This window comes from Bradyrhizobium sp. URHC0002 (assembly GCF_054059515.1).
The window spans coordinates 6,500,409-6,961,781 of the sequence record NZ_JBSSCF010000001.1 but is presented as its reverse complement, the minus strand read 5'-3'; the positions used below and the strand labels follow the sequence as shown (position 1 = coordinate 6,961,781).

The window sequence follows — 461,373 nt, the reverse complement described above, 5'->3', positions numbered from 1 at the left end:
GAGGTACAGATGGCGGTAGATCGCATCCTTATGATCGTGTCCGACACCGTTCGGACGGACATGCTGGGATACAACGGCGGCGGGGTCAGGACTCCCAATCTCGACCGGCTTGCCGCCAAATCGATGGTTTTCGATCGCTACTACGCGTCGAGTTTTCCAACGGTTCCTGCGCGCTACGATTACCTGACCGGCAAGCCCGCGTTTGCCGGTGTCGGCTGGGGCGCGCTGCCGCGCGCGGATCGCTCGATTGCAACCACATTGACCGACGCGGGGTACACGACGCTCGGCGTGGTCGACACGCCGTTTTATCAGGTCAACGGCTATTCATATGATCGCGGCTTCAACTTCTTCTATGACATGAAGTCCCAGCTCCTGGGGACGCCGCACTACAGCTCCTACAGCGCGCCGAACAAGACCAAGCGCCAGGGCGAAGGCAAGCTGCCGCAATGGCCGATCACAGGCAAGGTGAAGCCCGATCCGCGCGTCGGGGAGATGGATTGTCCGGCACCGCTCACCATGGTGCAGGCAGCCAAGTGCCTGGAGGAGATCTACCAGGATAAATTCTTTGCCCTGGTCGACACCTGGGATCCGCATGAGCCGTGGGATCCGCCGGCCTATTACGTCAGGCACTATCTTCCCGATTATGCCGGCGAACGCGTGCATCCGCCCTATGGCGAATGCAAGAAGCACGGCATGACCGATCGCGATATCGCGGTGGCGCGCGCGCTCTATAGCGGCGAGCTCGAACTGGTCGATCGCTGGATCGGGCATCTGCTCGACCAGCTCGCCTATCTCGGCATCGAGGATTCCACCGCCATCATCTTCGTCTCGGACCACGGCTTCCTGCTGGGAGAGCATGGGTTGATGGGCAAGATGGTCCGCAGGGCGCCCGGCGAAGCCACCTGGATGCGTTCGCCGCTCTACGAGGAGATCGCCAAGGTGCCGCTGTTGATCCATGTGCCGGGCGCAAAGCCCGGACGAACCAGCAAGCTTGCCTGCGCGCTCGACCTCGCGCCCACGATTTGCGACATGGCTGGTCTGCCGCGCCAGCCGGAGATGCAGGGACACTCGCTGCTTCCCGGCGTGCTCGGTCAGGCCTTCGAGGGGCGGGACCACGTGCTGACGGCACTGCCGCTCGCCAATCCCGGCGATACGGTTGAAGTCGTCGACGATCTGATGCGGACGGTGGTCGAATGGCAACCCGTCACCATCACCACGCAAAAATGGTCGCTGCTCTACGCGATTCCGGGCGAACCGATCGAGCTCTATGATTTGAGCTCCGATCCGAAGCAAACCACCAACGTGGCGGCAAAGCACCCCGCCGTCATTCGTGCTCTGCTGGAGATGTATGCGGACGACCTGCGCCGCGCTGGAGTCACCAACAAATACAGCGATCCTCGCCTCGCCGCCTTGCTCGAACCCGTCTCCTAGGTCGTCACGATTGCGGAGGTATCGATCGACTGGTGGAGAGCGACATGAAGGCCGACTTCACGCGAAGGCAATTCCTCGGCTCCACCGGGATGGGGCTCGCTGCCCTCGGATATGGCGCAGGCATGCCGCTGATGGCGGCGGAGGGCGAGGGGCCCACGCCGAAGCGCGGCGGCGTGCTGACCATCGGCCAGGACGAGAACCCGATCGGTCTCGACCCGCACAAGACGGCGGCATTTTCGACCGGCAACATCGCCGAGCACATCTATACCTGCCTGCTCAGGTGGGATGCGACGGCGAGCCATGTCGAGCCTGATCTTGCCGTCGCATGGGAGAATCCGGATCCGCAGACGTTCGTCTTCCATCTGCGCGACGGCGTAAAATTTCACAATGGCGACGCGCTCACGAGCGAGGACGTCAAGTTCACGTTCCAGCGCCTGGTCGATCCCGCGACGCGCTCGCCGTGGGTGTCGATCTTCTCGGTCATCAGCGCGATCGATACGCCGGATCCAAAGACGGTGGTTTTTCGCCTCGCCAATCCGTTTTCGCCGTTCCTCAACTATCTTGCCACGATCAAATATACCGCGATCGTCAGCCGCGAGGACGTCAGGCAGCGCGGCGACCTCGTCAAGGGCGGCGCCGGCACGGGGCCGTTCATGCTGGAAGATTTCCGGCCGAATTCGCTGATACGGCTGAAGCGCAACCCTGATTATTACGAGCCCGGATTACCTTATCTCGATGGCCTCGACTTCCGCATCATTCCCGATGAAGGCAGCCGCATGGCGGCCTTGCGGGCGGGCAGCGTGCAGTTGACCTGGCTGGGCCGCCCCGACTCGGCTGCGCAGATGCGTGATGTGCCAGACATCGTGGCGCCTGACCCGAAATCCTATTCGCGGCTGTTGCTGCTCGAATTCGATCAGCGCCGCCCGCCGTTCAACGATGTCCGTGTTCGCCGCGCCTTCAGCCTTGCGCTGAACCGGGAGTTGATCGTCAAGGTAGTCTGGCGTGGCCACGCCGGCCTGACGGCTGCGCTGCCACCGATGCAAGCGCCTTTCGCCGTTCCGAGCGGCGAAGTGCTTGGCTTGCCCTACGCCAAAGAAGACGTGGCTGCGGCCAAGGCGCTCATGGCGGAAGCGGGCTATGCCGCCGGCTTCGAGACGATTTTTGCCGTTTCGCCGGCCAACTACGGCGACGTTCAGATTGCCCAGATCATGCAGCAGATGGTCGGGCGCGTCGGCATCAGGATCAAGATCCTGCAGAAGGAATGGAGCAATCTCGTCGCGGACTTTCAATCGACGGAATCTCCGATCTCGATGGCAGGCCTGGTTTGGGGGCCCGATCCCGACACCAACATCTCGATACGGCTGGACTCGCGCTCCACGGTCAATCCCGGCAAGACGGCCGATCCCGTGCTGGACGACATGCTCGCCAAGGCCCGCCAGAGCTACGACGAAGCCGAGCGTGTCAGCCTCTATCGCGCGGTCCAGCAGCGCGTTGCCGACATGGCTTACGTCATCACGCCCTGCGCCGCTGCGCTGCGATGGGAGATGTGGTCGACGAAGCTGCAGGGCTACCGTGCCTTGCCATCGGCGCAGCGCGTCTATCTTCGGCAGTCCTGGCTGCGATAGGGCGCAAGACAGGGTTCGAATGGAGTAGTCGATGCTCAGATATGCCACGGGGCGCATCGTTCTCACAGTGCCGGTGCTCTTCGGAGTTTCGCTGATGAGCTTTGCCATCATCCATTTGATCCCCGGCGATATCGTGAGCGTGCTGGCCGGTCCCATGGTGGCGCCCGACTCGGAAGCAGCCCAGAACATCCGGCGTGCCCTTCATCTCGACCAGCCGCTGCCGGTCCAATACGGCCTCTGGCTGATCGGCGCGCTTCACGGCGATTTCGGCAACTCACTGGTGATGGGACTGCCGGTCGGCCCGCAGATCGCCTCGCACCTTCCGGTAACCCTGGTGCTGACCGCCTTGTCGCTGTTCTTCGCGATCATGATCGGATTGCCCGCAGGCGTCACTGCTGCGACGGCACGCGGACGCTGGCCCGATCTCGCCATTCGCGGTGTTGGGCTGCTCGGCCTCTCGACGCCGCCTTTCTTCGTCGGCGTGGCCGCGGTGTTGCTGCTCTCGATCTATCTGCCTTCGTTCAAGACCCTTGGCGCCGTCGACTTCTCTCACGATCCGCTCGGCGGAGTTCAGACCTTGCTGCTGCCGGCCTTCGTCCTTTCGCTGGCTTCCGCCACGACGATCATGCGCTACACGCGCGTCGCCATGCTCGAAGTGCTGGCGGAGCCTTACATGGCAACGGCGCGCGCCAAGGGTGCCGGTCGTCTCCGCGTGCTGGTCCGGCACGGTCTTCGCAATGCCCTGTTGCCGGTGGTGACCGCGGTCGGTGTCACCGCCGCCCACCTCATTGCAGGTGCGGTCGTGGTCGAACAGGTGTTCGGCCTGCCCGGTGTCGGCCAGCTGATGCTCAACGCGATCTATCACCGCGACTATCCGCAGGTGCAGGCCACGGTGCTGGTGATCACCACGCTCGTGGTCCTGATCAATATCATGGTCGACCTCAGTTATTATTTGCTCGATCCGAGGATTCAGCAGCATGGCTGACGCGCATCCGACAGCTATCGACGTGCCGGACCAATCGGGTGTGCCGCTGAACGCGCCGGCGATCGGCGACAAATCCGCGTCTGTTTCCGGGCCTTTCGGGTTTCGCCTGAATCTGCCGCTCCTGATCGGTGCCGCGATGGTGCTGCTGTCGATCGGGTTCACGCTCGCCGCTCCCTGGCTGACACCGCACGATCCCCTGGAGATCGCCGATGCGTCGCTCTCACCGCCGTCCAGTCAGTATCTGTTGGGCACGGATCAACTCGGACGCGACGTCCTGACGCGTATCCTCTACGCGGCGCGCAGCTCGCTCGCTGCGGCTTGCCTGAGTGCTGCGCTGGCGTTTGCGACCGGCACGATGATCGGCCTGATTGCCGGATACTCCGCCGGGCTGCTCGACGCCTGCTTGATGCGCGTCCTCGACATCCTGCAGGCCATTCCGGCACTGCTGCTGGCGATTGCGCTGGTGGCGGCGCTCGGCCCGAACCTGCCCAATCTGGTGCTCACCATGGGCCTGCTGTTCATGCCGCGTTTCGCCCGCGTCGCGCGCGCCTCGACGCTGTCGGTGCGGGAGCGGGACTACATTGCCGCGGCCATCGGGCTTGGCGTGTCCCGCGCGCGAATCCTGTACCGGCACGTTCTGCCGAACATCGCAGCACCCCTGATCGTTGAGGCGTCGTTGACGGTGACGATCGCGATCCTGACCGAGGCGTCGCTGTGGTTTCTCGGGCTCGGCGTGCAGCCGCCTGATCCGACCTGGGGCTGCATGATTGCCGAATCCACCTCGGTGATGGCGCTCGCGCCTTGGCTTGCCCTTAGCCCGGGATTTGCCATCGTGTTCGTCGTTATCGGCTTCACGCTGATGGGTGATGGTTTGCGCGATGCGCTGGATCCGCGAGGTTGATCGATGCTCGACAAATCGAAGACTGATGCGATGAGCGACATGCCGTCCGATCTTCACTGGATGTCCGCCTGGCAGATCCGCGAGGCCATCGTGACGCGGCGTCTGTCGGCAATCGAAGTCGCCTGCCATTTCATTGAAAGGATCGATAAGCTCGATCAACGCCTTCACTCCTTCTTTACGGTGTCGGGTGAAATGGCGCTCGACCAGGCGAGGGACATCGATCGACGGATCGATCGCGGCGAACCTGTCGGCGCGCTGGCGGGTGTGCCGGTGTCGATCAAGGATCAGTTCTGGACCAAGGGCATCCGCACCACTAGCGGCTCGCGGATCTATGCCGACCACGTGCCGGAGGAGGATTCGCTACACGTCGCGCGTGAAGGCGGCCGATGGCGTGATCATTGGCAAGACTGCTACGCCCGAATTTGGGACGTTCTGGCGCACCGCCGGCCGCATCGCGCCTGAATGTGTCAATCCGTGGGATCCCCGATGCACGTCTGGGGGCTCAAGCGGAGGGGCGGCGGCGAGTGTCGCAGCCGGCTTCGGCCCGCTGGCGCTTGGGAGCGATTCAGGTGGATCGATCCGGCTGCCCTCGGCGATGTGCGGGGTGCTCGGCTTGTTGCCGAGCAACGGCAGGGTACCGCGGCACGGCTCGCTCGGATCCACGCTGTTCCTTTGCGGTGTAGGCCCGATCAGCCGCGACGTGCGCGATGCCGCGAACTTGCTGCAATTGCTGGCACGGCCGTCGGCGGCAGACCCGTTGTGCCGCAGCGACGAGGCCCCGGACTATCTTGCAGGCCTCGATCGAGGTGTCGCGGGGCTGCGGATGAAGTGGTGGGAAAACGATGCCATCAGCAGGCTCGTGCAGGGCGACGTCGTTGCCGGCGTGAAGAAGGCGGCGCTCGGCTTCGAGACGCTTGGCGCGCGGTTTGCCGATCCCGTGACGCTCGACACCGCCGGGATCGACGAGGCGTGGAAGGTGCTCGATTTCGTCGATCGCTATGCAGCACTCGGGGAAAAGCTTTACGCGGATGCCGCCCTTCGCCGCAAGCTGTCTCCCTACGCCCGACTGCGTTTCGCCGAGGCCAAAAAGGTCACCGGCGCGCAGTATTCCCGCGCGATGCTCCGCCGCGCCCAATTCATCCGCTCCGTCGAAAGGGCGTTCGAGAGCTGCGACGTGTTGCTGTCGCCGACGCTCGGATATGTCGCGCCGGTGATGAAATCGGTCGGTCCCACCGAGCGCATCCCGGCGTTGGTCGCCTATACGCTGGCGGTCAATCTCGCCGGCTATACCGCAGCGTCAATTCCCTGCGGCGTTGTTGCGGGGATGCCCGTCGGCTTGCAGGTGATTGCGCCGCCAAACCAGGAGGCACTCGTGCTGCAGGTTTGCCGGGCTTTCGAACTCGCCTGGCCCTGGGCCGGACGAAAGCCGAGAGAGTGATGGAGGATTGCGCGATGATTGAATGGCGACGCGTCCTCAGCCTTTTGGTCAGGCCGCACTCTGTCGATTGGCCGACCGGAGTAGCCGAAGGAATCGTTCACTGGCCTGCGGGCCGCGAACGGACTTCGGCTCGGGCGGGGCGAGAGCCGAACCCGGCTGCCCCGTCAGCCCGCCTCTGGACGATTTCGACCGAATTTATCGTCGAAGCCGAGCTGGACGAATCCACCCGGTTTGGCGGGGCATGATCATGTCGCTGTTGCGGGTCGAAAATCTCCGGACCTATTTCGACACGCGATCCGGCGTGATGAAGGCCGTCGACGGCATCAATCTCGACGTTCGTCAAGGCTCTACGCTTGGCATCGTCGGTGAATCCGGCAGCGGCAAGAGCGTTACCGCGCTTTCGATCATGCGTTTGATCGAGCGGCCGGGCCGCGTTCTGCCCGGTAGCCATATCTATTTCGAAGGCAAGGACCTCGCCGCGATTCCCGAAAGACAGCTCGAGGGGGTTCGCGGCAATCGCATGTCGATGGTGTTTCAGGAGCCGATGACCTCGCTCAACCCGGTCCATACGGTGGGCAACCAGATCATCGAAGCCATCAGGCTGCATCGTCGCATGAGCTCACGCCAGGCTCGCGGGCGCGCCATCGAACTGCTGGAACTGGTGGGGATTCCGTCGCCCGAGCGGCGCGTCGACGCCTTTCCGCACCAGATGTCGGGTGGAATGCGGCAGCGCGTGATGATTGCAATGGCGCTTGCCTGCGAACCCAAGCTCCTGATCGCCGATGAACCGACGACCGCGCTTGACGTCACCATCCAGGCCCAGATCCTCGAACTGCTCCGCCAGTTGCGGGATCGACTGGCGATGTCGGTCATTTTGATCACCCATGATCTCGGCGTCGTCGCCGAGATGTGCGACGACGTCGCCGTGATGTATGCGGGGCAGGTGGTGGAGCGAGGCTCCGTCGAAGCCGTCTTCCGCAGCCCGCAGCATCCCTATACCGAGGCATTGCTGAGATCGATCCCGCTCCTGGGAATGACGAAGGCCGAGCCGCTCAACGTGATCCCCGGCATGGTCCCGAGCGCGCTGCGGTGGCCGGTGGGCTGTCGGTTTGCGGCGCGTTGCGGCTACGCGTCCGACCATTGTCATCGTGAACCGCCGGAGATGTTCGCCACCGGCTCGGGATACGCAGCCTGCTGGCTACGCAGCGATACTGCGGAGCGATCACAGCCGGGAGCAACCGCAGATGCATGAGCCGTTGTTGCACGCCCGTGGCGTCAAGAAATACTTCCCCGTAGGTGGCGGGCTGTTCGGGCGTGACGTGGCGTATGCGCGGGCAGTTGACGGTATCGATCTGGATGTCGGCCGGGGAGAGACGCTCGGCCTGGTCGGGGAATCCGGCAGCGGAAAGTCCACGCTCGGACGGATCCTTGTGGGTCTGATGAGGCCGAGCGCTGGAGAGCTGTCGTTCGACGGCACGCAGATTTCCGAACTGGAAGGTGCGGAATTGCGGCGCTTTCGGCGCGAGTTGCAGTTCATCTTTCAGGATCCGAGCGGGTCGCTCGATCCTCGCATGAAGGTCCGCGACATCGTAGGCGAAGGCCTCTATGCCCAGGGTATGGAGCGTGGTGCGCGTGACAGGCTGGTCGTCGAAATGCTCGACAAGGTGGGACTGCGGAGGGAGGCTGCGGAGCGCTACCCCCATGAGTTGTCAGGTGGCCAGCGCCAACGCGTCGGGATCGCCCGCGCTCTCGTGCTTCGACCGAAGCTCGTGGTCGCCGATGAGCCGGTTTCCGCGCTCGACGTTTCGATCCAGTCGCAGATCCTGAACCTGCTCGTCGAACTCAAGCGCGAACTGCGGCTGACGTACGTCTTCGTCTCGCACAATCTCGCGGCGGTGAGCTATGTCAGCGACCGCATCGCGGTGATGTATCTCGGCAAGCTTGTTGAACTCACGTCGACCGAGCGGCTTTGCCGAAAACCCCTTCATCCCTATACCCAGGCGCTATTGTCGGCGGTTCCGGAACCTATACCGGGCCGCAGCCGGCAGATCATCGTATTGCGCGGGGACATACCCAATCCGATCGCGCCGCCCTCCGGTTGCCGCTTCCGAACGCGCTGCCCATTGGCGCAACCGGTCTGCGCGGAACAAGAGCCGCAGCTGATGCCGAAATCGGTCGAAGGAGGAGAGCATCTCGTCGCCTGCCATCTGGCCTGATCCGGCGGGCGAGTTGTTGCCATATCGGCTCGATAAAGGGCGTGCCGTTCTTTTACGTCCATTCCGATCCCCCCTTCCTGCGCCTCGGATTGAACGGTATCAAGAAGTCGCTCGGGCGCTAGGCCCGACGGCATCAAGCGGCGAGGGATCGTGACATGGCTTTTGAACTGTTCGAACTTACGGGCAAGAGGGCGCTCGTCACCGGCTCGTCGCAAGGCATCGGGTTCGCACTCGCGCAAGGCCTTGCCGAACACGGTGCCGAAGTTGTCCTCAACGGCCGTGACGCGGCCAAGCTTGACGCGGCCGCGGCGAGACTGGCGGCCGCTGGACAGAAGGTATCGGTGGCCGGCTTCGACGTGACGCAAGCGCAAGCCGCCAAGGACGGTGTCGAGGCGATCGAGAAGAATTCCGGTGCGATCGATATCCTGATCAATAACGCCGGCATGCAGTTCCGCTCGCCGCTCGAGGACTTTCCCGCAGAGAAGTGGGAGCAATTGCTCGCCACCAATGTTTCGAGCGCGTTCTATGTCGGTCAGGCCGTTGCGCGTCATATGATCCCGCGCGGCCGGGGCAAGATCATCAACATCGCCTCCGTGCAAAGCGAACTCGCGCGTCCTGGCATCGCGCCTTACACGGCCACAAAGGGTGCCATCAAGAACCTGACCCGCGGCATGTGTGCCGACTGGGCGAAGCACGGCCTCCAGATCAATGCGATCGCGCCGGGCTACTTCAAGACCCCGCTCAACCAGGCGCTGGTCGACAATCCGGAATTTTCGAGCTGGCTCGAAAAGCGGACACCGGCGGCCCGCTGGGGTAATGTCGAGGAGTTGGTCGGGGCCGCGGTGTTCCTGTCCGGCAAGGCTTCGTCCTTCGTCAACGGACATACGCTCTATGTTGATGGTGGCATCACCACCTGTCTCTAGGTTCATCTGCCGGCGACCAGGTGGCCCGAATTCCGCTTCTGCCCGAGGAAACGGCGCGCCAGCTTGATGAAATTTTGCACCACCATCGACGTCTCGTCTGTTCTGAAGACGAGAAATACGTCGGCGGACGGCGGTGAGGGCCTGATGGGTCGGAATACGATCTCGTCGGTCGTGAAGCGGGCGATTGATTGCGGAACCAGCGCAACGCCGAACCCCGCTGCGATCAGGCTGGGTACCGACTGCGCGTCGACGACCTGCTGGGAGACCCGCGGCAGGAAGCCGGCGTCGATGCAGCATTTCTGTATGTAGCGCGCGAACTGGGAGCTCTCCGGCTGCAGCACGATGTGGTCCTCCGACGCAAGGTCGCCGAGGGCAATGCGCTTGCCCCTTGCGAGCGGATGGGTTTTTGGCATGGCCACCACGACCTCTTCCGGCCATGCGAGTTCGCTGCTCAAGGCGTCCTCGGCGGGAATGCTTCTATTCAGGCTGATGTTTGTCGTGCGATTGAGGAGGGCCGCGATCTGCAAGGCCGGTGCCTGCTCATGCACGGTCATCTTCACCGATGGCGCAACCTTCCGGTACGCAGCCAGCAAATCGGCCAGGCGCCCGCGCAGGATGGAGCCTGTCGCTCCGATATCGAGAGAACCGACCAGGCCGGCGCCAATCGCGCGGACCTCGTCTTCCGCCAGTTTGATCTGCTGCTGAATGGCGCGGGCGCGCGCCAGAAGCGCTTCTCCGGCTTGGGTCAACTCGACCCTGCGACTGGTCCTATAGAGAAGCTGCGCCCCCAACGCAGCTTCGAGCGACTGGATCTGCTGGCTCAGCGGGGGTTGGGAAAGATTCAGCCGCCGCGCCGCGACGGTGAAGCTGCGCTCCTCGGCCACGGCGATGAAATATCTGATCTGACGGAGATCCATAGCGAAATCCTCTTAATCGTGTCGTTCTATATATTGGACACTTGACCTGGGATGGTCAACGAATGAGGGGATGTGCTGCTTCGGTCGCCGGGCCGGGGGCGTAGCGCCGTACCGCGAAGATCGAGGCGGGCAGGCGGGGTGAGCGCGGCCGGCGGCGGCCCGCTGGGGCGGGCAACCGGTTTCGAAGCGATGTCGACGTCGCCGTCAAAAGCAATAGTGGCATCGGCCGTGAGCCGACCAAGCCGCATCGAATGGGAACGCCAACCAAGCGGGGGAAAGCCGTGCCAAACATACTCAAGTCACTGTTCTTTCAGGTCGTCATCGCGCTCGGACTGGGTATTGCCCTCGGCATGGCCTATCCCGACGTCGCGCTTCAGATGAAGCCGCTGGGCGACGGCTTCATCAAGCTCATCAAGATGCTGGTTCCCGTGATCGTGTTTTGTGTCGTCGTGCACGGTATCGCCGCCGCGGGGGATCTCTCGAAGGTTGGACGGGTCGGGGTGCGCGCCCTCATATATTTCGAGGTCATCACGACCATCGCCTTGGTGCTCGGCATTGCGCTCGCCTATTACTTCGAGCCCGGCGTTGGAATGAACATCGATCCGAAGACGCTGGATGCAAAAGCGCTGAGCGGCTTCAGTCAGACGGCAGCCCAGGTTGCCGGCGGCGGCGTCTCGGAATTCCTCATGAAACTCATTCCCTCGACGGTGGTCGGCGCGTTCACGACCGGTGACATCCTGCAGGTATTGATCGTCTCGATCATGTTTGGCTGCGCCGTCTCGCTGTGCGGCGAGCGGGCCAGGCCGGTAGCGGATTTCATCGGACGCGTGAGCGACATCGTCTTCAAGATGATGAATTTCGTCGTCAGGCTGGCGCCGCTCGGTGTCTTTGGGGCGATTGCATTTACCGTCGGCAAGTATGGCATCGGCTCGCTCAAGCAGCTCGGCGGTCTCGTCGCCCTGTTCTATGTGGCCGTAGCCATCTTTGTCGTCGTCGTCCTGGGTACGGTCATGCGCTTTTGCGGCTTCAGCCTGTTCAAGCTGCTCCGCTACTTGCGCGAGGAACTGACGATTGTTCTTGGCACGGCGGCCGGAGACAGCGTGCTTCCGCAGACCATGAGGAAGCTCGAGCTCCTCGGCATCAAGCCGTCGACCGTTGGGTTGGTCATTCCGACCGGATACTCGTTCAATCTCGATGCGTTCTCGATCTACCTGACGCTGGCCGCCGTCTTCATTGCCCAGGCCACCAACACGCCGCTGGCGACGGGTGATCTCTTGGCAATTCTCGGCATTGCGCTCCTGACCTCGAAAGGTGCTCACGGAGTTCCGGGCTCGGCCATCGTTGTCCTTGCGGCAACGCTCGCGGCCATCCCGGCCATTCCAGCCATAGGATTGGTGCTGCTGCTGTCGGTGGACTGGTTCATCGGCATCGCACGCGCGCTGGGCAACTATGTCGGAAACTGTGTTGCGACGGTTGCCGTGGCCTCATGGGAAGGCGACATCGATCGGGAAAAGGCGCATCGTGTCCTGAATGGCGAGGTCGCAGCCATCGATATGGAGACACCGATCGATTCTGTCGGTATCGATGCATCCGGAGCGCAGCTTCAGACGTCCTGAGCCCGCGCATCAGTGGGTCCGGCATGGGTCAGACAAAGGCGGTGGTGCCGGACCGGATCGTCGATGATCCCGTTCCCGGGTCTGCGACGGATGGGAGTTGAGCGATGTTGACGCTTTCGATTGCACCTTTGACAAAGGCGGGGTTTGCGCCATTCGGCGAGGTGGTCGAGACTGCGGACGTGAAGCCGAAATTGATCAATGAAGGCTTTGCGGAGCGCTTTGACGACCTGGCCGGCATTGACGTCGCCGCGGAAGGCGGAGAGGTCAACATCAGTCTGTTCACCGGCTCGGCAAGGCCGGCTCCGCTCGTCATCAAACTGATGGAGCGCCACCCGCTGGGTAGCCAGCTGTTCATGCCGTTGAACGGAGCGCCCTGGTTGGTGGTGGTGTGCACCGATCCGGACGTCCCCTCAAGCTACCGGGCATTTGCCGCATCGGGACGACAGGGCGTGAACTACGCGCGAAACTGCTGGCACCATCCGCTGCTGGTCGCCGCGGACGCCAGTCCGTTCCTCGTGATCGACCGTAAGGGTCCGGGCAGCAACCTCGAGGAAAAGTGGCTTGAAGCGGCAAACTGGCTGCGCGTCGTGCCCGATGGTGCGGCGGCAGCGAACCCGGACATCACGGCGAAGCAGGGTTAGCGGCCCGGCGATCACCAGCACAATCATCCCAAGGGGTCATCAGGAATGTCATCTCCAACCTATCACGTGCCGCCGGGCGGGCACCCGGCCCAGACCGAGCTCCTGACCGGCCGGGCAGTCTTCACGAATGCATATGCGGTGATACCAAAGGGCGTGATCCGCGACATCGTCACCAGTTATCTCCCGCACTGGGACAAGACGCGCGTTTGGGTGCTGGCTCGACCGCTGACGGGCTTTGCCGAAACATTCTCGCACTACCTCGTCGACGTGGCACCGGGGGGAGGAAGTGAATCGCCGGAGCCCGACGCGGGAGCAGAAGGGGCGCTGTTTGTCGTCGGGGGAGAGCTGTCCCTGAGGCTTGCCGGAGCCGAACACGTGCTGCAGCCCGGCGGCTTTGCCTATCTGCCTCCCGGGAGTTCCTGGAGCGTGCAGAACCGCGGCTCCAATTCAGTGCACTTTCATTGGATCCGGAAGCTGTATCAGCGCGTGCCTGATATCGCGGTGCCCGATGCCATCGTCACCAACGAAAACACCGTTGCGCCGACGCCGATGCCTCACACCGACGGCAGGTGGGCGACGACGCGTTTCGTCGATCCATCGGATATCAGACACGACATGCACATGACGATCGTGACTTTCGAACCCGGTGCGTCGATCCCCTTCGCAGAGACCCATGTGATGGAACACGGCCTCTATGTTCTGGAAGGCAAGGCCGTCTACCGGCTCAACCAGGATTGGGTTGAGGTCGAGGCCGGAGATTATATGTGGCTCCGCGCCTTTTGCCCGCAGGCTTGCTATGCCGGCGGCCCGGGACGCTTCCGCTACCTGCTGTATAAAGACGTGAACCGGCACATGGACCTGCGCGCCTTGCGATCGCCGGCGGGCTCTTAAGCCGGGCTGGTCAGCATGCAATGCTGACGACGCGGCGTGAAGCCCGCGCTCGTGGTGGGAAGCGGCTGGTCAGGCATCAACCGCAACCTTCAATGCTTCGGCCCGGATTTCCTCGACCAGCCGTTCCTTCAGCCTGACGAATTCTGGCGCGGTCTTGATCTTGTAGGATCGCGGGTGGGGCAGGTCGATCGCGATCTCGGCCTTGATGCGGCCGGGACGGGCGCTCATGACGATGACCCGGCTGCCGAGGAAAATCGCCTCCTCGATATCATGGGTGACGAACAGCACGGTCTTCTGCTCGCGTTCCCAGATGCCGAGCAGCATTTCCTGCATCAGCACGCGGGTTTGATTATCCAGCGCCCCGAACGGTTCGTCGAGCAACAGGATTTTTGGATCGTTGGCAAGCGCGCGGGCGATCGCCGTGCGTTGCTGCATGCCGCCGGAGAGTTGCTTCGGCCAGTGGTTTTCGAAGCCGGACAGGCCGACCCGTTGGATGAACCCATCTGCGATCTTGCCGCGATCCGCCTCGGAAACCCCGCGCTCGCGCAGGCCGAACGCGATGTTTTCACGCACGGTCAACCATGGGAACAGCGTGTACGATTGAAACACCATGCCGCGATCAGCGCCGGGTCCCGTGACCTCTTGCCCGTCCAGGATGACGCGGCCGCTGGTCGGCCGGTCAAGCCCGGCGATGATCCGCAGCAACGTGGATTTTCCGCAGCCTGACGGGCCGAGGATGGTGACGAAGTCGTTGTTGCCGACGCTGAGATTGGTCGGCTCCAGCGCCCGCGTCGGCGCATTGCCCTGACGCGCGGGGAAGGTACGGGAGACCTGATCGATCTTCAGCTCGGTCACGCCAATCTCCACGGAAACAGCCAGGCGTTGAAGGCCTTGAACAGGAAGTCCGACACTAGCCCGATCAGGCCGATGACGATGATGCCGAAGATGATCTGGCCGGTGTTTAGCAGCGCCTGGCTGTCGGTGATCATGTGGCCGATGCCGGACGATGAACCGATCAGCTCGGCGACGATGACGTAGGTCCACGCCCAACCCAGGACGAGCCGAAGGATTTCCGCGATTTCGGGGGCCGAGGAGGGCAGCAGCACGCGGCGGATGATGCCGCTGTCGCCGGCGCCCAGCGTGTAGGCGGCTTCAACGAGGTCGCGCCTAGTGTTGCCGACGTTCACGGCGATCATCAGGATAATCTGGAACACCGAGCCGATAAAGATAACCAGCAGCTTCTGCAGTTCGCCGATGCCCGCCCACAGGATCAGCAGCGGGATGAAGGCCGAGGCAGGCAAATAACGGGCAAACGAGACGAACGGCTCCAGGAAAGCCTCGATCGGCTTGTAGGCGCCCATCAGAACGCCGAGCGGCACCGCAATGATGGCTGCCAGCACGAAGCCGCCGATGACACGCCAGATCGTCATGCCGATGTCGAACAGGAAGCCGTGCTTGGTCAGGAGTTCAAAGCCCTCCTGCAGCATGGTCAGCGGGTTGGCGAGAAACGTTTTGGAGACGTAACCGCCAAACGTTGCCCATGCCCACAGGGCGACAAACAGGACGAAGAACGCAAAGCCATAGGCTGCGCGTTGTTTCGACGTCACGGGATCCAAGGGACGCATCACGGGGCGTGTTCCTCAAAGCGGCGCCGATCGCGGAAGGCCCCGCATCCACATGTGTGGAAGCGGGACCAGTGCGGCGCCGAACGAACCTACTTGATGAAGCTGGTGTCAACGAGGTCGTCGATTTTCGGAATCGATTTGATGATGCCGATCTCGAGCAACAGCTCCGCAGCTTCCTTGGTAAAGGCCTGGAATTCGCCCGCGAAGAACTTCTGGTTCGCGGCCTTGTCCTGCCAACGCAGATATTTTGCCGAGTTGCCGAACTGCTCGCCGGACTGCTTCACGTCGGAACCCATGATCTCGTAGGATTTGGCCTGGTCCTTTTCGATCAGGGCGACCGCCTCGAAATAGCTGTCAGCCAGCGCTTTCGCGGCCTTCGGATTTTCGGTCAGGAATTTCGGCGTGCAGCCGAACGTGTCCATGATCATCGGGTAGTCGAGCGTGGTGGCGATGATCTTTCCCTTGTCGGGTGCTGCGCGCACCGTCGAGAGGTAGGGCTCATAGGTCATGGCCGCATCGTTCTGACCGGCCACGAATGCCTGCGCGGCCGCGGCGGGCTCCAGGTTCACCACGGTCACGTCCTTGACCGAGAGACCGTTCTTCTTGAGCATCCAGGCCAGCGTGAAATAGGGCGCGGTGCCGGGCGCGGACGCAGCGACCGTCTTGCCCTTCAGATCCTTGATCGAGGCGACGTCGGAGCGCGTGGCCATGCCGTCGGCGCCGTAGCTCTTGTCGAGCTGGAAGATCTGCTTGGTCGCAACACCATTGGCATTCCAGGATATCCAGGTTTCGACCGTAGTCGCTGCACACTGGATGTCGCCCGATGCAACGGCCAGATGGCGGTCCTTCTGCGGGATCTTCTTGATCGTCACATCGAGGCCGTTCTTCTTGAAGATGCCGGCCTGGTTGGCGAGCGTGAGCGGTGCAAAGCCGGTCCATCCCGAGATGCCGATGGCGACCTTCGCGTCCTGTGCGACGGCTGGCGCGGACACCAGGAGGGCGGCGGTTGCGGCGAATATTCTATAACTTGGCATGATTGTCTTCCCTCTGTTGTTTTTTGGATTGCGTCCTGTTCGTCCTACTGCTGCATAAACTGTTGCATAAAAACTGTTGCATAAATTGTGCCGGACCTTCATTTGCCTTGATCCCCCTCAGCCGCCCTTGAAGCGGGCAACCAGTTTGTGGGACTCGCCCGGATAGACGAGGCGCACGGCGGTCAGTGTGCGCGCGCTGCGCCAGGTATGGCGGTCGATCACGAGACAGGGGGCGCCGATCGGAATGTCCAGTGCTGTTGCGGTCTGATCGTCAGCCACGATCGCACTGATCGAGTGTTCGGCTTCCGTCCACGGGACATGGTGGAGCAGCCACGTGCCGGGCGGCTCGATCGCAAAATCCGCCGTGGCGGCTTCGGGCACCGCGTCGAGATCGATCAACCTGTCCTCGATCGCGAACGGCACGCCATCGGCGCTGTGGCGGCATGAGATCGCGATCACCTTGCCGGTTTTCCCTACCCCGAGACGGGCACGGTCAGCGGCTTTGGCCGCTCGGCGCGAGCTTCGGATCAACTGGTAGCCATAGCCGCGGCCGAGCGCGGTAATCTCTGCGCGGATGTCTGGAATCGTGAGAACTGCTGACAGGAATTTAGGCCGGCGTACAAACGTGCCGGCGCGACGCCGCCGCTCGATGAGATCGGCTTGCGCCAGTTCCGACAGCGCCTTGCTCACGGTCATTCGCGAGCAGCCATAGCGCGTCATCAGTTGATGCTCGAACGGGATGCGATGACCCGGCGGCCATTCGCCGGTCAGGATGCGGCGCTCGATGTCGAGCCGGATCTGCTTGTACAGCGTCGGCGTGTCGGCGGCCTGGAATTTGTCGCGATCAATCGAGAGGCTCATGCCACGAGCCTTCGCACGGTTGCGTTGAATGCGTCGCGCGCCTTCTGGCGGAGCCGGTGACGTCCACCCTCGACGACTTTGGTTCCGCCCGTCCACACAGATGCGACGGCACCTGAGCCCGCTGCGAAAATCCAGCCGTCGAGGACGGCATCGCCGCGACGCCCGGCGAGCGAGGGATGCGTGGTGTCGAGGGTCACGATATCAGCGCGTGCACCTGCCTGGAGGCCGACGACCGGCTGCGCGAGTGCCTGGGCGCCGCCGGCCAGCGCAGCGTCGAATAGCGTGCGGCCGGTCGAAATACCGGAACCGCCGGACAACACATTACGCTCCCGATGCTTTAACCGCTGGCCGTATTCGAGCTGGCGCAATTCGTCGGCCACGCCGACCAGCACGTTGGAATCTGTGCCGATGCCGAACCGGCCGCCGGCGTCAAGGAATTCGCGGGTCGGGAAAATACCGTCGCCGAGGCTTGCTTCGGTGATCGGGCAGAGGCCTGCGGCTGCGCCGCTGCTGGCAAGTGCGGCGATCTCGGTCGCGGTGGTGTGGGTCGCATGGATCAGGCACCAGCGGTGATCGACGGGCGCATGTTCGAGCAGCCACTCAACCGGCCGCCGGCCCGACCAGGCGATGCATTCCTCGACTTCCTTGATTTGTTCGGCGGCGTGGATATGAACCGGCCCGCCTTCGGCCAACGGCGCGATGGCCGCCAATTCGTCTGGCGTCACGGCGCGCAAGCTGTGCGGGGCGACACCCACATTGGCCCCGGGCAATTCGCGGACGGCCATTTTTGTCGCGGCAACCAGTTTGGCGAACTGGTCGACCGAACAGATGAACCGGCGTTGGCCGGCATGCGGTGCGGCGCCACCAAAGGAACTGTGCGCGTAGAAACTCGGCAGCAGTGTAAGACCGATGCCGGTGACGTCGGCGGCTCGCACAATTCGTGTCGCCATCTCGGCGGGATTGGCATAGGGCGTGCCATCGTGGTCGTGATGGAGATAGTGGAACTCCCCGACACGCGTGTAGCCTTGCTCGAGCATCTCGACATAGAGCAGGGTTGCGACAGCTTCCGCATCTTCGGGGGTCATTTCCAGCGCGAAACGATACATCGTCTCGCGCCATGTCCAGAACGTATCCGCGGTGATGCCGCGTGTTTCGGCAAGGCCAGCCATGCCGCGCTGGAACGCGTGACTGTGCAGGCTCGCTATTCCCGGTATGGCCAGCTTGTGCTGTTCGTCGCCGGCTTCCGGCGCCGCGCCAACCGTCACCTTCGCGATGGTCCCATCGGTCACAACCACCTGCACGTCGTCAGCCCACCCGGACGGGAGCAGCGCTGATCCGAAATGCAGAGTGAACATGTTTCCAAACCGGGTGGACAGAACACCAACACAATAATATGTATAGACATATCGATACCCCCGTCAAGTTTCCGTCCCTTGAGGGAAATGCTGCATGGCCGAGCGCTTCGATCGAATCTGGCATAATGCCCGGCTCGCCACCCTGCGGGGGGATTTGCCCGACCTCGGCGTGATCGAGCATGGCGTGATTGCCGTGCGAGATGGCCGCATCGTCTTTGCAGGCAGCGGTTCCGACTTTCCATCCGACGCCGATGCGGCTGAACGGATCGATTGCGGCGGGCGGTGGGTCACGCCCGGACTGATCGATTGTCATACGCATCTGGTCTTCGGCGGAAACCGCGCCCACGAGTTCGAGCTGCGGCTGCAAGGCGCAAGCTACGAAGAAATCGCGCGCGCGGGCGGCGGCATTGTCTCGACGGTCGCCGCGACGCGGGCGTCCAGCGAGGCGGACCTCGTTGCCGGTGCGCTGCCCCGGCTCGACGCCCTGATCGGCGAGGGCGTGACGACGGTGGAGATCAAATCCGGCTACGGGCTCAATACGGAAACCGAGATGCGTCAGCTGTCGGCTGCGCGCGCGCTGGGCCGCAACCGGCCGGTCAGCATCCGAACATCTTTTCTCGGCGCACACGCGCTGCCGCTGGAAGCCGATGGCGACAAGGATCGATACATCGACCTTGTTTGCCGGGAGATGTTGCCGGCGGTGGCGCAGGCCGGGCTCGCTGATGCAGTCGATGCCTTCATGGAAGGCATCGCATTTTCGAAAGATCAAACGGCGCGGGTGTTTCGTGCGGCGAAGGCGCTTGGACTTCCAGTCAAATTGCATGCGGATCAGTTGTCGAACCTCGGCGGCGCGGCGCTGGCTTCGGAATTCTCTGCGTTGTCCGCCGATCATCTGGAACACACGGATGAGACCGGCGTCGCGGCCATGGCGCGCGCCAGCACGGTGGCTGTGCTGCTGCCGGGCGCGTTCTATTTCATTCGCGAGACGAAGAAGCCGCCGGTCGAACTGTTCCGTGCCCACGGCGTGAACATGGCGCTCGCCACCGACTGCAATCCCGGCAGCTCGCCGCTGACGTCGCTTCTGCTGGCCATGAACATGGGCGCGACGCTGTTTCGGATGACGGTTGCCGAATGCCTCGCCGGCGTGACGCGGGAAGGCGCGCGGGCGCTCGGTGTTCTCGGTGAAACCGGTACGCTCGAAGCCGGCAAATATTGCGATTTCGCGATCTGGGACATCGACCGGCCCGCCGAGCTGATCTACCGGATGGGCTTCAATCCGCTGCACCGCCGGGTGTGGAGGGGGCAATGAGCAACCGGGATGCACCCATTGTTGTTTCGCCCGGCAGGGTCAGCCTTGACGATCTGGCGCAGGTGCTCGCCGGCGCGGCGGTCGTGCTCGATCCAGCGTTCTGGCCGCGCGTCGAGGCAGCATCGGCCATTGTTGCGCAGGCCGCGGGGGCGCAAGCGCCGGTTTACGGAATCAATACCGGGTTCGGAAAACTGGCGTCGAAACGTATTCCGCCGGATCAGACGGCACTGCTGCAGCGGAACCTGATTGTTTCACATTGTTGCGGGGTAGGGCCGCCGACGCCCGAACCGATCGTGCGTCTGATGATAGCGCTGAAGGTCATTTCATTGGGGCGAGGTGCTTCGGGCGTTCGCCGCGAAATCATCGAGCAACTCCAGGCCATGCTGGCGCGTGGCATTTATCCTTTGGTGCCGCAGCAGGGATCGGTTGGCGCGTCCGGTGATCTGGCGCCGCTGGCGCATATGACCGCCGTCATGATCGGTGAGGGGCAGGCGCTTGTCGACGGCAAGGTCGTGCCGGGCCTTGATGCGCTGGCTGCTGTCGGTCTCGCGCCGCTGACGCTTGGGCCGAAGGAAGGCCTCGCGTTGATCAACGGTACGCAGTTCTCGACAGCCTATGCCATTTCCGGATTGCTACGTGCCCATGGTCTCGCCTGCGCGACACTGGTGACAGGTGCCTTGTCGGTCGATGCGGCGATGGACTCGACGGCGCCGTTCCGCGCCGAGATCCAGCAACTGCGCGGGCATGCCGGGCAAATTTCGGCCGGTATCGCCCTGACGGCGTTGCTGGAAGGCAGCGATATCAGGAACTCGCATCTCGAAGGCGATGAGCGTGTGCAGGATCCCTATTGCCTGCGCTGTCAGCCGCAGGTGGCCGGCGCTGCGCTTGACCTGCTGACGCAAGCCGCTCGTACATTGACGATCGAAGCCAACGCCGTCACCGACAATCCCCTGGTGCTGGTCGAGACCGGCGAGATCGTTTCGGGCGGAAATTTCCACGCCGAGCCGGTCGCCTTTGTCGCTGACCAGATTGCGCTTGTCTTGTCGGAGATCGGCGCCATCAGCGAGCGGCGCATCGCCACCCTCGTCGATCCCGCGCTGAATTTCGGCCTGCCGCCATTTCTGACTCCCGATCCCGGCATCAACTCCGGCTTCATGATCGCCGAAGTAACGGCGGCAGCCCTCTATGCCGAGAACAAGCAGCGCGCCGCGGCCTGCTCGATCGATTCGACGCCGACCAGCGCCAACCAGGAAGATCATGTGTCGATGGCGGCACATGCCGCGCGCCGGTTGTCCGACATGGCGGACAATCTTGCCGCCATTCTCGGCATCGAGCTGCTGGTTGCAGCGCAAGGCATCGGGTTGCGCGCGCCGCATACGACCAGCCCTGCGCTTGCGGCGGTCATTGCAGTGTTGCGCGAGCAGGTGCCGGCGCTCGGTGGCGATCGCTATATGGCCGACGATCTCGCCAAGGCAACGGCGCTGGTCGCAGCCGGCACATTGCCGGCCGCCGCGATGTCGGTGCTCGAGAACAACCCGTTTCCAAACCTTGCCGAGAGAGGTCATCTGTCATGAACCGCCGACTGGACAACGACCGTACGATCCGCGCGCCCCGCGGGTCGGAGATCAGTGCCAAGAGCTGGTTGACGGAAGCGCCGCTCCGGATGCTGATGAACAATCTCGATCCCGATGTTGCCGAGCGGCCGAGCGAACTTGTCGTCTATGGTGGCATCGGCCGCGCGGCCCGCGACTGGGAAAGTTTTGACCGGATCGTTGCCTCCTTGCGCAAGCTCGAAGGCGACCAGACCCTGGTGGTGCAGTCAGGCAAGCCGGTCGGAATTTTCCGCACCCACCCCGATGCGCCGCGGGTGCTGATCGCGAATTCGAACCTGGTACCGCACTGGGCGACGCTCGATCACTTCAACGAACTGGACAAGCAGGGGTTGATGATGTTCGGGCAGATGACGGCCGGATCGTGGATCTACATCGGCAGCCAGGGCATCGTGCAGGGGACATATGAAACGTTTGTCGAAGTGGGTCGACGTCATTACGGCGGCAGCCTCGCGGGCAAGTGGATCCTGACCGCGGGTCTCGGCGGCATGGGCGGCGCCCAGCCGCTTGCCGCGACGATGGCCGGGGCGTCGATGCTCGCGATCGAGTGCCAGCCGAGCCGCATCGAGATGCGGCTGCGCACCGGTTACCTCGACCGGCAGGCCGGCACGCTCGATGAGGCGCTCGCGATCATGGCGCAGGCGGCGCAGAGCAAGACACCGGTCTCGGTCGGCCTGCTCGGCAACGCCGCCGATATTTTTCCCGAACTTGTGCGCCGCGGCGTAAGGCCGGACATTGTTACCGACCAGACCAGCGCGCACGATCCGATCAACGGTTACCTGCCGAAGGGATGGACACTCGCCGAATGGGAGTCCCGACGCAACGCCGATCCGAAGGCGGTTGAAGCGGCGGCCAAGACCTCCATGGTCGGCCACGTCGAGGCGATGCTGGATTTTCACGCCCAGGGGATTCCCACGCTCGACTATGGCAACAACATCCGCCAGATGGCGAAGGACATGGGATTGAAAAACGCGTTCGACTTCCCAGGCTTCGTTCCGGCCTACATCCGTCCGCTGTTCTGCCGCGGCATCGGGCCATTCCGGTGGGCGGCGCTCTCAGGGGATCCCGAAGACATCTTCCGCACTGACGCCAAGGTCAAGGAGCTGATGCCGGAGGACAAGCATCTTCACAACTGGCTCGACATGGCCCGGGCCCGGATCAAGTTCCAGGGATTGCCGGCGCGGATCTGCTGGGTCGGCCTTGGCGATCGCCACCGGCTGGGCCTGGCGTTCAACGAAATGGTAGCGCGCGGCGAGCTGAAGGCGCCGATCGTCATCGGCCGCGATCATCTCGACAGCGGCTCGGTTGCGAGCCCGAACCGCGAAACCGAAGCGATGCGCGACGGCTCGGACGCCGTGTCCGACTGGCCGCTCATCAATGCGTTGCTCAACTGTGCCTCGGGGGCGACGTGGGTCTCGCTGCATCACGGCGGCGGCGTCGGGATCGGCTATTCGCAGCACGCCGGCATGGTGATTGTCGCCGACGGAACGCCGGAGGCCGCGCGTCGCATCGAGCGGGTGCTTTGGAACGATCCGGCAACGGGGGTCATGCGTCATGCCGATGCGGGCTATGAGAGTGCAATCGAGTGCGCCCGGGCCAACGGGCTTGATCTGCCCGGCCTGACGCGATAGCGCGCCGACCTACTTGGTGCCGTAGGTGCGGTCGCCAGCGTCGCCGAGACCCGGCACAATGTAGGCGTTGTCGTCCAGCCCCTGGTCGATCGCCGCGAGCCAGATCGGAACGTCCGGGTGAATGCCGCGTATGCGTTCAACGCCTTCCGGCGCGCCGATCAGACAGACCAGTCGAATGTCGTTCGCCCCGCGCTCCTTCAGCCGGTCGACCGCGGCAACCGCAGAGTTCGCCGTAGCCAGCACCGGCGAGATCACGATCACCAGCCGCTCGTGCAGATCGCTCGGCGCCTTGAAGAAATATTCTACCGCAGTGAAAGTTTCCGGTTCGCGGTAAAGGCCGATATGCGCGATCCGTGCGGTCGGCACCAGGTCGAGCATGCCATCCGCGAAGGTCACGCCGGCCCGCAGCACCGGCGCGAACACCAGCTTCTTGCCCGCGATCTGCGGCGACTTCATCTTTGCAAGCGGCGTTTCGATTTCGATATCGGCCAGCGGCAGGTCGCGGGTGACCTCGTAACAAAGCAGCATCCCGATCTCCTTGAGGAGTTCGCGAAACGACTTGGTTGAAATGTCTTTCTGCCGCAGCAGCGTCAGCTTGTGCTGCACCAGCGGGTGGCTAACGATCGTAACGCCGTCCATGTCTCTAACCTCGATCTAGAAAACCGTGCCGTCGCTAATCACTTTCACCGGAGGCGAGGCGTCCGCGCGGCGTTCGCGCGCCAGCCGTCGACCCGCAGCCCAGGTGCCGCCCTCGAGAATTTTTGCCAGCGGCATCGAAACGGCATCGCGTCCAATCCGCTGCCGCAGACCATCTGCGACGCGGTCGAGCAGCGCCACCGTCAGCGCGCGCCATTCCACGACAAGCGGTGACGATACCTCATGCTCTCGCTCGGCATCTGCCGAGTCGCGAAACGCCAGCACGCCGCTATCGACGAACAGCCCGCCATTGCGATATTCGGCTAGTCCCGTCAGGCCATCGATATCGGTCACGTCGATACCGGATGTCTGTAGCGGTTCGATGAGAGAATACGCCAGCCATTGCGAGAGCTTGTGCAGCGGCACCAGGCCACTGGTAGCATCCGCGGTCGTCAGCGCAGGATGCCGCCAGCAGTCGCCGAGCGCGACTCCGCCCAGCGTCAGCCGCGATGGCCAGATCGGCCCGAGTTGTTGCAGTAGTTCCGTTAAAATCGTAGGGGCAGGCAGCTTTCCACCGTCTGCCAGCATCGCAAGCCGGTCGTACAGGCCGCCGGGCCGCGGCGTGTCGCGGCTGCCGAATATTTCCGGTTTCGAGGCCACCAGCCGGCCGAGGCGACGCAGCAGGTCGGCGCGGCCGTCCATCCCGACCAGCGGATTGGTATCCGAGACCTGCATGCCGCGCTCGAGGTCGGCAACGCAAAAATTTGCGAGCATATCGGCATCGACGCGCAACGGCTCAAGGGGGGAGGCCGAGAATGCGCCGCCCGTGAATATGGCAAGGCTGGCCAGCCCCAATCCTTCCGAACGGCCGATCGCCGATCCGGTTTTTGGATCGCGGTAGCGCCACGATGGACCGGCGCCGGCATCGAGGAAGACGCTGACGATGGCCAGATCGAACTCGGCCCGGGCGCGGGCCGCGCGATCGGGCCAGCCGGTCCGGTTGGCGACAGCGGCCCATCGATCGTCCCCATTGGTGGCGAAGTGCCGCCAGCGCGAATGAAACGGCACGTCGAACGAAGGGTAGGCGTTGCGCGTCGTTTCCAGCACCAGATCGACCGCGCTGTCCATGCGATCGAGGTCGATGCGAAAGTTCGGAAGCTTGTCTTCAAGGCCGATCGCGAGCATGCGGTGAGCGCGCTCGCGGACTGCTTTCGCACTTAACAACGTCAAAGCGGCTGACGTCTCCGGATTTGCAAGGGACAAGGCCGCCGCCTCTCTCAATATTTTTCCAGCGAACGACCGACCGGGTTGTCCGGGTCTTGCTGCGGCTCCGGCGTGTAGTAACCCGCGGCCTTCTTTGCCGCGATTTCCACATGCGCGTCGGCCGGGATCATGTCGTCGGGGATCGGCACGCGCTCGACGATCTCGATGCCCTGACTGGTCAACGCATCGTGCTTCATGTCGCTCATGGAAACGAAGCGATCGATCCGCTTGAGGCCGAGCCAGTGCACCACGTCCGGCATCAGTTGCTGGAAGCGAGCGTCCTGGACACCGGCGACACATTCGGTGCGCTCGAAATACTGGGCCGCGGCATCGCCGCCTTCCTGACGCTTGCGGGCGTTATAGACGAGAAATTTTGTCACTTCGCCGAGGGCGCGGCCTTCCTTGCGATTGTAGATGATGATGCCGAGGCCGCCGCTTTGGCCTGCGCGCGCGCATTCCTCGATGCCGTGAATCAAATATGGACGGCAGGTGCAGATGTCAGAACCAAACACGTCGGAGCCGTTGCATTCGTCATGCACACGGCAGGTTATCCTGGTGCTGTGGTCCGGCAGTTTGCTGACGTCGCCGAACAGATAGGCTGTCGTACCGCCGATCGGCGGCAGAAAGACCTGCAGGTCGGGCCGTGTCACCAGTTCCGGAAACATGCCGGCGGTCTGCTCGAACAGTTGCCGGCGCAGATTGTTCTCGGTGGTGGCGAAGCGCTCTGCCAGGCCGGGCAGGTACCAGACCGGATCGATTGCAATCTTGACCACGGAGACGCTGCCGTTCTTGTGCACGACCTCGCCATCCTGCTTGAGCCGTCCGGCTTCGATCGCGGCTTGCAGTTCGGGCAGATCGAGCCGGGCGCGCGTGATGGCGATGCTCGGACGGATGTCGGTGCCCTCAGTGATCTCGCTCGCGAAGTTTTCCGCGGCGAGATGTCCCCATGGATCGAGCGAGACGATCCGCTGCGGCTCGGCCCATTGTGGAAACGGCCCGACCGTTTCAGCAGGGTGGGTGTTGGTGAGATCCGGACGTCGGATCGGGTCGAGCGCGCCGGACGAGACGGCGAGCGCACGATAGACCGAATAGGAGCCGCCATGCGTGCCGATCACGTTGCGGTCGGCCGGGCGCGAAACGGTGCCGATCACTGGTCCGCGTTCGCGGGCGCTGGGTGCGCCCCAGGTGATCGGGAATTTGAGCTTGGCACCCGGTGCCGGGTGCGACGTAATGCGAATATGATCAATCCGATTGGAACGAGTCATCGCTACGAACCCTGAAACGGCGACGGCCCGCCTGGATAGACGGGCCTGGTCACCAACGATAAAATCAGCAGCGGTTGCAGCTGAGAAAGCAGTATAGTCGGATTTGGTGCGAGCACAACGGGGATTTGAAGTCCGTTACCGCTGCACTGCATCGGACGTTAACCTTTCTGCGAAGGGCCGCGCCACCAGTTGTTGCAGCGCCTTGGTCCATCGCTGAAAACGAGATCGAGAATTGAGACCATTCGTCGTGCGCCTGACGCGCGCGGTCGGGCACGATCACGCGGCGCGCACGACCTTGTTACTTCGTGGAGCAGGAAAACACGGGGCAGCACCGTGGGTCGGGACCAGTTTTCGGAGTGAAGCTCACGTGGACGAGCGCCACCATGAACCCCGGTCAGATGCCCCACGTCGACTATCTCACAACGTCCGAATTCCGTTCTTGATGCCGTCGGCGATCTGACCAATCTGCTCCTCGTTGATGACAAGAGGTGGCGACAGGATCAACGTATCGCCAAGGGCGCGAACAAAGACCCCGTTTTCGAAACAATGGTTCGCCACGGCCCGCGCCCGTTGACCGGGAGCATCTGGCGCAGCTTCGATCTCTACGGCACCAAGCAGGCCGAGGTTGCGAATATCGCGAACCACGCCGCCGGCGCCCCTGATGTCGTGAATGGCGGCTTCCCATTTTCCGGCAATGCGCGCGACCTTCTCGAAGATTCCTTCCTCCTGATACACATCGAGGGTGGCAAGCGCCGCAGCACAGGCAAGCGGGTGGCCGGAGTAGGTGTAGCCGTGCGCGAACTCGACGGTGGCCGCCGGACCCTGCGACATGGCCTCGTGCACATGATGATGAACCAGCACGCCTCCCATGGGTACAGCGCCGTTGCTCATCCCCTTCGCGCAGGTGATGAGGTCGGGTGTAACGCCAAGCGCCTGGGCAGCAAAGGGCGCTCCCAGTCTTCCGAATCCGGTGACAACCTCATCGAAGATCAGCAGGATGCCGTGCTTGCTGGTGATCTCGCGCAGCCGCTTGAGATAGCCCTTGGGCGGCGGCAGCACGCCGCCGGCACCAGCCACCGGTTCGACGATGATGGCTGCGACGGTCGAGGGGTCGACCGAGGTGAGGAGGCCTTCCAGCGCATCCGCAAAGTCAACACCGTGTTCCGGCTCTCCCTTGGCGAACGCGTTGCGGGTGAGATCATGTGTGTGAGGAAGGTGCGACACCCCCGGAAGCAAGACGCCGAATTGGGCCCGCTGCCATCCGATGCCGGAAACCGAGAGTCCACCGAACCCCATTCCGTGGTAGCTGCGCTGGCGTCCGATCAGGCGCTGGCGATGACCCTCGCCGCGCGCCCGGTGGAAGGCCAGCGCCATCTTCAATGCGGTGTCGACCGCTTCGGAGCCGGATCCGGCAAGGAAGATGTGGTCAAATCCCTTCGGCGCGATTTCCATCACGCGATTGGTGTAGTGAAACGCGAGCGGATGGCCGAGCGAGAAGCTTGATGCGTAATCGAGCTTGCCCGCCTGGTCGCGAATGGCCTCGATGATCTTGGGATGGCAATGCCCGGCATTGACGCACCAAAGGCCGGCAATGGCGTCCAGCACGGACCGGCCTTCAGGGGTCTTGTAATGCATCCCCTTGGCCTCGACAAAGAACTCCGGCGCTGACTTGAAGCGTCGGTTCGGCGTCATCGGCATCCAGTAGGCGTCAAGGTCGTTCGGAGGAATGTCGAGGTTCGCTTGGGACATTTACGTGCTCCAGTCTTGTATGCTGTGGACGGGCGACCGGGCGCGTTAACGCGCCAAGGCCTGTTCGACGGACTTGAGGTCGAGGTCCTTGTTGATGTCGCCGACCAGGTCGTTTGTTGCGATCTCCTTCGCATCCATAGGCTGCTTGAGGATCTTCGCCCGCACCAGCCAATCGAGGTAGCTCTGGTAGACCTTGAGGTCGCTCTCACCCCAGTTCTCGCCGGGCTTGTCGAGCGTCCACTTCTCAGAGACGGTCTTGAGCAGGGTCGCTGTCCGGTCGAGCGCTGCGTCTGGAGCAAGGCCGGTCGGGACGACCTGTGGGTAGACTTCCTGGAAGATAGCGGCGGCCTGACGCGCATTTTTCAGAGTATAGGCCACGCCCATCGTGTAGGCGCGCGCCAGACGCACCAGCAGATTCCGCTTGTTTTTGATCGAGTCAGAGCTCGCCACCAGGCTGTTGGCCGGGAAAGAATCGATCAGGGGATCTTCGAGCATGCGCATGGGGACGCCAGCAAGGCCCATCAGCGTGTATTGTGTGTCCCACTGGCTGACGGCATCGATCTCCTTGCGCTGGAGCAGGACGACGCTTTGTCCCGGTTGCCCCGACACGACGATGCGGATGTCGCGATCGGGGTCGAGACCGGCATCGGAGGCGCCCGACCGGGCCAGCACGACGCCGGCCGAGGCCATGGAGGTCACCCCGATTTTCTTGTCTTTTAGATCCGCATATTTCTTGATGGGGCTGTCCACCGGCACTGCGACACCAAAAATGTTGCGGCGATAGGCGGTGTAGAAAACCTGCGTCTTCACGCCCGTCTGCTGCAGGATCGCGACCGGTTCTGGGGTGGCGACGGCGGCCAGCACCTCGCCTGTCGCAACGTTTCGGACGCAGTCCGAAGATCCCGGAAAATTCACCAGTTCGACTTCAATGCCCTCCTGCTTGAACCAGCCAAGCTTGGTGGCAACGGCGATCGGGGCGACCCCGTGTGTTATCACGCTCGTGCACCAGCCCAGGCGCACTTTGTCCAGTGCGAATGCGGGCGAGGTCGTGCCTGCAACGGCGATCAGCGAGCAAAGGGCGAGGCCAGCACCTAGACAGGTATGACGCATCTTACTCTCCAGTTCTGTTGCAGGTTGGTTGAGGTGACATCTCGTCAGGTCCGTTTGTGTCGTGAGCAGAATGCACCGATAAAGGCTGCGGCCGCGTTCTCGGAGGCTCCGAGCGAATAGCCGCCTTCCTGCACGATCAGCGTCGGAAGCTGCAGATCGGCGAGCAATTCGCCGACTCGTGCAAAGGCGTCCGTCGAGACGAGCAGGGACAGCGGGTCGTCGCGGTGGGCGTCCCAGCCGGCCGACACCACGAGCACCTCGGTCTTGTGCGCACGCGCGGCTTCGACGAGATTTCGGCAGGCGTCGAGAAAGACTTCGTCGCCGCTGCCGGGAGCAAGCGGCACGTTGAGGTTGGCGCCGTGACCCTCTCCCTGGCCGCGCTCGTCGGCGTAACCCGAGAAGTAGGGATAGTAGGTCGTCGGATCGGTGTGCACGGATGCGAACAGCACGTCCTTGCGGCCATAAAAGATCGCCTGCGTGCCGTCTCCGTGATGCGTGTCGAAATCGAGGATGGCCACTTTGCCTGTCCGTTTGCCGATGAGATCGGCGGCAATGGCGGCGTTGTTGAGGAAGCAGAAGCCGGAGGCGCGGTCGGTGAATGCATGATGTCCCGGGGGACGGCAAAGCGCGAATGCAGAGGGGGCACCATCGATAACCGCGTGCGCCGCAGACAGCGCGGCCTGCGCCGATTCGTAAACCGCACTCCAGGTGCCGGCGCCGATGGCGCAATTGAGGTCGCCGATGTACCAGCCCGCCTGGGCGTTGACCGCGCTGCAACGCGGTCTGGACGAAGGGGTAAGGGCCGATCCTTTGCCGCGGTACGGATGCGTGTTCGGCAGGACCTCCGGCCCCGCCTTGGGATTGGCGGCCCAGCGCACGTAGCTGGAGGCGAGAAAGTCGACATAGTCGGCGCTGTGCACGGCTTCGATGGCGTCGCGGCCATGGTCGGCAGGTGGCGTTTCCTTCAGGCCGGCCTCGGTCAGCCTGCGGGCAAGCACCTCCAGCCGATCCGGATTTTCGACGGGCGGGGAGAGCTTGCCGAGCAGCATGATCTGCTGGGGACGGTGCTCAAGCTGACGTTTTGAGTAATAGACCTTCATGCAAGTTCACTTCTGCGATGCGGGGAGCGCGTTGCCGGCTGGGGGAGCCTTCGGCTCGGCGATGGTCGTGTCGGCGGCGGCTCCGGGGTCAACCCGTCCAAGGCGCTCCCAGAACAGCACCCGGTTGCGGATCATGATCAGCGTCTGATTGAGTACGAGCCCGACGACCGCCAAAATGATCAGGACGGAAAACGACCCGGCGACGTCCATCATGAAATTCATGCTTTGCATCAGCATGCCGAGCCCGGCGTCCGCACCGAGGAACTCGGTGACAACGGTGCCGATCAGCGACAGCGCCATGGCGATCTCGAGACCCGCCATGATGAAGGGCAGGGCACTCGGAAGCCGCAGCATGGTGAATACCTGTCGTTCGCTGCCGCCGAGCGAACGGATGAGGTCGATGCGGTCCTTGTCTGCAGAGTTCAATCCGGAGATCGTGTTGATCATCATCGGAAAGAAAGCCACCAGCGCCGCCGTTACGATCTTGGATGTCACGCCGAGGCCGAACCAGAGAACGAACAGCGGCGCGAGCGCGACCTTCGGCATCGACTGGAACATGATGATGTAGAGGGTAGATGAAGTAGGCGAAACGCCGGTTGAGTGCGACGGCCACTCCAAGTGCGAGGCCGAGGGATCCGCCAAGCGCAAAGCCGGCAAGCACCTCGAACAACGTCACCGCACCGTGATAGAGATAGAGACCGTTGGTCAGGCCGCGCCACAGCCCTTCGGCCACGGCGGACGCAGACGGCAGGATGAACGCGGGGATCTTGAAAAGAACCGGACTTGCCTGCCAGATGACGAGCACGAGGCACAGCAGCAGGATGCTCAAAATTCGATTCTTGGCGGTGTCGAGCGAGGAGAGGTCAGGCATCAGTCCATGACTCCAGCTGTGCCGAAATGAGCGCGGATACGGCGGACGTATTCGCCAAACGGCGGGGTGGTCATCATGTCGAGCGTCCGCTCGCGAGGAAGGTTGATGTCGAGCACCTCCGCGATGCGACCCGGGCGTGGCGTCATCACAACGACTCTGTCGGCCAGAAACACGGCCTCGGAAATCGAATGGGTGATGAACAGGATCGTCTTGCTCTGGGCCGTCCAGAGGCGCTGCAATTCGACGTTCATGTGCTCGCGCGTCATGGCGTCGAGCGCACCGAAAGGTTCGTCCATGAGCAGCATCGCCGGATCGTGCACCAGGGCGCGGACAATGCCGACCCGCTGCTGCATGCCGCCGGAGAGCTCGGCAGGATAGCGCTGTTCGAACTCACTCAACCCAACGAGATTAATGAGGTCACGCGCCCGCGACAGATACTTCTTGCGATCAAGCTTCTGGACGTCGATCGGGATCAGAACGTTGTCGAGAACGGTACGCCAGGGAAACAGCACTGGCGACTGGAACACGACGCCGATGTCGTGCCGCGGCCCCTCCAGCCTGCGATCGCCGAACCAGACAGTTCCCGAACTGGTCGGGATCAGTCCTGCGAGAATACGAAGCAACGTCGATTTCCCGCAGCCCGACGGACCCACAACCGCGACGAATTCCCCGAGGTCGATATCGAGGTTGATATCCTGAAGCGCGGTCACGACCGGCCCGCGACCGCCGAACAGTTTTCCGACTTCCTTGATGCGGATGAAATCGCGTGAGCTCGATGCGCCGGCCGGGCGGTGCTCCGGACTTGCCTCAGCGGCGGATGCGCCTTTCAACAGCGTCATTGCTCAGTTCCTTCCGGCTAGAGCACCAGGGCCATGCCATCCTTGCGATGATCGGACGCGCCGAACATGATTCCCCGCTGGTGATCGATCCAGATCGCTTGCGCGCCTCCGATCGGGAAGTCGGACCAGTTGACCGCGTGTCCACGGCGGGCGAGTTCGTCGAACGCGCTCTGCGAGATTGTCTTCTCGAGCGATAGCTTTCCGTCGAAAGCGAATGAACGTGGCGCGTCGCTTGCTGCCTGGATGTCGAGCCCGTGATCGAGAATCTGGGAGAGAAAGTGCGCGTGGCCCGTGGCCTGGTAGTGCCCTCCCATCACCCCAAACGGCATGATCGGCTTGCCGTCGCGGAAGAGCAGCCCGGGAATAATGGTGTGCAGCGGCCGCTTGTGGGGCGCGATGACGCACGGGTGCGTGGGGTCCGTCCGGAATCCGCTTCCTCGGTTGTGCAGCAGAACGCCCGTCGTCGGCTCGAAAATGCCGCTGCCGAACGGCGCGAACAGGGAGTTGATCAACGACACCGCGTTGAGGTCGCGATCGACCGCGCAAACATACACGGTGTCCTTATGCTCGGTCAGGTCCCAGTCTTCAGGCAGCGAGGCCTTGCCGGGATCGATGCGATCTCTGACCCGGGCGGTAAATGCATCCGAAAGAAACCGCGCAACCGGCGTGTCGCCCTGCGTCGGGTCGCAGAAGTAGGAATCGCGGGCGCGATACGCCGCCTTGGTGGCCTCGGCAAGAAGATGGATACGATCCGCCTCGCTGTGCCGGCTGTCGCCAAGCGCCAGATTTTCGATAGCGCGCAGGATCATGAGGGCGGCCAACCCCTGTCCGGGCGGCGGACACTCGTGGACCTTGTATCCGCGATAGCTGGTCTCGACCGGCTGCACATAATCGCAGCGATGCCGGGCGAAGTCTTCCTCCTGATGCAGCCCGCCAGTCGCGCGCAGTTTGGCGGTCAGGGCCTTGGCTACCTTGCCGGTGTAGAATCCGGCCGCGCCCTCGCGACTGATGCAACGCAGGGTTTCGGCAAGCGCACGGTTGCGGAAGAGGTCGCCAACATCAGGTGCGCGACCGCCGGGGAGATACGCGGCGCGGGTCGCGGGATCTACCGAGAGCTTCTCGATTTGCCGGCCCCAATCCCAGGCGACGCGAGGCGTCACCCGCATGCCATCCTCGGCAAGGCGGATCGCCGGCGCAAGAATCTCTGAAAGTGGCTTCGATCCATGATCACGGTTCAGCGTGCACCACGCCGAGATCGCACCGGGTATCGTCACCGCATGGGCGGAGGTTGGTGGAATTTCACGGATGTCACGATCGACGTACCATTCGGCTTTTGCTGCGCCAGGCGCACGCCCCGAACCGTCGAGCGCGATCGGTGCCGCGCCGCCCATCGAGAACAGCGCGAAGCAGTCGCCGCCTATGCCGGTCATGTGCGGCTCGACAACGGCCAGTACGGCGATGGCGGCGAGGGCCGCGTCGACCGCATTGCCGCCCGACCGCAGCATATCGAGGCCGGCCATGGAGGCAGCCGGATGCGATGTGCAGATCGTGCCGTTCTCGCCAACCGCCATCGATCGGCCTTGTTTCGTGAAGTCACGCACCGCCTGGAGCCTCCATGGAAATTTGCCGGGCTGCGCGCGCAAGGCGCGGCCCGATCTCGTTCTCGAGTTGCGCGGCGGTGACCTCAGATGGCATTCCACCGCAATTGAAAGCCAGAACCGCGCCGTCAGCCGTCACGACGGGGGCGCCGACCGCGTAGACATCTGGCTGGCGATCGCCGAGGGACACACAGAAACCGCGCTTGGCAATCGACTCGAAGGCCGTGTCGATCCGCGCTCGCACGCCGCGCCACTCGCTGCGTGGCCACTGCAGTTGGATCCGCCGCAGCAACGCCCCGCGCTCATCCTCCGCCAGGGCGAATAGATAGGCGCGGCCCATGGCCGAAGTCTCGATCGGCAGCCGCGAGCCCAGGTCGAACCGTGCCGGCCGCATCTGCGGATGATGCGCCGTCTCGATGGTGAGCATGACCAGTTGGTCGCGCATGCCGACCGATGCGGGCAAGCGCGAGAAGTCCGCGATTTCCTGCAGGACGGGGCGGGCGGCGATCCGGTGAGGCATGCCGGCGAGCAGCGAATGGCACAAGGCGACGATACCGGCTCCGAGCTGGTAGTGCCCGGTGCGGGGAACGATCGACAGGTAGCCGAGCGCGGCAAGTGTCTGGCTCAAACGCGAGATCGTCGGCTTCGACAGGCCTGTGCGCTCGGCCAGTTCGCTGTTGCTCAGTGAATTTTCGCCGGGCTTGAACGCCCGGAGCACCGACAGGCCGCGCGCCACAGCTTGCACGAGCCGCACGTCGTCGGAGGAAGCCTCCAACGTGTTGGTGCTGGTCTTCCGCTCAACCGCAGTCAGTCTGGCCATGGAACCTCGATGCGCTTTTCAGAATTTAATTCCACTCTTCGAAATTAATTGAGTCAAGGGTGCCTGCGCAAAAACAAGAGGCAAAGACCGATGGGATATCAGGCACGATGTCTTCAAATCGAACGCGCCGGTGCCATTGCTCGCACCTGCGAGACAAAATTCGACGGGCATGGTCGCATTACAAATGCGAGACCGGATCACGATCGGTCGCCGCTCGGCCGCAAAGTCCGCAAGATTTCTCGGATTGCATCGAGCGCGAACCCGCGCTCGCGTGTGCAATTTCATTGAGTTGTGACCGCAGCGCAGCCGGCTCTGAAAGAGCCGTTGACGCGGCAATCCTGGCTTCGGGCGTCGGGCCGGCGCTGCGAGAAAGTTTCCAGTCATTTGCATCCGCAGGTCCAATGCCCCGGGCACAAATCTGCATACGACTGCTTTACTTTCATTTCTTAGTATTTTATCACAATGTGAGAAAAAATTGAAGAAGACTGCGAACAGGCCGATTGCAAAGGAAGGCATCCATGGAGCACACGATTATTGTTGCGACCGCCGGTCAAGGAATGTTGCGCAGCAACAACAATGGCCAGAGTTGGCATCGACTAGGCATCGGCGAACCGATCGAGTTCGACGGGATCGTGCGGTCGCTCGCAGTGGATCCCCAACGTCCGGAGCGGGTGTATGCGGGTGCCGATTGCGGCGTTTGCATCAGTGAGGACGGCGGCTGCCACTGGCGTCAGGCCAAGGGTGCGCTTCAAGGCTTAACCGTGTGGTCGATTGCGGTCGATGCGAACAACCCTTCGGTGCTCTACGCCGGAACCGGTGCGCCATCGCGCGCCGCGTTATACAAATCGATCGACTCCGGTGAGTCCTGGAGCCGATCGACCACCGATTTTCCGGAGTTCTGCGCCGGCGTTAACCGGCCCAGGTTGCTCACGGTTTGCGTCGATCCCGACGATAGTCAGCAGGTGTGGTTTGGCCTTGAGGAGGGTGGCGCATGGCGCAGCCGGAATGCGGGGAGCACTTGGGAGCGGGTCGACGGAGATGACCGCACCATCAGGCATTCCGACATCCACTCGATTGCTATCCTCCCGGCGACGTCTTCGGCACCGAAGACCACTTTCGTCCTCACGGTGAATACCGTTTATCGGAGCGTCGATGACGGAAAAACCTGGGCAGGCAATCCCTCGCGAGACCGCTTCGACGGCATGTACTACACGCGGACCGTCTTGCCGTTGCCCGCCAAGAGCGACGGGCTTTTGCTGGCGATCGGCGACGGCACGCCGGGAACCAAGACGCGCCTTTATCGGTCGAACGATCGGGGTGCAGATTGGGAGAGCGTCACCATAAAGCAGACTCCGAACTCGACGTTCTGGGCCTTTGGCGCGCATTCCTCACAGCCCGACCTGATCTATGCCGGCACGAAGTACGGACATCTCTTCACGTCCCGCGACGCTGGGCTTAGCTGGGAGAAGGAGTGGAGAGAGTTCAGCGAAATCACGGCCGTCGCCTGGACGCCGGTGAAGGCGCCGCTTGGAGCCAATCCGAAATCAGACCACTGAGATTCGGCGCGGGGCGGGGCCGTTCCCCCAGCTTCGTGTTCTCAACAGCGAAGCTCAACGCTTGATGAAACGCCGAAGGCTGCCAGGAGCATTGAAGGATGCAGAAGACACCCAACTTTATCGGATATCACATTCGCAAGTGGTATTGTCAGGTTGAGGACACCCTCGCCAATGAGACGGGACAACTTGCCGATGGATTGCCGTTGCGCAAGTTTGTGTTGGCCGCCGCCATTGCCAACCCCTACGCAGGAAATTTCAGTCAGAATCTGGATTTGATCGTAGCAGATTCAGCGGCCCTGGGTGTCGAATTTGGCCGACGCATAAAGGCGCTGTTTGGCGAAGGCCAAGTGGAAAGCTATGGCAAGGCAGCGATCGTTGGAATCAGCGGAGAATACGAGCACGGTAACGCGTTTCTAACGAGCGCTTTTGCCGATCCGGTTCGCGATGCCCTGGGTGGCGGCAAGGCATGGATACCTTCGACCGGCAAGCGCGGCACTCCCGGTGGATCGATCGACATTCCCCTGGCTCACAAGGACGCGCTCTATGTACGGTCCCACTACGACACCATGACCGTTCAGTTCGCGGATGCACCGAACGCAGACGAAATCGTAATTGCGTTCGCGTTTGCCAGCCGGGGACGCCTGCACGCGCGGCTTGGCGGTCTCGCCGCAACCGAGATTTCCGGCAGCGATGGCCTGCGATAGCAAGCGAAGTCAGACAGAAGAGCAGCATGGAAGCAGAAGTTCAATGGATAACAAGTGATGGCCTCAAGCTTCGATTGGTGGCATGGGGTCCTCGCGAGGCGCCCGCGATCGTTATGCTGCACGGATTGCGCAGTTACGCCTATACGTGGGAGCCGGTAGCCCTTCCGTTGTTGCCGCATTGGAGAGTAATCGCGCTGGATCAGCGCGGTCGTGGACACAGTGATTGGGATCCGCAACGGAACTACTTCACAGATGCCTATGTGCGCGATCTTGAAGCCCTCGTCGATAGACTATCGCTCAAGCGGTTTGTCCTGCTAGGGCATTCGATGGGCGGCGCAAACGCCCTTGTTTATGCCTCGCGTCACCCCGATCGGCTGTCGGCCCTGGTTGTCGAGGATATGGGGCCGGGTGCATCGGCAGGGGGCAGGGGAGCTGACCGCATTAAACGCGAACTGCGCGAAACACCTTCGTCCTTTACGAGCTGGGGGGAGGCCACCGCATTCTGGCGCAAAATTCGACCCGACGTTTCGGCGACGGCGCTGCAATCCCGCGTCACTCACTCGCTGAAGGAAGAGAGGAGCGGCCGCATCGCCTGGCGCTACGATGCGGAAGGTATTGCCGAGGCACGTTTGAACGCGAGACCGGAACAAGTCGTGGATCTGTGGCCACATGTCGAGGCGTTGAACATTCCGACCTTGCTGATGCGCGGAGCCAATTCGGATTTTCTGACCGCGGACATCGCGCGGGAAATGTGCCGGCGCAATCCGCGTATCCTCTGGAGAGATATCCCTTCGTCAACGCACTATGTGCACGACGACAATCTCCCCGAATTCAATTTCTTCCTCCAGCAGTTCCTGGAGGAAATCCGCCCGCAGACAAGGTCGTAGTCCCCGGCTACGCCGACGATGGCGGGGGCGGGACCAACAAAACAAGTCGATACAGGTGTCTTGATGGCAAGCATGCGCGTGATTGCAAGCGACCTCGACTTTCCGGAGGGGCCGGTCGTTTTGCCTGATGGCTCGGTGCTGCTGGTAGAAATCCGTGCGCAGCAATTGACGCGCGTATGGCCCGGTGGCCGCAAGCAGGTTGTTGCGAAAATCCCTGGCGGTCCGAATGGCGCGGCAATTGGTCCGGACGGTCAATGCTATGTCTGCAACAACGGCGGGTTTGGCTGGGTGGCTTCGCGCGGCGAGCGGCAAAGTCGAAACAGTATTCGACAAATGCGGCGATCACCAGCTGAAAGGCCCGAATGACCTGGTGTTCGACCGTCCGGCGGATTGTGGTTCACCGATCTCGGCAAGCGACGCGCGCGCGACATCGATGTGGGCGGGCTGTACTACATCGAGCCTGGCATGCGCCAAATTACCGAACAGGTATTCGGATCCTGCCTCCCAACGGGGTCGGGCTGTCGCCGGACGAGCGAACCGTCTACGTCGCGGAGACGCCGACGGCGCGCCTGTGGGCCTACGATCTTTCCGAGCGCGATCAGATCGCGCCTGCCCCGACAATCTACCGCGGAGAACGCGGTCGCCCGATTGCCGGTCTTGGAGGCTATAACATGTTCGACTCGCTTGCGGTGGAGGCAAGCGGAAACATCTGCGTCGCCACGCTGGTCGCAGGCTGCATCTCGGTATTCGCACCCGACGGCCGGTTGGTGGAGCAGGTCGAATTGGGCGATCTGCTGGTGACCAACATCGCCTTTGGCGGCCCGGAATTGAAAACCGCTTATATTACGTTATCCGGCAAGGGGCAGTTGGTCGCGGTCGATTGGCCGCGTGGCGGCCTCCCGCTCAACTTTTTAAACAAATGAAACGCCTTGTGCCAATCGGCCGCTCGGCAATTGCCGAGGTCGTGGCGCGACCGGGCAGCTTCTTTTGTCGCGATCGAAACTCGGAGCGCATCGATCCTAATTTTCCGCCACGTCTGGCTCACTCGATCTGAATTCCGGACGTTCGCGCGATCTCTTTCCATTTGTCGACATCGGAACTCATGAAGGCGCCGAACTGCTTTGGGTCACTGCCGACAACGCTGACGCCGCGTTCCTTCAATGCTTCAGCGAGCGCCGGTGCCTTGAGTACGCTGGCAAGTGCGACGTAAAGTCGTTGGACAATCTCGGCAGGCGTGTTTCGCGGAGCCAGCAGCCCGAGCCAGCCCTCGAACGTGAAGCCATCAATGCCGCTTTCCGCCATTGTCGGTAGATCGGGCGCAAGAGCGGTTCGGGAAGGCGAAAGGGTCGCCAACGGCTTCAGTTTTCCGCCGCGCACATAGGGCAGCATCACGGATGTGGTGTCGAATGCGATCTGGACCTGTCCCGAGAGCAGATCCGTGACTGCCGCCGCACTTCCCCTGTAGGGTATATGCATCAGGCTGACATTGGTTTTGCTGGAAAAGGCTTCACTGATCAGGTGATTGGTCGAGCCCAACCCGAAAGATGCATAAGTGATCTGCCCGGGATTAGCGCGCGCAAATTCAACCAGTTCTCGAACTGTCTCTGCTTTCACGGAAGGATTGGCCGCAAGCAGGAACGAGACAGCGCCGACTTGAGAGATCGGCGCGAAGTCCTTCAAGGAATCATAGGGCGGCTTGCTTCTGACCGCCGGCAACACGCTCAACTCCGATCCGGTACCGAACAGCAACGTATAGCCGTCAGGGGTTGCGCGAATGGCGGAAGCTGCCCCGATGGCGCCGCCGGCTCCCGCACGGTTTTCGATGATGATGGGCTGACCCAATTCGACCGCCATTTCCTTGGCGATCAACCTCGCTGCGGTGTCGGTGCCGCCGCCTGGCGCGAACGCCACGACCATCGTGATTGGTTTCGAAGGATACGCGGTTTGGGCCTGCGCTGCAGAAGCCACCAACGAAAGGACAAATAAGACGAGTCTCGCAGTCCGCATGGTGATGTCCTCCGATGATTGGCTTCGATTGACCTCGGCATACCCGGGAATCCATCGGGCTGGGTTGACGGATGTTAAAATTCTTATAATATAAGAAAAAATGCAATCAATAAAACGAAGCCGAATGGTGTTGCCCGGAGGGAACGAGCATGAGAGCCCGCGAGGGGACGAAGCCACGGCATGGCCGGTGGCTGGCATGTTGCGCTTTTCTGTTTTTGTTTCTGCTCGGCCTTCCGCTACCAGCGTTTGCGGCCGGTTCTTATCCTGGCCGTCCCATCACACTTGTCGTCGCGTTTGAGGCTGGAGGGTCTTCGGATATTTCCGCGCGTCTGGTAGCGCAGGAACTGACCAGGATTCTCGGCCAACAAGTGATCGTCGAAAATCGTCCAGGTGCCGGCGGCCGGCCAGGGACGCGCCGCTTGTCCGAAACCACGCCGGACGGCTACTCGCTGCTGTGGGGAAGCGGAAGCACACTCACGGTTTCGCCGATGCTGTATCCAGATCAGCAATATGTGAAGAATCTGACTCCCATAAGTCTTGGCGTGACGCAGCCCTTTATCTTCGCCGCTTCGACCGCGACGGGAGCGAAGACGGTCCAGGACATTGTAAATCTCGCCAAGCAGCGCCCGGGGAAGCTCAATTTTGCATCGGCCGGTGTTGGCTCAAGCAACCATCTTCTGGGCGAGATATTCATGGCGTCCACAGGTACGGAGTTCGAGCATGTGCCCTACAAGGGCGGCGCCTCGGCGCGCGATGCCGTTGCCAAAAACGAATCTCAATTGATGGACGAGGTTCTTTCACCGCTGATCGGGAGCATTCGCGCTGGTCATTTGCAACCGCTCTTCATCACGAGCGATGTCCGTCATCCGTTGTTTCCCGATGTTCCGACTGCCGTCGAGGCTGGCTTGCCCGACCTGGCGATCGTCGGTTTCTTCGCGTTGCTTGCGCCCGCGAAGACACCGCCCGAGATCGTGCAGACGCTCAATGCAGCCATGAAGGAAGCCCTCGGTTCGCCGAGCTTGCGCGCGGCACTGGACGCGAGCGGCTTCGATGCGGCGTACAGCACGCCGGCCGATCTCGTGCGTCTCCTTGAGAAAGGGCGTAGCCAGTATGGAGACATCATCGCGCGGCGAAAGATTAAGCTCGAGCCCGGCTTTCCGTAGCAAACCCCCGCAGCGTTAGGATGTATCAATGAAGCTTTATCTTGCTCCGCATGCTTGCTCGCTCGCGGTCGATATCGTTGCTCGCGAGCTGACGATGCCGCTATCACTCGAATGGGTGGACGTGCGAGCCAAGAGGCTACTGGATGGCGCCGACTATTTCAAAATCAACCCGAAAGGGCAGGTGCCGACCCTGGCGCTGGACGATGGACAACTGCTGACCGAAGGTCCGGTCATCGTGCAATGCATCGCCGACATGAAGGCGGGTAACAGTCTGCTGCCCCAGAACGCGACCCTCGAGCGCTATCGCGTCCTGGAGTGGCTGAACTTCATCAGCTCCGAACTGCACAAGGGGTTTACGCCGCTGTTTCGGCCGACCACGCCGCCGGCTTACCGTGAGATCGCGATAGAAAATCTGTCCAAACGGTTCGCGTGGCTCAACGAGGTCCTTTCGTCGCAGCCTTATCTCACCGGCGACACGTTCACCGTGGCTGACGCCTATTGCTACACCATTGTGACGTGGAGCCGACTGCACAACCTCGATCTGTCGCCATGGCCGCATCTGATCGATTACATCAACCGCATCGAGGCCAGAGACAGCGTGAAGGCTGCCAGGGCTGCGGAGGCGGCGGAGCTACGCCGCCGCGCCGGCTAAGCGGAATCGGACGAACGATGGAGAAAAGCTCGAGAAGACGGCCGGTCGGCTCCAACTGGGGCGCTACCCGCAGGGGCCATCGGCACGACGAGCATCGGCGAGTGTTGGAATCGGGGGGCGAATGAGCCGGTTGCTGACCAAGGATCTTCTATCGGGCCTGATGTTCATCGGCTTCGGTCTCGCGGCGCTTTGGTTCGGTCGTCATCTGCCGGTTGGCACCACCGTCCGCATGGGACCAGGCTATGTGCCTCACATGCTCGCGTATCTCATGCTTGGACTCGGCTTCATCATCGCGACTGTCGCTCTGGTTTACCCGGGTGAGGCCGTTGAAGCGCCGAGATGGAAGCCCATCACCCTTGTGACCGTGGGAATTGTCGTCTTCGCGCTGCTGTTCGAAGTAACCGGAATGTTCCCGGCTCTCGTCGCACTAATTCTGATCGCGTCAATTGCGGGTGACGAATTCAAGTTACGGGAGGTGATTGCCAATATTGTCGTTTTGAGCGTGCTATCGCTGACGGTATTCAAACTAGGTCTCGGCATGAATGTTTCGATGATTGCTGGGGTTTGGTAGATGGATCTCCTGCACAATCTCGCTCTCGGATTGGGCGTAGCGCTCACTCTGCAGAACCTGGCCTATGCGTTCGTCGGCTGTATGGTTGGCACGCTCATTGGAGTGCTGCCGGGAATTGGTCCCGTGGCCACCATAGCGATGCTTCTGCCCATCACATTTCATCTTCCACCGACCGCGGCGCTGATCATGCTGGCCGGGATATATTACGGTGCGCAATACGGTGGCTCCACTACTTCGATTCTCGTAAATCTGCCGGGCGAAGCGTCATCGGTGGTGACCTGTATTGACGGTTACCAAATGGCCAAGCGTGGGCGCGCGGGTGCGGCGCTTTCGATCTCCGCGATTGGCTCATTCTTTGCGGGCACGGTCGGTACGATCGTCATCGTGCTGTTCGCGGGAACGCTGACGCAAATGGCCCAGAGCTTCGGACCTGCCGAGTATTGCTCGTTAATGGCGCTCGGCTTGATCGCGGCCATCGTGCTCGCCAACGGGTCAATCCTCAAGGCAGTCGCCATGGTGTTCCTCGGCCTGCTGTTCGGCCTTGTCGGTACCGACATCAACACTGGTGCAGAGCGATTTACATTCGACATCCCCCAGCTAGCCGACGGCATTGACTTTGCACCAATTGCAATGGGCCTGTTTGGGATTGCCGAGATCGTGGTCAACTTTGAACGGCGGCTGGAGCGATCGGGGGTGATCAGGGTGGGTTCGCTGTGGCCGACGCGTCAAGAAGCGCGACGCGCTTATCCAGCAATCGTTCGTGGTACCTTGTTAGGCTCGATCCTGGGCGTTTTGCCCGGAGGTGGAGCCACCCTTGGTGCATTCTCTGCCTACACGCTTGAGAAGAAGATTTCACGCAATCCCGACGAATTCGGCAAGGGCGCCATCGAGGGTGTGGCAGGGCCGGAATCCGCCAATAACGCTGCTGCCCAAACATCATTCATCCCGATGCTCACATTGGGCATTCCATCCAACGCTGTCATGGCGCTGATGGTGGGCGCAATGATCATTCAAGGTATCCAGCCTGGTCCAGAAGTCATGACCAAGAGACCAGACTTGTTCTGGGGCATGATCGCATCGATGTGGATTGGCAATCTGATGCTCGTCATCATCAATCTGCCGCTGATTGGCATCTGGGTAAAGTTGCTCACGGTGCCTTACCGGTTTCTGGCACCGGCGATTCTGCTCTTCTGCTGCATCGGCGCGTACAGCCTGCAGAACAGTACGTTTCACGTGATCCAGATCGCGATATTCGGCGTGTTAGGCTACATCTTTATGCGGCTGGGATGCGAAGGCGCGCCCTTCCTGTTGGGACTGGTTCTCGGGCCGCAACTTGAAGAGTATTTTCGCCGGGCCATGCTGTTGTCGCGTGGCGATCCGCTGGTATTTCTCCAGCGACCGATCAGCCTAAGCCTGATCCTCGCGACGGCGGCCCTGTTGATCCTGATGACCCTTCCTGGCCTGCGCAAGGCGCGGGAGTCGGCGTTTCAGGAAGAGGAAACCTGACGGTCAAGCGCGAGGCTGCAGAGGGCGAGGGGGCCCGGCGTTTCCTTGCAAGTGTCCAATCGTCCCATTGTCAGTTGGAGATCAAATGAGAAGACTGAGTTTTGCTGTTGCATCGTGCTTGGCGCTGCTGGCCTGCAAGGCGGCGGATGTGCAGGCTCAAATTGCTTCTGAGTCTCCTTTGGGCGAGCGCCCACTAGCGCTGGTGGTGCCGTTTGCGGCGGGAGGTGGAACAGATATTCTAGCCAGGCTCATCGGTGACAGGCTCCGCGCATTGACCGGCAAAACAATAGTCATAGACAATAAACCCGGCGCGAATGGCCTGATCGCGAGCCAATTTGTCGAGAAGTCCATGCCGGACGGCCATACACTGATGTTTGGAAGCAATTCCACTCACGTGATCGCACCACTTCTTTCGACCGACAGGAATGCTATGGATGAGGTCAGGCGTAAATTCGTTCTGATATCGATCATCGCGCGGACACCGCTGGTCCTTGCCGTGAACGAAAACTCGAGATTCAGGGACCTCAATCAGTTTCTTGCGCAGCTGAATGCCGAGCTGACCTTCGGCACCTTCGGCGTCCACTCGTCACCTCATTTGATGGGGGCGTTGCTGGCCACCCAACGCGGTCTTCGGCTCGTCCATGTCCCCTACAAGGGTTCGGCGCCCGCAGTAACCGATCTCATTGGCGGCACGATTGACAGCGTCTTCCTGACTGTCGCGGCCGTCAGCTCCTACGTCGAAGCGAAGCAACTTCGTGCGCTGGCGGTAACGGGTACGCAACGGGTGTCCCTGCTTCCGGACGTGCCTACCTTTCAGGAAGCGGGTGTCGGGGGACTGGAAAATGATGGCTGGTTTGCTGTCTTTGCGCCAGCAGGAACGCCCGGGAACATCGTCGTCTATCTGAGAAGCAAGCTAGCTGAGGTGATGGCCGAACCGGGCATGCAAGCCAAGTTGCAGGAACTTGGTTTGCAGGATGCTGGCGTCATGTCGGGGAGGGAAACAGATAGCTGGGACAAGTCGGTTACCCTGACACAGGATATCTTGCGCAAGACAAGGATTGATATGGACGGCAGATGATTTTGAAGAGCTGTGGTCTCATGCCGCACAGAACTGAACCGGCCAAGGGGCGGCGCGGGCCAGGGAGCTCTTCCGTCGACATGGTTGAGTTCTCAGGGTAGATGCTAGTTGGCGGCGGCAAGGGTCATCGATTCATGGGCAAGAAGAAGCGGCTGGGCGTGGTGCGAACGACGAAGGCGCGGATCGTCAAGAAGGTTAAATCCAGAGCTAAACCCGTTCGCCCGCTCTCGACGGCTAGTATCGCGAAAGAGGAGAATAGCTCCAGCCTCTCGAGGATGCTGGGAACGCTGCGGCTGTTCAGCCGCACCCAGCCTGTATTGTCAGCCGACGAGATTGCTCAAGGCGCGGGAGTACCGACAAGCACAGCCTATCGCTATGTAAAGGAACTCGCCAAGGCAGGTTTGCTGGTGCGATGGAAAGGTGGCTTCGCGCTCGGACCGCGCATCATGGAGCTGGACCTCCAAATCAGGGAATGCGATCCCGCAATTATTGCGGCGGCCGGTCCCATGCATGAACTGTCCTCACAGACGGGTCTCGATGTCCTGCTTACGAAGATCTACGGCCGGTCAATCCTTACGGTGCACATCGAGTCAGCCGGTCCAGGCCGCACGCTGAATTTCGGCAGGGGGCGGCCGCTGCCTTTGTTTCGAGGTTCAAGCTCAAAGGCGATCATCGCGTTCTTGCCCGCTGCCCGACTAAGACGCCTGCATGAGGATGGACGCGCGGAAGGCGACACCGACGCGCTGGCCATGAGCTGGAACGCCTTTTACGAGTCGATGGTGGGTGTTCGAAAGGCCGGCTACAGCCTCACGAAAGGCGAGCTAAACACCGGCATTGAGGGTATCTCTGCGCCCATTTTCGCGACTGGACGCTCTGTGATCGGCAGTCTGACGTTGATCGGCGATGCTGACCGAATGTCGCTGCTTCGCGAGGAGGTGGTGATTGAGTTGTTGCAGAAGGCAACGAGCTCGATCAGCGACGCCCTGGAATAGGTCGCGAAATTCTCGTGATTTTTCCACGAAGTTTTCAGACAATACGTGCGGCGCTGGCGATGAGTTCGAAGGAGCGCAGCCGAGCTGCGTGATCGTAGACATCGGACACGATCATGAGTTCGTCGGCGCCTGTTTCCGCAACGAGCGCATCGATGCCCGAACGAACCGTATCGGGCGAGCCAACGATGGAGCGCGCGAGCATGCTCATCGCCTGCGCTTTTTCCGCAGGCGACCAGTAGCTCTCAATGTCGTCGATCGGCGGCCGGCTCAGGCCCCGCGCGCCGCGGAAGATGTTCGTGAAGGACATCTGCTGGGTCGTCGCCAGCCTGCGCGCTTCGTCATCGCTGCCGGCGGCGATGATGTTGACGCCCACCATCGCGTAGGGACGGTCAAGTTGCTCGGACGGTTTGAAGCGGCTGCGGTAAATTTGCAGCGCGGGGATCAGCAGGTCAGGAGCGAAATGCGAGGCGAAGGCATAGGGAAGCCCGAGTTCAGCCGCCAGCATCGCGCCAAAATTACTCGATCCGAGAATCCACAACGGCACTTCCGTTCCTGCCGCCGGTACCGCCTGGATGCGCTGATTGGGACCGGCTGGAGCCAGGAAGGCCTGCACTTCGAGAACGTCCTGCGGGAAGTTGTCGGCCGCTTCGGGCGTGCGGCGCAACGCGCGCAGTGTAAGCTGGTCGGTCCCCGGTGCACGGCCAAGCCCGAGATCAATGCGGCCTGGAAACAGGCGCGCCAGCGTTCCGAACTGCTCGGCGATGACGTAGGGGGCATGGTTGGGGAGCATGATGCCGCCCGCGCCGACGCGGATCGTTTTTGTTCCTGCTGCGATATGACCGATCACAACCGACGTCGCGGCGCTCGCGATGCCCTGCATGTTGTGATGCTCCGCCACCCAAATGCGGCGATAGCCCCAAGCCTCGGCATGCACCGCGATATCGCGGGCGTTATCGAGCGCGCCGCGGGCATCGGTGTCTTCAGTGACGCGGACGAGATCGAGGATAGACAGTGTCGTCATAGGGACTCCCGAACGAAACCTTTTGTGTGAATGACGCTGCCAGAGATACCGGGCCGCGTCCAAGCTTGTCCGAAACGGCAGGCTTCATTCGATTCCTGTGTCCCATATGGACACGGTCTCCATGTGGGTCAACCCGTTGAATCCGGTACGCAATTGGCCAACAGGGCCGACTGTAATCAGGGCCGGACGCGTCTTTGCGCCGACGACCGCTTCTGGTACGCCGAACTGCTCCTTGCGTTTTGGGCCTTGATGGGTTTTAAGCCCGGTGACTTCATGATCACAGGTATGAACGAGAAGCGAACTGCGTGGCTTGTCGCCTTTTAAGCAGAGTGACGTACCCCGGTAGCTCATGCGCTTCAAAACTGTTTTGAGCCTCCACAAAGGAATCCATCATGGCCAAGATGACCAAGAATCAGTTGATTGATGCAATTGCAGAAGGAACGCAGGTTTCAAAGGGAGACGTAAAGGCCGTCATCGAGCAGATGGCGACTGTAGGCTACAAGGAGCTGAATGAATCCGGCGAGTTCGTCATTCCCGGTTTCGTCAAAATGTCGGTCGTGAACAAGCCCGCCACTGAAGCTCGCAGCGGTATAAATCCTTTTACCAAAGAGCCCATGGAGTTTGCAGCCAAGCCAGCCAGCAAGTCGGTCAAGGCGTCACCTCTGAAGGTTGCCAAAGACGCTGTTTGAAGCGGACGCGTTGGTTGAGCCTGTTCGTTCGCCTGTGGGTGATTCCATCGCGCCGTAAGGAAGCGCGCCTGCTTCGTACTGCCGATGGGATTTGCTGACGAGCAAGAGGAAAACCTGCCTGAAGCAGCGCGCTATCTCTCAGGTGCAGCCGATCTTTCGGGCATGGGGAGTGAGAGAGTCGGTACTGGATAAGAGTCGGCCGTTTTTCTCCGACGAGAATGTCAGTGCCTTGCGAACAGCATCGAGTTTGTGACCGCTGAAGAACGTCCTGAACTGAGCAGTGCGCAGTATTCAACTCATAAGAGGACGACTGTGGATTTTTGCTGACCGTGATGCCTCGGCCACACCGTGTGACGGGTGCAATCATGGAGTGCAATCATAAAGTTCAAATCCTATTCGTCTCGAGTCCTGGAAGCGTGATTTCGATTTCGTGCGCTCATCGCTGCTGACGTCCTGCGATAACTCTGCAGTTTCAACGGGTGCGGGGACTCGGCAATCGACGCAATGCGGCTTTTTAATATTTGCGGGCGCGCAGTTGTGACAAAATTGGTGCGATGTCAGGGCAGACACGACGACCAGATGTCGCTTGCGCAGCAGGTGGAGCGCTCAGGGTTGGGCGGCGCATTGTTCATCATGCAACTTCGGCGCTCGCTGCATTGTTGCAATTCATAATCTCGCCAGATTAGCACACCAGTTGTTTTACGGACAAAACCAGTTGTTTGGCGACGAATAAGGCCAACTTGGGAAGGCCGCAGTCTCTGGCTGTTCAACTGTCGTTCGGTAGGTCGACTGTTTGTCAGGGGAGAAGTCATGTGGTCGCGCAGCCTGTTGGTCCAGAATCTGTTGGTCCCGAAAAAGGCCAAGCCGCACGATAACGATGCCGACAGTGCCGATGCGGTAGCCGAAAGACCCGTCTCTTCCGAGACGCAGATTGTGCCGCCGCTAAACGGCAACTTCGAGCGCGCGCTCGTCAATGCTGTCCTCTCTGGTGAGGCTGGCGCGGCCGGCAAATTTCTCGAGCACGTCTCGACGACGCTGTGGTCGATCGTCGTGAGGCTGGCAGGCGATGGAGCCGACGCGGAGGCTGCATTCCTTCACATCGTCGCATCGCTGAAGGCTGACGATTACGCGCGGCTGCGGGGGTTCGACGGACGCTCGCGGCTCAGGACGTATTTGTCGCTTGTCGCGCGCGATGTTCTCGCCGACCAGCTGGCGGGACAATTCAGCAAGATGCCGCACGAGGCGTGGGAACGATTCTCGCGTTACTTCGAGACCGACATTCGAAGCCGGATTGGCAGACAATTGCCAAGCAAGCTCGGGAGAGCTGGCCGCGAGGACGCGTATCAGGAAGTTTGCCTCAAGCTGATCGAGAATGATTTTCGTCGCATCCGCTCATACGGAGGCCGCGGCAGCTTCACCGGCTATATCCTGACCGTGGTCGATCGTATCTTGATCGATCTCGTGCGGCGTGAAACGCCTCGACGGCGTATGCCGGCGGCGATTTCCCGTTCGGCTCCGCTCGACCAGGCGATTTATGCAGCTGTGGTGTGGGAGGGTTGTCCGCTGGACGCTGATCGGCTCGCCGCTGCACTGCGCGGCAGGCTGGAGCAAGATCCGACAGCCGCTGATATCGCCGAGTCGGTCGCGCGACTTGCCGGTATCGCGAGGCTGGAACGCGCCTCGCCAGTCGCCGAGGCCATCTCGCTCGATGCGCTGCTTGGCGAAGGTGGCGGCCTTTCGATCGCGGATTCGTCGCCAACGCCTGAGGACCGCTTGCTGCTCTTAGAGGAGGAACAACGTCGTGCAGCTCTCGTCGCTGTCGTTAATGCGGCCGCGGAGAAGCTTCCGACCGATGAACGATTGTACCTTCAGATTGTATTTTCGGCGAATGAGGCGTTGCCGGCGCGCGGCATCGCGAGGCTGATGGGTTGTCCGGTCGAGGAGGTCTATCGTTTGAAGCAGCGTACCCAAAAGTGGTTGAAAGAAATTACGGTGCAATTGGAAAAAAATGCAGATATGTCCGTCTAAACATGGGTACTGGAACCCTGTCTGATGATTGAACGCCTCAGTCACGAACCGGCGTCTGCGCTCTCCGAGGACGACGGCCGCGCCGACCGGCTACAAACGCTTGAGGTGCTTCGCGCGCAACTGTCGCGGACCATTTCCGAGGGTTTGGGGCAGGGTTCCGTTGCGGGTGAATGGGGCGAGATCGACAACGCGCAGATCGCCGCGTTTCTCGACTGTTCCCTGTCGCGGGAAGAGTGGGATGCTGTCGCCACGAGATTTGCCAACGATCCGGTGGCCCGCGCGGAACTCGCTGCCGCGGTGGCATTGCTGGACGAAATCGAGGCGCAGCCGGCGACAGCTCCAGCGGGTTTGATGGAGCGGGCGGCCGGCGTTCTTGCTCCGTTGGAACAGAACCATCAGCGGGTTTCGGCAGTGGCGGTCACTCCGGTTGCTCGGTACCGGCGTTCGATTGCGTGGTCCGGCTTCGCTTTCGCTGTCCTGGCTGTGATCGCGGTACCGACTGTTTTGAAAATGGTTGGAGACGGCGCAACGATCGCGGTCAAGCCGGACGACGCAGGTGACACGATCAGCCGCACAATCGTGGTGATCCCGTCCAGTCCGACCAAGAAGAAAGATCCTCAGTCGTGCATTGACGCGAACGTGGAGGCCAGGAAGTCGACACCCGATAACATGGGGGCCGAACGTCCGGGCGAGGCGTCCAGCAAATACAATGATCCATGCGGGCCGAAGCCGGCAGGGGCCGGCACGCATGAGCGCCCCGCTTCCGCAGGATCGAACTGACCTCAACCCGATGCTTAAGTCGTCCGGGCCGCATCTCGGTTGCGGCGGTGCGTTGCATTCCAATCGCGAGAACGGGCCGAACGAGGCATCGCGATGGCTGGCGACAGACCAAAAGCGAGCGCCTGTCCGTCTGCTCTTATGTTGTCATCCAAACTCTCACGCTACAAAGGAGCAAGAGATAATGCGTTATACAACGACGAAGGCTGCGATCGGATCACGCTTGAGCATGCGCAGAGCGTTGCTGCTGTTGCATTTGACGGGTGCTGCGTTGTTCGCGATTGCCGTCGCCGGGCCTGCACGTGCGCAGAGCACGGGCATCGCCGCCTGCGACGACTTTCTGACGAAATACGATACTTGCGTTACGTCGAAGCTTCCGGAGGCGCAGCGTGCGACCTACAAGGCGCAACTCGATCAGACGCGCAAGATGTGGCTTGATATGGCCAAGAATCCGTCAGCGAAGTCGACCATGGAAGGCACGTGCAAGCAGACGATGGACGCGATGAAGACCTCGCTGCAAGGCTTCGGCTGCTCGTTTTGATGTAGCCACGCGGGCAGAAAGGCGTGCGCTGTCCATCGGTCCCGGTCTTCCGAGGAAGCGCACGTCGAAGCGAAGAACCTGGAGTTCAGCCCGCTAATCCAGAGCATGATCCGGAAAAGCATGCCCTCGGGTGACGACCCGATGGTGGACACCGGTTTTCCCTCAGCTAGCAAACACGGACGCGCGTTTGCGCGGAGATCAGGCTCAAACAACAAACTGGCGCGCGATGGGATTCATCCTGAACCCGTCGCGCTCTGGTGTGACTACCTCGCCTATCGCGATTTGATTTCGCGGCAGCGGGCCGCGCGCAGTCCCGTCAAAGCGTCGCGCCGCAGCAGTATCGGGCAGGCATTGCCAAGGTAGTAACTGTCGCCAGTCTCGCGCGCGACCTGCGCCACGACCGCAGTGCCGAGTGTGCTCCAGCAGGCCTCCGTGAGCGCTGCCGCTGCCTTGGCCTCATCCCAGTCGGGAGGCCGGCCGAGTGCGGCAATGACGGCGTCCGCAAGATCTGGATCCGTGCAGGCCGCGACATTCGTTTCGGCAGGCGCTTCGATCGCGATGGCGAAAAACGGTGCGGCGGCCGAGCGGTTGAGCTTGCGCCCGACCAGACGGGCGGCATCACGCGCGAGGTCGGCGCGCGCCGTGCCGACGCTCTGGGGCGTTGTGCGCACGAAACCCTCTAATCCCCGGCGGCAGTCGGCTGCCCCGTAAGCCTGATCAAGGCACTCGCCGAACGCGGATAGAACGATCGACGCGCGCAGGGCCAGGAATTTGGGGTTGTCGTTCAGGACCTGAAACGTCGTGGCATAGTGCTCGAGCGCCGCAAGCCGGTCGCCAAACGGACGCGCCGACGTCGCAAGTGGAGTCAATTCGCCGATCGCGGCTTGTTCGGCCAACGAAGCCCAATGAGCGTCGCGCGCCGTCGGCCTCACCGTTGTCAGGTGGCCGCGGAGCTCGCTCCAGCTCTTCGCGGCCGCCAGCGCGTCGAGTTCGGCGAACACAGGATCGGCCGAGGGAGCCGGCACGGCCTCGGCGGCGCGTTTGTCGACGTCGGAGAGCAGGGCCGCGGTTTGCGGTGGCGGCGGGCCGGCGGGCGTGGTGTGTCCACTTGAGTTGAGTACGATCTCGCCGACGACCTGGTCGTAGTAGGCCGGCGTTTGATCGCCCCCGACGCTCGCCGCCAACTGCTTGACTTCGATTTGCAGGCGCTTGGCAATCTGCACCAGCGTTAGGTCCGGCTCCGCCAGCTTGCGGAGTAGGTTTCGCGTGAACACGGAGTTCGAAGCGCGGTCGGCGTGGGACAGCCGGTCGAGCGCGGTCTGTTTGGCGCCAGCGGAGAACATGATGAATACGCCCTCGGCAGGCGTCATCGCAGCGAGCCCGCCGCTGCCCTTGAGCCCGCGCCCGCCCGGCCGCTCGAACGGATTGTTGCGGCAGGCGTCGAGCACGAGCACCGCCGTGCGTGCGCCGCGCCCCTGCAGCCGGTCGATGATCCGGTCGGCTGGAAACGCGGAATCGCGGATCAATTCTTCCTGTCCTTCGCGGACCTCCGGGATGTCCGTCGGCAGCAGGTAGTTCTGGCCGCGGATCTCGAAGCCGTGTCCGGCGAAGAAGAACAGCGCGATGTCACCCGGTTCGATCGCCTTGTCGAAGGCGAGCAGGGCCTCGCTCATGGCGCGGCGAGACTGGTTCTCGGCGAGAATCACCGAGAAGCCGAGCCCGCGCAGTGCGGTGCCGACCGCACGCGCGTCGTTGACGGCGGTTTGCAGCTGTGGAACGTTCTGATAGGCGTTATTGCCAACCAGCAGGGCAACGCGCTTCTCGGCGTGAGCGGTCGCGGCGAAACTTATCGCGATGCTCAGCGCGAGGATCGCGGCGCACAAATTTGTCTTCGACATGGATGCTCTCGTCGATGCTCTGGAGCATGATCCGGAAAAGCATGCCTCCGCACCTGATGCGGGCGGGACGCCGATTTTCCTTCGCGGCAAACGCCGAACACGTTTGCGCGGAGATCATGCTCAAAAAATAACTTGTAGCGCGATGATGATTCATCCCGAACACATCGCGCTATAGCGGGCTCGTGGAGCGCCTGTCTCCGCCGGTTGGCCAAACTGTTCAGCGGTTGAGCGCCATTATTCGTCAAGTCATTGTTGGTAAGTTCTGTGGCCGGATTATGTGTATGCTGTCGATCGGGGTGGATGAGGGCTTCGTCACCGCGCTTTTTGAGCATGATCTCCGCGCGAACGCGGTTCTCGTTTGTCGCAAAGGAAAGCCGGTGCCTAGCCCGCATCAAGTGCGGGCCGGCTTTTCCGGATCAAGCTTTAGCTAGACGATACGATAGAGAAACGTAGCCACGATCGTCCATAGGCCGAGGCCGATTGCGACATAGCCGAGCACGGTCTGATAGGGGACAATGGCGGCGCGAATCTGCTCGCCGCGCTGAGCCGCTTGAGCGTTGTGGCTGAAAATGAACTTCGTGAGCAACGCATAGCCAAGCAGCAGGCCGAGCGATGCAATTAGCACGCCGGTCGCGAGGTAGGTCAGCCACCAGACCGGCACGTAGCCAAACCAGTTCAGGTTGATGATCGCATTGATGATGGTCCAGGCGCCCCACAGGCAGGTTATGAATCCGAACCAGCCTTGGTAAGGTACCATCAGTTCGATATACGCCTTCGCGTCCGGACGCCTCGCGACGATGCTCGAAGCGGCCGCCAGGGCACCGAGCGCAAGCAAAACCAGCCCAGTTATAAGACCCGACATTGGATTCCTCTCTTTCTTGACAACAGTGCGCCATATTGCGGTGACATTTCGAGGCGGCCCGCGGCCGTCGCCACCACATCAAGATAGAGAGACGGACCGGTGAGCATTTTTCTCGGCACCGGCTGCTGTAAATTCGCGCCCCGGGTAAAGAAGCTACAGGAGATCACCGATCGCAGACTTGAGGCGCGCCGAGGACGGCCGGCCTGTGATCGTTTGCCTGGCTTCGACCTCTACGATCAGGGTGTCGCCCGCCAGCCTGACGTCGACCTGGTCGGCGTCGCGGATGACCACGCGCCGCAGTTTCGCCGCGATGATCTCGCGTGCGATCGGTGAGGTGAGCATCTCAGCCAGGGTTGCTCCGGTGACAGCGATTGCGTCCGCCATGGCGGACCATGCGGCGGCGTCAGCGGAAAGGCGCGGCGCGTCGATCGAGATCGCGAGCGCCGGGGCGCCCGCGCGCCCGAGCCTGCGCCCGAGCGACTCAGCCTCGGTCTCGGCCTGCTCTTTCGTTGCCTTCTTGACGACGAGCGGCTCGGCTTCCTGGTCGCGATACGCGTCAGCCGAACCGTTCGACAATTTGTCGCTGAATACCAGGATGCGACCCGTTTCGTAGATCCGAAGAACCGAGACGCCGTCGTCGCGCTTGAGATTCATCGAATTGTATGGAGCCTGCTCGGCGGTCAAGGCCAGGATTTCGTCGGAGCCGTCGAAGCGCAGCTTGATCGGCGTTCCCATGCGGTCGATCACAAAGCCGATCAATCCGCTGCCGGTGCTGTAATGGCCGATCCGAAGCGGCGGGCCGCTTTCCGCGGCGAGGGCGCCATGGCCTATGATCAAGGTGAGGGCAGCGCCGACGACAATCGCTCGCAAGCGTCCGGACATGGTAGACCTCACAGCATCACGACAATCCGCGGGATGCGGTGCCGCCGATGAGCGCTGCGAGAGATGAGAAACAAATGCGGAGTTTTTGCGGCCGATACTCACGTTGAACGCGGTGCAATCATTATTCAAAATTTTTCAATCAAGATGCGCCGAGGTGCTGCGATGGCTCGGAAAAATCACGCCGCTGTCCGTCTATTCCTGAGTTCGCCGCAGTGGCCGGACGCCGTGCCCGCACGGGATGCGCGCATGAACATCTAATTTGGAGCTATCTACTATGATTATCCGTGCCGGTGTCGCCGTCGTCGCGCTCTCGATCCTCTCCTCGGTCGCGCTTGCGCAATCGCTCAAGGACAAGGAGTATTTCGCGGAGCAGGAAAAGTATCTCGCGGCAGAGGTCACCTCCACCAACGAGCGGTGCGGCAACAGTCTCACGGCCAAGTTTAACTGGTTGAAGCCGCCGACGCCGGAGGATCGGAAGACCTACAGCGCCTCCGGTTACTGCAAGGTAGCTCTCGAAGCCATGTGGCGCGTCTGTGGCTCCGAGGCCGGCAAGGAAGCCGTCAAACAGAAGATCAAAAGCCTGACTTGTAGTTTTGGACCGCAGCGCACGGTTGTGCTCAAGGATGGCACGATCGACTACGAGGTCAATTTCAATTCGAGCAACGACGTGGACTACGTGTTCGAATATTTGCAGAACAATCTGTGAGCGCCCTGGAGGGGTTCAGGGCCTGCCTGGGCCCCGCCGCGCTCGACCAACGGCGGGCGCGCCGGGATTAGTGATAGTGGGTGTTTCGGTGCACCCGCTCCTCTGATCTCATCTTCGATCTATGGACTTGTCGGACGCGTTGCCATGTTGCCCCCCTGAAAGGAAGAGCTCCCCGCATCCAGAATACGGGTCGTTGCGGATCAGGTGGTCGGCCGGACCCTGTGCGGAAAGGCGAGAGACTGGAGAAAGCTCAAGACACACCAGACGGCCAGGAATGCGAGGCATTCGAGCGCGAAGCTCTTGAACTTGAAAAAAAACTCTGCAATCGCGAACGCGATCAGGAACGGAACCGCCTCTTGCTTGGCGGCGACACGAACGCCAAGGTCCTTGATAAGTGAGAACATGAGCCCATCCTCCAGTCGACGTAACATACATGGGTTAGTTCTAGTTGTATCATCTCAAGGCAAAGACCGCGATGGCGGAGCGGGAATGGGCGCGCCTCTATAAGGAGCGTCAGGGCAACTGTGCGATCAGCTCGGTAAATAGGGCGCGCGCTATGGCCTTCCGGTTGTTGCGGGTCAGCAGTGTGCAGACGAATTCCCGGGGGCCGGTGGTCGCCTTGAAATACACGGGGTCGTGCGAGACGTCGCCAAAGTAGCCGCATTTCACCGAAACGTCTCCAATTGTCTCGAGCCCCTGCCCAATCGGCTCCACTTCGTCAGAATAGCAACCGCCGGTATCGAGATGGCGCAGGATGGCGCGCGAGGTTTCGCGATCGATGACCCGGCCTTGCGCCGCGAGAATCATGAACTGGGTGATCTGTGCTGCACTCACCGAGTTCGAGGGTGTCTCGGGGAATGGATTGTCGCGCGCCGACCAGGCATCGATGCTCATCGGCCCGCCGCCATAGGTGATGCCGCCATAGGATGCGCGGCACCACAGGCCAGTGCGGTCCACCGGGCTGAATAGTCCGTGGGCGAGAACCGTCGAGGCGATGAACGGAAACTTCATCAGCACGATGGCCGTCGAGCCATTCTCGTTGCCGACCGAGATATGCCTGAAGCGGTTGAGAAGTTCGGGATTGAGATCCACCGTGGGCGGCGCGCCCGGCTGCCATTCGAGAACATTGGCGAAATCCGGATGGTGGGGCGGGGCAATGCCGAACTGGACCCAACGTCGGCGCATTTCGGTCTCGAGCTCGGCGAAGCTGGTGATGGTCGGCGTGTTGGCGAGGACATCGCGCGTATCGGCGCGTAGCTGATAAGCGGCGAGCATGCCGGGCACCTTGCCGGTGCTGGCGGCGTAGAAATTCATCCGGTCGTTAAAGCCGGCATAGCGCGGCGCCAATTTGTTGGCGGCGCCGGAAAGATCGGCGAGCGACACCGCGATATCGGCGCGGAATCGCCGGAAGGCTGGCCGGTTAAGCACTTCTTCGAGCGCCGTCTGAAGCGGCTCGTTCGTCACCGTCCCCGCCCGCCCGGCATTATAGAAATTGTTGTCGAGCTCGTCGGGCGTCGCTGGCACGGTCTCGGTCTTGATGGTGCCGGTCGTCCGGTCGAGATGCTCGCGCAGCACATGGGCGAAGACGGCACTGACCGGCGCCACTTGCAGCGTGCGGGCGCAGACATGACGCGAATTGAGCACGATGTCGGCAACAGTGGCGCCGCCAAGTTCCGCCGCCTGCAAAGGATCGCGCGAAGTCGTCATGATGGCGAGGAGCAGATAGCGCTGACCGAAAGATGTGCCGCTGAGCTCTAGCTGGAAGGTGGCGGCGCGCGGCATGCGGGCATCGACAGGCGCGGAAGGATTGCGGATGGCGGCAGCCGCCGTGACGGCGTTGTTAACCGGGGTGCTCGCCTCGCTGGCGCTCACATTCTTCCAGCGGTTGTCGAGCGTCACGTTCTGGCCATTGACAAGGAGATTGACGACGGCGGTTTTCCATGCCGCCGAAAGCGCAATGCCGCCGCCATCGCCCTCGGCGGGCGTGAGCCGCCGCTTCAGCAGCACGATCTTGCAATCGGCGGCGGGCAATGGGTTGCTGTGTCGGTGGTGCGCCAAGACATGGGCGGCGTGGCGGCCGACGGTCACCTGCTGGACCTTGACGCGGCTGCCTACGGGACCCGTGTCGATCTCGTTGTGGCGGGGCAGCGCGACGAAATCCGCCTCGGTCGGCGCTGCTCCTGGTGCGAGGCCATCGATGATGGCGATGTCGGGACTGAGGCAGCGCGGATAGTCGGGCGGCGGCGCCGTCTTGTCGTCGGTGAGATTGGCGAGGCTCGTCGGCAGGATGTGGCGCGTATCGAGCGGATGGACGCGCAGGAAAGACTTGCCGACGGAGGCCGGATTGGCGCTGAGATCGACCTCCCAGACGCCTCTCGCCTCGGTGGCGGCGCGCAGGAGCTTGAGGCCGCCATTGGGGGCGGCAGGATTCCAGTGGAACGACAAATCCTGCACCACGACTTCTGGCAGGCCGATCGAGAACATCGTCCATGTCCAGGCTGGCGCGGCGTTGCCCACCTGGGTGAAGGTGCCACGCCACACGCCCATGGCGGTGCCGACATAGACGAAATCGGCGTTCTCGGGATCGCAGATCACAGCGAAGGCAGGCGCCTTGTTACCTTCGTTGCGCAGGCCGGTCGGGTAGAACTTGCCGCGGCCATCGTACCACCACAGCGTATCCATGCGGGGCGACTCGCTGAAGCCGGTATTGGTGAGTTTCGAATGACCGGTGGTGGCGACGTAGAACGAGCCCTTGAAGCTTGCGTCATCTGCCTTGGTGGCGCGATGCACGGCGATGTCGGACCAGGCGCCGAGCCATGGAAGTTTCTTGCTCGGTGCGCCATTGGCCGGAATGTCCGAGTCCTTGGTGAGCCGTTTCGATTCCTTCTCATCGCCGGTCAGGAGATCGCGCTTCCAGCGGTCGACGCCGTCGACCTGGTAGATGAGCGCGATGGCGCGCTCGTGGAGGACGAGGAGCTTCGAATTGCGGAACGTGGTGCCATTGACAACCCCGGGATCAAGCCACTTGACCGAGATGATGTTGCCAGAATGCCGTTCGAGCTGATCCTGATCCTTGTTGGGCGAGGCACCGGCATAGGGGTCGCTGGCACTCGGCAGGCTGCGCCAGGCCATCAGGGGCGGACGAGGCGCCAGCGGGTCCCAGTCGTCGGTGAGCCAGAGGCGGAAGGTGCCAATGGCGAGCCGCGCCTTTTCGGCGATGGCGCCGGGAGCGGTCGCCGCGCTGGAGTAGTAGTTGCTCCGGGTATTCTCAAAGCGGTAGTCGCGTGTCCGCAGCGCCTCGCGCTCGACCGGCGGATCGAAGGTGCCGTTGCCGCTCCACGAAGCCTTCGTGTACTGGCCGGCGAGGAACGCGGCGCGGGCGGGCTGCGGATGGAAAACGACGCCGCCGCCGTCATTGCCCCACGGCCGGTATTCCCAGATGGTATCGCTGACTCGGCTGATGACGCCGTTATCCTGGGTTCCCGAGGCGACCGGACCAGCATGGGCCGGGTGCGAGGCGACGTATCCTGATTGCGCCACCGCGAGCCCGGTGTTGCGTGCCTCGAAGGTTGCGGGTCCGCCGCGCTCGCTCGAACGAAAGACGCCGCCGTCGCAGCCGACCCAGACATGCTGGCCGTCCGCCGAAACACGCACGGTGTGAACATCCTCGTGAACACCGACACCGACATGTGTCGAGTCGTCGCCGGGCGAGTCGTCATTGGAGGGATCGAAATCGACTTCGAGATCGTCGGCGGCGGGATCGCCGAGAACGCGGCAACGGAACAGCGCGGCGCCGCGCCCCACTGCCTTGCCACCGAAGAAAATGCGGCGATGATCGCTGGCGTCGGTGTCGATTGCCATGTCGTACCATGACTGATCGCCATCGTCGTCTTCGCCAAAGAGGGTCGGCGGCATGTCACGAACCCGGCGCGCCACAGTCCCGTCTATCCGCCACAGCCGCGGCACCATCGCCTTGCCGCTCAGCACATAGGTCACGCGCGGGTGCTCGTCCGGCCGGGCGGGGCGCGGCATCACGGCGGCAAGCGCAATGCGCCGGCGGCCGGCGTAACCCGGCAGGGCGATCTTGTCGAACGGACCGGTGTCGAGATTCTCGCAGACATAAACCGCGGTTTCGCGGTTCGTGTCGCCGAGATTGACCAGGCCGACAAAGAGTCGTGCTGGTGCGGCAACGGGAAGCGTCGCCGCCGGCACCCAGACCGCGTCGGTGGCGAAGACCCGGTCGGTATTCTCGACGTTGAAAGGCGCGATGGTGACGCGCTGCCAATTGGCGTCGCGGGCAAAAGCTCCCTGGCGTTTGAACAGACCGAAGGTGGTGGAGGCAACCAAGGTCTCCGGATGGGCCGGGTCGGGATCGCGCACAATCCGGTAGATACCGGCGCCGGTGAGGTTAGGCGCTTCGCGCTGCCAATGGTCGCCGCTTGGATCGGCGAGCACGGCGCTCACCGGCCGCGCCAGCTTCAGGATGCCGATGCCGCCGCTCTTGCCGCCGGGGGCTGCATCTTCGGCCGCATCGCCATAGTGCTGTTTCACCGGCTCGCCGGTGCCGGCATAGATCGTGTCGGCATCGGCATTGGCGCCGAATTCGACATGCAGGCAGCCGATCACCGATGAATTGCCGGAGCGGCCGCGCGCATCGCGGTCGGGCGTCGTCGCCATGCCGCCGAGCGGCGACCAGCTTTGGCCGCTGTCGCGGCTGAACCACACGCCACCATTGGCGCTCGCCGCATAGACGCGCAGGCTGCCGTCGGGATTGGCTGCGAATTTCAGATCGCGCACGCGCCCTGTCTGGCGCGGCTTCCCGCGCGGCCGGCCGCCGACAATGGCCGAAGGCCCGATTGGGAGCCATCGCTTGCGATCGAGCTCCGCTTCGCTGACGCCGGCTTCCGCGAGGGCGGCGAGCGCCGCGTAGAGGCCGCTTTGAGCTTCCCGCAACAGCCCGTCGGCGACATTGTTCCACAATCGCTGGGCATGACTGTTGCGCAGGCCGAGTTTGTCATCCTCGGAAGGCGGCGGCGAACCTGGCCAGTCATAGCGCGCCATGGAGCGGCTCCCCTCTCAACTCTCGGCGCCCTTCACGGGCGCGATGCGAACGTAGCCCTCCTCGACGGTGGCGGGCGCGTCGGGCAGGAGCGCCGTCTGGGTGGCAGCAAGGATCGGATCGTTTTTCCAGCTGTAGGTGCCCACGCGCCTGGTCCACAGCTGCTCGGCGCCGAAGGAGGCGATGAGGGGGAGGCGCACCTTGTCGCTGTCAATCAGCACCGGGCCGATCCGGGCCGAGGGCGCGATTGCCGCGAGGCCGGCATGAATCCAGTCGCGCGACAGCTGCAGCGATTTGCGCGGCAGGATACCGGAGGTGAGGTGGCATCGGCCGCCCGGATGCATGAGGAGCGTCAAGCGCACCACCTGTCCCGGTCGCACCAGGAGCTCGTCTTCCGCGACGATGTAGGGATGGGTGATCGGCCGCACCGCGAGATCGGGTGGCGAGGAACCGAGAATGCCGAGCTGGCCGCGGCCCCGGCCGGCATCGGGGGCCGAGTCGCGCACCACCTTGTCGACGATGTGGAAACGGCTGAAGTCGTCATCGACGAAGAAGCCGAGGACGCCGTCATCATCGCGGGTGAGCTCGCCGAGACGCACCGGGAAGGCGCGGTCGGCAAGCGCGTCATAGGCGGCTTGGCGCGCCGCCTGCTGGGCAACGTTGACGAAGTTCAGTTCGCCGATGTCGCCTGCGATGTCGAGGCGCAAGGTGGCGCGGACGACGGCGATCGGCCGGCCAACCAGCCCGGCGACATTCGAGGCGCCGAGCACAGCAAAGGTGTCGACGGTCCAGAGCGTCGTGTCGATGGCGCGCAACAGCGCCGAGAGGGTGCTTTCTTCCTCGGTATTCGCGGCACGGCCACTGCGCGTTTCGGCATCCTTCGCCACCACCGCCGCCGATATGAGACCGAGGAGCTGTTGCGACGGGGCAAGGCCATGCAGCGGGCCGGCATCGGGCGGCCCGTCGCGGTCGGGCGCGATCTCCCAGGTCACGCCGCCGCCGATCGGCTCGTGGAAGAGCTGGCCCAGGGAATTGCCGGCGGCATCGAAGACTTCGAGTGCCTCGTCGATATGATCGGGCAGGAGGAAACCGGCGACCGGATTGACCATGAGCGTCGGCTCGACCTGATCGATCGTCGCCTCACGCGACGTCGCCGTGAGATCGCCGGGATCGACCAGACGGAACAGCCAGCGGGCCGGGCGCAGGAGACGTGGGCGGAGCGTCGCGGCTTTCTCATCGACGATGTCGCGCGCCGGATACATCACCTTCTCCGCGGGAAGGTCGAGGGTGCGGCCGAAAGCGTCGACGATGCGAGCCCGCGTCACACGCAATCGGCCCGACAGGAGAAGTTCCGGGACACTGACCGGCGTCGGCTTGACGATGTCGTCACCGACGCGCGGCTGAAGGACGCCGTAGGGACCGACGGGCAGGCCGAGAAGCTGGTCGTGCAGGCTGTCGAAGCTCGCGGCCAGGATGTCGATACCGAGTACGGAGCCGGCGATACGGGCGAGTTGCTTCTCGACCTCCTCATCGACCTCGCCCTGATTGGTCTTGTCGCGCTCGTCCTCCGCTTTCAGCCAATCGCTGATGGCGTTGCCGAGCGTCGCGGCGACGCCGGTATGGAGCGGGCTTCGGCCGGCGATTTTCCTCGCCGTGCCGCCCGGCGGCGTATCGGCTTCGAGGTCGACGGCGCCGAGCTTCCAGCCGTCGAGCCGATCGGTGGTATCGAGTTCGACTTCCCATTCGAGCCACAGCGGCACCCAGGGCTGCGACCAGGCGGTGACGCCGACCGGATCGGAATCGACGCCGGCGACGATGCTGAAGCGATTGAGGCTCTGGGCGACAACGGCGTCGCGATAGGGCGAGTCCTTGAGCTCGCCGCCCGTCGTGATGCCGGCGGGGCTGAAGCTGCCGTCCTTCTTGAAGCGCAGCGCCGTCTCCGCGAACATGCGGTTCTTCACGGCGCCGGGATCGAAGTTGCCGGTTTTGGCCGCCGTGTCGGCCCGCCAAGGGGCGATATAGGGATCGAGCACCATCGCATTGTGGACGAGGCGGACGACTTCGGGCGGCAGGCCGCCAGCAGGGAACGGTGCGACGAAATCGGCGCCCCTCGCCAGACCTTTGAACTCATTCGAGACCTGGGCCGGCCATCGGCACTGCAGGCGGCCATCAGGCGAGCGGTGGCGGTCGAAGCGATGTCGCAGGCTGCGCTTGGCTCCGCGAATCGCCAGCATCGGCTCAAGCGGTTCGAAATAGCGCGGTGTCGGCCGCGCGATGAGGCGCGCCGCAGGCGGCTCCTTTGGGCCATTGTCAACGTCCACCTGCTCGCGTGCGAAGCGCAGAGTGTCGGTGTCGAAGGAGTTGACCTTCGCCTTGCGGCTCTTCGACCAGAAGAGCTCGGTCTTGAGGTCGCCTGCGAATTTCTCCGGGCGCTTGCCGGCCTTGCCAGTGCGGTGGGCGCGGGTGCCACGCAGTTCATCGCCGCTCCCCGCCGCGAAGACGCGCTCGGGCGGGCCGGGCTCGCCGGGGCGCGAAGAGAAGGCCGATGCACACTCGGCCTCCTCGATGGCGAGAAGGCCGTTGCTCGTCGCCATGCCCGAGAGAAGATCGTGGGTGAAGCCGGCGATCAGGCGTTCGACATCGCGGCGATCCTCGGGCTTGGCGATCGCCAGACCGGCGGCGGCGAAGATCGACGCGACATCGTCGACATGCTTGCCGCAGGCAAGCGTGATCTCATCAGCCGAAGGCCGCTGGTCCGCGATGACGCCACCCGCGACCGGCACGCCATGGACGACGCCATGGAGAAGCGATGAATAGGGTTCGCGCGCCACGGCGCCGCCGAGCTGCGCTGCGGTCTCGGCGAAAAGGCCGCCGATCGCTGCCGCCGCTCCCGACTCGACGTTCGCCACAGAGCTTGCGGCATCGAAGGCGAAGGCCTTGTGGCGCGGCTGCGAGGTCAGCGCGACAGCGCTTTGCTTGGCAAGCTTGGCCTCCCGCCGCTTGTCATGGCCACCGCGATCATCGAGATCGTCGGTGAGACGCCAGCGCAGCTTGTCGAGCTTGGCCTGCAAACCGGCATTGCTTGTCGCGACATCGAGCGGATCGCGGCTTGGCTCCGACCACCAGCCGCAGACGAGATAGGTGGCGAAGTCGCCAAGCACGCCTTCGGCCGGCAGGTCGCTCAGGGGATCGTAGAGCGCGAAGCGACTGGCGACGGCATCGTAGACACCGCTCCAATTGAGCGTGCCGCCAGCTGTGCCGGTAAGCAATGCGGGTGCGATGGTCTTGCCCGTCGGTGGCTTTGCCCCCTCCGGATTGGGCCAATCGGTGAGTGCCGTGACTTTCGTCGTGTCGGCTTCGATGACCCATCCGGTCACCGTGGCGCGCTGACCGCCGCGCGGGATCAGGAGACGGAGCACGACCCAGCGATCGGGCAGGGAGGGCAGCGAGAGACGGTTGTCGGCGCCTGGATTGCGGTCAGTCATCTCGCCGCTCAGGAGCGAGTCCGGCATGGCCCAATGGAGGTGAACGCCGGCCGGCCGTTTCTCGCCCTTGTCGAAGGGCGTCGGCATCGGATCGGGTGGCGCACCATCCGGCGTCGTCACGGCGAAAGGCAGGCGGACGAAGGCTTCATCGCCGTTCGCCGGCACGTAGAGCGCCTGAACGTCGATCGGTACCAGCACGCGGGGACGGCGCATCAATTGGCGGTCCCAGCGGGCGATGGAGATCAACGGCTCATCGGCGCGCGTCAGCGCCGACCAGCGCGGATCGGTCAACAATTCCTTGACGGTCTTGGGGTCGATGGGTGGGCTCACGGAAACCTGTCCTTGAACTTGGCGAAGAGGCCAGCGAGGTTGAAGGCGGCGGTCGGCCGGAAGACATCCTGCTTTTCCGTCGAATTAGGACTGTCGGGGTCGCCGAACACCTGGCGATAGGGGAAGCGGATCATCTGGAGGGCGAACTCGGCGCCGCTATGGACCGAGGCCTCGTTGTGGAAGGTATCGAGAGTCCGCTTGAGGTCGATGACGCCGGGCGCGCCGCCGCGGAAGGAGACCGGCATGTTCTTTTTCGGCTCGACATCCTTGGCGGTGAAGATGTCGCGGGCGCGCACCGTGGCGCTGAAACTATTGCCGTCGCCCTGCGGCGCCAGTTTGACGCCGAACTGCACGCCCTGGCGCGGCTCCTCGATGTGAACGACCTCCGGCACACCGTCGAAGAGCGCCAGCAGCACAGCGGGGGCGAGCCGCTCGAGCCGCAGGAGCTTGAGCCGGTCGGGATTGGACTCGGGGATGATGTCCTCATCATTGCCGACTTCGCGGCGATAGGCACGGACCTGGAGCGCCGGCCAACCCGAGACGGCGCGCGAGCGCAGCAACATGCCGGTGATCTGCGCCGCTTGGCCGAGCTGCAGTGCCTCGCTGCCGGGGAGCCGCACCAGCCGCTCCTGCGCATCGATCTCGTCGCAGATGGCGGGATAAAGCGTCTGGAGCTGCGCCCGGTCGCCGCTGTTGACGGTACCGACGCTGAGCGCGCCTTGCACGAGTGCGTCGGTCCAGGCGCGATCGAGATAGAAGAAGCGGATCGATTCCTTGGGGAGCAGCTCGGAGTCGGCGACGATCGTGTTGAACGGCACGCCTTCGAGGAGACGCAGCCGCGCCAGCCAATCGCGCACCGCGAGCGGCGTGATGCAGTCCTTGCCGGCATCCTGGTCGCGCTCGCTGACCACCGCCTTGTACTCGAACGACATCGCCTTGATCTCGGCGATGACGGTCGCGGCTTCGAAATATTTGACAGGCATCAGCGGGTCTCCCTCCGCTTGGCCGCCAAGTCGGCGATGATCTCATCGAGCGCATCGGGCTCGCGCGCGGCGGCGGCGCGGGCGCCGGGGCGGCGCGGCTTGGAGCCGATCGTGTCGGTGGCGATGCGCTGGACCTCGTCGTTGAGATGAGCAGCAAGATGGCCGAACTGGCCCGCCTGGCCCAAGTCGCCGCCGGTCGGCACGGCGATCGGATCGAGCCGCCGCGTTGAGCCGGTGCGCTGCAATTCGGTGAGCACGCCGGCGTCGATGGCGAGGCCGGCGGCAAGCATCTCCGGCATGCTGCCGCCAAGAAACTCGATGGGCCGGCCGGGATCGACGCTGGGCCGAATGGGGCCGAGCACGCTTTGGGTCTTGGCGGCGGTCTCGAGTACCAGCGTGCGGCCGATGAGGGGGCCGAGCGTCGCGACCACGCCGCCTTTCAGGATGCCGCCGAGCTTGTCGATCGATTGGGCGGCGACCTTGGCGAGGCGGCGGGCCCGCTCGGCGCCGAACTGCTCGCGCCGCCATTTCATCAGGGCACTGACGAACGCCGGCCGCGACAGGGCGAGAAGGCGGCCAATCTCGAAGGCGACGGCGAGCGACAGGTCCTCGCGGCCATCCGGCACGACGGCGCGCAACTGATCGCTGGCATGGGCAAGTGCCGGGCCTTGCGGCGTTGTCGCCACCTTGCGCGTCGTCGGCGAGGGCACGAAGGGGCCGCGATACCAGGCGCGCACCTGGTCGCCGGCACGGGTCACATGGGCGAGGCCGACATGGCCCGTCTCGGCGACTTCCGGTGTGGGGCGGGGCAGGGGTGCTGCGGGCGGTGCCGTACCGGCGGGCGGCGGCGCGCAGTCGGGACGTTTTTTCTGCGCTGCCTCGGCAGGGAGCGTGCCAAGCAGGCCGACATCGAGGCCGCGCATCAGCGATTCGAATGATCCGCCGCCATCGCAGGTGAAGGACCAATGGGCGAGGATGGGGAAGCGATAGACCTTCTCCAGCACGATCCCTTCGATGGGCAGGCGGAAGCCGACCTTCATGGCATCGCGCACGGCGAAGGCGGCATCCGCGGAGGCGGTGGTGAGGGCCACGTTCTCGATCTTCTGCGGTGTCGTCATCCATTCATTCGCCACGCCGGGGCTCGGCGCGGCGATCTTGGCCTGGCGGATGTCGGGCAACTTTACCGAGGCGGTTGAGCCGGCCGATACCGCCGTGGAAGCGACGGCGGGGAAATGCGCCGCGGCGACAGCGCTCGGCCGCGACGCCATGACGGCGATGTCAGGTGAGCCGCCGGTCTGGGGTGCCGCGTAGTGGGCGCGGATGTCGAAGACTTCGGCAAGGGCGAAGTATTGCAGCACCGGCGGGGTCGGCGGCGGCAGCGCATCGAGCTGACCCTCAAGATTGATGAGGCAGGCGGTGTATCGCACCGGCTTGCAGGCGATACGATCGTATTGCGGCAGGCGGTTCGCCATGATGACGGCAAGGAAACCGTCATCGTCGCCGACCGCGAGTTCGGTATCCTCGAGATCGACCTCGCGGACATGGGCGAGGAGATGGAGATCCTGCTTGCTTGGGAAGACCTTGGTGACGGTCGATTGTGGCACGGCGAGAAAGATGCCGCGCGCCACGTCGTTCGGCCCGTCGAGCTTGACGCCCGCCGTGACGCATTGGTCGACCGGTGCCTCGGCCGAAATCTCGCCCTCGCCCTCGGCGATGACGACGAGCGCCATCCAGGGAATGGATCTGTCGGCGGGATCGGGGGCGCGCTCCCAGGGCAGCGCGCGGCGCTTGATGACGATCTGCGGTAGCCGCGACTCGTAGGCGCCTTCCGAATTGGCGGGCGGAAAGACGGACAGGATCTGGTCGGGCGGCAGCTTGAAGCGGGCCGAGGTGACGCGGATATTGGCCTCGTGCGGCGCGGTCGGGCGGTTGCCGCCGGCATCGATCGCATGGGTGCCGGCGAGCACGTAGTCGCCGGCGGTGAGCGGCGGTACCGCGCGGCTGTGGAGAACAAACTTTCCGCGGCTTACCATGTCAACGCCTTCCCTGGACGAAACGCAAAGTGACGCCGTCACCCGGATTGGCGAGCGGCGGGTCGAGCAATGTTTCGGCCGATTCCTCCGTCAACTGCGCCGCCGTCGTGGCTGCCGCGGCGGGCGATGCCATGACGCCGGCGACGGCGACCGCGCCTTCGCGCAGGATTTCAACGGTGAAGCCGGTGTCGCCCGGCATGAGCGCATAGACGAGAAGGCGACGCGCGCCTTGCGAGAGGAGAATCGGGGGCTTCTCGTCGCCCGTGGCGTCGCTGGCGATCTTGGTGCCTCTGAGCGAGAGCGAGAAATCGGCGGGCTCGCCGGCGATCTCGTCAAGCATGATGACGAGCGTTTGGGCCGGATTGGTGAAGCGCGTCGTGACGAGGCGCGAATCGGCGAGGAATTCCTTGGCGGCGATCCAGCCGGTGGTGAAGGATTCGGGACCGCGGGTCATCTTGGCGGCTTCTGAGTAAACGGAGCCGCCAGCGCACAGGCTCGTGGACCAGCCGATATAGGCAAGGCTCTGGCCGGCATGCCATCCGGCAAGACCTGAAATGGTCGCGGCGGGATCGGAGGGCGACGCCCAGACGGCAATACGCTCGGTGCCCTGCGGGATCAGCTCGGCACCACTTTCCTTGGTGACATCCGAGAGGATGGCGCCGCCGGCGCCCAGCATGGCGACGCGGGCGTCGCCTTTGAACTGAAGCGAGGGACGGCGCGCGTAACCGCTGTCGCGCCGGGCATTGGGCATCGCCAGGATGGCGACCGTGCCTGGGGCGATCTGGGAGTCAGCTGTTGCGCGGACGCTTGCGAGGCCCGCACTCAACGCCTTGAGACGTTCGAGTGCCACGGCGTCAACACCGCGTCCGGTGGAAGCCGCGGGCGCCATGCGGCCCTGAAGAGTGAGTGGCACCCCGCGATTGGCGAGCAGGGTGCCCCGGCTCAGGCCGGCGCGCGTCGCGACGCGCAGGAGCTTGGCGGGAAGACCCGCGGTCAGCATCCCATCTGCCTCGCGCATGGTGGGCGGCAGGCTTCGTGGCAGCTCCTTATCTTTCACGCTCGTGCGGCGCAGCTTCACCTCGCGGCGCGCCAGAGGCGCCAGGATGCCAACGGCGCGCGGCGCCTTCACCGAACGATCGACCTCCTTCGGGGGATCGGCCCTGGTGAGCTCGACCGACTTCGCCGGTGTCTGCTCGGCAAGGCGCTCGCCCAAGGTGCCGAGGCGCGGCGGGGCGGCGCGGTCGCCCTTGAGCGCGGCGAGCGCCACTGGCGTGTTGCCGGCATCGGCGAGCCAAGGCGCGGCGGTCGTGTAGATTTTCTCCGCTGACGGATTTGGCGGCAGGAGATCGGTGAGCTTCTTGGCGCCGGTCAAAACGCGCGAGCGGTCGTCTTTCTCGGTGACGAAGGGCAGTGGATGGCGCGGGCCGGCTTCGACCTGATTGTAGTCGATCTCGGATGGGATGGTCTGCTGGAGCTGTGCCTCGGCGACGAAGAGGGCGCCGTTCAACGCGTCGATGACCTCGCCTTCAGGAATCTTCTTGTCCTCGCGCGGCTGCACCGGGCCCCAGGCACCGATCGGGAAGGAGCCGGCCGTAGTCGAGGCGAGGCGCAGCGTACCGATGCGATCGTCGCCGGGATTGCCCTTGGGGTGGAGGCGCAGCGTGATGATCGACGACATGCTTGCGGCGCCGACGGGGGCAAGCCCCAGGATGCTGCTCGGTGCCACGTCGCGCGTCTCGGGCCCGGCGATCAGCCGGTTGGCCGGCGCGATGGTGGCGACATTGAGCTCGAATTCGCTGAAGACCTCGAAGGGCTTGGCGGGCGAGCCGTCGGCGGGGCCTTTCTCTTCGCCATTGGCACCAGTGCCGGGAGCGATGGCGCCCTTGCCGGGGAGCGAGGTCAGCAGGCGGGCGACGCCGGGGCTATCGGCCTCGAGATATTTGGTGACGAAGGCATCCCAGGAAATCGGCTCGAAACGGTTCTGGTCGGAGCCGCCGAAGCGCACGGTCAGGTCGACGGGGCCGATTTCGAAAGTCACCGAGCCGTGGAAATCAGGACCGGCGACGACGATGCGGGCACCCAAATGCACCCTGATGGTGATCTCGCCGAGCCACAGGTCGATGGTGACGCCGGCCGAGATGCGGGCATGGGCATCGCCCTCATAACGGAAGGGATCGAAATAGATGATGACATTGGCGGCAAAGGAAATATTGGCCCAGGCGGGGCCGAGCTTGGCCGAGGCTTCGAGCGCGCCGCCCGCCATCAGCGCCTCCGAGGTCAGCGCAAAATAGTTCTCGCCCTTGACCGAGATGAAGGGTGTCGCCTGCCAGCGGAAACCCAGGCGGGGCACTTGCGGGTAGCCGTCGCGGTGGAAGTTCGGGTGATAGCCGCCGAGTGTCAGCACAAACTCGCCGGCATGCTCGCCGGCGAACCACATCACGTAAGCGAAGCCGCCGGTGAGACGCACCGACTCATGCAAGAGCCAAGAGTTTTCGGTCAGCTCGGCTTGGATCCACATGACGCCGTCGCGCGTCGAGAAGCGGGCGATGAGGCCCAGTTCGATCGAGACGAGGCGAAGCTGCGGACGCGGCAGCGCCATGCGGGCGAGGCCGAGCAGGGTTAGCTCGAAACCGCCACCGAAGGAGACGGCGACCACCGCCACGCCATCGACCAGCGCGAAACTGGTGAAGCTCAAGCCGGCGGCAAGCCAGAAGCGGTCGCGGCGCATCGGGAAGGTGTTCCTGACCTTGAGCAGCTCCTGCATCGGATCGGGGCTCGCCGAAGCCGCAGGGTCGAGCGCCTTGATCATCACGAAATCGGCGAAGGTCTGGAGGCTCTCTGGAAAGATCAGGTCGCGGTTGATACCGAAGCCGCCGCCGATGCCGGTGACGAAGAAGGCGGGCGGGCCGCCGATCGGGCCGGTGACGGCGCCGAAGGCGAAGAAGGCGCTGAAACGCGCGCCGTCTGTGACACCGGTGCCATAGCCGCCATATATCGACAGACCATAGGTGGCGACCCGTGCCATCAGCATTCCGACATATTCGATGTTCGGCTCGCTGCCGAATTTACGCAGGCCGCCGCTCAGCGTGACGCCGCCGATATCGGCGCTGACGGCGAGACCGGCCAGATCGACGGCCCAGCGCGAGGCATCGAAGAGCGAAGCCCCCGAGGAGACGGTGAAGGTAATCTGCAGATCGTCGACGGCGGCGACGAGGCCGGCAATCGACACGCGGCCATCGAAGAGGACTGAAATCTTTTCAAGTTGATCCTGGCGCACGGTGACGCCGAAGCCCACCTGCTCGACATAAAGCGGACCAAAGCCCTTCTGGATCGATAGCCACCACGGCCCGTCGCCCTCGCCGGCGCGCAGCGACACGAGGACCGGGCCGCTGCCGTGCTTCTGTACCGCGAGCGCCGGGCTGAAGGCGGGGGCGAGCGCGTTGGCCCCTGAGCCGGTGTCACCCATGATGCCCTGTGCCACCGCGTTGCCGCCGCCACCGGCGCCGCCGGCGCCGACCGCGAGTTCACTCAGTTGCAGCTGAACGCCGCCCGAGAATTGTGCCTCCGAGATGTCGGCATAGAAATGCGCCGCGACCGAGCCGAGCTTGAAGACGCTGTCGAGCAGCGGGCCGGATGAACGGTGGACGCGCAATCCGATGCCGTCGACCAAAAGCGACGGCTTGAACACCGGGTTCGTGCCGCCGATGTCGAGGAAGCCGATGGTTAGCCCGGCCGGCGGCGCGCCGAGGATCCAGCGCGAGTCGGCTTCGAGCGCCACGCCGATATCGCCCGTCACGATGTCAATGCGGCCATTGACGCCCAGTGTGAGCTTGACGAGGTTTCCGTCGAGTCGCGCGCCGATGGCGATGCCGCCGCCGACATCGATCGACGGTCCGGCCGCGCCCACATTGCGCAGGAGCTGCATGAAGCGTCGAAGCAACCGGTCCGGATCGAAAAGTCCGGGATCGAGCGCCGGTGGATTGACGCCGGACTGAAGGAATACGCCTTCGAACAGCGTCTTGATCTTGGTGTTGGGCTGCGTGGTGTTCGGCACGCCGGTTTCGAGGATGTCGCTCACTGCCTGCGTGGCGAAGGCGAAGCGTGCCACAAGATCGAGAGCGAAGCGGACGAGCGCCAGCGCCACGTCCTCGGGATCGCTCGACTCGGCTGCCGCATCCTTGGCGACGAGCGCGAAGGTTCCCGCAGTGGTGTTCCAGCGGGCAAAGACGCGGTCGCTGCCGGCCGCATCCAAAGCGGTGCCGGCCTCGAGACGGGCTCCGCCCAGCGGATTGCTGCCGGCGGCGAAGGCGATGAACGGGTGAAGATCGATGCCGTTCACCGGAATCGCCGCGGGGCCGGCCATCCCGGTGAATGACTTTAAACCAGTCGTGTCGAAGGCGATCGTGGCCGCGATATTTCCGGCGAAGGGCACGGCGGCGGCATTGACCTGTAGCTCGACGTGGAAGGGCGAGGTGGCGAAATCGAGGGCAACTGGCCCGGCGGTGAGCAGCAGATGATTGGCAGGCGCAGCGATGGTGATGCCGGCGGGCAGAGCGGGAGCGATGGCAGTGGCAAGCTCGGTTAGCAGCGATTGCAGGATCAACGGCAGGCGGTCGGCAAAGCGCTGTGCGGGATTGGCAGCCCAGACTTCGAGCTTCGCGCCATCGAACTTGCTGGCGGTGCGCAGATCGAGCGCGTCGCCGACGGCGCCGACGATGCGCGCAGCTGTCGCGCCGGCCGGTGGTGCGGTGAGCTTGGCGACTTCGTCCAGGGCGAAGGGTAGGACTTGCAACGCCGCGCTGGCGATGCTGCCGAGGCCGGGTGGATCGGGATAGAGGCCGATGTCGCTGCCAGCGGCGGGGCGAATGAAAAGGCGTACCGTGTCGGTGACGGTGAGATGCGCGGCCTGCCGTCCCGCCGCCGCGCCAGGGAGGCCGGCGAAGATGTCCACGGCGGGCCGCAATGTGCCGTTGCCGGCGATGTCGACGGCGATGGTGCCGCCGAAAAGCAAGCGCGGTGGGTTGCCGGGAGGCGTCGCAAGCGCAGCGCCGTCTAGCGTCACGCCGATGCGCAGCGCGCCGGAGATGCCCGAGACGGCGAGAGTGGCGCCGTTGGCGAGGTGGATTTCGCCCGAACCGCCGCTCAAGCCAAGCAAGGTTTTCAGCGCATCGAGGAAGGCGACCGCTTTCGTCGAGGCGAGCGCGCCGGAGCCTGCGCCGAAAGCTGCGGAGCTCGTGAGATAGCCGGCTGGATTGGAGAGGAGGGCAGGCGGCACCCGCACTTGGCGCGTTTCCTCGCCCGCAGTGCCGGTGAGGAAACCCAAGGCATCGAGCACCGCATCGATGAGTGGTTTGGCGGTGCGATCGAGTTCGCGCAAGGCGTCGAGACCGATGCGAATGGCGCTCGCGACGAGGATCGATGGCAGTTCGTCAATCAGGCGGGAGATATCGGGCGTCGGCCATGCCTGGATGATCGCCGGCGTTGTCTGACCGAGACGCGGCCGCTCGACGGTGACGGTTAAAGGACTGAGATTAAGACGCAGGCAGGCGCCGGGCTCACCCAGGCGCAGTTCGCCGCCGAACGAGCCGCCTGCGGTGGTGGAGGCGGTCAGCGACCAGGACATGAGGCCAATCGTTCCCGGCGTGCCGGAGAGCGATAGGTCGACGCGGCGCTGGGCCAGGTCGAGGCTGAGGCCGGAGATCGGCGCGAGGACCGCGTTGAGCGCCGCCTGCAGCGATTGGCGCGTCGCGGCGGCCGAGACGAGGCCACGGAAATGCACATCCGGCTGATGCAGGATGCTGTCGAGGGCGCTCGCCACGAAGCCGCCGGCCGTTCCGCTACGCGCGTAGACGCCGGCCACTTCGAGAAGCGTCAGGGCAGCGGCGATCTCGGGATCGGCATCGCGCGACAATTCGCGCACCGCGCCGGAGAGCAGCACACCGACTTCCGGCAGGTTGGAGGTGACGATTTCATCGCCGCGCGCTGTCGAGCCGGCTGGACGGACGATCCAGCGGTCGCGGCGGATGTCGAAGATGCGCGGCTCATGCAGGATCACTTCAGCGGTCGACGGCCCATCGCCGCCAAGCGGCAGCATGAGATTGAATTCGAGCCAGCGCAGGTCCTGACCGGAATTGCTACCGGGCCCGCCGACGAGCCAGCCATCGGCGCGACGGATTTCGAGATGCACCAGGAGCGGGCGCAGGTCGCGGATAGCGGGAGTGGTGAGATCCGCGCCGAAGAATTCGAGCGCGGCATGCCCCCTGACAGTGACACCGGTAGCGCCGAGCGAAACAGGCAGATGGATGCCGGCGCCGAGACCGGTGACACTGAGCGGCAGCGCGGCGCGGGAATTGGCGCGGGTGCTAAGGCCGGCCGCGACAATGGCGGTGAGGGCGCGGCTGATATCGGCCACGGTGAGGCGGCCGAACACCGCATGCACGTCGAGGCCGGCGCGCGGTGCCGGTACCGGATCGGCGGGCGGCGTCAACTCATCGCCAAGTGCCGCCGCATCGGCGAGCATGATGAGTCCGCGCACGAGATCGCGGCCGAGCGCCAGATCGTCGTCGAAGGGATCCTCGTCGATCTCGCCTGGGATAAGCGCGTTGAGGAGGCGCAGCGTGCTCGCCGCCGGTTCAGCCTCAAGAACCGAAAACGCCACCGGACCGGCGGCCGTGCCGAGCGTCACGAGTGCTGTGACTTCGGCAACCGCCTGAGCGGCGCGGCGCGCGGCATGGCCAGCACCACCCTCGGCGATGAGCACCAAGCCGCCGGCAAGCGGACGGAACGGTTCGAGGATTCGCTCGAGTCGCGCCGCTTGGCCGGCGACGCCATCGACATCGCCCGCAGCAAGGCGGCAGACCGCGCGCGGGCCGAGTGCCACAAACCATTCGCCGGTCGTGGCGGCGGGCAGCGCGAAGGCGCCAGGGACGAGCGAAGGCGTCGTGAGGTCGATGATGCGGTTGGCCGGTGCATTGGTCCATGGCGCGTCTGCCGGCGATCCGGCGACGGCGACATGAATGATGGTGGCGGGAAGCGCCGTGAGCGCCTCGGAGAGATCGAAGCGCGTGGCAAGCCGGTTGTAGGCGGCATCCACCAGATGCATCGTCACGCCCGGCGGATCGCTTGACGGCGCCAGGATGCGGCCGTCGGTATTGGTCCAGCGTTCGATCAGACCACCAAAACCTGCACCAAGATCGGCGCGACCGGCGATAAAGGCGGCGATCGCGGGAACGGCTTGCGCCTCGCGGCTGATCGTCTCGGCAAGCTCACCGGGCGACAGACCTGGCTCGCCGGGATTCCACTCGCGCAGTTGCTGGGTGACGGCGGAAATGAACTCCAACGGCGGTCCGTCCGGCTCGACCCACAGGGTGAGCGCGGGCGTGCCAGGAATGGCCGAGAGCGGCAGGCGATAGGGGTCATGTGGCCGGCCGCTGCCATCGATCTGGCCGAGCGTGACGTTGGTGCCGGTGAGAACGCGGGCGAGCGGCGCCAACAGGTATTCGATGCGCGAGGCTTGGCGCAGGAGAACATCCTTGGCCCAGGCGAGGATCGCCGCCTGCGGGTCGGCGATGAGATCGGCAAGGCGAAGGCGATGAGCCGCCGCAGCGCCGCCCGGCACCGAGGGAAGCCACCCCAGAGCATCAACGAATTCGACGGCCCAGGAGGCGGGCGTCATCAGGGCGAGTCGGCCGGCAACGAATTCGACGGCGTCCCACTGCGTCGGGCTAAAGCTGGCGAACCCGGCAGAGAGATCGGGAATGTCGAGGGGCAACGCCACGCCGTTGACCGCGATCGCCGGATGGGCGGCGTTCAAACCGATCTTGAGGCCCGCCGCCGGTGTCCAGCGCACGGTAAGGCCGACGCTGTCGGCGGTCAGGCCGATAGGCGGCACCTCGATGGCGGCCGGACGAATGCCGCGGCCGCGGCCGGCGATATCGGCGGTGACCGAGGTGAGGAAGGAAGCAGGTCCGCCGTCAAGATCGATCGACAGCAGGCCCAAGGCGAGGCTCGCATCGATCCTGGTGCAGCCTAATCCCAGGCTCTCATTCTTGCCCGCGGCGGCGAGCGCCAGTTCGAGCCGGTTGCCATCCGCCGCCTTCCAGGCTTGCAGTACGAGCGGGTTGACCAACACAATGGTCCAGGGATCGGCTGGCGTGCCGGTGCCCGAGATGGCGGTAGCGATATCAGAATTGTCGGCGATGAGATCGCGCAGCGGTTCCAGCACCAGGGGAACGCCACCCGCGTGATTGAGGACGAGCTCACGCCAGTAGCCGCGCACCGCTCCCAGCGGATCACGCAGGAAGGTCGCAATATCGGTTGCGTTCAATCCCGGAATGCCGGCGGGCACGGAAAGACCGAGGATCGTGCGTAGCGATGCCTGCGCCGGTCCCAGCGCGCCCAGGACTTGATCGAGCACCTCGCCGATGACCTGCCCCGCCGCCTCGATCACGGCGCCGGGCGATGAGAGGTCGAGCACCGGATAGGGGGCGTGCGTACCCAACCTGACATTGAGGAGCGCGAGCGTCGCCGCCGGGCGACGGTTCTGATCGAGGCGCAGGCCGAAGCGAATGGCATCGACGGCGAGATCGGATGTGGCAAGAAGCGCCGTGCCACCCGCCGGGGTGCGGCCAAAGAGGCCATGGGCATCGAGCGACGGCAAGGCCACCGCGTTGCGTGTGCCGAGATCGAGGCGGAAGAGCTTCGCTTCGAGACGCGCCACGGCTTGGCCGGAACTCGCCTCGATGCCGAGGAGCGGCGTGATGGCCGGGAAGCCGCTATTGCCATCGGCGACATCGACCGACAGCGTCACGCGGCCGATACCAAAGGGCAACTCGACGCGGCCGGCATTCACGCTCGCGCCGTTCTGGAGGAGAATGGCGAGTTCGCCAAGCCAGGCATCGCGCGCCGGAGCCGAACGGAACACCGATACCGCCCAATCAGCCATGGCCTTCACGCCATGCTGGGCCAGTTGATCGAGTGGCAAGGCAGGGATCAGCGTTCCGGCGGAGAGCCCGATGAGGCGGGTGAAGGCACGCACCGCGCCGCCGGCCTGGCGGGCCTGCGTCTCGAGCAGGCCCAACGCGAGATCGAGGACGATGTCGTCGAGCTCATCGACATTGGCGAGCGACAGCGTGATGTCGCGCGGCGCTGTAGCGCCGGGCAGACGCAGGCCGCGCACCGCGATGCCGAAATCGGGCGCTGTGCCATCGGTCGGTACCTGCAGCATGAGGCCGACGCCGCGCAGATGCGCCTCGCCGGGCGGCGGCGATGCGGTGGAGACGGTAATGTCACAGGTGAAGTCGATGGTGCCACCGGCTTGGCCAAGGAGAATGGGATTGGCGACGCTGTGGCCGGCGCGGGCCGCCATGAAAAGCGGCAGGTGCAGGCTCGCCGCCGCTTCCGGGCTCTGCGAACGGACCTTGACACCGAGCCCGATGCGCATGTGATCGGTGGGCTGATCGTCGACGACGGCGAAGAACGAAACCGGCGGACTCTGGCTCTCAAACAGCGGCAGCCAGATCTGGCCCCGCGCATCGGTCTCGCGAGCGCTGCCGCCGAGCAGTTCGTCGACGACTTGCAGCAGGGCTTCGCGCTGATCGTCCTCGGCAAGGATAGAGCTCAGATAGTGACCGGGCCGGGAGAGCCAATCGTCATTGAAGCCGCTGTCGGTGACAAGACCGATGGCGTGCGCCAGTTGCTCGACATCGCCAAGGTCGGAGGCGGCGAAGCTCATTTGCCCCCCCGATCCATCTCGTGGCGGGCCATCACAAGGAGCTTCACTCCGCTGCCGCTGGCTTCGAGCCCGGCGGGAATCAGTCCGGCGCCGTCCTGGTCGACCCCCGCCGCATCGGCGAGTGCTGTCATCGCGCGCAACACCGCGGTCCAGGCGAGCGATACCAGTGCCTCGCCCCAGATCTCGACGATCTCTGGCGGTCCTGCGGGGATCGTATCGGTGGCGAAGATAAGGCCGGCAGGGCTTGCGGCCGAGCCGGTGGCGAAACTCACCATGATGGTTTGCCGACCGGCTTCCTCACAGGCGACCGGTATCTGCACATGCACCAGGCCGTCCTCGATCTTGAGCGCGATCTTCGCGATCTCGACCAGCAGTTCGTTGCCGCCATCCGACCACACGGCGCGCGGCGTTGCCGCCGCGCCGGCGGCCGCCTGGAAAATGGCGTGGAACTCTTCCGGCTTGATGGCGATCTCGCCTGCCACCTCGCTCGCCTTGAGCGGCCTGCCGACACTAAGCGCGGGGCACGACTTCCCCAGCCGTGCGACGAGTTCGCTGCAGGTGCGGGAGAGCTGTTCCTGTTGGGCCTTCTGCCAGCCGGAGCGCTCGAGAACCTTGCGGGCGTCATCAAGGAGCGTGCGCGGGGCAGCCCCATCGATCTTTCGTTCGCGCGACGCCAAGCCTTTCGCAGGTTTCGAGGCGGCAGATTCCACTTGCTGTGATTTGCGCGAGGGGACCCGCGGCAACTTCCGCGCAATCTCACGTTTCGTCGAACGATCTTTCCTGCCCGGCACGGGCCGCTTCGACTTTGCCAACACGCACCTTCCAGCCATTAAGCCGTGGGTGCCCTGCCGTCCAAAGACACGCTTCAGGGCACCTCGAAAAAGGACGCCGCGCTGCATGGGCTATCGCAAGACCAGCCCACGTGTCGGGGCAAATCAGGCCCGACGCAGTGATCGTATCGAGCAACGGGTTCGCGCTTCCCGAACCCGCAGCTCTACCTGAGATTAACCCGAATCTGCTTCAACTTCTACGCGATTCGTGACTCGCGGCCTGAATAAGGCATCGTTGAAAACCATTGTTGGTCCATACAACTGCCTTCGTCGTCAATTTCCAAACGCCGATCGAGAATGCGGGCAAGCCGGACGCTGGCCTTCTTGCTTCCTTACGACAGTTTTGTTCACGGAGGCAGTCCGGTTACCGTGTGATACATGGAGCATCCTGTGACTGCCCCAACTCTGAACACGTAACCACCGCGGATCTTGTATCCGGCTGGTGCAAGCGAAAGGCGATTTCGCAAACGATCTTGTGACCCTCATCTCCCCAAGCATACGCATCGCCGCATTGGGATACGAGAGCCAGCACGACGACCAGAAGACCGCGCATTGAGGCATCCTCCTGCGATTGAGGACGATTATCGCTCCATTCTGTGATTGCGCTATGAATTGCTTCACATTAGGCGCAGGCTTTCTCCGTTGCCGGTCTACGGGCGCTCTTGGCAACGAAAAGCCTTGCCGAAAGGTGGATCAGGGACAGCTGCTACTCAAACGCCCTTGCGTGTGGAGCATCCGAAGCGAGGCTCGATGATTGGTCCAATTTGATCATGCCGCTCACGTTCTATTGAGGCACTTGCTCCACGACGTCTGGTGGACGGCTTGTCGGCAGGCATCAGGTTGTCGGTCCCTATCTGGAGGACCGCACGACGCTGAAATTCGCCCACCTCGTTGAACGCGATCTTGGTGGTTTCATCCCGCCGCTATCTTTATAAGCAAGGTGAATACAGGTCGATAGCGGAGGGTCGCATGGCTCGGAAATTGCGAACATCAGGGCATTATGGTTTGGCCTTTGCCGGTCTGATCGCAGGCATTCTCTCTTCCACCGCCGTATCGCGTGCCGAGACCAGAGTCTCGCCGTTGGCAGCGCCGACACATCCCATGGATGGCTTGACCGCGGACGAGATACGCGCGGGCATCGACGTGCTCCGTGGCGCCGGCAAATTCGGCGATGCCGCCCGCGTCGTGTTCATCACACTGGATGAAAACGGCAAGGACGAGGTTCGGGCGTGGCGGCCGGGGCAGACATTCGCGCGCCGGGCCGTGGCGACGCTACTCAACGACGGTCATCTCTACGAGGCGCGGCTCGATCTCAAGTCGCGGAGCCTGGCCAGTTGGGACGAGATCGGGGATCGGCAATCGGCACTGACCATCGATGAGCTGATGTCCGCGGGCGAGTTGCCAAAGCTCGACCCACGATGGATCGCCGCGATGGCCAAGCGCGGCATCACGGACTTCAGGAATGTGTTGTGCCTTCCGCTTACCGTGGGCCCGGTGTTCGATCCCGCCCTCAAGGGCCACCGGCTCCTGAATGTGCCCTGCGTCGATACGACAGGCGCCGGCAATAATCTTTGGGGAAAGCCGATCGAGAACCTGATCGCGCTGGTGGACCTCAGCGCCCGGCAGGTGGTGTCGGTGACTGATCTCGGCGTGTTGCCGCCGCCCGCGAATTCGCCGTCGCATGCCTATGCCGATTCCGGAAAATATCGCGCCGTGCCGAAGCCGGTCGAGATTTCGTCGCCGCAGGGCACGAACGTGACGGTTGCGGGTGGGCAGGTCCGCTGGGACAACTGGTCGTTCCACGTTCGCCTGGAGCCGCGCGTCGGCGCGGTGCTGTCGCTGATCCGCTACGACGATCGCGGTACCCAGCGCGACATCGCTTACCAGCTTTCGGCGAGCGAGATGTTCGTTCCCTATATGGATCCGGCGCAGACATGGCAGTTCCGCGCCTATATGGACATCGGCGAATACGGCTTTGGCGTGCTGTCGAGCGAGTTGCGCCCGGGCGAGGATTGTCCCGGCAACGCGCATTTCCTCGACCTGACGATCTCGGACTCCAAGGGAGCGCCTGTGGTCTCCAGGGGCGCGGTGTGTGTTTTCGAGCGGCCGACCGGGGATCCGATCTGGCGCCACAGCGAGCTGACTAACAACACCGCAGAGGTGCGGCCGAACACCGAGCTTGTCGTGCGGATGGCGCCCGTCGTCGGCAACTACGATTATCTCGTCGACTATGTGTTCGACCGCGCCGGCAACATCGACGTGAAGCTCGGCGCGTACGGCATTGACGCCACCAAGGGCGTGGCGAGCCGGAACCTAGGTGATCCGACCGCGGCACAGGATACGGCCTACGGAACGCTGGTCGACGAATGGCTCCTCGCGGTCAATCACGACCACTACATGACGTTTCGGATCGACATGGATGTCGATGGCACCGGCAATCGTCTGGTTGAGGATCGCTTCGGCGTTCGCCGGTTGAGCGGCGAGGGTCCGCGAAAAAGCCTGTGGCAGGTCGAGACGCGTCCGGTCGCAACCGAAGGACCGGTCACCACGCCATTGAATGCGGCCCAGTTCAGGATCGAGAGCGCCGGCAAGACCAACCGGCTGGGTTATCGCACCAGCTACCAGCTCATGCCCGGCCATTCCGACGTGTCCTTGCTCGCCAAGGACGACCCGATCCAGCTTCGCGCCGGCTTCAGCGGCTACACGCTGTGGGCTTCCGCCTACGCCAGGGACGAGAAATATGCCGCGGGACTCTATCCCAACCAGAACGCGGAGGTCGATGGTTTGCCGAAATGGGTTGCCGCCAAGCGCCCGATCGAGGATCGGGACCTCGTGATGTGGTACACGGTCGGTTTCCGGCACGTGCCCCGTGCCGAGGACTGGCCCGTGATGCCGGGCCTGTGGCATGGTTTCCGCTTGCGCCCGTTCAATTTCTTCGATCGCAATCCGGCGCTCGACGTGCCGCCGATCGTCGATGCCAAGGGCGCGAAATGACCGGCCGACTGCATCGGATTGGCGCGGTCGCATGCGTTCTGCTGCCGTTGCTGGTACAGGAGGCGGCTGGCGGCGCGGCGACTTCTTCCGACGTCGCGAGCGAGGAAACGTCCTTGCTCTATCTCAGTCCGCATGACTGGGAGAGGCAACCAGCCACGCGCAAGATTGCGCTCGCGGCCGATTTCATGCGGATCTTCTGCGCCGACCAGACCATGTCGCCGGCGTCGCTCGCCGATTGCCTCGACAAGGACAGTGCCAACGGCGCGCTGTTCGAGCGCGCCATCGCCTGTGCGAGCGCCTTAGCTGGCCGCTGAGAGACCGGCGCTGATCCCCTCGGCCATTTTCGTCACATCCTCCGATGTAAGGATGAGGGGCGGCGACAGGATGATGTTGTTGCCGGACACCCGGACCATCACACCGGCCTCGTAGGCGCCGTCGGCGACCTTCGCCATCGTCTTCTTGTCCGCAGCTCTCTTGCTGTCGCGATCGACAACCAGCTCGATTGCGGCCATCAATCCCTTGCTGCGCACGTCGCCGACGCTGGGATGGCGCGCTTTAAGCTGAGCAAGCGCGCCCGCGAGGTCCTTGCCGCGACGCCGCTTGCTGCCTCTTTTTGGCATCCGACGACGCGTCCTTTGTCACGGGAGCGGTTCTCGTCGCGGATGGAGGGGGCGATCTCCAACCCAGAACCGCGCGGTGCGACGCGTGGGAGCGGCATCGTCTTTTCGTTAGCAACAGCTGATTTGAGGAGTCGACCATGCGCGTTGGCGTGCCGAAGGAGATCAAGGTCGAGGAATCGCATTGGCCTGACACCGGCATCGGCGCGAGAATATGTGGTACGCAGTCAACGTTGAGCGGGCGGATGTTCTGTTGCTGGCGCACGGCGACGCGCTGCCCCGGCGATGGCTTGACCGACTGGGTTGCGCCCAGGGTCTCTCCCAGCACCACCTTGCCGTTCACGGCCGCTCCGGCGAACGCACGAATCGACAAAGCGGTGGTCGCGGGCTTCGACTGGGGCGCCCGGACCGCCGACATCGTCGCGGCGATCTGGCCGGAGCGCGTGACGTGCGCGCGCAAGCGGGGGATGGGCAGGCGATCTTCGGACTTGACAAAGATTTCTATTGTCCCTGGTTTTTGACGCCTCTAGCATTCGTCGCACGAACGACGAAAAAAAATGCACCGGGAGGAAGATGATGCGCAGCATTCGTGCACTTCTGCTGGTTGCGTGCGTTCTCATGCCGCTGCCGTTCCTGGTGGCGACTTCGGGTCATGCGCAGGGCATTCCGCAAAACATCCCCAGGAAGGAACTGCTGATCCTGGAAAACCCGGAAGGGACCGTCAAGAACGCGGGGTGGTTCAACATCTGGGCCATCAATGCCGGGTCGCAGTCGAATGGATTGCAGCAGGTCGCCCTCGATACGCTTTGGTACATTGATCCGGAAAGCGGTCTCGACGGTGTCTGGGACAACTCGCTGGCCGCCGACAAGCCGCAATACAATGCCGATTTCACCGAGATGACGGCGAAGCTCCGCAGGGGCATCTTCTGGAGCGACGGTGTCGAGTTCACTGCCGATGACGTCGTCTCGACGGTGACGACCCAGATCAAGCATCCAGGGATGCGCTTTAGCGCGGTGTTGGCGAGCAACGTGGCGTCCGTCGATGCGCCGGATCCCCATACGGTGGTGTTCAAGCTCAAGAAGCCCAACTCACGCTTCCACGCCAACTTCACGGTGCGCTGGGGGGCGGTGTGGATCCTGCCCAAGCATGTTTTCGAGAAGGTGGAAGATCCGGCCAAGTTCGATTTCAACAGGCCGGTTTCGCTCGGCGCTTATGTGCTGAACAGTTACGATCCCGACGGCAAATGGTACATCTGGCAATTGCGCGACGACTGGCAGCGCACCACGCTCGGGCGGTACGGCAAGCCTGGGCCGAAATATCTCGCCTACATTGATCCCGGCCCACCGGACAAGCGGGTCATTGCGCAGCTCAACCACGAGCTCGATGTGATCCATGACATCGCGCCCGAGGGCATGTTTGCTCTCGCCAAGCAAAGCAAGGCGACGCGGGCATGGTTCAAGGGTTTCCCTTATGGTCATCCTGATCCGACGCTCCCAGCGGTGGCCTTCAACACCCAGAACGACCTGTTCAAGAACCCCGACGTGCGATGGGCGTTGGCGCTCTTGATCGACATCAAGGCGGTGTCGATGGCGGCCTATCGCGGCGCCGCCACCATATCGGCCATCGGCGTGCCGCCGACCGGCGCCCATCCGGCAATATATCATCAGCCGATGGAAGAATGGCTCAAGGGTTTTGAGATCGACACCGGCAAGCGCAAGATCAAGCCGTACGATCCCACGATCGGCAAGCAGATCGCCGAGATGCTGCGGCCTTCGATGGGCGAGCAGATCCCGTCCGACCCCGCGGAGATCGCCCGCGCCTTCGGCGGGGGCTGGTGGAAGGCCGATCCGCAGGCCGCGCAGGAGTTGCTGGAGAAGGCCGGCTTCACCAAGCGCGGCGGCGTCTGGACCACGCCGGATGGAAAACCCTTCACCGTCCGCGTCATGGTCGAGGGCGACCTGCGCCCGGTGATGACCCGCGCCGGCACCATGATCGTGCAGCTATGGAAGCAGGCCGGCATCGATGCCAGGATCGATGTGGCGCAGGGGACGCTGACGACGCGACGGGCGGCTGGCGATTTCGACACGTTCATCGGCTGGAGTGTCGAGACCTGGGGTGGACACCCGGACCTGTCCTACTTCCTCGACAGCTGGCATTCGCAGTTCGTCGCAGAGCCAGGCAAATCCCAGCCGCTGCGCAACTGGCAGCGCTGGTCGAATCCCGCGCTGGACAAGATCATCGAAAACATCCGGATGGTGGGCTTTGACGATCCGAAGTCGATCGAGCTTGGCAAGGACTACATCAAGCTCGCGGTGAAGGAGATGCCGACCATCCCGCTGATGGCGTACAACGTCTTCACCGCGATGGACCAGACCTATTGGACGGGATTTCCGACGTCGGAGAATCCCTACACCAATCCGGTGCCGAACTGGGGCAATTCGCGCTATATGCTCGTGAAGCTCAAGCCGACCGGCTAAGACGTGATGAGGAGGCGGCGATGGCATCTCTCGGGCAGCCGGTCGCGTCTGTCCGTATGCCCCGGTCCGGCATCCTGGGAGCGCCGATGAGCGGATATTTCGCGTATATTGGCCGGCGACTGGCGCAGTTCCTGCTCGTGATCTTCATCGGCATCAACCTCGCTTATGTCATAACCCACGCCACGCCGATCGATCCTGTCGAGCAGTCGATCTCGGCAGTCACCTCCTTTGGCAACACGGCTCCGGATGCGATTGAGCAGATGCGCACTTCGCTGCGGGAGCTCTACGGACTCGGCGGTTCGCCCGTCGAGCAATATCTGGCGTTCTGGAAACGGATCCTGCGCGCCGATTTCGGTCCCTCGATGTCGGCGTTTCCAACGCCCGTCTCGACGCTGATTGGCCGTGCGCTGCCCTGGACCGCCGGACTGCTCGCGTTCTCGACCACCGTCGCCTGGGGGCTCGGCAGCCTGCTCGGCGGACTTGCCGGCTACTACCAGAAAAATCGCGGGCTGAAGCTGATGGGCATGATCGCCATGGGGCTGCACCCGATCCCTTACTACATTCTGGCGCTGGTGCTGCTGATCGTGTTCGGCTTCCTCTGGCCGGTACTTCCGATCACCGGCGGTTCGGCGATGAACCTGCCGCAGACATTCACGTTCGATTTCGTCGGCAGCGTATTGCAGCACGCCATCCTGCCCGCGCTCTCGCTGATCCTGATCGGCGTGGGCAGCTGGTTCCTCGGGATGCGCGCGCTGGTGTCCAATGTCGTGACCGAGGATTATGTCGTCTATGCCGAACTGGCGGGCGTCAGACCCTGGCGCGTCCTGTCATCGTACGTGATGCGCAACGCGCTGCCGCCGCAGCTGACCGGGCTCGCCATTTCGCTCGGCGGAATCTTCAACGGCGCCGTGATCACCGAAAAGGTGTTCGGCTATCCTGGTGTCGGCTCGCTCCTGGTCGACGCCGTCTATGCGGGGGACTACGGGCTCGTGCTCGGCGTGACCACCGTCTCCATCCTCGGCGTCTCTGCCGGCGTACTCATCATCGATCTTCTGTATCCGTTGCTCGATCCCAGGGTGAAGGTCAGCTGATGGCAGCAATGCTGCGTGACTTGTTGCGTTACCACGCCGAATTCCGGATCGGCGCTGCGCTGGTCGCCATGGTGCTGCTGTTGTCGGCGCTCGCGAGCTTCTCGCCCTATCCGCCGCAGGATGTCTATGTGGTGCCGCCGGATCTGCCGCCGTCGCTGACCTACTGGTTCGGCACCACGTCGCGCGGCCAGGACGTGTTCTGGCAGCTGACCTTTGCCATTCGCAATACCCTGCTGTTCGGATGCACGGTAGCATTGATCAGCCGTCTGCTGGCGCTCGCGGTCGGGCTGCTCAGCGGCTACAAGGGGGGCTGGATCGATCGGGTGCTGATGTCGGTAAACGACACCTTCATCGTCATCCCTTTGCTGCCGATCCTCGTGCTGTTCTATTTCGTGATGCGCGACCGCATGTCCTGGCTGCTGCTGGCGCTGATCATGGCCTGCCTCGGCTGGGCCTATGACGCGCGACTGATCCGCTCGGTGGCAATGAGCCTGAAGGCCCGCGAATTCACCCAGAGCAGCCTGTTCTCCGGCATGAGCACGCGCGAGATCCTGGTTCAGGAGCACTTGCCCTATGTGATGCCGATCGTCTTCTCGACGACCATGAACAATATGGTATGGTCGATCGGGCTGGAGGTAACGCTGGCGGTGCTCGGCTTCACCGACATCAACACGCCGACGATCGGCGGCATGATCTATTGGGCCAACCAGCACACTGCGATGGTGGCGGGGGTGTGGTGGTGGATCGCCTTTCCGACCATCGCCGTGATCATGACCTTCATTGGGCTGTTCCTGCTGGCGGTGTCGATGAACGACTATATCGATCCGCGCAGCCGTCTCCGCAACTTCGCAGGGGCGTCGTGATGCTGGCCGAGATGACGCAGGGCTACCCGCCCGACGACGCGCAGCCGATCCTGTCGGTGCGCGACCTGCAGGCGCATTTCCGGACCGATCGTTTCGGCGTCAAGCGCGACGTCAAGGCGGTCGACGGCATCAGCTTCGCGGTCCGCCGCGCCGAGATCTACGGGCTCGCCGGCGAATCCAGCTCCGGCAAGACCACGCTGATCAAGACGATCGCAGGTGCGGTCAGGCCGCCGTTGGAGGTGGTCGGCGGCCGCGTGGATTTCGCTTTCCTGCCCGGCTACGGCGGATTGCACCGCGCGCCAGCGGCGGAGGTGGCGCGGATCCGCTGGCGGCATTTGTCCTATGTCATGCAAGGCTCGATGAACGTACTGAACCCGGTGCGTCGGCTCCGATCGGCCTTCGTCGACTTCGCGTATCCGCATTTCGGCGGCAGCCGCAGCCAATTCGAGCAGGAGGTGGTCGCCCATCTGGCGCGCCTCAAGCTTGACCCGACGGTGCTGGCGGCCTACCCGCATCAGCTGTCCGGCGGCATGCGTCAACGCGCCACCATTGCGCTCGCTACCATCTGCCGCCCCGATGTCATCCTCGCCGACGAACCCACGACCGCGCTCGACGTCGTGGTGCAAAAGGAGGTGCTCGGCATGATCCGCGGTATCAGGCGCGAGATCGGCTCGTCGGTCCTGTTGGTCACCCATGATTTGGGCGTCCACGCGCAGGTGACCGACCGCCTCGGCATCATGTATGCCGGCCGCCTGATCGAGGAGGCCGCAACAGCAGAGATCTTCCGCAATCCGCTGCACCCTTACACCAGGCATCTCATTTCCAGCCTGCCTCGCATCGGCGATGACGTTTCCCGCGAGGGGCTTGAAGGCGCGCCGCCAAATCTCGCCGATCCCCCTCCAGGATGCCGATTCCATCCGCGCTGCCCACTGGCGATGGAGGTTTGCAAGCGCCAGGTCCCCGCCACGCTGGAGACCGCGCCCGCGCATCGCGTCGCGTGCTTTGCCGTCAACCGGAGCGAGGAGGCATGAGCGACCTGCTGCTCGATGTTTGCAAGGTCAGCAAGACCTTCAATCGGGGAGGACTGCTGTCGGGCGAGCGGATTGCGGCGGTCAAGGACGTGAGCTTCCAGCTCGACGCAAGGCGGCCCGAGATCTTTGCCATCATCGGTGAATCCGGCAGCGGCAAGACCACGCTCTCGCAGATGATCCTGAATATCGAGACACCAACCAGCGGCAAATTGCTGTTCGATGGCGTCGACATTGCGACGATCCGCACCAGCGCCCGTCGCTTGGCCTTCATGCACAAGGTGCAGCCGATCTTCCAGAATCCGTTCGAATCCTTCAACCCGCTGAAGCGGCTCGAGCGCTATTTGTTCATGACGCAACGCCGCTTCATGGCTGCCGACCGGAGGGTCACGCCCGAGACGGCCGTTGACGAGGCGCTGCACAAGGTCGGACTGTCGCTGAAGGAAGTGAGCCGTCGATACCCGCACGAGCTTTCCGGCGGACAGCTTCAGCGGGTCGCGATCGCCCGTGCGTTGCTGGCCAATCCGAAGCTGATCGTGGCCGACGAGCCGGTGTCCATGATCGATGCATCCTTGCGCATATCCATCGTCAACCTGTTCAAGGCGTTGCGTGACGAGCTTGGCATCTCCATCATCTACGTCACCCACGATCTGGCAACCGCCTATTATATCAGCGACCGCATCATGATCATGCAGAAGGGCAGCGTCGTCGAAAGCGGCGATGCGAGAGCGGTGTTGAACGCGCCGCAGCATCCCTATTCGCGTCAGTTGCGCGAAGCCGCGCTATTGCCCGACGTCGCGGCGGACCTCTCTGTCAGTATGACCCATCTCACCGGCCCCATGGCATCCGAGAGGCGAACATGAGAAGAGCAAACGTTCTGATGGACCGCGATTTTGCCATCGGCCACACGGACCCGCGTCTGTTCGGCGCCTTCGTCGAGCACCTCGGACGCTGTGTCTATGGCGGCATCTACGAACCCGGTCATCCAACCGCGGACAAGAACGGCTTTCGCGGCGATGTGCTGGCGCTGGTCAAGGAACTCGGCCCGACCATCATCCGATATCCCGGCGGCAATTTCGTTTCCGGATATAATTGGGAGGACGGCGTCGGCCCTGTCGACAAGCGCCCGGTGCGCCTCGACCTCGCGTGGTGCAGCACCGAACCCAACAGCTTCGGCACCAATGAATTCATGGACTGGTGCAAGGCCGCCGAGGTCGAGCCGATGATGGCGGTCAACCTCGGCACCAGGGGCGGGGACGCTGCGCGCAACCTGGTTGAATACTGCAATCATCCGGGCGGATCGGCATGGTCGGATCTGCGCCGCGCCCATGGCTGGGAGAAGCCACACAATGTCAGGTTCTGGTGCCTGGGCAACGAAATGGACGGCCCCTGGCAGATGGAACACAAGAGCGCCGACGCCTATGGCGCGGTGGCGCGCGAAGCCGCCAAGATGATGCGGTGGGTGGATCCGACCATCGAGCTTGCGGCTTGCGGCTCGTCCGGGCGAAACATGCCGTCATTCGGCCAGTGGGAAGACACCGTGATCGAGCACACCTTCGATCATGTCGAGTATATTTCGCTCCATACCTATCTCAACAATTACAGGCAGGACACAGCATCTTTCCTTGCCAGCCCCGACCTGATGGACCGCTTCATCGACGAGGTTGCCGCCCTGGCCGACGCGGTGGCGGCGAAGCGGCGCTCCAACAAGCGCATGATGCTGAGCTTCGATGAATGGAATGTCTGGTATCGAACCCGCCGCAACCGGGCCGATCGGGTCAAAGAGGGGTGGCCGGTGGCGCCGCCGATCCTGGAGGAAATCTACACCATGGAGGACGCGCTCGCCTTCGGCGGCGCCTGCATATCGCTGCTCAATCACGCCGATCGGGTGAGAACGGCCTGTCTTGCGCAGCTCGTGAACGTGATCGCGCCGATCATGACCGAGACCGGCGGCACGGCGTGGCGCCAGACCATCTTCTTTCCGTTCGCGCATATGTGCCGCTTAGGCCGTGGCAGGGTTCTGCGTACTCAGGTCGAGTCGGATGCCTACGATTCGTCCTATTACGATCCCCGCGGTGTCCACGAATTCACCTTTCCGGTGCCGAACGTGGCATATCTCAAGATCGCGGCCGTTGCGGGGGAGGCCGGCAGTCTCTCGCTCTTCATGCTCAACCGCGACCTGACACAGGAGATGGAGGTGAGCCTCGAGGCGCGGAGTTTTGGCCGGCTCGCCGTAAGCGAGGCGCTTGAAGTGCGCCACGATGATCTCCAGGTAACAAATACCAGGGACGCGCCGGCGCGGGTGACGCCCGCGCCGTTGCGAGGCGTCACCTTCGATGGGACGCGGATGCGAGCGACGTTGAAGCCGGCGTCATGGAATGTGGTCCATCTGTCGGCGAACTGAAAGCAGATCACGGTCGGTCGATCAGGACGGCTTGTGGTTTCGGGCGGTGTGCTTGCGCATCCCGCGCCTGGTCAGAGTCCGCCGCCCGGATCCACCGGCAACATGAACTGAAAGACGGCGCCGCGGGGCTCGTTGGCGCTCACCCACAAGCGTCCGTTGTGGGCCTCGATAATTGAACGACAGATCGCCAGGCCCATGCCCATGCCGTGAGGCTTGGTCGTGTAGTATGGATCGAAAACATGCTCGAGCATCTGTGGATCGAGGCCGGGCCCGGAATCAGCAACCCGGACGAGCACGGAATCCGATCCGGCCGGGGCGGTGGTAATGAGCAAGTCTCGCGCCCCATCGGGGATGGTGGCCATGGCCTGGATCGCGTTGACAATAAGGTTGAGCAAAACCTGTTGTAGCTGTACACGATCGCCCTCGATGAGCCGCATACCGTCCGCAAGTTGCGTCTTCACCGAAATCCCATTTTTGAGTGCCTCGTTACCGGTCAGAACGATCACCTCATCGACCGCCTCGTTGAGATCAAAATGCTCCTTGCGCGGCGGCTCCTTCCTGAAGAGCGCACGAAGTCGGCCAATCACTTCGGCGCTGCGGTGCGCGTCCCTGACGATTGCCTCTATTGATGTTCGCACTTCTTCCAGATCAGGTGGCTTCCGGCGGAGCCAGTTCAGGGCCGCGCCGGCGCTGATAGCGACAGCGCTGATAGGCTGGCTGACCTCATGGGCGATCGAAGAGGTGAGCTGACCCATGGTTGCGACCCGGTTCGCGTGCGCCAGATCAAGCTGCATTTCCTGATAGCGCCGCTCGCTCTCGCGCGCTTCGGCTTCCGCCTGCTTGCGTTCTGTCAGATCGAGCACGAAGGAGATGCTTTGATCAGGGGATCCCGCCACCGAGACTGAGCCGACCAGCACAGGAATCCGGCTGCCGTCTTTTCTGAAGTACTGCTTCTCGCGGGGCGCGACCTCTCCCGACAGGCGAAGCCGATCAATCCGCTGGACGTCGTGAATTTCGTATTCCGCCGGCGTCATCTCCTTCCAGCTGACCGCTCCGGACACGAGCTCCTGCCTGGAGTAACCGGTCATGCTCAGGAAGGCGTCGTTGGCGTAGCTGATGTTGCCGTTCGCGTCCCAGAACAGGATTCCGATGATGTTGGAATCGACGAGCCGTCGGATGCGGGCCTCACGTTCCTGCAGATCGAGGTAGAGCAGGGTGTTCTCAACCGAAATCGCGGCCTGGGCGGCCAACATCTCCAGCACCGCGACCCGGTCCGGCGTGAAAGCGTGCGTGGCCAGGCTATTCTCGAAATAGAGCAACCCGGTCAGCTTGGCCTGCTTCATCAATGGCACGCAGAGAATCGATCTGGGATGCCGGCGATTCACATAGTCAGCGTCGCAGAGCGGATCGGGCCGCGATGCGTCATCGAGGATGAGGGTCTTTTGCGTGCGAATGACATAGCGCAGCAACGCCTCCGGACAATCGGGACCGGAGACGGGCGCCTGGCGCACTGCGACCGCGAACTCGTCGCCGCTCGACTGGCCCTCCGCCTCGATCCGGAAGTCGTTGTGGCGTGACAGGATCAGCAGGCCGCGATCCGCGCCGGCGTTTTGCAGCGCGATCTTCATCAATGTCTCGATGAGCCTCGGCAGCTCGATCTCGCTCGATACGGCCTGCGACGCCTTGACCACTGTGGTGACGTCCAGTTGCTGGACCGAGCCGCCCGCCGTCCCGACAGCGCCACCGTCTTCCGCCACGTGTAGCCGCGGGTAAAGGCGCTCGAGCTGCCTCACCTTGGCATCGGCGCCCCAACGAAGATATCCATAGCGAGCGTCGCGCAGATAAGCAGTGGCAATCTTCTCGAACCCGCGCGCGGCATAGAAACGCCCGGCCAGCTCGTTGGCGATCGCCTCGTTATGGACAAAGCCGTTCGCATGCGCGGCGCCGATGGCCCGATCGTAGCAACGCATCGCATCGAGCTCGCGGCCTGCGATGCGCGCAATCTCCGCCTCGACGAGCGCGGCGCGGTCGGCAAAGTCCTCCGGGCAGATGTCGGCCCATTGCTGAAGCTGTCGGTGGTGGGCTGCCAGGGCCTCGAGACGCAGGGCGCGCTCCGCGGACGATGCCGCATCGCCGATCGCGGACTGCGCCAGCGCGGCATAAAAATGCAGCTCCACGCGCTCGAACAGCGTCTTCGACGTCCAGAGCAGGCCGTCCGCCTTCGTCGCCGCTGCGATAGCGGCCGGATCTTCGGCAAGAACGCGCGCCTGCAGCTTGCGGACCCAGTACCAGTAGGCGGCGTGCACCAGCTGCGGGTCCGCCTCCAGACGGCGCTCGAACTGCTCCTCGTTGAAGTCGGCGTCGTCGAAGCTGCCGAACTTGGGCGTCAGGCCGCGCAGCGTGCGGATCAGCTGAAGCTGCCCGGTGATCCTGTCGACTGCCAGGTCGACCCGTGCCCGGTGCGCGAAGTCGATGCCGGCTTCCGCCTCCCGCTGCACCTCGGCGAGTGGATCGCCGCACGCGAGAAGGTGCGTCACGAAGTGGTGGCGGGTAAAGCTCGCATAGTTGAAGTCGCCGGCTTGCTGCGCCGCGTCGAAGGCCCGCCGCAACAGCGGCCGGCCCGTCCGGATATGGCGCGTCCAGCTGCCAAAGCCCAGATAGACGCGCGCCTTGAAGCGATCCAATCCGTGTCTTTCCACCAGGTCGAGGCCGAGCTGGGCGAAGCGATACCCAGCCTCGTAGTCGCCAAAGTCAGGCCCCAGCACGGTGGCGAGGACGATGTAGGCGAGGCACGACGCATCGGAGTTGCCGAACTCCAGGCTCAGATTCGTCATTCGCGCAACGATGAGGCGGCGCAGGTTCTCGTCGATGAACCAGGCGGGCGACACCAGCACGGTGAGGACGTCCATGGTGCCGCATGCGATCGGATCGGTCATCCGCGGCAGGTTCACCAGCGCCTCGACCGGGCGCTCGCCGATGTGTCGCCACATCCGCTCATATTCCTGCCCGACCTCCTCCGATGTCGGTTGCTCCGGCCACGCGATGCCGACACGGCGCAGATAGGCGAGGCCGATTTTGACGTCGCGGTCGTTTGGCTCCATCTGCAGTCGGGTGACGGCGGCCAGATCGGGAAGGGTGACGGCACGGCCCGCCAGTTCGGCAAGGCGCGCTTTCGCGGCTGCGTTCTGGCCGGTCAGGAATTCGCACTCCGCACGTTGCGACGCCAACGCGAAGCTGAGCGCGTAATGCCGCTCCCAACGATCCTCAGCCAGCATCGCCTCGCCGGCGCTGAAGTGGGCGAGCGCCATGGCAAAGGCCGTTGCCACCTTGGCGCGCCGGCCGGCCAACAGGTTCAGATCGGCCAGCTTCTCCCGCTCTTTCGCCGCGGTGATCAAGGCGGCGCCGCGGTTGAGATGGCTTACGATTTCGAAGACGTTTTCCTCGATTACCTCCGGTGCCGCCCGCGCCGCGAGCAGTCGGCCGATCCGCAGATGGGCTGCCGGCCGTTCGTCTTCGGGGATCAGCGCGTAGGCCGCCTCCTGGAAGCGGTCGTGGACAAAGCGATAGGCACCTGCCTGGGGCTCTACCAATTCCTGACGAGCGGACGGCCACAGGGCTGCGTGGACCTGCTCCTCCGGAATTCCCAGGACGATCGACAGCATCGCGGTGTCGGCGATGTTTCCGAAACAGGCCATCTGCTGCAGGGCGGTCTGCGTCGCGGCCGGCAGCCGGGCAAGCTTCCCGAGCATGAGGTCCACGACGTTATCGGTGTATCGCTTGGCATGAATGCGATCGAGATCCCATGACCAGCATTCCGCCTCGTGGTCGAAGACGAGTAGTCCTTCTTCGGCGAGCGAAAACATGAACTGAATGGCGAAGAAAGGATTGCCGCCGGTCTTCTCGAGCACCATCTGCGTGAACGGCGCCGCCCGCTCCGGCTCGCAGCGAAGCGCGTCAGCAAGCAACTGCCCGAGATGCGCCCGATCGAGCGGCGCCAGCGTGATCTCCGTGACGATTCCGCCCGCGGTCTTAATGACGTCGAGCATGCGCGAAAGGGGACGGGCGGCATCGACCTCGTTGTCCCGATAGGCGCCGATTAGCATCAGGTGCTTCAGGTCCGACCGTGTCAACAAATCCTCCAGCAAGTCGAGCGTCGCCGCATCGAGCCATTGGAGATCGTCGAGAAACAGCACCAGTGGATGTTCGGGGCGGGCGAATACGCCGATGAACCGCTTCAACACCTCTTGAAAACGGCCTTGCGCCTGCTGCGATGGAAGCTCCGGAACCGGCAGTTGTTTGCGGATGATGAGCTCGAGCTCGGGGATGAGATCGACGATCAGCTGTCCATTTGGCCCCAACGCCTCCAGAAAGTCGCGGTGCCACCCGCTCAGCTCCGCATCGCTCTTGCCAAGCAGCGGTCGAACGAGGCTCTGGAACGCCTGCGCGAGCGTCGCATACGGGACGTCGCGTTTGTGCTGGTCGAATTTGCCCGAGGCGAAGAGCCCGCCCACCTGTACCTGCACCTTGTGCAGCTCATTGACGACTGAAGATTTGCCGATGCCGGAATATCCCGAGACCAACACCAATTCCGGCATGCCGCTGCTGACGATGTGGCGGAAGGAGGCGAGCAAGGTCTCGACCTCGCGCGCCCTCCCGTACAGCTTCTCGGGGATCAGCAGCCGGTCGGGTGCGTCGTGCTGGCCAAGCGGGAACTCGTCGATGCGGCGCTGAGACTCCCATTCGGCAAGACAGCGCCGCAAGTCCCTCTCGGCGCCGGCCGCGGTCTGGTAACGCTCCTCGGCCATCTTGGCGAGCAGCTTCATGATGATCCGCGAAACCGCGGCCGGGACATTTCCCAGCCGGTCGCCTGGCGGTGCCGGCTTTCTGGCGATGTGGCAGTGCACCCACTCCATCGGATCGGTCGCGGTGAAGGGAAGCGAGCCGGTGAGCATCTGGTACAGCGTGACGCCGAGCGAATACAGGTCGCTGCGCGAGTCGGTCGAGCGGTTCATGCGCCCGGTCTGCTCGGGCGCCATATAGGCGAGCGTGCCGGCGATCGATTCGGGGGGCGCCGGAGACTGTCGTTCACGCGGCCGGCGCGACGCAAAGCCGAAGCCGGTGAGCCGCACGCTTGTTTTGGTGCGATTTACTAGGATGTTGGCCGGTTTGACGTCCTTGTGCACGAGACCGCACTGATGGACTTTGCCCAACGCTCCAGCGATTTGAATGGCGAGGCGCAGAAAGTCTCCCATCTCCATGGGCGCGTCCATCAGTCGGGTGAGCGGGTCACCTCCAAAATCTTCAAGCACGAGAATGGTCCGGGTGCGATCCTGCAGAAGCTCCAGCGGCTTCGCTGCCCAGGCGCCGTCCAACTCTTCCATCAACTCGAATTCGTGTGCGAGGCGATCAAGGTTCTGCGGACTTGGATGCTCCGCTGCCGGGAGCACGACCAGCACGATCTTGCGCTGGCCGTCGATGCTCTCACGGCAGGCGCGGCACAACAGAAATCCTTCCTCGTCACACAGGATCTGCGGGCCGCCACGGGCCCAGCCTGCGCCCAAAAACGATGAAAGGTTCATCTCGGTAAACCATGCGCGGCCGAACTCCCGTCCCGAGCCGAAGCAGTCTCGCCGGGTTGCTCCGCATTACCCTCCTGAAGTCGCCCTTTGCGGCAATGCGCCGTTAGCAGATCTCTCTATTCGGACGTGCTTGTATGAGACACGGGACGAGCGCGCGACGCGTGACACGACGGGCCTGACCTCACGCCTTTATTCCGGCGCCTTATTCAATTGGCTATCCCGGGCGCGTTCAAAACGTATCACCTACCTCAATTTCGTCAACTTGCCACGTCGCGAGCCAAATCGGCGCATCAAATGCGGATTGCCCTGGATCTGTTCCTGTATGGCTTCACGCCGATCGCAAAGAGAACTGCCCATCGCAGGCAACCTTAAGATTGGTATAACGCTGGAGCTGCCGCCAATCTTTGTGGCCGGTGACCAGTGCCACCTTTCCGATTGGAAGTCCTGCCTCGAACAGACGGCTCGTTCCCTCGTGACGCAGATCGTGGAAGTGCAGGTCTTCGATTGAGCGCGGGAATCTTCACATTGCCAAGCGTAGCCTTGAGCGACGCCATCACAGCAGCTTTTGACCGGCGAGGGGGCTTCCCAACCTCGTGCATGTCTTCGTCGTGCAGGTCGATCAGATCGCCAAACGTGCGAACCTTCCGCACCGCGCGTGGCTTGGATGATCCGTTGCGGTCGATGTTGCGCTCCATTTCGAGCGCCCATTCTTCTCCGTCCTTGCGCCGTCGAAACGTCTCGGCCACATAACTGGTCTTGCGGCGCACCTGGGACGCGCCAGTTTCCGGATACCAATTGTGTGAAGGTCGCCACGCGTGTGCACTCCGACTTTCATGTGCACCATGTGTACACCGGGAGGTCAAAGCGGGTACAAACGTGTGCAATTTCGTCTAGTTTGGCGTGCACACGTTCGCTGTTCATCCCATTGAAGAGTAAGATAAACTGTTGAAATATCAAGACTATCTATTTTCAGTGGCGCCCATGATGGACTGGACCGACCGGCATTGCCGAGTGTTCCACCGTCTGATGAGCCGGCGCGCGCGGCTCTATACGGAGATGTTGACGACTGGCGCCATCATTCATGGTGACCGTGGGCGGCTGCTTGGCTTCGATCCGAGCGAGCATCCGGTGGCGCTGCAACTCGGTGGCTCCGATCCGGACGATCTCGCCACTGCTGCGAAGATCGGCGAGGACTTTGGCTACGACGAAATCAATCTCAATGTCGGCTGTCCGTCCGACCGGGTGAAGGATGGCCGCTTCGGCGCGTGCCTGATGGCGGAGCCGGCGCTGGTCGCCGACGGCGTTGCGGCCATGAAGCGAGCGGTCAAAATTCCCGTCACCGTCAAATGCCGGATCGGCATCGACGACCAGGATCCGGAAATTGCGCTCGACGTGCTGGCGCGCAGCGTGGTCGTAGCCGGCGCAGATGCGCTGGTCGTGCATGCCCGAAAAGCCTGGCTCAACGGATTGTCGCCGAAGGAAAATCGTGACATCCCGCCGCTCGATTACGACAGGGTCTACCGGCTCAAGGCCGCGCTGCCGGATGTACCCGTTATCATCAACGGCGGCATCGGCAGCATTGCGGAGGCGAAGCGCCATCTCGACCATGTCGATGGCGTGATGCTGGGGCGGGCGGCCTACCAGGAGCCGTGGCGATTGCTTGAGGTCGATCCGGAATTGTTCGGCGAGGCGGCGCCATGCGCCAGCATGAAGGACGTCTTCGAAGCGATGTTTCCCTACATCGAGGACCAGCTGGCGCAGGGCGCGCGGTTGCATTCGATGACGCGGCATTTTGTCGGCGCGTTCCATGGCGTGCCCGGCGCGCGCGCCTTCCGCCGCCATCTTGCGGAGAAGGGCGTCAAGCCCGGTGCCGGTGTCAACGTGCTGCGCGATGCGATCGCGCTGGTCGAGGATCGCGCGGCGGCGCTGGTTGCGGCGTAAGTCGCTACGCGGCGCGCTCTCCGGCGCGGCGCGCTTCCGAACACGCTTTCAGTCCGAAATCGTAGTTTAGATGATAATAAGGCTGCGTCATCGCGCGGCCATCGACGGCCGTTCCGGCCGGCATGCCTGCGAATTCGCGTATCAGGCTATCCTTGACGCCGAACACGACATCCGAGTCCAAATATGGATCGCCCGCCGCGAACACATGTGTCACCAGCGTCTGGTGTCCGGGCGCTGATATCATGAAGTGGACATGGGCCGGGCGCCAGGGGTGGCGGCTCTGCGCCTCGAGCATTTTGCCGACCGGCCCGTCGTGGGGGATTGGATAGGCCGCCGGCTTGATTGACCAGAACCAGAACCGGCCGTTTTCATCGGTGCGAAACCGCGCGCGCATCGCCAGCTCGCCAACCTCGTCGAGCTGCTGAACATCGTAATAGCCGTCATCGTTCGAGTGCCAGACGTCCACCACGGCGCCGGCAAGCGGTCTTCCGCCAGCCGCCGATACCGTGCCGGTGACCAATAGCGGCGCGCCTTCCATGCTGCCGGAGATATCCGCGCCCAGCGGATGCTCAGGCGCGCGCTGCACGTAAAACGGTCCGAGCACGGTCGTCTCGGTCGCGCCCTCTGGTGTCCGGTGGTTGATGGCATCGACCAGCATGGAGACGCCGAGCGCATCGGACAGCAAGATGAATTCCTGCCGCTTGTCGTCGCACATCTGCCCGGTGCGGGTCAGGAAATCGATGCCGGCCTCCCATTCCGCCTGCGTCGGTTCGATCTCCCTGACGAACGCATGCAAATGACGCACGAGGGCCTCGCTGACTTGCCGGACGCGATCGTCCTTTGCGGCCCTGACACGCTGCAAGACCGCATCGGTGATCGTGGCTTCGTCAAAGTTGCGCATGTCAATGTTCTCTTTAAGGGATCGCAGGGCTGGTTTGCGGAGCGTCGCCGCGCCAGGCCCGCGCGATCAATTCGCGGATTGCCTCTCGCTCGATCGTGCGCGGATTCCAGTACGGGTTCTTCACGGCGAGGTCGGCGGCTTGGTCGATGCCGCTCTCGGGCATGCCGATCTCGCGCAGCGATGCCGGCGCAGCAAGCTTTCGCGCCAGATCGTGCAGGCCGCACGCGGCGTCGGGCGCACCAAGCGCTGTTGCGATCCGCGTCATCGCTTCCGGCGCGGCAGGCGCATTGTAGGCGATGGCATGCGGGAGGATGACAGTGTGGGTCTCCGCATGCGGCAGATTGAACGACCCGCCCAGCGTATGGCAGAGCTTGTGATGCAGCGCCATGCCGACGGCACCTAAGCAGATGCCGGAAAGCCAGGCGCCATAGAGCGCGTCGGTGCGCGCGGTCTTGTCGTTTGGCTGGGCGCAAATTATTGGCAGCGCTTGCGCCAGCGTGCGGATACCCTCCTGCGCCATCAGCGATATCACGGGGTTGCGATCCCGCGCGTAAAGCGCCTCGACCGCGTGGGCGATGGCGTTGATGCCCGATGTCGCGGACAACCCCGGAGGCATCGTCATCGTGAGGTCGACGTCGTAGATCACGATCTCGGGAAGAATTTTCGGGCTCGACTGCGTGGTCTTGATCCCGCCGCTGGTCTGGCCGACGACCGGCGTCATCTCCGAGCCGGCGTAGCTGGTCGGCAGCACGATTTGCGGCAGGTCGGTGCGCAACGCGATCGCCTTGCCGAGGCCGGTGGTCGAACCGCCGCCAATCGCCACGAGACAATCGGCCCGCACCTCGCGCACGGTTTCCATGGCCCGTTCGGTGACCTCAACGGGCGTATGCATGACGGCGCCGGTGAAAACGCCGGCGAAGCGGTCACCGATCATTTCACGGATGCCGGCGACCAGATCATTCTGTCGCGGCGTCGCCAGCACCAGTGCGCTGGCGACGCCGAGGCGGGACAATTCGTCGGGCAATTGACGCAGCGTGCCGGCGCCGAACACCACCCGCATCGGCGCGCTCTGGTAGATGAAGTCTTGCATGGTTGCTCCTTGCGGACGAAATGGCCGGCTCCAGGATCAGGCCGCCCTGGAGCCGGACTTCCGGCTCAAGAGGCGGGCTGTGCAACCTTGCGCAAGCCGGTGGTCTCTTCAAGGCTATCAGCGGGGGCGCTAGCCGGCCGCCGGGCCAGCAGGATGATCCCCCCGGCGGCGATTGCCGAGATACCGATCGACAGGAACATCGGCGTCGGGCTCTGGTAGATCTGCTGCAGCGCGCCGGCGACGAACGGGCCGAGAATGGCGCCGACCCGCGCGACCCCGAGTTCCATTCCAACCGCGGTGGCGCGCACGCCGGTCTCGTAGGAAGCCGCGGTAAAGTTATTCAGCACGAACTGCGCGCCGATGATGAAGAAGCCGGCGGCCGCAACCGACGTGATGTTGACGATGTGGTCATTCATTACCACGAGGGAGAGCACGGCGAGGCCGCCGATCGCCCACCAGGTTGCGATTAGCCCGCGGCTGCTGCCGGACTTGTCGACCAGATGCCCAAGCGCGAGCGCGCCGACGAACGACATGATCTGCATTAGCGCGCCAAAGCCGAAGCTGGCGGCAAAGGTTTCTCCGCGCTGCATCATCACGGTCGGAATCCACCCCGACAGGCCGAAGATGCAGAAGAGGCTGAGGAACGCGGACGCCCAGATCGCGAACGTGATCCGGCGATATTTGGGCTGGAGCAGCACCGCCACCGAATTGACCGGCTTTTCGGACTGTTCGACCGCAATTTCGGCGGACTTGTAGACGGCGGCGCGCTCGGGCCGAAGCTTGCTGAGCATGTCGCGGATTTCGTCGGTGCGGCCTTGAAGGGCAAGGAACTTCGGTGATTCCGGCAACATGAAGTGCATGAAGGGCAGCAGCAGGAACGACAGCGAGCCGATCCAGTACAGCGACGTCCAGCCGAACACCGGCGTCGCGAACACGCCGGCGACACCGGCGAGCGTTCCGCCGAGCGCCCAGCCGAGGGCAACGCCCCACAAAGCAAACGTGTTCGCCACGCGCCGCGGAGCCAACTCGTTGATGTAGGTGGTCGCAAGCGGCAGCAGCACGCCAAGGCCGATGCCGGTCAGAATTCGCAGAATGCAGAACGACAGGAACGAGTCCGCCGATGTTGCGGTGAGTAGCGTAAAGATGCTGGTGATCCACAGACCGCCGAGCAGGGTGCCGCGGCGGCCGAGACGGTCGGCGATGATGCCGTGGATCGCAGCGCCGATCAGGAATCCGACCAGCCCGCTGGAGATCAGTAGTCCAGCCTGACCGGGCTGAAGACCCCAGGGCTTTGCGACATAGTGGATGACGTAAGCCGGATTGAACGTATCGTATCCGTCAAACAGCGTGAGCAGTCCCATCATGGCGCCGAGGCGCCAGTGAAACTTTCCCACCTTTGCTTCGGCGAGCTCTTCGTGAAGATCGATTACCTGCTTGCTCATGGTCGTTCCCCAAGATGATGTTCGTGCGTTGTGAGACCGCTTATTCCGCGGCTTGATGGATGCCGTGCCCGGCGACAGTGGTTTCGCCGAGGTCGAGCTTGAACAAATCGATGGCGTTGCGCCGTCCGATCTTCACGCGATCGTTCTCGCTGATGCTGGCGCTGTTGAACCAGTCGGAGGCGTGATCGACATTTTCGAACGGCCAGTCAACCGAGAACAGAATGCGGTCCGCTCCGATTTCAAGGATGGAATCGATCAGCGTTTGCGTGCGGAAATTGCCTGACGTGGTCAGGAAGAAATTGGCGTTGAAGTAGTCGCAGATCTTCTTCTTCGCCTTGTGCTTCGGGGGCGCCTTGACCCAGCCGTTGCGATGATCGACGCGCCACATGCTGTAGGGCAGGCCTTCGCCCATGTGGCCGAGGATGATCTTGAGTTTCGGATAGGCATCGAACAGGCCCGATCCCATCAGGCGCAACGCATGAACGGCGGTCTCCTGTCCGAACGCCCAGGTCGGGCCCATCAGCCACGGATGTCCTTCATAGATCGCGCAATCCTCCGGCAGCGGATTGCGCGGATGCAGATAGAAGGGCAGGCCGGTCTGCTCGACCGCCGCCCAGAACGGCCAGTATTGCGGCAGGTCGTAATAGAGTGGCTTCCTGCCATCGATCTGTGAGAAGCCGTTGACCAGCGCGCCACGGAAACCGAGCGTCTTGATGCAGCGCTCGAGCTCCTTGATCGCAAGATCCGGATCCTGCATCGGCAGTGCGGCGAAGGCCTGAAAGCGCGAAGGCCGTTTCGCAACCTGCTCGGCGAGAAAATCATTGGCCCGGATCGCAATCTCGTTGGCGCGCGTGACGTCGGGAATCGCCTGAACGGCCGGCGCGTTCAGCGACAGGATCATCATCTCGACGCCGTGCCGGTCCATCTGCGCCAGCCGCTTGTCCTGGATATCCAGGAGGCGATCCTTCAGCTCCGGCCAGTAGGAATCCGGGACGAAGCCCGCCGAGTCCATCAGCGTGTCCGGGATGGCGAAATGTTCCCTCTAGTGCGATCTTGCCCTGCATGTCGTCCTCGCTGATGTCTGATGTTGATTAGTATTGGCCGTTAGTACTGGCCTTGCGGGGTCAGCCCGAGCGCGAGCTGGCCGTACATGGTGCCGACGGCGTCCCAGTTCATGCTGATGTGGCGGCCGACGGCATTGGCGTCGCGCCAGGCGCGCTGCACCGGGTTGGAAAGATCGAGGCCGAGCCCGCCGGTCGAGGCGTTCAGCGCTTCGGTGGCGCGAATGGCCAGTGCTACCGAAAACGCCTGGCCGCGGCGGCTGACGATGCGATCCTCGAGCGAGACCGGCCCGCCGCCGCGGATCGTCGCCGCACGATCCCTGAGATCGCGCAGCAGCACCTCGCGCGCGGCATCGACGGAAGCGCTCGCTTCCGCAACGCGTAGCTGGATGGTCGGGAAATCCGCCATGCGATTGTTGTGGCCGGCCACGGCGCCGCGGGTGATCCGTCGCGATGTCACGGCAAGATAGTCCTCCAGCGCGCCGGCCGCCGCGCCAACCGCAGCCGAGGCCAGGCAGGAAGGGATGTTCGACAGCATCGGGATCGAGAAGGTGGGGTTGGCGGCATAGAGCGCGGCGCCCGGCGTCTTTCCGGATGTGGTGTCGGCGAACGACAGCAGGCGGTGCGCGGGCACGAACACGTCCGACAGCACCAGCGTCTTGCTGCCGGTGCCGCTGAGGCCGACGACGTTCCAGGTGTCGTCGATGACGTAGTCGGAAGCGGGGACCAGCAGGAAGGCCGGCGCAAACTGGCCGCTCTCGGTCTTCGACGGCAGCAGTGCCGCGCACAACGACCACTGCGCGTTATCGCAGCCACTGGCAAACGACCAGCGCCCGGTGAGGCGATAGCCGCCGTCGGCCTCGATCGCCTTGGCGGCCGGGGCGTAGGAGCCGCAGGCCACCGCGTCGGGATTGCCAGCCCAGACGTCGCACTGCGCCGCTTCGGAGAATCCCGCGATCAGCCATTGATGGGCCGCGAGCAGGCCGCCGACCCATGCCGTCGAGGCGCAGCTCTTGGCGAGCTCGATATTCAATTCGACCAGCACGTCGAAATCGTGCTCGTAGCCGCCGAACATCGCCGGCTTGACGATGTCGAAATAGCCGATGTTGCGCAGTGCCGTGATGTTCTCTTCCGGAACGCGCCCGGCCTTTTCCGTGGTGTGGGCGCGCGCCTTGATCTGTGGCGCGATCTGCGCCACGCGGCTCCGCAACTCGGCAATATCAGGGCGAAGCGACTTCTGTGCCGGCACGTCCTTCAACTGGGCGACTGATACCATTGGTTTGCTCCGTATCTTCGATGGGTTGAAAGGCGGTCGGGTGGCTGGCGCGGTTCACGCCGCCCGGCTGCAGTTCATGCAGCCTGGCTGTCGTGCGGCACCGAGAAACAGTAGGTCGCATCCTGGTAGATCAGCGGCTCGATCGGATCGCGCACGTTCACGGTCTCGGCTTCGCCGATGAAGATCGTGTGGGTGCCGTAGGGCACGGCCGCCGCCTTCTTGCAGAAGATGTTGATCTGCGCGTCGGCGAGATAGGTGACGCCCTCGGCCGAAGTCTTCCAGTCGCCGAGCCCGAACCGCTCCTCGGCCGGCAGTGCGCCGCTGAAGGCAGACGACAGGGGGACTTGATCGCGGCGCAGCACGTTGACGCAGAACCGGCGCGCCAGGAGCATGATGTCATGCAGCAGCGTTGCCTGATTGATGCAAACGATCAGGGAGGGGGGATCAAGCGACAGCGAGGTCACGGCGGTCGCCGTCATCCCGTGCCGGCGATCCTGGTCGGCCGAGGTGATGACCGACACCGCCGCGGGAAATCGCCGCAACGCGCGCTTGAACGTTTCACGCAATTCGTCGGATGCCGAATCCAGCGACATGGTTTCCTCCACGGAAGTCCGCTCTTGTTCGGCGGTTAACTTCCGCAAACAATAATTGCATTTGCAAATATCGGTCAAGAGAAATTTTCAAATGCAACAATTGCCTTGAAAAACGATTCATGTCCGGCTATTGGAAGGTTGCAAAAGTTGCACCAAGGCAGGACGCAAGACTTTGTACAGACTTACAAATTCCTTTCCATACCTGCTCAATCGCGTCGGCGTGCAGATGGGTGAGCTGTTTTCCAGGCGCATTGCCGGCTACGGCGTGACCCTGCCGATGTATCGCGTGATGGCCGCGCTTTGGGAAACCGGCGATCAGCGGCTCGGCGATCTCGCGGTCATGACGACGATCGAGATATCGACGTTGTCGCGGCTGGTCGGGGAGATGAAACGGCGTGGTCTCGTCACGCGCGCGCGGCTGAAGGACAACGGCCGCACCGTTGCGATCAACCTCACGCCGAAGGGGCGGACACTGGTTGAAGAGCTGATCCCGATCGCCATCCGCTTCGAGGAAGTGGCGGTGCGCGATTTCCCCTCGAAGAACATTTCGGACCTGAAGACAATTCTGGCGGAGATCTACGAGAGCCTGAAGTCGCTCGAACCCGAGATCGAGGAAGCGAACAAGGCGAGCAAGGCAGCAAGAAGCAGAACCTGACTTTTTCGCATTAGTCGTCCGTGAAATATCCTGAAGCGGTTGATTGGCAATAATAATTGCGAGAATTCCATCGATTGGATTTACCGGAAATTGGGGCTCTGGCGTCGATTTTCTTGCAAATTGCAGTTTGGGATTCCCTCGAATCCGAAGCCGTGATTCTCTACGCTCAAACGCAATCGGAGGGAGTTCGATGCGGCCACGGGAGCGGCGGGAAAGCGGCAAACAGGATCTGTTTCGTTCGCGGCTCGACCAGGTCATCAACATGGATCACGCACTGGCGAAGCTGGCGCGGACGATCGACTGGGGCTTTCTGGAAGAGAAGTTCGGCGCCGTGTACGCCGACGGCTCCGGGCGGCCGCCGCTGCCGACCCGACTGATGGCGGGGCTCGCGATTCTCAAGCACACCTACAACCTGAGCGACGAAGTGGTGTGCGAGCAGTGGATCGAGAACCCGTATTACCAGTACTTCTGCGGCGAAGAGTTTTTCCAGCATCGGCTGCCGCTGGATCGCTCCTCGATGACCCACTGGCGCAACCGCATGGGCGAGGAGCGGCTGCAGGCGCTGTTGCAGGAGAGCCTAGCGGTCGCAACCAAGACTGGCGCGATGAAGCCCGGCGATCTCGCCCGCGTCATTGTCGACACCACGGTGCAGCCGAAGAACATTACCTTCCCGACCGACGCCAAGCTGATGAACCGGGCCCGCGAGAAGCTGGTGAAGCTGGCCAAACAGCAGGGTGTGAAGCTGCGGCAGTCTTATGCGCGGGTCGGCAAGTTCGCCCTGATCCAGCATCAGCGTTACGCCCATGCCAAGCAATTCAAGCGCGCCAACAGGGCGTTGCGCAAGCTCAAGACCTATCTGGGCCGCGTCATCCGCGACATTGCCCGCAAGATCGACGGCAACCATGGGCTCGAGGCCAGCTTCGCTCTCCTGCTCAGCCTTGGCCGACGGGTACGAGCGCAGGAGCGCGGACAGCGCGGCCCCAAGGTCTACAGCCTGCATGCTCCCGAAGTGGAGTGCATCGGCAAGGGCAAGGCCCACAGGCCTTACGAGTTCGGCGTCAAGGTCAGCGTTGCCACCCCCCTCAAGCATAGCAAGGGCGGCCAGTTCGTCGCCCATGTCCAGGCGCTGCCCGGCAATCCCTATGACGGCCATACGCTGGCTGAGGTGATCCCGGGGATCGAAAAACTCGTCGGCACCACGATCGAGCGGCTCCACGCCGATGCCGGCTACCGCGGCCACAATGCGCCGGCCGACTACATGTTCAAAATCTACACCTCAAAACAAAAACGCCGCGTCACCCCGGCGATCAAACGCGAGATGCGCCGACGCTCTGCCGTCGAACCCGTCATCGGCCACCTCAAGGACGAGCACCGAATGGGGCGCAACTATCTCGCCCACCGCAAAGGCGACCTCAACAACGCCATCCTCGCCGCGGCCGGCTACAACTTCCGACGCCTCATCAAGTGGCTCAGGATTTTGTTGTGCCTCATCCTGACAGCCATCTTCCCGAAGCCAAAACTAGCGACTGCCTGAAAACGTAATCTTCACGGACGACGCATTAGCGCGATCGGGCTCTGCTAGCCATTAGCTGCGCATGGCGGCGCGGAAGCCTGCGAAGCTCAGCGTGCCTGCCACGGCAACGGCAATCCAGCTCGCCCAGAACGGCACATCAACGCCATTCAAGGTGACCGACCACCCCATCGCAATCCGGATCAACTGCAGAAGTGCGATCAGGGCAAAGATGGTGGCGGCAAGTGTGCAAAAGGTTCTTGTGGTCATTGCCGATCTCCGATGGTCCGCGAGAATGTGCTCGTCCCCGCATCCAAAATGGGGAGGGACCGGCGCAGCGGTCGCTCGCCTTGAGCAGGGAAGTTCTGGAGATAACTAGAGCGACCGAAGCCGTTCCAAGAGGAATTATGCTCGCTTAATCAAATTTCGCAGTCGACTGAATTCAACGCCTTACGCAAGCCACCAAACGCGCTCAGCCGACAGGGCTCGGTGTTGTTGGTGGCCCTTGAACGCTCGGAAAGGGCAGTTCGCTTGATATCGCTTGGCTTTGGCTTCGACTTAGGAGGGGCAGCGGCAGCGACCTTCTTTGATTTGGGATCGTGCCGATGGCGGTTGATAACCCTCGGGGGCTCCGAGGAACCGATGCTGGTGCCTTCCGACGGAGAAATGCGTTCGTCGACTGGAGCAGGCTGCGCTGGCGTCTCGCTGCTCGCAGCAGTAATTTCAAGTCGATCAGCCTTCGCCAACGCACCATGTGAATCGGAAATGCCTACGCCTGTCTCGGCAAGGGGCTGGACGACCGCTACTGCACTGCGCGGTGAAGTTCCGAGTTCCATTGCCGCCAGTACGCCAACACCCAATGGGATGAGGAGGCCCAGCAACACCATTCTCAGCATGATGTCCTCCGGCTCAAATTTGCGCCGCTGAAATTCTCCGATCTAATGAGGCAACTTGGCGGCGGCTGACTTAACAACCCGCCCCTCGTACAGGGTGTTTGCCGACAGGGTTAATTTGTACGCCGGCGACACTCTCTCAGGAAGTGGGCCTGGGGCTGGGTGCGCAGGCGGGTGAAAGCAGATTGCGTCAGGTGGCGACTGAAGCGGGCTTCGGACGCTTCCGCCGCGCGACCGAGACGCCGGTCAACATGATCTTCGAAGTGCGTTGACCTATCTGATGTCGCCGATCGGCCATCGCGTCCGATATCAGCGTGTCTGCTTCTGCGCCGCTCTTGGAGGCCAGGCGGACAGGATATGAGTCCACGCCCCTAGTTCGCAGCCGCGCGGCGCTTGTGGCGGCCTGCGACGTCGGGATAGCCGTGCAGCATCACCTTGTCGGCCTGCACGCCCCAGCTTTCCAGCCGATCCAGAAAACTCATGCCGAGCAGGTTGGTCTTCATCTGCCCGCGCGGCACCACCAGCGCCGGAATTGATTTCTCGACGAGCCCTCCGACCGCGAGGCGATCGAGCGTCAGGCGCGCCGCCTTGGTGTGGCCGCCCGCGGTTTCGACGTCGACATTGTATTCGAGCATCTCGATCGGCAGGCCGATCGCCTTGGCCGTCTCCCAGGTCAGCACCACCGACGTCGCGCCGGTGTCGATCACCATCGGCGCCTTGACGCCGTTGATCTTGGCATGCAGCGCGAATTCGCCGGCCTTGCCACGCGCGATCTGCACGGCGGGCGCAGGCTCCAGGCTGTGTTGCCGCAGCATTTTCGTGACCGAGTTGCTGGCGCGCACGATCTGGTCCGGATCGCCATAGGCGACGACGGCGCCGGCGGTGGCGGCGAGCATCGCTAGAACGAGCATGATGCGGATCACTGCGCGCCTCCGCCGGTTCGTCCCAGGATTAGTCTCGGGATCAGCCGTGCTCGGCGCGCGGCGGCATCTGCACGAGTCCGGCCTCGGCCATGCGTGCCGCAAGCCCTTCCATCACGGCTAATCGCTCCGCTGTCTCCATGCGGTGCCAGCGCGCGATCTCCGGCAGCGTTCGTCCGCAGCCGAAGCAGAGTTTGGTTCTGGGGTCCATCATACAGACTGCGATACACGGCGTTTCTTTGCTCATTTATCGATAGTGAAATGGTTTGCGTACCCAACGCAAGGGCTCCAGCTACAGACCGGTTCCTGCGCTCATGATCGGTTTGTGACGCGTCCGCCGCTTGTCGTCGGCGGCCGTTGCGACGGTGGGTTCCGGCTGCAGGGGCGGGGCCTCCTCGGCCATCGGCGCCAGCGCGCTCATCACGCGCTCCGGCGGGAAGGTGACGATGACTTCGGTGCCGATGCGCAATTTCGATTTCAGCGTGAAGGTACCGCCGTGCATGTCGATCAGGCTCTTTGCGATCGGAAGGCCCAGCCCCGCGCCCTGTTCGGCCGACTTGATCGAGTTGGAGCCCTGGCCGAACGAAGCCAGCACGATCGGAATCTCGTCCTCGGCGATGCCGGAGCCGTTGTCCTTGACGCTCAGATATTGGCCGCCGGAAGCGGTCCAGCCCACCTTGAGCCAGATCTCGCCGCCTTGCGGGGTGAACTTGATCGAGTTGGACAGCAGATTCAGCACGACCTGGCGCGTGGCGCGTTCGTCGCCCCAGATCCTGGGCATGCCGTGCTCGAACACCTCGTGGATGGTTATGCCGCGGTTGGTCGCGCGCAGCTTCAACAGATGATGGCAGTCGGCAACGACGTGCACCAGCGACACCGCTTCCTCGTTCAGTTCGTAGCGGCCGGCCTCGATCCGCGACAGATCGAGAATCTCGTTGATGAGATTGAGCAGATGAACGCCCGAACTATGGATGTCGGCAGAATATTCCTTGTACACCGACACCGTATGCGCGCCAAAAATTTCGCTCTTCATCACCTCGGAGAAGCCGAGGATCGCGTTCAGCGGCGTTCGCAGCTCATGGCTCATCTGCGCCAGAAAGCGCGACTTGGCGACGTTGGCGGATTCGGCGCGGTGCCGCGCTTCGTCCGAGATCGCCTTGGCCTGTTCGAGTTCGCCGATCAGCGCGTCCTTTTCGGCGCGCGCTTCCAGGGTCGCCAGCGTCGTCGAATGGAGCTGATGGGCGAGCAGGGCGAAATAGGCTTCGGCGGCGACCGCAAGCAGCGCGAGCGCGTAATTGTCGAAGGTACCGCCCATGATGAAATTGAGCGCGATCGCGGCCGTCACCGGCGCGGTCGCCGCCATCGCCGCGATCGGGAGCGTCGCCGCCAGCATGCTCGACACCGCGATCACCAGCAGCATCAGGAACATCATCATCGTGTTCGAGACGACGTCGAGGCCGGCCGGATGCAGCAGGATCGCCGTCCAGCACAGGCCGTAGAGCAGGTCGAGCAGCACGAACCGGGTTTGCCATCTGCGCGTGGCGGCCAGCGAGGGTTGCTCCCGGAGGAAGCGCCAGCAGTTGCGGATGATGGCGGCATGGATGCAGAGCATGCCGACGGTCCAGACCGCGGCCGGCACGGCGTACTTCCAGAGGCCGAACAGCACGCCGGTCGCAACCACCAGCAGCATGACGACAAAGGAGGCCGATATCCGGGTCTGGGCGTATTGCCGGAGCAATTCGGTATCGAAGGCCGGGCGGGTGCCGCTCGATGACGTTAACCGATCCCGCGCCTCGCGCACCCGCTGCGCCGCCACGCGCCGGGTGTTGACCGGCGCTGTGACCGGCGCTTCTGCCGGAAGCTGGACAACCTCAGGCTTTTCTGCGGGGTTACTCATCGAACAACACAAATCCTGCCCGCGAACCGCGCGGGCTTTTGCATTGTCTATCTGTGCCGCTAAATCATTAAGCGATGACTTAAAGAGCTAAAAATATCCGTTAACGGGAAGTTAAAATTAACCTGTTCCCGCAAGGGAACCCCGCTTCTGCAGGGACAAGAAGCGGGGCCCGTTCAGCTACTTTAACCGGTTTTTTTAACTCACCGCTCCAGCCGGGCCATCAGGCTCGACGTATCCCAGCGCTTGCCGCCCATCTTCTCGACCTCGGCGTAGAACTGATCGACCAAAGCGGTCACCGGCAGGTTGGCGCCGTTGCGGCGGGCCTCAGTGATGCAGATCGAGAGATCCTTGCGCATCCATTCGACCGCAAAGCCGAAATCGAACTTGCCCTCGTTCATGGCCTTGTAGCGGTTCTCCATCTGCCAGGACTGTGCCGCGCCCTTGGAGATGGTCTCGACCACGGCCGTAACGTCCAGTCCCGACTTCTTTGCGAAATGAAGGCCCTCGGACAGGCCTTGCACCAGACCCGCGATGCAGATCTGGTTGACCATCTTGGTGAGCTGGCCGGCGCCGGCAGGCCCGAGAAGTTTGCACATCCGCGCGTAGGCGCCGGCGATGATCGGCTCGGCCGCGGCATAGGCGTCTTCCTTGCCGCCGCACATCACCGTTAGCACGCCGTTTTCCGCGCCCGCCTGGCCGCCGGACACCGGCGCGTCGATGAACTTGAAGCCTGCCTTGGTGGCGGCGGCGTCGAGCTCGCGGGCAACCTCGGCGGAGGCAGTGGTGTGGTCGACGAAGATGGCGCCCTTCTTCATGCCGGCGAAGCCGCCGTCGGCGCCGATCGTGACCGCGCGCAGGTCATTGTCGTTGCCGACGCAGCACATCACAAAGTCCTGACCTTCGGCCGCTGCCTTCGGCGTCGGCGCGGTGCGCCCGCCGAACTTGTCCGCCCATTCCTTCGCCTTGGCGCCGGTCCGGTTGTACACGGTCACTTCGTGGCCGCCTTTTTTCACCAGATGTCCTGCCATGGGGAAACCCATGACGCCGAGACCGAGAAAAGCGACTTTAGCCATGTGTGTTACCTTGAAGTTTTGCCGGCGACATTGGGCTGGCCGGACGGGTGTTTTTGAGGGAGCCGCACCATACAAGCTGCGCAGGGCAGGGCAACGCCTTCGTTTGGCGGGCGGGGGCGGATCTGTGCTAGGATAGGACGCTGAAGAACCTCACAAAAAAGGGAGTGACATCGCATGGGCGTCAGCGTGGGCGTGCTCGACCATTTCAACATCCGGACCCGCAACCTTTCCGACACGGTCCGTTTCTATGAAGACATTCTGGGCCTGGAAAAGGGCGCCCGGCCGAACTTTGCCTTCCCCGGGGCGTGGATGTACAGCGAAGGCAAGGCGGTGGTGCACCTCGTCGATATCTCCAGGACCGAGGAACCGCAGAAGCCCGATTCCGGCGTCGTCCACCATGTCGCGTTTGCCAGCTACGGCTTTGACGGCATGAAGCGGCGGCTGGAGCAGAAGGGCATGGCATATGACTCCCGGCAGGTGCCGGGCGGCGACCTCTGGCAGATCTTCGTCAATGACCCCAACGGCGTCATGATCGAGCTGAACTACGAGGCCGCCAAGGAGCAGGGCGTCGCGGCGCCGGCCGAGCGACGGGACGACGTCGGAGCGAGGTAGCCTTTTGCGCTGAACCGCTCTATGGGTCGCATCGGACGAGCATGATCCGGAAAGGTCGGCACCGGTTTTCCCTCGCGACAAACGCGGAAGCGTTTGCGCGGAGATCATGCTCAAATCAAAGAGATAGAGCGGATGGTGTTTCGGAGAAATATCATCACGCTCTAGCGCTTTGCAACGAGGCCCGCTTTTCGGATGTGCGCCGAGGGGAAGCGGGTCGCGTCAAGAAAGCGCGTCAATACAAGAGAGTAGAGCCTGGTTCTCACTTAGAACCGAAAGGGCTTCAGGAGATCCTCGAGTGAGCGTTACGCAGCAACAGGTTCTGGATTCCCTCAAACAGGTGGCCTCGCCGCGTGGCGTGCCCTTGACCAATGCCAACGTGCTGTCGGCGATCTCGGTCACCGACGGCAAGGTGTTCTTTTCCATCAACGTCGACGCTGCGGAAGCCCGCGCCTGGGAAAGCGTGCGCGCGCAGGCCGAGGCCGCCGTGCGCGCGATCCCCGGCGTCACTGCTGCGATGATCGCGCTGACGGCTGAGCGCAAGCCCGGCTCGCCGCCACCTGCGCCTGCGCCGCATCGGCACGCGCATGGCGTGCAACCGGCTTCCGCGCACCGCCCGCCGCAAGGCGGGGCGTCGCCGATGTCGAAACAGGCGGAGATCCCGGGCGTTGCCGCGGTCATCGCGGTGGCCTCGGGCAAGGGCGGCGTCGGCAAATCGACCACCGCGCTCAACCTGGCGCTGGGTCTGCGCGATCTCGGCCTGCGCGTCGGCCTGCTCGATGCCGACATTTACGGCCCGTCGGTGCCGCGGCTGACCGGCATCAATGAGAAGCCGCAACTCAATGACGACAGGAAGATGATTCCGATTCAGCGTTTCGGCCTTGCCATCATGTCGATCGGCTTTCTGGTCGAGGAAGACACCGCGATGATCTGGCGCGGGCCGATGGTGATGTCGGCGATCACCCAGATGCTGCGCGACGTGGCGTGGGGAACGCTGGATATTCTGGTCGTCGACATGCCGCCCGGCACGGGCGATGCGCAATTGACGCTGGCGCAGAATGTGCCGCTGAAGGGAGCCGTGATCATCTCGACCCCGCAGGATCTCTCGCTGATCGACGCGCGGCGAGGACTCGCGATGTTCAAGAAGGTCAACGTGCCGGTGCTCGGCATCGTCGAGAACATGAGCTACTTCCAGTGCCCCGAGTGCGGCACGCGCTCGGACATTTTCGGTCATGGCGGCGCGCGGCATGAAGCAGAACGGCTGGGTGTCCCGTTCCTGGGCGAGATTCCGCTGCATATGTCGATCAGAACTACCTCCGATGACGGTAACCCGGTGGTGGCGAGTGAGCCGGACGGCCCGCATGCCGCGATCTACCGGGCCATCGGGACCCGGGTTCGCGACCAGCTTCAGGGCGCGATCGCCGCGGCCTGAGGCCCTTATCCGTTCCCCCTAAGACTTTGGTTTAATCAGTGCAGTCATGCCTTTGTCGCGTATTCGATAGCCAACTTCCGTGTTAAAGCCGCCCCGCCAGAGCGCCCCGGATGACGTGGAATTCGCCCGCCGGAGGACGTGCTCGAGGAATATGGGAAACGCCCCGTCGTAAGGAGAATTGAATGAAGCGTCGTGATTTTTTGAAGGTTTCAGCGGCCGGTGCTGCCGCGACAGCCGTTGCCTCGCCGGCGATCGCGCAATCATCGCCTGAGATCAAATGGCGCTTGACGTCGAGCTTCCCGAAATCGCTCGACACCATCTATGGCGGCGCTGAACAGGTGTCGAAATACGTCGCTGAAATGACCGACAACAAGTTTCAGATTCAGGTGTTCGCGGCCGGCGAAGTCGTTCCGGGCTTGCAGGCGCTCGATGCGACCTCCAACAACACCGTCGAGATGTGCCACACCGTCTCGTATTACTACGTCGGCAAGGATCCGACCTTTGCGATCTTCGCCTCGGTTCCGTTCGGCCTCAACGCGCGTCAGGCGAACTCCTGGTGGTATCAGGGCGGCGGCGAGGCACTCGGCAACGAGTTCTTCAAGAAGTTCGGCGTGATCGGTTTCCCCACCGGCAACACCGGTACCCAGATGGGCGGCTGGTTCCGCAAGGAGATCAAGACGGTTGCCGACCTGTCGGGCCTCAAGATGCGCATCGGCGGCATCGCCGGTCAGGTGTTGCAGAAGGTCGGCGTGGTGCCGCAGCAGCTCGCCGGCGGCGACATCTATCCCGCGCTCGAAAAGGGCACCATTGACGCGGCCGAGTGGGTCGGTCCCTACGACGATGAAAAGCTCGGTTTCGCCAAGGTTGCGAAGTACTACTACTATCCGGGCTTCTGGGAAGGCGGTCCGACGGTCCACTCCTTCGTCAATCTCGACAAGTGGAATTCGCTGCCGAAGAACTACCAGGCGATCCTGACCAACGCGTGCGCCAACGCCAACACCTGGATGAATGCGCGTTACGACATGCAGAACCCGACGGCGCTGAAGCGTCTGGTCGCCGGCGGCACCCAGCTTCGTCCCTTCACCAATGAAGTGCTGGAAGCCTGCCTGAAGGCCACCAACGAATTGTGGGCCGAAATTTCGGGCAAGAATGCCGACTTCAAGAAGTCGATTGACGCGATGCAGGCCTACCGCTCCGACCAGTATCTGTGGTGGCAGGTTGCCGAATACACCTATGACAGCTTCATGATCCGCTCGCGCACGCGCGGCTGATTACGCCTTAAGTCGTAGAAAGCAGCCCGGCCTTCGCAAGAAGGCCGGGCTTTTTCGTTTGTCCGTATAGTTCGGGATGGAAATCGGGAACCGGTTGTTCCATGCTGGCGGTGAAGGCCTCGCCAAGAAGGCCATGACACGCATCACCAACAGGGATGGATTCGATGAAAAGAAGAGATTTTCTTAAAGTCACAGGCATTGGCGCGGCTGGCGCCGCAACGCTGGCGGCTCCTGCTATTGCCCAATCGATGCCGGAACTCAAATGGCGCCTGACAGCAAGCTGGCCGAAATCGCTCGACACCCTGTGGGGTGCGGTAGAGGTGATGGCCAAGCAGGTTGCCGAAGCCACCGACAACAAATTTCAGATCCAGACTTTTGCTGGCGGCGAAATCGTTCCCGGCCTGCAGGTTCTCGATGCCGTGCAGAACGGCACCGTCGAAATGGGTCACACCGCGTCCTACTATTATTTCGGAAAGGACCCGACTTTTGCCTTTGGCACCGCTGTGCCGTTCGGACCCAACCAGCGCATCAACCAGGCGTGGTACATGCTGGGCGGCGGCAGGGAGCTGCTCAACCAGTTCTACAAGAGCTACAACGTCACGTCGTTCCTGGCGGGCAACACCGGTTGCCAGATGGGCGGCTGGTTCCGCAAGGAAATCAACACCGTCGATGACCTCAAGGGACTGAAATTCCGCATCGGCGGCTTTGCCGGTCGCGTGTTGCAGAAACTGGGCGTCGTGCCGCAGCAACTTGCAGGCGGCGACATTTATCCCGCGCTCGAAAAAGGCACGATCGATGCGGCAGAATGGGTCGGGCCCTATGACGACGAGAAGCTCGGCTTCAACAAGGTCGCGCCGCATTATTACTACCCCGGCTGGTGGGAGGGAGGCCCGATGCTGCTCGGCATCGTCAACCTGGACAAATGGAATTCGCTGCCGAAGTACTATCAGAGCGCCCTCGAGCAGGCAGGCCATTCAGCCAATAGCTGGATGATGGCCAAATACGATCAGCTCAATCCGCCGTCGCTGAAGAAGTTGCTGGCGGGTGGCACCAAGCTGCACAGCTTCTCGCCGCCGATCATGCAGGCCTGCCTGAAGGCGACCAAGGAACTGTATGCCGAAACGTCGGCGACCAATCCGAACTTCAAGAAGGTGCTGGAGTCGATGAACTCGTTCACGACCAACGGATACCAGTGGTTCCAGGTCGCCGAGCTCGGTTACGACAGCTTCATGGCGCGCAATCCGCAGAGCTGATCGCGTCTTATCAAGTCCGACAAACAGAAACCCCGGGGCGAAAGCGCCGGGGTTTCCGCGCCATCGACTATGTCTTGAAGCGATCGGCCGGGCTGGTTGGCTCGCCCTGGCCGGGGGCGAGCACGGGAAGTGTCATGTAAATGGTCGTACCCTTTCCCAAAGCGGAGACGAGCGTGATCCTTCCGCCGAGCTGTTGCGTCACGAGATTATGCACGATGTACAGGCCGAGCCCGGTACGGCCCTGCGCACGTCTGGTGGTGAAGAACGGATCGAAGACGTGACGCTGAACTTCCTCCGGAATGCCGTTGCCGTCATCCGAGAAAATGATCTCGACCTGTTCCATGCCGAGGCGACGCGCCTTGATCAGCATGTGTCCGCCAGGTCCATCGGTGAAGCCGTGAGTGACGGCGTTGAAGATGAGGTTGGTCAGCACCTGTCCGTAAGCGCCCGGGTAGCTGTCGAAGGTGATGTCAGAGGGTATCTCGACTGCAAGTGAACCTCGGGATTTCGGCAGACCCGGCCGCACACTGGCCACGATCTGCTCGGTCGTAAGTTTGAGGTCAAACGTGCGCCGGTCAGCGTGGCTGCGATCGGCGGCGACTTGCTTGAACGATTGAATCAGTTCTCCGGCGCGCTGGAGATTGGCGACGAGTTGGTTTGCAGCGTCGCGACAAGCGTCGGAGAACTCTGTGAGCAGGGAACGGCGCACCGGGCCCGAGACGATCTGGTCGGCGAAGTTCGCGGAGCGGTGTGCGAGCGTCGAGGCCACGGTGAGGCTGTTGCCGACCGGCGTATTGATTTCGTGTGCAACCCCCGCGACGAGACGGCCGAGTGCGGCTAACCTCTGGGTTTCGATGAGATAGCGTTGCGTTTCGCTGGCGCGCAGAGCTGCCTCGGCCAACCTCCGCTTCTCCCGGGTTTCGGCAAACAGCGCGGCAAGAACCGATGCGCTGATCGTCACAAGTAGAATGCTGAGTTGTGCCGCCTGGACGCGGTCGGCGACTGAAAGAGCCGGATTGCCGAAATAGCCAATGCCAAAGGTGGTCGTCCAAACGATTGAAAGGCTAACGATGAACGCGGCCGCCGCGGCGAAAACCGGCCGGCAACGAGCCGCGAGCCATAGCAGCGGTGCGAACAACACGGCGACCGGCCCAACGGTCGCCAAAAGCTCCGACTGCAGGAAAATGCTAAGTCCGCTCACCACGGCCAGCGCCGCGACCGCCAACGCACCTTCGACGAGCTCGCTCAGCGGCGGCCGATCGCGCGAGGCCGAGGCAAGCTCTATCAGCAACGGTGCAACCGTGATTATTCCCAGTCCGTCCGATGCGAACCAATGCTGCCAGGTCGTCAACATCGGCGTCGTCGTGCTGTGAAACAGTTTGTAAGCTAGAGTCCCGCCGATCCCAGAGACGGCGGCCCCAATGATCGCTGCCGCTGCCAATCCCAGCACGTTGCGCAGCTTGTCCAGTCTGAAATCCGAGCCGAAATATTGCTCGATGAGCCACGCCGCGAGCACAGCTTCCCCGGCATTGCATAAGGCAAAGAGAACGGCGCTCCAGAGATTCCGGTCGCCAAAGAGATTCGCTGCGATGGTTGCAGCCATGGTGCCGGCAACGACCGGCCATCGCGCCCGGGACCCGAGCGCGATCAGGGCGCCGGCGGATACACCTGCGGCTGGCCAGAAAACGGCAACACCCTCTGGTTTGGTCAGCAGAGCAAGGCTAAGCCGCGCTGCTACGAAATAAACGATGCCCACCGCGACAGCGAGCCCAATCGAGCCAACCCATCGTGTCAGGTCGATGCCGGCGGACAGCTCATGCTGAACCCGCCGTCGTAGGTTCTGCCACACCCGGTGCTCCTTCCCCACATGGTCCTATTTAGCACAGGAATCGCGTGACCTGCCGCCATTGCACGCGAGGCGGGCTCCGAAGCTCGGCAATTCGGCTAATGAGCAGCGCTGGCCATTGGATTTCAGCGCGATGCCCTGGTCTGCATGGCAAATGGAGGGAACTTTCGGTTCCTCCCGGCGTCATCTAAAGTGACGTGACAAGGCTTGGCGCGGGAGGGTGCCATGTCGAAGACCCGCATTGGAATTGCCGTTGTCGTTCTGGCAACCCTGCTGTCGAGTTCGGCCCTGGCAGGAGTGCGTCTTGGCATCAGTCCCCTTGGGGTCGCGCGCTTCGCAGTCACGCGCGTATTGTCACTGGGGGGATTACATCACGGTCGTGCCCTTGCTCGTCATGGCCAAATCCGAACGACTTCCGTCAGATCGCAAAACGTGCGCAACGCTATGGATTCCGGGCTTGGCAACCCGGCCGTGCGCAAGCAAATCGCCGCGGCTACAGCGCTGGCGGGCTGGCACGGCGGTCAAACCGCGAAGGGTTGGTGGCGACACGGCGACGGTGGATATGGATGGGTCGGGCCGCTGTTTTGGCCATTCGCCATTTACGATATCAACGACTACATCATCTGGGGTGAGGGCACCGGCTTCTGGGACTACGGTTATCCTGACGTCTATGCCGCGATCTTTGCGCCTTACGGCCGTGATGATCTCGCAGCCTATTCGGGACCGAGCCCACACGGCCGAAGGCATCGCAGAGTCCCTCCGCTACAGCAGCTATGCGGGGATGACGGCCGCGAAATTGCCGGCCTCTCCATCAATCAGATTCAGCAGGCCATACAGCCGAATGAGGCGCAGCGCGCCGCTTTGGACGATCTTGCCAACGCATGGGTCTTCGCCACCCAGATGATCCGGGCGTCGTGTCTGACGCAGACGGCGTTTACCGCACCGAACCGGCTGGCCGCCATGCACCAGCGCATCGGAGCGATGAGCCAGGCAGTGTTAGTCCTGCGGCAGCCGCTGGGGAAATTCCATGACCTGCTGGAAGAAGAACAGGAAGCACGGCTCGATGCACTCGCCGAGGATCGACGCAGGACGTCCACCGCAAGCGGGATCACGGAAGCGTCTGCACAAGGTTGCGGCGCGGCGCAACCTGCCGTGTTGCAATGGCCGGCGGACGAGATCGAGGCCAGGCTACACCCGAACGACACTCAGCGCGCGGCTCTTAAAGTGCTGCAGGACGCCAATGCCAGGGCTGTCGAGATCCTGACCGCCGAATGCCAGCCGAAAGAGGCGATCACACCACCCGCTCGCCTTGACGCAGTGGAGGTGCGGCTCGCTGACATGCAGCAAGCGGTCCATCTGGTGAGCGCCGCGCTCGAGAGCTTCTATGCCACGCTAAGCGACGAGCAGAAGGCGCAGTTCGAGGCGATCGGGCAAAAACGAACGGCGTAATTTCCCGATCGGTTGCCATTGCTGAGCCACGGCCCGATCCAGAGGAGTGGTGCGTCACCACGGTCACGGCTTCGCGAAGTTCAAGAATGACTTCTTTCCGCGTGACTGTCCCCCTCCTGCGAGGACCCTAAACCTATACAGTCAGCAGCGTCGTCGGGGTGGCTGGCCTCGCAATTCTCTTCGGGAGCTACCGGGGGGCCTGGCCAAAGCAAGAGCTGCTTGCGCATCTCGGCGAGGCGCGCACGGCAAAATTCGCGGTAAAGCACGTCAAATATAGTGGGCATGATCGAACTCCGTGTTTGATCATCGCCGTTATCACGCTTCTACGGCATCTGTTGGCGTGCAGGATGTGAACTAGATCACACGGTCGCCAAGGGATTTCGCGACGTTCGGTGATGCCGACTTTTGACCCATTCTGTAGTCGGCCTCTAGGCAATCGTGCATCTGGTCGTTTCCAATTCCAGCCCTCAGCACGACCAGACATCGGACGTTCATACGGCAGATCGGATGCCTCGCGGGTCGATACCTCGGTTCGAGGCGACGTAGTCGATCTCGCCCCGCGCAATGCCGATATCCTTGAGCTCCCAGTCCGTCAGGTCGTTCAAGGCCGTCCGCAATCTCTCGCGTTTGCGCCACTCCTGAAATGCGGTCCAATATGTTTCCAAAGGACGGTAGACCTGCCGCTTTGCAGTTGCCGGTCCCAGCCCTGTTGCACCATACGTCGTACTCATGGCGGTATTTCCGGGTGTGTTTTCTACCCAGGTGAGGGTGCCAGGGTGCGAGCGAGCCCGCTTGACATTCGGCTTACATTTTCCTCACCGGCGGCTTATTCTTTGCGTGCGGCGCTAGAGCCCCGATGATCGGAGGCCGCCTGAGGGATTGGCAGCTTGCGCTATCTCTTCGAGGAGTACGCATTCGACACTGACCGGCGCGAGCTACATCGCGGGGCCGACGTCATCTCGATTGCACCACAGGTGTTCGACCTGCTTGATTATCTGATCCGCAACAGGGAGCGGGTTGTCAGCAAAGACGACGTCATCAACGCCATTTGGAACGGTCGTACCGTCTCCGATGCGGCGCTTACGACGCGCCTGAACGTCGCCCGGAGCGCGATCGGCGATTCCGGCGAGGAACAGCGCCTCATCAAAACACTGCCACGTAAGGGCTTCCGTTTCGTCGGACCAGTGCGGGAAGCGCAGAGGCCCGAAAGCGTGGCGATCACTGACAACCCGATAGAACCGCCAAAGCCCACTCTGGCGCTCCCCGACAAACCCTCGATCGCCATTCTCCCCTTCACCAATTTAAGCTCCGATCCGGAGCAGGACTACTTCGCGGACGGAATGGTGGACGACATCACCACGGCGTTGTCGCGGTTCAAGTCGCTCTTCGTCATCGCACGCAATTCGAGCTTTGCTTACAAGGGAAAATCTGTCGACATTAAGCAGGTGGGGCGGGACCTGGGTGTCCGCTACGTGCTGGAAGGCAGCGTCCGTAGAGCCGCTGGAAAAGTTCGCATTTCAGGACAGCTAATCGATGCAACAACCGGCGCGCACCTTTGGGTCGATCGATTTGAAGGTGAGATGGAGGACATTTTCGACCTGCAAGACAGCGTAACCCAGCAAGTTGTTGGAGCCATTGCGCCGGAAATCGATCGTGCAGAGATGGAGCGAGCGAGCCGAGGAACAAGCGGCAACATCGATGCCGTGACCGAGACTTATCGGGGCCTTCCCCACATTCACTGGCCCACAAATCCGAAGAATAACGACGCCGCTCTTCAACACTTCAAGAACGCGATAGCGATTGATCCGACCTTTGCGGCCGCCTACGGCGGCGCTACGGCATGTTTATTGTGGCGACGAAACAATCGGTGGCCTGCCGACATTGCGGCTGATGATACGCAGCTTTTGAGCTTCGCCAAGCATGTTCAGGAGTTGAACACGGATGACGCACTCGCTCTGAGCACTATAGGCTATGCGCTCTTCCATAATCATTTGGACTGTGATGCGGGAATCGAACTGGTTGACCGGGCTATTCGGTCAAATCCAAACTACGCGCCCGCGTATCGACGGAAAGGATGCTTGCAAGTCTGGGACGGTGGCTCGGATGCAGCGATTGCTAATTTTGAGCACGGCATGCGTCATAGTCCGCGTGATCCACTTTCCTTCATTTCGATGATCGGAATTGCTTTTGCGCACTTCAATGCTTGCAGGTATGGAGAGGCGGCAGGCTGGGCGGACAAGTTTATCCGAGCGTCTCCTTGTTACACCGGGGGGCTACAAGTAGCGATTGCGTGCTACGTGGGTGCGGGAAGGTTGGAAGACGCTCAAAGGTTAGCGGCCGATTGCCTCCGGCTCTCGCCCGGTTGGCGTCGTGACCCAGGTGCGAGATATGGTGCACGTTCGCCCGAAGTCCGAATGAAATTTCGCGAAGCGTTCGTGAGGGCTGGGCTACCAGAATAAGTGCGACGCGCCATCTTCCGCGCATCACGCCCCAGTTTTGGATCGCGGCCCAGCCGACGTCCTGCATCGGCACCTTTCAGCCTGCCATGCGCGCCAAAGCGACGGGCGTCCACCGACGCCCATCGCTTTACGAGTTTACGCCCTTGTCACTGTTTAGGCCCGCCGAAATCGAGCGGTGGCAGTTCGATCTGCGGCACCTCGATCTTGACCTTGCTGAGATCGACGTCGAGCGGCTTGTCGAGCAGGGCGGTCACCACGACCGGGAAAGCGATCACGATCGCCACCATGATCGCCTGCAGGCCGATCCAGGGCACGGCACCCCAATAGATGTCGGAGCTCTTGACCTCCTTGGGTGCCACGCCGCGCAAGTAGAACAGCGCGAAGCCGAAGGGTGGATGCAGGAACGAGGTCTGCATGTTGACGCAGAGCATGACGCCGAACCAGATCAGCGCGGCATCCGGCCCGACGACCGGCGCAAGTACCTTCTGCGCGATCGGCGCCACCATTGGCAGGATGATGAAGGCGATCTCGAAGAAGTCGAGGAAGAACGCCAGGAAGAATATGAAGAGATTGATGAAGATCAGGAAGCCCCACACGCCTCCCGGGAGCGAGGTCAGATGGTGCTCGAGCCAGACGCCGCCGGAGACGCCGAGAAACACCACTGAGAAGCACGTCGAGCCGATCAGGATGAACACCACCATGGTGGACAGGCGCATCGTCGACTCGTAGCCCTGCTTGATCAGGTCGCGCAGGTCGGGGATGCGCACGGCTTCGAGACAGAGCCAGACGACGGCGAGATAGACCACCGCGAAGCTCAGCTTGAACAATTTGCCCTCGCCGAGCATCACTCCGATGATCGCGCCGATGCCGGTGGCGGCGATACCGATGAGGAGCATCTTGTGCCCCTTGCTGCTCAAGTCCTTGTGGTGGATCGCGGCGAGCACGATGGCGCCGATCGCCCCCATCGCGCCGGCTTCGGTCGGCGTCGCAAGGCCGAGCATCATGGTGCCCAGCACCACAAAGATCAGCACGGCCGAGGGGATGATGCCCATCAGGCATTTGCGCCAGAGCGGCCAGCCCGTCAGCGTCCGCGCTTCCTTTGGAACCGCAGGGACGTGGCTTGGCTTGAAGATGCCGAGCAGGAACGTGTAGCCGGCGAACAGGGCGATCTGGAGCACCGACGGCCCCCACGCACCGAGATACATGTCACCGACCGACTTGCCGAGCTGGTCGGCCATCACGATCAGCACCAGCGAGGGCGGCACCAGCTGGGTGATGGTGCCGGATGCGGCGAGCACGCCGGTGATGTAGCGGACGTTATAGCCATAGCGCAGCATCACCGGCATTGAGATCAGCGCCATGGCGATGACCTGCGCGGCCACCGTGCCGGTGATCGCGCCGAGGATGAAGCCGACGATGATGACGGAATAGCCGAGGCCGCCGCGGATCGGGCCGAACAACTGGCCCATCGAATCCAGCATGTCTTCGGCGAGACCGCACCGCTCGAGCACGGAGCCCATGAAGGTGAAGAACGGGATAGCCAGCAGCAATTCGTTGGAAAGCACGCTGCCGAAAATGCGGCCCGGAATGGCCTGCAGGAAGTTCAGGTCGAAGAAGCCGAGATGGATCGACAGGAACCCGAACGACAGCCCGAGCGCGGCCAGCGTGAAGGCCACCGGAAAGCCGATCAGCATGGCCAGAATCAAGCCGCCGAACATCAGCGGCGGCATCATTTCCAGCGTGATCATTGGGTCGGCCTCTCGTATTTCGCATCGATCACGACATAACCCTTCAGTGCAGCGATGCGCTTTATCACTTCGGAGACGCCTTGCAGCGCCAGGAAAAACGAAGCCCACGGGAACGACGAGCTTGATCGGCCAGCGCAGCAGGCCGCCGGCGTTGCTCGAGGTCTCGCCGACGGCGTAGGCCTGCATGAAGAACGGCCACGACAGATAGCTGAGCAGCAGGCAGGACGGGATCAGGAAGAACAGCGTGCCGATCAGATCGAGCTTGAGCTGGCCGCGCTCGGACAGCATCAGATAGAGAATTTCGACGCGCACATGTTCATTCTTCTTGAACGTATAGGAAGCGCCGAACATCACGAAGACGGCGAACATGTACCACTGCAATTCAAGCCAGGCATTGGAAGAGTAGCCGAACGCGTAGCGGATCATTGCATTGGCGGCGCTCACCACGCAGGCTGCGAGCACGAGCCAGTTGCAGACGCCGCCTAGTTTCTCATTGAGCCAATCGATAGAGTTACTCAGTGCCAACAATGGGCGCATTACGCTCTCCTCGGACGCGTCATCGACGCGCGCCGGATGTCTTCATTGATATTGCGTTGCCATCTCGCGCCGGGGGCCTGGAGCCGCCGTCCAGCACCGAACGCGCAGGTTCGCTCCCGCGCGAAAAACGCGCGAGGTCGCAACTCTTTCGCAGATGCGATTGCAACGATAAGTCCTCCCCCGTCTCGCGCTACCGCCGTCTTGACTGCAACCCTAGGGATGCAGCGGCCTGTTCCGGCCGTGCTGGCGTGAAGCAGCCGCACCATTTCAGCGCGCCGCGGCGGCGTCAATTGGAAAATGGACAGATTGACGCGGGGACCAATTGATTGGCCGGCCTGATAAATCCGCGCTTGGGTGATCGATAAATTAAATCGGCGAACTCAGCCGCCGGTCACGCTCATGTGGCGCGAGACGCTCGGGCGGTTATGCCGGCGGTCGATGATGAAGTCGTGGCCCTTCGGCTTCAGCCCGATGGCGCGATCGATCGCGGCCGACAGCAAATCGTTGTCGGCGGAGGCTCGCAGCGGTTTGCGCAAATCGGAGGCATCCTCGTGGCCGAGGCAGGTGTGCAGCGTGCCGGTGCAGGTGATCCGTACCCGGTTACAGGACTCGCAGAAATTATGCGTCATCGGCGTGATGAAGCCGAGCTTGCCGCCGGTTTCGCCGACGCGGACATAGCGGGCTGGACCGCCGGTATCGTCGTCGAGGTCGGTCAGCGTGTAGTGCTGGGCGAGGCGGGCACGCAGAAGCGACAGCGGTACGTACTGATCGATGCGCCCTTCGCCGATGTCGCCCATCGGCATGACTTCGATCAGCGTCAGCGCCATGCCCTTGCCGTGCGCCCATTCCATCAGCGAGGGGATTTCCTCCTCGTTCATGTTCTTCAGCGCCACCGCGTTGATCTTGACCGCAAGGCCCGCGTCGCGCGCGGCTTCGATGCCGGCCAACACCTTGTCGAGATCGCCCCAGCGCGTGATGGCGCGGAACTTCTGCGCATCGAGCGTGTCGAGCGAGACGTTGACGCGGCGGACGCCGCAGTCGCGCAATTCGCCGGCGAAGCGCGCCAGTTGTGAAGCGTTGGTGGTCAGCGTCAGTTCATCGAGCGCGCCGCTTGAAAGATGCCGCGACAGCGAGCGCACCAGCGACATCACGTTGCGCCGGACCAGCGGCTCGCCGCCGGTGAGACGGATCTTGCGCACGCCCTTGGCGATGAAGGCCGAGCACAGCCGGTCGAGTTCTTCCAGCGTCAGGAGATCGGCTTTCGGCAGGAACGTCATGTCCTCGGACATGCAGTAGAAGCAGCGCAGGTCGCAGCGATCGGTCACCGACACGCGCAGATACCGGATGGTCCGGCCGAACGGATCGACCATCGGCTGGAACCGCTGATCGGATGAAGTCAACAAGGAACCGCTCATAACCTGCCTTGCTGGTTTCGGCGCGGGGCTGCCCGCGACGTCGCTGGCACAATCTAGGCACCTTCCTGCGCGCCTACAATCCGCAACCTGCCGGAGCAGGGTGCTGCGCGGTCAGCGCGCAGCGGGCTGCGCCGGGGCAGGGGCAGGGGCAGGGGCCGGCGCCGCTGCCGCCTTGGGTGGCTTCGGATTCTTCGGGCGCATCGGCTTGCGCACCTTCGGTGGCGGCGCGGCCGGCGTGAGTTCGGCGAACACCGGGCTCGGCTCGATGATGGTCGTCGGCGGCGAGGCAGAATCGCCGGGATTGCGGATTACCTGGACCGGAACCGTGACCGGCTGGAACTTCGGGCTAGCGAAGGTGACAGAGAAGCCGGCGTCGGGTGCGGGCACGTCGATCGAGCAGGGGGTTTTGCAGGACGGTCCGAGCGAGGTCGTGGCATCCGCTCCCGGCGGCGCCGATTCCAGCGCAACCTTCACCATCGGCGGTGCCGGCGTGAAGGAATCAAGAGAAAACGACGAGCAGCCGGCGAGGCTCGCTCCGGCGACGGCAATCGCGATGACACGATGCATGGTCGATCACCCTGACTTTGCGGCAATCCGCCACAATCCCAGTGACAAACCATAGGAGCGCAAGAACAAAGCTGCAACCAATTAGGGCAAAATCGCTAAAGAATGATGAACGCAGAGTATTAGCGATCTAAATACCACAGATAAATCAGGTAGTTATGATCGGGATGGAGCCTTGCTGAGGCTTTCTACCGCCGCCGGCAGATCGCGCATGTGGCCGATCAGCCGGTCGGGCTTCAATTCGGCGATCGGCACATCGGTGTAGCCGAACTCGACGCCAATCACGGGAATGCCGGCCCGCCTCGCCACGCCGACGTCGGGGCCGGCGTCGCCCACCATGATGGTCGCCGCCATATCGCCGCCCGCCCGCGCCACCGTCTGCTGCAGGATGATGGGGTCCGGCTTGGAGACGCCGAACGTGTCGGCGCCGCAGATGGCGGAAAATCGTCCGCTCAGGCCCAATTGGTCGAGCAGCCGCTTCGACAGCCATTCCAGCTTGTTCGTGCACACCGCGAAGCGGAAGCCCTGTGCCGCGAGCTGATCGAGGGCGGCTTCCAGCCCCTCGAACGGCCGCGAGGCATCCGCAATGTGGGCGGCGTAATAGTCGATGAAATTCTTCATCAGCCGGTTGACGTCTGCGACGCTCATCATGCGGCCTTCCAGTTCGAGCCCGCGTTCGATCAACTTGCGGGCGCCGGCGCCGATCATGTTGCGCGCCGATTTCATAGGCACCGGCGGCACGCCTTCACGGTCGAGTGTGAAATTGAGCGCGGCGATCAGGTCGGGCGCGGTGTCGACGAGGGTGCCGTCGAGGTCGAAGACAACGGTGCGGGGAAGGGTCATGGGAATTCGCTAGCGGCAGGCAAAGCATCATGCAAGTAGGGAAGTTCAAATCCCCGGAGGAACCGCCATGCGAGAGCTTGCCGGCAAGACAGCCTTTGTGACCGGCGGAGCCGCAGGCATCGGACTTGCGCTCGGCCGGGCGTTTGCTCAATCCGGCATGAAAGTGATGCTGGCCGATATCGAGGCGGATGCGTTGCAGGCCGCCGTCAAAAGCCTGCAGGAAATCTCACCGGATATAAGCGGTACCATCTGCGATGTGGCCGACGCGGCAAGCGTCGAGCGTGCGGCGCAGGCCTCATTCGATGCATTCGGCCATGTGCACGTGGTCTGCAACAATGCCGGTGTCGCTGCCGGCGGCGGAATCGACCACATCTCGCTGGATAATTGGCGATGGGTGATCGACGTCAACCTGATGGGCGTGCTCCACGGCGTCAAAAGCTTCCTGCCGCACATCCGCGCCCATGGAGAAGGCGGCCATATCGTCAACACCGCGTCGATGGCGGGTATGCAGAGCGATTTGGGATTCAGCCCTTACGGGGCGAGCAAATTTGCCGTCGTCAGCATGTCGGAGGGGCTTGGCCTGCGGCTCAAGCCGCACGGCATTGGCGTCAGCGTCCTTTGTCCAAGCTATGTCCGCACCCGCATCGGCGAGAGCGGGCGCAACCGGCCGGAACGCTACGGCCAGTCGCAGCCACTCGATACCGCCGCTCCGGCGGGAGCCATGGTGGCTGAGATCGCGAGACAGATCGAGGCGGGGCTCGATCCTGCCATCGTCGCAACGCGCGTGCTCACCGCAATCCGGGAAGACCAACTCTACGTTTTTACGCACCCCGGCATGCGTGCCGAGGTCGAGGCGCGATTTGCCGCCATTCTGGCCGCGATGGACGGGGTTTCACCCCCATAATCTTCCTCACGCAAGACCTTAAGTGCTGTTCCCAAGGCCCAAACGACGCTAGATATGCGCCCGCGGATCGGCGGATTTCAGAGGCATTCGGCACGTGGATATGGACGAACTTAAGCGGCAGGCGGCGGCACAGGCGCTGGAGCATGTGCAGGATGGCATGAAGCTCGGGCTCGGCACCGGCTCGACCGCCAAGCATTTCGTCGATCTGCTCGGCCAGAGGGTTGCCGGCGGGTTACGCGTGGTGGGTGTGCCGACGTCGGAAGCGACCCGCGCCCAGGCCGAAGCGTGCAAAATTCCGCTGACCACGCTCGATGCGGTCGACCGCCTTGATCTCACCGTCGACGGTGCCGATGAGCTCGATGGCGCGCTGAACCTGATCAAGGGCGGCGGCGGCGCGCTGCTGCGGGAGAAGATCGTGGCGGCGGCCTCAGATCGCATGATCGTGATTGCCGACGATACCAAATGGGTCGATGTTCTCGGCCGTTTCCCCCTACCTGTAGAGGTGATTCCGTTCGGGCTGGCCGCCACCCAGCGGGCCATGGCCACGGCATTTGCTCAAAGCGGCGTTTCCGGGCAAATGGGGCTCCGCAAGGGCAGGGACGGCCACGTTTTTGTCACCGATGGCGGCCACTGGATTGTCGATGCCCATCTCGGGCGCATCACGGACGCGCCGCGTCTGGCGGGCCTGTTGAGCCTGATCCCGGGTGTCGTCGAACACGGGTTATTCATTGGCCTGGCCAGCATCGCCGTCCTGGCAGGTGTTCAGGGAATTCGCGTAGTTGAACGGCGGTAACGCCGGTAATCGAGGAGAATTGGAATGAAGAGCCTTTCACGGATTTTGTCGGCGGCCGGCCTTGCAGTGGGACTGGCCCTGACCGCCGTTCCGGCCGACGCGCAGCAGAAGAACGCGCCCGCAGCGCCCACGACCGCCCTCAAGCCGGGTTCGCCGGCGGCGATCGCTGCCGCCAAGGAGATCCTGGCGATGAAGAACGCGTCGGCGATGTACGCCGCCGCTGTTCCGAATCTCGTCGAGCAGACCAAGAACGCGCTGCTGCAGAGCAATCTGAACTATCAGAAGGATCTCAACGAGGTCGCCATCATCGTTGCGAAGACTCTTGCCGGCCGCGAAAAGGAAATCGGCGAGGGCATGGCGCAGGTCTACGCCAACGAGTTCACCGAGCAGGAGCTGAAGGATCTCGTCACCTTCTACAAGTCGCCGCTCGGCCAGAAGCTGCTGGCGAGCGAGCCCCGCGCCATCCAGTTCAGCATGTCCTATATGAACCAGTGGGCGCAGCAATTTGCCGAAGTCATCAACGGCCAGTTCCGCGCCGAGATGAAGAAGCGCGGCAAGGATATCTAAAATAAGCATAGCGTTTTCGAGCGAAGTGGGAATCGGTTCGCGTTAAGAAAACGCGTCGAAACAAAAAGGAAATCGGATCCAGACGTTGCTGGATCCGATTTCGGGGCGGGGTTGATATGGCTGAGTTCGACGTCGATCTCTTCGTCATCGGCGGTGGTTCGGGCGGCGTTCGCGCCGCCCGCATTGCGGCCGGCTACGGCGCCAAGGTCATGGTCGCCGAAGAATACCGGATGGGCGGCACCTGCGTGATCCGCGGCTGCGTGCCGAAAAAGCTGTTCGTGATCGGCTCGCACGTCCGCCACGAGATCGCGGACGCCGCCGGCTTCGGCTGGACCATCTCGGACGTCTCCTTTGATTGGCCGACGCTGGTTGCCAACAAGGACAAGGAGATCGCCCGCCTCGAAGGCATCTACGCCGCCAATGTCGAGAAATCAGGCGCGCGCATCGCAAAGACCCGCGCGGTGCTGGAAGACGCCCACACGCTGCGGCTGATGACCGGCGAAAAGGTCACCGCGAAATACATCCTGATCGCGACCGGCGGCGCGCCCAACCACGGCCGCGAAATCCCCGGCATCGAACACGTCATCTCCTCGAACGAGGCGTTTCATCTCACCGAATTGCCGAAGCGCATCGTGATCCAGGGCGGCGGCTATATCGCGCTGGAATTCGCCGGCATCTTCGCCGGCTTCGGCTCCGACGTGACCGTGATCTACCGTGGCGACAACATCCTGCGCGGTTTCGACGAGGACGTCCGCAAGCACGTGCGCGCCGAGATGGAGAAGCAGGGGATTACGATCATCACCGGCTGTACCATCGACAAAGTGGACAGGCACGGCAACGAATTCACCACGCATCTGTCCAGTGGTTCGAGCATCGCCTCCGACAAGGTGATGTTCGCGATCGGCCGGCACCCGAACGTCGCCAATCTCGGGCTTGAGAAGGCCGGCGTCGCCATCAATCCGGCGAATGGCGGCATCGCCGTCGATGCCTGGTCCAAAACCTCGGTCGACAACATCTACGCGATCGGCGACGTCACCCATCGCACCAATCTGACACCGGTCGCGATCCGCGAGGGCCACGCCTTTGCCGACACCGTGTTCGGCAAGCGCCCCGTCGAGGTCGACCACGCCACCATCCCGACCGCGGTGTTCTCGCAGCCCGAGGTTGGCACCGTCGGCCTGACCGAAGCGCAGGCGCGCGCGCAATTCAGTCACGTCGATATCTACAAAGCCGATTTCCGCCCGATCAAGGCGACGATGTCGGGCCGCGACACCCGTGTGCTGATGAAGCTCGTGGTCGACGGCACGACGGATCGCGTGCTCGGCTGTCACATCGTCGGCGACGCGGCGGCTGAAATCGTTCAGGCGGTCGCCATTGCCGTGAAAATGAAGGCGACCAAAGCCGATTTCGACGCGACCATTGCGCTGCATCCGACAGCCGCCGAAGAGCTGGTGACAATGCGGACGCCGACGGCGCGGCATGTAAGGCAGGCGGCGGAGTAGGCTTCGCCGTGCGCGTGGAGGCGTAGCCCGGATGAGCGAGGCGAGATCCGGGGTGCTCCGTCCCGCATATCGCTTTGCTCATGCGGGCTACACGTTTGAACAAATCGCGCCCAGGCGCGTTGATGCAGATGGCGAAACCTGGATCATCATCTGCCGGGCCGATGCGAACGCAACCGCTGGCGCGTGATTCGATGCAGCCGACCCAGCCGCTTATGCCGTCGGCGGGCAGGGAACCGAAGTTGCAGGACCGTCCGTCGCGAACAAGTCCGTCGAGAGCGGGACAAGTCGACGCTGCGAAAGCGAAAATTTCCCGCCGAAATTCGCTCCGAAAGCAGCGCGACGCGCTGAAGAATTAGGACCGAGCCAGCAGTCAGTTTCGCGAGTCAATATCGCGATCGAGATCGCGAAGATAAGACAGCCCGTGCACCGTGAGCCGGTGCGGGTCTTTTTCACCTTCAAGATAGATCTTCATCAGGTGCTTCGAGAGGCGCTCCCTGGTACCCTTGATCGCGGAACGATCGGCGAGGGTTTCGTAGATGCTTAGCGCGCGGTCAACGGGGAGGAGGTCCATAGGCGTGTCTCGTCGGCTGTATTGAAATGTTCAAAGAGCTAAGGCCGGCTCTCCTTGATTGTTCCGAGATGAGGTCCAGCACTGTGCTGTAATTTTGGGCCCGGGACTGCCCAAGCCGACCTTCGCGCCTGTTGGGGGATAGGACTGGGTCCTCCCACGAGCACGCCCCGGTATGAGCGTACGGACTACCGATGCCCGCCGCGCTCTGCTAACGGTGTAACCCAGCCTTCAAGAACGGAGTTATACGAACAATGATCGAAACAATCGGTATCGTAGGTGCGGGAACCATGGGCAACGGCATCGCGCAGGTGTGTGCCGCGGCCGGTCTCCCCGTGGTCATGACCGACATTTCCGATGCCGCACTCACGCGCGGCATGTCGGTCGTCTCGAACAGCCTGGAGCGGCTGGTCAACAAGCAGAAGATGACCGATGCCGACCGGCAGGCCGCGTTGGCGCGGATCACGACGAGCACGGACACCGCGAAGTTTTCGACCTGCGATCTCGTCATCGAAGCGGCGACCGAGAACGAAGAGTTGAAGGTGAAGATCCTCAGGGATCTCTGCGCAAAACTGCAGCCGCGGGCGCTGCTCGCCACCAACACCTCCTCGATCTCGATCACCAAGCTCGCCGCGGCGACCGATCGCCCGGACCGCTTCATCGGTCTGCACTTCTTCAATCCGGTGCCGTTGATGGCGCTGTTGGAATTGATCCGCGGTTTGCAGACGTCCGACGATACCCATGCCAAGGCCGAAGCCTTTGCAAAGCGGATCGGCAAGGTTTCCATAACGGCGAAAAACAGCCCGGGCTTTGCGGTCAACCGCATCCTCTGCCCGATGATCAACGAGGCGATCTTTGCGCTTCAGGAAGGCATCGCCACGGCGGAAGACCTCGACGCCGGCATGAAGCTCGGCTGCAACCATCCGATCGGCCCGCTGGCGCTCGCTGACATGATCGGTTTGGACACCATGCTGTCGGTGATGGAAGTCTTCTATCAGGGCTTCAACGATCCGAAATATCGCCCCGCGCCGCTGCTGAAGGAAATGGTCGCTGCCGGCCATCTCGGCCGCAAGACCGGACAGGGGTTTTACAGCTACGGCAAGTGAAGGTCGCGGGAGGGTAGGGTCGCCGCGAAATGGCAGCCATGCAGGAACAATCCACGAAGAACGCTGTTGGGCGCGCGTCTGCCCCGCCACCAGCGTTTTGTGGAGTAATCGATGCTAAAGCCCTTTCTTGTCGCGTCGGCGTTCCTGCTCGTCTTTTCTTCCATTCAGGCAGAGGCGCGCCCCCAACATCGGCATCACGGTTACCGGGGCTGGTGCGGCAGCTACTTAAGCAAATATCTTGGAAAACCGGATCGTCGCCTTGCGCTCGCGCGCTCCTGGGCGAGCGAAGGCATGAACGCCGGGCGCCCCGGAATCGGCGTGGTGGTGGTCTGGTCTCATCACGTCGGGATCATTACCGGACAAACACCCGACGGCCAGTGGATCGTCCATAGCGGCAACGATGGCGGCGCGGTTCGTACGCGAGCCCGATCGCTCGCCCGCGCGATAGCGTTCAGACGCGTCTAGCGAACACAACACGAGCACGCGAAGTCGTTTCAGCTTCGTAGCCCGGATGATGAGCGCAGCGACATCCGGGACCACGCCAACACCGCCCCGGATATCGCTTCGCTCATACGGGCTATAAGCTTCGCTCGCAACGCAGAGAACCTACTCCCCCGCCTCGATCCACTCCGCCGCCCCGCGCCACAGCGTGTCGCGATGTTCGGGCCGGAAGAAGCCCATGTGGCCGATCCTGCTCGCGCCGGTATCGGCGGGCGTCACCGTGACGATCTCTGGCTTGATCGTGGTAAACCCCGAGCAGAGCAGTTCGACCGCGGGCCGCGTCGCCCAGGGATCGTCGGACATGCACAGCGCGCGCAACGCGCCCTGGTATCTCGGAAAATTCTGCAGGGCTTCGAGCCTGGAATCGTCGAACAGGTAGCGCGGGCTCATCACCCAGCCGACCCATTGCAGAAACGCGTCCTTCGGCAAATCCATGCCGAGGCCGGCCTTGCCTGGCATGTAGCCGAGCGTGCGGGTGAGGGGGACGCCGATAAAATTCAGCATCGCGTAGACGCGGTAGCGCTCCGGCGAGGCCATCAGCTTCCAGTAGCCGGCCTGGGCCGCAATGAACAGCGCGCGCGAAATCTCCGAATTGTTCGGTAACAGGCCGAGCGCCTGGCCGCCGAACGAATGTCCGACGTAGGCGAAGGGGAGCGCCTTGTAGCGCTCGCGCATCCAGGCGACCGCAGCCGTAACATCCTGTGCGGCCCAGTCCGACATCGAGGCCTTGAAGCCGACCAGCGATTTCGGCTGGTTGAAGCCGGTCAGCGCCTGCTGCCTGCTATCGCCGGTGCCGCGATAGTCGTAAATCAAAACCGCGCAGCCGCGCTTGGCGAGATAGCCGGCAAAGCCCCGGTAGAGCTTGCGGGGGATCGCGGTCGCCGAATTGATCAGGACGGCGTGGCGCTTGGCCCCGCGGGGCAGAAACAGCGTCGCGGCAAGGGGGTATCCATCCGTCGCGGGCACCGTGATATCGTCGCTGAATACGTCGTCTTCCCCCGGCTCGGCCACCGTGTTCTCCTGCCAGCTTTTGCGAGCGGCGACAGCAAAAGCGAAATCGGCTTTTGCCGCAAGGGCTTGTCAGGACTACCGGAAATCTAACTGGCGGTGAGCGTAAGGCCTGTGTATAAGGCGGCCTTCACAATCGCTTGTAAGTTGCGGTTTTTGCTCAGGAGTTAACGTCATGTCCGAGCGGTGGACGCCCGATAGCTGGCGCACTAGGCCGGTGCTGCAGGTGCCCGATTATCCCGATGCCAAGGCATTGGCCGACGTCGAGGCGCAGCTCGCCACGTTTCCGCCGCTGGTGTTTGCCGGCGAGGCCCGCAACTTGAAAAAGTCGCTGGCGCGGGTCGCCGCGGGCGAAGCCTTCCTGTTGCAGGGCGGCGATTGCGCCGAGAGCTTCGCCGAGCACGGCGCCAACAACATCCGCGATTTCTTCCGCGTGCTGCTGCAGATGGCCGTGGTGCTGACCTATGCCGGCGCGCTGCCGGTAGTGAAGGTCGGCCGCATCGCCGGGCAATTTGCAAAACCGCGTTCGTCGAACACGGAAAAGATCAATGGCGTCGAGCTGCCGAGCTACCGCGGCGACATCATCAACGACATTGCCTTCACGGCGGAGTCGCGGATCCCTGATCCGCAGCGCCAGCTGATGGCATATCGTCAATCGGCGGCGACGCTGAACCTGCTTCGCGCGTTTGCGACCGGCGGCTTTGCCAATCTCGGCAGCGTGCATCAGTGGATGCTCGGTTTCCTGAAGGATTCTCCGCAGTCGCGCCGCTACAAGGAACTGGCGGACCGTATCTCGGACGCGCTGAATTTCATGCGCGCCTGTGGCCTCGATCTCGAAAGCCATCCCGAATTGCGCGCCACCGATTTCTACACCAGCCACGAGGCGCTGCTGCTGGGTTACGAGCAGGCCTTTACGCGGGTCGATTCCACCACCGGCGACTGGTACGCGACCTCGGGCCACATGATCTGGATCGGCGATCGCACCCGCCAGCTCGACCACGGCCATGTCGAATATTTCCGCGGCATCAAGAATCCGATCGGCCTGAAATGCGGTCCGTCGCTGAAGCCGGATGAGCTCTTGAAGCTGATCGATATCCTCAATCCCGACAACGAGTCCGGACGGCTGACGCTGATCAACCGCTTCGGCTCCGACAAGGTCGGCGATCATCTGGCGCCGCTAATCCGCGCCGTGCAGCGGGAAGGGCGCGTCGTCGTCTGGTCCTGCGATCCCATGCACGGCAACACCATCACCTCGACCTCGGGCTACAAGACCCGCCCGTTCGACCGGGTGCTGTCGGAGGTGAAGTCGTTCTTCGCCATCCATGCCGCCGAAGGCACGCATGCCGGCGGCGTCCACCTGGAAATGACCGGGCAGGACGTCACCGAATGCATCGGCGGCGCCCGCGCGATCACCGACGAGGACCTCAACGACCGCTATCACACGGTCTGCGATCCCCGCCTCAACGCCGAGCAATCGATCGACATGGCCTTCCTGATCGCCGAACTGCTCAAGCAGGAACGCGCTGGCAAGGAAAAGCCGATGCCGGCCGCAGCGGGACTTTGACTTGCTGCGACTCTGGCGGGCCACGATCAACACCCGAAACGGACTCGCCTTTGCGATCCGGTCGGAGCAGGCTGTCCGCGAGGAAATTTTCGCGCTGGCGCTTTCGGTGCCGCTGGCCTGGTTGATCGGCACGACCGCCATGCGCAGCCTGGAACTGGTCGCGGCCGTCGCCTTTGTCCTGGTGGTCGAACTGCTCAACACCGCAATCGAAAAGCTCGCCGACCGCCTCACCACCGACCACGATCTGAAAATCGGCCAGGTCAAGGACATGGGATCGGCCGCCGTCGGCGTGGCGCTGCTGATGGCCGGCGCATTCTGGCTGTTTGCCATCGCTGAGCGCATAGGCGGTTTCTAGATATGCGGTACTGATCTGGATCAGAACCGCATATCTAAGTTTTTGTTTTGACGCGTTTTCTTTACGCGAACCGGTACCCACTTCGCTTGAAAACGCTTTGAAGCGAGCATTTGCAGTTTGCTCTTGTGCAAGGCACCATCGCTCCCATGACCGAACCAACCTTCAAGATCACGCTGGCGCAGTTGAACCCGACGGTCGGCGATGTCACCGGCAACGCCGCCAAGGCGCGCGCCGCGCGTGACAAGGCCAAGGCCGACGGCGCCGATCTGCTGGTGCTGCCGGAACTGTTCATCACCGGCTATCCGCCGGAAGACCTGGTGCTGAAGCCCGCGTTCCAGGCCGCCTGCCGAGCCGCCGTCGAGGAATTGGCGCGCGAGACCGCGGGCGGCGGGCCCGCGGTGCTGATCGGCACGCCCTGGGTCGAAGACGGCAAGCTCTATAATGCCTGCGCGCTGCTCGATGAGGGGCGCATCTCGCTTCGTTTCAAGGCGAACCTGCCGAATTATGGCGTGTTCGACGAAAAGCGCCTGTTCGCGCGCGGTCCTGCCGCGGGTCCGGTGATGGTCAAGGGCGTCCGGGTCGGCGTTCCCATCTGCGAGGACATCTGGCTCGAAGAGTCCGAGGAGTACGAAAACATCGTCGAATGCCTCGCCGAGACCGGCGCGGAAATTCTGGTGGTGCCGAACGGCTCGCCCTACGCGCGCGACAAGAACGATCTCCGGCTGTCGGTCGCGGTCGCTCGCGTCACCGAGAGCGGCTTGCCACTGGTCTATCTCAACCAGATCGGCGGACAGGACGAATTGGTGTTCGACGGCGCGTCGTTCGCGCTCAACGCCGATCTTTCGGTCGCGGCGCAACTGCCCGCCTTCGAGGAGAGCATCGTCACGCTGCACTGGACCAAGGGCGCCGACGGCTGGCGCTGTTCCGGGCCGGTCGTACCGCTGGTCGAGGGCGACAAGGGAGATTACGCTGCCTGTGTGCTGGGCCTGCGCGATTACGTCCGCAAGAACGGATTCCCCGGCATATTGCTCGGCGTCTCCGGCGGCATCGATTCCGCGCTGTGCGCCGCGATCGCGGTCGACGCGCTCGGCGCCGAACAGGTCCGCGGCGTGATGCTGCCGTTCCGTTTCACCGCGCAGGTGTCGCTCGATGATGCCGCCAAGCTCGCGAAAGCGCTCGGCTTTCCCTACGAGGTGCTGCCGATTGCCGATGCCGTGAACGGCTTTGAAAAAATCCTGTCCGGTCCGTTCGCCGGCCTGCCGCGCGACATCACCGAGGAAAACCTGCAGGCGCGCACCCGCGGCACGCTGTTGATGGCGATTTCGAACAAGACCGGCGCGATGGTGGTCACGACCGGCAACAAGTCGGAAATGTCGGTCGGCTACGCCACGATCTATGGCGACATGAACGGCGGCTTTAATCCGATCAAGGACATCTACAAGACCGAAGTGTTTCGGTTGTCGAGCCTGCGCAACGAATGGAAGCCCGACGGTGCGCTGGGGCCATCCGGAGAGGTGATTCCGGTCAACATCATCACGCGGCCGCCGACGGCCGAGTTGCGCGAGAACCAGACCGACCAGGATTCGCTGCCGCCCTATGAGGTGCTCGACGCCATCCTCGAGCGGCTGGTCGAGCGCGAGGAGCCGCTGGCCTCGATCATCGCGGCCGGTTTCCCGGCTGACGTGGTGACGCGGATCGACCGGCTGCTCAACGTTGCCGAATACAAGCGGCGGCAGGCGGCGCCGGGCGTCAAAGTGACGGAAAAGAACTTTGGCCGCGACCGCCGCTATCCCATCACCAACCGCTTCCGCGACAACGGCAAGGCGCTGCCCGCGCCCGACGAAAAACTGGTCGCCCGCGCCGGCCGTGCGTCGGCGGAAGCGTTCGAGGGGTAAAGCGGCTCTACTGCTTCGGCGGGATGAAGGTTGGGCCCACCGTGCGGACCTTTTCCTTGTCGGCGGCGGCCGCAGTCGTATCGGCCGGGGCGGTTGTTGTAGCCGGTGCGGCGGCGGTGCCGGCAGGCGCTGCGCCCTTCTTGGGCGGTGGCGGCGCGCCCTTCGGCTGCGCGCGCTGCTGCATCCGCTTCGCGCTCTCCTCGGTGACGATGATGTCGCCTTGTTCGACGCCGGCCCGGTCGTCGACCGATTTCAGCGCTTCCGACCAGGTCTGGCCTGCGGCCTTGCAGGCGCAGGACGCGGAGAACTCGGTGCGGAATTTGAATGCGTTCGGCAGCGACGAATAAGGCTGACCGCTGATCGAGACGGCCTGATTGATGTCCTCGCCGGGATTGCGGTAGGTGAACAGCGTCGCTTCCGTCGCCGGGCAAAGCGCCTTGCAGGTCCGCTCGTCGTCCTGAAATCGCTGCTGGTAGGTGGCGAACGACACCGGGAAATAGCCGCCGTCGCAGGTGCGGACGCAGACGGTGCGGAAGGTGCCGGACGGTGCGCCAAAATCGGCGCTGGGGGGCGGCAGCGTGTTGTTATTGTTGTTGCCGAACAGGCTGTCGATGAAGTTGCCGGGACCGCGCGCGGCAGCGGCATATTGCGGGCCGCAATTGTTCTGCGCGAGCGCCGTCAGCACCGAGCGGCGCTGATTTTCGCGGTCGGCGCCGCCGATGCCGCCGCTGCGCAAGCGCTCCAGGCTGGTGGTGATCTGGTCGAGATTGGCGCGCATCTGCTGAATCTGGTTGTTGACCGGACCGCACTGGGCGGAGCGGCCGTTGAACAGCGAGAAGAAGCCCGAGCTTTCGCAGCCCATCCGCTTGGCCTGCAGCGTGACCCGATCGAATTCAGCCTGTTGCTTGGCCTGGGCCTCCTGATAGCGGCGGATCTGTTCATCCTTGGCGGGGTCGCCGGTGCCGGCGCCGCGGTCGATGGTCGCCAATTGTCCTTCGAGCCGGATGCAGATCGGATTGCCCTGCGCGCCCTGCTGCGGCGGGGCATCCTGGTTCATCTGCGCCATGGCGTCGTCGTTCGTCTGCGCCAAAGCGGGCGCGCCCGGGGCGATGCCGAGCAGGACGGCGCAGGTCAAAACCCGAAGGGACAGGGCAGCGTTGCGAATTTCCAGCATATCCGGCCACGAGAGAACTGATCCGCGCGGCTTGTCAGCCTGATATGGCGCGGCCAAGGCAGCGTTCTGCAACCAAGTTCGCATCCAATACCTGCTTCTCGGGGCAGCGTCACGTCGTTTCCGGGGCGCAGGTGTGGCACACCGGCCCTTGATTCCACGGTATAATCGGCGCTAGCGCTGGCAGGTGATGGCGACGTATTCGCCGCAGACCGACCCTGAGCACCGATCGCCGCCGCTCGGAACCGCGCCGGTGATTTCGTCGGGATCGACGCGGCGATAGGCGGTGGCTTGTGCAAATTCCCGTGACTGGCAGTAGGAGCGGGCGGCATGGGCGCCACACTTGTCGCCTCTGGCCAGACACTGGTCGACGCCATAGCCGTCCGCCTGGTTGGCGACGATGAAAACGCGGCTGTCGGCGTAAGCGGCCGAGGCGGCGAGCAGGAACGCACTGGCAATGAGTGCTGAGGAAAGTCGCATGGATGACACCGGCAGGGGATGAGGAACCGCCCTCACGAATAGGCCCAAAGCGTTAATAATGATTAACCATGAGCCCGCAGGTGGCAGGAATGGCGGGGGTCGGCGGCCTGATCGGCCCCGAATCGGGCACAAGCAAGGCCTTGACGACGTCCCACCGATACCGCAATGGTGGAACCATGAACGGTATCCTCGCCATCTGCAGCATTTGCCGCGAGATTATTAGCTAGCGATTCGCTGGCTGAGGCCGTCTTTTCTCCCAACCGAGATCACTGGACGCCCGGCCGCAACGGATGGGTATTCCATGGAACTGCGCCTCTACGATACGTTGACCAAGGAGAAGCGGCCGTTCACGCCGATCGATCCGAATAACGTCCGCATGTATGCCTGCGGACCGACGGTCTATGACTTCGCCCATATCGGCAACGGTCGCGCGGCGATCGTGTTCGACGTGTTGTTCCGCGTCTTGCGCCATCGCTACGGCGCCGACCATGTGACCTATGTCCGCAACATCACCGACGTCGACGACAAGATCAACGTCCGCGCCGCACGCGATTATCCGGGCGTGCCGCTGAACGAGGCGATCCGCAAGGTCACGGAACAGACCTATCAGCAATATCAGGACGATGTCACCGCGCTCGGCTGCTTGGCCCCGACGGTGCAGCCGCGCGCGACCGAACATATTCCGGAGATGCGGGCGATCATCGAGAAGCTGGTGGCCGGCGGCTTTGCCTATGTCGCCGAAGACCACGTGCTGTTCTCGCCGCAGGCGATGAACGAAGCCAATTCCGTGATGCCGCGCTACGGCGCGCTGTCGAAACGCTCGCTCGACGAAATGATCGCGGGCGCCCGCGTCGACGTCGCGCCCTACAAGCGCGACAACACCGACTTCGTGCTGTGGAAGCCGTCGAAGCCGGGCGAGCCGTCATGGCCGTCGCCATCGGGAATCAAGGCGGAAGGCCGCCCCGGCTGGCACATCGAATGCTCGGCGATGGCCTGGAAGCATCTCGGCGAAAAATTCGACATTCATGGTGGCGGTATCGATCTGGTGTTCCCGCACCATGAGAACGAACTCGCGCAGACCTGCTGCGCGTTTCATTCCGACCGCATGGCGAATGTGTGGATGCACAACGGCTTCCTGCAGCTCGAAAGCGAGAAGATGTCGAAGTCGCTCGGCAACTTCTTCACGATCCGCGAATTGCTGGCTGATTGGCCGGGAGAGGTGTTGCGTCTGGGCATGCTCAAGACGCATTACCGCTCGCCGCTCGACTGGACCCTGAAGGGTGCGGAAGAGAGCGCGAAGACGCTCGACGATTGGTATGCGGTTGCGGCCGACGCCGAGGGCGGCCAGCCGTCGCCGGCCATGATCGAGGCGCTCCATGACGATCTCAACACAGCGCAGGCCATGGCTGTTCTGCACGGCCTGCGCAATGCGGCGGCGTCGGGCGGCGACCTTGAACGCGGCGAGTTTGCTGCCTCGCTCCGGCTGCTCGGCTTCCTCTCGATGAGCGCCGCGGCCTGGAAGGGACGCAAGCAGCAGGAGAGCGGCGTCGATCCGCACCAAGTCGATCGCCTGATTGCGGAGCGCGCAGCCGCGCGCGCGCGAAAGGACTTCAAGGAGTCCGATCGTATCCGTGACGAACTTGCCGCCATGGGCGTCGCCATCAAGGATGGCAAGGATGCAGACGGAAAACCTGTAACCACCTGGGAGATCGCGTGATGGATAAGCCCGATACGCCGTTCCCAAAACATTGGCGCTATTACATCTTCATCAAATGGGCGCTGATCGTTGCCGCGGTCGTGCTGGCCTTGCGATTGTTCGGAGTGTTTTGACGCGATGGGACAAGCGTTACCCAAACCCGGCTTGCGGCCGTATCTGCCAGCGGATGTTCCGATGCTGGCGGCGATCTTCGTTGCCGCCATCGAGGAGCTGACCGGCGACGACTACAGCGAGGCGCAGCAGGAAGCCTGGGCTGCTTCTGCCGAAGACGAAGAAGCGTTCGGCAAGAAGCTCGCCGGACAATTGACGCTGATCGCGACCATCCAGAACGCGCCTGTTGGATTCGCCTCGCTGAAGGGCGCCGATCACATCGACATGTTGTTCGTGCATCCGAGCGTGGCCGGGCAGGGCGTCGCCTCGATGCTGGTCGACGCACTGGAGAAGCTGGCGGGCGCGCGGGGGGCGAAAACCCTGACGGTCGATGCCAGCGACACGGCGGAGCCGTTCTTCAAGAAGCGTGGCTATGTCGCCAAGCAGCGCAACACCGTCACCCTCAATGGCGAATGGCTCGCCAACACCACGATGCAGAAGACGCTGGCCGATGGATCAGCGCCGGGAGTTCCGACATGAGCCGCGAACGCCTCTATCTGTTCGACACCACGCTGCGCGACGGCGCGCAGACCAACGGCGTCGATTTCACGCTGCACGACAAGCAGATCATCGCGCAGATGCTGGATGAACTCGGCATCGACTATGTCGAGGGCGGCTATCCCGGCGCCAATCCGACCGACACCGAATTTTTCGCCGAAAAGCCGAAGCTCGACCACGCCAAATTCACGGCGTTCGGCATGACGCGCCGTCCCGGCCGCTCGGCTTCGAACGATCCGGGGCTTGCGGGGCTATTGGAAGCCAAGGCCGATGCGATCTGCTTTGTCGCCAAATCCTCGGCCTATCAGGTGCGGGTGGCGCTGGAGACCACCAATGAGGAAAATATCGCCTCGATCCGCGACAGCGTCGACGCGGCAAAGGCCGCCGGCCGCGAGGTGATGGTCGATTGCGAGCATTTCTTCGACGGCTACAAGGAGAACGCCGATTTCGCGCTGGCGTGTGCGAAGGCGGCCTATGATTCCGGCGCGCGCTGGGTGGTGCTGTGCGACACCAATGGCGGCACCATGCCCCATGAGGTCGAAACCATCGTAGGCCACGTGACAAAACATATCCCGGGCAGCCATGTCGGCATCCACGCCCATAACGACACCGAGCAGGCGGTCGCCAATTCGCTGGCCGCGGTGCGCGCCGGTGCTCGGCAGATCCAGGGCACGCTGAACGGGCTCGGCGAGCGCTGCGGCAACGCCAATCTCTGTTCGCTGATCCCGACGCTGCGCCTGAAGAACGAGTTTTCCGACGCGTTCGAGATCGCTGTCACGGACGAGAAGTTGGCGACGCTGATGAAGGTGTCGCGCACACTGGATGACATGCTCAACCGCGCGCCGAACCGGCATGCGCCTTACGTCGGCGAAAGCGCCTTCGTCACCAAAGCAGGCATTCACGCCTCGGCGATGATGAAGGATCCGCACAGCTACGAACACGTGTTGCCTGAATCCGTCGGCAATCTCCGCAAGGTGCTGGTGTCCGACCAGGCCGGCCGCTCCAACGTGATGGCCGAACTCGACCGCGCCGGAATCGTTTACGAGAAAAGCGATCCAAAGCTGGCGCGCCTGGTCGATGAATTGAAGGAGCGGGAAGCTGCGGGTTATGCCTATGAATCCGCCAACGCCTCGTTCGATCTACTGGCGCGGCGCACCCTCGGCCGCGTGCCGGAATATTTCAAGGTCGAGCAGTTCGACGTCAATGTCGAGCAGCGCTACAACGCCAACGGCCAGCGCATCACGGTGGCGCTGGCGGTGGTGAAGGTCGATGTCGCCGGCGAACGCCTGATCTCGGCGGCGGAAGGCAACGGCCCAGTGAATGCGCTCGACGTCGCGCTGCGCAAGGACCTCGGCAAGTACCAGAAATACATCGAGGGCCTGAAGCTGATTGATTACCGCGTGCGTATCCTCAATGGCGGCACGGAAGCGGTGACGCGGGTCTTGATCGAGAGCGAGGACGAGAACGGCGAGAGCTGGACCACCATTGGCGTCTCGCCCAACATCATCGACGCCTCGTTCCAGGCGCTGATGGATTCGGTGGTCTACAAGCTGGTGAAATCAGGCGCGCCGGCGTGAGGTGACGCAGGGCGTGCCGCAAGCACCGTCATTGCGAGCGCAGCGAAGCAATCCATCGTCCCGCAAAGAAAGTATAGATTGCTTCGCTGCGCTCGCAATGACGGGGAGAGAGCAGGGGGCCATTCCATGATCGACCACATCTCCGTCGGGGTCAGCGACCTCGAACGCGCCGCGCGGTTCTATGAATCGACACTGGCTGCGCTCGGCCTCTCACGCCTCGTCACCCGTCCGGCCACGATCGGTTTCGGCAAAACCTACCCCGAATTCTGGATCAACCTGCGCGCCGGCATGGCGAAGGTCGCGCCCGAGAGCGGCACCCACATCTGCCTGCGTGCCAAAGCAACCGGCGATGTCGATGCGTTCCACGCCGCGGCGCTCAGCGCCGGCGGTCGCTCCGACGGCGCGCCGGGCCTGCGGCCGCATGATCGCGTCAAATATTACGCCGCCTTCGTCATCGATCCCGACGGTAACCGCATCGAGGCCGTCACGTTTCCGGCCGAGTGAATCTGTAGGGCGGATTAGCGAAGCTCAATCCGCCGCGTCGGTGGGTTAAGCCTTCGGCTAACCCACCCTGCAAAATTGAATCGACCGACAGCCTACAGCTTCCGCGCCAATTCCGGCGCCATTTCCCTGCTGCCTTCGGGAGTGCGGGCTGCGGCGGCGCGCAGGCGCGGCACAATGTCTTCGACCCGTTCAGCCTTGAGAATGTCGATATCCATCGACGCGCGGATGAACTCGGTTTCGCGCATATGCGCCAGCAGCGCGATCAGCGGCTCCCAGAATCCGTCGATGTTGGCGAGCAGCACCGGCTTGGTGTGACGGCCGAGCTGCTGCCAGGTCATCTGCTCGACCAGTTCTTCCAGCGTGCCGACGCCGCCGGGCAGCGCGACGAACGCATCGGAATGTTCGAACATCAGCCGCTTGCGCTCGTGCATGTCGGGCGTGACGATCATTTCCTGAACGCGCGTCAGCATGTTTTCGCGGGATCGCAAAAAATCCGGAATGATCCCGGTGACCAGGCCACCGTGATCCAGCGTGGATTTGGCGATCGCACCCATCAGCCCGACCGATCCGCCGCCATAGACGAGCCGGATATTGTTCTCGGCGAAAGCCTTTCCCAGAGCGTGGGCAGCTTCGACAAAGCGGGGGCTGGTGCCGGGGCCGGAGCCGCAATAGACACAAACGGTTTTGATTTGTTCGGTTTTGATTTGATCCATAGAGATCATGTGGCACTGCACCCAGGAAAGCTCAAGTCTGGCTTGCTTCGCGGATGCAGCAGAAATAGGCCCGAAATCAAACCAAACGGGGGAAAGATTTATCTTTCAAGGCTGTACGGGAGAGTTAAACGCTCTATATGACGGACTTATGCAGATCATCAGAAACCATCTGACGGCGAGCGGTGCGCCATCTTGCGTTGGGCCGGACAGCAATGGCTGATCCTGATTCGCCCGCCGGCGCCGCCCAATCTCCGGCCAGCAGCTCTCCCGAAAAAGCGACCCTGATCGGGACGCTGGTACATTTGTGGCCCTATATCTGGCCTGGCGATCGCGCGGACCTGAAGATGCGCGTGGTCTGGTCGATGGTGCTGCTGCTGGTCGCGAAGCTCGCGACGCTGATCGTGCCGTTCACCTTCAAATGGGCGATCGATGCGCTCAACGGCACCGGCTCTGCGCCCGTCGAAGCGTCGAACTGGACGCTGTGGCTGATCGCATCGCCCCTGTTGATGACCGCAAGCTACGGCGCGGTGCGGGTGCTGATGGCGGTATTGACGCAGTTTCGCGACGGCATCTTCGCCCGCGTCGCGATGCATGCGGTGCGCAAGCTTGCCTACATCACCTTCGTCCACATGCACGAATTGTCGCTGCGCTTCCATCTGGAGCGCAAGACCGGCGGCTTGACGCGGGTGCTGGAGCGCGGCCGCACCGGCATCGAGGTGATCGTGCGGATGGTGATCCTGCAGTTGATCCCGACTATCGTCGAGGTGTCGCTGCTGATGGCCGTGCTGCTGTGGCAGTTCGACTGGCGCTACGTGCTGGTCACCGCGATCACCGTCGTGATCTACATGTACTACACCTACATCGCCACCGAATGGCGGATCGAAATCCGCCGCAAGATGAACGATTCCGACACCGAGGCGAACACCAAGGCGATCGACTCGCTGCTCAATTACGAGACGGTGAAATATTTCAGCGCGGAGCAGCGCGAGGCCGAACGCTACGACCGCTCGATGGAGCGCTACGAGCGCAACAGCGTCAAGACCTATACCTCGCTGGCGGTGCTCAATACCGGGCAGGCGGTCATCTTCACAATCGGGCTCACCACGATCATGTTGATATGCGCGCTGGGCGTGCGCAATGGCACCAATACGGTCGGCGATTTTGTTCTGGTCAATGCCATGATGATCCAGCTCTACCAGCCGCTGAATTTCATGGGCATGGTCTATCGCGAGATCAAGCAGGCGATCATCGACATCGAGAAGATGTTCAACGTGCTGCAGCGGAATCCCGAGATCAAGGATATCCCGGGTGCTGCGCCGCTCGTCGTCAGCTCCGGCAATGTGCGCTTCGACGACGTGCGCTTTGCTTATGATCCGGAGCGGCCTATCCTCAAGGGCCTCAGCTTCGAGGTGCCCGCCGGCAAGACGGTGGCGATCGTCGGTCCTTCGGGCGCCGGCAAGTCGACGATTTCCCGGCTGCTGTTCCGCCTCTATGACGTCTCCAGCGGAAAAATCCTGATCGACGGCCAGGACGTCAGGAACGTCACGCAAGCGAGCCTGCGTGCCTCGATCGGCATGGTGCCGCAGGATACCGTGCTGTTCAATGACACCATCCGCTACAACATCCGCTACGGCCGATGGGACGCTGGCGATGCCGAGGTCGAGCAGGCAGCGCAACTGGCGCAGATCGACACTTTCATCCGGATGTCGCCGAAGGGCTACGAAACCCAGGTCGGCGAGCGCGGCCTGAAACTGTCGGGCGGCGAGAAGCAGCGCGTGGCAATTGCGCGCACTGTGCTGAAGGCGCCGCCGATCCTGGTGCTGGATGAGGCGACGTCTGCGCTCGACAGCCACACCGAGCATGAAATCCAGGAAGCGCTCGAGCGCGTCTCGCGTGGCCGCACGTCGCTGGTGATCGCGCACCGGCTGTCGACCATCGTCGGCGCCGATGAAATTATCGTGCTGGATCAAGGGCGCATTGCCGAGCGTGGCACCCACATCGGGCTTTTGGCGTCCGGCGGGCTCTATGCCAGTATGTGGAACAGGCAGCGCGAGGCCGAGGAGGCGCGGGAGAAACTCGCCCAGATCGACGACGGCCGCGAGGCGCCGAACCGCGCGCCGCCGCCGGTCGACGATCCGCTCAATGATCCTCCCAAAGGGCCGGCTCCAGCCAAAGATCCCTTGGCAACTGCCGCGGAATAATCCAAATACCGCGCTACTTCCAAAGGCGGCGAAGTCGGCCAGATAACAGCGAGCCCTAATGTCGATTGCGAACTCCATCCGCGCGCAGATCCCGCCGATCCATCCCGAGGGTTATCCCTTCATCGGCGCTTTTGCGGCGGTCAGCCTGATCCTGTTCTGGATCTGGACGCCGCTCGGCTGGATCGGCACCGCCTTGACCGTCTGGTGCGCGCTGTTCTTCCGCGATCCCGTTCGCGTCACGCCGGTGCGCGAAGGCATCGTGGTGTCGCCGGCCGATGGCCGCGTCTCCATGATCGCACAGGTGTTGCCGCCGGCCGAACTCGGCCTCGGCGACCGGCCGCTGCCGCGCATTTCGATCTTCATGAGCGTGTTCAACTGCCACGTGAACCGCAGCCCGGTGGCGGGCCGGATCGACCGCATCACCTACCGGCCCGGCGCCTTCATCAACGCCGAGCTCGACAAGGCCAGCGAAGACAATGAGCGCAATTCGCTTGTCATCTCGACCACGAACGGGCGGATCGGCGTGGTCCAGATCGCCGGCCTGGTGGCGCGGCGGATTGTCTCATTCGTGCGGGAAGGCCAGTCAATCGGCGCCGGCGAGCGGTTCGGCCTGATCCGCTTTGGCTCGCGTCTGGACGTTTATTTGCCCGAAGGTTCGAAATCGCTGGTTTCCGAGGGCCAAACGGCGGTTGCCGGCGAGACGATTTTGGCCGATTTCGGCTCCAGCGAGCAGGGACGGACGTTTCGCGCCGATTAACCACCCCGGGCCGCCTGAAGGGCCAGGCCGCCGCCAATGGCGAACCGGGCCGGCGCTTGCTATATGATAGCTGGCCATGCTGACCCCAGATCCCAAATACCCTGAACTGCGCCGCCGCCGGTTTCGCCCGATCCCGGTGCGGATGCTGGTGCCCAACGTCATCACCTTGCTCGCGATCTGCGCCGGGCTGACGGCGATCCGCCTGTCGATCGAAGGGCGGATGGAGCTCGCGGTTGCCGCCATCGTATTCGCGGCCGTGCTGGACGGGGTCGACGGCCGTGTCGCGCGCATGATCAAGGGCCAGTCGAAATTCGGCGCCGAACTCGACAGCCTTGCGGATTTTGTCAATTTCGGCGTTGCGCCTGGCCTGATGCTGTACTTCTGGCAGCTCCATGAGCTGAACAATGGCGGCTGGATCGCAGCGATGGTGTTTGCGATTGCCGGCGGCCTGCGGCTGGCGCGTTTCAACGCCAGTATCGACGATCCGAACAAGCCACCCTTTGCGGCGAATTATTTCACCGGCGTGCCGGCGCCGGCCGGTGCCATCCTTGCGATGCTGCCGTTCTATCTGGCGTTTCTCGGCGTCTCGAAGCCGCCGGCCGTGCTGACCGCGTCCTACACGCTCTTGATCGGCTTCCTGATGGTGTCGCGCCTGCCGGTCTTTTCCGGCAAGACGGTGCGGATGCGGGTGCCGCCGGAAATGGTGCTGCCGGTTTTTGTCTCCGTGGTGTTCTTTGTCGCACTGCTGATCGGCTATCCCTGGCACATCCTGTCGATCGGCTCGGTGCTCTACCTCGGGAGCCTGCCCTGGGGCTGGAAAACCTATCGCGACCATGAACGCAACGCCGCCGCCGCGCAGCCGGCGCCCGTGGCGGACGCCGCGGCACCGTCATCTCCGGCGGCGACGTTTTCGCCCGTCCCTGATGATGCCGAGGACGAACGGCCGACGCGGTTGAACTGAGCATCCTCGCCACTCGCCGATATAGCTGCCATGAGCCGCCGCCGAGTTGGGTTCTATCCCAATCTCGGCTATAGGGGCTTGGCGACATACGGCCTCAAAGAGCCGGGCCGAAAATTCAGGAGAGAACGCCGTGAACAAAGCCGTTACCGCCCCGCTGCCTGCTTCCGTCCTCGAAGCGCTGGCGCGCTATGACACGCCGACGATCTGCAATGCGATGGAAATCGTCGCGCCCGAACGCCGCCTGATCGGCTATACCACCAAGCCACTGGTCTGCCCGTTTCCTGATTTGCCGCCGATGGTCGGCTATGCCCGTACCGTGACGATCCGCTCGGTGCTCAAATCCACCCTTCCTGCCGATGAGCAGTCGAAGCGCCGCATCGCCTATTACGAATATGTCGGGACCGGCTTTGGCCCGCGCATCACCGTGATCCAGGATATCGACGGCGCCGATGTCGGCTACGGCGCATTCTGGGGTGAGGTGCAGAGCAACGTGCACAAGGCGCTCGGCTGCCTCGGCGTCATCACCGACGGCTCGATCCGCGACATCCCGCAATGGGCGCCGGGCTTCCAGGCGCTGGCCGGTTCGGTCGGACCGTCGCACGCCTGGGTTCACGCCGAACACTGGGGCGGCGAAGTGCGCGTCGCCGGCATGACCGTGCATTCCGACGACCTCATCCACGCCGACCAGCACGGCGCCATCGTGATCCCCACCGACATCGCGGCGAAGATTCCCGAAGCCGCTGAGCTGTGCGGCCGGCGCGAAACGCCGATCCTGGACATCGCCCGCAGCCCCGACTTCACGCTTGAGAAGCTCAAAGAGGCGCTGAAGCGTTCGTCCGAGATCCACTGAGCGGGCGCGGCCGTCAATGCCGGTTCGCGCCGGCGGCAATAGTGGATGTCGTCGTGCAACAAAACGAAAATGGCTTCTTCAAATTCGTCTGGCGATTTAACGCGCTGGCGATAGCCGGCGCCGCCACGATCTGCATTGTGCTGGGCCTGTTCGCCGGGCTGAGCATCTTCAACGCCGAACCGCGACCGCATCGGGGCGCCAACGTTGTCAACGTCGACCAGGAGAGCAAGGCATCGGAGGAATTTTCGCTGGGCGACCCGAGCGCAATCGCCGGGATACCCTACGTGCAAGTTCCTCTTTACCGCGGACGCCATTATGGCGTGGGATCGATCTATTCGGGGGGAAGACAGCAGGCAGTCAACTTCCTTTTCCTGAACATTTCGACCAATGAGAGCCGATGGCTGTTCAGCGGCGTTGGCCAGTTGATTCTCGAGAGCCACGTGCTGTTCAACAAATTGAAAGATGCGAACGACCCATCACGCGCGGCCGTTGCGGTCGTTCATGTCGTTGTGGAGAAAGACACCGATGGCGACAAGCGGCTGACGGAGAAAGACGCCATCTCCCTTGCGACGAGCGCGACCGATGGGACAAACTACAGGAAATTGGTCGAAGGCGTTGATCAGCTCTACTCCGTCAAACAGATCGCCGATGACAAAGTTCTGGTGCTCTATCAGAAGAACCGGGAAACCGTCTCCGAGCTGTACGGCGTTCCATCCATGGCGCCTCTGCTGCAGGCGAGCGTTCCAAAGGTCAATATGAACTAGCGAAGACGTGCAAGAATGCACGCTCGAGATCGGGGAGGGAGTGATGAGGAAGCTCGTTGCCGCGCTGCTGCTGGTCATGGGTTGCGGCGCCCTTGCGCAGGCGCAAACCTATCCCTCCCGCCCGATTACGCTGGTGGTGCCGTTCCCGCCGGGCGGTTCGACCGATGCCGCCGCCCGGATCATGGCCGAGCGGATGCGCGCAACGCTCGGGCAGTCCGTCGTGATCGAAAATGTCGGCGGTGCCGGCGGCAGCATCGGCGTCGGGCGTGTCGCCCGCGCTGCGCCCGATGGCTACACCTTCGACATCGGCCAATGGGACACCCATGTCGGCAGTATCATCTACAAGCTCGACTACGACCTCGAAAAAGACTTTGAGCCGATCGCGCTGGTTTCGAACAATCCGCAACTCATGGTCGCCAAGAACGATCTGCCGGCGAATACGCTCGGCGAACTCGTGACGTGGATGAAAGCGAACCCCGGCAAGATCAACTTCGTCAACCAGAACGCGGCTGCGAACGTCACGGGCGTGCTGTTCGAGAACCTGACCAAACAGAAAGTGCAGTTCATTCCCTATCGCGGCGCAGGCCCGGCGATGACCGACCTGATCTCCGGCACGGTGGATCTGCTGGTGGTGCAGGGCGCGGTGGCGCTGCCGCAAATCCGCGCCGGCAAGATCAAGGCGCTGGCCAATCTCTCGGCCACGCGCTCGGCCTCGATGCCGGATATTCCGACCGCGGACGAGACCGGCGTGCCCGGCCTCTATATGTCCGGCTGGTTCGGCTTCTGGGCGCCAAAGGGCACCCCGAAGGATATCATCGCCAAACTCAACGCTGCGACGGTGGAGGCGCTGGCCGACCCTGCGATCCAGAAGCGGTTCACCGAACTGGGGCTCGACGTCGCGCCGCGCGCGCAGCAGACCCCGGAGGGACTGGCAGCCTTCCAGAAGGCCGAGATCGAAAAATGGTGGCCGATCATCAAGGCCGCCGGTATCGGCGCGCAGGCGCAGTAGGCGCGCTCGCTATGGTTAGCGAATCCTTGAGATCGTGCGGATACTGACCCGCAATTCTACGATCGCGCTTTAGGCTTAACCTTTACGCGTCTTTAATGGCGCGGTCGTAGGGTGCCTCCTGCGCAGCTCCGGATGAGCCGCGCGACCGGTCAGAATGGCCGGTAGTTCGGGTATGCGTCGGAGTTCAGAATGGATATCACTACGCTCCTTGGCCTGGTCGCCGGCGCCATCGTCCTGTCGACGCTGATCCTGATGGGCGGTGACTTCCGGATGTTCTACGACATTCACGCCGTCATCATCATCTTCGGCGGCTCGTTCGCAGCGACCCTTATCCGGTTTCCGCTCAGCGCGATCCTGCACGGCATGCCCTTGGGGGCAAAATTCGCCTTCACGATGAGCCGTCTCTCGGCGCGCGATCTGGTCGACGAACTGGCCCGCATCGCCGAAATCGCCCGCAAGCAGGGTCCGGTCGGCCTGGAAAAGGTCGAGACCGATGAGCCTTTCCTCGCCAAGGGAATCCGCTACGTCGCCGACGGCTACGATCTTGAATTCATCCGCGACAACATGGAGCGCGATCGCGACAATTTTCTGATGCACCTGAACGAGGGGTCGAAGATCTATCGCGCCATCGGCGACTGCGCGCCGGCATTCGGCATGATCGGCACGCTGCTCGGCATGGTGCAGATGTTCTCGAACATGTCAGACCCTTCGAAACTCGGTCCGTTCATGGCGGTCGCCTTGCTGGCGACGCTATACGGCGCGCTCGTCGCAAACCTGATCTGTCTGCCGATCGCCGACAAGCTGCATGGCAAGCTGATCGACGAGGAAACCAACCGCACGCTGATCATCGACGGCATCCTGATGATCCGCGATTCGAAGAGCCCGGCGCTGGTGCGTGAAATGCTGCTGGCCTATCTGCCCGAGAAGCATCGCCACGAGGAAGGCGAACTGGCGCCGGCCTGATCGGCACCGGCATCCAGGCGCGGAGATAGAGCATGGCCAAGAAAAAACGCGAAGAGGCACATGGCGGTCACGGCTGGTTCGTGACCTTTGCGGATCTGATGGCGCTGCTGTTGGCATTTTTCGTGATGCTGGTCGCATTCTCGACGCAGGATGCGGCCAAGCTGAAGATCGTCGCGGGTTCGATGCGCGATGCGTTCGGCGTGCAGACCGAGTCCCGATATTCCGGAATCGTCGAGGCCGACGGCCTGCCGACGCGGCCGAAGCTGAAGAATGTCGAGCATATTTCGCCTGAGGATTCCTCCAATACGCCGACGCCCGACGAGAGGGACCGGCAGCGCGAAAGCGGCGCCCGGCTGAAGGTCGATCGCGAGTTCGCGCTCGCTTCGGCTTCATTGCGCCAGGCGCTGCAGGACATGCCGGAATTGACCGAAATGTCCAAGCACATCATGTTCGAGGAAACCAAAGAGGGTCTCAATCTCGAAATCGTCGACCAGGATGGCCGCTCGATGTTCGCCGACGGCTCCAAGGTGCCCTACGACCGCACCCGCCGGCTGATCCAGAAACTGGCCGTGCCGTTGAAGGCGACGCCGCTGCGGGTCAACATTGTCGGCCACACGTCGGCCGGCTTCGTGCCGGCGCGCGGCGAATATGGCGCGTTCGATCTGTCGGCGGACCGCGCCAACGTCGTACGCCAGATCCTGGAACGCGAGGGGCTGCCGCAATCCCACATCTACGCCGTCGGCGGCAGGGCCGACAGCCAGCCATTGTTTCCCGACGATCCGACATTGCCTGCAAACCGTCGCGTCACCATCACATTGATGCGCGAAAATCCGCCGCTGCCGCCCAACCTGAAGCCGTAAGATCGCGGAACTACCATAATACCATTTCGATATTTCGATTCGCTTTGCGTGAGCTCCGCATCGCATGCGGTGCTATGCTTGTCCGACGATTGACAGGCCGCGCGGAAGCGTCGATAGCCGCCCGGATCAATTCAACGATGAGAACGTTCCTTTTCCATCATGACTGTTAGCGTCACATCGACCGAAGCCCAGGCCCATGAGGGGCAGGCCACCTCTGGCTTTTTGGCCCTGACGCTGGGAAGCATCGGCGTCGTGTTCGGGGATATCGGCACCTCGCCGCTGTATGCGTTTCGCGAGGCCGTCACCCACGCGGCGAATGGGGCGCCGGTGTCGCGCGCCATCGTGCTCGGCGTGCTCTCGCTGATCCTGTGGTCGTTGTTCATCGTCGTGACCGCCAAATATGTGCTGCTGCTGTTGCGCGCCGACAACAACGGCGAGGGGGGGACGCTGTCCCTGATGGCGCTGGGGCAGCGGGCGTTGGGCCGGCGAAGCCTCCCGTTGCTGGCGCTCGGCGTCGTCGGCGCCTCGATGTTCATCGGCGATTCCATGATCACGCCGGCGATTTCGGTGTTGTCGGCGGTCGAAGGTCTCAAGCTGGTCACGCCCGCGCTCGAACATTATGTGGTGCCGCTGACGATCTTCATTCTGGTCGTCCTGTTCTCGGTGCAGAGCAGCGGCACCGCGCGCGTCGCCTCCGCCTTCGGTCCGGTCATGGTGGTTTGGTTCGCGACATTGGCGGTGATGGGCCTCGTCCACATCTCGGACGACCCCACCGTCATGGCGGCGATCAATCCCTGGTTTGCGATCCAGTTCATGCTTTCCCACGGCACCATCGGGCTGGTGACGATGGGCCTGGTGTTTCTGGCCGTGACCGGCGGCGAGGCGCTTTATGCGGATCTCGGCCATTTCGGACGTAAGCCGATCCAGGCCGGATGGTTCTATCTCGTGATGCCGGCACTCCTGATCAATTATTTCGGGCAGGGCGCGCTGGTGTTGTCCGATCCGGCGGCGATCGAAAATCCGTTCTATCGGCTGGTCCCCGAAATCCTGCTGCTGCCGCTGGTGGTGCTGGCGACAGCGGCGACCGTGATTGCGAGCCAGGCAGTGATCACAGGCGCCTTCTCGCTGATCCGCCAGGCCGTGCAGCTCGGCCTGCTGCCGCGCTTCGAGGTGCGATACACCTCGGAAACCCATGCCGGCCAGATCTATTTGCCGCGCGTCAACCGGCTGCTGCTGATCGGGGTCGTGCTGCTGGTGCTATTGTTCCGTACCTCGAGCGGTCTGGCTTCGGCCTACGGCATCGCCGTTTCCACGACCATGGTGGTCGACGGCATCATGGGTTTTGTCGTGGTCTGGAAATTGTGGAACTGGCGCGCGGCCACCGCGGCGGCCGTGATCCTGCCTTTCGTCGTCGTCGACATGAGCTTCTTTGCCGCCAACCTCTTGAAGCTGTTCGAGGGCGCCTGGGTGCCGCTGCTGTTCGGCGTTGCCGTGGCCGTGATGATCTGGACCTGGCGGCGGGGTGCGGCGATCCTGACCGCGAAGACGCGGCGCATCGAGGTGCCGCTGGCGGACCTGATCAAGAGCCTGGAAAAGCGTCCGCCCCACATCGTCAAGGGCACAGCGGTGTTTCTCACCTCCGATCCGAGCTTCGTGCCGACTGCGATGATGCACAATCTCAAGCACAACAAGGTGCTGCACGAGCACAATGTGATCCTGACCATCGAAACCGCCCAGACGCCGCGCGTCGATCCGTCCGAGCGCGTCAAGATGGAGACCATCAGCGAGAAGTTCTCCACGGTGCGGCTGCGGTTCGGCTTCATGGAATCGCCGAACGTGCCCAAGGCGCTGGTGATCGCGCGCAAGCTCGGCTGGCAGTTCGACATCATGGCGACATCGTTCTTCGTGTCGCGGCGGTCGCTTAAACCCTCGGCGCAGTCGGGCATGCCGCTATGGCAGGATCATCTGTTCATCGCGATGAGCCGGTCGGCGAACGACGCCACCGACTACTTCCAGATCCCGACGGGACGGGTGGTCGAGGTCGGAACTCAAGTAACTATTTGATTTTCCACGAAATAGTAACTCGGTCGGGTTCCGCTATCCATGCGGGCGGCGCATACCGGAGGCCTGAATTCCGGCTAACCTGTGCAAGCGGGCCGGGAGTATAGGGCTGCCTTCCTGCATTTGTGCAGTGCGGCAAACGACCGAGGCCCCTCTCATGTCAGTCCAGTTTGCGATCCCCGCGGCGGAAACGCCTGCGGCCAATGGGCATGGCGAAGCGCATTCCACGGCTACCTTCAGGGCCCTGATGCTCGGCAGCATCGGCGTCGTTTACGGCGACATCGGCACCAGCCCCTTATACGCGCTGCGCGAGGCGGTGGTTGCCGCCAGCGGGACTTCGGCCGCGCCGCAGGCCGTGCTCGGCGTACTCTCGCTGATCCTGTGGGCGCTGATCGTGGTGGTGACGCTGAAATACGTCGTCATCCTGCTGCGCGCCGACAACAACGGCGAGGGCGGAACGCTGGCGCTGATGGCGCTGGCGCAACGCGCGGTTGGCATTGGCAAGGGCCGCGCCGCGATCGTGCTGCTCGGCATCATCTCCGGCGCACTGTTCTACGGCGACGCAGTCATCACGCCGGCGCTGTCGGTGTTGTCGGCGATCGAAGGCATCAAGCTCGTCACCGTCACCTTCGAGCACTATGTCGTGCCGCTGACAGTGATCATTCTGGTGGCGCTGTTTGCCGTGCAATCCCGCGGCACCGCGCGCGTCGCCGCGTTTTTCGGACCGGTCATGTGCGTCTGGTTCGCCGTCATTGCAGTCGCGGCCGTGCCGCAGATCATGCGGCATCCCGAAGTGCTGCTCGCGCTCAATCCGCTCCACGCCGTTTCCTTCATGCTCCATCACGGCATGATCGGTTTCGTGACGCTGGGTGCGGTGTTTCTCGCGGTCACCGGCGCGGAGGCGCTCTATGCCGATCTCGGTCATTTCGGCAAGCGGCCGATCCAGACCGCGTGGCTCTTCATCGTGCTGCCGTCGCTGGCGGTGAACTATCTGGGGCAGGGCGCGCTCCTGATCGCCGATCCCAAGGCGATCGAGAACCCGTTCTTCCTGATGTTCCCGGACTGGGCGCTGATCCCGATGGTGGCGCTGGCGACGGCGGCGACCGTGATTGCGAGCCAGGCCGTCATCACCGGCGCCTATTCGCTGACGCGCCAGGCGATCCAGCTCGGCCTGATGCCGCGGTTCGAAATTCGTCATACCTCGGAAGCCCATTCCGGCCAGATCTACATCCCTCGCATCAACATGCTGCTGTTCATTGCGGTGATGCTGCTGGTGGTCCTGTTCCGCTCGTCGAGCGCGCTGGCCTCGGCCTATGGCATCTCCGTGACCGGGACCATGGTGGTCACGGCCATGATGGGCTTTGTCGTGATCTGGCGCGTCTGGAAATGGTCGCCGATCGCGGCAGCCGCTCTGATCGCGCCGTTTTTGTTCCTCGACATCACCTTCCTCGCGGCCAATCTGTTGAAGGTGTTCGAGGGCGGCTGGGTGCCCTTGGCGCTGGGCGGCATCGTGATGCTGTTGATGTACACGTGGCGCCGCGGCAGCCGGCTGCTGTTCGAGAAATCGCGCAAGCTGGAATTCCCGCTCGCCGATCTGGTGGCGATGCTGGAGAAGCGCCCGCCGCAGCGCGTCTCCGGCACCGCGGTGTTCCTGACCAGCGATCCCGACAGCGCGCCGACGGCGCTGATGCACAGCCTGAAGCACTACAAGGTGCTGCATGAGAAGAACGTCATTCTCACCATCGAGACCGCGCCGACGCCGCGGATCGATCCGGCCGAGCGGGTGCGGATGGAGCAACTCAGCGAGACCTTCTCGCGGGTTACGCTGAAGTTCGGCTTTATGGAATCGCCCAACGTACCGAAGACGCTGGCGATCGCCCGCAAGCTCGGCTGGCAGTTCGACATCATGTCGACATCGTTCTTCCTGTCGCGCCGTGCGCTGAAGCCGGCTGCACATTCGGGCATGCCGCGCTGGCAGGATTTGCTGTTCATCCGCCTCAGCCGCTCCGCCAATGACGCCACGGATTATTTCCAGATTCCGACCGGGCGGGTGGTGGAAGTGGGAACGCAGGTCACAATCTAGGGGCTGAACCCCTACATTCCGATCGGGCGATGTCTGCGATGGCGGCCCGCCGGTTGTGCCTCACGCTTTGGCAGCGCCGATCGTATCGGCAACGCTGGCATCTCGGGCTCCAAGAGGCTTATTGCCTCCGACCGTCGAGTCCTCGGCGGTCTGATGCTCAATCTCCGCGTTCAGTTCGGCGCCCAGCAGGATGACGATCGTCGACATCCACATCCACATCATCAAACCGATTGCCGCACCTAGCGAGCCATAGGTTGCGTCATAGTGTGCGTAATTAGTCAGGTAGAACGAGAGCAATGCCGATCCCGCAAGCCAAGCCAGGGTTGCGAATACGCTGCCTACCGTAATCCATTGCCATCGTGGTGTGCGCCGGCTGGGCGCATACCGATAAAGCACGGCCAGGCCGAACAATGTCATCAGGACAAGGACCGGCCATCTGCCGTATCGAATGATCGCGTCCGTAACCGAATTCAGACCGATAGCGGCGAGGACCAGCGGCAGGGCGACGATCGTCCCGATTGCCACCAATACGGCGATCAGGCCGCCGAAGGTGAAGGCAAGGGAGACCGCGTTAAGCCGAAAGAATCCGCGTTCCTCTTTTTCCTCGTACGCTACATTGAGCGCGTCGATCACTGCTTTCATGCCGCCATTTGCGCTCCACACGGCCAGCAAGAAGCTGAAAAGGAATGCCGTTCCAAGCTTGACGTCCCCCTTGGCAAGCACGCGATCCGCTTGGTCTCTGACAATGTCCATCGCTCCCCCTGGCAAGAGGCTGCCCAGTGAGGATAGGTGCTCGTTGATCGTACTGCCCTTCGCGAACAGGGCGTAGGAGGATACCAGCGCGGTGATCGCGGGAAAGAGCGCCAGCAGGCCGTAAAATACGACGCCGGCGGCTACTGCAAGAAGGCGGTCGTTGTTCATCTGCTCATAGGTGCGAAGCAGGATATCCTTCCATCCCTTCCACGGAATCTGCCACGGCGTATCGGCGTGCCGCCCCCGTCCGGCTTCTCCGCCAATCTCGTGCGTGGAACGAGAAGCGCTCGTCGAGGCAGAGCTCCTCCGTGGGTCTTCTCGTGAATTCAAATATCTCACGTTGGGCATGGTTCGCCTTTTTTAGAGCGTGTCTTTCAATGCCCTGGACCCTTTCCCTGTTCCTAGCGCTCGAACGCTCCACTTTCGACCGAACCTACGCTCCATCCGGCGAGAGCGCCGAAACTGCGCCGAGGCGGCTGATCGACCCGGCCGAGCGTGAGCAGCTCGGCAAGCCTCTCCAGGGTCTCATTGAAGTCGGTTGGGGGGACCTGCTGTTTATCCTACTCAGCCGCTCGGCCAACCATGCCACCGACTCTTTCCAGATGCCGAGGGGGCGGGTGGTGAAGTGGGAGCGTCAGGCCACAATCTGCGGCGTAGACCCAAAGTTCCACCCTAAATTGTCGCTGGACGGCAACAGCTTCATTGTTTCTTGGCCGGAACAGAACATCTGACTCCCCACGCATCCCGGTTTGGATCAGTCTCTGAAAGCTGGGGGGCGGCGGATCGAAGTTCTACCCCCCGCTGGCCGCAGGGCGCGAATGCCCGCGGCATTTTATGTGGGACCGTGCTCGGAAGCCCGCGCTGAAGCCTTGCGTGGCAAATATTCCGATGCGATGGTCTGGCATTGTGAGGAGTAGCGCAAATGCGTTTCGTCGGCGCGAACGACCGTCCCAGCCCCGATAGTCCGGAATACTATGCACCGCGCGCGGATCGCGGCATGGCAGACCCACGATCTAGCGCGACACCGCGAATGAGCACAGGCCAGTTGCCTGCCGATTCCCCTTCGTCTCGTTTTGATGAGATGCGCGAAGAAGCCTTCGCCAAATTCGCCCGTCCGTTGGAGTCCCAGTTCGTTTACGGACGCCGTTCATCCCGCGGACTGCTCGCCACTGCGGGCGCAATTGCCGTAGCGATCGGTGCCACCGTGATCCTGGCGCTCGTTTTGTTTAACATGTTTCCAAGGTCAAAAAGTGATCCCGCGGAACTCGCCGTTTCCATTTCGACGCCTGCATCGGCGACACCGGCCCAGGCGACGTCCGAAGACTCCCGGGCACTGCTTGAAGGATTCAAGCAGTTTCAAAAGATACAAGGAAGCGACGGCCCGGCTGTTTCCGAACCCGCCGTCGCTGGAACGTCCAAAGAAGCACCCGAAAAATCCCAAGCCCTGCTTGATAAGTTCATGCAGTGGGAGCAACGGAAATAGCGTCAAGCACAGGGCGCGCTTGCCGGCGAGTTCCGAAAGCCTTCTGACCGTGTTCCAAAGTTAGCCGGGAGCGCTCAGGACGGCTCCGGCGCGGGACGCACAGCGGTTTTCAGGCCAGCTGTTGCGCCAGGATCGGCGCCGTACAGGTTCGACCCCTTGGTGCCCGGCAGGATGCCGAGCTCGACGATGCCCCATAGCGCGGGCGCAAGGCTCGCAAAAATCAGGATCGAGCCGGTCGAGAAATCTCCGCTCCGGCCGGTTCTGGGGTCGTCAAAGAAGACGATGCTGAAGCCGCCGCAGAACAGGGCGAAGGGGAGCAGCCAGAAAACCAGCAGCCACCAGCCGTTCTTGTCGCGGTCGTGCAATCGCTTGCTGCCCACGGCCAGCATCGGCCACAGGCTTAAGAGCCAAATGAACTGCGAGGTCAAGGCGATCAACAGGACGGCCGCCCCTTCGCTGTTGAGGAGAAAGGGCGCGAAGGTCAAGACCAGCACCGCCACGATCAGGGCGAGGATCGCCAGCCAATAGGTGCGGCGGCCGATGCGGCCGTCGAAGCTGAAAAGGACCTTCTGCAGTTTCATCGCATCCTCGCCAGCGGCGTCCTCTCGGGTGCTTTGATTGGTAGCTACGGCGGCAGATTCGGTTCGAAACGGAGTTCCTTCAGGCAGCGGACAGTGGATCGGGTCCGTAACTGTTCGCCCCCTTCGTGCCTGGCGGCCTTACTCTTCCGGAAGCGAATGCTCGAGGAAAAAACGTAGCATTTCCCTTGTTGCGTCCGGTCCGCGCGGATCAGTGTAGGAGCCTGCGGGGCTACCTCCGGACCATGCGTGGCCGGCTCCGTGGATATTCCAGTGCTCCAACATTCCGCGTCCACTCGCGTCGCTCAGGATGGTTCGTGTATAGGCGTGCCCTCCGGGTACTTGCCCGCGATGCACCTTCTTTTGTGTACTCGTCGTTCTCACAGACTGCTCGAGAATTTGACCGCCGTTGTTCGGGTGCACGGTCGTGTCGCGATCGCCGTGAAAAACAATGGTCGGGAGAGGTGGCCGGTCACCTGAAACTACCTTGTGACCAGACCCGCCTTGCCGCATAGCGACCAGCGCAGAGGGAAGGTCGGTAGCAACCCCGCATGCGAGGCCGGAGTGTATGCCGATTGCCGCGTACAGATCGTTGTAGGTTGCTCCCATGACGGCCGCGGCAGCCGCTCCGGCCGACAACCCGCCCACGTAGACGCGCTTTCGATCAACCAAGTAGTCATCCATGACCTGGCGCGTGATGCCTGCGATAAGCGAGGGTTCACCTCTGCCTCGCTGCTGGTCGGCTGCGCGAAACCAGTTCCAGCATTTCGACTGGTTTGCCTGGCTGGGCTGGGCTGGATAGACCACGAAGCAATTCTGTTCCTCCGCGAGAAAGTTCATCCTCGTGCCGGCGGCGAAATCATCCGGCGACTGGGTACAGCCGTGAAGCATGACGACCAGGGGAAGCGGTTGCTCCCGGTAGCGGCTCGGGATGAAGAGCCTGTAGGCCCGGCTTCCCGCGGCACTGCTGTACGTTCTTTCAATGAACCGGGCGCCCTCCGGCACGATATCCGGCGTAGATAGCGGGGCGCGCTTCATCACGCCTCGCAGTCCGATCCCGGAGCGGCCCTCTTTGCGATCCAGTAATGCGCGGAGCATGCGCGGTTGGGCTGATGTGGCTGGCTCTGACTGCGGAGGACTGTCCGTCTCCTCAACAGCATTGGCCTTCACATCAATGATGAGCGGTCCGGCAAGCGCGATGCGACTGCCGGTATCCGATGGCGCGTCTGGCGCACTCTCGCCGCGAAGCATGCGCTGAAGCAGCGCGGTGGCCTCAACGAGCTGGCCCGCGCGCGTGAGGCGTGTCGCTTCCCGAATGATGTCCTGGTTCAGCATCGCCATCACCGTGTCCTGTCGGCGAGGGCGGCCTTGACCGCCGGACTGGCATGCAACGCGCCCAGCACCGAGACGGAGGCGATGGTGGCGCGAGCAAGCTCCGGCGTGACGTCCTGGGAGATGCTGGCAAGGCCTAGCACATTGATGTGCAGCATCTCGCCGGCGCGCTGCACCGCTTCGAGATCCTCGCGGCTGTAGTTTCGCAGTCCGAGATCCAGACTTTTTCGGGCCGTTGACTGCTTTACGACGTCGGCGTGACGTTCGAGCTGGTTCCGGATCGCCGTGCGGATGAAATCGGTACGGTTCGAATAGAATCCTTCCTGAACCATGAGATCGACGTGACCAAGGTCGACATAACCAAGATTGATCGTGATTTTTTCTGTTTCAGGCAGCCTGGGTCGAAGTTCCCGCACGTTATCGGCCATTGTTGTCACCATCCATATACCATCTAATTGGATGGTATATGGATGTCTCTGGCGAGCGTGCAAGGGCCCGCCATCAGGAAGTGGGTTTTATTCCTCCCACCGCGGCCAAGGCGTTTTCCAGCGACGTGGAGCAGGGGCGGGGAAACGGCTCCGCTATCCGCGGATAGCCGCATTGGCCTTCTCGGCGGCGTTGGTCATCGCAATCTTCGCCGGTTTCGCCCCGGTGACCACTTCATTCACGCCGATCATGAAAGCGTCCAGGATCGGTCTCGATTGCGGATGGAAAAGGATCGCCTTGGCGCGGTCGACATCGGCATGCTGCAAATTGGTCAATGCCGCCTCCGCGGCTTGTGCGCCGAATGCCTTCTTGAAGCCTTCGCTCGACCAGGCCGACACGCGTGTCGTCGCCAGCCCCGCTGCGCCGGTCAGCAGCGAGGTCGGCTTGCTTGTCGCCCACAGAAGAAACAAGAAGGCCGCCCGCTTGTTTCGTGACTTGGAATTGATGCACGCTTGCCAGTGCGACATGAAGGGCACGGATGCGCGACCGGGCAGATGCGGAAAGGCAGCAAACATGGCGTGGCTGGCAACCTGGCTCTTCGATGGATTGGAAATGTCGGTTGCAAAGTTGCTGCTGTCGATCGCCATCGCCGTCCTGCGTTGAAGAAAGTCGTCCAGCACATGGTACCATTCGTAGCCGCTTACACCGCGAGATCCGGCTTGACTGAGCAGCCGGCCGTACATTTCGATGGCCGCGATGGCCTCGGGGCTCCCGAATGCGGCCTTGTTGTTGTCGATCATTGCCCCGCCATAGGAGAATAGGAAGCTCATGGCCGGCACGGACGAATTGCCGCTGGCTTGAGCCCGCATGGCGATGCCGGACATCTCGTCGGTCTTGATCGCGTTCGCGGTCACCAGCAGCTGTTCGAAAGTCTGGGGAACCTGAAGGTTTCTGGCGGCCAGCGCATCGCCATTGATGAACAAGGTCACCGCCTCTGATGTGATCGGGATGGCGTAGCGTTCGCCGTCCCGCCACAACGGAAAGGCCCGGGCCGTCTTGAGGATGTCGCTCTCGTCATACCAGCCGGTATCGGTCAGCGACTTGTCGGAATAATAGGCGTTCAGCGGCTCGAGCCATCCAGCCGCGATGCCCTGGCCATAGGTCGTGTACATGAAGACGTCGGGTGTGCTGCCGCCACGGTTGAGCTGGATCGCCAGCGCGCCCAGGTAGCTGGTCTCCAATCGAAAGTCGGTAACGACGCTGATACCGGTGAGCTTGGTGAAATCCCACAGAAGCGGAGTGATCGCGTTCGACCAGGGATGGATCGCGCCGGCGAGCGCGATCGTCTGCCCTTCAAATTGTTTCCAATCTATCGCAGCGTTGGCATAGCTCGCGGCGATATTCTCTGCGAACCCCCGCCGCGGCAGCATGGCGAGGGCCGGCAAGGCCACCCCCAATCCCTTGACGAAGCTGCGCCGGCTGGCCGTGCCTGCACGGCTCGGCGAATTTTCACTCTGCAACTTTCCATCTGGAGCCATGTGATTGCTCCTGCCGGCGGATCGGCTTTGGCCTTCAAAACACGCGGGGCGGGGCCTTGCCCGTGACGTTCGCGCCCCTTGCGTGTAATCTGCGCGGTAGAGCGTGCCGGTTCCCGTCTCACCCACGCGGACCGCGGCAATATTTTCATTATACTAGCAATGCGCTGCGTCGGCATCAGAAAACAATCGCTCACGCGAGCATCGAAGACTGGGAATACTTCGGCCCATGTCAGTCACTCTGAGCCAGTTCTCTCGGTGGTTTGCGCGTCCGCTCGCGCTGGTGATCGCAGCGCTTTTAACTGTGGTTGTCGCGACCGGGTTTCTCGGCCTCCGATATTGGCAGGAGCGACAGGCTGCAAACCTTGCGCACGAGCGCAGCCGCCAGGTGCTCGAGACGCTGGATCGGCTGAAAACGATCATCGCCGACGTGGAGGCCCAAAGGCGCGGCTATCTGCTGACGCTCGACCCGTCATATCTCAAGGCCTACGGGGTCTCCGACGAAAGCGTGCGGCGGGACGCGCAGGCGCTGCAGGCGCTGGTCTCTAGCGATCCATTGCAGAACCACCGTGCCGGACATCTGGCGCTGACCGTCGCAGCAAAGCTGCGCGAGGTCGATGATATCGTCAAAACTGCCCAAACCAGCTCCGGGCCGGCAGCGATGGCGATGATCCGCAGCCTGGACGAGATAAGATCGCAGATCGACCAGATGGTGGACCACGAGCGCTTTCTGCTCGTGGATCAGGAGAGGCGCGCCGAGGCGCTCGAACAACGCAAAGCCTGGCTGATTGCGACCGCGATCGTCATTGTCGCAGTGCTGGCAGGGATTGCGTTGGCGCTCGCACGGCTCGAGGCGATCCGGCGGCGTAAAGCGATCGCGGAGAACGTCACGCTCCAGGGCGATCTCCTGTCCCGCGACAAGAAGATCCGTCGCCTGGTCGACGCCAATATCGTCGGCATCATCATCTGGGAAGTCGAGGGCCGCATTCTTGAGGCCAATGACGAATTTCTCCGCATGGTGGGATACGACCGGGAGGATCTCACCGCGGGTCGCCTGCACCGGACAACGCTGACGCCGCCGGAATGGCGCGACCGCGACGCACGTACCGTGGCAGACCTCAAGCGGATCGGAACGGCTCAACCATTCGAGAAAGAGTACTTGCGGAAAGACGGAAGCCGCGTGCCGGTGCTGATCGGCGGGGCGATGTTCGAGGAAGGTGCAAGTCAAGGTGTTGGCTTTGTCCTCGATTTGACCGAGCGCAAGCGGGCGGTGGAGGCGCTGCGGCAGAGCGAGGAACGCTTTCGCACCCTCGTGCAGTTCTCCTTCGACGTGTATTGGGAGACCGACCCGCAACATCGCTTTATTCTACAGGAGTTCGCGGAGAGCCTTGCTGACGCTCCGGAGGTGGGCTCCGAGATCGGGAAGACGCGCTGGGAAGTGCCTTACGTGGAGCCCGACGAAGAGGCCTGGCGCAAGCACCGGGAGACGCTCGATGCCCGCCTGCCGTTCCGTGATTTTGAGCTCGCGCGGCCAGCGCCCGACGGGAGCAAGCGTTACGTGTCTGTCTCCGGGCTGCCGGTGTTTGACGAGACGGGGCGATTCGTCGGCTACCGCGGCGTCGGGCGGCACATCACCGAACGCCGGCGGGCCGAGGAAGCCTTGCACGCCATGCAGGCTGAACTCGCGCACGCCAATCGCGTCACCACGATGGGAGAGCTGTCGGCCTCGATCGCCCATGAGGTCAACCAGCCGATTGCCGCGACGGTTACCAACGCGCAGGCCGCCCTGCGCTGGCTGCGCGCCCAACCGCCCGATCTCGACGAGGTTCGCGCCTCCCTTAGCCGTATCGTCGAGGACGGCAACCGCGCCGGCAACGTCATCGGCGGCATCCGGGCCTTCATCAACAAGGTGCCGCCGCGGAAGGACCGGTTTGACCTCAACGAAGCCATCCTCGAAATGATCGGGCTGACCCGAAGCGAAATGCTCAAGCATGGCATCTCGCTGCAGACCGAGCTCGCGCCGGGATTGCCCAGGATGGAGGGGGATCGCACCCAGCTGCAGCAGGTGATCCTGAACCTGGTCGTCAATGCTATTGAAGCCATGGGCGGCATCGACGAGGGGATGCGCGAGTTCCGGATCAAGACCGAGAGGGCGGCAGCCGGCGGCGTACTCGTCACGGCTCGCGATTCCGGCCCGGGCCTGGACCCGGAGAATGTGGAGCGCGTTTTCACGGCCTTCTACACGACGAAGCCCAAGGGCATGGGTATGGGCCTCGCTATCTGCCGGTCGATGGTCGAGGCCCACGGGGGAAGGATGTGGGCGAGCGCGAATGAACCTCGGGGCGCTGTCTTTCAATTTACCCTGCCGCTGCAACGAGACGAGAGCATTCCAGCCCAGCACGTCCGGCCCAATTCAGCCGCGTGAGAGATCCGTTCCTGCTCTATGCTTGGGGCGCCCCGATACAGCGCAAGGCAGGGTCGTCAAGTGAGCCGCTTCACAAAGCTTGCGCGTGAAATGCGATAGACAGCTCCGGGAAAGCGGAACCTGATCGGGGAACAGCAGGTGGAACGCGAACTTTCAGCATTGGAAAAGCAAGCTGCCGACGCACTGCGCCGGGCAAGAAGGTTGCCTCTCGGTGCGGCCCGCAATGACTTGCGGCAGCTTGCCATGGGGCTTGTCTGGCTGCATCGGAACGGCATGGACGCGCTCATGAAACAGCGGCCGATGTCGCAGGTACCTGCGGACGACGCCGAGAGCGTCGGTCGCTAAAGTTGGTCGGCAGGCTCCAGAAGCCAACGTCACATTTTGTTCAAGAACTGCATGCAAGATAGAAACCTGATCGTCATGGCCGGATGTACGCCGTGGCTTTCCGGACCCCGGCTTCATGCCGGGGTTTTTTTGTGGCGCCTTTCTTGCTACGCACTCCGACCCGGCGGGAGGACGACGACGATCGCGCCTGGCTTCACCCGGTTCACGAGATCGATGACGTCTTCGTTGAGCATGCGGATGCAGCCGGACGAGATGGCCTGACCGATATATTCCGGCTGGTTGGTGCCGTGAATGCGGTACAGAGTATCCTTGTTGCCCTCGTAGAGGTAGAGCGCCCGCGCGCCGAGCGGATTGGCCGGACCTCCGGCAACGCGCTTCGGGTAGGGGCCGAGCCGCGCCTGGATCTCCGCCGTCGGAATCCAGTCGGGCCATTCGGCGACTTTGCCAACGGTCGCGACGCCGGACCAGGCCTGCGCCTCCTCGCCCACCGTCACGCCGTAGCGGACAGCCTTGCCTCCCGGCAGTACGTAATAGAGATATTTCGAATTGGTATCGACCAGGATCGTGCCCGGCTGCTCCCTGCGCGTGTAGTCGACAATATGCCGGCGATACGTCTCCGGAATGCTCGCCTGCGCATAAGGCGGGTGGGCGAGCAACTGCCGGTCCCTTGCGGTCAAACTGGCATTCGACGACGGCGCAAGCGTCGCTTGCATGCAGCCGCCGAGCAGCCCGGCCAATCCTATGAGTGAGAACGCTATTCCGGACTTCACCATTGCGAGTCCCCCCGAAGCGCTAGATGGGTTCATTTGCTGCTCAAATAGTGCAGAAAAAAAGGCATAAATGGAAAGAACCCGACAATAACGTGGTCCGCCCGAGCGGCTGAGCTTGGCTCGCAGGAGCCGGGTTGCGCCGTCGCGGGCGCCACCTATTCGCGGCTAACAGACTGGCGCGGAAAACCAGAGTTTGAGCTTGAGACCCGGCGAGTTATCGAGCATTTCGATCCGCGCGCCGTGAAGATGGGCGACGGCGGCGACCAGGCTGAGCCCCAGACCGTTTCCTGGCGTGTAGCGGCTGTGTTCGAGCCGGTAAAAGCGCTTGAAAACCTGCTGGTATTCGTGAGCTGGAATTCCAGGCCCGTCATCGGCGATCGAGATGACCGGCTTGCCATCGATGTTTTCGTTCGCGACCACGACTTGTCCTCCGGCGCGGCCATGCTTGATCGCATTGTCCACGAGATTGGCGATGGCATCAAAGATCAGGTCGCGATCGCCGGTCACTATCACCTCGCGATCGCCGACGACCTTGAGATGCGTGCCCACCTGTTCGGCCGCGGCATCGTACAGCTCCACAACCTCGCCGGCGATTTCCACCAGGTTCACGGTGCGGAACGCGCCCTTGCGTGCCTGGGTCTCGATTTGCGCAATGCGCGTGAGCGACGAGAATAGACGCAAAACGGCATCGAGGTCGGTGATCGTGTCGCCGATCAGCGCCTGATCGTCCGCGCTGGTGCGCCGGCCGTGATAGGCCTTCTCCAGCCGCCCGCGCATGCGCGTCAGCGGCGTCCGGAGGTCGTGCGCGACATTGTCGCTCACTTGCTTGACCTCTCCCATCAAGGTTTCGATGCGGTCCAGCATTAGGTTCAGGTTCTCCGCGACGCGATCCCATTCGTCATGGGTGCCGCGAAGCGGGATGCGCTGATCCAGGCCGCTCTGCATGATGGCCCGGCTGGTGGCGTTGATCGATTCAATCCGCCCCACGGTCCGGCGCGTCACGAGGATGCTCGCGACCCCCGCAAGCAAGAATATCAGTACAATGCCCGAGATCACGGCCGTCTTGATCTGGTCGGCAAAGCCGTCGAGCTCACTGATATCCGTTCCCACCAGCAGACGATCGCGGCTCGGAAATGTTCCAAGCATGGCCCGCAGCAGCGGCCGGTTTGCCGTATTGGGCAACGGCTCCGGCGCGCGAAACTCTATCCATCCATCGGGTGCCGTGGCCGTCGATGGCCATATCCTCAGATTGCCGGCGAGCGTGACCGAGGAAGGATCGGCCAGGATGTACACGTTGTTTGCAAAACTGCTGTCGGCGATGCGTTCCTGGATCAAGGCGATCAGCCCATCGCGCCCCGACCGCTCGTAGGCGCTCTTCAGGCTCAGATACTCGGTCACGATGGCGCGATCCGACCGGCTGCGCACATAGGAGGAGGTGGACAGGTAGACGTAACTGAAAATGGCCGACACGATCACGCCGAAGGTCCCGATCGCGATCAGCGCCAGCCTGAACGTCGATGACGTTAAGGTCTTAGCCAGGAGCACGGAGAGAGTACCCGACACCGCGAACCGTATGGATCAGCGGATAGGCCTGCTGGCCGTCGACCTTGCGACGGACGCGCCCGACATAGACGTCGATGATATTCGTGGAGGGATCGAAATGAAGGTCCCAGACGTGCTGCAGCAACATTGCCCTTGATACGACGCGACCTTCGTTGCGAACCAGATATTCAAGAAGCTGAAACTCCCGGGGAAAAAGCACAATATCCTTGCCACGCCGGCTGGCGGTCCGCGACACCAGGTCGAGTGCGAGATCGCCGACACGCAAGATGGTCTCCTTGACAATGGTGTCACTGCGTCGGCCAAGCGCCTCGACCCGCGCCAGGAGTTCGACGAACGAAAAAGGCTTGACCAGATAGTCATCGCCCCCGGCACGCAAGCCGCGCACCCGATCGTCGACTTCTCCGAGTGCGCTGACGATCAGGACGGGTGCGGCGATGCCATCATCACGGAACTGACGCATGACGGCGATGCCGTCGATATCAGGCAGCATGCGGTCGATCGTGATGACGGCATAGCCGCCGGTGGCGCCGCGACTCAGCGCTTCGTTGCCGCTGGTGGCCAAATCCACCTTGTAACCGCTGGTCGTGAGCGATTCCACGAGCTGGTCGGCGGTTTCCGGGTCATCCTCAACGACCAGAATACGCCGATGACCTCCCGTCATGGTCTTCCGTCTCCGAACGACTGCCCAGGCAGCTGGAGACTCGCTCATGTAGTCTGAAGGTTACGTGAACAAAGTGACGGTCGCCACCAACGGGGACCGGATCCCTTTTTCGGGAACACACGCTAGTGGCGACCATCACCATGTCTGGATCCTTGCGCACGGACGGCACGGACGCGCTGGGATCCGGACTCACCAGATCAATATGGCAGCGGCATTGCCTCAATCGCGATGCGCATCAGTAATAGCCGTAGTCGCCACAGATGTTCACCCATTGCGGTCCGTATGGTGTCCACGTCCTGCGCCAGCAACTGTCGTAGGCGGCGTAGGCGTAGGGCACACCAACACCAATGAACGCAAAGCGATGGTGGCGGTGATGGAAGAATCGGCCATGATGGGCAAACCCTGCATGCGCAAAACGCGGACCCGCGAAGCGGCTACCTGCGAACCCGACCCGGCTGCCTGCGAAGCCGACGCGGCTGCCTGCGAAACCCATGCCGCCGGCGCCCATGCCACCAAAATGCATTCCACCTCCACCGCCATGCATGCCGCCACCGCCACCCCCATGCATGCCACCACCGCCACCACCATGACCGCCACCACCATGACCGCCACCGCCACCGCCGCCACCGTGGCCGCCACCGCCACCGCCACCGCGAGCGAGCACAGGTGACGCAAGCGCAAGCGCCGCAATCATCGCACCCGCGGTGAGGCATTTAAGGAGCTTGTTGTTCATCCCAACCTCCGTGTCGAATGCAGCGACCGATACGGTCGCAAAAAGGAAGACGTCAGCAGACCCAAATGATCCAGTGATTTCAAATGAATAATGCGACAGTTTCTGACACGGAAGTTAGTTTCGCCGCTTCGCTGTACGAAGCATGCCGCCCGCACAGGCTGCGTTGCAGCAAGCAGCTTTGCTATGGCGGAATTATCTGACCAGGAGGTTCGATCCCGGATCAGTCGCGTGCCGTTCAATCCCGGTGTGCCGCTTCCCAATCTTTTGCAGCCTTCACCGTCTCTTCGAAAGCTGCGCCGCTTTCGAGCAGCGCGCGTTTGAGCGCGGGCTCGAGCGGCTGTTCGGCGCCGGTATCGTCGAGCGGCATCTTGTCCGCACGCACTGCCTTCATCAGCCGGGCAATCTCGCCTGCTGCGTGGGCCGGTGTGTGCATCAACACCAGCCGGCGCATCGGCATCGGATTGTTCGGCACGTGACAATTATCGCATTGCGCGTCGCGCATCCGCAGCGCCAGCGTCCTGTAGGTGAAGTCGAGCTCTGCCAGATAAGGATTTTCTTGCCGGAACAAGCCGTCGAAGAGCGTCACGCGCGGCTGGATGCGCTCGTCCTTGTCCATCCACATCCATTTGCCATCGAATTTGGGCCATATCGGATGCGTGGAGACAACAGGGCTGCCACTGCCCCGTTCGGTAAATTGCCCGATGACGATCTTCGCGGTCTTTGGATTGACCCAGAGCAGAACCGAATTCGCGGCCTGATAAACCCCCCACTTCGCCTCGTCGTGCCAGAACGGATACGGAAACTGCCCGGGAGGTAACAGGTTGCGGAAGCCTGCCCGCAGGCGGATCAGGTACAGTCGCTCGCGCTCGACATACTCGGTGCTGTACTCGCCGCTGTACATGAACAGCGAGAGATAGAGGCCGGCAAGTACATCGGGCGCAAACTGCGTGAGATTGGTGTTCTTGAGCGCTGCCCCAGCGTCCTGATTCCGGCGGCCCCACAGTAGCCTGGGTGCGAGGCTGCGCCGTAGCGCGGAGTTGCCGAACAAGCTGCGCCGGCATTGGTCGAAGGCTGCCTGGTCCGAGGGTAAAGCAGGCGGACAGACTTGCTGCAACTCGAGTGCGACCTCGGAGGCCATCTGCGCGATCTGGTCAGCAAGGTCGGGCAGATCGTCGTCGATGTCCGCGGCGTCCGTGGCAAGGAAGGTGGCGAGCAGCAGCGCGCCGCCGGTTACCAGGCGCCTTGAGATGGCGCCGAACATGGGCCTACGGCGCCGGCTTCAGGTAATTTGTCACGAGATGGTTGGCGACCTTGCGACCCATCGCGTCTCCGACCTCGAGCGAATTGCGGAAATGAATACCGCCCCAGATGCGTACCTCTTCGTGCTCCTGGGCCATCTGCGCAAAGCTGGTGAATTGGCGTGAAAGGCGTGCGTCGGAAGTATCGGTCGCGATGAATCCTTCCGTCCCGCTGCCGAAAACGGCTTCCAGAACGCCTCGCGCCGCACCCGCGTTGATCCCCGCCTGCGACGGGTATTCCGGATGCATCGGCGTGGTGTTCAGAGGCTGCCAGCCTGCGTCCCGTTCGGTCGCTTCGTTGCCATCCTGGTCGCCGTTGCGGATCGCGGTGATCGGCCGCCAAAAATTGTATTGGAACTTGGCGTCCCAATCGACAACGTAGCAATTGGCGAGAGCCATGGACATCAGTGCGAATACGCGCGCGCTTTCTGCCATGGTGAGTCCGTGACGAGCGGAAGCCTGCCTGGCGGCCTGGAACCATGAGGGCGCAAGGTTGGCCTGTGTCCAGAAGCGCACAGCGTCGGACTGCGCGTCGGCCCGCTTCGTGCTTTTCGCTCCGCCCATTTCCTTGGTTTCGTTGTAATCGCGCGCGTAAACAGCGCTGTTGAGGGCCGGGGGCGGAGCCGGTCGGAACTGACTCGCGCTTTCCATGCCCCACGGCTTGGCCGTCGCATATTGGGGAAAGAGCGGCGGTGTAGTCGGCACCCATACGCCAGGCGTCGTGAGCGGCCGGTATGTGTCGGGCGTGTTTGTCGCGTCGTTCTGACGTTCGGCGAAAATCGCGCCCGCAACTTTTTCGCCTAAATCAATACCCGCTGCCCGTGCGGGGTTGTCCGGAATGGTTTTCATCGTCTCCGCGTAGGCCGCATCGATCCGCTCCTTCTGACCGGGATACTGACGCGTGAGAATTTCGCGGGCAGCCGCCGCTGCCGCGGCCTCGGCCGAGGCGTTCGGATCAGTTGGAAGCTCCGGCATGTAACGCGAATATCGGTTCTGCACCGAGTTGACCGCGTCGGACATGGACACGTTCACCAAGGCCATGCTGCGCGTCCACGGATTGCCGACCACGTTGATCGCCTTCATGACGTCCATTGCGGTGTTGTTCCAGTCGGCGATGACGTCCGCGCGGACCGGTGTATTGGCTGAAATCAGGGCCAGGCCGACGATTGCTACTTTCAACACGTTCATCGTTGCCTCCTTCGAAAAGTTATTTTCGAAATGAAATGCCAATGTGGTGTGACCGTACCTCCCTAATCATCTTGTCGTGCGCGCAGCCGCGTCCGCGCCCGTCACGCGAAAGCGTCGCCCAACTACTAAGAGTCCATTATAAATTTAGCCAAGCAGGCCGATTGCGGCAGCATGGGCGAACGTCGAACCTATCGCTCAGGCGTGTCCGTTTTCGAAGCTGCCATCGCGGACCAGCGCTCGTCAAAACTCGCAGTTGGGATCTCGTCCGCGGCAACCGTGAGGCCCTTCGACATAGTCGTGCCGTCGGGGACGACAATACCCTCGGGCGAGTGCGACCTCATAGTAGCGGCGGTTGCGGCAACAGCGAGCAAAGCGACAGCCACGAACCCGGTAATCGTTCGATGCCTCGTCATCAGAACCCTCCTGTGGTCCCGAACGCCCCTTAGCGTGGGTCACGGGAACTTCGCGAAGGTTCAACACAGCAACGCGACAAGTATGGATCGCGTGAAGCAATAGACGGACAAGGTAGCTGTCTCAAATTCAAATCGCTGCTCAGGCTGGGCCCAGGGCGTGAACTCATAAAATTCAGAGTGGTCGACCACCTTACGCGTTGGTGCGCATTCCGGACTGATGTCGTTCTCGCCGCCGTCCACCGGGGCCAGGAACAAGTCCCTGACCTGTGTCTTCGGGACGGTGTCGGTTTCAACCACCACAATGTTCGATCGCGGCTTGATTGACGTAAAATAGTCGGCGGCCTCCTTGAGTTCCTGACCGGTGACAGCTTTGGAGGTCTTGAACCGCGCCGGCGCTGACGTAGACTCGGACGTAAGCTCCCCGCTGAGCGGCAGTAGTCCTGTGGGAGCACGCGATGGATGACGATGGGTACCATTCACCGTCCGGCGATGCGCAAGGACGCGAGCCGTCTCTACGACATTCGACGGCGATCGATCCTTGAACTCGCGCCTCCAACGATGCCCAAGGCCGAAGCGCAAGCGTGGGCGACGCAGCTCACGCTCTCCGGAATGGAGCGAAAGCTGCGTGAGCTGGAAGTGTGGGTTGCCGAGCTGGACGGCGTCGTCGTCGGATGGGGGGCTATTCGAGGCGACACGCTGGAGGGCTTGTATGTGGCAGCCGAATTTGCCGGACAGGGCATGGGCGCCGGATTGCTCGGTATGCTCGAAGGATTGATGCGCGACCGCGAGTTCCCCTCGGTGCGTCTTGAGGCAAGCTCAAACGCCCGCGGCTTTTACCTTCGTCGCGGCTACCGGGCGGCCGGGCCGCAAACGCCGCAAGGCGCCTGGCCCATGGTGAAAGAACATCTCGCCTGAAAACAGCGGCGGGAGGAGAATAATTGCGTGGGTGGCGGCGCGGCTTTGGCGGTCGTTTAAACCGTTTACGGCGCTTGATTTTCACCCCGCGAGGGGCGACTTTGGCGCCCGCTTGGCCGGGGCTGATCTGAGCCCTTGCGGCGGGTTGTCAGGAGGATATTGCGTGGCGGACCATCAGGTGCACGATTTGACCCCGGAAGACGTTTCCAAGGGGATGGCGGAAGGCCGCTATCTTCTGGTCGATGTTCGCGAACCCAACGAGGTCGCGGTGGAAGCCTATCCGGACGGTGTGGTCGTTCCTCTCCAGACCTTCGATCCGGCGGCCATTCCGGACCCGCAGGGAAAGCAGGTGGTTTTCGCCTGTCGTTCGGGCAAGCGCTCGGTGACGGCTTCGCTGGCGGCCCAGGCGGCGGGCCTTCCCTATGACAAGCATCTTGCCGGTGGCATCATCGGCTGGAAGGCAGCGGGTTTGCCGACCAGAACCGGCGGCTGATTTCCACCATGACATCCATGAATAAGGTCTTTGCCGACCTTCCGGTCACCGTGTTCGAGGCGATGTCGCAGGCCGCCCGCGACAACAACGCCATCAATCTCGGCCAGGGTTTTCCCGACGATCCCGGGCCCGAGGACATCCGCCGCGCCGCGGCCGACGCGACCGTGAACGGCTATAACCAATACCCGTCGATGATGGGCATTCCCGAACTGCGGCAGGCGATCGCAGCCCATTACGGCCGCTGGCACAAGCTCACCCTCGATCCGATGACGGAAGTGATGGTGACCTCGGGCGGCACCGAGGCGCTGACGTCGTCCATCCTCGCCGTCGTCGAACCCGGCGACGAGGTCGTCTGCTTCCAGCCGGTCTATGACAGCTATTTGCCGATCATCCGTCAGGCCGGCGGCATTCCGCGCCTGTTGCGGCTCGAGCCACCAGACTGGCGGCTGACGGAAGAGATGCTGACGAGCGTCTTCAATCCCAAGACCAAGGCGGTGCTGTTCAACAATCCGCTCAATCCGGCTGCGGTGGTCTATCCTCGCGAGGATCTCGAATTGCTGGCGCGGTTCTGCCAGCAGTTCGACACGATCGCCATTTGTGACGAAGTCTGGGAGCACGTCATCTTCGACGGCCGCGAGCACATTCCGCTGATCACGATTCCAGGCATGCGCGACCGCACCATCAAGGTCGGCAGCGCCGGCAAAATCTTTTCGCTGACCGGATGGAAGATCGGCTTCGTCTGCGCCGCGCCGCCGCTGCTGAGGGTAGCGGCCAAGGTGCACCAGTTCCTGACCTTCACGACAGCGCCGAACCTGCAGGCAGCCGTCGCCTATGGCCTCGGCAAGCCTGATGAATATTTTTACGACATGCGCAAGGAACTGGCGCGGAGCAGGGACCGTTTGACGAAGGGATTGGAGAGCATCGGCTTTCCCGTGCTGAAATCGCAGGGCACGTATTTTCTCACCGTCGACCTCTCGCCGCTCGGACTCAATGAAACCGACGTCGAGTTCTGCAAGCGCATCGTGACCGATTATAAAGTCGCCGCGATCCCGGTATCGGCGTTCTACGAGCAGGATGCGGTGACCTCGGTGGTGCGGTTCTGTTTTTCCAAGAAAGACGAAACGCTGGATACCGCGCTGGAGCGCCTGTCGGACGCGGTGCACGGCCGTCGCAAGAGGTAGCAGATGCGCGATTCAATCCGAGGCTCGCTTTGCCTGATCGGTGCGATGACGGCCGCGCTGTCGCTCTCGCCCGCGCAGGCCGAGGAGCGCACCGTGAACTTCTACAACTGGTCGAACTATATGGCCCCGGGTGTGCTGGAAGACTTCACCAGGGAAACCGGCATCAAGGTGGTCTACGACACGTTCGACGCCAACGAGACGCTGGAGACGCGGCTCCTGGCGGGCAAGTCGGGCTACGACGTCGTGGTGCCAACCGGCTATTTCCTGCAGCGCCAGATCACGGCAAAAGTCTTTATCAAGCTCGACAAGTCGAAGCTGCCGAACCTCGTCAACGCCTGGCCTGTCGTGACCGGTCAGCTCGCCACCTATGATCCCGGCAACGATTACGCCGCCAACTATATGTGGGGCACCACGGGCATCGGCTACAACGTCAAGACGGCGCAGAAAATCCTCGGGCCGGACGCCAAAATCGATAGCTGGGACATCGTCTTCAAGCCGGACAATCTCGCAAAATTTAAAGACTGCGGTATACATATGCTGGACTCCGCCGACGACATTCTGCCGGCGGCGCTCAGCTATCTCGGGATCGATCCGAATTCGACCAGGCAGGCCGATCTGGAAAAGGCCGCCGAGCTCGTCAGCAAGATCAGGCCCAATGTGCGCAAGTTTCATTCCTCGGAATATCTGGGCGCGCTGGCTTCAGGCGAAATCTGCTTCGTGGTGGGATGGTCGGGCGACGTGATGCAGGCGCGCAGCCGCGCGGCGGAAGCCAGGAACGGCATCGAGATCGGCTACACCATCCCCAAAGAGGGCGCGCAGATGTTCTTCGACAATCTCGCGATCCCCGCGGATGCGAAGAATGTCGCGGAGGCCTATGAGTTGATCAACTATCTCTACCGCCCGGACGTCGCGGCGAAAAATTCGGACTTCCTGTCCTACGCCAACGGCAATCTGGCAAGCCAGAAGCTGGTCCATCCGAAGATCCTCAACGACAGGAATATCTATCCGGACGAGGCGATGCAGAAAAAGCTGTTCGTCATCCAGGCCCGCGACCCCGCCACCCAGCGCGTCATCAACCGGCTCTGGACCAAGGTGAAGACGGGGAAGTGACGGCTGCGTTTGCGTGGGATCCTTCCGTCATTGCGAGGCGCGAAGCGACGAAGCAATCCATCTCGCAACAAGCGGAAGGATGGATTGCTTCGCTTCGCTCGCAATGACGAATCTGCAACCCGCATGAGCGCAGCGATATCCGGGGCCGGTCCCGTAAAATCCCGGATATCGCTGCGCTTATCCGGGCTACGCTCGCTCCCGACAAACTTCTGTTGCCGGAACCTGAGCGAGCACCTATAGCTCTCGCCGGGAGCATCACATGACCAACATCCTCACGTTCTTTTCAACGCGCACGCTGCTGCAGATTGTCTTCATCCTGGGATCGGCCGTGGCGCTGAAGGCCTGGAGCCTCGGCCTGTTATTCGGATAGTCGGCACCTGTAGCCGGATGAGCGCAGCGATATCCGGTGCCGGGTTAGCAAAATCCCGGATATCGCTTCGCTCATCCAGGCTGCGCTCGTGACGCTACCGCCACCGCCTGTGCAGCCACAGCCACTGGTCCGGATACTCCCGCACCCAGCCTTCGACCACTGACGTCACCGCCTGCATCGTGCCCTGGATGTCGATCTGGCCGGAGGCATCGCGCACCGGCTTGACCTCTTCGGACAGTTCGGCGCGGAAGCGGTGGTTGGGCAGGCGGATGATGCGCACGCCGTGCACGGGGCATTCGACCTGCCGGAGCAGCCGCGCCAATGTCGGATTGGCCTTGGTCTTGCGGCCGAAGAACGTCACCTCGACGCCGTTGCCCATGTACTGATCGACCAGCATCGCGACGTGCTGGCCTCTTTGCAGGGCCTCCGCAAGCTTGAGCGGCGCCTCGCGGCCGGCCGGCACCAGCGTGCCCATCTTGACGGCGCGGATCCGTTCGATGGCGCGGTCGGCGGACTCGATGTTGGGGCGGCGGAACAGGATCGCGCAATCCAGCCCATGGGCGACCGCGCCGAGCGCCGGGATCTCCCAATTGCCGAGATGGCTCGCGAAGATGATCGCCGGCTTGCCGTCGTCGCGCAGGGCATCGAAAATCTGCTTGGTCCGCGCGCCGAACTCGACGCGGCTAGGTTTGTCCGGATGATCGACGTCGTAGTCCCAGATATGGTCGAGATGGGCGAACTCGGCGCCGATGCGGCCGAGATTGTCCCAGACGCCGGCCAGAATGGTTTCGATCTCTTCCGGCGATTTCTCGGGGAAAGCTGCCGTGAGATTCTCGCGCCCGATACGGTCCTCGCGCAGCCGGCGTCCGATGAAGCGGGTGGCGCGGCCGAAGAAATTCGCGGTCTTGTCCGGATCGAAATAGCGCGTGGTGCGCAACAGCGCGATCGTTAGCGCGCCGACAGCGGCTTCCGCCACAGGCTTGGCGGCGTCGCGTAAGCGCGCCTTGGTGCGTAGGAGCAGGCGGTTCATGTTTAAGAAGCTGGCTTACACCGGTTCGCGTGTCAGGATCAGCGAGGCGTTTTGTCCGCCGAAGCCGAACGAGTTCGACATCACGGCGGTCACCTTGGCGTCGCGCGCGGTGTTGCCGACCACGTCGAACAGGATCGCCGGATCCGGAATCTCGTAATTGATGGTCGGCGGAATCCGCTGATGCTCCAGCGTCAGCAGCGAGAACACGGCTTCCACCGCGCCGGCAGCGGAGATCGTATGCCCGACCATCGACTTGTTCGACGACACCGGAATCTTCGGCAGATGATCGCCGAACACGACCGCTGTCGTGTTGTACTCCATCTTGTCGTTTTCCGGCGTCGCGGTGCCGTGTGCGTTGATGTGATCGATCTGTTCGGGTTCGAGGCCGGCGTCCGCCAGCGTCTTGCGCATGCAGCCGATGATCGGCTTGCCGTCCGGACTGGAGCGGGTACGGTGGAACGAGTCGGTCAGCTCGCCGCAGCCGGCGACCACGCCGAGGATCTTCGCGCCGCGGGCGGTTGCCGATTCATAGCTTTCCAGCACCATCGCGCCGGCGCCTTCCGCCATCACAAAACCGTCGCGGTTCTTCGAGAACGGCTTTGAGGCGGCCTGCGGCGGATCGTTTTGTGTCGACAAGGCCGACAGCAGGGAGAACCGCACCAGCGCTTCCGGGTTGACCGAGCCGTCGGTCCCCACGCAAAGCGCCGCATCCGCGTCGCCGCGGCGGATCGCCTCGACACCAAGCTGGATCGCGGTCGCGCCGGAGGCGCAGGCCGTGGAAAGCGAGATCGGCGAGCCCTTGGTACCGAAGGCTTCGGCCAGATGGCTCGCCACCGAGCCGAACATAAAACGGTGATGGTAGGAGGCGAACCGGCCGCCGCCGCTGGCGCGCAGCATATCCTCGTAGCCGAATTCGGTCTTTCCGATCGCGCGCCCAAGCTCGAGCCGCTGCGGCCATTCCACTTCGACCGGCGCCACCGCCAGAAAGAGCGGTCCGGGAAAATCGGCCTTGGCGCCGACCCCGGCCTGCTCGAGTGCTTCCTCGGTGGCCATTTCGGCCAGCCGCTCGGTCAATCCCGTCGAGCTGACGGGATCGACGCTGACGAAATCGACCGTGCCCGCCATGGTGGATTTCAGCCCGTCGATCGGGAAGCGGGTCACGGTGCGGATGCCGGATTCGCCCGCGATCAGCTTGCGCCAATTGTCCTGCTTGCCGGCGCCGAGCGACGTGACCACGCCCATGCCGGTGACGACGACGATCGGCCTGCCAAATTTATCTGATGGTGCTGACATGGTTCCCCCGATGTGCGCCGTAACTGAATACGCTCTCGCGCCGATTACTTGACGGCCTCGACCAGGGCCATGCCTTCGCCCTGCCAGTGGCCGGCCCCCACCACCACAATCTGGTCCGGGCTGCCTGCCTTTTCAACCTCGAGTCCGGTCGGATCGTTGGGCGGAAACAGCGCGCCGCGGGAGAGCGAAAGGGCGGCCAGCGCCAGCCCCAGCGGAAACTGGGTCTCCAGCGTGTGGCCGAACATCGTTCCGGTGGCGCGCACCGCAAATCCGGGGTTCTGGCGCAAGAACGCCTTTTCTTCCGAAGTCACCGGCTCGACGCCGGTCGCGCCGGTGATCAGTTGGCCGCTATCGCCGGCGACGCCGAGTTTCGGCCATATCGCTTCCAGCGATCTGGTCACCGCGCCCGGCTGCTTGCGCTGCGCGAGATCGGCGACCACCTTGGTCAGCTTCGCGTAGGGTTTGGCGCCACGCGCTTCGGCGTGCTCACGCGATTCCAGCACCAGGAAACATCCGGCGGAGCCGAGCGCAAAGCCGCTGTGGCCCTCGCGCTGCCAGACCGGCGCATATTTCTCTTTCAGATTGAAGTCGCCGAATTCGTAGAGGACGAGCAGATCGGAGCGCTCGCCATTATGGGCGGCGCCGACCAGCGCGATCTCGCTCTGCCCGGATTCGATGCGGGCCAGGGCAATCCGCGCCGCGTCGATACTGGCTGCTTCCTCGCCCATGAAGGTGCGCGACGTGCCGCACACGCCATGGACGATGGCGATGTTGCCGGCGAGCAGGTTGGAGAGCTGCGCCAGGAACAGCGTCGGCCGCAGATCGTTCATCAGCCGTTCATTGAGAAAGGCGGGGCTGGAATTGCCCTTGGCGTCGGCGGTCATGATGGCGAGATCGACCGCGAGGTCGCGCTCGCCGCCGCCGGCGGCCACGATCATGTCCATCCGGCCGAGAATTTCCTTGTCGCCCTTCACGCCGGCCGAATCCAGCGCGAGCCCCGCGGCATAGGTGCCGATGCGCTGCCAGGCTTCCATCTGACGCTGGTCGCCCTTTTTCGGGATCTGGGCGTCGAAGGAAACGGGCGCGAGCGGATGCACGATGTAGGGCGCAAACCGCTTGTCGTCGACGTTGATCGTTTTGGCGTTCAGTGCATCCCAATGCGCGTCCAGCCCCTCGCCGAGCGAGGAGACGATGCCGATGCCGGTGATCCAGACTTCCTTGGCGCCTGCGGACTTCTGCTCAGTCATGCGTTATCGCCTGCAGTGGGAAGCCGATCTCGTTGGCCTTCGCGTCCATGTGCACGCGCAGGGCCGGGTCGGGGAAGGGGGTAAGGCCGAAGGTCAATTCAGCGCTGCATTTCAGTTCCTTGCCGACGCGTCCCTTGACCTTGGTGACGGCAAAGCCGGAACCTTCGTGCTCGAGCTTCGCCTCGATCGTCAGCAACTGACCGGGACTGACGAAACCCCGCATCTTGGCTTCCTTCACGATGGCCAGGAACGGCATGCGCTCGAACTTCAGGACGCCGAGAATCAGCCAGCCGGAGCTCTGCGCCATCGCTTCGGTCAGCAGCACGCCGGGCATGATCGGGAAACCCGGGAAATGCCCCTCGAAGATGGTATGCGTGGTCGGAACCTGGGCCTCGACCGTGATCGTCTTGGCGTCGAGATTGAGGTCGACGATGCGGTCGATCAGCTGAAAGTAATCAAGGTTCATGGCGGGCGACTAAAGCGTTTTCCAGCGAAGTGGAGGCCGGTTCGCGTCAAGAAAACGCGTCAAACCAAGAATCTAGAGCCCCGTTCCGATTTGATCGGAACGGAAATGGCTCTAGGCGCCCGGCGCTGCATTCTTGGCGGCGACCAGTTCGTCGATGCGATCGGCGAGATTTTGCAGCACGAAGTACTGCTCGGTCGTGGCCTTGCCGTCGTTGACCTCCTGAGTCCATTTTTCGAGCGGCATCTTGATTCCGAACGCCTTGTCGATGGCAAAGGCGATGTCGAGGAAGTCCAAGCTGTCGATTCCCAGATCGTCGATGGCGTGGCTCTCCGGCTTGATCGTGTCGCGCGGAATGTCGCAGGTTTCCGCGATAATGTTGGCGATCTGATCGAATGTAGAAGACATCATTAAGCCTTTGATATATTGGAGATAATCCGGAACGGCCTGAGGAGGCGGGGCGCGGCGCCGCGGAGGGCCCAATTTCCTCGGCCGGAGTCGACAGCCCGTATATCGGAGCGGGGCGCTGAGTTCAATGGAGGCGGGCCGTTCCCGTGGCATTGGATTTGGCGGCAAAATGGGCGGATTCGGGGAGCTGCCCGTGCGGCGTCACCGAAAGCATGGCGCAATAGCCCCGGCGCTCAATCCGCCCGAACCATGAAACCGTCGAAATACGTCGCAAGCGCCTCATGGCCGTCAAGCGGAAGCACATGTGCGACATACTGGTCCGGCCGTACCACGACCATGCAGCCGGCGTTCCGATCGATGCCGCGCATCGCAAAGATGTCGTGGCCGCCCTTCAAATCGGGGCAGAACATCTTTTCGTAGTCGCGAAGTCCGTAACGTCCTTTCGGAGGAAGAAGGAGCGGGGGCATCGCCTCGATGGCGAGTTCCGTATGCGCTTGCTGGAACACCGCGCGGACATCGATCACTGAATCGATATCGGCGCCCGCAGGCGTGTACCTCTTCACGGGAGACTTGGGGTTCTCGCTCAAGAAGTCGCACAGGGCGTGAACGGGGGAGCCGGAGGCGGCGGGATCGCCCGCGCCTGCAAAGACAAAAATCCGGAAGCGTCCGTCCGCCCTGGCGAGATGGCCAAGATGAACCGGCTTGGCGTCCGCGAGCCGAATGACCGGCGCGGAGTGAAAGCGCGTGCCGATCGCCAGGCCCTTGGCGAGATGCTGATGATCAGGATTGGCCGTGAGCAGGGACGGACGGTAGTGCGTCGCCGTTCCCGCGGTATAGCGGCCGTGCCGGACGAAATAGTTTTGGGTTTCGGCGGCGTCCGCGCCCTTGTTGTTTCCCTTTGCGGAAGCGAGGATCTCGGCCCATTCGCGGTCGAAGTCGATCAGTTCCTTCGCAACCGCCTGCCGTTCCGCCGAATAGCTGTGCAGGAGATGCGGCGCGCTGCGCTGGCGCAGGACGGAGGCGAGCTTCCATCCGAGATTGAAGGCGTCCTGCATCGAGACGTTCATGCCCTGGCCCGCTTTCGGGCTGTGGGTATGGCAGGCGTCGCCGGCGATGAAAACGCGGGGCAGGCGCGTTCCGATTTCTTCCTCCGGCACGTCGTCGAACTTGTCGGTCAGCCGCTGGCCGATCTCGTAGACCGACCACCAGGCGATCTCCTTCACGTCAAGCGTATGCGGATGGAGAATCCGTCGCGCCTTCGCGATCAGATCATCTGACGTGATGTTGCGGTTGGCGACCCGTTCGCCGGCGTCGAGATTGGTGAGTTCGACGTAGAGCCGGACCAGATAGCCGCCTTCGCGGGGGATGACGATGATGCTGCCGTCGCTGGCCGACTGGATCAGCGACTTGAAGCGGATGTCGGGGAAGTCGGTGACGGCAAGGACATCCATGACGCCCCAGGCATGATTGGCGGAATCGCCGCGCAGCTCGCGCCCGATCGATTTGCGCACCACGCTACGCGCGCCGTCACAGCCCACGACGTAACGGGCCCTGACGGTCTCGACCTCGCCCTCATGTCCGGCATCGAGCCGCTCGAGGCTGACGGTCACCGCGTGGTCTTCAAAGCGCGCCGCAGGTGAGGTCTTTAGGTCGAGCAGGCGCCGTGAATAGTACGGTTCGAGCTTTGACGGCGATTTGCGCATGACATCGAGATAGCAATCATGCACACGCGCCTGGTTCAGAATGACGTGCGGAAATTCCGACAGCCCGTCCTCGACGTCCTGAACCCGTCCGCTGCGGACGATGTTTTCGCACTTGCCGTCATCCGGCTTCCAGAACGTCGTTTCAGTGATCCAGCACGCTTCTTTCAGCACGCGTTCGGCGAAGCCATAGGCGTGGAACATCTCCATGGTGCGGCAGGCGACACCGTCGGCCTGGCCGAGCAGCAGCCGGCTCGGCTTCTGCTCGACGATGCAGGTCTTGATGTCGGGGAATGCCGCAAGCTGCGCGGCCAGCGTCAAGCCCGCCGGTCCGCAGCCGACGATCAGCACGTCGACTTCCTCCGGGACCGGTCCGGATGTGCCCGAGGCCAAGACCCGCCCGGCCGGATCGGAGATTTCGGGGTCGCCCGGCTCGAAGCCGTTCAGATGAAACTGCATGATACCTGCTCCTCCGGTTCCCGGCCGTTCGGATATTGCTCAGCATGCTGATTATCAGTATACTTGTCAATTCCAGAGATGCCTTCAAACCTGCCTCGGAGAATTCGGTGAGAGACAATAACGAGATGCCCGGCCATCTGGCCCGCCGCTTCCAGCAGATTGCGGTGGCGGTGTTCCTGGCCGAGGTCGAGGAGGCGGGTTTCGACCTCACGCCCGTTCAATACGCGGCTCTCGCGGCCATCAGGACCAACCCGGGCATCGATCAGGTGACGCTCGCCGGCCAGATCGCCTATGACCGAACCACCATCACCGGCGTGGTGGATCGCCTGGTGCAGAAGGGCTTGCTGGTGCGTCACGCCTCTAGCCGCGACCGCCGGGCCCGCGAATTGCAGGTCACCGAGGCGGGAAAGCGAACGCTGCGCGGAATCACGCCGGCCGTCGCAGCGGCGCAGCAGACCATGTTGCGCGGGCTCACCGAGAAGGAGGGCGCCGAGTTGATGCGACTGCTGCGCAAGGCGATCGCCGCCGGCAACGAACTCAGCCGCGCGCCGTTGCGGGAGGCGGAGTTGCGGTGAGGTCGAGGGATGAGAAAGAGCGGACTAGCGACAGCGTAATCCGCCCTTGTGCTAGGTCTGTGCGGGTGAGTCCTGTTGCACGCTGGCGGGACTATTTTCAGTCGGAAACACGCTCTCATATAATGCACGGGCCTCTTGAATAAGACGAGCCGTGTCATGATCGGGGTTAGGCTTCGGGAAGCTTATGACTTCGCCCATTTGATCTCCAAGGAAAGATACGCGCGGCGAAATAGAGATGCGAATATCATGCCAGCCCGAGGGGCCGGTTTCATGCCGTTCTCAATGTCACGCGGGTCAACCGGCATGGTAGGCCCGTAGGATGGGTAGCGCGTAGCGAAACCCATCACCGTATCGGGCCGCAATTGTGGGTAAAGGGCGTGGCCTTCAGCCGGCGCTTTTGACCGGCTGCCGCAGAATCGTCTTGAGTTTCTCCGGTGGCGTCTTGCGCGGATCGCTCAGATAGATCTCGTGATGTGGCCCCGCAAACGTCACGCCCTTCGCAGGCATGATCTCGTTGTGAAGCCTGGCGAGCGTCGGGCCTTCGTCGTCATAGCTGCCGATATGCAGCGTCTGCAGGCACAGCCCTTCGTCCAATGGCTCAAGACGCAGCGAGACCGGAGGCTCCCCGAGCTTGTTCCGCGATTTTGCCAGGGCAGTCTCGTACAGGGATCGCTCAACGAAGCCGGGTATCATGATCATCATCGTCCATTGCCACAGATGCTTCCGGCGCCCGGCAAAATCGTCGGGATTGTCAGCCCACCAAAGGCCTTCGAGGGGCGGAACGACGTAATCTTTTGCCGATTTGGTCTTGCTGGCAAATTTCATCGCGTAGCTCAGGGAATACAGCCACTCGACGGCACGCTTGTAGGCTGGATCACGATTGGGGTCGCCCTTGCCGTCGATCTTGACGAATTTCATCACCGGCACGTCGACGGTAGCAAAGCTGCCATTGGGCGCGCTGTAGAGCGCTGCAAGCTTCTTCTTGAAATCGATCTTGTCCATGTTCGTCTCTGGTCCGTAATCCGCCGCTTGGTTGCAGCGAACTATCGTACAACAATCGATGCCGTGCCAACGTCGTGAACTCCGCGCCTCGATCGAAAGGGCGGATTACGCTGTCGCTAATCCACCCTTGCTACGGGGATGCAAATTGCACAGAAAAGGCCTCCCGCACATTTTCCTCCGGCCGTAACAAGCACAGAGCTTGCCGATGCCAAGCGTAGACGAAGCGATCTTACTGAACCAGTTGGCGCAGGGGATCGTAAGCGATTCAGAAGGTCTATAGACAATTTATCATAATGTAATAAATTCCTGAGCAGCAATCTGGCTGCTCCGGGTTATTTGACATGAAGCTGTACCATGAAGTGCGAGGCTGCTCGCTCGCCGTCGACATCGTCAGGCGCGAACTGGGGTTGCCGCTCGAACTCATTTGGGTCGATGTGCCGAGAAAACTCCTTCCGGACGGGTCGGATTACTACAAGGTGAATCCGAAGGGGCAGGTGCCGACGCTTGAACTACCAGACGGACAGTACCTGTCGGAAGGCGCCGTCATCATGCAGTACCTGGCTGATCAACGGCCCGACAGTGAACTTTGCCCGCCTGCCGGAAGCCTCGAGAGGTACCGGATCATGGAGTGGATGAGCTTCATTGCCTCCGACCTGCACAAGGGCGGATTTATGCCGCTGATCAAGAAGACAACTCCCGAGGATTATCGGCCGATCGCTCGACAGCTCGTGCTCTCGCGTTTGAAGTGGCTGAACGAGCATCTGGCTAGTCAAGATTATCTGACCGGTTCGAAATTCACGATTGCTGATGCGCACTGCTACACCATCGTGATGTGGACCGAGTACCAGGGAATCGACGTCTCCCCCTGGCCTTACCTCAAGGCCTATATCGAGCGCATCGGGAAGCGCGCGAGCGTGATTGCTGCAAAGACCGCAGAACGTCAGGAGGCGGAGCGTATTCAAGCCAAAGCCGCCTCATGAACGGCGCGTGTTCGCGCCACCGAAATGCCAAATGGCGTAGGCGCCGCCTCCCGCTTCACGCGAATCCCACTTCTTTCCCAACCCTCATCGCGTGCCAGAAAATCGCTCGCGGTAGTGACCAGGCGGCACCCCCAAGTGCTTTACAAACGCTCGCCGAAGAGCTTCTTCGGATCCAAAGCCGCAGCGTCGCGCAATAGCTTTGTTGCCAAGCCGGTCATTTTCGATCAACCGGCAAGCCTTTTCGAGCCGAAGGCGCACAATTGCTTGCGCAGGAGTAGTGCCGGTCTTTTGCGAGTAGAACCGTGCAAACGTTCGCGGTGCCATTGCAACTTGTTCGGCCAGACGCGCGATATTTAGCTCAGATCGCAGATTTTCAGCCATCCATTTGTGAAGCCGCATGACGCGTTCGTCACCGGCGCTTTGTTCCAAGAGAGCGCTACTGAACTGCGACTGACCACCAGGGCGTTTAAAAAAGACAACCAGCTTCTTTGCCGTGGCCATCGCGATCTCGCGTCCGACATCGCCTTCTACCATGCCTAAAGCCATATCGATGCCCGAGGTCACGCCAGCAGATGTCCACACGCGTTCATGACGCAAATAGATGGCATCGCGAACCAGCGCTATCGATGGAAATTTGTTGGCAAGTTCGTCACATGCCGCCCAATGCGTAACTACCGGCTTGCCGTGAAGCAATCCAGCACGTGCGAGAATGAAAGCCCCCGTACAGACTGACGCGACGCGAGCCACGCCGGGGGCGGCCCGTCGTATCCATGCAGACAGAGCATCCGCAGGCAGCGGCGTATCTGCGCGGTGTTCAAAATCCGAACACCATGCGCCGGGGCCGCCGGGTACGATGATCGTTCCGATTCTTCTTGAGCGTGGCGGGGGCAGTTTTCGAACGGCCAGTTCAACGCCACTGGAGCTGCGAACCATGCCGTTGGCCTGCGCGAATAGCCGCAAATCGTAGAACTGCTTCCGGCCTGCCAGACGCAATTCGTCGTTGGCAGTCGCAAAAACCTGCAAGGGGCCGGTTACGTCCAGCAGTTGGAAACGATCGAACGCGAGAAACCAGATCTGATGCATTCGTTTTGAACCTCCCGTTGAACCTCCGCGCGTGCAACCCGTTGGCAGGAATCGTGGAAGATTTGTCCTCCCGGCCATAGCGGCTGTTCTACACTATTTTGCGCCATTAGTAGTCGGGAGTAAGTGATGAACATAGGGATGCTGATCTTTCCGGGCATTACCGCGATTGACTATGTGGGTCCATCGGATCTTCTGGCGCGCATTCCTGATGCTCATCTTCACCTTGTGTGGAAGCACAGGGAGACCATTGAAACCGACTTGGGCTGGGAAATTCGTGCAACGACGTCCTTCGCCGATTGCGATCAGTTCGACATGATCGTTGTGCCGGGCGGACCCGGCATCGCCGAATTGCTGGCGGACCAGGAGACTTTGCGGTTCTTGCGCTCTCGAGCTGCAACGGCAAAGTGGATTGTCGGAATTTGCACCGGACCACTGGTGTTGGGTGCCGCAGGTCTGCTCGAAGGCTATGCTGCTACCTGTCACTGGGCCTCTCATCAATTGCTCGGAATGGTCGGCGCGACGCCTGTCGATGAGCGCGTGGTTGTGGACCGCAACCGCATAACGGGAGCAGGCATGACTTCGGGCATCGACTGCGCATTACGAGCCATCGCACTGGCAACTAACGAGGATGTCGCTCAGCGCATTCAACTCTTTGCCGAGTACGATCCCAGACCTCCATTCGATAGTGGGACGCCTCATAAGGCGCCGCCGGCAATTCTTGAGGCCATGCTTGAAAAGGTAAGACCGGTTGTTGAACATCGGCGCGCATTGCTCACGGCGTGCCAAGCGTCCAAGGAGTCCGCGCAATACGCGGATTGAAGGGCTCATTTGCTCTATCGCAACGCGCTTCAGGAGGAATTGGCGGTGGCCTACGTGATACCAAAGATTGCCGCTCGTATCGCGATATTGCCGGTCCTGGTTGTCTCACTGCTCCTCGGCGCCCCGACGCCCACAATGAGCCAAAACGTCACCGGCCCGATACGATTGTTTGTTGGCTATCCAGCTGGCGGGCCTGCCGATGTGGGCGCGCGACTGATCGCGGAAGGATTGGCTCGAGAGCTGAAGCGAGCAATAATCGTCGAGAACAAGTCTGGCGCGGGAGGTCAACTAGCCGCACTGGCGGTCAAGAGCGCGCCCGCGGATGGATCGGTCCTGTTTTTGAGCAATTTGCATGCGATGGCGACAATTCCGCTGACGATCAAAGAGCCGGGCTTTTCACCGAGCCATGACTTCAAAATGATCGGAGCGGTTGCGACATTCGAGTTGGCGTTGGCGGTGCATCCCAAAACGCAGTCCAGCAGCCTGAGCGAGTTCGCCGCCTGGCTGGTCGCCAATCGATCCGTTGCCAACGTCGGTGTCCCCGCTTCGGGAAGTGCGCCGGAGTTTGTCATAAACAAAATCGCTCGCACGCTAAATGCGGAGGCCACGCCGGTCCCATACCGGGGTGCCGCGCCTATGGTGCAGGACTTGCTCGGCGGCCAAATTGCCGCTGCTTTGTCGAGCATTTCGGACTTCCTGCCATATCATGAAGCCAACACACTGCGCATTGTGGCCGTTAGTCAGACGACGCCGCTGCTACCAGACGTTCCGTCATTCACGCAGGCTGGCATCTGGGGTTTGGATGGAACGACAGATTTTCTTGGGCTCTACGCGCCGGCAGCCACCTCGGCCGATATTGTTGAGCGCTATAATGCGGCCTTGAAGACAGTTCTTGCCCTTCCAGAAGTAAGAGCGGGCTTCGCGAAGCTCGTCATGACGCCCGCGCCCGGCACGCCCAACGAGCACCGGCTACGTTTGGAGCGAGCGTCCGAAATTCTGAGCAAACTCATTCAGGAAAGCGGATACACGCCGCAGTAGCGGCGATGCTGTCCAGGAATCACTCAGAAAGCAGTCCTTTGTCCGAAAATGACTCCGTGCCCCAAAGTCGTATCGGCGGCGACGTTCAGGTCGATCTCGCCGGCCGCATGACCTATGGCGATTATCTTCAGCTCAAGACCCTGCTGGCTGCCAAGAAGCCGTTGACCGACAAGCACGACGAGCGCCTGTTCATCGCCATCCATCACGTTCAGGAATTGTGGCTGGACCTGATGGCGGTTGAATTGAATGCGGCCATCGAATTTATCGAGCGCGATGAACTGCCGCCGGCCTTCAAGTCGATGGCGCGGATGACGCGCATCCTCGAGCAGATGATCTCGGCCTGGAGCGTACTGTCGACTATGACGCCGTCCGATTATCTCGAATTCCGTGATGCGCTCGGTCAATCGTCCGGCTTCCAATCCTGCCAATACCGCGCGGTCGAATTCCGCCTCGGCGCGAAAGACCCGAAAATGCTCCTGCCGCACCGGCACGATACCGACAATTACGAGCGCTTGAGAGCGGCGCTGGAGGCACCCGGCCTTTATGACGTTAGTCTAATGCTGCTGAGGCGACGCGGCTTTGCGATCCCGGATGCCGTGGTGAACCGCGATTTCTCGGTGCGTCATATCTTCAGCGAAGCGGTGCGCGATGCCTGGTTGAAGGTCTATCACGACTCCCGCAACTATTTCGAGGCGTACGAACTCGCCGAGGAGCTGGTTGATCTCGAGGACTGGTTCCAGCAATGGCGCTTCCGCCACATGAAGACGGTGGAGCGGATCATCGGCTTCAAGCGCGGCACGGGCGGATCAAGCGGCGTCGCCTTCCTCAAATCAGCGCTCGACCACTCGTTCTTCCCCGAACTATGGGCGGTTCGGACGGAGTTGTGAGCAGCTTGGGCACCCTGATAGGGCTAACGTTCCGCTCATCCACTGCAAATAAAGCATTTGGAATCACCATGTCTGCCTGCAATTCAGCAACATCGCCCGAATTTCCGCTCGATCTGACGGCAGAATTTTCTCACTTCCGCAACGCCGATCCCGACCGGCTGCATTTTGCCGCACACAGCCACGCTTATTGGCCTGACGTCACGCGCGATGCGCAACTGCAGGCTTGGGACGATGCAGCGAGGCTCGTCGACGAGAAATGGTCGTGCGTTCTGGGCGAAGTGTGGCCGGCGGTAGCGAACGGCCTTGCGCTCCATCTGCGCCTGCCCGATCCGGCAACGTTGGTCCCCGCGCCAAACACGCATGAATTCGTCAACAGGCTGCTGTCATCGCTTCCGCTGGATCGCAAGCCGGTTGTCGTGACGACGGACGGCGAATTTCACAGCTTTAGACGCCAGGCGGAGCGGCTCGCCGAAGACGCGCTGGTCGAACTGATTGTCATGCCGACGGAGCCGTTCGCAACATTGCCGTCACGGCTGATCGACGTGGTGTGCGAGAAGTCGCCCGACATGGTGTTCGTTAGCCAGGTTTTTTTCAATTCGGGGTATGCGTTGCCGGATCTCGATGCGCTGGTGAAGGCTGTGGCCGCGCCCGAACGCCTTGTGGTGATCGATGGCTATCATGCGTTCCTCGCGCGTCCGGTCGATCTTTCGCGCATCTCCGATCGCGCGTTTTATCTCGCCGGCGGTTACAAATATGCGATGGCCGGCGAAGGCGCGTGCTTCCTACATTGCCCGCCGGGCTTTGCACCGCGTCCGCGCAACACGGGATGGTATGCCAGCTTTGGGTCTCTTTCCGGACTGCAGGATCGTGTCCGGTACTCGTTGGATGGCGAGCGCTTCATGGGGGCGACATTCGATCCGAGCGGCCTGTATCGCATGCGGGCCATGCTGCAATGGTTTGCGGCGCAGGATCTCAATGCAGAGAAGGTCCATGCGCACGTTATGGCGTTGCAGGAGATCTTTCTCGCCGACCTCATCAAGGCGCCGTTCGGCTTGTTTGATCCTGCCCATCTCGTCTTGCCGGCGGAAGAGTTGTCACGCGGGAATTTTCTGATCTTCGACCATCCCGACGCGGCGCGATGGCAGAGGCACTTGAAGAAGAACAACATCGTGGTCGATGTGCGCGACACGCGCTTGCGTGTTGGATTCGGCCTTTATCACAATGCGGACGATGTTGTGCGTCTGGTACATCGCTTGCGCGAGGTGTAACCTGCCAAGGGCGCGCTCAGGCGAATGGTTCGCGGCGCTCGCATTTTCGGCGAAGGAGACGGGCTCAGACGCCGCAGCCATGACCCGCGCAGCACGAGTTGACCGTGTCGTCGGCATCGGCGCACCGTGCGGTTCGAGCCGCCCTGCGACGCATGGTTTCAGGCGCAGAACGAAGACGGAAAACGTCGGCTGCTTCTTGGATTGAATATCCTCATCTTGCAGGCGAGCCCGCGACAGGAAGACGCGGCCGTTGCGATTTCCGAAGCGCGGCTAAAGCAGACGCTCACCCCATGCATATTGATCACAAAGCCAGGCCTCGGGGGACAGTTGGCGAACCGGTGAGACTTCCGGAGCCTGAGCTGCCCCGAGTGTTCAAACTTCATTAAGTTGCTGGAGGTAGCAGACGATAGGCGACGTAGGGAAAAGCCGTTAGATCTCGTGAACCATTGGTGGCACAGGGACTTGAGGGACCCAAAGGTCGTGAATGACATCAAGCGAACTAAAGGCCGTAGCCCGGATGAGCGAAGCGACATCCGGGTTTTACGTCACGGTCCCGCATGTCGCATGCGCTTATGCTGGCTACGGCTGCTCACGACCGCTTCGCTTCATCCAGAAACGCCTGCACTGCCTCGAACAACTTGAGGCGATTGCGCTCCATGATGATGGTGTGCGTTCCCTCGGCCAGCGCGACGTAACGTTTTCCCGGCGCGTTCACCAGCAACGGAAACAGGGTCTGTGCCATGTAGGGCGGCGTGTCGCGGTCCCATTCCGCGTGGATCAGCAGCGTCGGCACGGTGATCTTGGCGGGATCATAATAGGGCTTGCCGGCGCCGAAGAATTCGGCGCCGTCCTGCACGACGCCGTTGGGCGCTCGAAGGACCGGCGGGCTCATCGCCGCACCGACTGGGTCGGTTGCGAATGTCGCGTCGGCCCAGGCGTCGAACCAGCCGGCGGGAATGAGATTGGCTTTCTTGTCTTCCGGCACGCCGGTGTACCAGCGCTCCTTCGCCTGATCGCGATTGACCATTCGGTACGCGGCAAGCTTGCCGGGACCTGCCTGAACCAGCGAAGGCGTTTGCCGGATCCAGGCCGGTGCGTAGAGCACGAGACGTTCGACCTTCGCGGCGTTCTGCGTGGTGTAGGTCGCCATCAGTGTCGTGCCCCACGACCAGCCCAGAAGGTTGAGACGCGGAATGTTGCGGCGCTGCAGGATGAAATCGACGGCGGTGCCGATGTCCTTGACGGCGGTCTGGCCGGTGACGATTGGCGCATTGGCTTCCGGCTTGTCGGCCATCTCGGCAGGCCGCGTTGATTTGCCATAGCCGCGCAGGTCCAGAAGCCACACGTCATAGCCGCGCGCGGCGATGTATTCCATCCACGACAAGCCATCCAGCTTGAGGTCGAACGCCGTCTCGGAAGGGTAGGTCGCGCCGTGGACGTAAAGCACGGTCTGCTCCGGCCGGAACGAGGTCATGTCCGCCGGACGTTTGTTGCGGACGTATATTTCGATGCCAGGGTCTGATGTCTTGACCATCATCTCTTCAGTCACCAGAGCCCTCGTCTGTGCCAGCGCGGGAATCGAAATGAGCGTTGCGAGAAAAAAGCTTGCTGTCGCGATTGAAAGTCTCAACGTAGCCTCCCTCGTGGTCTTCGTTTTTGTCGTGATCCAGCGTAACGGAAATCACAGCGAGGAGGCACCTAATTCTCGCTTGGTCCGATGCGGCAATAATGTTGAAGCAGGGGGGCGCGGCGCACAGGCCGGCGGCCACGGTCATTCGGGTTTTGCCTAGTTTTCCCGGTATTAATCTTCTTTTTACCATACGTATTCATGATGTCATCATTACCAGCAAAAGGTTCTTTTCATGGCCCACCGAGAAGGAAGGCCTGCCGTTCGCAGAAGCGAAAACGTGTTGAGCTTTGTGCGTCCCCCGGTATCAACCCCCGGCGCTGACGCTCTCGACCTGGTTTATCAGGCCGCCGAAATTTTCAACGACATGGAGAATAATGCGCGAGAACTCGAAGCTCGCGCTCTCGCAATGTGCAAGACCGCAGCGGAGCGTCTTAAGCTGGCTGAGCAACGAACCGAATCTGCTGAGAATTCGTTGCGAGAAGTTGTCGCTGATGCCGATCGCAAGCTTGCGGACGCCTCCAGAGCCTTGACGCAGGTTGAATTGCGCATCACGGCGGCGGTGGACGAGGCGACTGCCGCGGAAATTCGTGCGCAGGTAGCTGAGGCGGAAGCGCGTGAGGCAAAGCAGACCTTGGCGCTGGTTGAGGACGCTATTCGCAGGCGGTTGCTTTGCGCTGGCCCGGAAACTGCTCGCAGAATGTACGACGTAGCCTGATTTCGTTGCCTCGGCCCGGATCAGGCGTCCGAGGTTTTCGATCCGATCTATATTCAAGCGCTGGCGGGATGTGTCATGACCGATAGTGAAATGAAACCTGGTGCAGAGAGAAGAGTTAGAGTTGACCGACGGACCGGAGTGGACGCTCGATCGGAAGAGGAAAAGCGATCGATGGGCGACCGCCGATCGCAAATTGATCGTCGCACCAGCAGGGCAAGCCAACAGCCTTCAAACGAGCAACTTGCTCAGTTCGCGAAACGCGTCAGGCGTGCGATCAGAGACGAGGGCAGCCGCCATATTTTCGGTATTGCTTCGGGCGAGGGTGATTTCAGGTGCCATCCCGACGTCCTTCGGACCTTGGACTGGATTGAAAGCCTTGCGAATTCTTGATTCGCCGTTCTTTGCCGATTTCCGATAGCAATTTTCTGGCGAGCGCGGGTGCCATGGCACCGATCGTTTCCGAGCGCATAGGCCCCGTTAATCAACTGGGTCGCAGAGTTTCTGCAGAGAGTAGGAAAGTTTTCAAAGCAGGATAGACGCCTATAGCCGAGAGCGCGTCCACTACACTCGCGCGCGAGCTTCGAGTCTCACATGGACTAGCCAAGCGCTTATTGACGAGCACTCTATTGTAGTTGTGGATTTTCAGTGGAGAGGTGAGCAGCGATTAGCGGCTCGAATTGCCGATGTCGGTTCTTCAGGAGTTGAATGACGCCATTTCCAAGGGAACGCCCGAAAGCCGTTTGAAGGCTTTGTGGCATGCAACCGATATGCTGATAATGGGCCGCTACACTGAAAGTGAGATTTGGATCTTCGGGGAAGTGATCGGACGCCTCTCAGACGAAATTGAACTCGCCGCCCGCTCCCAGCTCGCAAAACGCCTGGCCCGAAGCGACAAAGCGCCTGTCTACATCATCAACAAGTTGGCATTCGACGATTCGATAGACGTCGCTGGTCCCATCCTTCGCTATTCCGAGCGGCTCAGCAACCAGGCCTTGGTTGCGAACGCCCGCTCGAAAAGTCAGCAGCATCTTATCGCAATCTCGCGGCGAAGGTCGATCGACGAGCCGGTCACGGACGTACTCGTAACAAGAGGTGACCAGGCAGTCGTGAACTCTGTCGCCGTCAATGCCGGCGCGCGTTTCTCAGATTCGGGCTTTCTGCATCTGATCAAGCGCTCCGAGAATGACTCCATATTGGCCGAGCATATTGGCCGGCGTCGGGATATTCCAAGACACCTGTTTCAGCAATTGATCGCGAAAGCGTCAGAGGATGTAAGAAAGAAACTTGAAATCGAGCGGCCCGAAGCTGTCAATGCAGTTGCCGATGTAGCCGGGCGGCTGCATGCGATGTTTGGTCCTGCGTCAAATGATTATTTCACCGCCAAAAAAACCGTAGGTGCGCAACACCAGCACGGTAACCTGGGTGAAGCCCAGATTCTTGAATACGCCCAGGCGCGCAAACACAATGAAGCTATCGTCGCGCTATCGTTGTCGTGCAGCATGCCAGTCGACGTTGTGGAGCGAGCGATGCTCGCCGCGGATAAGGAGGCGTTACTAATTCTGGCAAAATCCCTCGACCTTTCCTGGCCGACGACCATGGCGTTGCTGTTTCTTGGGGCCTCCGATTATCGGATTCCGGCGAAGGATATCGACAAAATGAAAGCAGAATTCGCTCGGCTGGACGTCGAGACCTCCAAGAAGGTGCTGGAAGCCTATCACTCGCGCAAGGAGTCGATGGGCTCGACGGTGGGTCACCGTCCTGCACTTCATGTGTTCTGAAATGCAACTGGCACGATCGCAAGCTCGCCGCAGCATGTGTTGACCGTTCAGAGGCCGGTCATCCTCATGAGTTCTTCGGGATAACGCGCTCCCTGCACCTTGATCGCCGCGGTCGCATCCTCAATTTCATGAAGGTCGTTGGCGGCAAGTTGCAGAGACGCAGCACCCAGATTCTCGTCGAGGCGGGCAGGTTTGGTTGTGCCGGGGATGGGAACGATCCACGGCTTCCGAGCAAGCAACCAGGCAAGCGCCACTTGGGCCGGGGTAGCGCCCTTGCGTGCCGCGATGCTGCGGAGGAGATCGACCAGCGCCAGGTTGACCTTCAACGCATCCGGCTCGAAACGCGGGATGCGGCTGCGAAGGTCGGAACCGGCGAAAGTCGCGTCTGCGCCAATCGCACCAGTAAGAAATCCCTTTCCTAGCGGGCTGAAGGGGACGAGTCCGATCCCAAGCTCTTCCAGAGTTGGTAGAATCTCGGCATCAGGCTCGCGTGTCCACAGCGAATACTCGCTCTGCAATGCGCTGAGCGGCTGAACCGCATGCGCTTGCCGAATGGAACGCGCCCCAGCCTCGGATAGGCCGAAATACCGCACCTTGCCTTGGGCGATAAGGTCCTGCACGGCGCCCGCAACGTCCTCCATCGGCACCGATGGATCAACGCGGTGCTGGTAAAGCAGGTCGATATGATCGGTCCGCAGGCGCTTCAGCATGCCGTCCGTGGCAGCCTTGATATGCTCAGGCCAACTGTTGAGCGGACCTAGCCGCTCGCCGGTCACGAGATCGATGTTGTGGCCAAACTTGGTCGCTATCACAACATCCTTGCGGAATGGCTCCAGTGCCTCGCCAACGAGAGCCTCGTTCGTGAAGGGGCCATAGGTTTCCGCGGTGTCAAAGAAAGTCACGCCGCGCTCCACGGCGGTGCGGATAAGTTGAATCATCGTCGCACGGTCTGGCGACTGTCCGTAGCCACCGGTCATTGTCATGCACCCGAGACCCATTTCGGAGACCTCGAGGCCCTGGTCGCCAAGCTTCCGCTTCTGCATTGCTGCGATTCCTTCCTTTAGGGTGTGGACTTCGCGCGGAAGTGCCGCAACAACTTCACGCGTATCGGGGATTAGCCGCGATATTGCGCGTCGCTGACCTTTTCCATCCAGTCGACATTCTTGCCGTTGAGCGACTCCGTAATCGCGATATGCGTCAAAGCGGTCGTTGCTGTCGCGCCGTGCCAGTGCTTCTCGCCAGGCGGAAACCAGATAACGTCGCCGGGGCGGACTTCCTCAATCGGTCCACCCTCGCATTGCACCCAGCCGAGACCGGATGTGACGATAAGGGTCTGGCCGAGCGGATGGGTGTGCCACATCGTGCGGGCACCGGGCTCGAAGGTCACTTGACCGCCGCTGATACGGGCAGGGTCACCTACCTGAAACAAGGGGTCCACGCGGACCGTGCCGGTGAACCATGCCTCGGGGCCTTTGCCCGAAGGCCGCGAGCCGTTGCGTTTGATATCCATTGTTCCGTTCTTTCTCTCAGCCGGTGTCGCGGCATAACCCCGACGCGCCGTCGTTAGCGCCAGGCCACCAGCAGCAGCGAGTATGGTCCTTCGCGACATTGCGGGTAGTGTATTCACGCTGGCCTTGCATTGCGAAAGCCAGGCGTCCGTTCGGTCCATCGGGCTGAACTCCGTCATTGGACGTTGGTGTCGGATGTATCGGGGCAGTTGCCAATTCTGGATTTAGAGGGGTGCCGCCGTAGAAACTAGCCGCTATAATCGGCATACACTTATAAACTGGATCGATTAATGCAGCGCGGCAATCTCGACGACCTCTCGGCCTTTCTGATCGTCGCCCGCGAGGGCAGTTTCACCAAGGCAGCTGCCAAGCTTGGCGTTTCACAATCCGCGCTTAGCTACACCATCAAGGAGCTGGAGGCACGTCTGAAGCTGCGCTTGCTGACGCGCACCACGCGCAGCGTCTCGCCGACGGCGGCGGGCGAACGACTGTTGCGAAATGTCGGTTCAAGGTTCGAGGAAATCGAAGCCGAGCTCGCAGCCTTAGGGGAGCTTCGGGACAAACCCTCCGGCACCATCCGGATCACGGCTACAGAGTATGCGACCAATGCCGTGTTGCTGCCGAAACTTGCAAAGCTCTTGCGCGAGTATCCGGACATCAAAGTCGAGATCATCTGCGACTATGGCCTGACTGATATCGTCACCCAACGCTTTGATGCCGGCGTGCGCGATGGTGAGCAGGTCGCAAAAGACATGATTGCGGTCCGCATCGGACCCGATTCGCGCATGGCGGTTGTCGGGGCTCCCGCCTATTTCCGGAACCGGCAGGAGCCAAAGCGGCCGCAGGATCTGGTCGAGCACAATTGCATTAATCTTCGCCTGCCCACCCATGGCGGGTTGTATGCTTGGGAGTTCGAAAGAGGCTCGCGCGAACTCAAGGTCCGGGTTGACGGCCAGCTAACTTTCAACACCACGACCCAAATGCTCGATGCTGCGTTCGCGGGTCTCGGTTTGACCTACTTGCCGGAAGGCTTGGTGCAACCGCACATCAACAAGGGCCGCCTGAAGCGGGTGCTCGCTGACTGGTGCCCACCGTATCCGGGCTATCACCTGTATTATCCAAGCCGGCGACAGCCCTCCGCGGCCTTTGCTCTACTCGTCGAAGCCCTGCGCTACCGCGATTGAGTTAACTGAGCAGCGTCTGTTGCGTTGTCACCGCGCCTTCGTACCCAGCAAAATTGGCGTCGTTTGGATCAGCTTGAGCGACTTCACCATTTTCTCCGTCGTTGTTTTGTACTTTTTTGAAATGCTCGGTTGCGAGATGCGACCTGTACGCATCCACATCCTGGTAAATTTCGAACACCCTGACGCGCGCGGGATTATCCTTCTCGGAAACGGCGCGGGACCAGAGCGCCCGGCTCCACGCGAATAGCGGTTTCGATTTGCTCCGTCACCGCTGCATTGTAGTCGTCAAGCTGCGCGGGTTCGATCTCGATTTCCGCCTCCTGCACGTATTGCCGTTGCATGTCATCGGCAACGGCCAGCCCGAGAATGGAAGCCGCCAGGACCGACGCAGTTAGAAGAAGTTGCTTGATGTCCACGTGGGCCTCCGACAGACGGCGCGCGAATTCTGACATTTAGCGTATGGTATACCCGCCATCTACCGCGAGCGCGTGACCAACCATAAAACTAGCGGCGGAGCTGCAAAGCCAGAGCACCGCGCTTGCAATTTCCTCGGGACGACCAAGCCGGCCGATAGGCACCTCTTTCAACATCACGTTAAGGGCATCTGCCTGAGTGGCCATCATTCTGTCGAGCATCGGCGTATGGATGATGCCCGGACATATGGCATTGATGCGAATGCCTCTTGCCGCATAGTCCAGTGCCGCGCTCTTGGTCAGCCCAAGCACGCCGTGTTTGGACGCTTGGTATGTTCCGCGCTTGGGGCCGGCCACCAATCCTCCGATTGAAGAACAGTTGACGATTGCGCCATCTCCCTGCTGGAGCATTTGGCGCAGCTCGAACTTCATGCAACTCCACACCCCGCGCAGATTGATGGACATCACCCGGTCAAAGTCTTCGCGCGTGGCGTCGGCGGCTTCCGCGACAATATTCTGAACGCCGGCATTGTTGTAGGCCGCATCAAGCCGCCCGAAAGTGGCAACAGTCCGCTCTACCATCGCTTCGACCTGAGTGTCGTCAGCAACGTCGCATTTGATCGCCAGGGTTTTGTGCCCTTGGGCGGATAATTCCTCGGCGGCAGAACAAACGGCCGTTTCATTCGCATCGGCCAACACCACTGAAGCGCCTGACTCGGCGAAAGCCTTCGCCGTGGCAAGCCCCAGCCCTGATCCGGCGCCCGTAACGAGCGCAACCTTGTTTTCAAACGATATGTTCATTGGGGGCTTCCTGTTAATCCCGGTCTATTGAGGACGCTTTGCAAAAACATCTTTCGCGATAGGCATCGCCGAAAAGACGTTCGGCCAGCCCACATAGAAAGCCAGATGCGTGATGGCCTCAGATGCCTGCGCTTGTGTCAGCCCGTTATCCATCGCCCTGTTGAGATGCGGCGTAAGCTGCGCTGTCTGTCCGTTCGCGATCAAAGCGCTGACGGTGACGAGGCTGCGGTCCCTCGGGGCAAGGTCCGGGCGCAACCACAAATCGCGGAACAGGACATCGGTCGTGTATTGAACGACCCCGGGAAAGGCCGAGCCGAATTGCTCCTGGACGAACTGTGCGCGCTGGGCTTCGGCGGCCTCGTTTATCGGCAGCAGGGTCACGGAAGCCGGAGGAAGGTGATCCGTGCCGATGTGACGCGTCGCAAAGGCATCCCTGGCGACGGCGACCGCTGACATCGCATTGCCCCAGCCAGCGTAGAAGGCGAGGTGAGTAATGATCTCCGATATCTCGCGCGGTTCGACGCCGTTATCGAGTGCAAGATTGAGATGATACGACATCTCGATGGTCTGATTGCGCGCGATCAAGGCTGCCAGCGTAACGATGCTGCGGTCCCGCGGTGCGAGGTCGGGCCGCTTCCAAACGTCACCGAGAAGCCGGTTTTGGGTGTAAGCCTCCAACGCCGGCGTTACCTTGCGCACATCCGCGAACGTCAGCATCGGCTTTGATCCCATAGGCGTGGTCTCCTCTGCGTGGGCCGATGCCATCGACATCAATACGAGCAATGAGATTGTCGTGGTTTGAAGCTTCACTGGGAATCTCCTGTAGTGAGCGCCGAATGCGGATGGCGCTCTGCAGGGGGCCCGCGCAGCGTGATGTACGTGCTGCCCTGCGACGTTACCCACGTTGAACGGAACGATCATGCTCGCCCGCCAATCGGACGATCGTCGTTCGCGGAGCTTGTTATATAAGACGGTCGGCCATGCGATTAGATGGATGAATTCGCATGGACTTATGAAAGTGGCTTATGAATATGCCCGAACCTCGCCGACGCGACTTTGGTGTCAGCGGCTGGATCGTCGCGGCGGCGTGCAAGTCTGTGGTATAATGCCATCACAGCCGGGACGAGTGCCCTCGGGTGGGTGACAGACGGCTGATTGGGCGTGCGCGATACGGCGATTTTCTGGAACAACTTCAATCTGATTTGCCCCGTCCAGTCTCGCGCGCAAAAATATTCCGCTTTCCATTCCACCCAAATCAGCGGTTATTTCCGCGCTGTCCCGTCTCGACAAGAGGGGCGTATCGCGATCGTCACGAACGCGAGACGGGATGTGGTGGACGCGGCAGCGTCAGGCGCGAGAAGTTGTTTGCAGGGCGGTTATCCGTGAGCGAGCACAGCGCGCAAGACGTACGGCGCTGATGCGTACGGCAAAACCGTGTGGTCCTGACACCCGTGGCTGGTGCCAAGCTGTCGGTGGTGATTTTGATCCGACCGGATCGATTGAGCCGTCAAGCCGGCAGCGATGGAGGCAAGACGAATTCGTCTCCAGGGAGAGCACGGCATAAGCCGTCAAACCATTGCGCAGGGAATGCCGGAGTGCTCCGGCTGTACCTGTATGCTCGTGTGCGCACTTCCTTATGCACATTGCACACGAGACCGCGGGTGCAGCAAGCACCCGGCATTCCCTGCTCCCTCTCAGGAGGGACAAGGTTCATGCAAACCTCGGGCGCAGCGCGCCGCGAGAACGCAGACAGATATTCACTTGTCGTCGCCCGGCTTGACCGGGCGATCCAGTATTCCAGAGGCAGCAGTGATTGAATCGATAGGCCGCAGCGTACTGGATACCCGCATTCGCGGGTATGACGATCTGATTTGGTGCGACGATCGTGCTTCGCTACCCCTGCGGGGTCACCGATATCCTGGCGCAGTCGCGGCGGCCCATCAGCACGCAGTCCTGGGTCTTGCGCAGATCGGCGATGCTGACCGCAAGCCAAATGCCGATCGCGGTCAGCGCCACGGTGAACGCAAGCGCTGCGACATTGGCCAGCATGCGATGACGGAAATCGTCGCCCTCATCGCGCGGCCGCTCGTAGCGGGACAGGTCGTTCGCCGCCGGCGGCACGTTGGCCTGACTGGTTTCTTGCCGTCCCCCCGGCAGCTGGGCGGAGGTGCGCGGCCGAAACTTGAGCACGACGTGCTCGTCGTCGGTAATAATGGGCCGCTGGGTTTTCACTGCCGCCGATCCGCGAAAAATCCTGCGCCTTTCATAGCACGGCGGCAGCGCTTCCAACATGAAATCTTGCCGGACGCGGGGCAGCCATCCATCCGCGCAACGTCTGATGGAACCAGCTGCCGTCGATCGGAAGCCGGTGGCGTCAGGCCTTCCGGCCATCCTGGTATGCCTGCCGTAAGCATCGGGTTGCGGCCATTTGAGGGCTCGCATCATCAAGGCCATAGTAAACCCCCCAAGGGCAATTCCTCGGGTTAGGGCACGAGGACAAAGCAGAGGGGCAAACCATGGCCAATACGCGCGACCCGATCCTCAAGCCGATCCCGATCCTGTCACTGCGTCCGACCCAGATGACGGTCGGCCTGCGAGAGGTAAAGGAGAAGCGCGAGCGCTGGCGGGAGCACAAATCGGAGAAGAAACGCGCCGAGCTGCTCGGCAAGCACATGATCCCGGTCGTGCTTGGGCCGGACGAGCACCATTACGTCGTCGACCACCATCATCTGGCGCGTGCACTGCATGATGAAGGCGTCGAGCATGTCCTGGTCACGGTCATCGGCGATCTGACCATGGTCGAGCGCGAGGCGTTCTGGACCGTGATGGACCACAAGCGATGGGCCTATCCCTATGACGCCAAGGGCGAACGCCGGCACTTCAAGGATCTTCCGAAATCGGTGTCCGGACTCAAGGATGATCCGTTCCGCAGCCTCGCCGGGGAATTGCGCCGCGTCGGCGGCTTTGCAAAGGACACCACCCCGTTCAGCGAATTTCTGTGGGCGGATTTCCTGCGCCGCAAAATCCCGCGCAAAAGCGTGGAAGAGAATTTCGACAAGGCGATCGAGAAGGCGCTCGGCTTTGCCAGGAGCGAGGATGCGGTCTATCTGCCGGGCTGGTGCGGACCCATCGATTAAACAGGCGGCTGTTTGTCCACCGAAGAGGCGGGAGGCGGTTCCTGTTCAGCCTCGTCCTTGCCGCCAAACCTCTTGTGCAACCAGCGTTCCATTCGGCCCCCAACGGTCAAGACGCCGAAGGTGATGACCAATGCGACGATCACCAATCGCCATTGTCCGAGACCGCAGACAATTCCGATGCAGGCCGCCAGCCAGGTGCAGGCCGCACTGGTGAGCCCGCGAACCCTGAAATGACGTCCGGCGTGGACAATGACCCCGGCGCCAAGAAAGCCGATCCCGGTCAGGATTCCCTGCATCACCCGGCTGCCGGCGTCCGAGACGATTTTGGCCTCGTCCGAATGGACCAGCACCAGCAGCATGGCCGTCGCAAGGCTGACCAGCGCCAGCGTCTTCAATCCGATCGGCTTTCCGTGCAGATCGCGGTTGAGACCGATCAGCCCGCCCGCGAGCGTGGCGACGCCGAGACGCAGTATGATTTCGGTCCAGTCCAGCAACGCGGGAAACCTCCGGGCCTCAGGCTGATTCTTGGGCTATTTCGGCAGCCGCCCCATCATGTAGAACTCGTCGTTCGGGCGCATCGCGGTGACGTTGGCCAGCCGGTTCGACAGCGCGAAGAAGGCCGCGATCGCTGCGATATCCCAGATGTCGTCGTCGGAAAAGCCGTGGCCGGCAATTTCCGCAAAATCCGGCTCGGAAACCGTGTTGGCCTCCTGGCTCACCTTCATGGCGAAGTCGAGCATGGCGCGCTGCCGCGGGGTGATGTCGGCCTTGCGGTAGTTGACGGCGATCTGGTCGGCGATGACGGGGTTCTTGGCTCGGATGCGCAGGATCGCGCCGTGGGCAATCACGCAGTAATGGCACTGATTGGCGGCGGACGTCGCCACCACGATCATCTCGCGCTCGGCCTTGGTCAACCCGCTGTCCTTCTCCATCAGCGCGTCGTGATAGGCAAAGAAGGCGCGAAATTCGTCCGGACGATAAGCCAGCGTCAGGAAGACGTTCGGGACGAAGCCGGATTTCTCCTGCACCGCAAGGATCCGGGTGCGGATGTCGTCGGGCAGTCTGTCGATGGCGGGCGGCTGAAATCGTTTGGGCGCAGGCTTGCTCATGAAAGGGTTCCGGCTGAGGCCGCGAGGCGGCGTTACCGGACCATATATCGTATTGCGACGAAGTGGATACCGGCCCGCGCGAAGAATTCGCGCGAACGCGCGCCGCCTCAGCGCAGCGGCTTCTTCAGCAGCGAGAACCGGTCGGGGTCCAGCCCCATCGAGGGCTGCAGCATCGGCGTTTCCACCGGCGTCATGACGCGGGCGGCGGGCCGGTCGTTGATGCCGGGATCGTTCGGCACGTCGCGGTTCGAGGTGGCGCCGCGCCAGCGGTCCAGCACGGCCGAGACGAAATGCATGTCGTGGCCGGCGGAGACCGACGGCACGGACGCGATGGTGGCTTCGCTGCGCGGCAGCTGGTGGACGGGAACCTCCTTGAAGCGCAGGCGGGTCGGCAGCGCCACGCCTTCGCCGAAGGCCAGCACTTCGCGGGTGCCGAGCGAGGGCACGAACGACAAGAGGTTCGCGGCGGCATCCGAGACCGCCGAGCGCAACAGCGCCTGGTCGCGGTCGTTGGCAAGCCGCATCGCAAACAGCGTGTTGCACTGGGAGATAATGGTGGCGTCGAGTTCTGCCGGACGCTGGGTGACGAGGCCGAGAAAGACGCCGTATTTGCGGCCTTCCTTGGCGATGCGCGAAACGGCTTTCCGGGTCGGGCCGAACCCGATGTTGCGGTCGGCCGAGGCGTAGCGATGCGCCTCTTCGCAGACGAACAGCAGCGGCGACACGCCGTCGCTCCACAGGCCGAAATCGAATGCCATGCGGCACAGCACCGACACGACGGAATCGACGACTTCAGCGGGGAAGCCGGCGAGCTGCATGATGGTCATCGGCCGGCCATTGGCGGGCAGGCGGAACAGATGGCTGATCACTTCCGCCATGGTGTCGCCGCCGACATTGGCGTTGTCGAACATGAAGGTGTAGCGAGGATCGTTGCGCACGGTTTCGACGCGCGAAATCAGCTTGTGATAGATGATGCGCGAGGAGCGGTTCTCCAGCTTGCCCATCCGCTCGTCGATCAGCGAGATCAGATCGGTCAGCCGGTAGGGCACCGGCGTATCGACGGTATAGCCGCCCGACTTCGGATCCGCGCGCTTGAGTCCGAGACGATCGGAGTTCTGATACTGGGTATAGAGGCCCTTCGCCATCGGAATGACTTCGGCGAGAACGTCGAGTTCTTCCGGCACGCCGGGACGGCCGCCGAACAGGACGTCCACAATCTCTTCGAAATTGAACAGCCAGAACGGCAGTTTCAGGTTGCGCGGGTTGAGCACCAGCGCACGGTCGCCGAAGCAGCGGCCATACTCGTTGTGGACGTCGAGCAGGAATACCCGCAGGTTCGGCCGCGCCTTGAGAATCTCGTTGAGCAGCAGCGAAACGCTGGTCGATTTGCCGACGCCGGTGGAGCCGAGGACCGCGAAGTGCTTGGAAAGCATCTCCTCGACATCGACATAGGCGATGACGGAGCGGTCCTGCTGCAGGGTGCCGATATTGATCTGGTCCGACCCGCTCGGCGCATAGACGGTGCGGAGGTCCTGGGCGGTGACGAGGTCGACGGCATCGCCGATGGTCGGATAATTGGTGACGCCGCGCTGAAACTTGGGGCGTTCGCCGCCGGAAATCTCCCCGAGCAGGTCGACCGACGCGGTCGCCAAGTATTCATCGGAGCTAGGCTGGTTCTCGCAACTTACCTCGGTGATCATCGCAATGATCGTGGTGACCGTCGCACAGCGAATACTGATGAAGCGGCCGACGGTGGCGCGCGCTTCGGAAACGGGCACCTGGCCCGACGCCAGCAGTCCAACCCGGGCGAGGGAGCCGCGCACGGAAATCACACGTCCGAAGGATGTCACGCTGCTTAACCTGGGTCTCATGAATTGGGATCTGACCGCCATTATGAACGGCCCCGACTAGCGAAACGGTTAAACAGGCGAGGTTTCGTATCAGCTAAATCCGCGGCATCTCGGTCAGAATTCGTTTTTGCAGCGGAGCTGCGTCAGCGCTGCCGAGTGTCGGTTACGCTGGAAAATAAGGGCTTTCTCACATTTCCGGCGGCGCGCGATGCCGGCTTCGGATTAATCATTGGTTTACCATCTCGCACGAGAGCCGCGGCCGGCCGGCCGCCTCCCGGTAACCTCCAATGCCGGATCGCGGATTGGAGCCGGTGCGTGTGCAAAGTAACCGATTGCTAACCGCAAGTTGTAACGCGCCTTCCATCACTACTGCGTAACACTGCCGCGGGGCGCGCGATCAGCGGTCTGAGTTCCATTGCAGGACCCCTGTCGCATTCCAAAGGCAGGTCGGGTGAGTAACGAGGGCGGTCATCAAATATCGGGCGGTTCGGCCGGTTCTGCGCAAGGAAGCAGAACGGTCAAACTGCTTGCGGTGAGCGGGATCCTGCTCGCGGCGGTGACTGCGGCCGACCCAGCGGCGTGGAGTCTTCGCGAATGTGTGCTGCTTGCGCTCGTCGCCGTCCTGGCCGTAATCGCCGGCCTGCTGGTGAGGCGCGATCGCTTGACCGATCAGCGGCTGGCGGCCGAGCGGCGCCAGCTCTCGATTGCCGTGAACAACATCCCGCAAGGCCTTGTTCTCTATGATGCATCCGCGCGGATCATCATTTGCAACCAGCCTTATCTCGACATGTTCGGACTGTCGCCTGACGTGGCCAAGCCCGGTTGCACGATGCAGCGACTGATCGCCCACCGGAAGGAAACCGGATCATTCGATGGCGACGTCGATGAATTCTGCAACGCGATCATCCAAACCGTGTCGCTCGGCAAGGCGACGCGGCAGCTTACGGAAGCCCCGGGTGGCCGGGCGATCGAGATCATCAACCGGCCGCTGAACGGTGGCGGGTGGGTCGCGACCATCGAGGACGTCACCGCGCGCCGGCGCGCGGACGAGCGGATCGCACATCTGGCGCATTACGACGGATTGACCGACCTGCCGAACCGGATCCTGTTCCGCGAGCGGCTGGAACAGTCGCTCAAGGCGATAAGGCCCGGCGAGCAACTGGCGGTGCTCTATATCGACATCGACGAGTTCAAGAGCGTCAACGACGCGCTCGGCCATCCGATCGGCGACGAACTGCTCAAGGGTGTCGCCGACCGACTGCGCGGTTGCCTCAACGACACCGATGTGGCGGCCCGGCTCGGCGGCGACGAGTTCGCCGTCATTCAGACCGCTATCAAGGACCGGTCGGAAACCACCCAGCTGGTTGATGAAATCCATTCGGCGATCAGGCAGCCCCTTGCATGTATGGGGCATCTCATCACCACCGATGCCAGCATCGGCATCGCACTGGCCCCCGGCGACGGGGTGGACCTCGACCAGTTGTTGAAGAATGCGGACCTTGCGCTCTACGGCGCCAAGGGCGACGGACGGCGGACCTACCGCTTCTTCGAGGCCGGCATGGATCAGCGCGCCAGGGCGCGGCGAAGCCTGGAGCTCGAACTGCGTCAGGCGATCAGCGACGGCAGCCTCGAGACCTACTATCAGCCGGTGGTGAATATCGAGGACGGCAAGATCTCATCCTGCGAGGCGCTGTTGCGGTGGCGGCATCCCGAACGTGGCATGATCTCGCCGGCGGAATTCATCCCGATCGCGGAAGACAGCGGCCTGATCAACCAGCTCGGCCTGTGGGTGCTCAATGCCGCCTGCGCGGAGGCCGCCACCTGGCCGGATCAAGTTCGCGTTGCAGTCAACGTCTCACCCGTGCAGTTCAGGAGCCCGGCGCTGGCGTTGAACGTGGCGGCGGCGCTCGCTGCCTGCGGCCTTCCGGCCAGCAGGCTGGAGCTCGAGATCACCGAGGCCGTGCTCATTCGCGACGACGAGGCGGCCCTCGACATGCTGCACCAGTTGCGCAAGCTCGGCGTCCGGATCGCGCTGGACGATTTCGGCACCGGCTATTCCTCGCTCAGCTATCTGCAGCGTTTCCCGTTCGACAAGATCAAGATCGACCGCTCCTTCATCAAGGATATCGCCGGTCCCGGCGCATCCTCGTCGATCGTCCAGGCCGTGGTGAGCATCGCGGCCGCCAGCGACATGACGACGACCGCGGAAGGTGTCGAAACCGAGCAACAGCGGAACCTCTTGTACATCCTCGGCTGCACCGAGATGCAGGGCTATCTGTTCAGCCCCGCGATACCGGCCGCGGAGGTTAGGCGGCTGCTGTTGACGCATAGCGGCAGGGCGATGTCGGCAGCTTGAAACGCCGGGCACAGCTTGCTATCGACGGAGAAGGAAAAACAAGAAACAGGGCAGGGTGGACCGCGATGAATCGCGACAACGCATCTTGAGCGAACCCGCGCGACTTTCCGCGCTCGCACCATTCCGTATCAGGAACTACCGTTTTCAATGGCCGGCCGATCTGCTCACCTCGTGGGCGTTCGAGATGGAAATGCTCATTCTCGGCTGGTACGTGCTGGTCGAGACCGGGTCGGTCCTGCTGCTTACTTTTTTTGCCTCGCTCGGCTACGTCGGTACGCTGGTAGCGCCGATGTTCGGTGTTGTCGGCGACCGGATCGGTCACCGCGATCTGCTGGCGATGATGCGCGCGACCTATGCGGTGCTGGCGGCCGTGCTGATGACGCTGGCGCTGTCGGGTCAACTTGCACCAGTCTACGTCTTCATGGTCGCCGCCGTGATGGGCATCGTCCGCCCGTCGGACCTTGGCGTGCGCGGCGCTTTGGTCGCGACCATCATGCCGCACGGCCAGTTGATAGGGGCAATCAGCATCTCGCGCACGACGATGGATACCGCGCGCATCGCCGGGGCGCTGAGCGGCGCCGGTTTGTTTGCCGCGCTCGGCATGGGCCCGGCCTATGTGGCAATCGTCTGCCTTTATATTACGGCTACCGCGCTGACGCTGTGCATCGTGGCGCCGGCAAAGCAGCATGCGGCGGGCGAAGCTGCCAGCGAGGCGTTGCAGCGTTCGCCGCTGCGCGACCTCAAGGAGGGGGTGGCCTATGTCTGGACCACGCCGCGGATGCAGGCCGCGCTGTGGGTGGCATTCCTCGCCAACCTGACGGCCTATCCGCTCACCAATGGCCTGCTGCCCTACATCGCCAAAGCGATCTACGGCACCAACCAGACCGGGCTTGGATATCTGTCGGCGAGTTTTGCGATCGGCTCGCTGGCCGGCTCGATCGTGTTGAGCCTGATTCGCGATATCCGGGTGGCGCGGTTGATGGTCGGCGCCACCGTCGTCTGGTACGCGACCCTGCTGATCTTCGTGCAAATGCAGACGGTGCCGACCGCGATCCTGTGCCTGGTGGTGGCGGGCTTTTCGCAAAGCCTCGCCATGATCTCGATCGCCGTCATCCTGATGCGGACCGCGAGCGAGAATTTCCGCGGTCGGGTGATGGGGGTGCGCATGATGGTGATCTACGGCCTGCCGATCGGCCTGTTGGCCGCCGGCAGCCTGATCGACGAGATCGGATTTGCGGCGACCGGAACACTCTACGCGGTGGCCGGCCTCGCCCTGATGCTGGCGGTCGTGCTGCACTGGCGCGCCGATCTGTGGCACGTGCACGCGCCGGCGAATGCGCGGTGAGTCGACCGCGCATGCGTCTCCGCCTCACTGCATCTTGATATTGGCCTCTTTCAGCACCGGCTCCCACTTCGCTGCTTCGGCGCGCATGTAGGCGTCGAAATCCTTGGGCGAGCTGCCGACCGGCGTGGCGCCCATCTTTTCCAGCGCAGTCAGGACGACCGGATCCTTCAGCGCTGCGGCAAGGTCGTCGTGGATCTTGGCGACCAGGTCAGGCGCCATGCCGGCGGGTCCGAGAAAACCCCACCAGACCGAGGCGTCATAGCCGGGGATGCCGGCCTCCGCGACGGTGGGAACGTCGGGCAATGCCTTCGAGCGCTGGGCCGTCGTCACCGCAAGCGCGCGCACCGCATTACCGTCGAGCTGGCCGACCACCTCGGGCAGCGGATTGACACTCATTGGAATCTCGCCGGCGATGACGGCGGTCAGCGCAGGGGCGCCGCCCTTGTAGGGGATCGCCTGGATCTTGACCTTGGCCATGTAGTTGAGAAGTTCGCCGGCGAGATGGGCCGAGGTGCCGTTGCCGGACATGCCGTAAGATAATGAATCCGGCTTTGCGCGCGCGGTCGCCAGCAATTCCTGCAAATTCTTCACCGGACTATTTTGGGATACCACGATCGCGAGCGGCGAATAGGCGATCTCGCTGATCGCAGTAAAATCCTTGAAGGTGTCGTAGGGCAGTTTTGGATAGAAGAACTGGTTCAGCGGATGTCCGCTTGCGACCAGGATCAGCGTGTAGCCATCCGGCGCCGATTGCGCGAGCGCCTGCGACGCGATGGTCCCGCCGGCGCCCGGACGATTTTCGATCACCGGCTGCTGCCCCCAGGTCTTCGACAGCGATTGCCCGAGCGTGCGCGCCAGCACGTCGACGGCGCCGCCGGCGGCGTAGGGCACCAGAATGCGCACGGGCCTGGTCGGGAACGGCTCCGCATAAAGGTTCGTGCCGGCCAGCGTAAACAGGGCGGCGGCGACGATGCTGCGGATGATTGTTCTGCGTGGGCGCATGAGGCGAAATCCTTCCTTGCTGGACATATCATTTGAGAAATTCTCATTTGAGAAATTCATGCGCGCTACTCCGCAGCTGAAATCATCGCGCCGCGCAACCCGGCGCGTGCGATCGCCGCGGCGACTACGCCTTCTAACTTCACCTCGTTCGTGAACTGGCGGATGAATGCCATTGCCTGCTCGCGTCCTTTGGGAATGGCGATGGCGTGCCGTTCGATCCCCCAGCGGCCTTCGAGGACCTTCGATCCCGGCAATTTCTCCGCCATTTCGAACAGCGTGGCCTTGTTGGTCGCGTAGGCATTGATCGCGCCGGTCGAAAGCATCTCGATCGCGACATCGAAGGTGGCGGCGCGAACGATCTGGGCATGCTTGAAGTCGCGCGACAGTGTGGCGTCGGAGGAACTGCCAGCGGTCACGCCGACACGCAGCCCCGGTGCATCCACCTCCGCCGGCGTTGTCAGGGCCGACCCGCGCGGGACGAGATAGCTGAGCTCGATTTCGAGAAAGGCCGGGCCGAAATCCATATCGCGCGCCCGCGCCGCCGTCGCATTGGTGAAGGCGACATCGACCTCTCCGCTTTTAACGGCGGCGAGGACTTCGGCGTTTTTGGCGAAAACGACCGGCTCATAGGGGACGCCAAGCCGCCGCGCGAGTTCCTTGCCGAGATCGTAGCCGACGCCGCGCGGCGCGCCCGATCCGGCATCCGGCAGGATCGAGGTCGGCGTGCCCGGATACAGTCCGGCCCGCAATACCCCTGATGGCGCCAGTATCAGGCGCGGTTCTTCGTCAGCCGCGACGGCAGGTCCTGTGCCGCGCCAGGCCAGCGCGCCGGCGATGATCAGAAACGCAACGATGATCCGGCGCATCCCGGGCTCTCCCTTGTCCGGCCCAGTCGCGGGGCTGCCCCGCAACCCAGATGTTTGTTGACTGGACCTGATATTTTGTACAAACGTACAAAAGTCGAGAGCGGAAAGCAAATCCCATGACGCGAAATCCCAACATGCGGGAAGCCATCCTGAGCGCGGCTGAGCTGCTGTTCTCGACGCGTGGCTTCAATGCCGTGTCGATCCGCGACATCGCGCTGGAAGCCGGCGCCAATCCGGGCAGCATCACCTATCATTTCAAGAGCAAGGACGGCTTGCTGCTCGAAATCTACAAGCGCCATTGCGGTCCCATGAACAAGCGCCGCATCGAGTTGCTGGTGGCTGCAAGGCGCGTGCGCGACGTGCAGGACCGGCTCGAGGCGATCGTGCGGGCCTATGTGCAGCCGGCGTTTTCATCGAGCAGCGACCTTGCCGGGGGCGGGGCGCGGTTCACGCGGCTGCGGGCGGTGATGTCGGCCGAAGGCAACGCCGTGGTGGGGCGCATCATCGCGGAGATATTCGACGATACCACCAACGCCTTTATCGAGGCTATCGAGGAAAGTCTGCCGCATCTGCCACGAACGACGATCGTGTGGCGGTCGCAGTTCCTGCTCGGTGCGCTCTATTACACCCTCGTCAGCCCGGAGCGGGTCACAAGGCTGTCGCGCGGCGAAGCTGATGGCGCCGACATGGCGCAAGCGATCGAGCAACTCGTCGCGTCGACGGTCGCCTCGTTGCAGGCGTCCGACGTCGATCACGTCGACAGCCCGTCCTCCCGGCCGAAGCCGACCCAGCCGTCAGCAAAAAACGCTGCCGGGAAGCGGAAAGAAAACTCTACTTCATGAATTCGAGGCGCCGTGAAGCGCGCCAAATCACTGCAGAAGGCACCATGCACAAGCCGACGATCCCCGGACCCGATCCCGATACGCGAACGCCGAAATTCAAGCTCCCGGCGCTGGCATGTGACGCGCACACCCACATCTTCGGCCCCGGTGACAAATACCCTTACGCACCGGGACGGCCCTATACGCCGCCGGACGCGCCGCTGGAAGATTTCCGGGCGCTGCACAGGAAGCTCGGGATCGGCCGCGCCGTCATCGTCAATGCCAGCGTGCACGGCACCGACAACCGGGTGGCGCTGGATGCCATCGCCGTGAGCAACGGAACCTTTCGCGCCGTCGCCAATATCGACGATACCATTACCGAGCGCGGTCTTCGCGAATTGCACGAGGGCGGTTTTCGTGGCTGCCGCTTCAACTTCGTGCGACACCTCGGCGGGGTGCCCGATATGAGGGTATTCCACCGCATCGTCGCGATGGTTGCGCCGCTTGGCTGGCATATCGATCTGCATTTCGACGCGATCGATCTGCCGGAATATGCCGAGCTGCTGGCAAAACTACCGGTCCGCTACACCATCGATCACATGGGACGCGTCAAGGCATCTGACGGCCTCGACCAGCTTCCGTTCCGGACGTTGATTGACCTGATGACGCGGGACGAGAAATGCTGGGTCAAGGTGTGCGGTTGCGAGCGGGTGTCGTCGGGCGGACCGCCGTTCCACGACGCGGTGCCGTTTGCGCGCCGCATCGTCGAGACCGCGCCCGATCGCGTGATCTGGGGGACCGACTGGCCGCACCCCAATGTGAAGGCGATGCCCAACGACGGCGATCTGGTCGACCTCATTCCCTTGTTTGCGCCGGAGCCCGAGCTGCAGCAGAAGATCCTGGTCGGCAATCCGGCGCGATTGTTTGAATTTTAAGGGAGCGCGTGCGGTGGCGGATAAACGCGAGCAATACACAATGAGCCGGCGCGGCGTGTCATTCGTGGGGATGGCTATGCTGGCGGCGGCATTGTTGCTGCCGCAAATCGCCGACGCGCAGAATTATCCGAACCGGCCGGTGCGGCTGATCCTCCCCTTCGGCGCCGGCGGCGTTGCCGACGTCACGGCGCGGCTCGTTACCGAAAAACTCGGCGAAAAGCTCGGCCAGCGCTTCGTCATCGAGAACATGGCGGGCGCCGGCGGCATCAATGCCGCACGCGCCGTGCTGTCCGCACCCGCGGACGGCTATACGCTGGCGCTGTTCTCCAACGGCACCGCCATCTCGGTATCGTTGTTCAAGAACCTTGGCTTCAATCCCGTGACCGACTTCGTTCCGGTGTCGAGCATGGGCTATTTCGACTTCATCTTCGTGACGCAAGCCGGCTCGCCATATCCGACGCTGGCTGAATTCATCAAGGCGGCCAAGGCAAAGCCCGGCAAGCTCAATGTCGGCACCATCAATGTCGGATCGACGCAGAATCTCTCGGCGCAATTGTTCAAATCGACCGCCGGTGTCGACGTCGCCGTCGTTCCGTTCCGCAGTTCGCCGGATGTGCTGATCGCGCTGTTGCGCGGCGATATCCAGATGGCGATCGAAAACTACACCGCGGTGCAGTCGCACGTTGCCGACAAGGCGGCCGTTGCGGTGGCGTCTTCGGGCACGATCCGCACCACGTTCCTGCCTGATGTTCCGACCGTGAAGGAAGCAGGGGGCGGCGATTTCGAGGCGCGGTCGTGGAACGCGATTTTTGCGCCCAAGGGCACGCCGGCGGAGGTGATCAAGACACTGAACGCCGCGCTGCGCGAGGTGCTCGAGATACCGGACTTGAAGAAGCGCGCGCTCGATCTCGGCATCGAGGCCAAGGCCAGTTCGCCCGAGGAAATCCTCGACCGGCTCAAGGCCGATATCGACAAATGGTCTGAGGTGATCGAGCAGGCAGGAATTGCCAAACAATAGTCACGCGGCCGGTGCGGCCGGCCACGTGCAACAAGCGAGGAAGGAAATCCCGATCATGAGCAATGCTGGCAAAACGGGCCTGGTGGTCACGGCGCATCCCGGCGATTTCGTCTGGCGCGCGGGCGGCGCGATCGCGCTGCACGTGAAGAAAGGTTATCGCGTCAAGATCGCCTGCCTTTCGTTCGGCGAGCGCGGCGAAAGCCAGTTCGCCTGGAAGGAGGCGGGCGCGACGATGGAGAAAGTCAAGGCCGGCAGGCGCGACGAGGCGCAGCGCGCGGCTGACATGCTGGGCGCGGAGATCGAATTCTTCGACGCCGGCGATTATCCGTTGCGGCTGACGGATAAGCATTTCGACCGCATGGTCGATATCTACCGCGAACTCAATCCGTCCTTCGTGCTGACCCACGCGCTGGAGGATCCCTATAATTTCGATCATCCGAATGCGGCGCACTTCGCCCAGGAAACCCGCGTGGTCGCACAGGCGATGGGCCACAAGCCCGGCGCCAAATACACCTACTCGGCGCCGCCGGTATTTTTGTTTGAGCCGCACCAGCCGGAGATGTGCAATTTCAGGCCGCAGGTGATCCTCAACATCGACGAGGTCTGGGACATCAAGCGCAAGACGTTCGAGATTCTCGCCGCCCAGAAGCATCTGTGGGCCTATTATGAGCGGGTGGCACTGCAGCGGGGCGTCCAGGGCGGCCGCAATACGGGCAAGCCGATGACCTATGGCGAGGCCTATCAGCGGCTGTTCCCGATGGCGATGGAGGAACTGGCATGAAGACGGTCGTCGTCCGCAACATCAAGCGAACCGAGCCTGATATCGTCAAGCGGCTGGGCGCGCTCGGCGTCGCCACCGCGCATGAAGCCTATGGCCGCTTCGGGCTGATGAAGCCCTATCTGCGCCCGGTGTGGAGCGGAGCCGAGACGGCAGGCACCGCCGTGACCGTGCTGGCGCAGCCCGGCGACAACTGGATGATCCATGTCGCGGTGGAGCAATGCCAGCCCGGCGACATCCTGGTGGTCGGCTGCACCACCGACAACACCGATGGCATGTTCGGCGATCTCTTGGCGACCTCGCTGATGGCGCGCGGCGTCAAGGGGCTCGTCATCGATGCCGGCGTTCGCGACGCCAAAGCGCTGCGTGAAATGGGCTTTCCGGTATGGTCCAAGGCGATCTCGGCCAAGGGCACCGTGAAGGCGACGCTGGGCGCGGTCAACGTGCCTGTGGTCTGCGCTGGTATTAATGTCGTGCCGGGCGACGTAGTCGTTGCTGATGACGATGGCGTCGTGGTGATCGGGCGCAAGGACGCCGCCGATGTCGTAACCAAGGGCGAGAAGCGCGTGGCCGACGAGGATGGCAAGCGCCAAAAGCTTGCCGCCGGCGTGCTCGGCCTCGACATGTACAATATGCGCGAACCGCTGGCGAAAGCCGGCCTCGTCTATGTCGACAAGCTGGAGGAAGACTGAGGTGGCGATGCGCCTGCGCACCTTGCTCGGCGACCATCCCGGCACGGCCGCGCTCAAGAACGGGTCCGTCAGGTCGGATCTGGTCGAGTTCGATTTCGCGCAGTATTCGCCGACCAACAAAGGCTTCAAGCCAATGGTCCGCGAAGGGGCGTTCGACGTCTCGGAGATGGCGATCGTAACCTATCTGATGGCGAAGTCTTTTGAGAAGCCGATGGTGCTGCTGCCGGATGTCGTGCTGGCGCGGTTTCAGCATGGCCATGCGCTTTACAACGCGAAGGCGGGAAAGCTTGCACCGCGTGACCTCAACGGCAAGCGCGTCGGCATTCGCTCCTTCACCACCACGACCGGTGCATGGCTGCGAGGTATTCTTGCCAACGATTATGCCGTCGATCTGGATTCGATCGACTGGGTGACGTTCGAGGATGCGCACGTCGCCGAATTCGTTGATAAGACCAAGCGAGCAGGCGCAGGCAGGCAGATCGTGCAGATGCTGATCGACGGCGATCTCGATGCGGTGCTCGGCGAGAAATCGGACCATCCGGATTTGAAGCCGCTGTTCGCCGATGTCGCGGCCGAAGAGAAGGCCTGGCTTGGGAAACACAAGGTGGTGCCGATCAACCACATGGTGGTGGTGAGCCGGACTTTGTCCAACCAGCACCCGGATGTGGTGCGCGAGGTGCATCGGCTGTTGACCGAATCTGCGGCCGCGTCATCCGCAGCCCCGCGTTTTGACAAAGGCGAGGTGCAGCGTTCGCTGGAACTGATTATCGATTATTCCGCGCAGCAAAAACTCATTCCGCGCGCGTTCACCGTCGACGAACTGTTCGACGATGTAACGCGGGCACTTTGGTAGCCGCGTAAACAGCCGTCATCATCCGTGAAGGCGGATGATCCCAGTACCCCGCGGCGCTTCGGCTATTCTCGACGGCGCGGCGTACGGGATATCCCGCCTTCGCGGGGTATGACGGACTAAAGAATTCAACGGTCAGGAGAAAGCAATATGACCCCAGAGCCGATTTTCGATCTCGCCCATCTCGGCCACATGGAATTGTTGACGCCGAAGCCGGACGAAAGCCTGAAATTCTTCGTCGACGTCATGGGCATGACGGTCAGCGGCCAGAAGGGCGAGTCGGTCTATTTGCGCGGCTGGGACGATTACGAGCGTTATTCGCTCAAGCTGACGGCCTCGAAAACATCAGGCATGGAGCACATGGCGTTGCGTGCCCGCAGCCCGCAGGCGCTGGAGCGTCGCGTCGCCGCGCTGAAGGGATCGGGCTTCGACATCGGCTGGGTCGACGGCGATATGGGGCAGGGGCCGGCGTTCCGCTGTCGCGACCCCGATGGCCACATCGTCGAGCTCTATTACGAGACCGAATGGTACCAGGCACCGCCGGACCTGAAGCCGGCGCTGAAGAACCAGGCGCAACGCTTTCCGGCGCGTGGCGTCAACGTCCGCCGGCTCGATCACCTCAATTGCCTTGCGGTGGACATCAAGGCCAACCGGCTCTTCTTCGAGAACTATCTGGGCCTCCGCACCACCGAACAGATCGTGCTCAACGACGGCACCGAGGCTGCGATGTGGATGACGATGTCGAACAAGAGCTACGACTTCGCCTACACCCGCGACCATTACGGCAAGGCAGGCCGCTTCCATCACGTCACCTACGCGCTCGACAGCCGCGAGGAAATTTTGCGCGCCGCCGATATCTTTCTCGAAAACGGCATCCACATCGAGACCGGCCCGCACAAGCACGCGATCCAGCAGACCTTCTTCCTCTATGTCTATGAGCCCGGCGGCAACCGCGTCGAAGTCGCCAACGCCGGCGCCCGCCTTATCCTCGCGCCCGACTGGAAGCCGATCGTCTGGACCGAGGAAGAGCGCAAGAAGGGCCAGGCCTGGGGGCTGAAAACGATCGAGTCGTTCCATACGCACGGCACGCCGCCTGTGTGAGGAAGGCGCCGCCTCCGGCGGTGAGGCGATCTGGGTGGACCGCCGGCTGCCGGGTTTCCGTTCGGAAGCCGCTGATTCCGTCCGCACCGTTGCCGTCACTGGTCCGAGCCATGACGACGATGTAGTCGGCGACGACTTCCTAGCTGCACCACTGTTTGCGACCGTTGAGGACATAGCAATCGCCGTCCTTTCGCGCTCGCGTGTTGATGGCCGCCCCGAAGAAGAAGAACCACGCCATGTCAGCCGTCCGCTACGGTTTGACCATGCTGGCGGGTGCGGGGAGGACCTACGACCCTCACCAGAAGGAGCGGGAGCTGGTTCAGGTAACTGTTACGTGTCGGCGTCTGTCCGGAAATCAGTCGCGCTAGTACCGATTTCCTTGGGGCTTACCGAGTCGAGCCCGGCCGTAGCAGCCGGACTTGTGGCGGCCACGGCTACATTCAGGGAATCAGCCACCGGTGCCATCATCATCTTCCAAGGCAGCATGAGGACATCAGCCCAGAAGACGAAAGCCTGCATAGGCCAAAACGCTGGATGCATGTACTCCTCCTCTTTTTCATTGCAATGCACGGCAGGCCAAGGTGTTCCATGTCCGGCAGATTCTCGTGCCGGACGGTGGGCTTACGCCGACATCGCCGTTAGAGGATCCGGTGCGGAAATTGGCGTCGATCTTGCTTTGGGTTTCGTGTAGCGATCTGGTCGTGCGCGCCCCGTAATCACGCACATCCCCGTGCCGGGATCGGCCTGCGATATGTCCCAATGGCCACGGTGCAGTACGCGTCTATCTCGGCCCGGCCGTCATTCGCTGATCCCGTCTCTGGCTCAGCAAGCTTGACAATGACCCGAAGCGGACAATGCTGCGCTTGCAGCTGCGTGAGTGGCGGTAGCTCGCCGAACTATCGGCGCTGCAATTCAATGTCGACCGTTCGAACCGGAGATCCGCCGGTTGCATTGAGTTGACCGTTTTTCAGTGTTCCAGACAGATGGGCGGTGCCCACTTGAACGCCGCTGCTGTTTTCAACGTTAAGCTCCATCTTGACCTCCCCCGACACTGAAACATCGCCGGCGATAACGACGTCTTTGTTTGGTGGCCGCGCGGGATACCTTGCAGAAATCTTACCGTTGCGGATAACAACGACAGTTACCATGTAGCAGCGAGCTGCCTCTTCGCGGCCGGGGCCGAGGCAGACTTGTCCAGCATACTGACCATCCTGCGTCTTTGCCGTCTGCTGCTGTTGACGGACTGAATACGCCCAATATCCGATTAGTACCGACAGGATGAACACAAAGGCGGCTCCCAACCATTTTCCATTCACCACGTTGCGCCACTTTTTGCTGGAAGTAGGCAAAGGACTGCCGGCCCCAATGATGGAATAGGTTCGGATTGGCAAAGGAATATTCTTGTATTTCTGTTCGCCCAGAAATTTGAAGGAAAGCGAAACCTTGTTACGAATTTGATCGTGAACGCTACCTGAGATGCAGACCCCTCCGGGCTCCGCCGCCGATTGGAGCCGCGCCGCAATATTGACGCCGTCCCCGAAGATGTCATGAGCCTCGACGATTACGTCGCCGATGTTGATACCCACGCGGAAGGCAATACGCTTATCTTGCACATCGCTGACTGTAAGTTCCTCGATACGGCCCTGAAACTGCATAGCAGCCCGAACCGCCTCGACCGCACTCGGAAATTCCGCCAAGAACCCGTCCCCGGTGTTCTTCACAATGCGGCCGCCGTGTTCTGCAATTGCTGCAGGAACAGCGTCTTTTAGGAGCGCGGTCAGTTTGCTATGCGTAGCCTCTTCGTCATTGTGCATTAGCCGCGAGTAGCCAGCGACGTCGGCGGCCAATACCGCCGACAACCTGCGCTCGACCCGGACGGGCGGCTCCTGCACCATGGCTCGCAATCCAACCGACGAGATATTTTACGACAGATTGGCCGATTAGCCACACGGCTAATGTCGCTCATTGGCCGCTTTTGTTGCAAAAGTCGGATGTAACCGATGGGTTTCGTTCGGTCAGGTCATTATGAGCGATCGGCTTTGATCCGCCGGCCCTGACGCCCTCTACGCAACTTCGAGCTAGGCGGCACTTGCATTCAGCAGACGGTCCGCGCAGTGCATATCATAGAACCGCGACTCGCCTTGTGATGCGGATAAGCCTCACGACGTCTCTTCGTCCTCAGTAGCCCCCCGGCTGCGGCGTCTGGGGCGGGGCGCAGTCGCGCGCAATAGCAACGCCCTCCGTTGGATGCCAGCGACAACTCCGCCAAGGAAGTCAGGTTTTCAGCTTGGTCCAGCAACCTGGGCATGCAGATAGCAAGGGCGGTACATCGCCTCCAAGTGCTTGCCTCGCAGAAAGATCATCCGTGGACTCAACCCGCCCCGATTAGCAATCCAATGCCGGACTTGCGATGGGTACATTGAATAGAGCATTCGGGTTGCCCCCGGATTGGTAATGATACGTCCGTGGGCTCCGAAATCCCACGCTGCGTGGAAGGCGAGGTTGGCGTTCCGAGTTACACAGATCCGCTCGTGAGGAATCGCGCCAAGCACAATTGTGCAGGATGAGGCGCAAAGGCCGTCAATGATTATCATTTGACCTGAGGCTCGCAATTGTTCGTATCGTTCTACGTAACGACCGATCTGTCCGCCCCGATCATCAGCAATCCGAACTACCGCATGGCTTGTACCCGCACCCGCCAACAAGAACATTGCCGCGAGCGGCCCCGTAAGCAATTTCATGCTTCCTGCCCTCCACAGATGTGATGCGTAATTCAACGGCTCTGATAGCTGCACCGGATCAAGGAAAAATTGTGGTAGGGTTCGCCACTGTTGTCACCGATCGGGGCACACCCGGTATTATGTGACCATACGACAATCTGTCGTCGGCTGTGTTTGATGGTGATCGGGTGTGGAAACAATCATGATTAGGAACGGGCTCTATTCTTTGAATGCTAGTTCCCGTGATGGTGTGGCCGAGGACGTTAGTGGCGTCCTGATATTGCGCGACGGTCAGTTGCATGGCGGCGACGCTTACGTCTATTACATTGGAACCTATGAATGCTCCGCCAGAAACTTCCACGGTAAAATAACCAGTCAAGAACATACCCCGACCGGGCGACCGATGGCGGCCCGCGTCCAACATATTGGGTTTCTTGGCACCTACAACGATGCCGGTGCCAAGGTCGATGCAATGGCCCTCCTTGGCGAGCAAAGCATTCGATATGATGCAACGCTGCGCTTGCTGGTGCCAGACTAAATCCGATATCACTCGGCCAAGCTTACAATTCGATACGGACAAGCCCGGGCGGTATGGCGATATCCGCCATACGTCGCAGCGAATGCGTCCCAAACAGCCGCGGGTCCAACCCGACACTTCCGATCCACTGACACGAGCCGGGCATATTGGCGCGTGGTCATGTTGCGGTCAGAACCGCGACGGCCGGTAAACAAGAACTCGCCTGGCCGTTTGCCGGTGGCCTTTAGTCATCGACCGCCTGCCGGGTTTGCTCGCTCAATTCAAATCTGACAGGCGCTTGGATTTCTTTTGCCGGATATTTGCGCGATCCGCTGTGTACCCGCCGGCAGCGACATCCTCGGCCCGGATGGCGACGACGTCACAGCCGCGAAGCTTGCTATCGATCGCGAGATTGAACATGGCGAGGTCGCGCGGGTGCGGCCTTCGATCTGGAGCTTCGTCCGAATCGACCAGACGTGTTTGGGTCGCAGCGGTGGTTTTGCCCCGGTCACCGATCGAGCGTGCCATTGAGAGATGGTCCTGATAGGGGTTCGGTCGCCGAATAGCGCTGCATCAGGGAATTGGACTAGAGCGTGATGACTTTCTTCGAATCGTCATCACGTTCGGGGAACCAACGCGCTCTACGGGCGGTCAGTGGATTTGATAGCTTCGGCCTCATCGTTACACTGCACATCAACGCGATTTTGAACGTGGCCGTCTGGCCCCATGATGTATGCGCGGTAATCCTGCATAGTGTGGCCTCCTAAAGCGGAGGGTGCCCTTTATCCAGCCAATGGCTGATACCCGAGGCTGCCTCTAACTGCCTGGCCTTACGGATCAGCTTCTCGCGCTCACCGCCCAGTGGGAGGCCCTGCGCTTCCTTACGCAGCTTCCGAGCATGCTGCGCGAGACGCCGATCTAATGGCATGGTTTGCTTGACGCGGCGTCTTTCCATGGCGCGCTCCTTCCTGAGCATTGCGCGACAATCCGCCCACCTGGGAATTTTGCAGCCATAAGGAATTGGTCCGCTGGTCAATTTTGACCACAGAGCGCGATGTTCATCGGCAATAGCGGTAGTGGCCGACAACTAGCTGTGGCGACATCAAATTCGCTCCATGCTCTGCTGAGCTTCTGACCCGCGCTTTGGGAAACTCTGTACACTTTGTAACTTATCGCGTGGGAAAAGCGGCAGGGCAGTGAAAACGCACCCGGAGATTTGACGGCCCCGGCGCGGGGCTGGCGTGCGCCAGAGCCGTCCCATCCTGTGCGCCCATCCAAGGCGCAAAATCAGGATAGCGAGGACAAGGCTACCAAGGCAGCGTGATGAGATCGTGATTTGAGATTGAGGTGCGCCGGCTCGGGCGACCTTTGATGGTGACCGAGATCAGCCCCGCGCTGTGTCGACCTTACAAGCGTTTCGCTCTCGTGAAGTTCCAGCCAGCCAAGGGAATCACGCGATCAAACCCGCCGAATATTTCGCGGGCAATATGCGGGATAAATAGGCACCCGCGAGCAAAATGCGAGTCTGGGTCAGACCAGCCGAAGGGTCAATTGACGCCGTCGGGTGTCCCTCGTGCCTTTCGACAAATCAGAGATCGCGGCGGACAGCTCACGCGCCTGCAGATCGCAGCGACGGCGCAATTCGCGGGCGATGTCCTCGGAAACTTCTTCTGACCAGCGCTCGGCGGTATTGAAGGCGACGACGTGGATCGGTTTACTATATTTGGCCGGTCAAAAGGTCTTGAATTACCGTTTCGAGGTCGGTGGTTTCGTGATCGGCTTCGCGCCAGGCGGCGGGAAGAACAGGAACCCGGCACATCACGCCGCTGCCGTCATACGACCGTGGCACAGCACTTGCTACGCTTGGCCTGCCGGGATTGCGCCCGACCATGGAAATACCAACGCCGCCAAGCGTTATACTCCGCACAGGCGGCGTTGTATTTTTTGGTGTCCTAATCTGACGTAGGAGTGTCCGAAAACCTCACGGTCCTGTGGCAGTTAACCGCCGGGCGGGTGCGTTACAGCCCGAGAAGGGCCCAGCCCCGTCGCTGGTCGCAGACCATCAAAAAGATGTCGCCGAGTACAAGAAGGCGTTCCAAGATCAAGGATGCTTCCGGAGAATATGCTTCAGGCCAGATCGATACGTTGCAGAAACTTTTGGACACCGCAAAATCGTTGAAGCCCGGTTTGATGCTGCCCAATAGCTGAGCTGATCTTGTTTCAATTCCATAGCCAGCTCTGTATTTACTGCCGCGTCGGAACCTTGGAGAAATAAGCCGAAGTCGATCTCTTCTGCGCCATTTCGGCGGCAAGCAGCATCGCCGCTCGCGCAGCGCCGACTCCCGCGACGCCCTTTCCGGCGATGTCGTAGGCCGTTCCGTGTGCCGGCGTGCATATCGGAAAGGGAAAGCCGCCCAGCAATGTCACGCCGCGATCGAAGCCCATCAGCTTCATCGCGATCTGGCCTTGGTCATGATACATCGTCAGCACCGCATCGAACGCGCCGCTCTTGGCGCGCAGAAACACGGTATCCGCCGGAAACGGACCTTCGGTCGCGATCCCGTCGGCGCGCGCTTGCTCGACCGCGGGCGCGATCGCGTCGATTTCTTCCCGCCCGAAATTTCCGCCATCCCCGGCATGGGGGTTGAGGCCCGCGACCGCGATGCGCGGACGTTCGAACCCGGCGGTTCTCATCGAGGCATCCGTCAGCCGCAGCGCGCGCAGAACGCGTTCCTTGGTGATGTGGGACGCCACCTCCGCCAGTGAAATATGGGAGGTGACACGCGCGTTCCAGAGCCCGTCCAGGACATTGAATTCGCTTGCCGGGCCGCGAAGCCCAACTACGTCGGCCGAAAAGCTGATCTCGTCGTCATAGACCGGGTGCGCAAGGCGCATGGCGTTCTTGTTGAAGGGCGTGAAGCAGACCGCGTCGGCCCGGCCGTCGCGTCCCATCGTCAGTGCATGACGGTAATTGGTGAGCGCAAACCGACCGCCCTCGGCGGTCGCGGTGCTTCGTGTCACCGAGGCTGGATCAAGATGACCGAGATCGATGAAGGCCGGGGCCCGCTCATCCTTTGAAAAATCGGCGTCGGGTGACGCCGACACCAAATCGAGCTTCACTGCGGCAATGCGCGCGCCGTCGTCAAGGACGCGGCGGTCGCCGATGACGACGATCCGGGCCTTGTCAACGACTTCATCGAGGGCGAGGAGTTTGGCCGTCAACTCCGGACTGATGCCGGCAGGATCGCCCATCGCAAGCGCTATAACCGGTCTCATAAATATCTCCTGCGCTCTTTTGTGGCCAATTCGTTTGGTGCGATCATCATGGCTTCAACTGTGACCGCGGCATCATCCGGCCGATCGTGCGCCAGATCACCGGCATCAGTAGCAACGCCGCGCCGAGCAGGATCAGCGTCGTCACCAATGGCTTGGCAAAGAATATTCCAAGCGAGCCCCGCGACATCAGCATGGATTGGCGAAAGGCATCTTCCGCCTTGTCGCCGATCACGATCGCGAGCACCAGCGGCGCCAGCGGATAGTGAAGCTTCTTGAACAGATATCCCAAGACGCCGAATCCCATCATCAGCACGACGTCGAGATAGGAGTTGGAAACCGAATAGGCTCCGACGGTGCAGATTATCACGATCACGGGCGCAATGATGAAGAACGGCACGCGCATCAGCGCCGCGAAGATCGGTACCGTCAGCAGCACCAGCACCACGGCGACGACGTTGCCGAGATACATCGAAGCGATCAATCCCCAGACGAAGTCTTTTTGCTCGACGAACAGCATCGGTCCAGGATTGAGACCCCAGATCATCAGGCCGCCCATCATCACGGCGGCGGTCGCCGATCCCGGGATGCCAAGCGACAGCATCGGTAGCAGGGCGCTTGTGCCGGCAGCATGATCCGCGGCTTCCGGAGCGACGATGCCCTCCGGCTCGCCCTTGCCGAAATTCGCGTGCCGGGGCGAAAGGCGCTTGGCGATGCCGTAGCTCATGAACGATGCGGCGGTCGGGCCTCCCGGGGTAATGCCCATCCAGCAGCCGATCGCCGCGCTGCGCAACAGCGCCCAGCCATATCGCGGAAGGCCCGCGACCGTGCGGAAGACTTCGCGCCACTCCACTTTGGAAGAGATCGCCTTGACGTGAAATTCTTCCTCCACGGCAATCAGCAACTCGCCGATGCCGAACAGGCCCATCACGGCGACCACGAAGCTGACGCCCTTCACCATCTCGTCGATGCCCATGGTGAGCCGCACGCTGCCGGAGACCGTGTCGATCCCGACGGCCGCCAGCGCAAAGCCGATCGCCAGCGACACCAGCGTCTTGATCGGCGGCGTGCCGCCCATGCCCACGAAGCTTGCAAACGCCAGAAAATAGACCGCGAAATATTCGGGTGGTCCAAAGGCCAACGCCACTTGCGCGACCCATGAAGCGCAGAGCGTAATGAGAACGACGCCGGCCAGCGCGCCGAAGGCGGCCGAGCCGAAAGCCGTCGCCAGCGCCGTGGTCGGCCTGCCGTCGCGTGCCATCGGATAGCCGTCAAACGTGGTCGCGACCGAGGAAGGCTCGCCCGGAATATTGAACAGGATGGACGTGCCGAGCCGCCGAACAGCGCCCCCCAATACATCGAAGACAGCAGGATGATCGCCGATACCGGCTGCATTCCGAAGGTGAGCGGCAGCAGCAGCGATACGCCGTTGGGCGCCCCGAGGCCGGGCAAGACGCCGACGAGAATGCCCAGCAACACGCCGATCACCATCAGCAAAATATGATTGCCCGACAGTGCAATACCAAAGCCATGCATGAGAGCTTCGAGATTTTCCAACGAAGCGCTCCCTAGAAGCCGAACAAGATGCCGAGCGCGCCGCGCGGCAGCGAGATCTGGAACGTCAGCTCGAATATCAAGTAGAGCGCCAGCGCCGCGCCGATTGCGGCGACGGCTGCAAGCATCAGCGATCCGCGCTTGTGCCAGGCCAGCGCGCCGAACACGTAGGAGGCGGAGGCCGGATAGATCCCGATCAGCGGAATTACCCCGACAAAGACCGCGGCCGGGACGAACAATATTCCCACCCGCTTGAGTTCGCTGGGCCCGAGCACGACGGCTCTGGCGTGCAGCCATCCCTGCACGAGATTGAACACGCTGCCGGCCAGGATAACGAGGCCGACAATGAACGGAAAGGTGCCGGACTCGACGCCGGCGGCGGACCAGCCAATGCCGTTGTCGAGGCTGGAGACGACGACGGCGGCGCCGAACGCCCCGGTGATGAGCGCCGTCACCGCTTCCAGGCTGCGTCCAGAGACCATCGTTCGAACTCTAGTTGGAGATCAGCCAGCCCTCTTCGACGGCAACCTTGCGAGTGCGTTCGATGTCTTCCTTGATGAACTTGCTGAAGGCATCGCCGATCAGGAATGTATCGGTTTGCGATGTCCGCTCGATATATTCCTTCCATTCCGGCGTGGCCTGCACCTTCTTCATCAGGTCGACATAGAAGGCAGCCTGGTCGGGGGTGACCTTTCCCGGCAGCCAGACCGTGCGGGGCTGCTGGAATTGCGGAATGGCAAGGCCGGATTCAACGCAGGTGGGGATGTCGTGCCAGTTCTGCGTTGCCGTGACTTTGGGTCCGTCCGGCAGACGCTCCGGGCTGAACGCGCATAGCGGGCGCTGGGTGCTGCCCTTCCACTGTCCGATGCTTTCGCTTGGATTGTTGACATGGGCGTCGATATGGCCGCCGGCCAGTTGCACCGCGGCCTCGGCGCCGCTCTTGAAGGGAATGTAGACGAATTTCACCTTCGCCGCCTTGTCGATCATGCGGGTCAGGGTTTCATCGGTGTCCTTTGACTGCGCGCCGCCCATCTTGAAATCGCCCGCCGGCTTCGCGGCAACGGCCTTCATGAAATCCTGCACGTTCTGGTAAGGCGCATCCTGCTTGACCCAGAGCAGGAATTCGTCCTGCACCATCGCGGCAATCGGCGTCAGGTCGGTGTAGTTATAGGCGACCTTGGAGACCATCGGCTGGTTCCAGGCATTCGATGTGCCGAACACGACCTTGTAGGGATCGCCCGCCATGGCCTTGGCGTAGGTATAGCCTTCGGCGCCGCTGCCACCGGCCTTGTTGACGACGACGATCGGCTGCTCGACCAGTTTGTATTTGGTGATGATGTTCTGGACCGCACGGGCAAAATTATCGGTGCCGCCGCCGGGGCCTGCCGTTGCAATAAATTCGATCGGTTTGGCCGGTTGCCACGCGGCACTTGCCGCTCCCGTGAGCCCGATTGCGAGACCGAAGGCGATCGCTGCGAATGTTGTCTTCCGAAACATCTGATCCTCCCGTTTATCCTGCCGTGCGTCTTTTGATTTTGTTTTTGGTCTTGGCGGCTTCTTAGGCTTTTGCGTCAGCCGACTTCATCCTTTGCAAACTCGGCCGCGGCAATCGCCCCTTCCTTGTGCAGCGCTGCAATTTCGTCGGTGTCAAAACCGTAGGCGCCCAGGATGGCACTGGTGTGCTCGCCGTAGAGCGGCGCGCCTGATCGCACTTTGCCGGGTGTCTGCGAGAACTTGATTGGCAGTCCAATCGTCTTGACGCTGCCGAGCGTGGAATGCTCGACTTCGACCACCATTTCGCGGGCGATAGTTTGCGGGTCGGCGAGGGCCTGCAGCATGTCGTTGACGGGGCCGCAGGGCACGCCGGCTTCTTCAAGCGCAGCCAGCCAGTGCTCAGCGGGCCTTGTTTTGAAGTGCTTCGTAAGCAGGGCCTCCAACTCCTTCAAATGTCCCATTCGGTCGGCGCCCGTCGCAAACCGCGGATCGCGCGCCAGTTCGGTTGCGCCGAGTACTTCGAGCGTGCGACCCCAGTGCTTTTGATTGGCGCCGCCGACTACGATCCATTTGTCGGCGGTTTCGAACGCCTGATAGGGCGCATTGAGCGGATGGGCCGAGCCCATCGCCTTTGGCGCGACGCCGGTGGCCATTGCGATGGCGGCCTGCCAGTAGGTCTGGACCAACGCGGCCTCGAACAGGGAGGTTTCGACCCATTGACCCTCGCCGGTTTTGAGACGGTGGGCATAGGCGGCGAGAATGCCCATGGCCGCGATAATTCCGGCCGTGATGTCGGACAGAGGCGCGCCGCACTTGACCGGCGGCCCGTCGGGCCGCTCTCCGGTGAAACTCATGATGCCGCTCATCGCCTGCGCCACCAGATCGAAGCCGCGGCGATGCTTGTAGGGGCCGGTGCGGCCAAAGCCAGACAGCGAGCAGTAGATCAAAGCAGGGTGCTTCTTGCGGATGTCGGCGTAGCCGAAACCGAGCCGGTCCATCACGCCGGGGCCGAAGTTTTCAACCAGCACGTCCGCGGATTCGATCAGGCGCTGCAGCACCTTCGCGCCGCCCGGCGTCTTCAGGTCCAGGGCGATGCCCTTCTTGTTGCGGTTCATCATCAGGAATGAGGCCGCCACATCGCCGATTTTGGGAGGAATCATGTAGCGGGTGTCGTCGCCGGCCGGAATTTTCTCGATCTTGATGACCTCGGCGCCCATATCGGCGAGCATCAGCGTGCAGGTCGGTCCTGCCATGACGTGCGTCAGGTCGACAACCTTCAATCCACTCAGAGGGCCCATTATTTCTCCCCGCAATCTTGTTGTTCTTGTTGCTTATTCGCCAGTCCATTGCGGTTGGCGCTTGTTCAGGAAGGCGTCCATACCTTCGCGGAAATCCTGACTTTGATAGCACATCAGGATCAGGTCCTCGTCTTCGGCCGGCTTCGGCTGCGCGCGCAGCAGCGCTTGCTTGGTGGCGCGCAGCGTCAGGGGTGCATGGCCCGCGATAAGTCGCGCCAGTTCATCCGCCCGTCGTTCGAGGGCAGGAAGATCCTCCACGACTTCGTGCAGCAAGGCGATGCCGGCGGCTTCCTCGGCTTCGATCAGCCGCGCGGTAAAGATGATCTCCTTGAGCCGCGTTGCCCCGATCAGGGCCGAGAGCCGGCCGATATTGGCCGCCGACAGGCAGTTGCCCAGCGTGCGTGCGATCGGAAACCCGAACTTCGCGGTCCTGGTGCCGACGCGCAGGTCGCAGCACGCGGCGATGCCGGCGCCGCCGCCGGTGCAAGCGCCGTTGATCGCCGCAATGGTCGGCACCTGACATTGTTCGAGCGTGGTCAGCACACGATCAATCCTGACCTCGTAGCCGATGGCGTCCTGCGGGGTGTTAAAGGCGCGAAACTGGTTGATGTCGGTGCCGGCCGCGAAGGCCTTGTCGCCTGCGCCGCTGAGGATGAGCACCTTCAGCCTGCGATCGTCGGCGGCGGCTTCGCATATCGCCGCAAGCCGCTCATACATGCCGAACGTCAGCGAGTTTCTCGCCTGCGGCCGGTTGAAAACGATGCGGCCGATGCCGTCGCGGACCTCGTAAAGCAGGTCTGCGTCGGGGGTGATGTTTTCATTCATTTTATTGACATACCCCTAGGATGAGCCCGGTTCGGCGTAGCGACATTTTTGAATGCAAAGCTTGCAACGCGCAACAAGATTCTATCGAATTTGCTTTATTTGGACCAATTTTGCATTCAAAATGGTTCCGCTGAGACTTCTAGGAGCCCTCGATAATGATGCATGACGAGGTGGTGTCCCGCCTCCGGCACGTCCTGACCGAGGGCGAAATTCCGCCGGGCGCGCGCATTCCTGAACGCGAATTGTGCGCGTCCTTTGCGATATCGCGGACCCCGTTGCGCGAGGCGCTCAAGGTGCTCGCAGCCGAAGGGCTTGTCGTGTTGCTGCCCAATCGCGGCTCGCGCGCGGCGAAGCTCACGCAGAAGGACGTCAAGGAACTGTTTGAAGTCTGTGAGGCGCTGGAGGCGGCGGCCGGCGAATTGGCGGGTCTACGGATTTCCGACGCGCAACTGCGCGAACTCGCCGACCTGCAGGCAAACATGGTCGAACATTATCGCGCGCAGGACCTGATCTCGTACTATCGCTGCAACCGGTTGATCCACGAAGCTATCGTTCGCGCGGCCGATAATGCCGTACTGGCCGGTTTCTATGAATCGGTCGCGGCGCGGATACGGCGGGCACGGTTCATCACACCGATGACACCTGAACATTGGGCGCTTGCCATCCAGGAGCACGAAGGAATCCTGAACGCGCTGCAGCGGCGAGATGCAGGCGGGCTTGCCCATATCCTGCGCAACCATCTACGGCGTAAGCGCGAGGAAGTCGTTCGGGCCGGCTTCGCCGAGGGCGAGTGATGCAAAGCGCCAAATGGCATTGCTCTTGAATTCGGATTTGGCCGATCCGGCACCCGATGGTATATTCCCTACAGTTGAAGGAGAGGCACGATGGCTGAAGCGAAACTCGCTCCGAACCTGCCGGACTGGATGCTCGAGCACGCGAACCGCTATCTTTCGAGCGGCGGAACCGACGGGCACATGTACAAGGTAACGGTGCCCCAGCGAGGTGAGCTGACGGTGCCGTCGCTGCTGCTGACCACCACCGGCCGCAAGTCTGGCGACAAGTTCATATTTCCACTGTTTTACGGAATGGACGGCGGCAATTACTTCGTAGTCGCCTCAAAGGGAGGCGCGCCCGAACACCCAGGCTGGTATCGCAACATTCTTGCGACCCCCGACGTTGAAGTACAAGTCGGGACCAAGAAGATGAAGGCGCGGGCCAGGACGACGGAGGGCGAGGAACGCCTCCGGCTTTGGAAACAGGCGCTCGAATTTTGGCCGCCCTACGCCGACTATCAGCTCAAGACTGAGCGCGAGATACCGGTGGTCGTGCTGGATCCAGTCCATTAGGGTGCGTGGTAGCCGACGCCGCAGCGACGGAACCTCGCAATTCGGGCTCGCACGCACCTCCAACCGTAGGCAATCGACATGAAGCTCGGACGCCTTGGTGTGTGGTACAGCACCGATAAGCTCGACGGATCGCAGCTGCGCGATTTCGTGCGCACGGTCGAGAATAATGGCTACTCGAACCTGTGGTACCCGGAATCGCGAGGCTACGAGTCGATGTCGCTGGCGGCCTGGCTGCTGTCGTGCAGCGAGAAGCTGACGATCGGCAGTTCGATCGCCAACATCTATGCACGCGATTCCTTTACCGCGCAGCGCGCCTTGATCTCGCTGAACGCACTTTACGGTGACCGGTTCGTTCTCGGCCTCGGCGTCAGCCACATTCCGATGGTCGAGGGGCTGCGTGGCCATCGCTACGACAAGCCGTTGGCGGCGATGAGTGCCTATCTCGACGGCATCAACAAGTCAGCGCCGGCCGGCGAATTGCCAGTCGTGGTTGCCGCACTCGGACCGAAGATGCTGGCGCTGAGCGCTGCCAAGTCGCGCGGCGCTGTCCCCTATAACGTGACACCAAGGCATACGGCTGAGGCCGCCGCGATCCTTGGGCCATCGAAGTGGCTTGCAGTGGAGCAGAAAATAACGATTGAGACCGATCCGGCGAAAGCACGGGCGCTCGGACGCAAGGAACTGTCGCGCTACATGGCGCTGCCGAACTACCGCAACAGCTGGCTGCGACAGGGCTTCACCGAGGATGAGCTGGCCGATGGTGGCAGCGACCGGTTCATCGATGCGATGGTTCTCTGGGGCGACGCCGACACGATCAGGCGTGGCCTGCGCGAGCACTTCACGGCAGGCGCTACGCATGTCTGCCTGCAGCCCGTCCACGCCGATGGCGATTTCGCCGCGCGCGACGGAATGCTGGCCGCGCTTGCCGATACCTGAAACGTGTGCTGCCCTCAGAGCAGATCGGCGACGGCGTTGCGGTAGCGGCGCATGGCCGTGACATGGTCGGTCATGCTCCGTCCGGCCATGCGCTTGTGGTGGTAGCCGCCGAAGGTGTTGTGCAGCGTGATATGCGTGACGCCGGCCTGTTTCCAGAAGCTGATCTCCTCGCGCCAGTCCTTTTCGGTACCAGTGCCGGTCGAGGTCCAGACCTCGAGGCCGACCGAGGCGGGATCGCGTCCCTCGGCTTCCACCAGCCGGCGCAGCTTGTCGAATTCGGCGACGGCCTTGGGTCCCGGCGGTTCAGACAGCATCATCCAGCCATCACCCCATTTTGCGATGCGCTGCAACGTCACGTCCATATGACCTCCGAACCACAGCGGAATTTTGCGCCGTGGCGGCCTTGGATTGATGCCGGCGTCCGGAAGTCGGTGCCACTTGCCCTCGAACGTCACGTAGGGATCGGCCCACAGGGCCTGCATCACCTGGACCTGCTCCTCGGATCGCTTGCCCCTGTTGTGGAAATTCTCGTTGAGGCCGATGAACTCCATCTCGTTCCAGCCGACGCCGACGCCGAACCGGAAGCGCCCGCCGCTGAGTACGTCGAGACTGGCGGCTTGCTTGGCAACCAGCACGGTCTGACGCTGCGCGAGGATCAGCACCTGGGTGGAGAGTTCGACCTTTTTCGTGCAGGCGGCAATGAAGCCGAACGCGACAAAGGGATCGTGGAACAGGCCGAGCCCACCCGCACGGCCGCTGGCGGGGTTCGCCGGGTTACCGCCGAGAACGTGGTCCGCCAGCGTCAGGCCGTCGTAACCTTCGGCCTCGGCGAGCTCGGCGTATTCGCGCACCATAGGGCCATCGCCGCCGATGTCGCCGAAGGGCAGAGCTATTCCGAGATGCATGGTCGTTTCCCCTTTTTGGCTGGTCGCTGCTTTCCCGCTAATCTATAGATTTCCACCATGTGTGTCCCGGCATCGGCCGGCGCCAACCAGGAGATTTGCGGTGATCAGGCTCGGATATAAGGCATCGGCGGAGCAATTCGCGCCGAGCGCGTTGCTGGGCTTTTCATGTCTTGCCGAGGAAGTCGGGTTCGATTCCGTCTTCATCAGCGATCACTTTCAGCCGTGGAAGCATGTCGATGGGCACGCTCCCTTTTCGCTGACGTGGCTGGGCGCGCTCGGCGCTCGAACGTCGCGCGTCGTCATCGGCACCAGCGTGCTGACGCCGACGTTCCGCTACCATCCTTCGATCGTCGCCCAGGCATTTGGCACGATGGGCGCCATGTTTCCAGGACGCGTCGTGCTCGGCATTGGGACCGGCGAAGGACTCAACGAAGTGCCTTCGACCGGCCAGCCCTGGCCGGAATTCAAGGAGCGGTTCGCTCGCCTGCGCGAAGCTGTCACGCTCATTCGGGCGCTCTGGACACAGGAGCGGGTCAGCTTCGATGGTCAATATTACAAGACGGAGAAGGCGACGATCTATGATCGCCCGGACACGCCCGTACCGATCTATGTCGCCGCCGCGGGTGCCCTCGTGGCGCGTTATGCCGGTCGCGCCGCCGACGGGTTTATTTGCACGAGCGGCAAGAAGCCGGAGCTCTACACCGAAACCCTGTTGCCGAAGGTCGCCGAAGGCATCGCGGCGTCGGAGGATGCATCGAAATCCTACGATCGCATGATCGAGGTCAAGGTGTCATTCGATACCGCCAAGGCGCGTGCGCTCGAGGACACGCGCCATTGGGCGGCGCTGGCGCTGACGCCTGAGGAAAAGATGACAGTCGAGGATCCCGTCGAGATGCAGCGCCTCGCCGACGCGCTGCCGCTGGAGCGCGCCGCCAGTCGATGGATCGTGTCCAGTGACGCCGACGAGCATGTCGAGCGGATCGGTTACTATGTCGGTCTCGGCTTCCGGCATCTGGTGTTCCACGCGCCGGGACCAGATCAGGCGCGCTTTCTGAAACTCTACGGTGAGAATGTGCTGCCGCGCCTTCGCAAGCGTTTCGGTTGAGCGCGCGGGACCGGCCGATGCAACGCAGCAGCGCTATCGAGCTCCTTGCCGTTCCCGACATTCCGCGGATAGTCAAGGGTGACGATCTCGTCGCCTTGATCGGTGAGGGGCTGGCGCGCAGTGGCATCGTGCCACGTGGCGGCGACGTCTTTGTGCTGACGCAGAAGATCGTGTCCAAGGCCGAAGGGCGCATGGTCGATCTCGCGACCGTCAAGCCCTCGACGGAGGCGATCGAACTCGCCGGCAAGGTCCAGAAAGATCCGCGTCTCGTTGAACTGATCCTGTCAGAATCGGTGCGGGTCGTGCGGACAAGGCCGGGTGTCCTGATCGTCGAGCACCGGCTCGGCCTGGTGATGGCGAACGCAGGCATCGACCAGTCCAACGTAGGCTCGCCCGACGATCCCCAGCGGGCGCTGCTGCTCCCGGTCGATCCCGATGGCAGCGCGGCGATGTTGAGGGAGCGCCTGTCGCAAAGGTTCGGCGTGCCCGTCGCGGTAATCATCAGTGACAGCTTCGGCCGTGCCTGGCGCCGAGGTACCTGTGGCGTTGCGATTGGTGCAGCCGGCCTGCCGTCGCTGATGGATCTGCGTGGCTCGCCCGATCTGTTTGGGCGCGAGCTCCAGGTCAGCGTCACCGGGCATGCGGACGAGATCGCTGCGGCAGCGTCGCTGGTGATGGGGCAGGGGGCCGAAGGCCAGCCCGTCGTGATGGTGCGCGGCCTGACCTGGCGCGGACCCGACAATACTGCGTCCGAACTGGTGCGCCCAGCCGCCGAGGACATGTTCCGATGAGCAAGCTCGTCGTGGCGTTGTCCGGCGGGATCGGCGGCGCGAAACTGGCACTCGGTCTGAGCCGCGTCCTGCCGGCCGACGAACTGCTCGTGGTTGCTAACACCGGCGACGATTTCGAGCATCTTGGGCTGAGTATCTCGCCCGATATCGACACGCTGATCTACACGCTCGCGGGCATCAATAATCCCGTGACCGGCTGGGGACGACGCGACGAAACGTGGTCGTTCATGGACAGCATCGGCGCGCTCGGCGGCGAGGACTGGTTTCGGCTCGGCGATCGCGATCTCGCGCTGCATGTCGAGCGCACCCGCCGCCTGCGACTGGGGCAGACGCTGTCCGAAGTAACCGCCGATATTTGCCGTCGCCTCGGCATCGGGGCCCGCGTGGTGCCGATGAGCGACGACCGCGTGCGCACCCGCGTACGCGACGAGCAGGGCTGGATCGACTTCCAGGACTATTTCGTGCGCCAGCAGTGCCGGCCGGTCGTGCGCGAACTTGCTTTCGACGGCGTGGCGCTCGCCCGGCCACAAGCCGACATCACCGCGGCGCTGCGCTCGGGCGGCGCGCGGGCGGTGGTCATCTGCCCGTCCAATCCCTTCATCAGTGTTGAGCCGATACTGGCGATCCCCGGGATGCGTGATGCGATCAAGGCGAGTGGCGCACCAGTCGTCGCAGTATCGCCGATCATCGGCGGGCAGGCGGTCAAGGGCCCGACCGCCAAAATGATGCGCGAACTCGGCCTGGAGGCCAGTGCCGCCGGCGTCGCCAAACGCTACGGCGATCTGCTGGACGGTTATATCGTCGACCACGCCGACGCCGATGGGATCGGCAATGTCGACGTGCGGGTCACGATTGCCAAGACCCTGATGAAGAGCCTGCAGGACCGGGAGACGCTGGCGCGCGTAACGCTCGACGCGGCGGACGCATTGGCGTCGCAACGATGAGCGACATCTGGGCGGTCATTCCGGTCAAGGAGTTCGATGGCGCCAAGCATCGGCTGTCGGGCCTGCTGTCGCAGCCACAACGCCGGCTTCTCGCCGACACCATGCTCACGGACATGCTCGATGCGGTTGCCGGCTCTCGGCTTCTGGCCGGCGTGATGATCGTTACGCTCGATCCAGATGCGACGGCTCATGGCAAGAAGATCGGTGCGCGGATCGTGACCGAGGGCGCGCGCGAGGGACATACCGGCAGCGTGAACGCCGGCCGCCGACTTCTCGCGGGCGAAGGACGCCTCGGCATGATCACGATGCCCGGGGACATCCCAGCCACTCGCGCCAGCGAGATAGACGCGGTGCTGTCCGCGCACCTCGCTGCGCCGTCTTTCACGATCTCGCCGGCGCATGACGATCTCGGATCCAACGCCGTCGTCTGCTCGCCGCCGGAATCGGTGCCGCTTCGGTTCGGCGACAACAGCTACTTCCCGCACCTCGGCGCCGCGAGGCTGCAGGGCATCGAGCCGACGGTGATCCGTCAGCCCGGAATCGCGATGGACATAGATCATCCGGTCGATTTGGCGCTTTTCCTGCGTCTGCCTCAATCGGCCGGCACGCGTACCCGCACGCTGCTAGAAGAACTTGGCGTGCCCGCGCTGCTGGCGGAGCGGGGTATCACCTAACCGACCGCCGCCTTCTTACGCGCCGGTGTCTGCACGATCGGCGCCAGATCGGCCGCGGTCATGGATGCGGTTCGACGTTCTTCCGGCACCGGTCGATAGAGCGTGTCGCGCTGCATCGGTTCGCGGCCGATCGAGCGGATCAGCGCCTCCATGTCATGCGGCGGAAACTCCTGGCCGTGCTGGGTGCCGGCGGCGCGCGAGATGCTCTCGTTCATCAGCGTGCCGCCGAGGTCATTGGCGCCGGACTTCAGGCAGATCGCGGCGCCCGCCGGCCCCATCTTTACCCAGGACGTCTGGATGTTCGGGATCAGCGGATGCAAGGCCAGCCGCGCGACGGCATGCATGAGCACGGCTTCGCGGAACGTCGGGCCGGAGCGCGCCATACCGTGACGATACATCGGCGCTTCCATGTGGACAAAGGGAAGCGGCACGAACTCGGTGAAGCCGCCGGTCTCCGCCTGCAGGTCGCGTAGCGCAAGTAGATGTTTCGCCCACGAACGCGAAGTCTCGACGTGCCCGTACATGATGGTCGATGTGGTGCGCAATCCTGCCTGGTGGGCGGCGCGCTGCACGTCGAGCCATTGGCCGGTGTTGATCTTGTCGGGACAGATGATGGCGCGTACGTCATCGTCGAGGATTTCCGCCGCCGTGCCGGGCAGGGTGCCGAGACCGGCCGCCTTCAGCTTGGCGAGGAATTCGGGAACCGATAGTCCGAGCGTCGCGGCACCTTGCGTGACTTCCAGCGCGGAGAAGGCGTGGATGTGCATCTCGGGGACGATCGCTTTGATCGCCCGGCAGATCGTTTCGTATGTGGAGCCGGTGTAGTCGGGATGGATGCCGCCTTGCAGGCACACTTCCGTCGCCCCGCGATCCCACGCCTCGATCGCGCGGCGTGTGATTTCCTCGATGGCGAGATTATAAGGAGAGCCGCGCAGATCCTCGTGCGTGCGGCCTTTCGAGAAGGCGCAGAACTTGCACCGGAAATAGCAGATGTTGGTGTAGTTGATGTTGCGGTTCACGACGTAACGCACGACGTCGCCACTGACCGCGCGTCGCAGCGCGTCGGCGGCCTGCGTGACATGCCGGTAGTCGGCGTCGCGCGCCGCGAACAGGCGCACGATGTCATCAGAGGCGAGCCGTTCGCCCGATGTGGCACGCTCGACAATTCCTGCAATGTTGGCATCGACGCTGCGGGCGAGCACCAGCGGCGCGTGTGGCGGCCTGGTGTTGCCGGGCGCCCAGTCATCGTCGCGCGCGAAGCCTTCCGCGTCGCTCATGCGCCGCACGTGGGTGGCGATGTCGGGAGCCAGCCACGTATTGGCTGCGCGCACATAGGCAGGGTAAATTGGCAAGCGGTTCACCAATAGCTTGCCGGCTTCCGCACTCTTGCGGGCGAGTTCGGCAATGGCAGGCCACGGCGCTTCGGGGTTCACGTGATCGGGCGTGACCGGCGAGATGCCGCCCCAATCGTTGAGCCCCGCGTCGATCAGCTTTTGATAGACTCCGGGCGACAGATTTGGCGGCGCCTGGATGTTCATGTCGGACCCGAGAACAAGACGCGCGGTCGCAATCGTCCACAGCAGGTCGTCGAGATCGGGTTCCTCGGAATCGGCGAGTTTGGTGTCGGGCTTGGCCCGGAAATTCTGGACGATGACTTCCTGGATATGACCATGGGCGGCGTGCAGATCCCGTATAGCCTCCAGTGCGTCGATCCGCTCGTCGCGTGTCTCGCCGATGCCGATCAGGATGCCGGTCGTGAACGGAACCTTCAATTCGCCGGCCAGACGCAGGTTTTCCAGCCTGACTGCGGGATGTTTGTCCGGGGAGCCGTAGTGAACGCCACCCGGCCTGCACAACCGCTCGCTGGTGGACTCCAGCATAATGCCCTGGCTCGCCGTCACCTCGCGCAGGCCGGCGATTTCCTCGCGGTTCATCACGCCGGGATTGGCATGCGGCAGCAATCCGGTCTCGCCCAGCACGAGCGCGCACATCGCGGTGAGATAGGAGATCGTCGTGTCGTGGCCGAGCGCCTTCAATGCGTCGCGCGCGGCCTGATATCGTAACTCGGGCTTGTCGCCCAGCGTGAACAGCGCCTCGGTGCAACCTGCGGCCGCACCGGCGCGCGCGATGGCGAGCACCTCGTCGGGTGAGAGGTAGACGGCCTTGCCCGCGCGCGGGACTTGCGCGAACGTGCAGTAGTGGCAGACGTCGCGGCAGAGTTTGGTAAGCGGAACGAAGACTTTGCGCGAATAGGAGATCAGCCGGCCATGGCCGGAATCGCGCAAGGCCGCAGCTTCTGCCATCAGTTCTGCCAGCGGCGCTTCGAACCGCTGTCGTGTCGCCTGTCTACCGGCCGCCGTCACAATCCATCATCTCCGCCCGTAGAGGGTGCATTTCCTGTGGGAGATGCTTGCCGCCACCCGCTGGGGGCCGCATGGTGTCGCATCGACGCCAGCAATGCAATGAAGGACGCAACAAATGCTGATCGGCTTCAACGCCCCGACCGCCGGCCCCTTGGCGGCCGCGGATAACCTTGCGAAAATCGTGGTTGGCGCCGAGACGATGGGCTTCGACTATGCAACGTTCAGTGACCATATCGTGATTCCGACCGCGATCGCGGCCGAATATCCCTACAGCGCCTCCGGGGAATTCCCCAGCGGTACCCGCGGCGAGCGGCACGAGCAGCTGACGGAGATCGCCTGGATCGCCGCGAAAACGACGCGGCTGCGTCTGGTGACATCGGTCATGGTGGTGCCGCACCGGCCGGCCGTGCTGACCGCCAAGATTCTCTCGACCATCGACATCCTCTCGGGTGGCCGGCTGACGCTCGGTATCGGCGCGGGCTGGATGCGGGAGGAGTTCGAGGCCATCGACGCGCCGGATTTCGATGCGCGTGGAACCGTAACCGATGAATATGTGCGTGCCTTCGTCGAACTCTGGACGAACGACGCGCCGAAATTCGACGGCAAGCATGTGCGGTTCGCCAATATTGGGTTCGACCCGAAGCCCGTGCAGAAGCCGCATCCGCCGATCTGGGTCGGAGGCGAGAGCGGTCCGGCGCTGCGGCGGGCTGCGCGTATCGGGGATGCCTGGTATCCGATCGGCACCAACCCGCAGAATCCGCTCGACAGCCTGCCGCGTTTCAAGGCCCAGGCGGCGCGCCTGAGCAAGATGACCGCGGAAGCGGGGCGTGATCCTAAGGCGGTCGGCCTGAGCTTGCGCGTCACGGTGTTCGGCGAGACTGCGCCACCACAGGCTAGTGATGGCGAGCATCGCTTGTTTGCCGGTCCGCCGGCGCTGGTGGCCACTGACATAAGGGCGCTGCGCGACATGGGCGTCGGCAGCCTCGATTTCGGTTTCGGCGGTTCGACAGCCGACGAAGTCCTCGCAGGCATGCAGAAATTCAGGGCCGAGGTCTTGCCGCTCGTCTAGGTTCAGCTGTCGAGCTGGCGGATCAACGTCGCCCAGCGGTCGAGTTCCGGCAGGATCGTATCGGCTTTTCCGGAATCCAGGCTGACGACCAAGCGTGAGACGCCGTCGTCGCGGTCGCGCTTGAGCAGGTCGAGGTTCTCCTTGGCACCCCAGATCGTGATCGGTACTGACGCGGGATCACGTCCCGCTTCGGCTGTCATCTCGCGGAATTTCGGCAGCAGGGCTTGTACGTCTGCATATTGGCTGCGCGCGCGGTGGGGCATCCAGCCGTCGCCGTAGCGCAAGGCGCGCCGCGCCCCGAACGGGAAGGCGCCGCCGACGATGACAGGTGGATGCGGTTTCTGGACCGGCTTCGGCCACGTCATCATAGGGTCGAAGTTCACGAACTCGCCATGGTACTCGGCCTTTGACTTGGTCCAGATCACCTTCATCGCCTCGACACGCTCGCGCGCCAGCTTGTGACGGCTTGCGAAAGCGGTGCCATGGTTGGCCATCTCGTCCTCGTTCCAGCCGTTGCCGATACCGAACAGGAAACGACCGCCCGAGACCTGGTCGATCGAAGCGACCTGCTTGGCGGTCTGGATCGGGTCGCGCTGAGCGACCAGGCAAATGCCGGTGCCGAGCAGCAGCGTCTTGGTCACCGCTGAAGCCGCACCCAGCACCACGAACGGGTCCATCACGTCGTAATATTTCTTCGGCAGATCGCCGCCGCTGGGAAAGGGCGACTTGCGCGTCAACGGAATGTGGGAGTGTTCGGGCACCCAGAGCGAATCGAAGCCGCGCTCCTCCAGAGCCCGTGCAAGTTCGGTCGGCGACATCGAGTAGTCGGTGAAAAACATGGCCCCGCCGATGCGCATCGTTGTCTCCGCTTTTTGTGTCGCTATAGATCGCTTGTCTTTGGTTTCGGCCAGCGCGCTTCCGCGCGCGGCAGAACTTGCTCGATTAGCTGACGGGTCTGGGCCAGAAGTGTGTCGTCATCACCGCCGAGTGGCCGCAAGATGAACTTCGACACGCCGGCGTCGACATATTCGGCAATGCGCGCGAGAATCGTGTCGGCGTCGCCGATTGCGAATGCGTGCGTGGCTTCACGTCCGGTGCGTTTGGCGTAGGCATCCATCGCCTTGCCGACACCCGGCGCGTTCCGGCTGCCGAAGTGGAACGCGAAACCGGCGCCATAGTGATCTTCGTCGATGGATCGGCCGGCTTCGCGGGTGGCGGCCTTGATCGCAGCCACGACGTGACCGGCCTCAGCCGGCGCTTCGCCGCCGGCCTGCCAGCCGGTGCCGATGCGCGCCGTGCGCCGGATTGCGGCATCCGTCGAGCCGCCGATCCACATCGGCAGATCGGGCTGTACGGGCTTCGGCGTGATGGTAACGCCCTTCAGCTGGTAGAAGGCGCCGCTGAAGTCGACCGACTCCTCTCGCCACAGGCGGCGAATGATATCGAGACACTCATCGGTTTTCCGGCCTCGTGTCTTGGTGTCGATGCCGAGCGCCTGCCATTCGGGCGCCAGCGGACTGCCGATGCCGAAAGCGGGCAGCAGGCGACCGTCGGACAGCATGTCGATAGTGGCGCACTGCTTGGCGAGCAGCACGGGGTCACGGAACGCCAGTGACACGACGTTCATGCCGAACCGCATCCGTCGCGTGCGCCCGGCCAGGGCCGCCATCGTGGTCATCGATTCAAGAAAGGGCTGACGGCCGACGACCCGGTCGGTCTGCCAGATCGAATCCACGCCTCCGGCCTCACACATGTCGATCCAGCGCCAATACGCGGTCGCTCCGGAAAACGGAAACTCCGCACAGCCAAGTCCGATCCCGACACCCATGCGCCATATTCCCTAGGCCGCCGCGGCTGCGGCTTTGACGCGGGGCGCCACGTCACGCACAAAGCGTTCGAGGCTGCCGTTCATCTGTTCCGGCCGCATGCCCGGCGGCACCGCCCAGCTCACGAGGTCGGTAATGCCGTATTCACGCACGAAGGATGTCAGCTCTTTCACACAGTGCTCGAGGTTGCCGACCACCCAGGTCTGCGGGATGCTGGCTTCCCGCGTGTTGCCCGCAACGCCGCCAGCGGCGCTCTCGTCCTTGTTGAAGCTGCGATAGATCTCGCCGCGATAGCGCTCGGCGGCGCGCACGGGCGGCCAGTCGCGCTCCTTGTCGTCGGTCACGAGACAGGAGCGAATGATGCCGACACGATAGGTATCGGGATTGCGGCCGGATGCTTTCAGCGTCGCGCGCCACGGATCGAGCACCATCGACCGCGCGCCCTGCGGCAGGAAATTGCTGTCATTGCGTGCCGCGCGCTGTGCACCGGCCTCCGACATCGCGGCAATCCACAGCGGCGGGCCGCCCGACTGCACGTAGCGCGGTCTGATCACCACATCGTCGAAATCGTAGCGCTTGCCATGAAAACTGAACTTCTCGCCGGTGAAACAATGGCGCAGCACCTCGATGCCTTCGTCCGTCAGTGACACGCGGCGCGAGACGGGCAGACCGAAGCCGCGGAATTCGTGCGGCGCGTAGCCCATGCCGACGCCGACCTCGATCCGGCCATTGCTGATATTGTCGAGTACTGCCAGATCCTCGGCCAGCCGCACCGGATGGTTGAACGGCAGCAGGCAGACGTCGCTCGATAGCCGCACATGTTTAGTGCGCGCGGCGATCGCGCCCGCCATCGGCACCCATGAGGGCAGGTAGCCGTCCTCGAGGAAGTGATGCTCGGTGAACCACACGAGATCCAGTCCGAGCCCGTCGAGCATGACCACCTGGTCCATGATCGCAGCGTACAGGCTCGGCATGTCCATGCCCGATTCCGGTGTGTTGCGGAAATCGTAGACGGTGCCGACGCGAAGGGGGGGACGCATGATGCTTGTTCTCCGCCGGTCAGGACCTAGTTCGGCCGAGCGGCCTGGGCCATCACCTCGATGGCCTCGGGCTGGCGTGATCGCACGCTGAGCGAGTCCGCGCCGCTGTCTTCCCAGGCGCGGTAGCGCTCGCGGATGCGCGCCGGTGGGCCGACGAGCGACTTGAGATCGACCCACTCGTCGGGCACGCTGGCGATGGCTTCGTCCTTATGGCCCGCGAGGTAGAGTTCCTGAATGCGGCTGGCGGCGTCGCCGAAGCCGCGACGGACCATGATGTCGTTGTGAAAGTTTTTGGTCCGGTGACCCATGCCGCCCACATAGAGCGCCACCTCCGGCTTGAGGCGCGTCAGCGCTCCTTTCACGTCGTTGTCGACCTCGACATGAACGGAGGCCTGGATGGTGAAATCCTTCAGGCTCTTGCCGTTGCCGGCGCGCCGGAAGCCTTCCTCCAGCCATGGGCCATACTCTTCCATGGCGCCCGGCACGAAGCCCATTGGCAGCCAGCCGTCGGCGATCTCGGCCGTCAGCTTGACCATCGTCTCGCCGCCGGTGGCGAGATAGATCGGGATGTCGGGGTTCATGTGCAGGATCGACTTCAGCGGCTTGGCCAGTCCGGCAGAGCCTTCGCCCTTGTAGGGCAGGCTGATCTCGCGGCCTTCGTGCGTCACGGGTTCTTCGCGCTTGAAGATCTTGCGCATGATCGCGACGTAGTCCTTGACCCGATAATAGGGCTTGCCCCACGGCTGGCCGTACCAGCCCTCGACGATCTGCGGTCCCGAGACACCGAGGCCTGCGATGAAACGGCCGCCACCGGACATCGCATCAATGCTGGCGGCCGACATGGCGGCGTTGGCTGGCGTTCGCGCGGCCAGCTGCATGATGCCGGTGCCGAGCTTGATGCGGTTGGTCTTGGCGGCGAGGAATGCGAGCGGCGTGATCGCGTCGGAGCCATAGGCTTCGGCCGACCAGACCGAGTCGTAGCCCAGCTCTTCCGCCCGCTGCACAAGTGCGACCGGCACCTCCAGATGTGCGCCCGAATAGCCGATTGACAGGCCCAGCTTCATCGTCAGGTCCTCCCTGGTCGGAGGATACGAAGCGCCGGGTCGCTTGAACAGTGTCGCTAGGTGCATGGACGCTGCGATGAACTGTGGCTCCCGGATGCCCTTGCCCTGTGCCATGATGGCATTTGGAAAGCGCCGGTAGAGCGCGCCGCTCGATCCGGAAGGAACCGCCGCCGTGAAATTCGCGCTGCACTTCGGTAACTTCGCGTTCCCCGACCCGGAAGGCGCGCGGCGGCTGGTGCGCCTGGCGGAGGCGGCCAGCTTCGACTCGGTGTTTGCTGTCGAACATGTCGTGATTCCCGACAATTACGCGAGCGTCTATCCTTATGCGCCGGGCGGCCGATTGCCGGGCGGTCCGTCGGTGAACTTTCCCGATCCGCTGATCTGGCTGACGTGGGTCGCCGCTGCCACCACGCGCCTGCGCTTCATGACGGCAGTGATGATTCTGCCGCAACGCAACCCGCTGGTGCTGGCCAAGGAGGTCGCCACGCTCGACTATCTCAGCGGCGGGCGGATCGAACTCGGCATCGGGGTAGGTTGGCTAAAGGAAGAGTTCGACGCGCTCGGCATTCCCTTCGAGCGCCGCGGCAGGCGCGCCGATGAGTATGTCGCGGCCATGCGCGCATTATGGGCCAGCGATGCTGCCAGCTTCGCCGGCGAGTTTGTGAATTTCGACAAGGTCAACTGCAATCCGAAGCCGGTCGCGAGATCAGTGCCGATCATCGTCGGCGGCCACTCGGAAGCGGCCGCCCGGCGCGCCGGCCGCTTGGGCGACGGTTTTTTCCCTTCGATCGGCGCCCAGGTCGACACGTTGCCGTTGCTCGACGTCGTAGCCCGTTCGGCCGAACAGGCCGGTCGCGATCCCGCGATGGTGGAATTGATCCTCGGCTGTCCCGGTGCGCTGCCCAATTCTGGCTTCGACCCGCGTGCGGCCGTCGAGGAGCGTATCGCGCGGGGCGTGGGCCGCCTCGCGCTGCCGGTGACAGCGTTTATGTCCGATCTCGAAACGAGTCTGGCCCGCTTCGGCGAGGAGATCATCAAGCCTTACGCGAACACGTGAGAGGGCGAACGCCCGGCAGCCTTGGAAGATGGACAAAGAGAAAACTGTGAGCATTCTCGTTCAGGCGCGAGAACAGGACAAGAAACAGAGAACTGATCGGGAGCCCGGGGAAATGCCTCTGCCGAGAGAAGATGTCGAAGCCACCACGCCCAAATTCCTGCGAGACAAATACGCCATCGTCGGCGTGGGCGAGACTTCCTACACGCGAGGCTCGGATAAATCGACGCGGGCGCTCGCGTCGATTGCGGTGCGCAACGCGATGGTCGATGCCGGCCTCAAACCTTCCGAAATCGACGGCATGTTGTCGTATCAATTCAACGACTCGGTGTTCTCGCCATTCGTGGCAGGCGACCTCGGTATCCGTCTCAATTTCTACATGGACGTGTTCGGCGGCGGATCGTCGACCGAGGCGCTGATCGGTATCGCGATCGGCGTCATCGAGGCCGGCATGTGCAAGACGGTGGTGATCTTCCGCTCCATGAACGGGTTTTCGCAGGTGCGGATCGGCGGCACCGGTGTGCGCTCCGCAATACCCGTCTCGGGCGACATGATGCACAGCCGCGCCTATGGCTGGCAGAGCGCAGGACAAATGTTCGCGCCGACCTTCATGCGCCATATGCACGATTTTGGTACCACCGCCGAGCAGGTCGCCCATGTTCGCGTCGCCCACAGCCATCACGCTTCGAACAACCCCAAGGCCTACTACAAGAAGCGCGTCACGGCAGAAGATGTCGTCAACAGCCGCATGATCTGCAAACCGCTACATCTGCTCGACTGCTGCGTGGAGACAGACAACGCCAACGCCATAATCGTGACCACGGCCGAGCGGGCAAAAGACCTGAAGCACCCGCTGGTGCGGATCCGCGGTGTGGTGGGCCGCTGCTCGAAGCCGCGGGTCGACATGCACTACCAGGCCGGGCCGATTTCAACCGTTGCCGGTCACTACGCCAAGGACATCCTCTGGCCGAACTCTGGCGTAAGTCCGGAGGACGTCGATCTCACGGGCTCTTATGACGCCTTTACCTTCACCACCATGCTGCAATTGGAGGATTACGGCTTCTGCAAGAAGGGCGAGGGCGGCCACTACGTCTCCGACGGCACCATCATGCTCGGCGGTAAAAGGCCGAATAACACGTCGGGTGGCCATCTCTGCGAAGGCTATACCCACGGCATCGCCATGGTGATCGAGAACGTGCGTCAACTCCGCCACGATGCGGATGATAGTTGCCCGACCGGGCCCGACGGCAGGCGGCAGCATACCTACGATTATTGCGAGGGTGGTTGTCGCCAGGTGAAAAATGCCGAGGTATCGGCCAATCTTGGTTGGGCGATGCCCGGCACGGGATCGGCGATGGTGATGCGGAGAGGATAGGGCAAATGATATCCGCGCAATATCTCGGCATGCCGCTTGAGATCAATGATCTCGACCATGAGAATCTCAACTACTTCGCCTACTGTGCGAAGCACGATTTCCGCCTGCAGCGCTGCGCCTCGTGCAAGCTGCTTCGCTACCCACCGACAACGTCGTGCCCTTGGTGTTCGGAGCTAATTTCGGAATGGGTGTCGGTCGAGGGTCGCGGCACCGTGCATTCCTACACCGAAGTCCATCATGCCATTCAACCTGCTTTCAGGCAGTACACGCCATATCTCGTGTTGCTGGTCGAACTGGACGCTCAGAGCGGCATGCCGACCAAGGAGGAGGGGCTCCGCGTGGTCGGCAATCTGGTGCGGCCGGACGGGGTACTCGCGCCGAAGGCCGAAGTCGAGCGGGTAGGCATCGGCACCCGGGTGCGCATGGTTTTCACCGATGTCGCGCCGGGACTGGCGCTGCCGCAATGGACGATTGACGAGACCGCGGCCGGCGGCGCGCCGTGGAGATACCGCGAGTAGGGGAATCCGGTCCACGCGCCGCGGCTGCAATGCCTGCCAATCCGAGGTGACGCATGGACATCCAGACCGGTCCGGACCCGTTCGTCCGCGCCGGCGAGCTCGGGGCAGAGATTGTCGCCGCGGCCGACGAGATCGAGCGCACGCGGCGCATACCCGAGGCGTTGCTGGAGCGACGGCACGCCTCGCGGCTGTTCCGCATGCTACTGCCGCGCGCGGCGGGCGGCGACGAGACGGAGCCTGCGCTCTACGTGGCGGCGATCGAAGAACTCGCCCGGCACGACGCCTCGATCGCGTGGAATGTATTAGTCGCCAACAGTTCCTGCCTGATTGCCGCCGATCTCGAGCCCGCGGCCAATCACGCCGTGTTTGCTGATCCGCGCAGCATCGTGGCCTGGGAACCGCCAAACGCTTCGCGCGCGCGAGCGGTCGACGCAGGCTATTGTCTGACCGGCAAGTGGGATTTCGCCAGCGGCACGCGGCGCCCATTTCAAGTCGTTGATCCGATGTGAGGCTGTCCCGCATCGAACCGGAGTCCATTCGGAACAACAGTTAATTTTAGCCAACAGCTTTGACAGGTTGCCCCTACGCGTCGGAACTACGAAGTTGCAAACGCGACTCTTCGAGCCTGTCCTGTCCGGCTCAATTACAGACCTCCGTCGGATGGCGCCAACCCGCAGTCCTCAAGACTGCCGAAACGCCATCGCAGCGGATTTTTTCATCTCGGTTACGTACTGGCGGACGGCCTTGCTTATTGCGCGAATAGCTTGCCAAGCCTCGGTGGCTTCCAGCCATGCCTTCGCTTGGCGGAATTTTGTGTACGCCCAGAGAAAGGCTGGAATTTTCATCAGCTTGTCCCGGGTAAGGCTGAACAGGCGCTCGACCAGCACGAGCTTTAGAAGCTCGCCGACGATCAAGGTCACAACGCTGCTCACCATCTGCCCTGTAGCCGCCAGATAAGCCGCCACCGGTTTGACCGGTTCCAGCATGATCACCGGTACCGAAAAGAGCGCCAGCGACGGGTAGGGCCGCAACGATCTGATACATTCGCGCAATCGCCTCAGCACGACATGCCTGGCAAGCCAGTCCGAGATCGGCTTGGCGATCGCCATGAAAACCGCGTCCACCAGGAAATACAGGGCAGCCAAGACATAAGTGACCGGTTTCAAGATTCGCTTCACTGCCAATTCTCCTGGCAAATTAAACCCCCGGGAGTTCGAATGGTTCACTTGCCAGTGAGACGCGGGGTCTGATTTGACGGACAGGTCAGTTCCCGAAGCGCAAAATTAAAGTTCAGGCTTCAACGGCTACCGTTAGCTGACGGATGCGAGCACGCATGGCGCTCTTGGCGCTTTTCGGACCTGCTGTTGTCAGCTGAAGATGTCTGCTTCTGAGCATCGAGCGCCATCTCTGTCACAGGCCCAACTTCTGAAAGGGACCCAAATCGGAAATGAGCCATCCGGCGGCTTACAAATCTATCAGCCTTGCTGACCAATTGACGCTCTGCCAAGGGCGCTGCGGACAAGGCTAAAGGCGCCATCAAAGAAGGTGCCGGTAGGCTCAGTGGTGATAAGGAAATGACAAGATCGATAAGGCCAACGACCCGCCCACAACGCAGCGGCGTGGCCTGTTGTTTTCCATTAGCGCTCTGGCGGGGCACATTGGAGGAGCTGTCGCTGATGTCGCCACCGAGAGAAATTAGGGCGGCAAGGTCGCTTCCGCTAAGGCGTCAGAGTCGGTTAATCTTCCTAGGCATGTTCTCTTCGTGCTTGGACTGCTGTTCGGGTTTTCCGAAGGAAGATTGATGAACGGCACGTTCCTGATCGCGCTTGGGGCGGTTTGAAGAAGCATGGCTTGGGCGCATCCGAGATCGCGAAGGCACTCCGAATCGAGAGAGCATCAATTTACCGTTCTCTTGAGGAATCAGACAGGGTGGGGTGGTGCGAATGTTTGATTGGTTCAATTCCGAGCGGCGTGAGCGCCGGAAGAAGGTTAGACAAGATCGCAAACGGCTTGAATCAAGAGCGCGGCGATTCCTAAAAAGCTATCTAGAAGCCGGTGAAGTGCGAAAGCCTGAGTTCTATCGCGCCGTTGAAGACATCAGCAAGAAATGCCGTCCGCCCGATTTAGATTTTTCCCAGCCAGATTTGAACGATGGTCAAATTGCCGAGGCTACGTCGAAAGCTGCGATGCAGATGGTTTTGGAACGTGAGAACCGCCGGGTCGGAGACTTCGTGACGGATGCCTGCGCAACGGTAGCGGTCGCATACCATCGTGCCGCTGGGGTCTACGAAGCCGACGCTGACATGCAAGAGTTAGGAACTGCCGCTGTCCACCTACTGACGATGGCAACGTCCTATACCAATGCACAGAAAGAATGATTAACGGCAACCAAATGCCAAAGCGTTATTGCGCTTCCTCTAAGGAGGCCTCAAGGCTGACAGCGTTTTGAAGCTTGGCCGGCGTAATCTCGAAGCGAGACGATGGCTATCGCCTTTCAACGGCAAAGACACCACCCGCGATGGATCGAAGCTTTTCCTCATTCCAGTTTGGGCGGCTATTCCGAAACGCCTTGAAAAACAATGAGGCGCTTCTTCCCCAAACATTCTCATAAAGCATTCCTAGAGAGCGCCAGCTTCCCAAACTGCGTGCGTCTCACGTTGCGTTCTAAGCTACTGCCTCAATAATCAATTTGAGATGGTTGCGTCTCCCCGTAACCACACCCGACTGCACAATGCCGAGGACGATGCCGCCGAGTACCAGCGGCAACATCATACGATCAGGTCGTTAGGTCCTATGAAAAACCGGACCGTTATGCAGCAGCCATCTGCATAAAGGTCCGGTCAGACTGTTCGTTGCGCGGATATTCTGCGACCAAGGCCGCTGCCGATCCGTGCTGCGAAGGGCGCAACGGACCTTAGGCGCTATCCGAATGCTAGAGGTCTGGTCGAACGACTACTTCTTTTTCTTCTTGGCTGTCTTCTTGGCTGTCTTCTTTGCCTTCTTTGCTTTCTTGGCCATGTTGCCCTCCATCATCCCAAAAGTTGTCTCAATGCAGGCCGACCATCGACATGCATGCATTCAGAGTACACCACAATATCAAAATTGATATCGCGCGCTTCGAAGAGGGTAAACGATGGTCACGCCGTCTAGCGACCGGATGATGCCCGCGTGTGATGTGTGCACACCCCGCGCTTCGACATGCTCGCCTATCCTGAGAATGTCCGTTCACCGGAGTAGACCGGAAGTCACCGCGGTCCGGCCAAACCGACGCGAATGACCGAAGCAGACATTGCTATCCGCCCAGAAATTCGACCTCCATCCGGTCAACCTGGCGTATGGGTCCAGGCGCAAGTCGTGGAAAGGCACCAACCAGCCGCGTGCCCGGCGCCAACCGTGCAATCGTCGCGAGGATTTCCTCCATCTCGACGCGGGCGAGTGCCTCACCGACGCAGCGATGCGCACCCGCGCCGAAAAGCTTGTCGTCGATCGTAAGGCCGCCCGGGCACTTGGCCTCAATTCCACCGACCCTCATCATGGCCGCCGACAAGTATTGAATGATGCGGCGACTTCCGGGTTTGGCACGTTGAGATATGCCCGCCTATCCGGAGTGAGTAGCCTCTTCAAGGAAGCGGCGCTGTACACGGTTTGCGCATAGCTTTCGATCTGACCTTCGTCAAAAGCATCAAGCAATGGCAAACGACTCGTTCTAGCGACGCCATTCCGAAATTGAATTGGCGCAACAAAATAAAATGCCTTGGAATTGACGCGCTAGGGCGACACGCGCAATCGATAGCGCCCTTTCGGCGTCCGACGTGATTGCTTCGTGAGTTCTGTTCGATGCAATAAGCTTATGGGAAACCACCCATAACGGTCGCCTTGCTTAAACCGGCAGGCGTTACGCGAGCTTTGAAATCCAAGCCGGCAACAAACTCGCTTGCAATGTTTAGTAAATGGTGCTTCACTAAACAAATCGAGCTTCGCCGGTCCTTAAGAATCCGGGAAAGCGCGAGGAAACGCTAGTTTAGTGAATCAGACCGTCACGGACTGTGTCGCACTGCTCGAAGCATTCGAGCGGGCAGGAACGCCGCGCTATGTCGATGGCCGGCTTAACGGAGGAGATGCGCATGAACCATCGTATGAAGGTGCTTTTTGCTGCATGCGGCGCCTTTGCCGCTGCGCTCGGCATTGGAGCGGCCACCACGCCCGCTTAAGCGCAGGGCAAGACCATCACGCTGTGCTGGGCCGCATGGGACCCGGCCAACGCGCTGGTCGAACTGTCGAAGGATTTTACCGCCAAGAGCGGGATCGGCATGAAGTTCGAGTTCGTGCCGTGGACCAATTATGCCGATCGCTTCCTGAACGAACTCAACTCGCGCGGTTCGCTGTGCGATCTCATCATCGGCGATTCACAGTGGATCGGCGGCGCCGCGGAGAACGGCCAGTACGTCAAGCTGAACGACTTCTTCAAGAAGGAAGGCATCAGTATGGACGACTACATGCCGGCCACCGTGGTCGGCTATTCGCAGTGGCCGAAGAACACACCGAATTATTGGGCGTTGCCGGCCATGGGCGACGCGGTGGGCTGGACCTATCGCAAGGATTGGTTTGCGCGCCCCGATGTGCAGAAAGATTTCAAGGCCAAATATGGCCGGGATATCGCTGTGCCGAACACGCTCGATGAGCTGCGCGACATCGCGCAGTTCTTCCAGGGGCGCGAGATCGACGGCAAGAAGGTCTATGGTGCATCGATCTATACCGAGCGCGGTTCGGAAGGCATCACCATGGGCGTTTCGAACTATCTCTACGACTATGGCTTTAAATATCAGGACCCCAACAAGCCGTATGCAATGGATGGCTTTGTCAACTCGGCGGGTGCCGTCAAGGGGCTCGAAGCCTACAAGGAGCTCTACAAGTGCTGCACGCCCCCGGGTGCTTCCAATTCCTACATGTCGGAAGGTCTTGATGCGTTCAAGTCCGGCCAGGTGGCGCTGCAGATGAACTTCTTCGCCTTCTTCCCAGGCCTCTACAAGGACCCCAATGTCGGCGGTGACAAGATCGGCTTCTTCTCTAATCCCGCCGCTACCACCCAGGCAACCCAACTCGGCGGACAGGGCATCTCCGTGGTTTCCTATTCGAAGAACCAGGGTGAAGCGCTGCAATACATCAAATGGTTCTCCGGCAATGATGTGCAGAAGAAGTGGTGGGCGCTGGGCGGTTATTCCTGTGCCAAATCCGTGCTGAACGACCCGAGCTTCCCGGACAGCGCGCCGTTCGCCAAGGAGTTCTTGAAGTCGATGGGTATGGTGGTCGATTTCTGGGCCGAGCCCTCCTACGCGCAACTCCTGCAGGCCGAGCAGAAGCGCGTGCATGACTACGTGGTCGCTGACAAAGGGACTGCGAAGGAAGCGCTCGACGGATTGGTGAAAGATTGGAAAGCCATCTTCAAGGAAGAGGGCAAGAAGTTCTAGGATAGCGGCCTGGAGTGCGGTTCGCTCGTACTCCAGGCCGTTCTTTCCAACAAACCAGGACACTCCTTCGAAGCCGACGATCGCGGCGCATCAGGACCAGCCGACGCCATGAATGATTTGAGTGCCTCATCGCGGATCACATACGGCGCTGTGCCCGTGAAGCCGGCCGTGGTGCGTCGGATCCAGGGCTTCTCGGACAAGGCGCTCGCATGGCTCTTCATTACCCCGACGATCGTGCTGCTGCTGGCGATCAATATCTTCCCGCTGGTGTGGACGATCTATCTGTCATTCACCAACTATCGGGCCAACCGGGCCAATGCACCGGTGAAGTGGCTGGGGATCGATTGGTACCAGACGATCCTGACCGATCCGGACATCTGGGCGGCGATGCAGGTGACGGCACATTTCGTGTTCTGGACCGTCGTCATCGAGACCGTGCTTGGGTTCGGTCTTGCCTTCCTGATCGACAAGAAGTTCCGCGGCCACGGCATGTGGACCACCATCATCCTGCTGCCGATGATGCTTTCGCCGGCCGTCGTCGGCAATTTCTGGACGTTTCTCTACCAGCCGCAGATCGGCCTCTTCAATTATGTGGTCGCTTTCCTCACGGGCCGCTCCGCATCGTCGTTCCAGATGCTAGGTGATGTGACGTTGAGCCCCTGGGCGATCGTCATCGTCGACGCCTGGATGTGGACGCCTTATGTGATGCTGATCTGCCTTGCCGGCCTGCGATCGATTCCGGACTACATCTATGAGGCGGCGGAGGTCGACCGCGCATCAAAATGGCGGCAATTCTGGTCGATCACGCTGCCGATGGCGTTGCCATTCATCATGCTCGCCGTGCTGTTCCGCGGCATCGAGAACTTCAAGATGTTCGACATGGTCAACCTGCTCACCGGTGGCGGGCCGGGGTCGACCACGGAGGTTGCCTCGATCACGCTCAAGCGCGCCGCCTTCGAGAGCTGGAGGACGGGCTATTCCTCGGCCTTTGCGATCATTTTGTTCGTGACGGTGTTTGGCCTCGCCAACATCTATGTCAAGGCGCTGAACCGGGTGAAGAGCCGATGAGCATCGCCAACACCGCCCATTCCGTCGTCGAACCATCGCCCGGCACCCGGCGACTCGCGGGTTCGCTCGTGGTTCTCTACGCCGTGATCACCATGATTCCGCTGGTCTGGATCGTTCTCACCTCGTTCAAGTCACCGGACGATGCGATCTCCTATCCACCCAAGGTCGTCTTCACCCCGTCGCTCGAAGGTTTCTGCAATCTCTTTACCACGCGCTCGCGCCAGACGCCGGAATTCATCCGCACGCTTGGACCGCCTCAGGGGCTTTGCGATGAAATTGCACGCGGCCGCAACATGGTGGTCGCCGGTCCGTCGAATTATGTGCCGCGTTTTGTCAATTCGCTGATCATCGCGTTCGGCTCGACCGTGCTCGCGGTCGCCCTCGGAACGTTGGCGGCCTACGGCTTCTCGCGATTCCGGGTGCCGCTGAAGGACGATTTGCTGTTCTTCATCCTGTCGACGCGGATGATGCCGCCGATCGCGGTCGCGATCCCGATTTACCTGATGTACCGCACCATCGGACTGTCGGACACAAGGCTCGGCATGATCCTGCTCTACACCTCGGTCAACGTCTCGCTCGCGGTCTGGCTGCTCAAGGGCTTCATCGACGAGATCCCGCGCGAGTACGAGGAAGCGGCCATGATCGACGGCTACACGCGCTTTCAGGCCTTCGTGAAGGTGGTGCTGCCGCAGGCGACGACGGGAATCGCGGCAACGGCGATCTTCTGCCTGATCTTCGCCTGGAACGAGTACGCCTTCGCGGTGCTTCTGACCTCCGGCAACGCTCAGACGGCGCCGCCTTTCATTCCGATCATCATCGGGGAGGGTGGACAGGACTGGCCTGCGGTCGCCGCCGGTACGACGCTGTTTCTGGTACCGATTGTCGTATTCACGGTGCTCCTGCGCAAACACTTGTTGCGCGGCATTACCTTTGGAGCCGTTCGCAAATGAGCCTCGATACACATTCCCCCATGCCGAGCAGCTTCGCGGACAGAATTCTGCGGCGCGGCCCGCTGGAAGCCATTGCGACGGCGATCATTGCTGCGGGCGTCGTCATGCTGATGCAGCCATTTTCGCTGACGCTCTATTCCTGGTCGTTCGCGACCACGCTGTTCGGTACGGTGATGTTCATCATTGTCTCGAAGGTCAGGGAGTAGGGCGGATGGCACAGATCCGGGTCGAAGCGCTCGACAAATCGTTCGGGGACTTCCATGCCGTCAAGGAAGCCAGCTTCACGGTGGAGGACGGCGAGTTCCTCTGTCTGCTGGGTCCTTCCGGCTGCGGCAAGACGACAACGCTGCGAATGATTGCAGGACTGGAATTGCCGACGGCCGGCACCATTCGGCTTGACGGCGAGGACGTCACGATGAACCGCGCATCGGCCCGCGATATTGCTTTCGTGTTCCAGCTCTTCGCCCTCTATCCGCATATGAATGTCCGGCGAAACATCGGTTTCCCCCTGAAATGCGAGGGCATCGGCGCGGCGGAAGCCGACCGGCGGGTTGTGGAGGCCGCACGCATCCTGCGCATTTCACATCTTCTCGACAGGCCGGTGTCGGGTCTTGCAGGCGGCGATCGGCAGCGCGTCGCGCTTGGACGCGCGATCGTGCGCAAGCCGAAATGCTTCCTGATGGACGAGCCGCTCGGAGCGCTCGATACTGAAATGCGCGAGGCGATGATCCGCGAACTGCGCGCACTGCACGACCGGCTTGGAGCGACCACGGTCTATGTCACGCACGATCAGCTCGAGGCCATGGCGATGGCCGATATGATCGCTGTGATGAACAACGGTGTCGTCGAGCAGGTCGCGAGCCCGCGCGACATCTATGATCGGCCGGCCTCACTCTTCGTTGCAGATTTCATTGGCTCACCGCCGATGAACTTCCTGCCGTTCCGCGGCAGCCTGGAAGCCGGCGTGCAGGAGATCCGGCTTGGCGAGCGCGAGGTTGCCATTCCCGCGGCGCGCGAGGGGCTAGCGGAAAGCGATCTCGTTCTCGGGGTCAGGCCCGAGCATGTGCGTTTCACCGATCGCGGCGCGGTGCGGGGCGAGATCTATGGGACCGAGTACCTCGGCACGACGCAGATCGTCACCGTGACGACGCGCTATGGCGCACTCAAGGCCCGGTCGCCCGCCAGCGTGTCGTTTCGGACCGGAGAGAATGTCGGGCTCGACTTCCGGCCCGATACGCTGTCGATCTTCGACAAGGCGTCCGGCCGGGCGATCCGTACCGTATTGCATGAGGGAGGAGTGCATGGCTGAGGTCGAGATCAGGGCGGTCTCCAAGGCGTTCAAGAAGACGCAGGCCGTCAGCGATCTGTCGCTGACCGTCGGCGACGGCGAGTTCGTTGCCTTGCTCGGGCCAACGGGTGCCGGCAAGACGACGACGTTGCGTCTGATCGCCGGACTGGAGATGCCCGACCGTGGTTCGATCCGGATCGGCGGACGCGACGTGACCGGCGACGCGCCGGCCGATCGCGACGTCGCTTTCGTCTTTCAGCAATATTCGTTGTATCCGCATCTTACCGTGTTCGAGAACATGGCTTTTGCGTTACGCGCGCCGATCCGCCGCGTACCGGAGGCCGAGATCCGCGCGAAGGTGCGGGAAGTCGCGCGCCTTCTCCACATCGAAACCAAGCTGGACAACAAGGCAACGCAGTTGTCAGGCGGACAGATGCAGCGGGTCGCGATCGGCCGGGCCCTGGTGCGCTCGCCCGCGATCTATCTGATGGACGAGCCGCTCTCATCGCTGGATGCCAAGCTGCGCGGTGAAATGCGGCTTGAACTGAAACGTATCCAGACCGATCTCGGCGCGACCATCCTCTACGTCACCCATGATCAGACCGAAGCGATGACCATGGCTTCGCGCATCGGTGTCATCGAGGCCGGGCGGCTGCTGCAGATAGGTACACCACGTGAGATCTATGAGAACCCGATCAACGCTCACGTCGCCGCGCGGCTTGGCCAGCCGGCAATCAATCTGCTGCCGGCGGCTCTGTTTGCCGGCGCGCCACGCGAGGCCATGACCATCGGCGCGCGCACCGAGCACCTGACGATCGCGCGCGGCGGCGGCGACGTACAAGCGACCGTCAAGCGGATCGAGCATCTCGGCGACCAGAGCCATCTCCATCTCGACCTTGGCGGCCAGCCCGTCGTGACGTTGTCCGACCCTGAAGCAAGGCTCGGCGCCGGGGATATCGTGTCGCTTCGTCTCAACAAGCCGCTGTTCTTTGATGCGGATGGCGGGAGGGTCGCGGCATGAGTCTCGATCGGGAAGCCAGGGAAAAACTGGTGCGGGCGCTCGCGGAATCGATGATCGGGCACGCCGAGGAATTGACCAGCCTCGACCAGGCGATCGGCGATGGCGATCACGGATTGAACATGAAGCGGGGTTTTGAGGCCGTGCTCGCGACGCTGCCCGGCCTTGCCGACAAATCATTGCCGGAAATGCTGAAGTCAATTGGAATGACGCTGGTCATGAAGGTTGGCGGCGCTTCCGGGCCACTGGTCGGCACCTTCTTCATGGAGCTTGGCAAGGCGCTTCCCGAGCAGCCGGCGCGCACCGATCTCGTCGCGGCGGCGGACAAGGCGATCACCGCGGTCAAGGCGCGCGGGCGATCGGAAGCGGGGCAGAAAACCTTGCTGGATGTCCTGGTGCCGGTGCAAGCCGTATTCGCAGGCGGCGGTGACGCCAGGGCGATTGCGGCCGAGGCGGTGCAAGCCGCCGACCGCACGACACCGATGCTTGCAACCCGCGGACGGGCATCCTTCCTCGGCGAAAGATCCATCGGCCATATGGACCCGGGGTCTCGCTCGGCGTCCCTGTTGATCAGCGCAGCAATTGCTGCACTGGAATTCGAGGCAGCTTCATGAGCAATTCAAGTCCCGGCAATGTCGGCATCGTCATTGTTTCGCATTCCTCCAAAATCGCGGAAGGCGCCGCCGATATGGTGCGCCAGATGGTAGGCAACGCCGTGCCGCTCGCCTGGACCGGCGGCGACGCCGATGGTGGGCTTGGCACAAATGTCGCCGGTATCCTCGAGGCAATCGAGGTGGCCTGGTCGCCGGCTGGTGTGGCGATTCTGGTCGATCTTGGCGGGGCGGAGACGAATTCGGAGATGGCGGTAGAGATGCTGGCTGAAGAACGGCGTGCGCGCGTCGTTGTCTGCAATGCGCCGGTGGTTGAAGGCGCTGTGATCGCAGCGACCGAATCCTCGGGTGGTTCATCGCTTGCCGCCGTCAAGCGTAGCGCGGAGGAATTCTATGCATGATGTCAACGCCAGCCGGGGGGCTAACGCCTTCGCACCGCTGACGGCCTCGGCGGTTCTCGTCAACGCCGTCGGTCTTCATGCGCGGCCGTCGGTCAAGCTCACACAGTGCGCGAAAGGCTTCGTAGCGAAGATCGAATTTGCGCTCGCGCCGGGCGGGCCCTGGACCGATGCGAAGAGTCCGGTGAAGGTGATGCGCGTGAAGGCATCGCAGGGAGCGACGCTGCATTTCCGCGTCGCCGGCCCCGATGGCAAGGCAGCGCTTGCTGCCTTGCTTGCGCTGGTGCATGACGGTTTTGGCGAGGCCTGATCGCGGTGGCAGAGATTCATCTCATCGGCCGTGCTGCCTCGCCGGGTCTCGCGATCGGACCAGTCACCATGCTGACTGCGGCTGTGGCCAGGCGGACGGCGAGCGAGGATCCCGCGCAGGAGGCGGCGGCACTGCGGGCGGCAATCGAAGGCGCGAGGGCGGAGATCGCCGAGCAAATCAAGACGATTCAGGGCGAGGTGGCCGACATTCTGGAATTCCAGGTCGCCATGCTTGAAGATGATGCGCTGGCGGTTGCGGCATATGAGGTCATCTCGGTGGGAATCACTGCCGACCATGCCTGGCGCTTGGCACTCGACGAGGAGATCGCTGGCTACCGCGCTGCTGAAGACGAATATTTCCGTGCCCGTGCCGCCGATATCGTCGACATCCGCGATCGCGTACTCGCGCATTTGAGCGGCGTGGACACGATCGCCAGGATTACTGGTGGCTCGATCGTGGCGGCTGACGACATCACGCCTTCCGCTTTTCTTGCCGCCGACTGGTCGCACGGCGGCGCCATCGCGCTGGCCGAAGGCTCACCTTCCTCGCATGTCGCAATGTTGGCGCGGGCGCGCGGCGCGCCCATGGTCGTCGGGCTTGGTCCGTTGTCGTGGAACGGGCAGCCGCCGGCGCTGGCACTGGTCGATGGCGATGCAGGAAGCGTGATCTTCGATCCCGAGCCGGAGACCCGTCGCCTGTTCGAGCAGCGCATGGCGGCTGCGAACGCTGCGCTCGCCGCCGCCGAGGCCGCGAGCCTTGCGCCTGCCTGTACGGCCGATGGCCGGCGGATCGCGGTTCAGCTCAACATCGCCGCCCCTGAAGACCTTGCGAGCCTCGATCCCGCGATTTGCGACGGCATCGGTCTCGTGCGCACGGAATTCCTGTTCGAGGCGTCTCACGGCCTGCCGGACGAGGACACGCAATATGCGATCTATCGGCGCATTCTTGAGTGGGCCCAGGGAAGGCCGGTAACGATCCGCACCCTCGATGCCGGCGGCGACAAGCCTATCGCCGGCTTGACGGTTGACGGCGAGAGCAATCCGTTTCTCGGCCTTCGCGGCATCCGCCTCTCGCTGGCGCGGCCCGAGGTGTTCCGCGTGCAACTGCGGGCGCTGGCACGTGCGGCCGTGCATGGGATGTTGAAAGTAATGCTGCCGATGATCGCGGTTCCCTCGGAACTCGATCGCGCCGGTGTCATGCTTGACGCCGAGGTCGCAGCACTGAAGGCGAAAGGGATCGCCTGTACCCGCCCGCCACTCGGTATCATGATCGAGGTTCCGGCGGCGGCGCTGTGCGCCGAGGATTTCGGCGCCGCGTTCTATTCGATCGGCTCGAACGACCTGACGCAGTACACGATGGCCGCGGCGCGAGATATCGGCGCGGTGGCCGACCTCAACGATGCAGGCAATCCGGCGGTGCTGGCGCTGATCGTCCGCACCGTTGAGGCTGCCCGCAAGCGCAGTGTCGAGGTCTCGCTGTGTGGCGACGCGGCGGCCGACACCCGCCTCACGACGGCACTGCTTGCGACCGGCTTGCGGACCCTCTCGGTGGCGCCGTTGACCGTAGCGCGGCTCAAGACCGCGATCGCAAAGGTAGGTTCATGACGGACGAAGCAGACGAAGACACGCGTGCGCCGGGCGACAGCAATGTTGCTGACTACAAGGTCATCCTGCGGCGGGTGCTCGACAACCGGCCGTCGGGGACCAGGCTCAGGCTTGCGGCGGCGCTGGGCAAGAACCGCTCCTTCGTGACGCAGATTACCAATCCGGCTTATCTGGTGCCGATTCCGGCGAAGCATGTCCCGATCATCTTCGAAGTCTGCCATCTGTCCGGCGCGGAGCGCGCGGCCTTCCTGGGAGCCTACGGACGCGCGCATCCCGGCCGGCTGCGACCATCCCATCGCGAAGCGCGCACGCGCACCATCGCGGTAACGGTGCCCGATCTGGGCGACGACAAGAAAAACCGCGCGCTCGAACAACTCGTCATCGATTTTGCGGCGCAGCTTGCGCGCTACGCCGAGAGCGTCGGCTGAGGGATTTTTCGAACCGCAAGTGAACCATCGGGAGGGCGTTTATGAAAAAGCTGATCAACGGCGCCGAGACGGTACTCGAGGAAAGTCTTGACGGCTTTGCGGCCGCGCATGCGGATATCCTGCTTCTTGGTGCCGAGCGCAAATTCGTGCGCCGTCGATCGTTGAAACCGGGCAAGGTCGCACTGATTTCAGGCGGCGGTTCGGGGCATGAACCGCTGCATGCGGGCTTTGTCGGTCGCGGTATGCTCGATGCCGCCTGTCCCGGCCAGGTCTTCACCTCGCCGACGCCGGACCAGATGGTCGAGGCCGCCGAGGCCGTCGACACCGGTGCAGGCGTTCTCTTCATCGTCAAGAACTATGAAGGCGATGTGATGAACTTCACCATGGCCGCCGAGATGGCCGGCCGGGAAGTAGCGAGCGTGGTGACGAACGACGACGTGGCGGTCGAGAAGTCGACCTACACGACCGGTCGCCGCGGTGTCGCGGGAACACTGATCGTGGAAAAGATGGTCGGCGCTGCGGCCGAGACGGGAATGCCGTTGGCGGCCCTCAAGGCGCTCGGCGACGACGTCAACCAGCGCACCCGCTCGATGGGCGTGGCGCTCACGCCGTGCACCGTGCCGGCGGCGGGACGGCCGAATTTCACGCTGGCCGACAATGAAATGGAAATGGGCGTCGGCATTCATGGCGAGCCCGGACGGCGCAGGGTCGCGCTCGTTCCCGCCGATGCGATCGCGGCAGAGCTGGGCGAGGCAATCCTTAGGGATCTTGCGCCGAAGCCGGGCAGTGAAGTGCTGCTGCTCGTCAACGGGTTCGGCGCAACGCCGCTGATCGAACTCTATCTGATGGTCAACAGTGTCAGGCGAATTCTGGACGGCGCGGGCCTCAAAGTGACACGTTTCCTGACCGGGTCCTACGTAACATCACTCGACATGGCCGGCGCCTCGGTCACGGTATCCGTGCTCGACGACCAGGCGAAGGAATTGTGGGATGCCCCGGTGCACACAGCGGCGCTACGCTGGGGCATTTGACCACATCTCGCGGCTTAGTTTTTCGTTGCAGCCGAAGAGCTGTCGGTTCCGTCCTACCTTGGTCAGTCTCCGCAACGGCGCCGCTCCTCAATGGCCTTATTTGAGCGCGATCGATCCAATAAGGGCATCTGCGCCGCCAAGGTGGCACGTCTGCCGAGAAAACCTTCATCGACGGCGAGAGAGCAAGTTTCGATAAGAATGGACCCGGTCGGAAGGTCCGCTCATGGCGCAAAGCGGACTCTTGCACTCGGTGCTAAATCACCAAGTGTGTGTTCGCCGCGCTGGGTTTCTCCGACGGAGAATCCAAAAATCGAACAGTCCGAGTAGCCTGACGGTTTTCTCCATTGGTGACAGCATCTTTGCAGCTGACAGAGCTGTACCGCTCGTCCCGAAAATCCTCGAGCGCGGTTGGCATCTTGAGGCAATCGGGAACGCATCGACAGCGTTGTGGAAGGCCGTACTCAATCTCCATGCAACAGAGGGTTATTGCCCAATATCTGAGTATATGCTCTCATATGGGTCAGGAAACGCGCGATGATCAGGCCAGATCTCATCATTTTCGACTGCGACGGCGTATTGGTCGATAGCGAAGTGCTGAGTTGTCGCTGTCTTTCGGAAACCTTGGCCGCCTATGGCATCGGTCTTGACATCGATCAGGCGCTCGATCTGTTTCTTGGACGAAGCGTGACGGCGGTGTTCCAGCATTATGAAGCGCTGGGGCGCGCAATCCCCGAGCAATTTGCGACCGAACTGAAGACGGGGGTTCGCGCGGCGTTCCTTTCCGCGCTTTGCCCGATAGAAGGTGTGAAGTCGGTATTGGAGGACCTGCGAATCCCGCATTGCGTCGCCTCGTCCAGCGACATCGACAGGGTGTCGTTCTCGCTTTCGCTGACCGGGCTTGCGCCGCATTTCGATACGCGGCTTTATACCTCCCAAATGGTGGCGCGCGGCAAACCGGCGCCCGACCTTTTCCTCCACGCGGCCGAGAGGATGCAGGTGGATCCGCACCGCGCCCTCGTGATCGAGGACAGCGTCAGCGGCGTCAAAGCGGGGAAGGCGGCCGGCATGACGGTTTGGGGCTTTGTTGGCGGCAGCCACTATCGGTCACGGGACGGCCAGGCGATCCTGCGCGAGGCGGGGGCCGATCGGGTGTTCGGGCGAATGACGGATTTTTGGCGGACGGACCGGTAGCAGATTGATGGCAGCATCCGACAACGAGAAATCGCGTCTGGACGAAGCCGCGCGGGCTGGCTGGCTGTACTTTATTGCCGGCCACACCCAGGATGAAATCGCCAAAGTGCTGAAGGTCTCGCGGGCATCGGCCCAGCGCCTGGTTTCACTCTGTCTCACCGAGCGCCTGATTACCTTCCGGCTGGAGCACCCGATAACGGCCTGTATGGAGCTGGCGGCGCGGCTGAAGGACTTGTTTCACCTCGTCTACTGCGAAGTGGTGCCAACCGACCCCGCTGCGCCGCTCTCGGCCGCCGGGATTGCCGAGCGGGCTGCGAACATCCTCGAAACGACGTTGCGTACCGAGAAGCCGACGATCGTGGCGCTGGGCACCGGGAGAGCGGTGCGGGCTGCCGTCGAGCGCGTGTCTCCGATTGACTGTCCGAACCACCAGATCGTGTCGCTGGTCGGAAACATTTCGGCCGACGGCTCTGCCAGCTTCTTCGACACCGTCGGTCGTCTCGCCGATCGGACCAGGGCGCGCCACTATCCGATGCCGCTGCCGTTTCTGATGTCGTCCGAGCGCGAGCGCGACCAGATGCTCAAGATAGATCCGATCGCCAGGGTGAGAGCGGTCGCCGCCAAGGCCGACCTGCGGCTTGTCGGGGTCGGGCAGATGGACCGGCAGGCGCAAGTCCACATTGACGGTTTCGTCTCGCGCGAAGAGCTGCTCGAGATGATGCGGCTGGGCGCCGTTGGCGAACTGATCGGCTGGGCATTTGACGAGGAGGGGCACCTGATCAAAGGTGGGACAAACCTTCGCCTCACCAGCATTCCACCGCAGGTACCTGCCGAGGCCCTGACCATCGGAGCGGCGGTCGGTCGTGCCAAGGTTTCGGCCATCAGGGCGGCGCTCAAGGGGCGGCTGCTGAACGGGCTGATCACCGACGAGGCGACCGCAGGCGCCATCCTCAAGTCGTAGCTAACCAAACCGGTCTTTCGGCCTCGTCGCGCGCGGAGGTTCCCGCCAGCCGATCCAGGCATGCGGGCCATCGAACCGTGCCCTCCCGTCTACGCATCGGTGCACAAGCGCAATTCCGATCCTTGACAACCTCTGGAGTCGGTGTGAACATAATTGCAAGGCGTGGGCATATGCTCAACGTCACTAAGGGAGGTTATCGTGAAACACGTCCTCGGCGCCCTCCTGGGCGCGGCTACCCTGTTGGGCGCAGCTCCTTCCGTCGCACAGACAACCCTGACCATCGCCACCGTGAACAACGGCGACATGATTCGGATGCAGGCGCTGACCAACGACTTCACCGCCAAAAACCCCGATATCACCGTCAAATGGGTGACGCTCGAAGAGAACGTCCTGCGCCAGCGCGTCACGACCGACATCGCGACCAAGGGCGGGCAGTTCGACGTGCTCACCATCGGCACCTATGAGGTTCCGATCTGGGCCAAGAAGAACTGGCTCATTCCGCTCGACAATCTGGGACCCGACTACGACACCGCGGACCTGCTCCCCAAGATCCGCGACGCCGCGTCGGTATCGGGCAAGCTGTACGCCGCGCCGTTCTACGGCGAGAGTTCGATGGTCATGTACCGCACCGACCTGTTCCAGAAGGCCGGCTTGACGATGCCGGAAAACCCGACCTGGGATTTCGTGATCGATGCGGCCAAGAAGCTCACCGACAAATCCGACGGCGTCTACGGCATCTGCCTGAGGGGCAAGGCGGGCTGGGGCGAGAACATGGCGTTCCTGACCGCGATGTCGAACTCGTTCGGCGCGCGCTGGTTCGATGAGAAATGGCAGCCGCAATTCGACAAGCCGGAGTGGAAGAAGACGCTGTCCACCTATGTCGATCTGATGAAGGCCGCCGGCCCTCCCGGCGCAAGCTCGAACGGCTTCAATGAAAACCTCGCGCTGTTCAACTCCGGCAAATGCGCAATGTGGATCGACGCCACCGTGGCCGCCTCCTTCGTCACCAATCCCAAGGATTCCAGGGTTGCAGACAAGGTCGGCTTTGCGCTCGCGCCGAATGCGGGGCTTGGCAAGAACGCCAACTGGCTGTGGGCATGGAATCTCGCGATCCCCGCGGGTTCGAAGAAGACCGCCGCCGCCGAGAAGTTCATCGCCTGGGCCACGAGCAAGGACTACACCAAACTCGTCGCCTCGAAGGAGGGATGGGCCAACGTACCGCCCGGCACGCGAACCTCGCTCTACCAGAATCCGGAATATCTGAAGGTCGCGCCGTTCGCCAAGCTGACGCTGGCATCGATCGACGCCGCCGATCCGAACAAGCCGAGTGTGCAGCCGGTGCCGTATGTCGGCGTGCAGTACGCGGCGATTCCGGAGTTCCAGGGCATCGGCACCAGCGTCGGTCAGCAGTTCTCCGCGGCGTTGGCTGGTTCATCGACGGTGGACGCAGCACTCGCGGCCGCGCAAAGCGCCACTGAACGCGAAATGAAGCGCGCCGGCTATATCAAATAGCGCACTGCGCCAATCTTGGCTGCCGACCGGCCGAAGCACGGACGGCGGCCACATCTCCCTTCAAGAGATAGCAGGAGGCGGCGATGGCGACGGAGCAAACCCAGGTCCTCGGTAGGGCTCTGCTGACGCCGGCCGTCGCATTGCTGTTCATCTGGATGATCGTCCCGCTGGCGATGACGATCTATTTTTCGACGCTGCACTACAGCCTGCTCGACGCGGAAACCTGGAGCTTCGTGGGGCTGGAGAACTTTCGATATTTTCTCACCGACCCCGCTTTTCTGACCGCACTGCGGAACACGCTGGTGCTGGTCGGTTCCGTTCTCGCCATCACCATCCTGCTCGGCACGCCGCTGGCCCTGCTGCTCGACCAGCAGGTGGTGGGGCGCAGCATCGTCCGCCTGATGGTAATCGCACCGTTCTTCGTGATGCCGACCGTGAGCGCGCTGATCTGGAAGAACCTCTTGATGCATCCGGTGTCCGGGCTGTTCGCCTGGGTCGCGACGCTCGTGGGCGCAACGCCGATCGACTGGTTCAACGATGTGCCTTTGTTTGCGGTGATCCTGATCGTGGCCTGGCAATGGCTGCCGTTTGCGACCCTCATCCTGCTGACGGCGCTGCAGTCCCAGGACGAAGAGCAGAAGGAAGCCGCCGAGATGGACGGGGCGAGCGCGCTTTCGACCTTCATCTATCTCACGTTGCCGCATCTCGCGCGGCCGATCACCGTGGTTATCCTGATCGAGACGATATTCCTGCTGACCGTGTTCGCCGAAATCTTTGTCACGACCGGCGGCGGCCCCGGCTTGGCGACCACCAATATCGCATTCCTGATCTACCAGCAGGCGCTGGTCCAGTACGACGTCGGCAACGCCTCCGCCGGCGGACTGGTCGCGGTCGTGATCGCCAATATCGTGGCCTTCTTCCTGGTGCGGATCGTCGGGCGGAATCTGGAGGCGTAAGCGATGGCACGCAAGGTGACGGCGAGACGCGTATGGGTGTCCACGGCTGCGGCGTGGCTGTTCGGATTTTTGATTTTCCTGCCCATCCTATGGATGGTGCTGACGAGCTTCAAGACCGAGCTCGAGGCGTTCTCGATGCCGCCAAAATTCCTGCTGTTTCACTGGACCACCGAGAATTACGCCACGGTGCAGGAGCGCAGTGACTACGTGCATCATGCGCTCAATTCGATCATCATTGCCGGTGGGTCGACGTTGATTGCGATGATCATCGCAATACCCGCGGCGTGGTCGATGGCGTTCGCGCCGACCAAGCGCACCAAGGACGTCCTGCTCTGGATGCTCTCGACCAAGATGATGCCGTCGGTCGGTGTGCTGGTTCCGATCTATCTGATCTTCCGCGATTTCGGGCTGCTCGATACGCGCGCCGGTCTGGTGATGATTCTTTGCCTCGGCAATCTGCCGATCGTGATCTGGATGCTCTTCACTTACTTCAAGGAAATCCCGAAAGACATTCTCGAAGCGGCACGGATGGATGGGGCGACCATCGGGCGCGAACTCGTCTATGTGCTGACGCCGATGGCCGTCCCAGGCCTCGCCTCGACGCTGCTGCTTAATTTCATCCTGGCGTGGAATGAGGCATTCTGGACGCTGAATCTTTCGACGCTGGAGGCCGCACCGCTCACAACGTTCATCGCATCCTATTCGAGTCCTGAGGGCCTGTTCTGGGCAAAACTGTCGGCCGCCTCAACGCTCGCCATTGCGCCGATCATCATCCTCGGTTGGTTCACGCAGCGGCAGCTTGTCCGCGGACTGACCTTCGGCGCGGTCAAATAGCAAGGGAACAGAGATCATGGGCCAGATCACGCTGCAGGGAGTCCGGAAATCGTTCGGACCGGTCAACATCATCAAGGATGCCAATCTGGATATCGAGGACGGCTCCTTCGTGGTGTTCGTCGGACCGTCCGGCTGCGGGAAGACGACGCTCTTGCGCCTGATCGCCGGACTGGAGGACGTCACCGGCGGGCAAATCCTGATCGACGGCAAGAACGTGGTGGATGTGCCGCCGGCCAAGCGCGGCCTGTCGATGGTGTTCCAATCCTATGCGCTCTATCCGCATATGAGCGTCCGCGGCAACATCGCTTTCGGCCTGAAGATGGCCGGCCTGCCGCGCCCGGATATCGACCGCAAGGTGGAGGCGGCCGCCGCCACGCTGAATCTTACTCCATATCTCGATCGCAAGCCGCGCGAGCTCTCCGGCGGACAGCGCCAGCGCGTCGCGATCGGGCGCGCGATCGTGCGCGAGCCGAAGGCGTTTCTGTTCGACGAGCCCTTGTCGAATCTCGACGCGGCGCTCCGCGTTCAGATGCGGCTGGAAGTCACCAAATTGCAGAAGCAGCTTGCGACCACCGCCATCTATGTCACCCATGATCAGGTCGAAGCCATGACGATGGCCGACAAGATCGTAGTGCTGAACGCCGGCCATATCGAACAATACGGCTCGCCGCTGGAACTCTACGAGCGGCCGGCAAATCTTTTTGTCGCCGGGTTCATCGGCTCGCCGAAGATGAATTTTGTGTCCGGCGAGGCGGCCGGCGAGGCCGGCGTCGCTACCCTCGGCATCAGGCCCGAGCATCTGAAGATCGGCAAGGAGGGAGAGGGCTGGCCCGGGACCGTGTCGGTCGCCGAGCATCTCGGCAGCGATACCTTCCTCTATGTCGACGCGGGCAAGCTCGGTCTGCTGACGGCGCGCTGTATCGGAGAATTCAATCTCAAGGCCGGCGACCGAGTATGGCTTTCGCCCGATCCAACCCGGCTGCACCGTTTCGACAAGGACGGCGCGGTGATCAGGACATGAGCGGACGGCGCGCTGCGCCGCGATAGGAAAACAGGACCAACAAAAAGATGTATCTGGAAAAATTCAAACTGGACCAGAAGACAGCCGTGGTGACCGGCGGCGGTCAGGGAATCGGACTGGCCTGCGCGGAAGCCATGGCGGAGGCGGGAGCGAAGGTCGTCATCGCGGATCGTGATTCCCAACTTGCCGCTGCTGGATGCGCGAGCCTGAAAGCGAAGGGCCTGGAGGCCGAGATCGCGATCATGGACGTGACAGACCCAAGGCGCGTTTCCGAGGTCGCCGATCAGCTGACATCTCGCTTCGGCCGGGTCGATATCCTCGTCAACAATGCCGGCATTGCGCGGAGCGAGACGCCTGCCGAGAAGGTCGCCGACGAACATTGGCTCAACGTCATCGACGTCAATCTCAACGGCACGTTCTGGTGCTGCCGCGCCTTCGGCAAGCATATGCTGGACGCGAAGTCCGGTTCCATCGTGAACATCGGGTCGATGTCCGGCTTCATCGTCAACAAACCGCAAGAGCAGTGCTACTACAACGCCTCCAAGGCCGCGGTGCACCATCTGACCAAATCGCTTGCGGCCGAGTGGGGGGCGCGCGGCGTCCGTGTCAACGCCGTGGCGCCGACTTATATCACCACCCCCCTCAACGCGTTCGTCAAAAGCAACCCGCGGATGTACGATGCCTGGATCGGCGGTACGCCGATGGCTCGGATGGGAGAGGTCGACGAAATCGCGTCCGTCGTCCTGTTTTTGGCGTCCGACGCCGCCAGCCTGATGACCGGGAGCGTTGTCCTCGTTGACGGAGGTTATACGTGCTGGTGAACTGGCGCTGATCTGTAGTGGGGTTGCAATGCAGCAGGCCTTCATCGGCATCGACGTCGGGACGTCGAGCGCTCGCGCCGGAGTATTTGACGAGAACGGAACCTTGCTGGCGACCGCCCGGCATCCGATCACGCTATGGCACGAAGCGGGCGGCGTCGTCGAACAGTCGTCGTCCGAGATCTGGTCAGCATGCGCCGCTTCGGTTCGCGCCGCGATGGGGGAGGCCGCCATTCCGCCTTCCGCGGTCAAGGGTCTGGGTTTTGACGCGACCTGCTCGCTTGTGGTGCTGGATGCCGAAGGCCGCCCGCTAACCGTCAGTGGCTCCGGTGACGAACGGCGCAATGTCATCGTTTGGATGGATCACCGCGCTATTGCGGAAGCCCGCCGGGTCAACGAGACGCGGGACGACGTGCTACGTTATGTCGGCGGCTCGATCTCGCCGGAAATGGAAATTCCGAAATTGCTTTGGCTGAAGCGGCATCTGCCGTCGACCTATCAGGCGGCCGGGCATTTCTTCGACCTCGCCGACTATCTTTCGTTTCGCGCGACCGGTTCGCTTGCGCGTTCGATGTGCACGCTGGCATGCAAGTGGAATTATCTCGCCCACGAACAGCGCTGGAGCGAGAGCTATTTCGAACGCGTCGGTCTAGGCGATCTTGCCGCCGACCAGTATGCGAAAATTGGCAGCGAGATCGTCGCACCCGGCACGCCGCTGGGAACGGGGCTATCAAAATCCGCGGCACGCGACTTCGGTCTGCTCGAAGGGACGCCCGTCGGGGCCTCGCTGATCGACGCTCATGCCGGCGGTGTCGGCACGATTGGGGGGCATGGAAAATCTAATGCGGCGGTCGATGTGTGTCGTCGCCTTGCTTACATCATGGGGACCTCGGCCTGCATCATGGCGACAACATCGGCACCGCGTTTCGTTCCGGGCGTCTGGGGCCCCTATTATTCGGGAATGGTTCCAGGCTTCTGGCTCAACGAAGGTGGTCAGTCCGCGGCCGGTGCGGCGATAGATCACCTTGTAAAATCCCATCCCGCCTATGGCGAGGCCGTGGCCGTGGCGCACGCGGCCGGCATGGAGATCCCGGAGTTTCTCGAACGGCGCATCGTCCCGCGTGCGGCAAGCCTGGGCGAGGCGGCATTGTTTGCCCGTGACATCCACGTCCTGCCCGAGTTTCTCGGCAACCGGTCGCCTTTCGCCGATCCCGACGCGCGTGCAGTTGTCGCGGGAATGGATCTCGACGTCGACATCAGCTCGATGGAACGGCTGTTCGTGGCCGGGCTCTGCGGGCTCGCCTACGGTCTGGCGGATGTCGTGGAGGCGTTTCGATCCCACGGCGTGGACAGCGACATGATGGTGATCAGCGGTGGCGCCGGGCGAAGTCCCCTGGTCCGTCAGATCATGGCCGATACCACGGGCCTGACCGTTGCCGTTCCGGAAACGCAGGAGCCTGTCCTGCTCGGCGCCGCCATGCTGGGCGCGGTGGCGGCGAAGTCTCGCGGATCGATCGGCGAGGCTATGACCGCGATGTCGGCGATCGGCCGGCTGAGCGAACCATCCGCGGCTGGAATGGCAGACTTCCATCGCACCAAGCGAAAGGTTCATGGGCTGATGCGAAAGCTCGATTCCGAAAGCCGCAATGCGATGCAGGGGATCGCATTGCGCGCCGGGCTTGAAACGAAGAAGTAGAGCGATGCTGCTGAGTTGTGGAGATGCCCTGGTTGATTTCCTGCCCGTCACGTCGATTGATGGGCGGGACGCCGCCGTGCCGGTCGCGGGCGGTTCTTGTCTCAACATCGCGGTCGGCATGGCGCGTCTGGGCGCTCCGGCCGGGTTTGTCGGCGGCATCTCGACCGATCTGTTCGGGCGAATTGTCGCCGACCACGCGCTGAATTCCCAGGTCGACCTGCGCTACGCGACGCGCAGCGCGCGTCAGACGACGCTCGCGTTCGTCCGCTATGTCGGGGGCGAACCGCAATATGCCTTCTATGACGAGGCAACCGCGTCCCGAAACTGGACCTATCGAACCGGCACTATCCCCTTCGACGAGATCGAGGCGATCCATGTCGGATCGACGACGCTTGCCAACGAGGAGGGCGCGGCCCAGGCACTTGCGATGATCGAAGATGCGGCCGGCGTAACGACCATCTCCTTCGATCCGAATTGCCGGCCTAATCTGGTCAGCGACAAGGCCCGCTACGTCGATCAGATGGATGCGTTTGCCGCAACGGCTGACATCGTCCGGATGTCGGATGTCGATTTTGAGTTTCTCTATGGCGGTAGCGATTGCGGGGAAAAAGCAAAGTCGCTGATCGCGGCCGGAACGAGCCTCGTCGTTGTCACGCGAGGGATCAGAGGGGCGCAGGCGTGGCACGGGGCGGCGGGCCCCGTCCGGGTCGAGGCGCCCGCCGTCGAGGTGGTGGATACGATCGGGGCAGGCGACAGCTTTCAGGCCGCGCTGTTATTCGCCTTGCGCGCCATCGGGCGGATCAAGCGCGGCGCGCTGGCGCAAATGAAAGCCGGCGAGCTTGATCGGGCGTTGTCGTTTGCGGCGGCTTGCGCGGCCTTCACATGCAGCCGCACCGGCGCCGATCCTCCGCGCTATTCCGATGTCGGCCCGGCATTGTCGCGCCTGTTTGTCGGATAGCAACGAGCCAAACGTGAGTTCCATGATCGCCCCTCCATTTTTGGTGAATGACCGCTTCTGGCGCAAAGCGGCCGTTCGCGAGATGGCCGAGAGCAGAATGCAGCAAATATGAGAGCGTTACTTGGGATCGTCTGGGCGAGGTCCTAGTTGCATCGTTCTTCCTGCTCTGTTCGCGCTCGTTACGCCGCTTTTCTTTCAAGTCGTGGCCGACCAGGTGCTCACGCACCGTGGTTTCACGACGCTCGATCGGTCGTTTCGTGTAGCGATCTGTACGCGTTGGGTGTCACCTTCCATCAAATGCTAACGGTTGACTGCAGGTCACGGCGGGCACGGCCGTGGCCGTGCTCTCTCAGGCAACGGCGGTCTCGGGCGGCCACACGATCGACGGGTCCGCCGGCGGCACCGAGGCCAGCAGTAACCGGGTGTAGGGATGCTGAGGATTCGCGAAGACCTCTTCGGTGTTCCCTTGCTCCACTACGTTTCCATGCTGCATCACCACCACCCGCGAGCACAGGTAGCGCACCACCGACAGGTCGTGTGAAATCAGCACCAGCGCAATGCCGTGTCGCCGCCCCAGTTCGATCAAGAGGTTGAGGACCTGTGCCTGCACGGACACGTCCAGGCCGGACACGATCTCGTCGGCCACCACCAGTCTCGGCATCACACACAAAGCCCGGCCGATGTTGACGCGCTGTTTCTGTCCGCCGGACAATTGACTGGGGAAGCGCATCATCGCGTCCAGCGGCAGCCCGACATCGTTCAACAGCTCGTGCGCGCGCTCCTGCCGTGGATGGCGTTTCGACGCCATGTGGTCGGACTCGTAGGCCTGCGTCAGCAGCCGGTACACCGAGCGGCGAGGGTTTAGCGCGGAGTGCGGGTCCTGGAAGATCATCTGCACGTGTTCACGCGTAAGCCGAAGTGCCTTGGCGCCGACTCGTTCCTGCCCTTCGATCAATAATCTGCCGCTGGTCAGCGACTCGGCACCCACGATCAGGCGCGCCACTGAACTCTTGCCGCTGCCGCTTTCCCCGACGATCCCTACGAACTCGCCAGGCTGGACCTTAAACGACAACTGGTTGACGGCCACGTTTTGTACCTTGCGCCGACCCAGAATGCCGCGGCGCGCGGTGTACCGCAGCGTTGCATCCTGCAACTCCACCAGCGACGGCGCGGCGGCATCCCCGCGCGGGGCGCTCCATCCGCTGGTGGCTGTTGCGCTGGCTTCACCGGCCGCCGTTAGCGTGCGAGCCCCGACCTCGCGCGGATAGATGCAGCGCACCCAATGGCCGCTGGCGCGCTCCGCAAGCGCCGGCGGCTGAGCCGTGCACGCCGCCTGGCTTTGCGGGCAGCGCGCCGCAAACCGGCATCCGCTGATCCCGCCCAGTGTCGACACACCGGGCATCTGCCCAGCCAGCGCTGGCAGCTGGCGCTGCGGACCGTGCACGTCCGGCGTGGCGTGATCCAGCGCCCAGGTATAGGGATGACGGGAGCGGCGCAGCACTTCTGTGGCCTGTCCGTATTCCACCTGTTCGCCCGCATACAGTACCGCGATATCGTCACACACATGAGAGGCCAGCCGCAGGTCGTGCGTGATGAGCAGCATCGCCGTCTGATGGGTTCTTCTCTGCTCGGCCAGTAGCCTGAGCACGTTCGCCTGGCTCACGACGTCCAGGGCTGTTGTGGGCTCGTCGGCCACGATTAGCGCCGGATTGGCGGCAAAGGCCATGGCGATCAGGACCCGCTGGCATTGCCCGCCCGAAAGTTCGTGCGGGTAGCGGTGGACCAGTTCAGTCGGGTTCGGCAAATGCACCGAGTCGAGCTGCTGCAGCATCAAGGGCCGTCTCTCGGCGGCGGGCACCCCAAGATGGGCCAGGTGCTCGGCGAATGTCTGGCCGATGGTCAGCACCGGATTGAGCGCGGTCAACGGCTCCTGCGGAACGAACGCAATACGCCGCCCCAACAGCCGCCGCCAGGCCTTGCGGTTCAGCGCGAGCAAGTCCGTGTCGTCGAAGACGATGCGGCCTTTCGTGACTTCGAAGCCCGTTGGAATGTGGCCGGCGATGACCCGACCGATCATGCTCTTGCCGGCTCCGGACTCGCCCACCAGGCCGAGCACCTTGCCGCGTTCCAACTTCAGGGAGACGTCGCGCAGCACCTCGACGCTCTGGCCACCGAGGCGAGCCGTCAAGGTCAGGTGGCTGATCGACAACATGTTCATTCTCCCCGCAGCCGCAGCCGGGGATCGAGCGCGACACGGATCCCATCGCCGAACAGATTGCAGCCCAGCACCGTGACGATGATGCATAGCACCGGCGTCAGCATGACCCAGACGGCGCTCTGCATGTCGTTGCGGGCATCGGCGAGCATCTGGCCCCAGGTCGTGATCTCAGGCGGTACCGATAGCCCGATGAAGGATAGCGTGGCCTCCACGATGATGGCGACGCCCATCTCGATGGAGAACAGCGTGATCATCAGCGGCACTACTGCCGGCAGCACTTCGCGCAGCATGGTGCGCAAGTGGGTGAAGCCGATCAACCGTGCGGCCAGAACGTAATCGCGGCGGCGGATCACCAGCACGTCGGCGCGAATGACGCGGCAGAACCGTGTCCAATCCACCAGCACGACGGCGAGGACTACCTTGTCCACGCCGGTGCCCAGCCCGACCAGCAGTATCAGCGACAGCACCACGGGCGGAAACGACATCCAGAGGTCGACCAGGTAGCTGATGGCGCGGTCCACGAGGCCGCCGAAATAGCCGCCCAGGAGGGCCAGTGTACTCCCCAGCAGCATCGAACCAAGCGCCGCCTCGATGGCCACGGTCAGGGCCACCCGCGCGCCGTAAATGGCACGCGACAATACGCAGCGTCCGAGGCCATCTGTGCCGAGCGGGAATTCTCCGCTGCCGCCGGCGGCCCACATCGGAGGCGTCAGCATGTGCAGTAGGTCCTGTTCCAGCGGGTCATGAGGCGCCGCCCAGGGTGCGAACACGGCCAGCAGCAGGATCACCAGCAGGATGCCGCCGCCCACCCACACTCGGCGTTGAAGGGCGAGTTGCCGGAGTGCGGCACGAGTTACCGGAAACCGCTCCCCGCGCGGGGCCGGCGGGGTCGTCAGGGCGGTTGCGGTCATAGGGTTCTCAGTCGCGGGTTCAACACGGCATACAGCACGTCGACGATGACCGTGATCACCAGCATGAGCACACAAAAAATCAGGGCGATCCCCTGGATCAGGGGCAAGTCGTTGCCCTTGACGGCTTGGACCATCAGATTCCCGACCCCGGGGAAGCCGAAGATCATTTCCACCAGCAGCGCGCCGCCGAACAGGAAGCCGAACTGCACGCCGATCATCGTGATGGTGGGCAGCGAGGCGTTCTTGAGCATGTGGCGCCAGAGGATGCGCGTCTCCGACAAGCCGCGCAGCCGGGCGACCTCCACATAGGGCTCGTTGGCGGCGTCGATCAGGCTGGAGCGCAACACCCGGATCACCAGCGGGGCAAAGCCCAGCGCCAGCGCCAGCGCAGGCAGCAGCAGATGGGACACCGCACTCAACCAGGCTTCGAACCGGCCCACCAGCAGAAGGTCGACGAGCGCAAACCCGGTGATGTCAGGTAGCGTGACGCCGTCTCCGACCCGCCCGCTGAACGGCAATACTGGCCAGAACACGCCGAATGCCAGGATGAGCAGCAGGCTCCAGAGAAAGGACGGAACCGACTGCATCAGCGCCACGATCAGGTCGGCGGCGGCTTCGTGCCTGCGCTGATGAAGCACGAAGGCGAGCACGCCGCCGGGTACGCTGATCACGAGCGCGAGCAGCAAGCCCGTCAGCGTGAGTTCCAACGTCGCGGGAACCGCGGCGAGCATCAGCTGGAGGACGGGTTGCCGAAAGTTGATCGAACTGCCCAGGTTGCCACTTACCGCCTCCCACAGCCAGATCAGAAACTGCTGGGGAATGGGCTTGTCGAAACCAAGCTGCTGCCGCAGCGCGGCCGCATCGGCGGCGGTCGCAGATGCGGGCAGCAGCATCGCAAGCGGGTCGACGGGCAGCATGCGCAACACGACGAACACCACCATCGACAACAACAACAGAGTAGGAATCGCCAGCAGCAGCCGGCGCAACACGATGGCGGAAATGATCTGGAACATGTCAATGGACCGGGGATGTCAAGTTGTCATGTCAGTCGCTGATCAGCGGTACTTGAACTCCGCAGGCAGGATGTAGCCGTTGCCGAACAAGGTCGGCTCCAGGGTGGACGAATAGGCCACCGTTTCAACCGCCTGCAGCAGCGGGATAGCCCATGACTTCTGCGACGATTCGACGTTCAGTTGCTTGTAGCCCGCCATACGCTTGCCTTCGTCGACTTCCGTCATGAGCGCATCGATGCGGGGCGACAGCGACATGTCCTTCCACGTCGAGAACCGCAGGCGTGGATCGAAGATGCGGCCGGCGTAGTTTTCCGGATCGCCGGTGCTGTTAGCCCAGCTGTACAGCAGGGGCCCGGTCAGCTTGCCGTTCTGGGCCGCCTCAATCAGCTTCGCCGGCGTGGTCTCTTCAATCGAAGCGTTGATGCCGACCGTCTTCCACATGCCCGCGATCGCACGGGCCAGATCGTAGTCGTTGGGAAATACGCCGTTGGTGGATAGCAGCGTGAATGAAACTGGATTGCTCGGCCCGAAGCCGGCGGCATTCAACTCCGCAAGGGCCTTGGTCCTGTCGAACGAATAGTTGAAATCCGCCACATAGGACGGCGTACCTTCGGGTGTCATCACCGACAGCGGCTTGGCCACGCCGCCGTAGAAGGCTTTGGACAGCGCCGCCTTGTCGATGGCCAGATGCATGGCCGACCGCACATGGTCGTTATCCATCGGCGTCACGTAGCTCGGAATCCGGATCATGTAGACCGAGGAGAACGGATAGACCTTGGTCTCGATGCCGGTCTTCTGTGCCAGCCGCTGCACCTCGCGCATCGGCAACTGGGTCGCCAGCCCGACCCGCCCGGATTCAATCAACGCGACCCGGGCCGAGGCTTCGGGGACGATTTGAAACACGACCTGCCGGATCGAAGGCGCGCCGCCCCAATACTTGTCGAACGCTTCAAGCACGATGCGCGAGCCGCGCTGGTGTTCGACCATCTGATACGGACCGGCACCGATCGGCTTGGCGTTGAAGCCTTCCGGACCGACGCGCTCCATGTAAGCCTTGGGCACGACATAGGCGGCCAGGAACGCCAGATAAATCGGAGCGGCCGGCGTAGGGCGGTTGAAGACGATGACGCCTTTGGTCGGCGAGATCACCTCGATATCGCTGACCGTATTGAGCATGCCGCCGACGATCAGCTTCTTGTCCGCCTTGCCGCGATCCGCCAGGCTGTACTTGACGTCGTCCATGGTCAGCCGCGTTCCATCGTGGAAAACGATGTCGTCGCGCAAAGTGATCTCCAGGCGGGTCGCCTTGTCGTCGGCCCACTTCCACTGCGTCACCTGGCGCGGCTGCAACGTCAACTGCGGTGAATAGCGCAAGGGCGAGTCGAAAACCGACTGGTACAGATTCTGGATGGTGGGGATGGACAAGGCGTTCGGGTCCCAGGTGGGGACGTCCACCGGATAGGCGATCGAGAGCGCTGATTTGTCGGGGGCCTGCGCACGAGCCAGCTCTGAGGGCATGAGTGCGCCAACGCCCGCAGCCAGGGAGCCCAGGATCATGCGGCGCCGCGCCGGATCCTTGAGTGCCAACGGCACATCTGCGTCATGCGGGTTGGCGGAAAAATGCAAGGGGTCTGTCATCATGCGTACCGTGGGAAGGTGGAAGAAGTGAACGAGAGATGCAGAGCGAAAGCAAAACATTTATGCGTCAGGCGGCCGAGACGAAGAAATCATTCGACAGTTGCATTGGCGAGCGCGTCGTAGCTGCGCTCGGCCGCAAACACGAACCGGACCATGCTGTCGTGGGCCGCGACGGAGTCGTGCCGCGCAAACGCCGTGTGCAGTTCCTGCAACCCGGTGACCACGACTACCTGAATGGCGGGGTCGCGCAAGGTACTCATACGCACGGTCAGCACCTGGTCGGCGCACCGCGTGATCACCGCCGCCAGGCGGGTATTGCGCACGGCGCCGAGCCAGGTGTCGCGGAAGTCGGCGTTCGCGCGGAACAAGCGTGAGAAATCGACTGTCTCCTGGGCGGCCTTGGCTTCTTCAAACGCGGCTCCCAGCTGAGCGATACCCGCGCGTGAGATGTCACGGGCGGCGAGTGCGGCGGCCCGGGGCTCGAGCAGCTTGCGCAATTCGAACACGTCCATGACGTCGTCGCGATTGAGGGTCGGGATGCGGTAGCCCCGCGCGGTGCTGACCAGACAGCCCTCGGCCACCAGTTGCAGGAGCGCCTCGCGCACGGGCATGCGGGACATGCCCAACTGGGCGGCGATCTCCATGTCGACTAGGCGATCCTCCGGAGTCGCCAGACCGGTGCGCAGGCGCGCGCGCAGCGCGTCGTAGGCGATGGCGCTCAGGCTCAGACGCCCCGGCGCATCCGGCACGGAAACGTCCTTCAACTGTGATGTCTTGCTGCCCATGGCGCCGTTTTCCGTATACGGTTTTGAGCCAAGAGACAGGGACGCCTTGGCTAAGCTGCCTTTACCCATCGCAAAACTACCAGTTTTATGGGCTCCGCCGCGTGATCCTAAGAGAACATTGACTTCAATGTCACACGAACAATATATTATTGTCAACCGCTTCACACATCTTCCGAGCCTCGGGAGACCCTGCAAAGGCCTTTCCCGATCATGAGCCCTGCAACAGCGATCGATGCCCTGGTGCAGGCGCTCGGCGATGACCTCGTGGCTACCGGCCCTAGCATTCCCGATCGCCGCCACGGCGACTGGAGCGGTGTACCTTACAGCGTGCCGCTGGCGCTGCTACGGCCCCGGAACACCGAACAACTCGCGCGGATGCTGCACATCTGCAACGAGTTCGGGCAGCCGGTCGTTCCCCAGGGGGGACTAACCGGCCTGGCCGGCGGTGCCTGCTGTGGCTCCGGCGAGGTTGCGGTGAGCCTCGAGCGGATGAGTGCGATCGAGGAGATCGATGCGGTGTCCGGTACCCTCACGGCGCAGGCTGGATGCACACTCCAGGCAGTGCAGGAAGCGGCCGAGGCGGCGGGCTTCCTGTTTGCGCTCGACCTCGGGGCAAGAGGCACCTGTACCATCGGCGGCAACCTGTCCACCAACGCGGGCGGCAACCGCGTCATCCGCTACGGCACCATGCGCGACCAGTTAGTCGGCGTCGAGGCCGTGCTCGCCGACGGCAGCGTAGTCGGCGGTCTGCACAAGATGGTCAAGAACAACACGGGCTACGACCTGCGCCACCTGCTGGCCGGGGCTGAGGGAACGCTGGGGATAGTCACCCGCGTCGTCCTGAAACTGCACCCGCAACCGAAATCCGTTTCGACCGCGTGGTGCGGCCTGCCGGACTACGACGCCGTGACCATCCTGCTGCAGCGCGCGAAGGCGGAACTGCCGGGTGGCGTCTCGGCATTCGAGGTGATGTGGCCCAACTATCTGGATTTCATGCTGGGCAAGGTCAAGGGACTTCGTGCGCCGCTATCCAGGCGCCATGCCATGAACGTGCTGATGGAGAGTGCCGGCGCCGGTGCGGTGCGCCAAGCCTCGGAGTTCGACGAATTCCTCGCTCGCATGCTGGAAGAGGGTGTGCTCGAGGATGCGACGGTAGCGCGCTCCACCTCGGACGCACGTACGCTGTGGGCGGTGCGCGATGCCACCGCCGAGTTTCCGATCCTGTTGCCCGGCATGGCGGCCTTCGACGTGAGCTTCGCGATCGCCGATATCGGCCAGGCCGCTCTCGAATGCGAGGCTCTGCTGCGCCAGCGCTGGCCCCACTGCACGGCGCTGGTCTATGGCCACCTTGGCGACGGCAACCTGCACGTGATCGCGCACGTCGCGGATGGCGTAGCGGCAGAAACCCGTGCCATCGAAGAGGTCGTATACGACCTAGTGCGCCGCTATCGCGGCGCCGTCTCGGCCGAGCACGGTATCGGCATCCTCAAACGCAACGTCCTCGGCCATACCCGCAGCCCCGCCGAGCTCGCTGCCATGCGCGCGATCAAACAAGCGCTAGATCCCAAGGGCATCCTCAATCCTGGCAAGGTGCTCTGAGCCCTCTCTCATCTTTCCTCGTTCGCAAAGGAACCCGTCATGACCGCTACCGGCAAGAAATTCCGCATCTGGGCGCAGGGAGCCACCGACAAGACGGGGCACCAGAGCTACCTAGCGCAACTGCTGCCCTATATGCAGGCCTGCGTCGATCCCGATTTCGAGATCGAATTTCACACCACGACACCATCGGTCACGACTCTACATGCACTCTCCGAGTTTCGCTTTTCGCGCGAGGTCATCCGCGGGGCGATTCGGGCCGAGAGCGAAGGCTACGACGTGTTCTTCATGAACCACTTCCAGGACGTGGGGCTGTACGAAGCCCGCGCCTCGGTCGACATTCCCGTGCTGGGTCTGGGTGAGAGCACCTTGCTCCATGCCTGCACCCAGGGACGCAAGCTCGGCTTGCTGGCCATCAACCCGGCCTTCATCCCCATCCACACCGACCAGGTCCAGCGCTACGGACTGCAGCAACGCGTGGCAGGCATCCGCGCCATTGACGCCAGCATGAGCGACTACATGGAAGCCTTCGCGTCGTCGGCCAGGAAGACCGAACTCGAGGTGATGTTCATCCGCGAGGCTCGCAAGCTTCTCGATGCGGGGGCCGACGTCATCGTGCCTACGGGTGGAATCCCGATGATGCTGTTTGGCAATGCACGTGGCGCCAATGTCGATGGCGCACCGGTCGTCAACGGCGTGACAGTCGTGATCAAGGCAGCCGAGATGGCCGTGAAACTGCGTCGCCTGGGCGGGATGGGCGTCAGCCGGGTTCCCCAGTCCGGCTTTGCCATGCCGGATGCCAAAACGCTGGACGAGTTCCTCAACCACGGCTGAATCCCAGGACCTGTCGGCTTCGGAATTCAAGGGCCGGCTGGACTTCGACGATGTGCAGGGCGAAGTGCTCAACGGGCTGCGTTGCTGCCTGTGGCACGCCAACTCATTCCCTAAGATCATCGGACTTTTTTGATCCCCGGGCCGCAAGGCGCGAAACGAACGCCACAACTGGACGCCTACGCTGTAGAAGGAGCTGTTTGAATCTCCCCTCTATCGTGGTTGTGCCTCAATTCATCGACACGCCACTCCGGATCGCGGACTGAGCGATCTAAAGCGCTAAACCTGCTTGGCTTTTTCGGAGTGTGGCTGGGGTTCCTGGATACGTATCGAACTCTGTGCGTTGCGCCGAATCAAGAAATTCGTTCAATCTTTGATGAGCTTAGAAGCTTTAGTCCGGTTCCGTTCTGAGCCAGCCGTATCCATATGGCCAATAGTGCAAACTCGGAGAGTGTTACGTCCGGACTTGGAAAGTAGCCACCAACCGCGGCAGCCCTATTGGCATCGCTCAGACGACGTCGGGCTGATGTGCATCGATTACGATGAACCCGGAGGCGCTCCGCCTCCGCCCGAACGATACAGGGGGGGGCGGCGCAGCTCGAGCGTTGGCTGCTCGTGGCAAAGTGCCTGGCGGCTTGGGAGAGTGCCTCCGCGTGTACGGGTTCTCACGACAACCACTAATCTCAAAATCTTTTAGTATCTTGTGTCTGGTACTTAACCGACCCGTTGTGTGCTGTTTGGTACAATAGGGAATGGCAACGAGGCCCGATTCGAAACCGTCATCAACGCCGCCCTGCAAGCGATGCGGCCGCGCCATGTTTTTTCTTTATCCCATTCTCGACATGCTCTCAGGTAAGCAACTCCGAACATTTCAATGCGAGTGCGGCGAACGCACCTTAATTGAATGAAGCCATTTAACTCCGGACACACTGACAGGGGGCCAGGGATGTACCTGTATTTTTCGATGTCGTGGCAGATGGTGAAGTGATTCCGGACGACGAAGGAATGAGCCTGCCCAACATAGATGCGGCGAGACGGGAAGCTGCTTGTTCTCTGGCCGAGCTCGCGCGGAATGCGCTTCGCTCAAATAAAGGTTCTCGACGCATGGCCATTTTGGTTCGCACCCGCGAAGGACCACTTTTCGAGGAATCCTTTCAATGGGAGTCAGCAAGCCTGCACTGAGCCGTCCCGGAATGTGCAACGACATGACTAGTCGGACGGGTGCCGCGGGAGCGGTACCGCGGCGCAGCTTGAACGGTGGCTCCCGGCAAAGTGCATGACCGCTTCGGCCTGTTTCGACCGCTAGTGGCCTGGTCTGGAAGTAATGTGAGACTGAGTCGGGGACCGAGCAGACGAAAAGCAACGAGCTATTAACATTTGTGGCGGCAAGGGGACGGCCACCGGCAACATTTGAGCATCAAAGCATGCGTCCCTTGGGGCGGAGCGATGTTGTTTTCGAGTTCGCTGGAACGCCCAACATGCAAGCGCTGCGGTATCCGCATGATACTAGCCAGAATATCGCCCGACGGTCCGCAATATGAAACCTGGCACTATGAATGCCCTAAGTGCGAACGCGTCCAACCCGAGCAGCGCCCAACTCCAATCGATCCAATGAAGTTGGCTAACGGTTGGCTCTCCGGTGAGTTGCGACCGCCAAAGTAAGGCGCCTCAGGGCGCGGCCTCCATCATTTGTTGAGGCTAGGCATGGGACCGAACGACGAAAAGCCAGGCCAGCGTGAAGAAGAAACCAAGCACACGGCAGAGCTTAGGCGACTGCTCGAAGATTACGCTGCCGACCTCCGGGCATTCATGGAGAAGCTTCGTCGCAAGCTCAATTGAACCCAGAGGATGACCTCAGCAGGAGATCTAGCCCGCCGCAGCTCGAGCGGTGGCGGCGGATCCAAATCCCGTTGGACGGCATAGAGCAACTTACAAAACGGATGAAAGCGGAAAAGTCGATTTGCGCCACGAGCAGCAACAGGAATAGACGCCGGATGTCAGCGGCAGACATACACGAGTCCGAAATCCGGTCACGGTCTATCAGAGTTCGAACCCAACAATTGACTGTACTGTTCCTTCACCGCCTCGTAGCATTCGCAGGCGCATTCTTTTAAGCCTTCAACGTCCATAATCCGGATTTTGCCGCGGGTGTATTTGATCATGCCAGCGGCTTGGAGTGTGTGCGCAACAGAGGTCACGCTGGTTCGCCTTACTCCCAACATTTCGGCCAAAAATTCCTGAGTAAAGGGCAGGTCATCGCTTGCTGACAAATCCCGCGCTCGCAACATCCATCGGCAGAGTCGAGCTTCGACGTCGTGGTTTGCCATGCACGCGGTAGACTGCTGGGCTTGCGCAAAAAGCGTTTGCTCATGTCGCATGACGAGAGAAATCAGCTGTTCAGATTGCATTGCTACGCTTTTGAAGGTAGCCGGATCGCAAACGATGGCATCGCCGCCCAACTGAACAATTGCACGACTCATCGCGATTTTTCCGTCCAGCGCCGAGGCGATGCCGACTGCGCCATCTTTGCCAACCATTGCAGCCTCGGTCATTTCACCCGTTTCGAGGGTGATGACGAGGGATACGACCGTGCTTGTCGGAAAGTAAACGGATTTGATGGTGTCGCCCGCCTCATAGAGCACCGTCTTCTGCGGAAGGTGTATGGCCTTGAGGTGAGGGCGAATCGAAGATGTATCGCCTGTTGATAGCGAAGCCAGAATGGCATTGCGTTCAAACATCGAGGCACTCCCGTTGGACAGGCGGGAGTGCAAGATCTCTCAGTTGCCGGCGCCCGAAGTCGCGGCCGGCAATCACCTAACGTAACACAATGGAAGCGCCAACTGAGTCCGGTACTTGACTTAGCGGCCATTTTTCGCTCCGGCGGTCTAACAGGAAAGTTCCAGTCGCGCGGAGAGGCCGCGGAGCAAGCCAAGCCCGACTAACCCGGGTCGAACGGCGGCGCGCCTTCCCTGACCGTTTGGGAGGGCACAAAGCGGCGGTTGGGGGGTGGGCAGAGCATCTCTGCTCTGCCCAAGTGTTTCAGACATCAACTCGTTACGCTATTGCCAAGGGGTAATCGACCAGAACACACAGCAAAGCTGAGGCGCTGCGCCTCAGCTGACCGAACCATGAACAAGTGTCACCCATCCATCCGGTCTGTTTTGTTACCAATCCATCCGCTGGACACACCCGCGATCTCCTCAACGCCTGCCGGCCCTAGAAGTCATGCGAGTGCAGCAGACAAAGCGCCCTTCCAGCGCGTAGCACCAACTTCCAGTTGGCAGGTTTCGCAGCCAGAGATGCGTTGCTCGCTCACAGGTCTTGCGGCGCGCCGCTCGAACGCGGCCATGCCGGCCCGATCCGGCTCGGGTGCCGCATCTCTACTTTTGAAAGAGCGGCGAAAAGCAGTCGCATCGAGTTTGTTGCTAACGATGCACCGGGTTTCTGTCTTTCCGACTGAACACAAGAGTAAGGGCTCGTTGGTGGCCGAAGGGTTCCATCTCTCAGCTAGTTGATTTCCATGGGCCTGATCGCTCTGTCAGGAAGCCGACATATTGACTAAGGTTCGTCTATCACCGTCCGGTCAAACTGGCACTCTATCGGTGACGGAGAGACGCCACAGCGCTCCCGCCAGAAGCCGGAGTCTGCTTATGATGACCATCGCGGATCCTATTTCGATTCAAACAGCGACTGCCGTACAGTGCGACGGAAAGCGATACTTTTTCGACATCCGCGACGGCAACGAAATTGCCATCGACGAGGAGGGAATGTTACTCCCGCATATCCAAGCAGCTCAGGAGGAAGCCGCGCGATCCTTAGCAGGCATAGCGCACGATGCCGTGCGCGGGAGTGCCAGCCAAGGCGTAGGGCACCGAATGGCAATTGAGGTGCGGGACGATGCCGGGCCAGTACTACAAGCCACATTCACGTTTGCGGTAGAACGGCGCAGGCAATGAGCCCGCTCAGTCGGTCGCCTCTTTCTCATTGATCTTCCACGAAAGCTCGTTTCCGCGTTGGCGTGGAAGCCCTCTGGCATCTTCGGCACGGGCGACTCGTCGACGGCCTTACAGACCGGGCCGCGCCCCCGCAGCCACAGGCGTGCGCGCCAGCCGCCGTCTGTCGGGTATGGTTCTCGCAACCCGGCGGCAGTTGTCGCAAGGGTCGCACCGTTCCATCAAAGGTCCTGCCTCATTCGTCTTCCTCGCGACGCTGCATGAACTTCGGAGTCGCGATCTCGTCATGACCGCTGCGGCTGCTGAAGAACATCAGCGCCATGAGTCCACACCCGATGACAAGGGAGAACACGGTCCCAAGACCGAGGGCAATCCAACCGTGCGTCGACATGGGAGCGTCGTTACTCGACGTCCAGACCGTGACCGCCCAAGCAATAGTCATGATGAGGATGGCGGACAGCACCGCCAGCAACACGAATTGGCCACCGCTTAAGGATCCGCGTTTCACCGGTTCTGGGGGAGGTGATCGCAAGATTGCACCTGTTTCCACCGCCTTCACGGGGAGCAGAACGGGGTCTTCAAGTGATCGTTCCGTCGCCCGTCATGGAAGACAATTGCGATTCGCAGGTCGTCCCCGCAGGCCTTTGAACAAGGGATGCCGGGACCCCGCCTTCGGCTGACTTCGCCCGGCACTCGATCTCGGCCAGCAGCTTCGGCTCGACCCCGCGGGTGAAGATCTCGACCGTGGACTGGATACCGGTACCTTGCTTCCGGTTCCAAAAGAAGCGCTCGCCAGTTCACACGGCTGGCCAATCTTTCGCCGGAATCCTGTCACCATCCTATCGCGTTCTGAATCGTTGGGGAGAAAACGACGTGGCGACAGGTACAGTGAAGTGGTTCAACGCGACAAAAGGCTATGGATTTATCCAACCCGACAATGGCGGCAAGGACGTGTTCGTCCATATCTCGGCCGTCGAGAGAGCTGGTCTAAGCAGCCTGAATGAAGGTGCGAAGGTAAGCTACGAAGTCACGGCCAACCGCGGGAAAGAATCCGCCGAAAACCTCAGGGTGGGTTGATCGTCTTAGTCAGCTAAACAGGGCCCGCCGGTCACGCTGGCGAGCCTTGCTGTTTGTCGGGTCCTTACAGACACGGTATGGCTGCCGGGCTACTCTGTAAGACCTTGGCGGCCCGAGCCCAGCCAAGGGTATCTCCGCGTGATGGCGCACCCGGTAGAAACCGGCACCTCAAGGGCCAAGCACCAGGTTCCGCGGCGTCCAGATTGGCGAACGCCCTGAGTTGATCCGGGCCGCCAGCCTGCTTGCTGGTGTTGACAGAGACAAAGACGGTCATTTCGATTCCTCGTCGTAAATTTTTGGCCTATCGTTCAGCGGTTCCTTGGTGCCGCGGTCCTTGTCGGCCCACCGATGCCTTTTCTGCTCCTCAAACTTCGCCTCGCGATCGGAGCTCTGTGTCTGAGTGAGGTTAGCCTCAGGCTCGGGCGGCTCCTGGTCGGTCGCCATGTCGTTGAGCTCGACTTCAGCGCCTAATCGGCGCACTGCGAGCCCTACGAGGCCCAGCATCACTAGAACGGCGCCGGCTACGATCAGCCAATGCGGGTATTCCATCGATGAGAAGGCGTTTGTCATTCCCCTCGCCACGAGCGGAGAACGACTTGCCGTACCGGCGCGGGCCGGTAGCGGCCCCGGTTTTCTCCGCTTAACCGGGGCCGCGCTCCCGGCTTGGGGCCTGGGAGCATTAGAGCCGGGAGCCAGAGCCAAACATTAACCGGGAACATTAGTTCCAATTTAGTCCACTAAGAACGGCGGGAGGCCGCCGGGGGCGGGCCAGTCCTCAGGTAGGCCGTCTTGCTGGTGAGTGTCCCTATGCCTGGAGCCACGGAGTACCTCCAGCCATGGTTACGGCTAACCTAATCTCACCCCCTCTGAGACTAATCCTGAGCTACGACCGCTGATGTGGATGGTGCAAAAACGTTGTTCGCGGAATTTATGCTCCCGCCGACTTCAAATCTAAACCGCCGCATTTTCTGGCTCCCAAGGCACCGGCTCATTAGCCCCAGCCGCTAACCTTCGGCCTGCTTGCCCACCTCGTTCTCACTCTTCTTGCCGCGGGCCGCTTCCTCAGGTCTTTGCTTTTGGGCATCCTTGCGCTGCCGGTCATTCAAAGTCTCTCTTGAAACGCCGTCGTCGGCCTCCGATGGCTTTTGGTTGTTGCTTACCTTCATGTCGTATTCCCTGTTCAAGGCTTCAGCGGGAGCCTCGTAAGGCCCCCCTTGACAACCGCCGTTGGCCTGAACGGTTTCATGGTGTGAGGGGACGGCGGCGCCGTCGTTTGAATTGATGAGCGGCGTTAGAGACGCGCAATCCCGCCATTTCAAAATACAAGGTCGAAGGCGAAGGCGCAGCAAAGTAGCTTTGCCTCATGGAAGCGCGTTCTGCATCGTGAGCTTGCGAGCATGCGCCGGGTCTCTTAAGGGCATCCAGACAGGGTTGCTGTCTCAACGGCGGCCTGTCCTTGTTGTGGTTTTGCAGGGTGATCGCCGATTATTTAGCTATTCTTAGGCCGACCTTCGGCCGCAAATCGGCCCGGAGCGAAGCAGCCGAGCCACGCCGCGCTGGTTACGAGGAGTGCTCCTCTGGTGTAAAGCTCGCTGCGGCTTGACGTGGGCAAATCGATAATCATCATGTCTCCACCCGGTGCGCTCCAAATCACGCGCCCACCGGCCGTGGCTACCGCTGGGAACGTTTCTGCTGCCGCCATGCCGTTCCTGAAGATCACGGCCGTGGCTGCGTCGCCGAGGGGAATTGCCGAGAGCACTCCAGCAAGCATGATGGCGATACTCAGCGATGTGCGGGGGCTACGGCGGTTGGTAGTTCGAGTTTGACCTCGTAGCAGCCAAAAACTCGCAATTAGCGGCAGCGTGCCAAGTACTACGAGCCAACCGACGTCCCACAGCAGCGGATTTGGCACATCAATCCGAACCCGATGCAGACCCATCGCCCAATGTACCAGCGTTACATCGGCAAACTGCCAAGCGGCGAATCCCAGAACGGCCCAGCCTAGAACAATGCGATCGGGAGGTCGCGCTCCCCGCCACAGCAGTACCAAGCCGCCAGCCGCAAGTAGATAGGCCGCAGCGTGAAACAGGCCATCAGCTAGTATCTGCACCCGAATATCTCTGTAGAGGTCGCCTTGCACCAGGCTCAACAAATGATGCCACTGCAGGACTTGATGCAGTAAAATGCCATCGAAGAAGGCGCCGAAAGCAAAGCCAAGGATGAATGCTCCAATCAAAGGCGCCTTCGCGTCGACGGGGGGTGCTGGTGGCCTTCGCGAGACATGAGGGGCGTTCCGAAATTGGTCGACGTCGAAACTACGCCGAGCACGGATCGTTCCATCTCTCCGGTCGGCGATAGGGATGCGCATCAACGGCAAATGCTCCCGGAACTGGGACCAGTTAGAAAGTCAAATCACCGCCCCGTGCCAGGGAGGAGCTTGACGGCGAATCTGATCCGGCGCTGTCGCGGACGCGATCCACTTCGTTACCGCTCGCACATCGTCACCGGCCTCGCGGTACGCGCGAAGTTGATGGTCGGCCGAACTGCCCCGCTCCAGGATGAGCTTACAGTGTTCAACTTCGCTCAAGCAGCCCAAGGCCGAGGCGTCATCCGACAACTGATCCACCAATGACGTCAACATGGCACTTATTTTCATGGGCCCGTCCCTAGAGGCAAAGATGCATTCGGTACCGTACCGTTGCGCCCGCCATTTGTTTTCCACGGCAATCGCTCGCTCCACGATATTGATGGGCTGCAAGAGTGCCGGCCTCTCGTACAGATGGCGGGCCAGCGTGCGGTATAACGAGGCGAGGGCGATGGCATCATCGACCAAGGTGCAGACGTCGGGTGCTCGAAGCTCCAGAGTGGGGTGACGCGAAGAGGCGCGCATGGCCCACCAGATGTAACTTTCGTCGGGGATCACTCCGGACACCTTGAGTGCCGTGACATACTGGTCGTATTGCTCCTCGTTCTCGAACGCCTCTGGCAGGCCGGTGCGCGGCAGTTCATCGTAAGCAGCAAGGCGATATCCCTTGAGGCCACTCTCCCTGGAGTTCCAGAACGGCGACGAGGTCGAGAGAGCGATGAACAGGGGAATATACGGTATCATCGCCTGCATGACGGCGAACCGTCTCTCTGCCTTGGGAAGCTGGACGTGCACGTGCATGCCGCAGAGCATATTGCGGTGGCCAATCGTCCGGAGGTCTTCGATCATCGCCGTGTAGCGGGGCTTGGGGCTCGGTTGCGACTGACGCCACACGGCGGTCGGATGCGTTCCGCATGCCATGATGGCAAGCCCATATTGAGCGGCCACGGCAGCAACTTCGCGCCGCAGGAATTTCAACTCTTCACGCGCGTCTACTGCGTCGAGATGAACGTTCGTCGCGATCTCGAGCTGCGCTTGCAGCATCTCGCGCATAGCCTGGCCGCCGGTGGACCAGTTCGCTGCTTCGAACAGCTCGTTCGGCGTCTGCGTAGCCACCTCGAGGGTTGTGGCATCAGCAAGAAAATACTCCTCCTCGATCCCAAACGAGTATTCGCAAGCGTGTTCGCGCCCGACGGCGGAGCGGATTACGAGGTGACGCTTGTCCCCGGCAAGGTCCAGACGCAGCAGCTTCATGATCTCCGGGTCAAATCGCATGAGCCTGCATCCATGCTTCGAGCAGGGCCACTTGCCACAGCCGCGAGTGTCCCTTCGGGCTCATCTCAGCTTCCGGGCTTTGCAGCAGGTGTTCAACAAATTCGCTGCGGTAAAGTCCGCGGGATCTGGCTTGGCTGGAGTTGAGAATATCTCTGACATAGGATAGGAAGGGTCCGCGCAGATACCTCAGCGAAGGCACCGGGAAATAACCCTTGGGGCGGTCGATCACCTCTGCCGGCAGGAATTTACGAGCGGCTTGCTTCAGAATGTACTTGCCGCCGCCGCCAACCTTGAGCTTTGCGGGAATACGCGCCGCGAGCTCCACCACCTCATGATCGAGGAAAGGCACCCGCGCTTCCAGTCCGGAAGCCATGGTCATATTGTCCACCCGTTTCACCGGATCATCGACCAGCATGATCTCGGTGTCGATTTGCAGAGCCTTGTCGACCGGAGTGGCCGCCGTGGTTTGGGCAAAGAAACTCTCGACGAACTCGCGACTGTGATCTTGCGAAATAAAGTCGCCGGAGAGCAGTTTGCCCAGGTCGGCGTGGCTCCAGTCGAAGTAAGCCTTCCGATATTGTTCGGCGGGATCGTTGGCTGACAGAAATGGCGGATACCAGCTGTAGCCGCCGAACACCTCGTCCGCGCCCTGGCCGCTCTGAACCACCTTCACCCGCTTGCTGACCTCTTCCGACAACAGGTAGAAAGCAACTGAGTCGTGGCTGACCATCGGCTCGGACATTGCCTTGATCGCGGCGGGAAGCATGTCCAAGGCCCGGCTCCCATCTATCATGATCTGCTCGTGGTTGGTGGAGAAGTGCTTGGCGATCAGATCTGAATAGTAAAATTCATCGCCGGAATGTGCTCCGACACTCTCGAAGCCGATCGAGAAGGTGCGAATATCTGCATGACCGAGTTCGGCCAGGAGGGCAACGATCAACGAGCTGTCTAGTCCCCCTGACAACAGGACGCCGACCGGCACATCGGAAACGCGACGTCGCTCGACTGCAGCCTTCATCTCATCGGCAACGGCCTCACTCCATTCAGCCTCCGTCATTCGGCGATCCGTGGGGCGTTCGCCAACCGAGAATCCCCAGTAGCGCTCGGTCTTTCGCGTGCCATCGGGTTCGATCGTCAACCACGTGGCCGGTGCAAGTTTCTTTACGCCGTTCAATATAGTTCGTGGCGGCGGCACAGCTGCATGGAAGCTGAAAAAGTGATGCAGCGCTATGGGATCAATGGATCTGTCTATCCCGCCGCCCGCAAGCAGAGCTGGAAGTGTGGACGCAAAGCGAAAGAAGCTCGCCCCTTCGGTAAAATAGAGCGGCTTGATGCCAAGGCGATCCCGCGCAATGACAACCCTGCCGCTGTCGCGCTCCCATATCGCGAACGCAAACATTCCCTTGAACTTGCGCACGCAGCCGGGTCCCCAGGCGTGATAAGCTTTGAGGATGACCTCGGTGTCGCCCTGCGAGAAGAAGCGGTAGCCCCTTTCCCGGAGCTCCGTTTGCAATTCCCGGAAGTTGTAGATGCAGCCGTTGAACACCACCCCTAGGCCGAGTTCGTTATCGACCATCGGTTGTTGGGAGGAGGGAGCCGGGTCCAGGATGCTGAGGCGGCGATGTCCGAATGCGATTGAACCCTGTGCGAAAAAACCCGCGGCGTCTGGGCCGCGGGACTGCATCGACTCTGTTGCCCTCGAAAGTTCCACGAGCGAGACATCCCCGCTCGTCCTGACCTCACCACAAAATCCGCACATGCCTGTTTTCCGAGCTCCGCTGCCTTTTTGTTAGACGCGGCCTACAACCCTCTGCAATCGCGCAGGTTCCTGTTTTCTTTGAGGAGCGCTTAATTCCAGTAGAGGAACAATCTCGGCTGATGTCGAAGCGAGCGCGACAAGCGCATGGTTCGGCGGCACTTCCGTCCAATCGGGCTCTTTGTCAAACGGCTCTGACACCACAATGAGACGTTCGCCGTCCTCCCGATAGTAGAGCGTATTTGCATTGTCGTTCTCGGCGAACCGGAAAGCGAAGAGGTCGTGACCATTAGCAAGGGCTGCCGTGAAGCGCATTCGATCGTGATGGCCATCTTCATTGACAAGTTCGCATAACGACAGAAGCACGCGGCGCGCGGCTTCGACCGGTTCTCGCTCTACGCCCGCGCCCATGATCGCCAGAAACACCGCTTCTGAATCGGTCGTTCCGACGCGGGACGGATAGAGCGCCTCTGGAATCATGCTTTCGACTTTGCGGCGCAGCCTGTTCCAGCTTCCAACGAAACCGTTGTGCATGAACATCCAGCGACCACACGCGAAGGGATGGCAGTTTTGTCGCGTCACTGCGGTGCCGGTGGCCGCCCGGACATGGGCAAAAAACAGATGGGAGTGCAGATGACGGCAGAGATAACGGAGGTTTTCATCCGACCAGGCAGGCCGCGTCTCCCGATAAAGACCAGGTTCGGGATGGTTGCCGTACCACCCCAGGCCGAACCCGTCGCCATTCGTCCCGGTGGTTGCTTCCAGTGCTCGCAAGCTTTGCGTTACAAGGGAATGCTCGGGTTCGGTGACGTAGTGCTCGAAGGCAGTAGTTTCGCCTCGATAGGCAATCCAGCGGCACATCACAGACTCCTCTGCTGTATAAGAGGCAGGTCTGCAGGATGCAAGGTTAGGCCTCCGCGTAATCCGCTGTGACTCGTGCCTCGCCGCTAATTCAGGACGGTGACAATGGTTCCCGCAAGGGCCGTCCTGATGGGTGCTTCATCTCAGCGCGCCGTTGTTCATTTGCTTTCCAACGGCTTTGCGTGGGCAGCGCCGGTCACGTCAATTCCGCCGGGCAAGGTACCCGAGAATGTAGCAGAGGCGGTGAGCGCCGCATCGGTCAGGGCCTCGAGACTCGCTTCGCCGTCCTTTGCGCGCTCAAGTATTTTGATGGCTATCGTCTTCCTGACTTCATGGTTGCTGAAAGAGCGTGGGAGACGCTCGCAGGCTCGTTCTAATGCAATTTCCATCTTGGCCAGTGTTCGTTTGGTAACTTCATCCAGGATCATGGCAGCACTCCATACGATCGCAGTTCTCTCCTGGTCATCCTCTCTGCGATAGCCCCGGTTGTCTGTTCGGTCTCCAACATAGGTTGGCTCCAGCGAGAAGGAAGTGTTGCCGCTACGACGTCGACGATCCGGGTCTAATCACCCAGGAACGGTCTCTTGTGCCCTGCGTTAAAAGGCATGTCGTCAATAGCCGAAATAGCCGGACCGATCGCCCGTGCAATCAACATCTACTGCTCAGTTGCTGGGCACGGAATCGACATTGCCGCTCGCCGGGACCTCGCCAGACACATCAAGAGACTGGCAGATCAAGGCGTGGCCGATCCGAGCCGCCTGACCGTTCACGGTCTTAGCTATCTGCAAAATCGGTCCCACGATGCCAAGCCGAACGCAACAAATACGCCTCGGCGGAAAGTGTCCCGGGGCCGGCGCCAAATTTAAAGCCGGATGTATAAGGACGCACCCTTGGCGTGGTTAGCTTGCTATTGAGTTGACGCGCAGGAATGGGTGTCTCTCCAGAAGGATTTGCGCACCTGCCGCTGGTCTACCTCCGAAGGCCATTTAGCTGTTTCGACAACGGGATGAATCGGGCTAGGACGGGAGCGCACCGCCCGCGCGGAAAGATCTTTAACATCGGCGCGCTTTGGTAGTTCATGGTGAGCTGGCGGCCATTTGGTTAGGAACGATAGTTCTCCCACGCGGTTCGGTCAGCGTGCCGAGACCCGGCACTATCCTCCCCCCTCGACGGCCTCAGTTCACCCCAGCTGAGGCCGCCTTTTTGGCGCGGCAGAACGCAAGGAAGGCCGTCAAGCAGGTTGTCGGGTACGTGACAGACGAAGCCCACCTGTGATGTCCGCCCATCATTTGTGGACTTCGGCGGAGGCTTGGTGCCAATCCTGAGGCTCAGGGCAACGTGGGGGGCCCGTTGCCGTCGAAGCGGAGTACCGCGACACGTGCTCTGAAATCTAGCTGAGGCAAGCGCATCGAGAGCCAGATTAGGAACTAACCGAATTTGGAAAGCATTGCACGGTCAGGCCATGTACATCTCCTGTTGGGTGGCCTGCGCACGGTCCCGCCCCATGCCCCAGACCCCAGAGACGGGGCCGTGCGCTTCAGGGTTGCGGCGACGTTGAGGGTCGGTCATCGGCTGTTGATGTCGCTGGCGCTTATATGCGGAGCGAAGGGTAGGAGAGAGACGTGAAGTGGGACTTTCGGGGATTGCTCATTCTAACGTTTTGGCTTGTTCTTCTCGCCTCAGGCTTGTGGGCCAGTGCAACCGACCAGGGCGCGACACCTATGCGCGGCGCGTGGGTAGCTCAGTCCATGAGGGCCATGGTTTACTGAATGGCGAGACCGGCCGAGACGTAGCGCGTGCGCAAGTAGAGCGCGAGTGCCACGCCGCACCAGCCATCGGAGTGATGTCTTGGACCGCTCTCACTTTCGGAACGATTGCCACCGTTCGCCGTTCCTATGCCGCAAAAGACCGGTGGAAGATGCAATGTACGGTATCGACTGGCCGATGAGCTGCGAAGATCCTCTTTTCCAGGAAGCAATGGACATAGCGATGACTTACCTGGAGCAGGTCGGCATCTTGAGACTTTTTGTTGATGCGGAAGAACTTGTTACAGGAGAGATTCTTGATGCGTGGTGCCGGGGGGTGCGGCACAAGATCGCGCTGGCAAACGCAGCAATTGTAGCAGTCGAAAAACAAGCTGGGACGTTGCCCTCGGTCTTCCCTGACGTTCGGCTGGTCCGCCCGTGAACTCGGTGCCATGCCGGCAAACGAGGCCGCAACGGTACCGGTCTGATGACCCCGCATTCAATCGCATGTCGATCTGCTGTGCCTACGCAGCGGTGATCGATCTGAAATGAGACGACAGATGAGGGATGTCCGTAACGTCGACGAACTCCGGTCCGGGATCGACTCCTGGGCAGACAGGCGACAAAATGCCTTGGCCGGACCCTGCAGCCGCGCCACTAGGAACCGATGATGAAGCGGGAGGTGCACCCCCCATGCGCGCTCAGGTCGCCATGGCGTACCGTCAGGAAGCGGGCAGGCCAGTGGCTTCGCGGTCGCCGATCGGACGCGGCTTGGGCGTAGCCTGGTGGATGGTCGGTATAACCATTGTGATTGCCCTCTCGATAATTTCCGTTCCTTTCTTCTTGCCTTAGGTCGTGTGGCACTCATCGCGTCAAGACGATGGCAGCGAGAACTGCGTTGCGCATCCTGACTACGCCGTCGCCTGTGGCCGAATTTTGGTAGCTCGGCTGCAATTTTGCGCGCATCGCTAACGGATCCGGGGCAACTTGCAAAGAGTCGAACGTTCAATGAAGGTCAGCGATGCCCACGGTCTTGATGGCTTCCGCCCATGATCGCAAAGTGAATCCCGGTAAGGGCCGCGCCAAAGGCAAAATACGTCGAAGCGCCAGCGATCAGAATGATAGTGACCGTGGCGGGGGATGTGCTGTGCCGCAGCATGTGGGAGATATCATGGACGTTCAGAACAAGAAGCGACGCCATGAACAGAGCGCCCAAGGCGGCGCCCATCCCGACGTTAAGCACTGCGTTCTTAAGTAACTCCCGATCAGCCGACATGAGCGCCTTCAGATTGAGGTACCGGAGGCAAACGCAGCGAATAAGCCGGAGTTCCGAAGTTGCTAAAGGTCTTTCTCCAATTCCGCCGGGGGAGGCAGCGAGACCGGACATCGGTGGCACATGGCTCAAAAGCAATCTCGCTCGTTCGCAGGCATCAAGCTGCGCATCACGTCAGAAGTCATCACACGGGGCCCGCCGCGTTCGTGCTCGACGAGCTGGAACAGGCACTGCAGCTTCGGCAGCGGTGCCAGGAACCAACAACACCGATCCGTGTTTGTTGGTTCACCATCGGATGGCGGAACATGGCGGATGGGGTCCCGCGCGAAGCTCATTGCAGATCGAGAACGGAGTAACTCTGGCGCTGTTGAAAACAGATGAGTTCTTCACAAGCAAGTTTAGAGAAGCGGAAAATATCCTCCAGGGATGTGTTGGCCGACGCCATCAAGCGGCGTCACGCGATCCTGTTCGTTGGCGCAGGTGTCTCGATGGCGGTAGGGCTGCCGTCCTGGCAAACTCTCGTTGATCACCTGCTGAAGGAGCTCGACCTCAATTCCGATGTAATCGACGGAATGAACGATGGTTACCAAATGCTGGCCGAGTTCTACCGCCTGAAGCAGGGTGGAATGGGTCCCTTGCGAAGCTGGCTGGATCGAAATTGGAAAGTTGCTTCGGATCGCGTGTCAGAGTCGCAGCTTCATAAGCTCATTGTGGAGCTGGACTTCCCGGCCATCTACACGACCAATTATGACCGTAACCTCGAAACGGCGTTCGAAGTCCACAAGAAGGCTTACGCCAAGATTGCGAATGCCAAGCAGATCGCGGATGCTGCGGAATGGCGTAACAAAAATCGTAAAGTACCATGGCGATTTCGATGATGATGCGTCACTGGTTCTGACCGAGACCGATTTTCTCAATCGCTTATCCTTTGACTCTCCCCTCGATATCAAGTTTCGCGCCGACGCATTGGGTCGAACCATCCTGTTCATCGGGTACAGCATGTCTGACCCCAATATCCGCCTGCTGCTGCACAACATTTGGCAGACCTGGGAAAAATCTGGTCATAAGGATCATCGCCCACGATCGTTCGTGTTCATGCCCTCGTCGAACCCCGTGCAAGAGGCGATACTGGCGCACTGGGGAATTACGCTTTTGACACCTGACAGCGGAGCAGGCGTAGATGACGCGCTAGTGCAATTTCTTGCAAACATCCAGGCAAGAATTCGCACTTCGTGAGGGCGGAAGCGCCATTCGGCCGCGTATCCCGATAGGGCGCTGTCTCAGCGGAGGGTTAGCTACGCCCCCCGGGGTTCGTCGGCTTGAAAGCTCGGACGTCCAGGCTCAACTTTCCTAGGTGCACGACTTGCGGTCGACCATCATGATGTGCCAGGCCGCCTGCTTGAGTTCATCGAGCCTGTAATCGTCGCCGGTATCGAGTTTGAGGCGGCCTCGCTCGCAAGCGACGACATCCTTATCGCCGAGCCAAAACGTGGCGCCGGTCGGCGTATGGGTGAGCTTGTCACCGTCAAGCACGAACTGCTCCGTCATCACTTTCATATGCATATTGGCGCCACCTTGGTTCGAGCATCCAGCCGCTTAACGCTGGAGACAGAATGTCGTTTCAAGATCGCGGAACGTAGCCCTGGCGCGGTCATCGATCAGATGCCAAGGCAGAGAACGCAAATGGCCAGCAGTGATGACAGAAAAGCCGAATACTCAGTTTGCGGAACGACCGTTGATCCGAGATAAGATGAAACAAACGGGTGCTTGCCGCATTGGGGCACCAAAGGAGGAAACCCATGGAGAGAAATCTTTGGGTGCTCTCGGCGGCCTTCGTCTTCCTTGGCCTAGTAGTCTGGGTATTGTCCGCCAATCCACAAAAGAGTTCATGGCGGACGGAGGCTCAATCGCTCAGTGCGGGTCCGGAACTCCGGCTGATTTCTGAACGTAGTTCCTACATGCGGACCGAGCAATGAGAAGCCGCCACTACACTATAGCTTTGCTGGCGTTTGCTTGCCTGATTGCATTGATGGTGTGGATGCTGGCTCCCCGCGTCGAGGAAGCTGGAAGAACTCCGGTGACCATTGGCAGTTCCGCTGCAACTGACCGCTGAGCCATCCGAAAAGTGTTGTCCTTTCGCAGGATGGCCGCGTTGCGAAGGTGAACTGTCCTGCCTGATTAAAGCCAAGACAAGCGACAGGCGCGCATCGGCGAGCGGCCTTGATCGGATAGACCTGTCAGTAGAGTTACCTGGGAACGATCAAACCTGATTTGCATTGGAGCGTTGAGTCCACGGTCCATATCGGCAAAATGTTGAAGAAGACGCACGATAAGCCTGGAAGGGGCAGTGACCCCTCTCCAAACAACCGTGGGCAGCGTGGATTGATCCGCTCCGTCGGTCTTGGAGCGGTGACAGGTGCAGCCGACGACGATTGCTCAGCCATTGGGACCTATGCGAGCGCGGGTGCACAATTTGGCACCTCCCTCTTGTGGACCGCTCCCATAACGTTTCCCATGATGTGCGCCGTGGTTTATCTGTCCTCCAAGCTGGGACAGGTCACCGGAAGGGGCTTGTTTCACGTCGTCAAGGACCATTACCCGCGATGGATATTGTGGCCCGCTTTGATAGGGGTCCTGATCGGGAATACGATTGAAGCTGCTGCTGATCTCGGAGGTATGGCCGCTGCGCTGGGCTTGTTCATCCCGCTGCCGATTCCACTGATCGTGGTAGCCGTGGCGGCCGGTATACTCGCGCTTCAGATCTGGGGCTCATATGAGCTGATACGCAACGTATTCCGATGGCTGGCGCTCGTTCTGTTGGCCTATATCGGCTCGGCGGTTCTGGCCAAGCCCGACATGTGGGAAGTGGTTCGAGGCTCGTTGGTGCCGACCATCCAGTTCTCCCGCGAATTTCTATCGATCCTTGTCGCCATCATAGGGACCACGCTGTCAGCATATCTGTACACTTGGCAGTCCAACGTTGAGGTGGAAGAAGAGATTGCGCAAGGACGAACAAAGCTCTCGCAGAGACAAGATGCTTCCGAAGACGAGTTACGTTCGTCGCGCATCGACATTGTCATTGGAATGGTTTTTTCCAATGTCGTCATGTACTTTATCATTCTCTCCACAGGTGCCACGCTGCACAAGGCAGGCCAAACAAACATTGAGACGGCCGCCCAGGCTGCCGAAGCGTTGCGGCCCATTTCGGGAGAGGCAGCCGGCATTCTGTTTGCGGTAGGCATTGTTGCAGTTGGTTTTCTGGCCGTACCGATCATGACCACGGGCGCGGCTTACGATCTGTGCCAGGTCATGGGCTGGAGAAGCAGCCTGCACGCCAGACCAAAAGAGGCGACGAAGTTCTATGGACTGGTTGGCGCCTTTACGGTCATTGCCGTTGCCATGAACTTTCTCGGCTTTAATCCCATGAACGCGCTGGTCTACTCGGGCATCGTGCAGGGATTTTCCACTCCGCCGCTCATGCTGCTCATTCTGCTAATGACCAGCAATAAGAAAATCATGGGTGACAAGGTCAACAGCACATCATTGAACATGCTGGGATGGGTAACCGTGATAGCGATCTTCAGCGCCAGCGCCGGGCTGGTGGCAACGTGGTTCTTGTGATGGGCATGAGGCCGGCATCCATTCGCGAGCGGCCGGAGCCCAGCCGCGGCGGCTCACTAGGTTTCGCCGAACAGACCGTTAAAGACCTGATGTGTTCTTTTCGTCATGTGATTTCCCGCTGGAATGTACGTGTGAGCGATGGGAAGGTTCCCTAGGCGTCTTGTCGGAACCGGAGCTTTCGTGAGGGGTTGGTGAACGCTTGACGCTCCGGCGGACCGTCGCGAGAGCTACGCCCCGCCTTGCGCCGGATCACCGCCCCGCGCACCGTTGGCCCGTGCAATCGAGAACAATCGCAGTGAGGCAGTCATGCCGTGGTGGGAATCCGCCGTCATTTATCAGGTTTACCCGAGGTCCTTTCAGGATACGGACGACAATGGAGTCGGAGATCTGAACGGAATCACCGGCAGGTTGTCCTATCTGGTCACTCTCGGCGTCGATGCAGTTTGGATTTCACCCATCTTCCGATCGCCAATGGCCGATTTTGGTTACGACATCTCCGATTACGTCGATATCGATCCGGTGTTCGGCAATATGAGGGACTTTGACCGGCTGATAGCTGAAGCGCACGAGCGCAGGATCAGGGTGGTCCTGGATTTTGTCCCGAACCATTCTTCTGACCAGCATCCCTGGTTCGTCGAAAGCCGCGGGTCGCGGAGCAGTCCGAAACGCGATTGGTACATCTGGCGCGACCCGGCCCCTGGGGGCGGCCCTCCCAACAACTGGCTCTCCGAGTTCGGCGGCAGCGCCTGGGAGTTCGACGAGGCTTCGGGCCAGTATTACTACCACGCGTTTCTGAGATCGCAGCCCGACCTGAACTGGCGAAATCCTGAAGTCGCCGAAGCAATGTGCGAGGTCCTTCGCTTTTGGATGCGAAAAGGGATCGATGGCTTTCGTGTCGACGTGATCTGGCATCTGATCAAGGACGCAGGGTTTCGCGACAATCCCCCGAACCCGAGCTACCGTGAGGGCAGGGCGCCGCATGAAGCGCTGGTCCCACTCAATACGACGGACCTGCCGGAGGTCCACGACATCATCGCAATGCTGCGTCGTACCATCGAGGAATTTCCGGACCGACTGCTGATCGGGGAGATCTATCTGCCCGTCGAACGTCTGGTCGCCTACTACGGACGCGATCTCGGTGGCGTCCATCTACCGTTCAATTTCGCGCTGCTCAATATTCGCTGGGAAGCGAAGTGCATCCAATCCCTGGTCGACGAGTATGAAGGCGCGTTGCCGAAGGGCGGCTGGCCGAACTGGGTGCTCGGTAATCACGATCGGCCCCGCATCGCGAGCAGGGTGGGGAAGCGGCAGGCAGGGGTGGCAGCCATGCTGCTGCTGACCTTGAGGGGAACGCCGACGATCTATTACGGCGACGAGTTGGCGATGCCTCAGGTCGAGATCCCCCGGGACCGCGTTTGCGATCCATTCGAGCGCAACGTTCCCGGAATCGGTGTCGGCCGGGATGGCTGCAGAACTCCGATGCAATGGGATGCAGGCGAGAACTCGGGCTTCAGCAACGTCGAGCCCTGGCTTCCGCTGGCAGACGGCTGGCAAACTAACAACGTCGCGTGTCTGCGGAACGAGCCTCTCTCGATCTGGAATCTCTATCGCCGTTTGCTGCAGGTTCGCAGGAAAACGCCCGCGCTTTCGGTTGGCTCCTATCGGTCCGTTCGTGTCGATAAGGATCTGCTGGTTTACTTTCGGGAGCACGAGGATGTCAGGCTGCTCATTGCGTTGAACCCGACGGACATCCCGCAGGTGCTCACCTTCGACCAGGGTGCCAGTGGGAAAATTCTGGTTTCGACCGGTGGAGACCGGGACGGCGAAACAGTGGTGGACAGCATAGCTTGGCGACGACGAGGGGCTCATCATCGAACTCCGCTGATTTGGTACTTGTCAGGGACTAGGAACAACCCGGTAAATCCCGCGTTTGACAGGTCGGGTGAGAGGAACCGAGCTGTCACGAGGAGCTTTGCGGCGCAAGTGAGTGCGAGCCAAACGTTAGTCAAACCTGCGACCCGTCCCCAGGATGCGTGGTGGCGCAACGCCGTCATCTACGAAATTGCAGTCATCTCGTTTCAGGACAGCAATGGGGACGGCCGAGGGGACCTTCCCGGACTCCTGCAACGGATCGAATATATCAAATGGCTCGGCGTAGGCGCCGTTTGGCTCACGCCTATCTACAAGACGCCAAATCAGGACTTCGGTTACGACATCGCCGACTTCTGCGCCATCGATCCCCGCTACGGCACGATGGAGGACTTCGAGCGCGTCAGGGATGCTTTGCACGAGGCCGGCATCAAGCTTATTCTGGATTTCGTTCCCAACCACACTTCCGACCAGCATGCCTGGTTCGCGGAAAGTCGCGCCTCCCGCAATAATGAGAAGGCCGATTGGTATATTTGGGAGGAGGCTGGCCCGAATGGCGGGCCACCCAACAACTGGCTCAGCCGGTTTGGCGGCAGCGGATGGGAATGGTGCGAGACGCGCAGACAATTCTACTACCATTCGTTTCTGGAAACCCAGCCCGACCTGAACTGGCGAAACGAGCAAGTCCGGGACGCCATGGCCGATACCATGCGCTTCTGGCTCGATCGCGGTGTCGATGGTTTTCGGGTCGACGCCAGCGCTGTTCTCATCAAGGACGATCTTCTGCGCGATAACCCGCCGAATCTCAAAGCCGACGCGAATACGCCGCCGCCGCAGGTCAACGTTCCCGTATTCACGGACGACAGGCCGGAGGCCATGCACTGCATAGAATTCATCCGGCAGGTTCTCGACGGGTATGATGACAGGCTGCTCTGCGGCGAAGTCCAGGGCAAGACCGACCGCATCGGTCATTTCTACGGCAATGACAAGCCGCGCCTGCACCTCCCGCTGAATTTCGCCCTGCTGGACACGGAATGGAGCGCGGTCTCGCTGCAGGCGACGATCGACGCCTACTTCAACGCGATTCCGCAAGGCGCATGGCCGGATTTTGTGATCGGCGGCCATGACAAGCACCGGGTGGCGAGCAAGATCGGCCAGGCTCAGACGCGCATCCTCGCGATGCTCCTGATGACGATCAGGGGAACGCCATTTCTGTTTGCCGGAGATGAAATCGGCATGGAGCAGGTGCCCATTCCATCAGAACGTATCCAGGACCCCTTCGAAAAACTCGTGAAGGGTTTTGATCTCGGCCGGGACCCCGAGCGCGCGCCATTGCGCTGGAACGACACCGAAGCCGGCGGATTCACCACCGGCGAACCCTGGCTGCCTCTCAGCGTAGAGCGGTCGCGCAACATCGAGGCGCAACGACGTGACGCCCACTCGCTGTTACATCTTTACCGTGAACTCATCGACTTGCGGCGCAAGGAGCCCTGCCTGCGGTACGGCGAGTATCGGCCAAGGCGTGCCCAGAACGACATCTTCTCGTTTGGGCGAATCTTGGGGGAAACCGAAATCCTGGTGGGGCTAAACCTTTGCAACGAACCGCGGCTCTGGAACTGGCAGGGCAGCGGTGTCAAGTTGATTTCCAGCCTGTTTGATCGCGGGACAGCGAAAGTCGAGGGGCCGACCCACCTGAAACCGAACGAAGGTTTGCTTCTTAAATTGAATCGGTGAGGCTGCGTTCGGGCGAATAGCTCAGTCAGGATCCATTCCTTGCACGCTGACTCGCCGGTCTTGATAGACTGAGGAACAACAATCGACAGCGAGGCTTGATCTCTGGCAAACGGCGAGAGGGAAAGACCATGAAACGTTTCACAGTGATCCTTTGCGCTACTCTCGGCTCATCCTGCTTCGCACTGGCGCAAGATGGGGCGCCAAGTGGCCGGGGCTCAACAACGGGGGATCCCGCCGCAAGTTCGGCCAACCCGAGGGCTGGCACGACGGGCTCGAACCCCAGCGGCAGCGGAACGTCGACCTCGGGAGGAAAGGACGACAATCGAGATCAGGGCCGGGACAAGATGCCCGAGAGTAATATGACGGTAAGGCCGGCCCCGGGAAAACCGGACATACCAAGTCCTGTCGGAAGGTAAGAGATCGGCCGTGCTCTTGCTCTTGTCACCTTCCAGACTTTTTCACCCGGACGTGACAGTTTGAAGCGGGCGGTGAGTCTCTATGGTCTGGTTTGAGGAGACGAAGCCGCATGCCCGGTTTTGAAATGGAAGACGTCGATGCCCTGATTATAGGCGGAGGGCCGGCCGGGTTGACCTGCGCAATCTATCTTGCGCGCTACCGCCGCAAAGTTGTCGTGGTCGACAGCAGGAACAGCCGGGCGGCGCTGATTCCCGAGACGCATAACTATCCAGGCTTTGCGGACGGGATTGCCGGTCCTCAGCTGCTCGATGCGCTTACAGCGCAGGCGAAACTCTATGGCGTTTTGATCATTCACGACCGGATCGCCGCGTTACAAGCCGTCGAGGCCGGTTTCGTGGCAACCTGCTCGCAAGGCGAAGTAAAGGCAAAGCGAGCTGTGCTGGCGACCGGGTTGATCGATCGAAATGTCTCCATGCCCGATCTGGAGGAGGCTCTCGACCACGGATTGATACGATACTGCCCGATTTGCGACGGGTTCGAAGCCTCCGATCTGCGCATCGGCGTTTTGGGCAGCGTTGACGAGGCCGCGGCGAAAGCGCTGTTTCTGCGTACCTATTCAAGACGCGTGACATTGCTCCAACTGGACGGCTCGGCGTGTAGCGAACAGTATTCCTGCGAATTGTCGGAGGCGGGCGTCCGCCTTCCGAAAGCACCCGTGCTCAAGTTTCGCCGGCAAGGAAAACAGATGATTGCATCTATGAGCGACGGAACACAGGAGATCTTTGACGTGACTTATCCGGTTCTGGGCTGTGACGTCCGCTCGGAATTGGGTAAGGACCTTGGCGCCCGCCATAACGGTACCGGGTGCCTGGAGGTCGATGCGCATCAACAGACCAGCGTGGCTGGATTATACGCCATCGGAGATGTCGTATCGGACCTGCATCAGATTGCGGTGGCCACTGGACATGCCGCGATAGCGGCCACACACGTTCACAATAATCTGCCACGTAACTTCCGCTGAGTTGACCACTTCGCCACGGTCCGAAGTCTGCCAACGTCCTGGTTCACCCGAGTGGCTCAACTAAACTACTCAGCAGCCGCGATTCCCTGCATCAGCAAATCGTCGCCAGCAGTCATGTTGCTAGTGTCCGCCCAAAATCGCCGCGTTGGACTCAATCGCCGCGCCGCCTTTTCGAATGCCTGCCGCGGCGGTCCCCCAATGCCGAAATAGCTGAAGCCGCTCCGTCGAACCTGTTCCTCATTCAGGAAATTGCGCAGGTCAATAATAATGGGACTCCGCATTGCGACTTTCAATTTGGAAAAGTCGATTTCGGCGAACTCTTGCCATTCCGTTATAATCACCACTGCGTCGGCTCCTTTCACCGCTTCAGTAGCCGAACTGCAATACTGAACCTCGGGCGGTAGCAGGGTTCGCGCACGTCCATTGGCGACGGGATCATAGGCCTTCAAAATGCTGCCCGCATCGGTCAATGCCTGCGCGAGCGGAATGGAAGCGGCGTCGCGCATGTCGTCGGTGTCGGCCTTGAAGGTAAGACCCAGTAGCGCAATGGTCTTGCCGCGCAACGGCCCATTGCAAACGGCAGCCACCTTGCGAGCCATGGAGCGTTTGCGGGCCTCGTTGGACGCCAGGACTGTCTCTATGATCCGCATCGGCGCCTCATGGTCCTCCCCCATCTTGGCGAGTGCGCGGGCATCCTTTGGGAAGCAGGATCCGCCAAAACCCGGACCTGGCTGCAGGTAACGCGAGCCGATGCGCGCATCGAGGCCGATTCCTCTGACAACGTCACCGATCCGGGCATCGACCTTCTCGCAGAGCTCAGCCACTTCGTTGATGTAGGCGATCTTGGTCGCCAGAAACCCGTTTGCGGCATATTTGATGAGTTCGGAAGACCGTCGGTCGGTCAGCAGAATGCGTTCATGCCCGATGCCGACGCTGCGATAGAGCTTCGTCAAGCAAGTGGCTGCGAGATCGCTCTGCGCGCCGATCACGACGCGGTCGGGCCGCAGGAAATCCTGCACCGCTCGGCCGGCCCGCAGGAATTCGGGGTTTGAGGCGACTTCGAATTCCAGTTCGGGACGGGAGTTGCGGATCAGGTATTCGATCGTATCGCCGGTGCCGACCGGAACGGTCGATTTCGTCACGACGATAGTGCCGGACTGCAAAAACGGAGAGAGACTTTCAACAGCCGTGTAGACCTGCGACAGATCGGCATGGCCGTCGCTCGCGCGCGCGGGGGTCCCGACGGCTATGAAGACAATGTCCGCGTTGGTCGCTGCTGCGGCCGGGTCGGATGTGAAATACAATCGCTTACGGCGGCGGCCGTCCGTAACCAGCTTCTCGAGTTCTGGCTCGTAGATCGGCATCTCACCGCGGCAGAGCGTGGCTATCTTGGCGTCATCGATATCGACGCAGGTGACGCGATGCCCACCTTGAGCGAAGCACGCTGCCGAAACCAGTCCCACGTAGCCCGTACCGAGTACCACAATTCGCATTTCCGTGTCCTTCTTACTGTTGACTCGCGAGGGTGAGCCGGCCGCGCCCTCGAGGCCGTCGACCTTGTTCGGGAACCATGACGAACTCGGGAGTGGCAGTGCGAAGCGCAAAATAGGCGATAGTAGCTTGCAGCCCTTCCATGAGTGGCACGCGGGGCCGCCAGCCGAGCTTGCGCAAAGCCGTTTCGATCACCGGTTTGCGTCGCTTGGGGTCATCCTTGGGTAACGGTTCGAAGCACAAAGGAGAGGTGGATCCGGTATGGGCCAGAACTGCCCGTGCAATCTCTTCGATGGTGACCTCGTGGGGATTGCCGAGATTGCACGGGCCGGTAATCGATGCCGGGCTCTCCATCAGCAGTTCCAGGCCGCGGACGAGATCATCCACGAAACAGAAGCTTCGGGTCTGCGTACCGTTACCGTAAACGGTGACCGGTTCGCCGCGTAGCGCCTGGACGATGAAGTTCGAAACGACGCGTCCGTCATTCTCCAGCATTCGCGGTCCATAGGTGTTGAAAATGCGAGCGACTTTGATCTCCAGCCCATAAAGGCGGTGATAGTCGAATATCAGCGTTTCGGCGGCCCGCTTGCCTTCGTCGTAACAAGCCCGCGGGCCTATGGGATTGACATGGCCGACATAGGATTCCGGCTGCGGATGAACTTCCGGGTCCCCATAAATCTCGCTGGTGGAAGCTTGAAGAATTCGGGATCCTTTTTGCCTGGCGAACTCCAGCATGTTCATGGTGCCGACGACGCAGGTTTTCATCGTTACGATTGGATCGCGCTGGTAGTGCCGCGGCGAGGCCGGACACGCCAGATTGTAGACGCGCTCGATATCGATATCGAGCTCGAGCGGTTCGCGAACATCATGTTCAATGAATCTGAAATTCGGATGATTGAGCAAAGGCCGGACGTTGCGCATCGATCCGGAGAACAGATTGTCGATGCAGATCACTTGATCGCCTCGCTGCAGAAGAGAATCGCAGAGATGCGAGCCGATGAAGCCGGCGCCACCCGTCACGAGCGTTCGGCGAGCAGGCCGCGCGCGGGTCGGGCCGTCGATGCGTGATTGAATGGTCATGTTGCCTCCGCTCTCACTTCCGCGGCCTGCATCGTACGGCCTGCGGCCGGTTGGAGCAGATTCCGCCGCCGTCGACCCGCTGCCTCGAGATAATAGGCTTCGAGTTGCCGGGCCCGATGATCGGGCGTGTGGTCGGCCAGGATTCGGCGCCGCGCCTTGTCAGCGATGGCTAGTCGACGCTCTTCCGGAATATCTCTGAGAATCTGGCTGACTTCGCGGGCATCCGACACCAAAAGGATTTCGGTCCCGGGTTCGAATATGGTCTCAATCCCGGGCCAGCGGTCCGAGATTACGGGAGTGCCACATGCGGCGGCCTCGAATAGCCGGACGCTTGGCGAAAATCCGAGAGCCCGCATATCTGCGCGCGTGAGATTGAGTGTGAAACGCTGCCGTGAATAGAATGGCGGATGCTGGTGCTGGGATAAATGCTCGATGCGTCTGACATTGTCGGGCCAGACGAGATGCTCGGGATATCTTGATCCGGCGACGACAAATTGATGATCGGCGAGCATCATTGCGGGCGCCAGCAGCAACCGCTCGAGCGATGGCTGCCGGTCGTCGCTGTAGGTGCCGAGGTATCCGAGCGACCAATGCTGCTTTACCGGGTGAGGCCGGTAAAGGTCGGGATCGGCGCTGCAGTACAGAACACGCGCCATCGGACTGCCGTAAGCGTCCTCGATCATGCCGGGCACCGGCCCACCCGAAAAGGACAGATAGAGATCGAACCGCGGAATCATGGCTGCGGAGAGATATTCAAGGCCTTGGTCAAGACCGGCCAGTGTTACGGGAGTATCGATGTCGTAGAAGGCGGTGACGCCTTGCGCGTGCGCCGTCACCCACTCGGCGATGGCGACTCCATCCGGAACATACGATCCGAGAATGACAAGGTTTGCGTCGCGAATGAGCGAGGTGTAGCGCCTCGGGATATCCTGCAGCGATTGATAGAGTTTGACAGTCCAGTTCGACGGCTTGGTCAGGTCGCGGTGACCGCGGTACCAGGGCACGTCGCGTTCCAGAAAGGTGACATGATGACCGCGGTTTGCCAGCGCCTCAATCAGTGCACGATATGTCGTGGCATGACCGTTGCCCCAAGAAGAGGTGACTGAGAGTCCGATGATCACAATATTGAGATTCATTCCGCCGCCTCGATCCTTGTGCCCATACCTTCGAGCAGTTGCTTGAACTGCCGTGCGCGCTGCGCGTAGGTGTGATGAGCCATAATGCGAGCCCGGGCGCGCTGAGCGATTGCGCGGGCGCGCGGTAGGGTGAGCGCCGCCAGATGTTCGGCCACCTCCATCCCGTTTGAAGCGACCAGAACCTCGCGGCCCGGCTCGAGAAACATGTCAATGCCTTTCCAATCATCGGTGATCAGACAGGCGCCGGCGCCGACCGCTTCAAAGACACGGGTTGGCGGTGAAAAGCCATACTTCGCCATGCTGTCGCGGTTGACGTTGAGCGTCGCCAGGCCGGAGCTGAAAAAGGCGTTGTGGTCGCTGGTGCCGACGTGGCCGAGCTTGCGAACGTTCTTCGGAGCGTGCTTTGTTTCCCAGCCTGAGCCGCCGAGCACGAAATCCTTGTTCGGCAAGTGTCTCGCGACTTCCAGGAAGAAGCGTTCTATGCGCGCCTCGCGGTCGGGCAGGCGGTTGGCGAGCAAACCTAGATCGCACGCAAATTTGGGGTTCAGTGACGCAGGAAAGTGGGTCGCGGGATCGAGCGCGTTGTAGAGCGGCACGCAATCGCGCGCCCCCGCCGCGCGATAGGCAGTTATTACGGGGTCGCCGCCGCCGTACGTAAGCACCATGTCATAGCGGGGAATGGCGTCGCGCAGGTGATGGTTTGGGTCGCTGGCGATTGCATCCAGCGTTGCCGGTGCATCCACGTCCCAGTAGATGCGGGTGGCGCTCGTTGGGCCTTGTGCGATGGCGCACTCCAGCTCCCGGTCGAACACGCCGACGCCGCTCGCCTTGATCAACAGATCTGCGGATTTGGCGGCCTGCGACAGCGCCTGCTGCCATCCCTCAGCCGTGGCCGGATAGACCGACACGCGAGCCCATGGCGGGTCGGCAATATCCCGATGCGCCTGCCGTTCGAAAGCGTCCGGCTCATAAAAGGTGATGTCGTGCCCAAGCGCCGCGATTTCCTTCAGCATGCCGCGGTAGTAGGTGGCTGCGCCATTCCAGTAGGAGGATACCAGGCTCGAGCCGAAGAAGCAGATCTTCATGACAGGGTCTCTTCCAGACGAGATGCGGAGTGGGGCCGTCGCGAACCACGGATCGAATCCACAACGTCCAGGAGCTCGAGCGCACGATGGCGGCAGGTATGACGTTCGGCGATGGTTTGAAGGCCAGCTGTTATCACCGCTGCGGCAAGTTCCGGGTCATGAAGCAGGGCTTGCAGGGCATCCTTCATCTGAGCGCCATTGGCGGCGCGCAGGTATGAGTCGGGCGGAAACAGATTTTCGACGTCGTTCCAGGGCGCCGATGCGACGGGGATGCCGCAGGCCATGGCTTCGAACATCCTGATCGTCGGAATGCCGGGCAGCGAGCGGGCGTAGGGCCCGCGGGGAACATGCACGGTAGCCCGAGCGCCGGCGAATGCGGCAGGCGCGCGATGAGCCGGCAGCCAGCCGAAATACTCGATGCCCGCTGCCTCGATTGCATGCAGCGCGTCCAGCGGATATCTTACACCGTGGACCCGGGCACGCAGACCGAGCTCGCTCACAGGTCGGAGCAGAAATTCCGAGAGTTCGGCACTGCGCTCGCCGTCGCCCCAGTTGCCGATCCAGATCACGTCGTGGGTCGGCTCGATCTCAGGCAGAGGTCGATATAGCGCGGTGTCGGCAGCTTCGTGCCAGGTGAAGACCCGGTTGGCCCAGCCGAGCCGCAGATAGATCTGGCGCAGCACCTCACCGAAGGCAAGTACGCCATCGAAGCCATCCAGATCGAAGCGTTCCAGTTCGGCCGGCGCCGTGACCGCGCGATGATGCGTGTCATGGAATAGCAGCGTGAATGACGCGCCCTGTGTCCGACGCCTGCCAAGAGCTCCGATCAGATCAGGCGAGTTCCATTCATGTGCGATCACCAGGTCGGCGCCGTCCAGAGCTAGGTCCAGATCCAGAGACGCCGTGTATGACCTGATGTCGACGCCGGTCAGCAGCGCTCGTGCTTCCTCCAGCGGCTCGATGCCGCCGTCGCGGATGGCATTCAGGCGGCTCCACCCATCGGCAGGCTCAAAAACGACGACTTGATGCCCGAGCTCCCGTAGCTCGCGCGCAATGCCGCGGAGGAAATGCGCGTTGCCATTGTTCCAGCAAGAGGTGAGTGCGTGATAGAAGAAGACGCATTTCATGCATGCACCTCGATCTCGTGAGCAGAGGCGGGGCGTGAGCGCGAAGCCAGCAGGCTTTGATAGAGCGCATGGTAAGCATTCGCCGTTTGCGTGAGCGAATAGCGCTCCGATCGCTCTCTTGCGGCCAACTGCAGTCGGGCGCGTTCCCTGTCGTCGGCACAGAGGACCGCGAGGGCCCGGTGCAACGCACGATCATCGTTCGGATCGACGAACAGCGCAGCTCCGCTCCAGAGCTCCCGGAAGGTCGGGATATCCGACAGGACCAGGGCGCATCCAGCGGAAGCAGCTTCCAGCACGGAAAGGCCGAACGGTTCGTAACGGGCCGGGCTCACGAAAATGGCTGCCCGCTGCATGCGCGCTCGCAAGGCGCTGTGCGAAAGATCGCCTATAAAGGTGACTTCGCCGGGATCATTGCTGCGGGAATCGGATCTTGGCCCCGCCACGAACACCGGCCAATCCAGTCCCTTTGAAGCGCTCGCAAGCGCCGAAACATTCTTGGCAGCGTCCCACATACGGCCGGCCGCCAGGATGAAGCGCCTCTTCGAGCTAGGCGGCGACACAGCAGGCGGTATGCCGTTCCAAATCACGACGCCGGGCAAAATCGGCCGGTACAAGGTGCAGATGACGTCGTGAAAAGCCCGGCTGGGACTTACCCACGCCTGGGCCTTATTCAAGCCGGCGGCGACGGCCCGTGTGTAGTTCTGCCATTTCGGCTCCGCCAGCCATTCGCTATCGTCGCACACGAGAGCCCAGGAGTTCACGCAGGAATGCGCGACGACAAGGACCGGCGCAAGCCAGTCGAAAGTTGCCTCGCGAAAGCCGTTGAGATGGACGATATCGGGCTGTATTTCGTCTTCGAGATCTTCGAGAAAACGGCGCGCATTTGGCAAGTCTTTCGCGCCTGGGTCCTGCCATTCAAGCGCGAGACTGCTTTCAATCAAGCGAACGCGGCCGCCCCGCAGCATCGCACGTTTTTCTCTTTGGGGCGGCGGCCCCAAGGTCACCAGATGGACCTCCATCCCCGCGGCGGCCAATGCGGACGCCAGCCCGGTCGAATAGGTCCACACGCCGCCAACCGCGTCTGAGGTCATCAGGATCTTGATGGTTGCGGACGGGCTCATGACGCGACCTGCAGTTCGAGTGCGTGTAAGGGAACCGGGCGTTGTTCCTGCACGTCGCTGAATTGATCGAACATTGCGAGGTAGTGCTTGTGCGCGCGCTCCCAGGCGAAATCATCGGGCTCGCCCCACAGCTTTCGATAGTCCGGCGAGCCGGGATAGGGATAGAGCGGAACGGGATCGTTGGCCCAGACACCAGCGTCTTGCATGCGGCGCCGCCAGCGCTGCACGACGGGATCGTCGTCCTGCGGCATTTCGATCAAATTGGCTTGTACGAAGGGCACATGACGCCGCGCCTCGACGAGCCGGTCTGCGAGCTGCTCGGTCGTCATCCTGCAGTTCTTCGCCAGCGCCGCGCGACCTTCCGGCGTCAGGCTTTCGATGCCGGCCTCGATCGACACACAGCCGGCCCGGCCGAGCAATTCCAGCATCTCCGGCTTCCAAAGGTCGATGCGGGTCTGCACCCCGAATTTCAGCCCGCGAGAAACCAATCCTTCGAGCAATTCGGGATTGGGCAGGAAAATCTCGTCAATGAAGTAGATGTATTCGACTCCCTGCCTGCGCAGCCGGTCGATTTCTTCGAGAAGAACGGAAGGCGGCCGCTTGCGATACAAATTGCGGAAATTGTCCTTGGCGCAGAACGTGCAGTGGTAAGGGCAGCCGCGCGACGCTTCGACCTCGGCGCCGGGGCCGAGAGGTTCAGCCTCGAAGCGATGATGATGGTGATGATGCCGCCGAACCATCTCGTCCGGCCAGGAGAGCGCCGGCTGGTCCTTGAATCCGACCGCCTGCGGACCGCCATGGACGCGGATGGAGCCACCTTCAGAGAAACAGAGGCCGGCAAAGTCGCGCTCCCCGTTCGCCAGACGCAGCAGCGACTGCTCGCACTCGCCCATCACGACGATATCGACGGCCAGCTTTTTCAACGCAGCCCTTGGCGTCGTCGAACCATGCGGCCCGACAGCAACGAGCGTCGGCCCGAAATTGCGCACGGCCAGGGCGAGCTCCTGCGGCACGCGGAGTTCAGGTGGTGCGCAGCGCCAGAACAGATAGGTCGGCGCTGTCGTGATGACGATCATATTGGGCTTAAAGGCGCGAAGCTGGGACTCGATTTCAACAAGTGACAGGTCGAACATGTGCGCATCCAGCAGCAGCGTCGAATGTCCGGCTTCCCTGAGGAAATGCTGGGAGATGCCGAGTTCGAGCGGCAGGTGAGGCGACCGGCATCCGAAATAGATGCTGCCGTCAAAATTCCAGTTCGGATTGATCAGGGCGACGCGAGTCATGCAAAGACCTCACGCTTGGAACGGTCGCCAAAGCGTTCGGACAGCCATTCGTGAAGCGAGATCAGGCCGTCCCGCAGCGAAGTCTTGGGCTTCCAGCCGAGTGCGGCGGACAAAGCCCGCGTGTCCGTGACGTACCAGGGCTGGTCGCCCGGGCGCCAGTCGGCGAAGGCGTATCCGATGTCTTTGCCGGTCAATTTGCTGACTAGGCCGATCAGCTCACGCAGGCTCACTGAATTCGCTCGTCCGCCGCCGAGGTTAAACACCCGCCCGCGAACCAGTGCGATGTGGTCCAGTGCCGCGAGCCAGGCATCCGCCGCGTCCGAGACGTGAAGCGCGTCGCGGACCTGATAGCGCGTCACCATAGATCGTCAGCCTGTCTCCGCGCAGCGCACTGAGAAGGAAATGCGCGATCCAGCCTTGATCCTCGGTGCCAAATTGCCGAGGGCCGTAGATGCAGCTCATGCGCATCACGACCGTCTGCAGACCAAACACGCGCGCGTAATCGCGCACGTATTGATCGGCGGTACCTTTCGAACAGCCGTAAGGGCTGTAGAAGTCCAGTGGCGCGTTTTCCGAGATTCCGTCGGCCAGCGTCGGGCTGGCGGGTTGGTAACGCTCGTCCGCGCGCACAATCTGCGTGTCGTCGATCAACCGCCCGTAGACCTTGTTGGTGGAAGCAAACAGCACCGGTGCTGATGGATTGTGAAGCCGAACCGCCTCCAGCACGTTGATCGTGCCGCGGGCGTTAATCTCAAAATCGGCGATGGGGTCTGCGACGCTGTCGGTGACGGCCACCTGTGCAGCAAGGTGAATCACGGCGCTCGCCTCGCGGACCGCGTCGATCACGGATATCGGCTCCCGGACATCGGCGATGACGATATTGATACGCTCGCCATGACGCGATTTCAGCCACTGCGCATTTTCCCGGACGCCGGCGCGAGCCAGATTGTCCAGTGCGAGAACCTTGTTGCCGCGGCCGGCAAGGCGGTCGGCGAGGTTGCAGCCAATGAAGCCACAGCCGCCTGTCACGAGAATGGGCTTGCTGTAATGATGATGCGTCATGCCACCAAACCCCGCCGTGACAGTTCTTCGGTTGCCCTCTCTGCCCGATCTTCGGCGATCTGGTCGGCTAGATAGCCGGCCAGTTCGTCGAGACCGGTATCGAATGCGACGCGCGGCTCGAACCCGAGCAACCTGCGACTCTTGTCAACATCCGCGAAGCAATGGCGGATATCGCCCGCGCGATATTTGCCCGTGATCTCCGGCGCGATCGCCGGGCGGCCCATCACGCGCGCCAGATCGCGGGCGACCGACAGGATGGTTCGGCTTTGTCCGGAGCCGACGTTGAACGCGTCGTTGCTGTGATTACTTTCGAGCGCCAGCACGCAAGCGCGGGCGACGTCATGCACGTGGACGAAATCGCGGCGCTGCAGGCCATCTTCGAACACCAGTGGCGGACGATTGTTCAAGAGCCGCGCGGCGAAGATCGCCAGCACACCGGTATAGGGATTGGATAGCGCCTGGTTCGGTCCGAACACGTTGAAGAAGCGCAAGGCAAGGGTAGGAATGCCATAGGCCTTCCCCGTGATCAGGCACATCCGCTCCTGGGCATACTTGTTCAGCGCGTAGATCGAGCTGAGCGAGGGCTGCTTGGTTTCGGGGGTGGGCAGTGGTTCGAGGAGACCACCCCGCTCATCTCCCAATTCCCACTTCGCCATCTTCAATTGATCGATCGGGCGCTCGGCCGGCGCTACGGTGAACCCCTCGGTCGAGCGGCAAAGTCCTTCACCGTAGATGCTCATCGAGGAGGCGACCACGAGACGTTCGACAGGACGCTTGGAGAGAGCTTCGAGCAAAGTCGCGGTGCCGAACTCGTTGGTTTTGACGTAAGATGCGATGTCGTACATGCTCTGGCCGACACCGACGGCGGAGGCAAGATGCAGGACCATGTCGACGCCGCGCAAGGCGCGGTCGACGGCAAGTGCGTCGGTGATATCTCCCACAAGGAGCTCGGCATCCTTGGTCAGGTAGATGGGGCGATGACGCTGTGAGCCATGAACCTGCGGAGAGAGATTGTCGAGCAGCCTCACTTCGTATCTGGCGGCGAGCAGGGCATTTGCCGCATGTGATCCGATGAAGCCGGCACCGCCCGTAATCAATACTCGTGCCATTCGTTGGCTCTCCTTGCTCGACATCAGACCGGCTTTTCAACCGATCGAAGGTGGGAGTGGAAAGCACGCTCTGATGAGTTGAGGTCGGCTGACCGCGCGCTATTCACATTTGTAAGCTAGAAGCAGCGCAACGAATGTTGGTTCCTCGCAAATGTACAAACAAAAATTCTGCTAACCTAGATCAATAACATGAGTGAATCGCGCAGACCGCGTCGCTCTCGAAGACGTTTCTCAAAGGGGCGCTTCTCAGCTCAAAAAGGTGTCCCATGTGCGAGCGGCGGAAGTTTCAGGTGTTGAGCAACCGTCGCGCCTATGTCGGCAAAGCCAGACCGCTTGCCGATGGGCGCTGGTCGTTGTGAGCCATGGACAAGCACCGGGACCTGTTCGCGCGTGTGGTCAGTTCCTGGCCAGGTCGGATCGCAACCGTGATCCGCGGTCACGATCAGAAGATCGTCGGTCTTGAGCCGCGACAGCAGCTCGGGAAGGCGACAATCAAATGCCTCAAGAGCTGCGGCATAGCCGGCGACGTCGCGCCGGTGACCAAAGACGGTGTCGAAGTCGACAAAATTGGCGAATAGCAGCCCACCGTGCGGCAAATTATCCACACCCTCCAGCATGCGATCGAACAGCGCGTCATTGCCGTCGCCGCGCTTATTGAGGCCGGTTCCACGATGGGCGAAGATGTCGTCGATCTTTCCGATGGAGACGACGGAGCGGTGCTCCGCCGCGGCGATATCCAGAATGGTCGGTTCCGGGGGCGGCACGGCAAAGTCGCGGCGGTGGGAAGTTCTCTTGAAATCACGGCCGGATGTACCGACGAACGGCCGCGCGATCACGCGGCCGATATTGAAGGGGTCGACCAGCCGGCGCGCGACCGCACAAACTTCATAAAGCCGCTCCAGCCCGAAGCTCTGCTCATGCGCGGCAATCTGAAATACGCTGTCCGCCGACGTGTAACAGATCGGCTTCCCGGACTGCATGTGCTGATCACCGAGCTGTTCGATGATCTCGGTTCCGGAGGCGTGTCGGTTGCCCAGGATGCCCGGAAGGTCAGCCTGCTCCAGGAGTTCCTCGATCAGTTCTTGCGGAAAGCAGGGCTCCGTCTTCGGGAAGTATCCCCAGTCGAACCGAACGGGCACGCCGGCAATCTCCCAGTGACCCGACGGTGTATCCTTTCCGCGGGACTGCTCGCTCGCGCATCCGTACTGCAGGCACGAATCCCCACGGTATTCCAGCCCCGGAACCTGGCGGCCCGTGGCGAGGCGGCTGGCTTCGCCAAGCCCGAGTTCGACGAGATGGGGAACGTGAAGCGGCCCTTGGCGAACGTCGTTATCCGCGTCGCCGAGGGCGCAGGCTTCGGCAATGTGGCCGATCGTATCGGCACCCTCGTCGCCATAGGCTGCTGCATCCGGCGCGGCACCGATCCCGACCGAGTCCATCACGACGATCATGGCGCGCATGTCTAGACCTTTACGGGTTCTGCCCGCGCGGGGACAAAAGGTGCAACGGGTTGTATGTCGCAATACCGCCGGATCATCTGCGCGCAAAAGCCGGCGAACTCCTGGGGGTCGAGCGGCGGGCTGGTATGGTGCGGCGCGATGCCCCGGTGTTCCGGGGTGAAGCAGAATGTCAAGGTGACCTTGAATTCCGCCAGTGCCTCCATTTGCCTGTCGAACCACTCGAGCGCATTCGGGCGAAAACTGTCGGCCCAGGAAAGGCCTGTCCTGAGATGCGTTACGCCGAGCCGGCGCATCCAGCGAACGGCTTCGTCGAGACGGTGGTCGTCAAAATGGAACCATTGGCACAGTCCCATGACATCAGTATATTTTTCGAAGGTTTTAAGTGCCGCCTTCGGCGTGCCGTCCTCGCGCAACAGTCCCATATGGAAATGCCGGTAGTAGGATGAACCCTCGGCCTCGCGATGCCGCGTGGTCGCTTCCCAGGTGGTGGGGAGGTCATAGAGACTGTACCAATGGATCCGCGGAGCCCGGCCAGCGAGCAATTCTGCCGTGCGGCGAACGCCCCAGGCCTGAACTTCTTCGGCGCCGAACGAAGATACCCCCACTTCTGTCACCCAAACCGGCAACGGCACGAGAGATTGAATCTGGGCAACCTTGTCCGGCCACTCGTCGATCTGCCACAGATTCCAGTCAAGCGGAAAGCCATGCACGGCGACGACGTCGACATGTTCGAGAACGCGCTGCGCCTTCATGTTTTCGATGAACGAAGGGTCGATCGGCGAGATGCCGCCGAGCACCCGCGGCAGCGTTGGATGGACCGCGTGAATGGCCTTTCCTGCGGCAATCGCCAGTTCCGCGAACTTCTCCCAGCCGGGATCAAGCTGAAGGTCCCAGTGCGACTTGTTATTGGGCTCGTTCCAGATCTTCGCCGCCTCGATCATCTGACGGCACCTCGCGGCAGTGCCGGGGACTCCGCCGCCGGCTTTGCGATCTTCCTGCAGAGATAGACTTCCTCCTCGGGATGGGCCGCGATCGTGAAACCCGCGCTGCGCAGCATCGCCTCCACACAGGCTCTGTTAGGCGCCCACCAGTTGGTGGGATCATCAGCGTATTTGTGCTCGATGAAATGCATCTTGGGATAACCAGGGCTGTCGAACTGCGACGTGGTCCAGAAATCGTAGTTGCGATCGATCTGGTCTACCTGATCGGAGCCGCGCAGCATGGACTGGAACAGCAGCAGGTCGCGTGCGACGTGCTCGTGAATAAGGTCCAGCGCCAGCAGGGGATGTCGCAAATGGTAGAGTACGCCCATGAAAATCACGAGATCGAATTTTTCACCGAGCTGGCCGACATCGTAGGTCGACATCTTGCGAAATTCGATCTTCAGTCCGTTGACGTCGGCCGCGAATTTCGCCTGCGCCAGATATTCATCGTCGGTATCGAGCCCGAGCACGCGCGCCGCACCGCGGCGCTTCATTTCCATCGCGTAGAAGCCTGCATTGCAGCCGATGTCGAGAACGGTCTTGCCTTGCAGATTGTCGGGGATGACGCCGGCAAAACGACGCCATTTGACCCGCGGATAGTCGCCCAGGAAGTGCGATGGCGCGGTGCTGACACCCTTTAGATCAAGGTTGTGAAACCAGGGGCCGAGCGCGTCGACGCGCCGCCGAATTTCCTCCCTCGAGAGGACGTCGGTCATGAGGTTCCTCCCGTGGCGGCGGGTGACGGCTTTTCAACTGCAAGGGCGGCCACCGATGCAGGGCCGGGCCGGCCGTCTCCGGCGGCCTGTGTGTCGGCCAGCAGCGTCATCGCTGTGCGATAGCCATTGAGGGTACCGACGTCGACATAGGACTCGCCGGCTTTGACGCCGATGCCGCGCCCACCAGCTTGGAGATAACCGTTCACCAGCGTCCCGAAATACTCGTCCCGGCAGCCGCGCTGCTTCCAGAGCAGATGCAAATCGCGGAAGCCCGCGGCAGACATCCTGAAAGCGCCCCAGATCCAGTTCGACTCCGCGCCCGGTTGCTTGACCTGGATCTCGCGCACGCGCTCTCCATCGAGCACGACCGCGTCGAAAAATTCGGGATGCTCCACCGGGAACAGAAGGAATGAAAGATCGGTATCCGGCAGAGCGCTTAGCGCGGCTTTTGGAAACCAAACCGTATCGGGAAGTCCGACCAGGATGTCTTCCTGGCTGCCCACGACGGTGCTTGCCCGGAATACGGCGTCGCACAAACCGGAAGCTTGTGGCTGCACGACATAGGCGAGTTCGGCGCCATTGTAGCGGCCGCCGAAATATTCGAGGATGTCTGATTTTCCAGGCGAGATCACAAAGCAGATCTTGTCGGCTCCGCCGAGGATCAGCCGCTCGATCAGGTATTCCGACACGGCGCAGGGCCGATCCATCCCCTTGTCGCTGCGGCTTCCGACAGGCAGCAGTTCCTTGGAGAACGCCAATGGCTGAATGCGGCTGCCACGGCCGGCCGCTGGAACGACGCCCCACATGTCAGGCTCCTTCCGCTATCGATTGTCGAGCGCCGCGGGTGGCCGCATGTTCCAGCAGGGCGACCAGCTCCGTCGCCCGTTTGCGGGAGCTGTGCTGATCCAAAGTGCGCTCGCGAGCACGCGCCGCCATCGTCGAAAGCTGGCTTCGACTGAGCTCAAGGGCGGCGAGCGCGTCCTGTGCGTCGTCCGCCAGGAGAATTTCCTCGCCGGGTTCGAAGAAGTGCTCGATACCGGCCCAGCTATCGCTGAGCAGTGGCGCACCGCAGGCCGCCGCCTCGAACAATCGGCCGGATGGGCACCATCCCATCTCGGCCATCGCGCGGCGCGTGACGTTGAGCGTCAGACGTGAGGAGGCGAAGAACGGCGCGTGCTCCGAGGGCGGCAGGTGGCGGACAAAATAGATGTTCGATGACCACGGGAAATCGGCTGGATATTGCGCGCCTGCAATCAGAAACCGGAGGTCTTGCCTGGAGCGCGCCGGGGCGACGAACAGCGTTTCGAGCGCGCGTTGGCGGTCTTCCGAATAGGTGCCAAGGTAGGAGAGGTCGGCACTGTAATGCGGTTGGGGGGGAACAGGCCGATGAACATCGGCGTCGACGTGTCCGTAAAGCGGCCTGATGTCGCGAGCCCCCAGCTTGTCACGGAATTCATCGACCAGCCGTTGTCCGCCGGTGAAGCTCAGCACGAGTGCAAACCCCCCAAGACCACTCGGCCCGATGTAGGGGACTGGCTCTCCTGTCCGCAGCTTCGCAAGAGTGACCGGCGTGTCGAGATCATAAAAGACCGGGGTGGCCCGGTCTTGGGCGAGCAGGAGTTCGGTCGCCGCAAGCGCGTCCGGACAGTAGGACGTCACGATGGCAACATCCGCTTCAAGAATGCTGTTCCCGGCGATTGATCGAACGTCGTCCCACGACGAATAAAGCACGAGCCGGCCGCCCGGAATTTCGAACAAGTCTCTGGCGCCCGCGTAATAGGGAACGTCACGCTCGAAAAAGACAACGGAATGCCCGGCACGGACGAGATACTTACACAATCCGCGCCACAAGGTCGCGTGCCCGTTTCCCCACGAAGAAGAGATGGTCAGACCGAAGACGACGATCCTCACGCCGGCACCTGTTGATTGATTTGCGCCACGCGAATGCCCGCTTCATGGAGCGCGAGCGTGCTGATGCTGGCTGGGTCGACGTCGACCGAGAGGAAGTTGTCCAGCGGAATCCGGGAATAATATAGCAGGGCCGCACGGATTGGCTCTGCGTGGCTGACGATGACGATCGGTCCGTCAGACTGAACACCGCGCAGCTTTTCCAGGTGCTCTACCATCCGCCGTTGCAAGGCGCGCATGCTCTCTCCGCCGGGAGGACGGCTTGTACTGCGTCGCGTATTCCATCGATCCCAGCGTGGATCGCCCGCGAGGTACGCAAAGGCGAGGGAGGTCCACTCGCCATAATCGATCTCGTCGACCGCAGGGACGATCTCCACCGGAAGGCCAAAGTGCCAGGCGAGGATGGAAGCGGACTGCTGGGCGCGTCGTTGCGGGCTCGATTGTATTGCCGCAGGCGTTCGTCCGATCAAGTCGGCGCAGCAGGACATCTGCCGGCAGCCACGATCGTCGAGCTGCACGCCAGGCATCCGGCCGCAGAGCCGATTGCCTAGCATGGCGTGATGGCCATGGCGTACCAGGTGGATCGTCCTCACCATGCCACGTCAAGCCTCGTCCTTGATGAACGCGCGTGTCCTGCGACGCGCCTCTTCATCGGTAAATTGCTTGGGCGGAGACTTCATGAAGTAGCTTGAGGGCCCCGTGAGTGCACCGCCGACACCGCGATCCATCGCAAGTTTTGCACAGCGGACGGCATCGATCACCACTCCGGCGGAGTTCGGGGAGTCCCAAACTTCAAGGCGCACTTCGGCGCTCAGCGGTACGCCACCGAATGTGGTGCCCTCGAGACGGATGTAGGCGAGCTTGCGATCGGTAAGCCACGGCACGTGATCGCTGGGGCCGACATGGACGTTGTCGGCTTCGAGCGGAACATCGAATTGGCTGGTAACGGCCTGTGTCTTGGATATCTTCTTCGAGGTCAGCCGCTCCCGTTCCAGCATGTTCTTGAAATCAGTGTTGCCGCCCACGTTGAGCTGGTAGGTTCGGTCGAGCCGTACACCGCGCTCGCGAAACAGGTTGGCGAGCACACGATGCAGGATCGTTGCACCGACCTGGCTCTTGATGTCATCGCCGATGATGGGAAGGCCGGCTTCCTCGAAGCGGCGGCGCCATGCCGGGTCAGAAGCGATGAACACGGGGATGCAATTGATGAAGCCGCAGCCGGCATCCAGTGCCCGCCTGGCGTACCACTCGCTTGCTCTTTGGGATCCGACAGGCAGATACGAAACCACCACGTCGGTTCGCGACTCCCTGAGCACCTCCGCAACATCTGCTTCCGGTTCCGCGGAGATCGGTACATCATCCTCAAGATACCGGCCGACGCCGTCGAGCACCGGACCGCGTCGAACGGTAACCCCCGTTTCGGCAACGGTCGTGAAGCGATGGGTGTTGTTTGGCCGCATGAAAATGGCGTCGGCAACGTCGCGCCCGACCTTGTGGGCGCTGACGTCGAACGCCGACGAAATCTCGACGTCGCTGATGTGATAGCCGCCGACGTCCGCGTTCATCAACCCAGGGACCGGCTCGTTGGACTTGGCGTCGTGATAGTAGGTGAGCCCCTGGACGAAAGAGCTCGCGCAATTACCCACCCCGACAATGCCGACGCGAACGCGCCGTCTCTCCTGAAGACGTGAATGCATCGATGGGTGCCTCCGGGGATGCTGCCGCGAACGTAAGTACGTTGCCGAACGTGCGATCGGTATGTTCGTTCCTGAAATCATCGTGGCCACCGAGGGCCATCATGAATTCAGCGAAGAAAAAATGAAAAAGCTTAACCTGGTTTAAGACGGATGCTGCAAGGCCAGGAACCAAAGCGCGGGTAGAAGATGATGAAGAAGCTCTTCAGCTTCCTGCAGATAACTGCACTCGCCAAGAACGAATGGCGGGCCGCCGCGTTGCATGCAACGGGCGGTCGATCGGTTCGTTGGCCAGTCAGCCGCCTTGTCACAAGAGCGGAGCAGTCAGATGAGCGACAGCGAAACCACGACTAATCACAAGGTAATCAAGGAATGGGCAGAGCAGCGCGAGGGGCGGCCGGCCACGGTGCGATCCACCGAAGAGGACGGACATGCCGGCATCCTTCGGATTGATTTCGGCCCGCCGGAGGATCGACTGGAGGAAATCGAGTGGGACGAATTCTTCCGCAAATTCGATGAATCCGATCTCGCGTTCCTGTATCAGGATCGTACCAAGGATGGGAAGCTGAGCCGGTTTCACAAGTTCGTACGACGCTCCGCGGCATGAGCTTTCGCTGGGACGGCAGGGCGGCTCAAGCCTTGGAGTGTTCTGATGGCGGCTGGATTTCCGCCATGCGGGCCGGCGAGTTCGAGCGCGCGTGGTCGATCACGGACCGCGACCTCGTCGCTTTTCGCCAGCGTGGCGAAGACAAGCATAGGGGCCCACGTCATCAGCAGCGCATTTGGCGCGGTGAAGAGTTGCGGAACCGACAGGTCCTGGTGCGGTGCTATCACGGTCTCGGCGACACCATTCAGTTCGCCCGCTTTCTGCCGCCGCTGGCCGCGCACGCGGGCCAGCTCACCGTGTGGTGCCAGCCCGAATTGCTGCCGCTCATCGCGCGCGTCGAAGGTGTCGACCGTGTGATTCCGTTGCATGATGGTACGCCTGATGCCGAATTCGAAGTAGATATCGAGATCATGGAAATCCCTCACGCGATCAGGGCGGGACGCGACTTGATCGAAATGCGCCGGCCCTACTTGACGCTGCCCGCCCGGGCTGCGCCGATCGGCAAGGTCAGGGGCGAGGCTTTCTCGATTGGACTGGTCTGGGAAGTCGGAAACTGGGATAAGCGACGCGCCGTCCCGGCGCAGCTTCTGAAGCGGCTCAAAGGTGATGGGATTGAGCTTTACTCATTGCAGAGGGGAGCGGCTCAAAAAGACTCTGCCGAGATCGGCGCCAACGACATCAGCACGCCAGATATCGTGGAGCTCGGTTACCGTATCAGCGAACTGGATCTTATCATCAGCGTCGACACCATGGTTGTGCATCTGGCGGGAGCGCTTGGTTGTGAACCGTGGGTAATGTTGCATGCGGATTGCGACTGGCGCTGGCCCGCCCGGGGCGGCCCTTCGCTCTGGTATCCCAGCGCCAGATTGTTTCATCAACATCTGGCGGCAGGGTGGGAGGCCGTTATCGACGACGTTCGCTCCGCGCTCGTGAACCGACTCCAGCGGAAGGTCTAGTGTAGAGCGCTTTGGGCCAGAATTCCTGCCATAATGGGCGCGAGGCATTGAAACGCCTCGCTGATTGAGAGGTCCTTAACATACGTTATTTCCCGGCGGGCCTAATCCGCTACGATCGGCTCATGCATTTCCAGATGGTGGATGATTGCCAGCGAGGCCTTTCATGAAAAAGATAGACGACCGGACAAACGCGAATATGGAAGTTGCGCTTGAGCAGGCATGCCGCGTCCTGCCATACGGTGGGGATCACCAAACGCGGAAGCGCATTGCACATAGGTTGCTTAACAGCGCGCGTCACGGAAATACCACCTTGACCGAGTTCTTGACGGTGGCAAGAGCCGCCCTCAAGGAACGTCCCATCAGAATCCGGCATAAGGCCCAGGCAACGATTGGCTCCGAGGAGCGGTCCAGGTAACCTCTTCGATCACGCCGGCGTTGTCTCCGAAAACGGTGAAGGCCAACTGTTCAAGCTGCGTATCGGCAGATGGATCTGCCAAGTGCGGCAATCGCGCGTAACAGCAACACGTCGAATCCATCGCACGATGACGTCAGCGGCGGTTGGAAGATCTATCCCGGGTGAGAGCGTTGCGCCGACCGCTCGATCGCCTCCCGCTCGCTCGCTTCTCGTGCGAGGCGCAGCGCCCTCACTTTTCTAGAATCCGCGAATGGCCGTCCCAATTGTCTTGCCTTGTTCTGGACTGCGAGCCTCGGACGCTTCAGCACGACAGAAGCGCGCGCCGATGATGCGCCGCTTTCGACGAGTTCGCAAAGAAGCTTGAGTTGTTCGACAGTCCAGCTGTATCGCGTGATGCGGGGCACGGCGGCATTTCTCCTGATCTGGAACGCTCTGTTGCAATAGGCATGCCTTGCTTCGCTGTAGGCTAGCGCCGGTTTGTCGCCTGGTCTGTCCGGCAGACGACAAAGGTTTGTTGCGTCATCAGCAGGCCGGCGCCTTGCCGAGTCCCACGCAAAAGCTTCGCTGTATCTGCGGAGCGAAAAATTCCGTTGATCTAACGAACGCAATTGTCGGCACCCGGTTTTTACAGCATCAGGAACTCGGCGCGCCAAATGGCGCGCTCGCATCCTTACTGCACCCATTCGCGACCACTGTTCCGACCAGCGGCGGCTCTTTCGTCGTGGCGGCATGATATTGCAGATAGTCGTCGTTGAAGTCTCCCAGCTTGACCAGCGCGTCCCAATCATGGATTTTCACCCGCTTCGAATCCCATTCCACCAGCCCGAGATGCCGGAGCTCCTGGATGACGCGGTTGGCGTGAACGCTGGAAATTCCGCAAGCATCGGCAACGTCGGTTTGGGTCCATGGCATGGCGAACGACCGATCTCGCGCCAGACCCATTGCTTGAAGCCGAACGGTTAGCTCGCAAACGACATGCGCAAGTCTGGCGAAAGCGTCGCGCCGCCCCAGATTGACGACCCATTCCTGGAAGATAGCGGCCTGTGCCAACGTTTCGCGCCAGAAGGCTCGAGCCAATGCCGGTGATCCATCCACTACTTCCTTGAGTGCCGTGTGGGGCACGAATGCGAGCACTGCCGGCCCAAGCGTCGCGATGCTGTGGTCGACCTTCGGCAAGTATAATGTTGAGAGATCGACGATGTCGCCGGGAACGAAGAACGAGGTGATTTGGCGGCGTGATCCTGCGACGATCTTGTGACTGTACAAGAAGCCGTCCAGCACGAGTGTGCATCGTGGCGACGGGTAGCCGTAGGAAACGACTTCTCGATCGGCCGGAAAATTGACGAGCTTCAATGGAAGATCGATGATGCGCTGCCTGTCCGGGGTCCGGAGCGCGTCGAACCGTTCAAGCCGCAACAGCAAGCGCGAATATGGTCGTCCGCTCTCCATGCCTCACCTCATGGGCAAACCGACGAAGCGAACCAGGACGTTGCGGAAGCGCAGCTAGTCCGGGATGTTGGTGTCGCTGCCCTCGAAATCCTCATTGTCGTTACGCCTGATGTGTACCTACAGTTGTCTAATAAGTAGAATGCAAGCTGTGGAGAGAGATGATTTTGTCTGGGAACGCTCAAATTGCATGAACGTTCCCAACGCGTTGAACGCTCCGCAAGAGTCAGGTACCCGACATAGAAAAACAACGGCATAGCCGCAGCGGCTGGCTGGAAAGAGAGGTTCGGCTGCGGGCTAGCGGCTGGGCAGCCGCATCCTATCGACTGAAAATTGCAGTCACGGAGCGCCCCGCCCGATAGGCCGGGCGGAGCTCTGGTTCGGCAACTTCTGTTGGTCCTGATCGGGACAAGGGGCTTGGACCCAGCCGATCAACGTGCGGCACTTCTCCAGTCAGGCGGCCGCACGTTCCCGTTCCAGGTAGGCAAGCGTCACCTTGGGCACATTCTCGTCAACCCATGCCGCCATTGCTTCCTCCTCCTTTAGGGACTGCTCCAGCATGGCGCGAGAGTTCTCGGCTCCTGCAGGCCCACACAAGGTGAGCAGGGATTTGTAGGCGGCGATCTCGAAGTGCTCGAAGGCATTGTTGGCAAAGGTGTTCTTGAGAATTTCGTCTCCGGCCATCGAATGCCCGAGCGCCATGATGTTTCCCATCACCGACTGCGCCGTGTCCTTGAGGGTCGAGGTGCTCTCGCCCATCGACGACAGGCATTTCTCCAGCCGGTTGAGCTGCTCCTCTGTTTCACGCAGATGTCCCCGCACCTTTGCCTGAACCTCGGGGTAGTCCGTGAGCCGCTCGGATTGCCGCTCCATGAGCTCCCTGGCCTGAACCTCCATCGAGTGAGCGTTACGCAAGCCCACCACAAATATGTCTCGTGCCGTTGATGCCATTTCCGTTCTCCATCTGACGCGCGTTCGGCGCTAGGGCGTCCAACCGGCATGCGCGTGAGTCGTTCCAAATCACGCCTGGCTGCGGCCGAGGAGGGGGCTGGCGCTCCGCGTACGAAGCCCAAAATGGTGGGCCCTGGGAATTCCTCCCGCTGCCAGCTGCGGGGCAATAGAGCCTTTGGCCATTATCGATAGAGTTTCGAACTTTGTCCCGAACTGGATGTTGATCTCTTTTCCGGTGTTGAGGAAATCAGCCGTGGAGCGGAGACCCAGGAAAGCTGCAGCAGAAGAGATCGATCTCTTCCATCATATCGTCGAGAGCGCCACCGATTTTGCGGTGTTCGCACAGGACGAGAACGGAAATGTAGTGACCTGGAACGTTGGCGCAGAGCGCCTCATCGGCTACTCCGAACAGGAGATTGTAGGCCAAAGCGGCGACGTGATTTTCACGCCTGAGGATCGCAGCTCAGGTGCTCCCGAGCGCGAACGCACGCAGGCCGCCCAGTCCGGCAGGAGCGAGGACGAGAGATGGCATCAGCGCAAGGACGGCTCACGCTTCTGGGGATCCGGTCTCATGATGCCGCTTCGGACCGGCGATGGCTTCGTCAAGATCATGCGCGATCGCACCGCGCAGCACCTCCAGGAAATCGAACTAAGCGAAAGCGAGGCACGCTTTCGGATGCTGGCGACCTCGATACCTCAATTGGTGTTCCGGTCAGCTGGAGACGGAGCACGACGCTGGGGTAGTCCGCAGTGGGAGATTTATGCCGGCTTGTCAGATGCCGAAAGCCGTGGCTTCGGATGGATGGAGGCCATACATCCCGATGATCGCGCAATGACTCGCGACCGCTGGGGAGAGGCGCAGGACTCGGGCGAGTATTACATCGAACACAGAATTCGCCGGCACACCGATGGCGAATACCGTTGGCATCAGACCCGGGCCAAACCGGCGGGCGCGGCATCGGCGGAATGGGTGGGCACTTCGGCCGATATACACGAAATGCGAACCCTGCAGGATCGCCAGCAAGTGCTGCTTTCGGAGCTGCAGCATCGGACCCGCAACCTGCTGTCTTTGGTACAGGCCATTGCCCGTCAGACGGTGAGGTCAAGCCCTTCGCTGTCCGAGTTCTCTCGGCAGTTTGAAAGTCGGTTGGCGGCATTGTCGCGCGTGCAGGGAGTTCTCGCCCGCACCGATCAGGGCCCGATCGAGCTCGAGCAAATTGTGCGGGCTGAACTCGAGGCCCATGGGGCTGGCGAAGGCGTAGAGATCGGCGGCCCGTCCGTCGAACTTGCCCCAAACGCGGCCCAGGCTTTGGCGCTTGCGCTGCACGAACTCGCTACCAATGCCGTGAAGTATGGTGCATTGCGGCACTCGGGAGCGCTGGAGGTAAAGTGGGATCTGCGCGAGAGCAACGGCGATAGCCGGGTCAGGCTTGAATGGCGGGAAAGCAACGTCCCGCTTCCGAAAGGGCCCGCGGCGTCCGGGCGCAAGGGGTACGGGCGCGAGCTTATCGAGCGGGCCTTACCGTATCAACTCGATGCGGTCACCAACTTCGAACTCGCCGCCGATGGTGTGCGTTGCTCCGTCGAAATACCATTGGAACGAGACAAATGAATCGGCCGGCTCAACTGTTGCGCGGCGCTCGGGTGTTGATCGTCGAGGACGAATATCTTCTGGCGCGGGATATGGCCGAATTTTTTGAGAATCTTGGAGCGCAAATTGTGGGCCCCGCCGGTACCGTTAGAGATGCGCTTGGCTTGATCGACTCGTGCGAAATTCAAGCTGCGGTTCTCGACGTTAATCTGAGAGACGAGCGGGTCTACCCGGTTGCCGACATGCTGACGCGGAAAAAGATTCCCTTCGTATTTGCTTCGGGGTATGGCAGCGAACTTGACCCGAGGCCTATGCCGGTGCGCCGAGATGCATCAAGCCGGTCGATTTTGCGGAGTTGGGCCAAACGCTCGAGGACCAGGTCAAGCGCCGCACAGGCGCGGGTCGATAACGCGACCATTGGTGATGGCGATGTGCCACGTGCTTCACACTACAATTTCCGGACTGTGCGAAGGATTGGTCGAGCCCCCGCCGTTCAATTATCTCACCTTGGAAAGTGCCTTGTTTTCCCCGGGGCCGACTGGCGGAACGAAAACACGCGCCGAAGGGTTGCGTCATCGACCCCTGCCCCGGGGCGGCCGTCGAACATCGCGGCCGGGCTACCAGTGACCGATGGAAAAATCTCCCGCTACAGTCGCCATGGTTTTTGCCGGCGGCCTCGGATTGGCCGCTTACCATGCCGGCGCCTATCAGGCGTTCTCCAGACGATCCACGCCGTTGCACTGGGTCGCCGGCTCCTCCGCCGGAGCGGTTACGGCAGCCTTGATCGCCGGCAATCGCAGCGAAAGGCGAATCGAGCGCCTTCGCGCCTTCTGGAATTTTCCGCCACCGGAGAATCATCGACCCGTCCCCTGGCGGCATCTGTATGGTTGGATCGGTGCGCTGGGCACTCGGCTCATAGGCAGCCGCGGCCACTTTCATCCACGCATGCCGTCGATGGATCCATTCGTATTCCGCAGTCTTTACGATCTCAGTCCGATGCGCGAGCGAATTGAGTATCTCATTGACTTCGATCGGCTCAACAGCGGAGAGATCCGGATATCGGTTGCCACCACGGATATCGAAACCGGCGAACCCGTGATCTTCGATTCATCGAAGACGCGAATTGAGGTCGATCATTTGATGGCGAGTTGCGGATTCCTGCCGGAGTTCGCCCCTGTGGAACTCGGCGGTCGCCTTCTCGGTGACGGCGGGTTGTCCTTGAATGCGCCGTTCGATCCCGTCCTGGATAGCGCTATGGAAGGGGATCTCCTGCTCTATGTCCTCGATCTCTACGCCCGCGACGGTGCCCCGCCGAACTCGTTGGAGGCGGCCTTGGAACGAAAGAACGATCTTCTGTTCGGCAACCAGACGTTCCTCCGGTTGAAATATTGTGCCGAACTGCGGCGGGCTCGAAGAAAGCTGGAAGATAACGCGTCAGACTCGCGGGACAGGATTATCCTGCTGAGCTACCGGCCCGGCACTGAAGAACCAGGCCCTGAGAAGTCATTCGAATTGTCCAGCGCTGCCTTGGCGCAGCGTTGGAACGCCGGCACTCTGGATATGGACTATGCGATGGACTTCAGCCCTGACGAGCAACTTGTAGCCGTGCGCCGGAAGGAAGGTGGCTCGCCGTCGCGATCCGTCGAGCCCGTTGGGCGTCGGGCGAACATGAATGGCAAGAGAGAGCCTGAACCTCCGCGTCGCGGCGAGGATTTGCCGGGCGCCGGACCACATGCCGATCCCAAACTAACAGATCCAGGCAAGACGCCAGGTACGGGAATGTTGCCGGAAACGAAAGACCCGAACCAGAGCCCCACCGGATAGCTGGTAAGCACGTTAGAACGCAAATTGCGCGTAGGCTGCAGCGGCCGTGCGACTTTCGAAGAGATATCCTGTCCTCAGCGGGCTCTCGCGAGCCCGCTTTTGCGTCCGCAAAGCTCGATCGACCGAAATGCGATGTTCTCGGTTCCGAAGAACCTTGGGGTTCGAGGAGCGTTATTCGGGGAAGGGCGCCGAACATCGAGGAAGGACCATGGCAAGAAAGCACGTCAAGCTGAACAAGCCGAGTGACGCCGATCTCTACCGCAATCCTCTGATCGGCGGATCAAAGGGTGCCACGATGGCGCAGGTGACACCGGAAGAGCTCGAGGACTTCGAAGGCGTCAATACATTCGAATTGGACATCGAAAACGACACCAATGCGCAGGGTGGCGTCGACAAGGCCGACGTGCGCAACCGCCGACGGGCTCCGCCCAGAAAAGACCGCGCCAGCGGTTCACGGACTGGATCGCCGCAGGGGCGGAAAACCCATGAGCAGCAGCTTCGCATGCTGGAAAGGAAGCCGGATCTGCCCGACGCGCGACAGCTCGAACAGGATAATGCGCGTGCAGAGGGATCCGCAAAACTGCCGCGGCATGAGGACGCAAGACAATCGGAATTCGCCGTCAGTCGCGGCGGCCTCAACCAGGAGAGCCAGCACAACAAGCACAACCACCCAGGCCAGACCGGCCACAAGCCCCAGAAGCAGTAAGGATGAACACCATGGCACGTGAAGATGGCAAGCATCTTGGACCGGCTACCAAAGGTCAGGGAAAGGGTACGGGGACGGGCGGCATGACCGACCTACAGGACGAATTGGTTGGAGAGAACACGGTGCTCTCGAACCGAGACAAAGCCCGCGATCGCGGCCAAGACACCAAGTGGGTTCAAACAGAGCAGCTCGAAGATCACGACAGCAACAAAGGACGCGGTTAGCGAGGCTGTGATCGAATCTCAGATCGGGATCGGATCGACGTTGTTGGACCAGCTGGCGCGCCCATGTCGCTGTCTCCTGATGAGGTAGCGGCGGAATGGCAGATTTAGTCCTGATCTCCAAAATTCTTGATCGCGCGCCTCAATCCGGATTTCTTCACGAGCTTGGCCGCCTTGCGGGGAGCAACCCACATTCGGCTCCTCTCCTGCTTCTCCGGCCAGTGGTTCTGCTGGCGTGTTACCTCGAGCGGAAAGATTTGGACTTCGCATACCACCTGCTGGTTCTTCCTTTGCCTGCGCTTCCGGAAGCGACCGATTTCCGCTTCGCCGATGTCTCCCCGCACGCCAGCTTCCTCGTACGCTTCGATGACCGCGGTCTGCTGAGGCGTACTGCGTCTGATCGGCCATCCCTTGGGTACCGACCAGCGACGTTTCTTTCTGGTCGTGATCAACAAAATCTCAAGATCATCATCGCGCACTCGATAAGGGAGGGCTGCAAACTGTTTAAACCTCACCGACTGGTCCTCCGAAAACGCTAGAACAAACTGCATTGGGCATGGTTCCTGAAAGATCGACCAGCGGGTTCGCGCGCTGCTCGCAAGCAATACTGGAGCTTGGACTCAATCTGATCGAAAAGCATAACCTCTCATCGGCAGGAACGGCCTTCGACTTCGACCGTTGATTAGGCACAAGGAGGCTTCAATGAGCAAACTCCCACCCGTACCCCCGGAACAGCGTAGCCCGAAAGGTCCTGGATCCGATCCCGAAGTTGACAAGGACGATGATCGGTCGACGGAAGACCGCAACCTGCGCGAACAGGGCCGTCAAGGGAATATCTATCAAAACACTCACAACCAAGGTTACCAGCAGGATCGATAGCGATGCCACGCAAAAATCCGGAGGCTGAACGGTTCGGTGGTCCCGGCTCATCAAGCCAAGACCGCTCCCATCCGGAAAAAAACAGGGAGAAGGTCCGCTCTCCCGAACCGGGCAGCCCAACGAACAGCCGATCATCCAAGGTGTCCGGGGGCGGAGGCGCACGGGACAAGCATCATTCTCACGATCCCCGCCACCGAAGCTGATCAACCGGACGCGAGCCCATCAGGGACTGGGCGAGGGGGACGGGCCTGGCGTCGAGGAGCGCTGTTGGAAGTCATTGCAGCCTTCCAACGGTCATTTCTTTTTGCAAGCTCTCGTCGGAGGAATTGAGTCCGGGGAACGATCGCCGATCCTTTGCATTGAGCGGCAAAGGATAACCCGACATGAAAAGGAATGTATCTTACGCGATCATCATCCCCATCGCCGTGGTCTGCTTTGCCGTTGTCCTGATGCTTTGGTCAATGGCAGGAACCAACGGAGGTGGCACTACTACGGGGAGCGCCTACACGCGGCCGAATGAAATGCCCGTTCAGGCGCCGACCGCACCCAGCAATGACACCGCGGCGGATAGCGCGCGGACTCCCAATACTCCGCTTAACAAGAGCCGCTAGCCGTTCCTTGGCGGGCTATCAGGACGGATGAAGTAAGCCGCGGGAAACCACTCGCGCCGGTCTCACGTCTGCCAATCCGCATATGATGAGCCACCGGCGCCAGTTACAGCGCATAGCGGCCGTGTTTTGGTACCGCTATATCCTCAAAGCGTTCGGCGAGCTGCGTGAGCGCTGATCTCATCCCGGCGCCTTGCATGGCCTGACCATGGCCGGTCACCACGGTTTCCGGTCCGAGTGCCGCCAGGTTCAACACGGATTGCCTGGCGCTCGGCCAATCCGGAGTGAAGTACATCGGCGGGCCGTGCATCTCGGGAGCCTGCGTCACCGCGGCGTAAACCGACTCCTGCTTCGTAGTGACAAAGGCGTCGCCCGCAATCAACAGGCGGTCGGCGTTCCGCCAAAGCGAAACGTGGCCGGGAGAATGTCCCGGTGTATGCAGCCAATGCCAGCCCGGCATTCCCGGGATGGAATGATCATCGGGCAGTGCCTGTAGCCGCGGGCTCACGTCGATCGGACTTGTCGGATAGAACGGGGAGAGCAGAGCCATCAGTCCGCCGCCGACACCGGGGTCAGCCGGAGGATAGGAGGTGGTCCCGTCAAGATATGGATGCTCCAGCCTGTGGGCATAGACAGGCACATCCCATTCGGCTGCGAGCGTCTCGAGCGAGCCGACATGATCAAAATGCCCGTGCGTGAGAATAATCGCAGACGGGCGGCCGGTCTGCCCAAATCTCGCCTGTGCTGCGGAGCGTATCGCAGATGCGGATCCAGTAACGCCGGCGTCGATCAGCACCCATTGGCCGTCTCCGGCGCCAGGTGGTCCAAAGAAAATGACATTCACGATGGCAATCTGGCGATAGGCGACGTCAGGTGCTATCTGGCGCGTCTTGTCGTCGCGGACCTCGTCGGCTTCAGGGTGCTCAGCGCGTGCGCTGTCGGGAAGCGGAATTTGGTTCATGCATTTCCTCGATAGCTGGGCGGCATCGCGGGACTGCATCGAATGGGCTCCCGCTGGCCCCTCCAACATGCATCCTTCCAAGTCGTTCCTACGCCTCCCTGATCAGCAGCGCGTCGGGACTTCCAAGCCAAGTCTAGCGGCCGCCGTTTGCAACCGTCCACGGCCGCAGCAATTCCGGCGTCCTCATATCGTCGGGAACCTTAAAGTCCCGAGCTGCTCCTCTTGCGGCTTTCAGGCCGAGCGGAAACCCGCTGCGAACGCTGTAATCCCTCGTAGCAGTCTTCCGGCTGCCTTTTCCGGATTGCAATCCGCTGGCACAGGCCAGATCGACCAACGTCACGGCCGCCAGTGTCGCGACCGCAAGTGCGTTTCTGCCCTTGCTCTCGTTGTCCTGCCGAACGCCGGCCGCGACGGTTGCGATATCGGCGATGTCGCCAGCTACCCTGGTCCACATCCAGGGTTCTGGATCGTGACTGCCGAGGATGGCAACGCCGGTTGCGATTTCGCGCGCGCCATAGCCTCGAATGACCGGCTCGAGATCTTTTAAGCCGGCCGCCCTGCAGATGGCCCGCGGCGCGATCAGCTCGGCAACCCCAAGCGCAATGGAGAAGTACCCGAGGCCCCTGGCCAGTCTGTCATGCGATGATTGCGAGCGCCCGGGGAGGGCTGTTCTCCGAACGACATCATGCATGGAGGCCTCCATTCATCCCGGGCTTCAACACCACCTTGATGCAGCCGTCCTGCTTGTCACGGAACGTCTTGTACATCTCAGGCCCGCTTTCGAGCGGCTCGGTATGGGTGATCACGAACGACGGGTCGATCTGGTTTTCCAGTATCCGATTGAGCAGGTCGTCAGTCCACCGGTTCACATGGGTCTGACCGGTGCGGATGGTCAGTCCCTTGTTCATGACGGCTCCCAGCGGGATTTTGTCCAACAGGCCGCCATAGACGCCGGGAATCGAGAGAACGCCGGCCGGACGGCAGACATACATCATCTCGCGAAGCACGTGCGGACGATCGGTTTCCAGCATCATGGCCTGCTTGGCGCGGTCGTACATCGAATCCACCGAACCAGTCGCATGAGCTTCCAGGCCTACGGCATCGATGCATTTTTCCGGACCCTTGCCGCCCGTGAGCTCGTTCAGTCTCTCCACGACACTTTCTTCTTCAAAGTTGATCGTGATCGCGCCGCCTGCCTTGGCCATCGAGAGGCGCTCGGGAAGACGATCGATCGCGATGACCTGTTTGGCGCCGAGCAGCACAGCGCTTCTGATCGTCATTTGCCCGACAGGCCCGCAGCCCCAGATGGCGACAGTGTCGGTCGGTTGGATGTCGCATTGAACCGCAGCTTGCCACCCAGTCGGGAATATATCGGACAAGAACAGCAGCTTTTCGTCGGGAATACCGTCCGGCACCTTGATGTGCGTGGTGTCGGCAAACGGGACGCGCAGATATTCCGCCTGGCCGCCGGGATAGCCGCCGGTCAGATGTGTATAGCCGAACAACCCCGCAGTCGTGTGTCCGAACGCCTTGTCTGCAAGATCCTTGTTGCGGTTCGTCGTTTCGCAAACGGAAAAGTTCCCACGCCTGCATTGTTCGCATTCGCCGCAGATAATGGTGAATGGTATCACCACCCGATCGCCCACCTTGAGCGATTTCCTTGCCGCCGGACCAACCTCTACCACCTCGCCCATGGTTTCATGGCCCATCACGTCCCCGGATTTCATTCCGGGCATGAAGTGGTCGTAGAGGTGGAGGTCCGAGCCGCAAATCGCGCAACTGGTTACCTTGATGATGGCGTCCCGCTCTTGCTCGATCCGGGGATCGGGTACGCTCTCACAGCGGATGTCCGTGGTGCCATGCCAAACGAGTGCCTTCATCGTGACCTCCGCTGCTTGAAAAAACTGTCGTTCTCGTTGAACATCAGCCGAACGCGTTCGTTCCTGGCATCTGTTTGTAAGGCCGCGACGCGGCGCGGCCTCACAAGTTCATGGCGACTCTGCAGGAGCGCTGTTTGGATCGGACATTTGGGCCGGATCAGGCGTCTTCCGTTTCCTCTTGCTCGGCCTCCAGATTGATCACGGAGGTCGCAAGCTCGGTCAGCGTCTTGTCGGTTGCCTCCTCCTCATCCAGCGTCTCCTGCAGCAGACCTGCCGCATCGGACATGCCGAGTTGTTCGGCCCAGGTCCGAAGGGTGCCGTAGCGGGAGATTTCGTAATGCTCGACCGCTTGCGCAGCGGCGACGAGCCCGGCATCCAGGGCCGGCATCCCGCGAAACTCCTTCATGATCTCCGCGCCCTCATCGGCGATGCCGTTGATCGCGTCGCAGGTCTTTCCACGCGCCGGCTTGCCGATGATGCGGAAGACGCGGTCGAGGCGCTTGACCTGACCCTGGGTTTCCCGGAGGTGCTTGTTGAAAGCCGCAGACAACTCCTTCGACTGCGCTGCTTTGGCCATCTTCGGCAGTGTCTTGATGATCTTGTTCTCCGCGAAGTAGATGTCCTTGAGCGCTTCATGGAAGAGATCGCTCAGCTTCTTCTGTGGTCTGCTGGTGCGGCGCGCAGCGGATGTTCGCTTCTTTGCTCGTTTCGCCATGATTTCTCCTGTCGGCCCTTTGGAAAATGCCCGTCCCGTCCATCAATGTTGCGTGACGTCGAAGGTTCCAACCTGGTTCGGCCAGCAAGATAGCTGCGGCAACGCTGTTGAAGTGGAGCCTGTGCATTCGGCGCCCGGTGGCCTTAGCGCGGGTGAGCGACGATTCGCTCCGTCTTCGCCGCGCTGGAACCAAACCACTAAGTTCGTCGTTTGCGGGCCACAGGCCGATGCGGACGTACCATCGGCATTTTGAACGCCGCCGCTTAGGTCCCTCCCAACGTGACGGCGGCGTTTTTGCCGAAATGACAAGGGGAGTTCGGCAGTTTGGAAATTCTGCGGCCGGAGTTTAGTTGGTCATTTTGCGGCGCCGGTCGTCGGCCCGCCGGGCGTTCCTGGCGTTGTTGCCGTACGAGCCGGGTTATTCGGCGTACTCGAGCTGCCGACCGTTTGGCCGGTCGAACTGCTCGCGGTTTCGCTGCTGGTCCACGGGTGCCATAGCGCCAGCAGCGCGACGACGATGATCGCAGCGATAATGGCGGCTATTGCACCCGTTCCCATTCCGCTGCGATTTCCGGCACCAGCCAGCGACCTGTTTTCAAGATCATCCCTCATGTAAATCTCCTTTGAGCCTTCATAGCAGTCCCGGTCAAATCAGGCGCTTCAAGCCGCCTAATTTGACCAAGGTCATTTCAGCAGTTCGGCATGCCGGCCGGACGCATGCTGGCGGAGCCGCTTCCCGACGAACCGGTACTCGAAGATCCGGTAGTGCCCGGCGTGGCGGAGCCAGTTGTTGAGCTGGATCCCATGCTGTTGCTCGACCCACCGGTGCCGGTACTCGATGCGGTGTTGGTCGACCCGCCGGTATTCGATCGCACCTGGTTCGTGCTCACATCCCAGCACTGGCCGCTGTTCGCGGCGGCCCCGCTCGAAGTGCCGGATGAGCCACTTGACTGTGCCGCTGCAAGGCCTGTGGTAACTAGCAGCATGGCTGTCGCTACAGCTAATGATTTCATATGTGTTTCCTCCTAGGGGCTGGATGCCCGAGATCGGAAACATGAAACATCCGTGGACGTTCCTAAAAGAATCAGGAGTTTTGCCGCTTCATTTCAGGGTGTAGAGGAATGCGGTGATGTCGCGCGAATCCTGCGGCGTGACACCCATTCGCGGCATCGCATTTCCGGGCAGGGCCTTTTGCGGATCCTGGATCCATTGCGCCATGTTTTCAGGCGAATTGCTGAAGAAGCCTGCGATGTAGGTACGGGTGCCAATGTGCAGCAGGGGAGGACCAACGTTGCCGGTTGCATCGACGATGCCGGGAATCAAATGGCACCCGCCGCAGCCATATTGTTTGATCAAAACCACCCCGCGCTTGGGATCGCCGGAAAAGTTCGCGGGACCATCTTCCGATTTCGCATCACAGCCGGCAAGGAAGAAGCAGGCTAGGACGAGCGCCAGCGCCACGGTGACTGCCTCTCCGTTGCGTCTCCTGCCCATCTCTTAAGGCTTCTGACCGGAGCTGAACTTCCTGGTAGCGGACCAAGGATCTGACGTCGTGGCCTGCTGTGATGGAAGCTGCTCCACATCCGGCGAGAGCGGCGATTGCGAGAAGGTGCGCCCCCATTGCCGGCTCGGCTCATTGCTGATTTTTCCGATATAGGTCACGATGTCCCAGATCACGGCATCAGGAAGCACGGCACCCCACGCCGGCATTCCGTTCGGCCGTCCCTGATAGATCGAGAGATAGATGTTTTCGGGCTCGGGGCCGTAAATGAAGATGTTATTGCTGAGCGACGGCCCCATGCCGCCGCCACCATTGTCGGCGTGACATCCATTGCAGTTGAAGTTGATGAAATATTGCATGCCGCGGTTGATTGCCTGCTGATCGCCCTGGGCCGGATTCTTGATTACCGGGCGGCTCGGCGATGCGCCGGGCGCGAGCCGGCTGACCGGCACTTGCATGAACACGCTTGATTGGACATTGCCCATGGTCTCGCCGAAATCGGGACGGACGGCGACGCCGGGTTGCTGGGCCTGCTGTGATCGGGGCAGGCTCTGCTGGCCGGTTGCCGGGATCGCGAACAGACCGGCTGCGAAGATCAAAAGTACAAAGTCGGCTGCGGCGGATCGTCCGTTCATCGACGCTCTCCCGCTACGGAAGAGAACCGCTTTTCCACGAGCGGAACGCCATAGCTTGCCAGCAAAGCGGTGATCTCCGCGCTATTCTGAGCGATAAAATCGTTCAATTGATCCCGCAGCGCGTGATCGCCCTTGCGCACGCCCATCGCAATGTCGAATTGAAACTGCTGCGGCGCGAATCGCTCGCCCGCCACGATGGGAGTAACTGTCAGCGGGATCCCTGACTTTTTCGCAGCAAAGCCCGCCAGCGGTCCCCAGGCCGCGGCGATGTCGATCTCGCCACGCTCCACCGCCTCGATCATTCGAGCCGGCGGATCGGGTTCGCGATAGTCGCCGTAAATCATGAAGCCACGAACGTTATCGATGATCCCCTGCTGTCCGAGGGCATGTGCCGGCGGGGTGTTGTTGCCGTCATCGCCAATCAGATGGACACCGATGGTGAGGCTGCGCAGCTGCGGGTCGTCGATGGCGTCGAGCTGAAGACGGCGCGCGGTCTGGCTGACGAAGACGTAGGTCGAACGATAGTAGGGCCGGGTGGTTTCCACGAGATCATAATGCGCCGGCACGCCCATCACCAGGTCGCAGTCGCCCGCCTTCAGCGTATGCCGGATGAAACCGCGGCGCTGCGCCCACCAGGTGTAGGCGACGGCCTTGCCAAATTTCTGCGCCACCATCTCGGCGAGCTTGTTCTCAAAGCCTTCTCCCGCGCGGTTCGAGAACGGCAGATTGTTTGGATCTGCGCAAACCCGCAGCGTACCTGGCTCGGCGGCAGCCGAGGCGGCCATCGCAACAAGAAAGACCGCGCTAACGAGGCTGCGCATTACTGTTGTCCTTTGAAGCGGCCGGACCGAGCTTGAACACCAGAAGCTCGCTGCCTCCGGCGGTATAGAACGGGAGGTCCTGCGTGGCGCCGGTGAATCCCAGCGCTGCATTGCGCACGCGCGGATCGACTTCAGCGTTCGCAACCACGCCGGGCCATCCGCCAACGCCCGACAGGATCGCCACATATTGCTGACCATCGGAGCCGCGATAGGTTACAGGCTGTCCGATAAAACCGGAGCCGGCGCGGAATTGCCACAACACATTGCCGCTTCTGGCGTCGACAGCTTTGAACAGACGATCCATCGTGCCGTAAAACGTCACGTCCCCCGCGGTGACCAGCGTGCCTGTCCATACCGGAAGCTTCTCATGGATCTCCCAGACCTTCTTCTTCGCGACGGGGTCCCATGCCATGAACTCGCCGCGATAACCACCGGGCCCGGCGTACATGTCGACAGAAGCGCCAATAAACGGCGTGCCGGCGATATAGCCGACCTCGCTCGACTTGAAATCCATGCAGAGATGCTGGTGCGGCACATATAACAGGCGGGTACGCGGCGACCAGGCGGATGGTTGCCAATCCTTGGCGCCGGGAGCAGCGGGACAGATATCATTGATGGTTTGACCGAGGATCGGGGTCTTTTCGCCGTTCGGAATGATCCTGCCGGTCTTCAGGTCGACCCCCTTGTATGAATTCACGTGGTCGTAAGCGTCGGCCGAGATTACCTCGCCGGTAGCACGATCGATCACGTACATGTAGCCATTGCGTCCGGGGTGGATCAGGACCTTGCGCGTGGTGCCGTTGATCTCGAGATCGACCAGGACATTTTCATTGACCTCGTCATGATCGAAAAGGTCGTGCGGGTTGATCTGATAGGCCCATTTCGCGTGGCCGGTATCGGGATCGCGCGCGAAAATCGCCGCGGTCCAGAGATTGTCGCCACTGCGCTGGTTGGCATTCCAGGGGCTTGGATTGGCAGTACCGTAGTAAATCAGGTTCAGCTCGGGATCATAGGAGATCCAGCCCCATACCGTGCCGCCGCCTACCTGCCACCGATCGGCGGGCCAGCTTGTGACACCAAGATCCTTGCCCTTGAGACTGTCGTAAATGGGCTTGAAGTCGTCGCCGATAAGGACTTCGCTATCAGGTCCGGTCGAATGCGCCCGCCATTTGATAGCCCCGGTATCCTCATCGAGGGCGGTGAGCCAGCCGCGAACCCCGAGTTCGCCGCCACTGTTGCCGACCAGCACCTTTCCCTTCACGACGATCGGCGCCATCGTGATGGTCTCGCCGCGGTTGATCTCGCCCAATTTGGTGTGCCAAAGCTCCTTGCCGGTCTTGGCATCGATTGCGACCGTGTGATTATCGAGCGTATTCAGGAATATCTTGCCATTGTCGAAAGCCAGCCCGCGATTGACGACGTCGCAACACGCCACGCCTTTCGCCGCAGGCTCCGGGCGTGGAGCATAGGACCATTTCAATTCGCCTGTGGTGGCATCGAGCGCAAACACCCGGTTGGGATAGGGGCCGTCATAAGGGCCGACGACATACATGTTGCCGTCGACAATGATCGGCGCCGCTTCTTGTCCGCGATCGGCACCGACCGAAAAAGTCCACGCGACCTGAAGCTGCGATGCGTTGGACGTGTTGATCTGGTCGAGTTCGCTGTAGCGCGTGTTGGCGTAATCGCGCGCGGCCATCGGCCATTGACCGGCATCTTTCATCCGCGCCGTCAGGTCGCTCGACGGCGCTTGAGCGAAAGCGGGACCTGCCAGCAATGACGTTCCCATCATCGCTATCCAGCCTGCCGCCAGTGCTGTCTCACGAAGATAGGTCCAGAACATCAGCGGCACTCCGCTCTGCCAAATTCGACGGAAGTTCCGTCCAGACGGAACCTACAATCCTTTTCGACCTGTTTCGTTCCTTCCCAGGCGCAACGCCGAAGCAGGATGATCCCGCGTTTACCTCACCGCGCTTGAGTTGACGCCGGCGCCGAGATCGACAGCGATCTGGTCTTCTCTGCCGTCGCACTTCGGGTGCCCAAACCCGGAGGTGCTCTTTCCGTCCGGACCGATGTCGTAAATGATCGCATCCTTCATGTTCGGACTGACGCCGGCCGGCACATGGTCCAGGCCGAGGAGATGCCGCACCCGCCAAGCCACATTGTGATCCGCGCAAGCGCTGTCCCCGCTTACGCCGAGCCCGCCCGCTACGCCGTTGCCGTCGTAAAGCGCCAGCCCACCGCCGAATACGACGACGCCGCCGAGCGGCTTGCCGACGAACGGATCGCTCGCGCTGCCATATTCGGAAGCCTGGCCGGCGTAAAGCGCGGCAGGGTTCGGCAGGCTGCTCAGCGCGGCGCCGAACAAATATCCGCCGGGTTGCGCTTGCGCGTACAGGTTGGCAGTTGCGACCGCCTTGTTCGGAAGGCTGAAGGCGTTCGCGGTGTGGGCTTTCTCCGCAGCGATAGCGCGGCTGCCGGGCCACTGGTCGCCGGCGTTATTGCCGCTGAAGGCGACGGCGCAGACGAGGCCGTCGCGGTTGACGACGGCAGCCCATTCGTGGTTGTCGAGGCCGCCATTGCTCGGACCGCCGCCTGGCTTGACGCTCTTCTTCAAGATATCGGCCAATCGATCATGGTCGACCGGGCATGATGGGCTGGTATTGTTCGGCGCCTGAGCGGCGATTGGCGAGGCACCGAGCATTGCAACTAGCATGATGGCGGCTGGCGAGAATTTCATCCTGTGCATCGGCCTAAGCTCCGGTGACGGTTCGCGCGGATCTCGTTTGAACAAAATCGGCGGAGCGTTGTTCCGCTTCAGTAAAGGATACCGCCCGCGCGGCTGCCCCCGACAGCGATAGCCAGCGATACGCAAAGAACAGGCCAGCGCAGGTGTAGAGTGTGCCCATTGGAATCCACATCAGCAGTCCGGCAAGCTGCTGATCTTCGAGTGGTGTGAGGCCGAACTCCGCCGCCAGAAGGCCCTGTTGCGGGAACCAGAGGCGGGGCGAGAGCGTGAGCAGGGCGCCCAGCAGACCGGAGTGGAGTACGGTGACGAACAGGCAGGCGACGCTGATCCCGTCGCGGATATGCGTGCCGCGGCCGGCGCCCCGTCCGCAAAACAGCACCCACCAGAACAACAAGCCGGTGAGAAGGAAGCTGATGTGCTGCAGGCGGTGTACGAGCCCATTCTCGAGCACCAGCCGATAGAGCGGGGGCGCGTGCCACAGCCAGAGCGCAAGACCGTGAAGCACCGTCGCCGTCACGGGGTGACTGATCGAGCCCCAACAGGCGGCGATCAGCCCTGTCGTGACCAGGCGACCCGCGGCAGGTCGCCATGATTGAGGAAGGCTCCACAGCAGGGCGCCGTTGATTCGTGCGTACGCCATCAACGGCGCGGCGACGACCATCAGCAGTTCATGTTCGATCATGTGCGCGCTGAACAACCGCTCGCCCAGCCAGTGCAGGGGAGAGGTGATGGCAAGCCCCAGCACCAGCCAGCCGGCCCAAAATGCGGCGACCTGCCCGAGGTGAACGCCTCGTCCGAATCCCGCGGCATGCCAGACGCGCTGCGTTCCCACATAGAAGCCGATGCCTATGAGATAGAGCGGGATCAGCAGCCATGGGTCGTAGCTCCAACTGGCCCATGAATTGAGCGCGCCCGATACGTCATGGGCGGCTGCAGGCGCGGCAGCGAGCGTGAGCAGAAGTGGGCAGAGCCATCTCATCGCAGGCACGGACTGATCATCAGCGCCGCCGCAAGCTGATTCAGGATGACAAGCGCGAAGATCACGCCGCTTCCGACGCCGAGCCAGGCCATGAAGTTTCGGGCGCGGCCCCCTTGAGCCTCGGCCCACTCCGCCGCCGCACCGCGGCGAATGGCTCGCAATGATATCAGGGTTCCAGATGCAGCCATGATGGCCATCAGGATCGAGAGCACAATGGTCGCCGAATTTGACTTGGCGCAAGCATGAGGCGTGATCGCATAAATGGTTTGCAGATTGATCGCCCAGGCTGCCGGACCCAGTGCCACGCCGGCCCAGTAGAGCGGAATTCTATGTGCGCCATCGGGGTTCATAGCCGCGGCGTCCAATCCAGGAGAATGTAGAGCGGTAGCCACGCGAGTACGACGAAGTTCCAATAGAACACGTTGTCCGTCACGTCGCTGAATCGTCGCGGGGTGGCATGATGGGTGAACATCAACACGGTCAGCACGATGGTGTCCCCAACATCCGTTGCGAGGTGCGTTGTGTGGAGGGCGAGCACGAACCAGACTACAGAGCCATAGGCGTCCTGATCCCATCTGGTGTTGAGATGCGCGAATTCAAATCCGCGGATCACCAGCAGGACCACCCCGATCAAGGTCATGATGACAAGGCCAATTCGCACCCTCCGCAAATCGATTTGGCGGGCCCAGCGGTTGGTGAACTGGTTCGGGATAACGCTGAGAACGAACACGGCGGTCGCGAGTGTCCCCGGCCATAGATCTGGCGGCGGGGAGTTGAGCGGCCATGTCGGGTTTACGGCGTACAGATAGAGATAGGCTGCGATCGCGACCGCAAATCCCATTCCTTCGAGGGCGATGAAGGCCATTGCGCCCCACCAGGGGCCGCTCTGCGAGCCGAAACCGCAAGTCGGCAGTTCATTGACGCTGCGAACGATGGTCTGCTTCACTCTTCGTCCTCCTTGCTGCCGGTGGGCCAGAACCAGCCAATCAGCGCAACGGCGATCGGGGGCGTGCCCCAGACCACCGCCCAGGGAGTGAAGATCGAACCTACAAGGAAAACTGTCGTTGCGACCGCTGTGAGCAGCGGCCAGATGCTCGGCTCGGGCGACGCCTCGCGTGTATGCGGCTCGGCATCCGCGACTGAGCTGAGCAAAACCTCGCGCCGCTCGACACTCAGGCCAGCAACCACGGGGAGATTTCCGCCATTTGCCCACAGCGGGTCGCGATGAGTGACGACGGGAATCCGCGAGAAATTGTAGGGTGGCGGCGGCGAACTGGTCGCCCATTCCAGCGTCGAAGCACCCCAGGGGTTGTCGCCTGCGAGTTCACCGCGACGGAGGCCGTGAATTACATTGACGATCAGCGTCACAAAGCTTGCGACGAAAACCAGGGCGCCGACGGTCGATAGCAGGTTCAGATGGTCCCATCCCATCTCCGGCGTGTAGGTGTAGACGCGCCGCGGCATTCCCATCAGCCCGAGAATATGCATTGGGAAGAATGCGATATTGAAGCCGATGAAGGCCAGCCAGAAATTCCAGCGGCCCAGCCTTTCGCCCAGCATGCGCCCGGTAATTTTCGGAAACCAGTAATAGACGGCGCCGATGAGCGGAAAAACGGCGCCGCCGATCAGGACGTAGTGGAAATGGGCGACGACGAAGTAGGTGTCGTGCACCTGCATGTCTATCGGCACCGAGGCGACCATCACGCCCGAGAGGCCGCCAAGGACAAAGATCGCGAAGAAGCCCAGCACGAACAGTAGCGGCGTGCGGTAGACCGGACGGCCGTCCCAAAGTGTCGCGAGCCAGCAGAAGATCTGCAGCCCGCTCGGTACGGCGATCAGCATGCTCGATGCCGTGAACATGCTGGCACCAAGTTGCGGCAGGCCGGTCACGAACATGTGGTGTACCCATAGCCCGAACGACAGGAAGCCGGTCGCGATCAGCGAGAGCACAATCATGGTATAGCCAAACACCGGGCGCCGCGCGAAAGTCGCGATGATCATCGAGACCATGCCGGTGCCGGGGATGAATATGATGTAGACCTCCGGATGGCCAAAGAACCAGAACAGGTGCTGCCACAGCAGTACGTTTCCCCCGGACGCCGTGTCGTAAAAATGCGTGTTAACCAGACGGTCCAGGATCAGCGTCGTCGATGCGACCATAATCGACGGCATCGCGAACAGCACGAGGAAGGAGGTTACCAGCATAGCCCAGACGAAGACCGGAATGCGGTCCAGGGTCATGCCGACGGCGCGCTGCTTGAACACCGTAACGACGATCTCGACCGCGACGGCAAGCGCCGCGACCTCGGTGAAGGTGATCATCTGCGCCCAGACATCGGCGCGTTTACTCGGGCTATATTGAAGGTTTGACAGAGGGACGTAGGCGAACCAGCCGACGTCGGGACCGACATTGAACAGGAACGCGAGCCAGAGAAAGCAGCCGCCGAATAGAAACATCCAATAGCTGAACGCATTGAGCCGCGGGAAGGCAATGTTCCGCGTCCCGACCATCAACGGAACGAAATAGACCGCGAATGCCTCCATCACCGGCACGGCAAACAGAAACATCATCGTCGAGCCGTGCATCGTGAAGACCTGATTGTAGAGGTCCGCCGACAGCAATTTTCGTTCGGCGCCTGCAAGCTGAAGCCGCATCAGCACGGCGAGTAATCCCCCGAGGATCAGAAAAGCGAAGGCCGTGAGGATATATCGTTTGCCGATCACCTTGTGATCGACCGATGTCAATGACCCGAGCCAACCCGAGGGCGTGCGCCACAGGGTCAGCAGCAAGGCCGCCAACTCGGATTGTTCGAGCTGGTTGTCGCGCAAGTCGCGGCCGGGTTCTCTGGCGATGTCGCTCACTGCAACTGCTCCAGATAATGAAGGATCGCGATCAATTCATCCGAGCGAAGCGGCATTTTCGGCATGAGATTGCCGGGCTTGATATGTTGCGGGTCCGCAATCCAGGCAGCGAGATTGCCGGAGTTTTGGGGCAGGGTGCCTGCGGCGATCGTTTCCCGGCTGGCGATATGGGTCAGGTCGGGGCCGAACTGGCCGCCGGCGAGCGTACCACGGATGGTGTGGCAAAGGCCGCAGCCGCGGCCACGAAATAACTGCTCGCCGCGGATGCTCAGTGGATCACTCGGGCTTGGCGCGCTTTGGTTCTGGTGATCGCGCCATCGTTTGTATTCGTCTGCAGGCAGGACCTTGACGGTGAACGCCATATGGGCGTGCTGCGCGCCGCAAAATTCTGCGCATTGGCCGCGGTAAATGCCGGGAGTTTTTGCGGTGAACTGCAGCGAATTCTGCTGACCGGTGATCAGGTCCATCTTGCCGGTCAGGCTTGGCACCCAGAAGCTGTGAATGACGTCTGCGGATTCCAGCTGAATTGTGATGGGCTGACCGACCGGCACGCGAATCTCGTTGGCGGTCGTAAAACTCAAGTGCGGGCTGTCGGCCTGGTACTGGACTTCCCACCACCATTGATGCCCGGTGATTTTGATGGTTACCGCGCTGGGGTCATTGGCGAACACCGTACGCTGCGCGCCATAGCTCACGACCGACAGGGCCAGGACGGTGATTGTCGTGGCAATTCCTGCAACGAGAACGACGTTTCCAGCACGGTGCTCAAATCCGGTGTGAAGATCGAGGGGCTGCTCGCGAAGCCGCTTGCGGCGGAGTAGGCCGAACAACAGCACCAGCATCACACCAACCCAGACCACGGTGGACACCGCAGTGAAAATCAGGAGGATCCGCTTGATTTCCTCCGATTGAGCGGCCTGCGCATTGAACGACGACTGCCATCCCGTACAGGAGGTGAGGACGCAACTTGCGGCAACCGCAAGACCCGATCTCAAGCAGACAGTCATCTTGTCCCGGAATCATGTGCTTTGAGCCGGCGCAACGGCGCAGAGCTACAAAGGTTCCAATTGGCGGGAACAGAGCACTAGAACGGCCATCCCCTTGCCGCTATTGCGATTGCCGCACCGCCGGCTCCCATCATCAGCAGTACGAGGAACGTCGCGATCAGCGCACCGGGCTGCGCAAACGCCGCGAATTCGTGCAACAGGATCTTCTTCATACCCGTAAACCGCGAATGGGTCAGAGTGTTCCTGCGCCGGAGGATGACGGTCACGCGACTGGGACCAACCGGCGGCCACCGGCAGGGACGGCTACCCCGATTGGCAGTTCAGAGCTTGTCAGGCGTCCAGTCGAGATCCTCATCACTCCTTCGTTCCGGATCGGCCGCACACGGCTTGATGGTAAGATCGTTTTCGAGAACAGGCGTGCCTTCGGTGTTGTCGACCAAGCCGGCCTCATCCGCTTTCTTCAGCGCCTCTTTCTTGGTAGGAAAGGTGCGGCTCAATTTCTGGTCGTCCTTGAAGACAGCATAAGCCATCATTCTCACCTCCCTTCGGCCTGAATACGTTGAACGGCATTGATCGTTCCACGCCGGTCAGGCTTGCCACGGACACTTCCGAGCCTCGGTCGCAAATAGGAACGACCTATCCTGCAGCTGGTTTGAGGGACTTCTCCAGGTAATCAAAGACAGAACATGAGTGAAATGGAACAGGCTCGAAGAGCCGGCGGAAGTGGTCGGGCGTTCACGGCTGTGGTGGTGCTGGCAATTATCGCCTGCATTGGATTGTTTGTCTGGCGGGCTGTCTCGAGCGAGCCTCCTGAAAGCCCGGTCACGGCGATAGAGAGCCGTTAGGCGGACCGCAGTCGTTTTCGGAAAATCGCCGAGCCTTCGCTGCAACAAGTTCGGCTCGAGCAAGTCTGCGCTGGAATCGGTCAGGCCTCGCGCGCTACGCGCCGATCAGGACGAAGGCGCGGCTGCCGGCTGCCTGCGCTCGCGTGCTAAGACGGATCTCAAAATGGTTCAACGTGCCCGGCAGTTGTTCCGGGTCGAGCTTGGGCGCGATCAGCGAAAGCGTCTTTTCGGCAAGCACCGCGTTGATCGCCAGGCAAGCCACTGACGGCACCAGATTGTGGGCCGGGCATATGGCGGGACCGCTGCTGAACGGGACGATGCCAAATTCGGCAAGAACATCATTCTGCGAGCGCCGCCAAATGTCCGGTGACATCTTGTTCGCAAACTCGAACCTCTCGTCGTCACGACCAAAGAACGAGGTGAAAATGATAATGCCCGTACCCCTTTCTATGAAACAATCGTCGTTCCATACTACGTCCTCGGTTGTTTCCCGCAGGATGGCCGGTGTGGTAGGCCATAGACGCAAGGCTTCGAGCACGCAGCGACGGATGAATGACTGGGAGGCTTCTCCAGGCGGCTGATCTCTCAACGCCTCCTCGCGCGCGCGTTCCATGAACTCCCGGTGACATGCCAACAAGGCAAGCGTCCGGAACGTCGTCATACCTGCCGGATCGAATGCAAACAGCCACTGTGCGATCTGGCTGCTCGGCTCGTATCGCGCGTCCGCCGGCATCATCGACGCAAGGCTGCCTCTCTCGGCATCGATCAAATATCGCTGCAATCTTTCATGCAGACGCGCGCGGCCGGTCCGATCTTGCGGCAGGAAAAACGCCCAGTTGGCGCGGGCCCGCAGGCGGTTGAACAGCGCGGTAAGGTCCTCGTCATCTCGTGCCCGGTCGCCAAGCACGATCCGGCGCACCACTCGAAACCACGCGTTCGCGAACGTCGCCCAGGCAATTTCATGCACATCCGCTCGCAGGATGGGCCGCAATTCGTCCTGGATGACCTCGTGGAAACGGGACACCAGGGGATGAACCGTGCTCGAGGTGCAAAGGGCAGCTTCATGCAGAGGCCGCAGCACGGCGCGTCGGGCCGGATCCGAAACCAGCACGTTGCCCGGCTCGAAATGATTGAGCGCGGCACGCTTTTCCTTGGTGTCCGTCCGAAATGGCCGGGGCGTGCCGTTCAGGACCTTGATCACGTCCCGGGCGTCGAGCAGCAACAACTGCGGCCGGCAAGGAATGGCGAGCAGGAGTGGAGCCGCCCCGTATTTTCGACGCAGGCGCTGCATTGCCTTGACGGCGCCGGTATCGAAGCCCATTCGCTCGGCGGCCGCTTCCATCGTTGGCCGCCGGATGAAAATCCCCTTTCCAAAGGTCGGCAGCATGACGCTGCCGAAGACGTGCAGCGTATCGATCGAATTCGCGCGGGCTACGGCGCCCCGGCAAGCCTCTCCAGCGTCCGCCCTATCGCTCATTTACCAATCCCAAGTATATGACCGTCAATTCCAGGCAACATTCAAGGTTCCAAGCCTCCTTGTTCCGTTCTGTAGGTGGACGGCGTTGGTGCAGAGGCGCGGACTGCAACGATGTTCAGGAAAATGTCATCTGGGGTTTGGCTATCATCAACCAGAATATGGCGGCGACGGCGGCGAAAGCTGGAATGCCGAAGGCAAACCAAAGCCAAAAAATCCGATGATATTGGTCAGGAAGCGGGGTGCCCTCTGCCGCGGCCTTCGCAGCGAGATCCCTCAAACGCATTTGCATCCAAACCACCGGCAGCCACAGCGCGCCTGTAATGACATACAGCACGATCGACCAAACGATCCATCCGTCCCAGAACGAATAGCCGACATTCCAAACAAGCAGCGAGCCCGTAATCGGCTGTACGATGACGGCTGTGGCGGTAAAGATGAAATCTGCAATCACAACAATCCGGGCGACGCCCGCGATAATGGCAGGCCTTCCGCCGAGGTGAGCCGCAAGCATGAAAAAGGCGATGCCCGCCCCCGTGCCGAGCAACACGGAAGCGCCGACGATGTGCAAATACTTCAAAACGAAATACTGCATCATCGATCCTCTAAAATCGCCAGAGCAACCAAATGCGCCACGATAATCGGCCAGATCTTCAGCATCGGCCCCAATGGATCGGCCCAGAGCCGAGGGACGAGGATGGTGCCGATGATCGCGTAGGTGAATGAGATGGCGATGGCCGCATAGAGCCCGTAGCGGCTGGTTGGCCGGTATGCAATCGCGATTCCGATGACTAGGTCCGCCAGCGCGCCGGCTACGACCGTAAGAACCGCAGTCGTTCCTTCCACGCCGCCCTCGCGCATGAGTCCGATACCATAGTCCCAGCCAGGCCCGAGCGAAACGAACGCGGTCGAGATCCAGAACAGACACAAGACGACAAATAGTGCCGGCTTCAGCAAATACATGCGCGCAAACCAGCGCTCCTGCACAGAAGCCGGTTCGGAGGCCAAGAACTCCGGAAGGCTCTTGGGATGGATCCCAAGCCGCTGCATATCTTCAAGGGTGCTTACGGCGCCTCGCGCGATCTCCCGCGCGGCAGTGCTTCGCACGGGAGGCCGCCAGCCAAGCAGCGAGATCATGTCGCCCAGTTTGTAGATGACGCCAGAAGCGAATTGCGGGAGGTGAAACTCGCGCGCCGGGGAGGCGCGATACCAACGGCGAAACAGCGAAACAACTTCCGAGAAAGAGTACCGATGCGGGCCCACCAGTTCGACAATTCTTCGGGTGGGCACGGCAGGGTCGAGAAAATGTTCTACGGTCCGGACGACGTCTTCCAGCAGGACGATCTGGAGCTGCCCGGTGCGGGGCATTACCGCGATCGCCGGAAGGGCGGCCAGGCCCCGCATGAGCGCGCTGGCGCCGTAGGCAGGGCGGCCGATCACAACAGAAGGCCGCAAGATGACCCAATCGAGGTCTCGCTCCATAAGAGCCTTATCGCCCGATAATTTCGTTTCGGAAAAAGCACTGGGCGTCTCCCGGTCGACGCCGATTGCGGAGAAATGGATGACGCGGCGGATTTGGAGCTGCTCACAGGCGGTGAAGAGGTTCGCAATGCCGTGGTGATGGACCATCGACGTGGAATCTGTTGGGCTGTCCTGAAGCACCCCTGCGCAATTCACGACCGCGTCCATGCCGTCGAGATGAGGTAACCAGTACGAGGGCGTTGTAGCCGCGGAAATATCAACTCGGTTAGCAGGACCGGCGCTTCTGCTCATGGAAATGACCGTATGACCGCGGGAGGACAGATGGGCGACGATCGCCGATCCTATCAGCCCGGTCCCGCCTATCAGGGCAATTTTCATCACCGTCTCCGCATTCAGAAATCATGACTGCTTTCGCGCTCGCCAGCCCCGAACGAATTCCTCCAGAAAGGGAAGAACTTCCAGCAACATGGCCGCAAACAAGAACGTGGCAACGTATGTCCAGGGCGGTGGATCGCGTTTGAGGACAAGGTCAAAGCGTGCAGCCTCGGATCCAAGTCCCCACAGGCTGACAAACTGTGACCAGTTGAAAATAATTACGATGAGGACGGCCGTGAGAGGTATCAGTTCGAGGAAGCTGTGGACGTGCTGTTCGATGGGCGTGATGCGCCGCTTTTGACTAGCGAACGTCGTGTCCCACAGGGCCGTCAACTGGTGCAGGGCAAGACCGGCGATCATCACCGCGAAAACGAGTGCGTTGATCTCCAGGAATACCGCTGCCAACAAGGGTATGCCTATTTCAGCCAACATCAGCAGATGAAGCAGGGATTCCTTGTAACCGCTCGTCAACTCAATTCGTGCGGCGCGATGGCAAAGGTAGTCAGCAAAGCCAGCCAATAACCAAAGTGGCAGGACAAAGTATAACAATATGGTTTCGGCGGCTGCGGAATAAGACATCAACTCTCCGGTATGGAGTTCTTGCCACTTAGAGGTTGTCGGGTGTGCGGATGGGAGATGATTTATCCTCGTTTCGCAACTCTTGCTCTGCCTGCTGCCAGAATTCGTCCTCCCTGCCTTTGGGCCTGCCGTTACGCTCCCAGATCTCGTAAGCGCGATTTTTGATTTCCTTTTCGGTCGGCTGGGTCATCGCCTCACCTCCTTCAATCCCGTAGTGTGGTCGTCGCGCGGCTGTTCAAGAGCAGGGCGCAAACGTTGAGTGTGCGGCCTGGCCTTTGGAGACGTTGCGATGCACTCTCCCCACGCGAGGAATGCCGTGCAGCTATGTTGTGGCGATGCGCGGCAACGAGCCGTGTGCTTCACTCGCCAGCCCTGCAGGACTACTTCCTTTTGCGAGGACAATTGCGAACAAGGAGCTGGGTTCCATCTTTGATCATCGTCGTCATCAGGGTTGTCACAGCTCTCCTTTGGATTGGAGGGGCGGGAGTCCCAGCGAATTAGTGAAGGTGGCGACCTGTCAAGACGCGCGGTTTCGTCGAAGCGTGCTGTGCGGTTGCGGGTCTTAATCCCTGTGCTGGTGAACCTCGAACGTGAATGTGACCTGCAATACCGGCCCGTCATCGTCTCTGACGTCGATGGAGATCCGGTCCCGTTGCCGTCGTGCGGCCCCCCGGATCGCATTCCTTGCCATGTCCGCAAGCGTGCGGGCCGCTCCCGCTTGGGCGGCTTCCATGCCCTCTTCGTCAGGGGCGATCTGGTCGCCTCGCACAGCGAAATAGTAGCGTGGTATCGCGACAGGATTCATTCCTAGGCAAAGACCCCGCAGCTCCGGATTATTTTTTCAAACTCGGCCACTGTGATTTCCAACCAAGGCAAGGGGAAGAAAAGCTGCCGAGAAATTTAAGGGCGTTCGGGTCGAGAGGAAGGCTGAGGCCTCAGCGCCTTGGAGGCGCTGAAACCCATCATGTCCTACGTGGCGGCGGTCCCGCATGTCTATCGAACTGCGCCGCTCCGCATTAGCGTTTTCAGCGAAGTGGATCCGGTTGCGTTAAGAAAACGCGTCAAAATCCCCGTTTCGATTCAATAAACGGAAAAGGTTTTAGCGTTTGCGGCTCTCCACACGATCGGCGGCTAGGCGGTCGAAGGCGAAGTTGGCGCTCAGCGCCATGAGCCCGCCAGCGACGGCCAGCGCGGCCAGCAAAAGCACGAGGTCGCGCTTTAGGAAATCGAACACGAATCCCCCCGGGCGGCTCAACCGGCCCCATAACGTCGAGGACGCCGCTTGGTTCCCTGAATATTCCGGCGGTTACCAAATAGAGCGCTTGAAGGAACCGTTCAGCGCCGAACCGTATCCCGCGCTCCACGTTTTCGATGTGGGGCGTAACAAGTGAGCCTGCCATGTGGATGGAGCTGGGTTTGCTAGGCGCAGCCGGACTGCTGATACCGGCAATTCTAGTTATCGCGGTCTTTAAGGCGTCCAATTTGCGGCGAGGAGGCGAGATAGAACCGTTGGAGCACCAAGAATGGGTTTCCTCTTCCGGCTTGCGATCTCCGGACTAGCACTTCTTTGAGAAGTAGCTGGTGTCAGCGTCGGCACCGTTAGGGTGCAGGCCGTTGGGCAATGGATCGAGCCGGCGCGGCCGTGACTCCCAATGTGTTTTGCCGGCATCGGGACGAACCAGTGCCTTGTATTGACGAAGATACTCCTGCGCCATTCGTGTCGCGGTGAAGCGCTTCTCGAACTGCATCCGCACTTGGCGTCGATCGAGCTCGCCAAGCCGTTCGACGGCCCTGATGGCTTCTGCTTCCCCTGACACGACAAATCCGGTAATGCCGTCGTCAATGACTTCCGGCACCGAACCGGACTTGAATGCGATAACGGGCGTACCGCAGGCCATTGCCTCGATCATGACGAGACCGAACGGTTCTGGCCAGTCGATCGGAAACAGCAATGCGGCGGCGTTCGTCAGAAACTGCCGTTTCGTTTCATCATTGACTTCGCCAGTGAGCCGTACCTGCTCTCCGTCGATCTGCGGTTCGAGCTTTTCCTTGAAATAGCCTCGCTCGCCCCGCGGTACCTTAGCCGCGATCCGAAGCGGCATTTTGGCGGCGCGTGCAATTCGGATGGCGGCTTCCGGTCCTTTTTCTGCCGTCAACCGGCCCAGGAAGGCGAGGTAGGAGCCGGCTTCGAACGAAGGGCGGAACAAGTCGTTCGGCAGTCCATGATAAACCGTCCCCAGCCAGTTTGCCTCACGCAAGGGCGCGCGCTGATTATCCGATATCGAAACGAAGGGCGCGTCGGGGAAGCGGCCGACCACGTCTGGAAAGCCCGGCAAGTCCATGCGCCCATGGCAGGTGGTCAGAAAGGGGACGCCAAGGCGGCTCAGAAGCGGCAGGTGCAGCCAATCGATATGCGCGTGAATGACATCGAATTCGCTCGCGTGCCGCGCTACTGCCTCCAGCAAGGCTGCCTGCGCAACCATCGGGTCCGTCCGCGGGCGGCCAAGGCGGAGCGCCCGCGGCCAGACGGCATGAAGCTTGGCGGCGGTTTTCGAATCTCCACTGGCAAACAGGGTCACCTCATGCCCAAGGCTTACCAGTTCGTCGACCAGCCAAGCCACCACGCGCTCGGTGCCGCCATAGAGCTTGGGAGGAACGCTTTCGGCTAGAGGCGCTACCTGGGCAATTCGCATCGGCTTTTCACCATGGAGGTCTCAGGGCTCTCGAACCCACCGGTCAGACCACCGGCCGTTCGTATTTGCACAACAGGTCGAGCCAATCCTCTAATAGTCGGCTCATCAGAAAGTTCTGCCGCACACTTTCTTTCGCCCGCGAGCCGACTTGCTCCCGGAGCCCGGGATCCTTGACGAGCTGGACAATTCTTGCGGCTGCCTGGTCGGGCGTACTTACCAGAAATCCGTTCCATTCGTCCTTGATCTGGTGCCGGATACCTCCGACGTCGCCGCCGATCACGGCAGCGCCTTTCCACATCGCCTCGGTAACGGTGAGACCAAAACCTTCCCGGGTAGACTTCTGCAGGACGACCGCGGCCGACCGCTGCAGCGCGTTCACCAGGGTCGGATCATCGACCGCAAGAACGATGATGCCGTCCTCGGCAACGCTCTCGATCGTTTCGAGGATTTTCCCACCTTCCGGATCGTCTGAGGCGTTATTGCCGACGAGCACGAGCCGACAGTCGACCTGTTCTCTGGCCTTGCGGAAGGTGTCAATGACGCCCATCGGGTCCTTCCATGCGTCGAACCTGGAAATCTGCGTCACTAACGGACGATCCGTTGGAATTTTGTAGTTGCGCAGGAATTCGCGTATCTCGCGGTCGGACAGCTCCCGGTTCTTCGCGGAGAACGGATCGATTGCCGGGGTTACGAACTGTTGGTCAATACGAAGGTCCTGGCCGTATTCAGGTAGCGAGAAGATAGCGGCGTCATATTGCTCGATGAACTGACGCAGATAAGCCCATACGGGGGCGTGCGGTGTCGAGAGGTCGACGTGACATTGCCAGAGCCACGGCATTTCGCGATCGGCGAAATGGGCGATCAGCGGCAGAGGCTGTGGATCATGCACGATGACCGCGTCGCAATCGTCCAGATGAAGCCGGGTGGCGTTCTCGAACACGACCTCTTCGTAGATCGTCCTCTCGGCATCCGAGAACTCCAGGTCCTCGCCTTGCAGCGTATTGTGAAGCTTCTTGGTGCAACCAAAGAAGCCCGGCGTTCCCTGAATCAAGTGCCAGTCGGTTTCGATGCCGGTCGCGTTCAGCATCAGGGTTAGTGGCGTGAGCAATTCGGTGACGCCTCCCCCATAGAACGTCGAACTGATATGGGCAACGCGCATCGTGCGCACCCGCTCGGCCTTGGCGGATATGCGCTCGACCGTCGCACGGCCGATCAGCGGCTCGTACTGTTCCAGCGTATGAAGCCCGAGGGTGGACCGTTGAACCGCGGAGCTGAGCATCGACATCAAGGGGTCCCTTACGGTTTTTCGATTGTGATAACGACGTCATCGTCGTGGTTGCCCTCGGCAATTTCGCAACAGCACAGCAAAGGTGACCAGCGACCTCAGGGCGTTCTTCCACTTTTTCCCTCGGAATAAGTCCGAACGCGCTTGGAAGTTGCCTCAGGCCGGCAATCCGGCAAGCCAAATTTAAACTAGATGAACGCTTATTAATCGGCCGTTCAGGAGTGGCGTGACCTTGCGCGCACGTCAGCGTTCGGGTTCTGCACCTCGCTCAGCTCTCGACAGCATTTCCGGCTTTTCGCACGGCAGCAATTGGTCGAGACGTTGATCGGGTGCCCCGTCGATCATGCGCGAGAGCACTTCAGGAGATAGCGCAGGGCTCGAGTCGTTAAGCTTGCAGATTTCTATCAACGAACAGAGAACGGCCTCTCGGATGGCCGCCCAATCGCTGCCGACGAAGATATGATTCTTGCGACGGAGCGGCACTGTTCCTGGTTCCGCGTTCAGCCGGGTTGGTCGAGTTCGATGCCGCCTTCATGCAGGAAGCGCGCAGGGCGTCCAGCGCGAGAGTGCGTAGCGGATCGCTTCGGCAATCGTGCTGCGGCCGGCTCCAACAGGAGGCTGCTCTTCGAACACGAGCCGCATCGCCTCCACGACGGCTTGGAGCGATTGAGGCGAGTTGCGAACCGAGTGTCCGCGAACGTCGGCTTCAATAGCATAGAGTTTGGCGACCTGGCCCAGCGCTTCGGTCGCGATCGGCGCATTGGTTGCCTGCGCGACTCGTAGAATCGTCGGCCATGCCGGATGTCCGACGGGCGATTTGAAGGCTACGAAAGATTGCACCGCGTGCTTCTTCAGGTGGTTCAGCATGACGCGGTTTGCCGCCGTTTCATGACGGTGCCTGGGTCCCGTGCCGCCAAAGTCGGGGTCGATGATCCCCGACGCTTGACGCGGTCTCGGAGGGTTGGAGCGCATTTTGGCCTGACGCCGAGACGACATCAATCTGGAACGTCCATCGACTATGAAGGACGGATCAGCAAGCAGGGCGACGCAGCCGTTCGGCAGGCGCTGTGCGAGGCGGCTGCAAGCCTTCTGCTGCGGGTCAGAAAATGGTCGGCATTGCGGGCGTGGGGCTGCGGATCGCCAAGCGGTCGAGCAGGTTGTGCGCGATCGTCGCGGTGGCGCGCAAGCTTGCCGGCATCCTGCACAGGATGTGGGTCAGCGAAACCGACTTCCACGTCGGCTTCGGTGCCAAGGTTACGCAACGATTGCGATTGAGGCCCGCGCCGTAGTTGTTGCACGGATGACGAGAAAGTAGCGCTGGCGTTGCAGTCAGCATGTTGAGGAGGAACAAAGATTACAGATCCGCTCGCGCGGTGAGCGTCCCCTGGCGGGGCCGCGAAACCGGGAATGTCCGCTATCTCTTGCCTGCTACCCCCTTGGGGATGAGAGCGTCGGACTGCTTGGACAGCCCTGTTTACCAACCTGATGAAGAGCATGCGACAGCCCAAGTGCTGAACACGAGGGAACGCATGGACCCCGCCTGGAGAATGCAAGTCGCGACCGTGCTGATGGCGAACGCTGCTCGCAATCGAAGCAGCGAGATAAGGAGCGCTGCTTGTTTAGAGAAATCGCAAGAAAGCGTAGCAGGGAGTTGACTTTGCACGCCCGATTAGGAAGGCAAGATAAAGCGAGATTCCTCGCTGCCGGAACTTCGTTCCTAAGTTTATGTCTGCACATTGTTTTAGGTCGCCCTCTGAGGTTCTATCGAGATTAGCGAGCGGCGCATTTTCCGATTATCATTCTCTTTCAATGCTCCGGGAGCCGTCGCTCGCGACCTGCTGAGTATCGGAGATGACCGTAGATTCGCTGGCGCAGGCATTTCTACGCTGCATCACGCGGACTGCATTTCTGGTCTTGCGCGATAACGTTCGGCTTCCAATCGTCATCTCATGGCGCGCAACGAAGACGACTTTCACATCCGTCTCGGCAAGGTCCGCGATCGGGGTGGCGGGCGGGCAACCGCGCGCCGGATTGGCGTGGCGCGCGGACGCACGACCAGCTTCGTCGGTGAGGTTCACCGGGCGATCCGGCGCGCCGGCGGCAATCCGAACCGGGACAGCGCCGGAAAGGGAGGCGGCCGGTTCAACGCGCGGGGCAGGGGCACTGCGTTGGCACAGACCCTTAAGGATCGGAATGCGTGGAGCCGGGACGGAAGCGGCGCGCGCACGCGGGCGCGGCGGGTGGCGGTGAAGGCCCGCGTGGTGAAGCTCAATCCGCAGCGCGGAGCCGCCCGCGGACGGCAGTTTGTCGGCGCCAAGGCGGCGGACGCGCACCTGCGTTATCTCGAACGGGACGGCGTAACGAAGGATGGCGAGAAGGGGCGGGTTTATTCGGCCGGGCGCGACGTGGGGGATGGCCGTGCTTTCCTGGACCGCGGCCGCCACGACCGCCATCAGTTCCGCTTCATCGTCTCGTCCGAGGACGGTGTGGAGCTATCCGATCTGCGCACCACCACGCGCGACCTCATGCGACAGATGGAAGCTGACCTCGGGACCAAACTCGACTGGATCGCTGTCGATCATCACAACACCGGCCACCCGCACACGCATATCCTTGTCCGGGGCATCACCCATGACGGCAAGACCCTGAACATCGCCGGCGACTATATCGCCTACGGCATTCGCGAACGGGCCAGCGAGATCGTTACCCGGGAACTGGGTCGCCAGACCGAGCTTGAGGTAACGAAGCAGCTTGAGCGGGAGGTGGATGCCGATCGCTTTACCCGGCTCGACCGCATGCTGATTGCCGAGCAACAGGGGAAGGAGTTTTCCGACCTGCGCCGCGACCGGGACATGCGTGACACGTTCCGCCAGAACCGGGCGCTGCTGATCGGGCGGGCACGCAAGCTGGAGCGCATGGGGCTAGCGACCGAGATCGAGACCGGCAAATGGATCGTATCGCCAAAGGCCGAGCCGATCCTGCGGGAGCTTGGCGAGCGCGGCGACATCATCAAGACCATGCACCGGGCACTGGAGCGGGATGGGCTGGCCGGGGACCGCCATCCCGGCAACTACGTCCTGCACCGCGAGAAGGCGACGGACCGCATCGTCGGCCGGGTGCTTGACAAGGGGCTTGGCGGCGACGAGATGGGCGAGCGGGTTCGGCTGGTGATCGACGGGGTGGACGGGCGCGTGCATCACATCGAGATGGATGCTGCCCGCGCCGAGGAGGCCGGCCGAGGCATGATCATCGCGGCCGGTTCTGCCCCTGCCGGACCGCGTGCCGCAGACCGCAACATCATCGACGTAGCCGGTGAAGGAGGCGTCTATCGTCCATCCCAGCATCTGGAGCGGGCGCGAGCCGCTATCGACCGGTTAGGCGGCGACCCCGAGGCCTTTGTCCGCTCACACGTCCGCCGGCTGGAGGCGTTGCGTCGGGCCGGCCATGCCGAGCGACTAGACGCCGACCATTGGCGCGTCCCCACCGATCTCCCCGCGCGCGGTCAAGCCTACGATCTCGCGCGGGACCGCGGCAACATCCACATCAGCATCCTGTCTCCTGCCAGCCTAGACAGCCAGGTTGGCCATGACGGCGCGACCTGGCTCGACCGGGAACTGGCCTCGCCCAGCCGTACCACACTTGCCATTACCGGGTTCGGCCGGGAGGTAACTGAGGCAATGGAACGCCGCAGGCGGAGCCTCGTGAATATGGGCCACGCCGTCCGGCTGAAGGATGGACGTATCCGCGTGTCAAAGGATTTTGTCGCCGATCTGGAACGTACGGAGGTCACGCGTGTCGGCAAGGCCATGGCTGCCGAACGCGGTCTGACGTTCACCGCCGCCAAGACCGGCGAATATATCAGTGGCACGCTTGTTGGATCCACCCAGCTCGCCAGCGGTCGCTTCGCCATGATCGATGACGGCGTCGGCTTCCAACTGGTGCCGTGGCAGCCCGTTCTCGACAAGCGCATCGGCCAACATATCACCGGCACGGTGCGCGCTGCTGGCGGCATCGAATGGAGTTTCGGCAGGAACCGGGGGTTGGGGCTGTGAGTGTCCCCAACATTGTGACCTGCTTATCGCCATGGGGCCAGACCGGCGGCACACGCGTCCGGTCTGAGCCGTGCGGCCGCCTTTGGCTCCTGACTGAACCGCGAGGGCATCACTCGCAGCGACACCAAGATCGGCTGGTGGTTTTGGCACGCTGTTCCGGACGTGACGTTGCCGGACCGAATTGCGTTTCTATTTCAACGCTGATGCAAGCGGCGCGATGTTTCGACGTTGCGATCATGCAGCGCAGGCGCAAGCTCTTCGGCATGAGCCAGGACGACGTCTCGAGCTTTCGCCCGCGCGCGAGGCCGCTTCTGCTCGCCACCTCTGCGAAACGTTCAAGGCGCAGATCGAAGCGGGGCGGGCCGGTTACCCACCCCGACGCGGTGACATCTCGATGTGACTCGTTGAGCTGGATCTGACCAGAGGCCGCATATGACCGACCACCAACGGCCGCTCACCGAGACCCAGGCGCTCGCGTGGCTGCACAGTCAACCGGACGGCACGATCGCGACCACGGTGTCCGATCTCGCTCGCTCTTGGGGTTGGAACCGGTCGACCACGTCGCGGCGTGTCAAGGTATGGGTCGCATCTGGTCAGCTCGTGCGCTCACCCGGCCCGGACGGTCGTTCCATATTCACAGCGAGGACATCCGATGTGCCACAGGCGTGCGACGCCGCGACCGCCCTGGCTTGCCCGTCAGCGAAATCTCTCGTCATTCCAACCCTGAGCCTGCCTGTGCAATCCGCTGCACAGGGCGACGACGCCGTGACCGGGCTCGTGCAGCACTTCGGATCACCGATTGCCGCAGTCCGAGTCACGCGTGCCGCAGGCGGCGCGGCTCTTGCGGCGCTGGCGGTGGCGGTGGCCTGGTTCGGAATGCGGATCAATGCCTGGTATGGCGGCACGCTCGGCCGTACCCCCGAGGCCAGTACCCTGCTCTCCGGCCTGAGCGTCTCGGCCGATGTTCTGGCGCTAATCCTGCCCACTACGGCCCGCACACTGTGGACCGACCGCCGGCGCATGGCGGCGGCGGTCGCCTGGGCCCTGTGGACCGTCACGGTCGTGGTCGCCCTCATGGCCACGGTCGGCTTTGCCGCGCTCAACATTGCGGACACGACCGCGGCACGGGCCGGGACCGTGACCGAGCGCGCTGCGCTCACGGCGCGGATCGAGCGACTGCGTGCCGAACGTGGCGGCATTACGGAGAGCCGGTCGGTCGCGGCGATCGAGGCCGAGCTGCAGCGCACGCAGCCAGCCGCGGCAACCGTGTGGCGGGCGACCGCCGGCTGTCGCGATGTGACGCTCCCGGCTTCGGGAGAGGTCTGCGCTCCCGTTCTGGCCTTGCGGCAGGCTCAGGCCACGGCGGAGCGGCGTGACGTTCTGGAAGCCGATCTGCGCGAAGCGGAATCGCAGTTGAGGGGTCTGCCGTCCGTCATGGCCACCGACCCGCAGGCCGACACCGCGGCCCGGCTGATCAGCTGGATGAGCTTGGGACTGATCACCGTCACCAGCAATGACATCCACCTTGCCCGTATCGCCGGTATGACGCTGGTGCCGCAGCTTGCCGGTCTCGTCCTCATGCTGGCGGCCACGCTATGGCAGTCGCGCGGGCAGGGCACCTGATCTGTCGATGCGACCGACACTCCGTCGATCAGGGCGACGATGCGATGCACCGGGATCTCGGCCTTCGGCTTCCAGGCGAGGCTGGAGCGAGAGCGCCGGCCACGGCGATTTCCGGCTGCGGTCGACGGTCATCGCAGATGTGGTCGGCGCCGGAACGTCATGGCGGCAATCCTGTAGCCATGCTGATCGCCGCTCTGATCGGGTCGTGTCGAATTGGTGCGCGGGCGGCGGCAATGCCAGGCCGAGCTCGCCTGACCGGAGCAGCCGCCACCGTCTCGGCCCTCCGGGCCCTGATCGCTTACAACGAGAGCGACCATCCAGCGGCCGTTTCGCGATGAGCGAAGACGGACTCGGGTTCAGCCTCGTGCCTTGGCGAGACGCGCTTGAACCACAAATCCGCCCCCACATCTCCGGCATCGTCATGCCAGTGGGCACAGTCGACTGGTCCTTCACGGCCGCCAGGGTTATGCCTTTAAGCGAATAGCAAGCCTTGCCTGCATAAAGGCTAGCAAACCGGACCAACGCCATCCGGTAAAGGCTGGTGCGTCCGCACCACCGCTTCGCGGCCGACGGCCTTGACCGGCTGTCGCTGGCCCGGCAGGGCCTTTCCAGGCAGGTAAGGCTTAGTGGGAAGCGGAGCGCTTCCTCGTCCTGACGCGGGTTTCGGGGGAAAGGCATCGCCCTTCTTGAGAACGCCGGTTCCGCGCGAAAACGTTTTGGATATTGGGAACCAATGGGCGGAAGCCGCCGACAGCAGGTATTTTTACGCTCCAACGCGACGGCTCGACCTCCTGACTTCCGTTCTGTGCTTACTCGTTGTTTTTTCGTTCGATGGACCTGACGAGGGAGCATCGGACGGCGGTGGAAGAGGAAAGAAAACGGCCTCGTCCGGCCGGTAATGGCGTCGTTGCCACTGAAAGCATGCTGCCTTACGAGCGAGCGGACGAGAGTCTTTCCATGTCGGCAAGCACGCATAAATCAGCAGGCAAAGCGGTCGCGCAGCGAGCGCCACCGCCGCACGACTATCTTGAAGCGACACGCCAATTTTGGCAGCGTTACGCCAAGCACCCTCTCACGCGTGAAGACGCGCGCGATATGGCGCACAACCTCATTGGATTTTTCACGGTGCTGCGCGAGTGGACGATCGCTGAGCGGCAGCGCGAGCGATGCGGCATCGCGCGTCGGGATGAGCCGCCGCGGCGCCGTGGAAGGCCGCGCAAGAAAGTATCGGCGAAAAGCAAAACATCAGGATGATGTCGAATTCCATTGCGCGTGCGGGCTCGCCCTGATTCAATCAGTGACAAAGCTTCGAGGCCGCGCATGAGCAACAAGATCAGAAAGACTAACGCGACTCCCAAGACGAACAAGGCGCTCGCCTATGCTCGCGTGTCATCGAAGGAGCAGGACACCGAAGGGTTCTCAATCGCCTCGCAGCAAAAGCTGTTGCAATCTTACGCAGCAGAGAACCGGATCGTCATCGAGAAGGAATTCATTGATGTCGAGACCGCGAAGGCCAGCGGTCGTGCGAACTTCACCGAGATGGTGAACTACATCAAGAGGCATCCAAATGTGCGCGTCGTGCTGGTCGAGAAAACAGACCGTCTGTACCGCAACCTTAAGGACTGGGTTCTGTTAGACGAACTGGATATTGAAATTCACCTCGTGAAAGAAGGCGTCGTGCTCTCGCAGGAGTCTAAGTCATCGGAGAAGTTTTTCCACGGCATCAAGGTGCTGATGGCGAAGAATTACATCGACAATCTTTCCGAGGAAGCACGCAAGGGTCAGCAGGAGAAGGCAGAGCAGGGCATTTGGCCGACAAAAGCGCCCCTCGGTTATCGCAATGTCCTCGGGGACGACGGCAAGCGTGCCATCGCCCCCGATCCGGAAGTCGCTCCCGTAATTACGAAGATGTTCGAGTGGTACGCGCCGGGCACCCTGTCCTTGGAGCAGGTGACTGAGAAGGCACTCGCCGAAGGCTTGTCATATCGCCGCACGGGTGCTCCCGTTCCAGTCAGCGCTGTCCACACTATCCTGCACAACCGCATTTATACTGGCGAGTTTGTCTGGAAGGGGCGCATCTACAAAGGGCGACACACGCCGCTGATCTCCGTTGAACTGTTCGAGCGCGTGCAGCATTCGCTTGCGGGACGGCAGAAGAAAAAGCTTCGCCGGTTGAAGAATGACTTTGCGTTCTCGACGCTCATCAGATGCGGGCATTGCGGCTGCGCCTTGACAGGCGATATCAAGAAAGGCCGATATATCTATTACCGCTGCACAGGCTACAAGGGGCGTTGCCCTGAGCCCTACGTCAAGGAAGAAGTGCTTTCAAGAACGTTTGCTGAATTGTTGCGTCAATTGGATATTGGCGAAGCTGCACTCAAACTGGTCGCCGACGGCCTCAAATCGAGCCACGTCGACCAAACCAAGGAACACGACGAGGCCATCAAACGCCTACAGGGGGAATACGACCGCATCCAAACGCGCCTTCACGCCATGTACCTGGACAAGCTCGATGGCAAGATCGAGGGACCACTGTTCGACAGCTTGTCAGTGGACTGGCGCAAGCAGCAGGATCGGTGCCTGCGCGAGATCGAGCGCCACCAGTCAGCAGATCAATCTTATCTTGTGGAAGGCATCACGATTCTCGAATTGGCGCAAAATGCACAACGCCTGTTCGAGAACGAGCCGCCGATGGAGAAGAGGCGGCTCCTGAATTTCGTTGTTTCGAACTCGACGTGGGCCGACGGAGAGCTGAAAGCTACACTCCGCGAACCGTTTGGATTTATTGCAAGAATGGCCAAGTTCACTTCGGGCGGCGGTTCCGAAAACGGAACAAGCTTCGCCGATCATTCTGAATGGCTGGGGAACTAGGATTCGAACCTAGACAAACAGAGTCAGAGTCTGTTGTGCTACCGTTACACCATTCCCCAAGAGTTGCTCAACAACATCAATATGTTAGACGTCATTTGGGCAGATGCTCGCGGGGCCCGATCCCGGAAGCCCGCGAACTGGCGTCCTTCTACCCGCTACCTCCCGCCCTTGGCAAGCGCGAGGGAATGGCGTTGTTGCAGGGGAGCCCGGCATATCCAGGGTCATTTGTGGCGGTCGCGCCGCAGTCAGGGCCGGGGCGTATGAGCCTTTATTTCGAAGAGCTTGATTTCCGCCCGACGCCGATGGGCGTGCTGAGCCTGCGGCGCCGCAGGCGGCCGATGTCCGATGTCGATGTTTACGAAATCAAGCTCGGCGACGAATTCCTGATGTCGAGCCAGTTCACCGCAGCCGAGATCGAACTGGCCCGGCTCGGGTTGGCAGCGCTCGGTCGCGGGGATCTCGACGTGGTGGTCGGCGGCCTGGGGCTCGGCTACACCGCGCGCGCGGTGCTCGATAATCCGGACGTGCGATCCTTGATTGTGGTGGATGCGCTTGCCGAGGTCATCGAATGGCACGAGCAGGGATTGCTTCCGCTCGGAAGGGAGTTGACCGCCGATCCGCGCTGCCGCCTCGTCAATGGCGACTTCTTCGCGATGTCGTCCTCCGTCGAAGGGTTCGATCACCGTTCGCAGGGGCGGCGGTTCGATGCCGTGCTGGTGGATATCGATCATTCGCCGCGCAAATTGCTGCATCCGCGCCACGCCGCGCTGTATGAGCCGGAGGGGTTGGCCCGGCTCGCCGGCCATCTGCACCCGGGGGGCGTCTTCGCGCTCTGGTCGGACGATGCTCCCGATGAGGCGTTTGAACGCGTCCTGGCCGAAGCCTTTGCAACCCAAACATCCCATGTCGTGACCTTCGACAATTTGCGCGGGGATCACGATGCCAGCAACACCGTTTATGTGGCCATGAAAGCCGAACTGCCTGGCCCGAGGGCAGTGGCCGGAGCGATGCCAGCCGGCGATTGAAGCTCTGGCCTGTCCCCGGCGCTTGATGATGGCTTACGTCCTGCGCTTGCGCGCGTGACGCGCCGGGCCGTTCGCCAGCGCGGCCGTCATCTCCGCCTGCAACAACAGCAGCAGGCAACTCGCCAGCCGCTCTTCCATCTCCCTATCGTGAATGGAGAGCGGCCCGGGATCGTTGAGGATGGCATTGACCAGCGTTCCCAGCACGACCTGAAAGCCGAAGGCGATCGCGCGCGTTTTTGCCGCCTTGTTGCCGCGGCCCATGGCATCGAGCAGGATTGGCGTGGCGTCCGCAACGTTGGCCCGAGCCAGGGCCTTGAAGGTGGACCACCGGTCCGGCCTTGTGTCGTCGTGCTGAAGGGCTGCGCGCAGCACGCCTTCGTGGTTTCGAATCCAGCCGGTGGTTCCGCGGACGAGGAGGCGGCTGAGTTCGGCGAGATCGGCATCAGCCAGCCGTTTGTCTTGCTTCATTCGCGACAGCCTGCTTTCGCCGTCACGCGCCGCCAGCGCCATCAACGCGTTGAAATAAGCCTCCTTGCTCTCGAACCGGCTGTAGAAAGCGCCGACGGTGGCACCGACCTGCCGACACAGCGCCTCGATCGACAATTCCGCAAGGCTGTGCGTGCGCAACATCTCCGCGCCAGCCTGAATCAGCGCGGCCGTGGTCTCGCGGCTGCGCTTCTGCCGCGACGGGGTGACGCCGGGAAGGTCGAGTTCGGCCGGTCGATGCATCCGGAACTTGCGTCTCCGTTCGAAATAATCATAATAATAATTCGGATTATGGTTTTTGGCAATGCGGAGGCCGCGCGTTGCCATGGCCCCGGCGAACCGGCGGACCAACCGCGGGTCACATCCAAAACGGGAGGAACGCATGGCGGCAGGCAGCGGAAAACCGTTCGGCGGCACGATCGGCAAGACGGTGGCCGGCTCAAAACCCTGGTGGCCGCAGGCGGCAAAGCCACCGCAGGGCGCGCCGAACATTCTCGTCGTGCTGTTCGACGATGTCGGATTTTCCGATTTCGGCTGCTACGGCTCGGCCATCCGGACGCCGACCATCGACAAGCTCGCCGCCGAAGGCCTGCGCTATTCGGGCTTCCACACCACCGCGATGTGTTCGACGACGCGCGCGGCGCTGCTCACCGGGCGCAACCATCATTCGGTCGGCGTCGGCTGTCTCGCCAATTTCGATAGCGGCTACCCCGGATATCGCGGCAAGATCGCGCGCGAGGCGGGGACGCTCGCGGAAATGCTGCGGCCGCACGGCTATCGCAATTACATGGTCGGCAAATGGCACGTCACGCCTTTGACCGAAAGCGGCGCCACCGGGCCGTTCGATGGCTGGCCCCTCGGCCGCGGCTTCGATCGCTTCTATGGCTTCCTCGATGCCGAAACCGATCAGTTCGCGCCGGAACTCGTCTCCGACAACACCCATGTCGATCCGCCCGGGATCTACGCGGACGGCTATCACCTCACGTCCGACCTGATCGACCAGTCGATCCGCTTCATCGCCGATCACACGGCTGATCGGCCCGATATCCCGTGGCTGACCTGGGTCGCGCTCGGCGCCTGTCATGCGCCGCACCAGGCGCCGATGGACATCATCAAGAGCTATGACGCGATGTTCGCCCATGGCTGGGACGTCGAGCGCGAGCAGCGGATGGCGCGGCAAAAGGCGATGGGGATCGTGCCTCAGGAAACCCGATTGCCCGCACGCAACGACGGCGTGAAGGCGTGGGAAGAGCACAGCGCCGACGAAAAGCGCGTCTTCACGCGGCTGCAGGCGGCCTTTGCCGGCATGCTCGATCACGCCGACCAGCATCTGGCGCGGCTGATCGCGTTCCTCGACACGGCCGGCATTCGCGACAACACGTTGGTCCTGGTTTTGTCGGACAATGGCGCAAGCCAGGAGGGCGGGCCGCTCGGCTTCGTCAACGCGATGGGGCCATATAATTTCCGGCCCGAACCGATCGCGGAAAAGCTGCGCCGGATCGACGACATCGGCGGGCCGGATTCGCACAGCAACTTTCCGCACGGCTGGGCGATGGCGTCGAACACACCGCTGCGCCGCTACAAGCAGAACACCCATGGCGGCGGCATCCGCGATCCCTTCGTGATGAGCTGGCCGAAGAAAATCGCCGCCAAAGGCGAGGTGCGCCATCAATTCGTTCATGCCTGCGACCTGACGCCGACCTTGCTCGACCTGATCGGCATCGCGCCGCCGGCCGAAATTGGCGGCGTGGCGCAGATGCCGATCGAAGGCGAGAGCTTTGCGCGCTCTGTCAGCGATCCAGCCGCGCCGTCGAAACGTCAGGCGCAATACTTTGAAATGTTCGGGCATCGCGGGCTCTGGCAGGACGGCTGGAAGGCGGTTTCCTTCCATCCCTCGGGCACGCCGTTCGAGAACGACAAATGGGAGCTGTTTCACCTGGCAAAGGATTTTTCGGAAACCAACGATCTGGCGGCGCAAGAGCCCGAGCGGCTTGAGGCGATGATCAAGCTGTGGTGGAGCGAGGCCGAGAAGCACAATGTGCTGCCGCTCGACGACCGGTTCGGCCCGCGTTTTGCGGAAAACGCCGCGCGCTTCCACGGCGCGCGCAACAAGTTCACCTTTCACGCCGGCATGGGCCACGTGCCGACCGACGTGGCGCCCGATGTCCGCAGCCGCAGCTACACCATCGAGGCCTATGTGGAGATTGCCGAGGAGGGTGCCGAGGGCGTGCTGATCGCCCACGGCGATGCGACGTCAGGCTACAGCCTCTACATCAAGGACGGCTTGCTGGTGCACGATCTCAATATCGGCGGCGGCCATGAGATCGTGACCTCAAACCGCAAGGTGCCATCAGGCGCGCACCGGCTCGGCGTGCATGTCGAGCGTTTGGTGCGCAAGGAGCCGCCAGCTAAGGGCTCCCGCACCGGCGTGACGGCCTATACGCTTCTGATTGATGGCGAGGCGGCAGGCTCGATCCAGACCCAGCTCGCCTTCAACAACTTCATCTCGTGGTCCGGCCTCGACATCGGCCGCGACCGTTCCAGCCCGGTCTCGCACTACGCGGCGCCGTTCGAATTCACCGGCCAATTGCTGCGGGTGACGGTCGACATGCATGACGACCAGAAGCTGGATGGGGAGGGCGTGGGTGCGGCGGAGATGGCGCGGCAGTAAGGTCGCCATCGTCAGGCGCAGGCGCGACACCCACCGTCATTGCGAGCGCAGCGAAGCAATCCATTGCGCGGCATAACGAAGATGGATTGCTTCGTCGCTACGCTCCCTTGCGCAAACGCTTCGCGTTTGTCGCAGGCAATGACGGGGCTAAGACCTGAGCCCGTCTACTTAATCTTCTCATAGGCCGCGGCGAAGTCGGCGAGCGGCATCGGGATGGAGATGGTCTCCTTGGCCATGTTCTGGAACGAGACCTTCAACTGCTTGCCGGATTTCAACGCGGCCAGCACGTCAGGCGAAATCTGCAAGTTGGCGTAGCAGCCGCGCGCTTCGCAGGTCTGGATCTGCAGGTCGGACGTCTTGCCGTCGTCGACCTGGAATTTGGCGCCGGCCGGCAGGTTGAGCCCGAGCGGCAATTGAACGAGCGCGATCGGTGCGCGGGTTTCGGCTGATACCCGGATATTGATCAGCACGATCAACTGGCCGGTCTTGGTCAGAACCGCGCTCTGCTCGATCGCGCATTCGAGCGGTGCGCCGCGGCTTGCGCTGCTGCATCGTGCAACCCAGCCGGGAGGCGCGGCCGTATTCGCGCTTTCGGCGGCCGGTGCCGGCGTTGCCTGCGCCATGGGCGTGGCGTTGTTCTTGGCTTTGGGCGCCTGGGCGAAGCTCTGGCCGCACAAACCCGATATCGCTGCGGCAGCGATCGCAAATTTTACTAGAACTTTCACTGAACCGGCTCCGAAATAAACTACCTTCGGATGTGTCGGTTCCCGCGCAAAGTCAAGTCATTCCGCCGCTTGCTTGACCGAGGCTTGTGCGTCCGGATCCGCCCCATGATCGGGATCGGCCGACCGGCCCCATCGAGCAAACGCATTGGAGAGCCGGTCGAGATAGAGATAGACCACCGGCGTCGTGAACAGCGTCAGCGCCTGGCTGACGATCAGGCCGCCGACCATGGCGTAGCCGAGCGGCTGGCGGATTTCCGATCCGGTGCCGGTGCCCAGCATCAGCGGCACGCCGCCGAGCAGCGCCGCCATCGTCGTCATCATGATCGGGCGGAAGCGCAACAGCGCCGCCTTGCGGATCGCGGCCTCGGGCTCGAGTTGCTCATCGCGTTCGGCCGTGATCGCGAAGTCGACCATCATGATGCCGTTCTTCTTCACGATGCCGATCAGAAGCACGATGCCGATCAGTGCGATCAGGCTGAAATCGAACCCGAACAGCATCAGGATGGCGAGCGCGCCAACGCCGGCGGATGGCAGCGTCGACAGGATCGTGATCGGGTGGATGTAGCTTTCGTAGAGAATGCCGAGGATTAGATACACCACGACGAGGGCTGCAAGGATCAACAGCGGCACGGTGCCGAGCGACTGCTGAAATGCCTGCGCGGTGCCCTGGAAGCTCGAATTGAGCGTCGCCGGCGCGCCGAGTTCGACCATCGCCTTCTGCACCGCGTCGGTCGCCTGGCCCAGTGCCACGCCCTGGGCGAGGTTGAAGCTGATCGTAATCGCCGGGAACTGGCCCTGATGGCTGATCGACAGCGGCCGCACCGGCACGCTGGTCCAGCTGGCAAAGGTCGACAGCGGCACCTGGTCGCCGGTCGTCGGCGATTTCACATAGATCTTGCTCAGCGTGTCGAGGCTGCCCTGTAGCTCCGGCAGTACCTCGAGCACCACCTTGTAGGTGTTGAGCTGGGTAAAATACTGTGTCACCTGCCGCTGGCCGAACGCGTCATAGAGCGTATCGTCGATCAGTTGTGGCTGGATGCCGTAGCGCGAGGCGGTATCGCGATTGATCTTCAGCTCCAGCGTGGTGCCGTTGGTCTGCTGGTCGGTGGCGACATCGCGCAGCTCCGGCAGCGTCTGCATCTTGGTCAGGATCTTCGGCGCCCATTCGTTCAGCTCGGCGAGGTCGGCGTCCTGCAGCGTGAACTCGAACTGGGTTCGCGTCGGCCGCCCGCCGAGCCGCACGTCCTGCGCTGCCTGCATATAGAGGCGGGCGCCTTCGACCTTGTCCAGCTGCGGACGAAGCCGGGCGATGATCTGTTGCGCCGTTGCCTTGCGCTCGTCGCGCGGCTTCAGCGTGATGAAGAGACTACCGTTGTTACCGGCCCGGCCACTGCCGCCGATCGCCATCGCGACCGAGGCCACGTCAGGGTCGGCCTGCACGATCTTGCCGAGTTCCTCCTGATGCCGCTTCATGTCGGCAAAGGAAATGTCCTGGCTGGCCTCCGAGGTGGCGGTGATCAGGCCGTTATCCTGCTGCGGAAAGAAGCCTTTCGGGATGATGACAAAGAGGTAGACCGACAGTCCCAGCGTGGCGAAAAAGATCATCAAGGTGGTGAGCTTCCACCGCAGTGCGAGGTCGAGACCTCTTTCATACGCGTGCAGCATCGCATCGAAGGCGCGTTCGCTCCACTGGTAGAACCGGCCATGCCTGGTTTCGCCATGCGCGCGCAGGAAGCGCGAGGCCATCATCGGCGTCAGCGTCAGCGATACGATCATCGAGACGAAGATGGTCATCGCGAGCGTCACCGCGAATTCGCGGAACAGCCGCCCGATGATGCCGCCCATCAATAGCAGCGGGATCAGCACCGCGACCAGCGAGATGCTGATCGAGACGATGGTAAAGCCGATCTCGCGGGCGCCCTTGAACGCGGCGGCCATCGGCTTCTCGCCTTCCTCGATATAGCGCGTGATGTTTTCTAGCATCACGATGGCGTCGTCGACCACAAAACCAACCGCAATGGTGAGCGCCATCAGCGAGAGATTGTCGAGCGTGTAGCCGAACACCCACATCAGCGCGCAGGCGCCGAGCAGCGCCAGCGGCACCGTGATGGTCGGGATCACCGTGGCCCAGAAGCTGCGCAGGAAGATGAAGATCACCATGACGACCAGCGCAATGGTCAGGAGCAGGGTGAATTGCACGTCTTCCACCGCGGCGCGGATGGTCTGGGTGCGGTCGCTGATCACCTCGATCTTGATCGCTGGTGGTATGGCGGCGACCAGCCGGGGCAGCGTCGCCTTGATCTTGTCGACGGTCTCGATGACGTTGGCGCCGGGCTGCTTGAACACCACGAGGAACACGCCGCGCTTGCCATTGGCCCAGGCCGCCTGCTTGGCGTCCTCGGGCCCGGTGACGGCCTGGCCGATATCGCGGATCCGCAACGGGCCGCCGTTGCGATAGGCAATGATGACGTCGTTCCAGTCCTTGGAATCAGGCAACTGGTCGTTGGCGTAAATGGTGTAGGCGCGCCGTTCGCCGTCGATATTGCCCTTCGGGCTGTCGACGGTCGTGATCGCGATCTGGCTGCGCACGTCCTCCAGCGACAGACCCTTGGCGACGAGCTTGGCCGGGTCGATCTGGATGCGGATCGCCGGTTTCTGCTGGCCGCCGATGATGACCTGGGCGACGCCGGAGATCTGGCTGATCTGCTGCGCGAGCTGGGCGTCGACGGCATCGCTGACCGTGGTCAGCGGCAGCGTGTCCGATGTCGCCGAGAGGAGCAGGATCGGCGAGTCCGCCGGGTTGACCTTGCGATAGGTCGGCGGCGAGGGGAGGCTCTTCGGCAATTGGCCACTGGCGGCGTTGATCGCGGCCTGCACGTCGTTGGCCGCGGCGTCGATCGGGCGGTTCAGATCGAACTGGATCGTGATCGCGGCCGTGCCGAGGTAGCTGGTCGAGGTCATCTGCGCGACGCCGGGAATCTGCGCGAGCTGACGCTCCAGCGGCTGCGCCACCGATGAGGCCATCGTTTCCGGGCTGCCGCCGGGCAGGGAGGCTGCGACCTGGATGGTCGGAAAATCGACCTGCGGCAGCGGCGCGACTGGCAGCAGCGGATAGGCGACGAGGCCCACGAACAGGATGCCGGCCATCATCAGCGACGTGCCGATCGGGTAGCGAATGAAGGGGGCGGAAATTCCCTGGCTCATTCCCTGATAACCTTGGCCTGGGTTTGATCCGAGCTGGCGACCGCCGTCGTCACCAGTGTGCCCGGCTGAACCTTGAACTGGCCCGCCGTGATCACCTGCTCGCCGGGTGACAGCCCTTCATCGACCACGGAGCGGCCGTCGATCGAGCGCGATACCTTGATCTTGCGGAGCTCGGCCTTGTTCTCCTTGCTGACCCTGTAGGCGTAAAGGCCATCGGGGCCATGCTGAACGGCATCGTCGGGGATTATGGTTGCGTCCTTGAGCGTCGCGATCAGCAGCCGGGTCGAGACCGACTGGCCCGGCCACAGCGCATGATCCGTGTTGTCGAACACGGCCTTGAGTCTGACGGTGCCGCTCGACGTGTCGACCTGGTTGTTGATCAGCGAAAGCGTGCCGGTCGAAAGCACCCGCTTGCCGTCGGTGGAGAGCGCGATCGTCTTGGGAGAGCCGGCGGCGAGCGCGGCCTTGATGTCCGGCAACTGGTCTTCGGGCGCGGTGAAGATCACCGCGATCGGCTCGATTTGGGCGATGGTCACGATGCCGGTCTGGGTCGCGGCGTTGACGATATTGCCGACATCGACCTGGCGGAGCCCGACGATCCCCGAGATCGGCGCCTTGACGGTGGCGTAATCGAGCTGGGTCTGCGCGTTTTCGAGCAGCGCGGTGTCGGCCTGAATCTGCGCCGTCAACTGCGCGACGGTGGAGCGTTGCGTATCGGTCTGTTGCCGGGTGGCGAATTCGCCGAGCTTGGTGAAGCGCTGCAGGTCGAGGCTGGCGTTGGCAAGGTTGGCTTCGTCCTGGGCTTTCTTGGCCTTGGCCTGATCGAGGGCTGCCTGGAACGGCCGCGGATCGATCTCGACCAGCGTGTCGCCCTCCTTGACGAATTGGCCTTCCTGAAACGCGATACGGTTGATCTGACCGTCGACGCGGGTGCGGACCACGACGGTGTTGAAGCCTTGCACGGTGCCGAGGCCGGTCAGGTAGACGGGAAAATCGGCTTTTGTGACCGGGGTTGTCCGCACGGGGACGGCAGCACGGGCAGGGGCTCGCTTCTGAGCCTCGGCTCGCGCCTGATGATCCTCGCCGTGGAATCGCTGCCAGCCCAGATAACCCAGCGCTGCGATCGCTACGATCAACAAAGCCCAACGGATGGTGCGTGACCTCGACATGGCAGCTCGTGGCTTGAAGGAAGTACCCAGCATCACCGATATAATGTCCGCGCGCTCGCCCTGTACAAACACTAAGGCTTGAGAATCCTAAACAATTGGAAAGGTTTGACGGAGCAGCCGAGTGGGGCCCGGTGGCGGCGCCAAAATGGCTCGCGATCTGCTGGGTATCTAGAGCAGGGTTGAACGCGGGGGCGATGTCGTCCATATCGCGCGCGTCAGGCGGCAAGCAATCGGGGGTGCTAAATGGATGAGCTGAACGGACGCATGATGGCGTGCCAGATTCTGATCACGGGACTGATTGCGCGTGTCGCGAACGATTCGTCCGACCCCTTGCGATTCCTCACCGACTTTCGCGACGAGATCAAAGCGGTGGTGAGGGGAGTCAACATCACCGGCATGGACAACACCGATCGCGTCCGTCAGGTCGCGCAAACGACGGTCGATGAATTGTTTTCGCTGATGAAGCCGCCGAGCACTGATGAATCATCGCAAGGCTAGTCGATGCAAGCGTGCATCTTTGCGCGGTAATTCTTGGTATTGTTTAGAACCATTATTAGAACGGTTATAAGCATAGATTTTAGAACGATTACAAACTGTAGATTAGAATCTCTTTTAACTCGCTCGATTCAAAGAGTGTGTTGCTGCGATCGCATTGACCCGAATTTCTTCGCTCGATAGCACCGCCAATGAGACGGTTTGTCGCGCGACGAAGAGCGCGGGCAAGCCCAGTTCATTCAGGGGCGCGCGCAGCATGAGCAAAGTAAAGGCACCGAAATCGCTACGTTTCGAGGTGGCGATCGACTCGGTCGGCCAGGTTATTGAAAACAATTCCGGCAAGACGGTTTCGGCGGTCGCAGGTCTGATCGCCGTCGCGTCGTTTTCCGGCGCCGAAGCGCAGCAACCCAACCTCCCGCCGGTGACGGTCGATGCCCCGGTCGCTCGCCCGCGTCCTGCTGCGTCAAGACCTTCGCCGGATCAGGTCCGCGCCCGGACTGCGCTGCGCCGTGCCGCGCGCCGCACGCAGCCGACGCAGGTCGCCGCCGTGCCGTTCCCCAATGCGGGCGGACTGCCTGCAGATCGCGATCCCTACGCAAACCCGGCAGCGCCCTATATGGCCAACCGGGTGCAAGCGTCCGGCAAATTTCCCGAACCGATCCTCAACACGCCGAAATCGATCACGGTGCTGACAAAGGATGTCCTAAGGGATCAGAACTCGACCACCCTCAGGTCGGCCGTATTGAACACAGCCGGTGTGACGCTCGGCACCGGCGAGGGCGGCAACGCCTTCGGTGATCGCTTTTTCATCCGCGGTTTCGATGCCCGCAATGACGTCTTCCTCGACGGCATCCGTGATGCTGGCGTCAGCGTCCGCGAGAACTTCTTCACTGAGCAGATCGAGATCTTCCGCGGTCCCGGCTCGTCCTTTGCCGGTCGCGGCGTAACAGGCGGCGCGATCAACATCGTCACCAAGGCCGCAACGACCGAAAAGAGCTTCTACAACATGGACACCACGTTCGGCACCGACCACACCAAGCGGGTGGTGCTCGACGTCAACCAGGTGATCAGCCCGACGCTGGCGGTTCGTGCCGGTGGCCTGTTCCAGGACGCCGGCGTCGCCGGCCGCAACTACATCAAGGACGACCGCGACGGCGGCTTCGTTGCGGCGAAATGGACCCCGCTCGACACCGTGAAGCTGTACGCGAACTACATTCACACCAATCTGCACGGACTGCCCGATTTCGGCGTGCCGTACTATCGGCCTGGGTCGCCTAATCCTGGTCCGGGAAATTTCTACCGCACGACGGCAGGCGGCCCCTATCCTGATTTCGGCGTCAGCCGCAACAATTTCTACGGCCTCGTCAACCGCGACTATTACAGCATCAAGCAGGACATCGGCACCGTCGGCGGCGAGGTCTCGATCACCCCCGATCTGACGCTGAGCAACAAGACCAGGCTTCAGCGCTCGGTTCTCGACTATATCGGGACGCTTCCGGAAGCCCCGGTCGACAACGGCAAAACCCTCAGCCTCAATCCGCAGAGCCGCTATCAGGTCACCGAGAACATCGCCAACCAGACCGAGGCGATCTACAAGTCCTACATCGGCGGCTGGAAGAACACGACGACGGGCGGCATCGAGGCTTCGCGCGAGATCGCCAGCATCGACAAATATTCGGGCCTCAGTTCGGAATCGCTACCGGGCGGAACGCCCGGCGGCAACATCGTCGGAGCCAGCATCTACTATCCGCAATTCACCTTTGCGACCCCTCTCATCAATCCGCAATGGACCGGCTTCCCGACCAAGATCGCCATCGATACCACCAGCGCGTATGTCATCAATACATCCAACTACAACGACTTCGTCATTCTCAATGGCGGCATTCGCTACGACGATTACAACATCAAGACCAGCGGTTTCGGCACGCAGAACAACCGGCCCAATGTCTTCAACTCGCAGGAACAGCATCACGGGCTGCCGAACTTCAATCTCGGCGTGACGCTGAAGCCGCTGCCGAATGGCAGCGTCTATGCCGCCTATGCGACGTCGTCGAACCCGGTGGGCGCCGAATTCGATGGCACCAGCGCGCAATATGGTGGTCTGGCGCCTGCGCTGAACGGAAATCCCAACCAGATCTTCGGGCCTGAGAAGAACAAGGCGATCGAAATCGGCACCAAATGGGAGCTGTTCGACCGGCGCTTGCTGCTGACCGCGGCGCTATTCCAGACCGAGAAGGAAAACGCCCGGGAATCGCAGAACGTGAACAGCGTTGCGGCTGCGAATAATATTCCGGGCTGCTCGTATAACCTGGCTCCGGGGTCGGGCAACGTGTCCTGCATCACCGCGGGCGCGGCCTATCGCATCCGGGGCATCGACCTCGGCGTCGGCGGTAAGATCACCGACAAATGGAGTGTGTTCGGCGGCCTGGTGCTGATGCAGTCTGAGGTGACGAAGTCGCTCGTTCCGTCGCCGCAACCGTTGCTCTATCCGACCAACGTTGGGCGGCCGCTCGCCAACGTTGCGCATCAGTCCTTCAGCATGCTTAGCAAATACCAGCTCACCGACGTCTGGGAAATCGGCGGGCAGGCGGTGTACCGGTCGCAGATGTATGGCGGAACGTTCCTGGCGGCGAACCAGGGCACGTCGATCCCGAGCTTCTGGCGCTTCGATGCCTTCGTGGAAGCGAAGGTTGACAAGAACTGGACGGCCAAGCTGTTCGTCGCCAATCTCACCAACAAGCTCTACTACGATGCGCTTTATCAGAGTGCGACCCCGTTCGTGTTCGTCGCCCCGGGGCGCAGTGTGAGCATGGTCCTCTCGGCACGGTTCTAGACAAATTCTAAGGATGCAGGTGGAATGCTGATCTGCATCCCCAATGTGCTGAGCAAAGATGATGTGGCGGATTTCCGCCGCATCATGGACGCCTCCGCCTGGGAGGACGGCCGCTCCACCGCGGGTGCGCAATCGGCCATGGTCAAGCGCAACGAGCAGCTTCCGCCGGACAGCGAGGTCGCGCGAACGCTCGGCAATCGCGTGCTGTCGGCGCTGACCGCCAGCCCGAGATTCATCTCGGCGGCGATCCCGCTGCAGATCTTTCCGCCGCTATTTAATCGCTACGTGGCCTCCGGCGGGCACCATTTCGGCCTCCATGTCGACAACGCGGTGAGGGGAGATCGTCTCACCGGCCAGCGGATCCGGACCGACCTGTCGGTGACGCTGTTTCTGTCGGAACCGGATGAGTATGACGGCGGCGAACTGGTGGTGGAGGACCTCTATGGCTCACATGAAATCAAGCTCGCGGCCGGGGACCTCGTGCTTTATCCTGCGTCTAGTTTGCATCTGGTCACCCCCGTCACACGAGGTATGCGTGTGGCATCTTTTTTCTGGTTGCAGAGCATGGTACGGGATGCCCACGCCCGCAGCCTGATCTTCGATCTCGATACCTCGATCCAGGCCCTGGTGGAGCGGCTTGGGCGAGACGACCCTGAAACGGTCAAATTGACCGGTATCTATCACAACCTGATCCGCTACTGGGCCGAAGTATGAAGAACATGTCTCTTTCTCGCGTGACGACATTGGCGGTGATCTCGGCGCTGGCGATCCTGTCGCTGGCGGCGCCGTCGTCGGCCCAGCAGGGCATGGCTCCCACGGCACCATCAGCACCTGTGGCCCAGCAGGCGCCTGCTGCGCCGGCGGTGCAGTCGGCTCAGCCTGCGGCGCCTTCCGATGTGGCGGCGACGCCTGCCGAACGTGAAGGAAAGCTTCTGAAGGCCGCGGCCGCCGAACTCAAGGAGTTGTCGCCTTGGTCGATGTTCAAGTCGGCCGACGTCCTGGTCAAGGCGGTAATGCTCGGTCTCGCTTTTGCTTCGCTGGTGACCTGGACCATCTTCATCGCCAAGATGATCGAACTGAGCGTGATTCAGCGCAAGCTGCGCTCGGCGCTGGCCAAGATCGTGGACGCCCGGTCGCTGGCGGAAGCGCAATTCGCGCTGGGTGCCAAGGGTAGCGTGCTGGCGTCCTTCCTGGCGGCGGCGATGCGCGAGGCGCGGCTGTCGGCCGGCATTTCGAGCGACGCCGGCATCAAGGAGCGCGCCGCATCGAGCTTTGGCGAAATCGTGCGCGCCGAGGCGCGGCGGATCCGGCTCGGCATGGGCCTGCTGGCGACCATCGGCGCGACGTCGCCCTTCGTCGGACTGTTCGGCACCGTCTGGGGCATCATGAACAGCTTCATCGGCATTTCGAAATCGCAGACCACGAACCTTGCCGTGGTGGCGCCCGGCATCGCCGAAGCGCTGCTTGCCACCGCGATCGGTCTGGTCGCCGCGATCCCCGCCGTCATCATCTACAATCACTTCGCGCGGGTTACCAAAGGCTACCTAGAACTGGTCAACCGGGCGTCAGGCGCCGCAGGGCGGCTATTGTCGCGCGATCTCGACCGCACCCATGTCAGCGGCGGGCAGCGTGCCCGTGGAGCAGCGGAGTAGGCAATGGGCGCGTCGATCGCAGACACCGACCTCGATGACGACAGCGATTTTGCGGAATCGCACGAGATCAATGTCACGCCCTTCATCGACGTCATTCTCGTCCTGCTGATCATCTTCATGGTCGCGGCGCCCTTGTCGACCGTCGATCTGCCGATCGATCTGCCGACCTCGACCGCAACGCCGCAGAAGAAGCCGGACAAGCCGACCTATGTCAGCATCAAGCCTGATCTGTCGGTTGCGATCGGGGAAAATATGGTCAAGCGCGTCGACTTGGTGCGCTCGCTCGATGCGATGGCCGATGCCAGCAAGGAGCGCCATATCTTCCTGCGCGCCGACCGCGCCGTGCCCTACGGCGAATTGATGGACATTCTCGAAATCCTGCGCGCCGGCGGCTATTCGAAGATCAAGTTGGTGGCGCTCGAAGGCGTACCAGATGGAGCGGCGTCGCAAGCGGCGGCGCCGGCAAAGCCTTGACCGGTCTCGACGAGCAAAAGCCATCCCGGCGGCTCTGGATTTCCGCCGCGGTGATCGCGCTTGCGCTTCATATCGGCGGGGCAGCACTGGCGATTGTGCATTTGCAGACCGAAGAAGCCGATGACGCCCTCGGTGCAACGGCGATCGAGATCGGGCTCGAAATGGCCGCCGTGCGTCGGGAGGTGACCGACCTCCCGCCGGGCCCGGACACCGATGCTTCCGCGGCTTCGCCCCAGCTCTCCGAACAGAAGGCCGAGGTCAAGGAAACCGAACTGCCGCAGGACAAGCCGACCGAGCCCGAAGAAGCCGACCGGGTGGTGACGGAGAACGAGTCGAAAAAGCCCAAGGAAGACGATCCGAAGATCGCAGCGGTGCAGACCTCGGCTTCCACCGAGTCGGTTGCCGCCGAGGCCACTGCGACGCCGAGTTCGGAGGCGATTCCGGAAGGGCAGCGTTCCATCGCGCCGGTGATCGGTACCGGCGAGAGCGTGCGCCGCGCGCGGGCGACCTGGCAGAAGGAACTGGTCGCGCATCTCGACAAGCACAAGCGTTATCCGAAGGAACGGCAGCAAAAATCCGCCGAGATCCAGATTCGCTTCACGCTCGACCGCATGGGCCACGTGCTCTCGACGGATATCGAAAAAAGCTCGGGCGATGTGGCCTTCGACGAGGCTGCGCTGGCGATGGTGCGGCGCTCCGATCCGGTGCCGATGCCGCCGCCATTGATCGCGGACGAGGGACTTACCTTCACCTTGCCGGTGATCTTCCGCGTCAAGAGCAAGGGCTGAAGCTGCGTAAGGCGGCTCGGGCAAAGCCGTACCCGCTAGCGGGGAAGACGCCGGCCGTCAGCGCCAGTAATAGCGGATGCCGACATAGACCACGGCAAGGCACGCAAAGATCAGCGCCACCGGAAGTCTTGGTTTGGTTACCGGGCCGGATGCGGCTGGCTTCGGCCGTGGGGGCGGCCGGCGGAACGCGGTGACGTTGCCGGTATCGGTGGCCGGCTCGCTTGCACGCGAGGGAATTTCGGGAGGTGTTCCGGAGCCGCCCATCTCGGCATAATAGCTCTTGTACATCAGCTGGATGGTGGCCTCGGAGGCGTCCGCCTCGGTCATCCTTGCCAGTAACGGCCGGTAGCTTTCCAGAAAACTCTGTGCCTCGGCGGGCAGCGCGGAAAATCCGTTGAGCTTGGCCAGCATTTTCCAGGTTGCAAAATCTGCCCTTGCGCGCGTATCGGCGCGGCGTGCAATCAACATATCGGCAGCTTTTGTCGCCATGGCCCGAGCCGTTCTTCCCCGTCCTTTATTTTCCATATGAAGTTTAAGCGTTGCCGGTGATGAAGAGAAGCGCGCTGATCACATATCCGGTCAGTGTCCGCAGTATCGCCGAAATAACATCAAGATTTAGACCGAGCTGCGCGCCGACGACGGGAAGCAGGATCAGAAGACCGAGCAGGATCAACATCCCGTAGGGTTCCAGCCGCGACAGCGGGTAAGCCAGCACCCGCGGCAGCAGCCCGACGGCGACCCGGCCGCCGTCCAAGGGCGGGATCGGCATCATGTTGAAGATCGCCAGCACGATATTGATCAGGAAAGCATTTTTGAGGTTGTCCGCCGTCCATTTGGCCGCGTCTGCCGGCACCAAAGGCAGGGCATGGAAGGCAAACGCCACGATCGTCGCCAGGATGATGTTGGTGGCGGGGCCGGCCAGCGCCACCCAGACCATGTCGAGCCGGGGATGGTTCAGGTTTCGGAAATTCACCGGGACCGGCTTGGCGTAGCCGAACAGGAACGGCGAACCCGACAGCAAAAGCACGCCCGGCAGAATCACGGTCCCGAACGGATCGATATGCTTGAGCGGATTGAAGCTGACCCGGCCGAGCTGCCAGGCGGTATTGTCGCCGAGCTTGTAGGCCACAAAGGCGTGCGCGGCCTCGTGGAAGGTGATGGCGATGAGGAGGGGAAGTACCCAGACCGAAATGGCGTATAGCGAGATGTTCAAGCGGTCTGCCCCGGTTTTGAGCTTCGAAGCCGGTAGCCTAGCACGGCGCCGCTACTGGGGAACCGTCTCCTGATATTGCGGTAAACCGTCGTCGAGCCGCACCCAGGCCATCTTTTCCGAGACCCAGATGTGCTCGGTCGGCGCAAAGGCGTGACGGTCGTCGAAGGCGGCCAGCGCGACACCCACCACGGTACCGTTGGTCCGGCGGGAAAACAGCCGCGTCCCGCAAACCTTGCAGAACACCCGATCTAGCGCCTCCGACGATGGGTAGCGCGCGGTGTCACCCTCGACCGAAAGCGCCCGCTGGTCGAACAGCGCGCGGGCAAAGAACGGCGAGCCCATCGCCCTCTGGCAGTTGCGGCAATGGCAAATGCGGACGTTGAGCGGCTCGCCTTCGGCCTTGAACCGGACCGCGCCGCAGAAGCATCCGCCTTCTCTGGTCATTGTGTCTCCGCGGCTTCGCTGTTCCGACGGTTGATATCCTGGTGAGACCCGTTATGCCTCGGCAATGGCTTCTATTTCCAATAGCCAAGCTTCGTCGAAAATACCTGCAATGATAACGGTGAGCGCGGGGGCGTGACCACCCAAAGCCTCTTGTCGCGCTTGACGGTTCTCGAGCGCGTATTTTCTGTCGGACAGGAAGATCGTAACCTTCACAAGATTGCCGATCGTCATGTCGGCGGCTTCGAGCTGTGCAAGGACGTTGGCCCATACGAGCTTCGCTTGTTCAGGAAAACTCTCCGGCACCGCGCCGCCGCGAGCCATGGGAATCTGACCGCTGATGTAAAGCCGCCGGATGCTGTTCGTTGTTTCCAGGGCTTGGGAATAACCGCCGACCGCCTCAGGGGCCGACTCGGCGTTTATCGATCGAAGTTTCAACGGCATCGTTTCTTGTCCAGCTATATGCAGCCGTCGATCGGCTAGTAGGTCGCCCGGCCGCCGGAAATGTCGAACACCGCGCCGGTCGAGAACGCGCAATCCTCCGACGCCAGCCATGCGACCATCGCCGCGAGTTCTTCGACGAGGACGAAGCGGTTCTTCGGAATTTTCGACAGCATGAAGTCGATGTGTTGCTGCGTCAGCTGATCGAAGATCGCGGTTTTCGCCGCCGCGGGTGTCACCGCGTTCACGAGAATATCGTGCTGGGCGAGCTCCTTGCCGAGCGACTTGGTCAGCGCGATCAGCCCGGCCTTCGAGGCCGAATAATGCGCGGCGTTGGGATTGCCTTCCTTGCCGGCGATCGAGGCGATGTTGACGATGCGGCCGTATTTTTGCTGCAGCATGGCCGGCACCACCGCCTTGCAGCAGATGAAGGGACCATCGAGATTGATGCGCAGCACCTTGCGCCATTCCTCGATATCGGTTTCCCACACGGTGGCGTTGACGCCGGCGATGCCGGCATTGTTGACGAGGATGTCGATCTTGCCGAGCGCCTTCAGCGTTTCGTCGCGGGTCTTCTCGACGGCGGCGAGGTCGGAGACGTCGACCTTGAAGGCGGATACGGCGGGACCGATTTCCTTCGCGGTCTTTTCCGCAAACGGCAGATCATAATCCCAGATCGCGACCCTGGCGCCGGAGGCGGCGAACCGCTCGGCGATGGCGCGCCCAAACCCTTGCGCCCCGCCGGTGACGACGGCGCAGCGGCCGTTCAGATCGATCTTGTTCATGCAGGAAGCCCTTGATTGCGTGGACGTCAGAGCATGTAGCCGCCATCGACGACGAGGTCGACGCCGGTGGTGAACGCGGCTTCGTCGCTCGCCAGATAGACCGCCATGGCCGCGATTTCCTCTGCGGTGCCCAGCCGGCCCATCTTCTGGCGGGCGATGAACATGTCTTTGCCCTGCGGGCCGACGGCCGCGGCGCGATCGAGCATCGAGGGGGTCTCCACGGTGCCGGGGCAGATGCTGTTGCAGCGGATGCCCTGTGTGATGAAGTCGAGCGCAACCGCGCGCGTGAGCAGCGAAACCGCAGCCTTGGACGCACTGTAGACATAACGGTTGGCCGGTGGTCTCAGCGCCGCGCAAGACGAGATGTTGACGATGCTGCCGCCTCCGCCCGCCAGCATCGCCGGCAGAAACGCCTTGATGGTCCGGTGCATGGATTTGACGTTGAGATCGAACGAGAAGTCAAAGTCCTCGTCCGAACAGTCCAGGATGGTTCCGTGGTGCACGAAGCCCGCCGCGTTGAGCAGGACGTCGATCTTTCCAATGCGCTTGGCGAAGGCCTCGACCTCGGCGGTGCTGCGAACGTCGAGCCGTGCCGTCTCGGCGATGCCTTCCTTGCCCAGGGTAGCGATGCCGCTTTCATTGATGTCGGTGGCGATCACCGTGGCGCCTTCGCGCGCGAATGCTATCGCACATGCGCGCCCGATGCCCGCCGCTGCTGCGGTGACAACGGCGCGTTTTCCCTTCAATCGATCTGACATGTTTTTCTTTTCCTTTTCTTCATCATTGCGAGGAACTCGCGACAAAACTGTAAAGCAATTTTGCGCTGAAGCGACGAGGCAATCCATAGTTCCTGTGCGGAGGCATGGATTGCGTCGCTACGCTCGCAATGACGGCGGTTGCCTAGTGATTATCCCGCGCCACGCCGACCGTGCCCGCAATATTTTGATAGCGCGTGGCGAGCTCCATGCACGCGCCGCTGGCCTGCTGGCCGACAGTCGAGCGATAGAGCTCCTGCCACGGCGTCTGATTGGCCGGGTAGGGGAAGCCGCCCTTGTCCTTCAGCTCGGCGCGACGCTTCTTCAATTCATCGCTCGTGATCAGGATGTTGGCGTCGCCCTTGTTGAGGTCGATGCGAACCTTGTCGCCGGTCCGCAAGATCGCAAGCCCGCCATCGGCGGCGGCCTCCGGCGAGGCGTTGAGGATCGACGGCGAACCCGAAGTGCCGGACTGCCTTCCGTCGCCGATGCAGGGCAGGGACAGGATACCGCGCTTGATCAGCGCCGCCGGGGGCTGCATGTTGACGACCTCGGCGCCGCCGGGATAGCCGATCGGCCCGGCGCCCCGGATGAACAGCACGCAGTGCTCGTCGATGTTGAGCGAGGGATCGTCGATGCGGTCGTGATAATCCTCAGGCCCCTCGAACACGATGGCGCGTCCCTCGAACGCATTCGGGTCTTTGGGATTGATCAAATAGCGGTCGCGGAATTCCTTCGAGATCACGCTGGTCTTCATGATCGCGGAATCGAACAAATTGCCGCGCAGCACCAGGAAGCCCGCATCCTTCACCAGCGGCTTGTCGTAGCTCCAGATCACGTCGCCGTCGGGCTTGGCCGCCTCGCGGCAGTTCTCGCCCATGGTGCGGCCGTTGACCGTCACGGCGTCTTCGTGGATGCGCTTGTGCGCCATCAATTCGCGCACCACCGCTGGCACGCCGCCGGCGCGATGATACTCCTCGCCGAGATAGAAGCCGGCCGGCTGCATATTCACCAATAGCGGGATGTCGTGGCCGTGTTTCTGCCAATCGTCGATCGAGAGCTCGACGCCGATATGCCGCGCCAGCGCGTTGATATGGATCGGCGCGTTGGTCGAGCCGCCGATCGCCGAATTCACCACGATGCAGTTCTCGAACGCCTTGCGGGTCATGATGTCGGAGGGCTTGAGATCCTCCCAGACCATCTCGACGATCCGTTTTCCCGTCTCAAAGGCGATCTGGCCGCGCTCGCGATAAGGCGCAGGGATTGCTGCGCAGCCCGGCAGCGACATGCCGAGCGCTTCCGCAAGCGAGTTCATCGTCGAGGCGGTGCCCATGGTGTTGCAGTGGCCGACCGAGGGCGCCGAGGACGCCACGATTTCAATGAATTCGTTGTAGTCGATCTCGCCGGCGGCAAGCCGTTCGCGTTGCTTCCAGACGATGGTGCCGGATCCGGTGCGCTCGCCGTTGAACCAGCCGTTCAGCATCGGTCCACCGGAAAGCACGATCGCGGGCAGATTGACGGTCGCCGCCGCCATCAGGCAGGCCGGCGTGGTCTTGTCGCAACCGGTGGTCAGCACCACGCCATCGAGAGGATAGCCGAACAGGATTTCGACCAAGCCGAGATAGGCGAGGTTGCGGTCGAGCGCCGCGGTTGGCCGCTTTCCGGTTTCCTGGATCGGATGCGTCGGAAATTCCATCGCGATGCCGCCGGCCGCGCGGATTCCCTCGCGCACCCGGTGGGCCAGTTCGAGATGGTGCCGGTTGCAGGGTGACAGGTCGTTGCCGGTCTGGGCGATGCCGATGATCGGCTTGCCAGACTGCAATTCCTCGCGTGTCAGGCCGTAATTGAGGTAGCGCTCGAGATAGAGCGCGGTCATTCCCGGGTTATGCGGGTTGTTGAACCACTCGAGGGACCGTAGTTTCCGGCCCTTGCCATTGGTAGCCATTTTGTTGTCGTTGTTTTTCACTGGTTCCTCCCGCACTGCAAACTCGTGGACGGCCTAAGCTACGGCAGCGATGCACCATGCCAAGAATTTCATCTGCGGCAACGCGCTTGCCTTCTTCCGTCTGAGCCATCCGATCTTAATTCGGCTCAAAAGATAGCGCTACCATTTTTTGTCCGCGCGCAATCCATGTCGGAAGCAGCGATCAGGCGCTTTGCGGTGTCGAGCTCTCGCGGACCATCAACTGAAAACCAAGGTCGAGAACCGGCTCCCGCGGGCGCCGCCCTTCGATCGCGTCGATCACCATCGTGACGGCGTGCCGGCCCATTTCGTAGCGATTGGTGCGCACGCTGGTGAGCGAGGGGACCGCAGAGGCCGTGAATTCCAGATCGTTGAAGCCGACAATGGCCAAATCGCCGGGAACCGATATCTGCCGACGCCGGCATTCGAACAGGACGCCGAGCGCGAGGTCGTCGTTGACGCAGAACACCGCGTCGATGTCGGACGTCCGGGCGAGGAGATCGGCGAACAAGGTTCCGCCGAGCGTGACGGTGGTAGGCACCGACGTGGTGACGACGAGGTTCGGATCGAACAGCGAGGCCGCTTTCATGGCATCACGATACCCGTCGAACCGCCGCTGCACGCGAGGATCCATGCGCGCGCCCAGAAATCCGATGCGGCGGCATCCTTGCTCGAGGATGTGCGAAATTGCCGCAAAAGCCGCGTCGTAATGCGAGAAGCCGACCATCATGTCCACAGGACTGTCGCCGATCTCCATGATCTGCGTAACCGGGCAATTCATGGACTCCAGGATTGTGCGCGATTCCGCGGTCTGGTTGATGCCGGTGACGATCAATCCCGCGGGCTTCTGCGCCCGAAACAGGCGCAGAACCTTTTCTTCCTGCAGGATGCTGTAGCGGGTATTGGCGAGCTGGATGGTGTAGCGGCTACCTTCGGAAGAATCGTAGATGCCGCGCAACACGTCGGCGAACACATTGTTGGTGAGGGAAGGAATCACGACGCCGATGACTTCGGTGCGGTGCGAGGCCAGCGCGCGCGCGGCGAGATTGGGTACGTAACCCAATTCCTTCACGGCGCTGTCGACGCGTTCCCGCTTGCTCAACGACAGCGCTTCGGGGTTCCTGAAAAACCGCGATGCCGTGATCGGGCTGACGCCAGCAAGCTTGGCGACCTCGGTGAGGCGGATTTTGCCAGACTTTGTCTGTTTTCGTCCCATCTTGCGCTCATATCACAACACATTAGACGTTTGAACAATTATTGACAGCGCTACCATCGGATTGCTAAAAACCGCCAAACTGCGGATGATGATGACGGTCGAATTCGGCTTCCGGCATTAGAGTCGAAAAGACAGCAGGGCGCCGCCGTCCACCTGTGGCGCCACAAAACAGAAAATGAGGGGAGAGAATTCGATGTCGTCGGTACAGATTCGCGACGTGCGGAAGTCGTTCGGCAATTTTGAGGTTTTGCACGGCGTGTCGATTCCGATCGAGGATGGCGAGTTCGTCGTGCTCGTCGGCCCCTCCGGTTGCGGCAAGTCGACCTTGTTGCGGATGCTCGCCGGCCTGGAAAACATCACCTCGGGAACCATTTCGATCGGCGATCGCGTCGTCAACAATGTCCAGCCGAAAGAGCGCGACATTGCGATGGTGTTCCAGAACTACGCGCTTTATCCGCACATGACCGTCGCCGACAACATGGGCTTCTCGCTCAAGCTGCGCGGCGCGAGTGCCGATGAAATCTCGAACGGCGTCAAGCGCGCCGCGGAAATCCTGGCGCTGACCCCGCTGCTCGAGCGCTATCCCCGGCAATTGTCGGGCGGCCAGCGCCAGCGCGTCGCCATGGGTCGCGCCATCGTGCGCGATCCGCAGGTGTTTTTGTTCGACGAGCCCTTGTCCAACCTCGACGCCAAGCTGCGCGTCGCGATGCGCACCGAGATCAAGGAACTGCACCAGCGCCTGCGCACCACCACGGTCTACGTCACCCACGACCAGATCGAGGCCATGACCATGGCCGACAAGATCGTGGTGATGCATGACGGCGTCGTCGAGCAGATGGGCACCCCGCTCGAACTCTACGACACCCCGGCCAACCAGTTCGTCGCGGGCTTCATCGGTTCGCCGGCGATGAACTTCCTCAAGGGCAAGGTGAAGTCGAACGGCAGCGCCGGCTTTGAGGGACCGAATGGCGTCAAGCTGCCGCTGGCATCGGCGCCGGCCAACTCCGATGGCCAGCCGGCGGTCTACGGCGTTCGCCCCGAGCATTTCACTATCGCGGACGACGGCGCCGAAGCCGAGATCGTCGTGGTCGAGCCGACCGGCTCCGAAACCCAGGTCTTCGCCAAGCTCGGCGGCGAGCAGGTGGTCGCCGTGTTCCGGGAGCGTCATCAATTCAACCCGGGCGACAAGATCCGGTTGAAGCCGGATCCGGCGCTCGTGCATCTTTTCGACGAGACGACGGGGAAACGACTAAACGCCTAAAAAATACATAATCAAATTTCAAAGGGAGATCGACTATGCAAGACTTTACTCGCCGCACTCTGCTTCAGGGCGGCACCGCGCTTGCTGCAACCGGTGCGCTTACGGGGTCGGCGTTGTTCGACTTTGCCAAGGCCTGGGCACAAGCCTCGCCGTGGAAGGCCGAGAAGGGCGCCAAGCTCACGGTGATGCGCTGGAAGCGCTTCGTGCCGGCGGAAGATGACGCGTTCAACGCCATGGTCGCGGCATTCAAGACCGCTACTGGCACCGAAATGAATGTCTTCAGCGAGTCCTTCGAGGACGTGCAGCCGAAGGCGTCCGTGGCCGCCAACACCGGGCAGGGTCTGGACCTCGCCTGGGGCCTGCACACGCTGCCGCAGCTCTTTCCGACCAAAGTGCTGAAGATGAACGACGTCGCCGACTATCTCGGCAAGAAGTACGGCGGCTGGACCGAAGCGGCCGCCATTACCTGCAAGCAGGGCAACGACTGGCTGGGTATTCCCGTCGCGACCATCGGCGGTTACATGACATATCGCAAGTCGGCCGTGGACAAGGCCGGTTTCACGGAATTCCCGAAGGATTTCCCGGGCTTCCTGGAAATGTGCAAGGCGCTCAAGAAGAACAATACACCGGCCGGCTTCGCGCTCGGTCACGCCTCGGGCGACGCCAACGGCTGGTTGCACTGGGTTCTGTGGGGGCACGGCGCCTACACGGTCGACAAGAACGACAAGGTCATTATCAACTCACCCGAAACCATAAAAGCGCTGGAATATTGCAAGGCGCTTTCCGATACCTTCATTCCCGGCACCGCGTCGTGGAACGACGGCTCCAACAACAAGGCGTACTTGTCGGGCGAGCTTTATTGCACCGCCAACGGCATCTCGATCTATGTCGCGGCGAAGGACGATCCGACCAAGAAAGAGCTCACCGAGGACACCTATCACGCGTATATGCCCGTTGGTCCGATCGGCAAGCCGACTGAGCTGCAACTCGCGGTTCCTATCCTGGCGTTCAACTTCACCAAGTATCCGAACGCGGCGAAAGCCTTCATCGCCTTCATGTTGGAGAAGGAGAACTATGAGAAGTGGTTGACCGGCGCGCGGGGCTATCTGACCCAAACGCTCAATGCCTACGACTCGGCGCCGGTCTGGACAGCGGACCCGAAGAACCAGGTATTCAGCCAGGCCAGCAAGCGTGCGCTTCCCGCTTCCGGCATCGGTACGCCCGGCGAGAAGGCGGCGACCGCGATCGCCGACTTCCTGGTGGTCGACATGTTCGCCAACTACTGCACCGGCCGCGAAACCGCCGCCGGCGCGATCGCGATTGCCGAACGGCAGCTGAAGCGCATTTATCGCTGACGACAACGGGGCGAGCCGCAAGCGATTGCGGCTCGCCTCTTCCTAGCCGATGCGGAAGAGGCGGCAGCACCGCCGATGATATTTGCGGGATTTTGCCAATGGCTGACATCGCACTCGAATCCAAGGCCGCCAGGCGGCCGATCCGCGAGGCCACCAGGTGGGATTTGCTCAGGGCTAATCGCAACTGGCTCGGCTTCTGGTTCATGCTTCCGGCGATGGCATTCCTGATCCTGTTCCTGGCTTATCCGCTGGGCTTGGGGGTCTGGATTTCGTTCACCGACGCGCGCATCGGGCGGCCGGGCATTTTCATCGGGATCGAGAATTACGAGTGGTTGTGGGACGACTCGATTTTCTGGCTTTCGGTATTCAATACGCTGCTCTACACGACAGTCGCGAGCGCGATCAAATTTGCGATCGGCCTCTATCTGGCGCTGCTGTTGAACGAAAACATGCCGTTCAAGGCCATGCTGCGCGCACTGGTGCTGATCCCGTTCATCGTGCCGACCGTGCTATCCGCGCTGGCGTTCTGGTGGATATTCGATTCGCAATTCTCGATCATCTCATGGTCGCTGAAGCAGATGGGATTGATCACCGACAATATCAATTTCCTCGGCGATGTTACCTGGGCGCGGATCTGTGTGATCTTCGCCAATATCTGGCGCGGCGTTCCCTTTGTCGCGATCACGCTGCTGGCGGGCCTGCAGACGGTGTCGCCGTCGCTCTACGAGGCGGCGACGCTTGATGGCGCGACCAGCTGGCAACGATTCCGGTTCATCACCTATCCGCTGTTGACGCCCATCATCGCTGTCGTGATGACGTTTTCGGTGCTGTTCACCTTCACCGACTTCCAACTGATCTGGGCGATGACGCGCGGTGGCCCGGTCAATGCCACGCATTTGATGGCGACGCTGTCCTATCAGCGCGCGATCATCGGCGGCACCCTTGGCGAAGGTGCGGCGATATCGAATGCGATGATTCCGTTCCTGCTGGCGGCGATCATGGTCTCATGGTTCGGACTGCAGCGCCGCAAATGGCAGCAGGGAGAAAACAATGACTGATCTTCCTGCAACACAGAAGCCGATCGATCTCAAAGGCGTGCTGTCCGGCACGTCGGCGGCTGCCGTGAAGGACGACCACAGCGAAGGCATGAGCTACCTGGAGTCGGTGCCTCGCCGGATGGTGACGCTCTATTTGCCGCTGTCGATCATCGTGATCGTGCTGCTGTTCCCGTTCTATTGGATGGCGCTCACCGCCATCAAGCCGGACGAGCAATTGCTCGATCTCAATACCTACAATCCGTTCTGGACCTGGAATCCGACGTTCAAGCACATCCACAAACTGCTGTTCGAAAGCTATTATCCGCTGTGGCTTTGGAACACGATGTATGTGGCGGTCGCCTCGACGTTCCTGTCGATCGTAGCCTCCGTGTTCGCGGCCTACGCGATCGTGCGCTTGCGCTATCGCGGCGCGCAATGGGTCGGCGGGTTGATCTTCCTGTCCTATCTGGTGCCGCCCTCTATCCTGTTCATTCCGCTCGCCACCGTGGTGTTTCAGTATGGTCTCTTCGACACGCCTTTCGCGCTGATCCTGACCTATCCGACGATATTGATCCCGTTCTCGACCTGGCTGCTGATGGGCTATTTCAAGACCATTCCGTTTGAGCTGGAAGAGTGCGCGCTGATCGACGGCGCCAGCCGATGGCAGATCCTGACCAAGATCGTGCTGCCGCTGGCGATCCCGGGGCTGATCTCGGCGTTCATCTTCTGCTTCACGTTGTGCTGGAACGAGTTCATCTATGCGCTGACCTTCCTCACCTCGGTGCAGAACAAGACGGTGCCGGTCGCGATCGTCAACGAATTCGTCGACGGCGACGTCTATCGCTGGGGTTCGCTGATGGCGGGAGCGCTGGCGGGCTCGCTGCCGCTGGTTATCCTTTACGCCTTCTTCGTCGAGCACTATGTGTCGGCCATGACGGGAGCCGTGAAAGAGTGAGCGCTTGAGGCCCGTGTCGTGCACTAACTCTTGACGCGTTTTCTTCACGCGAACCGGTTCCCACTTCGCTTGAAAACGCTATAGAAGAGCTCAAAAAGGAGACGGGTCTTGCACATTTTGATTCTCGGCGCTGCCGGCATGGTTGGCCGCAAGCTGACCGAACGGCTGCTGCGCGACGGCCACCTCGGCAAGCAGGAAATCACCCGCATGACGTTGCAGGACGTGGTGGCGCCCACCAAGCCTGCGAATGCCTCGATCCCGATAAGCGTCGTGGCTTCCGATTTCGCCGATGCCGGCGCGGCAGCGCCCCTGATCGCCGATCGGCCGGAGGTGATCTTTCACCTCGCCGCGATCGTCTCCGGCGAGGCCGAGGCCGAATTCGACAAGGGCTATCGGATCAATCTCGACGGCACGCGCTATCTCATCGACGCCATCCGCCATGCCGGCGGCGGCTACAAGCCGCGGCTGGTATTTACGTCCTCGATCGCGGTGTTCGGCGCGCCGTTCCCGGAAAAGATCGGCGACGAATTCTTCCATACGCCGCTGACGAGCTACGGCACCCAGAAGTCGATTTGCGAACTCCTGATCAACGACTACACTCGCAAGGGCCTGCTCGACGGCATCAGCATACGCCTGCCGACGATCTGCGTGCGGCCGGGCAAGCCGAACAAGGCGGCTTCCGGCTTCTTCTCCAACATTATCCGCGAGCCGCTGTCGGGCGAGGAGGCCGTGCTGCCGGTCTCCGAGGACGTCCGGCACTGGCATGCCTCGCCGAAGTCGGCGGTGGGTTTTCTGCTTCACGCCGGCACCATGGACCTCAACGCGATCGGGCCGCGACGTAACCTCAGCATGCCCGGCATGTCGGTGACTGTCGGCGAACAGATCGCAGCCCTCGATCGCGTCGCGGGCAAGAACGTCACGGCGCGGATCAAGCGCGTGCCCGATCCGACCATCATCGGCATCGTCTCTGGCTGGCCGCGCGATTTCGTCACCGAGCGCGCGCTCAAGCTCGGCTTCACCACCGCCGAGAAGACATTCGACGACATCATCCGGATTCATATCGAGGATGAGTTGGGCGGCAAATTCGCAGGCTAACGTGACTTCACGTTTCTTCACGCGGATGCGGTCATGAGCAAGGTAGCCTGCATCGGCGAGTGCATGATCGAGTTGAAACAGGCCCAGGGAACCGAGGCCGGCCTGTTTTCGCGTGGCTATGGTGGCGACACGCTCAACACCGCCGTCTATCTCGCCCGGCTCGGCGTCGGCGTCGACTATGTCACGGCGCTCGGCGACGATGCCTTGAGCGATGAAATGATCGCCGGCTGGGCGGTGGAAGGGGTGGGCACGACGCGAGTGGCCCGACTGCCCGGCAAGCTGCCGGGCCTCTACATGATCCAGACCGACGACAGAGGCGAGCGCCGGTTCTTTCACTGGCGCGACAGCGCCGCCGCGCGCAGCCTGATGGATTTACCGCAGACGCCGGAGATCCTGAACTCGCTGGCCGGCTACGACGTGATCTATCTCTCGGCGATCACGCTGTCGCTTTATGGCGGCGAGGGCCGGGCGCGGCTGTTTGCGGCACTGAAGGGCGCGCGTGAAACTGGTGCACGCTTTGCTTTCGATACCAATTTCCGGGCGCGGGGCTGGCCCGACCTCGACGTTGCGCGCGCCGTTTTCCAGGAGGCCTTTGCTATTGCCGATATCGTGCTGGCTTCGACCGAGGATCTCTTGCCGCTCTATCCGGCCGTAACAAACGAAGCATTGCTGGCGCGGATCCCTGGGGCCGAGGTGGTGTTGAAGCTTTCGGAACCGGCGAGCATCGTGCGCTTGGAAGGCGTTCCTTATCCGATCAAGGCCAAGCCGGTGGAGGCGCCCATCGTCGATACGACGGCGGCCGGCGACAGTTTTGCGGCCGCCTACGTGGCCGCGCGCCTTGTGGGCGCCGATCCAATTGAGGCCGCCCGTGCCGGGCATCGTCTGGCAGGCGTCGTGGTATGTCATCCCGGCGCAATCATCCCGCGCGCGGAGATGCCGCCCGGCCTCATCCCGAACCACGTCAATTCTCGCAAGGCATCGCCATGACCGCAGCCACCAGGCAGGAACAACTCGCCGCCATCTTCAAGTCAGCCACGGTCATCCCCGTGCTGACCATCGAACGGCTGGAGGATGCCGTGCCGCTGGCGCGTGCGCTGGTTGCAGGCGGGGTACGCGTACTGGAAGTCACCCTGCGAACGCCGGTCGCCGCCGATGCCGCCAAGGCGATGATCGCGGAGGTACCGGAAGCCATTGTCGGCATCGGCACGATCCTGAACGGCGACGATCTGGCGAGCGCGAGGGCGCTCGGGGCCAAATTCGGCATCAGTCCCGGCGCGACGTCGGAGCTGTTGAAGGCCGCCGCCGCAAGCGACCTGCCGTTTGCGCCTGGGATCGCGACAGCTTCCGAGCTGATGCAGGCGCTCGCGGCCGGCTTCGATCTCGTCAAATTCTTTCCTGCGGAGCAAGCCGGAGGTATCAAGGCACTGCGGGCGCTGGCCGGGCCGTTTCCAAATATCAGGGTTTGCCCGACCGGCGGCATTGGGGAAGCCAATGCGGCGAGCTGGCTGGCCGAGCCGAATGTGGTGGCGGTGGGCGGTTCCTGGCTCTGTCCGGCGGCCGATATCCGGTCCGGCAACTGGGCCGGCATAACCGCCATGTGCGTCCGGGCCCTGAAATCGCTGAAACCGGCGTGAAGTCCTTTTCCCGATAGGTTACAACGCTCCCAGGACCGACACAGGGAGAACGACCATGACAGCCAGCATCGTGGGGTGGGCGCACACGCCATTCGGCAAGTTCGACGCGGAAACCGTCGAGAGCTTGGTGGTGAAGGTTGCGACCGATGCGCTGGCCGACGCCGGTATATCGGCCGAAGACGTCGACGAGATCGTCCTCGGGCATTTCAACGCCGGCTTCTCGCCGCAGGATTTCACGGCCTCGCTGGTGCTTCAGGCCGACCCCAAGCTGCGCTTCAAGCCGGCCACCCGGGTTGAAAACGCCTGCGCCACCGGTTCGGCGGCGGTGCATCAGGGCATCCGGGCGATTGCTTCCGGCGCGGCGAAAATCGTGCTGGTGGTCGGCGTCGAGCAGATGACGCGGACGCCGGGCCCGGAGATCGGAAAGTACCTGCTCAAGGCCTCCTATCTGCCCGAGGACGGCGACACCGTCGGCGGCTTTGCCGGCGTATTCGGCAAGATCGCGCAGGGCTATTTCCAGAAATATGGCGACCAGTCGGACGCGCTGGCGATGATCGCGGCCAAGAACCACAAAAACGGCGTCGCCAACCCCTATGCGCAGATGCGCAAGGATTTTGGCTTTGAATTCTGCCGCTCCGAGAGCGAGAAAAACCCGTATGTCGCGGGCCCCCTGAAGCGCACGGACTGTTCGCTGGTGTCGGACGGCGCCGCAGCGCTGGTGCTGGCAGATTCGGACACCGCGAAGACCATGGGCAAGGCGGTCAACTTCCGCGCCACGGCGCACGCGCAGGATTTCCTGCCGATGTCCAAGCGCGACATCCTGCAGTTCGAAGGCTGCACGGTGGCCTGGCAGCGCGCGCTGGCGCAGGCCGGCGTGCAGCTCTCCGATCTCTCCTTTGTCGAAACCCATGACTGCTTCACGGTTGCCGAACTGATCGAATATGAAGCGATGGGCCTGACGCCGCGCGGGCAGGGCGCCCGCGCGATCCTGGAAGGCTGGACCCAGAAGGACGGCAAGCTGCCGGTCAATCCGTCCGGCGGCCTGAAGGCCAAGGGCCATCCGATCGGTGCCACCGGCGTCTCCATGCATGTGATGAGCGCGATGCAGCTTGTGGGCCAGGCGCCCGAGGGCATGCAACTCAAGAACCCCAAGCTCGCCGGCATCTTCAACATGGGCGGTGCGGCGGTGGCGAACTACGTCTCCGTGCTGGAGCCTGCGAAGTAGCCGCGAAACGTGCTACCGTAGGGTGGGCAAAGGCGCGCGTGCGCCGTGCCTGCCATTTAGTGCCGTCGGATGAGGCTGGTGGGCACGCTTCGTTTTTGCCCACCCTACAATTTTCCGGAGCGTGCATCATGAGTAACGAGAGTTCGCTGTCATCGGCAGAACTGAACAGCCGGATCAGGATTCTGGAAGACAATATCCGGCAGTTGATCGAACAGGCTGCCGCCGCCTCCGGCGAACGGAACGAAGCGCGCATCGCCGACCGCCTCAGCCAGCAGAATGAAGAGCTGGAGCGCCTGACCCGGGAGCGCGACGCCAGATCGCAGAAATAGCCGCCATCGCGCGCATACGGCCATACGCTGGGCGCGCCTTGATCTTCGCAAGTGCCTGCCGTTACGTGGTCCTCACAACAATGCGAGGCCGGTTGGCCGCATATCGGGGAGCAGGCTGATCCATGGGACCATTGGAAGGCATCAAGGTCATCGACATGACGACCGTGCTGATGGGGCCCTATGCCACCCAGATGCTCGGCGATTACGGCGCCGACGTCATCAAGGTGGAATCGCTCGATGGCGACGTGACGCGGCAAATCGGGCCGACCCGCCATCCCGGCATGGGGCCGGTGTTCCTCAACACCAACCGCAGCAAGCGCTCGATCTGCCTCGATCTGAAGAAGCCGGCCGGGAGGGACGCCGTGCTGCGGCTGATCAAGTCCGCCGACGTGCTGGTCTACAATGTGCGCCCGCAAGCGATGGCGCGGCTGAATCTCGGCTACGACGTCGTGTCGGAAATCAACCCGCGCTTGATCTATGCCGGCGTGTTCGGCTTCGGCCAGGACGGGCCCTATGCGGCAAAGCCCGCCTATGACGATCTGATCCAGGGCGCGACGGCGTTGCCGGCGCTGATGGCGCAGACCGCCGACGGCGTGCCGCGCTATGTTCCCAATGCCCTCGTCGACCGCATCGTCGGCCTCACGGCGGTGGGCGCGATCTGCGCCAGCCTTGTCGATCGTAACCGCACCGGCCGCGGCCAGCGCGTCGATATCCCGATGTTCGAAACCATGGCCGGTTTCGTGATGGGCGATCACATGGGCGGTCTCACCTATGAGCCGCCGCTCGACAAGGGGGGCTACGCCCGCCATCTGTCGCCGGACCGGCGGCCCTACAAGACCTCGGACGGCTATATCTGCGTGATCGTCTACAACGACAAGCAGTGGCAGAATTTCTTCGATGCCACCGGGCGCGACGATCTCCGCGTCCACCCGAAATTTGCGACCTTCGCCGGTCGCGCCATCAATATCGACGTGGTTTATGCGGAACTGGCACGCATCCTCGAGACCAAGACCACCGCCGAGTGGACTGCTATCCTCGAGAAGGCGGATGTGCCTGTGATGCCGATGCACGACCTCGAAAGCCTGCTTGGCGATCCGCATATCGTCGCGACCGATTTCTTCCCCGTCGTCGATCACCCGACCGAGGGCCGCATCCGCAACATGAGGCCGTCGGCGCGGTTTTCGGAAACTCCGCTTGAGACGAAGCGGCTGGCACCGCGCCTGAGCGAGCACGGCGCGGAAATTCTCCGTGAAGCCGGCTTTTCGCCGGATGAGATCGCAGCGCTGGTGCGCGATGGCGTCACCAAGACCGCGTCAAACACGTAAGGACGGGATAGATGGATTTTGCGCTCTCAGCCAACCAGGAATCGATCCGCGACGCGGTCGGAAAAATCTGCTCGCGCTTCGACGATGCCTATTGGCTGAAGAAGGACAAGGAAGGCGGCTATCCGGCCGACTTCCACCGCGCGCTCGCGGATGCCGGCTGGCTCGGCATCTGTATCCCCGAGGAGTATGGCGGGTCGGGGCTCGGCATCACCGACGCCGCGATCATGATGCGGACGATTTCGGAATCGGGCGCCGGCATGTCCGGTGCTTCGGCCGTGCATATGAACGTGTTCGGACTCAATCCCGTTGTCGTGTTCGGCACCAAGGAGCAGTGCACGCGGATGCTGCCGCCGATCATCGATGGCCGGGACAAGTCGTGTTTCGCGGTGACCGAGCCCAATACCGGACTCAACACCACGCAATTGAAAACCCGCGCGGTGCGCCAGGGCGACAAATACGTTGTCAACGGCCAGAAGGTCTGGATTTCAACGGCACAGGTCGCCAACAAGATCTTGCTGCTGGCGCGCACCACGCCGCTGGAAGAGGTGAAGACGCCGACGCAGGGCTTGAGCCTGTTCTACACGGATTTCGACAAGAAACGCGTCACCGTGCACGAGATCGAAAAGATGGGCCGCAAGCCCGTCGATTCCAATGAATTGTTTTTCGAGAATTTCGAAATCCCGGTCGAGGATCGCCTGGGCGAGGAAGGCCGCGGCTTCGAATACATCCTGCACGGCATGAACCCCGAGCGCATCCTGATCGCGGCGGAAGCGGTGGGGCTGGGCCAGATCGCGCTGTCGCGCGCCGCGGCCTATGCCAAGAACCGCATCGTGTTCAACCGCCCGATCGGCATGAACCAGGGCATCCAGCATCCGCTGGCGAAGAACTGGATGGAGCTGGAAGCCGCGTGGCTGATGGTGCTCTCGGCCGGCTGGCAATACGATCAGGGCTTGGCGTGCGGGCCGGCGGCCAATGCCGCAAAATATCTCGCCGCCGAGGCCGGCTTCCATGCCTGCGAGCAAGCTGTCATGACGCATGGCGGCTTCGGCTACGCCAAGGAATATCACGTCGAGCGCTATTTGCGGGAATCCCTGATCCCGCGCATCGCGCCGATCAGCCCGCAGCTCATTCTCAGCTTTATCGCCGAGAAGGTGCTCGGTCTGCCCAAATCGTACTGACCAAGTCGTACTGAAGTCGAGACGACCATGAGCTTCATCACCGGCGTCGGACTGACGTCCTACGGCAAGCACGAAGGTTCGTCTTCGCTCGATCTCATGAGCAAGGCGGCCGAGCTTGCCATTGCCGATGCCGGGCTGAAGCGACCCGAGATCGACGGCATTCTCTGCGGCTATTCGACGGTTTCGCCGCACATCATGCTGGCGACGGTGTTCGCCGAGCATTTTGGCATCCAGCCATCGTACGCGCACGCCGTGCAGGTTGGTGGCGCCACCGGTCTCGCCATGACCATGCTGGCGCATCATCTGGTCGATGCCGGTGTGGCAAAGCATGTGCTCGTGGTCGGCGGTGAAAACCGTCTCACCGGGCAGAGCCGCGACGCCTCGATCCAGGCGCTGGCGCAGGTCGGCCACCCCGATTACGAGGTGAGGCTGGGGCCGACGATTCCCGCCTATTACGGCCTCGTCGCATCGCGCTACATGCGCGAATATGGCGTCACCCAGGAAGACCTCGCCGAATTCGCGGTGCTGATGCGTGCTCACGCCGCGACCCATCCCGGAGCGCAGTTCCACGAGCCGATCACCGTCGTCGACGTAATGGCCTCAAAACCGGTGGCGATGCCGCTCAAATTGCTGGATTGCTGTCCGGTGTCCGACGGCGGCGCTGCGTTCGTGGTCAGCCGGGAACCCACCTCCGCGACCGGCATTCGCGTGCGTGGCTGCGCACAGGCGCATACCCATCAGCACATCACGGCGGCACCGCGCCTGAGCGAACTCGGCGCCGAGATCGCGATCGCCAAGGCAAAGGCCGCGGCCGGGTTAGCGATATCGGACGTGCGTTACGCGGCGGTCTACGACAGCTTCACCATCACGCTGGCCATGCTGCTGGAGGACCTCGGCCTTGCCGGGCGCGGCGAGGCGGCCGCGCGGGTGCGGGCAGGGCATTTTGGCCGCGACGGCGCCATGCCGCTCAATACCCATGGCGGCCTCCTGAGCTACGGCCATTGTGGTGTCGGCGGCGCGATGGCGCATCTGGTCGAGACGCATTTGCAGATGACGGAGCGCGCCGGCGCCCGGCAGGTCCGCGATGCGTCGGTGGCGCTGCTGCATGGCGACGGCGGTGTGCTGTCGTCGCATGTCAGCATGTTCCTGGAGCGGGTGCGATGAGCGGCAAACTCGCCGACTGGACCACGGGCGCCGAGGCCATCGTCTATCAATCCTGCGGCCCTTGCGGGAATGTGCAGTATTTCCACCGCCGTTTCTGTGTCGCCTGTGGTGCGCCGGATCCGACTGAGAAGCGTGCCAGCGGGGCCGCGACGGTTTATGCGACGTCGCTGGTGTGCCGCGCCGCGACGCCGGAGACGCGCGCGCATGTTCCCTACAATATCGTGCTGGTCGATGCGGCGGAGGGCTTTCGCATGATGGCCCACGGCGACAACGATCTTGCGATCGGTGATAAGGTCACCGCCAGCTATCGGCCGTTTGCGGGAAAGCTAGTCCCCTATTTCGAGAAGATGAGGTGAATTTCAGGCGTCAATGCTCACGCTACGAAGCAACCCAGATTACGCGGAACAGGTGAAAATCTGAGTGCTTCGATGCGTCAACATTCAGTGCCAGTAGAACACGACGCCGGCGATGACGAGCATTGCCGTCACGGCCATTGTCTGCGCAAGCGCTTCCGAGGCTGCCTTTTTGGTGGCTTCCTTCATGCCTAACTCCCTAGACTTGGGCATGAGTCATCAATGCCCGTGAAGGCCTGATGACTCTTTGATTTTACTCGGAACACCCCGCGACGAGTATTCGCTCTTTTGAGTCCCCACTCAGCGAATATCGACAGTCTCAGAATCGACCAGCATTGAGGCCGCAATTTGGCTCGTTCGCAGCCGGTTTGTGCACGAGAGAGGGAGTTTTTTGGCGCGAGTCGAACGGCCTGAGCGCAGGTCTGAACCCGTGATGGTCGCGTTTCGACGGTTGATCGGCTTCCTGCTGCGGTGCATGATCCCGCTGTCAACAAATCAGAAAATCCCCAAACCCCAAGGTGATCAATGGCCCGCGTCGAATACAGCGATCCCGCCAAGCACAACGAGCGCACCCACGAATTGCTGGGCAAAAACCGCAATGCCAACATCTTTCGGATGATGGCCCATTCGCCGAGCTACCTCGAACAATACTGCCGACTCGGCGGTGCCATCCGACACAAGGGTGAACTGGACCCTATCGTGCGCGAACTCGCCATCACCCGCACCGGCATCCTGTGCGAGGCGCCCTATGAAATCGTCGCCCACAAGCGGATCGGCAAGAACGTCGGCGTTACCGACGAGCAGAACGAGGCATTGGAGAATTGGGAAGCGGCGACATGCTTCAACGATGTGCAGCGCGCGGCGCTTGCTTTCACCGATGAAATCGTCAGGCGCCACAAACCGACGGACGCGACCTTCAACGCGATTGCCTCGAAACTGACGCCGGCCGCATTGGTCGAACTGCAGCTCTCGGTCGGCTTCTACATCATGACGTCGAAGTTCCTGGAAACGTTTGCCATCGATCTGCAGCCGGTAACAGAAGTGGTGGGCTGATCGGCGGTCGCTCTCAGCTCGCAGGCCCGTAGCGTCGCAGCGCCTCCAGCGTCAATCCTTTGCCGACGGCGCCGAAGATGTCACCTTCGACGACCCGGGCCGACGGCACGGCCTTGGTGATCGCCTTGTGGACGTGAGCGAGGTTCACCGAGCCGCCGGTCAGGAACACAGCGTCGATGTTACCGGGAGCTAATCCCGCCTGAACAAGGCAGTTGTTGATTCGCGCCGCGATGCGATCGGCCAGCTGCTTTGTATGGCTGACGAGATCGGGGCGGCTGATATCAGCGCCAAGACCGGGGCTAATCCACTCCAGCGGGATATCAGCCTGACGCTTGTCGGACAGGGCGATCTTGGCGTCTTCGACTTCCATCGCCAGGGTATGGCCGCGCTGTTCGTGCACCACGCGTATCAGCCGGTCGAGGAGTTCCGGCTCGCTGGCCTCCTGCCGCACCTGGCGGATAGCGGCCATCACGCGCGGCTCATACATGCGATTGATGCTCGACCAGGTCGCGAGGTCGTGGAAGTAGCTCGACGGCACGTCAAGCCCGGGACGCTTCATGGCGCTGCGGAATCCGAACAGTGGCATGACCACGCCGAGGCTGAGCTGGCGGTCGAAATCGGTGCCGCCGATGCGCACGCCGTCATTGGCGAGAATGTCGGCTGCGCGATCGGCCTTGCCATGGCGCTCGGGCCCCAGACGCACGATCGAAAAGTCGGAGGTGCCGCCGCCGATATCGGCGATCAGTGCGACTTCTTCGGATGTGATCTGCCGCTCATAGTCGAGAGCTGCGGCGATCGGTTCGAACTGAAACGTGACCTCGTCAAAACCGATCCCCCGCGCAATTACCCGCAGCGTTTCCTCAGCCTTGCGATCGGCGTCCGGCGCATTGTCGACGAAGTGAACCGGCCGGCCATGGACAACATTACGCAGTTCATGGCCGGTGGCCTGTTCCGCGCGCCGTTTGACCGCACCGAGGTAATAGGCGATCACATCGCGAAAGCTGACCCGTGCGCGCCCGAGCCGGGTGGTTTCGTCGATCAGCGAGGTTCCTAGCACCGACTTGAGGCTTCGCATCAGGCGGCCGGGTGCGCCTTCGACATAGGCTTCCACGGCCCTGCGGCCGATCAGAACGCCGCCGTCCACCTCATAGAACATCGCACTGGGTATAGTGGTCTGTGTGGCCTCCAGGGCCACCAGAACCGGCGCATGGCCCTCGATGGTGCCAAGCGTCGTGTTCGACGTTCCGAAATCAAGGCCGCAGATTGACATGGGTACTCCCCGAGGGAGCGTCCGTTTACACATTACAACGCCATCGATCCACCTTTATCTTGTGTCATCGCAACTGGTTGTTCGCACATATTGAATAGTTCGATTAAGGCCATCCACAGATCAATTTGTTTCCCGCGACGCCTTGATGAAATAATCTGCGATGGTCCATAAGCGGCCTCCGGCGGCGGGGGCGATTCACCGGCCGCCCTGGTTTCGGGAAAGATTTGGCCGTGGCAAATATCAATCGACAGATCGCGCAAGAACTTGGCGTTCGCGAAGAGCAGATCTCGGCGACAGTCGAACTGCTCGACGGCGGCGCCACCGTGCCGTTCGTGGCGCGCTATCGCAAGGAAGCAACGGGCGGGCTTGATGATGCGCAATTGCGCACGCTGGAAGAGCGGCTGACTTACTTGCGCGAACTCGAGGAGCGCCGGGTCGCCATCCTCAATTCGGTTCGCGAGCAGGGCAAGCTCGACGCTGCATTGGAAGCCGCGATCATGGCGGCCGACAGCAAGGGGCGCCTGGAAGACATCTACCTGCCGTTCAAGCCGAAGCGGCGCACCAAGGCCGAGATCGCCAAGGAAGCCGGGCTCGAGCCATTGTCCGAACTGTTGCTGACGCAGCCGCAGAACGATCCGCAGGCTGTGGCCGCGACTTTCGTCGACGCCGAGAAGCAGGTGGCGGATGTCGCAGCAGCGCTCGAAGGCGCGCGTGCGATTTTGGTGGAGCGCTTTGCCGAAGATGCCGACCTGATTGGAAAGTTGCGCGAGGATATGTGGTCGAACGGCCAGATGGCGTCCACGGTGCGCAAGGGTAAGAAGACCGAGGGCGAGAAATTCGCTGATTATTTCGAGTACAGCGGCGCCTTGCACAAGCTGCCGTCGCACCGCATCCTTGCGCTGTTTCGGGGCGAGAAGGAAGAAATCCTCGAACTGCAGATTCAGCCCGAGGCGAATGCGCCCGAGGCCGGCGCGCCCAGCGCCCATGAACTCAAGATCATGCAGCGTTTCGGCATTACCGATCGGAAGCGGCCGGGCGACCGCTGGTTGGTCGACACCGCGCGCTGGGCATGGAAGACCAAGATTCAGGTACACCTCAACATCGACCTGCGGATGCGCCTCTGGACGGCGGCCGAAGCCGAGGGCGTACGGGTCTTTGCGTCCAATCTGCGGGATCTGCTGCTGGCCGCGCCGGCCGGCGCGCGCGTCACCATGGGGCTCGATCCCGGTTTCCGGTCCGGCGTCAAGGTCGCCATCGTCGATGCGACGGGGAAGGTGGTGGCGACCACCGCGGTCTATCCGCACGAACCGCAGCGGCAATGGGATGCGACGCTGGCGACATTGGGTAAGCTCGCGGTCGCGCACCGCGTCGACCTGATTGCGATCGGCAACGGCACCGCCTCGCGCGAAACCGACAAGCTGGCGACCGAACTGGTCAAGCTGCTGCCCGACCTGAAAATGTCGAAGATCGTGGTGTCGGAGGCCGGCGCATCCGTCTACTCCGCCTCGGCCTTTGCGTCCGAGGAACTGCCGGAGCTCGACGTCACCTTGCGCGGCGCGGTGTCGATTGCACGGCGCCTGCAGGACCCGCTGGCCGAACTCGTCAAGATCGACCCGAAGGCGATCGGCGTCGGACAGTACCAGCACGACCTCGGCGAAACCAAATTGGCGCGCTCGCTCGATGCCGTGGTCGAAGACTGCGTCAACGCGGTCGGCGTCGATGCCAACACGGCTTCCGCGCCGCTGCTGGCGCGGGTGTCGGGCATCGGGGCCGGGCTCGCGCAAAGCATCGTGCAGCATCGCGACGCCAACGGGCCGTTCAAATCGCGCAAGGCGTTGAAGGAAGTGCCGCGGCTGGGACCGAAAGCATTCGAGCAATGCGCAGGCTTCCTGCGCATCAACGGCGGTGAAGACCCGCTCGATTCGTCCGGTGTGCACCCGGAAGCCTATCCGGTGGTGCGGCGGATACTCACCGCAGCCAAGAGCGACATCAAGGCGCTGATCGGCAATGCCGAGATCGTGCGCCAGTTGAAGCCGCAGGCCTTCGTCGACGACACGTTTGGTCTGCCCACGGTCACCGACATCCTGCGCGAGCTGGAAAAGCCCGGTCGCGATCCTCGCCCGGCCTTCAAGGCCGCGGTGTTCATGGAGGGCGTCGAGGAGATCAAGGACCTCAAGCCCGGCATGATCCTGGAAGGTACAGTGACGAACGTCGCAGCGTTCGGCGCTTTCGTCGATATCGGCGTTCACCAGGACGGCCTGGTGCACATCTCGGCGATGTCGAAGACCTTCATCAAGGACCCGCGTGAGGTGGTGAAGCCGGGCGACATCGTCAAGGTCAAGGTGCTGGAGGTCGAGGTCGCCCGCAAGCGCATCGCACTGACGCTGCGGCTCGATGACGAAGTGGGCGCCAAGAGCGATCGCGCACCAGCTCAAGGCAAGCCGCGTGAGTTTTCCAAGGCGTCGATGACGTCGTCGTCGCCGCGCAAGGCGCAGGAACAGGGCGGCGCGCTCGCCGAAGCGATGCGCCGTGCCGCCGAAAAGAACGGGCGAGGCAAGGCGGGGTAGGCCGAGTGCCTCGCCGTCGGTGGCTTCATCCTTCGAGACGCATCGCTTTGCGATGCTCCTCAGGATGAGGTCTGGCAGTATCGAACCAGGGATACGGTGTGAGACCCTCATGGTGAGGAGCACGGCAACGCCGTGCGTCTCGAACCATGTGGCCCGTGGCGGTCGGCCTAGCCCGACGTCAGCAAATTCAGCTTGGCATTCGCCAGGATCAGGCGGTCGGCGAGCAATTGCGCGAGGTTGCGCATGATCCGCTCGCCGGCGCGCGGATGCTGCTTTCGGAAACGTTCGAAATCGCGGAGCGGGATTTCGTAAGCGGTCGCGGCCATGTCGGCGAAGACGTCGGCGGAGCGGTGCGGCTCCAATAGCGCCATCTCGCCGAACGGCATTCCGGCCGTCAGCGTCGCCAGGCGGATGCCGTCGGGCAGGGTGACATGCACCACGCCGCTCCTGAGAAAGAACACCGAGGTCGCGGGATCGCCGGCGGCGATGATCTTTTCGCTCGCTTGATAGGTCCGGATCGAAGCGAGCGAGGCGAGATCAGTCAGCTCCTCGTCCGTCAGTCCCGCCAGCAGCGCCTGTTCGGAGAGCTCGGTCGCCTCGAAGAAATCGATCGTGCCGCCGTAACGGTAGACCACCTGATCTTCCGCCCATTCGATCGCGGCATCGAGCAGGTAGTAGTTGCGAATGTTGCTGAGGCCTTCCGTCCATTCCCCGATCATCTTCCATTCCGGCGACGACCGCCTGATGCCGGACAGGATCACGGTGACGTGGTGGCCTGCGAGTTCGCCGAACTCCTCGGCGAGCAGGCGGGTGCCGGCGCGGGTCATGGCCGTGACGCGGCGCAGGTCGAAAATGACGAGCTGCGGCCGCGGCTTGGCCGCAAGCTGACGCGAGACATAATCGACATTGGAAAACGACAGCGTGCCCACCAGTTCGATGACGCGAACGTCCTGGTGGTGCGCGGCCAGGATGTTCTGTTCGTGTGCGCGCCGCACGCGCCGCGACGGGCTGTTGCCGATGTCGTAATCGGCGATGATGCTGTTGCGGGCGTCGTCGCTGCGGTTGAGCATATGCAGGTCGTAATGCGCCGACAGCGCCTCGCAGACCTTGATGCCGCGCACGCTGTTGCCGTGCTTGTCGAGGTTCGGCGAATAGCTGCCGAGCCCAAGCCGCGCCGGCAGCGCCGCAAGGATGCCGCCGCCGACGCCGCTCTTGGCGGGGATGCCGATCCGGTAGATCCATTCCCCGGCGTAATCGTACATGCCGGAACTCGTCATGACGGAGAGCGTCCGCGAGATGGCGTAAGCGCTCAGCACCTGCTCGCCGGTCACGGGATTGATGCCGCGGTTGGCGAGGGTGGCCGCCATGACCGCGATATCGCGCGCCGTCACCAGGATGGCGCATTGCCGGAAATAGACCTCCAGCACCGCAGCCACATTGTCCCGGATCACGGCATTGGTGCGCAGCAAATAGCCGATCGCGCGGTTGCGGTCGCCGGTCGCGCTTTCGGAAGAATAGACGGCGTCGTCGACGTCGAGATCCCGCCCGGCAAACCGGCCCAGCGCCTGCCTGATATAGTCGAATGCCGCGTCGCCCTTGGCCTCGTGGATCAGGCCGGAACAGGCGATCGCGCCGGCATTGACCATCGGGTTGAAGGGATGGTTTTCGGCGTTGAGGCGGATCGAGTTGAAGGGATCGCCCGACGGTTCGACGCCGATCACGCTTTCGACCCGCGCCGCACCGAGCGTATCGAGCGCCAGCGCGAACACGAAGGGTTTTGACATCGACTGGATGGTGAAGGGGACCTCGGTGTCGCCGACCTCATAGACATGGCCGTCGAGGGTGGCGAGACTGATGCCGAAATGGGCCGGATCGGCCTTGCCGAGTTCAGGAATGTAATTGGCGACCGCGCCGCTGGTCTCGCCGGCGAACTCGGCGTGGCAAGCGTTCAGGAACCGCAGCAAGGGCGGCTTCGAGCTGGTCCAGGCCGCAGGGCTGGCGTTAAGCGGAGGAGGCGATTGTTTCATCGCCTCCTGTTGTGCAACGCAATCAGGGTGCGCGCAACTGGTCCGGCACCAGGGTTTGGCGCCGTATCAGCAGCAGCGCGATCAGCACGGTCGGAATCAGGATCGCCAGTCCGAGGGAAGTGATCTGCAATTGCGAGAGCGGCATGATACCGCCGCCGGGCGTGGCGATGACGAAGCCGCCGATCACGAGCAATACCCGCAGCGGCCATTCCATGAAGCCGGCGCCTCTGAGGTCGCCGACATAGGCCTGATAGCCCTGGACGCCGCCGCAGATGAACACGATTCCGAAACAGGCCAGTCCGGTAAGCCCGAGCGCTTCGAGATACGGATTATTCCCCTGCAGCAGCAGCGCGGGATTCAACACGAAGAAGAACGGGATGAAATAGATGATGCTGCCGACCCACATGCTCTCCCATCCCGTCTTCATGGCGGGCGCACCGGCGATGCCCGCCGCCGCGAAGGAGGCAATGGCGACCGGTGGCGTGATCGCCGACAGCATGCCCCAATAGAAGATGAACATGTGCACGGCCATCTTGTTGAGGCCGAGCTTTTCCAGCGCGGGTGCGACCAGGATGGCGAGGAAGATGTAGCAAGACGTGGTGGTCAGCCCCAACCCCAGCACCATGCTGGTGACGGCGCACATGATCAGCAGCAGGAAGGCGTCACCGCCGGCGATGTTGAGGAGGTCGTTGGCAAGGCTGGAAATCACGCCGGTCAGCGAGAACGCACCGATCAAAAGGCCGCATCCGGCGAGAATGGCCATCAGCTCGACGAAGGTCTTGCCGTTCAGTTCGAGGAAATGCAACCAGCGCGCGCCGCCCCAGTTCTTGCCCGGAAAGAATTCGTTGAGCGCGGCAAGCAGGCACATGCCCCACAGGAATGCGTTGAGCACGTTGAACCAGAGCATCAGGCAGGTCACGGCAACTGAAAGCGCCAGCACCGCGGTGTTGCCGCGCTTCCACGGCGCCGGTCCCGACCATTGGTGCAGGATCACCAGCAGTACCGTGGCATAAAACGGCGCGTGGCTCTCGCGCTTGAAGTACAGCAGCATGACCACGAGGATCAGGATGACGAACAGGTAGTACCAGCCCTCCTTGAAGGCATCCATGAAGCGCGGAAGTTCCTCACGCGGAAGGCCTTCGAGCTTGTGGCGGGCGGCGTAGCTGTCGACCTGGGCGAACAGGCCGACGTAATACAGAATCGACGGGATGGTCGCGGCCAGCGCGACATCCGAGTAACTGGTGTTCATGAACTGCGCCATCACGAACGCGGTGGCGCCCAGCACTGGCGGCGCCAGCACGGCGCCGGTGGACGCGCAGGCTTCGATCGCGGCGGAATAGGACGGCGTGAAGCCGGTCTTCTTCATCGCGGGAATGGTCATGGTGCCCGCGGTCAGCACGTTGGAGACGATGCTGCCGCCGACGGTGCCGAGCAACCCGCTGGCGAAGACGCAAACCTTCGCAGCGCCGCCGCGGAACGTCCCGCACATCGCGAACGCAATGTTGATGAAGAATTTTCCGGCGCCGGTCATCATCAGCGCGGTGCCGAATACCAGGAAGCCGATCACGGTGTCGGCGAAGGCCTGAACCGGAATGCCGAGCAGGCTCTCGCCCGACAGCATGTGATAGGCGGTGGTCTGCTCAAGGGTCGATTGCGTGCCGCGGAACGGTCCGAGCCATTTGGAGTCGGCGAACAATGGATAGAGGGTGAACGGGAGCACGCTCAGCAGCAGGCTCCAGCCGCCGGTGCGCCGCAGCGCTTCCATCAGTACGGCCCACATCACGAGGCCGGCCGCGATCACGTTCTTCGGGGCGCCATCGAATTCCCAGCCTGATTGCGCCGCCTTGCGGATGTTCATCATCAGCCAGATCGCCGAGCCGAGCGTCAGCAGGAACAAGACAACGTCATACCAGGGAACGCGGTCGAGGCTCGCCTTGCTGGATCCGGGAAAGATCAGGAAGGTGAACGGCAGCATCAATGCGATCAGCAGATAGAAATACTCGGTATTGAGCTGGGTATATTCGAGAAAGAACTGCAGCGAGAATTGCTGGTTGACGCACAATATGATCGTCACCGCGGCCGCGACGATCAACGTCCAGCGCCAGCCGCCCTGCAGGGTGCGGACGCGCGAAACCTCCGCTTCCTGCATGTCGGCGGCCGCCGCGAGATGCGGATCGGCGAACTCGATCTTGACGGGCTCTCTCGGATCACCGCCGAGCAACGGCGCTGCATCTGATGGTTGCGAGCTATCGGACGGAGGTGGCGACATTTCATCTATTCCAATAGCTGCTGCAATCGAGCCCGGGGCGATTCCGAAAACGGGCTATTCAAAGCCGTTCGCCATGCTGGCCTTGGTCAGCGCCGCAGCGCGCGCCTTCATCCAGCTGTCGAGAAACGCCTTGTCGTCCGAAGGCGGATTGGACTTGGTGAAATCCGTCCATGCCGCCGCCAATACCTGCTGGCGCTTGAGCAATCCCTTGTTATGGGCTTCCTGTTCGTCGCTCCACTGTCCGGCTTCCTTCAGGGCCCTGGCTGCGCCCGGATGGACCGGGACCACCCAGTTCTTGGTCTGGCGATCGGCCGCAAGACCGGTCGCGCCCGGCGCGGAGTCCTTATAAGCGTCGTAGCCCGTGATCATCGCCTTGGTGATGGCGTAGACATCATCGGCGGGCAGCGATCCATAGGCCATGAAGATCGGGTAGGGGTAGTTGCCGAGCTCAACCGGCTTGTCCTTGGAGATGCCGGCGCCGCAGGTAGCGACGTGCGGGAAGAAGAACGAGCCGACCTTTTTCACCCGCTCCCACCCGGCCTTGTCGCCAGGAGGCAGCGGCGGCCAGACGATGCCGCGCGGCGATGTCTCGAGCTCTTTCGCCGGGCCGGTAATGGTGGTGGCGAAGGCGGCGTCGACGTCGTTGTTGACCATGCCCTTCCACATCGCGCCATAGCTGGAGAACTCGACGACCTTGACATCGCTTTGCTTGAGGTCGCCGAAGGCCAGGATAGCGAGCGCGTTCTGGTTCAGCGCCGGCGAACCGACCACGAAGCCGACGCGCTTGCCCTTGAGCTGCTTGATCTCGGTCACGCCCGTATCCTTGGCGACACCAAGCGAGCCTGCGTTGCAATCGACCACGGACAGCACGAGCTGCAGGGGTTGCGGACCCCATTCCTTGGTACCGAACTCGAACACGCCTTCCTGGGCGAAATAAGTGCCGGAGCCCATCGCGGATATGGCCGCGCGCTTGGCGCGCAGCGGCGCCAGTCGCGCTACGTCGTTGCCGGCGGGCAGCACGCGAACATCGGTGCCGTATTTGTCTTTCATCATCTTGCCGACGCCGACGGCGATGTTGAAGCCCGCCGTTCCGGTGTCATATGCGGTGACGACCATGGTCGGCGGCAGCTTGACGTCGTCGGACCAGGCCGGCGAGGCCAGCAGCGAGACGCCTGCAAGGGTAATTGGCGCGAGCGCCTTCAACCGATGAATCATAGTTTTCCCCTCAGATAGTTTTCGCTGTGCGAAAGTCACTCGTTAGCGTTGATCATGTCATCGGCTGCAGGCGATGGCAACGTTAGGTGCGCAAACGTCAACAGCCGAGCTGGACAGATTGTCGCGGAATCGTCGCAAGCATGTCTATGCCGTGATTTTGTTAAGCTTCGATGATTGCGACGACCTGTCCTTCAGCGATGACGTCGTCGAGCTTGACCAGGATAGCCTTGATTCTTCCTGCCGTCGTCGACGTGACCGGAATTTCCATCTTCATGGCTTCGACGAAAGCAATCTCGTCGCCGTCGCCGATATTGCCGCCGGTTGTGACGGGGAGAGCGCACACGCGCCCGGCGACTTCGGTGACGATCTTGATGTCTGGCATTGCCGTTCTCCCGGGACCGTCTGACGGACTGGCTGTCCTGGTGAACGGCTTTTTGTTGTGGCGGCAGATTGCCTGAGGTAGTTTGTTCTGCAAGTGGAATTTTATTCCGCAGAGCGGAATGGAGCCAAAAAAATGGGAAGACGCTCGGAACGGCTAAGCAAGCAGGGAATGCTCGCCAGCGATCTCGCAGGCGAGGGTGATGTGATCCAGGTGGTGTCGCGGGCGTTCGACGTCCTGCGCTGCTTCGAGGGTCAAGACGCCAGACTGGGCAATCTGGAGATTTCCAGCCGCTGTGGTCTGCCGCGCTCAACGGTATCGCGGCTCACCCACACGCTGACGCGGATGGGCCAGCTGGTTTATCTGCCGCGCGACCAGAAATACCGTATCGGTCCAAGCGCGGTGGCGATGAGCACCTCGATGATGAAGGGGTTGCAGCTTCGCAACCTGATCCGGCTGCGGCTGCAGGACGTCGCCGATCAATTGCCCGGCACCGTCGGCTTCGTGATCCCCGATCGCTTCCATCTGGTCTATCTCGAATTCGCGCGCGCCGCGAACGCGCTCGGCCTGCACGAAGGCACTGGCAGCCGCATCTCGATGACGAACACCGCGGCCGGCTTTGCCTACACCGCCGCGCTCGATGCCGATGTCGGCGACGCCTTGATAGCCGAAATGGAGCGCGAGATCCCGGGTAACTCGGGGTTGTTGAAGACGCGCATCGAAGACAACCGCCGCCATTTGCGCGAGCACGGCTATGTCGTGGGCTGCGGCACCTGGAGCCCGCATATCAACGGTTGCGCGGTGCCGGTGTGGTCGCCGCAATATCAAACCTTCGTCGTCGCGACCATCGGCCTGCTCTCGGCGATGTTCGATGAGAAGCGGTTGCACAAGGAAGCGGCGCCGCAGATGCTCCAGCTCGGTGCGGCGCTCGGCAGCCTGCTCGAAGGCGCCGAGGGCGACATCTTCACCAACCGTATCGAAAGAAAGCCGCTTCCGGTGCCGACCCGCAATAACAACAAGATCATCAAGACGGAGGATACGAATGAACTGGAAGCCGGAGCTCGACGACCTCGCTCGGCGCGAAGCGTTCGCGCGCGAGATGGGAGGCGTTGACAAGGTCAAGCGCCAGCATGACCAGGGCCGGCTCACGGTTCGTGAGCGCATCGACGGACTGATCGACAAGAATTCCTTCCACGAGATCGGCGCGATTTCCGGCATCGCCGAATACGACGAAAACAGCGAACTCAAGCACCTGACGCCGGCCAACTGCGTGTTCGGCCGCGGCAAGATCGACGGCCGCACGGTGGTGGTGGTCGGCGACGATTTCACCGTGCGCGGCGGTTCGGCCGACGCCTCGATCTCGGCCAAGCCGTTGATGGCCGAGGAAATGGCGCACGATTTTCGCCTGCCGATCATTCGCGTGATCGAAGGCTCGGGCGGTGGCGGCTCGGTGAAAACGATTGAAACGCGCGGGGCTGCCAATCTGCCCGGCGGGGTCGGCGGCACGCGCTGGTACTGGTTTACGACCGCGAACATGGCGCGTGTTCCGGTGGTCGGTCTCGGCCTCGGCTCGGTCGCAGGCCTTGGCGCGGCGCGGCTTGCCGCCAGTCATTATTCGATCATGACCAGGAGCTCCGCGATGTTTGTCGCGGGTCCGCCGGTCGTGAAGCGCCTCGGCCAGGATTTGACCAAGCAGGAACTCGGCGGCGCCGAGATCCAGACCCGTGCCGGCGGCGTCGACGATGCCGTCGATACCGAGGAGGAGGCGTTCGAACGCGCCCGGCGTTTTCTGTCCTATCTGCCGTCATCGGTGTACGACCTGCCGCCGACCACGCCCTGCACCGACGACCCGGAACGCGCGGAAGACTCGCTGTTGAAGGCGGTGCCGCGCAATCGCCGCCAGGTCTACAAGATGCGCCCCATCATCGACGCCGTCGTCGACAAGGGCTCGTTCTTCGAGGTCAACGCCAATTTCGGCCGACCGGTCATTACGGGGCTTGCCCGGCTAGAAGGCCGTGCGGTGCTGCTGCTGGCCAGCGATCCCTTCCACTATGGCGGTTCGTGGACGGCGGAAGCTTGCCAGAAGGTGGTGCGCTGGGTCGATTTCGCCGAGACGTTCCATCTGCCGGTGGTCTATCTGATGGATTGTCCGGGCTTCATGATCGGGCTCGAGGCCGAGAAGTCGGCAACCATTCGCCACGGCGTGCGCGCGATGGCAGCGGTCAACCAGTCGACCGTTCCCTGGTGCACCATCATCATACGCAACGCTTTTGGCGTTGCCGGAGTCGTGCATCAGCCCGCCAACCGCTATTCGATGCGCTACGCCTGGCCGTCGGCCTATTGGGGCTCGCTGCCGCTGGAAGGCGGCATCGAGGCGGCCTACCGCGCCGACATCGACGCAGCGGATGACCCGGCCGCGAAGCTGAAGGAGATCGAGGAGCGCCTCAACAAGCTGCGCTCGCCGTTCCGTTCCGCCGAGAAGTTCTGGGTCGAGGAAGTGATCGATCCGCGCAAGACGCGTTCGCTCTTGTGCGAATTCGCGCGATTGGCGGAGCCAATCCGCAGCGTTGGCCCGCCGACCAACATGTCGACGCGGCCGTAGTCGGCGCACAGGCCGTAGGGTGGCCAAAGCGCAGCGTGCCCACCATTTAGATACCGCGAGTTTATAGATGGTGGGCACGGCGCAAATGCGCCTTTGCCCACCCTACGAATACTCACTCCGCCGCTACCAACGGCTTCGGCCGCGAGATCGCCAGCACAATCAGCGCTGCGACGATGCACAGCGCGCCGGCAACGAAGAACGCCGGCAGGTAGGTCTGCAGCACCGTTCGCGACAGGCCGGCGCCGAACGCTGCGACACCCGCACCCAGTTGATGGCCGGCAAAGATCCAGCCGAACACGAGGTTCGCGCGCTCCGCGCCGAACCGCTGCGCCGTGAGCCGCACCGTCGGCGGTACCGTTGCGATCCAGTCGAGGCCATAGAACATCGCAAACAGCGACAGGCCGTAGAGCGTGAAGTCGGAGAACGGCAGGAACAACAGCGAGAGGCCGCGCAGACCGTAGTACCAGAACAACAGCTTGCGATTGTCATAGCGGTCCGAGAGCCAGCCGGAGGCGATCGTGCCGACGAAATCGAAAATGCCCATCGCCGCGAGCAGGCTCGCCGCCTGCACCTGCGGAATGCCGAAATCGAGGCACATCGGAATCAAATGGACCTGGATCAGGCCATTGGTGCTGGCGCCGCAGATGAAGAAGGTGGCGAACAGGATCCAGAACACGCTCGACTTCGAGGCGTCGCGCAGGGTGCCGAGCGCCGCCGCCATGATCGGCGTGGTGTTGGGGGGAGGCGCGGGTAGCGGCTCGGTGCCTTCGTCGCCGAATGGCCGCAGGCCGACATCGCTCGGCCGGTCGCGCATGACCATGAGTACGGCGAAGGCCGCCACGCCCAGCATCACGCAGACCAGCGCCAGCGCGAGCCGCCAGCCGTAGGTCTCGGTCAGGCTCGCCAATAGCGGCAGGAAGGCGAGCTGCCCGGTCGCAACGCTCGCGGTGAGGATGCCAACCACCAGCCCGCGCCGGGCCACGAACCAGCGCGCGGCAATCGTCGCGCCAAGCACCAGCGCCGTCATGCCGGTGCCGAGCCCGATCACCACGCCCCACAGCAGCATCAGCTGCCAGACCTGCGTCATCGCCAGCGACGCGACCAGCCCTGATACGACGATGAGCAGCGCCAACAGCGTCACATTGCGCAGGCCGTAGCGGTTCATCAGCGCGGCGGCGAAGGGGGCCATCAGCCCGAACAGGATGAAGCGGATCGACAGCGCCGAGGAAATCTCCGCCGTGGTCCAGCCGAATTCCTTCTGCAGCGGCACGATGAAGACGCCGGGCGCGCCGACCGTGCCGGCCGAGATCAGGGCGGTGAGGAAGGTCACGCCGACCATCACCCAGCCGTAGTGGATGTTGCGGCGGGCGAGGGTGGCTGACAGCCAGTTCGAGATCATTGGGCCTCAGTGATTGCGGTGGGAAGATTTGCCTGGTTTGGCTTGCGTATTCTGACGTGATGGCGGTCTGACTTGAATGTCATACTTCCCTCATTTCAGGACATAACGGGGAAGCATGAGCGCCAGGATCGATCCGCGCGCGGGTCCGACTCCGAAATTAGATTATAGCTATAATATTATGCGCTGCAAAAAATCGCAACGGATCATCCCATGAAAAATCTTGCCCATTCGCATGAGAGAAATTGATCGATCAGGGGCAAGCCACCGCGCGGGGCATCGCTATTCCAGACCCTCGAGCGCCGTCTGAATAGCCTTCCTGAAGGCCACGATGTCGCCGAGCTCCTGGCCGAGTACCAACGCCAGCCGCGTCAAGAACAGGGCTTCACGCTCCGCTCCGGCTGAATCGATCGCCATCGCCAGCGTCTCATAGGCAGACTCGAAGTCTTCGAAGGGCATCGCGCTCATGGCGTCTCGCCTCCCAGGCAAATTTCTGCGGTTTTCAGTATCTCGGAGGGGACGGCAGCTTTCCATCGCCCGGCAATGTGAAGGTCGGGTCGCAGCAGATAGATCGTGCCGGGCTCGGCGGCGAATATCCGGGCGATTTCCCCGTCCTGGTCCGCAATGGTCTTTGCGCCGGGTATGGGGGTCTCCGAGCCAATCACAATTGCAGCAAACCGCTTGTCGACCCGGCGGAGATGTTCGAGCAATGCCGCCTGTTCGGCGGTGGCCAGCGCCCCGCAAAACAGGACCGCCGTCGTGCCGGTGCCGGTGTGATCGAGCAGGTGAGTTCCATCGATGAGCTTTGCGTTCGGCGCGACGCTGCCGCACACCGGCCCGCCGGCAAATCCGGCATCGCGTCCGGCATAGGGTGTCAGCACGCTGTCCGAATAGGTGTAGGGCTGCATTTGGCGCGGATTGGCGAGGCCCCGAGGAAACTCGTGCTTCAAGCTGAGGGAAAGTGCAGCCTCGCGCGCCAGTCGCCAGCCGCGCGTCGGCGGCGTCATGAAGCGTGTGCTCTTGGTCGCGTTGGCGAACACGTCGAGCGTGGCGCCGCGCCGCTCCGGTGAATAGCTGTCGAGCAGCCGGTCGTCTGCCTCGCCGTGGAGGACGAGCGCCAGCTTCCAGCCGATGTTTTCGGCATCCGCCAGGCCATTGTTCAGCCCGCGCACGCCGAAGATCGGCACGATGTGTGCGGCATCGCCGATAAAGAACACGCGGTCGTGCCGGTAGTCGTCGAGGCAGAGGGTGTTGGCGGAATAGACGCTCCACCATTCCAGTTCCCACGGTTTTGTGTGGCCGATATCGGCGAGGATCGCGCTGACGCGCGCGCGGATGTTTTCTTCTTTCAGGGCATCTGCCTCGCTCTCGCCTTCGCGGAGCTGGTAGTCCACGCGCCAGATATCGTCCGGCTGCTTGTGGATCAGTACAGTGCCGCCGGGGTTGCCGCTTGGCTCAAAGAACGCCCGCCGCTCGGTCGGGAAATCATGATCCATGCGGATGTCAGCGATCACATACCGGCCTTCGTAATTGTCGCCTTTCAGGCGCAAGCCCAGCATCGATCGGATCGGCGAGCGCGCGCCGTCGGCCGCCAGCAGATAGAGAGCGTCGAGATAGTAGGTTCCCTCCGGCGATGAAACACGGGCAGAAATCCCGTCGACGTGACGCTCGAGGCCGGTTAGTTCGCTTTGCCAGCGCATGTCGATGAGTTCACAGGCGGCGACCGTGTCGTGCAGGAACTTTTCGATGTACTGCTGCTGCAGATTGTACATCGGCAGATATTTTTCGCCCGGCGGTTGCGGCATCTCCAGCCGGAAAATCTGTTCGCCACGATAGTAGCTGCGGCCGAACCGCCAGCCGAGCGCCTTTTCGACAAATGGCGCGACCGCGCCGACCCGCTCCAGAATGTGCATGCTGGGCCGAGCGATGCAGATCGCGCGGCTGCCGTCATTGAATGTGTCCTTTCGATCGATCAGCACGCTCCTGATGCCGTAGCGCGCCAGCACCAGCGCCGCGGTCATGCCGATCGGGCCGGCGCCCACGATCAGCACGGGATGCCTTGCCGTGGCGCCGTCAAGTTCGGGAACGCGACGCGCTGCGAACCGCGGATAGTCGAAGTAGAGCGACTCCAACGCTCCCTTGCCGGCAGGTCTCATGGCGCCCTCCGTCTATTTCTTGCGGTCGAGAAATCCCTGCATCAGCCGTTGTGGCTCGCCGGTCAGGAAGGACTTTCCGAATACGCCGACGCTCAAGTTCACCGACTCCGTCAGCGGCAGTTCCTCCCATTGGCGCAGCAACGCCTTCTGCGCGCGCAGCGCTTCGGGACCACATTCGAGCAGCGCCTTGACCGTATCCTCGACCGCGGCATCGAGCCCATCTTCCTTCGCCACCACGTCGACCAGGCCCCAGGCGAGCGCGGTCGGCGCGTCGATATTCTCCGCCGTCATGACCAGCCAGCGGGCGCGGCCCCAGCCGATCAGCCGCGGCAGCAGCGCGGCATGGATCACCGAGGGGATGCCGACACGCACTTCCGGCATGCCGAACTTGGCGTCGTGAGCGGCAATCCGGAAATCGCAGGCCGCGGCGACTTCGAGGCCGCCACCGAGGCACCAGCCGGGAAGCCGCGCGATCACCGGCGACGGAAAATTGCGCGCAGCCTCGCAGAGGTCGCGCAGCCGCGTGATGAAGGCTTCGGCGGACTTCTGGTCGAGCTTCGCCATCTCCTTGATGTCGGCGCCGCCGATCATGCTCTTCTCGCTCTGGCCGGCGAGGATGACCGCGCGAATGTCCGGCTCAGTGGCGAGCTTCTCGAACCCTTCGCGGACCCCATCGGTGACGGCGGAGGAGAGGATGTTGAGGGAGCCCGCATTGCAGATCGAGAGGCGGACGACACCTCGGCTGTCACGGTCGACTCCGCAATGCGGATTGAGCATTTCCATTTTATTTTTCCCGGACTTGTTCTGGCGGTTGGCGCCACTTCCAAGGACATCCGCTGGCTTGTCAAGGGCAGGGCGTGCGAGGGGCGTTGCGCGGCGGCACGCGCCAATGTAGAATGACGATCATCATTCAAAGGAGCCGTCATGACCATAACCGAGTCCGTCGATCTGTTTTCGTTCGATACGCGGCGGCATCGGGTGGTGGAGTGGCAGGCGCCGGGGCCAGTGGCGAAAGTGGCCTCCGGGATGTCCGGGCTGGAGACGATGTGCGCGATCCGCGACGGCATCCTGCCACCGCCGCCGATGGCCCGATTGGTCGGTTTCGAGATGCGCATCGCTGAGCAGGGGCGGATCGTCATGGAACTGGATCCAGACGAGAGCCTCGAAAATACCATCGGACTACTCCATGGCGCGACCGCCGCGGCGCTGCTGGATACCGCCATGGGTTGCGCTATTGCCACCATGCAGCCGGCGGGGCAGTCCTCGGTCACGCTGGACCTCAAGCTGACCTATTTGCGGCCGTTGTCGGTACGATCGGGCACGGTCTCGGCCGAAGGCAAGGTGGTAAAACTCGGCCGCCAGACCAGCTATGCCGAAGGCTTCGTCCGCGACAGCGCGGGCAATCTTGCAGTGCACGCGACCGCCACATTCACGATGATCGGCGGTGAAAAAGCGAAATAGATGCAGCTTTTCGCGTGCGCCACTGCTATTATATGACTACAGACATTTAATGGAACGGGTGGATGCGTTATTCGAAAGAGCACAAGCAGGATACCCACGCGCGGATCGTGAAGAAGGCCTCGGTGCGGCTTCGCGAGAAGGGCGCGCACGGCATCGGCGTCGCCGACTTGATGAAGGAGGCCGGCCTGACCCATGGCGGCTTCTACGCGCATTTCGATTCCCGCGAGGCGCTGGTGGTCGAGGCCTTTGCCTACGCGATGGACCGCTCGGTCGAGCATTGGCGCGCGATCGCCGCTGAAACGCCGCCGGAGAAGCGGCTCTCGACGATCGTCGATGCCTACGTCTCGACGGTGCATCGCGATGATCCCGGCCGCGGCTGCGCGGTCCCCACGCTCGGCGCCGAGATCGCCCGTGAAAGCGCCAAAACCCGCAAGGCCTTTAGCGCCAAGCTCGAGCAGTTGATCGATGTGATGGCCGAACAGATTCTGGATGTGCCGCGAAAGGCGGCGCGCAAGCAGGCCATGGGCACGCTGGCGACCATGATGGGCGCCCTGGTGATGTCCCGCGTGGCGGGCAGCGGTGAACTCTCCGACGAAATCCTCGCCGCCGGCCGCGAGGCGGCAGTGGCACGCACCGAGGCGACGAAGACCGCCGTGAAGAAGGCGCGGGCGAAGGTGAATTAGCGCCGTAGGGTGGGCAAAGGCGCTCTTGCGCTGTGCCCACCATCTTTCCGCGATGTCATCTGGAATGGTGGGCACGCTTCGCTTTGCCCACCCTACAATTTGCCGCCAAACAGCGCGCGTTCGCTCTCCACCGTCTCGTGGATGTAATCGGCAACGGCCCTGATCCGCGCCAGATCCTTGCTGTCGGCGTGCATGAGCATCCAGAAGCTGCGCGAAATCCTGATCTCATCAGGCAGTACCGGGCGCAATTCCGGATGCGCCGTTGCCATGAAATGTGGCAGCACCGCGATGCCGAAGCCTGCGATGGTGGCGTTGAGCTGCGCGATCAGATTGGCGCTGCGGAATTTGGCGGAAATCTTTGGCGAGACCTGCGGCAGGTAGTCCAGTTCGGGCGTGAACAGCAATTCCTCGATATAGCCGACGAAGCGATGCCCTGGCAGGTCGCCTCGCGATACGATCCTCGGCGCGCGATCGAGATAGGCCGGTGCGGCATAGAGCCCGAGGCTATAGTCGAGCAGCTTGCGCCCGACGATGCGGCCTTCCTTGGGCATCGTCAGGCTGATCGCGATATCGGCCTCGCGCTTCGACAGGCTGAACAGCCGCGCGGTGGCGACGAGCTGCAAATCGAGATCGGGATACCGCTCGGTGAATTTCACCAGCCGCGAGGCCAGAAAATGGCTGCCGAAGCCGTCGGGGGCGCCGATCCGGACGGTGCCGGTCAGCTGGGCGCGCGAGCCGCCGACCGCCTCCTGGTTGGCGACGATGGTCGATTCCATCGCTTCCGCGCTGTCGGCGACGCGCTGGCCGGCCTCGGTCAGGAGATATCCGGTCTTGCGGCGATCGAACAGTTTTGCCGAGAGATGCCGTTCCAGCCGGTCGACACGCCGGATCACTGTGGCATGATCGACGGCAAGCTGCTTGGCGGCAGCGGAAACCGATCCGCCGCGGACGATCGCCAGGACAAAACGGAAGTCATCCCAGTCGATCGTCTTGGTACCTTGCGTCTTGGTGCCTTGATCCAGCATTTCCGCACATCTATGGTGCAATATATCGGACTTGTATCCTAAGAAATGCAGGTCAAAAAGGGCTCCAAGCTGATCCAGCCGGGCCTTCAGGGAGAAAATTCATGCGCTCAATCGGACATTTCATCGGCGGTAAAGAGGTCAAGGGCACGTCGGGGCGAACAGCCGACGTTTTTGAGCCGATGACTGGCGACGTCCAGGCCAAGGTGGCGCTGGCGTCCAAGGCCGAAGTTCGGGCCGCCGTCGAGAACGCCAGGGACGCCCAGATCGAGTGGGCCAACACCAATCCGCAGCGCCGCGCGCGCGTGATGATGAAGTTCCTCGAACTGGCGCAACGCGATTACGACAAGCTCGCCGACATGCTGGCGCGCGAGCACGGCAAGACCGTTCCCGACGCCAAGGGCGATATCCAGCGCGGCCTCGAAGTCGTCGAATTCGCCTGCGGCATTCCGCATCTGATGAAGGGCGAATACACCGAAGGCGCCGGCCCCGGCATCGACATCTATTCGATGCGGCAGCCGCTGGGGGTGGTCGCCGGCATCACGCCGTTCAATTTCCCGGCGATGATCCCGATGTGGAAATTCGCGCCCGCGATCGCCTGCGGCAACGCCTTCATCCTGAAGCCATCGGAGCGCGATCCCGGCGTGCCGATGATGCTGGCGGCACTGATGATCGAGGCGGGTCTGCCGCCGGGCGTGCTCAACGTCGTCAACGGCGACAAGGAGGCGGTCGACGCCATTTTGGACGATCCGGATATCAGGGCGATCGGCTTTGTCGGTTCGACGCCGATTGCGCAGTACATCTACGAGCGCGCCGCGCAGACCGGCAAGCGCTGCCAGTGTTTTGGCGGCGCCAAGAACCACGCCATCGTGATGCCCGACGCCGACATGGACCAGACCGTCGATGCGCTGATCGGCGCCGGCTATGGCTCGGCGGGCGAGCGCTGCATGGCGATTTCGGTCGCGGTGCCCGTCGGCAAGACGGCCGCCGACCGCCTGATGGAAAAGCTGATCCCGCGCGTGGAGTCGCTCAAGATCGGCACCTCGGTCGATCCGTCCGCCGATTACGGTCCGCTGGTGACGCGCGAAGCGGTCGAGAAGGTGAAGAGCTACATCGATATCGGCGTCAAGGAAGGCGCGACGCTCGCCGTCGACGGCCGTGGCTTCAAGATGCAGGGCTACGAGAAGGGGTTCTATCTCGGTGGCTCGCTGTTCGACAACGTCACCAAGGACATGCGGATCTACAAGGAAGAGATCTTTGGTCCCGTCCTGTCCGTGGTGCGCGCCCACGACTACAAGGAAGCCCTCGCACTGCCGTCGGATCATGACTACGGCAACGGCGTTGCGATCTTTACCCGCGATGGCGACGCCGCCCGCGACTTCGCCGCCAAGGTCAACGTCGGCATGGTCGGCATCAACGTGCCGATCCCGGTGCCGATCGCGTACTACACCTTCGGCGGCTGGAAGAAGTCCGGCTTCGGCGATCTCAACCAGCATGGCCCGGATTCGATCCGCTTCTACACCAAGACCAAGACGATCACCTCGCGCTGGCCGTCCGGCGTCAAGGAGGGCGCGGAGTTCTCAATCCCGACGATGAATTGACGGTATAGCCCCCGGCCGTCATTGCGAGCGCAGCGAAGCAATCCATATTGCCCCGAAAAGGAAGAATGGATTGCGTCGTCGCTTCGCTCCTCGCAATGACGACAAGAATGAGCAGCCCGGAATGCATTTCGCTCTCAATGAGGACCAGGTGGCGGTTCGCGACATGGCGCGCGAATTCGCCGCGGAGAAGATCGCGCCGCATGCACTCCGCTGGGACGAGGAGAAGCATTTCCCTGTCGATGTGATGCGCGAGGCCGCAAGCCTCGGCATCGGCGGTATCTACATCAAGGACGACGTCGGCGGCTCCGCCATGACCCGCTTTGACGCCGCGCTGATCTTCGAGGCGCTGGCGCAGGGTTGCCCGACGGTGTCGGCCTTCATCTCGATCCACAACATGGCGTCGTGGATGATCGATGCCTTTGGCAACGACACCCAGCGCCAGAAATGGCTGCCAAGGCTCTGTACCATGGACCTGCTGGCGAGCTACTGCCTGACCGAGCCGGGCTCCGGATCGGACGCCGCCGCGCTGCGCACCCGCGCGGTGCGCGAGGGCGACCATTATGTGCTCAACGGCCAGAAGCAGTTCATTTCCGGTGCCGGTGGTGGCGATCTCTATGTCGTGATGGTGCGTACCGGTGCTGACGGTCCCGGCGGCATCTCGACGCTGGTGATCGACGCCGAAACGCCGGGCGTCTCGTTCGGCGCCAACGAGCGCAAGATGGGCTGGAACGCACAGCCGACCCGCGCCGTGATTTTCGAGAATGCCCGCGTACCGGTCGAAAACAGACTTGGCGAGGAGGGCATCGGCTTCAAGATCGCGATGGCAGGCCTCGACGGCGGCCGCATCAACATCGCGGCATGTTCGCTCGGCGGCGCGCAAAGCGCGCTCGAAAAATCGCTGGCCTACATGAAGGAACGCAGCGCCTTTGGAAAACGCCTCAACGAGTTCCAGGCGCTGCAGTTTCGCCTCGCCGACATGGCGACCGAACTGGAGGCGGCGCGGACTTTTGTCTGGCGCGCGGCCGCCGCGCTCGACCGCAAGGATGCGGACGCCACCATGCTCTGCGCGATGGCCAAGCGGTTTGGTACCGATGTCGGATTCGAGGTTGCCAACCAGGCGCTGCAACTGCACGGCGGCTACGGCTACCTCAGCGAATACGGTATCGAGAAGATCGTGCGCGATCTGCGCGTGCACCAGATCCTGGAAGGGACCAACGAAATCATGCGGCTGATCGTGTCGCGCAAGCTGATCGAGGGCGCACGATGACGGCGACCGCCGCAGCCGCACTCATCGAAGGTGACCTGATTGCGCGGCGCGAAGGCGGCTGTGGCGTGATCCGCCTCAACCGGCCGAAAGCCATCAACGCCGTCACGCTCGAGATGTTTCGCGACGTCGACAAGGCGCTCGATGCGTTCGAAGCCGATCCGGCCGTCGCCGTGATCCTGCTGGAAGGTGCGGGCGAGCGCGGCCTCTGCGCTGGCGGTGATATCCGCGCGCTCTGGGAAAGCTCGAAAGTGAAGGGCGATCTCGGCAAGATTTTGTGGCGCGAGGAATACATCCTCAACGCCCGGATCAAGAAATTCCCGAAGCCCTATGTCTCCTTCATGGACGGCATCGTGATGGGCGGCGGCGTCGGGCTGTCCGCGCACTCCCGCCATCGCGTCGTGACCGAGAAGACAAAACTTGCGATGCCGGAGGTCGGCCTCGGCTTCTTCCCCGATGTCGGAGGCACCTGGCTGTTGTCGCGTTCGCCGGGCGAGATCGGCACTTACTTCGGACTGACCGGCCAGACCATGAACGGCCCGGACGCGATCCATGCCAAATTCGCCGATGCGGTGGTGCCGTCATCAAAGCTGCCGGCCTTGCGCGAGGCGTTGACGAAGGTAGGGCCCGGCACGACATCGGCCGACATCAGGAAACTGATCGACGGCTTTTCGACCGGAGAGACGGCCGGGCCGGTCGCAGCGCAGCAGGCGAAGATCGATGCGTTGCTTTCCCATGATCGCATGGAAGACATCGTCGCGGCGTTGCAGCGCGATGGTTCGGACTTTGCGCAGGCGGCATTGAAGACGCTGAACGAAAAATCGCCGCGCGGAATGGTGGTGACCCTGAAACTGCTTCGCCTGGCGCGCAAGGCCCGCTCGCTGGAGGAATGCCTGGTGCGGGAATATCGCGCCGCGCTCGAAGTCTTTGCCAGCGACGATTTTCGTGAGGGCGTGCGCGCCGCCGTGATCGACAAGGACCGTAATCCAAAGTGGTCGCCGCCGCGAATCGAAGACGTGACGCCGGAAATGGTCGCGCCTTACTTCGCAGAGATCGGCGCCGACGAGCTGAAATTCACCTGATCAAAATAAAAAGTTACAAGCGGAGGATTCGAGATGGCAAATATCGCATTCATTGGCCTCGGCAATATGGGCGGGCCGATGGCGGCCAATCTGGTTAAGGCCGGCCACAAGGTCACCGCGTTCGATCTGGTCGCGGCCTCGCGCGATCAGGCCAAGGCCGACGGTGCCGCCATCGCGGAGACTTCGGTGGCTTCCGTCAAAGGCGCCGACGTGGTCGTCACTATGCTGCCCGCGGGCAAGCATGTGCTGTCGGTCTGGAACGAAATCATCCCGGCGATGACTAAGGGCACGCTGATCATCGATTGCTCGACCATCGACGTCGAAAGCGCCAAGCAGGCGCATGCGCTGGCCGCCAAAAGTGGCATGCTTTCGGTGGACGCACCTGTGTCGGGCGGAACCGGCGGGGCCAAGGGAGCGACGCTCACCTTCATGTGCGGCGGCGAGGACAAGGCGTTCGCGGCGGCAAAACCGGTGCTGGAGAACATGGGCAAGAAGCTCGTGCATTGCGGCGGCGCGGGTGCGGGGCAGGCGGCCAAGATCTGCAACAACATGATCCTGGGCATTTCCATGATCGGGGTCGGCGAGGCTTTTGCGCTGGCGGAAAAGCTCGGCCTGTCGCATCAGGCGCTGTTCGACGTCGCCTCGACCTCCTCAGGGCAATGCTGGGCGCTGACGTCCTATTGCCCGGTGCCGGGCCCGGTGCCGGCCTCGCCGGCGAATAACGGCTACAAGCCGGGATTTGCCTCGGCGCTGATGGTGAAGGACCTGACGCTGGCGCAGGACGCGGCCAACGCCGCCGGCGCCGCGACGCCACTGGGCAAGCACGCGCAGGAGCTCTACAAGGCGTTCGACGCCGCCGGCCATGGCGGGGTGGATTTTTCCGGTATTATCCAGCACGTTAGGAGCCTCGCCGGGAAGTAACGGAGACCTGATGACGACTTTCCAGGAAGCACGCGCCTTTCTGCTCAAGCATCGAACCGATTACGATGCGGCCGTGAGGGGATTTCGCTGGCCGGACGCTGTTCCCTTCAACTGGGCGCTCGACTGGTTCGATGCTGAACTGGCGCGCAATCCCGACAGCCGGGATCGTACCGCGCTCTGGATCGTCGATGCTGGCCACAAGGAAACAAAACTTTCCTTTGCGACCTTGTCGGCCCGTTCCAATCAGGTCGCAAACTTCCTGCGCGCGCAAGGGCTGAAGCGCGGCGATCATTTGCTGCTGCTGCTCGGCAATGTCGTGCCGCTGTGGGAGACCATGCTGGCGGCGATGAAGCTCGGCGTTGTCGTGATCCCCGCGACCACGCTGCTCACCCCTGACGAATTGCGCGACCGGCTGGATCGCGGCCGGGCGAGGGCGGTGGTGGCGTCACAGGATCAGGTGGCGAAGTTCGCAGGCCTCGGCAGCGAAAATCTGGTGCGCATCGTGGTAGGCGCCACGTCCACGCATGACGGCTGGTTGCCGTTCGAACAGGCGGCGAGCGCGTCGGAAAATTTTGCGCCTGACGGGTCCACCAACGCCGACGACCCGATGCTGCTCTATTTCACCTCGGGCACCACCGCAAAACCAAAGCTGGTGCGGCACAGCCAGCGCAGCTATCCCGTCGGCGCGCTGTCGACGATGTTTTGGCTAGGCCTGCAGCCGGGCGACGTCCATCTCAATATTTCCTCGCCGGGCTGGGCCAAGCATGCCTGGAGCTGCTTCTTCGCGCCGTGGAATGCGGGGGCGACCGTGTTCGTGGTCAACCAGCCGCGCTTCGATGCCAAGGCGCTGCTTGCGACCGTCGGCCGCTGCGGCGTCACCACGCTGTGCGCGCCGCCGACGGTGTGGAGATTGTTCATTCAGGAGAAGCTCGCGGACTTCAAGGTCAGCCTGCGCGAGGTCTGTGGCGCCGGCGAGCCGCTCAACCCCGAAGTGATCGATCAGGTGAAGGCGGCATGGGGCCTGACCATCCGCGACGGCTACGGCCAGACCGAGACCACCGCGCTCGCCGGCAATTCGCCGGGCCAGAAAGTCAAAGTCGGCTCCATGGGTCGGCCGCTGCCGGGCTATCGCGTGCAGATCACCGATAATGACGGCCACATCACCAAAGAGGGCGAGGTGACGCTGGTGCTGGGCGCTGATCGCCCGGCCGGCCTGATGCAGGGCTATCAGGGCGAGGACGGCAATCTGAGCGGTGCCGACGGCGATCTCTATCGCAGCGGCGACGTGGTGTTTGCCGATGACGAGGGCTATCTGACCTTCGTCGGGCGCTCGGACGACGTGTTCAAATCGTCCGACTACCGCATCAGTCCGTTCGAGCTGGAAAGCGTGCTGCTGGAACATGACTCGGTGGCGGAAGCCGCCGTGGTGCCGAGCCCCGATCCCATTCGCCTCGCGATCCCGAAGGCCTATGTGCTGCTGGTGTCGGGCGTGGAGCGTTCGCCGGAGACCGCACTCTCGATCTTCAAGCATCTGCACACCCGGCTCGCCCCATTCAAGCGCATCCGCAAGATCGAGCTGGTGACGGAACTGCCGAAGACAATTTCCGGAAAGATCCGCCGCGTCCAGTTGCGCCGGCTCGAGCATGATAATAACCGCGCCGATGCGTTGCGCGGAGCGGAGTTCCGCGAAGACGAATTCCCGGAGCTGCAGAAGGTGCGGACCGCCGGGCTGGAGAGCTAATCAATGAATGAAGTCTGGAAGAAGCCGCCGGTCTCGTTTGAGGCCTATCAGGCCATGGTCGGCAAGGAGATCGGGGTGTCGTCCTGGCACCTGATCGACCAGAGCCGGATCAACGTCTATGCCGACGTGATCGAGGATCATCAGTTCATCCATGTCGACCCGGAAAGGGCAAAAAGGGAAACCGCGTTCGGCAACACCATCGCGCATGGTTTTCTCACCATGTCCCTGTTGAGCATCATGTCCTATGAGGTCATGCCGGTCATCGAGGGCACCGCGATGGGCGTGAATTACGGCTTTGACAAGCTGCGCTTCCTCTCGCCGGTCCGCGCCGGCTCCCGCGTCCGCGGCCGCTTCACGCTGATGGAGGCCAAGCTGCGCAAGCCGAAAGAGCTGCAATCGCGCACCAACGTCACCGTCGAGATCGAGGGCGAGGATAAGCCCGCTTTGGTCGCCGACTGGATCGGGCTGATTTATTTCGACTAGAACTGCCTGTCATTGCCGGGCTTGACCCGGCAATCCATCGCTGCTCAAAAACAGTCAAACGCGGGCTCGGTTTTACCCTCTCCCCTTGTGGGAGAGGGTGGCGCCGAACGCAGTTCGGCGACGGGTGAGGGGTTCTCTCCGCAAGCACGCCAGCCGAAAGAACCCCTCATCCGGCGCTTCGCGCCACCTTCTCCCACAAGGGGAGAAGGAAGAAGAAACCAGGAATTTCACTCATGGCAATCAGGTTTGACGGACGTGTCGCTATCGTCACCGGCGCGGGCAATGGTCTGGGACGGGCGCATGCGCTGGGGCTCGCAAGCCGCGGCGCCAAGGTGGTGGTCAACGATTTCGGCGGCGCGCGCGACGGCACCGGCGGGTCGCTGACCCCGGCCGAAACCGTGGTCGAGGAAATCCGCAAAGCCGGTGGCACGGCGATGGCGGATGGCGCCGACGTCTCGAAGTTCGGACAAGTCACGGCGATGGTCGAGCGGGCGACGAAGGAATGGGGCAGCGTTGATCTCCTGTGCGCCAATGCTGGCATTCTCCGCGACAAGTCGTTTGCAAAAATGGACATCGCCGACTTTGCCAAAGTACTCGATGTCCATCTCGTCGGCACGTTTTACTGCTGCAAGGCGGTGTGGGATGGTATGCGCGAGCGCAACTATGGGCGCATCGTGCTGACGACCTCGTCGTCCGGCCTGTTCGGCAATTTCGGCCAGGCCAATTACGGCGCGGCCAAAGCCGGCATGGTCGGCCTGATGAACGTGCTGGCCGAGGAAGGCCGCAAGAACAACATCCGCGTCAACACGATCTCGCCGACGGCGGCGACCCGGATGACCGAGGAGCTGTTGCCGCCGCAGGCGCTGGCCCTGATGCGTCCCGAGGCGATCACGCCGGCGGTGGAATTCCTGCTCAGCGAGGACGCGCCGACCCGCACCATCATGGGCGCCGGCGCGGGCTCGTTCGCCGTAATCAAGATCATCGAGACCGAAGGCATCAATCTGGCCCAGTCCGACTGGACCCCCGATGCCATCGCCGCGCATTTTGCCGAGATCGATGATGTGTCGAAGGCAAAGGCGCTACAAGGCGCGTTCGAGCAGACGCAAAAATACGTCGCGCAGGCCGCAGCAAGGGCGGGGATCAAGCTGTAGCGCACGGTCCCGTAGGGTGGGCAAAGGCGCACTTCGCACCGTGCCCACCATGCATCTGCGATGCCGGTGAATAATGGTGGGCACGCTTCGCTTTGCCCACCCTACGAACCGTCGATCCGGCTAGACTCCCGCCATGTCTTCACTTGCAAAACACGTCGCCATCATCGGTGCCGGCCCGGCCGGCCTGACGGCGGCCGAAGTGCTCGCGCAAGGCGGTGCCACCGTCACCGTGTACGACGCGATGCCGTCGGCTGGCCGCAAATTCCTGATGGCGGGCAGAGGCGGGCTCAACCTCACGCACAGCGAACCATTGCCGCAGTTCCTTGCGAGATACCGCGAGGCGACGCCGCATCTGAAAGCGGCCATCGAAGCATTCCCGCCGAGCGCCCTGCGCGACTGGAGCGAAGCACTGGGGCAGGAAACCTTTGTCGGCTCCAGCGGGAGGGTGTTTCCAAAAGCCTTCAAGGCGTCGCCCTTGCTGCGGGCATGGCTGCGGCGGTTGGATTCGATGGGCGTGCAATTGACGCTGCGTCACCGCTGGACCGGCTGGGACGATCAAGGCCGCCTCCGTTTTCAAACGCCGGATGGGCTGCAATTCGTCGAGACGAGCGCGACGGTATTGGCGCTCGGCGGCGCAAGCTGGCCGCGATTGGGCTCCGACGGCGCATGGGCGGAAGCGCTTGCCGCGAAGGGCGTGAAGATATCGCCGCTGCGACCGGCCAATTCCGGCTTCACCGTGGCGTGGTCGGATATTTTTCGCGATCGTTTCGAGGGACAACCGCTCAAGGGCGTGGGGCTGACATTCGGTGAGCTCAGCGTCCGCGGCGAAGCCGTCGTTACCCGAACCGGCATCGAGGGCGGCGCGGTCTACGCGCTGTCTGCCGAATTGCGCGAGGCGATCGACAGGGCGGGACGGGCAACCCTGCATATCGCGCTGCGGCCCGATCTCGAGATTAAAAACCTGATCGCGAAGGTCTCGGTGCCAAAGGGCAAACAATCGCTGTCCAATTTTCTGCGCAAGGCCGTAAACCTGTCACCTGTCGCAATCGGGCTGTTGCAGGAGGCCGCCAAAGCATCCGGCGCTTCGCTGGCGTCGATGTCGCCGGTCGATCTCGCAAACCTCATCAATGCCGTCCCGATCGAACTCACCGGTGTCGCCCCGATCGCGCGCGCGATTTCAACTGCGGGCGGGATCGCGTTTGACGAAATCGATACCGAATTCATGCTCGGGCGTTTGCCCGGAGTGTTTGTCGCGGGCGAGATGCTGGACTGGGAAGCGCCGACGGGCGGCTATCTGCTGCAGGCGTCGTTTGCGACCGGCGTGGCAGCGGGGCGGGGTGCGCTGAAATGGCTCTCGGAATCGTAGGGTGGGCAAAGGCGCGATAGCGCCGTGCCCACCATTTCACACTCTGCTCGTGATGGTGGGCACGCTACGCTTTGCCACCCTACGGATCAACGCAACTTCCCCCGCGCCGCGACCGGCAGCGTGCCGATGATCTCGTCACCGCGCACCATCACCACCTCGTCCATCATGTTGACGACGACGCAGACATGGTTCGGCACGATCCGCACGACGTCGCCGACGACAGGCCGCGTGTTGCTGCGGGCCAGATCGAGAAAGCCGTGCTCTTCCGCAAAGCGCGCGATCTTGGCCTCCGGGTGCTCCAGGATCAGTCCATAACCGTCTAGCCCGCCGCCGGGATCCGAGGTCAGCGTTTTGGAGCCGGCATCGAGAATGCCGCGATCCGGGCCGGCGCGGCTGACGACGGTGGCATAGATATTCAGCGCACAATCGTCCCATTCGGCGACGCCGGCCGCGACCTGCATGCGGTCGTTGTAGATATAGGTGCCTGGCCGGTGCTCGGTCGCGCCCTTGAGTTTTCCGAGATTCTTCAGGTTCGGCGAACCGCCGGTTGAAACCATTGACGCGGCGAGCCCGTGCGCGCGGATGCCGGCCAGCGCTTCGTCGTAAAACTTCTGCGCCTCGGCCCAGCCGGTTTCGGTTGGATACAGCATGAAGCCGGCAAACCTTAGCCCCTTGGAGGCTGCGATCTCGCGGGCCAGCGCAATAGCCTCGCCGGGCGTTTCGACGCCGGCGCGCTTGCGCCCGGTGTCGCATTCGACCACCACCGAGAGCGGGCGGCCTGAAGCGGCGGCGGCCTGCGGCAGGCCCGCGATCACGGTCGAATTGTCGGCGGCAACCGTCATGTTGGCCTTCGCCTGCAGCGCAGCGAGGCGCGCCATCTTCTCCTCGCCGATCAGATTGTAGCTGATCAGGATGTCGTCGATGCCGGCTTCCGCCATCACCTCGGCCTCGCCGATCTTCTGGCAGGTGATGCCCTTCGCGCCGGCCGCGACCTGCATCTGGGCGAGCAACGGGCTCTTGTGGGTCTTGATATGCGGCCGGTTGGCGACGCCGGCGGTATCGCAGGCCACCTGGACGCGCGCGATGTTGTGCTCGACGCGGTCCATGTCGATCACGGCGCATGGCGTGCCGTATTCACGAGCGATCTTGGCGGCGAGGGGGGTGGTCATCACGTGAACTCCGGTTGTCTCTCGTCATTGCGAGCCAACGGGTCGCGCGAACGCGCGCCCGATGACAGGCTCCGCGAAGCAATCCATTGTGCGGCATAACGGATAGATCGATTGCTTCGTCGCTTCGCTCCCTTGCGCAAACGCTTCGTGTTTGTCGCAGGCAATGACGTTGAAATGTCTATGCCTGTTCTATCTCTTCCCGCAACACTTCAAGTTCCAGCCACCGATCCTCGGCCGCAGCCAGTTCTTCCTGCGCCGTTGCGATCGCCGCGGAGGCCGCGTCGAATTTCTTGCGATCCTTGGTGTAGAGGTCGGGATCGTCAAGCAGCTTTTGCTGTTTCGCAATCGCGGCCTGCAATTTCGTGATCGTCTTCGGCAAGGTTTCCAGCGCGTGCTTCTCGTTGAAGTTCAGCCGGCGCTTTGATGCCGCCGAAGGCGCGGCCGGCCTGGCTTCCTTCTTTTCCTCGACGATGGCCTTCGCCGCCTCACGCGTCAGATCCTCGCCGCGCTGCGCCAGCATGTCGCTGTAACCGCCGGCATATTCGATCCAGCGGCCGTCGCCCTCGGGCACGATCACCGACGTGACCACGCGATCGAGGAAATCGCGGTCATGGCTGATCAGGATCACCGTGCCCTCGTAGTCGCCGAGCATCTCCTCGAGCACGTCGAGGGTTTCGAGATCGAGGTCGTTGGTCGGTTCGTCCAGCACCAAAAGGTTGGAGGGTTTTGCCAGCGAACGCGCCAGCATCAGCCGGCCGCGCTCGCCGCCGGAGAGCACTTCCAGCGGCGTGCGCATCTGCTCCTGCGCGAACAGAAAGTCCTTCATGTAGCTGACGACATGCTTCGGCCTGCCGCCGACCATGACATGGTCGCCACGTCCGCCGGTCAGCGCTTCGGCCAGCGTCGACTTGGGGTCGAGGCTTTCGCGGTGCTGGTCGAGCGTCGCCATCTCGATGTTGGCGCCGAGCCGGATGGTGCCGCTGTCGGGCGGGCTGCCGCCGGTCAGCATGTCGATCAGCGTGGTCTTGCCGGCGCCGTTCGGTCCGACGATTCCGATGCGGTCGCCGCGCTGAACGCGGATCGAAAAATCCTCGACGATCTTGCGGTCGCCATAGGCCTTGCCGATGTGCTTGGCCTCGATGACGAGCTTGCCGGATTTGTCGGCTTCGGCAGCCGCGAGGCTGGCATTGCCGGTCGCGCCGCGGTAATCGCGCCGCTGGTCGCGCAGCGCGTGCAGATTGCCGAGCCGCTTGACGTTGCGCTTGCGGCGGCCGGAGACGCCGTAGCGCAGCCAGTGTTCCTCGTTGACGATCTTGCGGTCGAGCTTGTGCTGGTCGCGCTCTTCTTCTGCCAGTACCTCGTCGCGCCAGGCCTCGAACGCCGAGAAGCCGCGGTCGATCTGCCTGATCTGGCCGCGGTCGAGCCAGGCGGTCGAGCGCGACAGGTTGGAGAGGAAGCGGCGGTCGTGGCTGATGATGACGAGCGCGCAACGGCGGCTTTCCAGTTCGCCTTCCAGCCATTCGATGGTGGGAAGATCGAGATGGTTGGTCGGCTCGTCCAGCAGCAGGATATCGGGCGAGGGCGCCAGCACCCGTGCCAGCGCCGCGCGGCGGGCTTCGCCGCCGGAGACATGCGCGGGGTCTTCGTCGCCATGGAGCCCGAGCTGCTCCACCAGATAGCGCGCCTGATAGTGATCGTCGCCGGGGCCAAGGCCGGCCTCGACATAGGCCAGCGTCGTCTTGTGGTCGCCGAAGTCAGGCTCCTGCGGCAGATAGCGGATCGTGGCACCCGGCTGCACGAAGCGGCTGCCGCCGTCGGACTCGACAAGGCCGGCGGCAATCTTGAGCAGCGTCGATTTGCCCGAGCCGTTGCGGCCGATCAGGCAGACGCGCTCGCCCGACGACACCGACAGCTCGACGCCCGACAACAGCGGCGTGCCGCCAAAGGTCAGCCTGATATCTTTCAACTGGATCAGCGGCGGCGCCATCGTTCAATCCTGGTTTGGCGCAGGCTGTTGCGCCTGCTGGCGCTGGATGCGTCGGATGGTCTGGTCGAGCGCCGACAGGAACGCCGAGCGATCGCGCGGGGAGTAGGACCTTGGACCACCGGTGACTTCACCGGACGAGCGCAGATCGGTCATCAGGTTGCGCACCGCCAGCGTCATGCCGATCGATTGTTCGGTGAACGGCTTGCCGTTCGGCGCGATCACCTCGGCGCCCGCTTTCACGCAGCGGCTGGCGAGCGGGATGTCCGAGGTGATGACGATATCGCCTTTGCCGGCGCGTTCCGCGATCCAGTCGTCGGCGGCATCCATTCCGGAGCCGGCTGCGATGCGCTCGATCAGCGGGTCCTGCGGCACGCGGATGAAATTGCCCGCGACCACGCTGACCGGCAGGCCGTGCCGGATCGCGACGCGATAGATCTCGTCCTTCACCGGGCAGGCGTCGGCATCGACATAGATGCGGGTCAAGTTCAATTCAGGCAATCTGCGTTAGATTCGGGGAGCGTTCTTGCCCGCGCGTCGTACCCTATTCGATGCCGGAAGGCGAGGAAAACAGGCGGTGGAACACGCTTGCCACGGTACATTCTTTGCGTACGATAAATGGCTGAAAACAACCAAGAATAAGAGGAAACCGGCATGACCATCGAGCCGTATTGCGTTCAGGCCTACAACACCGCCAAACAATCCGAAAACAAGATGCATGACGACACCGTGGCAAAGCGGTTCGGATTCTCGGGCGGGCTGGTCCCGGGCGTCGATGTGATGGCCTACATGATGCACCAGCCGGTTGCAAAATGGGGCCGCGCCTTTCTCGAACGCGGCCTGATCGAGGCCCGTTTCGTCAAGCCGGTCTATGACGGCGAACTTGCGGAGCTGACGGCGGAGGAAAGCAATGGCGTGCTTTCGATAGAAGTGCACAGCCGCGGCGAGCTTTGCGCCACCGGCACCGCGTCATTGCCGGCATCTGCGCCGGCTGTTTCGATTGCAGACTACAAGGCAGTTGCGGCGGTCGCGGAGCGCAGGCCGGTCAATGCCGCTTCCTACGAAGTCGGCAAATGGCTCGGCACCGCGCCGCTTGACTGGGCAGGCGGAGCGGCCAGTGAATATCTCAGAAATATCAGGGAAGCCGACCCGATCTACGCGAAGGAGGGCCTCGGCCATCCCGGCCTGCTGCAACGGGTGATGAACCGGGCACTGGTCGACAACGCCATTTTGGGGCCCTGGATTCACGTCGGCAGCCGCATGCAGCTCTTGTCGGCTGCGAAGGCCGGCGACGTCATCACCGCCCGCGCAAAAGTGGTCGACAATTACGACAAGAAGGGCCACCGCTTCGTCGAACTCGACGCGCTGGTCGTCGGCAACGGCCAGACGCCACTGGCGCATTGCCATCACGTCGCGATCTACCAGCCACGCGAACAGGCGGCGGCGTAGGACGCAACGCCTCGCGCTGTCATTCCCCGCGAAGGCGGGGAATCCAGTACGCCGCGGCTTCTCGGTTCTATCGCTGACGTCTCTGGAATACTGGGTCGCCCGGTCCCAGTGCGCAATTGCGCACAAGGCCGGGCGATGACGACTGTGTTTTTGGCGGGCGACGTTCAATCGCCTTACGCCGCCTTCGCCTTCGCATCCTGGATGGCCCGCCACACCCGTTCCGGCGTCAGCGGCATGTCGATATGGGTGATGCCGTATTCCGACAGCGCGTCCACCACCGCGTTGACGACGCAGACGAGGCTGCCGGCGCAGCCGGCCTCGCCGCAGCCTTTTGTGCCCAGTGGATTGGATTTTGCCGGCGAGGGATGGTCGCCGACTTCCATCGGCGGGATGTCTTCCGCGCGCGGAAGGGCATAATCCATGAACGAACCGGTGATCGGCTGGCCGCTTGAATCGTAGCTGACTTCCTCCATCAGCGCCTGGCCGATACCTTGCGCGACGCCGCCATGCAACTGGCCGGCGACGATCATCGGATTGACCACGGTGCCGAAATCATTGACGGCGAAATAGCGCACGATCCGCGTCACGCCTGTCTCGGGATCGATTTCCACTTCCGCGACATGGCAGCCATTGGGGAAGGTGGACGGCGTGTCCTTGGTGGCGTGGTCGACGTCGAGCGATAGCGGCACGCCCTCGGGCATCTTGCCTTCGCGCACGCGCTGCGCCAGCTCCATGATGCCGATCGAACGGTCGGTGCCGGCGATGGTGAAGCGGCCTTGTGCGAATTCGATATCGCCTTCGGACGCCTCCATCAGATGCGCGGCGGCCTGCTTGCCCTTTGCGATTACGAGCGCGCTGGCTTCCACGATCGCCTGACCCGTCGCCGTGATCGAACGCGAGCCGCCGGTGCCGTTGCCGAAGCGGACGAGATCGCTGTCGTTCTGCTCCATGGTGATCTTTTCGAAGGGGACGCCGAGCTGCGCCGACAGCACCTGCGCGAACGGCGTGGCGTGGCCCTGGCCGTAATCGAGCGTGCCGGTCGTCAGCTTCACCGAACCATCCGGCTCGAAGGTGATCTTGCCGAGTTCGCCGCTCGGCGGCGCGGTCACTTCCAGATAGGAGCCGACCGCGATGCCGCGCAGCTTGCCGCTCTTCTTGCTCTCCTTTTTGCGCTTGGCAAAATTGGCGTGGTCGGAAATCTCCAGCGCCTTGTTGAAGACCCCTGCGAAATCGCCGCTGTCATAGGTGACGCCGGAGGAGGCTGCGAACGGCAGTTGCGACGGCTTGATGAAATTGCGCTTGCGCAGGGTAAGGCGATTGATGCCCATCTCGTCGGCGGCGCGGTCGATCAGCCGCTCCATGTAGTAGTTGGCCTCAGGCCGGCCGGCGCCGCGATAGGCGCCCATCAGCGTGGTGTTGGTCAAAACCGTCTTTATGTCGACCCCGAGCAGCGGCGTGCGGTAAACGCTCGCAAGATTCTTGCCGGTGTTGAGCGACAGCGGCCCCGGAGCGACACCGGTGATGTAGGCACCGAGATTGCCGTAACCCTGCAAGCGCACTGCGAGGAATTTGCCCTCGGCGTCCAGCGCCAGTTCGGCGTGAATGAGCTGCGCGCGGCCATGGCTGTCCGAGAGGAAGCTGGTCGAGCGCTCGTCGGTCCATTTCACCGGGCGGTCCAGCGCCTTGGCCGCGTGCAGGATGCAGGTGTATTCGGGATAGTTGACGTTCTTCATGCCGAAGGAGCCGCCGACATTGGCGGTCAGAATGCGGACCTTGTCGTTCGGCACGTTGAGGATTTTTGCCAGCGTCACCTTGTTGCCGGAGACGCCCTGCGTCGCCACCTGCAGGGTGAAGCGTTCGGCCGCCTTGTCGAAGGCGGCCAGCGCCACGCGCGGCTCCATCGACACCACGGCGACGCGGGTGTTCACGATGTCGAGTTTTGTCACATGCGCAGCCGTGGCAAACGCCGCGTCGATCTTGGCGCTGTCGCCATAGTGATAATCGAGTGCGACGTTGTTGGGGATGTGATCATAGAGCTGCGGTGCACCGGGCTTGGCGGCTTCCGCGGCATCGGTCACAGCGGCCAGCGGCTCGATGTCGAGTTCGACGGCCTCCGCCGCGTCGCGCGCCTGCGCCAACGTTTCCGCGACCACGAAGGCGATGGGGTCGCCGACAAAGCGCACCTTGTCGGTCGCCAGCGCCCTTCGGTTGGTCTGCAGCAGCGGCGAGCCGTCCCGGCTCTTCAAGGGCAGGCCGCAGGTGAAGGGGTTGTAACCGGCCGCCTCGAGATCCTTGCCGGTCCAGACGCCGAGCACGCCCGGCATCGCCTTGGCGGCGGCCGTGCCGATCCCCTTGATGATCCCGTGGGCATGGCTGGAGCGCACCATCCAGCAATAGGCCTGGCCGGGCAGGGTGAAATCGTCGGTGTATTTGCCCTTGCCGCGGACCAGCGTGTCGTCTTCCTTGCGGCGCACAGGCTGCCCCACACCGTATTTTTGCAGTGCGATAGCGTTGTCCAAAGCGGGGGGCGACGTGTGATCTTGCATCGAAAGCACCTGAAATGCTGGATTTTCTTGGGTTTCTTGGGTTCCGCGGGGTTCCGGTCAGATAACGCACTGCATCACGTCCGACAACGCCTGATTGGGCATAGTTCTATGTGATGGGTTGTTGCGTAGCCCCTTGGCGCTGCTAAAGTTTCCGTGAACGGTAATTTTCTTCGGCGGTCCGGGAGCGGCCCGCGGAAAGACAGTTTTGATGAATGACGATACGCGGCTGCGCGAAGGTCTTGGGGCCTGCGCAAGCCCGTCAGGATCGGTTGCGGCGGCCACGGCAAACGGTGTCTATGCCGCGCTCGACCTTGGCACCAATAATTGCCGGCTTTTGATTGCCAGTCCGGTTGGCGACAGTTTTCGCGTGGTGGATTCGTTTTCGCGGATCATCCGGCTGGGCGAAGGTATTTCCGCGACCGGTTCCATCAGCGAGGCGGCGATCGACCGGGCCATCGCGGCGCTGAGCATCTGCAGCGACAAGATCCGCTACCGCAAGGCTCACCGCCTGCGGCTGATCGCAACCGAGGCCTGCCGCGCCGCCGCCAATGCCGACAGCTTTCGCGCCCGGGTCGCGAGCGAGACCGGCATCCGGCTTGAGGTGATCGATCGCGAGACCGAAGCGACGCTTGCCGTGATCGGCTGCTCGCCGCTGCTCGACGTAAAAGGGCGGGGCGCCATCCTGTTCGACATCGGTGGCGGCTCGACCGAGCTGGTCCGGATCGAGCGCGATCCCGCCGAGCAGAACGCGCCGCCGCGGATCAAGGCGTGGATGTCGATCCCGCTCGGCGTGGTCACGTTGGCCGAGCATTTCGGCGGACGTGACGTCACGACCGAATCCTATGCGCGGATGGTGCGCGAAGTCGCGCAATATGTGGCGCCGTTCGCCGCCGAGCACGGCGCGGATTTGCGCGACATGCATATGCTGGGCACCTCCGGCACCGTGACGACGCTCGCCGGGGTCCATCTCAATCTGGCGCGCTACGACCGCCGCCGCATCGATGGCATCTGGATGAACGGGTCCGACGTCACCACGGTGATCCAGCGGCTGCGCGACATGAGCTATCAGGAGCGCGCCAACAATAATTGCATCAGTGTCGAGCGTGCCGATCTGGTGCTGGCCGGCTGTGCCATTCTGGATGCGATCCGCGATGCCTTTCCGTTGCCGCGGCTGCGCGTCGCCGACCGCGGCCTGCGCGAGGGCATGCTGGTCGAGATGATGCGCGAGGACGGCGCGTTCAGGGCGTGCTAATGCGCCGCGTGGCGTGATGTGCTAGAGCCTTTTCGGTTCTGATTTGAATCAGAACCGGGCTCTGGTTTTTTGTTTAATGCGTTTTCTTTACGCGAACTGGTGTCCACTTCGCTCGAAAACGCTATAGATCGCGTCCGACATTTCAAGGCACCAACCGACATGGCAAAAGACACCACCGGACGATTGCACGTCACGGTCAAGAGCGGTGGCAAGCGCAAGCTGTCATCGAAACTCTGGCTGGAGCGGCAGCTCAACGATCCCTATGTGGCGCAAGCCAAGCGGGACGGCTACCGCTCGCGCGCGGCCTACAAGCTGATCGAGATCGACGACAAGCATCGTTTTCTCAAGCATGGCATCTCCGTGGTCGATCTCGGCGCCGCCCCCGGCGGCTGGAGCCAGATCGCGGCGAAGCGCGTCGGCGCGGTCAACGGCAAGGGCAAGGTGGTGGCGATCGATCTCCTGGAGATGCCGGAGGTCCCCGGCGTCAACTTCGCGCAGCTCGACTTCCTGGCCGAGGACGCGCCCGAGAAACTGATCGCCATGATGGGCGGGCGCGCCGACGTCGTGATGTCCGACATGGCGCCCAACACCACCGGTCACCGCAAGACGGATCAGTTGCGCATCGTCGGCCTGATCGAAACCGCGGCGGCGTTTGCAGCTGACGTGCTCAATCCCGGCGGAACGTTTCTGGCCAAGGCCTTTCAGAGCGGCGCCGATGCCGAGCTGGTCGCGCAATTGAAACGCGATTTCGCCAGCGTCCGTCACGTCAAGCCGGCCTCCAGCCGGCAGGACTCGTCGGAGCGCTACGTGCTGGCGATGGGATTTCGCGGGCACCGCAATCAGCTGTGAAGCGCAACCTTCACGATGCGATGACTGGACAGCGCCTCCCACGGTAGCGGGGTGAGGGGTAGTCACAAAGCGCTGAGCGAATCCCGTTGGAACTATCCCCTCTCGGGCGTATTCTGCGGGTCCGGCGCGGTCTGTTTATCCGCATGTAGCCCTGAACTATCGGGAATTCTGCAGCGAGCCGCGCCTCCGTCTGGGAAGGAGTGTTCCCGTGATGGAGCAGAGGGCCAGAGTTGGTAATCGACTGTTAGCTGCGTTGCCGACAGCAGACCTTAATTTGCTTGTGCGTCATTTCCGGTTGGTTGAGCTTGAACGGGACGCCGTGCTGGTGCGGTCCGGCGATCCAATCGAACGGCTCTATTTTCCCCTTAGCGGCCTGATCGCCTTCATCATGGACATGCCAAACGGCCAAACGGTCGCGACCGCCATTGTCGGCAATGAGGGAGCCGTGGGCGTCCTGTCGACATTGGGGCCCACCCGATCTCCGCTGACAGCGGTGGTGCGGGTGGCGGGCCTGGCATTGCAAATTTCGCCACCACGATTTCATGCCGCGCTCGGCCGCAGCATAGCCTTGAACGGCGCGGTTCAGACCCTCAATAGGTCACTGATGGCGCAATTCCAGCACGTCGCGGCCTGCAATGCGCTGCACTCGGTCGAGGCACGTCTGGCGAGGTGGTTGCTGCAGGTGCGCGATCGGGCTGACGGAGACGTGCTGCCGCTGACCCAGGAGACGCTTGCGGAATTTCTCGGCGTGCGGCGGACGACGGTGACGCAGGTCATTTCCAAGCTTCGCGATTCCGGTGCAATCCGATCCAATGCTCGCAGCTCGATCCAGATTGACAGGCCGCGGCTCGAAGCGGCGGCATGCGAATGCTACCAGCTCATGCGCCGCAGAATTGATCGTATCATCATGACGGAGGAGATGGAGCCATCGCCTGGGGCTGAAGTTCCCCTGTTTACCAATGTGCACGAAGTGCGGCGGCGCACGACGACGCAGGGAGTGACCAGCCAACGGCCACGGGGCCATTGACCGGATGCAGCGGCTCAACGGCTCTACGCCGATTGCAGGGCGAATGCGGCCTCGTGTATGCGCCATTTCTCTTCCGGCTCATGAACCCAGGCCTCCCGGGCAAACCATTCGTGATCGGCCTGGCAGATCGAGCAAAAGGTGCGTGCGAAAAACACCGGGCTGCACCGAAACCTCTCCCCGTCGACTTTCATGCCTGTCGGGATAGCTTGCCCGGTCCCGGGGCATTTGATCATGACCACGCCCATATTGCTCCTCCTGGATTTTTTGTGCCGGCGGCAAGTTGCTTCGCCACCGGCTGGAACGCGCCCTTCTTACGGGGAGCGCTTGTTCCAGCCGATCCCGGCGGGCTGCAAAAGGTTCGACTAGGAACTAGGCCGCCTTCTGCAGCGCGCTGGCAAAGCTTTTCTTGATTGGATCGGCCGCCTCGCTCGCGACCTTGCGCGTGAGCTCCCAAAGTTCCCGGCCCTGCGCGGCTGTAGCTGCGATGTTCTTGCTGCCATGCGCGGCGGAGAGCTGCAGGATTTCCGAGGGCGACTTCATGCCCAGGAGTTGGGCGAGAAAGTCAAAGGCGGACCTGGTATTGGTGCCGGAGAACTCGATGACCTTGGCGGCGTAGTTCGCAGCTCCCTTTGCGTTGGCGGAATAGGCTTGCAGGAGAGCGTCGTTGATGGCTCCCGAGGCCGTCTTCATCTTCTCGATGTTTTCCTTTGCCCGGGTCATGTTCTGCTCGGCGAGCCCACTAAAAATGCCCGGCACGGCAAGGAACGGCATGGCTGACGGCTTCGCGTCGGTGCTGGCTTTCGGATCGGTGTTCGTTTCTTTCGTATTGGCTTGATTCACGCGTCTTCGTCCTTTCAATTGAAACTGAATTTAACGGATGAATTCCCTCGTCATGGGGTTCCCGACATGGAATGGCCCCGTGTCTAACCAGATGTGGCTGACGTTTGCGGAAGCTTCCGTTCGCTTGCTGACTCTCACGCCAGATTCTTTTTGCGGCGCGGAATGCGCTGCGCGCCGCCATGGATTACTTCGCGGAGCCTGTCATCCGGCGCGCGTTCGCGCGACCCGTTGGCTCGCAATGACCGGGGAGAAATACGTCCTCGCCTTGCGTGCAATCACTTCGCCAGAAAGAAAAAATCCTCCCGGCCGGGCAGCGATCCATAGGTGTAGGGTTCCTGCCGTCCCGCCGTCGCTTCCATCACGTCGTCGCGAACCAGGCGGAACAGCTTGTTGATCTCGACATTGGGCGTCGCGATGCGCTGCGCGAACGCGACCGCAAACGGGCTGTTGCCGCCTTCACCGTCGAGCGCGGTCTGTCCGTGCTTGGCTGCATAGACCACCAGCGTCGCGCCTGACACCTTGACCTCGCTGAGGCCGCGGCTGACCGACCGCGTGCGGGTGCCGCCGCTGCCCTTGGCGGCGGAGGCCAGCGGCTGCACGGCGGCCGTCTTTTGCATCTGGGAAGCGAACGGATTGTCGCGGCAGGCGTCGAGCAGGACCAGCCTGAGTTTTTTGGCGCCTTCGACCGCGGTCATAACCTGATCGAGCGGCACCGCCTCGTATTGAACGTCGCGATCGACCGCGACCTTTGCTTCGATCGGGATCAGGTAATTGACGCCGCTCACCTCCATGCCGTGACCGGCGTAGTACACCACGGCCCAGTCGGCCTTTTCGGCATTGTTGGCGAATGTCTTGAGCGTATCGAGCAGGCGGCCGCGGTCGGAGTCACTGACCAACGTCACCTCCTCGAAGCCGACCGCGCGAAGCGACGCCGCGATTGCCTCGGCATCGCGCTTCGGGTTGGCGAGCGCGGGCACATGCTTGTAGCCGGAGTTGCCGATCACGAGGGCGATCCGCCGCCCTTGCTGGGCTGCCGTACCCGCTGCAACGGCGGGTACAATCGCCGCGGGCGTCGGGATCGATGTCGCGGAGGCGGCCTTCGAGGGGGCTGCCGGAATCGCAGGCTGCAGGGCGCCGGAATCGAGTGCGGCGAGGCGGGCCCGCGCGGTCTCCAGGCTCGACCTGCTGATGTTGGCGCGGTCCTCCGATTTGGAAGTGACGGCTTTCTGGAACGCATCGCGGGCGCGCGCCAGATCGCCCATTTTCTCGTAGGTCAGGCCGATGCTTGTCAGCATCGCAATGTCCTGCGGCGTACGCTTCAAGATCACGTCGTAGGTAGCCAGCGCCGCTGCGAAATCACCTTTGTAGCGCAGCGTGTCGCCGCGATAGAGATGGCCGAGATCGTCGCCGGGATTGAGCTTGATCGAGTGATCGATGTCCTTGAGCGCGCGTACCAGATCGCCCTTCTGGCGCCAGAGTTCGCCGCGGCTCGAAAAAGTCTTGTTCAGTTTTGGGTCGAGGCGAACGGCCTGATCATAGTCGGCCATCGCGTGGTCATAGTTGCCGATCTTCTGATAGGCGATGCCGCGGACGCCAAAGGCGGCCGCGTTGGTCGGGTCGAGCGCGAGTGCCTCGCCGTAGGTCGCAATGGCGAGGTCGACATCATCCATCTCGAGATAGATATTGCCAAGCGAGGTCATGAAGCTGGAGTTCTTCGGCTCGAGGCGCAACGCTTCCCTGATTTCGGTCAGGGCCCGGTCGAGTTGACGGCGATTTCTCCAGACGGATGAACGCCCGCTATACGCGGCGGCATAACGCGGGTTGAGGCTGGTCGCCTTGTCGTAATCCGCCAAAGCGCGATCATACTCGCTCTTATCCTCCCAGACGTCGGCACGGCCGGCATATCGGCCGGGTTCTTTCGGATCGAGGCGGATGGCCTCGCTGAAATCGGCGATCGCGCGGTCCCACTCGCCGCCATTTCTGTAGGCAATGGCACGTCCGGCATATCGACCGGCCTCCTTGGGATCGCGGCGAATGGCTTCGCTGTGGTCGGCGATGGCGCGAGCACGGTCGCCCATGTTCTCCCAGACGTTGGCCCGGCCGGTATAGGCGCCCGCGTTCTTGGGATCGAGGACCATCGCCTTCTCGAAGTCGGCCATGGCGCGATCGTACTGACCGTTGTTGTTCAGCGCGTCGCCCCGCTCGATATATCTGTCCGCATTGGCGGGTTCGAGGCGGATGGCTTCGGTGAAGTCGGCGAGGGCGCGCACATAATCGCCCTTTCCCTGCCACGAGAGGCCCCTCTGGGAATGGGAGCCCGCATATTCCGGGTCGAGGCGAATGGCTTCCGTGAGGTCGGCGATCGCCAGATCCAGTTCAAATTTACTCCGATAGGCGCCGCCACGTCCGTGAAACGCCGCGTCGAGTGTCTTGTCGAGGCTGATCGCCTTGCTGTAGTCGGCAATGGCCCGGGCATGCTCGCCCTTGCTGTCGAGGGCATTGGCACGCGCGACGTAGTTGGTTCCGGAATCCGGATCGAGCTGGATGGCGGCGTCATAGTCCAAGATCGCCCGGTCGTATTCCTTCTTGTTGCTCCAGGCGTCGCCGCGACTCTTGCGGGAGGCGGCGTCCTTTGGATCGATCCGGATGGCGACGTCGTAGTCGGCGATGGCGCGATCGTTGTCGCCCTTCTTGCTCCAGGCGTCGCCGCGGTTTCTGATGGCGGTTACATATTTTATATCGAGGCTGATCGCCTTGTTGTAGTCGGCAATGGCCCCGTCATAGTCGCCCTTGTTTTCGTAGGCGTTGCCGCGGCTGTTGTAAGCGGTCTTGAACTTGGGATCGAGGCGGATCGCTTCGCTATAGTCGGCGATGGCGCGATCATATTCCTTCCTGCTGTTATAGGCGTCGGCCCGGCCGCTGAAGCCATACGGATCCTTGGGATCGAGCCGGATAGCCTGGCTGTAGTCGGCGATCGCCTTGTCATGCTCTTTCTTGTAGTCCCAGCAATCGGCGCGTCCCTTGAACGAGGGCGCGTAGTTGGGGTCGAGCTTGATCGCCTCATTGTAGTCGGCGATGGCCTTGTCATACTCGCTGCGGGACAGGAATAGTTGCGCCCGGTTGTGCCAGGGGGCGCTGAGCTTCGGGTCGGTGCGGATCGACTGGCTGTAATCGGCAATCGCCTTGTCGATCTCGCCCTTTTTTTTCCAGGCAATGCCGCGCTGGTTGTAGGCCTCCGCAATGCTCCGGACAGAGCCATCCCTGGCGTTGATGACGCGGGTGCAGCCGGCGATCCGGAGGTCGTCGCGCTCGTCCTGATCGCAGTCCCGCTGGTCTTTTTGGCTCGCGGCGAACCCGGGCTCGGCAAGCGAGCCGCACACGATGAAAGCAATGGCAGCAAAAAAGGCTCGCATCGTTCTTACCAAATACCTGTGCAAGAAGATCGGGCGTAGCGCTAATGGGGGATCCTACCGGAATCTCCCGGCAAAAACGACTGTCGAAAATGATAGGTGGCCGGCCCCTCGCGCCCAGCGCATCAGCCCAGCCGCTGATCCCGCTCATCCTCGGTGCCTTCGCTGGCGGCCTTTACGAAGACAATGCGTTTCAAAGAATGGGAGCGACCGCAGCACACCAAAACGCCATGTCACCTTCCATGTTCATGCACAAACACCACGCCGCATTAGGACCGACGAAATGGTGATGCTGCGCCCGCGTGCGATTAACGGTAAGGCGGCGGTTTTTCCGGCTCTTGCATCACTGAAGGTTCGATCGATGAATGATTGAATCGCCTCAGGATTAACTGTCCCGCCATCTACCATTTGCGAGATCACCATTTATTGGCCATATTTAAAATCGAAGATATGCCTGTTAAATAAGGGCTTTTTGCAACAACGAGTTGCCGGTTTTGGTTAATCTACCTTAGGCGGGTGATGAAATTCCATCGACGCTTGCTTTGAGCGTCAGCGCCAAGCGCGCATGTATTCTTTTAGTAAAGGCGTTCTGAAATGTATTTTCTTGCAAGATTAATCACTGTGTTTATCGCTGCGGCCGCGTTCTGCGATGCGAGTGCCGCGCAATCCCGCAGGACACTGAACGCGCCGTCGGCGCCCAGCGAACAACAGATCAAGGAAAAGGTAAATGCCGGGACCGTAGGCCTTGCCGGCGGTTTGCTGGAAGGTGCCCCGATCCGTTTTGCTACCGAGATTGCGAGAGTGGTGAATGAAAGCAACCAGGTGCATGTTCTTCCCATCGTGACACGGGGCCCGACGGAAAACGTCAACGATCTTCTCTATCTCAAGGGGGTGGATCTGGCGATCATCAACACGGACTCGCTCGAAGAATACAAGCTGCAGGTCCCGCAGATCCAGCAGCGTATCGTCTCGATCATCAACTTGTTTCCCTCGGATCTGCATATCTTCGTCCGGCCGGAGATCCAATCGCTGGCGGAGCTGGCGGGCAAGAAGGTCAACTTCAACACGCAAGGCACCGCCGCCGCTTATTCCGGGCCACTGATTTTCAGCCGCCTCGGGATCGCCGTCGACAAGATGTTCGTCCCGCACCCCGTCGCGATGGAGCAACTGAGGCGCGGTGAGATTGCTGCTGTGGTCTTCATCACGTCGAAGCCTGTCGACACCTTCGTCAAGGGCAAATGGGACGCAGGCTTTAAGTTCCTGCCTGTCGAATTCGGTCCGAAATTCTCGGACTACTACGTCGCTTCCTCTCTCGAGTCGGCGGACTATCCCAACCTGATCGCGAAGGGCGAGCGCGTCGCCACCATCGCGGTTCCTACCGTTCTCGCATCTTACAACTGGCAGCCGGAGACGCCGCGTTATCGCCGGGTCGAACGCTTCGTGGAAGAATTCTTCAGCAGGATCGACAAATTGAAGTCGCCCGGATTCGATCCGAAGTGGAAAGAGATCGACGTGAAGACGGGTGTGCCAGGCATCGGACGGTCCGGGGCTGCCCAAAACTGGATTGATCGCGCAAATCCTGTCAGGCATAGCGGGAGGTTGTGATGAGAGCGCTATCGATCACGACCTCGCTCTGCCTCGCGAGCACCGCCGTTCTCGCGCAGCCCGCCAGCCCGACCGTCGTGGGCTTGGACACCTGCTTCAAGCTGGTACGTGTCGCGGAAGCGAACTGCTCGAGTCCCGCCGACGATGCGGCGCAGCGTCGGGCGTGCCTTCAGAACGCACGCAAGGTGCAGCTCGAATGCCTTGAACTCGCCGGACCGCAAGCCTCTGCGTCAGTTGATCGGCCGCAGACGGCCGCCGGTGCGATTCCGTCCGATGGGCCCGCGGTCGTTGCCGCCGGGACGAGCCCGGCGGGAAATCCGGTTGCAGGCGCCTCCGCGGACCAGAAGGAGAGCGAGTCGGCCAGAACATTGGCGGCGGCTCCTTCGGATAAATCTGTAGCTGCGACCCCGCCGGGCAAGGCGGTGCCATCGACCTCGGTGCCTTCCGGCGCACAAGGGGCGGAATGGACCGTGAGCGAAACCGCTTCGCCCTTGGATTACTCCCCTGTTGTCACGGCGACGATTCTCGCGCGGCCCGACACGAAGGATGCGCCAATGGCGCTGGTGGTTAGTTGTCGCGGACGCCGCACCGAACTCGGGTTGCGCATGGAAGGGTCCTCGCGCGCGCCGCGCGGCGGCGAAATCCCGGTCGCCTACCAGGTCAACGATCAGCCGATGGTCAAGCTGCGCTGGACTGCATCCGCGGAGGGGAGGACGGCGAGCTACAGGGAGGATGCAGTCGCGCTGTTGCAGTCGTTTTCCGACGGCGGGCAACTGAAGATCATGGTGCCTGATGGATCGGGTCGGACAAGCGAGGCGACGTTCCAACTCGCCGGATGGAACGCGATCCGCGACAAGATCGCGACGGCCTGCATGTGGACGTCGACCGCGACCAAGTCATCGCAGCGACGCTAATCAAAGCGATGGAGCGGGATACGATTCGAAGAAAAGTCATCCCGCTTCAGAACTGGAATCCTCGAGCACCTGTTTTTGTTTTTTTGGAAGGGATTTGTCATGCGTAGATGGTTTCGCCAGTTGACGGCGGTGTTTATTGTCTTTCTGTCGATGATGTCGGTCGCGCTGGCCCAGGCCGCGAAGGACGGTCTTTCGAGTCCGACCAAGCCTCATCGACTGCTCATTCACGTTGATCAGAATGATCCGGCGGTGATGAATCTCGCATTGAACAACGCCACCAACGTGATCGAGTATTACCGCACCAAGGGTGAGGACGTTAGCGTGGACATTGTCGCCTACGGTCCGGGCCTGCATATGCTGCGCGCCGACACGTCGCCGGTACTGGACCGGATCAAGCAGCTGAAGGGCATGGCGTTCCCCAGCAATGTTCAGTTCTCCGCCTGCGCCAACACCAAGGAAAACATGGAGAAGAAGGAAGAGCGCTCGATCGCCGTGCTGTCCGACGCCACGATCGTTCCGTCAGGAGTCGTCCAGTTGATGGAGAAGCAGGAAAAGGGCTGGAGCTATGTGCGGCCGTGAGCGGGATTTTCCGATCGCATATTAATCTGGGTTAGTGAAATCATTTCGAGGGATGTCATGCGTCAGTCAGGGATGTTGCTGATTTTCTTGTTGTGCTTTGGGTCAGCCGGCGCATCGGAATCAACGGCGCAGGATCGCACGGCAGTCGCGCAGGTGGATGATCGCAGCAAGGCCCCTCCGGTGTCGCCGGGCGATGCGGAACGAAAGGTTGCGCTGCTGTTGGTTGCTCCGCAAATCACGTGGTTGTCGGAATTGGCCGGCAAGGACATTGCCATCGATGAAGCCGCGTCAGCATCGAACGACGAGGCGCGGCGGGGGCTCGCGGCGATGGTCAATGCGGAATTGGCCGGAGGCCGGACGAAGGCGCTCGACCGACTGGTTAAGGGGGAAGTGTCAGCGGCAGTCCTGACGCTGTCCTACCCGGAGACGGCCGAGTGGTCTTCCGAAATCGCAGGTTTCAAGGTGTTTCGAATTCCGCTGGTGAAAAGCCCTCTGAAGTCGGGATCGGCGCCTGCGGAAGCCGCGGCGTCCGATGCGCAATCGGCGAGCATCCGGCTTTCGCTTCCGCCACCGGAAGCCCGCGTCGCAGCCGTCGACCACGAGCCGGTCGCGTCCATCGACATAAAGGCGCGGGAGCGAATGCGGGTCGCGACCGTCGTCGCGGAGCACGTGATGACGTTGCGGGATGCCGAGAAGAAAGCCTCGGCCTCGCCGAACACCGGCGAACTGTCGGTCGCGATTGTCGTGGCTGGCCCGGAGGTCAAGTCGGTAGCCGACCTCGCCGGAAAAATCATTGCGATCGATGACAGGTATTCGAACTTGCAAACTAGAATCCAGGCCGCCTTCGTCGTGGCGGGGGCGACTGACAGTCTGCTCACCACGAGCGAAACCAAGGCAGCCGATCGGCTGCTCAGCGGCAAGGCGTCGGCCGCCGTCCTGACCGTGGTCTATCCGGAAACCGGATTTTCGGCGATTGAAGGCTACAGTGTTTTTCGCATTTCACTCGAACACCGCGAGATAAAGGTGCGCATGTAGTTGCTGCCACCAGACCCCCGGTACTCCATGGAAGCGGGGGTCGAATTCGCTCAGCCCAGCCGCTGATCGCGTGCGTCCTCGGTGCCTTCGCTGGCGGCCTTGGTCGCCGCCTTGGCGGCGCCCTTGCGGCTGGAAATCTCGACAGCCTTGCGGCCTGAGATTTCGTGGCCGGCGTCATCGGGCATCTGCCAGAAGAAATACGCCGACACCGCCGAGATGACCGCGACCACGAGGAACGCGGGTGGGAATACGCCGGCGTTCAGTTCGGTGACGTGCTGGTAGAGCATGGTCGATTCCACGGAGAACGCACCGACCGCGACGCCCGCGGAAATCGCCAATTGCTGGTTGACGCTGACAAGCGTGGTGGCGCGGCTCATCTGCGCCGGCTCGACCTCGGCATAGGCGACCGTGTTGATCGCGGTGAATTGCAGCGAGCGGAAGAAGCCGCCGACCACGAGGATGATGAAGATCAGCAGCAATGGTGTCGTTACGGTGAACAAGGCGCAGGCGGCAAGAAAGACCGCGCTGACGACCGCATTGACCGTCATCAGGTTGCGGAACCCGAAGGCGCGGATGATGCGCGCGGCCAGCGTCTTCATCCCCATCGCGCCGACGGCGGAAGAAAACGTGACGAGGCCGGACTGGAACGGCGTCAGGCCAAAACCTTCCTGCATCAGAAGCGGCAGCAGGAACGGCAATGCGCCGATGCCGAGCCGGAACAGGAAGCCCCCGACGATGCTGGCGCGCATGGTCGACAGCCGCAGCAGCGCGAAATCCAGCACCGGCGAGCCGGTCCGCCTCGCGTGCATGACATAGAGCGTCATTGAGATGGTGCCGAGCGCGACGAGGCCGGCAACGACAGGCCATGGCAACAGGCCGAGGCCGGCGACCGAGAGACCGAAGGCGATGCCGGCAAGTCCGATCCCGGCCAGCACCAGCCCATAGAGGTCGAAGCGCTCGGGGTCTTCGCTCTTGATCGGGTCGATGTACTTCATCGCCATGAAGATGCCGAGCAACCCGATCGGGATGTTGATCAGGAAGATCCAGTGCCAGGAGAAATAGGTGGTGATGAAGCCGCCGAGCGGCGGCCCGATCACCGGCCCGATCAGCGCCGGCACCGTTACCCATGTCATCGCATTGACCAGCGCGCTCTTGTCGATCGAACGCAACAGCACCAGCCGTCCGACCGGCGTCATCATCGCGCCGCCCATGCCCTGCAGGATGCGCGCGATAACGAAATGAGTCACGTTCTGCGACAGCGCGCAGCCGATCGACCCGACCATGAACACGCCGATGGCGATCGAAAACACCATGCGCGCGCCGAATCGGTCCGCGGTCCAGCCGCTGGCCGGAATGAACACGGCGAGCGAGAGCAGATAGGAGGTGATGGCGAGCTTCAGCGTCAGCGGGCTGGTGCCGATATCAGCGGCGATCGCCGGCAGCGAGGTCGCAATCACCGTCGAGTCCATGTTCTCCATGAACAGGGCGGTGGCGACGATCAGCGGGATCAGGCGTTCTTTGGTCATCGAAATCGGGGACCGGAATGAGGCGGGCAAGGGGCCTGTATCATCCGGGCGTCAGGCAAGCCATTGCAGAACCGCGCATACCTCCTAAATCCTGCGTGACGCTGGTATGCACCGCGCCAGCCGCTGGAGGTCCGCATGATCTATCTGCTTGCTGCCTTGTTGCCGCCGCTCGGGCTGCTGCTGAACGGGCAGCCGTTTTCGGCGATCTTCAACCTGGTCCTGATCGTATTTTGCCTGGTTTTCGGGCTGATTTTCCACGTCCTGCTGCTGGTGCCCTCGGCGCATGCGCTGATCGCGGTTCACATGAAGCGGGAGGACCGGCGGCACCGCGAGGTGGTGGAGGCGATCCGCCAGCACGGCCCGCCGCCGGGGTACCGGTCCTAGGGCCGCCGCTAACCCCTTGGGATTGCGGCTTTTCTCGAAAAACCTGTGCATAGCTGGCAAACGCTTTGATTCGGTGTTCCGTCATGCTATCGACCACCGTCAACCCCACCGATGGGCTTCGATTCGACGGCGATGCCGATAGCATCGCCGGAGGCGGCGTTCATCCATAGAACTGATCGCGGCGGTGAGCCGCCGAAAGGAGTTGGCAATGGCGCAGGGACTTCAGGGTATCCGTGAAGCCTTCACGTTCGACGATGTGCTTCTGAAACCCGGTCTCTCGGATATCCTGCCCTCTGAGGCCGATATCCGCTCGCATGTGACCCGCGCGATCCCGCTCAACATCCCGATCATCGCGTCCGCGATGGACACGGTCACCGAAGCGCGCATGGCGATCGCGATGGCTCAGGCCGGCGGCGTCGGCGTCATCCACCGCAATTTCGATCCGGAGGGGCAGGCCGCCCAGGTGCGGCAGGTCAAGAAGTATGAATCCGGAATGGTGGTCAATCCGCTCACCATCGGCCCCGACGCGATGCTGTCGGACGCGATGACGCTGATGACCGATCACGGCTTCTCCGGCATTCCCGTGGTCACCGGCGCTTCCAAGGGTGTACCGGGAAAGCTGGTCGGCATCCTCACCAACCGCGACGTGCGGTTTGCAACCGATCCGCGCCAGAAAATCTCCGAATTGATGACGCATGAAAACCTCGTCACGGTGCGCGAAGGCGTCAGCCAGGACGAGGCGAAGCGGATGCTGCACAAGCATCGCATCGAAAAACTGCTGGTTGTCGACGATCAGTATCGCTGCGTCGGTCTGATCACCGTCAAGGACATGGAGAAGGCGGTTGCGCATCCGCTGGCCTGCAAGGACGCGCAGGGGCGACTGCGCGCCGCAGCCGCGACCACCGTCGGCGAGGGCGGTTTTGAGCGTACCGAACTGCTGATCGATGCCGGCGTCGATTTGATCGTGGTCGATACCGCGCACGGCCATTCGTCCCGCGTGCTGGAGGCGGTCAACCGCATCAAGCGGCTTTCCAACGCCGTGCAGGTCGTCGCCGGCAACATCGCGACCAAAGAGGGCGCGCAGGCGCTGATCGATGCGGGCGCGGACGCGATCAAGGTCGGCATCGGGCCGGGCTCGATCTGCACCACGCGCATCGTCGCCGGCGTCGGCGTGCCGCAGCTCACCGCGATCATGGATGCGGTGGAAGCGGCGAAGAAGGCAAACGTGTCCGTGATCGCCGACGGCGGCATCAAATACTCAGGCGATCTGGCGAAGGCGCTCGCCGCCGGTGCCGACATCGCCATGGTCGGTTCGCTGCTCGCCGGCACCGACGAGACGCCGGGCGAAGTGTTTCTGTGGCAGGGCCGATCCTACAAGGCCTATCGCGGCATGGGTTCGGTCGGCGCGATGGCGCGCGGCTCGGCCGACCGCTACTTCCAGCAGGACATCAAGGACACGCTGAAGCTGGTCCCTGAGGGCATCGAGGGCCAAGTGCCTTACAAAGGCCCGGTCGGCAACGTCATGCACCAGCTCGCCGGTGGCCTGCGCGCCGCGATGGGCTATGTCGGCGCGCGCAATCTCGCCGAATTCCACGAGAAGGCGCAGTTCGTTCGTATCACCGGCGCGGGCCTGCGCGAAAGCCACGTCCACGACGTTACCATCACCCGCGAAAGCCCGAATTATCCGGGCGGAGCTTAGTTGATTATCATGGTCGATTGGTCAGACGACAAGATTGCCGCGCTTTCAAAGCAGGATTTGAAGAATCTGCTCGCCAATGCCGAGCGGAAATCCGCCGCCGAGATCGTCGCGCGATGCAAAGCCGAGATGGACAAGCGGGACACGTCAAGGCCGCGCAAGGCATCGAAGCCGCGTACCGAGCTGAAGGAGTTCGAGCACGCGATGTCGGAACAACTCGCCGAAATCGGCAAGGCGATGGCCGCGAAATACGATCTGTCGGAGGAGACCGCGAAAGCAAGATCGGTGGGCGTGAAGGGCTTCAAGGCGCACAAACTGCTGGACTCCACTGGCTATGCAAAACTGGGCGGGATGCAACGCGACGGTTCGGTTGCGGTCGACCGCTATATTTCATACCGGCGTGGCAAGGATATCGTCTCGATCGGGGTCTTCCTGCTGAAAGACCAGCCTGTCGAAGCCCATGAGTTTCACGTGATCGCGCCCCTGGCCGTGCTCGATGGTGGAAAGCCGATCGCGGAGATTCGCCCCACCGCGACGGAAGCGCAGAAGCAGACCGCGGATAGCGGGCTTGCCTTCACGGATTTGGCGAGTGCGGCGGCTGCGTTCGAGGCGGCGCTCTCCAAAATCGCGGCCTGATATTTTGGAGTTCAGGCGGTAATTGCGATCAAAGACCGTCATTGCCTGCGACAAACGCGAAGCGTTTGCGCAAGGGATCAAGTCGGAAGCAATCCAGCTCTTGTCTGGCAAGAATGGATCGCTTCCGCCTTCGCTCGTTGAGCTTCGGCGGACAACTCGCTAAGCTCGCCTTGACGAAAACAACAAGCAAAAATCTGGAGGAACCTCATGTCCCAAGGCAAACGCATCGTTCTCGCCTCACGCCCGGTCGGTGAACCCAAGCCGGCTGATTTCCGCCTCGAGGAATGCCCGGTGCCGACGCCGGGTGCCGGCGAGGTCCTCCTGCGCACCGTTTGGCTGTCGCTCGATCCCTATATGCGCGGGCGCATGAGCGACGGGCCGTCCTATGCGCAGCCGGTGCCGATCGACGGCGTGATGGAGGGCGGCACGGTCAGCGAGGTGATCGCGTCCAATAATCCGGCCTTCGCCAATGGCGACATCGTGCTGTCGCGCGCCGGCTGGCAGACGCATGCGATCTCCGACGGCAAGGGCCTGGCAAAAATCGATCCCAAGATCGCTCCGATCTCGACCGCGGTCGGCGTGCTCGGCATGCCCGGCATGACCGCCTACACGGGGCTGCTCGATATCGGCAAGCCGCAGGCGGGCGAGACTGTGGTTGTCGCCGCCGCTTCCGGCGCCGTCGGCTCGGCGGTTGGCCAGATCGCGAAGATCAAGGGTGCACGGGCGGTCGGCATCGCCGGCGGCAAGGACAAGTGCGCTTACGTCAAGAACGAGCTCGGCTTCGACGATTGCCTCGATCACCGCGAAACCGATTTCGCCGCGAAGCTGAAATTTGCCTGCCCGAAGGGCATCGACGTCTATTTCGAGAACGTCGGCGGCGCGGTGTTCGAAGCGGTGTTTCCGCTGCTCAATGCCTTTGCGCGCATTCCCGTCTGCGGCCTGATCGCGCATTACAACGATACGCAGGCGGTGGCGCCGAAATGGGCGGCGGCGATGATGCGCAACGTGCTGACCAAACGCCTGACCATCCGCGGCTTCATCGTCAGCGATTTCGCCGCGCGTCACGGCGACTTCCTGCGCGACATGTCGCAGTGGGTGCGCGAGGGCAAGGTCAAGCACAAGGAGTTTGTGACCGAAGGCCTCGACGGCGCGCCGGCCGCGTTCATGGGCCTTTTGAAAGGCGCCAATTTCGGCAAACAGCTGGTGCGGGTCGGGCCGGACAAGGCGTAAGCCGGCCAATCATCTCGGGAGATGATGAAGCATGGCGGGTATCCTTGACGGCAAGGTGGCCCTGGTGACCGGCGGCGCTTCGGGGATCGGCCAGGCGACCGCGGTGGTGATGGCGCGCGAAGGCGCGCGCGTCGCGGTCGCGGACCGCGCCGAAGTTGACGCCGCGGCGACGGTCGCGCTGATCAATGCGGCCGGTGGCCAGGCGATCGCCATCGGCGGCGACGTGACGCACGAGGCCGACGTGGCTGCGATGGTGGCCCGCACGGTGTCAGCCTTCGGGCGGATCGATTGCGCGTTCAACAATGCGGGCATCGCGCCGCGCGCCGTCGGCCCCGCGGGCCAGCGTTTGCACGAGCTCAGCCAGCAGGCGTTCGATCGCATGCTGGCGGTCAACCTGACCGGCGTGTTCCTCTGCCTCAAGCACGAAGTCGCGCAGATGCTGGCGCAGGGCAATGGCGGTGCAATCGTCAACACAGCCTCGATCGCGGGCCTGATTGGCCTTGCGACCTCCGGCCATTACGTCGCCGCCAAGCATGGCGTGGTGGGGCTGACCAAGAGTGCCGCGATCGAATATGCCGAGGACGGTATCCGCGTGAACTGCGTCAATCCCGGCTACATCACCACGCCGATGACCAAGGAGACGGTCGAGGAACGCGGCGAGCAAATTCTGGCAAAGGTGCCGATGCGGCGCATGGGCGTTCCCGGCGAGATCGCGGAAGCGGTGGCCTGGATGTGCTCGGACAAGGCGTCGTTCATGACCGGCGCGTCGCATGTGATCGACGGCGGTTACTACGCGGCTTGAGGCTATAAAAAAGCTCCGGACGATGCCGGAGCCTTTTAAGTTTCAGACTTCAGTGGAGGTCAGTACTTCGCGATGACAGGTCCGCCGAAGCGGTAGTTGATGCGCGCGGTCACCATGTCGACATCCTGACGAATGCGCTCGCTGTGATTCAAAGCTACGATAAACGCCGGATCGTAGGTGATGCCGACATCGCGGGAGCCCATGAACAAATGATTATATTCAAGCGCGAATGACCAGTTCGGCGTGAACCCATACTCGGCTCCGACGCCGACCACGCCACCCCATCGAGTCTCACTGCCGCGGGCCGCAATGGAGCCTGTTGGCAGCGGACCCTGGGCTCCCGTGAGGAAGATTTCGTACTTGTCCTGCGTGACCGCCGCGCCGCCCTTGACGTAGAGCAGGAAAGAATTCCAGGCGTAGCCGACCTGACCGGTGAACAGGCCGATGGCATCGATCCTGGAGCGGTTGGCAAAACCAGCGAGAAAAGCGTTCTGGGTCGGGTTCGAACCCGATAGATCCGCCCAGTTGCCCTGCGCCTCCAGTCCGAACACCCAGGCCGCGCGTTGCCAGCGATAGCCGACCTGGCCGCCAGCCGTCGCGCCGCTGGCGGTATGGCATCCTTCGGGACCGGAAACCGTGAACGGGGGAATGAACCCAAGATCGATGGTGAACGGATTCGCATCCCAGCACTTGCGGCTCCATGCACCGCCGCCGTTGACGCCGAGATAAAAGCCGCTCCAGTCATAGACGGCTGCGACGGCCACCGGGGGCGCCTTGGTGTAGGGGCGGGCCGCGAGATCGGCGGCAGAGGCGCTCACGGCGCTGAAAGCAAGCAAGGAAACGGCAAGCGCAAATCTATTCATGAAAGTCCCCGGGCGCGACACGTCGCGGTGAAATCGGGAACAGCGTAGCCGATCCTCTAGAGAGGAGGCTGTTCCTTGCGAGCAACACCTGCAACTATTCGGGTTGTCTTTGGAGCGTCACTGCCGAACAAGCGAAATCGCAGGACAGACGTTCGACTGAAGCCCTAGCTCTTCGATTTCGCATTGAGCAGTTCGTCCAGCCCGACATCGATCTGGCCGGCCGCTCGGACATGGCGGACTTCAAAACTGTCGGGCTGGAAACGATACTCCACCAGCCCGACTTCCTTGGCGCCGATGACTTCCTGCATCCGGTCCGGAATGATGAAGCCGGCGGACGGCGCCCAGACGTGGCGGGTGTGGCCAAAGGTGTAATCGCGCCGCTGATGAACGTGGCCGGAGGCGACCAGCCGCAGATCGACCGCCGCAAGCATCTCGATCAAACTTCTGCGCCGTGGCTGTGGAACATAGCGGATCGCCGTTTCCGCCGTTTCGGGATCGTCGGGCGTGTTCAGATAGAGCGGCTTGTGCAGGAACAGCGCGACCGGCCTGCCGTTGATGCGCCCAAGCTCTGAAGCCAGCCAGCCGAACTGCTCGGCCTCGCTCTCGATCCCGGTGTTCATGATCAGCGAGTTCAGCCCGATGAAGGTCCAACCCGCGGCATCGAAGCGCCAGCGGTCTTCGCCAATCACGGACAGATAATTCTGTCGCTCTTTCTCGGTCGCCGGTTGCTTCGGTGCTGCACCAACCGCGGTCGGGTTATCACCGACGTCATGGTTGCCCGGCAGATGCCGGCACGGCACCGGCAGCGCGTCGTGCAGTTCCTTGGCAAATTCGAGATCGCTGCGGCTGGTGGGCCCGTCGAAGGAGATATCGCCGCTGTTGATCACGAGATCCGGTCGCGTCGCGTCGATATGCTCGCCGACGCGGTGAAAATTGTCGGTGAGTTTCTGCAGGCGGCGGGCGAGGTGGGTATCGGAAATTTGCGTCAGGCGAAATTCGCTCATGCAGTAGTCCTTTCGGTCCGACCTTAACCGGATCCGAAGTCGGAACGATGACGGGGCCCGTCACCCCAACGTCCGCCGCCAGAACGCCAGCATATCCGCCTTGAATAGTTCGGCATCGCCGTCGCGGCTGCCAATCTGCGCGCCCTTGCGGCCATAGCCGGCTTTCAGCGCGTAGATCATGAGGTCGCGATCGGTCAGCTTGCTGTCCGCGACACCCGTGAGCGGATGAATGAAGGCGCCGTCATTGGCGATATAGGCCGTCGGCGCGGCGGGGGAGACGGCTGCGTCGGGGACGTTCTCGATACCGGTGCCGCGGTCAAAACTGTGCTGCGCGCCGCCGATCAGCCGCATCGTCGCCCTTCCGCCGGAGAGGCGGATGGCCTGGCAATGGCCCTGCACCTGCATCGGCGAGCACCATTCATCGGCATCGCCCATGATGACGCGGATTTCGGTTTCATCGACGGAGGGATCGAGGAACTGGTGGCCGCTCCAGGGATAGGCGGCCAGCACGCTGCGAAAACCGGCGCCGGCGCCGACCACCGCATCGGCAAAGCGGCGCGTTGCCGCCGTCAGCACCGCCGAGCCGCCGCGACTGTGGCCCTGTGCGCCGATCCGGGAGGCGTCGATCTCCGGATGATCAGAGAGCACCATCCAGGCCGCCAGCACGTCATAGGCGCTGGCGGCAAAGGAGAACTGGGTCTGGTTGGCGACCGTCGAGGTCACGTCGCGCGCGCCAAAGCAGTCGAGCACAAAGGCCGCAAAGCCGTCGGAAACTACGGTTTCGGCATGTTTGAGGTGCGAGGCGGCGACGCCGAGGCTGCCCGGCACCACCATGACCAGCGGCAGCTTTCCGTTGCGCTTGCGCTTGTCCGAGGCCGGCAGGAACAGCTTGCCGTCGATCGCAAGTCTCGGCAGGTCGGCGGAATTGCTGATGACGTGGAAGTAGTTGGCGGGATTGGCGGTAGGAATTTCGAAATTCTGTCCCTTGCTCTGTCCGTTGGCGCCGTCGGCGAAAACAATGTCCTGATCGCGAAATCGCAAGTTGTAACCCTCCCGCGGCTGCTCTTTTTTGGCGGCCGTTAGGGATAGAGTAAAGCGCCGGTTGTTCCCGTCAAAGCAAATGTGCCACGCGGTCTCGCCGTCTTTTGCGTCTTGATGCGTACGGGCAACGCCATCTGCATGTTGGCGGGCACATCGGCGCTGGCGGGGACGGCGATCGCATTGATTGTGGCAAAGCCGATCGTTGCGGCCGGTTGTGCGAGCGCCCGTGGGCCTCAGAGCACGCGGTAGCGGATCGCGTAGGCGTCATGAAGCTCTGACGTCACCGTGCCGCCATTGGCGGGGACGATGCCGTCGGCCAGATGCCACGGCCCGAACTGGCCGGATCGCGAGGGGCTTGCCGGCAACCGCATCCGGAACGTGCTCTGGCCCTGGCCTGGCAGGTTCAACACCATCATGCGTTCCGTGGTGCGGTAATCCAGCGTCACGGTTCCCCGCAGGACGCTGCGGCCGTCCGGGGTGGAGGCCAGCGCCTCCTGAACCTTGGCCAGTTTCTGGTTCCGGTCGGTCAGCAATTCGACCTGGGTGTCGGTGGCAGCCGCGAGCGCCGCCTTCGGCAGGCGGATTTCAAATTCGACGGCGGGCTTCGCCGGATTGAGGCCGAGATAGGCCAGCGCCGCGTTCCGCATGTCCGAGATCACGAAGGCGAGCAGTACGAGCACGGCGGAGGCGGCAAGCCCGTGCTTCACCAGATCGCGCCGGCTGCGGTAGCCGCTGCGGAAATAGACGGACAGCATGATCGCGACCGCCAGCGCCGTGGCGATTCCGGCCAAGGCCGACATGATCATGCCGAGGCCGCCGTCCGGGCTGTCGCCGAACAGGCCGGTGCCGGCCCCCAATGCCCTGAGGAAGGTAGACACGGAAGAGCCGGGCAGTTCGGCCGCGTTGGCTGCGCCGGTCACGATCGGGGAGGTGATGTTCATCGCTTGCTCGCGGGTTGCTTTGGGGCCGGTTCGAGCCCAGAACCATCGGAATTCTCGATAGTTGGTCGCCAAGCCCTGAGCTGTGGTTCAAACGGCTTGAGCTGTGGTTCAAACGGCTCGGGTGGCGGTTCAAGCGGACCTGGCGACAGCGGATTTGTCAGGCGAGGGGCGGCTCGTTATTGCTTTGAGGCTTGGCGCAGGTTTCGGGGGGAGATTCTCATGTCGGTTCAAATGGTTTTGCTGCCGGTCTTTGTTCTGGTCGGGCTTACTTTCTTCCTGCTGCTGTGGATGGTGACCGCCCGCACAGGGGCGGTGAAGGCCCGGGAAACCAGCCTGAAGGACATCGCGGCCGGGCAGCCGAAATACCCGGCCCGCGTGGCCCAGATCGGCAATTGCTTCAGCAATCAGTTCGAAGTACCCCTCCTGTTCTACTTCCTGATCGCGCTGGCGCTGCCGCTGCGCCGGGCTGATCTCTTCATCGTGCTGATGTCCTGGGTATTCGTGGTGACACGATTTGCCCATGCCGGCATTTTCGTCACCTCGAACAACATTCAACAGCGCAGCCTGGCGTGGTTTGCCGGGGCGCTGGTCGTGCTGGCGATGTGGATCTATTTCGCGCTCAAGCTGCTGCTTCTGATCTAGAAAGTTTTGAATGACTCCCGCTGCCCGGCTGTCCGCCGCCATCGAACTGATCGAGACCATCGACGCGCAACGCGTTCCGGCCGCAAAAGCGCTGAAGGAGTGGGGCACCGCGCACCGCTATGCCGGCTCGGGCGACCGCGCGGCGATTGCCGGCCTGATCTGGGACGTGCTGCGGCGGCGTGCGTCCAGCGCTTGGCTGATGGATGCGGACACGCCGCGCGCGCGCGTGCTCGGCATGCTCCGGCTCGAGCGCGGCATGACGACCGAGGCTATCTCCAATTTGTGCCACGGCGAACGATTTGCGCCGGAGCCGCTGAGCGGGGCCGAGCGATCGGCGCTGACCTCGCGCTCACTCGACGATGCACCGCCGTACGTTGCCGGCGATTATCCGGAATGGCTGGACGCACACCTGGCAAAAGTGTTCGGCGACGATCGCGTGGCCGAAGCAACGGCGATGGCGAGCCGCGCGCCGCTGGATCTTCGCGTCAACACGCTGAAGGCCAATCGCGAAAAGGTTCTGCCGCGGTTGTCGCACCTCGGCGCGCAGCCGACGCCGTGGTCGCCGATTGGCCTGCGCATCGAACTCGGCGCCGACGCGCGCAATCCCGGCATTCACGCCGAGGAAGATTTTATAAAAGGCGCCATCGAAGTGCAGGACGAGGGCTCGCAACTGGCAGCCATGTTCACGGCGGCAAAGCCCGGCGAGCAGGTGATCGATCTCTGCGCCGGTGCCGGCGGCAAGACGCTGGCGCTCGCCGCGATGATGCAAGGCAAGGGCCGCCTGATCGCGACCGACCACGACAAGCGCCAGCTCGCGCCGATCTACGAGCGGCTGTCCCGCGCCGGCGTCCACAACGCCGATATCCGCGCGCCGAAAGGCGACGCTGATCCATTGGCCGACATCAGGGCCTCCGCCGATCTGGTGCTGATCGACGCGCCCTGCACCGGCACCGGCACCTGGCGCCGCAACCCCGACGCCAAATGGCGCATGCGCCCCGGCGCGCTCGAAGTCCGCTTGAAGGATCAGGCCGAAGTGCTTGATCGCGCGGCCGCCCTGGTCAAGCCGGGCGGCCGGATCGCCTATGTCACCTGCTCGGTACTCCCTGCGGAAAACGGCGACCAGATCCGCGCGTTCGTGGCGCGTCATGAAGGGTTTTCGATTCAGCCACTGAACGAGACCGCGAGCGTGCTCTGGGACAAGGCGGAAGATTTTGAAGCGGCCGCGCTGAAGTCTGACGAGGGCTGGCTGATGACGCCACGGCGAACGGGAACGGACGGCTTTTTTGTCTCGGTGCTGAAGAAGGCGTGATCGCGTAGGGTGGGCAAAGCGCAGCGTGCCCACCACCTATCCGTTGTCTTGAATGGTGGGCACGCTGCGCTTTGCCCACCCTACAAAATCTCAATCCACAATGAACAGCTTCGCTCCCGTCTTCGTCGATGACCTGTGCGCGGCGTCGCCGAAATCCGACACCTGATAGCTCATGCCCGGCTTGAGCTTGAACGTGCGCCCGTCGCGCAGTTCGGTATCGAGTTCGCCTTCCAGCACGTAGAGCACATGCCCGCGGTCGCACCAGTGATCGGCGAAATAGCCCGGCAAATACTCGACCATGCGCACGCGCAGATCGCCGATGTCGAGCGTGCGCCACAGCGCTTCGCCGGTTTCGCCGGGATGTTTCGTCGCTTCCACCTGGCTCCAGTCGGTGACGGTGAAGGGCAGTGTTGGAATTTTCATGCGGGAATTTCCTGTAGGGTGGGCAAAGCGCAGCGTGCCCACCCTCTATCGACAGCTTTCATCGTGAAATGGTGGGCACGCTGCGCTTTGCCCACCCTACGAATCCGAGCCCTAATGCGCCAGATGATTGGCCGAGCCCTGCCTGATCTTGCCCCCGGCATCAAGCCGCAGATATTCGCAGATCTGCGCGCCGCGCTCGTTCTGGTAAAGCACGACGACGCTGTCGGGGCTGACATAGGTATCGATCAAATCGAAATGCAGATTGGGCCGCAGCTGAAACGCCTTGCTCCAGTACATGCGCAATTTGTCCTTGCCGCCCAGCGTGCCGCTGGCCTCGAGCCCGAGCGCCTGAATGCGGTCGGAGGTCATTTCCGCATCTTCGGTATAAAGCGCCAAGATGCGTTCGAGGTCGTGCGAGTTCCAGGCTGATATCCACTCCCGCCCGAGCGCGGCGAGGTCGGCCGCCGCGTGGTGCTGGCTCTGCATGGGTTCCTCCGTTTCTCCGCGATGTGCGCTCTGCAAATTGCCCGATCGGCTCTTGGGCACAGTTGGAGCAAATTAGGTCAATGATACTGACCTATGTAGATTTGTCCATCCCCTTCAGAAGAATGTGGGCTGGCCCTTTCTCGCGGTTGCGAGGCCGCCCCCCGTCGCGTATCTGCTTGCCATGACAGCCCCACAGCAAGCCCGCGAGCAGACCACCACGGTGGCCTCGGCGCATGACAAGATTCTGATTGTCGATTTCGGCAGTCAGGTGACGCAACTGATCGCGCGCCGGGTGCGCGAGGAGGGCGTCTATTCCGAAATCGTCCCGTTCCAGAAGGCCGAAGCCGCCTTCGACGAGATGAAGCCGAAAGCGGTGATCCTCTCCGGCGGCCCGGAATCGGTGCACGAAAAAGGCTCGCCCCGCGCGCCGCAAAAGATCTTCGATTCCGGCGTGCCCGTGCTCGGCATCTGCTACGGCCAGATGACCATGGCCGCCCAGCTCGGCGGCGAGGTCGAGGGCGGGCACCACCGCGAATTCGGCCGTGCCGATGTCGAGGTGAAAGCAGCGAGCAACCTGTTCGAGTCCACCTGGTCGATGGGCGAGAAGCATCAGGTGTGGATGAGCCATGGCGACCGCATCACCAAAATGCCGCCGGGCTTCAGTGTGGCCGGCGTCTCGCCGAACGCACCGTTCGCCGTGATCCAGGACGAGAAGCGCAAATATTACGGCCTGATGTTCCATCCCGAAGTGGTGCACACGCCCGACGGCGCCAAGCTGATCCGCAATTTCGTCCGCAAGGTCGCCGGCCTCACCGGCGACTGGACCATGCGCGCCTTCCGCGAGGAAGCGATCGAAAAGATCCGGGCACAAGTCGGCAAGGGCAGGGTGATCTGCGGCCTCTCCGGCGGCGTCGATTCAGCTGTCGCTGCGGTGCTGATCCACGAGGCGATCGGCGATCAGCTCACCTGCGTGTTCGTCGATCACGGCATGCTGCGGCTTGATGAAGCCAAGACCGTCGTCGACCTGTTCCGGCACCACTACAACATTCCGCTGGTGCACGTTGATGCCTCAAAGCAATTCCTCGGCGAACTCGCAGGGGTCACCGACCCCGAAATCAAGCGCAAGACCATCGGCCGCCTGTTCATCGACGTGTTCGACGCGGAAGCCAAGAAAATCGGCGGCGCGGATTTCCTCGCGCAAGGAACGCTCTACCCTGATGTGATCGAGAGCGTCTCCTTCACCGGCGGCCCGTCGGTGACCATCAAGTCGCACCACAATGTCGGCGGTCTCCCTGAGCGCATGAACATGAAGCTGGTCGAGCCCTTGCGCGAATTGTTCAAGGACGAGGTCCGCGTCTTGGGCCGCGAACTCGGCCTGCCCGAAATCTTCGTCGGCCGGCATCCGTTCCCGGGCCCCGGTCTCGCCATCCGCTGCCCCGGCGACATCACGAAGGAAAAGCTCGACATCCTGCGCCAGGCCGACGCCGTCTACATCGACCAGATCCGAAAAGCCGGCCTCTACGACACCATCTGGCAGGCCTTCGCCGTGCTGCTGCCGGTGAAGACGGTGGGCGTGATGGGCGACGGCCGGACTTACGAATATGTCGTGGGCTTGCGCGCCGTGACTTCCACGGACGGCATGACCGCCGACTTCTACGCTTTCGACATGAAGTTCCTCGGCGAAACCGCGACGCGGATCATCAACGAGGTGAAGGGGGTCAATCGGGTGGTGTACGACGTGACGTCAAAGCCGCCGGGGACGATCGAGTGGGAGTAGCACGCGTGGCATAGCCGCGCTTCGAACATCTGGAAAAATTTGCGGAGCGATGTCGGATTTCCGACAGGTTCGTTCGTCGTCCCGATGAGAGGCCAAAGCGGCCCACTCAAATAGGGAGACAGACGATGCGGGTCATGGTGTTCGTGAAAGCCACCGGGGACAGCGACGCCCCGGGGCGGGGAACGCGGGAAGCTCGGCGTCGCCTAGGTTTGACCTCACAAATAGAAGCACCAGGATGCGCGTGCCGAATGGCGGAGAATGGTAGAAAGCCGACCTCCGGTTGTTGGTCACACAGACAAAGCGGCGCGCAGATTGTGTCCAGCCTCACTTCCGCGCAACGTCGGCTAAAACTATTCTGGAAAAGCTGCGGTGGAGAATTGTAACATGGCGAAGCTCGTCTTCGGAATGAACCTGTCCTTGGACGGCTACGTCGACCATCAGGAATTTGCGCCAGGTCCCGTGCTCTTTCGTCACTGGATCGAGCTAGTGCGCGGCCTGACGGGCAGCGTGTACGGCCGCCGCATGTACGAGATCATGCGCTATTGGGACGAAGACCATCCTGAGTGGACCCCGGAGGAACGCGACTTCGCGGCGGCGTGGCGGCGCCAACCGAAGTGGGTCGTATCACGATCGTTGAAGTCAGTCGGCCCCAACGCCACTCTCGTCGAGGATGACTTCGAGGCGGTGATACGTGAGCTAAAGGCTCAGCTCGTTGGCGAGATTGACGTTTCCGGACCAGACCTTGCAAGAAGCCTAACCGACCTTGGTCTTATTGATGAGTATCAACTCTACCTTCATCCCGTCGTGCTTGGTCGCGGCAAGCCATTCTTCGCTGGTCCCCGGCCACCGCTTCGCCTTGTGGCCAGCGATCAAATAGGCGAGGACGTGATTAGGTTGACATACGCACCTGCTTAATTCCACGATTCGCTCGACGGACTGCGCGGACACGTGAGGTCCGCTTGCTCGTCCGCTTTGTGAGTCTACAGCAAGCGTAGCCCGGGTGAGCGCAGCGATACCCGGGACCGCGCCACCCCGCATATCGCTGCGCTCATGCGGGCTACGAAGCTGCTCGCGGCGCCGGTCACGCCTGCTGAAACGCCGGCTGCACCCCACGCACCGCCATGTTACGACACCGTGTCGTTCCTCCGGAGTAAGCCTTCATGTCCGTCACGACCGCCACAAATCAGTTCACCCCGACCGCCGCCGAGACCGATCCGCAAGCGCTCCGCTGGATGCAGGGCTTTCCGCCGCCGCCGGATAAAACCATCATCTTCCAGGACGGATCGTTCCGCAGCTTTCCCGAATTGCGCTGGGCCTGGAGCAATATCCGCCAACTCGTGCCGACGGTGAATGTCTGGCGCGGGGCAGGGCCCGCGTCGGTGTTGCCGCGCGAGGAGCACGATATCGGCGCGTCCGCGTCGGTCACCATGGATGGGCGGCCGATGACGTTCGAGCGCATGCTCGAGGAGACCTATGCCGACGGCATCGCCGTGCTGCACCGGGGTAGACTGATCTACGAGCGTTATTTCGGTGCACTGAAGCCGCACAAGCCGCATATTTCGATGTCGGTGACGAAATCGTTCACCGGCACGCTCGCCGGCGTCCTGATCGCGGAGGGCAAGATCGATCCGCAGGCGCCGGTCACGGACTACGTGCCGGAATTGAGGACAAGCGCGTTCGGCGACGCACGCGTGCACGAGGCGATGGATATGACCACGGGCCTCGAATACACGGAAGTTTATACCGACAAGAATTCCGGCGTGTTTGGGCTGCGGCGGGCGAACGGCATGGCGCCGATCGAGCCCGGCTATGAAGGCGCGACCAATATTTTCGATTTCCTGTGCGCGCAGAAGAAGCAGGGCGAGCACGGCAAAGCGTTCGCCTACAAGACCGTCAATTCCGACGTGCTGGCTTTTATTTGCCGGCGCGCGAGTGGCATGACGCTGTCCGATCTGCTTTCGATGCGCATCTGGAGTCCGATGGGCGCGGAAGAGGACGCGCATTATCACGTCGACCGCATCGGTACCGAAAGCGGCGGCGGCGGGCTTTCGACGACGCTGCGCGACCTCGCCCGCTTCGGCGAGACGATCCGCAATCACGGCCGCTTCAACGGCCGCCAGATCGTGCCGTCGGTGGTGGTGGAAGACATCGCCCGCGGCGGCGATCCCGCAAAATTCAAACCGGCCGGCTACACGACGTTGCCCGGCGCGTCGTACCGCAATCAATGGTGGGTCACGCACAATGCGCATGGCGCCTTCATGGCGCGCGGCATTCACGGGCAGGGCATCTATATCGATCCGAAAGCCGAAATGGTGATCGCCCGCTATGCCTCGCATCCGGCGGCGGGAAACGCCGCCAACGACCCGGTGACGCTGCCGGCTTACATGGCGCTGGCGAGGGATTTGATGGCGGGAGGCTGACGCCCGGCTCCGTAGCCCGGGCGAGCGGAGCGACCTCGGGGACTGCTGTCCCGCATATCGCTCCGCTCATGCGCGCTACAACTGCTTCGTCTTAGCCCCGCACCGCGGCCTCGATCTTCGCGACCTCGATCTTCCCCATCGGCATCATGGCCTCGAAGGCGCGCTTGGCGACGTCGCCGCCCTTGGCCATCGCGTCGGTCAGCACGCGCGGCGTGATCTGCCACGAAAGGCCCCACTTGTCCTTGCACCAGCCGCAGGCGCTCTCGACGCCGCCATTGCCGACGATCGCGTTCCAGTAACGGTCGGTTTCTGCCTGGTCGTCGGTCGCGATCTGAAACGAGAAGGCCTCGCTTTGCTTGAACATGTCTCCGCCGTTGAGGCCGATGCACGGCACGCCGCACACGGTGAACAGCACCGTCAGTACCTGGCCAGCCTTGCCGCCGGGAAAGTCGGATGGTGCTTTATGAATGGAGTCGACGCTGCTGTTCGGAAACGTCTTTGCGTAAAACTGTGCGGCTGCTTCGGCGTCGTGATTGTACCAAAGGCAGATCGTGTTCTTGCTCATCGGACGTCTCCTTGATTAGCCGCGCAGGGCGGCGATGACGGCTGGTTCCAGCAAAGGACGTTCGAACGACCGGCGTCCCGACATCACCACCGAGTTTTTTTTATGCGCCCGGCAGGCAGAAAGATCGGAGATTTGTCTGGGTTCCGCTTTATTAAGCCCCGCGGCGTCGTCTCCAGCAAGTCGGCGGTGAGCCAGCCAGCCGTAGCCCGGTTGAGCGCAGCGACACCCGGGACTGCTCCCGCATATCGCTGCGCTCATGCGGGCTACGAACCCCGCTACACCGGCAACACTTCGGCGAAACGTACGTTCGGGTCGGCCAGTGCATCAGTCCGCGATGCTGATATGTGCATCCGTGATGACCTTGGTCCACCGATCGACATCGCTTGCGACGAGCTTTCTAAGGTAGGCCTGCGACTGCTGCTCGGGTGCGGGCGCCACGGCGCCAAGTTTCTCAAGCCGGCCGATCGTGTCCGGGTCAGCCATCGCCTTTGCATAGGCAGCATGGATCTTCTTCACGATGTCGTCGGGCAATCCCTTCGGGGAGAACAATGCCGTCCACGCGTCGGCCTGATAGGCGTTCAGGCCGCTTTCCCCTGACGTGGCGGTGTCTGGAAGCACCTTGGATCGCTGCGGAGAGGCGACGACGAACGCCTTGATGGTGCCAGCCGAGACTTGCGGGGCGACCGTAATCACCTGGTCGCAAGAATAGTCGATGGCTCCGCTGAGCAGATCGTTCATGAGCGGGCCGTTGCCGCGGTAGGGGATTTCGGTGGGCTTGGTTCCGACCAGGGCATTCAGCAGGGTGCAGGTGAGATGAGCGTTGGATCCGACGCCTGAATGACCGACCTTGAAATCAGGGCCCTTCGCCTTCATCAGCCCGATGAATTCGTGGAATGTCGTTGCGGGCAGATCCTTTCGGCCGAAAACCACGATCGGCGCCGAGGCCATCAGGCCGATCGGCTCGAAATCGGTTCGAGGATCGTATTTCCGTTTCTCATACAGCGCATAGGATGACGCATGGGTTCCCATGTGCCCGGTAAGCAGCGTGTAGCCGTCGGGCGCGGCTCTCATGACGCGGATAGAGCCGATGGTACCGCCGGCGCCAGCCACATTTTCGATGATGATCGGCTTGCCCAGGTGCCTGGACATGCCTTCGGCAACAATCCTGGCGATAACGTCGGTAGCGCCGCCTGCCGCAAATGGTACGACCATGGTGATGGCCCGGTTCGGGTAGTCTGTCTGCGCTGATGCCAGCGGGGCCATCAATAGGCTGAATGCCGATGCAACCAGCGTCAGAGCCGTCACCCTTCTCATTCCAGTTCCTCCCTTTATTTTGGTCGACAGACGCGACCGCGCTTATTTGTGGACCAGTGCCTGGCCGACCGGGTGATACTATGTTCGTGGCCATCCTGGCAGACCCATTGTATCGAGAAGGTTGAGATCGTCGGCGGCAATGTCACCATCTTTGCGCGAACGTAGCAGCGCGGATCAGGAGAGATATCGTGAACCTCTACGCAAAACTCCTTGCGCGCGAAGCAGAGCGGCGCCCGATACGGGTTGGATTGATCGGCGCCGGCAAGTTTGGCGCGATGTATCTTCATCAGGCTCCGCGCACGCCTGGCGTTCACATCGTC

Annotated in this window: 405 protein-coding genes, 1 tRNA gene and 14 pseudogenes (1 of these 420 cut by a window edge); 215 read left to right on the top strand and 205 right to left on the bottom strand. The window is 62.1% G+C overall.

Annotated features, from left to right (window positions below):
- Positions 1–9: 9 nt before the first annotated feature.
- The 8 genes and pseudogenes from ACVWVY_RS33945 to ACVWVY_RS33910 all read left to right on the top strand — a co-directional run bounded on the left by ACVWVY_RS33945 (position 10) and on the right by ACVWVY_RS33910 (position 9,519).
- Positions 10–1,431, top strand: coding sequence for a sulfatase (locus tag ACVWVY_RS33945; protein WP_456630466.1), 1,422 nt, complete (start codon positions 10–12; stop codon positions 1,429–1,431).
- Positions 1,432–1,475: 44 nt separating this feature from the next.
- Positions 1,476–3,056 (top strand): ABC transporter substrate-binding protein, encoded by a 1,581-nt coding sequence (locus tag ACVWVY_RS33940; protein ID WP_456630465.1) that lies wholly within the window; start codon positions 1,476–1,478, stop codon positions 3,054–3,056.
- 31 nt (positions 3,057–3,087) lie between these two features.
- Positions 3,088–4,041: an ABC transporter permease gene (locus tag ACVWVY_RS33935; protein ID WP_456630464.1), complete on the top strand. Its 954-nt coding sequence runs from the start codon at positions 3,088–3,090 to the stop codon at positions 4,039–4,041.
- Entirely contained in the window at positions 4,034–4,942 is a 909-nt protein-coding gene (locus ACVWVY_RS33930) for an ABC transporter permease (RefSeq protein ID WP_456630463.1), read from the top strand. Before ACVWVY_RS33935 ends, ACVWVY_RS33930 begins: the two co-directional genes overlap by 8 nt.
- Before the next feature lie 3 nt (positions 4,943–4,945).
- Positions 4,946–6,380: pseudogene (locus ACVWVY_RS33925) on the top strand (amidase).
- Positions 6,381–6,627: 247 nt separating this feature from the next.
- Positions 6,628–7,632 carry an ABC transporter ATP-binding protein gene (locus tag ACVWVY_RS33920; RefSeq protein WP_456630462.1) on the top strand — a complete coding sequence of 335 codons (1,005 nt, stop codon included), beginning with the start codon at positions 6,628–6,630 and terminating at the stop codon, positions 7,630–7,632.
- Complete coding sequence (locus ACVWVY_RS33915; protein WP_456630461.1) at positions 7,625–8,596, top strand: ABC transporter ATP-binding protein; 972 nt, start codon at positions 7,625–7,627, stop codon at positions 8,594–8,596. The genes ACVWVY_RS33920 and ACVWVY_RS33915 overlap by 8 nt, the downstream gene beginning before the upstream one ends.
- Positions 8,597–8,751: 155 nt before the next feature.
- Complete coding sequence (locus tag ACVWVY_RS33910; RefSeq protein ID WP_456630460.1) at positions 8,752–9,519, top strand: SDR family oxidoreductase; 768 nt, start codon at positions 8,752–8,754, stop codon at positions 9,517–9,519.
- 2 nt (positions 9,520–9,521) lie between these two features.
- On the opposite strand, the gene ACVWVY_RS33905 is transcribed toward ACVWVY_RS33910, so the two are convergent.
- A complete protein-coding gene (locus tag ACVWVY_RS33905) occupies positions 9,522–10,436 on the bottom strand; it encodes a LysR substrate-binding domain-containing protein (RefSeq protein WP_456630459.1) in 915 nt (304 codons plus the stop codon).
- A gap of 281 nt (positions 10,437–10,717) precedes the next feature.
- On the opposite strand from ACVWVY_RS33905, the gene dctA reads away from it, so the two are divergent.
- The 3 genes from dctA (at position 10,718) to ACVWVY_RS33890 (ending at position 13,584) form a co-directional block, all read left to right on the top strand.
- Positions 10,718–12,052, top strand: a complete 1,335-nt coding sequence (gene dctA / locus ACVWVY_RS33900) for a C4-dicarboxylate transporter DctA (RefSeq protein ID WP_456630458.1) — start codon at positions 10,718–10,720, stop codon at positions 12,050–12,052.
- 104 nt (positions 12,053–12,156) lie between these two features.
- The gene (locus ACVWVY_RS33895) at positions 12,157–12,693 is read left to right on the top strand and encodes an ureidoglycolate lyase (RefSeq protein ID WP_456630457.1); all 537 of its coding nucleotides are present in this window, start codon (positions 12,157–12,159) and stop codon (positions 12,691–12,693) included.
- 45 nt (positions 12,694–12,738) lie between these two features.
- Positions 12,739–13,584 carry a bifunctional allantoicase/(S)-ureidoglycine aminohydrolase gene (locus tag ACVWVY_RS33890; protein ID WP_456630456.1) on the top strand — a complete coding sequence of 282 codons (846 nt, stop codon included), beginning with the start codon at positions 12,739–12,741 and terminating at the stop codon, positions 13,582–13,584.
- A 69-nt stretch (positions 13,585–13,653) separates the two neighbouring features.
- On the opposite strand, the gene ACVWVY_RS33885 is transcribed toward ACVWVY_RS33890, so the two are convergent.
- The 5 genes from ACVWVY_RS33885 to ACVWVY_RS33865 form a co-directional block, all read right to left on the bottom strand.
- On the bottom strand, positions 13,654–14,439 hold the full coding sequence (locus ACVWVY_RS33885; protein ID WP_456630455.1) for an ABC transporter ATP-binding protein: 786 nt from the start codon (positions 14,437–14,439) through the stop codon (positions 13,654–13,656).
- On the bottom strand, positions 14,436–15,209 hold the full coding sequence (locus ACVWVY_RS33880) for an ABC transporter permease (protein ID WP_456632377.1): 774 nt from the start codon (positions 15,207–15,209) through the stop codon (positions 14,436–14,438). The genes ACVWVY_RS33885 and ACVWVY_RS33880 overlap by 4 nt, the downstream gene beginning before the upstream one ends.
- Positions 15,210–15,298: 89 nt before the next feature.
- Positions 15,299–16,243 (bottom strand): ABC transporter substrate-binding protein, encoded by a 945-nt coding sequence (locus ACVWVY_RS33875; protein ID WP_456630454.1) that lies wholly within the window; start codon positions 16,241–16,243, stop codon positions 15,299–15,301.
- 117 nt (positions 16,244–16,360) lie between these two features.
- Positions 16,361–17,104 (bottom strand): histidine utilization repressor, encoded by a 744-nt coding sequence (hutC, locus tag ACVWVY_RS33870; protein WP_456630453.1) that lies wholly within the window; start codon positions 17,102–17,104, stop codon positions 16,361–16,363.
- Positions 17,101–18,459, bottom strand: a complete 1,359-nt coding sequence (locus tag ACVWVY_RS33865; RefSeq protein ID WP_456630452.1) for a formimidoylglutamate deiminase — start codon at positions 18,457–18,459, stop codon at positions 17,101–17,103. The genes hutC and ACVWVY_RS33865 overlap by 4 nt, the downstream gene beginning before the upstream one ends.
- 94 nt (positions 18,460–18,553) lie before the next feature.
- Here ACVWVY_RS33865 and hutI point away from each other — a divergent pair, with 94 nt between their 5' ends.
- The 3 genes from hutI to hutU are packed head-to-tail and all read left to right on the top strand — an operon-like array spanning position 18,554 to position 23,009.
- Positions 18,554–19,768: an imidazolonepropionase gene (hutI, locus tag ACVWVY_RS33860; protein WP_456630451.1), complete on the top strand. Its 1,215-nt coding sequence runs from the start codon at positions 18,554–18,556 to the stop codon at positions 19,766–19,768.
- Positions 19,765–21,342 (top strand): histidine ammonia-lyase, encoded by a 1,578-nt coding sequence (gene hutH, locus ACVWVY_RS33855; protein ID WP_456630450.1) that lies wholly within the window; start codon positions 19,765–19,767, stop codon positions 21,340–21,342. The genes hutI and hutH overlap by 4 nt, the downstream gene beginning before the upstream one ends.
- A complete protein-coding gene (gene hutU, locus ACVWVY_RS33850) occupies positions 21,339–23,009 on the top strand; it encodes a urocanate hydratase (protein ID WP_456630449.1) in 1,671 nt (556 codons plus the stop codon). The genes hutH and hutU overlap by 4 nt, the downstream gene beginning before the upstream one ends.
- A gap of 9 nt (positions 23,010–23,018) precedes the next feature.
- Here hutU and upp read toward each other — a convergent pair whose 3' ends face one another.
- The 10 genes from upp to ACVWVY_RS33800 all read right to left on the bottom strand — a co-directional run bounded on the left by upp (position 23,019) and on the right by ACVWVY_RS33800 (position 34,260).
- On the bottom strand, positions 23,019–23,648 hold the full coding sequence (upp, locus tag ACVWVY_RS33845) for a uracil phosphoribosyltransferase (RefSeq protein WP_456630448.1): 630 nt from the start codon (positions 23,646–23,648) through the stop codon (positions 23,019–23,021).
- Between the two features lie 15 nt (positions 23,649–23,663).
- Positions 23,664–24,830, bottom strand: a complete 1,167-nt coding sequence (locus tag ACVWVY_RS33840) for a URC4/urg3 family protein (protein WP_456630447.1) — start codon at positions 24,828–24,830, stop codon at positions 23,664–23,666.
- A gap of 92 nt (positions 24,831–24,922) precedes the next feature.
- Positions 24,923–26,173 carry a GTP cyclohydrolase II gene (locus ACVWVY_RS33835; protein WP_456630446.1) on the bottom strand — a complete coding sequence of 417 codons (1,251 nt, stop codon included), beginning with the start codon at positions 26,171–26,173 and terminating at the stop codon, positions 24,923–24,925.
- A 417-nt stretch (positions 26,174–26,590) separates the two neighbouring features.
- Positions 26,591–27,922 carry an aminotransferase class III-fold pyridoxal phosphate-dependent enzyme gene (locus ACVWVY_RS33830; protein ID WP_456630445.1) on the bottom strand — a complete coding sequence of 444 codons (1,332 nt, stop codon included), beginning with the start codon at positions 27,920–27,922 and terminating at the stop codon, positions 26,591–26,593.
- Between the two features lie 45 nt (positions 27,923–27,967).
- Complete coding sequence (locus ACVWVY_RS33825; protein WP_456630444.1) at positions 27,968–29,032, bottom strand: ABC transporter substrate-binding protein; 1,065 nt, start codon at positions 29,030–29,032, stop codon at positions 27,968–27,970.
- 44 nt (positions 29,033–29,076) lie between these two features.
- Complete coding sequence (locus tag ACVWVY_RS33820) at positions 29,077–30,132, bottom strand: histone deacetylase family protein (protein ID WP_456630443.1); 1,056 nt, start codon at positions 30,130–30,132, stop codon at positions 29,077–29,079.
- 6 nt (positions 30,133–30,138) lie between these two features.
- Positions 30,139–30,774 carry an ABC transporter permease gene (locus ACVWVY_RS33815; protein WP_456630442.1) on the bottom strand — a complete coding sequence of 212 codons (636 nt, stop codon included), beginning with the start codon at positions 30,772–30,774 and terminating at the stop codon, positions 30,139–30,141.
- Positions 30,775–31,002: 228 nt separating this feature from the next.
- On the bottom strand, positions 31,003–31,842 hold the full coding sequence (locus tag ACVWVY_RS33810) for an ABC transporter ATP-binding protein (protein ID WP_456630441.1): 840 nt from the start codon (positions 31,840–31,842) through the stop codon (positions 31,003–31,005).
- Positions 31,843–31,859: 17 nt separating this feature from the next.
- On the bottom strand, positions 31,860–33,443 hold the full coding sequence (locus ACVWVY_RS33805) for a gamma-glutamyltransferase family protein (protein ID WP_456630440.1): 1,584 nt from the start codon (positions 33,441–33,443) through the stop codon (positions 31,860–31,862).
- Positions 33,436–34,260 (bottom strand): IclR family transcriptional regulator, encoded by an 825-nt coding sequence (locus ACVWVY_RS33800; protein WP_456630439.1) that lies wholly within the window; start codon positions 34,258–34,260, stop codon positions 33,436–33,438. The genes ACVWVY_RS33805 and ACVWVY_RS33800 overlap by 8 nt, the downstream gene beginning before the upstream one ends.
- Before the next feature lie 518 nt (positions 34,261–34,778).
- Between ACVWVY_RS33800 and ACVWVY_RS33795 the strand changes: the two genes are divergently transcribed.
- From ACVWVY_RS33795 to ACVWVY_RS33780, 4 genes and pseudogenes are all read left to right on the top strand, one after another.
- Positions 34,779–35,816, top strand: a complete 1,038-nt coding sequence (locus ACVWVY_RS33795) for a WD40/YVTN/BNR-like repeat-containing protein (protein WP_456630438.1) — start codon at positions 34,779–34,781, stop codon at positions 35,814–35,816.
- A gap of 98 nt (positions 35,817–35,914) precedes the next feature.
- Complete coding sequence (locus ACVWVY_RS33790) at positions 35,915–36,520, top strand: amino acid synthesis family protein (RefSeq protein ID WP_456630437.1); 606 nt, start codon at positions 35,915–35,917, stop codon at positions 36,518–36,520.
- A gap of 26 nt (positions 36,521–36,546) precedes the next feature.
- Positions 36,547–37,407 (top strand): alpha/beta fold hydrolase, encoded by an 861-nt coding sequence (locus ACVWVY_RS33785; protein ID WP_456630436.1) that lies wholly within the window; start codon positions 36,547–36,549, stop codon positions 37,405–37,407.
- Between the two features lie 63 nt (positions 37,408–37,470).
- Positions 37,471–38,330: pseudogene (locus ACVWVY_RS33780) on the top strand (SMP-30/gluconolactonase/LRE family protein).
- Positions 38,331–38,448: 118 nt separating this feature from the next.
- On the opposite strand, the gene ACVWVY_RS33775 reads toward ACVWVY_RS33780, so the two are convergent.
- Positions 38,449–39,612, bottom strand: coding sequence for a Bug family tripartite tricarboxylate transporter substrate binding protein (locus ACVWVY_RS33775; RefSeq protein WP_456630435.1), 1,164 nt, complete (start codon positions 39,610–39,612; stop codon positions 38,449–38,451).
- Between ACVWVY_RS33775 and ACVWVY_RS33770 the strand changes: the two genes are divergently transcribed.
- The 6 genes from ACVWVY_RS33770 (at position 39,564) to ACVWVY_RS33745 (ending at position 45,376) form a co-directional block, all read left to right on the top strand.
- Positions 39,564–40,577 (top strand): Bug family tripartite tricarboxylate transporter substrate binding protein, encoded by a 1,014-nt coding sequence (locus tag ACVWVY_RS33770; RefSeq protein WP_456630434.1) that lies wholly within the window; start codon positions 39,564–39,566, stop codon positions 40,575–40,577. The genes ACVWVY_RS33775 and ACVWVY_RS33770 overlap by 49 nt on opposite strands.
- Before the next feature lie 28 nt (positions 40,578–40,605).
- Positions 40,606–41,229 carry a glutathione transferase GstA gene (gstA, locus tag ACVWVY_RS33765; RefSeq protein ID WP_456630433.1) on the top strand — a complete coding sequence of 208 codons (624 nt, stop codon included), beginning with the start codon at positions 40,606–40,608 and terminating at the stop codon, positions 41,227–41,229.
- 121 nt (positions 41,230–41,350) lie between these two features.
- Positions 41,351–41,800: a tripartite tricarboxylate transporter TctB family protein gene (locus ACVWVY_RS33760; RefSeq protein WP_456630432.1), complete on the top strand. Its 450-nt coding sequence runs from the start codon at positions 41,351–41,353 to the stop codon at positions 41,798–41,800.
- The gene (locus ACVWVY_RS33755; protein ID WP_456630431.1) at positions 41,801–43,306 is read left to right on the top strand and encodes a tripartite tricarboxylate transporter permease; all 1,506 of its coding nucleotides are present in this window, start codon (positions 41,801–41,803) and stop codon (positions 43,304–43,306) included.
- A gap of 85 nt (positions 43,307–43,391) precedes the next feature.
- The gene (locus ACVWVY_RS33750; protein WP_456630430.1) at positions 43,392–44,384 is read left to right on the top strand and encodes a Bug family tripartite tricarboxylate transporter substrate binding protein; all 993 of its coding nucleotides are present in this window, start codon (positions 43,392–43,394) and stop codon (positions 44,382–44,384) included.
- A 134-nt stretch (positions 44,385–44,518) separates the two neighbouring features.
- The gene (locus ACVWVY_RS33745; RefSeq protein WP_456630429.1) at positions 44,519–45,376 is read left to right on the top strand and encodes an IclR family transcriptional regulator; all 858 of its coding nucleotides are present in this window, start codon (positions 44,519–44,521) and stop codon (positions 45,374–45,376) included.
- A 34-nt stretch (positions 45,377–45,410) separates the two neighbouring features.
- On the opposite strand, the gene ACVWVY_RS33740 is transcribed toward ACVWVY_RS33745, so the two are convergent.
- On the bottom strand, positions 45,411–46,397 hold the full coding sequence (locus tag ACVWVY_RS33740; RefSeq protein WP_456630428.1) for an LLM class flavin-dependent oxidoreductase: 987 nt from the start codon (positions 46,395–46,397) through the stop codon (positions 45,411–45,413).
- Positions 46,398–46,789: 392 nt separating this feature from the next.
- Between ACVWVY_RS33740 and ACVWVY_RS33735 the strand changes: the two genes are divergently transcribed.
- The 4 genes from ACVWVY_RS33735 (at position 46,790) to ACVWVY_RS33720 (ending at position 50,432) form a co-directional block, all read left to right on the top strand.
- On the top strand, positions 46,790–47,086 hold the full coding sequence (locus tag ACVWVY_RS33735; RefSeq protein ID WP_456630427.1) for an HU family DNA-binding protein: 297 nt from the start codon (positions 46,790–46,792) through the stop codon (positions 47,084–47,086).
- An 810-nt stretch (positions 47,087–47,896) separates the two neighbouring features.
- On the top strand, positions 47,897–49,114 hold the full coding sequence (locus tag ACVWVY_RS33730; RefSeq protein ID WP_456630426.1) for an RNA polymerase sigma factor: 1,218 nt from the start codon (positions 47,897–47,899) through the stop codon (positions 49,112–49,114).
- A gap of 24 nt (positions 49,115–49,138) precedes the next feature.
- The gene (locus ACVWVY_RS33725; RefSeq protein ID WP_456630425.1) at positions 49,139–49,894 is read left to right on the top strand and encodes a hypothetical protein; all 756 of its coding nucleotides are present in this window, start codon (positions 49,139–49,141) and stop codon (positions 49,892–49,894) included.
- A 220-nt stretch (positions 49,895–50,114) separates the two neighbouring features.
- Positions 50,115–50,432: a hypothetical protein gene (locus ACVWVY_RS33720; protein ID WP_456630424.1), complete on the top strand. Its 318-nt coding sequence runs from the start codon at positions 50,115–50,117 to the stop codon at positions 50,430–50,432.
- 272 nt (positions 50,433–50,704) lie between these two features.
- Here the strand turns inward: ACVWVY_RS33720 and ACVWVY_RS33715 are convergent, their stop codons facing one another.
- From ACVWVY_RS33715 to ACVWVY_RS33705, 3 genes are all read right to left on the bottom strand, one after another.
- On the bottom strand, positions 50,705–52,330 hold the full coding sequence (locus ACVWVY_RS33715; protein WP_456630423.1) for a caspase family protein: 1,626 nt from the start codon (positions 52,328–52,330) through the stop codon (positions 50,705–50,707).
- Between the two features lie 427 nt (positions 52,331–52,757).
- Positions 52,758–53,192 carry a hypothetical protein gene (locus ACVWVY_RS33710; RefSeq protein WP_456630422.1) on the bottom strand — a complete coding sequence of 145 codons (435 nt, stop codon included), beginning with the start codon at positions 53,190–53,192 and terminating at the stop codon, positions 52,758–52,760.
- A 153-nt stretch (positions 53,193–53,345) separates the two neighbouring features.
- On the bottom strand, positions 53,346–54,074 hold the full coding sequence (locus ACVWVY_RS33705; protein ID WP_456630421.1) for a DUF4908 domain-containing protein: 729 nt from the start codon (positions 54,072–54,074) through the stop codon (positions 53,346–53,348).
- Between the two features lie 274 nt (positions 54,075–54,348).
- On the opposite strand from ACVWVY_RS33705, the gene ACVWVY_RS33700 reads away from it, so the two are divergent.
- On the top strand, positions 54,349–54,780 hold the full coding sequence (locus ACVWVY_RS33700) for a hypothetical protein (RefSeq protein ID WP_456630420.1): 432 nt from the start codon (positions 54,349–54,351) through the stop codon (positions 54,778–54,780).
- Positions 54,781–54,980: 200 nt separating this feature from the next.
- Here ACVWVY_RS33700 and ACVWVY_RS33695 read toward each other — a convergent pair whose 3' ends face one another.
- The 7 genes from ACVWVY_RS33695 to ACVWVY_RS33665 form a co-directional block, all read right to left on the bottom strand.
- Positions 54,981–55,184 carry a hypothetical protein gene (locus tag ACVWVY_RS33695; protein WP_456630419.1) on the bottom strand — a complete coding sequence of 68 codons (204 nt, stop codon included), beginning with the start codon at positions 55,182–55,184 and terminating at the stop codon, positions 54,981–54,983.
- A 109-nt stretch (positions 55,185–55,293) separates the two neighbouring features.
- Positions 55,294–59,841, bottom strand: coding sequence for a hypothetical protein (locus ACVWVY_RS33690; RefSeq protein ID WP_456630418.1), 4,548 nt, complete (start codon positions 59,839–59,841; stop codon positions 55,294–55,296).
- A gap of 15 nt (positions 59,842–59,856) precedes the next feature.
- Positions 59,857–63,654 (bottom strand): hypothetical protein, encoded by a 3,798-nt coding sequence (locus ACVWVY_RS33685; protein ID WP_456630417.1) that lies wholly within the window; start codon positions 63,652–63,654, stop codon positions 59,857–59,859.
- The gene (locus ACVWVY_RS33680; RefSeq protein ID WP_456630416.1) at positions 63,651–64,637 is read right to left on the bottom strand and encodes a hypothetical protein; all 987 of its coding nucleotides are present in this window, start codon (positions 64,635–64,637) and stop codon (positions 63,651–63,653) included. The genes ACVWVY_RS33685 and ACVWVY_RS33680 overlap by 4 nt, the downstream gene beginning before the upstream one ends.
- Positions 64,637–66,670: a hypothetical protein gene (locus ACVWVY_RS33675; protein WP_456630415.1), complete on the bottom strand. Its 2,034-nt coding sequence runs from the start codon at positions 66,668–66,670 to the stop codon at positions 64,637–64,639. Before ACVWVY_RS33675 ends, ACVWVY_RS33680 begins: the two co-directional genes overlap by 1 nt.
- Position 66,671: 1 nt before the next feature.
- Complete coding sequence (locus ACVWVY_RS33670) at positions 66,672–76,403, bottom strand: DUF6603 domain-containing protein (protein WP_456630414.1); 9,732 nt, start codon at positions 76,401–76,403, stop codon at positions 66,672–66,674.
- Positions 76,400–77,080, bottom strand: a complete 681-nt coding sequence (locus tag ACVWVY_RS33665) for a hypothetical protein (RefSeq protein WP_456630413.1) — start codon at positions 77,078–77,080, stop codon at positions 76,400–76,402. Before ACVWVY_RS33665 ends, ACVWVY_RS33670 begins: the two co-directional genes overlap by 4 nt.
- A 1,122-nt stretch (positions 77,081–78,202) precedes the next feature.
- On the opposite strand from ACVWVY_RS33665, the gene ACVWVY_RS33660 reads away from it, so the two are divergent.
- Both ACVWVY_RS33660 and ACVWVY_RS33655 read left to right on the top strand, forming a co-directional pair.
- Positions 78,203–80,227: a copper amine oxidase gene (locus ACVWVY_RS33660; protein WP_456630412.1), complete on the top strand. Its 2,025-nt coding sequence runs from the start codon at positions 78,203–78,205 to the stop codon at positions 80,225–80,227.
- On the top strand, positions 80,224–80,541 hold the full coding sequence (locus ACVWVY_RS33655) for a hypothetical protein (RefSeq protein WP_456630411.1): 318 nt from the start codon (positions 80,224–80,226) through the stop codon (positions 80,539–80,541). The genes ACVWVY_RS33660 and ACVWVY_RS33655 overlap by 4 nt, the downstream gene beginning before the upstream one ends.
- On the opposite strand, the gene ACVWVY_RS33650 is transcribed toward ACVWVY_RS33655, so the two are convergent.
- Positions 80,527–80,847 carry an aminotransferase class III-fold pyridoxal phosphate-dependent enzyme gene (locus tag ACVWVY_RS33650; RefSeq protein ID WP_456630410.1) on the bottom strand — a complete coding sequence of 107 codons (321 nt, stop codon included), beginning with the start codon at positions 80,845–80,847 and terminating at the stop codon, positions 80,527–80,529. The two genes, ACVWVY_RS33655 and ACVWVY_RS33650, sit on opposite strands and share 15 nt — an antisense overlap.
- On the opposite strand from ACVWVY_RS33650, the gene ACVWVY_RS33645 reads away from it, so the two are divergent.
- The 8 genes from ACVWVY_RS33645 to arfA all read left to right on the top strand — a co-directional run bounded on the left by ACVWVY_RS33645 (position 80,841) and on the right by arfA (position 88,708).
- A complete protein-coding gene (locus tag ACVWVY_RS33645) occupies positions 80,841–80,969 on the top strand; it encodes a hypothetical protein (protein ID WP_456630409.1) in 129 nt (42 codons plus the stop codon). The genes ACVWVY_RS33650 and ACVWVY_RS33645 overlap by 7 nt on opposite strands.
- A gap of 15 nt (positions 80,970–80,984) precedes the next feature.
- Positions 80,985–81,365 carry an alpha/beta fold hydrolase gene (locus ACVWVY_RS33640; RefSeq protein ID WP_456632503.1) on the top strand — a complete coding sequence of 127 codons (381 nt, stop codon included), beginning with the start codon at positions 80,985–80,987 and terminating at the stop codon, positions 81,363–81,365.
- A 97-nt stretch (positions 81,366–81,462) separates the two neighbouring features.
- Positions 81,463–83,322: an ABC transporter substrate-binding protein gene (locus ACVWVY_RS33635; protein WP_456632376.1), complete on the top strand. Its 1,860-nt coding sequence runs from the start codon at positions 81,463–81,465 to the stop codon at positions 83,320–83,322.
- A gap of 86 nt (positions 83,323–83,408) precedes the next feature.
- A complete protein-coding gene (locus ACVWVY_RS33630) occupies positions 83,409–84,413 on the top strand; it encodes an ABC transporter permease (protein WP_456630408.1) in 1,005 nt (334 codons plus the stop codon).
- The gene (locus ACVWVY_RS33625) at positions 84,413–85,276 is read left to right on the top strand and encodes an ABC transporter permease (RefSeq protein ID WP_456630407.1); all 864 of its coding nucleotides are present in this window, start codon (positions 84,413–84,415) and stop codon (positions 85,274–85,276) included. The genes ACVWVY_RS33630 and ACVWVY_RS33625 overlap by 1 nt, the downstream gene beginning before the upstream one ends.
- Positions 85,276–86,307, top strand: a complete 1,032-nt coding sequence (locus ACVWVY_RS33620) for an ABC transporter ATP-binding protein (RefSeq protein ID WP_456630406.1) — start codon at positions 85,276–85,278, stop codon at positions 86,305–86,307. Before ACVWVY_RS33625 ends, ACVWVY_RS33620 begins: the two co-directional genes overlap by 1 nt.
- Positions 86,304–87,167: an ABC transporter ATP-binding protein gene (locus ACVWVY_RS33615; RefSeq protein WP_456630405.1), complete on the top strand. Its 864-nt coding sequence runs from the start codon at positions 86,304–86,306 to the stop codon at positions 87,165–87,167. The genes ACVWVY_RS33620 and ACVWVY_RS33615 overlap by 4 nt, the downstream gene beginning before the upstream one ends.
- A complete protein-coding gene (gene arfA / locus ACVWVY_RS33610) occupies positions 87,164–88,708 on the top strand; it encodes an arabinosylfuranosidase ArfA (RefSeq protein ID WP_456630404.1) in 1,545 nt (514 codons plus the stop codon). The genes ACVWVY_RS33615 and arfA overlap by 4 nt, the downstream gene beginning before the upstream one ends.
- A gap of 71 nt (positions 88,709–88,779) precedes the next feature.
- On the opposite strand, the gene ACVWVY_RS33605 is transcribed toward arfA, so the two are convergent.
- Complete coding sequence (locus ACVWVY_RS33605) at positions 88,780–94,287, bottom strand: trifunctional serine/threonine-protein kinase/ATP-binding protein/sensor histidine kinase (protein ID WP_456630403.1); 5,508 nt, start codon at positions 94,285–94,287, stop codon at positions 88,780–88,782.
- Between the two features lie 328 nt (positions 94,288–94,615).
- Positions 94,616–94,792: pseudogene (locus ACVWVY_RS33600) on the bottom strand (tyrosine-type recombinase/integrase); the annotation flags it as partial.
- 440 nt (positions 94,793–95,232) lie between these two features.
- Between ACVWVY_RS33600 and dusA the strand changes: the two are divergent.
- On the top strand, positions 95,233–96,228 hold the full coding sequence (gene dusA / locus ACVWVY_RS33595) for a tRNA dihydrouridine(20/20a) synthase DusA (protein ID WP_456630402.1): 996 nt from the start codon (positions 95,233–95,235) through the stop codon (positions 96,226–96,228).
- A gap of 4 nt (positions 96,229–96,232) precedes the next feature.
- Here the strand turns inward: dusA and ACVWVY_RS33590 are convergent, their stop codons facing one another.
- The 6 genes and pseudogenes from ACVWVY_RS33590 to ACVWVY_RS33565 form a co-directional block, all read right to left on the bottom strand.
- Positions 96,233–97,129, bottom strand: a complete 897-nt coding sequence (locus tag ACVWVY_RS33590; RefSeq protein WP_456630401.1) for an intradiol ring-cleavage dioxygenase — start codon at positions 97,127–97,129, stop codon at positions 96,233–96,235.
- A 13-nt stretch (positions 97,130–97,142) separates the two neighbouring features.
- Complete coding sequence (locus ACVWVY_RS33585; RefSeq protein WP_456630400.1) at positions 97,143–98,219, bottom strand: maleylacetate reductase; 1,077 nt, start codon at positions 98,217–98,219, stop codon at positions 97,143–97,145.
- A 65-nt stretch (positions 98,220–98,284) separates the two neighbouring features.
- Positions 98,285–99,661 (bottom strand): MFS transporter, encoded by a 1,377-nt coding sequence (locus ACVWVY_RS33580; protein ID WP_456630399.1) that lies wholly within the window; start codon positions 99,659–99,661, stop codon positions 98,285–98,287.
- 40 nt (positions 99,662–99,701) lie between these two features.
- Positions 99,702–100,725: pseudogene (locus tag ACVWVY_RS33575) on the bottom strand (amidohydrolase family protein).
- Between the two features lie 40 nt (positions 100,726–100,765).
- Positions 100,766–101,998, bottom strand: a complete 1,233-nt coding sequence (locus ACVWVY_RS33570; protein ID WP_456630398.1) for an acyl-CoA dehydrogenase family protein — start codon at positions 101,996–101,998, stop codon at positions 100,766–100,768.
- Between the two features lie 74 nt (positions 101,999–102,072).
- Positions 102,073–102,591 (bottom strand): flavin reductase family protein, encoded by a 519-nt coding sequence (locus ACVWVY_RS33565; protein ID WP_334508698.1) that lies wholly within the window; start codon positions 102,589–102,591, stop codon positions 102,073–102,075.
- Between the two features lie 172 nt (positions 102,592–102,763).
- Between ACVWVY_RS33565 and ACVWVY_RS33560 the strand changes: the two genes are divergently transcribed.
- Together ACVWVY_RS33560 and ACVWVY_RS33555 are read left to right on the top strand one after the other, a co-directional pair.
- Positions 102,764–103,246 (top strand): MarR family winged helix-turn-helix transcriptional regulator, encoded by a 483-nt coding sequence (locus ACVWVY_RS33560; RefSeq protein ID WP_456630397.1) that lies wholly within the window; start codon positions 102,764–102,766, stop codon positions 103,244–103,246.
- Between the two features lie 190 nt (positions 103,247–103,436).
- On the top strand, positions 103,437–104,780 hold the full coding sequence (locus ACVWVY_RS33555; RefSeq protein ID WP_456624781.1) for an IS5 family transposase: 1,344 nt from the start codon (positions 103,437–103,439) through the stop codon (positions 104,778–104,780).
- Positions 104,781–104,831: 51 nt separating this feature from the next.
- On the opposite strand, the gene ACVWVY_RS33550 is transcribed toward ACVWVY_RS33555, so the two are convergent.
- Positions 104,832–105,026, bottom strand: a complete 195-nt coding sequence (locus ACVWVY_RS33550) for a hypothetical protein (protein WP_456630396.1) — start codon at positions 105,024–105,026, stop codon at positions 104,832–104,834.
- Between the two features lie 149 nt (positions 105,027–105,175).
- Positions 105,176–105,652 carry a hypothetical protein gene (locus ACVWVY_RS33545; protein ID WP_456630395.1) on the bottom strand — a complete coding sequence of 159 codons (477 nt, stop codon included), beginning with the start codon at positions 105,650–105,652 and terminating at the stop codon, positions 105,176–105,178.
- A gap of 110 nt (positions 105,653–105,762) precedes the next feature.
- On the opposite strand from ACVWVY_RS33545, the pseudogene ACVWVY_RS33540 reads away from it, so the two are divergent.
- Positions 105,763–105,921 (top strand): annotated as a pseudogene (locus ACVWVY_RS33540) (SAM-dependent methyltransferase); the annotation flags it as partial.
- Between the two features lie 99 nt (positions 105,922–106,020).
- Here ACVWVY_RS33540 and ACVWVY_RS33535 read toward each other — a convergent pair.
- The 4 genes from ACVWVY_RS33535 to ACVWVY_RS33520 all read right to left on the bottom strand — a co-directional run bounded on the left by ACVWVY_RS33535 (position 106,021) and on the right by ACVWVY_RS33520 (position 109,614).
- Positions 106,021–106,572: a TIGR02281 family clan AA aspartic protease gene (locus tag ACVWVY_RS33535; RefSeq protein WP_456630394.1), complete on the bottom strand. Its 552-nt coding sequence runs from the start codon at positions 106,570–106,572 to the stop codon at positions 106,021–106,023.
- Between the two features lie 40 nt (positions 106,573–106,612).
- Positions 106,613–106,816 (bottom strand): DUF1289 domain-containing protein, encoded by a 204-nt coding sequence (locus ACVWVY_RS33530; protein WP_212420533.1) that lies wholly within the window; start codon positions 106,814–106,816, stop codon positions 106,613–106,615.
- A gap of 45 nt (positions 106,817–106,861) precedes the next feature.
- Entirely contained in the window at positions 106,862–108,466 is a 1,605-nt protein-coding gene (locus tag ACVWVY_RS33525) for a sensor histidine kinase (RefSeq protein ID WP_456630393.1), read from the bottom strand.
- A 200-nt stretch (positions 108,467–108,666) separates the two neighbouring features.
- Positions 108,667–109,614 carry an NAD(P)-dependent oxidoreductase gene (locus ACVWVY_RS33520; protein ID WP_456630392.1) on the bottom strand — a complete coding sequence of 316 codons (948 nt, stop codon included), beginning with the start codon at positions 109,612–109,614 and terminating at the stop codon, positions 108,667–108,669.
- A gap of 99 nt (positions 109,615–109,713) precedes the next feature.
- On the opposite strand from ACVWVY_RS33520, the gene ACVWVY_RS33515 reads away from it, so the two are divergent.
- From ACVWVY_RS33515 to ACVWVY_RS33500, 4 genes are all read left to right on the top strand, one after another.
- Entirely contained in the window at positions 109,714–110,151 is a 438-nt protein-coding gene (locus ACVWVY_RS33515) for a VOC family protein (RefSeq protein WP_456630391.1), read from the top strand.
- A 295-nt stretch (positions 110,152–110,446) separates the two neighbouring features.
- Entirely contained in the window at positions 110,447–111,580 is a 1,134-nt protein-coding gene (locus tag ACVWVY_RS33510; protein WP_456630390.1) for an Mrp/NBP35 family ATP-binding protein, read from the top strand.
- A gap of 182 nt (positions 111,581–111,762) precedes the next feature.
- Positions 111,763–112,851, top strand: a complete 1,089-nt coding sequence (locus ACVWVY_RS33505; RefSeq protein WP_456630389.1) for a TRAP transporter substrate-binding protein — start codon at positions 111,763–111,765, stop codon at positions 112,849–112,851.
- Between the two features lie 164 nt (positions 112,852–113,015).
- Positions 113,016–114,104, top strand: a complete 1,089-nt coding sequence (locus ACVWVY_RS33500) for a TRAP transporter substrate-binding protein (protein ID WP_456630388.1) — start codon at positions 113,016–113,018, stop codon at positions 114,102–114,104.
- Between the two features lie 67 nt (positions 114,105–114,171).
- Here ACVWVY_RS33500 and ACVWVY_RS33495 read toward each other — a convergent pair whose 3' ends face one another.
- Positions 114,172–115,953: an MASE1 domain-containing protein gene (locus ACVWVY_RS33495; protein ID WP_456630387.1), complete on the bottom strand. Its 1,782-nt coding sequence runs from the start codon at positions 115,951–115,953 to the stop codon at positions 114,172–114,174.
- A gap of 222 nt (positions 115,954–116,175) precedes the next feature.
- Here ACVWVY_RS33495 and ACVWVY_RS33490 point away from each other — a divergent pair, with 222 nt between their 5' ends.
- On the top strand, positions 116,176–117,399 hold the full coding sequence (locus tag ACVWVY_RS33490; protein ID WP_456630386.1) for a Spy/CpxP family protein refolding chaperone: 1,224 nt from the start codon (positions 116,176–116,178) through the stop codon (positions 117,397–117,399).
- Between the two features lie 491 nt (positions 117,400–117,890).
- Here ACVWVY_RS33490 and ACVWVY_RS33485 read toward each other — a convergent pair whose 3' ends face one another.
- Entirely contained in the window at positions 117,891–118,130 is a 240-nt protein-coding gene (locus tag ACVWVY_RS33485; protein ID WP_456630385.1) for a DUF1127 domain-containing protein, read from the bottom strand.
- Between the two features lie 156 nt (positions 118,131–118,286).
- Between ACVWVY_RS33485 and ACVWVY_RS33480 the strand changes: the two genes are divergently transcribed.
- Positions 118,287–119,858, top strand: a complete 1,572-nt coding sequence (locus ACVWVY_RS33480) for a winged helix-turn-helix domain-containing tetratricopeptide repeat protein (protein WP_456630384.1) — start codon at positions 118,287–118,289, stop codon at positions 119,856–119,858.
- 146 nt (positions 119,859–120,004) lie between these two features.
- On the opposite strand, the gene ACVWVY_RS33475 is transcribed toward ACVWVY_RS33480, so the two are convergent.
- The 5 genes and pseudogenes from ACVWVY_RS33475 to gph form a co-directional block, all read right to left on the bottom strand.
- Positions 120,005–121,606: a TRAP transporter large permease gene (locus tag ACVWVY_RS33475; RefSeq protein WP_456630383.1), complete on the bottom strand. Its 1,602-nt coding sequence runs from the start codon at positions 121,604–121,606 to the stop codon at positions 120,005–120,007.
- Positions 121,603–122,143 (bottom strand): annotated as a pseudogene (locus tag ACVWVY_RS33470) (TRAP transporter small permease subunit). The gene ACVWVY_RS33475 and the pseudogene ACVWVY_RS33470 overlap by 4 nt, the downstream one beginning before the upstream one ends.
- Positions 122,144–122,523: 380 nt before the next feature.
- Positions 122,524–123,513 (bottom strand): GTP 3',8-cyclase MoaA, encoded by a 990-nt coding sequence (gene moaA, locus ACVWVY_RS33465; RefSeq protein WP_456632375.1) that lies wholly within the window; start codon positions 123,511–123,513, stop codon positions 122,524–122,526.
- A 156-nt stretch (positions 123,514–123,669) separates the two neighbouring features.
- On the bottom strand, positions 123,670–124,125 hold the full coding sequence (locus ACVWVY_RS33460) for a hypothetical protein (protein WP_456630382.1): 456 nt from the start codon (positions 124,123–124,125) through the stop codon (positions 123,670–123,672).
- Between the two features lie 153 nt (positions 124,126–124,278).
- Positions 124,279–124,965 (bottom strand): phosphoglycolate phosphatase, encoded by a 687-nt coding sequence (gph, locus tag ACVWVY_RS33455; RefSeq protein ID WP_456630381.1) that lies wholly within the window; start codon positions 124,963–124,965, stop codon positions 124,279–124,281.
- A gap of 67 nt (positions 124,966–125,032) precedes the next feature.
- Here gph and ACVWVY_RS33450 point away from each other — a divergent pair, with 67 nt between their 5' ends.
- From ACVWVY_RS33450 to gor, 4 genes are all read left to right on the top strand, one after another.
- On the top strand, positions 125,033–125,869 hold the full coding sequence (locus ACVWVY_RS33450; protein ID WP_456630380.1) for an SDR family NAD(P)-dependent oxidoreductase: 837 nt from the start codon (positions 125,033–125,035) through the stop codon (positions 125,867–125,869).
- A gap of 94 nt (positions 125,870–125,963) precedes the next feature.
- Positions 125,964–126,662: a ribose-5-phosphate isomerase RpiA gene (rpiA, locus tag ACVWVY_RS33445; protein WP_456630379.1), complete on the top strand. Its 699-nt coding sequence runs from the start codon at positions 125,964–125,966 to the stop codon at positions 126,660–126,662.
- A gap of 24 nt (positions 126,663–126,686) precedes the next feature.
- Complete coding sequence (locus ACVWVY_RS33440; protein WP_456630378.1) at positions 126,687–127,229, top strand: DUF2059 domain-containing protein; 543 nt, start codon at positions 126,687–126,689, stop codon at positions 127,227–127,229.
- A gap of 116 nt (positions 127,230–127,345) precedes the next feature.
- Positions 127,346–128,731: a glutathione-disulfide reductase gene (gene gor, locus ACVWVY_RS33435; protein WP_456630377.1), complete on the top strand. Its 1,386-nt coding sequence runs from the start codon at positions 127,346–127,348 to the stop codon at positions 128,729–128,731.
- A 370-nt stretch (positions 128,732–129,101) separates the two neighbouring features.
- On the opposite strand, the gene ACVWVY_RS33430 is transcribed toward gor, so the two are convergent.
- Positions 129,102–129,302, bottom strand: a complete 201-nt coding sequence (locus ACVWVY_RS33430; protein WP_456630376.1) for a hypothetical protein — start codon at positions 129,300–129,302, stop codon at positions 129,102–129,104.
- 251 nt (positions 129,303–129,553) lie between these two features.
- Here ACVWVY_RS33430 and ACVWVY_RS33425 point away from each other — a divergent pair, with 251 nt between their 5' ends.
- Complete coding sequence (locus ACVWVY_RS33425) at positions 129,554–130,405, top strand: 3-hydroxybutyryl-CoA dehydrogenase (protein WP_456630375.1); 852 nt, start codon at positions 129,554–129,556, stop codon at positions 130,403–130,405.
- A 111-nt stretch (positions 130,406–130,516) separates the two neighbouring features.
- On the top strand, positions 130,517–130,870 hold the full coding sequence (locus ACVWVY_RS33420; protein WP_456630374.1) for a hypothetical protein: 354 nt from the start codon (positions 130,517–130,519) through the stop codon (positions 130,868–130,870).
- Between the two features lie 141 nt (positions 130,871–131,011).
- Here ACVWVY_RS33420 and ACVWVY_RS33415 read toward each other — a convergent pair whose 3' ends face one another.
- Complete coding sequence (locus ACVWVY_RS33415) at positions 131,012–131,917, bottom strand: alpha/beta hydrolase family protein (protein WP_456630373.1); 906 nt, start codon at positions 131,915–131,917, stop codon at positions 131,012–131,014.
- A gap of 172 nt (positions 131,918–132,089) precedes the next feature.
- Here ACVWVY_RS33415 and ACVWVY_RS33410 point away from each other — a divergent pair, with 172 nt between their 5' ends.
- The 3 genes from ACVWVY_RS33410 to ACVWVY_RS33400 all read left to right on the top strand — a co-directional run bounded on the left by ACVWVY_RS33410 (position 132,090) and on the right by ACVWVY_RS33400 (position 135,728).
- Positions 132,090–133,478, top strand: coding sequence for a class II 3-deoxy-7-phosphoheptulonate synthase (locus tag ACVWVY_RS33410; RefSeq protein WP_456630372.1), 1,389 nt, complete (start codon positions 132,090–132,092; stop codon positions 133,476–133,478).
- 1 nt (position 133,479) lies between these two features.
- The gene (locus ACVWVY_RS33405; protein WP_456630371.1) at positions 133,480–133,833 is read left to right on the top strand and encodes a diacylglycerol kinase; all 354 of its coding nucleotides are present in this window, start codon (positions 133,480–133,482) and stop codon (positions 133,831–133,833) included.
- 146 nt (positions 133,834–133,979) lie between these two features.
- Positions 133,980–135,728 carry an NAD+ synthase gene (locus ACVWVY_RS33400; RefSeq protein WP_456630370.1) on the top strand — a complete coding sequence of 583 codons (1,749 nt, stop codon included), beginning with the start codon at positions 133,980–133,982 and terminating at the stop codon, positions 135,726–135,728.
- Between the two features lie 7 nt (positions 135,729–135,735).
- Here ACVWVY_RS33400 and ACVWVY_RS33395 read toward each other — a convergent pair whose 3' ends face one another.
- Both ACVWVY_RS33395 and ACVWVY_RS33390 read right to left on the bottom strand, forming a co-directional pair.
- On the bottom strand, positions 135,736–136,902 hold the full coding sequence (locus ACVWVY_RS33395; protein WP_456632374.1) for a DUF2865 domain-containing protein: 1,167 nt from the start codon (positions 136,900–136,902) through the stop codon (positions 135,736–135,738).
- Between the two features lie 171 nt (positions 136,903–137,073).
- Positions 137,074–137,379, bottom strand: coding sequence for a hypothetical protein (locus ACVWVY_RS33390; protein WP_456630369.1), 306 nt, complete (start codon positions 137,377–137,379; stop codon positions 137,074–137,076).
- Positions 137,380–137,680: 301 nt separating this feature from the next.
- Here ACVWVY_RS33390 and cysS point away from each other — a divergent pair, with 301 nt between their 5' ends.
- From cysS to ACVWVY_RS33370, 4 genes are all read left to right on the top strand, one after another.
- Positions 137,681–139,096, top strand: a complete 1,416-nt coding sequence (cysS, locus tag ACVWVY_RS33385; protein ID WP_456630368.1) for a cysteine--tRNA ligase — start codon at positions 137,681–137,683, stop codon at positions 139,094–139,096.
- 117 nt (positions 139,097–139,213) lie between these two features.
- Positions 139,214–139,726: a GNAT family N-acetyltransferase gene (locus ACVWVY_RS33380; protein WP_456630367.1), complete on the top strand. Its 513-nt coding sequence runs from the start codon at positions 139,214–139,216 to the stop codon at positions 139,724–139,726.
- Entirely contained in the window at positions 139,723–141,321 is a 1,599-nt protein-coding gene (gene cimA, locus ACVWVY_RS33375) for a citramalate synthase (RefSeq protein ID WP_456630366.1), read from the top strand. Before ACVWVY_RS33380 ends, cimA begins: the two co-directional genes overlap by 4 nt.
- 126 nt (positions 141,322–141,447) lie before the next feature.
- Positions 141,448–141,825, top strand: a complete 378-nt coding sequence (locus tag ACVWVY_RS33370) for a VOC family protein (RefSeq protein ID WP_456630365.1) — start codon at positions 141,448–141,450, stop codon at positions 141,823–141,825.
- Between the two features lie 92 nt (positions 141,826–141,917).
- On the opposite strand, the gene ACVWVY_RS33365 is transcribed toward ACVWVY_RS33370, so the two are convergent.
- On the bottom strand, positions 141,918–142,538 hold the full coding sequence (locus tag ACVWVY_RS33365) for an LOG family protein (RefSeq protein WP_456630364.1): 621 nt from the start codon (positions 142,536–142,538) through the stop codon (positions 141,918–141,920).
- Positions 142,539–142,750: 212 nt separating this feature from the next.
- Between ACVWVY_RS33365 and ACVWVY_RS33360 the strand changes: the two genes are divergently transcribed.
- From ACVWVY_RS33360 to ACVWVY_RS33315, 10 genes are all read left to right on the top strand, one after another.
- Positions 142,751–144,739: an ABCB family ABC transporter ATP-binding protein/permease gene (locus tag ACVWVY_RS33360; RefSeq protein ID WP_456630363.1), complete on the top strand. Its 1,989-nt coding sequence runs from the start codon at positions 142,751–142,753 to the stop codon at positions 144,737–144,739.
- Between the two features lie 58 nt (positions 144,740–144,797).
- Entirely contained in the window at positions 144,798–145,496 is a 699-nt protein-coding gene (locus ACVWVY_RS33355) for a phosphatidylserine decarboxylase (RefSeq protein ID WP_456630362.1), read from the top strand.
- A 79-nt stretch (positions 145,497–145,575) separates the two neighbouring features.
- Positions 145,576–146,457, top strand: coding sequence for a CDP-alcohol phosphatidyltransferase family protein (locus ACVWVY_RS33350; RefSeq protein ID WP_456632373.1), 882 nt, complete (start codon positions 145,576–145,578; stop codon positions 146,455–146,457).
- Positions 146,458–146,587: 130 nt separating this feature from the next.
- Positions 146,588–147,307: an RraA family protein gene (locus ACVWVY_RS33345; protein WP_456630361.1), complete on the top strand. Its 720-nt coding sequence runs from the start codon at positions 146,588–146,590 to the stop codon at positions 147,305–147,307.
- Positions 147,308–147,348: 41 nt separating this feature from the next.
- Positions 147,349–148,071 (top strand): hypothetical protein, encoded by a 723-nt coding sequence (locus tag ACVWVY_RS33340; protein WP_456630360.1) that lies wholly within the window; start codon positions 147,349–147,351, stop codon positions 148,069–148,071.
- Between the two features lie 43 nt (positions 148,072–148,114).
- Positions 148,115–149,080, top strand: a complete 966-nt coding sequence (locus ACVWVY_RS33335; protein WP_456630359.1) for a Bug family tripartite tricarboxylate transporter substrate binding protein — start codon at positions 148,115–148,117, stop codon at positions 149,078–149,080.
- A gap of 189 nt (positions 149,081–149,269) precedes the next feature.
- Positions 149,270–150,043, top strand: a complete 774-nt coding sequence (locus ACVWVY_RS33330) for a motility protein A (protein ID WP_456630358.1) — start codon at positions 149,270–149,272, stop codon at positions 150,041–150,043.
- Between the two features lie 32 nt (positions 150,044–150,075).
- A complete protein-coding gene (locus ACVWVY_RS33325) occupies positions 150,076–150,903 on the top strand; it encodes an OmpA/MotB family protein (protein WP_456630357.1) in 828 nt (275 codons plus the stop codon).
- A gap of 159 nt (positions 150,904–151,062) precedes the next feature.
- The gene (locus ACVWVY_RS33320) at positions 151,063–152,967 is read left to right on the top strand and encodes a potassium transporter Kup (RefSeq protein ID WP_456630356.1); all 1,905 of its coding nucleotides are present in this window, start codon (positions 151,063–151,065) and stop codon (positions 152,965–152,967) included.
- 154 nt (positions 152,968–153,121) lie between these two features.
- Entirely contained in the window at positions 153,122–155,047 is a 1,926-nt protein-coding gene (locus ACVWVY_RS33315) for a potassium transporter Kup (RefSeq protein WP_456630355.1), read from the top strand.
- A 60-nt stretch (positions 155,048–155,107) separates the two neighbouring features.
- On the opposite strand, the gene ACVWVY_RS33310 is transcribed toward ACVWVY_RS33315, so the two are convergent.
- Positions 155,108–156,148 carry a YihY/virulence factor BrkB family protein gene (locus ACVWVY_RS33310; protein ID WP_456630354.1) on the bottom strand — a complete coding sequence of 347 codons (1,041 nt, stop codon included), beginning with the start codon at positions 156,146–156,148 and terminating at the stop codon, positions 155,108–155,110.
- A gap of 29 nt (positions 156,149–156,177) precedes the next feature.
- Here ACVWVY_RS33310 and ACVWVY_RS33305 point away from each other — a divergent pair, with 29 nt between their 5' ends.
- Both ACVWVY_RS33305 and ACVWVY_RS33300 read left to right on the top strand, forming a co-directional pair.
- Positions 156,178–156,531, top strand: coding sequence for a hypothetical protein (locus ACVWVY_RS33305; protein ID WP_456630353.1), 354 nt, complete (start codon positions 156,178–156,180; stop codon positions 156,529–156,531).
- Between the two features lie 191 nt (positions 156,532–156,722).
- Positions 156,723–157,283, top strand: coding sequence for a hypothetical protein (locus ACVWVY_RS33300; RefSeq protein ID WP_456630352.1), 561 nt, complete (start codon positions 156,723–156,725; stop codon positions 157,281–157,283).
- 74 nt (positions 157,284–157,357) lie between these two features.
- Here ACVWVY_RS33300 and ACVWVY_RS33295 read toward each other — a convergent pair whose 3' ends face one another.
- From ACVWVY_RS33295 to ACVWVY_RS33280, 4 genes are all read right to left on the bottom strand, one after another.
- Positions 157,358–157,864, bottom strand: a complete 507-nt coding sequence (locus ACVWVY_RS33295; RefSeq protein ID WP_456630351.1) for a DUF805 domain-containing protein — start codon at positions 157,862–157,864, stop codon at positions 157,358–157,360.
- 138 nt (positions 157,865–158,002) lie between these two features.
- A complete protein-coding gene (locus ACVWVY_RS33290; protein ID WP_456632372.1) occupies positions 158,003–159,196 on the bottom strand; it encodes an extracellular catalytic domain type 1 short-chain-length polyhydroxyalkanoate depolymerase in 1,194 nt (397 codons plus the stop codon).
- A gap of 5 nt (positions 159,197–159,201) precedes the next feature.
- Positions 159,202–159,621 (bottom strand): CopG family transcriptional regulator, encoded by a 420-nt coding sequence (locus tag ACVWVY_RS33285; protein ID WP_456630350.1) that lies wholly within the window; start codon positions 159,619–159,621, stop codon positions 159,202–159,204.
- Positions 159,622–159,774: 153 nt separating this feature from the next.
- Positions 159,775–161,157 carry an ABC transporter substrate-binding protein gene (locus ACVWVY_RS33280; protein ID WP_456630349.1) on the bottom strand — a complete coding sequence of 461 codons (1,383 nt, stop codon included), beginning with the start codon at positions 161,155–161,157 and terminating at the stop codon, positions 159,775–159,777.
- 226 nt (positions 161,158–161,383) lie between these two features.
- Here ACVWVY_RS33280 and ACVWVY_RS33275 point away from each other — a divergent pair, with 226 nt between their 5' ends.
- Together ACVWVY_RS33275 and ACVWVY_RS33270 are read left to right on the top strand one after the other, a co-directional pair.
- On the top strand, positions 161,384–163,579 hold the full coding sequence (locus ACVWVY_RS33275; protein ID WP_456630348.1) for a PAS domain S-box protein: 2,196 nt from the start codon (positions 161,384–161,386) through the stop codon (positions 163,577–163,579).
- 138 nt (positions 163,580–163,717) lie between these two features.
- A complete protein-coding gene (locus tag ACVWVY_RS33270; RefSeq protein ID WP_456630347.1) occupies positions 163,718–163,924 on the top strand; it encodes a hypothetical protein in 207 nt (68 codons plus the stop codon).
- A 146-nt stretch (positions 163,925–164,070) separates the two neighbouring features.
- On the opposite strand, the gene ACVWVY_RS33265 is transcribed toward ACVWVY_RS33270, so the two are convergent.
- The 6 genes and pseudogenes from ACVWVY_RS33265 to ACVWVY_RS33240 all read right to left on the bottom strand — a co-directional run bounded on the left by ACVWVY_RS33265 (position 164,071) and on the right by ACVWVY_RS33240 (position 170,137).
- Positions 164,071–164,697: a L,D-transpeptidase gene (locus ACVWVY_RS33265; RefSeq protein ID WP_456630346.1), complete on the bottom strand. Its 627-nt coding sequence runs from the start codon at positions 164,695–164,697 to the stop codon at positions 164,071–164,073.
- 162 nt (positions 164,698–164,859) lie between these two features.
- Positions 164,860–165,795, bottom strand: a pseudogene (locus ACVWVY_RS33260) (sensor histidine kinase); the annotation flags it as partial.
- Between the two features lie 430 nt (positions 165,796–166,225).
- A complete protein-coding gene (locus ACVWVY_RS33255) occupies positions 166,226–166,918 on the bottom strand; it encodes a winged helix-turn-helix domain-containing protein (protein ID WP_456630345.1) in 693 nt (230 codons plus the stop codon).
- A gap of 235 nt (positions 166,919–167,153) precedes the next feature.
- A complete protein-coding gene (locus tag ACVWVY_RS33250) occupies positions 167,154–167,651 on the bottom strand; it encodes a hypothetical protein (protein WP_456630344.1) in 498 nt (165 codons plus the stop codon).
- A gap of 235 nt (positions 167,652–167,886) precedes the next feature.
- The gene (locus ACVWVY_RS33245; RefSeq protein ID WP_456630343.1) at positions 167,887–168,912 is read right to left on the bottom strand and encodes a hypothetical protein; all 1,026 of its coding nucleotides are present in this window, start codon (positions 168,910–168,912) and stop codon (positions 167,887–167,889) included.
- Positions 168,913–168,916: 4 nt separating this feature from the next.
- The gene (locus tag ACVWVY_RS33240; protein ID WP_456630342.1) at positions 168,917–170,137 is read right to left on the bottom strand and encodes a vanadium-dependent haloperoxidase; all 1,221 of its coding nucleotides are present in this window, start codon (positions 170,135–170,137) and stop codon (positions 168,917–168,919) included.
- Between the two features lie 872 nt (positions 170,138–171,009).
- Here ACVWVY_RS33240 and ACVWVY_RS33235 point away from each other — a divergent pair.
- From ACVWVY_RS33235 to ACVWVY_RS33220, 4 genes are all read left to right on the top strand, one after another.
- The gene (locus ACVWVY_RS33235; RefSeq protein WP_456630341.1) at positions 171,010–171,465 is read left to right on the top strand and encodes a GNAT family N-acetyltransferase; all 456 of its coding nucleotides are present in this window, start codon (positions 171,010–171,012) and stop codon (positions 171,463–171,465) included.
- Between the two features lie 214 nt (positions 171,466–171,679).
- Positions 171,680–171,958, top strand: a complete 279-nt coding sequence (locus ACVWVY_RS33230; protein WP_244608244.1) for a rhodanese-like domain-containing protein — start codon at positions 171,680–171,682, stop codon at positions 171,956–171,958.
- A gap of 8 nt (positions 171,959–171,966) precedes the next feature.
- Complete coding sequence (locus ACVWVY_RS33225) at positions 171,967–173,139, top strand: aminotransferase (RefSeq protein ID WP_456630340.1); 1,173 nt, start codon at positions 171,967–171,969, stop codon at positions 173,137–173,139.
- A gap of 3 nt (positions 173,140–173,142) precedes the next feature.
- Positions 173,143–174,249 (top strand): polyamine ABC transporter substrate-binding protein, encoded by a 1,107-nt coding sequence (locus ACVWVY_RS33220; RefSeq protein WP_456630339.1) that lies wholly within the window; start codon positions 173,143–173,145, stop codon positions 174,247–174,249.
- A 464-nt stretch (positions 174,250–174,713) separates the two neighbouring features.
- Here ACVWVY_RS33220 and ACVWVY_RS33215 read toward each other — a convergent pair whose 3' ends face one another.
- From ACVWVY_RS33215 to ACVWVY_RS33190, 6 genes are all read right to left on the bottom strand, one after another.
- Positions 174,714–175,649 (bottom strand): lipid A biosynthesis lauroyl acyltransferase, encoded by a 936-nt coding sequence (locus tag ACVWVY_RS33215; protein WP_456630338.1) that lies wholly within the window; start codon positions 175,647–175,649, stop codon positions 174,714–174,716.
- Between the two features lie 15 nt (positions 175,650–175,664).
- On the bottom strand, positions 175,665–176,942 hold the full coding sequence (locus ACVWVY_RS33210) for a beta-ketoacyl-ACP synthase (RefSeq protein WP_456630337.1): 1,278 nt from the start codon (positions 176,940–176,942) through the stop codon (positions 175,665–175,667).
- Between the two features lie 44 nt (positions 176,943–176,986).
- On the bottom strand, positions 176,987–178,189 hold the full coding sequence (locus tag ACVWVY_RS33205) for a beta-ketoacyl-ACP synthase (RefSeq protein WP_456630336.1): 1,203 nt from the start codon (positions 178,187–178,189) through the stop codon (positions 176,987–176,989).
- Positions 178,182–178,655 carry a 3-hydroxyacyl-ACP dehydratase FabZ family protein gene (locus ACVWVY_RS33200; protein WP_456630335.1) on the bottom strand — a complete coding sequence of 158 codons (474 nt, stop codon included), beginning with the start codon at positions 178,653–178,655 and terminating at the stop codon, positions 178,182–178,184. The genes ACVWVY_RS33205 and ACVWVY_RS33200 overlap by 8 nt, the downstream gene beginning before the upstream one ends.
- 111 nt (positions 178,656–178,766) lie before the next feature.
- Positions 178,767–179,060 (bottom strand): acyl carrier protein, encoded by a 294-nt coding sequence (locus tag ACVWVY_RS33195; protein WP_028346689.1) that lies wholly within the window; start codon positions 179,058–179,060, stop codon positions 178,767–178,769.
- A 233-nt stretch (positions 179,061–179,293) separates the two neighbouring features.
- A complete protein-coding gene (locus ACVWVY_RS33190) occupies positions 179,294–181,219 on the bottom strand; it encodes an FAD-binding monooxygenase (protein ID WP_456630334.1) in 1,926 nt (641 codons plus the stop codon).
- 107 nt (positions 181,220–181,326) lie between these two features.
- Between ACVWVY_RS33190 and ACVWVY_RS33185 the strand changes: the two genes are divergently transcribed.
- Positions 181,327–181,794, top strand: a complete 468-nt coding sequence (locus ACVWVY_RS33185) for a MarR family winged helix-turn-helix transcriptional regulator (protein ID WP_456630333.1) — start codon at positions 181,327–181,329, stop codon at positions 181,792–181,794.
- Between the two features lie 384 nt (positions 181,795–182,178).
- Here the strand turns inward: ACVWVY_RS33185 and ACVWVY_RS33180 are convergent, their stop codons facing one another.
- Positions 182,179–182,796 (bottom strand): GyrI-like domain-containing protein, encoded by a 618-nt coding sequence (locus ACVWVY_RS33180; protein WP_456630332.1) that lies wholly within the window; start codon positions 182,794–182,796, stop codon positions 182,179–182,181.
- 341 nt (positions 182,797–183,137) lie between these two features.
- On the opposite strand from ACVWVY_RS33180, the gene gstA (ACVWVY_RS33175) reads away from it, so the two are divergent.
- Positions 183,138–183,776: a glutathione transferase GstA gene (gstA, locus tag ACVWVY_RS33175; RefSeq protein WP_456630331.1), complete on the top strand. Its 639-nt coding sequence runs from the start codon at positions 183,138–183,140 to the stop codon at positions 183,774–183,776.
- Positions 183,777–183,860: 84 nt separating this feature from the next.
- On the opposite strand, the gene ACVWVY_RS33170 is transcribed toward gstA (ACVWVY_RS33175), so the two are convergent.
- Complete coding sequence (locus ACVWVY_RS33170) at positions 183,861–184,859, bottom strand: GlxA family transcriptional regulator (protein WP_456630330.1); 999 nt, start codon at positions 184,857–184,859, stop codon at positions 183,861–183,863.
- Positions 184,860–184,985: 126 nt separating this feature from the next.
- Between ACVWVY_RS33170 and ACVWVY_RS33165 the strand changes: the two genes are divergently transcribed.
- The 5 genes from ACVWVY_RS33165 (at position 184,986) to ACVWVY_RS33145 (ending at position 189,213) form a co-directional block, all read left to right on the top strand.
- Positions 184,986–185,678: a DJ-1/PfpI family protein gene (locus tag ACVWVY_RS33165; protein ID WP_456630329.1), complete on the top strand. Its 693-nt coding sequence runs from the start codon at positions 184,986–184,988 to the stop codon at positions 185,676–185,678.
- A gap of 9 nt (positions 185,679–185,687) precedes the next feature.
- Complete coding sequence (locus ACVWVY_RS33160; protein WP_456630328.1) at positions 185,688–186,716, top strand: tripartite tricarboxylate transporter substrate-binding protein; 1,029 nt, start codon at positions 185,688–185,690, stop codon at positions 186,714–186,716.
- 107 nt (positions 186,717–186,823) lie between these two features.
- Positions 186,824–187,603, top strand: coding sequence for a tryptophan 2,3-dioxygenase (locus ACVWVY_RS33155; protein ID WP_456632371.1), 780 nt, complete (start codon positions 186,824–186,826; stop codon positions 187,601–187,603).
- 68 nt (positions 187,604–187,671) lie between these two features.
- Positions 187,672–188,871, top strand: a complete 1,200-nt coding sequence (locus ACVWVY_RS33150; RefSeq protein WP_456630327.1) for an aminotransferase class V-fold PLP-dependent enzyme — start codon at positions 187,672–187,674, stop codon at positions 188,869–188,871.
- Between the two features lie 126 nt (positions 188,872–188,997).
- Positions 188,998–189,213, top strand: a complete 216-nt coding sequence (locus ACVWVY_RS33145) for a DUF5958 family protein (protein WP_456630326.1) — start codon at positions 188,998–189,000, stop codon at positions 189,211–189,213.
- Between the two features lie 247 nt (positions 189,214–189,460).
- Here the strand turns inward: ACVWVY_RS33145 and ACVWVY_RS33140 are convergent, their stop codons facing one another.
- Positions 189,461–190,420 (bottom strand): alpha/beta hydrolase, encoded by a 960-nt coding sequence (locus tag ACVWVY_RS33140; RefSeq protein ID WP_456630325.1) that lies wholly within the window; start codon positions 190,418–190,420, stop codon positions 189,461–189,463.
- A 358-nt stretch (positions 190,421–190,778) separates the two neighbouring features.
- Here ACVWVY_RS33140 and ACVWVY_RS33135 point away from each other — a divergent pair, with 358 nt between their 5' ends.
- Together ACVWVY_RS33135 and ACVWVY_RS33130 are read left to right on the top strand one after the other, a co-directional pair.
- Positions 190,779–191,216 carry a hypothetical protein gene (locus ACVWVY_RS33135; RefSeq protein WP_456630324.1) on the top strand — a complete coding sequence of 146 codons (438 nt, stop codon included), beginning with the start codon at positions 190,779–190,781 and terminating at the stop codon, positions 191,214–191,216.
- A 683-nt stretch (positions 191,217–191,899) separates the two neighbouring features.
- Positions 191,900–192,994 carry a DUF2336 domain-containing protein gene (locus tag ACVWVY_RS33130; RefSeq protein ID WP_456630323.1) on the top strand — a complete coding sequence of 365 codons (1,095 nt, stop codon included), beginning with the start codon at positions 191,900–191,902 and terminating at the stop codon, positions 192,992–192,994.
- 47 nt (positions 192,995–193,041) lie between these two features.
- Here the strand turns inward: ACVWVY_RS33130 and ACVWVY_RS33125 are convergent, their stop codons facing one another.
- On the bottom strand, positions 193,042–194,037 hold the full coding sequence (locus ACVWVY_RS33125) for an aldo/keto reductase (protein WP_456630322.1): 996 nt from the start codon (positions 194,035–194,037) through the stop codon (positions 193,042–193,044).
- 71 nt (positions 194,038–194,108) lie between these two features.
- Positions 194,109–194,504, bottom strand: a complete 396-nt coding sequence (locus ACVWVY_RS33120) for a (R)-mandelonitrile lyase (protein ID WP_456630321.1) — start codon at positions 194,502–194,504, stop codon at positions 194,109–194,111.
- 288 nt (positions 194,505–194,792) lie between these two features.
- On the opposite strand from ACVWVY_RS33120, the gene ACVWVY_RS33115 reads away from it, so the two are divergent.
- Positions 194,793–195,686, top strand: a complete 894-nt coding sequence (locus ACVWVY_RS33115) for a LysR family transcriptional regulator (protein WP_456630320.1) — start codon at positions 194,793–194,795, stop codon at positions 195,684–195,686.
- A 1-nt stretch (position 195,687) separates the two neighbouring features.
- Here the strand turns inward: ACVWVY_RS33115 and ACVWVY_RS33110 are convergent, their stop codons facing one another.
- The 5 genes from ACVWVY_RS33110 to ACVWVY_RS33090 all read right to left on the bottom strand — a co-directional run bounded on the left by ACVWVY_RS33110 (position 195,688) and on the right by ACVWVY_RS33090 (position 199,132).
- Entirely contained in the window at positions 195,688–195,864 is a 177-nt protein-coding gene (locus tag ACVWVY_RS33110; RefSeq protein ID WP_456630319.1) for a hypothetical protein, read from the bottom strand.
- A gap of 16 nt (positions 195,865–195,880) precedes the next feature.
- Entirely contained in the window at positions 195,881–196,102 is a 222-nt protein-coding gene (locus ACVWVY_RS33105) for a hypothetical protein (RefSeq protein ID WP_456630318.1), read from the bottom strand.
- 36 nt (positions 196,103–196,138) lie between these two features.
- Complete coding sequence (locus ACVWVY_RS33100) at positions 196,139–196,900, bottom strand: glucose 1-dehydrogenase (RefSeq protein WP_456630317.1); 762 nt, start codon at positions 196,898–196,900, stop codon at positions 196,139–196,141.
- 24 nt (positions 196,901–196,924) lie between these two features.
- On the bottom strand, positions 196,925–197,671 hold the full coding sequence (locus ACVWVY_RS33095; RefSeq protein WP_456632370.1) for a carboxymuconolactone decarboxylase family protein: 747 nt from the start codon (positions 197,669–197,671) through the stop codon (positions 196,925–196,927).
- Between the two features lie 1,122 nt (positions 197,672–198,793).
- Positions 198,794–199,132, bottom strand: coding sequence for a hypothetical protein (locus ACVWVY_RS33090; protein ID WP_456632369.1), 339 nt, complete (start codon positions 199,130–199,132; stop codon positions 198,794–198,796).
- 284 nt (positions 199,133–199,416) lie between these two features.
- Here ACVWVY_RS33090 and ACVWVY_RS33085 point away from each other — a divergent pair, with 284 nt between their 5' ends.
- Positions 199,417–200,037 carry a ParB-like protein gene (locus tag ACVWVY_RS33085; RefSeq protein WP_456630316.1) on the top strand — a complete coding sequence of 207 codons (621 nt, stop codon included), beginning with the start codon at positions 199,417–199,419 and terminating at the stop codon, positions 200,035–200,037.
- Here ACVWVY_RS33085 and ACVWVY_RS33080 read toward each other — a convergent pair.
- The 3 genes from ACVWVY_RS33080 to ACVWVY_RS33070 form a co-directional block, all read right to left on the bottom strand.
- Positions 200,034–200,531: an MgtC/SapB family protein gene (locus ACVWVY_RS33080; protein ID WP_456630315.1), complete on the bottom strand. Its 498-nt coding sequence runs from the start codon at positions 200,529–200,531 to the stop codon at positions 200,034–200,036. The genes ACVWVY_RS33085 and ACVWVY_RS33080 overlap by 4 nt on opposite strands.
- Positions 200,532–200,567: 36 nt before the next feature.
- Positions 200,568–201,146, bottom strand: coding sequence for a peroxidase-related enzyme (locus ACVWVY_RS33075; RefSeq protein WP_456630314.1), 579 nt, complete (start codon positions 201,144–201,146; stop codon positions 200,568–200,570).
- A 107-nt stretch (positions 201,147–201,253) separates the two neighbouring features.
- On the bottom strand, positions 201,254–203,017 hold the full coding sequence (locus ACVWVY_RS33070; RefSeq protein WP_456630313.1) for an ATP-binding protein: 1,764 nt from the start codon (positions 203,015–203,017) through the stop codon (positions 201,254–201,256).
- 520 nt (positions 203,018–203,537) lie between these two features.
- Between ACVWVY_RS33070 and ACVWVY_RS33065 the strand changes: the two are divergent.
- Positions 203,538–205,352: pseudogene (locus ACVWVY_RS33065) on the top strand (putative bifunctional diguanylate cyclase/phosphodiesterase); the annotation flags it as partial.
- Between the two features lie 85 nt (positions 205,353–205,437).
- Positions 205,438–206,697 carry an MFS transporter gene (locus ACVWVY_RS33060; protein WP_456630312.1) on the top strand — a complete coding sequence of 420 codons (1,260 nt, stop codon included), beginning with the start codon at positions 205,438–205,440 and terminating at the stop codon, positions 206,695–206,697.
- A gap of 24 nt (positions 206,698–206,721) precedes the next feature.
- Here the strand turns inward: ACVWVY_RS33060 and ACVWVY_RS33055 are convergent, their stop codons facing one another.
- Both ACVWVY_RS33055 and ACVWVY_RS33050 read right to left on the bottom strand, forming a co-directional pair.
- Positions 206,722–207,699 carry a tripartite tricarboxylate transporter substrate binding protein gene (locus ACVWVY_RS33055; RefSeq protein WP_456630311.1) on the bottom strand — a complete coding sequence of 326 codons (978 nt, stop codon included), beginning with the start codon at positions 207,697–207,699 and terminating at the stop codon, positions 206,722–206,724.
- 65 nt (positions 207,700–207,764) lie between these two features.
- Positions 207,765–208,565 (bottom strand): transporter substrate-binding domain-containing protein, encoded by an 801-nt coding sequence (locus ACVWVY_RS33050; protein WP_456630310.1) that lies wholly within the window; start codon positions 208,563–208,565, stop codon positions 207,765–207,767.
- 116 nt (positions 208,566–208,681) lie between these two features.
- On the opposite strand from ACVWVY_RS33050, the gene ACVWVY_RS33045 reads away from it, so the two are divergent.
- From ACVWVY_RS33045 to ACVWVY_RS33015, 7 genes are all read left to right on the top strand, one after another.
- The gene (locus tag ACVWVY_RS33045) at positions 208,682–209,407 is read left to right on the top strand and encodes a TetR/AcrR family transcriptional regulator (protein WP_456630309.1); all 726 of its coding nucleotides are present in this window, start codon (positions 208,682–208,684) and stop codon (positions 209,405–209,407) included.
- 44 nt (positions 209,408–209,451) lie between these two features.
- Positions 209,452–210,321 (top strand): amidohydrolase family protein, encoded by an 870-nt coding sequence (locus ACVWVY_RS33040; RefSeq protein ID WP_456630308.1) that lies wholly within the window; start codon positions 209,452–209,454, stop codon positions 210,319–210,321.
- 13 nt (positions 210,322–210,334) lie between these two features.
- Complete coding sequence (locus ACVWVY_RS33035) at positions 210,335–211,339, top strand: Bug family tripartite tricarboxylate transporter substrate binding protein (RefSeq protein WP_456630307.1); 1,005 nt, start codon at positions 210,335–210,337, stop codon at positions 211,337–211,339.
- Between the two features lie 55 nt (positions 211,340–211,394).
- Positions 211,395–212,120 carry a PIG-L deacetylase family protein gene (locus tag ACVWVY_RS33030; RefSeq protein WP_456630306.1) on the top strand — a complete coding sequence of 242 codons (726 nt, stop codon included), beginning with the start codon at positions 211,395–211,397 and terminating at the stop codon, positions 212,118–212,120.
- Positions 212,117–212,809 (top strand): 4-carboxy-4-hydroxy-2-oxoadipate aldolase/oxaloacetate decarboxylase, encoded by a 693-nt coding sequence (locus ACVWVY_RS33025; RefSeq protein WP_456630305.1) that lies wholly within the window; start codon positions 212,117–212,119, stop codon positions 212,807–212,809. The genes ACVWVY_RS33030 and ACVWVY_RS33025 overlap by 4 nt, the downstream gene beginning before the upstream one ends.
- Before the next feature lie 7 nt (positions 212,810–212,816).
- Positions 212,817–213,662 carry a hypothetical protein gene (locus ACVWVY_RS33020; protein ID WP_456632368.1) on the top strand — a complete coding sequence of 282 codons (846 nt, stop codon included), beginning with the start codon at positions 212,817–212,819 and terminating at the stop codon, positions 213,660–213,662.
- A gap of 147 nt (positions 213,663–213,809) precedes the next feature.
- Positions 213,810–214,760, top strand: coding sequence for a catechol 2,3-dioxygenase (locus tag ACVWVY_RS33015; protein WP_456630304.1), 951 nt, complete (start codon positions 213,810–213,812; stop codon positions 214,758–214,760).
- 1,364 nt (positions 214,761–216,124) lie between these two features.
- Here ACVWVY_RS33015 and ACVWVY_RS33010 read toward each other — a convergent pair.
- Positions 216,125–216,655, bottom strand: a pseudogene (locus tag ACVWVY_RS33010) (adenylate/guanylate cyclase domain-containing protein); the annotation flags it as partial.
- Positions 216,656–217,042: 387 nt separating this feature from the next.
- Positions 217,043–217,501 (bottom strand): hypothetical protein, encoded by a 459-nt coding sequence (locus ACVWVY_RS33005; protein ID WP_456630303.1) that lies wholly within the window; start codon positions 217,499–217,501, stop codon positions 217,043–217,045.
- A 181-nt stretch (positions 217,502–217,682) separates the two neighbouring features.
- On the opposite strand from ACVWVY_RS33005, the gene ACVWVY_RS33000 reads away from it, so the two are divergent.
- The gene (locus ACVWVY_RS33000; protein ID WP_456630302.1) at positions 217,683–218,018 is read left to right on the top strand and encodes a hypothetical protein; all 336 of its coding nucleotides are present in this window, start codon (positions 217,683–217,685) and stop codon (positions 218,016–218,018) included.
- 255 nt (positions 218,019–218,273) lie between these two features.
- Here the strand turns inward: ACVWVY_RS33000 and ACVWVY_RS32995 are convergent, their stop codons facing one another.
- The 7 genes and pseudogenes from ACVWVY_RS32995 to ACVWVY_RS32965 form a co-directional block, all read right to left on the bottom strand.
- The gene (locus tag ACVWVY_RS32995; protein ID WP_456630301.1) at positions 218,274–218,525 is read right to left on the bottom strand and encodes a hypothetical protein; all 252 of its coding nucleotides are present in this window, start codon (positions 218,523–218,525) and stop codon (positions 218,274–218,276) included.
- Positions 218,526–220,241: 1,716 nt separating this feature from the next.
- Positions 220,242–221,273: a 4-hydroxythreonine-4-phosphate dehydrogenase PdxA gene (locus ACVWVY_RS32990; protein ID WP_456630300.1), complete on the bottom strand. Its 1,032-nt coding sequence runs from the start codon at positions 221,271–221,273 to the stop codon at positions 220,242–220,244.
- A gap of 46 nt (positions 221,274–221,319) precedes the next feature.
- Positions 221,320–222,827: pseudogene (locus ACVWVY_RS32985) on the bottom strand (tripartite tricarboxylate transporter permease).
- Positions 222,828–222,838: 11 nt separating this feature from the next.
- A complete protein-coding gene (locus ACVWVY_RS32980; protein ID WP_456630299.1) occupies positions 222,839–223,306 on the bottom strand; it encodes a tripartite tricarboxylate transporter TctB family protein in 468 nt (155 codons plus the stop codon).
- A 10-nt stretch (positions 223,307–223,316) separates the two neighbouring features.
- Positions 223,317–224,321, bottom strand: a complete 1,005-nt coding sequence (locus tag ACVWVY_RS32975) for a Bug family tripartite tricarboxylate transporter substrate binding protein (protein WP_456630298.1) — start codon at positions 224,319–224,321, stop codon at positions 223,317–223,319.
- Positions 224,322–224,395: 74 nt separating this feature from the next.
- Complete coding sequence (locus ACVWVY_RS32970) at positions 224,396–225,616, bottom strand: CaiB/BaiF CoA transferase family protein (RefSeq protein ID WP_456630297.1); 1,221 nt, start codon at positions 225,614–225,616, stop codon at positions 224,396–224,398.
- Positions 225,617–225,649: 33 nt separating this feature from the next.
- Positions 225,650–226,441 carry an enoyl-CoA hydratase/isomerase family protein gene (locus tag ACVWVY_RS32965; protein ID WP_456630296.1) on the bottom strand — a complete coding sequence of 264 codons (792 nt, stop codon included), beginning with the start codon at positions 226,439–226,441 and terminating at the stop codon, positions 225,650–225,652.
- A 155-nt stretch (positions 226,442–226,596) separates the two neighbouring features.
- Here ACVWVY_RS32965 and ACVWVY_RS32960 point away from each other — a divergent pair, with 155 nt between their 5' ends.
- The 3 genes from ACVWVY_RS32960 (at position 226,597) to ACVWVY_RS32950 (ending at position 228,723) form a co-directional block, all read left to right on the top strand.
- Positions 226,597–227,235 carry a GntR family transcriptional regulator gene (locus ACVWVY_RS32960; RefSeq protein WP_456630295.1) on the top strand — a complete coding sequence of 213 codons (639 nt, stop codon included), beginning with the start codon at positions 226,597–226,599 and terminating at the stop codon, positions 227,233–227,235.
- Between the two features lie 90 nt (positions 227,236–227,325).
- Positions 227,326–227,787, top strand: a complete 462-nt coding sequence (locus tag ACVWVY_RS32955) for a nitroreductase family deazaflavin-dependent oxidoreductase (protein ID WP_456630294.1) — start codon at positions 227,326–227,328, stop codon at positions 227,785–227,787.
- Positions 227,788–227,865: 78 nt separating this feature from the next.
- Entirely contained in the window at positions 227,866–228,723 is an 858-nt protein-coding gene (locus ACVWVY_RS32950; RefSeq protein WP_456630293.1) for a TIGR03620 family F420-dependent LLM class oxidoreductase, read from the top strand.
- Positions 228,724–228,737: 14 nt separating this feature from the next.
- Here the strand turns inward: ACVWVY_RS32950 and ACVWVY_RS32945 are convergent, their stop codons facing one another.
- Complete coding sequence (locus ACVWVY_RS32945) at positions 228,738–229,628, bottom strand: LLM class F420-dependent oxidoreductase (protein WP_456630292.1); 891 nt, start codon at positions 229,626–229,628, stop codon at positions 228,738–228,740.
- Between the two features lie 100 nt (positions 229,629–229,728).
- On the opposite strand from ACVWVY_RS32945, the gene fgd reads away from it, so the two are divergent.
- From fgd to cofC, 4 genes are read left to right on the top strand one after another with little or no spacing between them, the layout of a single operon-like run.
- The gene (fgd, locus tag ACVWVY_RS32940) at positions 229,729–230,733 is read left to right on the top strand and encodes a glucose-6-phosphate dehydrogenase (coenzyme-F420) (RefSeq protein ID WP_456630291.1); all 1,005 of its coding nucleotides are present in this window, start codon (positions 229,729–229,731) and stop codon (positions 230,731–230,733) included.
- A gap of 17 nt (positions 230,734–230,750) precedes the next feature.
- The gene (gene cofE / locus ACVWVY_RS32935; protein WP_456630290.1) at positions 230,751–231,524 is read left to right on the top strand and encodes a coenzyme F420-0:L-glutamate ligase; all 774 of its coding nucleotides are present in this window, start codon (positions 230,751–230,753) and stop codon (positions 231,522–231,524) included.
- Positions 231,521–232,468, top strand: a complete 948-nt coding sequence (gene cofD / locus ACVWVY_RS32930; RefSeq protein WP_456630289.1) for a 2-phospho-L-lactate transferase — start codon at positions 231,521–231,523, stop codon at positions 232,466–232,468. The genes cofE and cofD overlap by 4 nt, the downstream gene beginning before the upstream one ends.
- The gene (gene cofC, locus ACVWVY_RS32925) at positions 232,465–233,142 is read left to right on the top strand and encodes a 2-phospho-L-lactate guanylyltransferase (protein ID WP_456630288.1); all 678 of its coding nucleotides are present in this window, start codon (positions 232,465–232,467) and stop codon (positions 233,140–233,142) included. The genes cofD and cofC overlap by 4 nt, the downstream gene beginning before the upstream one ends.
- Here the strand turns inward: cofC and cofH are convergent.
- Positions 233,139–235,445 carry a 5-amino-6-(D-ribitylamino)uracil--L-tyrosine 4-hydroxyphenyl transferase CofH gene (gene cofH / locus ACVWVY_RS32920; RefSeq protein ID WP_456630287.1) on the bottom strand — a complete coding sequence of 769 codons (2,307 nt, stop codon included), beginning with the start codon at positions 235,443–235,445 and terminating at the stop codon, positions 233,139–233,141. The genes cofC and cofH overlap by 4 nt on opposite strands.
- A gap of 175 nt (positions 235,446–235,620) precedes the next feature.
- On the opposite strand from cofH, the gene ACVWVY_RS32915 reads away from it, so the two are divergent.
- A complete protein-coding gene (locus ACVWVY_RS32915) occupies positions 235,621–236,574 on the top strand; it encodes a TIGR03619 family F420-dependent LLM class oxidoreductase (RefSeq protein WP_456630286.1) in 954 nt (317 codons plus the stop codon).
- Between the two features lie 2 nt (positions 236,575–236,576).
- On the opposite strand, the gene ACVWVY_RS32910 is transcribed toward ACVWVY_RS32915, so the two are convergent.
- The 4 genes from ACVWVY_RS32910 to ACVWVY_RS32895 are packed head-to-tail and all read right to left on the bottom strand — an operon-like array spanning position 236,577 to position 240,504.
- Positions 236,577–237,431, bottom strand: coding sequence for an LLM class F420-dependent oxidoreductase (locus ACVWVY_RS32910; protein WP_456630285.1), 855 nt, complete (start codon positions 237,429–237,431; stop codon positions 236,577–236,579).
- A 23-nt stretch (positions 237,432–237,454) separates the two neighbouring features.
- Entirely contained in the window at positions 237,455–238,402 is a 948-nt protein-coding gene (locus ACVWVY_RS32905) for an LLM class flavin-dependent oxidoreductase (protein WP_456630284.1), read from the bottom strand.
- Between the two features lie 12 nt (positions 238,403–238,414).
- Positions 238,415–239,440, bottom strand: a complete 1,026-nt coding sequence (locus ACVWVY_RS32900; RefSeq protein ID WP_456630283.1) for an LLM class flavin-dependent oxidoreductase — start codon at positions 239,438–239,440, stop codon at positions 238,415–238,417.
- A 26-nt stretch (positions 239,441–239,466) separates the two neighbouring features.
- Entirely contained in the window at positions 239,467–240,504 is a 1,038-nt protein-coding gene (locus tag ACVWVY_RS32895; RefSeq protein ID WP_456630282.1) for an LLM class F420-dependent oxidoreductase, read from the bottom strand.
- A gap of 172 nt (positions 240,505–240,676) precedes the next feature.
- On the opposite strand from ACVWVY_RS32895, the gene ACVWVY_RS32890 reads away from it, so the two are divergent.
- The 4 genes from ACVWVY_RS32890 (at position 240,677) to ACVWVY_RS32875 (ending at position 243,960) form a co-directional block, all read left to right on the top strand.
- Positions 240,677–241,561, top strand: a complete 885-nt coding sequence (locus tag ACVWVY_RS32890) for an LLM class F420-dependent oxidoreductase (RefSeq protein ID WP_456630281.1) — start codon at positions 240,677–240,679, stop codon at positions 241,559–241,561.
- Between the two features lie 112 nt (positions 241,562–241,673).
- The gene (locus ACVWVY_RS32885; protein ID WP_456630280.1) at positions 241,674–242,933 is read left to right on the top strand and encodes a thiolase C-terminal domain-containing protein; all 1,260 of its coding nucleotides are present in this window, start codon (positions 241,674–241,676) and stop codon (positions 242,931–242,933) included.
- A 5-nt stretch (positions 242,934–242,938) separates the two neighbouring features.
- Positions 242,939–243,451 carry a Zn-ribbon domain-containing OB-fold protein gene (locus tag ACVWVY_RS32880; RefSeq protein WP_456630279.1) on the top strand — a complete coding sequence of 171 codons (513 nt, stop codon included), beginning with the start codon at positions 242,939–242,941 and terminating at the stop codon, positions 243,449–243,451.
- A gap of 53 nt (positions 243,452–243,504) precedes the next feature.
- Entirely contained in the window at positions 243,505–243,960 is a 456-nt protein-coding gene (locus tag ACVWVY_RS32875) for an acyl-CoA dehydrogenase family protein (RefSeq protein ID WP_456630278.1), read from the top strand.
- Between the two features lie 171 nt (positions 243,961–244,131).
- Here the strand turns inward: ACVWVY_RS32875 and ACVWVY_RS32870 are convergent, their stop codons facing one another.
- Positions 244,132–244,629 (bottom strand): hypothetical protein, encoded by a 498-nt coding sequence (locus ACVWVY_RS32870; protein ID WP_456630277.1) that lies wholly within the window; start codon positions 244,627–244,629, stop codon positions 244,132–244,134.
- A gap of 765 nt (positions 244,630–245,394) precedes the next feature.
- Between ACVWVY_RS32870 and ACVWVY_RS32865 the strand changes: the two genes are divergently transcribed.
- Positions 245,395–245,829 carry a hypothetical protein gene (locus ACVWVY_RS32865; protein ID WP_456630276.1) on the top strand — a complete coding sequence of 145 codons (435 nt, stop codon included), beginning with the start codon at positions 245,395–245,397 and terminating at the stop codon, positions 245,827–245,829.
- 914 nt (positions 245,830–246,743) lie between these two features.
- On the opposite strand, the gene ACVWVY_RS32860 is transcribed toward ACVWVY_RS32865, so the two are convergent.
- Positions 246,744–246,983: a cytochrome P450 gene (locus ACVWVY_RS32860; RefSeq protein ID WP_456630275.1), complete on the bottom strand. Its 240-nt coding sequence runs from the start codon at positions 246,981–246,983 to the stop codon at positions 246,744–246,746.
- 679 nt (positions 246,984–247,662) lie between these two features.
- Here ACVWVY_RS32860 and ACVWVY_RS32855 point away from each other — a divergent pair.
- From ACVWVY_RS32855 to ACVWVY_RS32755, 21 genes and pseudogenes are all read left to right on the top strand, one after another.
- Positions 247,663–248,919, top strand: a pseudogene (locus ACVWVY_RS32855) (ABC transporter substrate-binding protein); the annotation flags it as partial.
- A 108-nt stretch (positions 248,920–249,027) separates the two neighbouring features.
- On the top strand, positions 249,028–249,987 hold the full coding sequence (locus ACVWVY_RS32850; protein WP_456630274.1) for a carbohydrate ABC transporter permease: 960 nt from the start codon (positions 249,028–249,030) through the stop codon (positions 249,985–249,987).
- Positions 249,984–250,937 carry a carbohydrate ABC transporter permease gene (locus ACVWVY_RS32845; protein ID WP_456630273.1) on the top strand — a complete coding sequence of 318 codons (954 nt, stop codon included), beginning with the start codon at positions 249,984–249,986 and terminating at the stop codon, positions 250,935–250,937. Before ACVWVY_RS32850 ends, ACVWVY_RS32845 begins: the two co-directional genes overlap by 4 nt.
- Positions 250,934–251,143, top strand: a complete 210-nt coding sequence (locus ACVWVY_RS32840; protein WP_456630272.1) for a hypothetical protein — start codon at positions 250,934–250,936, stop codon at positions 251,141–251,143. The genes ACVWVY_RS32845 and ACVWVY_RS32840 overlap by 4 nt, the downstream gene beginning before the upstream one ends.
- Positions 251,144–251,148: 5 nt before the next feature.
- Positions 251,149–252,246, top strand: a complete 1,098-nt coding sequence (locus ACVWVY_RS32835) for an ABC transporter ATP-binding protein (RefSeq protein ID WP_456630271.1) — start codon at positions 251,149–251,151, stop codon at positions 252,244–252,246.
- The gene (locus ACVWVY_RS32830; protein WP_456630270.1) at positions 252,239–253,246 is read left to right on the top strand and encodes an ABC transporter ATP-binding protein; all 1,008 of its coding nucleotides are present in this window, start codon (positions 252,239–252,241) and stop codon (positions 253,244–253,246) included. Before ACVWVY_RS32835 ends, ACVWVY_RS32830 begins: the two co-directional genes overlap by 8 nt.
- Positions 253,243–253,857, top strand: a complete 615-nt coding sequence (gene dhaL / locus ACVWVY_RS32825; RefSeq protein WP_456630269.1) for a dihydroxyacetone kinase subunit DhaL — start codon at positions 253,243–253,245, stop codon at positions 253,855–253,857. Before ACVWVY_RS32830 ends, dhaL begins: the two co-directional genes overlap by 4 nt.
- The gene (dhaM, locus tag ACVWVY_RS32820; protein WP_456630268.1) at positions 253,854–254,255 is read left to right on the top strand and encodes a dihydroxyacetone kinase phosphoryl donor subunit DhaM; all 402 of its coding nucleotides are present in this window, start codon (positions 253,854–253,856) and stop codon (positions 254,253–254,255) included. Before dhaL ends, dhaM begins: the two co-directional genes overlap by 4 nt.
- Complete coding sequence (locus ACVWVY_RS32815) at positions 254,248–254,562, top strand: HPr family phosphocarrier protein (RefSeq protein WP_456630267.1); 315 nt, start codon at positions 254,248–254,250, stop codon at positions 254,560–254,562. Before dhaM ends, ACVWVY_RS32815 begins: the two co-directional genes overlap by 8 nt.
- Before the next feature lie 5 nt (positions 254,563–254,567).
- Entirely contained in the window at positions 254,568–256,166 is a 1,599-nt protein-coding gene (ptsP, locus tag ACVWVY_RS32810) for a phosphoenolpyruvate--protein phosphotransferase (RefSeq protein WP_456630266.1), read from the top strand.
- On the top strand, positions 256,163–256,594 hold the full coding sequence (locus ACVWVY_RS32805; protein ID WP_456630265.1) for a hypothetical protein: 432 nt from the start codon (positions 256,163–256,165) through the stop codon (positions 256,592–256,594). The genes ptsP and ACVWVY_RS32805 overlap by 4 nt, the downstream gene beginning before the upstream one ends.
- A gap of 41 nt (positions 256,595–256,635) precedes the next feature.
- Positions 256,636–257,625: a dihydroxyacetone kinase subunit DhaK gene (gene dhaK, locus ACVWVY_RS32800; protein ID WP_456630264.1), complete on the top strand. Its 990-nt coding sequence runs from the start codon at positions 256,636–256,638 to the stop codon at positions 257,623–257,625.
- A 534-nt stretch (positions 257,626–258,159) separates the two neighbouring features.
- Positions 258,160–258,816 carry an HAD family hydrolase gene (locus tag ACVWVY_RS32795; protein WP_456630263.1) on the top strand — a complete coding sequence of 219 codons (657 nt, stop codon included), beginning with the start codon at positions 258,160–258,162 and terminating at the stop codon, positions 258,814–258,816.
- A 7-nt stretch (positions 258,817–258,823) separates the two neighbouring features.
- Complete coding sequence (locus ACVWVY_RS32790; protein ID WP_456630262.1) at positions 258,824–259,777, top strand: sugar-binding transcriptional regulator; 954 nt, start codon at positions 258,824–258,826, stop codon at positions 259,775–259,777.
- 198 nt (positions 259,778–259,975) lie between these two features.
- Positions 259,976–261,289, top strand: coding sequence for an ABC transporter substrate-binding protein (locus ACVWVY_RS32785; protein ID WP_456630261.1), 1,314 nt, complete (start codon positions 259,976–259,978; stop codon positions 261,287–261,289).
- An 83-nt stretch (positions 261,290–261,372) separates the two neighbouring features.
- Positions 261,373–262,245 carry a carbohydrate ABC transporter permease gene (locus tag ACVWVY_RS32780; protein WP_456630260.1) on the top strand — a complete coding sequence of 291 codons (873 nt, stop codon included), beginning with the start codon at positions 261,373–261,375 and terminating at the stop codon, positions 262,243–262,245.
- A gap of 3 nt (positions 262,246–262,248) precedes the next feature.
- Positions 262,249–263,079 carry a carbohydrate ABC transporter permease gene (locus tag ACVWVY_RS32775; RefSeq protein ID WP_456630259.1) on the top strand — a complete coding sequence of 277 codons (831 nt, stop codon included), beginning with the start codon at positions 262,249–262,251 and terminating at the stop codon, positions 263,077–263,079.
- A gap of 16 nt (positions 263,080–263,095) precedes the next feature.
- Positions 263,096–264,100, top strand: coding sequence for an ABC transporter ATP-binding protein (locus tag ACVWVY_RS32770; RefSeq protein WP_334385024.1), 1,005 nt, complete (start codon positions 263,096–263,098; stop codon positions 264,098–264,100).
- Positions 264,101–264,147: 47 nt separating this feature from the next.
- Positions 264,148–264,921 carry an SDR family NAD(P)-dependent oxidoreductase gene (locus ACVWVY_RS32765; protein ID WP_456630258.1) on the top strand — a complete coding sequence of 258 codons (774 nt, stop codon included), beginning with the start codon at positions 264,148–264,150 and terminating at the stop codon, positions 264,919–264,921.
- Positions 264,922–264,949: 28 nt separating this feature from the next.
- Positions 264,950–266,614: an FGGY-family carbohydrate kinase gene (locus ACVWVY_RS32760; RefSeq protein ID WP_456632367.1), complete on the top strand. Its 1,665-nt coding sequence runs from the start codon at positions 264,950–264,952 to the stop codon at positions 266,612–266,614.
- Positions 266,615–266,618: 4 nt separating this feature from the next.
- Positions 266,619–267,572 carry a carbohydrate kinase family protein gene (locus ACVWVY_RS32755; protein ID WP_456630257.1) on the top strand — a complete coding sequence of 318 codons (954 nt, stop codon included), beginning with the start codon at positions 266,619–266,621 and terminating at the stop codon, positions 267,570–267,572.
- A gap of 349 nt (positions 267,573–267,921) precedes the next feature.
- Here ACVWVY_RS32755 and ACVWVY_RS32750 read toward each other — a convergent pair whose 3' ends face one another.
- The 5 genes from ACVWVY_RS32750 to ACVWVY_RS32730 all read right to left on the bottom strand — a co-directional run bounded on the left by ACVWVY_RS32750 (position 267,922) and on the right by ACVWVY_RS32730 (position 274,137).
- The gene (locus ACVWVY_RS32750) at positions 267,922–269,784 is read right to left on the bottom strand and encodes a dipeptide ABC transporter ATP-binding protein (protein ID WP_456630256.1); all 1,863 of its coding nucleotides are present in this window, start codon (positions 269,782–269,784) and stop codon (positions 267,922–267,924) included.
- A gap of 2 nt (positions 269,785–269,786) precedes the next feature.
- Entirely contained in the window at positions 269,787–270,701 is a 915-nt protein-coding gene (locus ACVWVY_RS32745) for an ABC transporter permease (protein ID WP_456630255.1), read from the bottom strand.
- Complete coding sequence (locus tag ACVWVY_RS32740; protein WP_456630254.1) at positions 270,698–271,714, bottom strand: ABC transporter permease; 1,017 nt, start codon at positions 271,712–271,714, stop codon at positions 270,698–270,700. Before ACVWVY_RS32740 ends, ACVWVY_RS32745 begins: the two co-directional genes overlap by 4 nt.
- A gap of 42 nt (positions 271,715–271,756) precedes the next feature.
- The gene (locus ACVWVY_RS32735; protein ID WP_456630253.1) at positions 271,757–273,352 is read right to left on the bottom strand and encodes an ABC transporter substrate-binding protein; all 1,596 of its coding nucleotides are present in this window, start codon (positions 273,350–273,352) and stop codon (positions 271,757–271,759) included.
- 89 nt (positions 273,353–273,441) lie between these two features.
- Positions 273,442–274,137 (bottom strand): GntR family transcriptional regulator, encoded by a 696-nt coding sequence (locus ACVWVY_RS32730; RefSeq protein WP_456630252.1) that lies wholly within the window; start codon positions 274,135–274,137, stop codon positions 273,442–273,444.
- A 210-nt stretch (positions 274,138–274,347) separates the two neighbouring features.
- Here ACVWVY_RS32730 and ACVWVY_RS32725 point away from each other — a divergent pair, with 210 nt between their 5' ends.
- The 4 genes from ACVWVY_RS32725 to ACVWVY_RS32710 all read left to right on the top strand — a co-directional run bounded on the left by ACVWVY_RS32725 (position 274,348) and on the right by ACVWVY_RS32710 (position 278,403).
- Positions 274,348–275,736, top strand: coding sequence for an FAD-binding oxidoreductase (locus ACVWVY_RS32725; RefSeq protein WP_456630251.1), 1,389 nt, complete (start codon positions 274,348–274,350; stop codon positions 275,734–275,736).
- Positions 275,737–275,775: 39 nt separating this feature from the next.
- Positions 275,776–276,567, top strand: coding sequence for an aspartate/glutamate racemase family protein (locus ACVWVY_RS32720; protein ID WP_456630250.1), 792 nt, complete (start codon positions 275,776–275,778; stop codon positions 276,565–276,567).
- Positions 276,568–277,533: 966 nt separating this feature from the next.
- Complete coding sequence (locus tag ACVWVY_RS32715; RefSeq protein WP_456630249.1) at positions 277,534–277,746, top strand: DUF6894 family protein; 213 nt, start codon at positions 277,534–277,536, stop codon at positions 277,744–277,746.
- A 522-nt stretch (positions 277,747–278,268) separates the two neighbouring features.
- The gene (locus ACVWVY_RS32710; protein ID WP_456630248.1) at positions 278,269–278,403 is read left to right on the top strand and encodes a hypothetical protein; all 135 of its coding nucleotides are present in this window, start codon (positions 278,269–278,271) and stop codon (positions 278,401–278,403) included.
- 191 nt (positions 278,404–278,594) lie between these two features.
- On the opposite strand, the gene ACVWVY_RS32705 is transcribed toward ACVWVY_RS32710, so the two are convergent.
- Positions 278,595–279,302 (bottom strand): Crp/Fnr family transcriptional regulator, encoded by a 708-nt coding sequence (locus ACVWVY_RS32705; RefSeq protein ID WP_456630247.1) that lies wholly within the window; start codon positions 279,300–279,302, stop codon positions 278,595–278,597.
- Between the two features lie 912 nt (positions 279,303–280,214).
- Between ACVWVY_RS32705 and ACVWVY_RS32700 the strand changes: the two genes are divergently transcribed.
- Complete coding sequence (locus tag ACVWVY_RS32700) at positions 280,215–280,520, top strand: DUF6894 family protein (protein WP_456630246.1); 306 nt, start codon at positions 280,215–280,217, stop codon at positions 280,518–280,520.
- A gap of 232 nt (positions 280,521–280,752) precedes the next feature.
- Here ACVWVY_RS32700 and ACVWVY_RS32695 read toward each other — a convergent pair whose 3' ends face one another.
- Positions 280,753–280,992, bottom strand: a complete 240-nt coding sequence (locus tag ACVWVY_RS32695) for a hypothetical protein (protein WP_456630245.1) — start codon at positions 280,990–280,992, stop codon at positions 280,753–280,755.
- Between the two features lie 398 nt (positions 280,993–281,390).
- Between ACVWVY_RS32695 and ACVWVY_RS32690 the strand changes: the two genes are divergently transcribed.
- Complete coding sequence (locus ACVWVY_RS32690; protein WP_456630244.1) at positions 281,391–281,594, top strand: cold-shock protein; 204 nt, start codon at positions 281,391–281,393, stop codon at positions 281,592–281,594.
- 270 nt (positions 281,595–281,864) lie between these two features.
- Here the strand turns inward: ACVWVY_RS32690 and ACVWVY_RS32685 are convergent, their stop codons facing one another.
- The 7 genes from ACVWVY_RS32685 to ACVWVY_RS32655 form a co-directional block, all read right to left on the bottom strand.
- The gene (locus ACVWVY_RS32685; RefSeq protein WP_456630243.1) at positions 281,865–282,164 is read right to left on the bottom strand and encodes a hypothetical protein; all 300 of its coding nucleotides are present in this window, start codon (positions 282,162–282,164) and stop codon (positions 281,865–281,867) included.
- 434 nt (positions 282,165–282,598) lie between these two features.
- On the bottom strand, positions 282,599–282,760 hold the full coding sequence (locus ACVWVY_RS32680; RefSeq protein WP_456630242.1) for a hypothetical protein: 162 nt from the start codon (positions 282,758–282,760) through the stop codon (positions 282,599–282,601).
- A 323-nt stretch (positions 282,761–283,083) separates the two neighbouring features.
- Complete coding sequence (locus ACVWVY_RS32675; RefSeq protein WP_456630241.1) at positions 283,084–283,962, bottom strand: DUF2243 domain-containing protein; 879 nt, start codon at positions 283,960–283,962, stop codon at positions 283,084–283,086.
- A 39-nt stretch (positions 283,963–284,001) separates the two neighbouring features.
- Positions 284,002–285,234, bottom strand: a complete 1,233-nt coding sequence (locus tag ACVWVY_RS32670; protein ID WP_456630240.1) for a carboxylate-amine ligase — start codon at positions 285,232–285,234, stop codon at positions 284,002–284,004.
- A complete protein-coding gene (locus ACVWVY_RS32665) occupies positions 285,224–286,993 on the bottom strand; it encodes an N-acetylglutaminylglutamine amidotransferase (RefSeq protein WP_456630239.1) in 1,770 nt (589 codons plus the stop codon). Before ACVWVY_RS32665 ends, ACVWVY_RS32670 begins: the two co-directional genes overlap by 11 nt.
- A gap of 30 nt (positions 286,994–287,023) precedes the next feature.
- A complete protein-coding gene (locus ACVWVY_RS32660) occupies positions 287,024–287,851 on the bottom strand; it encodes a class II glutamine amidotransferase (RefSeq protein WP_456630238.1) in 828 nt (275 codons plus the stop codon).
- Positions 287,852–288,009: 158 nt separating this feature from the next.
- On the bottom strand, positions 288,010–288,279 hold the full coding sequence (locus ACVWVY_RS32655; RefSeq protein ID WP_456630237.1) for a hypothetical protein: 270 nt from the start codon (positions 288,277–288,279) through the stop codon (positions 288,010–288,012).
- Positions 288,280–289,774: 1,495 nt separating this feature from the next.
- Between ACVWVY_RS32655 and ACVWVY_RS32650 the strand changes: the two genes are divergently transcribed.
- A complete protein-coding gene (locus ACVWVY_RS32650; protein WP_456630236.1) occupies positions 289,775–290,038 on the top strand; it encodes a hypothetical protein in 264 nt (87 codons plus the stop codon).
- A gap of 573 nt (positions 290,039–290,611) precedes the next feature.
- On the opposite strand, the gene ACVWVY_RS32645 is transcribed toward ACVWVY_RS32650, so the two are convergent.
- On the bottom strand, positions 290,612–290,872 hold the full coding sequence (locus ACVWVY_RS32645; RefSeq protein WP_456630235.1) for a hypothetical protein: 261 nt from the start codon (positions 290,870–290,872) through the stop codon (positions 290,612–290,614).
- A 374-nt stretch (positions 290,873–291,246) separates the two neighbouring features.
- Between ACVWVY_RS32645 and ACVWVY_RS32640 the strand changes: the two are divergent.
- Positions 291,247–292,105 (top strand): annotated as a pseudogene (locus tag ACVWVY_RS32640) (SIR2 family NAD-dependent protein deacylase).
- Between the two features lie 114 nt (positions 292,106–292,219).
- On the opposite strand, the gene ACVWVY_RS32635 reads toward ACVWVY_RS32640, so the two are convergent.
- Positions 292,220–292,432, bottom strand: coding sequence for a hypothetical protein (locus ACVWVY_RS32635; protein ID WP_456630234.1), 213 nt, complete (start codon positions 292,430–292,432; stop codon positions 292,220–292,222).
- An 819-nt stretch (positions 292,433–293,251) separates the two neighbouring features.
- Here ACVWVY_RS32635 and ACVWVY_RS32630 point away from each other — a divergent pair.
- From ACVWVY_RS32630 to ACVWVY_RS32620, 3 genes are all read left to right on the top strand, one after another.
- Positions 293,252–294,490: an Nramp family divalent metal transporter gene (locus ACVWVY_RS32630; RefSeq protein WP_456630233.1), complete on the top strand. Its 1,239-nt coding sequence runs from the start codon at positions 293,252–293,254 to the stop codon at positions 294,488–294,490.
- 306 nt (positions 294,491–294,796) lie between these two features.
- Positions 294,797–298,093: an alpha-amylase family glycosyl hydrolase gene (locus tag ACVWVY_RS32625; RefSeq protein WP_456630232.1), complete on the top strand. Its 3,297-nt coding sequence runs from the start codon at positions 294,797–294,799 to the stop codon at positions 298,091–298,093.
- Positions 298,094–298,619: 526 nt separating this feature from the next.
- Entirely contained in the window at positions 298,620–299,531 is a 912-nt protein-coding gene (locus ACVWVY_RS32620; RefSeq protein WP_456630231.1) for an NAD(P)/FAD-dependent oxidoreductase, read from the top strand.
- A gap of 65 nt (positions 299,532–299,596) precedes the next feature.
- Here ACVWVY_RS32620 and ACVWVY_RS32615 read toward each other — a convergent pair whose 3' ends face one another.
- From ACVWVY_RS32615 to ACVWVY_RS32540, 16 genes and pseudogenes are all read right to left on the bottom strand, one after another.
- A complete protein-coding gene (locus ACVWVY_RS32615) occupies positions 299,597–301,024 on the bottom strand; it encodes a UDP-glucose dehydrogenase family protein (RefSeq protein ID WP_456630230.1) in 1,428 nt (475 codons plus the stop codon).
- 13 nt (positions 301,025–301,037) lie between these two features.
- Positions 301,038–302,102 (bottom strand): UDP-glucuronic acid decarboxylase family protein, encoded by a 1,065-nt coding sequence (locus tag ACVWVY_RS32610; RefSeq protein WP_456630229.1) that lies wholly within the window; start codon positions 302,100–302,102, stop codon positions 301,038–301,040.
- Positions 302,099–303,238, bottom strand: coding sequence for a CgeB family protein (locus tag ACVWVY_RS32605; RefSeq protein WP_456630228.1), 1,140 nt, complete (start codon positions 303,236–303,238; stop codon positions 302,099–302,101). The genes ACVWVY_RS32610 and ACVWVY_RS32605 overlap by 4 nt, the downstream gene beginning before the upstream one ends.
- Positions 303,235–304,323 carry a CgeB family protein gene (locus ACVWVY_RS32600; RefSeq protein ID WP_456630227.1) on the bottom strand — a complete coding sequence of 363 codons (1,089 nt, stop codon included), beginning with the start codon at positions 304,321–304,323 and terminating at the stop codon, positions 303,235–303,237. The genes ACVWVY_RS32605 and ACVWVY_RS32600 overlap by 4 nt, the downstream gene beginning before the upstream one ends.
- On the bottom strand, positions 304,320–305,450 hold the full coding sequence (locus ACVWVY_RS32595; RefSeq protein WP_456630226.1) for a CgeB family protein: 1,131 nt from the start codon (positions 305,448–305,450) through the stop codon (positions 304,320–304,322). The genes ACVWVY_RS32600 and ACVWVY_RS32595 overlap by 4 nt, the downstream gene beginning before the upstream one ends.
- Complete coding sequence (locus tag ACVWVY_RS32590; protein ID WP_456632366.1) at positions 305,447–306,541, bottom strand: glycosyltransferase family 4 protein; 1,095 nt, start codon at positions 306,539–306,541, stop codon at positions 305,447–305,449. Before ACVWVY_RS32590 ends, ACVWVY_RS32595 begins: the two co-directional genes overlap by 4 nt.
- Positions 306,542–306,567: 26 nt before the next feature.
- Positions 306,568–307,854, bottom strand: a complete 1,287-nt coding sequence (locus ACVWVY_RS32585) for a TIGR04295 family B12-binding domain-containing radical SAM protein (protein ID WP_456630225.1) — start codon at positions 307,852–307,854, stop codon at positions 306,568–306,570.
- Positions 307,851–308,916, bottom strand: a pseudogene (locus ACVWVY_RS32580) (NAD-dependent epimerase/dehydratase family protein). The gene ACVWVY_RS32585 and the pseudogene ACVWVY_RS32580 overlap by 4 nt, the downstream one beginning before the upstream one ends.
- Positions 308,913–310,025 (bottom strand): NAD-dependent epimerase/dehydratase family protein, encoded by a 1,113-nt coding sequence (locus tag ACVWVY_RS32575; protein WP_456630224.1) that lies wholly within the window; start codon positions 310,023–310,025, stop codon positions 308,913–308,915. Before ACVWVY_RS32575 ends, ACVWVY_RS32580 begins: the two are co-directional and overlap by 4 nt.
- A 251-nt stretch (positions 310,026–310,276) precedes the next feature.
- Positions 310,277–311,485 carry a phosphopentomutase gene (locus ACVWVY_RS32570; protein WP_456630223.1) on the bottom strand — a complete coding sequence of 403 codons (1,209 nt, stop codon included), beginning with the start codon at positions 311,483–311,485 and terminating at the stop codon, positions 310,277–310,279.
- A gap of 2 nt (positions 311,486–311,487) precedes the next feature.
- Positions 311,488–312,426 carry a glycosyl hydrolase gene (locus ACVWVY_RS32565; protein ID WP_456630222.1) on the bottom strand — a complete coding sequence of 313 codons (939 nt, stop codon included), beginning with the start codon at positions 312,424–312,426 and terminating at the stop codon, positions 311,488–311,490.
- Positions 312,423–313,184, bottom strand: a complete 762-nt coding sequence (locus ACVWVY_RS32560) for a TIGR04290 family methyltransferase (RefSeq protein ID WP_456630221.1) — start codon at positions 313,182–313,184, stop codon at positions 312,423–312,425. The genes ACVWVY_RS32565 and ACVWVY_RS32560 overlap by 4 nt, the downstream gene beginning before the upstream one ends.
- Positions 313,181–313,990 (bottom strand): nucleotidyltransferase family protein, encoded by an 810-nt coding sequence (locus ACVWVY_RS32555; protein WP_456630220.1) that lies wholly within the window; start codon positions 313,988–313,990, stop codon positions 313,181–313,183. Before ACVWVY_RS32555 ends, ACVWVY_RS32560 begins: the two co-directional genes overlap by 4 nt.
- 1 nt (position 313,991) lies before the next feature.
- Positions 313,992–315,095, bottom strand: coding sequence for a CgeB family protein (locus ACVWVY_RS32550; protein ID WP_456630219.1), 1,104 nt, complete (start codon positions 315,093–315,095; stop codon positions 313,992–313,994).
- A complete protein-coding gene (locus ACVWVY_RS32545) occupies positions 315,092–315,688 on the bottom strand; it encodes a histidine phosphatase family protein (protein ID WP_456630218.1) in 597 nt (198 codons plus the stop codon). The genes ACVWVY_RS32550 and ACVWVY_RS32545 overlap by 4 nt, the downstream gene beginning before the upstream one ends.
- Before the next feature lie 6 nt (positions 315,689–315,694).
- Positions 315,695–316,789, bottom strand: a complete 1,095-nt coding sequence (locus ACVWVY_RS32540; RefSeq protein ID WP_456630217.1) for an inositol-3-phosphate synthase — start codon at positions 316,787–316,789, stop codon at positions 315,695–315,697.
- A gap of 325 nt (positions 316,790–317,114) precedes the next feature.
- On the opposite strand from ACVWVY_RS32540, the gene ACVWVY_RS32535 reads away from it, so the two are divergent.
- Positions 317,115–317,393, top strand: a complete 279-nt coding sequence (locus ACVWVY_RS32535) for a hypothetical protein (RefSeq protein ID WP_456630216.1) — start codon at positions 317,115–317,117, stop codon at positions 317,391–317,393.
- Positions 317,390–318,349, top strand: coding sequence for a hypothetical protein (locus ACVWVY_RS32530; RefSeq protein ID WP_456630215.1), 960 nt, complete (start codon positions 317,390–317,392; stop codon positions 318,347–318,349). The genes ACVWVY_RS32535 and ACVWVY_RS32530 overlap by 4 nt, the downstream gene beginning before the upstream one ends.
- Before the next feature lie 1,048 nt (positions 318,350–319,397).
- On the opposite strand, the gene ACVWVY_RS32525 is transcribed toward ACVWVY_RS32530, so the two are convergent.
- Both ACVWVY_RS32525 and ACVWVY_RS32520 read right to left on the bottom strand, forming a co-directional pair.
- Positions 319,398–320,213: a Crp/Fnr family transcriptional regulator gene (locus ACVWVY_RS32525; protein WP_456630214.1), complete on the bottom strand. Its 816-nt coding sequence runs from the start codon at positions 320,211–320,213 to the stop codon at positions 319,398–319,400.
- 450 nt (positions 320,214–320,663) lie between these two features.
- A complete protein-coding gene (locus tag ACVWVY_RS32520) occupies positions 320,664–321,161 on the bottom strand; it encodes a ferritin-like domain-containing protein (protein ID WP_456630213.1) in 498 nt (165 codons plus the stop codon).
- A 175-nt stretch (positions 321,162–321,336) separates the two neighbouring features.
- Here ACVWVY_RS32520 and ACVWVY_RS32515 point away from each other — a divergent pair, with 175 nt between their 5' ends.
- From ACVWVY_RS32515 to ACVWVY_RS32500, 4 genes are all read left to right on the top strand, one after another.
- Positions 321,337–322,773 (top strand): PAS domain S-box protein, encoded by a 1,437-nt coding sequence (locus tag ACVWVY_RS32515; protein WP_456630212.1) that lies wholly within the window; start codon positions 321,337–321,339, stop codon positions 322,771–322,773.
- A gap of 609 nt (positions 322,774–323,382) precedes the next feature.
- Positions 323,383–324,576 (top strand): patatin-like phospholipase family protein, encoded by a 1,194-nt coding sequence (locus tag ACVWVY_RS32510; protein ID WP_456630211.1) that lies wholly within the window; start codon positions 323,383–323,385, stop codon positions 324,574–324,576.
- A 208-nt stretch (positions 324,577–324,784) separates the two neighbouring features.
- The gene (locus ACVWVY_RS32505) at positions 324,785–325,282 is read left to right on the top strand and encodes a hypothetical protein (protein ID WP_456630210.1); all 498 of its coding nucleotides are present in this window, start codon (positions 324,785–324,787) and stop codon (positions 325,280–325,282) included.
- Positions 325,283–325,293: 11 nt separating this feature from the next.
- Positions 325,294–325,506, top strand: a complete 213-nt coding sequence (locus tag ACVWVY_RS32500) for a hypothetical protein (RefSeq protein WP_456630209.1) — start codon at positions 325,294–325,296, stop codon at positions 325,504–325,506.
- Between the two features lie 104 nt (positions 325,507–325,610).
- Here the strand turns inward: ACVWVY_RS32500 and ACVWVY_RS32495 are convergent, their stop codons facing one another.
- The gene (locus tag ACVWVY_RS32495; protein ID WP_456630208.1) at positions 325,611–326,054 is read right to left on the bottom strand and encodes an NUDIX hydrolase; all 444 of its coding nucleotides are present in this window, start codon (positions 326,052–326,054) and stop codon (positions 325,611–325,613) included.
- A 151-nt stretch (positions 326,055–326,205) separates the two neighbouring features.
- Between ACVWVY_RS32495 and ACVWVY_RS32490 the strand changes: the two genes are divergently transcribed.
- Positions 326,206–326,382 (top strand): hypothetical protein, encoded by a 177-nt coding sequence (locus ACVWVY_RS32490; protein ID WP_456630207.1) that lies wholly within the window; start codon positions 326,206–326,208, stop codon positions 326,380–326,382.
- 714 nt (positions 326,383–327,096) lie between these two features.
- On the opposite strand, the gene ACVWVY_RS32485 is transcribed toward ACVWVY_RS32490, so the two are convergent.
- The 5 genes from ACVWVY_RS32485 to ACVWVY_RS32465 all read right to left on the bottom strand — a co-directional run bounded on the left by ACVWVY_RS32485 (position 327,097) and on the right by ACVWVY_RS32465 (position 331,158).
- On the bottom strand, positions 327,097–327,951 hold the full coding sequence (locus ACVWVY_RS32485; protein WP_456630206.1) for an MBL fold metallo-hydrolase: 855 nt from the start codon (positions 327,949–327,951) through the stop codon (positions 327,097–327,099).
- 133 nt (positions 327,952–328,084) lie between these two features.
- The gene (locus ACVWVY_RS32480; protein ID WP_456630205.1) at positions 328,085–328,642 is read right to left on the bottom strand and encodes a cyclase dehydrase; all 558 of its coding nucleotides are present in this window, start codon (positions 328,640–328,642) and stop codon (positions 328,085–328,087) included.
- Positions 328,635–329,831 carry a zinc-dependent alcohol dehydrogenase gene (locus ACVWVY_RS32475; RefSeq protein WP_456630204.1) on the bottom strand — a complete coding sequence of 399 codons (1,197 nt, stop codon included), beginning with the start codon at positions 329,829–329,831 and terminating at the stop codon, positions 328,635–328,637. The genes ACVWVY_RS32480 and ACVWVY_RS32475 overlap by 8 nt, the downstream gene beginning before the upstream one ends.
- A 157-nt stretch (positions 329,832–329,988) precedes the next feature.
- On the bottom strand, positions 329,989–330,546 hold the full coding sequence (locus ACVWVY_RS32470) for a YciE/YciF ferroxidase family protein (RefSeq protein WP_456630203.1): 558 nt from the start codon (positions 330,544–330,546) through the stop codon (positions 329,989–329,991).
- 354 nt (positions 330,547–330,900) lie between these two features.
- Entirely contained in the window at positions 330,901–331,158 is a 258-nt protein-coding gene (locus ACVWVY_RS32465) for a hypothetical protein (RefSeq protein WP_456630202.1), read from the bottom strand.
- 90 nt (positions 331,159–331,248) lie between these two features.
- On the opposite strand from ACVWVY_RS32465, the gene ACVWVY_RS32460 reads away from it, so the two are divergent.
- Complete coding sequence (locus ACVWVY_RS32460) at positions 331,249–331,575, top strand: hypothetical protein (RefSeq protein WP_456630201.1); 327 nt, start codon at positions 331,249–331,251, stop codon at positions 331,573–331,575.
- Positions 331,576–331,647: 72 nt separating this feature from the next.
- Here the strand turns inward: ACVWVY_RS32460 and ACVWVY_RS32455 are convergent, their stop codons facing one another.
- The 22 genes from ACVWVY_RS32455 to ACVWVY_RS32350 form a co-directional block, all read right to left on the bottom strand.
- Positions 331,648–332,007: a c-type cytochrome gene (locus tag ACVWVY_RS32455; RefSeq protein WP_456630200.1), complete on the bottom strand. Its 360-nt coding sequence runs from the start codon at positions 332,005–332,007 to the stop codon at positions 331,648–331,650.
- Between the two features lie 36 nt (positions 332,008–332,043).
- Positions 332,044–332,682 (bottom strand): c-type cytochrome, encoded by a 639-nt coding sequence (locus tag ACVWVY_RS32450; RefSeq protein ID WP_456630199.1) that lies wholly within the window; start codon positions 332,680–332,682, stop codon positions 332,044–332,046.
- On the bottom strand, positions 332,679–333,503 hold the full coding sequence (locus ACVWVY_RS32445) for a substrate-binding domain-containing protein (protein ID WP_456630198.1): 825 nt from the start codon (positions 333,501–333,503) through the stop codon (positions 332,679–332,681). The genes ACVWVY_RS32450 and ACVWVY_RS32445 overlap by 4 nt, the downstream gene beginning before the upstream one ends.
- Positions 333,487–335,295 carry a methanol/ethanol family PQQ-dependent dehydrogenase gene (locus tag ACVWVY_RS32440; RefSeq protein ID WP_456632365.1) on the bottom strand — a complete coding sequence of 603 codons (1,809 nt, stop codon included), beginning with the start codon at positions 335,293–335,295 and terminating at the stop codon, positions 333,487–333,489. The genes ACVWVY_RS32445 and ACVWVY_RS32440 overlap by 17 nt, the downstream gene beginning before the upstream one ends.
- Positions 335,296–335,463: 168 nt before the next feature.
- On the bottom strand, positions 335,464–336,219 hold the full coding sequence (locus ACVWVY_RS32435) for a heme-binding protein (protein WP_456632364.1): 756 nt from the start codon (positions 336,217–336,219) through the stop codon (positions 335,464–335,466).
- 37 nt (positions 336,220–336,256) lie between these two features.
- Positions 336,257–337,240 carry a cytochrome c oxidase assembly protein gene (locus ACVWVY_RS32430; protein WP_456630197.1) on the bottom strand — a complete coding sequence of 328 codons (984 nt, stop codon included), beginning with the start codon at positions 337,238–337,240 and terminating at the stop codon, positions 336,257–336,259.
- On the bottom strand, positions 337,228–337,581 hold the full coding sequence (locus ACVWVY_RS32425) for a hypothetical protein (RefSeq protein ID WP_456630196.1): 354 nt from the start codon (positions 337,579–337,581) through the stop codon (positions 337,228–337,230). The genes ACVWVY_RS32430 and ACVWVY_RS32425 overlap by 13 nt, the downstream gene beginning before the upstream one ends.
- Positions 337,578–338,177 carry a cytochrome c oxidase subunit 3 gene (locus ACVWVY_RS32420; RefSeq protein ID WP_456630195.1) on the bottom strand — a complete coding sequence of 200 codons (600 nt, stop codon included), beginning with the start codon at positions 338,175–338,177 and terminating at the stop codon, positions 337,578–337,580. Before ACVWVY_RS32420 ends, ACVWVY_RS32425 begins: the two co-directional genes overlap by 4 nt.
- Positions 338,174–340,093: a cytochrome c oxidase subunit I gene (gene ctaD, locus ACVWVY_RS32415; RefSeq protein ID WP_456630194.1), complete on the bottom strand. Its 1,920-nt coding sequence runs from the start codon at positions 340,091–340,093 to the stop codon at positions 338,174–338,176. The genes ACVWVY_RS32420 and ctaD overlap by 4 nt, the downstream gene beginning before the upstream one ends.
- A complete protein-coding gene (gene coxB, locus ACVWVY_RS32410) occupies positions 340,090–341,100 on the bottom strand; it encodes a cytochrome c oxidase subunit II (protein ID WP_456630193.1) in 1,011 nt (336 codons plus the stop codon). Before coxB ends, ctaD begins: the two co-directional genes overlap by 4 nt.
- 77 nt (positions 341,101–341,177) lie before the next feature.
- Positions 341,178–341,312, bottom strand: a complete 135-nt coding sequence (locus ACVWVY_RS32405; RefSeq protein ID WP_456630192.1) for a hypothetical protein — start codon at positions 341,310–341,312, stop codon at positions 341,178–341,180.
- A 108-nt stretch (positions 341,313–341,420) separates the two neighbouring features.
- On the bottom strand, positions 341,421–341,633 hold the full coding sequence (locus ACVWVY_RS32400; RefSeq protein WP_456630191.1) for a hypothetical protein: 213 nt from the start codon (positions 341,631–341,633) through the stop codon (positions 341,421–341,423).
- 406 nt (positions 341,634–342,039) lie between these two features.
- Entirely contained in the window at positions 342,040–343,332 is a 1,293-nt protein-coding gene (locus ACVWVY_RS32395; protein ID WP_456630190.1) for a cytochrome P450, read from the bottom strand.
- Positions 343,333–343,537: 205 nt separating this feature from the next.
- The gene (locus ACVWVY_RS32390; protein ID WP_456630189.1) at positions 343,538–344,014 is read right to left on the bottom strand and encodes a DUF2269 family protein; all 477 of its coding nucleotides are present in this window, start codon (positions 344,012–344,014) and stop codon (positions 343,538–343,540) included.
- Entirely contained in the window at positions 344,014–345,279 is a 1,266-nt protein-coding gene (locus ACVWVY_RS32385; RefSeq protein ID WP_456630188.1) for an SDR family oxidoreductase, read from the bottom strand. The genes ACVWVY_RS32390 and ACVWVY_RS32385 overlap by 1 nt, the downstream gene beginning before the upstream one ends.
- Positions 345,280–345,300: 21 nt before the next feature.
- Positions 345,301–345,855 carry a hypothetical protein gene (locus tag ACVWVY_RS32380; protein ID WP_456630187.1) on the bottom strand — a complete coding sequence of 185 codons (555 nt, stop codon included), beginning with the start codon at positions 345,853–345,855 and terminating at the stop codon, positions 345,301–345,303.
- Between the two features lie 28 nt (positions 345,856–345,883).
- Entirely contained in the window at positions 345,884–346,045 is a 162-nt protein-coding gene (locus ACVWVY_RS32375; protein ID WP_456630186.1) for a DUF2934 domain-containing protein, read from the bottom strand.
- Between the two features lie 372 nt (positions 346,046–346,417).
- Positions 346,418–346,660, bottom strand: a complete 243-nt coding sequence (locus ACVWVY_RS32370; RefSeq protein ID WP_456630185.1) for a DUF6894 family protein — start codon at positions 346,658–346,660, stop codon at positions 346,418–346,420.
- Between the two features lie 294 nt (positions 346,661–346,954).
- A complete protein-coding gene (locus tag ACVWVY_RS32365; protein ID WP_456630184.1) occupies positions 346,955–347,089 on the bottom strand; it encodes a hypothetical protein in 135 nt (44 codons plus the stop codon).
- Positions 347,090–347,411: 322 nt separating this feature from the next.
- Positions 347,412–348,548, bottom strand: a complete 1,137-nt coding sequence (locus ACVWVY_RS32360) for a glycosyltransferase family 4 protein (protein ID WP_456630183.1) — start codon at positions 348,546–348,548, stop codon at positions 347,412–347,414.
- A gap of 43 nt (positions 348,549–348,591) precedes the next feature.
- Positions 348,592–349,833, bottom strand: coding sequence for a glycosyltransferase (locus tag ACVWVY_RS32355; RefSeq protein WP_456630182.1), 1,242 nt, complete (start codon positions 349,831–349,833; stop codon positions 348,592–348,594).
- Positions 349,834–350,364: 531 nt separating this feature from the next.
- Complete coding sequence (locus ACVWVY_RS32350) at positions 350,365–350,700, bottom strand: IS66 family transposase (RefSeq protein WP_456632502.1); 336 nt, start codon at positions 350,698–350,700, stop codon at positions 350,365–350,367.
- Here ACVWVY_RS32350 and ACVWVY_RS32345 point away from each other — a divergent pair.
- The 7 genes and pseudogenes from ACVWVY_RS32345 to ACVWVY_RS32315 form a co-directional block, all read left to right on the top strand.
- Positions 350,635–350,886: pseudogene (locus ACVWVY_RS32345) on the top strand (transposase); the annotation flags it as partial. The gene ACVWVY_RS32350 and the pseudogene ACVWVY_RS32345 sit on opposite strands and share 66 nt — an antisense overlap.
- A gap of 53 nt (positions 350,887–350,939) precedes the next feature.
- Positions 350,940–351,122, top strand: coding sequence for a hypothetical protein (locus ACVWVY_RS32340; RefSeq protein WP_456632501.1), 183 nt, complete (start codon positions 350,940–350,942; stop codon positions 351,120–351,122).
- A gap of 660 nt (positions 351,123–351,782) precedes the next feature.
- On the top strand, positions 351,783–353,885 hold the full coding sequence (locus tag ACVWVY_RS32335; protein ID WP_456630181.1) for a DUF3363 domain-containing protein: 2,103 nt from the start codon (positions 351,783–351,785) through the stop codon (positions 353,883–353,885).
- 432 nt (positions 353,886–354,317) lie between these two features.
- Positions 354,318–355,508: a MarR family transcriptional regulator gene (locus ACVWVY_RS32330; RefSeq protein ID WP_456630180.1), complete on the top strand. Its 1,191-nt coding sequence runs from the start codon at positions 354,318–354,320 to the stop codon at positions 355,506–355,508.
- A gap of 7 nt (positions 355,509–355,515) precedes the next feature.
- Positions 355,516–355,992 carry a DUF3363 domain-containing protein gene (locus tag ACVWVY_RS32325; RefSeq protein ID WP_456630179.1) on the top strand — a complete coding sequence of 159 codons (477 nt, stop codon included), beginning with the start codon at positions 355,516–355,518 and terminating at the stop codon, positions 355,990–355,992.
- Positions 355,993–356,369: 377 nt separating this feature from the next.
- Positions 356,370–356,762 carry a hypothetical protein gene (locus ACVWVY_RS32320; protein WP_456630178.1) on the top strand — a complete coding sequence of 131 codons (393 nt, stop codon included), beginning with the start codon at positions 356,370–356,372 and terminating at the stop codon, positions 356,760–356,762.
- Positions 356,763–356,828: 66 nt separating this feature from the next.
- Positions 356,829–358,379, top strand: coding sequence for a recombinase family protein (locus ACVWVY_RS32315; protein WP_456630177.1), 1,551 nt, complete (start codon positions 356,829–356,831; stop codon positions 358,377–358,379).
- On the opposite strand, the gene ACVWVY_RS32310 is transcribed toward ACVWVY_RS32315, so the two are convergent.
- Positions 358,365–358,438, bottom strand: a tRNA-Gln gene (locus ACVWVY_RS32310). The genes ACVWVY_RS32315 and ACVWVY_RS32310 overlap by 15 nt on opposite strands.
- A 201-nt stretch (positions 358,439–358,639) precedes the next feature.
- Between ACVWVY_RS32310 and ACVWVY_RS32305 the strand changes: the two genes are divergently transcribed.
- Positions 358,640–359,404: a spermidine synthase gene (locus tag ACVWVY_RS32305; RefSeq protein WP_456630176.1), complete on the top strand. Its 765-nt coding sequence runs from the start codon at positions 358,640–358,642 to the stop codon at positions 359,402–359,404.
- 33 nt (positions 359,405–359,437) lie between these two features.
- Here ACVWVY_RS32305 and ACVWVY_RS32300 read toward each other — a convergent pair whose 3' ends face one another.
- Positions 359,438–360,133 (bottom strand): TetR/AcrR family transcriptional regulator, encoded by a 696-nt coding sequence (locus ACVWVY_RS32300; protein WP_456630175.1) that lies wholly within the window; start codon positions 360,131–360,133, stop codon positions 359,438–359,440.
- Between the two features lie 139 nt (positions 360,134–360,272).
- On the opposite strand from ACVWVY_RS32300, the gene ACVWVY_RS32295 reads away from it, so the two are divergent.
- On the top strand, positions 360,273–362,561 hold the full coding sequence (locus ACVWVY_RS32295; RefSeq protein WP_456630174.1) for an arylsulfatase: 2,289 nt from the start codon (positions 360,273–360,275) through the stop codon (positions 362,559–362,561).
- Between the two features lie 164 nt (positions 362,562–362,725).
- Here ACVWVY_RS32295 and ACVWVY_RS32290 read toward each other — a convergent pair whose 3' ends face one another.
- Genes ACVWVY_RS32290 through ACVWVY_RS32280 form a run of 3 tightly spaced genes read right to left on the bottom strand, consistent with a single transcriptional unit; the run spans position 362,726 to position 367,659 of the window.
- On the bottom strand, positions 362,726–363,286 hold the full coding sequence (locus ACVWVY_RS32290) for an invasion associated locus B family protein (protein ID WP_456630173.1): 561 nt from the start codon (positions 363,284–363,286) through the stop codon (positions 362,726–362,728).
- 57 nt (positions 363,287–363,343) lie between these two features.
- On the bottom strand, positions 363,344–366,490 hold the full coding sequence (locus ACVWVY_RS32285) for a multidrug efflux RND transporter permease subunit (protein ID WP_456630172.1): 3,147 nt from the start codon (positions 366,488–366,490) through the stop codon (positions 363,344–363,346).
- Positions 366,487–367,659 (bottom strand): efflux RND transporter periplasmic adaptor subunit, encoded by a 1,173-nt coding sequence (locus ACVWVY_RS32280; RefSeq protein ID WP_456630171.1) that lies wholly within the window; start codon positions 367,657–367,659, stop codon positions 366,487–366,489. Before ACVWVY_RS32280 ends, ACVWVY_RS32285 begins: the two co-directional genes overlap by 4 nt.
- A gap of 243 nt (positions 367,660–367,902) precedes the next feature.
- Between ACVWVY_RS32280 and ACVWVY_RS32275 the strand changes: the two genes are divergently transcribed.
- The 6 genes from ACVWVY_RS32275 to ACVWVY_RS32250 all read left to right on the top strand — a co-directional run bounded on the left by ACVWVY_RS32275 (position 367,903) and on the right by ACVWVY_RS32250 (position 373,901).
- Positions 367,903–368,157: a hypothetical protein gene (locus ACVWVY_RS32275; protein ID WP_456630170.1), complete on the top strand. Its 255-nt coding sequence runs from the start codon at positions 367,903–367,905 to the stop codon at positions 368,155–368,157.
- A gap of 253 nt (positions 368,158–368,410) precedes the next feature.
- On the top strand, positions 368,411–370,987 hold the full coding sequence (locus ACVWVY_RS32270; RefSeq protein WP_456630169.1) for a TonB-dependent receptor: 2,577 nt from the start codon (positions 368,411–368,413) through the stop codon (positions 370,985–370,987).
- Positions 370,988–371,011: 24 nt separating this feature from the next.
- Positions 371,012–371,701, top strand: coding sequence for a Fe2+-dependent dioxygenase (locus tag ACVWVY_RS32265; RefSeq protein WP_456630168.1), 690 nt, complete (start codon positions 371,012–371,014; stop codon positions 371,699–371,701).
- Positions 371,698–372,639: a tonB-system energizer ExbB gene (gene exbB, locus ACVWVY_RS32260; protein ID WP_456630167.1), complete on the top strand. Its 942-nt coding sequence runs from the start codon at positions 371,698–371,700 to the stop codon at positions 372,637–372,639. Before ACVWVY_RS32265 ends, exbB begins: the two co-directional genes overlap by 4 nt.
- Before the next feature lie 3 nt (positions 372,640–372,642).
- Positions 372,643–373,113: a TonB system transport protein ExbD gene (gene exbD / locus ACVWVY_RS32255; protein WP_456630166.1), complete on the top strand. Its 471-nt coding sequence runs from the start codon at positions 372,643–372,645 to the stop codon at positions 373,111–373,113.
- The gene (locus ACVWVY_RS32250) at positions 373,110–373,901 is read left to right on the top strand and encodes a TonB family protein (RefSeq protein ID WP_456630165.1); all 792 of its coding nucleotides are present in this window, start codon (positions 373,110–373,112) and stop codon (positions 373,899–373,901) included. Before exbD ends, ACVWVY_RS32250 begins: the two co-directional genes overlap by 4 nt.
- Before the next feature lie 57 nt (positions 373,902–373,958).
- On the opposite strand, the gene ACVWVY_RS32245 is transcribed toward ACVWVY_RS32250, so the two are convergent.
- The 8 genes from ACVWVY_RS32245 to gntR form a co-directional block, all read right to left on the bottom strand.
- On the bottom strand, positions 373,959–374,369 hold the full coding sequence (locus tag ACVWVY_RS32245) for a hypothetical protein (protein WP_456632363.1): 411 nt from the start codon (positions 374,367–374,369) through the stop codon (positions 373,959–373,961).
- A gap of 64 nt (positions 374,370–374,433) precedes the next feature.
- Positions 374,434–375,114 carry a site-2 protease family protein gene (locus ACVWVY_RS32240; RefSeq protein WP_456630164.1) on the bottom strand — a complete coding sequence of 227 codons (681 nt, stop codon included), beginning with the start codon at positions 375,112–375,114 and terminating at the stop codon, positions 374,434–374,436.
- Positions 375,115–375,165: 51 nt separating this feature from the next.
- On the bottom strand, positions 375,166–375,558 hold the full coding sequence (locus ACVWVY_RS32235; protein WP_456630163.1) for a GFA family protein: 393 nt from the start codon (positions 375,556–375,558) through the stop codon (positions 375,166–375,168).
- A gap of 51 nt (positions 375,559–375,609) precedes the next feature.
- Complete coding sequence (locus ACVWVY_RS32230) at positions 375,610–375,993, bottom strand: RidA family protein (protein WP_456632362.1); 384 nt, start codon at positions 375,991–375,993, stop codon at positions 375,610–375,612.
- 41 nt (positions 375,994–376,034) lie between these two features.
- Positions 376,035–376,781, bottom strand: coding sequence for an SDR family NAD(P)-dependent oxidoreductase (locus ACVWVY_RS32225; protein WP_456630162.1), 747 nt, complete (start codon positions 376,779–376,781; stop codon positions 376,035–376,037).
- A gap of 26 nt (positions 376,782–376,807) precedes the next feature.
- Complete coding sequence (locus ACVWVY_RS32220) at positions 376,808–377,539, bottom strand: SDR family oxidoreductase (RefSeq protein ID WP_456630161.1); 732 nt, start codon at positions 377,537–377,539, stop codon at positions 376,808–376,810.
- A gap of 142 nt (positions 377,540–377,681) precedes the next feature.
- Complete coding sequence (locus tag ACVWVY_RS32215) at positions 377,682–379,481, bottom strand: IlvD/Edd family dehydratase (protein ID WP_456632361.1); 1,800 nt, start codon at positions 379,479–379,481, stop codon at positions 377,682–377,684.
- Positions 379,482–379,683: 202 nt separating this feature from the next.
- Complete coding sequence (gene gntR, locus ACVWVY_RS32210; protein ID WP_456630160.1) at positions 379,684–380,715, bottom strand: HTH-type transcriptional regulator GntR; 1,032 nt, start codon at positions 380,713–380,715, stop codon at positions 379,684–379,686.
- Between the two features lie 193 nt (positions 380,716–380,908).
- On the opposite strand from gntR, the gene ACVWVY_RS32205 reads away from it, so the two are divergent.
- The 14 genes from ACVWVY_RS32205 to ACVWVY_RS32140 all read left to right on the top strand — a co-directional run bounded on the left by ACVWVY_RS32205 (position 380,909) and on the right by ACVWVY_RS32140 (position 394,679).
- Positions 380,909–381,976: an ABC transporter ATP-binding protein gene (locus ACVWVY_RS32205; RefSeq protein ID WP_456630159.1), complete on the top strand. Its 1,068-nt coding sequence runs from the start codon at positions 380,909–380,911 to the stop codon at positions 381,974–381,976.
- Between the two features lie 35 nt (positions 381,977–382,011).
- Positions 382,012–383,331 (top strand): ABC transporter substrate-binding protein, encoded by a 1,320-nt coding sequence (locus ACVWVY_RS32200; RefSeq protein WP_456630158.1) that lies wholly within the window; start codon positions 382,012–382,014, stop codon positions 383,329–383,331.
- A 98-nt stretch (positions 383,332–383,429) separates the two neighbouring features.
- Positions 383,430–384,389, top strand: a complete 960-nt coding sequence (locus ACVWVY_RS32195; protein WP_456630157.1) for a carbohydrate ABC transporter permease — start codon at positions 383,430–383,432, stop codon at positions 384,387–384,389.
- Complete coding sequence (locus tag ACVWVY_RS32190; RefSeq protein WP_456630156.1) at positions 384,382–385,323, top strand: carbohydrate ABC transporter permease; 942 nt, start codon at positions 384,382–384,384, stop codon at positions 385,321–385,323. Before ACVWVY_RS32195 ends, ACVWVY_RS32190 begins: the two co-directional genes overlap by 8 nt.
- Positions 385,324–385,431: 108 nt before the next feature.
- The gene (gene denD, locus ACVWVY_RS32185) at positions 385,432–386,418 is read left to right on the top strand and encodes a D-erythronate dehydrogenase (protein WP_456630155.1); all 987 of its coding nucleotides are present in this window, start codon (positions 385,432–385,434) and stop codon (positions 386,416–386,418) included.
- 33 nt (positions 386,419–386,451) lie between these two features.
- Positions 386,452–387,405, top strand: a complete 954-nt coding sequence (locus ACVWVY_RS32180) for a sugar kinase (RefSeq protein ID WP_456630154.1) — start codon at positions 386,452–386,454, stop codon at positions 387,403–387,405.
- The gene (gene eda / locus ACVWVY_RS32175) at positions 387,402–388,052 is read left to right on the top strand and encodes a bifunctional 4-hydroxy-2-oxoglutarate aldolase/2-dehydro-3-deoxy-phosphogluconate aldolase (protein WP_456630153.1); all 651 of its coding nucleotides are present in this window, start codon (positions 387,402–387,404) and stop codon (positions 388,050–388,052) included. Before ACVWVY_RS32180 ends, eda begins: the two co-directional genes overlap by 4 nt.
- A 55-nt stretch (positions 388,053–388,107) precedes the next feature.
- Positions 388,108–389,277: an acetyl-CoA acetyltransferase gene (locus ACVWVY_RS32170; RefSeq protein WP_456630152.1), complete on the top strand. Its 1,170-nt coding sequence runs from the start codon at positions 388,108–388,110 to the stop codon at positions 389,275–389,277.
- A gap of 128 nt (positions 389,278–389,405) precedes the next feature.
- A complete protein-coding gene (locus ACVWVY_RS32165; protein WP_456630151.1) occupies positions 389,406–389,606 on the top strand; it encodes a hypothetical protein in 201 nt (66 codons plus the stop codon).
- 122 nt (positions 389,607–389,728) lie between these two features.
- The gene (locus ACVWVY_RS32160) at positions 389,729–390,931 is read left to right on the top strand and encodes a CaiB/BaiF CoA transferase family protein (RefSeq protein ID WP_456630150.1); all 1,203 of its coding nucleotides are present in this window, start codon (positions 389,729–389,731) and stop codon (positions 390,929–390,931) included.
- A gap of 11 nt (positions 390,932–390,942) precedes the next feature.
- The gene (locus ACVWVY_RS32155; RefSeq protein WP_456630149.1) at positions 390,943–392,109 is read left to right on the top strand and encodes an acyl-CoA dehydrogenase family protein; all 1,167 of its coding nucleotides are present in this window, start codon (positions 390,943–390,945) and stop codon (positions 392,107–392,109) included.
- Between the two features lie 27 nt (positions 392,110–392,136).
- Positions 392,137–393,273 (top strand): thiolase family protein, encoded by a 1,137-nt coding sequence (locus tag ACVWVY_RS32150; protein ID WP_456630148.1) that lies wholly within the window; start codon positions 392,137–392,139, stop codon positions 393,271–393,273.
- Positions 393,270–393,629, top strand: coding sequence for a Zn-ribbon domain-containing OB-fold protein (locus ACVWVY_RS32145; RefSeq protein WP_456630147.1), 360 nt, complete (start codon positions 393,270–393,272; stop codon positions 393,627–393,629). The genes ACVWVY_RS32150 and ACVWVY_RS32145 overlap by 4 nt, the downstream gene beginning before the upstream one ends.
- Before the next feature lie 522 nt (positions 393,630–394,151).
- A complete protein-coding gene (locus tag ACVWVY_RS32140) occupies positions 394,152–394,679 on the top strand; it encodes a carboxymuconolactone decarboxylase family protein (protein ID WP_456630146.1) in 528 nt (175 codons plus the stop codon).
- Positions 394,680–394,692: 13 nt separating this feature from the next.
- Here the strand turns inward: ACVWVY_RS32140 and ACVWVY_RS32135 are convergent, their stop codons facing one another.
- Positions 394,693–395,949: an Hsp70 family protein gene (locus ACVWVY_RS32135; protein WP_456630145.1), complete on the bottom strand. Its 1,257-nt coding sequence runs from the start codon at positions 395,947–395,949 to the stop codon at positions 394,693–394,695.
- 230 nt (positions 395,950–396,179) lie between these two features.
- Between ACVWVY_RS32135 and ACVWVY_RS32130 the strand changes: the two genes are divergently transcribed.
- On the top strand, positions 396,180–398,516 hold the full coding sequence (locus ACVWVY_RS32130; protein WP_456630144.1) for a Tex family protein: 2,337 nt from the start codon (positions 396,180–396,182) through the stop codon (positions 398,514–398,516).
- A 167-nt stretch (positions 398,517–398,683) separates the two neighbouring features.
- Here ACVWVY_RS32130 and glsA read toward each other — a convergent pair whose 3' ends face one another.
- From glsA to ACVWVY_RS32110, 4 genes are all read right to left on the bottom strand, one after another.
- Positions 398,684–400,543 carry a glutaminase A gene (gene glsA, locus ACVWVY_RS32125; RefSeq protein ID WP_456630143.1) on the bottom strand — a complete coding sequence of 620 codons (1,860 nt, stop codon included), beginning with the start codon at positions 400,541–400,543 and terminating at the stop codon, positions 398,684–398,686.
- Positions 400,544–400,565: 22 nt separating this feature from the next.
- Positions 400,566–402,692 (bottom strand): TRAP transporter permease, encoded by a 2,127-nt coding sequence (locus ACVWVY_RS32120; RefSeq protein ID WP_456632360.1) that lies wholly within the window; start codon positions 402,690–402,692, stop codon positions 400,566–400,568.
- A gap of 174 nt (positions 402,693–402,866) precedes the next feature.
- On the bottom strand, positions 402,867–404,027 hold the full coding sequence (locus ACVWVY_RS32115) for a TAXI family TRAP transporter solute-binding subunit (protein WP_456630142.1): 1,161 nt from the start codon (positions 404,025–404,027) through the stop codon (positions 402,867–402,869).
- Positions 404,028–404,187: 160 nt separating this feature from the next.
- Entirely contained in the window at positions 404,188–404,409 is a 222-nt protein-coding gene (locus ACVWVY_RS32110; protein WP_456630141.1) for an acetyl-CoA carboxylase biotin carboxyl carrier protein subunit, read from the bottom strand.
- A gap of 132 nt (positions 404,410–404,541) precedes the next feature.
- On the opposite strand from ACVWVY_RS32110, the gene ACVWVY_RS32105 reads away from it, so the two are divergent.
- Positions 404,542–405,519, top strand: coding sequence for an IclR family transcriptional regulator (locus ACVWVY_RS32105; RefSeq protein ID WP_456630140.1), 978 nt, complete (start codon positions 404,542–404,544; stop codon positions 405,517–405,519).
- Complete coding sequence (locus tag ACVWVY_RS32100; protein ID WP_456630139.1) at positions 405,449–407,008, top strand: acyl-CoA carboxylase subunit beta; 1,560 nt, start codon at positions 405,449–405,451, stop codon at positions 407,006–407,008. Before ACVWVY_RS32105 ends, ACVWVY_RS32100 begins: the two co-directional genes overlap by 71 nt.
- A 112-nt stretch (positions 407,009–407,120) precedes the next feature.
- On the opposite strand, the gene ACVWVY_RS32095 is transcribed toward ACVWVY_RS32100, so the two are convergent.
- From ACVWVY_RS32095 to ACVWVY_RS32080, 4 genes are all read right to left on the bottom strand, one after another.
- Positions 407,121–408,407, bottom strand: coding sequence for an MFS transporter (locus ACVWVY_RS32095; protein ID WP_456630138.1), 1,287 nt, complete (start codon positions 408,405–408,407; stop codon positions 407,121–407,123).
- A 279-nt stretch (positions 408,408–408,686) separates the two neighbouring features.
- On the bottom strand, positions 408,687–408,872 hold the full coding sequence (locus ACVWVY_RS32090) for a hypothetical protein (protein ID WP_456630137.1): 186 nt from the start codon (positions 408,870–408,872) through the stop codon (positions 408,687–408,689).
- Positions 408,869–410,560, bottom strand: coding sequence for an FAD-dependent monooxygenase (locus ACVWVY_RS32085; protein ID WP_456630136.1), 1,692 nt, complete (start codon positions 410,558–410,560; stop codon positions 408,869–408,871). Before ACVWVY_RS32085 ends, ACVWVY_RS32090 begins: the two co-directional genes overlap by 4 nt.
- Positions 410,561–410,572: 12 nt before the next feature.
- Positions 410,573–411,343 (bottom strand): enoyl-CoA hydratase, encoded by a 771-nt coding sequence (locus ACVWVY_RS32080; RefSeq protein WP_456630135.1) that lies wholly within the window; start codon positions 411,341–411,343, stop codon positions 410,573–410,575.
- A 141-nt stretch (positions 411,344–411,484) separates the two neighbouring features.
- Between ACVWVY_RS32080 and ACVWVY_RS32075 the strand changes: the two genes are divergently transcribed.
- Both ACVWVY_RS32075 and ACVWVY_RS32070 read left to right on the top strand, forming a co-directional pair.
- On the top strand, positions 411,485–412,021 hold the full coding sequence (locus tag ACVWVY_RS32075) for a PaaI family thioesterase (protein ID WP_456630134.1): 537 nt from the start codon (positions 411,485–411,487) through the stop codon (positions 412,019–412,021).
- Positions 412,022–412,083: 62 nt separating this feature from the next.
- Positions 412,084–412,704: a TetR/AcrR family transcriptional regulator gene (locus ACVWVY_RS32070; RefSeq protein ID WP_456630133.1), complete on the top strand. Its 621-nt coding sequence runs from the start codon at positions 412,084–412,086 to the stop codon at positions 412,702–412,704.
- Between the two features lie 92 nt (positions 412,705–412,796).
- Here the strand turns inward: ACVWVY_RS32070 and ACVWVY_RS32065 are convergent, their stop codons facing one another.
- Positions 412,797–413,729 carry a LysR family transcriptional regulator gene (locus tag ACVWVY_RS32065; protein WP_456630132.1) on the bottom strand — a complete coding sequence of 311 codons (933 nt, stop codon included), beginning with the start codon at positions 413,727–413,729 and terminating at the stop codon, positions 412,797–412,799.
- 101 nt (positions 413,730–413,830) lie between these two features.
- Here ACVWVY_RS32065 and ACVWVY_RS32060 point away from each other — a divergent pair, with 101 nt between their 5' ends.
- The 8 genes from ACVWVY_RS32060 to ACVWVY_RS32025 all read left to right on the top strand — a co-directional run bounded on the left by ACVWVY_RS32060 (position 413,831) and on the right by ACVWVY_RS32025 (position 423,335).
- Positions 413,831–415,327 (top strand): CoA-acylating methylmalonate-semialdehyde dehydrogenase, encoded by a 1,497-nt coding sequence (locus ACVWVY_RS32060; protein WP_456630131.1) that lies wholly within the window; start codon positions 413,831–413,833, stop codon positions 415,325–415,327.
- Positions 415,328–415,448: 121 nt separating this feature from the next.
- Positions 415,449–416,594: an isobutyryl-CoA dehydrogenase gene (locus tag ACVWVY_RS32055; RefSeq protein WP_456630130.1), complete on the top strand. Its 1,146-nt coding sequence runs from the start codon at positions 415,449–415,451 to the stop codon at positions 416,592–416,594.
- Positions 416,591–417,673: an enoyl-CoA hydratase/isomerase family protein gene (locus ACVWVY_RS32050; RefSeq protein WP_456630129.1), complete on the top strand. Its 1,083-nt coding sequence runs from the start codon at positions 416,591–416,593 to the stop codon at positions 417,671–417,673. Before ACVWVY_RS32055 ends, ACVWVY_RS32050 begins: the two co-directional genes overlap by 4 nt.
- A 33-nt stretch (positions 417,674–417,706) precedes the next feature.
- Complete coding sequence (mmsB, locus tag ACVWVY_RS32045) at positions 417,707–418,594, top strand: 3-hydroxyisobutyrate dehydrogenase (protein ID WP_456630128.1); 888 nt, start codon at positions 417,707–417,709, stop codon at positions 418,592–418,594.
- A 10-nt stretch (positions 418,595–418,604) separates the two neighbouring features.
- A complete protein-coding gene (locus tag ACVWVY_RS32040; RefSeq protein WP_456630127.1) occupies positions 418,605–420,335 on the top strand; it encodes an AMP-binding protein in 1,731 nt (576 codons plus the stop codon).
- A 3-nt stretch (positions 420,336–420,338) separates the two neighbouring features.
- Complete coding sequence (locus ACVWVY_RS32035; RefSeq protein WP_456630126.1) at positions 420,339–420,818, top strand: MaoC family dehydratase; 480 nt, start codon at positions 420,339–420,341, stop codon at positions 420,816–420,818.
- A gap of 233 nt (positions 420,819–421,051) precedes the next feature.
- Positions 421,052–421,969, top strand: coding sequence for an SDR family NAD(P)-dependent oxidoreductase (locus ACVWVY_RS32030; RefSeq protein ID WP_456630125.1), 918 nt, complete (start codon positions 421,052–421,054; stop codon positions 421,967–421,969).
- A gap of 133 nt (positions 421,970–422,102) precedes the next feature.
- The gene (locus tag ACVWVY_RS32025) at positions 422,103–423,335 is read left to right on the top strand and encodes a TIGR03862 family flavoprotein (protein WP_456630124.1); all 1,233 of its coding nucleotides are present in this window, start codon (positions 422,103–422,105) and stop codon (positions 423,333–423,335) included.
- 86 nt (positions 423,336–423,421) lie between these two features.
- On the opposite strand, the gene ACVWVY_RS32020 is transcribed toward ACVWVY_RS32025, so the two are convergent.
- The 3 genes from ACVWVY_RS32020 to ACVWVY_RS32010 form a co-directional block, all read right to left on the bottom strand.
- Entirely contained in the window at positions 423,422–424,504 is a 1,083-nt protein-coding gene (locus tag ACVWVY_RS32020; RefSeq protein ID WP_456630123.1) for a D-TA family PLP-dependent enzyme, read from the bottom strand.
- A 178-nt stretch (positions 424,505–424,682) separates the two neighbouring features.
- Positions 424,683–426,491: an ABC-F family ATP-binding cassette domain-containing protein gene (locus ACVWVY_RS32015; RefSeq protein ID WP_456630122.1), complete on the bottom strand. Its 1,809-nt coding sequence runs from the start codon at positions 426,489–426,491 to the stop codon at positions 424,683–424,685.
- A 3-nt stretch (positions 426,492–426,494) separates the two neighbouring features.
- Complete coding sequence (locus ACVWVY_RS32010; protein ID WP_456632359.1) at positions 426,495–426,974, bottom strand: YaiI/YqxD family protein; 480 nt, start codon at positions 426,972–426,974, stop codon at positions 426,495–426,497.
- Between the two features lie 168 nt (positions 426,975–427,142).
- On the opposite strand from ACVWVY_RS32010, the gene ACVWVY_RS32005 reads away from it, so the two are divergent.
- The gene (locus ACVWVY_RS32005) at positions 427,143–427,937 is read left to right on the top strand and encodes a hypothetical protein (RefSeq protein ID WP_456630121.1); all 795 of its coding nucleotides are present in this window, start codon (positions 427,143–427,145) and stop codon (positions 427,935–427,937) included.
- A 173-nt stretch (positions 427,938–428,110) separates the two neighbouring features.
- On the opposite strand, the gene ACVWVY_RS32000 is transcribed toward ACVWVY_RS32005, so the two are convergent.
- Positions 428,111–430,483, bottom strand: coding sequence for a xanthine dehydrogenase family protein molybdopterin-binding subunit (locus tag ACVWVY_RS32000; protein WP_456630120.1), 2,373 nt, complete (start codon positions 430,481–430,483; stop codon positions 428,111–428,113).
- 208 nt (positions 430,484–430,691) lie between these two features.
- Here ACVWVY_RS32000 and ACVWVY_RS31995 point away from each other — a divergent pair, with 208 nt between their 5' ends.
- The 3 genes from ACVWVY_RS31995 to ACVWVY_RS31985 all read left to right on the top strand — a co-directional run bounded on the left by ACVWVY_RS31995 (position 430,692) and on the right by ACVWVY_RS31985 (position 433,611).
- Positions 430,692–431,735: a Ppx/GppA phosphatase family protein gene (locus ACVWVY_RS31995; protein ID WP_456630119.1), complete on the top strand. Its 1,044-nt coding sequence runs from the start codon at positions 430,692–430,694 to the stop codon at positions 431,733–431,735.
- A gap of 159 nt (positions 431,736–431,894) precedes the next feature.
- A complete protein-coding gene (locus ACVWVY_RS31990; RefSeq protein WP_456630118.1) occupies positions 431,895–432,584 on the top strand; it encodes an RlmE family RNA methyltransferase in 690 nt (229 codons plus the stop codon).
- Between the two features lie 211 nt (positions 432,585–432,795).
- Positions 432,796–433,611 carry a Crp/Fnr family transcriptional regulator gene (locus ACVWVY_RS31985; protein WP_456632358.1) on the top strand — a complete coding sequence of 272 codons (816 nt, stop codon included), beginning with the start codon at positions 432,796–432,798 and terminating at the stop codon, positions 433,609–433,611.
- A gap of 23 nt (positions 433,612–433,634) precedes the next feature.
- Here ACVWVY_RS31985 and ACVWVY_RS31980 read toward each other — a convergent pair whose 3' ends face one another.
- The 3 genes from ACVWVY_RS31980 to ACVWVY_RS31970 all read right to left on the bottom strand — a co-directional run bounded on the left by ACVWVY_RS31980 (position 433,635) and on the right by ACVWVY_RS31970 (position 437,864).
- Positions 433,635–433,856 (bottom strand): hypothetical protein, encoded by a 222-nt coding sequence (locus tag ACVWVY_RS31980; protein WP_456630117.1) that lies wholly within the window; start codon positions 433,854–433,856, stop codon positions 433,635–433,637.
- A 124-nt stretch (positions 433,857–433,980) separates the two neighbouring features.
- On the bottom strand, positions 433,981–434,451 hold the full coding sequence (locus tag ACVWVY_RS31975; RefSeq protein ID WP_456630116.1) for a phasin family protein: 471 nt from the start codon (positions 434,449–434,451) through the stop codon (positions 433,981–433,983).
- 275 nt (positions 434,452–434,726) lie between these two features.
- Entirely contained in the window at positions 434,727–437,864 is a 3,138-nt protein-coding gene (locus ACVWVY_RS31970) for a tetratricopeptide repeat protein (RefSeq protein WP_456630115.1), read from the bottom strand.
- 591 nt (positions 437,865–438,455) lie between these two features.
- Between ACVWVY_RS31970 and ACVWVY_RS31965 the strand changes: the two genes are divergently transcribed.
- The 4 genes from ACVWVY_RS31965 to ACVWVY_RS31950 all read left to right on the top strand — a co-directional run bounded on the left by ACVWVY_RS31965 (position 438,456) and on the right by ACVWVY_RS31950 (position 441,994).
- Positions 438,456–439,466, top strand: coding sequence for a TAXI family TRAP transporter solute-binding subunit (locus ACVWVY_RS31965; protein WP_456630114.1), 1,011 nt, complete (start codon positions 438,456–438,458; stop codon positions 439,464–439,466).
- Entirely contained in the window at positions 439,466–440,380 is a 915-nt protein-coding gene (locus ACVWVY_RS31960; protein WP_456630113.1) for a hypothetical protein, read from the top strand. Before ACVWVY_RS31965 ends, ACVWVY_RS31960 begins: the two co-directional genes overlap by 1 nt.
- Before the next feature lie 99 nt (positions 440,381–440,479).
- Positions 440,480–440,959: a DsrE family protein gene (locus tag ACVWVY_RS31955; RefSeq protein ID WP_456630112.1), complete on the top strand. Its 480-nt coding sequence runs from the start codon at positions 440,480–440,482 to the stop codon at positions 440,957–440,959.
- Positions 440,960–441,112: 153 nt separating this feature from the next.
- Positions 441,113–441,994, top strand: coding sequence for a hypothetical protein (locus tag ACVWVY_RS31950; protein WP_456630111.1), 882 nt, complete (start codon positions 441,113–441,115; stop codon positions 441,992–441,994).
- A 50-nt stretch (positions 441,995–442,044) separates the two neighbouring features.
- Here ACVWVY_RS31950 and ACVWVY_RS31945 read toward each other — a convergent pair whose 3' ends face one another.
- Complete coding sequence (locus ACVWVY_RS31945) at positions 442,045–443,520, bottom strand: DHA2 family efflux MFS transporter permease subunit (protein ID WP_456630110.1); 1,476 nt, start codon at positions 443,518–443,520, stop codon at positions 442,045–442,047.
- 135 nt (positions 443,521–443,655) lie between these two features.
- On the opposite strand from ACVWVY_RS31945, the gene ACVWVY_RS31940 reads away from it, so the two are divergent.
- The 5 genes from ACVWVY_RS31940 to ACVWVY_RS31920 all read left to right on the top strand — a co-directional run bounded on the left by ACVWVY_RS31940 (position 443,656) and on the right by ACVWVY_RS31920 (position 448,268).
- A complete protein-coding gene (locus tag ACVWVY_RS31940; protein WP_456630109.1) occupies positions 443,656–443,904 on the top strand; it encodes a hypothetical protein in 249 nt (82 codons plus the stop codon).
- A 208-nt stretch (positions 443,905–444,112) separates the two neighbouring features.
- Positions 444,113–445,603: an IMP dehydrogenase gene (guaB, locus tag ACVWVY_RS31935; RefSeq protein WP_456630108.1), complete on the top strand. Its 1,491-nt coding sequence runs from the start codon at positions 444,113–444,115 to the stop codon at positions 445,601–445,603.
- A 9-nt stretch (positions 445,604–445,612) separates the two neighbouring features.
- Positions 445,613–446,236, top strand: coding sequence for a hypothetical protein (locus ACVWVY_RS31930; protein ID WP_456630107.1), 624 nt, complete (start codon positions 445,613–445,615; stop codon positions 446,234–446,236).
- Between the two features lie 207 nt (positions 446,237–446,443).
- On the top strand, positions 446,444–447,466 hold the full coding sequence (locus ACVWVY_RS31925) for an NADP-dependent oxidoreductase (RefSeq protein WP_456630106.1): 1,023 nt from the start codon (positions 446,444–446,446) through the stop codon (positions 447,464–447,466).
- A gap of 31 nt (positions 447,467–447,497) precedes the next feature.
- Complete coding sequence (locus tag ACVWVY_RS31920; RefSeq protein WP_456630105.1) at positions 447,498–448,268, top strand: SDR family NAD(P)-dependent oxidoreductase; 771 nt, start codon at positions 447,498–447,500, stop codon at positions 448,266–448,268.
- A gap of 59 nt (positions 448,269–448,327) precedes the next feature.
- Here ACVWVY_RS31920 and ACVWVY_RS31915 read toward each other — a convergent pair whose 3' ends face one another.
- The 4 genes from ACVWVY_RS31915 to ACVWVY_RS31900 all read right to left on the bottom strand — a co-directional run bounded on the left by ACVWVY_RS31915 (position 448,328) and on the right by ACVWVY_RS31900 (position 452,117).
- Complete coding sequence (locus ACVWVY_RS31915; RefSeq protein WP_456630104.1) at positions 448,328–449,131, bottom strand: outer membrane protein; 804 nt, start codon at positions 449,129–449,131, stop codon at positions 448,328–448,330.
- Between the two features lie 164 nt (positions 449,132–449,295).
- The gene (locus ACVWVY_RS31910; protein WP_456630103.1) at positions 449,296–450,135 is read right to left on the bottom strand and encodes a metallophosphoesterase family protein; all 840 of its coding nucleotides are present in this window, start codon (positions 450,133–450,135) and stop codon (positions 449,296–449,298) included.
- 60 nt (positions 450,136–450,195) lie between these two features.
- Complete coding sequence (locus ACVWVY_RS31905; RefSeq protein ID WP_456630102.1) at positions 450,196–451,176, bottom strand: dienelactone hydrolase family protein; 981 nt, start codon at positions 451,174–451,176, stop codon at positions 450,196–450,198.
- Positions 451,177–451,409: 233 nt separating this feature from the next.
- On the bottom strand, positions 451,410–452,117 hold the full coding sequence (locus tag ACVWVY_RS31900; RefSeq protein WP_456630101.1) for an acriflavin resistance protein: 708 nt from the start codon (positions 452,115–452,117) through the stop codon (positions 451,410–451,412).
- 219 nt (positions 452,118–452,336) lie between these two features.
- Between ACVWVY_RS31900 and ACVWVY_RS31895 the strand changes: the two genes are divergently transcribed.
- Together ACVWVY_RS31895 and ACVWVY_RS31890 are read left to right on the top strand one after the other, a co-directional pair.
- A complete protein-coding gene (locus ACVWVY_RS31895; protein WP_456630100.1) occupies positions 452,337–452,759 on the top strand; it encodes an MAPEG family protein in 423 nt (140 codons plus the stop codon).
- A 10-nt stretch (positions 452,760–452,769) separates the two neighbouring features.
- Positions 452,770–454,068, top strand: coding sequence for an RsmB/NOP family class I SAM-dependent RNA methyltransferase (locus tag ACVWVY_RS31890; RefSeq protein ID WP_456630099.1), 1,299 nt, complete (start codon positions 452,770–452,772; stop codon positions 454,066–454,068).
- A 90-nt stretch (positions 454,069–454,158) separates the two neighbouring features.
- Here the strand turns inward: ACVWVY_RS31890 and ACVWVY_RS31885 are convergent, their stop codons facing one another.
- The gene (locus tag ACVWVY_RS31885) at positions 454,159–454,491 is read right to left on the bottom strand and encodes a DHCW motif cupin fold protein (protein ID WP_456630098.1); all 333 of its coding nucleotides are present in this window, start codon (positions 454,489–454,491) and stop codon (positions 454,159–454,161) included.
- Positions 454,492–454,602: 111 nt separating this feature from the next.
- Positions 454,603–454,977, bottom strand: coding sequence for a nuclear transport factor 2 family protein (locus tag ACVWVY_RS31880; protein WP_456630097.1), 375 nt, complete (start codon positions 454,975–454,977; stop codon positions 454,603–454,605).
- 181 nt (positions 454,978–455,158) lie between these two features.
- Between ACVWVY_RS31880 and guaA the strand changes: the two genes are divergently transcribed.
- The 3 genes from guaA (at position 455,159) to ACVWVY_RS31865 (ending at position 459,174) form a co-directional block, all read left to right on the top strand.
- Positions 455,159–456,754: a glutamine-hydrolyzing GMP synthase gene (gene guaA, locus ACVWVY_RS31875; RefSeq protein WP_456630096.1), complete on the top strand. Its 1,596-nt coding sequence runs from the start codon at positions 455,159–455,161 to the stop codon at positions 456,752–456,754.
- Positions 456,755–457,138: 384 nt separating this feature from the next.
- The gene (locus tag ACVWVY_RS31870) at positions 457,139–457,669 is read left to right on the top strand and encodes a dihydrofolate reductase family protein (RefSeq protein ID WP_456630095.1); all 531 of its coding nucleotides are present in this window, start codon (positions 457,139–457,141) and stop codon (positions 457,667–457,669) included.
- Between the two features lie 245 nt (positions 457,670–457,914).
- Complete coding sequence (locus ACVWVY_RS31865) at positions 457,915–459,174, top strand: serine hydrolase domain-containing protein (protein ID WP_456630094.1); 1,260 nt, start codon at positions 457,915–457,917, stop codon at positions 459,172–459,174.
- 91 nt (positions 459,175–459,265) lie between these two features.
- Here the strand turns inward: ACVWVY_RS31865 and ACVWVY_RS31860 are convergent, their stop codons facing one another.
- Together ACVWVY_RS31860 and ACVWVY_RS31855 are read right to left on the bottom strand one after the other, a co-directional pair.
- Positions 459,266–459,739, bottom strand: coding sequence for a VOC family protein (locus ACVWVY_RS31860; protein WP_456630093.1), 474 nt, complete (start codon positions 459,737–459,739; stop codon positions 459,266–459,268).
- A gap of 324 nt (positions 459,740–460,063) precedes the next feature.
- Positions 460,064–461,053, bottom strand: coding sequence for a tripartite tricarboxylate transporter substrate-binding protein (locus tag ACVWVY_RS31855; RefSeq protein WP_456630092.1), 990 nt, complete (start codon positions 461,051–461,053; stop codon positions 460,064–460,066).
- Between the two features lie 188 nt (positions 461,054–461,241).
- Here ACVWVY_RS31855 and ACVWVY_RS31850 point away from each other — a divergent pair, with 188 nt between their 5' ends.
- A protein-coding gene (locus ACVWVY_RS31850; RefSeq protein WP_456630091.1) for an NAD(P)H-dependent oxidoreductase crosses the window boundary here: on the top strand, positions 461,242–461,373 show its beginning. It continues 1,230 nt past the right edge of the window; the window shows 132 of its 1,362 coding nt (coding positions 1–132); its start codon is at positions 461,242–461,244; its stop codon lies beyond the right edge, outside the window.

Bases quoted from the DNA above. Each gene is read 5' to 3' on its own strand.
- ACVWVY_RS33430 (WP_456630376.1), bottom strand. From the start codon at position 129,302: ATGGACCTCCTCCCCGTTGACCGCGCGCTAAGCATCTACGAAACCCTC.
- ACVWVY_RS32370 (WP_456630185.1), bottom strand. From the start codon at position 346,660: ATGAATCCTGTCGCGATACCACGCTACTATTTCGCTGTGCGAGGCGAC.
- ACVWVY_RS33835 (WP_456630446.1), bottom strand. From the start codon at position 26,173: ATGACTCGTTCCAATCGGATTGATCATATTCGCATTACGTCGCACCCG.
- ACVWVY_RS33655 (WP_456630411.1), top strand. From the start codon at position 80,224: ATGACCGGCCGACTGCATCGGATTGGCGCGGTCGCATGCGTTCTGCTG.
- ACVWVY_RS32775 (WP_456630259.1), top strand. From the start codon at position 262,249: ATGGCACGCAAGGTGACGGCGAGACGCGTATGGGTGTCCACGGCTGCG.
- ACVWVY_RS33700 (WP_456630420.1), top strand. From the start codon at position 54,349: ATGATTATCCGTGCCGGTGTCGCCGTCGTCGCGCTCTCGATCCTCTCC.
- ACVWVY_RS33255 (WP_456630345.1), bottom strand. From the start codon at position 166,918: ATGACGGGAGGTCATCGGCGTATTCTGGTCGTTGAGGATGACCCGGAA.
- ACVWVY_RS33940 (WP_456630465.1), top strand. From the start codon at position 1,476: ATGAAGGCCGACTTCACGCGAAGGCAATTCCTCGGCTCCACCGGGATG.
- ACVWVY_RS31945 (WP_456630110.1), bottom strand. From the start codon at position 443,520: ATGACCAAAGAACGCCTGATCCCGCTGATCGTCGCCACCGCCCTGTTC.
- ACVWVY_RS32610 (WP_456630229.1), bottom strand. From the start codon at position 302,102: ATGACCATTCAATCACGCATCGACGGCCCGACCCGCGCGCGGCCTGCT.
- ACVWVY_RS32525 (WP_456630214.1), bottom strand. From the start codon at position 320,213: ATGGAGAGCGGACGACCATATTCGCGCTTGCTGTTGCGGCTTGAACGG.
- ACVWVY_RS33620 (WP_456630406.1), top strand. From the start codon at position 85,276: ATGCTGGCCGAGATGACGCAGGGCTACCCGCCCGACGACGCGCAGCCG.
- ACVWVY_RS32000 (WP_456630120.1), bottom strand. From the start codon at position 430,483: ATGCAAGATCACACGTCGCCCCCCGCTTTGGACAACGCTATCGCACTG.
- ACVWVY_RS32570 (WP_456630223.1), bottom strand. From the start codon at position 311,485: ATGCGCGCCATGATCGTCGTGATGGACTCGGTCGGGATCGGTGCCGCG.
- ACVWVY_RS33180 (WP_456630332.1), bottom strand. From the start codon at position 182,796: ATGGACAAGATCGATTTCAAGAAGAAGCTTGCAGCGCTCTACAGCGCG.
- ACVWVY_RS32670 (WP_456630240.1), bottom strand. From the start codon at position 285,234: ATGCGATTTGACCCGGAGATCATGAAGCTGCTGCGTCTGGACCTTGCC.
- ACVWVY_RS32545 (WP_456630218.1), bottom strand. From the start codon at position 315,688: ATGGTGAGGACGATCCACCTGGTACGCCATGGCCATCACGCCATGCTA.
- ACVWVY_RS32105 (WP_456630140.1), top strand. From the start codon at position 404,542: ATGGGAAGACGCTCGGAACGGCTAAGCAAGCAGGGAATGCTCGCCAGC.
- ACVWVY_RS32560 (WP_456630221.1), bottom strand. From the start codon at position 313,184: ATGACCGACGTCCTCTCGAGGGAGGAAATTCGGCGGCGCGTCGACGCG.
- ACVWVY_RS32880 (WP_456630279.1), top strand. From the start codon at position 242,939: ATGATATCCGCGCAATATCTCGGCATGCCGCTTGAGATCAATGATCTC.
- ACVWVY_RS32520 (WP_456630213.1), bottom strand. From the start codon at position 321,161: ATGGCATCAACGGCACGAGACATATTTGTGGTGGGCTTGCGTAACGCT.
- ACVWVY_RS33505 (WP_456630389.1), top strand. From the start codon at position 111,763: ATGAAGCGTCGTGATTTTTTGAAGGTTTCAGCGGCCGGTGCTGCCGCG.
- ACVWVY_RS33005 (WP_456630303.1), bottom strand. From the start codon at position 217,501: ATGAAATTGCTTACGGGGCCGCTCGCGGCAATGTTCTTGTTGGCGGGT.
- ACVWVY_RS33730 (WP_456630426.1), top strand. From the start codon at position 47,897: ATGTGGTCGCGCAGCCTGTTGGTCCAGAATCTGTTGGTCCCGAAAAAG.
- ACVWVY_RS32620 (WP_456630231.1), top strand. From the start codon at position 298,620: ATGCCCGGTTTTGAAATGGAAGACGTCGATGCCCTGATTATAGGCGGA.
- ACVWVY_RS33915 (WP_456630461.1), top strand. From the start codon at position 7,625: ATGCATGAGCCGTTGTTGCACGCCCGTGGCGTCAAGAAATACTTCCCC.
- ACVWVY_RS33285 (WP_456630350.1), bottom strand. From the start codon at position 159,621: ATGGCCGATAACGTGCGGGAACTTCGACCCAGGCTGCCTGAAACAGAA.
- ACVWVY_RS33625 (WP_456630407.1), top strand. From the start codon at position 84,413: ATGGCAGCAATGCTGCGTGACTTGTTGCGTTACCACGCCGAATTCCGG.
- ACVWVY_RS33585 (WP_456630400.1), bottom strand. From the start codon at position 98,219: ATGCAAGACTTCATCTACCAGAGCGCGCCGATGCGGGTGGTGTTCGGC.
- ACVWVY_RS32770 (WP_334385024.1), top strand. From the start codon at position 263,096: ATGGGCCAGATCACGCTGCAGGGAGTCCGGAAATCGTTCGGACCGGTC.
- ACVWVY_RS32085 (WP_456630136.1), bottom strand. From the start codon at position 410,560: ATGAGACCTGCCGGCAAGGGAGCGTTGGAGTCGCTCTACTTCGACTAT.
- ACVWVY_RS33295 (WP_456630351.1), bottom strand. From the start codon at position 157,864: ATGAAACTGCAGAAGGTCCTTTTCAGCTTCGACGGCCGCATCGGCCGC.
- hutI (WP_456630451.1), top strand. From the start codon at position 18,554: ATGGCCGAGCGCTTCGATCGAATCTGGCATAATGCCCGGCTCGCCACC.
- ACVWVY_RS32725 (WP_456630251.1), top strand. From the start codon at position 274,348: ATGAGCCCTGCAACAGCGATCGATGCCCTGGTGCAGGCGCTCGGCGAT.
- cysS (WP_456630368.1), top strand. From the start codon at position 137,681: ATGGAACTGCGCCTCTACGATACGTTGACCAAGGAGAAGCGGCCGTTC.
- ACVWVY_RS32980 (WP_456630299.1), bottom strand. From the start codon at position 223,306: ATGGTCTCTGGACGCAGCCTGGAAGCGGTGACGGCGCTCATCACCGGG.
- ACVWVY_RS32720 (WP_456630250.1), top strand. From the start codon at position 275,776: ATGACCGCTACCGGCAAGAAATTCCGCATCTGGGCGCAGGGAGCCACC.
- ACVWVY_RS32805 (WP_456630265.1), top strand. From the start codon at position 256,163: ATGACGGACGAAGCAGACGAAGACACGCGTGCGCCGGGCGACAGCAAT.
- ACVWVY_RS32660 (WP_456630238.1), bottom strand. From the start codon at position 287,851: ATGTGCCGCTGGATTGCCTATCGAGGCGAAACTACTGCCTTCGAGCAC.
- gor (WP_456630377.1), top strand. From the start codon at position 127,346: ATGGCTGAGTTCGACGTCGATCTCTTCGTCATCGGCGGTGGTTCGGGC.
- ACVWVY_RS32245 (WP_456632363.1), bottom strand. From the start codon at position 374,369: ATGTTGATTGCACGCCGCGCCGATACGCGCGCAAGGGCAGATTTTGCA.
- ACVWVY_RS32490 (WP_456630207.1), top strand. From the start codon at position 326,206: ATGAGCAAACTCCCACCCGTACCCCCGGAACAGCGTAGCCCGAAAGGT.
- ACVWVY_RS33745 (WP_456630429.1), top strand. From the start codon at position 44,519: ATGGGCAAGAAGAAGCGGCTGGGCGTGGTGCGAACGACGAAGGCGCGG.
- ACVWVY_RS32450 (WP_456630199.1), bottom strand. From the start codon at position 332,682: ATGAACGGACGATCCGCCGCAGCCGACTTTGTACTTTTGATCTTCGCA.
- ACVWVY_RS32840 (WP_456630272.1), top strand. From the start codon at position 250,934: ATGAGCCTCGATACACATTCCCCCATGCCGAGCAGCTTCGCGGACAGA.
- ACVWVY_RS32160 (WP_456630150.1), top strand. From the start codon at position 389,729: ATGGGACCATTGGAAGGCATCAAGGTCATCGACATGACGACCGTGCTG.
- ACVWVY_RS32035 (WP_456630126.1), top strand. From the start codon at position 420,339: ATGAATGAAGTCTGGAAGAAGCCGCCGGTCTCGTTTGAGGCCTATCAG.
- eda (WP_456630153.1), top strand. From the start codon at position 387,402: ATGACCGCAGCCACCAGGCAGGAACAACTCGCCGCCATCTTCAAGTCA.
- ACVWVY_RS32795 (WP_456630263.1), top strand. From the start codon at position 258,160: ATGATCAGGCCAGATCTCATCATTTTCGACTGCGACGGCGTATTGGTC.
- ACVWVY_RS33670 (WP_456630414.1), bottom strand. From the start codon at position 76,403: ATGAGCTTCGCCGCCTCCGACCTTGGCGATGTCGAGCAACTGGCGCAC.
- ACVWVY_RS33070 (WP_456630313.1), bottom strand. From the start codon at position 203,017: ATGAGACCCAGGTTAAGCAGCGTGACATCCTTCGGACGTGTGATTTCC.
- ACVWVY_RS33710 (WP_456630422.1), bottom strand. From the start codon at position 53,192: ATGTCGGGTCTTATAACTGGGCTGGTTTTGCTTGCGCTCGGTGCCCTG.
- ACVWVY_RS33380 (WP_456630367.1), top strand. From the start codon at position 139,214: ATGGGACAAGCGTTACCCAAACCCGGCTTGCGGCCGTATCTGCCAGCG.
- ACVWVY_RS32585 (WP_456630225.1), bottom strand. From the start codon at position 307,854: ATGACTCGCGTCGCCCTGATCAATCCGAACTGGAATTTTGACGGCAGC.
- ACVWVY_RS31900 (WP_456630101.1), bottom strand. From the start codon at position 452,117: ATGAACATCACCTCCCCGATCGTGACCGGCGCAGCCAACGCGGCCGAA.
- exbD (WP_456630166.1), top strand. From the start codon at position 372,643: ATGGGCGCGTCGATCGCAGACACCGACCTCGATGACGACAGCGATTTT.
- ACVWVY_RS31860 (WP_456630093.1), bottom strand. From the start codon at position 459,739: ATGAGCAAGAACACGATCTGCCTTTGGTACAATCACGACGCCGAAGCA.
- gntR (WP_456630160.1), bottom strand. From the start codon at position 380,715: ATGGGACGAAAACAGACAAAGTCTGGCAAAATCCGCCTCACCGAGGTC.
- ACVWVY_RS33880 (WP_456632377.1), bottom strand. From the start codon at position 15,209: ATGCGTCCCTTGGATCCCGTGACGTCGAAACAACGCGCAGCCTATGGC.
- ACVWVY_RS32950 (WP_456630293.1), top strand. From the start codon at position 227,866: ATGAAGCTCGGACGCCTTGGTGTGTGGTACAGCACCGATAAGCTCGAC.
- ACVWVY_RS32150 (WP_456630148.1), top strand. From the start codon at position 392,137: ATGAGCTTCATCACCGGCGTCGGACTGACGTCCTACGGCAAGCACGAA.
- ACVWVY_RS33715 (WP_456630423.1), bottom strand. From the start codon at position 52,330: ATGTCGAAGACAAATTTGTGCGCCGCGATCCTCGCGCTGAGCATCGCG.
- ACVWVY_RS33425 (WP_456630375.1), top strand. From the start codon at position 129,554: ATGATCGAAACAATCGGTATCGTAGGTGCGGGAACCATGGGCAACGGC.
- ACVWVY_RS31925 (WP_456630106.1), top strand. From the start codon at position 446,444: ATGTCCCAAGGCAAACGCATCGTTCTCGCCTCACGCCCGGTCGGTGAA.
- ACVWVY_RS32730 (WP_456630252.1), bottom strand. From the start codon at position 274,137: ATGGGCAGCAAGACATCACAGTTGAAGGACGTTTCCGTGCCGGATGCG.
- ACVWVY_RS33125 (WP_456630322.1), bottom strand. From the start codon at position 194,037: ATGCAGAAGCGGAAGCTTGGCGACCAGGGCCTCGAGGTCTCCGAAATG.
- arfA (WP_456630404.1), top strand. From the start codon at position 87,164: ATGAGAAGAGCAAACGTTCTGATGGACCGCGATTTTGCCATCGGCCAC.
- ACVWVY_RS33100 (WP_456630317.1), bottom strand. From the start codon at position 196,900: ATGAACATATCGTTTGAAAACAAGGTTGCGCTCGTTACGGGCGCCGGA.
- ACVWVY_RS32030 (WP_456630125.1), top strand. From the start codon at position 421,052: ATGGCAATCAGGTTTGACGGACGTGTCGCTATCGTCACCGGCGCGGGC.
- ACVWVY_RS33115 (WP_456630320.1), top strand. From the start codon at position 194,793: ATGCAGCGCGGCAATCTCGACGACCTCTCGGCCTTTCTGATCGTCGCC.
- ACVWVY_RS32330 (WP_456630180.1), top strand. From the start codon at position 354,318: ATGACCGACCACCAACGGCCGCTCACCGAGACCCAGGCGCTCGCGTGG.
- ACVWVY_RS33660 (WP_456630412.1), top strand. From the start codon at position 78,203: ATGGCTCGGAAATTGCGAACATCAGGGCATTATGGTTTGGCCTTTGCC.
- ACVWVY_RS32405 (WP_456630192.1), bottom strand. From the start codon at position 341,312: ATGAAGAAGATCCTGTTGCACGAATTCGCGGCGTTTGCGCAGCCCGGT.
- ACVWVY_RS33215 (WP_456630338.1), bottom strand. From the start codon at position 175,649: ATGAACCGCCTGCTCCTACGCACCAAGGCGCGCTTACGCGACGCCGCC.
- ACVWVY_RS33630 (WP_456630408.1), top strand. From the start codon at position 83,409: ATGAGCGGATATTTCGCGTATATTGGCCGGCGACTGGCGCAGTTCCTG.
- ACVWVY_RS33895 (WP_456630457.1), top strand. From the start codon at position 12,157: ATGTTGACGCTTTCGATTGCACCTTTGACAAAGGCGGGGTTTGCGCCA.
- cofH (WP_456630287.1), bottom strand. From the start codon at position 235,445: ATGGCAGAAGCTGCGGCCTTGCGCGATTCCGGCCATGGCCGGCTGATC.
- ACVWVY_RS32590 (WP_456632366.1), bottom strand. From the start codon at position 306,541: ATGACCTCAGACGCGGTTGGCGGCGTGTGGACCTATTCGACCGGGCTG.
- ACVWVY_RS32505 (WP_456630210.1), top strand. From the start codon at position 324,785: ATGGCAAGAAAGCACGTCAAGCTGAACAAGCCGAGTGACGCCGATCTC.
- ACVWVY_RS32195 (WP_456630157.1), top strand. From the start codon at position 383,430: ATGGCTGACATCGCACTCGAATCCAAGGCCGCCAGGCGGCCGATCCGC.
- ACVWVY_RS33360 (WP_456630363.1), top strand. From the start codon at position 142,751: ATGGCTGATCCTGATTCGCCCGCCGGCGCCGCCCAATCTCCGGCCAGC.
- ACVWVY_RS32480 (WP_456630205.1), bottom strand. From the start codon at position 328,642: ATGCATGATGTCGTTCGGAGAACAGCCCTCCCCGGGCGCTCGCAATCA.
- gph (WP_456630381.1), bottom strand. From the start codon at position 124,965: ATGACCCTTCCCCGCACCGTTGTCTTCGACCTCGACGGCACCCTCGTC.
- ACVWVY_RS32215 (WP_456632361.1), bottom strand. From the start codon at position 379,481: ATGGCTACCAATGGCAAGGGCCGGAAACTACGGTCCCTCGAGTGGTTC.
- ACVWVY_RS33095 (WP_456632370.1), bottom strand. From the start codon at position 197,671: ATGTCGATGGCATCGGCCCACGCAGAGGAGACCACGCCTATGGGATCA.
- ACVWVY_RS32140 (WP_456630146.1), top strand. From the start codon at position 394,152: ATGGCCCGCGTCGAATACAGCGATCCCGCCAAGCACAACGAGCGCACC.
- ACVWVY_RS33265 (WP_456630346.1), bottom strand. From the start codon at position 164,697: ATGGTGAAGTCCGGAATAGCGTTCTCACTCATAGGATTGGCCGGGCTG.
- ACVWVY_RS32165 (WP_456630151.1), top strand. From the start codon at position 389,406: ATGAGTAACGAGAGTTCGCTGTCATCGGCAGAACTGAACAGCCGGATC.
- ACVWVY_RS32830 (WP_456630270.1), top strand. From the start codon at position 252,239: ATGGCTGAGGTCGAGATCAGGGCGGTCTCCAAGGCGTTCAAGAAGACG.
- ACVWVY_RS33225 (WP_456630340.1), top strand. From the start codon at position 171,967: ATGACATCCATGAATAAGGTCTTTGCCGACCTTCCGGTCACCGTGTTC.
- ACVWVY_RS33190 (WP_456630334.1), bottom strand. From the start codon at position 181,219: ATGCAGTTTCATCTGAACGGCTTCGAGCCGGGCGACCCCGAAATCTCC.
- ACVWVY_RS32390 (WP_456630189.1), bottom strand. From the start codon at position 344,014: ATGCAGTATTTCGTTTTGAAGTATTTGCACATCGTCGGCGCTTCCGTG.
- ACVWVY_RS33810 (WP_456630441.1), bottom strand. From the start codon at position 31,842: ATGACGCTGTTGAAAGGCGCATCCGCCGCTGAGGCAAGTCCGGAGCAC.
- ACVWVY_RS33825 (WP_456630444.1), bottom strand. From the start codon at position 29,032: ATGCGTCATACCTGTCTAGGTGCTGGCCTCGCCCTTTGCTCGCTGATC.
- ACVWVY_RS33400 (WP_456630370.1), top strand. From the start codon at position 133,980: ATGACCGAACCAACCTTCAAGATCACGCTGGCGCAGTTGAACCCGACG.
- ACVWVY_RS33705 (WP_456630421.1), bottom strand. From the start codon at position 54,074: ATGTCCGGACGCTTGCGAGCGATTGTCGTCGGCGCTGCCCTCACCTTG.
- ACVWVY_RS32875 (WP_456630278.1), top strand. From the start codon at position 243,505: ATGGACATCCAGACCGGTCCGGACCCGTTCGTCCGCGCCGGCGAGCTC.
- guaA (WP_456630096.1), top strand. From the start codon at position 455,159: ATGACAGCCCCACAGCAAGCCCGCGAGCAGACCACCACGGTGGCCTCG.
- ACVWVY_RS33025 (WP_456630305.1), top strand. From the start codon at position 212,117: ATGAAGACGGTCGTCGTCCGCAACATCAAGCGAACCGAGCCTGATATC.
- ACVWVY_RS32900 (WP_456630283.1), bottom strand. From the start codon at position 239,440: ATGCGTCCCCCCCTTCGCGTCGGCACCGTCTACGATTTCCGCAACACA.
- ACVWVY_RS32425 (WP_456630196.1), bottom strand. From the start codon at position 337,581: ATGAACCCCGATGGCGCACATAGAATTCCGCTCTACTGGGCCGGCGTG.
- ACVWVY_RS33785 (WP_456630436.1), top strand. From the start codon at position 36,547: ATGGAAGCAGAAGTTCAATGGATAACAAGTGATGGCCTCAAGCTTCGA.
- ACVWVY_RS31995 (WP_456630119.1), top strand. From the start codon at position 430,692: ATGAATGACGATACGCGGCTGCGCGAAGGTCTTGGGGCCTGCGCAAGC.
- ACVWVY_RS33590 (WP_456630401.1), bottom strand. From the start codon at position 97,129: ATGCGCAACTTTGACGAAGCCACGATCACCGATGCGGTCTTGCAGCGT.
- ACVWVY_RS33935 (WP_456630464.1), top strand. From the start codon at position 3,088: ATGCTCAGATATGCCACGGGGCGCATCGTTCTCACAGTGCCGGTGCTC.
- ACVWVY_RS32685 (WP_456630243.1), bottom strand. From the start codon at position 282,164: ATGACAAACGCCTTCTCATCGATGGAATACCCGCATTGGCTGATCGTA.
- ACVWVY_RS32070 (WP_456630133.1), top strand. From the start codon at position 412,084: ATGCGTTATTCGAAAGAGCACAAGCAGGATACCCACGCGCGGATCGTG.
- ACVWVY_RS31855 (WP_456630092.1), bottom strand. From the start codon at position 461,053: ATGAGAAGGGTGACGGCTCTGACGCTGGTTGCATCGGCATTCAGCCTA.
- ACVWVY_RS32375 (WP_456630186.1), bottom strand. From the start codon at position 346,045: ATGACCCAGCCGACCGAAAAGGAAATCAAAAATCGCGCTTACGAGATC.
- ACVWVY_RS32380 (WP_456630187.1), bottom strand. From the start codon at position 345,855: ATGTCTTATTCCGCAGCCGCCGAAACCATATTGTTATACTTTGTCCTG.
- ACVWVY_RS32470 (WP_456630203.1), bottom strand. From the start codon at position 330,546: ATGGCGAAACGAGCAAAGAAGCGAACATCCGCTGCGCGCCGCACCAGC.
- ACVWVY_RS33055 (WP_456630311.1), bottom strand. From the start codon at position 207,699: ATGCGCCCACGCAGAACAATCATCCGCAGCATCGTCGCCGCCGCCCTG.
- ACVWVY_RS31910 (WP_456630103.1), bottom strand. From the start codon at position 450,135: ATGAGCGAATTTCGCCTGACGCAAATTTCCGATACCCACCTCGCCCGC.
- ACVWVY_RS33205 (WP_456630336.1), bottom strand. From the start codon at position 178,189: ATGACTGAGCAGAAGTCCGCAGGCGCCAAGGAAGTCTGGATCACCGGC.
- ACVWVY_RS32155 (WP_456630149.1), top strand. From the start codon at position 390,943: ATGGATTTTGCGCTCTCAGCCAACCAGGAATCGATCCGCGACGCGGTC.
- ACVWVY_RS32655 (WP_456630237.1), bottom strand. From the start codon at position 288,279: ATGATCCTGGATGAAGTTACCAAACGAACACTGGCCAAGATGGAAATT.
- ACVWVY_RS31895 (WP_456630100.1), top strand. From the start codon at position 452,337: ATGTCGGTTCAAATGGTTTTGCTGCCGGTCTTTGTTCTGGTCGGGCTT.
- ACVWVY_RS32095 (WP_456630138.1), bottom strand. From the start codon at position 408,407: ATGATCTCGAACTGGCTGTCAGCCACCCTCGCCCGCCGCAACATCCAC.
- ACVWVY_RS33555 (WP_456624781.1), top strand. From the start codon at position 103,437: ATGCGGCCACGGGAGCGGCGGGAAAGCGGCAAACAGGATCTGTTTCGT.
- ACVWVY_RS33330 (WP_456630358.1), top strand. From the start codon at position 149,270: ATGGATATCACTACGCTCCTTGGCCTGGTCGCCGGCGCCATCGTCCTG.
- ACVWVY_RS33840 (WP_456630447.1), bottom strand. From the start codon at position 24,830: ATGCTCGCGATCGGCCTTGAAGACAAGCTTCCGAACTTTCGCATCGAC.
- mmsB (WP_456630128.1), top strand. From the start codon at position 417,707: ATGGCAAATATCGCATTCATTGGCCTCGGCAATATGGGCGGGCCGATG.
- ACVWVY_RS33440 (WP_456630378.1), top strand. From the start codon at position 126,687: ATGAAGAGCCTTTCACGGATTTTGTCGGCGGCCGGCCTTGCAGTGGGA.
- ACVWVY_RS33370 (WP_456630365.1), top strand. From the start codon at position 141,448: ATGATCGACCACATCTCCGTCGGGGTCAGCGACCTCGAACGCGCCGCG.
- ACVWVY_RS31915 (WP_456630104.1), bottom strand. From the start codon at position 449,131: ATGAATAGATTTGCGCTTGCCGTTTCCTTGCTTGCTTTCAGCGCCGTG.
- ACVWVY_RS33050 (WP_456630310.1), bottom strand. From the start codon at position 208,565: ATGCGCCGGATCATCGTTGCGTTTCTGATCATCGCCGGCGCGCTGGCC.
- ACVWVY_RS33735 (WP_456630427.1), top strand. From the start codon at position 46,790: ATGGCCAAGATGACCAAGAATCAGTTGATTGATGCAATTGCAGAAGGA.
- dhaK (WP_456630264.1), top strand. From the start codon at position 256,636: ATGAAAAAGCTGATCAACGGCGCCGAGACGGTACTCGAGGAAAGTCTT.
- gstA (WP_456630433.1), top strand. From the start codon at position 40,606: ATGAAGCTTTATCTTGCTCCGCATGCTTGCTCGCTCGCGGTCGATATC.
- ACVWVY_RS32145 (WP_456630147.1), top strand. From the start codon at position 393,270: ATGAGCGGCAAACTCGCCGACTGGACCACGGGCGCCGAGGCCATCGTC.
- ACVWVY_RS32700 (WP_456630246.1), top strand. From the start codon at position 280,215: ATGATGACCATCGCGGATCCTATTTCGATTCAAACAGCGACTGCCGTA.
- ACVWVY_RS32760 (WP_456632367.1), top strand. From the start codon at position 264,950: ATGCAGCAGGCCTTCATCGGCATCGACGTCGGGACGTCGAGCGCTCGC.
- ACVWVY_RS33795 (WP_456630438.1), top strand. From the start codon at position 34,779: ATGGAGCACACGATTATTGTTGCGACCGCCGGTCAAGGAATGTTGCGC.
- ACVWVY_RS33760 (WP_456630432.1), top strand. From the start codon at position 41,351: ATGAGCCGGTTGCTGACCAAGGATCTTCTATCGGGCCTGATGTTCATC.
- ACVWVY_RS32905 (WP_456630284.1), bottom strand. From the start codon at position 238,402: ATGGGTGTCGGGATCGGACTTGGCTGTGCGGAGTTTCCGTTTTCCGGA.
- ACVWVY_RS32305 (WP_456630176.1), top strand. From the start codon at position 358,640: ATGAGCCTTTATTTCGAAGAGCTTGATTTCCGCCCGACGCCGATGGGC.
- ACVWVY_RS33550 (WP_456630396.1), bottom strand. From the start codon at position 105,026: ATGACCACAAGAACCTTTTGCACACTTGCCGCCACCATCTTTGCCCTG.
- ACVWVY_RS33830 (WP_456630445.1), bottom strand. From the start codon at position 27,922: ATGTCCCAAGCGAACCTCGACATTCCTCCGAACGACCTTGACGCCTAC.
- ACVWVY_RS32645 (WP_456630235.1), bottom strand. From the start codon at position 290,872: ATGTCGGCTGATCGGGAGTTACTTAAGAACGCAGTGCTTAACGTCGGG.
- ACVWVY_RS32885 (WP_456630280.1), top strand. From the start codon at position 241,674: ATGCCTCTGCCGAGAGAAGATGTCGAAGCCACCACGCCCAAATTCCTG.
- ACVWVY_RS33740 (WP_456630428.1), bottom strand. From the start codon at position 46,397: ATGACGACACTGTCTATCCTCGATCTCGTCCGCGTCACTGAAGACACC.
- ACVWVY_RS33680 (WP_456630416.1), bottom strand. From the start codon at position 64,637: ATGCCTGTCAAATATTTCGAAGCCGCGACCGTCATCGCCGAGATCAAG.
- ACVWVY_RS32080 (WP_456630135.1), bottom strand. From the start codon at position 411,343: ATGGAAATGCTCAATCCGCATTGCGGAGTCGACCGTGACAGCCGAGGT.
- ACVWVY_RS32745 (WP_456630255.1), bottom strand. From the start codon at position 270,701: ATGACCGCAACCGCCCTGACGACCCCGCCGGCCCCGCGCGGGGAGCGG.
- ACVWVY_RS32845 (WP_456630273.1), top strand. From the start codon at position 249,984: ATGAGCATCGCCAACACCGCCCATTCCGTCGTCGAACCATCGCCCGGC.
- ACVWVY_RS32740 (WP_456630254.1), bottom strand. From the start codon at position 271,714: ATGTTCCAGATCATTTCCGCCATCGTGTTGCGCCGGCTGCTGCTGGCG.
- ACVWVY_RS32635 (WP_456630234.1), bottom strand. From the start codon at position 292,432: ATGCATATGAAAGTGATGACGGAGCAGTTCGTGCTTGACGGTGACAAG.
- ACVWVY_RS33490 (WP_456630386.1), top strand. From the start codon at position 116,176: ATGTCGAAGACCCGCATTGGAATTGCCGTTGTCGTTCTGGCAACCCTG.
- ACVWVY_RS33420 (WP_456630374.1), top strand. From the start codon at position 130,517: ATGCTAAAGCCCTTTCTTGTCGCGTCGGCGTTCCTGCTCGTCTTTTCT.
- ACVWVY_RS33920 (WP_456630462.1), top strand. From the start codon at position 6,628: ATGTCGCTGTTGCGGGTCGAAAATCTCCGGACCTATTTCGACACGCGA.
- ACVWVY_RS32865 (WP_456630276.1), top strand. From the start codon at position 245,395: ATGTTTGATTGGTTCAATTCCGAGCGGCGTGAGCGCCGGAAGAAGGTT.
- ACVWVY_RS33210 (WP_456630337.1), bottom strand. From the start codon at position 176,942: ATGTCAGCACCATCAGATAAATTTGGCAGGCCGATCGTCGTCGTCACC.
- ACVWVY_RS32270 (WP_456630169.1), top strand. From the start codon at position 368,411: ATGAGCAAAGTAAAGGCACCGAAATCGCTACGTTTCGAGGTGGCGATC.
- moaA (WP_456632375.1), bottom strand. From the start codon at position 123,513: ATGGTCGATCCGTTCGGCCGGACCATCCGGTATCTGCGCGTGTCGGTG.
- ACVWVY_RS32050 (WP_456630129.1), top strand. From the start codon at position 416,591: ATGACGGCGACCGCCGCAGCCGCACTCATCGAAGGTGACCTGATTGCG.
- ACVWVY_RS31890 (WP_456630099.1), top strand. From the start codon at position 452,770: ATGACTCCCGCTGCCCGGCTGTCCGCCGCCATCGAACTGATCGAGACC.
- ACVWVY_RS31920 (WP_456630105.1), top strand. From the start codon at position 447,498: ATGGCGGGTATCCTTGACGGCAAGGTGGCCCTGGTGACCGGCGGCGCT.
- ACVWVY_RS32995 (WP_456630301.1), bottom strand. From the start codon at position 218,525: ATGGCACGCTCGATCGGTGACCGGGGCAAAACCACCGCTGCGACCCAA.
- ACVWVY_RS33640 (WP_456632503.1), top strand. From the start codon at position 80,985: ATGCGCGTTGGCGTGCCGAAGGAGATCAAGGTCGAGGAATCGCATTGG.
- ACVWVY_RS33120 (WP_456630321.1), bottom strand. From the start codon at position 194,504: ATGGATATCAAACGCAACGGCTCGCGGCCTTCGGGCAAAGGCCCCGAG.
- ACVWVY_RS31960 (WP_456630113.1), top strand. From the start codon at position 439,466: ATGAGAGCGCTATCGATCACGACCTCGCTCTGCCTCGCGAGCACCGCC.
- ACVWVY_RS32110 (WP_456630141.1), bottom strand. From the start codon at position 404,409: ATGCCAGACATCAAGATCGTCACCGAAGTCGCCGGGCGCGTGTGCGCT.
- ACVWVY_RS33485 (WP_456630385.1), bottom strand. From the start codon at position 118,130: ATGAGTACGACGTATGGTGCAACAGGGCTGGGACCGGCAACTGCAAAG.
- ACVWVY_RS32485 (WP_456630206.1), bottom strand. From the start codon at position 327,951: ATGAACCAAATTCCGCTTCCCGACAGCGCACGCGCTGAGCACCCTGAA.
- ACVWVY_RS32335 (WP_456630181.1), top strand. From the start codon at position 351,783: ATGGCGCGCAACGAAGACGACTTTCACATCCGTCTCGGCAAGGTCCGC.
- cofD (WP_456630289.1), top strand. From the start codon at position 231,521: ATGAGCAAGCTCGTCGTGGCGTTGTCCGGCGGGATCGGCGGCGCGAAA.
- ACVWVY_RS32955 (WP_456630294.1), top strand. From the start codon at position 227,326: ATGGCTGAAGCGAAACTCGCTCCGAACCTGCCGGACTGGATGCTCGAG.
- ACVWVY_RS32535 (WP_456630216.1), top strand. From the start codon at position 317,115: ATGAGCGACAGCGAAACCACGACTAATCACAAGGTAATCAAGGAATGG.
- ACVWVY_RS33045 (WP_456630309.1), top strand. From the start codon at position 208,682: ATGACGCGAAATCCCAACATGCGGGAAGCCATCCTGAGCGCGGCTGAG.
- ACVWVY_RS32385 (WP_456630188.1), bottom strand. From the start codon at position 345,279: ATGAAAATTGCCCTGATAGGCGGGACCGGGCTGATAGGATCGGCGATC.
- ACVWVY_RS32120 (WP_456632360.1), bottom strand. From the start codon at position 402,692: ATGCAGGAAGCGGAGGTTTCGCGCGTCCGCACCCTGCAGGGCGGCTGG.
- ACVWVY_RS32055 (WP_456630130.1), top strand. From the start codon at position 415,449: ATGCATTTCGCTCTCAATGAGGACCAGGTGGCGGTTCGCGACATGGCG.
- ACVWVY_RS32090 (WP_456630137.1), bottom strand. From the start codon at position 408,872: ATGAGCGCGATGCCCTTCGAAGACTTCGAGTCTGCCTATGAGACGCTG.
- ACVWVY_RS32435 (WP_456632364.1), bottom strand. From the start codon at position 336,219: ATGCTAGTTGCAATGCTCGGTGCCTCGCCAATCGCCGCTCAGGCGCCG.
- ACVWVY_RS32500 (WP_456630209.1), top strand. From the start codon at position 325,294: ATGGCACGTGAAGATGGCAAGCATCTTGGACCGGCTACCAAAGGTCAG.
- coxB (WP_456630193.1), bottom strand. From the start codon at position 341,100: ATGACTGTCTGCTTGAGATCGGGTCTTGCGGTTGCCGCAAGTTGCGTC.
- ACVWVY_RS33875 (WP_456630454.1), bottom strand. From the start codon at position 16,243: ATGCCAAGTTATAGAATATTCGCCGCAACCGCCGCCCTCCTGGTGTCC.
- ACVWVY_RS32100 (WP_456630139.1), top strand. From the start codon at position 405,449: ATGAACTGGAAGCCGGAGCTCGACGACCTCGCTCGGCGCGAAGCGTTC.
- ACVWVY_RS32565 (WP_456630222.1), bottom strand. From the start codon at position 312,426: ATGATCGAGGCGGCGAAGATCTGGAACGAGCCCAATAACAAGTCGCAC.
- ACVWVY_RS31885 (WP_456630098.1), bottom strand. From the start codon at position 454,491: ATGAAAATTCCAACACTGCCCTTCACCGTCACCGACTGGAGCCAGGTG.
- ACVWVY_RS33650 (WP_456630410.1), bottom strand. From the start codon at position 80,847: ATGCCAAAAAGAGGCAGCAAGCGGCGTCGCGGCAAGGACCTCGCGGGC.
- cimA (WP_456630366.1), top strand. From the start codon at position 139,723: ATGAGCCGCGAACGCCTCTATCTGTTCGACACCACGCTGCGCGACGGC.
- ACVWVY_RS32025 (WP_456630124.1), top strand. From the start codon at position 422,103: ATGTCTTCACTTGCAAAACACGTCGCCATCATCGGTGCCGGCCCGGCC.
- ACVWVY_RS33220 (WP_456630339.1), top strand. From the start codon at position 173,143: ATGCGCGATTCAATCCGAGGCTCGCTTTGCCTGATCGGTGCGATGACG.
- ACVWVY_RS33310 (WP_456630354.1), bottom strand. From the start codon at position 156,148: ATGCCCAACGTGAGATATTTGAATTCACGAGAAGACCCACGGAGGAGC.
- ACVWVY_RS33040 (WP_456630308.1), top strand. From the start codon at position 209,452: ATGCACAAGCCGACGATCCCCGGACCCGATCCCGATACGCGAACGCCG.
- ACVWVY_RS33085 (WP_456630316.1), top strand. From the start codon at position 199,417: ATGGCCAATACGCGCGACCCGATCCTCAAGCCGATCCCGATCCTGTCA.
- ACVWVY_RS33245 (WP_456630343.1), bottom strand. From the start codon at position 168,912: ATGTTCGGCGCCATCTCAAGGCGCCTGGTAACCGGCGGCGCGCTGCTG.
- ACVWVY_RS32555 (WP_456630220.1), bottom strand. From the start codon at position 313,990: ATGTGGGGCGTCGTTCCAGCGGCCGGCCGTGGCAGCCGCATTCAGCCA.
- ACVWVY_RS32970 (WP_456630297.1), bottom strand. From the start codon at position 225,616: ATGGGCCCTCTGAGTGGATTGAAGGTTGTCGACCTGACGCACGTCATG.
- ACVWVY_RS32355 (WP_456630182.1), bottom strand. From the start codon at position 349,833: ATGTCGATGCTCAGCTCCGCGGTTCAACGGTCCACCCTCGGGCTTCAT.
- ACVWVY_RS32860 (WP_456630275.1), bottom strand. From the start codon at position 246,983: ATGAGGGTCGGTGGAATTGAGGCCAAGTGCCCGGGCGGCCTTACGATC.
- ACVWVY_RS31940 (WP_456630109.1), top strand. From the start codon at position 443,656: ATGATCTATCTGCTTGCTGCCTTGTTGCCGCCGCTCGGGCTGCTGCTG.
- ACVWVY_RS32735 (WP_456630253.1), bottom strand. From the start codon at position 273,352: ATGACAGACCCCTTGCATTTTTCCGCCAACCCGCATGACGCAGATGTG.
- ACVWVY_RS32170 (WP_456630152.1), top strand. From the start codon at position 388,108: ATGACAGCCAGCATCGTGGGGTGGGCGCACACGCCATTCGGCAAGTTC.
- ACVWVY_RS33770 (WP_456630434.1), top strand. From the start codon at position 39,564: ATGAGAGCCCGCGAGGGGACGAAGCCACGGCATGGCCGGTGGCTGGCA.
- ACVWVY_RS32495 (WP_456630208.1), bottom strand. From the start codon at position 326,054: ATGCAGTTTGTTCTAGCGTTTTCGGAGGACCAGTCGGTGAGGTTTAAA.
- ACVWVY_RS33320 (WP_456630356.1), top strand. From the start codon at position 151,063: ATGACTGTTAGCGTCACATCGACCGAAGCCCAGGCCCATGAGGGGCAG.
- ACVWVY_RS32750 (WP_456630256.1), bottom strand. From the start codon at position 269,784: ATGTTGTCGATCAGCCACCTGACCTTGACGGCTCGCCTCGGTGGCCAG.
- ACVWVY_RS33230 (WP_244608244.1), top strand. From the start codon at position 171,680: ATGGCGGAAGGCCGCTATCTTCTGGTCGATGTTCGCGAACCCAACGAG.
- hutH (WP_456630450.1), top strand. From the start codon at position 19,765: ATGAGCAACCGGGATGCACCCATTGTTGTTTCGCCCGGCAGGGTCAGC.
- ACVWVY_RS32710 (WP_456630248.1), top strand. From the start codon at position 278,269: ATGGGACCGAACGACGAAAAGCCAGGCCAGCGTGAAGAAGAAACCAAG.
- ACVWVY_RS33165 (WP_456630329.1), top strand. From the start codon at position 184,986: ATGAACATAGGGATGCTGATCTTTCCGGGCATTACCGCGATTGACTAT.
- ACVWVY_RS33530 (WP_212420533.1), bottom strand. From the start codon at position 106,816: ATGAGCAAAGAAACGCCGTGTATCGCAGTCTGTATGATGGACCCCAGA.
- ACVWVY_RS31990 (WP_456630118.1), top strand. From the start codon at position 431,895: ATGGCAAAAGACACCACCGGACGATTGCACGTCACGGTCAAGAGCGGT.
- ACVWVY_RS33905 (WP_456630459.1), bottom strand. From the start codon at position 10,436: ATGGATCTCCGTCAGATCAGATATTTCATCGCCGTGGCCGAGGAGCGC.
- dhaL (WP_456630269.1), top strand. From the start codon at position 253,243: ATGAGTCTCGATCGGGAAGCCAGGGAAAAACTGGTGCGGGCGCTCGCG.
- ACVWVY_RS32790 (WP_456630262.1), top strand. From the start codon at position 258,824: ATGGCAGCATCCGACAACGAGAAATCGCGTCTGGACGAAGCCGCGCGG.
- ACVWVY_RS31955 (WP_456630112.1), top strand. From the start codon at position 440,480: ATGCGTAGATGGTTTCGCCAGTTGACGGCGGTGTTTATTGTCTTTCTG.
- ACVWVY_RS33195 (WP_028346689.1), bottom strand. From the start codon at position 179,060: ATGTCTTCTACATTCGATCAGATCGCCAACATTATCGCGGAAACCTGC.
- ACVWVY_RS31980 (WP_456630117.1), bottom strand. From the start codon at position 433,856: ATGGGCGTGGTCATGATCAAATGCCCCGGGACCGGGCAAGCTATCCCG.
- ACVWVY_RS33890 (WP_456630456.1), top strand. From the start codon at position 12,739: ATGTCATCTCCAACCTATCACGTGCCGCCGGGCGGGCACCCGGCCCAG.
- ACVWVY_RS33395 (WP_456632374.1), bottom strand. From the start codon at position 136,902: ATGCTGGAAATTCGCAACGCTGCCCTGTCCCTTCGGGTTTTGACCTGC.
- ACVWVY_RS32115 (WP_456630142.1), bottom strand. From the start codon at position 404,027: ATGATTCATCGGTTGAAGGCGCTCGCGCCAATTACCCTTGCAGGCGTC.
- ACVWVY_RS33365 (WP_456630364.1), bottom strand. From the start codon at position 142,538: ATGGATCAAATCAAAACCGAACAAATCAAAACCGTTTGTGTCTATTGC.
- exbB (WP_456630167.1), top strand. From the start codon at position 371,698: ATGAAGAACATGTCTCTTTCTCGCGTGACGACATTGGCGGTGATCTCG.
- ACVWVY_RS32650 (WP_456630236.1), top strand. From the start codon at position 289,775: ATGTACGGTATCGACTGGCCGATGAGCTGCGAAGATCCTCTTTTCCAG.
- dhaM (WP_456630268.1), top strand. From the start codon at position 253,854: ATGAGCAATTCAAGTCCCGGCAATGTCGGCATCGTCATTGTTTCGCAT.
- upp (WP_456630448.1), bottom strand. From the start codon at position 23,648: ATGGACGGCGTTACGATCGTTAGCCACCCGCTGGTGCAGCACAAGCTG.
- ACVWVY_RS33155 (WP_456632371.1), top strand. From the start codon at position 186,824: ATGACCTATGGCGATTATCTTCAGCTCAAGACCCTGCTGGCTGCCAAG.
- ACVWVY_RS32190 (WP_456630156.1), top strand. From the start codon at position 384,382: ATGACTGATCTTCCTGCAACACAGAAGCCGATCGATCTCAAAGGCGTG.
- ACVWVY_RS32835 (WP_456630271.1), top strand. From the start codon at position 251,149: ATGGCACAGATCCGGGTCGAAGCGCTCGACAAATCGTTCGGGGACTTC.
- ACVWVY_RS32460 (WP_456630201.1), top strand. From the start codon at position 331,249: ATGCCGGCCGGACGCATGCTGGCGGAGCCGCTTCCCGACGAACCGGTA.
- ACVWVY_RS32705 (WP_456630247.1), bottom strand. From the start codon at position 279,302: ATGTTTGAACGCAATGCCATTCTGGCTTCGCTATCAACAGGCGATACA.
- ACVWVY_RS32510 (WP_456630211.1), top strand. From the start codon at position 323,383: ATGGAAAAATCTCCCGCTACAGTCGCCATGGTTTTTGCCGGCGGCCTC.
- gstA (WP_456630331.1), top strand. From the start codon at position 183,138: ATGAAGCTGTACCATGAAGTGCGAGGCTGCTCGCTCGCCGTCGACATC.
- ACVWVY_RS33390 (WP_456630369.1), bottom strand. From the start codon at position 137,379: ATGCGACTTTCCTCAGCACTCATTGCCAGTGCGTTCCTGCTCGCCGCC.
- ACVWVY_RS32275 (WP_456630170.1), top strand. From the start codon at position 367,903: ATGGATGAGCTGAACGGACGCATGATGGCGTGCCAGATTCTGATCACG.
- ACVWVY_RS33150 (WP_456630327.1), top strand. From the start codon at position 187,672: ATGTCTGCCTGCAATTCAGCAACATCGCCCGAATTTCCGCTCGATCTG.
- ACVWVY_RS32850 (WP_456630274.1), top strand. From the start codon at position 249,028: ATGAATGATTTGAGTGCCTCATCGCGGATCACATACGGCGCTGTGCCC.
- ACVWVY_RS32595 (WP_456630226.1), bottom strand. From the start codon at position 305,450: ATGAAATGCGTCTTCTTCTATCACGCACTCACCTCTTGCTGGAACAAT.
- glsA (WP_456630143.1), bottom strand. From the start codon at position 400,543: ATGAAACAATCGCCTCCTCCGCTTAACGCCAGCCCTGCGGCCTGGACC.
- ACVWVY_RS32975 (WP_456630298.1), bottom strand. From the start codon at position 224,321: ATGTTTCGGAAGACAACATTCGCAGCGATCGCCTTCGGTCTCGCAATC.
- cofC (WP_456630288.1), top strand. From the start codon at position 232,465: ATGAGCGACATCTGGGCGGTCATTCCGGTCAAGGAGTTCGATGGCGCC.
- ACVWVY_RS32265 (WP_456630168.1), top strand. From the start codon at position 371,012: ATGCTGATCTGCATCCCCAATGTGCTGAGCAAAGATGATGTGGCGGAT.
- ACVWVY_RS33410 (WP_456630372.1), top strand. From the start codon at position 132,090: ATGTCCGAGCGGTGGACGCCCGATAGCTGGCGCACTAGGCCGGTGCTG.
- ACVWVY_RS32020 (WP_456630123.1), bottom strand. From the start codon at position 424,504: ATGACCACCCCCCTCGCCGCCAAGATCGCTCGTGAATACGGCACGCCA.
- ACVWVY_RS32395 (WP_456630190.1), bottom strand. From the start codon at position 343,332: ATGCTGCCGACCTTTGGAAAGGGGATTTTCATCCGGCGGCCAACGATG.
- ACVWVY_RS33945 (WP_456630466.1), top strand. From the start codon at position 10: ATGGCGGTAGATCGCATCCTTATGATCGTGTCCGACACCGTTCGGACG.
- ACVWVY_RS33790 (WP_456630437.1), top strand. From the start codon at position 35,915: ATGCAGAAGACACCCAACTTTATCGGATATCACATTCGCAAGTGGTAT.
- ACVWVY_RS32960 (WP_456630295.1), top strand. From the start codon at position 226,597: ATGATGCATGACGAGGTGGTGTCCCGCCTCCGGCACGTCCTGACCGAG.
- ACVWVY_RS33865 (WP_456630452.1), bottom strand. From the start codon at position 18,459: ATGTTCACTCTGCATTTCGGATCAGCGCTGCTCCCGTCCGGGTGGGCT.
- ACVWVY_RS32615 (WP_456630230.1), bottom strand. From the start codon at position 301,024: ATGCGAATTGTGGTACTCGGTACGGGCTACGTGGGACTGGTTTCGGCA.
- ACVWVY_RS32915 (WP_456630286.1), top strand. From the start codon at position 235,621: ATGCTGATCGGCTTCAACGCCCCGACCGCCGGCCCCTTGGCGGCCGCG.
- ACVWVY_RS32965 (WP_456630296.1), bottom strand. From the start codon at position 226,441: ATGAATGAAAACATCACCCCCGACGCAGACCTGCTTTACGAGGTCCGC.
- ACVWVY_RS33750 (WP_456630430.1), top strand. From the start codon at position 43,392: ATGAGAAGACTGAGTTTTGCTGTTGCATCGTGCTTGGCGCTGCTGGCC.
- ACVWVY_RS33605 (WP_456630403.1), bottom strand. From the start codon at position 94,287: ATGAACCTTTCATCGTTTTTGGGCGCAGGCTGGGCCCGTGGCGGCCCG.
- ACVWVY_RS33725 (WP_456630425.1), top strand. From the start codon at position 49,139: ATGATTGAACGCCTCAGTCACGAACCGGCGTCTGCGCTCTCCGAGGAC.
- ACVWVY_RS33800 (WP_456630439.1), bottom strand. From the start codon at position 34,260: ATGGCCAGACTGACTGCGGTTGAGCGGAAGACCAGCACCAACACGTTG.
- ACVWVY_RS32540 (WP_456630217.1), bottom strand. From the start codon at position 316,789: ATGCATTCACGTCTTCAGGAGAGACGGCGCGTTCGCGTCGGCATTGTC.
- ACVWVY_RS33500 (WP_456630388.1), top strand. From the start codon at position 113,016: ATGAAAAGAAGAGATTTTCTTAAAGTCACAGGCATTGGCGCGGCTGGC.
- ACVWVY_RS32780 (WP_456630260.1), top strand. From the start codon at position 261,373: ATGGCGACGGAGCAAACCCAGGTCCTCGGTAGGGCTCTGCTGACGCCG.
- ACVWVY_RS31970 (WP_456630115.1), bottom strand. From the start codon at position 437,864: ATGCGAGCCTTTTTTGCTGCCATTGCTTTCATCGTGTGCGGCTCGCTT.
- ACVWVY_RS32225 (WP_456630162.1), bottom strand. From the start codon at position 376,781: ATGAACAAGATCGATCTGAACGGCCGCTGCGCCGTCGTCACCGGCGGG.
- ACVWVY_RS32465 (WP_456630202.1), bottom strand. From the start codon at position 331,158: ATGAGGGATGATCTTGAAAACAGGTCGCTGGCTGGTGCCGGAAATCGC.
- ACVWVY_RS33695 (WP_456630419.1), bottom strand. From the start codon at position 55,184: ATGTTCTCACTTATCAAGGACCTTGGCGTTCGTGTCGCCGCCAAGCAA.
- ACVWVY_RS33000 (WP_456630302.1), top strand. From the start codon at position 217,683: ATGATTAGGAACGGGCTCTATTCTTTGAATGCTAGTTCCCGTGATGGT.
- ACVWVY_RS31865 (WP_456630094.1), top strand. From the start codon at position 457,915: ATGTCCGTCACGACCGCCACAAATCAGTTCACCCCGACCGCCGCCGAG.
- ACVWVY_RS33130 (WP_456630323.1), top strand. From the start codon at position 191,900: ATGTCGGTTCTTCAGGAGTTGAATGACGCCATTTCCAAGGGAACGCCC.
- ACVWVY_RS32315 (WP_456630177.1), top strand. From the start codon at position 356,829: ATGAGCAACAAGATCAGAAAGACTAACGCGACTCCCAAGACGAACAAG.
- ACVWVY_RS33565 (WP_334508698.1), bottom strand. From the start codon at position 102,591: ATGTCGCTGGATTCGGCATCCGACGAATTGCGTGAAACGTTCAAGCGC.
- hutC (WP_456630453.1), bottom strand. From the start codon at position 17,104: ATGAGCCTCTCGATTGATCGCGACAAATTCCAGGCCGCCGACACGCCG.
- ACVWVY_RS32755 (WP_456630257.1), top strand. From the start codon at position 266,619: ATGCTGCTGAGTTGTGGAGATGCCCTGGTTGATTTCCTGCCCGTCACG.
- ACVWVY_RS33580 (WP_456630399.1), bottom strand. From the start codon at position 99,661: ATGAGCAAGCAGGTAATCGATCTTCACGAAGAGCTCGCCGAAGCAAAG.
- ACVWVY_RS32325 (WP_456630179.1), top strand. From the start codon at position 355,516: ATGCGACCGACACTCCGTCGATCAGGGCGACGATGCGATGCACCGGGA.
- ACVWVY_RS33170 (WP_456630330.1), bottom strand. From the start codon at position 184,859: ATGCATCAGATCTGGTTTCTCGCGTTCGATCGTTTCCAACTGCTGGAC.
- ACVWVY_RS33030 (WP_456630306.1), top strand. From the start codon at position 211,395: ATGAGCAATGCTGGCAAAACGGGCCTGGTGGTCACGGCGCATCCCGGC.
- ACVWVY_RS32280 (WP_456630171.1), bottom strand. From the start codon at position 367,659: ATGTCGAGGTCACGCACCATCCGTTGGGCTTTGTTGATCGTAGCGATC.
- ACVWVY_RS33250 (WP_456630344.1), bottom strand. From the start codon at position 167,651: ATGAACAACAAGCTCCTTAAATGCCTCACCGCGGGTGCGATGATTGCG.
- ACVWVY_RS32005 (WP_456630121.1), top strand. From the start codon at position 427,143: ATGACCATCGAGCCGTATTGCGTTCAGGCCTACAACACCGCCAAACAA.
- ACVWVY_RS32220 (WP_456630161.1), bottom strand. From the start codon at position 377,539: ATGTCAGATCGATTGAAGGGAAAACGCGCCGTTGTCACCGCAGCAGCG.
- ACVWVY_RS31965 (WP_456630114.1), top strand. From the start codon at position 438,456: ATGTATTTTCTTGCAAGATTAATCACTGTGTTTATCGCTGCGGCCGCG.
- ACVWVY_RS33275 (WP_456630348.1), top strand. From the start codon at position 161,384: ATGTCAGTCACTCTGAGCCAGTTCTCTCGGTGGTTTGCGCGTCCGCTC.
- ACVWVY_RS32065 (WP_456630132.1), bottom strand. From the start codon at position 413,729: ATGCTGGATCAAGGCACCAAGACGCAAGGTACCAAGACGATCGACTGG.
- ACVWVY_RS33775 (WP_456630435.1), bottom strand. From the start codon at position 39,612: ATGCCAGCCACCGGCCATGCCGTGGCTTCGTCCCCTCGCGGGCTCTCA.
- ACVWVY_RS32180 (WP_456630154.1), top strand. From the start codon at position 386,452: ATGAGCAAGGTAGCCTGCATCGGCGAGTGCATGATCGAGTTGAAACAG.
- ACVWVY_RS32040 (WP_456630127.1), top strand. From the start codon at position 418,605: ATGACGACTTTCCAGGAAGCACGCGCCTTTCTGCTCAAGCATCGAACC.
- ACVWVY_RS33615 (WP_456630405.1), top strand. From the start codon at position 86,304: ATGAGCGACCTGCTGCTCGATGTTTGCAAGGTCAGCAAGACCTTCAAT.
- ACVWVY_RS32350 (WP_456632502.1), bottom strand. From the start codon at position 350,700: ATGCTGAACCACCTGAAGAAGCACGCGGTGCAATCTTTCGTAGCCTTC.
- ACVWVY_RS32440 (WP_456632365.1), bottom strand. From the start codon at position 335,295: ATGATGGGAACGTCATTGCTGGCAGGTCCCGCTTTCGCTCAAGCGCCG.
- ACVWVY_RS32075 (WP_456630134.1), top strand. From the start codon at position 411,485: ATGACCATAACCGAGTCCGTCGATCTGTTTTCGTTCGATACGCGGCGG.
- ACVWVY_RS32990 (WP_456630300.1), bottom strand. From the start codon at position 221,273: ATGAGACCGGTTATAGCGCTTGCGATGGGCGATCCTGCCGGCATCAGT.
- ACVWVY_RS33460 (WP_456630382.1), bottom strand. From the start codon at position 124,125: ATGCATCGTGTCATCGCGATTGCCGTCGCCGGAGCGAGCCTCGCCGGC.
- ACVWVY_RS32910 (WP_456630285.1), bottom strand. From the start codon at position 237,431: ATGCGCATCGGCGGGGCCATGTTTTTCACCGACTACTCGATGTCGCCG.
- ACVWVY_RS31870 (WP_456630095.1), top strand. From the start codon at position 457,139: ATGGCGAAGCTCGTCTTCGGAATGAACCTGTCCTTGGACGGCTACGTC.
- ACVWVY_RS33355 (WP_456630362.1), top strand. From the start codon at position 144,798: ATGTCGATTGCGAACTCCATCCGCGCGCAGATCCCGCCGATCCATCCC.
- ACVWVY_RS32360 (WP_456630183.1), bottom strand. From the start codon at position 348,548: ATGCGAATTGCCCAGGTAGCGCCTCTAGCCGAAAGCGTTCCTCCCAAG.
- ACVWVY_RS33515 (WP_456630391.1), top strand. From the start codon at position 109,714: ATGGGCGTCAGCGTGGGCGTGCTCGACCATTTCAACATCCGGACCCGC.
- ACVWVY_RS32765 (WP_456630258.1), top strand. From the start codon at position 264,148: ATGTATCTGGAAAAATTCAAACTGGACCAGAAGACAGCCGTGGTGACC.
- ACVWVY_RS33280 (WP_456630349.1), bottom strand. From the start codon at position 161,157: ATGGCTCCAGATGGAAAGTTGCAGAGTGAAAATTCGCCGAGCCGTGCA.
- hutU (WP_456630449.1), top strand. From the start codon at position 21,339: ATGAACCGCCGACTGGACAACGACCGTACGATCCGCGCGCCCCGCGGG.
- ACVWVY_RS33910 (WP_456630460.1), top strand. From the start codon at position 8,752: ATGGCTTTTGAACTGTTCGAACTTACGGGCAAGAGGGCGCTCGTCACC.
- ACVWVY_RS33240 (WP_456630342.1), bottom strand. From the start codon at position 170,137: ATGAACGTGTTGAAAGTAGCAATCGTCGGCCTGGCCCTGATTTCAGCC.
- ACVWVY_RS33015 (WP_456630304.1), top strand. From the start codon at position 213,810: ATGACCCCAGAGCCGATTTTCGATCTCGCCCATCTCGGCCACATGGAA.
- ACVWVY_RS32475 (WP_456630204.1), bottom strand. From the start codon at position 329,831: ATGAAGGCACTCGTTTGGCATGGCACCACGGACATCCGCTGTGAGAGC.
- ACVWVY_RS32575 (WP_456630224.1), bottom strand. From the start codon at position 310,025: ATGGCACGAGTATTGATTACGGGCGGTGCCGGCTTCATCGGATCACAT.
- ACVWVY_RS33305 (WP_456630353.1), top strand. From the start codon at position 156,178: ATGCCCTGGACCCTTTCCCTGTTCCTAGCGCTCGAACGCTCCACTTTC.
- ACVWVY_RS31985 (WP_456632358.1), top strand. From the start codon at position 432,796: ATGGAGCAGAGGGCCAGAGTTGGTAATCGACTGTTAGCTGCGTTGCCG.
- ACVWVY_RS32605 (WP_456630228.1), bottom strand. From the start codon at position 303,238: ATGAATCTCAATATTGTGATCATCGGACTCTCAGTCACCTCTTCTTGG.
- ACVWVY_RS32945 (WP_456630292.1), bottom strand. From the start codon at position 229,628: ATGCATCTCGGAATAGCTCTGCCCTTCGGCGACATCGGCGGCGATGGC.
- ACVWVY_RS33200 (WP_456630335.1), bottom strand. From the start codon at position 178,655: ATGAACCTTGATTACTTTCAGCTGATCGACCGCATCGTCGACCTCAAT.
- ACVWVY_RS33675 (WP_456630415.1), bottom strand. From the start codon at position 66,670: ATGGTAAGCCGCGGAAAGTTTGTTCTCCACAGCCGCGCGGTACCGCCG.
- ACVWVY_RS33315 (WP_456630355.1), top strand. From the start codon at position 153,122: ATGTCAGTCCAGTTTGCGATCCCCGCGGCGGAAACGCCTGCGGCCAAT.
- ACVWVY_RS32530 (WP_456630215.1), top strand. From the start codon at position 317,390: ATGAGCTTTCGCTGGGACGGCAGGGCGGCTCAAGCCTTGGAGTGTTCT.
- ACVWVY_RS33300 (WP_456630352.1), top strand. From the start codon at position 156,723: ATGCGTTTCGTCGGCGCGAACGACCGTCCCAGCCCCGATAGTCCGGAA.
- ACVWVY_RS32295 (WP_456630174.1), top strand. From the start codon at position 360,273: ATGGCGGCAGGCAGCGGAAAACCGTTCGGCGGCACGATCGGCAAGACG.
- ACVWVY_RS32815 (WP_456630267.1), top strand. From the start codon at position 254,248: ATGCATGATGTCAACGCCAGCCGGGGGGCTAACGCCTTCGCACCGCTG.
- guaB (WP_456630108.1), top strand. From the start codon at position 444,113: ATGGCGCAGGGACTTCAGGGTATCCGTGAAGCCTTCACGTTCGACGAT.
- ACVWVY_RS32445 (WP_456630198.1), bottom strand. From the start codon at position 333,503: ATGCGCAGCCTCGTTAGCGCGGTCTTTCTTGTTGCGATGGCCGCCTCG.
- cofE (WP_456630290.1), top strand. From the start codon at position 230,751: ATGCAACGCAGCAGCGCTATCGAGCTCCTTGCCGTTCCCGACATTCCG.
- ACVWVY_RS33545 (WP_456630395.1), bottom strand. From the start codon at position 105,652: ATGCTGAGAATGGTGTTGCTGGGCCTCCTCATCCCATTGGGTGTTGGC.
- ACVWVY_RS32235 (WP_456630163.1), bottom strand. From the start codon at position 375,558: ATGACCAGAGAAGGCGGATGCTTCTGCGGCGCGGTCCGGTTCAAGGCC.
- ACVWVY_RS32895 (WP_456630282.1), bottom strand. From the start codon at position 240,504: ATGAAGCTGGGCCTGTCAATCGGCTATTCGGGCGCACATCTGGAGGTG.
- ACVWVY_RS33690 (WP_456630418.1), bottom strand. From the start codon at position 59,841: ATGGCGCGCTATGACTGGCCAGGTTCGCCGCCGCCTTCCGAGGATGAC.
- ACVWVY_RS32205 (WP_456630159.1), top strand. From the start codon at position 380,909: ATGTCGTCGGTACAGATTCGCGACGTGCGGAAGTCGTTCGGCAATTTT.
- ACVWVY_RS33235 (WP_456630341.1), top strand. From the start codon at position 171,010: ATGACGATGGGTACCATTCACCGTCCGGCGATGCGCAAGGACGCGAGC.
- ACVWVY_RS32285 (WP_456630172.1), bottom strand. From the start codon at position 366,490: ATGAGCCAGGGAATTTCCGCCCCCTTCATTCGCTACCCGATCGGCACG.
- ACVWVY_RS31880 (WP_456630097.1), bottom strand. From the start codon at position 454,977: ATGCAGAGCCAGCACCACGCGGCGGCCGACCTCGCCGCGCTCGGGCGG.
- ACVWVY_RS32060 (WP_456630131.1), top strand. From the start codon at position 413,831: ATGCGCTCAATCGGACATTTCATCGGCGGTAAAGAGGTCAAGGGCACG.
- ACVWVY_RS32300 (WP_456630175.1), bottom strand. From the start codon at position 360,133: ATGCATCGACCGGCCGAACTCGACCTTCCCGGCGTCACCCCGTCGCGG.
- ACVWVY_RS33290 (WP_456632372.1), bottom strand. From the start codon at position 159,196: ATGCTGAACCAGGACATCATTCGGGAAGCGACACGCCTCACGCGCGCG.
- ACVWVY_RS33020 (WP_456632368.1), top strand. From the start codon at position 212,817: ATGCGCCTGCGCACCTTGCTCGGCGACCATCCCGGCACGGCCGCGCTC.
- ACVWVY_RS32135 (WP_456630145.1), bottom strand. From the start codon at position 395,949: ATGTCAATCTGCGGCCTTGATTTCGGAACGTCGAACACGACGCTTGGC.
- ACVWVY_RS31930 (WP_456630107.1), top strand. From the start codon at position 445,613: ATGGTCGATTGGTCAGACGACAAGATTGCCGCGCTTTCAAAGCAGGAT.
- ACVWVY_RS32665 (WP_456630239.1), bottom strand. From the start codon at position 286,993: ATGTGCGGATTTTGTGGTGAGGTCAGGACGAGCGGGGATGTCTCGCTC.
- ACVWVY_RS33335 (WP_456630359.1), top strand. From the start codon at position 148,115: ATGAGGAAGCTCGTTGCCGCGCTGCTGCTGGTCATGGGTTGCGGCGCC.
- ACVWVY_RS32600 (WP_456630227.1), bottom strand. From the start codon at position 304,323: ATGAAGATCTGCTTCTTCGGCTCGAGCCTGGTATCCTCCTACTGGAAT.
- ACVWVY_RS32680 (WP_456630242.1), bottom strand. From the start codon at position 282,760: ATGAAGGTAAGCAACAACCAAAAGCCATCGGAGGCCGACGACGGCGTT.
- ACVWVY_RS33475 (WP_456630383.1), bottom strand. From the start codon at position 121,606: ATGATCACGCTGGAAATGATGCCGCCGCTGATGTTCGGCGGCTTGATT.
- ACVWVY_RS33525 (WP_456630393.1), bottom strand. From the start codon at position 108,466: ATGAGTAACCCCGCAGAAAAGCCTGAGGTTGTCCAGCTTCCGGCAGAA.
- ACVWVY_RS32200 (WP_456630158.1), top strand. From the start codon at position 382,012: ATGCAAGACTTTACTCGCCGCACTCTGCTTCAGGGCGGCACCGCGCTT.
- ACVWVY_RS32625 (WP_456630232.1), top strand. From the start codon at position 294,797: ATGCCGTGGTGGGAATCCGCCGTCATTTATCAGGTTTACCCGAGGTCC.
- ACVWVY_RS32400 (WP_456630191.1), bottom strand. From the start codon at position 341,633: ATGATGGCTTATGCTGTCTTCAAGGACGACCAGAAATTGAGCCGCACC.
- ACVWVY_RS32015 (WP_456630122.1), bottom strand. From the start codon at position 426,491: ATGGCGCCGCCGCTGATCCAGTTGAAAGATATCAGGCTGACCTTTGGC.
- ACVWVY_RS32340 (WP_456632501.1), top strand. From the start codon at position 350,940: ATGGTCGGCATTGCGGGCGTGGGGCTGCGGATCGCCAAGCGGTCGAGC.
- ACVWVY_RS33075 (WP_456630314.1), bottom strand. From the start codon at position 201,146: ATGAGCAAGCCTGCGCCCAAACGATTTCAGCCGCCCGCCATCGACAGA.
- ACVWVY_RS33450 (WP_456630380.1), top strand. From the start codon at position 125,033: ATGCGAGAGCTTGCCGGCAAGACAGCCTTTGTGACCGGCGGAGCCGCA.
- ACVWVY_RS33635 (WP_456632376.1), top strand. From the start codon at position 81,463: ATGCCGCTGCCGTTCCTGGTGGCGACTTCGGGTCATGCGCAGGGCATT.
- ACVWVY_RS33325 (WP_456630357.1), top strand. From the start codon at position 150,076: ATGGCCAAGAAAAAACGCGAAGAGGCACATGGCGGTCACGGCTGGTTC.
- ACVWVY_RS33755 (WP_456630431.1), top strand. From the start codon at position 41,801: ATGGATCTCCTGCACAATCTCGCTCTCGGATTGGGCGTAGCGCTCACT.
- ACVWVY_RS32675 (WP_456630241.1), bottom strand. From the start codon at position 283,962: ATGCGCATCCCTATCGCCGACCGGAGAGATGGAACGATCCGTGCTCGG.
- ACVWVY_RS33930 (WP_456630463.1), top strand. From the start codon at position 4,034: ATGGCTGACGCGCATCCGACAGCTATCGACGTGCCGGACCAATCGGGT.
- ACVWVY_RS33570 (WP_456630398.1), bottom strand. From the start codon at position 101,998: ATGGTATCAGTCGCCCAGTTGAAGGACGTGCCGGCACAGAAGTCGCTT.
- ACVWVY_RS33820 (WP_456630443.1), bottom strand. From the start codon at position 30,132: ATGAAGGTCTATTACTCAAAACGTCAGCTTGAGCACCGTCCCCAGCAG.